Annotated in this window: 414 protein-coding genes, 4 tRNA genes, 8 rRNA genes, 1 other RNA gene, 5 pseudogenes, 2 riboswitches and 1 other annotated feature (2 of these 435 running past the window's edge); of the genes and pseudogenes, 169 read left to right on the top strand and 263 right to left on the bottom strand. The window is 37.2% G+C overall.

Going from position 1 to position 461,373, the window contains the following annotated elements; all coding sequences use genetic code 11:
* The 5 genes from glnE to A6B43_RS07380 all read right to left on the bottom strand — a co-directional run.
* Positions 1–1,682 carry the 5' portion of a bifunctional [glutamate--ammonia ligase]-adenylyl-L-tyrosine phosphorylase/[glutamate--ammonia-ligase] adenylyltransferase gene (gene glnE, locus A6B43_RS07400; RefSeq protein WP_124210342.1) on the bottom strand. It extends 1,219 nt beyond the left edge of the window, so only the first 1,682 of its 2,901 coding nucleotides appear in the window; it begins with the start codon at positions 1,680–1,682; its stop codon lies off the left edge, out of view.
* Positions 1,683–1,782: 100 nt separating this feature from the next.
* Positions 1,783–2,079, bottom strand: a complete 297-nt coding sequence (locus A6B43_RS07395; protein ID WP_124210341.1) for a YciI family protein — start codon at positions 2,077–2,079, stop codon at positions 1,783–1,785.
* An 18-nt stretch (positions 2,080–2,097) separates the two neighbouring features.
* A complete protein-coding gene (yciA, locus tag A6B43_RS07390; RefSeq protein ID WP_124210340.1) occupies positions 2,098–2,544 on the bottom strand; it encodes an acyl-CoA thioester hydrolase YciA in 447 nt (148 codons plus the stop codon).
* A complete protein-coding gene (locus A6B43_RS07385) occupies positions 2,534–3,082 on the bottom strand; it encodes a septation protein A (RefSeq protein ID WP_124210339.1) in 549 nt (182 codons plus the stop codon). Before A6B43_RS07385 ends, yciA begins: the two co-directional genes overlap by 11 nt.
* A gap of 8 nt (positions 3,083–3,090) precedes the next feature.
* A complete protein-coding gene (locus A6B43_RS07380) occupies positions 3,091–3,828 on the bottom strand; it encodes a hypothetical protein (protein ID WP_124210338.1) in 738 nt (245 codons plus the stop codon).
* A gap of 124 nt (positions 3,829–3,952) precedes the next feature.
* Here A6B43_RS07380 and yfbV point away from each other — a divergent pair, with 124 nt between their 5' ends.
* Complete coding sequence (yfbV, locus tag A6B43_RS07375) at positions 3,953–4,387, top strand: terminus macrodomain insulation protein YfbV (RefSeq protein ID WP_124210337.1); 435 nt, start codon at positions 3,953–3,955, stop codon at positions 4,385–4,387.
* 72 nt (positions 4,388–4,459) lie between these two features.
* Here the strand turns inward: yfbV and lptD are convergent, their stop codons facing one another.
* From lptD to A6B43_RS07345, 6 genes are all read right to left on the bottom strand, one after another.
* On the bottom strand, positions 4,460–6,790 hold the full coding sequence (lptD, locus tag A6B43_RS07370) for an LPS assembly protein LptD (RefSeq protein WP_124210336.1): 2,331 nt from the start codon (positions 6,788–6,790) through the stop codon (positions 4,460–4,462).
* Between the two features lie 186 nt (positions 6,791–6,976).
* Positions 6,977–8,344 carry an oxygen-independent coproporphyrinogen III oxidase gene (gene hemN, locus A6B43_RS07365; RefSeq protein WP_124210335.1) on the bottom strand — a complete coding sequence of 456 codons (1,368 nt, stop codon included), beginning with the start codon at positions 8,342–8,344 and terminating at the stop codon, positions 6,977–6,979.
* A 7-nt stretch (positions 8,345–8,351) separates the two neighbouring features.
* Positions 8,352–8,801, bottom strand: coding sequence for a DUF2489 domain-containing protein (locus tag A6B43_RS07360; RefSeq protein WP_124210334.1), 450 nt, complete (start codon positions 8,799–8,801; stop codon positions 8,352–8,354).
* A gap of 57 nt (positions 8,802–8,858) precedes the next feature.
* The gene (yihI, locus tag A6B43_RS07355) at positions 8,859–9,437 is read right to left on the bottom strand and encodes a Der GTPase-activating protein YihI (RefSeq protein ID WP_124210333.1); all 579 of its coding nucleotides are present in this window, start codon (positions 9,435–9,437) and stop codon (positions 8,859–8,861) included.
* Positions 9,438–9,648: 211 nt separating this feature from the next.
* Positions 9,649–10,389, bottom strand: a complete 741-nt coding sequence (pgeF, locus tag A6B43_RS07350; RefSeq protein ID WP_124210332.1) for a peptidoglycan editing factor PgeF — start codon at positions 10,387–10,389, stop codon at positions 9,649–9,651.
* A gap of 27 nt (positions 10,390–10,416) precedes the next feature.
* Complete coding sequence (locus tag A6B43_RS07345) at positions 10,417–10,809, bottom strand: RidA family protein (RefSeq protein WP_124211000.1); 393 nt, start codon at positions 10,807–10,809, stop codon at positions 10,417–10,419.
* Positions 10,810–10,924: 115 nt separating this feature from the next.
* Here A6B43_RS07345 and yejK point away from each other — a divergent pair, with 115 nt between their 5' ends.
* A complete protein-coding gene (gene yejK / locus A6B43_RS07340) occupies positions 10,925–11,926 on the top strand; it encodes a nucleoid-associated protein YejK (RefSeq protein ID WP_124210331.1) in 1,002 nt (333 codons plus the stop codon).
* Positions 11,927–11,996: 70 nt separating this feature from the next.
* Positions 11,997–12,338, top strand: coding sequence for an outer membrane protein assembly factor BamE (gene bamE / locus A6B43_RS07335; protein ID WP_124210330.1), 342 nt, complete (start codon positions 11,997–11,999; stop codon positions 12,336–12,338).
* Between the two features lie 80 nt (positions 12,339–12,418).
* Here the strand turns inward: bamE and tyrA are convergent, their stop codons facing one another.
* From tyrA to A6B43_RS07310, 5 genes are read right to left on the bottom strand one after another with little or no spacing between them, the layout of a single operon-like run.
* Entirely contained in the window at positions 12,419–13,549 is a 1,131-nt protein-coding gene (gene tyrA / locus A6B43_RS07330; protein ID WP_124210329.1) for a bifunctional chorismate mutase/prephenate dehydrogenase, read from the bottom strand.
* A gap of 10 nt (positions 13,550–13,559) precedes the next feature.
* Entirely contained in the window at positions 13,560–14,636 is a 1,077-nt protein-coding gene (locus tag A6B43_RS07325; RefSeq protein WP_124210328.1) for a 3-deoxy-7-phosphoheptulonate synthase, read from the bottom strand.
* A gap of 42 nt (positions 14,637–14,678) precedes the next feature.
* Entirely contained in the window at positions 14,679–15,713 is a 1,035-nt protein-coding gene (locus tag A6B43_RS07320) for a glycosyltransferase family 9 protein (protein WP_124210327.1), read from the bottom strand.
* Between the two features lie 33 nt (positions 15,714–15,746).
* Entirely contained in the window at positions 15,747–16,106 is a 360-nt protein-coding gene (locus tag A6B43_RS07315) for a TusE/DsrC/DsvC family sulfur relay protein (protein WP_124210326.1), read from the bottom strand.
* Positions 16,107–16,134: 28 nt separating this feature from the next.
* On the bottom strand, positions 16,135–16,797 hold the full coding sequence (locus A6B43_RS07310) for a Bax inhibitor-1 family protein (RefSeq protein WP_124210325.1): 663 nt from the start codon (positions 16,795–16,797) through the stop codon (positions 16,135–16,137).
* Between the two features lie 180 nt (positions 16,798–16,977).
* Here A6B43_RS07310 and A6B43_RS07305 point away from each other — a divergent pair, with 180 nt between their 5' ends.
* Complete coding sequence (locus A6B43_RS07305; RefSeq protein WP_124210324.1) at positions 16,978–18,201, top strand: aromatic amino acid transporter; 1,224 nt, start codon at positions 16,978–16,980, stop codon at positions 18,199–18,201.
* A 135-nt stretch (positions 18,202–18,336) separates the two neighbouring features.
* On the opposite strand, the gene araD is transcribed toward A6B43_RS07305, so the two are convergent.
* The 4 genes from araD to ulaG all read right to left on the bottom strand — a co-directional run bounded on the left by araD (position 18,337) and on the right by ulaG (position 21,851).
* Positions 18,337–19,029: an L-ribulose-5-phosphate 4-epimerase gene (araD, locus tag A6B43_RS07300; protein WP_124210323.1), complete on the bottom strand. Its 693-nt coding sequence runs from the start codon at positions 19,027–19,029 to the stop codon at positions 18,337–18,339.
* Positions 19,023–19,883, bottom strand: a complete 861-nt coding sequence (locus A6B43_RS07295) for an L-ribulose-5-phosphate 3-epimerase (protein ID WP_124210322.1) — start codon at positions 19,881–19,883, stop codon at positions 19,023–19,025. Before A6B43_RS07295 ends, araD begins: the two co-directional genes overlap by 7 nt.
* A gap of 20 nt (positions 19,884–19,903) precedes the next feature.
* Complete coding sequence (gene ulaR, locus A6B43_RS07290; RefSeq protein WP_124210321.1) at positions 19,904–20,653, bottom strand: HTH-type transcriptional regulator UlaR; 750 nt, start codon at positions 20,651–20,653, stop codon at positions 19,904–19,906.
* Between the two features lie 106 nt (positions 20,654–20,759).
* Positions 20,760–21,851: an L-ascorbate 6-phosphate lactonase gene (gene ulaG, locus A6B43_RS07285; protein ID WP_124210320.1), complete on the bottom strand. Its 1,092-nt coding sequence runs from the start codon at positions 21,849–21,851 to the stop codon at positions 20,760–20,762.
* Positions 21,852–22,267: 416 nt separating this feature from the next.
* Between ulaG and A6B43_RS07280 the strand changes: the two genes are divergently transcribed.
* The 3 genes from A6B43_RS07280 (at position 22,268) to A6B43_RS07270 (ending at position 25,398) form a co-directional block, all read left to right on the top strand.
* Positions 22,268–24,076, top strand: coding sequence for a PTS ascorbate-specific subunit IIBC (locus A6B43_RS07280; protein WP_124210319.1), 1,809 nt, complete (start codon positions 22,268–22,270; stop codon positions 24,074–24,076).
* Between the two features lie 68 nt (positions 24,077–24,144).
* Positions 24,145–24,612, top strand: a complete 468-nt coding sequence (locus tag A6B43_RS07275; RefSeq protein WP_124210318.1) for a PTS sugar transporter subunit IIA — start codon at positions 24,145–24,147, stop codon at positions 24,610–24,612.
* Between the two features lie 108 nt (positions 24,613–24,720).
* The gene (locus tag A6B43_RS07270; protein ID WP_124210317.1) at positions 24,721–25,398 is read left to right on the top strand and encodes a 3-keto-L-gulonate-6-phosphate decarboxylase UlaD; all 678 of its coding nucleotides are present in this window, start codon (positions 24,721–24,723) and stop codon (positions 25,396–25,398) included.
* An 83-nt stretch (positions 25,399–25,481) separates the two neighbouring features.
* On the opposite strand, the gene clpB is transcribed toward A6B43_RS07270, so the two are convergent.
* The 3 genes from clpB to A6B43_RS07255 form a co-directional block, all read right to left on the bottom strand.
* Positions 25,482–28,055: an ATP-dependent chaperone ClpB gene (clpB, locus tag A6B43_RS07265; protein WP_124210316.1), complete on the bottom strand. Its 2,574-nt coding sequence runs from the start codon at positions 28,053–28,055 to the stop codon at positions 25,482–25,484.
* Positions 28,056–28,277: 222 nt separating this feature from the next.
* Positions 28,278–29,432: a methionine adenosyltransferase gene (metK, locus tag A6B43_RS07260; protein WP_124210315.1), complete on the bottom strand. Its 1,155-nt coding sequence runs from the start codon at positions 29,430–29,432 to the stop codon at positions 28,278–28,280.
* Between the two features lie 161 nt (positions 29,433–29,593).
* A complete protein-coding gene (locus A6B43_RS07255) occupies positions 29,594–30,445 on the bottom strand; it encodes a glycosyltransferase family 2 protein (RefSeq protein WP_124210314.1) in 852 nt (283 codons plus the stop codon).
* 141 nt (positions 30,446–30,586) lie between these two features.
* On the opposite strand from A6B43_RS07255, the gene A6B43_RS07250 reads away from it, so the two are divergent.
* The 3 genes from A6B43_RS07250 (at position 30,587) to A6B43_RS07240 (ending at position 33,707) form a co-directional block, all read left to right on the top strand.
* Positions 30,587–31,354: a DUF998 domain-containing protein gene (locus tag A6B43_RS07250; RefSeq protein WP_124210313.1), complete on the top strand. Its 768-nt coding sequence runs from the start codon at positions 30,587–30,589 to the stop codon at positions 31,352–31,354.
* A complete protein-coding gene (gene argE / locus A6B43_RS07245) occupies positions 31,347–32,498 on the top strand; it encodes an acetylornithine deacetylase (RefSeq protein ID WP_124210312.1) in 1,152 nt (383 codons plus the stop codon). The genes A6B43_RS07250 and argE overlap by 8 nt, the downstream gene beginning before the upstream one ends.
* Before the next feature lie 228 nt (positions 32,499–32,726).
* Complete coding sequence (locus A6B43_RS07240) at positions 32,727–33,707, top strand: AEC family transporter (RefSeq protein WP_124210311.1); 981 nt, start codon at positions 32,727–32,729, stop codon at positions 33,705–33,707.
* Positions 33,708–33,865: 158 nt separating this feature from the next.
* Here the strand turns inward: A6B43_RS07240 and A6B43_RS07235 are convergent.
* The 6 genes from A6B43_RS07235 to radA all read right to left on the bottom strand — a co-directional run bounded on the left by A6B43_RS07235 (position 33,866) and on the right by radA (position 40,314).
* Positions 33,866–33,941: transfer RNA gene (locus A6B43_RS07235), tRNA-Asn, on the bottom strand.
* Between the two features lie 86 nt (positions 33,942–34,027).
* Positions 34,028–34,771 carry a molybdopterin-synthase adenylyltransferase MoeB gene (gene moeB / locus A6B43_RS07230; protein WP_124210310.1) on the bottom strand — a complete coding sequence of 248 codons (744 nt, stop codon included), beginning with the start codon at positions 34,769–34,771 and terminating at the stop codon, positions 34,028–34,030.
* Complete coding sequence (hemW, locus tag A6B43_RS07225) at positions 34,771–35,928, bottom strand: radical SAM family heme chaperone HemW (protein ID WP_124210309.1); 1,158 nt, start codon at positions 35,926–35,928, stop codon at positions 34,771–34,773. Before hemW ends, moeB begins: the two co-directional genes overlap by 1 nt.
* A 92-nt stretch (positions 35,929–36,020) precedes the next feature.
* Positions 36,021–37,400: an L-serine ammonia-lyase gene (locus A6B43_RS07220; protein ID WP_124210308.1), complete on the bottom strand. Its 1,380-nt coding sequence runs from the start codon at positions 37,398–37,400 to the stop codon at positions 36,021–36,023.
* A 39-nt stretch (positions 37,401–37,439) separates the two neighbouring features.
* The gene (locus tag A6B43_RS07215; RefSeq protein WP_124210307.1) at positions 37,440–38,669 is read right to left on the bottom strand and encodes a serine/threonine transporter; all 1,230 of its coding nucleotides are present in this window, start codon (positions 38,667–38,669) and stop codon (positions 37,440–37,442) included.
* Between the two features lie 265 nt (positions 38,670–38,934).
* Positions 38,935–40,314: a DNA repair protein RadA gene (radA, locus tag A6B43_RS07210; protein WP_124210306.1), complete on the bottom strand. Its 1,380-nt coding sequence runs from the start codon at positions 40,312–40,314 to the stop codon at positions 38,935–38,937.
* A gap of 201 nt (positions 40,315–40,515) precedes the next feature.
* Between radA and ppdD the strand changes: the two genes are divergently transcribed.
* The 4 genes from ppdD to A6B43_RS07190 are packed head-to-tail and all read left to right on the top strand — an operon-like array spanning position 40,516 to position 44,224.
* On the top strand, positions 40,516–40,968 hold the full coding sequence (gene ppdD, locus A6B43_RS07205) for a prepilin peptidase-dependent pilin (RefSeq protein ID WP_124210305.1): 453 nt from the start codon (positions 40,516–40,518) through the stop codon (positions 40,966–40,968).
* A 19-nt stretch (positions 40,969–40,987) separates the two neighbouring features.
* Entirely contained in the window at positions 40,988–42,379 is a 1,392-nt protein-coding gene (locus A6B43_RS07200) for a GspE/PulE family protein (RefSeq protein WP_124210304.1), read from the top strand.
* A complete protein-coding gene (locus A6B43_RS07195; protein ID WP_124210303.1) occupies positions 42,363–43,559 on the top strand; it encodes a type II secretion system F family protein in 1,197 nt (398 codons plus the stop codon). The genes A6B43_RS07200 and A6B43_RS07195 overlap by 17 nt, the downstream gene beginning before the upstream one ends.
* Complete coding sequence (locus tag A6B43_RS07190; protein WP_124210302.1) at positions 43,556–44,224, top strand: prepilin peptidase; 669 nt, start codon at positions 43,556–43,558, stop codon at positions 44,222–44,224. The genes A6B43_RS07195 and A6B43_RS07190 overlap by 4 nt, the downstream gene beginning before the upstream one ends.
* A 4-nt stretch (positions 44,225–44,228) precedes the next feature.
* Here the strand turns inward: A6B43_RS07190 and A6B43_RS07185 are convergent, their stop codons facing one another.
* From A6B43_RS07185 to A6B43_RS07150, 8 genes are all read right to left on the bottom strand, one after another.
* Positions 44,229–44,732, bottom strand: a complete 504-nt coding sequence (locus A6B43_RS07185; protein WP_124210301.1) for a CvpA family protein — start codon at positions 44,730–44,732, stop codon at positions 44,229–44,231.
* Between the two features lie 145 nt (positions 44,733–44,877).
* Entirely contained in the window at positions 44,878–46,473 is a 1,596-nt protein-coding gene (locus A6B43_RS07180) for an FAD-binding protein (protein WP_124210300.1), read from the bottom strand.
* Positions 46,474–46,516: 43 nt separating this feature from the next.
* Complete coding sequence (locus tag A6B43_RS07175) at positions 46,517–47,317, bottom strand: ABC transporter ATP-binding protein (RefSeq protein WP_124210299.1); 801 nt, start codon at positions 47,315–47,317, stop codon at positions 46,517–46,519.
* Between the two features lie 2 nt (positions 47,318–47,319).
* Complete coding sequence (locus A6B43_RS07170) at positions 47,320–49,284, bottom strand: dipeptide/oligopeptide/nickel ABC transporter permease/ATP-binding protein (RefSeq protein ID WP_124210298.1); 1,965 nt, start codon at positions 49,282–49,284, stop codon at positions 47,320–47,322.
* A complete protein-coding gene (locus A6B43_RS07165; RefSeq protein ID WP_124210297.1) occupies positions 49,284–50,237 on the bottom strand; it encodes an ABC transporter permease in 954 nt (317 codons plus the stop codon). Before A6B43_RS07165 ends, A6B43_RS07170 begins: the two co-directional genes overlap by 1 nt.
* 137 nt (positions 50,238–50,374) lie before the next feature.
* Entirely contained in the window at positions 50,375–51,964 is a 1,590-nt protein-coding gene (locus A6B43_RS07160; RefSeq protein WP_124210296.1) for an ABC transporter substrate-binding protein, read from the bottom strand.
* A 199-nt stretch (positions 51,965–52,163) separates the two neighbouring features.
* Complete coding sequence (rnhA, locus tag A6B43_RS07155; RefSeq protein WP_124210295.1) at positions 52,164–52,625, bottom strand: ribonuclease HI; 462 nt, start codon at positions 52,623–52,625, stop codon at positions 52,164–52,166.
* Positions 52,626–52,817: 192 nt separating this feature from the next.
* Positions 52,818–53,225, bottom strand: a complete 408-nt coding sequence (locus A6B43_RS07150; protein WP_124210294.1) for an H-NS family histone-like protein — start codon at positions 53,223–53,225, stop codon at positions 52,818–52,820.
* 224 nt (positions 53,226–53,449) lie between these two features.
* Positions 53,450–53,619: riboswitch (Lysine riboswitch) on the top strand.
* A 116-nt stretch (positions 53,620–53,735) separates the two neighbouring features.
* Between A6B43_RS07150 and A6B43_RS07145 the strand changes: the two genes are divergently transcribed.
* Positions 53,736–55,262: a Na+/H+ antiporter NhaC family protein gene (locus A6B43_RS07145; RefSeq protein ID WP_124210293.1), complete on the top strand. Its 1,527-nt coding sequence runs from the start codon at positions 53,736–53,738 to the stop codon at positions 55,260–55,262.
* Positions 55,263–55,490: 228 nt separating this feature from the next.
* Here the strand turns inward: A6B43_RS07145 and truA are convergent, their stop codons facing one another.
* The 4 genes from truA to A6B43_RS07125 form a co-directional block, all read right to left on the bottom strand.
* Positions 55,491–56,279 (bottom strand): tRNA pseudouridine(38-40) synthase TruA, encoded by a 789-nt coding sequence (gene truA, locus A6B43_RS07140; RefSeq protein WP_124210292.1) that lies wholly within the window; start codon positions 56,277–56,279, stop codon positions 55,491–55,493.
* Between the two features lie 31 nt (positions 56,280–56,310).
* Positions 56,311–56,967 carry a GTP cyclohydrolase I FolE gene (folE, locus tag A6B43_RS07135; protein WP_124210291.1) on the bottom strand — a complete coding sequence of 219 codons (657 nt, stop codon included), beginning with the start codon at positions 56,965–56,967 and terminating at the stop codon, positions 56,311–56,313.
* Positions 56,968–57,141: 174 nt separating this feature from the next.
* A complete protein-coding gene (alr, locus tag A6B43_RS07130; RefSeq protein ID WP_124210290.1) occupies positions 57,142–58,266 on the bottom strand; it encodes an alanine racemase in 1,125 nt (374 codons plus the stop codon).
* Positions 58,267–58,508: 242 nt separating this feature from the next.
* The gene (locus A6B43_RS07125) at positions 58,509–58,670 is read right to left on the bottom strand and encodes a glycosyltransferase family 9 protein (protein ID WP_124210289.1); all 162 of its coding nucleotides are present in this window, start codon (positions 58,668–58,670) and stop codon (positions 58,509–58,511) included.
* A 316-nt stretch (positions 58,671–58,986) separates the two neighbouring features.
* Here A6B43_RS07125 and A6B43_RS07120 point away from each other — a divergent pair, with 316 nt between their 5' ends.
* From A6B43_RS07120 to upp, 3 genes are read left to right on the top strand one after another with little or no spacing between them, the layout of a single operon-like run.
* Positions 58,987–60,018, top strand: a complete 1,032-nt coding sequence (locus A6B43_RS07120; RefSeq protein ID WP_124210288.1) for a glycosyltransferase family 9 protein — start codon at positions 58,987–58,989, stop codon at positions 60,016–60,018.
* Between the two features lie 5 nt (positions 60,019–60,023).
* Positions 60,024–60,911, top strand: a complete 888-nt coding sequence (gene ilvY, locus A6B43_RS07115) for an HTH-type transcriptional activator IlvY (RefSeq protein ID WP_124210287.1) — start codon at positions 60,024–60,026, stop codon at positions 60,909–60,911.
* A gap of 56 nt (positions 60,912–60,967) precedes the next feature.
* Entirely contained in the window at positions 60,968–61,594 is a 627-nt protein-coding gene (upp, locus tag A6B43_RS07110) for a uracil phosphoribosyltransferase (protein ID WP_124210286.1), read from the top strand.
* Positions 61,595–61,664: 70 nt separating this feature from the next.
* Here the strand turns inward: upp and A6B43_RS07105 are convergent, their stop codons facing one another.
* The 17 genes from A6B43_RS07105 to A6B43_RS07025 all read right to left on the bottom strand — a co-directional run bounded on the left by A6B43_RS07105 (position 61,665) and on the right by A6B43_RS07025 (position 75,252).
* The gene (locus A6B43_RS07105; RefSeq protein ID WP_124210285.1) at positions 61,665–62,429 is read right to left on the bottom strand and encodes a TPM domain-containing protein; all 765 of its coding nucleotides are present in this window, start codon (positions 62,427–62,429) and stop codon (positions 61,665–61,667) included.
* Positions 62,426–62,872, bottom strand: coding sequence for a TPM domain-containing protein (locus A6B43_RS07100; RefSeq protein ID WP_124210284.1), 447 nt, complete (start codon positions 62,870–62,872; stop codon positions 62,426–62,428). The genes A6B43_RS07105 and A6B43_RS07100 overlap by 4 nt, the downstream gene beginning before the upstream one ends.
* A 67-nt stretch (positions 62,873–62,939) precedes the next feature.
* Positions 62,940–63,530, bottom strand: coding sequence for a LemA family protein (locus A6B43_RS07095; RefSeq protein ID WP_124210283.1), 591 nt, complete (start codon positions 63,528–63,530; stop codon positions 62,940–62,942).
* A 92-nt stretch (positions 63,531–63,622) separates the two neighbouring features.
* Positions 63,623–64,663 carry a TIGR01620 family protein gene (locus A6B43_RS07090; protein ID WP_124210282.1) on the bottom strand — a complete coding sequence of 347 codons (1,041 nt, stop codon included), beginning with the start codon at positions 64,661–64,663 and terminating at the stop codon, positions 63,623–63,625.
* Positions 64,663–65,610, bottom strand: coding sequence for a tRNA dihydrouridine(16) synthase DusC (dusC, locus tag A6B43_RS07085; protein WP_124210281.1), 948 nt, complete (start codon positions 65,608–65,610; stop codon positions 64,663–64,665). The genes A6B43_RS07090 and dusC overlap by 1 nt, the downstream gene beginning before the upstream one ends.
* A 24-nt stretch (positions 65,611–65,634) precedes the next feature.
* Entirely contained in the window at positions 65,635–66,255 is a 621-nt protein-coding gene (locus tag A6B43_RS07080) for a DUF2238 domain-containing protein (protein ID WP_124210280.1), read from the bottom strand.
* Entirely contained in the window at positions 66,255–67,127 is an 873-nt protein-coding gene (gene djlA, locus A6B43_RS07075; protein WP_124210279.1) for a co-chaperone DjlA, read from the bottom strand. The genes A6B43_RS07080 and djlA overlap by 1 nt, the downstream gene beginning before the upstream one ends.
* A 151-nt stretch (positions 67,128–67,278) precedes the next feature.
* A complete protein-coding gene (locus A6B43_RS07070; protein WP_124210278.1) occupies positions 67,279–67,767 on the bottom strand; it encodes an OmpA family protein in 489 nt (162 codons plus the stop codon).
* Between the two features lie 21 nt (positions 67,768–67,788).
* Positions 67,789–69,063: a Tol-Pal system beta propeller repeat protein TolB gene (gene tolB / locus A6B43_RS07065; protein WP_124210277.1), complete on the bottom strand. Its 1,275-nt coding sequence runs from the start codon at positions 69,061–69,063 to the stop codon at positions 67,789–67,791.
* Positions 69,064–69,078: 15 nt separating this feature from the next.
* The gene (gene tolA, locus A6B43_RS07060; protein WP_124210276.1) at positions 69,079–70,380 is read right to left on the bottom strand and encodes a cell envelope integrity protein TolA; all 1,302 of its coding nucleotides are present in this window, start codon (positions 70,378–70,380) and stop codon (positions 69,079–69,081) included.
* A gap of 17 nt (positions 70,381–70,397) precedes the next feature.
* Positions 70,398–70,838, bottom strand: coding sequence for a colicin uptake protein TolR (tolR, locus tag A6B43_RS07055; protein ID WP_124210275.1), 441 nt, complete (start codon positions 70,836–70,838; stop codon positions 70,398–70,400).
* Between the two features lie 71 nt (positions 70,839–70,909).
* Positions 70,910–71,590 (bottom strand): protein TolQ, encoded by a 681-nt coding sequence (gene tolQ, locus A6B43_RS07050; protein ID WP_124210274.1) that lies wholly within the window; start codon positions 71,588–71,590, stop codon positions 70,910–70,912.
* A gap of 33 nt (positions 71,591–71,623) precedes the next feature.
* On the bottom strand, positions 71,624–72,013 hold the full coding sequence (gene ybgC, locus A6B43_RS07045; protein ID WP_124210273.1) for a tol-pal system-associated acyl-CoA thioesterase: 390 nt from the start codon (positions 72,011–72,013) through the stop codon (positions 71,624–71,626).
* Positions 72,014–72,150: 137 nt separating this feature from the next.
* A complete protein-coding gene (ybgE, locus tag A6B43_RS07040) occupies positions 72,151–72,441 on the bottom strand; it encodes a cyd operon protein YbgE (RefSeq protein WP_124210272.1) in 291 nt (96 codons plus the stop codon).
* 2 nt (positions 72,442–72,443) lie between these two features.
* Positions 72,444–72,542, bottom strand: a complete 99-nt coding sequence (locus A6B43_RS07035) for a CydX/CbdX family cytochrome bd oxidase small subunit (protein ID WP_124210271.1) — start codon at positions 72,540–72,542, stop codon at positions 72,444–72,446.
* Positions 72,543–72,551: 9 nt separating this feature from the next.
* Positions 72,552–73,688, bottom strand: coding sequence for a cytochrome d ubiquinol oxidase subunit II (cydB, locus tag A6B43_RS07030; protein WP_124210270.1), 1,137 nt, complete (start codon positions 73,686–73,688; stop codon positions 72,552–72,554).
* A 13-nt stretch (positions 73,689–73,701) separates the two neighbouring features.
* A complete protein-coding gene (locus A6B43_RS07025) occupies positions 73,702–75,252 on the bottom strand; it encodes a cytochrome ubiquinol oxidase subunit I (RefSeq protein ID WP_124210269.1) in 1,551 nt (516 codons plus the stop codon).
* A gap of 369 nt (positions 75,253–75,621) precedes the next feature.
* Between A6B43_RS07025 and A6B43_RS07020 the strand changes: the two genes are divergently transcribed.
* Positions 75,622–75,960: a DUF5339 domain-containing protein gene (locus A6B43_RS07020; protein ID WP_170152414.1), complete on the top strand. Its 339-nt coding sequence runs from the start codon at positions 75,622–75,624 to the stop codon at positions 75,958–75,960.
* A 148-nt stretch (positions 75,961–76,108) separates the two neighbouring features.
* Here A6B43_RS07020 and A6B43_RS07015 read toward each other — a convergent pair whose 3' ends face one another.
* The 5 genes from A6B43_RS07015 to rng all read right to left on the bottom strand — a co-directional run bounded on the left by A6B43_RS07015 (position 76,109) and on the right by rng (position 82,083).
* On the bottom strand, positions 76,109–77,362 hold the full coding sequence (locus tag A6B43_RS07015; RefSeq protein ID WP_124210268.1) for a heme biosynthesis HemY N-terminal domain-containing protein: 1,254 nt from the start codon (positions 77,360–77,362) through the stop codon (positions 76,109–76,111).
* A gap of 3 nt (positions 77,363–77,365) precedes the next feature.
* Positions 77,366–78,769, bottom strand: a complete 1,404-nt coding sequence (locus tag A6B43_RS07010; RefSeq protein WP_124210267.1) for a uroporphyrinogen-III C-methyltransferase — start codon at positions 78,767–78,769, stop codon at positions 77,366–77,368.
* Positions 78,762–79,541, bottom strand: coding sequence for a uroporphyrinogen-III synthase (locus A6B43_RS07005; protein ID WP_124210266.1), 780 nt, complete (start codon positions 79,539–79,541; stop codon positions 78,762–78,764). Before A6B43_RS07005 ends, A6B43_RS07010 begins: the two co-directional genes overlap by 8 nt.
* Positions 79,542–79,547: 6 nt before the next feature.
* Positions 79,548–80,477 (bottom strand): hydroxymethylbilane synthase, encoded by a 930-nt coding sequence (gene hemC / locus A6B43_RS07000; protein WP_124210265.1) that lies wholly within the window; start codon positions 80,475–80,477, stop codon positions 79,548–79,550.
* A 130-nt stretch (positions 80,478–80,607) separates the two neighbouring features.
* Positions 80,608–82,083, bottom strand: coding sequence for a ribonuclease G (gene rng / locus A6B43_RS06995; RefSeq protein ID WP_124210264.1), 1,476 nt, complete (start codon positions 82,081–82,083; stop codon positions 80,608–80,610).
* 170 nt (positions 82,084–82,253) lie between these two features.
* Between rng and ycaO the strand changes: the two genes are divergently transcribed.
* Positions 82,254–84,020, top strand: coding sequence for a 30S ribosomal protein S12 methylthiotransferase accessory factor YcaO (ycaO, locus tag A6B43_RS06990; protein ID WP_124210263.1), 1,767 nt, complete (start codon positions 82,254–82,256; stop codon positions 84,018–84,020).
* A 65-nt stretch (positions 84,021–84,085) separates the two neighbouring features.
* On the opposite strand, the gene A6B43_RS06985 is transcribed toward ycaO, so the two are convergent.
* Together A6B43_RS06985 and A6B43_RS06980 are read right to left on the bottom strand one after the other, a co-directional pair.
* Positions 84,086–84,646 carry an integrase gene (locus tag A6B43_RS06985; RefSeq protein WP_124210262.1) on the bottom strand — a complete coding sequence of 187 codons (561 nt, stop codon included), beginning with the start codon at positions 84,644–84,646 and terminating at the stop codon, positions 84,086–84,088.
* A gap of 58 nt (positions 84,647–84,704) precedes the next feature.
* Complete coding sequence (locus A6B43_RS06980; protein ID WP_124210261.1) at positions 84,705–85,322, bottom strand: transferrin-binding protein-like solute binding protein; 618 nt, start codon at positions 85,320–85,322, stop codon at positions 84,705–84,707.
* A 156-nt stretch (positions 85,323–85,478) separates the two neighbouring features.
* Between A6B43_RS06980 and A6B43_RS06975 the strand changes: the two genes are divergently transcribed.
* The 6 genes from A6B43_RS06975 (at position 85,479) to rsmA (ending at position 91,629) form a co-directional block, all read left to right on the top strand.
* Positions 85,479–85,853: a helix-turn-helix domain-containing protein gene (locus A6B43_RS06975; RefSeq protein ID WP_124210260.1), complete on the top strand. Its 375-nt coding sequence runs from the start codon at positions 85,479–85,481 to the stop codon at positions 85,851–85,853.
* Between the two features lie 181 nt (positions 85,854–86,034).
* Complete coding sequence (gene der / locus A6B43_RS06970; RefSeq protein WP_124210259.1) at positions 86,035–87,570, top strand: ribosome biogenesis GTPase Der; 1,536 nt, start codon at positions 86,035–86,037, stop codon at positions 87,568–87,570.
* A gap of 66 nt (positions 87,571–87,636) precedes the next feature.
* Positions 87,637–89,064, top strand: a complete 1,428-nt coding sequence (gene hldE, locus A6B43_RS06965) for a bifunctional D-glycero-beta-D-manno-heptose-7-phosphate kinase/D-glycero-beta-D-manno-heptose 1-phosphate adenylyltransferase HldE (protein WP_124210258.1) — start codon at positions 87,637–87,639, stop codon at positions 89,062–89,064.
* A 1-nt stretch (position 89,065) separates the two neighbouring features.
* The gene (gene pyrR, locus A6B43_RS06960) at positions 89,066–89,593 is read left to right on the top strand and encodes a bifunctional pyr operon transcriptional regulator/uracil phosphoribosyltransferase PyrR (RefSeq protein ID WP_124210257.1); all 528 of its coding nucleotides are present in this window, start codon (positions 89,066–89,068) and stop codon (positions 89,591–89,593) included.
* 85 nt (positions 89,594–89,678) lie between these two features.
* On the top strand, positions 89,679–90,620 hold the full coding sequence (locus tag A6B43_RS06955) for a peptidylprolyl isomerase (protein WP_124210256.1): 942 nt from the start codon (positions 89,679–89,681) through the stop codon (positions 90,618–90,620).
* Positions 90,621–90,759: 139 nt separating this feature from the next.
* Positions 90,760–91,629, top strand: coding sequence for a 16S rRNA (adenine(1518)-N(6)/adenine(1519)-N(6))-dimethyltransferase RsmA (gene rsmA, locus A6B43_RS06950; RefSeq protein WP_124210255.1), 870 nt, complete (start codon positions 90,760–90,762; stop codon positions 91,627–91,629).
* A 108-nt stretch (positions 91,630–91,737) separates the two neighbouring features.
* Here rsmA and tkt read toward each other — a convergent pair whose 3' ends face one another.
* A complete protein-coding gene (gene tkt, locus A6B43_RS06945) occupies positions 91,738–93,735 on the bottom strand; it encodes a transketolase (protein WP_124210254.1) in 1,998 nt (665 codons plus the stop codon).
* 302 nt (positions 93,736–94,037) lie between these two features.
* On the opposite strand from tkt, the gene rpmE reads away from it, so the two are divergent.
* Positions 94,038–94,250 (top strand): 50S ribosomal protein L31, encoded by a 213-nt coding sequence (gene rpmE, locus A6B43_RS06940; protein ID WP_124210253.1) that lies wholly within the window; start codon positions 94,038–94,040, stop codon positions 94,248–94,250.
* Between the two features lie 145 nt (positions 94,251–94,395).
* On the opposite strand, the gene aspA is transcribed toward rpmE, so the two are convergent.
* Entirely contained in the window at positions 94,396–95,820 is a 1,425-nt protein-coding gene (aspA, locus tag A6B43_RS06935) for an aspartate ammonia-lyase (RefSeq protein WP_124210252.1), read from the bottom strand.
* A gap of 414 nt (positions 95,821–96,234) precedes the next feature.
* Here aspA and dksA point away from each other — a divergent pair, with 414 nt between their 5' ends.
* The 6 genes from dksA to A6B43_RS06905 all read left to right on the top strand — a co-directional run bounded on the left by dksA (position 96,235) and on the right by A6B43_RS06905 (position 102,396).
* Positions 96,235–96,684, top strand: a complete 450-nt coding sequence (gene dksA / locus A6B43_RS06930; RefSeq protein ID WP_124210251.1) for an RNA polymerase-binding protein DksA — start codon at positions 96,235–96,237, stop codon at positions 96,682–96,684.
* A 165-nt stretch (positions 96,685–96,849) separates the two neighbouring features.
* Positions 96,850–98,406 (top strand): polynucleotide adenylyltransferase PcnB, encoded by a 1,557-nt coding sequence (gene pcnB, locus A6B43_RS06925; RefSeq protein WP_124210250.1) that lies wholly within the window; start codon positions 96,850–96,852, stop codon positions 98,404–98,406.
* The gene (gene folK, locus A6B43_RS06920; protein WP_124210249.1) at positions 98,406–98,879 is read left to right on the top strand and encodes a 2-amino-4-hydroxy-6-hydroxymethyldihydropteridine diphosphokinase; all 474 of its coding nucleotides are present in this window, start codon (positions 98,406–98,408) and stop codon (positions 98,877–98,879) included. Before pcnB ends, folK begins: the two co-directional genes overlap by 1 nt.
* A gap of 128 nt (positions 98,880–99,007) precedes the next feature.
* Complete coding sequence (locus A6B43_RS06915; protein WP_124210248.1) at positions 99,008–100,858, top strand: MotA/TolQ/ExbB proton channel family protein; 1,851 nt, start codon at positions 99,008–99,010, stop codon at positions 100,856–100,858.
* 2 nt (positions 100,859–100,860) lie between these two features.
* Entirely contained in the window at positions 100,861–101,550 is a 690-nt protein-coding gene (locus A6B43_RS06910) for an OmpA family protein (RefSeq protein ID WP_211329677.1), read from the top strand.
* Positions 101,551–102,396: an HNH endonuclease signature motif containing protein gene (locus tag A6B43_RS06905; protein WP_124210247.1), complete on the top strand. Its 846-nt coding sequence runs from the start codon at positions 101,551–101,553 to the stop codon at positions 102,394–102,396. It begins immediately after the preceding gene.
* A gap of 3 nt (positions 102,397–102,399) precedes the next feature.
* Here the strand turns inward: A6B43_RS06905 and A6B43_RS06900 are convergent, their stop codons facing one another.
* Positions 102,400–103,485, bottom strand: coding sequence for a metallophosphoesterase (locus A6B43_RS06900; RefSeq protein ID WP_124210997.1), 1,086 nt, complete (start codon positions 103,483–103,485; stop codon positions 102,400–102,402).
* A gap of 150 nt (positions 103,486–103,635) precedes the next feature.
* Positions 103,636–105,105: a catalase gene (locus tag A6B43_RS06895; RefSeq protein ID WP_124210246.1), complete on the bottom strand. Its 1,470-nt coding sequence runs from the start codon at positions 105,103–105,105 to the stop codon at positions 103,636–103,638.
* A 296-nt stretch (positions 105,106–105,401) separates the two neighbouring features.
* Here A6B43_RS06895 and htpG point away from each other — a divergent pair, with 296 nt between their 5' ends.
* On the top strand, positions 105,402–107,285 hold the full coding sequence (htpG, locus tag A6B43_RS06890) for a molecular chaperone HtpG (protein ID WP_124210245.1): 1,884 nt from the start codon (positions 105,402–105,404) through the stop codon (positions 107,283–107,285).
* A gap of 48 nt (positions 107,286–107,333) precedes the next feature.
* Here htpG and A6B43_RS06885 read toward each other — a convergent pair whose 3' ends face one another.
* Complete coding sequence (locus A6B43_RS06885) at positions 107,334–107,780, bottom strand: DUF805 domain-containing protein (protein ID WP_124210244.1); 447 nt, start codon at positions 107,778–107,780, stop codon at positions 107,334–107,336.
* 133 nt (positions 107,781–107,913) lie between these two features.
* On the opposite strand from A6B43_RS06885, the gene A6B43_RS06880 reads away from it, so the two are divergent.
* On the top strand, positions 107,914–108,345 hold the full coding sequence (locus A6B43_RS06880; protein ID WP_124210243.1) for a helix-turn-helix domain-containing protein: 432 nt from the start codon (positions 107,914–107,916) through the stop codon (positions 108,343–108,345).
* Positions 108,346–108,398: 53 nt separating this feature from the next.
* Here the strand turns inward: A6B43_RS06880 and mutT are convergent, their stop codons facing one another.
* A complete protein-coding gene (gene mutT, locus A6B43_RS06875) occupies positions 108,399–108,797 on the bottom strand; it encodes an 8-oxo-dGTP diphosphatase MutT (RefSeq protein WP_124210242.1) in 399 nt (132 codons plus the stop codon).
* Between the two features lie 167 nt (positions 108,798–108,964).
* Here mutT and A6B43_RS06870 point away from each other — a divergent pair, with 167 nt between their 5' ends.
* Positions 108,965–109,681: a BUD32 family EKC/KEOPS complex subunit gene (locus tag A6B43_RS06870; RefSeq protein WP_124210241.1), complete on the top strand. Its 717-nt coding sequence runs from the start codon at positions 108,965–108,967 to the stop codon at positions 109,679–109,681.
* 88 nt (positions 109,682–109,769) lie between these two features.
* On the opposite strand, the gene secA is transcribed toward A6B43_RS06870, so the two are convergent.
* Together secA and secM are read right to left on the bottom strand one after the other, a co-directional pair.
* A complete protein-coding gene (gene secA / locus A6B43_RS06865; protein WP_124210240.1) occupies positions 109,770–112,466 on the bottom strand; it encodes a preprotein translocase subunit SecA in 2,697 nt (898 codons plus the stop codon).
* 53 nt (positions 112,467–112,519) lie between these two features.
* Positions 112,520–112,840 (bottom strand): secA translation cis-regulator SecM, encoded by a 321-nt coding sequence (gene secM / locus A6B43_RS06860; protein WP_170152413.1) that lies wholly within the window; start codon positions 112,838–112,840, stop codon positions 112,520–112,522.
* Positions 112,841–112,948: 108 nt separating this feature from the next.
* Here secM and A6B43_RS06855 point away from each other — a divergent pair, with 108 nt between their 5' ends.
* On the top strand, positions 112,949–113,257 hold the full coding sequence (locus tag A6B43_RS06855) for a DciA family protein (RefSeq protein WP_124210238.1): 309 nt from the start codon (positions 112,949–112,951) through the stop codon (positions 113,255–113,257).
* A gap of 23 nt (positions 113,258–113,280) precedes the next feature.
* Entirely contained in the window at positions 113,281–113,655 is a 375-nt protein-coding gene (locus A6B43_RS06850) for a copper resistance protein NlpE (protein WP_124210237.1), read from the top strand.
* A gap of 258 nt (positions 113,656–113,913) precedes the next feature.
* Here A6B43_RS06850 and A6B43_RS06845 read toward each other — a convergent pair.
* Together A6B43_RS06845 and A6B43_RS06840 are read right to left on the bottom strand one after the other, a co-directional pair.
* A tRNA-Ser gene (locus A6B43_RS06845) sits at positions 113,914–114,003 on the bottom strand.
* 98 nt (positions 114,004–114,101) lie between these two features.
* Entirely contained in the window at positions 114,102–114,410 is a 309-nt protein-coding gene (locus A6B43_RS06840; protein ID WP_124210236.1) for a BolA family protein, read from the bottom strand.
* Between the two features lie 95 nt (positions 114,411–114,505).
* Between A6B43_RS06840 and A6B43_RS06835 the strand changes: the two genes are divergently transcribed.
* A complete protein-coding gene (locus A6B43_RS06835; RefSeq protein WP_124210235.1) occupies positions 114,506–115,093 on the top strand; it encodes a YajG family lipoprotein in 588 nt (195 codons plus the stop codon).
* A gap of 121 nt (positions 115,094–115,214) precedes the next feature.
* The gene (locus A6B43_RS06830; protein ID WP_124210234.1) at positions 115,215–117,524 is read left to right on the top strand and encodes a Tex family protein; all 2,310 of its coding nucleotides are present in this window, start codon (positions 115,215–115,217) and stop codon (positions 117,522–117,524) included.
* Positions 117,525–117,575: 51 nt separating this feature from the next.
* On the opposite strand, the gene A6B43_RS06825 is transcribed toward A6B43_RS06830, so the two are convergent.
* From A6B43_RS06825 to A6B43_RS06815, 3 genes are read right to left on the bottom strand one after another with little or no spacing between them, the layout of a single operon-like run.
* The gene (locus A6B43_RS06825) at positions 117,576–117,773 is read right to left on the bottom strand and encodes a YnbE family lipoprotein (protein ID WP_124210233.1); all 198 of its coding nucleotides are present in this window, start codon (positions 117,771–117,773) and stop codon (positions 117,576–117,578) included.
* Complete coding sequence (locus A6B43_RS06820) at positions 117,770–120,490, bottom strand: YdbH family protein (protein WP_237306871.1); 2,721 nt, start codon at positions 120,488–120,490, stop codon at positions 117,770–117,772. The genes A6B43_RS06825 and A6B43_RS06820 overlap by 4 nt, the downstream gene beginning before the upstream one ends.
* A gap of 32 nt (positions 120,491–120,522) precedes the next feature.
* Positions 120,523–121,341 carry a hypothetical protein gene (locus A6B43_RS06815; RefSeq protein WP_124210232.1) on the bottom strand — a complete coding sequence of 273 codons (819 nt, stop codon included), beginning with the start codon at positions 121,339–121,341 and terminating at the stop codon, positions 120,523–120,525.
* 83 nt (positions 121,342–121,424) lie between these two features.
* Here A6B43_RS06815 and gloA point away from each other — a divergent pair, with 83 nt between their 5' ends.
* The 12 genes from gloA to A6B43_RS06755 all read left to right on the top strand — a co-directional run bounded on the left by gloA (position 121,425) and on the right by A6B43_RS06755 (position 134,262).
* On the top strand, positions 121,425–121,829 hold the full coding sequence (gloA, locus tag A6B43_RS06810; RefSeq protein ID WP_124210231.1) for a lactoylglutathione lyase: 405 nt from the start codon (positions 121,425–121,427) through the stop codon (positions 121,827–121,829).
* Between the two features lie 132 nt (positions 121,830–121,961).
* Positions 121,962–123,248 carry an NAD(P)/FAD-dependent oxidoreductase gene (locus A6B43_RS06805; RefSeq protein ID WP_124210230.1) on the top strand — a complete coding sequence of 429 codons (1,287 nt, stop codon included), beginning with the start codon at positions 121,962–121,964 and terminating at the stop codon, positions 123,246–123,248.
* A gap of 133 nt (positions 123,249–123,381) precedes the next feature.
* Positions 123,382–124,038, top strand: a complete 657-nt coding sequence (rnt, locus tag A6B43_RS06800; RefSeq protein WP_124210229.1) for a ribonuclease T — start codon at positions 123,382–123,384, stop codon at positions 124,036–124,038.
* Positions 124,039–124,250: 212 nt separating this feature from the next.
* Complete coding sequence (potA, locus tag A6B43_RS06795; RefSeq protein ID WP_124210228.1) at positions 124,251–125,363, top strand: spermidine/putrescine ABC transporter ATP-binding protein PotA; 1,113 nt, start codon at positions 124,251–124,253, stop codon at positions 125,361–125,363.
* Positions 125,350–126,210, top strand: a complete 861-nt coding sequence (potB, locus tag A6B43_RS06790) for a spermidine/putrescine ABC transporter permease PotB (RefSeq protein ID WP_124210227.1) — start codon at positions 125,350–125,352, stop codon at positions 126,208–126,210. Before potA ends, potB begins: the two co-directional genes overlap by 14 nt.
* Positions 126,210–126,977 (top strand): spermidine/putrescine ABC transporter permease PotC, encoded by a 768-nt coding sequence (gene potC / locus A6B43_RS06785; RefSeq protein ID WP_124210226.1) that lies wholly within the window; start codon positions 126,210–126,212, stop codon positions 126,975–126,977. Before potB ends, potC begins: the two co-directional genes overlap by 1 nt.
* A gap of 206 nt (positions 126,978–127,183) precedes the next feature.
* Entirely contained in the window at positions 127,184–127,789 is a 606-nt protein-coding gene (gene ruvA / locus A6B43_RS06780) for a Holliday junction branch migration protein RuvA (protein WP_124210225.1), read from the top strand.
* Positions 127,786–128,790, top strand: a complete 1,005-nt coding sequence (ruvB, locus tag A6B43_RS06775) for a Holliday junction branch migration DNA helicase RuvB (RefSeq protein WP_124210224.1) — start codon at positions 127,786–127,788, stop codon at positions 128,788–128,790. The genes ruvA and ruvB overlap by 4 nt, the downstream gene beginning before the upstream one ends.
* A gap of 283 nt (positions 128,791–129,073) precedes the next feature.
* Complete coding sequence (locus A6B43_RS06770; protein ID WP_124210223.1) at positions 129,074–130,708, top strand: ABC transporter substrate-binding protein; 1,635 nt, start codon at positions 129,074–129,076, stop codon at positions 130,706–130,708.
* A gap of 91 nt (positions 130,709–130,799) precedes the next feature.
* Positions 130,800–131,723: an oligopeptide ABC transporter permease OppB gene (oppB, locus tag A6B43_RS06765; RefSeq protein WP_124210222.1), complete on the top strand. Its 924-nt coding sequence runs from the start codon at positions 130,800–130,802 to the stop codon at positions 131,721–131,723.
* A gap of 55 nt (positions 131,724–131,778) precedes the next feature.
* Positions 131,779–132,654 carry an oligopeptide ABC transporter permease OppC gene (gene oppC / locus A6B43_RS06760; protein ID WP_124210995.1) on the top strand — a complete coding sequence of 292 codons (876 nt, stop codon included), beginning with the start codon at positions 131,779–131,781 and terminating at the stop codon, positions 132,652–132,654.
* 12 nt (positions 132,655–132,666) lie between these two features.
* A complete protein-coding gene (locus A6B43_RS06755) occupies positions 132,667–134,262 on the top strand; it encodes an ABC transporter ATP-binding protein (RefSeq protein WP_124210221.1) in 1,596 nt (531 codons plus the stop codon).
* A gap of 143 nt (positions 134,263–134,405) precedes the next feature.
* Here the strand turns inward: A6B43_RS06755 and A6B43_RS06750 are convergent, their stop codons facing one another.
* Entirely contained in the window at positions 134,406–135,455 is a 1,050-nt protein-coding gene (locus A6B43_RS06750) for a TrmH family RNA methyltransferase (RefSeq protein WP_124210220.1), read from the bottom strand.
* Between the two features lie 152 nt (positions 135,456–135,607).
* Here A6B43_RS06750 and suhB point away from each other — a divergent pair, with 152 nt between their 5' ends.
* Complete coding sequence (gene suhB / locus A6B43_RS06745; RefSeq protein WP_124210219.1) at positions 135,608–136,420, top strand: inositol-1-monophosphatase; 813 nt, start codon at positions 135,608–135,610, stop codon at positions 136,418–136,420.
* A gap of 116 nt (positions 136,421–136,536) precedes the next feature.
* On the top strand, positions 136,537–138,390 hold the full coding sequence (gene dxs / locus A6B43_RS06740; protein WP_124210218.1) for a 1-deoxy-D-xylulose-5-phosphate synthase: 1,854 nt from the start codon (positions 136,537–136,539) through the stop codon (positions 138,388–138,390).
* A gap of 41 nt (positions 138,391–138,431) precedes the next feature.
* Here dxs and hemA read toward each other — a convergent pair whose 3' ends face one another.
* Positions 138,432–139,745 (bottom strand): glutamyl-tRNA reductase, encoded by a 1,314-nt coding sequence (gene hemA, locus A6B43_RS06735; protein WP_124210217.1) that lies wholly within the window; start codon positions 139,743–139,745, stop codon positions 138,432–138,434.
* 276 nt (positions 139,746–140,021) lie between these two features.
* Between hemA and relA the strand changes: the two genes are divergently transcribed.
* The 3 genes from relA to A6B43_RS06720 all read left to right on the top strand — a co-directional run bounded on the left by relA (position 140,022) and on the right by A6B43_RS06720 (position 143,815).
* Positions 140,022–142,226: a GTP diphosphokinase gene (gene relA, locus A6B43_RS06730; protein WP_124210216.1), complete on the top strand. Its 2,205-nt coding sequence runs from the start codon at positions 140,022–140,024 to the stop codon at positions 142,224–142,226.
* Positions 142,227–142,292: 66 nt separating this feature from the next.
* The gene (ispC, locus tag A6B43_RS06725) at positions 142,293–143,483 is read left to right on the top strand and encodes a 1-deoxy-D-xylulose-5-phosphate reductoisomerase (RefSeq protein WP_124210215.1); all 1,191 of its coding nucleotides are present in this window, start codon (positions 142,293–142,295) and stop codon (positions 143,481–143,483) included.
* 71 nt (positions 143,484–143,554) lie between these two features.
* Positions 143,555–143,815 (top strand): DsrH/TusB family sulfur relay protein, encoded by a 261-nt coding sequence (locus A6B43_RS06720; RefSeq protein ID WP_176672543.1) that lies wholly within the window; start codon positions 143,555–143,557, stop codon positions 143,813–143,815.
* 264 nt (positions 143,816–144,079) lie between these two features.
* Here the strand turns inward: A6B43_RS06720 and rrf (A6B43_RS06715) are convergent.
* The 4 genes from rrf (A6B43_RS06715) to A6B43_RS06700 form a co-directional block, all read right to left on the bottom strand.
* Positions 144,080–144,195: ribosomal RNA gene (gene rrf, locus A6B43_RS06715) — 5S ribosomal RNA — on the bottom strand.
* 185 nt (positions 144,196–144,380) lie between these two features.
* Positions 144,381–147,278: ribosomal RNA gene (locus A6B43_RS06710) — 23S ribosomal RNA — on the bottom strand.
* Between the two features lie 235 nt (positions 147,279–147,513).
* Positions 147,514–147,589, bottom strand: a tRNA-Glu gene (locus tag A6B43_RS06705).
* A gap of 74 nt (positions 147,590–147,663) precedes the next feature.
* Positions 147,664–149,204 (bottom strand): 16S ribosomal RNA (locus A6B43_RS06700).
* Together the 16S, 23S and 5S rRNA genes with 1 tRNA gene alongside form the textbook arrangement of a ribosomal RNA operon.
* 638 nt (positions 149,205–149,842) lie before the next feature.
* Positions 149,843–149,887, top strand: a riboswitch (PreQ1 riboswitch).
* Between the two features lie 3 nt (positions 149,888–149,890).
* Here A6B43_RS06700 and queC point away from each other — a divergent pair.
* The 3 genes from queC to A6B43_RS06685 are packed head-to-tail and all read left to right on the top strand — an operon-like array spanning position 149,891 to position 151,605.
* Positions 149,891–150,550 (top strand): 7-cyano-7-deazaguanine synthase QueC, encoded by a 660-nt coding sequence (gene queC / locus A6B43_RS06695; RefSeq protein WP_124211044.1) that lies wholly within the window; start codon positions 149,891–149,893, stop codon positions 150,548–150,550.
* On the top strand, positions 150,543–150,977 hold the full coding sequence (gene queD / locus A6B43_RS06690; RefSeq protein ID WP_124211045.1) for a 6-carboxytetrahydropterin synthase QueD: 435 nt from the start codon (positions 150,543–150,545) through the stop codon (positions 150,975–150,977). The genes queC and queD overlap by 8 nt, the downstream gene beginning before the upstream one ends.
* Positions 150,964–151,605, top strand: a complete 642-nt coding sequence (locus A6B43_RS06685) for a 7-carboxy-7-deazaguanine synthase QueE (RefSeq protein WP_124211270.1) — start codon at positions 150,964–150,966, stop codon at positions 151,603–151,605. Before queD ends, A6B43_RS06685 begins: the two co-directional genes overlap by 14 nt.
* 45 nt (positions 151,606–151,650) lie before the next feature.
* Here A6B43_RS06685 and gorA read toward each other — a convergent pair whose 3' ends face one another.
* From gorA to hutU, 5 genes are all read right to left on the bottom strand, one after another.
* Positions 151,651–153,006 carry a glutathione-disulfide reductase gene (gene gorA, locus A6B43_RS06680; protein ID WP_124211046.1) on the bottom strand — a complete coding sequence of 452 codons (1,356 nt, stop codon included), beginning with the start codon at positions 153,004–153,006 and terminating at the stop codon, positions 151,651–151,653.
* Between the two features lie 111 nt (positions 153,007–153,117).
* Positions 153,118–154,362 (bottom strand): imidazolonepropionase, encoded by a 1,245-nt coding sequence (gene hutI, locus A6B43_RS06675; protein ID WP_211329684.1) that lies wholly within the window; start codon positions 154,360–154,362, stop codon positions 153,118–153,120.
* 14 nt (positions 154,363–154,376) lie between these two features.
* On the bottom strand, positions 154,377–155,387 hold the full coding sequence (gene hutG / locus A6B43_RS06670) for a formimidoylglutamase (protein ID WP_124211048.1): 1,011 nt from the start codon (positions 155,385–155,387) through the stop codon (positions 154,377–154,379).
* A gap of 10 nt (positions 155,388–155,397) precedes the next feature.
* Positions 155,398–156,735 carry a YjiH family protein gene (locus A6B43_RS06665; protein ID WP_124211049.1) on the bottom strand — a complete coding sequence of 446 codons (1,338 nt, stop codon included), beginning with the start codon at positions 156,733–156,735 and terminating at the stop codon, positions 155,398–155,400.
* A gap of 92 nt (positions 156,736–156,827) precedes the next feature.
* Positions 156,828–158,519 (bottom strand): urocanate hydratase, encoded by a 1,692-nt coding sequence (hutU, locus tag A6B43_RS06660; protein WP_124211050.1) that lies wholly within the window; start codon positions 158,517–158,519, stop codon positions 156,828–156,830.
* 319 nt (positions 158,520–158,838) lie between these two features.
* Between hutU and A6B43_RS06655 the strand changes: the two are divergent.
* A pseudogene (locus A6B43_RS06655) lies at positions 158,839–159,473 on the top strand (transposase).
* 19 nt (positions 159,474–159,492) lie between these two features.
* Here A6B43_RS06655 and A6B43_RS06650 read toward each other — a convergent pair.
* The 16 genes from A6B43_RS06650 to sppA form a co-directional block, all read right to left on the bottom strand.
* Positions 159,493–160,125 (bottom strand): nitroreductase family protein, encoded by a 633-nt coding sequence (locus A6B43_RS06650; protein WP_124211051.1) that lies wholly within the window; start codon positions 160,123–160,125, stop codon positions 159,493–159,495.
* A 166-nt stretch (positions 160,126–160,291) separates the two neighbouring features.
* Positions 160,292–161,089, bottom strand: a complete 798-nt coding sequence (locus A6B43_RS06645; protein WP_124211052.1) for a peptide ABC transporter ATP-binding protein — start codon at positions 161,087–161,089, stop codon at positions 160,292–160,294.
* A gap of 68 nt (positions 161,090–161,157) precedes the next feature.
* A complete protein-coding gene (gene fbaA, locus A6B43_RS06640) occupies positions 161,158–162,237 on the bottom strand; it encodes a class II fructose-bisphosphate aldolase (protein ID WP_124211053.1) in 1,080 nt (359 codons plus the stop codon).
* Positions 162,238–162,276: 39 nt separating this feature from the next.
* On the bottom strand, positions 162,277–163,449 hold the full coding sequence (locus A6B43_RS06635; RefSeq protein WP_124211054.1) for a phosphoglycerate kinase: 1,173 nt from the start codon (positions 163,447–163,449) through the stop codon (positions 162,277–162,279).
* A 185-nt stretch (positions 163,450–163,634) separates the two neighbouring features.
* A complete protein-coding gene (locus A6B43_RS06630; protein ID WP_124211055.1) occupies positions 163,635–165,017 on the bottom strand; it encodes a DASS family sodium-coupled anion symporter in 1,383 nt (460 codons plus the stop codon).
* A gap of 150 nt (positions 165,018–165,167) precedes the next feature.
* Positions 165,168–165,350 (bottom strand): heme exporter protein CcmD, encoded by a 183-nt coding sequence (gene ccmD, locus A6B43_RS06625; RefSeq protein WP_124211056.1) that lies wholly within the window; start codon positions 165,348–165,350, stop codon positions 165,168–165,170.
* 16 nt (positions 165,351–165,366) lie between these two features.
* Positions 165,367–166,107, bottom strand: a complete 741-nt coding sequence (locus A6B43_RS06620) for a heme ABC transporter permease (RefSeq protein WP_124211057.1) — start codon at positions 166,105–166,107, stop codon at positions 165,367–165,369.
* 56 nt (positions 166,108–166,163) lie between these two features.
* Positions 166,164–166,826, bottom strand: coding sequence for a heme exporter protein CcmB (ccmB, locus tag A6B43_RS06615; protein WP_124211058.1), 663 nt, complete (start codon positions 166,824–166,826; stop codon positions 166,164–166,166).
* Position 166,827: 1 nt separating this feature from the next.
* Positions 166,828–167,463 carry a cytochrome c biogenesis heme-transporting ATPase CcmA gene (gene ccmA / locus A6B43_RS06610; RefSeq protein WP_124211059.1) on the bottom strand — a complete coding sequence of 212 codons (636 nt, stop codon included), beginning with the start codon at positions 167,461–167,463 and terminating at the stop codon, positions 166,828–166,830.
* Complete coding sequence (gene hda / locus A6B43_RS06605; RefSeq protein WP_124211060.1) at positions 167,464–168,174, bottom strand: DnaA regulatory inactivator Hda; 711 nt, start codon at positions 168,172–168,174, stop codon at positions 167,464–167,466.
* 161 nt (positions 168,175–168,335) lie between these two features.
* The gene (pnuC, locus tag A6B43_RS06600; protein WP_124211061.1) at positions 168,336–169,025 is read right to left on the bottom strand and encodes a nicotinamide riboside transporter PnuC; all 690 of its coding nucleotides are present in this window, start codon (positions 169,023–169,025) and stop codon (positions 168,336–168,338) included.
* A 124-nt stretch (positions 169,026–169,149) separates the two neighbouring features.
* Positions 169,150–169,767: a YfgM family protein gene (locus A6B43_RS06595; RefSeq protein ID WP_124211062.1), complete on the bottom strand. Its 618-nt coding sequence runs from the start codon at positions 169,765–169,767 to the stop codon at positions 169,150–169,152.
* A 2-nt stretch (positions 169,768–169,769) separates the two neighbouring features.
* Positions 169,770–171,065, bottom strand: coding sequence for a histidine--tRNA ligase (hisS, locus tag A6B43_RS06590; protein WP_124211063.1), 1,296 nt, complete (start codon positions 171,063–171,065; stop codon positions 169,770–169,772).
* Positions 171,066–171,130: 65 nt separating this feature from the next.
* Positions 171,131–172,240, bottom strand: a complete 1,110-nt coding sequence (gene ispG, locus A6B43_RS06585; RefSeq protein WP_124211064.1) for a flavodoxin-dependent (E)-4-hydroxy-3-methylbut-2-enyl-diphosphate synthase — start codon at positions 172,238–172,240, stop codon at positions 171,131–171,133.
* A 2-nt stretch (positions 172,241–172,242) separates the two neighbouring features.
* Entirely contained in the window at positions 172,243–173,265 is a 1,023-nt protein-coding gene (locus A6B43_RS06580; protein ID WP_124211065.1) for a RodZ domain-containing protein, read from the bottom strand.
* A gap of 162 nt (positions 173,266–173,427) precedes the next feature.
* Positions 173,428–175,299, bottom strand: coding sequence for a signal peptide peptidase SppA (gene sppA / locus A6B43_RS06575; protein WP_124211066.1), 1,872 nt, complete (start codon positions 175,297–175,299; stop codon positions 173,428–173,430).
* Between the two features lie 108 nt (positions 175,300–175,407).
* On the opposite strand from sppA, the gene A6B43_RS06570 reads away from it, so the two are divergent.
* The 4 genes and pseudogenes from A6B43_RS06570 to A6B43_RS06555 all read left to right on the top strand — a co-directional run bounded on the left by A6B43_RS06570 (position 175,408) and on the right by A6B43_RS06555 (position 177,817).
* Positions 175,408–175,971 carry an NAD(P)H nitroreductase gene (locus tag A6B43_RS06570; RefSeq protein ID WP_124211067.1) on the top strand — a complete coding sequence of 188 codons (564 nt, stop codon included), beginning with the start codon at positions 175,408–175,410 and terminating at the stop codon, positions 175,969–175,971.
* An 11-nt stretch (positions 175,972–175,982) separates the two neighbouring features.
* Positions 175,983–176,549, top strand: coding sequence for an elongation factor P hydroxylase (locus A6B43_RS06565; protein WP_124211068.1), 567 nt, complete (start codon positions 175,983–175,985; stop codon positions 176,547–176,549).
* A gap of 9 nt (positions 176,550–176,558) precedes the next feature.
* Positions 176,559–177,319 (top strand): annotated as a pseudogene (kdsB, locus tag A6B43_RS06560) (3-deoxy-manno-octulosonate cytidylyltransferase).
* Between the two features lie 69 nt (positions 177,320–177,388).
* Positions 177,389–177,817 carry a YidB family protein gene (locus A6B43_RS06555; protein WP_472922031.1) on the top strand — a complete coding sequence of 143 codons (429 nt, stop codon included), beginning with the start codon at positions 177,389–177,391 and terminating at the stop codon, positions 177,815–177,817.
* 75 nt (positions 177,818–177,892) lie between these two features.
* Here the strand turns inward: A6B43_RS06555 and A6B43_RS06550 are convergent, their stop codons facing one another.
* From A6B43_RS06550 to mdh, 10 genes are all read right to left on the bottom strand, one after another.
* On the bottom strand, positions 177,893–178,642 hold the full coding sequence (locus A6B43_RS06550; protein WP_124211071.1) for an MlaA family lipoprotein: 750 nt from the start codon (positions 178,640–178,642) through the stop codon (positions 177,893–177,895).
* 10 nt (positions 178,643–178,652) lie between these two features.
* Positions 178,653–179,282 carry an MBL fold metallo-hydrolase gene (locus A6B43_RS06545; protein ID WP_124211271.1) on the bottom strand — a complete coding sequence of 210 codons (630 nt, stop codon included), beginning with the start codon at positions 179,280–179,282 and terminating at the stop codon, positions 178,653–178,655.
* 13 nt (positions 179,283–179,295) lie between these two features.
* The gene (gene mepK / locus A6B43_RS06540; RefSeq protein WP_124211072.1) at positions 179,296–179,850 is read right to left on the bottom strand and encodes a peptidoglycan L,D-endopeptidase MepK; all 555 of its coding nucleotides are present in this window, start codon (positions 179,848–179,850) and stop codon (positions 179,296–179,298) included.
* Between the two features lie 124 nt (positions 179,851–179,974).
* Positions 179,975–181,561, bottom strand: a complete 1,587-nt coding sequence (locus tag A6B43_RS06535; RefSeq protein ID WP_124211073.1) for a L,D-transpeptidase family protein — start codon at positions 181,559–181,561, stop codon at positions 179,975–179,977.
* Between the two features lie 101 nt (positions 181,562–181,662).
* Positions 181,663–183,669, bottom strand: coding sequence for a carboxy terminal-processing peptidase (gene prc / locus A6B43_RS06530; RefSeq protein ID WP_124211074.1), 2,007 nt, complete (start codon positions 183,667–183,669; stop codon positions 181,663–181,665).
* Between the two features lie 25 nt (positions 183,670–183,694).
* Positions 183,695–184,216, bottom strand: coding sequence for an RNA chaperone ProQ (gene proQ, locus A6B43_RS06525; protein WP_124211075.1), 522 nt, complete (start codon positions 184,214–184,216; stop codon positions 183,695–183,697).
* A gap of 171 nt (positions 184,217–184,387) precedes the next feature.
* Positions 184,388–185,338, bottom strand: coding sequence for a thioredoxin-disulfide reductase (trxB, locus tag A6B43_RS06520; RefSeq protein WP_124211272.1), 951 nt, complete (start codon positions 185,336–185,338; stop codon positions 184,388–184,390).
* Between the two features lie 102 nt (positions 185,339–185,440).
* Positions 185,441–186,289, bottom strand: coding sequence for a co-chaperone YbbN (locus A6B43_RS06515; RefSeq protein ID WP_124211076.1), 849 nt, complete (start codon positions 186,287–186,289; stop codon positions 185,441–185,443).
* Positions 186,290–186,338: 49 nt separating this feature from the next.
* Positions 186,339–186,605: a hypothetical protein gene (locus A6B43_RS06510; protein WP_124211077.1), complete on the bottom strand. Its 267-nt coding sequence runs from the start codon at positions 186,603–186,605 to the stop codon at positions 186,339–186,341.
* A 128-nt stretch (positions 186,606–186,733) separates the two neighbouring features.
* Positions 186,734–187,678: a malate dehydrogenase gene (mdh, locus tag A6B43_RS06505; protein WP_124211078.1), complete on the bottom strand. Its 945-nt coding sequence runs from the start codon at positions 187,676–187,678 to the stop codon at positions 186,734–186,736.
* A 209-nt stretch (positions 187,679–187,887) separates the two neighbouring features.
* On the opposite strand from mdh, the gene argR reads away from it, so the two are divergent.
* Positions 187,888–188,349, top strand: a complete 462-nt coding sequence (gene argR / locus A6B43_RS06500) for a transcriptional regulator ArgR (protein ID WP_124211079.1) — start codon at positions 187,888–187,890, stop codon at positions 188,347–188,349.
* On the top strand, positions 188,349–189,215 hold the full coding sequence (locus A6B43_RS06495; RefSeq protein ID WP_124211080.1) for a TIGR01777 family oxidoreductase: 867 nt from the start codon (positions 188,349–188,351) through the stop codon (positions 189,213–189,215). The genes argR and A6B43_RS06495 overlap by 1 nt, the downstream gene beginning before the upstream one ends.
* Before the next feature lie 32 nt (positions 189,216–189,247).
* Here A6B43_RS06495 and ychF read toward each other — a convergent pair whose 3' ends face one another.
* From ychF to A6B43_RS06480, 3 genes are all read right to left on the bottom strand, one after another.
* A complete protein-coding gene (gene ychF / locus A6B43_RS06490) occupies positions 189,248–190,339 on the bottom strand; it encodes a redox-regulated ATPase YchF (RefSeq protein ID WP_124211081.1) in 1,092 nt (363 codons plus the stop codon).
* Between the two features lie 91 nt (positions 190,340–190,430).
* Entirely contained in the window at positions 190,431–191,015 is a 585-nt protein-coding gene (gene pth, locus A6B43_RS06485; protein ID WP_124211082.1) for an aminoacyl-tRNA hydrolase, read from the bottom strand.
* A 105-nt stretch (positions 191,016–191,120) separates the two neighbouring features.
* On the bottom strand, positions 191,121–191,393 hold the full coding sequence (locus tag A6B43_RS06480) for a hypothetical protein (protein ID WP_124211083.1): 273 nt from the start codon (positions 191,391–191,393) through the stop codon (positions 191,121–191,123).
* A 110-nt stretch (positions 191,394–191,503) separates the two neighbouring features.
* On the opposite strand from A6B43_RS06480, the gene A6B43_RS06475 reads away from it, so the two are divergent.
* Positions 191,504–191,761, top strand: a complete 258-nt coding sequence (locus A6B43_RS06475; RefSeq protein ID WP_124211084.1) for a helix-turn-helix domain-containing protein — start codon at positions 191,504–191,506, stop codon at positions 191,759–191,761.
* Between the two features lie 52 nt (positions 191,762–191,813).
* On the opposite strand, the gene rsmC is transcribed toward A6B43_RS06475, so the two are convergent.
* Positions 191,814–192,803 (bottom strand): 16S rRNA (guanine(1207)-N(2))-methyltransferase RsmC, encoded by a 990-nt coding sequence (gene rsmC, locus A6B43_RS06470; protein WP_124211085.1) that lies wholly within the window; start codon positions 192,801–192,803, stop codon positions 191,814–191,816.
* An 80-nt stretch (positions 192,804–192,883) separates the two neighbouring features.
* Here rsmC and A6B43_RS06465 point away from each other — a divergent pair, with 80 nt between their 5' ends.
* From A6B43_RS06465 to A6B43_RS06450, 4 genes are all read left to right on the top strand, one after another.
* Positions 192,884–193,303 carry a DNA polymerase III subunit psi gene (locus tag A6B43_RS06465; RefSeq protein ID WP_124211086.1) on the top strand — a complete coding sequence of 140 codons (420 nt, stop codon included), beginning with the start codon at positions 192,884–192,886 and terminating at the stop codon, positions 193,301–193,303.
* A complete protein-coding gene (rimI, locus tag A6B43_RS06460; RefSeq protein ID WP_124211087.1) occupies positions 193,300–193,737 on the top strand; it encodes a ribosomal protein S18-alanine N-acetyltransferase in 438 nt (145 codons plus the stop codon). Before A6B43_RS06465 ends, rimI begins: the two co-directional genes overlap by 4 nt.
* Positions 193,738–193,877: 140 nt before the next feature.
* Positions 193,878–195,191, top strand: coding sequence for an ATP-dependent RNA helicase SrmB (gene srmB, locus A6B43_RS06455; protein WP_124211088.1), 1,314 nt, complete (start codon positions 193,878–193,880; stop codon positions 195,189–195,191).
* 130 nt (positions 195,192–195,321) lie between these two features.
* Positions 195,322–195,753 carry a DUF5320 domain-containing protein gene (locus A6B43_RS06450; RefSeq protein ID WP_124211089.1) on the top strand — a complete coding sequence of 144 codons (432 nt, stop codon included), beginning with the start codon at positions 195,322–195,324 and terminating at the stop codon, positions 195,751–195,753.
* On the opposite strand, the gene A6B43_RS06445 is transcribed toward A6B43_RS06450, so the two are convergent.
* Together A6B43_RS06445 and A6B43_RS06440 are read right to left on the bottom strand one after the other, a co-directional pair.
* A complete protein-coding gene (locus A6B43_RS06445; protein ID WP_124211090.1) occupies positions 195,739–196,179 on the bottom strand; it encodes a DNA repair protein in 441 nt (146 codons plus the stop codon). The genes A6B43_RS06450 and A6B43_RS06445 overlap by 15 nt on opposite strands.
* Positions 196,179–197,222: pseudogene (locus A6B43_RS06440) on the bottom strand (IS1595 family transposase). The gene A6B43_RS06445 and the pseudogene A6B43_RS06440 overlap by 1 nt, the downstream one beginning before the upstream one ends.
* A 76-nt stretch (positions 197,223–197,298) precedes the next feature.
* Here A6B43_RS06440 and A6B43_RS06435 point away from each other — a divergent pair.
* Both A6B43_RS06435 and A6B43_RS06430 read left to right on the top strand, forming a co-directional pair.
* On the top strand, positions 197,299–197,631 hold the full coding sequence (locus A6B43_RS06435; RefSeq protein ID WP_124211091.1) for an XRE family transcriptional regulator: 333 nt from the start codon (positions 197,299–197,301) through the stop codon (positions 197,629–197,631).
* Between the two features lie 26 nt (positions 197,632–197,657).
* On the top strand, positions 197,658–198,299 hold the full coding sequence (locus A6B43_RS06430; RefSeq protein WP_124211092.1) for a DNA-methyltransferase: 642 nt from the start codon (positions 197,658–197,660) through the stop codon (positions 198,297–198,299).
* A gap of 124 nt (positions 198,300–198,423) precedes the next feature.
* Here the strand turns inward: A6B43_RS06430 and A6B43_RS06425 are convergent, their stop codons facing one another.
* Both A6B43_RS06425 and A6B43_RS06420 read right to left on the bottom strand, forming a co-directional pair.
* Complete coding sequence (locus A6B43_RS06425; RefSeq protein ID WP_124211093.1) at positions 198,424–199,089, bottom strand: hypothetical protein; 666 nt, start codon at positions 199,087–199,089, stop codon at positions 198,424–198,426.
* The gene (locus A6B43_RS06420; RefSeq protein ID WP_124211094.1) at positions 199,086–199,316 is read right to left on the bottom strand and encodes a helix-turn-helix domain-containing protein; all 231 of its coding nucleotides are present in this window, start codon (positions 199,314–199,316) and stop codon (positions 199,086–199,088) included. Before A6B43_RS06420 ends, A6B43_RS06425 begins: the two co-directional genes overlap by 4 nt.
* 268 nt (positions 199,317–199,584) lie before the next feature.
* On the opposite strand from A6B43_RS06420, the gene A6B43_RS06415 reads away from it, so the two are divergent.
* Positions 199,585–200,082: a hypothetical protein gene (locus tag A6B43_RS06415; protein ID WP_124211095.1), complete on the top strand. Its 498-nt coding sequence runs from the start codon at positions 199,585–199,587 to the stop codon at positions 200,080–200,082.
* Positions 200,083–200,200: 118 nt separating this feature from the next.
* A complete protein-coding gene (locus A6B43_RS06410) occupies positions 200,201–201,337 on the top strand; it encodes an IS1595 family transposase (protein ID WP_124211273.1) in 1,137 nt (378 codons plus the stop codon).
* A 289-nt stretch (positions 201,338–201,626) separates the two neighbouring features.
* Here A6B43_RS06410 and grxD read toward each other — a convergent pair whose 3' ends face one another.
* Positions 201,627–201,953: a Grx4 family monothiol glutaredoxin gene (gene grxD, locus A6B43_RS06405; protein WP_124211096.1), complete on the bottom strand. Its 327-nt coding sequence runs from the start codon at positions 201,951–201,953 to the stop codon at positions 201,627–201,629.
* 56 nt (positions 201,954–202,009) lie between these two features.
* On the opposite strand from grxD, the gene A6B43_RS06400 reads away from it, so the two are divergent.
* On the top strand, positions 202,010–202,390 hold the full coding sequence (locus A6B43_RS06400) for a potassium channel family protein (protein WP_257792864.1): 381 nt from the start codon (positions 202,010–202,012) through the stop codon (positions 202,388–202,390).
* Positions 202,391–202,428: 38 nt separating this feature from the next.
* Here A6B43_RS06400 and ettA read toward each other — a convergent pair whose 3' ends face one another.
* The 5 genes from ettA to artP form a co-directional block, all read right to left on the bottom strand.
* Positions 202,429–204,099: an energy-dependent translational throttle protein EttA gene (ettA, locus tag A6B43_RS06395; protein ID WP_124211098.1), complete on the bottom strand. Its 1,671-nt coding sequence runs from the start codon at positions 204,097–204,099 to the stop codon at positions 202,429–202,431.
* Between the two features lie 186 nt (positions 204,100–204,285).
* Positions 204,286–204,963 (bottom strand): arginine ABC transporter permease ArtM, encoded by a 678-nt coding sequence (gene artM, locus A6B43_RS06390; protein WP_124211099.1) that lies wholly within the window; start codon positions 204,961–204,963, stop codon positions 204,286–204,288.
* The gene (gene artQ / locus A6B43_RS06385) at positions 204,963–205,634 is read right to left on the bottom strand and encodes an arginine ABC transporter permease ArtQ (protein WP_124211100.1); all 672 of its coding nucleotides are present in this window, start codon (positions 205,632–205,634) and stop codon (positions 204,963–204,965) included. The genes artM and artQ overlap by 1 nt, the downstream gene beginning before the upstream one ends.
* Positions 205,635–205,639: 5 nt before the next feature.
* Positions 205,640–206,365 (bottom strand): transporter substrate-binding domain-containing protein, encoded by a 726-nt coding sequence (locus tag A6B43_RS06380; protein ID WP_124211101.1) that lies wholly within the window; start codon positions 206,363–206,365, stop codon positions 205,640–205,642.
* A 22-nt stretch (positions 206,366–206,387) separates the two neighbouring features.
* A complete protein-coding gene (artP, locus tag A6B43_RS06375) occupies positions 206,388–207,122 on the bottom strand; it encodes an arginine ABC transporter ATP-binding protein ArtP (protein ID WP_124211102.1) in 735 nt (244 codons plus the stop codon).
* A gap of 151 nt (positions 207,123–207,273) precedes the next feature.
* On the opposite strand from artP, the gene A6B43_RS06370 reads away from it, so the two are divergent.
* Entirely contained in the window at positions 207,274–208,983 is a 1,710-nt protein-coding gene (locus tag A6B43_RS06370) for a protein-disulfide reductase DsbD (protein WP_124211103.1), read from the top strand.
* Between the two features lie 60 nt (positions 208,984–209,043).
* On the opposite strand, the gene A6B43_RS06365 is transcribed toward A6B43_RS06370, so the two are convergent.
* The 12 genes from A6B43_RS06365 to A6B43_RS06310 all read right to left on the bottom strand — a co-directional run bounded on the left by A6B43_RS06365 (position 209,044) and on the right by A6B43_RS06310 (position 222,384).
* Complete coding sequence (locus tag A6B43_RS06365) at positions 209,044–210,024, bottom strand: peptide ABC transporter ATP-binding protein (protein ID WP_124211104.1); 981 nt, start codon at positions 210,022–210,024, stop codon at positions 209,044–209,046.
* 28 nt (positions 210,025–210,052) lie between these two features.
* Complete coding sequence (gene dppD, locus A6B43_RS06360; RefSeq protein ID WP_124211105.1) at positions 210,053–211,045, bottom strand: dipeptide ABC transporter ATP-binding protein; 993 nt, start codon at positions 211,043–211,045, stop codon at positions 210,053–210,055.
* Between the two features lie 9 nt (positions 211,046–211,054).
* Complete coding sequence (locus tag A6B43_RS06355; protein WP_124211106.1) at positions 211,055–211,945, bottom strand: ABC transporter permease subunit; 891 nt, start codon at positions 211,943–211,945, stop codon at positions 211,055–211,057.
* A 58-nt stretch (positions 211,946–212,003) separates the two neighbouring features.
* On the bottom strand, positions 212,004–213,008 hold the full coding sequence (locus tag A6B43_RS06350; RefSeq protein WP_124211107.1) for an ABC transporter permease subunit: 1,005 nt from the start codon (positions 213,006–213,008) through the stop codon (positions 212,004–212,006).
* A 131-nt stretch (positions 213,009–213,139) separates the two neighbouring features.
* Positions 213,140–214,735 (bottom strand): ABC transporter substrate-binding protein, encoded by a 1,596-nt coding sequence (locus A6B43_RS06345; RefSeq protein WP_124211108.1) that lies wholly within the window; start codon positions 214,733–214,735, stop codon positions 213,140–213,142.
* 146 nt (positions 214,736–214,881) lie between these two features.
* Positions 214,882–216,201 carry a Na+/H+ antiporter family protein gene (locus tag A6B43_RS06340; protein ID WP_237306964.1) on the bottom strand — a complete coding sequence of 440 codons (1,320 nt, stop codon included), beginning with the start codon at positions 216,199–216,201 and terminating at the stop codon, positions 214,882–214,884.
* A gap of 85 nt (positions 216,202–216,286) precedes the next feature.
* Positions 216,287–216,414: a sequence feature (His leader region), on the bottom strand.
* A gap of 167 nt (positions 216,415–216,581) precedes the next feature.
* Positions 216,582–217,226 carry an adenylate kinase gene (adk, locus tag A6B43_RS06335; RefSeq protein ID WP_124211110.1) on the bottom strand — a complete coding sequence of 215 codons (645 nt, stop codon included), beginning with the start codon at positions 217,224–217,226 and terminating at the stop codon, positions 216,582–216,584.
* Positions 217,227–217,316: 90 nt separating this feature from the next.
* On the bottom strand, positions 217,317–218,603 hold the full coding sequence (locus A6B43_RS06330) for an AmpG family muropeptide MFS transporter (protein WP_124211111.1): 1,287 nt from the start codon (positions 218,601–218,603) through the stop codon (positions 217,317–217,319).
* Positions 218,604–219,623: a UDP-glucose 4-epimerase GalE gene (gene galE / locus A6B43_RS06325; protein ID WP_124211112.1), complete on the bottom strand. Its 1,020-nt coding sequence runs from the start codon at positions 219,621–219,623 to the stop codon at positions 218,604–218,606. It lies immediately after the preceding gene.
* Between the two features lie 86 nt (positions 219,624–219,709).
* Entirely contained in the window at positions 219,710–220,381 is a 672-nt protein-coding gene (locus A6B43_RS06320) for a pseudouridine synthase (protein ID WP_124211113.1), read from the bottom strand.
* A gap of 44 nt (positions 220,382–220,425) precedes the next feature.
* Positions 220,426–221,580 (bottom strand): chorismate mutase, encoded by a 1,155-nt coding sequence (locus tag A6B43_RS06315; RefSeq protein WP_124211114.1) that lies wholly within the window; start codon positions 221,578–221,580, stop codon positions 220,426–220,428.
* Between the two features lie 51 nt (positions 221,581–221,631).
* A complete protein-coding gene (locus A6B43_RS06310) occupies positions 221,632–222,384 on the bottom strand; it encodes an SIMPL domain-containing protein (RefSeq protein ID WP_124211115.1) in 753 nt (250 codons plus the stop codon).
* 190 nt (positions 222,385–222,574) lie between these two features.
* Here A6B43_RS06310 and A6B43_RS06305 point away from each other — a divergent pair, with 190 nt between their 5' ends.
* The 3 genes from A6B43_RS06305 to A6B43_RS06295 are packed head-to-tail and all read left to right on the top strand — an operon-like array spanning position 222,575 to position 225,207.
* The gene (locus A6B43_RS06305; protein ID WP_124211116.1) at positions 222,575–223,414 is read left to right on the top strand and encodes a heme/hemin ABC transporter substrate-binding protein; all 840 of its coding nucleotides are present in this window, start codon (positions 222,575–222,577) and stop codon (positions 223,412–223,414) included.
* A complete protein-coding gene (locus A6B43_RS06300) occupies positions 223,414–224,400 on the top strand; it encodes a FecCD family ABC transporter permease (RefSeq protein WP_124211117.1) in 987 nt (328 codons plus the stop codon). The genes A6B43_RS06305 and A6B43_RS06300 overlap by 1 nt, the downstream gene beginning before the upstream one ends.
* A 6-nt stretch (positions 224,401–224,406) precedes the next feature.
* Positions 224,407–225,207 (top strand): heme ABC transporter ATP-binding protein, encoded by an 801-nt coding sequence (locus A6B43_RS06295; protein ID WP_418902966.1) that lies wholly within the window; start codon positions 224,407–224,409, stop codon positions 225,205–225,207.
* Between the two features lie 127 nt (positions 225,208–225,334).
* Here A6B43_RS06295 and A6B43_RS06290 read toward each other — a convergent pair whose 3' ends face one another.
* The 6 genes from A6B43_RS06290 to ssrA form a co-directional block, all read right to left on the bottom strand.
* Entirely contained in the window at positions 225,335–226,159 is an 825-nt protein-coding gene (locus tag A6B43_RS06290) for a metal ABC transporter permease (RefSeq protein WP_176672540.1), read from the bottom strand.
* Entirely contained in the window at positions 226,155–227,042 is an 888-nt protein-coding gene (locus A6B43_RS06285; RefSeq protein WP_124211120.1) for a metal ABC transporter permease, read from the bottom strand. Before A6B43_RS06285 ends, A6B43_RS06290 begins: the two co-directional genes overlap by 5 nt.
* Positions 227,035–227,811, bottom strand: a complete 777-nt coding sequence (locus A6B43_RS06280; RefSeq protein WP_124211121.1) for a metal ABC transporter ATP-binding protein — start codon at positions 227,809–227,811, stop codon at positions 227,035–227,037. The genes A6B43_RS06285 and A6B43_RS06280 overlap by 8 nt, the downstream gene beginning before the upstream one ends.
* A 10-nt stretch (positions 227,812–227,821) precedes the next feature.
* On the bottom strand, positions 227,822–228,646 hold the full coding sequence (locus A6B43_RS06275) for a metal ABC transporter substrate-binding protein (RefSeq protein WP_237306962.1): 825 nt from the start codon (positions 228,644–228,646) through the stop codon (positions 227,822–227,824).
* Positions 228,647–228,793: 147 nt separating this feature from the next.
* Entirely contained in the window at positions 228,794–229,831 is a 1,038-nt protein-coding gene (rsgA, locus tag A6B43_RS06270) for a small ribosomal subunit biogenesis GTPase RsgA (RefSeq protein ID WP_124211123.1), read from the bottom strand.
* Positions 229,832–229,942: 111 nt separating this feature from the next.
* Positions 229,943–230,308, bottom strand: a transfer-messenger RNA (tmRNA) gene (gene ssrA / locus A6B43_RS06265).
* A 73-nt stretch (positions 230,309–230,381) separates the two neighbouring features.
* On the opposite strand from ssrA, the gene rpoH reads away from it, so the two are divergent.
* Together rpoH and A6B43_RS06255 are read left to right on the top strand one after the other, a co-directional pair.
* Positions 230,382–231,335, top strand: a complete 954-nt coding sequence (gene rpoH / locus A6B43_RS06260; protein WP_124211124.1) for an RNA polymerase sigma factor RpoH — start codon at positions 230,382–230,384, stop codon at positions 231,333–231,335.
* Positions 231,336–231,441: 106 nt separating this feature from the next.
* Positions 231,442–232,062, top strand: coding sequence for an HI_0552 family protein (locus tag A6B43_RS06255; protein ID WP_124211125.1), 621 nt, complete (start codon positions 231,442–231,444; stop codon positions 232,060–232,062).
* A 48-nt stretch (positions 232,063–232,110) separates the two neighbouring features.
* Here the strand turns inward: A6B43_RS06255 and A6B43_RS06250 are convergent, their stop codons facing one another.
* A complete protein-coding gene (locus A6B43_RS06250; protein WP_124211126.1) occupies positions 232,111–232,521 on the bottom strand; it encodes a DoxX family protein in 411 nt (136 codons plus the stop codon).
* Positions 232,522–232,660: 139 nt separating this feature from the next.
* Between A6B43_RS06250 and A6B43_RS06245 the strand changes: the two genes are divergently transcribed.
* Positions 232,661–233,584 (top strand): LysR family transcriptional regulator, encoded by a 924-nt coding sequence (locus A6B43_RS06245; protein WP_124211127.1) that lies wholly within the window; start codon positions 232,661–232,663, stop codon positions 233,582–233,584.
* Here A6B43_RS06245 and A6B43_RS06240 read toward each other — a convergent pair.
* Positions 233,573–235,729: a copper-translocating P-type ATPase gene (locus A6B43_RS06240; RefSeq protein WP_124211128.1), complete on the bottom strand. Its 2,157-nt coding sequence runs from the start codon at positions 235,727–235,729 to the stop codon at positions 233,573–233,575. The two genes, A6B43_RS06245 and A6B43_RS06240, sit on opposite strands and share 12 nt — an antisense overlap.
* A gap of 24 nt (positions 235,730–235,753) precedes the next feature.
* A complete protein-coding gene (locus A6B43_RS06235; protein WP_124211129.1) occupies positions 235,754–235,954 on the bottom strand; it encodes a heavy-metal-associated domain-containing protein in 201 nt (66 codons plus the stop codon).
* A gap of 67 nt (positions 235,955–236,021) precedes the next feature.
* On the opposite strand from A6B43_RS06235, the gene cueR reads away from it, so the two are divergent.
* On the top strand, positions 236,022–236,429 hold the full coding sequence (cueR, locus tag A6B43_RS06230) for a Cu(I)-responsive transcriptional regulator (protein ID WP_124211130.1): 408 nt from the start codon (positions 236,022–236,024) through the stop codon (positions 236,427–236,429).
* A 140-nt stretch (positions 236,430–236,569) separates the two neighbouring features.
* On the top strand, positions 236,570–238,489 hold the full coding sequence (parE, locus tag A6B43_RS06225) for a DNA topoisomerase IV subunit B (protein ID WP_124211131.1): 1,920 nt from the start codon (positions 236,570–236,572) through the stop codon (positions 238,487–238,489).
* 62 nt (positions 238,490–238,551) lie between these two features.
* On the opposite strand, the gene A6B43_RS06220 is transcribed toward parE, so the two are convergent.
* From A6B43_RS06220 to rsmI, 3 genes are all read right to left on the bottom strand, one after another.
* Positions 238,552–239,037, bottom strand: coding sequence for a Dps family protein (locus A6B43_RS06220; RefSeq protein WP_124211132.1), 486 nt, complete (start codon positions 239,035–239,037; stop codon positions 238,552–238,554).
* A 216-nt stretch (positions 239,038–239,253) separates the two neighbouring features.
* Positions 239,254–241,056 (bottom strand): monovalent cation:proton antiporter-2 (CPA2) family protein, encoded by a 1,803-nt coding sequence (locus A6B43_RS06215; RefSeq protein WP_124211133.1) that lies wholly within the window; start codon positions 241,054–241,056, stop codon positions 239,254–239,256.
* A gap of 26 nt (positions 241,057–241,082) precedes the next feature.
* Positions 241,083–241,940: a 16S rRNA (cytidine(1402)-2'-O)-methyltransferase gene (gene rsmI / locus A6B43_RS06210; RefSeq protein WP_124211134.1), complete on the bottom strand. Its 858-nt coding sequence runs from the start codon at positions 241,938–241,940 to the stop codon at positions 241,083–241,085.
* 92 nt (positions 241,941–242,032) lie between these two features.
* Here rsmI and A6B43_RS06205 point away from each other — a divergent pair, with 92 nt between their 5' ends.
* The 13 genes from A6B43_RS06205 (at position 242,033) to rluB (ending at position 252,176) form a co-directional block, all read left to right on the top strand.
* Complete coding sequence (locus A6B43_RS06205) at positions 242,033–243,784, top strand: penicillin-binding protein activator (RefSeq protein WP_124211135.1); 1,752 nt, start codon at positions 242,033–242,035, stop codon at positions 243,782–243,784.
* Complete coding sequence (locus A6B43_RS06200; RefSeq protein ID WP_124211136.1) at positions 243,759–244,130, top strand: YraN family protein; 372 nt, start codon at positions 243,759–243,761, stop codon at positions 244,128–244,130. Before A6B43_RS06205 ends, A6B43_RS06200 begins: the two co-directional genes overlap by 26 nt.
* A 1-nt stretch (position 244,131) precedes the next feature.
* Entirely contained in the window at positions 244,132–244,722 is a 591-nt protein-coding gene (locus A6B43_RS06195) for a D-sedoheptulose-7-phosphate isomerase (RefSeq protein ID WP_124211137.1), read from the top strand.
* 30 nt (positions 244,723–244,752) lie between these two features.
* Positions 244,753–245,343: a division/outer membrane stress-associated lipid-binding lipoprotein gene (dolP, locus tag A6B43_RS06190; RefSeq protein WP_124211138.1), complete on the top strand. Its 591-nt coding sequence runs from the start codon at positions 244,753–244,755 to the stop codon at positions 245,341–245,343.
* Between the two features lie 196 nt (positions 245,344–245,539).
* Entirely contained in the window at positions 245,540–246,340 is an 801-nt protein-coding gene (gene mlaF / locus A6B43_RS06185; RefSeq protein ID WP_124211139.1) for a phospholipid ABC transporter ATP-binding protein MlaF, read from the top strand.
* On the top strand, positions 246,337–247,113 hold the full coding sequence (gene mlaE / locus A6B43_RS06180) for a lipid asymmetry maintenance ABC transporter permease subunit MlaE (protein WP_124211140.1): 777 nt from the start codon (positions 246,337–246,339) through the stop codon (positions 247,111–247,113). Before mlaF ends, mlaE begins: the two co-directional genes overlap by 4 nt.
* Before the next feature lie 73 nt (positions 247,114–247,186).
* Positions 247,187–247,696 carry an outer membrane lipid asymmetry maintenance protein MlaD gene (gene mlaD / locus A6B43_RS06175; protein WP_124211141.1) on the top strand — a complete coding sequence of 170 codons (510 nt, stop codon included), beginning with the start codon at positions 247,187–247,189 and terminating at the stop codon, positions 247,694–247,696.
* A 40-nt stretch (positions 247,697–247,736) separates the two neighbouring features.
* Positions 247,737–248,375, top strand: coding sequence for a phospholipid-binding protein MlaC (gene mlaC / locus A6B43_RS06170; RefSeq protein WP_124211142.1), 639 nt, complete (start codon positions 247,737–247,739; stop codon positions 248,373–248,375).
* A gap of 2 nt (positions 248,376–248,377) precedes the next feature.
* Entirely contained in the window at positions 248,378–248,728 is a 351-nt protein-coding gene (locus tag A6B43_RS06165) for an STAS domain-containing protein (RefSeq protein WP_124211143.1), read from the top strand.
* Entirely contained in the window at positions 248,718–248,975 is a 258-nt protein-coding gene (locus tag A6B43_RS06160) for a BolA family protein (RefSeq protein ID WP_124211144.1), read from the top strand. Before A6B43_RS06165 ends, A6B43_RS06160 begins: the two co-directional genes overlap by 11 nt.
* A 64-nt stretch (positions 248,976–249,039) precedes the next feature.
* Positions 249,040–250,314 carry a UDP-N-acetylglucosamine 1-carboxyvinyltransferase gene (gene murA, locus A6B43_RS06155; protein ID WP_124211145.1) on the top strand — a complete coding sequence of 425 codons (1,275 nt, stop codon included), beginning with the start codon at positions 249,040–249,042 and terminating at the stop codon, positions 250,312–250,314.
* Positions 250,315–250,481: 167 nt separating this feature from the next.
* Positions 250,482–251,099 (top strand): L-threonylcarbamoyladenylate synthase, encoded by a 618-nt coding sequence (locus A6B43_RS06150; RefSeq protein WP_124211146.1) that lies wholly within the window; start codon positions 250,482–250,484, stop codon positions 251,097–251,099.
* Positions 251,100–251,156: 57 nt separating this feature from the next.
* On the top strand, positions 251,157–252,176 hold the full coding sequence (rluB, locus tag A6B43_RS06145) for a 23S rRNA pseudouridine(2605) synthase RluB (protein WP_124211147.1): 1,020 nt from the start codon (positions 251,157–251,159) through the stop codon (positions 252,174–252,176).
* A 68-nt stretch (positions 252,177–252,244) separates the two neighbouring features.
* On the opposite strand, the pseudogene ung reads toward rluB, so the two are convergent.
* The 8 genes and pseudogenes from ung to A6B43_RS06105 form a co-directional block, all read right to left on the bottom strand.
* A pseudogene (gene ung, locus A6B43_RS06140) lies at positions 252,245–252,915 on the bottom strand (uracil-DNA glycosylase).
* 140 nt (positions 252,916–253,055) lie between these two features.
* Positions 253,056–254,339 carry a Slam-dependent surface lipoprotein gene (locus A6B43_RS06135; protein ID WP_124211149.1) on the bottom strand — a complete coding sequence of 428 codons (1,284 nt, stop codon included), beginning with the start codon at positions 254,337–254,339 and terminating at the stop codon, positions 253,056–253,058.
* Positions 254,340–254,554: 215 nt separating this feature from the next.
* The gene (locus tag A6B43_RS06130; protein ID WP_170152429.1) at positions 254,555–255,394 is read right to left on the bottom strand and encodes a Slam-dependent surface lipoprotein; all 840 of its coding nucleotides are present in this window, start codon (positions 255,392–255,394) and stop codon (positions 254,555–254,557) included.
* Positions 255,395–255,531: 137 nt separating this feature from the next.
* The gene (locus A6B43_RS06125; RefSeq protein ID WP_124211151.1) at positions 255,532–256,890 is read right to left on the bottom strand and encodes a sodium-dependent transporter; all 1,359 of its coding nucleotides are present in this window, start codon (positions 256,888–256,890) and stop codon (positions 255,532–255,534) included.
* A gap of 24 nt (positions 256,891–256,914) precedes the next feature.
* On the bottom strand, positions 256,915–257,739 hold the full coding sequence (locus tag A6B43_RS06120) for a Dam family site-specific DNA-(adenine-N6)-methyltransferase (RefSeq protein ID WP_124211152.1): 825 nt from the start codon (positions 257,737–257,739) through the stop codon (positions 256,915–256,917).
* The gene (gene aroB, locus A6B43_RS06115) at positions 257,736–258,833 is read right to left on the bottom strand and encodes a 3-dehydroquinate synthase (RefSeq protein ID WP_124211153.1); all 1,098 of its coding nucleotides are present in this window, start codon (positions 258,831–258,833) and stop codon (positions 257,736–257,738) included. Before aroB ends, A6B43_RS06120 begins: the two co-directional genes overlap by 4 nt.
* Before the next feature lie 14 nt (positions 258,834–258,847).
* A complete protein-coding gene (gene aroK / locus A6B43_RS06110) occupies positions 258,848–259,369 on the bottom strand; it encodes a shikimate kinase AroK (RefSeq protein ID WP_124211154.1) in 522 nt (173 codons plus the stop codon).
* Positions 259,370–259,598: 229 nt separating this feature from the next.
* The gene (locus tag A6B43_RS06105) at positions 259,599–262,214 is read right to left on the bottom strand and encodes a penicillin-binding protein 1A (RefSeq protein ID WP_124211155.1); all 2,616 of its coding nucleotides are present in this window, start codon (positions 262,212–262,214) and stop codon (positions 259,599–259,601) included.
* A gap of 123 nt (positions 262,215–262,337) precedes the next feature.
* Here A6B43_RS06105 and A6B43_RS06100 point away from each other — a divergent pair, with 123 nt between their 5' ends.
* From A6B43_RS06100 to A6B43_RS06065, 8 genes are all read left to right on the top strand, one after another.
* Complete coding sequence (locus tag A6B43_RS06100) at positions 262,338–263,000, top strand: hypothetical protein (RefSeq protein WP_124211156.1); 663 nt, start codon at positions 262,338–262,340, stop codon at positions 262,998–263,000.
* Entirely contained in the window at positions 262,991–263,515 is a 525-nt protein-coding gene (locus A6B43_RS06095; RefSeq protein WP_124211157.1) for a hypothetical protein, read from the top strand. The genes A6B43_RS06100 and A6B43_RS06095 overlap by 10 nt, the downstream gene beginning before the upstream one ends.
* The gene (locus A6B43_RS06090) at positions 263,515–264,033 is read left to right on the top strand and encodes a hypothetical protein (protein WP_124211158.1); all 519 of its coding nucleotides are present in this window, start codon (positions 263,515–263,517) and stop codon (positions 264,031–264,033) included. Before A6B43_RS06095 ends, A6B43_RS06090 begins: the two co-directional genes overlap by 1 nt.
* A gap of 9 nt (positions 264,034–264,042) precedes the next feature.
* Complete coding sequence (locus tag A6B43_RS06085; protein WP_124211159.1) at positions 264,043–264,426, top strand: pilus assembly protein PilP; 384 nt, start codon at positions 264,043–264,045, stop codon at positions 264,424–264,426.
* Positions 264,427–264,434: 8 nt separating this feature from the next.
* Positions 264,435–265,748: a type IV pilus secretin PilQ gene (pilQ, locus tag A6B43_RS06080; RefSeq protein WP_124211160.1), complete on the top strand. Its 1,314-nt coding sequence runs from the start codon at positions 264,435–264,437 to the stop codon at positions 265,746–265,748.
* 92 nt (positions 265,749–265,840) lie between these two features.
* A complete protein-coding gene (nusB, locus tag A6B43_RS06075) occupies positions 265,841–266,284 on the top strand; it encodes a transcription antitermination factor NusB (protein WP_124211161.1) in 444 nt (147 codons plus the stop codon).
* A gap of 252 nt (positions 266,285–266,536) precedes the next feature.
* A complete protein-coding gene (locus A6B43_RS06070; protein WP_124211162.1) occupies positions 266,537–267,007 on the top strand; it encodes a phosphatidylglycerophosphatase A family protein in 471 nt (156 codons plus the stop codon).
* Position 267,008: 1 nt separating this feature from the next.
* Positions 267,009–267,641 (top strand): LysE family translocator, encoded by a 633-nt coding sequence (locus A6B43_RS06065; RefSeq protein ID WP_124211163.1) that lies wholly within the window; start codon positions 267,009–267,011, stop codon positions 267,639–267,641.
* Positions 267,642–267,679: 38 nt separating this feature from the next.
* Here the strand turns inward: A6B43_RS06065 and A6B43_RS06060 are convergent, their stop codons facing one another.
* A complete protein-coding gene (locus tag A6B43_RS06060) occupies positions 267,680–268,474 on the bottom strand; it encodes a pyruvate formate lyase-activating protein (protein ID WP_124211164.1) in 795 nt (264 codons plus the stop codon).
* 164 nt (positions 268,475–268,638) lie between these two features.
* On the opposite strand from A6B43_RS06060, the gene A6B43_RS06055 reads away from it, so the two are divergent.
* Positions 268,639–268,863 (top strand): YdcH family protein, encoded by a 225-nt coding sequence (locus A6B43_RS06055; protein ID WP_124211165.1) that lies wholly within the window; start codon positions 268,639–268,641, stop codon positions 268,861–268,863.
* A 65-nt stretch (positions 268,864–268,928) separates the two neighbouring features.
* Here the strand turns inward: A6B43_RS06055 and rplI are convergent, their stop codons facing one another.
* From rplI to A6B43_RS06030, 5 genes are all read right to left on the bottom strand, one after another.
* Positions 268,929–269,378, bottom strand: coding sequence for a 50S ribosomal protein L9 (gene rplI / locus A6B43_RS06050; RefSeq protein WP_124211166.1), 450 nt, complete (start codon positions 269,376–269,378; stop codon positions 268,929–268,931).
* Positions 269,379–269,396: 18 nt separating this feature from the next.
* The gene (gene rpsR / locus A6B43_RS06045; protein WP_005598105.1) at positions 269,397–269,624 is read right to left on the bottom strand and encodes a 30S ribosomal protein S18; all 228 of its coding nucleotides are present in this window, start codon (positions 269,622–269,624) and stop codon (positions 269,397–269,399) included.
* A gap of 10 nt (positions 269,625–269,634) precedes the next feature.
* A complete protein-coding gene (priB, locus tag A6B43_RS06040) occupies positions 269,635–269,961 on the bottom strand; it encodes a primosomal replication protein N (RefSeq protein ID WP_124211167.1) in 327 nt (108 codons plus the stop codon).
* Entirely contained in the window at positions 269,948–270,322 is a 375-nt protein-coding gene (gene rpsF, locus A6B43_RS06035) for a 30S ribosomal protein S6 (RefSeq protein WP_124211168.1), read from the bottom strand. The genes priB and rpsF overlap by 14 nt, the downstream gene beginning before the upstream one ends.
* Before the next feature lie 194 nt (positions 270,323–270,516).
* On the bottom strand, positions 270,517–271,776 hold the full coding sequence (locus A6B43_RS06030) for an NRAMP family divalent metal transporter (protein WP_124211169.1): 1,260 nt from the start codon (positions 271,774–271,776) through the stop codon (positions 270,517–270,519).
* A gap of 152 nt (positions 271,777–271,928) precedes the next feature.
* On the opposite strand from A6B43_RS06030, the gene A6B43_RS06025 reads away from it, so the two are divergent.
* From A6B43_RS06025 to pfkA, 3 genes are all read left to right on the top strand, one after another.
* A complete protein-coding gene (locus tag A6B43_RS06025; RefSeq protein WP_418902983.1) occupies positions 271,929–272,606 on the top strand; it encodes a thermonuclease family protein in 678 nt (225 codons plus the stop codon).
* A complete protein-coding gene (locus tag A6B43_RS06020) occupies positions 272,603–273,802 on the top strand; it encodes an aminotransferase class V-fold PLP-dependent enzyme (protein WP_124211171.1) in 1,200 nt (399 codons plus the stop codon). The genes A6B43_RS06025 and A6B43_RS06020 overlap by 4 nt, the downstream gene beginning before the upstream one ends.
* A gap of 140 nt (positions 273,803–273,942) precedes the next feature.
* Complete coding sequence (gene pfkA / locus A6B43_RS06015; RefSeq protein ID WP_124211172.1) at positions 273,943–274,908, top strand: 6-phosphofructokinase; 966 nt, start codon at positions 273,943–273,945, stop codon at positions 274,906–274,908.
* Positions 274,909–275,025: 117 nt separating this feature from the next.
* Here pfkA and lolE read toward each other — a convergent pair whose 3' ends face one another.
* Together lolE and lolD are read right to left on the bottom strand one after the other, a co-directional pair.
* Positions 275,026–276,276 (bottom strand): lipoprotein-releasing ABC transporter permease subunit LolE, encoded by a 1,251-nt coding sequence (lolE, locus tag A6B43_RS06010; protein WP_124211173.1) that lies wholly within the window; start codon positions 276,274–276,276, stop codon positions 275,026–275,028.
* Positions 276,273–276,974 carry a lipoprotein-releasing ABC transporter ATP-binding protein LolD gene (gene lolD / locus A6B43_RS06005; protein WP_124211174.1) on the bottom strand — a complete coding sequence of 234 codons (702 nt, stop codon included), beginning with the start codon at positions 276,972–276,974 and terminating at the stop codon, positions 276,273–276,275. The genes lolE and lolD overlap by 4 nt, the downstream gene beginning before the upstream one ends.
* A gap of 252 nt (positions 276,975–277,226) precedes the next feature.
* On the opposite strand from lolD, the gene eno reads away from it, so the two are divergent.
* Positions 277,227–278,528, top strand: a complete 1,302-nt coding sequence (gene eno, locus A6B43_RS06000) for a phosphopyruvate hydratase (protein WP_124211175.1) — start codon at positions 277,227–277,229, stop codon at positions 278,526–278,528.
* Positions 278,529–278,600: 72 nt separating this feature from the next.
* Entirely contained in the window at positions 278,601–279,644 is a 1,044-nt protein-coding gene (locus A6B43_RS05995; RefSeq protein WP_124211176.1) for an acyltransferase family protein, read from the top strand.
* Positions 279,645–279,686: 42 nt separating this feature from the next.
* Here A6B43_RS05995 and recQ read toward each other — a convergent pair whose 3' ends face one another.
* Positions 279,687–281,486: an ATP-dependent DNA helicase RecQ gene (gene recQ / locus A6B43_RS05990; protein ID WP_237306867.1), complete on the bottom strand. Its 1,800-nt coding sequence runs from the start codon at positions 281,484–281,486 to the stop codon at positions 279,687–279,689.
* A 14-nt stretch (positions 281,487–281,500) separates the two neighbouring features.
* A complete protein-coding gene (gene cyaY / locus A6B43_RS05985) occupies positions 281,501–281,809 on the bottom strand; it encodes an iron donor protein CyaY (RefSeq protein ID WP_124211178.1) in 309 nt (102 codons plus the stop codon).
* A gap of 254 nt (positions 281,810–282,063) precedes the next feature.
* On the opposite strand from cyaY, the gene ligA reads away from it, so the two are divergent.
* Positions 282,064–284,073 carry an NAD-dependent DNA ligase LigA gene (gene ligA / locus A6B43_RS05980; protein WP_124211179.1) on the top strand — a complete coding sequence of 670 codons (2,010 nt, stop codon included), beginning with the start codon at positions 282,064–282,066 and terminating at the stop codon, positions 284,071–284,073.
* Positions 284,074–284,138: 65 nt separating this feature from the next.
* Here ligA and priA read toward each other — a convergent pair whose 3' ends face one another.
* The 3 genes from priA to A6B43_RS05965 all read right to left on the bottom strand — a co-directional run bounded on the left by priA (position 284,139) and on the right by A6B43_RS05965 (position 288,591).
* The gene (gene priA, locus A6B43_RS05975; protein ID WP_124211180.1) at positions 284,139–286,349 is read right to left on the bottom strand and encodes a primosomal protein N'; all 2,211 of its coding nucleotides are present in this window, start codon (positions 286,347–286,349) and stop codon (positions 284,139–284,141) included.
* Complete coding sequence (rarD, locus tag A6B43_RS05970; RefSeq protein ID WP_124211181.1) at positions 286,349–287,221, bottom strand: EamA family transporter RarD; 873 nt, start codon at positions 287,219–287,221, stop codon at positions 286,349–286,351. The genes priA and rarD overlap by 1 nt, the downstream gene beginning before the upstream one ends.
* 152 nt (positions 287,222–287,373) lie before the next feature.
* Complete coding sequence (locus tag A6B43_RS05965; protein WP_124211182.1) at positions 287,374–288,591, bottom strand: pyridoxal phosphate-dependent aminotransferase; 1,218 nt, start codon at positions 288,589–288,591, stop codon at positions 287,374–287,376.
* A gap of 135 nt (positions 288,592–288,726) precedes the next feature.
* Between A6B43_RS05965 and A6B43_RS05960 the strand changes: the two genes are divergently transcribed.
* Positions 288,727–290,001 carry an isochorismate synthase gene (locus tag A6B43_RS05960; RefSeq protein WP_124211183.1) on the top strand — a complete coding sequence of 425 codons (1,275 nt, stop codon included), beginning with the start codon at positions 288,727–288,729 and terminating at the stop codon, positions 289,999–290,001.
* 219 nt (positions 290,002–290,220) lie between these two features.
* Here A6B43_RS05960 and A6B43_RS05955 read toward each other — a convergent pair whose 3' ends face one another.
* From A6B43_RS05955 to dusA, 10 genes are all read right to left on the bottom strand, one after another.
* Positions 290,221–300,480, bottom strand: a complete 10,260-nt coding sequence (locus A6B43_RS05955; protein ID WP_176672531.1) for a YadA-like family protein — start codon at positions 300,478–300,480, stop codon at positions 290,221–290,223.
* A 450-nt stretch (positions 300,481–300,930) separates the two neighbouring features.
* On the bottom strand, positions 300,931–301,884 hold the full coding sequence (lpxM, locus tag A6B43_RS05950; RefSeq protein ID WP_124211185.1) for a lauroyl-Kdo(2)-lipid IV(A) myristoyltransferase: 954 nt from the start codon (positions 301,882–301,884) through the stop codon (positions 300,931–300,933).
* A complete protein-coding gene (locus A6B43_RS05945; RefSeq protein WP_124211186.1) occupies positions 301,874–302,605 on the bottom strand; it encodes an electron transport complex subunit E in 732 nt (243 codons plus the stop codon). The genes lpxM and A6B43_RS05945 overlap by 11 nt, the downstream gene beginning before the upstream one ends.
* 56 nt (positions 302,606–302,661) lie before the next feature.
* The gene (gene rsxG / locus A6B43_RS05940) at positions 302,662–303,294 is read right to left on the bottom strand and encodes an electron transport complex subunit RsxG (protein ID WP_124211187.1); all 633 of its coding nucleotides are present in this window, start codon (positions 303,292–303,294) and stop codon (positions 302,662–302,664) included.
* The gene (rsxD, locus tag A6B43_RS05935; protein WP_418902982.1) at positions 303,295–304,299 is read right to left on the bottom strand and encodes an electron transport complex subunit RsxD; all 1,005 of its coding nucleotides are present in this window, start codon (positions 304,297–304,299) and stop codon (positions 303,295–303,297) included.
* 96 nt (positions 304,300–304,395) lie between these two features.
* Entirely contained in the window at positions 304,396–305,040 is a 645-nt protein-coding gene (locus tag A6B43_RS05930; RefSeq protein ID WP_124211189.1) for a trimeric intracellular cation channel family protein, read from the bottom strand.
* A gap of 15 nt (positions 305,041–305,055) precedes the next feature.
* Positions 305,056–307,530 carry an electron transport complex subunit RsxC gene (gene rsxC / locus A6B43_RS05925; protein WP_124211190.1) on the bottom strand — a complete coding sequence of 825 codons (2,475 nt, stop codon included), beginning with the start codon at positions 307,528–307,530 and terminating at the stop codon, positions 305,056–305,058.
* Positions 307,520–308,143 carry an electron transport complex subunit RsxB gene (gene rsxB / locus A6B43_RS05920; RefSeq protein WP_124211191.1) on the bottom strand — a complete coding sequence of 208 codons (624 nt, stop codon included), beginning with the start codon at positions 308,141–308,143 and terminating at the stop codon, positions 307,520–307,522. Before rsxB ends, rsxC begins: the two co-directional genes overlap by 11 nt.
* The gene (gene rsxA, locus A6B43_RS05915) at positions 308,143–308,724 is read right to left on the bottom strand and encodes an electron transport complex subunit RsxA (protein ID WP_124211192.1); all 582 of its coding nucleotides are present in this window, start codon (positions 308,722–308,724) and stop codon (positions 308,143–308,145) included. The genes rsxB and rsxA overlap by 1 nt, the downstream gene beginning before the upstream one ends.
* 76 nt (positions 308,725–308,800) lie before the next feature.
* Positions 308,801–309,769: a tRNA dihydrouridine(20/20a) synthase DusA gene (dusA, locus tag A6B43_RS05910; RefSeq protein WP_124211193.1), complete on the bottom strand. Its 969-nt coding sequence runs from the start codon at positions 309,767–309,769 to the stop codon at positions 308,801–308,803.
* Between the two features lie 164 nt (positions 309,770–309,933).
* Between dusA and A6B43_RS05905 the strand changes: the two genes are divergently transcribed.
* The gene (locus A6B43_RS05905; RefSeq protein WP_124211194.1) at positions 309,934–311,910 is read left to right on the top strand and encodes a site-specific recombinase; all 1,977 of its coding nucleotides are present in this window, start codon (positions 309,934–309,936) and stop codon (positions 311,908–311,910) included.
* Between the two features lie 113 nt (positions 311,911–312,023).
* On the opposite strand, the gene A6B43_RS05900 is transcribed toward A6B43_RS05905, so the two are convergent.
* From A6B43_RS05900 to ttrB, 3 genes are read right to left on the bottom strand one after another with little or no spacing between them, the layout of a single operon-like run.
* The gene (locus A6B43_RS05900) at positions 312,024–315,116 is read right to left on the bottom strand and encodes a tetrathionate reductase subunit A (RefSeq protein WP_124211195.1); all 3,093 of its coding nucleotides are present in this window, start codon (positions 315,114–315,116) and stop codon (positions 312,024–312,026) included.
* Positions 315,109–316,140, bottom strand: a complete 1,032-nt coding sequence (gene nrfD, locus A6B43_RS05895; protein WP_124211196.1) for an NrfD/PsrC family molybdoenzyme membrane anchor subunit — start codon at positions 316,138–316,140, stop codon at positions 315,109–315,111. The genes A6B43_RS05900 and nrfD overlap by 8 nt, the downstream gene beginning before the upstream one ends.
* A 2-nt stretch (positions 316,141–316,142) precedes the next feature.
* Positions 316,143–316,871, bottom strand: coding sequence for a tetrathionate reductase subunit TtrB (gene ttrB, locus A6B43_RS05890; RefSeq protein WP_124211197.1), 729 nt, complete (start codon positions 316,869–316,871; stop codon positions 316,143–316,145).
* A 149-nt stretch (positions 316,872–317,020) separates the two neighbouring features.
* On the opposite strand from ttrB, the gene A6B43_RS05885 reads away from it, so the two are divergent.
* Entirely contained in the window at positions 317,021–318,754 is a 1,734-nt protein-coding gene (locus tag A6B43_RS05885; RefSeq protein WP_124211198.1) for a sensor histidine kinase, read from the top strand.
* The gene (locus A6B43_RS05880; protein WP_124211199.1) at positions 318,732–319,310 is read left to right on the top strand and encodes a response regulator; all 579 of its coding nucleotides are present in this window, start codon (positions 318,732–318,734) and stop codon (positions 319,308–319,310) included. Before A6B43_RS05885 ends, A6B43_RS05880 begins: the two co-directional genes overlap by 23 nt.
* Here the strand turns inward: A6B43_RS05880 and A6B43_RS05875 are convergent.
* Positions 319,305–320,210, bottom strand: a complete 906-nt coding sequence (locus A6B43_RS05875; RefSeq protein ID WP_124211200.1) for a LysO family transporter — start codon at positions 320,208–320,210, stop codon at positions 319,305–319,307. The two genes, A6B43_RS05880 and A6B43_RS05875, sit on opposite strands and share 6 nt — an antisense overlap.
* A gap of 117 nt (positions 320,211–320,327) precedes the next feature.
* Here A6B43_RS05875 and dinB point away from each other — a divergent pair, with 117 nt between their 5' ends.
* Positions 320,328–321,398 carry a DNA polymerase IV gene (gene dinB, locus A6B43_RS05870; RefSeq protein ID WP_124211201.1) on the top strand — a complete coding sequence of 357 codons (1,071 nt, stop codon included), beginning with the start codon at positions 320,328–320,330 and terminating at the stop codon, positions 321,396–321,398.
* Positions 321,399–321,484: 86 nt separating this feature from the next.
* Positions 321,485–322,339: a protease HtpX gene (gene htpX / locus A6B43_RS05865; RefSeq protein ID WP_170152433.1), complete on the top strand. Its 855-nt coding sequence runs from the start codon at positions 321,485–321,487 to the stop codon at positions 322,337–322,339.
* A gap of 74 nt (positions 322,340–322,413) precedes the next feature.
* Here htpX and A6B43_RS05860 read toward each other — a convergent pair whose 3' ends face one another.
* The 7 genes from A6B43_RS05860 to A6B43_RS05830 all read right to left on the bottom strand — a co-directional run bounded on the left by A6B43_RS05860 (position 322,414) and on the right by A6B43_RS05830 (position 330,092).
* A complete protein-coding gene (locus tag A6B43_RS05860) occupies positions 322,414–323,463 on the bottom strand; it encodes an AI-2E family transporter (RefSeq protein ID WP_124211203.1) in 1,050 nt (349 codons plus the stop codon).
* 86 nt (positions 323,464–323,549) lie between these two features.
* Positions 323,550–323,924: a cytochrome b562 gene (locus A6B43_RS05855; protein WP_124211204.1), complete on the bottom strand. Its 375-nt coding sequence runs from the start codon at positions 323,922–323,924 to the stop codon at positions 323,550–323,552.
* 60 nt (positions 323,925–323,984) lie between these two features.
* On the bottom strand, positions 323,985–325,202 hold the full coding sequence (gene fabB, locus A6B43_RS05850) for a beta-ketoacyl-ACP synthase I (protein WP_124211205.1): 1,218 nt from the start codon (positions 325,200–325,202) through the stop codon (positions 323,985–323,987).
* A 162-nt stretch (positions 325,203–325,364) separates the two neighbouring features.
* The gene (locus A6B43_RS05845; protein ID WP_124211206.1) at positions 325,365–326,663 is read right to left on the bottom strand and encodes an adenylosuccinate synthase; all 1,299 of its coding nucleotides are present in this window, start codon (positions 326,661–326,663) and stop codon (positions 325,365–325,367) included.
* Between the two features lie 153 nt (positions 326,664–326,816).
* A complete protein-coding gene (gene hflC / locus A6B43_RS05840) occupies positions 326,817–327,704 on the bottom strand; it encodes a protease modulator HflC (protein WP_124211274.1) in 888 nt (295 codons plus the stop codon).
* A gap of 2 nt (positions 327,705–327,706) precedes the next feature.
* Positions 327,707–328,915 carry an FtsH protease activity modulator HflK gene (gene hflK / locus A6B43_RS05835; RefSeq protein WP_124211207.1) on the bottom strand — a complete coding sequence of 403 codons (1,209 nt, stop codon included), beginning with the start codon at positions 328,913–328,915 and terminating at the stop codon, positions 327,707–327,709.
* 97 nt (positions 328,916–329,012) lie between these two features.
* A complete protein-coding gene (locus tag A6B43_RS05830) occupies positions 329,013–330,092 on the bottom strand; it encodes an MBL fold metallo-hydrolase (RefSeq protein ID WP_124211208.1) in 1,080 nt (359 codons plus the stop codon).
* Positions 330,093–330,395: 303 nt separating this feature from the next.
* On the opposite strand from A6B43_RS05830, the gene trxA reads away from it, so the two are divergent.
* Complete coding sequence (gene trxA / locus A6B43_RS05825; protein WP_124211209.1) at positions 330,396–330,710, top strand: thioredoxin; 315 nt, start codon at positions 330,396–330,398, stop codon at positions 330,708–330,710.
* A gap of 86 nt (positions 330,711–330,796) precedes the next feature.
* Here trxA and A6B43_RS05820 read toward each other — a convergent pair whose 3' ends face one another.
* The 4 genes from A6B43_RS05820 to A6B43_RS05805 all read right to left on the bottom strand — a co-directional run bounded on the left by A6B43_RS05820 (position 330,797) and on the right by A6B43_RS05805 (position 335,681).
* The gene (locus A6B43_RS05820; protein ID WP_170152431.1) at positions 330,797–330,970 is read right to left on the bottom strand and encodes a DUF5363 family protein; all 174 of its coding nucleotides are present in this window, start codon (positions 330,968–330,970) and stop codon (positions 330,797–330,799) included.
* A gap of 73 nt (positions 330,971–331,043) precedes the next feature.
* Positions 331,044–332,996: a heme lyase CcmF/NrfE family subunit gene (locus A6B43_RS05815; RefSeq protein WP_124211210.1), complete on the bottom strand. Its 1,953-nt coding sequence runs from the start codon at positions 332,994–332,996 to the stop codon at positions 331,044–331,046.
* On the bottom strand, positions 332,993–333,514 hold the full coding sequence (gene ccmE, locus A6B43_RS05810; protein ID WP_124211211.1) for a cytochrome c maturation protein CcmE: 522 nt from the start codon (positions 333,512–333,514) through the stop codon (positions 332,993–332,995). Before ccmE ends, A6B43_RS05815 begins: the two co-directional genes overlap by 4 nt.
* A gap of 289 nt (positions 333,515–333,803) precedes the next feature.
* Positions 333,804–335,681 carry a SurA N-terminal domain-containing protein gene (locus tag A6B43_RS05805; protein WP_124211212.1) on the bottom strand — a complete coding sequence of 626 codons (1,878 nt, stop codon included), beginning with the start codon at positions 335,679–335,681 and terminating at the stop codon, positions 333,804–333,806.
* Positions 335,682–335,841: 160 nt separating this feature from the next.
* Here A6B43_RS05805 and A6B43_RS05800 point away from each other — a divergent pair, with 160 nt between their 5' ends.
* Together A6B43_RS05800 and rpsO are read left to right on the top strand one after the other, a co-directional pair.
* A complete protein-coding gene (locus A6B43_RS05800; RefSeq protein ID WP_124211213.1) occupies positions 335,842–337,161 on the top strand; it encodes a cation:proton antiporter in 1,320 nt (439 codons plus the stop codon).
* A 129-nt stretch (positions 337,162–337,290) separates the two neighbouring features.
* Positions 337,291–337,560, top strand: a complete 270-nt coding sequence (gene rpsO / locus A6B43_RS05795) for a 30S ribosomal protein S15 (protein ID WP_124211214.1) — start codon at positions 337,291–337,293, stop codon at positions 337,558–337,560.
* Positions 337,561–337,611: 51 nt separating this feature from the next.
* Here the strand turns inward: rpsO and trhP are convergent, their stop codons facing one another.
* Positions 337,612–338,994 carry a prephenate-dependent tRNA uridine(34) hydroxylase TrhP gene (gene trhP, locus A6B43_RS05790; RefSeq protein ID WP_124211215.1) on the bottom strand — a complete coding sequence of 461 codons (1,383 nt, stop codon included), beginning with the start codon at positions 338,992–338,994 and terminating at the stop codon, positions 337,612–337,614.
* A gap of 254 nt (positions 338,995–339,248) precedes the next feature.
* Between trhP and map the strand changes: the two genes are divergently transcribed.
* Positions 339,249–340,055, top strand: coding sequence for a type I methionyl aminopeptidase (gene map / locus A6B43_RS05785; protein WP_124211216.1), 807 nt, complete (start codon positions 339,249–339,251; stop codon positions 340,053–340,055).
* Between the two features lie 112 nt (positions 340,056–340,167).
* Here the strand turns inward: map and mutM are convergent, their stop codons facing one another.
* The 17 genes from mutM to yceD form a co-directional block, all read right to left on the bottom strand.
* Complete coding sequence (gene mutM, locus A6B43_RS05780; protein WP_124211217.1) at positions 340,168–340,992, bottom strand: bifunctional DNA-formamidopyrimidine glycosylase/DNA-(apurinic or apyrimidinic site) lyase; 825 nt, start codon at positions 340,990–340,992, stop codon at positions 340,168–340,170.
* An 85-nt stretch (positions 340,993–341,077) separates the two neighbouring features.
* The gene (gene brnQ, locus A6B43_RS05775) at positions 341,078–342,373 is read right to left on the bottom strand and encodes a branched-chain amino acid transport system II carrier protein (RefSeq protein WP_124211218.1); all 1,296 of its coding nucleotides are present in this window, start codon (positions 342,371–342,373) and stop codon (positions 341,078–341,080) included.
* 145 nt (positions 342,374–342,518) lie between these two features.
* On the bottom strand, positions 342,519–343,247 hold the full coding sequence (fabG, locus tag A6B43_RS05770; protein WP_124211219.1) for a 3-oxoacyl-ACP reductase FabG: 729 nt from the start codon (positions 343,245–343,247) through the stop codon (positions 342,519–342,521).
* A gap of 42 nt (positions 343,248–343,289) precedes the next feature.
* Positions 343,290–344,225 (bottom strand): ACP S-malonyltransferase, encoded by a 936-nt coding sequence (gene fabD, locus A6B43_RS05765; RefSeq protein WP_124211220.1) that lies wholly within the window; start codon positions 344,223–344,225, stop codon positions 343,290–343,292.
* Between the two features lie 63 nt (positions 344,226–344,288).
* A complete protein-coding gene (locus tag A6B43_RS05760) occupies positions 344,289–344,708 on the bottom strand; it encodes a GNAT family N-acetyltransferase (protein WP_124211221.1) in 420 nt (139 codons plus the stop codon).
* Positions 344,680–345,378, bottom strand: coding sequence for an epoxyqueuosine reductase QueH (locus tag A6B43_RS05755; RefSeq protein WP_124211222.1), 699 nt, complete (start codon positions 345,376–345,378; stop codon positions 344,680–344,682). The genes A6B43_RS05760 and A6B43_RS05755 overlap by 29 nt, the downstream gene beginning before the upstream one ends.
* A 70-nt stretch (positions 345,379–345,448) precedes the next feature.
* Complete coding sequence (ispB, locus tag A6B43_RS05750; protein WP_124211223.1) at positions 345,449–346,432, bottom strand: octaprenyl diphosphate synthase; 984 nt, start codon at positions 346,430–346,432, stop codon at positions 345,449–345,451.
* A 156-nt stretch (positions 346,433–346,588) separates the two neighbouring features.
* On the bottom strand, positions 346,589–347,854 hold the full coding sequence (locus A6B43_RS05745) for an HlyC/CorC family transporter (protein ID WP_124211224.1): 1,266 nt from the start codon (positions 347,852–347,854) through the stop codon (positions 346,589–346,591).
* A gap of 90 nt (positions 347,855–347,944) precedes the next feature.
* Positions 347,945–348,724, bottom strand: coding sequence for a cytochrome C assembly family protein (locus A6B43_RS05740; protein WP_124211225.1), 780 nt, complete (start codon positions 348,722–348,724; stop codon positions 347,945–347,947).
* Between the two features lie 123 nt (positions 348,725–348,847).
* Complete coding sequence (gene yggU / locus A6B43_RS05735; RefSeq protein ID WP_124211226.1) at positions 348,848–349,159, bottom strand: DUF167 family protein YggU; 312 nt, start codon at positions 349,157–349,159, stop codon at positions 348,848–348,850.
* Entirely contained in the window at positions 349,159–349,692 is a 534-nt protein-coding gene (locus A6B43_RS05730) for a YggT family protein (protein WP_124211227.1), read from the bottom strand. Before A6B43_RS05730 ends, yggU begins: the two co-directional genes overlap by 1 nt.
* A gap of 103 nt (positions 349,693–349,795) precedes the next feature.
* The gene (locus A6B43_RS05725; RefSeq protein ID WP_124211228.1) at positions 349,796–350,143 is read right to left on the bottom strand and encodes a YggL family protein; all 348 of its coding nucleotides are present in this window, start codon (positions 350,141–350,143) and stop codon (positions 349,796–349,798) included.
* A gap of 32 nt (positions 350,144–350,175) precedes the next feature.
* Positions 350,176–350,625, bottom strand: coding sequence for a DUF302 domain-containing protein (locus tag A6B43_RS05720; protein ID WP_124211229.1), 450 nt, complete (start codon positions 350,623–350,625; stop codon positions 350,176–350,178).
* Positions 350,626–350,639: 14 nt separating this feature from the next.
* On the bottom strand, positions 350,640–351,386 hold the full coding sequence (gene trmB / locus A6B43_RS05715) for a tRNA (guanosine(46)-N7)-methyltransferase TrmB (protein WP_124211230.1): 747 nt from the start codon (positions 351,384–351,386) through the stop codon (positions 350,640–350,642).
* A 1-nt stretch (position 351,387) separates the two neighbouring features.
* Positions 351,388–352,338, bottom strand: coding sequence for a beta-ketoacyl-ACP synthase III (locus tag A6B43_RS05710; protein ID WP_124211231.1), 951 nt, complete (start codon positions 352,336–352,338; stop codon positions 351,388–351,390).
* Between the two features lie 337 nt (positions 352,339–352,675).
* Positions 352,676–352,846 (bottom strand): 50S ribosomal protein L32, encoded by a 171-nt coding sequence (gene rpmF, locus A6B43_RS05705; protein ID WP_121124072.1) that lies wholly within the window; start codon positions 352,844–352,846, stop codon positions 352,676–352,678.
* 17 nt (positions 352,847–352,863) lie between these two features.
* Positions 352,864–353,388 carry a 23S rRNA accumulation protein YceD gene (yceD, locus tag A6B43_RS05700; RefSeq protein WP_124211232.1) on the bottom strand — a complete coding sequence of 175 codons (525 nt, stop codon included), beginning with the start codon at positions 353,386–353,388 and terminating at the stop codon, positions 352,864–352,866.
* A gap of 212 nt (positions 353,389–353,600) precedes the next feature.
* On the opposite strand from yceD, the gene dapD reads away from it, so the two are divergent.
* Entirely contained in the window at positions 353,601–354,425 is an 825-nt protein-coding gene (gene dapD / locus A6B43_RS05695; protein WP_124211233.1) for a 2,3,4,5-tetrahydropyridine-2,6-dicarboxylate N-succinyltransferase, read from the top strand.
* Positions 354,426–354,479: 54 nt separating this feature from the next.
* On the opposite strand, the gene accC is transcribed toward dapD, so the two are convergent.
* From accC to paeA, 5 genes are all read right to left on the bottom strand, one after another.
* Positions 354,480–355,823, bottom strand: coding sequence for an acetyl-CoA carboxylase biotin carboxylase subunit (accC, locus tag A6B43_RS05690; RefSeq protein WP_124211234.1), 1,344 nt, complete (start codon positions 355,821–355,823; stop codon positions 354,480–354,482).
* 87 nt (positions 355,824–355,910) lie between these two features.
* Positions 355,911–356,384: an acetyl-CoA carboxylase biotin carboxyl carrier protein gene (gene accB / locus A6B43_RS05685; RefSeq protein WP_124211235.1), complete on the bottom strand. Its 474-nt coding sequence runs from the start codon at positions 356,382–356,384 to the stop codon at positions 355,911–355,913.
* 159 nt (positions 356,385–356,543) lie between these two features.
* The gene (gene aroQ / locus A6B43_RS05680; RefSeq protein WP_124211236.1) at positions 356,544–356,999 is read right to left on the bottom strand and encodes a type II 3-dehydroquinate dehydratase; all 456 of its coding nucleotides are present in this window, start codon (positions 356,997–356,999) and stop codon (positions 356,544–356,546) included.
* A gap of 46 nt (positions 357,000–357,045) precedes the next feature.
* Positions 357,046–357,390 (bottom strand): arsenate reductase (glutaredoxin), encoded by a 345-nt coding sequence (arsC, locus tag A6B43_RS05675; protein ID WP_124211237.1) that lies wholly within the window; start codon positions 357,388–357,390, stop codon positions 357,046–357,048.
* On the bottom strand, positions 357,391–358,692 hold the full coding sequence (gene paeA, locus A6B43_RS05670) for a polyamine export protein PaeA (protein WP_124211238.1): 1,302 nt from the start codon (positions 358,690–358,692) through the stop codon (positions 357,391–357,393).
* Between the two features lie 136 nt (positions 358,693–358,828).
* On the opposite strand from paeA, the gene A6B43_RS05665 reads away from it, so the two are divergent.
* A complete protein-coding gene (locus tag A6B43_RS05665) occupies positions 358,829–360,259 on the top strand; it encodes an SPFH domain-containing protein (protein ID WP_124211239.1) in 1,431 nt (476 codons plus the stop codon).
* An 89-nt stretch (positions 360,260–360,348) separates the two neighbouring features.
* Here the strand turns inward: A6B43_RS05665 and A6B43_RS05660 are convergent, their stop codons facing one another.
* The 5 genes from A6B43_RS05660 to A6B43_RS05640 form a co-directional block, all read right to left on the bottom strand.
* A complete protein-coding gene (locus A6B43_RS05660; protein ID WP_124211240.1) occupies positions 360,349–363,213 on the bottom strand; it encodes a valine--tRNA ligase in 2,865 nt (954 codons plus the stop codon).
* A gap of 45 nt (positions 363,214–363,258) precedes the next feature.
* Positions 363,259–363,825: an HNH endonuclease gene (locus A6B43_RS05655; RefSeq protein WP_124211241.1), complete on the bottom strand. Its 567-nt coding sequence runs from the start codon at positions 363,823–363,825 to the stop codon at positions 363,259–363,261.
* A gap of 430 nt (positions 363,826–364,255) precedes the next feature.
* Positions 364,256–365,605 carry an anaerobic C4-dicarboxylate transporter DcuC gene (dcuC, locus tag A6B43_RS05650; protein ID WP_124211242.1) on the bottom strand — a complete coding sequence of 450 codons (1,350 nt, stop codon included), beginning with the start codon at positions 365,603–365,605 and terminating at the stop codon, positions 364,256–364,258.
* A 196-nt stretch (positions 365,606–365,801) separates the two neighbouring features.
* The gene (locus A6B43_RS05645) at positions 365,802–366,497 is read right to left on the bottom strand and encodes a DsbA family oxidoreductase (protein ID WP_124211243.1); all 696 of its coding nucleotides are present in this window, start codon (positions 366,495–366,497) and stop codon (positions 365,802–365,804) included.
* Positions 366,498–366,528: 31 nt separating this feature from the next.
* Positions 366,529–366,972 carry a DNA polymerase III subunit chi gene (locus A6B43_RS05640; RefSeq protein ID WP_124211244.1) on the bottom strand — a complete coding sequence of 148 codons (444 nt, stop codon included), beginning with the start codon at positions 366,970–366,972 and terminating at the stop codon, positions 366,529–366,531.
* Between the two features lie 247 nt (positions 366,973–367,219).
* On the opposite strand from A6B43_RS05640, the gene lysM reads away from it, so the two are divergent.
* The 6 genes from lysM to cysE all read left to right on the top strand — a co-directional run bounded on the left by lysM (position 367,220) and on the right by cysE (position 372,154).
* Complete coding sequence (gene lysM / locus A6B43_RS05635; RefSeq protein WP_124211245.1) at positions 367,220–367,663, top strand: peptidoglycan-binding protein LysM; 444 nt, start codon at positions 367,220–367,222, stop codon at positions 367,661–367,663.
* Positions 367,664–367,838: 175 nt separating this feature from the next.
* Positions 367,839–369,137 carry a trigger factor gene (gene tig / locus A6B43_RS05630; protein ID WP_124211246.1) on the top strand — a complete coding sequence of 433 codons (1,299 nt, stop codon included), beginning with the start codon at positions 367,839–367,841 and terminating at the stop codon, positions 369,135–369,137.
* A gap of 94 nt (positions 369,138–369,231) precedes the next feature.
* Entirely contained in the window at positions 369,232–369,681 is a 450-nt protein-coding gene (locus tag A6B43_RS05625) for a rhodanese-like domain-containing protein (protein ID WP_124211247.1), read from the top strand.
* Positions 369,682–369,693: 12 nt separating this feature from the next.
* Entirely contained in the window at positions 369,694–370,200 is a 507-nt protein-coding gene (gene secB, locus A6B43_RS05620) for a protein-export chaperone SecB (protein WP_124211248.1), read from the top strand.
* Positions 370,201–370,262: 62 nt separating this feature from the next.
* Positions 370,263–371,273 carry an NAD(P)H-dependent glycerol-3-phosphate dehydrogenase gene (gene gpsA, locus A6B43_RS05615; RefSeq protein ID WP_124211275.1) on the top strand — a complete coding sequence of 337 codons (1,011 nt, stop codon included), beginning with the start codon at positions 370,263–370,265 and terminating at the stop codon, positions 371,271–371,273.
* Between the two features lie 80 nt (positions 371,274–371,353).
* Positions 371,354–372,154 carry a serine O-acetyltransferase gene (gene cysE, locus A6B43_RS05610; RefSeq protein WP_124211249.1) on the top strand — a complete coding sequence of 267 codons (801 nt, stop codon included), beginning with the start codon at positions 371,354–371,356 and terminating at the stop codon, positions 372,152–372,154.
* A gap of 95 nt (positions 372,155–372,249) precedes the next feature.
* On the opposite strand, the gene rpe is transcribed toward cysE, so the two are convergent.
* Together rpe and A6B43_RS05600 are read right to left on the bottom strand one after the other, a co-directional pair.
* Complete coding sequence (rpe, locus tag A6B43_RS05605; protein WP_124211250.1) at positions 372,250–372,924, bottom strand: ribulose-phosphate 3-epimerase; 675 nt, start codon at positions 372,922–372,924, stop codon at positions 372,250–372,252.
* A gap of 110 nt (positions 372,925–373,034) precedes the next feature.
* The gene (locus A6B43_RS05600) at positions 373,035–373,931 is read right to left on the bottom strand and encodes an MBL fold metallo-hydrolase (protein WP_237306863.1); all 897 of its coding nucleotides are present in this window, start codon (positions 373,929–373,931) and stop codon (positions 373,035–373,037) included.
* A 78-nt stretch (positions 373,932–374,009) separates the two neighbouring features.
* Here A6B43_RS05600 and A6B43_RS05595 point away from each other — a divergent pair, with 78 nt between their 5' ends.
* The 14 genes from A6B43_RS05595 to A6B43_RS05530 all read left to right on the top strand — a co-directional run bounded on the left by A6B43_RS05595 (position 374,010) and on the right by A6B43_RS05530 (position 387,176).
* Positions 374,010–374,900, top strand: a complete 891-nt coding sequence (locus A6B43_RS05595) for a LysR family transcriptional regulator (RefSeq protein WP_124211251.1) — start codon at positions 374,010–374,012, stop codon at positions 374,898–374,900.
* A gap of 147 nt (positions 374,901–375,047) precedes the next feature.
* Complete coding sequence (locus A6B43_RS05590) at positions 375,048–375,314, top strand: type B 50S ribosomal protein L31 (protein ID WP_124211252.1); 267 nt, start codon at positions 375,048–375,050, stop codon at positions 375,312–375,314.
* A gap of 9 nt (positions 375,315–375,323) precedes the next feature.
* Positions 375,324–375,449, top strand: a complete 126-nt coding sequence (ykgO, locus tag A6B43_RS05585) for a type B 50S ribosomal protein L36 (RefSeq protein WP_124211253.1) — start codon at positions 375,324–375,326, stop codon at positions 375,447–375,449.
* A 192-nt stretch (positions 375,450–375,641) separates the two neighbouring features.
* Entirely contained in the window at positions 375,642–376,172 is a 531-nt protein-coding gene (gene napF / locus A6B43_RS05580; protein WP_124211254.1) for a ferredoxin-type protein NapF, read from the top strand.
* Complete coding sequence (locus A6B43_RS05575) at positions 376,169–376,456, top strand: chaperone NapD (protein ID WP_124211255.1); 288 nt, start codon at positions 376,169–376,171, stop codon at positions 376,454–376,456. The genes napF and A6B43_RS05575 overlap by 4 nt, the downstream gene beginning before the upstream one ends.
* Before the next feature lie 41 nt (positions 376,457–376,497).
* On the top strand, positions 376,498–378,981 hold the full coding sequence (napA, locus tag A6B43_RS05570) for a nitrate reductase catalytic subunit NapA (RefSeq protein WP_124211256.1): 2,484 nt from the start codon (positions 376,498–376,500) through the stop codon (positions 378,979–378,981).
* 127 nt (positions 378,982–379,108) lie between these two features.
* Positions 379,109–379,867 carry a ferredoxin-type protein NapG gene (gene napG / locus A6B43_RS05565; RefSeq protein ID WP_124211257.1) on the top strand — a complete coding sequence of 253 codons (759 nt, stop codon included), beginning with the start codon at positions 379,109–379,111 and terminating at the stop codon, positions 379,865–379,867.
* The gene (napH, locus tag A6B43_RS05560; RefSeq protein ID WP_124211258.1) at positions 379,867–380,751 is read left to right on the top strand and encodes a quinol dehydrogenase ferredoxin subunit NapH; all 885 of its coding nucleotides are present in this window, start codon (positions 379,867–379,869) and stop codon (positions 380,749–380,751) included. The genes napG and napH overlap by 1 nt, the downstream gene beginning before the upstream one ends.
* Before the next feature lie 53 nt (positions 380,752–380,804).
* Positions 380,805–381,239 carry a nitrate reductase cytochrome c-type subunit gene (locus A6B43_RS05555; RefSeq protein ID WP_124211259.1) on the top strand — a complete coding sequence of 145 codons (435 nt, stop codon included), beginning with the start codon at positions 380,805–380,807 and terminating at the stop codon, positions 381,237–381,239.
* Complete coding sequence (locus tag A6B43_RS05550) at positions 381,239–381,856, top strand: NapC/NirT family cytochrome c (RefSeq protein ID WP_124211260.1); 618 nt, start codon at positions 381,239–381,241, stop codon at positions 381,854–381,856. The genes A6B43_RS05555 and A6B43_RS05550 overlap by 1 nt, the downstream gene beginning before the upstream one ends.
* Positions 381,857–382,071: 215 nt before the next feature.
* Positions 382,072–383,430 (top strand): tRNA uridine-5-carboxymethylaminomethyl(34) synthesis GTPase MnmE, encoded by a 1,359-nt coding sequence (gene mnmE, locus A6B43_RS05545; RefSeq protein WP_124211261.1) that lies wholly within the window; start codon positions 382,072–382,074, stop codon positions 383,428–383,430.
* A gap of 408 nt (positions 383,431–383,838) precedes the next feature.
* Positions 383,839–384,927 carry a PfkB family carbohydrate kinase gene (locus A6B43_RS05540; RefSeq protein ID WP_124211262.1) on the top strand — a complete coding sequence of 363 codons (1,089 nt, stop codon included), beginning with the start codon at positions 383,839–383,841 and terminating at the stop codon, positions 384,925–384,927.
* Positions 384,924–385,838 (top strand): pseudouridine-5'-phosphate glycosidase, encoded by a 915-nt coding sequence (locus A6B43_RS05535; RefSeq protein ID WP_124211263.1) that lies wholly within the window; start codon positions 384,924–384,926, stop codon positions 385,836–385,838. Before A6B43_RS05540 ends, A6B43_RS05535 begins: the two co-directional genes overlap by 4 nt.
* An 81-nt stretch (positions 385,839–385,919) precedes the next feature.
* Positions 385,920–387,176 carry a NupC/NupG family nucleoside CNT transporter gene (locus tag A6B43_RS05530; RefSeq protein ID WP_124211264.1) on the top strand — a complete coding sequence of 419 codons (1,257 nt, stop codon included), beginning with the start codon at positions 385,920–385,922 and terminating at the stop codon, positions 387,174–387,176.
* A gap of 70 nt (positions 387,177–387,246) precedes the next feature.
* Here A6B43_RS05530 and thrC read toward each other — a convergent pair whose 3' ends face one another.
* Complete coding sequence (gene thrC, locus A6B43_RS05525; protein WP_124211265.1) at positions 387,247–388,524, bottom strand: threonine synthase; 1,278 nt, start codon at positions 388,522–388,524, stop codon at positions 387,247–387,249.
* Positions 388,525–388,745: 221 nt separating this feature from the next.
* On the opposite strand from thrC, the gene ygfZ reads away from it, so the two are divergent.
* The 3 genes from ygfZ to A6B43_RS05510 are packed head-to-tail and all read left to right on the top strand — an operon-like array spanning position 388,746 to position 391,461.
* Complete coding sequence (ygfZ, locus tag A6B43_RS05520) at positions 388,746–389,612, top strand: CAF17-like 4Fe-4S cluster assembly/insertion protein YgfZ (RefSeq protein WP_124211266.1); 867 nt, start codon at positions 388,746–388,748, stop codon at positions 389,610–389,612.
* Positions 389,612–390,205 (top strand): ribonuclease HII, encoded by a 594-nt coding sequence (gene rnhB, locus A6B43_RS05515; RefSeq protein WP_124211267.1) that lies wholly within the window; start codon positions 389,612–389,614, stop codon positions 390,203–390,205. The genes ygfZ and rnhB overlap by 1 nt, the downstream gene beginning before the upstream one ends.
* A 2-nt stretch (positions 390,206–390,207) precedes the next feature.
* Positions 390,208–391,461 carry a paraquat-inducible protein A gene (locus A6B43_RS05510; RefSeq protein WP_124211268.1) on the top strand — a complete coding sequence of 418 codons (1,254 nt, stop codon included), beginning with the start codon at positions 390,208–390,210 and terminating at the stop codon, positions 391,459–391,461.
* A 143-nt stretch (positions 391,462–391,604) separates the two neighbouring features.
* Here the strand turns inward: A6B43_RS05510 and tuf are convergent, their stop codons facing one another.
* The 4 genes from tuf to rpsL form a co-directional block, all read right to left on the bottom strand.
* Complete coding sequence (gene tuf / locus A6B43_RS05505) at positions 391,605–392,789, bottom strand: elongation factor Tu (RefSeq protein WP_176672521.1); 1,185 nt, start codon at positions 392,787–392,789, stop codon at positions 391,605–391,607.
* A 57-nt stretch (positions 392,790–392,846) separates the two neighbouring features.
* Positions 392,847–394,949, bottom strand: coding sequence for an elongation factor G (gene fusA / locus A6B43_RS05500; RefSeq protein WP_124211774.1), 2,103 nt, complete (start codon positions 394,947–394,949; stop codon positions 392,847–392,849).
* Positions 394,950–395,030: 81 nt separating this feature from the next.
* Positions 395,031–395,501 (bottom strand): 30S ribosomal protein S7, encoded by a 471-nt coding sequence (gene rpsG / locus A6B43_RS05495; RefSeq protein ID WP_124211775.1) that lies wholly within the window; start codon positions 395,499–395,501, stop codon positions 395,031–395,033.
* Positions 395,502–395,658: 157 nt separating this feature from the next.
* Entirely contained in the window at positions 395,659–396,033 is a 375-nt protein-coding gene (gene rpsL, locus A6B43_RS05490; protein WP_005708967.1) for a 30S ribosomal protein S12, read from the bottom strand.
* Between the two features lie 246 nt (positions 396,034–396,279).
* On the opposite strand from rpsL, the gene hemH reads away from it, so the two are divergent.
* Positions 396,280–397,239 carry a ferrochelatase gene (gene hemH / locus A6B43_RS05485; RefSeq protein ID WP_124211776.1) on the top strand — a complete coding sequence of 320 codons (960 nt, stop codon included), beginning with the start codon at positions 396,280–396,282 and terminating at the stop codon, positions 397,237–397,239.
* 80 nt (positions 397,240–397,319) lie between these two features.
* Here the strand turns inward: hemH and panF are convergent, their stop codons facing one another.
* From panF to metJ, 3 genes and pseudogenes are all read right to left on the bottom strand, one after another.
* On the bottom strand, positions 397,320–398,762 hold the full coding sequence (gene panF / locus A6B43_RS05480; protein WP_124211777.1) for a sodium/pantothenate symporter: 1,443 nt from the start codon (positions 398,760–398,762) through the stop codon (positions 397,320–397,322).
* Positions 398,763–398,766: 4 nt separating this feature from the next.
* Positions 398,767–398,994, bottom strand: a complete 228-nt coding sequence (locus tag A6B43_RS05475) for a YhdT family protein (RefSeq protein ID WP_124211778.1) — start codon at positions 398,992–398,994, stop codon at positions 398,767–398,769.
* 64 nt (positions 398,995–399,058) lie between these two features.
* Positions 399,059–399,310: pseudogene (gene metJ, locus A6B43_RS05470) on the bottom strand (met regulon transcriptional regulator MetJ); the annotation flags it as partial.
* A 298-nt stretch (positions 399,311–399,608) separates the two neighbouring features.
* Here metJ and rnr point away from each other — a divergent pair.
* The 3 genes from rnr to A6B43_RS05455 all read left to right on the top strand — a co-directional run bounded on the left by rnr (position 399,609) and on the right by A6B43_RS05455 (position 403,680).
* Positions 399,609–401,951 carry a ribonuclease R gene (rnr, locus tag A6B43_RS05465; protein ID WP_124211780.1) on the top strand — a complete coding sequence of 781 codons (2,343 nt, stop codon included), beginning with the start codon at positions 399,609–399,611 and terminating at the stop codon, positions 401,949–401,951.
* A gap of 78 nt (positions 401,952–402,029) precedes the next feature.
* Positions 402,030–402,608 (top strand): porin family protein, encoded by a 579-nt coding sequence (locus tag A6B43_RS05460; protein WP_124211800.1) that lies wholly within the window; start codon positions 402,030–402,032, stop codon positions 402,606–402,608.
* Positions 402,609–402,672: 64 nt separating this feature from the next.
* A complete protein-coding gene (locus tag A6B43_RS05455; protein ID WP_124211781.1) occupies positions 402,673–403,680 on the top strand; it encodes a YeiH family putative sulfate export transporter in 1,008 nt (335 codons plus the stop codon).
* A gap of 99 nt (positions 403,681–403,779) precedes the next feature.
* Here A6B43_RS05455 and cysK read toward each other — a convergent pair whose 3' ends face one another.
* Complete coding sequence (cysK, locus tag A6B43_RS05450; protein ID WP_124211782.1) at positions 403,780–404,730, bottom strand: cysteine synthase A; 951 nt, start codon at positions 404,728–404,730, stop codon at positions 403,780–403,782.
* Positions 404,731–404,886: 156 nt separating this feature from the next.
* Here cysK and A6B43_RS05445 point away from each other — a divergent pair, with 156 nt between their 5' ends.
* Positions 404,887–405,621 carry a ribonuclease T2 family protein gene (locus A6B43_RS05445; RefSeq protein WP_124211783.1) on the top strand — a complete coding sequence of 245 codons (735 nt, stop codon included), beginning with the start codon at positions 404,887–404,889 and terminating at the stop codon, positions 405,619–405,621.
* On the top strand, positions 405,618–406,115 hold the full coding sequence (locus A6B43_RS05440) for a SprT family zinc-dependent metalloprotease (RefSeq protein WP_124211801.1): 498 nt from the start codon (positions 405,618–405,620) through the stop codon (positions 406,113–406,115). The genes A6B43_RS05445 and A6B43_RS05440 overlap by 4 nt, the downstream gene beginning before the upstream one ends.
* 4 nt (positions 406,116–406,119) lie before the next feature.
* Here the strand turns inward: A6B43_RS05440 and mobA are convergent, their stop codons facing one another.
* Positions 406,120–407,223 (bottom strand): molybdenum cofactor guanylyltransferase MobA, encoded by a 1,104-nt coding sequence (gene mobA, locus A6B43_RS05435; protein WP_124211784.1) that lies wholly within the window; start codon positions 407,221–407,223, stop codon positions 406,120–406,122.
* A 187-nt stretch (positions 407,224–407,410) separates the two neighbouring features.
* Between mobA and dsbA the strand changes: the two genes are divergently transcribed.
* Positions 407,411–408,052: a thiol:disulfide interchange protein DsbA gene (gene dsbA, locus A6B43_RS05430; RefSeq protein ID WP_124211785.1), complete on the top strand. Its 642-nt coding sequence runs from the start codon at positions 407,411–407,413 to the stop codon at positions 408,050–408,052.
* Positions 408,053–408,132: 80 nt separating this feature from the next.
* On the opposite strand, the gene fabR is transcribed toward dsbA, so the two are convergent.
* Together fabR and oxyR are read right to left on the bottom strand one after the other, a co-directional pair.
* Positions 408,133–408,753, bottom strand: a complete 621-nt coding sequence (fabR, locus tag A6B43_RS05425) for an HTH-type transcriptional repressor FabR (RefSeq protein WP_124211786.1) — start codon at positions 408,751–408,753, stop codon at positions 408,133–408,135.
* On the bottom strand, positions 408,750–409,646 hold the full coding sequence (oxyR, locus tag A6B43_RS05420; protein ID WP_124211787.1) for a DNA-binding transcriptional regulator OxyR: 897 nt from the start codon (positions 409,644–409,646) through the stop codon (positions 408,750–408,752). Before oxyR ends, fabR begins: the two co-directional genes overlap by 4 nt.
* Positions 409,647–409,805: 159 nt before the next feature.
* On the opposite strand from oxyR, the gene murB reads away from it, so the two are divergent.
* Together murB and A6B43_RS05410 are read left to right on the top strand one after the other, a co-directional pair.
* A complete protein-coding gene (murB, locus tag A6B43_RS05415) occupies positions 409,806–410,834 on the top strand; it encodes a UDP-N-acetylmuramate dehydrogenase (RefSeq protein ID WP_124211788.1) in 1,029 nt (342 codons plus the stop codon).
* Positions 410,831–411,595, top strand: coding sequence for a biotin--[acetyl-CoA-carboxylase] ligase (locus A6B43_RS05410; RefSeq protein WP_124211789.1), 765 nt, complete (start codon positions 410,831–410,833; stop codon positions 411,593–411,595). Before murB ends, A6B43_RS05410 begins: the two co-directional genes overlap by 4 nt.
* Positions 411,596–411,643: 48 nt before the next feature.
* Here the strand turns inward: A6B43_RS05410 and A6B43_RS05405 are convergent, their stop codons facing one another.
* Positions 411,644–412,507, bottom strand: coding sequence for a YicC/YloC family endoribonuclease (locus A6B43_RS05405; protein WP_124211790.1), 864 nt, complete (start codon positions 412,505–412,507; stop codon positions 411,644–411,646).
* 144 nt (positions 412,508–412,651) lie between these two features.
* Between A6B43_RS05405 and rph the strand changes: the two genes are divergently transcribed.
* Entirely contained in the window at positions 412,652–413,377 is a 726-nt protein-coding gene (rph, locus tag A6B43_RS05400) for a ribonuclease PH (protein ID WP_124211791.1), read from the top strand.
* Positions 413,378–413,442: 65 nt separating this feature from the next.
* Here the strand turns inward: rph and A6B43_RS05395 are convergent, their stop codons facing one another.
* Complete coding sequence (locus A6B43_RS05395; RefSeq protein ID WP_124211792.1) at positions 413,443–413,703, bottom strand: YfhL family 4Fe-4S dicluster ferredoxin; 261 nt, start codon at positions 413,701–413,703, stop codon at positions 413,443–413,445.
* A gap of 172 nt (positions 413,704–413,875) precedes the next feature.
* On the opposite strand from A6B43_RS05395, the gene nadR reads away from it, so the two are divergent.
* From nadR to rlmB, 4 genes are all read left to right on the top strand, one after another.
* The gene (gene nadR, locus A6B43_RS05390) at positions 413,876–415,135 is read left to right on the top strand and encodes a multifunctional transcriptional regulator/nicotinamide-nucleotide adenylyltransferase/ribosylnicotinamide kinase NadR (RefSeq protein WP_124211793.1); all 1,260 of its coding nucleotides are present in this window, start codon (positions 413,876–413,878) and stop codon (positions 415,133–415,135) included.
* A 2-nt stretch (positions 415,136–415,137) separates the two neighbouring features.
* Entirely contained in the window at positions 415,138–415,830 is a 693-nt protein-coding gene (locus A6B43_RS05385; RefSeq protein ID WP_124211794.1) for a metallophosphoesterase family protein, read from the top strand.
* Between the two features lie 498 nt (positions 415,831–416,328).
* On the top strand, positions 416,329–417,918 hold the full coding sequence (gene prfC / locus A6B43_RS05380) for a peptide chain release factor 3 (protein ID WP_124211795.1): 1,590 nt from the start codon (positions 416,329–416,331) through the stop codon (positions 417,916–417,918).
* Between the two features lie 60 nt (positions 417,919–417,978).
* Positions 417,979–418,722: a 23S rRNA (guanosine(2251)-2'-O)-methyltransferase RlmB gene (gene rlmB / locus A6B43_RS05375; RefSeq protein WP_124211796.1), complete on the top strand. Its 744-nt coding sequence runs from the start codon at positions 417,979–417,981 to the stop codon at positions 418,720–418,722.
* A gap of 94 nt (positions 418,723–418,816) precedes the next feature.
* Here the strand turns inward: rlmB and A6B43_RS05370 are convergent, their stop codons facing one another.
* The 8 genes from A6B43_RS05370 to A6B43_RS05335 all read right to left on the bottom strand — a co-directional run bounded on the left by A6B43_RS05370 (position 418,817) and on the right by A6B43_RS05335 (position 432,525).
* Positions 418,817–420,526, bottom strand: coding sequence for a ribonucleoside-diphosphate reductase subunit alpha (locus A6B43_RS05370; RefSeq protein ID WP_237306859.1), 1,710 nt, complete (start codon positions 420,524–420,526; stop codon positions 418,817–418,819).
* Positions 420,513–421,490: a ribonucleotide-diphosphate reductase subunit beta gene (locus A6B43_RS05365; protein ID WP_124211797.1), complete on the bottom strand. Its 978-nt coding sequence runs from the start codon at positions 421,488–421,490 to the stop codon at positions 420,513–420,515. The genes A6B43_RS05370 and A6B43_RS05365 overlap by 14 nt, the downstream gene beginning before the upstream one ends.
* Positions 421,491–421,774: 284 nt before the next feature.
* On the bottom strand, positions 421,775–425,380 hold the full coding sequence (gene putA / locus A6B43_RS05360; RefSeq protein WP_124211798.1) for a bifunctional proline dehydrogenase/L-glutamate gamma-semialdehyde dehydrogenase PutA: 3,606 nt from the start codon (positions 425,378–425,380) through the stop codon (positions 421,775–421,777).
* Positions 425,381–425,505: 125 nt separating this feature from the next.
* A complete protein-coding gene (putP, locus tag A6B43_RS05355) occupies positions 425,506–427,014 on the bottom strand; it encodes a sodium/proline symporter PutP (protein ID WP_124211799.1) in 1,509 nt (502 codons plus the stop codon).
* 386 nt (positions 427,015–427,400) lie between these two features.
* Positions 427,401–427,516, bottom strand: a 5S ribosomal RNA gene (gene rrf, locus A6B43_RS05350).
* A gap of 185 nt (positions 427,517–427,701) precedes the next feature.
* Positions 427,702–430,599: ribosomal RNA gene (locus A6B43_RS05345) — 23S ribosomal RNA — on the bottom strand.
* A 235-nt stretch (positions 430,600–430,834) separates the two neighbouring features.
* Positions 430,835–430,910: transfer RNA gene (locus A6B43_RS05340), tRNA-Glu, on the bottom strand.
* 74 nt (positions 430,911–430,984) lie between these two features.
* Positions 430,985–432,525: ribosomal RNA gene (locus A6B43_RS05335) — 16S ribosomal RNA — on the bottom strand.
* A 374-nt stretch (positions 432,526–432,899) separates the two neighbouring features.
* Here A6B43_RS05335 and A6B43_RS05330 point away from each other — a divergent pair.
* The 3 genes from A6B43_RS05330 to A6B43_RS05320 all read left to right on the top strand — a co-directional run bounded on the left by A6B43_RS05330 (position 432,900) and on the right by A6B43_RS05320 (position 435,083).
* Positions 432,900–433,733, top strand: coding sequence for a DUF5718 family protein (locus tag A6B43_RS05330; RefSeq protein WP_124211817.1), 834 nt, complete (start codon positions 432,900–432,902; stop codon positions 433,731–433,733).
* Positions 433,734–433,837: 104 nt separating this feature from the next.
* Positions 433,838–434,653: a DNA ligase gene (locus tag A6B43_RS05325; RefSeq protein WP_124211816.1), complete on the top strand. Its 816-nt coding sequence runs from the start codon at positions 433,838–433,840 to the stop codon at positions 434,651–434,653.
* A gap of 109 nt (positions 434,654–434,762) precedes the next feature.
* A complete protein-coding gene (locus tag A6B43_RS05320) occupies positions 434,763–435,083 on the top strand; it encodes a zinc ribbon domain-containing protein YjdM (RefSeq protein WP_124211815.1) in 321 nt (106 codons plus the stop codon).
* A 40-nt stretch (positions 435,084–435,123) separates the two neighbouring features.
* On the opposite strand, the gene A6B43_RS05315 is transcribed toward A6B43_RS05320, so the two are convergent.
* Both A6B43_RS05315 and A6B43_RS05310 read right to left on the bottom strand, forming a co-directional pair.
* Positions 435,124–436,425, bottom strand: a complete 1,302-nt coding sequence (locus A6B43_RS05315; protein ID WP_124211814.1) for an L-cysteine desulfidase family protein — start codon at positions 436,423–436,425, stop codon at positions 435,124–435,126.
* A 176-nt stretch (positions 436,426–436,601) separates the two neighbouring features.
* Positions 436,602–446,516 carry a YadA-like family protein gene (locus A6B43_RS05310; protein WP_176672530.1) on the bottom strand — a complete coding sequence of 3,305 codons (9,915 nt, stop codon included), beginning with the start codon at positions 446,514–446,516 and terminating at the stop codon, positions 436,602–436,604.
* A gap of 407 nt (positions 446,517–446,923) precedes the next feature.
* Between A6B43_RS05310 and A6B43_RS08860 the strand changes: the two genes are divergently transcribed.
* Positions 446,924–448,150 carry a YadA C-terminal domain-containing protein gene (locus tag A6B43_RS08860; protein WP_124211813.1) on the top strand — a complete coding sequence of 409 codons (1,227 nt, stop codon included), beginning with the start codon at positions 446,924–446,926 and terminating at the stop codon, positions 448,148–448,150.
* A gap of 92 nt (positions 448,151–448,242) precedes the next feature.
* On the opposite strand, the gene A6B43_RS05300 is transcribed toward A6B43_RS08860, so the two are convergent.
* The 3 genes from A6B43_RS05300 to recR form a co-directional block, all read right to left on the bottom strand.
* Positions 448,243–448,506: a GrxA family glutaredoxin gene (locus tag A6B43_RS05300; protein ID WP_124211812.1), complete on the bottom strand. Its 264-nt coding sequence runs from the start codon at positions 448,504–448,506 to the stop codon at positions 448,243–448,245.
* 123 nt (positions 448,507–448,629) lie between these two features.
* On the bottom strand, positions 448,630–450,477 hold the full coding sequence (typA, locus tag A6B43_RS05295; RefSeq protein WP_124211811.1) for a translational GTPase TypA: 1,848 nt from the start codon (positions 450,475–450,477) through the stop codon (positions 448,630–448,632).
* A 195-nt stretch (positions 450,478–450,672) separates the two neighbouring features.
* On the bottom strand, positions 450,673–451,278 hold the full coding sequence (recR, locus tag A6B43_RS05290) for a recombination mediator RecR (protein ID WP_124211810.1): 606 nt from the start codon (positions 451,276–451,278) through the stop codon (positions 450,673–450,675).
* Positions 451,279–451,486: 208 nt separating this feature from the next.
* On the opposite strand from recR, the gene ald reads away from it, so the two are divergent.
* Entirely contained in the window at positions 451,487–452,596 is a 1,110-nt protein-coding gene (gene ald / locus A6B43_RS05285) for an alanine dehydrogenase (protein WP_124211809.1), read from the top strand.
* Between the two features lie 306 nt (positions 452,597–452,902).
* Entirely contained in the window at positions 452,903–454,150 is a 1,248-nt protein-coding gene (locus tag A6B43_RS05280) for a uracil-xanthine permease family protein (protein ID WP_124211808.1), read from the top strand.
* A 57-nt stretch (positions 454,151–454,207) separates the two neighbouring features.
* Here A6B43_RS05280 and A6B43_RS05275 read toward each other — a convergent pair whose 3' ends face one another.
* The 7 genes from A6B43_RS05275 to A6B43_RS05245 all read right to left on the bottom strand — a co-directional run.
* Positions 454,208–454,987 (bottom strand): TPR domain-containing protein, encoded by a 780-nt coding sequence (locus A6B43_RS05275; protein ID WP_124211807.1) that lies wholly within the window; start codon positions 454,985–454,987, stop codon positions 454,208–454,210.
* Positions 454,962–455,366, bottom strand: coding sequence for a heme lyase NrfEFG subunit NrfF (gene nrfF / locus A6B43_RS05270; protein ID WP_124211806.1), 405 nt, complete (start codon positions 455,364–455,366; stop codon positions 454,962–454,964). The genes A6B43_RS05275 and nrfF overlap by 26 nt, the downstream gene beginning before the upstream one ends.
* On the bottom strand, positions 455,366–455,899 hold the full coding sequence (locus A6B43_RS05265; protein WP_124211805.1) for a redoxin family protein: 534 nt from the start codon (positions 455,897–455,899) through the stop codon (positions 455,366–455,368). Before A6B43_RS05265 ends, nrfF begins: the two co-directional genes overlap by 1 nt.
* A gap of 22 nt (positions 455,900–455,921) precedes the next feature.
* Positions 455,922–457,817 (bottom strand): heme lyase CcmF/NrfE family subunit, encoded by a 1,896-nt coding sequence (locus A6B43_RS05260; protein WP_124211804.1) that lies wholly within the window; start codon positions 457,815–457,817, stop codon positions 455,922–455,924.
* Positions 457,818–457,906: 89 nt separating this feature from the next.
* A complete protein-coding gene (locus A6B43_RS05255) occupies positions 457,907–460,366 on the bottom strand; it encodes a class I adenylate cyclase (RefSeq protein WP_124211803.1) in 2,460 nt (819 codons plus the stop codon).
* A 254-nt stretch (positions 460,367–460,620) separates the two neighbouring features.
* A 5S ribosomal RNA gene (gene rrf / locus A6B43_RS05250) occupies positions 460,621–460,736 on the bottom strand.
* Positions 460,737–460,921: 185 nt separating this feature from the next.
* Positions 460,922–461,373: ribosomal RNA gene (locus A6B43_RS05245) — 23S ribosomal RNA — on the bottom strand; it runs 2,446 nt beyond the window's last position.

Genomic DNA, 461,373 nt, shown 5'->3' with positions numbered 1-461,373 from the left:
AACAGCAATTCTAAATAAGTCGTACGCGTGATAATTTTATCCATAATGTTTAAAATACGGGGTAAAAGCAGTAGATAATCTTGATGCTTAAAGAGTCTATCCACAATTATTGGCAGCAATTTCTGCAATACTGCTCGACCACGCACGCCAATTGGACGTTGTAACCACCCTTGAAATGTTGCTGAAAAATGGTTAAAAATGGTAGGAATATCCTGATTATCTATTGAATAATCAGCTAAGCACTTATTAAGCTCCACCAGAGATATTTGATGGTGTAAAATATCCGACCACATTGCTAATTGGATAGGCTGTTCATTCTCTTTATATTCAGTTTCATCGCCACCAATCAGTGCATTGAAAATACGGCTCACATTTTGACGATGTTTTTCAAAAAGGCTGGTAAATTGGCTCCATCGCTGACAGCCAAATGCAATACAAATACGCAAGCGGTCATTTTCATTCTCAATATTCGGTAACGTTTGGGTCTGCTGATCATCAATCGCTTGTAAAATATTTTCCGTATGGCGTAAAAATAGATAGGCATTACGTAATTGGCTAACGTCCGTTTGTGTCAATAAATTAAGTGAAACTAGCTGAGGTAGCACAGCTAATAGACTTCGTTGTTGTAGAATTTTATCTCGCCCACCTCGCATTAGCTGAAAGGCTTGTACAATAAATTCAATTTCTCGAATGCCTCCAGCCCCCAATTTAATATTATCTTCTAACCTTTGACGGCGAACTTCTCGGCTAATTTTTTGCTTCATTTCTCGCAAGGATTGAATAGCACTAAAATCTAAATATCGCCGATAAATGAAAGGACGTAATAATGATTTCAAATAGCGATGATTTGGATTTTGTTCATCTTCCCCTAGAATTTTCGCTTTGATCATCGCATAGCGTTCCCAATCTCTCCCCTGCTCTTGGTAATAATCTTCCATAGCAGAAAAACTTAAGACTAACGCACCGCTTTCACCAAAGGGACGTAACCTCATATCAATGCGATAAACCTGTCCATCAAGGGTAATTTCATCTAATACTCGGATCAAACGCTGTCCTAAACGAGTGAAAAACTTACTGTTTTCAATCGTTTTTCTTCCCCCTTGGGTTTCGCCTGCATCTGGATAGGTAAAAATCAGATCAATATCAGACGAAAAGTTAAGCTCCCGCCCCCCTAATTTTCCCATACCTAAAATAAGTAATTCTTGCACCTCACCTGACGAATTTACGGGCGTACCATATTCCCGACATAATTGGTGAAAAAGCCAATCTCGAGCCGTTAAAACAAGGGCTTCGGCTAAATCAGACAATCGTTCAAAAATCTGCTTAGGGGTCGCTAATCTATTTGATTGTAAAAAGCTCAATATCACCATTTCTGTATGGCGAAATTGCCGTAGCGTTTGCTGTAGTTGAACCTCTGTTTCAATCGGTAAATTTTTGTGATAAATCACCGCTTGTAACCGCTCTAAATAGAACTGACAATCCTCAATGTTAGGTAACTGAATAAGCCATTTTTGCAACAATTCAGGCTGTTTATATAACTGCTTTGCAACAAAATCCGACAAGGCTATTGCATTAACAAGTGGTGAAATACAACTATTTTTTGCAAACTCGGTGGGAATAGAATGAAAAGCAATCAGCTCATTCAATGTTTGTTTGGCGTGAGAAAGAAGAGATTGGCACATAATCAGGCCCTGAAAAATCACCACTACGGTCAACAACAATTAGCATAGACCGTAGTGACTTACATAAACTATGTTGCAAAATATTAAGTAATCTAACCGCTTAAAAGACTTTTTTAAACGGTTTAACAATCACCTCACCATAAACACCTGCTTCTACATAAGGATCTTCCGATGCCCACTGTTTTGCTTCTTCCAAAGAATTAAACTGAGCAATAACCGTTGAACCAGAAAAACCTGCTTGCCCCGGGTTTTCATCATCTACGGCAGGATTAGGCCCTGCGGTTAATAAACGTCCTTCGTTTTGTAATTGCGTCAAACGAGCTAAATGTTTTTCCCGCACGGAAAGACGCGTTTCAAGTGTATTGGCTATATCTTGCGCAAAAATTACATAATACATCAGTTACTCCTTTTTGAGTTAATCAATATTTTCAAGTTCTGATAGCACTTCAGCTAATTCAGGATTATTTTCACGAGGAATAGCCCGTGGTCTCCCATTTTTATCTATTGCCACAAAAGTGAATAGGGCTTCGGTGACACAATGACGCTCTTTTCCACCCTCAGCAACTTTTTTAATCCACACTTCAACTTTAACTTGTAATGATGTTCGCCCAACTTTAACAACTTTTCCATAACAGCATACAACATCACCCACAGAAACAGGCTGTAAAAAACTCATACTATCTACTGACACTGTAACGACTCGTCCGTGAGCGAGTTCTTTGGCTAAAATTGCACCACCCATATCCATTTGCGACATAATCCAACCACCAAAAATATCGCCATTTGCATTCGTATCTGAAGGCATTGCTAGGGTGCGTAAAATCAATGAACCTTTCGGATTACGGATTTGTTTATTTATCATTTGTACCCGCTTGCTGTTTCAAATGTGGATAGAGATAAATACCTGTTGCTACAACAGCAACTAAGCTCATTCCCGTTAATCCAAAAACTTTAAATGTTGTCCAAATATCGTCGGAGAAAAACTGGCTAATAACAATGTTAATTGCCATACATAATAAGAAAAAGACTGACCAACCAAGGTTTAATCTCTGCCAGATTATTTCGGGTAGCTGTAACTCTTTTCCCAGTAATATTTTAATCAATGGCTTATGAAAAATATACTGGCTAACTAATAACGCTCCTGCAAATAACGCATTGATTAGAGTAACCTTCCATTTTAGGAAATCTAAGTCATTAAAATACGCCGTTAATAAACCAAAGAAAACGACTGAACTACCGACAATCCATTGCGATTTTTCGATTTTTTTATATATTACTCGTAATAAAATCAACTGAACAAGGGTAGCTACAACTAAAACTAACGCACCTTGTTGCACACCATACATTTTATAAACAACAAAAAATAAAATGAGTGGAATAAATTCAAGTAATTGTTTCATTTAATCTCCTAAACTTGGGATAGGCTTCGTAAAGCCTGATAAAAACGAAAGCCAAATATAATTAAATATAAATTTATTGCACTCGTTAATAATGGCAAAATAATTGCAGTTAGCATTTCTGGCAAAATTTTTGATAATAAAATATTGATACCACCAGGAAATAGATAACTTAGCAGACAAAATAACATTAACCATCTCATTTTTCCACGCCCTAATTGCCATATAAATCGAAGGCTTTCACTTATATTCTTTTGCGGTTGTTCAATGATATAAACGAAAACAACTAAACAAAGACGGATAAAGATAAACATTGATCCAACAAATAATGGAAGAATAAGAAAGCTACCTGTACCAGATAATGCCCCTGCGACCCCTATTGACACTGGTAATATCATAATAATATTCAGCCAAAGCGCAGGAAAAAAATATTTAACCGTTTGCCCTAAATTAGTAAAAAAATGCGAATAATGCCCCGCAATAATCGTATTTATATTTAAAATCAATAAAACATTTATAAATATGGTAGCGATCGCCGCAATAATTGTTGGTAAAAACTGAGCAATAACAACTTGTTCCACAACGTCTTGGCTTACTAAATCTTGCGAAGGCTCGGGTACTTGATAAGCAAAAAACGTCATACTCCCCTGTAATAACAATAAGAGTAAAAAACCAAATAGGCTAAATTGCGTATGGTTACGCATAAAATTCCAACTATCTTGTAATAATTGTGGAAATCGAATTGGCATTAATAATCCTTTCAATCAAGAAAATAAAACAGCACAAAGTATAGCAAGTGTTATACTATTTCGCTATTGTAGATTTCTATCGCTTCGTTAGAATATTCACTCTCTTTATTTCAAAAAAATTATTATGTTTACAACATTTAAAGCAGGACAAATTTATCTTAATACGCTACCTAATCAGAAAAAATTAAACTTATTTTTGCCCGACTATCGTATCATTCAGCTTATTAAGCTAGCATCAAAAATAATGCCTGCTTTTGCTTGTTTTGCTCTTCTTTGGCAATATTCTTTTGCAGACTCAGAACAGGTAATTACTGCCAATGCAACATTAACCGCACTATTTGCATTAAGTATTCCTTTTCAAGGTTTATACTGGCTAGGGCGTCGGGCAAGCTCGCCGTTACCTCTTTCATTATTAGAATGGCATGAACATTTACGCCAACAATTACGTAATAAACAATATAAAATGGCAGAACAAGCGGCGCCTTCCTATCAAGATTTTGCAACGCTGTTAAAACTTGCGGAGAAAACACTAGGGCAACGTTATTTTGATGAATTATAACGCTAAAATATTCTTAATAAAAAAGCCTTCAATATATTATTAAAGGCCTTTTTAATTATTTACTGCGATCAATTAATTGATATTGAACGTTTCTGTATAAGGAATTATGCCTTTTTTCAACATTCTTGATACACCGCTATTATAGCTATTACCAAAGCGAAGCTCAAAATTAACCCCAAAACGGTTATCGTAATAAAAATCTTTTATGCTATCAGGCTTACCTGTTGGCGTGGCTACTAAACGGCGTGCTGTATAAAACGAAGCACTCCAACAACAGGTGTTATAAGTTAAACCTAATTGGGATTCTACGCCTTTTTTCAACGCAAGATCACGATAATGAGATGTCATAACAGATACATTATCTGTAACTTCCCAACCTAACACTGCGCCTACTTGTTTAATATCCTGTCCATAACGATTGGAGCTTAAATTTTGGTCAATGTAATTTCGACTTGCATAACGGTAATTAAGCTGTACAACTTTATTCTCACTAGGTTTGAACTGTAAAGATGTATTTGCCAATGCAGTTTTATTCAAACGAGTGTCATATTGATAAGCACCGTGCCAGTTCCATTTAGGGTGAAATTTCCAATTCGACTCTAAAGACCACGAGGATGAACGCCCTGCTTTACTATTTTGTGATTCATCAATTTTAGATGGGTTGAAATAATAAATTTGTCCTGCACTAAAATTGAATACTTCTTCTCCAGTGCTATCTTTAAAGAAGCGAGTTGTTCCGCCAAACGTCATTTGGTTTGCTGATGCAATTCGGTCTAAACCGCTATAACGTCGATCACTAAATAAAGAAAAATAGTCTTGTTGTAGTAATGCAGAATCGTAGCCAAGCCCTAAACTATTTTGGCGTTTTGAGCCAATGTCTCCTTGGTTTTTATAAGGTCGATATACATATTGCACTCGTGGTTCTAGCACCTGAGAAAAACCATTAAACAAATTATTAGTTGCTTGTAGCGTTGTTTTTAAATCAATTTTAACTTGTGGCAATACTCGGTTTACACTACGAGCAACCTGTTCTGAACCTTCTGCTTTTCCCGATTTCTGCCAATAATGGGTTGCATAGAGCTTCGTTTCAAATGCTAAACTACCATACCGATTTGCCAGAGGGAAATTAATGGCTGGCTCGGCATGTAAACGCCACGCTGTTGGCATTTCCTTACTATCATTTTCAAAATGGGAAAGCTGGGTGAATAATGAAAAATCGCCCTTTTCCACAATATCATTTTTATAGTAATGAAAATCAATTTGTGGGAACACACGGTAAGGCTTACTACCTGATTCATCAAAAGTTTGAAAACGTTTTGCAGAAACCGATAAATTATAGTGTGGCTGATAATATCCTAATTTAAAATTCTGAGTTGCATAACCATCGGTACTATTACCAAACGCTGAATCAAAATCACTGAAATAACGGCGATCACTTACTTTGGTATAATCTGCTGAAAATCGCCAATTATTTGCAAAATTGATTTTATGCTGCCAAAAAAATAAATGACGGCGTTTATTTTTTTCTGCCCACTGCGCTAGACGATCCTTTTGCATATATTCTGCAGCTACTCTTCCTTCTCCAAGCATCGTTAAATAACGAAATTCTGGCGAAAGCTGCCAGCCACGGCGAGTATAATAAGTCGGCGTAATTGTTGCATCTAAATTAGGGGCAATATTCCAATAAATAGGTTGCGAATAGAAATAACCATCACGGCTAGAGTGTCCTGCATTTGGAATAAGTAACCCACTACGACGACGATCACCAATAGGAAATTGTAAATAAGGAGAATAAAAAATCGGCACACCTAGCACCTTAAAGCGGGCATGCCATAACTCAGCATACTCTTCTTTAACGTGTTGAACCATTTCTTTCGCTTCAATCAACCAAGATTTATCTCCTGATAAACAGGAAGTAAAACTGGCATTTTTCAATACACGTTGATCACTACGAACCGACACATTTTCTGCCACTCCTCGCCCTTGCCGTCCTACAAATTGATAATCAGCATTTCCTAAATCTGCATCTTTATTTAATAAATTAAACGACGCATCTCGTCCAGTCGCATTGATAAGATTGTCCCGATAATCAAAAGCGCCACGTAAATAAGCATTACGAGCTTTATCCCCATCTTGCTCAATACGAACTTCATCTGCAACTACCGAACGGTTACCCTGCCGAACGCTTACATTCCCCGTATACGTTGCATCTTTCGGTTGGTTAATTAATACACTGTCTGATTCAATATAAACGGGCAGTTGAGTTTGGTCACCCTGAACAAGTTCGTCTTGAAATTGTGGAACGCCGAGCAGACATTGAGATTTTAAGTCTGCCATTGCATTGTTACTATAACAAGCAACAAAAATGGCAAAGGAAAGTAAGCTATACTGAGGTTGTTTCATACGCTGTCCTATTTCTACCTTGGGGATGCAAGCGGTAGGATTTTAAGATAAGTTTGCTATTTATATTGTGTTTATCATACCAAAAAGTACCACTAGCTGAAAGCATTCCATACATTAAACAAAAGGTCTAATACATTAGATGTATCAGACCTCTGCAAAAATAATGAATATCTCACCGCTTGTTACTTAAATAATACGAGAGAATTGCTGACGTTTAGCCTGCTGTCTTGAATATACGTCAAAACACATACAAATATTACGGATTAATAACCGCCCACGAGGCGATACTGTAATTCGACCTTCTTCAATTTCGGCTAAACCGTCTTGAACTAATGGAGCAAGTAATGCTAAATCTTCCGCAAAATAAGTTTTAAAGTCGATCTGATATTGCTGTTCCAAAGAAGAAAAATCGACTTTAAAATTACAGATCAATGCTTTAATCACATCACGGCGTAAGCAGTCATCTTTCGTCATCATTAAGCCTTTCTGTAAAGCAATGCCACGCATTTCAACTTCTGTATAATACTGTTTCAACTCTTTATGATTTTGAGCGTAACTATCACCTAATAAACTAATCGCAGAAACGCCCATTCCCAATAAATCCGCATCTTCTTGGGTTGTATAGCCCTGAAAATTACGGTGTAAAATACCCTGTTCTTGAGCAACTGCTAATTCATCATCAGGTTTTGCAAAATGATCCATGCCAATAAATTGGTAGCCTGCTTTACCTAATGTTTCAATCGTTTTTTGCAAGATTTCTAATTTTACTTCAGGTGCTGGCAGCATCTCATCTTTAATTTTGATTTGTGCCGCAAAACGGCTTGGTAAATGTGCGTAGTTAAATACGCTCATTCGATCTGGATTTAGCTCAATCACTTTCTCTAAAGTATAGATAAAACTTTCTACCGACTGCTTAGGTAAACCATAAATCAAATCAATATTGATAGATTTAAAACCAAGTACTTTTGCCCGTTTAACTAAAGCAAAAATGAATTCTTCATTTTGTTCACGATTAACTAATTTTTGTACCTCTTTATTAAAATCTTGTATTCCCATACTTAAACGGTTAAAACCGATTTTATATAGGTGATCTAACATTGATAACTCAATTTCACGGGGGTCCATTTCAATGCTAATTTCTGCTTTTTCACTTACATTAAAATGAGTATGAAGCATTTTCATTAAACGAGCAGATTGCTCTTCATCTAAATACGTCGGTGTACCGCCGCCCCAGTGGATTTGGGTAACTGTACGATTTTTAAATAATGATGAACGATAGATAATTTCTTTTTCTAAGTAATCTAAATAAATATCAACCTTATGTTGATGCCGTGTAATAATCTTATTACAAGCACAGAAATAACATAATTTATGACAAAACGGAATATGAATATAGAGAGATAAAGGCTTATCTGGATAACGTTTAGCTGCAATTTGAAAATCGTCATCATTGTATGCTTCATTAAATTCCAATGCTGTTGGGTAAGACGTGTAGCGTGGCCCTGATTGGTTATATTTTTGGATCAAATCAAGATCCCAAATAATTTCTGACATGAATAACCTACTTCAACTCTTGTTTAAATTGTTTAATTTCTACTAATAATTGGCTTAATTCACCTTTAATCTCAGTGCCTAATTCTGCCTCTTTTGCTTCACGATCTAAATCTAATCTCATTCGCTCATTGCGTTTCAACATCTTACGATCCTCTAAAATAGGCATATCTTGTACCACTTGATATAGTATCCACATTGCAGAGAAGTTAGCTAATTTTTTTCCTAACACATCAAGCAGTGGTTTTAATCGTAAAACACCTTCAGACAAATTACATTGCTCAACCAACATTGCGTTGGCAATAATTTCAATACTTTCAATTACTCGTAAAAAACGTTTGTTCTTTGTCTGTACTATCTGCTTTTTCTGTTCCTGTAATTTCCAAAAAAGAGAGAATGCATAGCCTGCCAAAGACAATAAAATTAATAATGCTAAAATAATCCAAAAAAATCGCCACATTCTCTTATCCTTCTATCCTATATTTTCAACTACTCTTATTTTTGGTATTTAACGTATTTAGCGAAATTTATTGATATCTACGGTTTCAAATTGACGAAGTAGTGTATCATCATTGTTCTCTTCATCTTCAATACCCAATTCAGTCATCAATTCCTGCACTCGATCTAGGCATTCATCAACAAAACGTTGATCTTCTGCTGAAATTTTTCTACCTGCTTCTAATTCATCTAATAACTGGTTTAAACACTCATTATTTTCTAACTGTTCTAACTCAGCTTCGGGTGCTAAACGCGGTTTAACATCTTCTACAGGCACAACAGGTTTAATCAATTTACCTTTTTCAGGTTGATTTACAAACTCAACCATTAATGGCACTTTTTTACGGCTACCAATGCGAGTATCTTTAACCTCTTTTACTGTCGTTTTCTTCTGTTCAACACCATCATTTGCACGAGAACCTGAAGGCAAGCCTCGATGTTTACGCTTTTTCTTCTCTTCACGAGCTTGCAGATCTAATTCATAACGTGTTGGTTTACGGTTTTTTGAAGGACGTGCTTTAGGCTGTTCAAAAGGTTTATCTACCTTTCTCATCGGCATTATATCGGTAACTCTGCGTGTTTTTTTGCTACGACTCATAGTCTTCTTATTAAATAAATTAAGTAAATATAAATTGGTTTGGAATTGTATCACTAATGATCAGTAATGAAAAATGAAGAATACGAATTGCTCCAAGCAATCAATTCTTGCTAAAAAATGCAAAAATGATGTTAGTTAATGGATTAAAAAGATAAGAAAATACGCTTTTGTTACATTATTAGCAATATTTGTACAATTTATATATTCATCATTATGAACTACGCCAAATAAGCGTTGCCATTCTTCCTGTTTGGTGCTCTTTACGGTAAGAGAAAAACGCCGTTACATTACTATAAGTACAATAATCGCCACCAAAAATAGCTTGAACACCTAATTTATTTAAACGTTGGCGAGCAATTTGGTAAAGATTACCGAGAAACTTACCGCTTGTCGTAGAATCAAGAACAAATGCCTCTCTAGCTTGTTCATCAACTCGTGCAAAAGCATCTACTACATCTTGTCCAACTTGAAATGCCGTTGGTCCAATAGCAGGCCCTAACCAAACGCTAATTTCATCAGGTTGGCAAGTAAATTCAGCAATAGTTGTCTCTAATACGCCATTACATAATCCCCGCCAACCAGCGTGGGCAGCTGCAATTTCCATTCCATCACGGCTACAAAAAATCACAGGTAAACAATCTGCTGTCATCACTAAACAGACTTGATTAGGTTGATTTGTGTAAATTGCATCAGCATTTAAATCTTCAGTATCTTTCAAGGGTAATCGCAACACTCTCGTGGTATGTGTTTGGTTCAAAAATATAGGGAATTGAGGCAAGCGGTAAGTTTCCACTAATAATTGGCGATTTTTCTCTACCGCTTGTGGATCATCACCAACGTGATCGCCTAAATTAAACGAAGCAAAAGGTGCTAAACTCACTCCACCTAAGCGGGTTGTGGTCAAAGCGTGTATATGGTTCGGCACTACCCACGTTGGTTGGATAATTTTCATTCTATCTATTCCCTATATTTTGTTATTTTAGCCTTTTCTTACAGCAATCGCTTCTATTTCAACCCCAACATCTTTTGGAAGACGAGCAACTTCAACACAAGATCGAGCAGGAAAAGATGGGTGAGCATTTTCACGGAAAAAAAGCTCATATTCTGCATTTACTCGTGCAAAATCTGCTAAATCTTTTACAAATACCGTTGTTTTAACAATATCTGCTACAGTTAAACCTGCTTGCTCAACAATCGCTTTAATATTTTCAAGGGATTGGCGTGTTTGTGCCACAATATCTGCTGATATTTCACCTGTTTGCGGATTAACTGGAATTTGCCCAGATGTTAGCACTAAATTACCTAGATCAACCGCTTGTACATAAGGCCCAATAGCCTGCGGTGCTTTTTCAGTATGAATTACCATTGTCATCATTTTTTCCTTCTATGAATAAGATTGTCTTTCCAGTGTGAAAGGTTTTTCTACATTTGTAAATAGCTTATAATAGCAAAAATTTGATGAAATCTGACCGCTTGCAAGGAATTTTATGAGTATTACTGTAACCGAAATTGTGCTACACCTTTTACAACAAACCAACGATGAGCCACCTAAGCTCAATACTATTTTGCGTGAACAACTGCTAAATATTACCCCTGAAGTAGAACAAATGATGTTACAGCTTCACCAAGCCTATCAAAATAAAACGAAAGCCTACGGCGTGTTTAAATCAGAATCTATATTTGCCCAACAGCTTAACCGCTTACTAGAACAAGAAACTGATTTTCTCCCCTTCAGTCATAGTTCTGCGAAAATGCTAGCCGCAGAGCTTGCTAAATATAGCTTTGCAAGTGGTGGCACATTTATTCTCTGCCGTTATACTTTTTTAGCCACTGAATATTTATTTATTGCTTTAATTGATAGCCGTAGCTCAATGTTAGTTGATAAAGAACTCGAAGTAAGGCGTACTGAATATCTCGATATTAGTCAATATGATATTGCTTGTCGGATCAATTTAACAGAATTGAAGTTAAATGCACAATCTAACCGCTACCTTACTTTTATCAAAGGTAGAATCGGCAGAAGAGTTGCCGATTTCTTTATGGACTTTCTCTCGGCTGAAGAAGGACTTAACCCACAATTACAAAATCAAACACTACTTCAAGCGGTCAGTGATTACTGCGAGCAAGGAGAACTAAATGCTAATCAAACTCAAGCCGTGAAAAAACAAGTATTTGACTACTGTAAAGAACAGATTAACAACGGAGAAGAAATTGCTTTAAACGAGCTTTCTGCGACACTCCCAACATTAAATGAACAAGATTTTATTCATTTTGCCGAAAACCAAGATTATGGATTAGCAGACAATATTCCACCTGTTCGCAATACATTGAAAACATTGACAAAATATTCAGGTTCAGGAAAAGGGGTTACTCTCAGTTTTGATGCAGAATTATTAGGCGAAAGAATTATTTGGGACGAACTTTCTGACAGTTTAACTATCAAAGGATTGCCTGCAAATTTACGGGATCAATTACAACGTAATAAATAATAGTATTTTGAAGGTAGTTTAGGTATGATTTGCCTTAATTTTTGATAAGTTTGATAAAAAGGTTATGACTATGAAAATGAAATCGCTTCTTGCCGTATTACTACTTACTCTAGGGGTAACGGCTTGCTCAACCGTGAAAAAAGTGGTGTATCGGATTGATGTTCCACAAGGTAATTACCTTGAACAAGACAAGATCAATCAACTTCAAGTAGGAATGAACAAAGAACAAGTGCAATATTTACTTGGTACACCTGTATTACAAAATACGTTTTCACCAAACCGTTGGAATTATGTATTTATCAAAAGAGAAGGTCATAGCGACCCTATTCAGCGTACATTGTTAGTGTATTTTAATCAAAAAGGGCTGGTATCAGAAATTAAGTTAGATCAACCACTTGATAATGTTCAATAATATTCTCCCATAAAAATAAAGGGGATAATTTCCCCTCTATTTTTTCTTATTAACAAACATTTTCTCAATCTAACCGCTTGCTAATTCCAAAGATCGTTCGCTTGTTTCAGTAAATTTTGGCTTTCATCTAAAAATTGTTCTGAATAATCTCCAAACCAGCGGTGTACTTGCTCAAAAATAGCAATAAAGCCTTGTTTATCTTGCTGTTTAAATAATTCTATTCCTTGAGAAAAGGTATGGTATAACGATTCAATAACCGCTAAATTTTCAGGTTTATCTGCAATTATATCCGCATATAGTGATCCATTCTGTGCAAAGAGACGACCAATCATCGCTAATTCTAAGCGATAAATAGGTGAAGAAAGAGCAAGTAATTGTGATAATTCAACCGATTGTTGTGATAAATGCAGTCCAGCGACAAAAGTAGAAAAATGCCGTACGGCTTGGATATAAGTCATTAAATGATCGTGCGAATCTGCCTCAATAGGATAAATTTTCCCTCCCCATAGCTGAATTTGATCAAGCAACCATTGGTACTGCTCAGCTTCCCTTCCATGACAACAAGCGGTAACCTGCTTAGCAAAACTTGTAATATCAGGTCCAAACATTGGATGTAATCCAACAACAGGTCCTTGATGAACGGCAAGCATTGTAGTAAGCGGTTGCACTTTAACAGAGGTCAGATCCGCCAAAATCATCTCTTTGGTGAGGTAAGGTTGTAATTGCCTTAGAACTGACACAGTATGAGCTATTGGAACAGATACTAACACTAAATTTGCCCCAGAAAGAATTACATCAGCACGATCCCAATCATTTTGGTCTAATATATCTACCGAATAGCCTGAAAGCCTAAAATAATGAGCAAAAAGCCCACCTAATTTGCCATTACCACCAACAACCACTATTTTCTCAACGGTAGGGTTAGTTGCAGTAAAGCCATATTTATTTTCATTAACGTACGACTCCCGCATTATTCGGCGTAAAATACTTTCGATTAAATCAGCAGAAATACCCTGTTTTTCAGCTTCTTTCCGCCTAGCTGCAATCATTGTCGCTTCTCGTTTTTGATCATAAATTGGCAACCCTTGCTCGTGTTTAATTTTTCCTATTTCAGTAACAAGAATAAAGCGTTCTGCAAGAAGCTGAATTAACTTTTGATCAACAAGATCAATTTGATCTCTTACTGATGATAATGTCTTTTTATCTTCCATATCTCTATCACTAAATATGCTCAAAGCTCATTCTTAACGAGGTTGCCCAATGGGTTAATAATGTTTCTGTTGCTTGCCAATCTATGCAAGCATCGGTAATAGAAACCCCATAAAGCATTTCAGAAAAAGGCTGATTAGAAGATTGATTTCCTGCGAATAAATGGCTTTCAATCATCACCCCAATAATTGATTGATTACCCGATAATATTTGCTGTAAAACATTCTCTGCCACAACAGCTTGACGCTTATAATCTTTATTAGAGTTGCCATGACTACAATCAATCATAATTGCTTTAGGTAAGTTAGCATCGTGTAGTGCCTGCTCACATTCTTTGACATATATTGCTTCAAAATTAGGCACTTTTCCACCTCGCAAAATAACATGTCCATCACAATTTCCTTTCGTTGTAAGCACAGTAACTTGACCTTGCTGATTAATCCCCATAAAACTATGCCCCTGTGCAGCAGACTCCATCGCATTAATAGCCACAGCCAAATTACCATCTGTACCATTTTTAAATCCTACTGCCATTGATAAGCCCGATGCCATTTCTCTATGTGTTTGAGATTCCGTTGTCCTCGCACCAATAGCTGACCAACTAAATAAATCAGCTAAATATTGTGGGCTAATCGGGTCAAGGGCTTCTGTTGCCAGTGGCAAACCTAACTCTGCTAATTCTAATAATAATTTACGTGCAATTCTTAATCCCTTTTCTACTTCAAATGTTCCATTAATATTTGGGTCATTGATTAACCCTTTCCAACCCACCGTCGTACGAGGTTTTTCAAAATACACTCTCATCACAATATACAGCTTATCTGATACTTTATCTGCAAGTGCTTTTAATTTTTTAGCGTATTCAACCGCTGAAACTGGATCATGAATTGAACATGGACCTATTACAATAAGTTTACGAGGATCTCGTTTATGAATAATATCTGAAATAACTGATCTTGACTGTTCAATTTGGTTTCGCAAACTTTCTGGCAACGGTAATTCACATTTTAAAGCCCGTGGAGTTAATAACACATATTCATTACTAATATTTACATTATGTAAGCTATCCTGATTAATTACTCTGTTCATTTTTATTTCCTTTTATGTAAAAAAAATATTACACTTTTCAATTTACAGAGTAATAGCTAAAATTTCAAGAATTTTTTGTTCTACTTGTTCAACCGTAATTTTATTCATTAAGTTTTCCCCCTTTGCCCTTGTTGCCCAAGGTAAATCTTGCCAAGATTTGCCATATTGTTCCCATATAACTTCATCATAAACTGAAATAATATTACCTAAATCGTTGTAAGGGCCTGTTCGGCGATGGTTATGAATTGCATATAACCCAATGACTGGCGTATTTTGTGTGGTTGCAATATGAGCAGGACCAGAATCCGATGAAATTACTAAATCGACTTGTTTAATCAATCCTGCTAGCTGTGTTAATGTTGTTTTCCCTGCAACATTACTGCAATTCGATGCAAGATTTTGAATTTTATTCGCTGTTTCTATCTCATAGCCTGAAGGTGAGCCACAAATAATCACATTCAAATCATACGATGTAGCAAATCGAATAATTTCCGCATAATTTTCAGGAGGCCAATCTTTTGATTGTTTACTTGAACAAGGTGCAATTAACAGATTTTTTCTTGTCTTATCAATAAATTGGGCAGAATAAGCTAGATCATCTTCACTTATTGGCAAATTCCATTGGGGAATAAGATCTTGTACGCCAATTGCTTTAGCAAACATCATTTGCCCATCTAAAACGTGGGGAGAAGTCGCTTGTTCCACTTTTTCATTAGTAAAAAGCCATTGGCCTTCTCTAGCTCGCTCTCGGTTAAAACCTATTTTTCGTTTTGCTTTAATACCAAGAGAAATAAATGAAGCTCTAAATGCTGTTTGTAAATTAAGTAATACATCAAACTGCTTAGTCTGTAATTTTCCCCAAAGTGTAACGATACCTTTCCAGCCTGATTTCTTATCATATGGAATTAGCTTCACATCTGGAATATTTGCCAATAAATTGGCTTCTAATTTACCAATAATCCAGGTGATTTCTGCTTTAGGGTATTGACGCTGAATTGCTTGTACCACGGCAAGAGTATGACAAACATCTCCCACAGCGGATAATCGTAATACACAAATAGAATGGAGTTCTGCCATTAAAATTATCCTTTTTACTTAGAGAAAAAGATACTATAAACATTTTGCAGGTTTAGGCAAACCAGCAATTTTAGTTGCTTGTTTTGCTGGCCCATCAGGAAATAGCCGTTGTAAATAACGACTATTTCCTTTTTCTTCACCAAACTTTTGAGCTAATGATTTAACTAACATTCGGATTGCTGGGGAAGTTTTATACTCTTGGTAAAATGTTCTCACAAAATGAATAATTTCCCAATGCTCTTGGCTTAATTCAATACCATCATTTTCAGCAATCGCTATCGCCAACGGTTCAGACCAATCACTGATATTCTTTAAATATCCCTCTTTATCAGTCGGGATTTGCTGTTTATTAAATTGAATAAAATTAGTTGTCATAAATAAAAAATGCCACATTACTGTGGCATTCTCTCGCTAATTAAAATTAATCATCACTACCTAATACGCCAAAAATATTCAGGAAACTCACAAATAAATTATACAATGAGACATAGAGATCAACTGTTGCACGAATATAATTTGTTTCGCCACCATGAATAATATTGCTTGTTGCAAGTAGAATTGCACCACTTGAAAAAACAATAAACAAGGCACTAATTGCTAAATTCAGAGCAGGGATAGTAAAAAATAAATTTGCAATTATCCCTACTAACAATACGACAAACAATGCCATCATCATTCCTGAAAGGAATGACATATCTCTTTTTGTTGTTAATACATACATTGAACAAGCAAGAAAAACGGCTGCAGTTGATCCTAATGAAAGAGCGACAACATCACCAAGCCCGTGGCTAATGTAAGCATTTAAAATTGGTCCTAAGCTGTAACCAAGAAAACCAGTCAAAGCAAAAACACTAGCAATCCCTGCTGCACTATTTGCAGTTGCATTAGTTAAAAAAAGTAAGCCATAGAATCCAACTAACATTCCCCACCACGGCAAACGAGGTAAATTTAAGCTCATTGACATGATCGCAATAACCGCTGAAAAAGCTAAGGTTAAAGATAATAAAAAATAAGTATTACGTAGAACTTTATGAGTGCTGAGTAATGATTCACGACCAGCTGACGCAACTAAACGTTCTTGCATAAAAACTCCTATTAAATATTGATATTAGACAAAGATATGGGATCAAATTATCAGAAATCAAGGGAAAGTCAATCAACTCCCAAGTAAATAGTCTATTTCAATCACTTAAACTGATAAACTATTGCAATAGTACAAATATTTAGGTAATAATAAGTTAAAAATTACATAGGAGAATATAAAATGAAAAAATCACCGTCAATATTTGGGGGGGCTTGCATCATAGCAAGCGTCTGTGTTGGTGCTGGAATGCTTGGTTTACCTAGCTCTGGTGCAGGAGCTTGGACAATTTGGTCAGTTTTAATACTAAGTATAACAATGATCGTAATGACACTTTCAGGATGGTTATTACTTGAGGCTTATAAACACTATGATCTACGGGCATCTTTTAGTAGTGTTACTGAAAATTTATTAGGTAAAAAACTATCCATACTCAATAATCTTGCTGTCTATTTTGTTGGTGGTATTCTACTTTATGCCTATACAACAGCTTCAGGAACTATTTTAGGCGATTTATTCCGTCCATTGGTTGATTTGAATATACAAACCTGGTCGATCATTTTTGTATTTATATTTTCTTTTTTTGTATGGCATTCAACCCGATTTGTTGATCGTATTTCGATTTTACTTATTTTCTTTATGGCAATTACTTTTGTGCTTAGCATTTTTGGGCTGACACTTAATATCGATCTTACCGTTTTATTTGATACCCAAACAAGTCATTCTCATTATGCTATTTACACAATGGGGTTACTACCCATTGCTTTAACCTCTTTTGGGTATCATCATTCGGTTTCTACAATGCGTGCTTACTATGGCAATGCACATAAAGCGAAATGGGCAATTTTAGGTGGAACAGGTATTGCTCTTTTACTTTATCTATTATGGATTATTGCGATTTTTGGTAATTTACCTCGAGATCAATTTTCTCCAATTATTGCTCAAGACGGCAATCTTGACGTACTATTAAATGCGTTAGGTAATGCAGTTGAATCAAATACCATTAAACAGACGATCAATGCGTTCTCAATTGCTGCTATTTTATCCTCATTTATTGGCGTTGGATTAGGTGTTTTTGACTTCTTAGCTGATTTTTTCAAATTTGATAATAGCAAAAACGGACGAACAAAATCGTGGGCAGTCACATTTTTACCTCCACTTATTCTTTCGGTAAGTTTTCCTCTTGGTTTTTTAAATGCCATTGGCTACGCAGGGGCAGTTGCAACGATTTGGACTTGTATCATACCTGCTATGCTAGCTTATAAATCTCGTAAACTGCCAAATGGTAATAAGGGCTTTATCGTAAAAGGAGGAAATTTTACACTAGGGATATTAATCGTATTTGGTATTGCGACCGCAGCTTTCCATCTTTTATCAATGGCAAATTTATTGCCCGTTTTTAAGTGATAGCTTTAACATTTATAATGACAAGCGGTGAGATTTAAGAAATTTTTTGCAAAATAAATGATAAACTCACCGCTTGTATACCTATAATAAAAAAGGCTTATTCTCAAATAAGCCTTTTATTTTTAACCTTTTAAATTATTGCCCGTAATAAGCATTTTTACCATGTTTACGCAAATAATGTTTATCCAATAATTCTTGCTGCATTGATTGAACATTTGGGCGGATCAATTTACTACAAAAATTCATATAAGCGACCTCTTCAAGCACAACGGAGTTATGTACTGCATTATGTCCATCTTTACCCCAAGTAAATGGGCCGTGAGAATGAACTAACACACCTGGTACCATTTCAGGGTTAATATTTCGCTCACGGAATGTCTCTACAATCACTTTACCTGTTTCTAGCTCATATTCACCTGCGATTTCTTCAGGGCTCATTTTCCGAGTACAAGGCACTGTGCCGTAGAAATAGTCGCCGTGTGTTGTACCTAAAGCAAGAATATCTTCCCCAGCTTGAGCCCAACCCACTGCATGGCGGGAATGCGTATGTACGACCCCACCAATTTCTGGGAACTGGCGGTAAAGTTCTAAATGTGTTGGTGTATCAGAAGACGGTTTTTTATCGCCCCAAACACGGTTACCATCAAGATCAACAATCACAATATCATCAACGGTCATCACATCATATTCTACCCCAGATGGTTTAATTGCCACCAATCCTGTTGCTCGATCAATCTCACTCACATTTCCCCAAGTAAAAGTAACCAAACCGTATTTAGGTAATTCTAAATTTGCCTTGAGTACACGTTCTCTTAATTCAACTAACATTGAAAGCCCCCTTCTTGCATTTTTTGCTCAATCCAACGGCGTGCGTTAATAATCTCACGAATCGGTTCTTCTGACTTTTCAGTCCACATTTCAATTAAAAACGCACCACGGTAATTTAATTCTGCTAATGTTTTAAAACAGGCAACAAAATCAACACAACCATCACCAAATGGGACATCTCGAAATTGTCCTTTACAAGTTTCTGTAACTTTATAAGTATCTTTTAAATGAATGGCTGAAATTTTATCAATGCCGAGTTTCAACTCTTCAGCAACATTATCATTCCATGCAGATAAATTACCTAAATCAGGATAAACTGTAAACCACGGCGATCTAATGATTTCGTCCCATTTCTTCCAGCGAGAAATTGAGCTCATAAATTTAGTATCCATAATCTCAACGGCAATCGTAACTTGATTGCTAGCAGCCAACTCGACAGCCCATTCTAAACCTTGTTGAAAACGAGCAATTGTCTCTTCATCTTGCTCCTCATAATAGACATCATAGCCTGCAAGCTGAATTGTACGAATACCGAGATCAACCGCTAGTTGGATTGCTTTTTCCATAATTTCGTAGGCTTTTTGACGAGTTGCTTCATCACGGCTTCCAAAAGGAAAACGGCGGTGTCCTGATAAGCACATTGATGGGATAGTAATACCGGTGTTTACAATCGCTTTTACCAATTTTAGTCGCTCTTTTTTACTCCAATCCAAACGAGCCAAACGTTCATCTGTTTCATCAATAGACATTTCTACAAAATCAAACCCGCATACTTTGGCGATAGAGAGGCGATCTTGCCAGCTAATATTTTTTGGTAACGCTTTTTCGTAAATACCTAATTTATGTTTTCTCACGATAAAACACTCCTCTGTGTTTAAGCTAAAATAATGTTTAATCCTTCAGATCTTAATTGCTCAATGATATTTGGTTCGGCTTCTTTACCTGTAATGAGCAAATCAATATTATGTAACGATTCAAACAACATTCCTGCTTGTTGCCCAAGCTTAGAACTATCGAGCAAAACAACTAATTTACTTACTTTAGATCGCATTCTCTGCTCTGAATTCGCAATCAGCATATCCGTTTTATATAAACCTGCTGTTGTCAGCCCTTTCCCACTCGTAAACATAATATTTGCGGCATACATTGAGTCATTATGGCTACTCATTGACAGCGTTATTGCTTGGTTTTTACTGTATTGCCCACCAATAATAACTACATCATTATGATCCTGCTCGATCAGATAGTTAGCAAGCGGTAGGAAATGCGTAATAATTTGCACATCTCGCCCACATAAACTACTCCCCAGCATTTTCATCGTTGATCCGCACGTCAAAATTACACTTTCTCCGTCCTTACATAATTTGGCCGCAGTATCAGCAATCCGTTGCTTTTCATCTATATTATTAATCTTCATCAATGGTAGGATTGCAACTCTATGAAGAGAGATAGCCTCAGCACCATTACGCACTTTATGTAATTTGCCTTGTTCGCTCAATTTAGTAATATCACGTCTTGCAGTAGCAGGTGAAATGTCCAACAAGCCGATTATTTCTTGAATAGAAAGCCGTTTTTTTTCTTCAAGTGCCGTTAATAATTGTAGGTGGCGATAATTTTCGTTCATTATTTATAAATTAAATGGTTGTGTAATTAATATGGGGAAATGATGTTATGAAATATAATGAACAAATAGAAGCTACACAAATGTGTAGCTTCACTTCAACCTTTAGTTATAGCATTGATTTAAACTGAATATTCGGTTCTTGTTCAAAACAGTCATCAAAGCCACGAGGGTGATGATATTCAATCAAATCTTTATCTCGTGGGTACACGTATTTCCCGCCAACTTCCCAAATAAATGGATGGAATTTATATTGTAAACGGTCTTTACGCATACGCCAAAGCTGAATAATTTCATCCGTACTTGCCATAAAGTTGGTCCAAATATCATGATGAACAGGGATAATTACTTTACAGCGTAAACACTCTGCCATACGAAGTAAATCAATAGATGTCATTTTATCTGCAATGCCGACTGGATTTTCGCCATAGTTATTCAATGCTACATCAATATCAAATTGCTTACCGTGTTTTGCGAATTGAATTGAATAATGAGAATCTGCACCGTGATAAATATTACCGCCTGGTGTTTTAAATACATAATTTACCGCTTTACGTCCCATTTCCTCATCAGATGGACAAAGCCCTGCTAATTCACCATCTTGATTTTCTGCACCTTCCACAGGCAAAGTTACTAAACAAGTACGGTCAAAAGAATCTAAAGCGTGAATTTCTACATCTTTAAGTTTTACTACATCACCTGGTTTAACAACAATGATACGCTCTTCTGGCACACCCCATTTTTTCCAAAGCTCTGCACAATGCCAAGGTCCAACAAATTTAACGTGATCTAATTTAGGATTATTCATTACTGCAGCTGCCACATTCACATCAATATGATCACTGTGATAGTGAGACGCTAAAATGAAATCCACTTCGTTAATCGCAAATGGATCTAACACCATTGGTTGGGCTCTCAAATTAGGCTGTAATTTACGCACGCCTGCCATATTTGCCATTTGATGCCCACGCACCATATCTTTTACTTTCTTAGTCGATTTACCTCGACCACACCATAAATCCATACAAATATTGGCACCAGCTGGGGTTTTAATCCATACACCCACACAGCCTAACCACCACATAGCAAAGTTGCCTTCTGGCACCACTTCACTTTCAATTTCTTCGTTTAGCCAAGTTCCCCACTCTGGGAAGGTAGAAAGAATCCAACTTTCACGGGTAATTTCACTGATTTTGCTCATTACTGACTCCTAAAGATTAAAGTAGAACTATATAATCAAAAGTAATCATATATAATCAAAAGTAATAACACAATAATTAACTAACAAAAATGTGATGTAGTTCGCATTCTGTTAAATAATATCTAATTAAAATCATTACCATACGCAAATAATTTAATATTCTTACTTAGTTTATGATAATTCGCCTATTGTGTAATTTATAGGATTATAGGGAATCCACTTCTCTTATCATAAAAATAAAAAAGAAATTTACTAACTTTTAAAAAATTTTGTGAAGTTGCTCACAAACAATCAAATTCAATCTTTTATAATCTTTTATTGCTGATATGATAGCCATCATAGGTTCATTTTGATGAAACTATGACTAATTTCTTCTTTTGGAATTTCTTTTTATCACATAATTTAGAGGTACTCCTATGGAAACGCTCTACAACCTATTTTTAGGTTTTAATGATCAGGTACTTTCAAAAGCACCTTTCTTACTTGGTATAGTCGCTTGTCTCGGCTATATTCTATTAAAAAAAGATACTACGACGGTAATTAAAGGCACCATTAAGACTATTGTGGGCTTTATGATTGTGCAGGCAGGTGCTGGATTTTTAGTATCAAACTTCAAACCTGTGATTGCAGGTCTGTCGAAATATCATGATTTGACAGGTGCAGTTATAGACCCTTATACAAGTATGCAGGCAACTATTCAAACAATGGCAGATAACTATGCTTGGGTAGGTTATGCGGTTATTCTTGCTCTCTTTTTAAATATTTTATTAGTTATCTTTAGACGCATTACAGGTATTCGTACCATTATGCTTACTGGGCATATTATGTTCCAACAAGCAGGCTTAGTTGCAGTGTTCTATATGATCATCGGTGCTTCAATGTGGGAAACGGTTATCTATACAGCAGTATTAATGGCACTCTATTGGGGTATATCATCTAATATTATGTATAAACCTACTCAAGCAGTCACGGGGGGTGCAGGGTTCTCAATTGGGCACCAACAACAAATTGCCTCTTGGGTCGCCGTTAAACTTGCACCTAAACTTGGGGACAAAAATGATAGTGTAGATAATATGAAATTACCAAAATGGTTACAGATTTTCCACGATAGTATATCTGCAACCGCATTAGTCATGACGATTTTCTTTGGTATTATTCTGCTTTCATTTGGTTTAGACAACTTGCAAGCAATGGCAGGAAAAACTCACTGGTTTATGTATATCCTTGAAATGGGGTTAAAATTTGCCGTTGCAATTCAAATTATCGTCACGGGCGTTCGTATGTTCGTTGCTGAACTTTCAGAGGCATTTAAAGGTATCTCTGAACGTGTTATTCCTAATTCTGTATTAGCAATTGACTGTGCGGCAATTTACGCCTTCTCTCCAAATGCAATGGTATTTGGTTTTATGTGGGGTGCGATTGGCCAATTCGTTGCAGTTGGTCTTCTACTCGGCTTTAGTTCACCAGTACTTATCATTCCAGGTTTTATTCCAATGTTCTTCTCTAACGCAACTATTGGTGTTTTTGCAAACCAATTTGGTGGTTGGAAAGCAGTTATGAAGATCTGTTTTGTGATGGGTATTATTGAAGTCTTAGGTTCAGCTTGGGTTATTCAATTACTCGCAAGCCAAGGTACCATATTTAATGGTTGGATGGGTATGGCTGACTGGGCATTATTCTTCCCTCCAGTATTGCAAGGTATTGTTAGTATTCCTGGATTTTTCTTCATTATCCTCGCATTATGTCTAGTTTATATGGGCTTTGCAGCTAAAAAACTCCGTGCTGAAGAAGCTGCAGCTAAAGCGGCTGGCAAGACATTAGAACAAATGGACGGATATGGTAATGATGTTGTTGAACAAGTTGCCGAAAAAGTAGAAATGGAAAAATCTTCTATTGAAAATACCACAACAGATAGTACATCAGATGTAAAACCAATCCGTATCTTAGCAGTATGTGGTTCAGGCCAAGGATCATCAATGATGATGAAAATGAAGATCAAAGGCTACTTAGACAAACGTGGTATTCCAAATGTAATGGACTCTTGTGCTGTTACTGACTACAAAGGCAAATTAAATGAAGTTGATATTATCGTGTCATCTCGCCATCTTGCTGATGAAATCACAGTAGGTGAAGGAAAATCAGTACTTGGTGTACAAAATATGCTTAACCCAAATTCATTTGGTGATGAATTAATTGAACTTATCAAGAAGCATCAACAAAAATAGTCTATTCTCTCCCCTAGCCCTGCTAGGGGATTTATCTTTTATATTTAACTATTTTATAAGGACGTTATATGAACCTTAAACAATCTCTCATTGAAAATGACTCTATTCGTTTAAACCAATCTGCTAGTAACTGGGAAGAAGCAATCAAAATCGGAACAGACTTACTGTTAAAAGCAGGCACAATTGAGCCTCGCTATTACGATAATATTATCAATAAAATCAAAGAGATGGGGCCTTACATCATTCTTGCTCCTGGGCTTGCAATGCCTCACGCCCGTCCAGAAGAAGGTGTAATTAAAACCTCCTTTGCTCTAGTTACTTTAAAAGATCCTATCTATTTTGATGGCGATGATGAACCTGTACACGTTTTACTCACACTAGCAGGAAGCGATTCTGATCAACATATGCAAGGCTTAATGGAAATTACTCAAGTACTTGATGATCCAGATAGCGATACAGGCGTTGATTTAGATAAAATCCGCCGTTGTAATACACCTGAAGAAGTCTATGCTGTTATTGATGCTGTATTAGGTTAATTTAGTCTGAATAAAAAACAGCAAGCGGTTAGATCAAATCTAAATTTTGCATTTTTACTAAAGAAACTAACCGCTATTTATTCATCTTTACGTTTATAAGGAATTTATATGTCTAAACCATTACTTCAAATTGCTCTTGATTCTCTCAGCCTTGAAAAAGCAGTTGCTGACGCTAAACAAGCAGAAAATGTTGTGGATATTATTGAAATTGGGACAATCCTAGCCTGTGCAGAAGGAATGAAAGCAGTAAGCACATTACGTGCATTACACCCTAATCATATTCTAGTCTGCGATTTAAAAACTACCGATGGCGGTGCAATTTTAGCCAAAATGGCATTTGAAGCTGGGGCGGATTGGCTTACGGTCTCTGCGGCGGCGCACCCTGCAACAAAAGCAGCCTGTAAAAAAGTGGCTGATGAATTTAACCAAGCCCACCCTGAATTGAAAGTCAAAAAAGAAATTCAAATCGAAATCTACGGCAACTGGACATTTGAAGATGCACAAGAATGGGTAGATTTAGGCGTTAAACAAGCAATTTATCACCGCTCTCGTGATGCTGAATTAGCAGGTAAAGGCTGGACAAATGAAGATATTGCCAAAATGAAAAAACTTGAAGAACTTGGCTTAGAACTTTCTATTACAGGTGGTATTGTACCTGAAGAAATTCATCTATTTAAAGATATTAAAAATGCAAAAGTATTCATTGCAGGCCGTGCCTTAGTCGGTGAAAAAGGCAAAGAAACTGCCAACGCAATTCGAGCTGAAATTGATAAATACTGGCCATAGCGCTTACTTGTTATAAAAAAAGACCGCTACTACAAGCGGTCTTTTTCTTAATACTTCTGTAATTCTATTAAGCAAATCTAAACTTATTGAACAGCAACAATTTGCCCTTCTTGATAATCCACTACAACCTCTTTATTTGGTAACAATTTACCTGATAAAATTTGTTGTGCTAATGGATTTTCAACTTCTTGTTGAATCGCACGTTTAAGAGGTCTTGCTCCAAATAATGGATCAAATCCTGCTTCACCAATATGATCTACCGCTGTATCTGTTACTCTCACATCATAACCATGTTCCGCCATACGTTTAATTAAACGTTGTAACTGAATACGAGCAATCGCACGAATATTTGCTTTATCTAACGGGTGGAATACAACTGTTTCATCAATACGGTTAATAAACTCTGGACGGAAATGTTGTCCAACCACATTCATTACCATTGATTTCATTTCATCGTAACTCATATTTTCCGCATTCTCTTGGATTAAATGTGAACCCAAGTTTGAAGTCATAATCACAACAGTGTTACGGAAATCAACTGTACGCCCTTGACCGTCTGTTAAACGTCCATCATCAAGCACTTGTAGTAAAATATTAAAGACATCTGGGTGTGCCTTCTCCACTTCGTCAAGTAAAATCACTGAATATGGACGACGGCGAACAGCTTCGGTTAAATAACCACCCTCTTCATAGCCAACATAACCCGGAGGTGCACCAACTAAACGAGATACACTATGTTTTTCCATAAATTCAGACATATCAATCCGAATCATTGCATCTTCACTATCAAATAAGAAATTTGCTAAGGTTTTGCACAATTCCGTTTTACCGACTCCTGTTGGTCCAAGGAATAGGAATGAGCCAATTGGGCGATTAGGATCAGATAATCCAGCACGGCTACGGCGAATTGCATTGGCAACCGCATCAACAGCTTCTGCCTGTCCAATCACACGTTTGTGTAGCACTTCTTCCATGTTAAGTAGCTTTTCTTTTTCTCCTTCCATCATTTTAGAAACAGGAATACCTGTGGCACGAGAAAGTACTTCCGCGATTTCTTCGTCTGTTACTCGAGTACGCAATAGTTGTCCACTATGCTCATCAAATTCACTTTTCTCTGCGTCTGCAAGTTGTTTTTCTAAATTTGGAATAATGCCATATTGCAACTCTGCCATTTTCTCAAAGTCATTTTCTCTGCGTGCTTGTTCCATTTTTAAACGGGCTGTTTCTAACTCTTCTTTAATATGCTGTGCACCAAGTAACGCAGATTTTTCTGCTTTCCACACTTCTTCAAGCTCCGCATATTCACGCTCACGAGCAGTTAGATCCTCAACTAATTTTGCAAGTCGCTGTTTACTCGCTTCATCATCTTCTTTTTGTAACGCTTGTTGCTCCAATTTAAGCTGAATAATACGACGTTCTAACCGATCAAGTGGCTCAGGCTTAGAATCAATTTCCATACGTAAACTTGATGCTGCCTCATCAATTAAATCAATTGCTTTATCAGGTAATTGACGATCACTAATATAACGATGCGATAATGTTGCTGCAGCAACAATCGCAGGATCGGTGATCTGAACGTGATGATGAATTTCATAACGCTCTTTCAAACCACGCAAAATAGCAATGGTATCTTCCACTGTTGGTTCATCAACTAACACTTTTTGGAAACGGCGTTCAAGGGCTGCATCTTTTTCAATATACTGACGATACTCATCAAGAGTTGTTGCTCCAACACAGTGTAATTCGCCACGAGCCAAAGACGGTTTGAGTAAGTTTCCTGCGTCCATTGCACCGTCAGTTTTCCCTGCACCGACCATAGTATGAATTTCATCAATAAATAAAATAACTTGCCCTTCTTCTTTAGCCAGTTCTTTTAATACGGCTTTTAAACGTTCTTCGAATTCACCACGGTATTTAGCACCAGCAATCAATGCCCCCATATCAAGGGATAATACTCGTTTATTTTTTAACCCTTCTGGCACTTCACCATTAACAATACGTTGTGCTAATCCTTCTACAATCGCTGTTTTACCAACACCCGGCTCACCAATAAGAACGGGATTATTTTTAGTACGACGTTGTAATACTTGAATAGTACGGCGGATTTCTTCATCACGCCCAATAACAGGATCAAGTTTGCCACTTCTCGCACGTTCGGTTAAATCTACCGTATATTTTTGTAATGCTTGGCGGGTTTCTTCCGCATTTTGACTATTCACGTTCTCTCCTCCACGAATTTTTTGAATTACAGCTGTTACTTTCTCTTTTGTCAGCCCTAAATTCTTTAATAATTTGCCTAATTCTCCACTATCTTCTAATGCCGCTAATATAAATAGTTCAGATGAAATAAAGCTATCGCCAAACTGTTGAGCTAATTTATCGCACTGATTCAGTAAACGAACTAATTGCTGAGAAAGTTGAATATTAGAACCTTGCACTTGTGGCAAACGGTTAATATTCTGTTCTAACTCACTCACTAATTGTGTAACAGGAACATTTAACGCTGTTACAAGCGGTGTGATCGCACTATCATTTTGCTGAAGTAACGCTAACATCAAATGCACTGGCTCAATGTAAGCATTATCTTTCCCAACTGCTAACGACTGAGCATCTGCAATCGCAGCTTGAAATTTACTGGTAAATTTATCTATATTCATATATTTTCCTAATATTCCTATTTATTCTGTTTTAAAATCTGATAAGCATTTCTGAATGCTCTTGCTACAAAACATAAATTGGGATTGTCAAGTATATTTCAAGTAAAAATGTGAAGTATTTCACAAAAAAATTCTTAATGCTTTATAAAAAAACAAAAAAGCTGACTATGCAAATACACAGTCAGCCTTAATATTTAAAATTTTTTACTTTTATAAACTTATTTATTTTAATCCTGCAGCTTCACGCAATTCGGCTGCTTTATCGGTTTTTTCCCAAGGGAAATATTCACGCCCAAAATGCCCATAGGCTGCCGTTTCACGGTAAATTGGGCGAATTAAGTCAAGCATTTGAATTAAGCCATAAGGACGTAAATCAAAAAATTCACGCACTAATTTTACTAATATTTCATTGCTTACCTTTCCAGTTCCAAAAGTTTCCACCATAATAGAAGTTGGTTCAGCAATACCGATTGCATAAGAAAGCTGAATTTCACAACGATCCGCTAAACCTGCTGCGACAATATTTTTTGCCACATAACGAGCTGCATAAGCCGCTGAACGGTCTACTTTAGATGGATCTTTACCTGAGAAAGCGCCGCCACCGTGACGTGCTGCACCGCCGTAAGTATCAACAATAATTTTACGCCCCGTTAAACCACAATCGCCCATTGGACCACCAATCACAAAACGCCCTGTTGGGTTAATGAAATATTTGGTATTTTGGCTTAACCATTCACTTGGTAAAATTGGCTTGATGATTTCTTCCATTACTCCTTCAAACACTTCTTTTTGTGAAACGTGTTCTGCGTGTTGAGTAGAAAGCACGACGGCATCAATACCTTTGATTTTGTTATCTTCATAAATAAATGTTAGTTGGCTTTTTGCATCTGGACGCAACCAATCTAACGTACCATTTTTACGCACTTTCGCTTGCTGCTCCATTAAACGGTGTGCATAAGTAATAGGTGCTGGCATCAACACTTCTGTTTCATTTGTTGCATAGCCAAACATAATGCCCTGATCGCCTGCTCCTTGTTCTAGTGGGTTAGCACGATCAACCCCCTGATTAATATCTGGTGATTGCTTCCCGATAGCATTTAGCACCGCACAAGAATGTGCATCAAATCCCATATCTGAATGCGTATAGCCAATATCGCAGATGACTTTTCGAGTTAAATTCTCAATATCTACCCATGCTGAAGTGGTAATTTCGCCACCGACTAATGCCATACCTGTTTTTACATAGGTTTCACAAGCCACTCGTGCTTTAGGGTCTTGCTTAATAATTTCATCTAGTACTGCATCAGAAATTTGGTCTGCAATTTTGTCTGGATGCCCTTCTGAAACCGATTCAGATGTAAATAAATTGATCGCCATCTTGCTATCCTTTTGATTTATATAAATTTTTCTCAATAAACAAGCGGTAAATTATGCAAAAAATTTGCAAAATCTAACCGCTTGTAGAAATTCACTCAACTGGAAGTTCTTCCATCTAGACGTCTATAATACACAAACTATGCTATTTGAACAAGCGATCTTTAATCAAAATCCCAAGGATACTTTCCATTATTCTCCGCTATATGCCTTTCATTAATTAATTTAAGAAACTTGTATCCAAGTTCGGCCGACTGTTCTGAAGTTAGAGTCAGTTTTTCTTTCACATTTTCGATAAATGCAGGCATATATCTTGTTACATCAAGAATATAGTTCACGGAAATATGCTTTGTACATTTGCCAATATATTTAAGCTGATTAAGTGCCGCTAACACATTGGTATCATTTGATGCTCCACTATGCCAATTTACTGCAACCATTTTTGCTGTTTGACGCTTCATTACATAGCAGTTTGTATCTATGTGAAAATTTTTAGAAAACCGCCATTTCATAGAAAATCCACCATTGCTAGACTCCACGTTATAATTTAATTTATCTGCAATTTTATTTTCATAGTACCCAATAGATTCCATAGTATCTATACACACATAATTTCCATTAATATCATACATTTTCCGCAACGAGTAAGCATAATCTGCTCCTGTATCCAACAAAGTTTTCACCCCTGTTTCTACATGGTTTGGCTCATACCAATTATCATCATCTAAGTAGCAAATTATCTCTTCTTTTACTAGAAATGGAGCTATTGCATTGATACTACTGTTTGTCCAACCATCTTTCCCTGTATTCATTGGTAAATAGGTTACAATGACATTAGGAAATTTATCTAAAATCGCTTTAGCTTGCTTAGCGTAGTCCTCACCGTCCACAAATACATAGTGTTTACACGGGTAAGTTTGAGATTCTACGGATAAAATAGCTCGCTCTAGTTCAGGGCGTCCAATGGTTGAAGTAATAACAGCAACGGTAGGTTGATGGATTAATATATCTGACATTTTTATAATAAGCTAAAAAAATAAGAGCTGTTACTTTAACCAATTTTTAATCAAGTACCAAATTATTTTTGAATAGCTCTGCATAAGAAAAACTTTTATGATAAATTTAACAAAATTTGTCTAAGCTATACTAAATTGCCAATGAAAACGATAAAAGAAAAAAGCCAAAAACTATTACAACACCTTAATTATCATTATCAACAGTTTGAAAATTACTTTACAAGCGGTTCATTTGGGGTCAAATTTTACCCTTTTTTAATGTATCCCTGCATACGCCATAGCCAATTATTAGTTATACGGCTATTCGCTATACTCAGTGTATTTATCGGTATCTATTTCTTTTTCGCCGAATTTATTACTATTTTATTCAGCCCTTCTCTCTTAACCTATACACAGCATACTCTCTTTGAGCTAGCTCAACCGATCGGTACAATTATTGATGATCGTGTATTACAACTCTCTCCTCTTTCTTTTGCCGTTCGGGCTTCTTTTCTACTACAAGGCTATCTATTTGCTTTGATTTATCTTTTTGCAGTAACTCGCACAACCCAAGGATTTCGGGTTATGAGTAGTATTTTATCTATCTGTTTTGCAAGCGGAATGGCATTAATTTATTCTGCACAAGGGGGGAAATTTACAGAAGGCGGATTACAAAACTTAGGAATGGGCATTACTTTTTGTCTAGGCAATATCATCTTAATTATCACAGGGCTAACTATAAACTCACCGAAACTTATCTTTTTCAAACGATTCAGTTTAATTGCGGGTATTATTGGTTTAACTGCTATTATTTTTTCGCTATTTGAACCAACCTCTTACCTACCAATATTAGAACGGCTAAGCCTTTATACTATTTTAAGTTGGGAAATTGTAGCGGGATTCGCCATTTTAAAACAGGTTAATAAATAATGAAAAAAAACTCCCGTTTTTACAACGCTATCGCCAACTTATTCAGATTCCAACGATTAGCAGTTTACAGCCTGAATATGATCTCACAAATAAACCGTTAATCGATTTACTTGCTAATTGGTTAGCTGAATTGGGATTTAAAACTGAAGTAATAAAGATAGAAAATAGCCGAGAAAAATACAATTTACTGGCAACTTATGGAGAAGGGGAAGGCGGGTTACTCCTTGCTGGACATACGGATACCGTTCCCTTTGATCAACATCGCTGGCAATTTGATCCCTTTGATTTAACAGAGCATAACGGTAAATTGTACGGGCTTGGTACTGCTGATATGAAAGGATTTTTTGCGTTTATCATTGATGTAGTAAGCCAACTTGATCTCTCAACTCTGCAAAAACCACTACGAATTCTTGCTACCGCTGATGAAGAAACCACAATGCTTGGAGCGAGAACTTTTGCCCAACACGCCCATATTCGCCCAGATTGTGCCATTATTGGTGAACCAACCTCGCTTAAACCTATTCGAGCTCATAAAGGGCATATGGCTGAATCCATAACTGTTATAGGTAAATCTGGGCATTCTAGCGATCCTGCAAACGGTATCAATGCTATTGAAATAATGCACCAAGCAACAACACAATTACTTCAACTAAAACAGACATTACAGAATAATTACCACAACGAACTGTTTAAAATTCCTTACCCGACAATGAATTTTGGTAATATTCACGGGGGTGATGCCCTTAATCGAATTTGTGCTTGCTGTGAATTACAACTAGAAATTAGGCCCCTGCCTGAACTAGCTGTACAAGATCTTCAAGCACTACTTAATCAAAGCCTAATGCCACTGATTGAGCAATATGGGGATCAAATTGAAATTCGCCATATTCATAGTGGCATTCCAGGCTATGAATGTCAGCATACAGCACAAATTGTCCAAGTAGTAGAAAAACTATTGGGCGAAAAATGCGGGACGGTAAATTATTGTACAGAAGCTCCCTTTATTCAGCAGATTTGCCCAACACTTGTACTTGGTCCTGGCTCAATCAAACAAGCTCATCAACCTGATGAATTTCTAGATAGCCATTTTATTAGCCCAACTCAAGAACTTTTAAAAAAGCTAATCCTACATTTCTGCCAATAAACATTTTCAACATCTTAAGTTATCACTTTCATCAAAGCGTAAATAACTAAATTTGCGCTTTGCAAAATTTATCTATACAAGATAAAAAAACACAAAATTAACATTTATTTTACAATCATAAGATATTATGATAAAAGTACCCACTTCCCTTATTTTCTAGATAATAAAAAATTTAGCCCTATTACACAAAATAATCTCAAACTAACCGCTTGTTTATAAGATAACACTATGTTTTTAGACTCTTTTTTATTTAGTATTAACGTAACATTACCCACAATACTTATGCTATTGCTTGGTATTTTCTTACGGCATATAAAAATGATTGACGATCATTTTTGCCAAATAGCCTCTAAATTAATTTTTAATATTGCTTTGCCAGCTTTACTATTTACGAATATTGTAAAAAATCCAGCAGATTACAGTAGCCAAATATGGCTACTTAGCGCAGGTTTTTTAAGCACATTGATACTTTATACAGGTTCAGAATGGTTAGCCTCTCGCTATATTGTTGATCGTTCCTATCGTGGAATTTTCGTACAAGCTATTTTTCGGGGTAATAGCGGTATTTTAGGACTTGCCTTATGTATCAACGCATATGGCGTTTATGCCATTGCACCTGCTTCAGTCTATACGGCTTGTATTACTTTATTATTTAATGTCTTAGCGGTTATTACTTTAACAAAATCATTAAGTAACAAGCCCCTTAACCTTTTTCAACTAATTATTTCCATTATAAAAAACCCATTATGTATTGGGATTGCTCTTGGCTTATTTGTCAGTAAATTAGAAATAACAATTCCTGAACCACTAATGAAAACAGGTGATTATCTCGCTCATATATCTCTACCTGTTGCACTTATATGTGCAGGAGCAAGTCTAAATTTCAAACAATTAAAACAACTCCAACAGCAAGATAATCATTCATTACAAACCCATAAAATAATTTGGTGGGCAAGTTTTGGACGATTAATTGTCTCCCCATTACTCGCTATTATAATTGGTAAATATATATTCAATCTTGAACCAATGTTATTAGGTATTTTATTTTTGATGTCTTCAACACCAATTGCTGCCGCAAGCTATGCAATGGTACGAAATTTCGGAGGTGATGCGGTTACTTCAGCAAATTTAATTGCTGTAACTGTAATTGGCTCAATGATTTCTTCAAGCATTGGGCTTTTTATTCTTCGACAGTGGCAATGGATTTAATTTAACACATAAAAAAGCCCCCTAATAAAGGGGGCAAAACTTTTGATAGATTCTGGAGGTATTGAATCACGTTTTATAAAGGAGACAAATAAAACTGAATCAAAAGTAAAAACCTAAAGGAAAAAGTCTTACAAAATGAATAGATTTTCAAATTTCGTTGGCTCCTCTTGCTGGACTTGAACCAGCGACATACGGATTAACAGTCCGCCGTTCTACCGACTGAACTAAAGAGGAACATAACGTTGATAATAATATGCTAAAGCATCTTAGAAATCAAATATTCTCGCATTGCTTTGCAAATCTTTAAATGTCGCTAAACTTTATTTACAAATCGGACAATTCTGCTGTTTAGATAATGCCATTTCTCGTACAGAAAAGTTAAATCCATCAATCATCAATAGTTTGCCCGATAAAGTTTGTCCTACATTCATAATAATTTTCATTGCTTCTAATGCTTGTAAACTACCTACAACGCCAACAATAGGAGCTATTACTCCCGCTTCTACACAGCTTAATGTATTTTTTCCAAATAGCTGGCTTAGACAGCAATAACAAGGTTCATTTTGTTGATAACGGAAAACAGCAAGTTGCCCTTCAAAACGAATTGCAGACCCAGATACAAGCGGTCGTTTATGACGAAAACATTGCAAATTAAGCATATTACGAATTTCAACATTATCAGTGCAATCTAATACCAAATCATAATTGGCGATTAATTCTCCCCACTCAGTTTCGTTCAATTTAGCATCACATACCTCAATCTCAATATGAGGGTTCAATGCCTGTAATTTATTTCTCGCCGATTCTACTTTAGGTTTGCCAATATCCTGATCTAGGTGCAATACTTGACGCTGTAAATTTGAAAGTGATACCGTATCGAAATCAACTAACATTAAATGACCAACGCCACCACTCGCTAAATATTGAGCAGCAGCACAGCCAAGCCCTCCCAGCCCAACAATTAACACTCTACTTGCTTTCAGCTTTTCTTGCCCATCAAAATCAACAGACTTTAATACAATCTGGCGATTGTAGCGAAGCATTTCTTGGTTACTTAATTCCATTATGTTAAAAAGCCTTCTAATAATTCATTTAAAAATAGTTTACCTTTTTGCGTAATTTGCCAATCGAAAGCCGTTTCACAAATATAGCCTTTTTCCAAAGCGTTCTCCATCATTGGCTCAACGGTTTGACAAGTTAGCCCTGTATAAGCTTCAAACTCGCTTTTAGGCGTAGCTTCCAGTAATCGAAAACGATTCATAAAAAACTCAAATGGACGATCAGGCAACGCTATATTCTCTTGTTGATATAAATAATCACTACGCATATACCCTTTTGGGTGCTTCGTTTTGCTAAATCTATAAATTTTTCCCGTTGGATAGCTTATTTTACCATGAGCACCACAGCCAATCGCTAAATAATCACCAAATCGCCAATAATTCAAATTATGTTGGCATTGATAGCCTTTTTTAGCATAGGCAGAAGTTTCATATTGCTCATAACCCGCATCTATTAAAAGTTGATGCCCTTGTTCAAAAATATCCCATAATTCATCATCATCGGGTAATGTTGGCTGGCGATAATAAAACATTGTATTCGGCTCTATCGTTAGCTGATACCAAGACAGATGAGGAGGAGAAAGAGAGATCCCTTTGCGAAGATCATCCAACGCTTGGCTAACCGATTGATTGGGTAAGCCGTGCATTAAATCAATATTAAAACTGCGTAACCCCGCATTTACAGAATTTTGGGCAAATCTAACCGCTTGTTCAGCCTCTTTATTATCGTGTATTCGTCCTAATTTCAGTAATTTTTCAGGTTCAAAACTTTGAATTCCCATTGAGATACGGTTTACACCACCTTGAGCATAGCCAATAAACCTCTCAGCTTCTGCCGTACCAGGGTTAGCCTCTAGCGTAACCTCTAAATTTGGCTCAAAAGCAATACGTTTTTCTATCTCCGCTAATAAATAACCAATACTCTCTGCTGAAAATAGACTAGGCGTACCTCCACCAATAAAAATTGAATGTATTTTACGTTCACCAATCGCTATTTTATACCGTTGCAAATCTTGGGTTAAGTCTGCTAATAGATGCTGAATATAATCTGATTCTGGAATAATACCCTTTTGAGCGTGAGAGTTAAAATCACAGTATGGGCATTTCTGCACACACCAAGGAATATGAATATAAAGGCTTAATGGTGGTAGTGTTAATTTCACAAAGACTCTGTTTATTTAGGTTAATGAAAAGAAAAATAGCGACATTATTTTTTGTCGCTATTTGCTTGTCTACGTTGTTACCATAGCAGTAATTAATCGCAAGGCACAATTTTTATTGCTAATCCCCCCGTTGAAGTTTCACGGTATTTCGCATTCATATCACGTCCTGTCTCGTACATTGTTTCGATAACTTTATCTAAGGTTACTCGTGGCTGAGAAGTCAAACGTAATGCCATTCGGCAAGCGTTAATTGCTTTAACAGAAGCAATGGCATTACGCTCAATACAAGGCACTTGCACTTGTCCTCCCACAGGGTCACAAGTTAATCCTAAATTATGTTCCATCGCAATTTCTGCAGCGATACAAACCTGATCAGGCGAGCCTCCCATAATTTCAGCAAGGCCTGCAGCTGCCATTGAACACGCCACACCGACTTCACCTTGACAGCCAACCTCAGCTCCCGAAATAGACGCATTCATTTTATACAATGAACCAATAGCACTGGTAGTTAAAAAATAACGCTCAATAATATCAGGTGTTAGCTCGCCGACAAACTGACGATAATAGGCTAATACTGCAGGAACAATACCACAAGCTCCATTTGTTGGAGCAGTAACCACTCGGCCACCTGCAGCATTTTCTTCATTAACCGCTAGAGCATATAAATTGATCCAATCAATAATCTGCATTGGATCATTATTTAATTTATCATTCGCCAACAGATTACGGCGTAATGCAGCTGCTCGACGTACAACTTTTAATGGCCCCGGTAATAATCCTTCTGTATGTAAACCATGTTCAATACATTCGTCCATTGTTCGCCAAATTTTAGCTAAATAATCACTAATTTCTTGCTTAGAATGTAAGGCTAATTCATTTTTCCACATTAAGCTCGCCAGAGGTAGCCCTTGCTCCTTACAATGCTTAAGTAGATCTGCCGCATTTTTATATGGAAATGGAACTTCAACACTACTCTGTTTATCATTATCAAAATTTTCATCTGAAACAATAAACCCACCACCAATAGAATAATAAGTTTTCTCAAATAACAATTTATCTTGATTAAATGCCTTAAAAATTACACCGTTTTCATGACGGGGCAAATAATCAAAATGGAATGGCATATTTTCCAAAAAGTCAAACTCAATGACCTTGTGATATTCAGGTAATGCTTCCGCAACTGCTAATTTTTTATCCGTTTTAAGTTGTGCGACAACAGTATCAATACGTTCAATATCTACATTATCGGGTAAATAGCCCATTAATCCCATAATAATAGCAGTATCCGTATTATGTCCTCGTCCTGTAAGTGCTAGCGAGCCGTAAACATCAACTAACAAGCGGTCTGTTTCTGCTAATAAATTATATCGGATAAGTTCATCAACAAACTCTTTTGCCGCTTTCATTGGTCCAACAGTATGGGAGCTAGACGGCCCAACTCCCACCTTAAACATATCAAAAACACTAATCATAGAAATCCCACAACTTAAAAATTGCGTATTGTAACCTGTTTAAAACAAACGGTACACTATCGCAGAAATAGCAATTAGCCCCATTACCGTTACAAATACATTACTCATTTTACCTTTAAATTTTTGTAAAGACGGTATCTTATGAATAGCATACATCGGCATAATAAAGAGGATCATTGCAATAATCGGTCCACCAAGCCCTTCAATAAAATTCAAAATACTCGGGTTAATTGTGGCAACAACCCATAAAATAATAAAGAACAATACAGCAATAATTTTATGGAACTTTTTGGACTCAATAGGCTCATCTCTCATTTGATTTATTAAACCTTCCAAACCTTCTCTTGCACCTAAATAATGCCCAAAGAATGAACTACCAATCGCTAAAAATGCAACTAATGGTCCTAAATATGATAAAACTGGGTTATCAAATTTATTTGCTAAATAAGATAAAATCGTAATATTTTGTGCTTTTGCTTCAGCTAATTCCGCTGGTGTTAAAGTTAAAACACAGCTAAATACAAATAACATAACAAATGCAACTAAAATTACTGCTGTTGAGCGTAACACTTTACTCATTTCTTGATCTGTTTGCTCTGGATCTTTATAAAACTTCTTCTGAGAAAGAGCAAACGAAGAAATCGCTGGTGAATGATTAAATGAGAAAACTAACACGGGAATAGTTAACCACAATGTTAAGCTAAAATCGCCTAGACTTGGCATACCAGAGAAAAAAGCACCATTCCAATGCGGAATTAAATAAAGTGATAACCCTACTAAAATAGCTACTAACGGGTAAACAAGAAAAGTCGTAACTTTTAACATCACACTTTCGCTTAATAACATAACGCTAATCATTGCTAAAATTAACACGAAAGAAAGAATAAAACGAGGAGGTGCTGTAACATGTAACTGATTTACTAAAAATGACTCCACAGTATTAGTAATTCCCACACCATAAATCAATAGAATAGGAAAAATCGCAAAGAAATAGAGCAATGTAATTAATTTACCCGCACCTTCACCAAAATGCTCACGCACAACATTAGTAATATCACTGTTAGGATATTTAGATGACAATACAAAACGAGCTAGCCCACGGTGAGCCAAATAAGTCATCGGTCCAACTAATAACGTCATTACAATTAAAGGTAAGAAACCACCCATTCCAGCATTAATTGGTAGAAAAAGTACTCCAGCTCCCACTGCTGTTCCAAATAGATTTAATATCCACATTAATGAAAAACGCTTTGAAGATATATTCTTCATATAAACCTCTTAAAATAAATCAATACTAGAAATATATTCTGTCCCTAAAACTATTGAAATAGAAAATACTTCCTTATTTTCAAATTTGAAATGGGATCATACCGACCTTTAACAAAATCTCAACAATAAGTATTCAAAAGTATGATCCACTTAAAATTCTTATAGTTCAAATGTTTATTTATCAACCAATATTCTCTATTACTGTACAACATTCAACAATACTTAGCTGCTTACAAGCGATCAGATATATCAAATTTTTGTAAATTTAAAGATTGCCCACAATATCTAACGCATCACTTAATTTTTTGACACTGAATACTTCCATACCTTTAATGACCTTTTTCGGTGCATTCCCTGCAGGAATAATGGCTCTTTTAAAACCATGTTTTGCTGCTTCTGCAATACGTTCCTGCCCACTTGGCACAGGGCGAATTTCCCCACCAAGCCCAACTTCACCAAAAACCACGAGATCGTGTGGTAATGGACGATTACGAAAACTCGAAATTAATGCTAATAACAAGGCAAGATCTGCACTGGTTTCCGTGACTTTTACTCCTCCAACTACATTTACAAACACATCTTGATCTGACATCTGTAACCCTCCGTGGCGATGTAACACAGCAAGCAACAACGATAATCGATTTTGTTCCAGTCCAACTGCTATACGTCGAGGGTTTGCCAACATGGAGTGATCGACTAACGCTTGAATTTCAACTAATAATGGACGAGTTCCTTCCCATAAAACCATTACTGAACTTCCTGAAGTCAATTCATCACTACGGCTTAAAAATATCGCTGAAGGATTTTTTACCTCTTTTAAGCCCTGCTCTGTCATTGCAAATACGCCCAATTCATTGACAGCACCAAAACGGTTTTTGTGGCTTCGCAACGTGCGGTAACGAGAATCAGCTTCCCCTTCCAATAATAATGATGCATCAATCGCATGCTCTAATACCTTGGGCCCAGCTAATGCACCGTCTTTCGTAACATGCCCAACCATAATGATAGCAACTTGGCGAGTCTTCGCATAACGTGTTAAAAATGATGCACATTCGCGAACCTGTGCAACACTTCCGGGTGAAGACTGAATATCTGCCAAATGCATTACTTGAATAGAATCAATCACAATTAATTTCGGCTTTTCTTGATCCGCTAAATTACAAATCTGTTCTACGGATGTTTCCGATAACATTTTTAATTTATCTGTAGGTAAATTTAACCGATTTGCCCGCATAGCAACTTGTTGTAATGATTCCTCTCCTGTTACATAAAGCGTTGGAATTTCTTGTGAAAGGTTACACATCACTTGTAATAATAACGTACTTTTTCCAGCCCCAGGATGTCCCCCGATCAAAATAGCGCTACCTGGTACAATTCCTCCCCCTAATACTCGGTCTAACTCATTGAAACTACTAGAAAAACGAGGAACTTCTTGTAAATCAATTTCTGATAATCGCTGAATTTTACCCGATGCTTCTCCTGCATATCCGCTGAAGCGATCCCCTTTGCTCTCCTGCTTAGCTGAAATCAAACGAACTTCGCTAATAGTATTCCATGCCATGCAGGCCCGACATTGCCCTAACCAACGGGCATATTCTGCGCCACAATCACTACATACATAAGCTGTTTTCGGTGCTTTTGCCATTATATACCTACTATTATTCCCTACTAAAATTTAGGCATATAGTAACAAAAAACACTGTGTAAAAAAACAGGAATATTTTCTATTTTTGCGATACTGATCGAGAAAAATATCTTTAGTTATCGCTTTTTTCTCCTAATCTTGCAAACTTCGTAATCGGTAAATTACCACCTATTTATTATCCAATAACAGTAAGGATCTATTATGACTACCTATATCTACTCTCTAAAAAAAGCCTTTACCTTAATTGAATTGATGATTGTAATTGCCATCATAGCCATTCTAGCTACTATTGCTATTCCTTCTTATACTAGTTATACCCAAAAAGCCGCTATGTCTGAACTACTACAAGCCTCTTCCCCCTATAAATCTGATGTTGAAATTTGTATCTATAATACTGGTAATACCGCAGGTTGTTCGGCGGGTAGTAATGGTATTCAAGCAGCCAAAGCTGACAGTGCAAATACAAAATATTTAAAATCTATTGCAGTTACAAATGGCGTGATTACTGTGGCAGGTAAAAACTCTCTAGACAACATTGGCTATACTCTTACACCAACATTCTCAAGAGAAAATAATAACATTACTTGGACAAGTAACTGCACAGGTGATAGCGGTCTGTTCCCATCAGGATTTTGCGGAACTAGTTCAAATTAATAGCTAAAAAGGTGCGAAGATGAACACTCAATATTCAGCTTGTGAATTAGCGACCCAACGTATTTTTGAAATCCCAAATGAATTGTGGCAAAGAAATTGTCAAGAAAAACAGATCTTGCAACGCTATCTTGCTGTGCCAATTTTAGAACATCCCCAAACTTTATGGCTTGCCATAGATGATGAGAAAAATCTCAACGCCTGTGAAATCTTCGCATTCTTACTGAACAAAAAAATTGAACCTGTGATTATTGCAAGTGAAGAGCTAAAATACCTACTCAACGCACTTTCACCAGACACACAATTATTACATGAAAATAGTGATATAAACTATCTACCCACAGAGATAGAGCAGCTAGACTATAACGATCCAATTATTCAAATTTTAGATACCCTGTTTAAGTTCTGCTTAACCAAAAATGTTTCCGATATTCATCTTGAACCAAGCAGAGATAAACTACTCATTCGATTAAGAATTGATGGCGTACTGTATATTTATAAAACGCTTTCACATAATTTTACTCAGAGAATTTTATCTCGAATAAAATTACTAGCTAAACTCGATATTAGTGAGTCTCGTTTACCTCAAGACGGACAATTTCATTTTACAACTGCATTATCTGAAAACCTTGATTTCCGAGTTTCTACATTACCAACAAACTATGGTGAGAAAATAGTACTACGATTACAAAAGAATAAACCAACTACTTTTGACTTTATAGAATTAGGCTTTTCTGCCGCTAAGAAAAGCGCCTTATTAAATGCCCTAAATCAGCCTCAAGGGTTAATTTTAGTTACAGGCCCTACGGGAAGTGGTAAAAGTATTACTCTCTACACTGCATTAAGCTATTTAAATCACAGTGAAAAACATATTTTAACCGCAGAAGATCCTATTGAAATTGAAATAGAAGGGCTAATTCAAACTCAAGTCAATCGAGGGCTTAACCTAGATTTTAGCCAGTTACTTCGCACCTTTTTACGTCAAGATCCCGATATTATAATGCTTGGCGAAATTCGTGATGAAGAAAGTGCTAAAATTGCATTACGAGCCGCCCAAACAGGACATCTTGTTTTTTCAACCTTACACACTAACGATGCCCCTTCAGCCGTTGAAAGGCTATACCAACTTGGTATTAAAGAATACGAAATTAAAAATGCTTTGCTTTTAGTTATCGCACAACGTTTAGTACGAAAACTTTGCTTAAAATGCTTAGGAAAAGGCTGTGGACAATGTCATCAAGGCTACAATGGGCGTATTGGTATTTATCAATTATTAAGCCGTTCTGCAAAAGTATTCGAGCAAAAGACCGCCTGCTTAGATTACTCGAGTTTATTCGAAAGCGCGAAACAAAAAGTCAATGAAAATTTAACTGATATAAACGAAATTGTTAGGGTGCTTGGTAATGATTTATGAATATTATTGGAAAGCTGTCAATCGCTTTGGAAAAAAACAGAAAGGAAAATGTTTAGCAGAAAGCCGAGAACAACTTGAACAATCTTTACAACAAAAGGGTTATGCTCAACTGACGATTAAGCGTAATTTTATTTTTCCTAAAACGCCTACAAATGAAGAAATTACGCAGATATTAAATCAAATTACATTATTACTCAATACAACAATTCCACTCAATACAGCTTTAGCAATGATATTACAAAATTGTAATCAAATTAGAGTTTATCAATGGTTAAAACTAATTATTCAATATTTAGAAACAGGTTTTACTTTATCACAATCTATTGAGAAAATAGATAAATATCTCACTACTCAAGAAATTCAACTCATAAGAATGGGAGAAGCAAGCGGTCAATTAGCTATTATTTTAAGTAAATTAGTAAAATCTCGCAATAAAACAGAAAAGCTACAAAAGAAAATTAAAAAAATTCTTTTTTACCCTGTAATTGTTTTAATTATATCACTTTCTTTATCTCTGCTATTATTAATTTTCATCGTTCCTCAATTTGCTGAACTATATGGCGAAAAACAAAAATCATTACCACTTATTACAGATATCCTCTTTACGACTTCTTCATTTCTTACAGAAAACACCTACACTATATTAGCCATATCAATAATAATGAGCACACTTATCTTTATACTTTCAAAGAAAACTCATTATATTATTTTAATAAAACAATTTATATTTAGTCATTTACCCATTTTTAAACATATTATAAATTATAATAGAATAATTTTCTTTTGCCAAAACTGTGCTTTAATGTTGCAATCACAACTTCGTTTAGATGTTATTTTAAAATCATTTCTTTATTCAAAAAAGAGCGATCCTATTTTATATAATGAAGTGCAATCAATACTTCAACTACTACAACAAGGTTACCGATTTTGCGATGGATTAGATCCTACTATTTTTGGTAATAATACGATTCAAATGATTACTATTGGTGAAAAAAGTGGTAAGTTGGCTGAAATGTTAGAGCATATCAGTGAGATATATCAACAACAGCTCGATTATCAAATTGATTTACTGTCTCAATTACTTGAACCTATATTAATGCTAATTATGGGAATAATTGTTGGCACAATTATTATAGGATTATATTTACCTATTTTTGATATGGGAACATTAGTTGAATGATGCTATTTCTTGTTTCAATTTTCTGTGCATTTTGGTTTCTATATGAACTAAAAAATTTTCCGCTAAAGATAAATACCTTAATTTATCAAAATATGTCTGATCTAGTCTCTTTAGATCTTACACTTGAGCAATTAATCTCTCATTCTAAATTACAAGAGAAAAATAGCCGATTAAAAAATTTTATTCTTTTTCTTTCTTTACCTATTTTATCACTCTTTCTCAATCACTACCCACCAACAATCATTACTATAATTTTTATTCTTATTTATCTTTCTATATTAGATACTCTCTATTATTTAACCGACAGTAAATATGTAACTATTATTTTTATAATAACCCTCCTACATCTCGTGTTATTTAATGAATATAATATCTACCCTTATATTATTTCATTATTATTTACACTTATATTTTTCTTCTTATTGATTCAAATCACTCAATTCTTATTAAAAAAAGAAGTTTTTGGAATGGGCGATGTTATTATACTTGTTGCAATTTCTCCATTATTTAGGCTTGAAGAAATATTGCTATTACTACTTATAGCTAGTCTTAGTGGGTTAATTTTTGCAAGCGGTTACTTTTTAGTAAAAAAAGAAAAACTGACAAAGCTACCATTTATTCCCTTTATCAGTTTTTCAACATTACTATTGTTAATAATAAATTAATTGTTTAGTTCGCAGTTTTTAGAAAACTAGAATTAGCCTGTAACTGCTCAAAAAACCATTTAACAATAAAATCGAAATGAGGTATTAATTGGGATTCCTTCCACAATGTACTTTGGCTAAATTGTGTGAATGTATCCAAGAAAAATAAAATTGCTGCGACAATAAAAATGCCACGTAAAATTCCAAAACCTGCCCCTAAAACACGATCTGTTCCAGATAGCCCTGTTTTATCAACTAATTTTGCCAACAGTGCATTTATAATTCCACTAACAATTAATACGGCAATAAATAAAATTGTAGCAGCAATACCATTACGAAGATATTCTGAATTTTGTAAATAAGAGGAATTAATTTGCAGTAATACCAAACTCATAGGTTGATAAAATTTACTAGCAATAAAAAAAGCGATAACCCAACCTGCTAATGAAAGCACTTCGCTGACAAACCCTCGCCATAAGCTAACTAATAACGAGAAAACAACAATTCCGATAATAATAAAATCAACCATACAATCCCAATATTACTAAATAATGTTTACTATTTCATAGCAGAAGAAACAATGGCTTAAAGCCTCTCTGTTATGAGAACGACAAGCGGTAGTTTCTCAAAAATATTAACAATGCTCAAACTAAATTTATCAAAATTATTTGTATTTACTTTTTATCACAATCTAACCTATCAATAAAATGGGATCCTAAACTATGTTGGCGAGCAATCATCGCTGACACAACGCATTGTGCTGTCTTCAATCCAAAATAAATTTCAATGCCGTTAAATGCTTGATATTTTAGTGGTTGAAAACGATTTTCTAACGAATGAAGTTCCTTCCTGAGTATAACTAAATTTTCTGGGGTTCGATACACATTAGCAAAGCGAGTCATTTGTTGCCGAATATTGTTTAATACCTGACTCGGTGTTAAATTTTCATCTCCTGATGGATTATGTAACAAGCTTAATAATTTATTGAGTGAAATATCTTTCGTTACACTAACAACTTTTTCTGATAAGTTTTGTGCAATTTTCCGAACAGCTCTTTTAGAAAAAACTAAACTTCCCCCAACAGAATTTCCCCCTAGCCGATTTGCACCTTCAATACAAGATGAAATTTCCCCGACTGCAAATAGCCCTTTAACATCAGTTTGTGCATTTTCATCAATCACCACACCTCCATTACAGCTATGGGCAAAGGGCGCAATCGCAATAGGTTCTTTCAATAGATCAATCCCGACATCATTTTTAAGCCAATCTAAATAAACAGTATAAAACTCGCTTTTATCTTGATATATGGCATTACTATAATGTAAATAAATCCCTTTCTCCTGTGGGTTTTTCATCAGGTGCTTCATCATAACTAAATCAAATTCCACACAGGGAAAATCTACACTAAATGGGGCATAATCACTCCTTTCTACCATCATTTTATGAAAATCTTGCGGTGTTAAATGAGGAAAAAGATTATTGCCTGCATTATCCGTTACCTTTTCCACATACTTTAATGTATGCTCACCAAATAATACTTTATATTTTGGCTCAACGAATGAAGGAATAAACTGGAGAAACTCCAAATTTTTTAATTTAGCCCCCGCTTGTTGAGCAACATAGTGACTTGAACCAATAATATCAGCAGGATAAAGATTATCTTTATATAAACCAGCAATTCCACCTGTAGCGAGTATAATCTGTGATGTACGGCAAAAAATATATTCCAAATTGCCATTATTTATACAACTAAAAATAGCACCTTGGACTTGATTATTATCCACTTCAATATGAATGAGCGTAGCATTTTCATAAAATGAAATATTTTTATCTGCAATAATTTTTTTTGCTCTTTCCGCAGAATCTCGCCAATTATTTATCAAAAAAACAGGCCTTGCATAACGAGCAAAACACGCTGGGCGATTGTCTTTTCGTTGCCACGGTTCAAAACCTATGCGATTAAGCAATTCAATGCTTTCAGCAGATTCTTCAATATAGGCTTTAACAATTTTAGGGTTATTAACACCTTGCGCAACTCGTTCAATATCCTCTTGGAATAGCAGATAATCCTGCTTTCCACCCGTAACTTGAATACCCAATGTTGCCTTTAATGGAAAATAACTTGCGCCACTCCCAATCGGTGTTTTACTTATCAGCACAACTTGAATGCCTTTTGAACGGGCTTCTACACAGCTTGCAAGCCCTGCAATCCCACTACCGATTACTAACAATTCCGTTTCAATAGTACGAGAAATTGATATGCCATTCATTATATAAACCTGTATGTAAAACTTTTTATAATCTTACCGCTTGCTAAAGTAGTGAGGGAGCGGCATCTAATAAACTCCGTGTATAAGACTGCTGTGGTCGTTCAAAGATATCTATTGCTGTGCCCTGTTCTATGATAACGCCCTCATTCATAACAACAATACGATCCGACACTTGGCGAACAGTCTGTAAATCGTGGGAAATAAATACCATCGCAAGATTTAATTCAACTTTTAAATCAGCGAGTAGATTTAAAATTTGGGCCCGTACGGATACATCAAGGGCTGAAGTAGGTTCATCTGCAACAATTAATTTTGGATTTAATGTTAAAGCACGAGCAATCGCAACACGCTGTTTCTGTCCGCCAGATAAACGAGTTGGCTCAACTAATGCAACTGAATGGGGTAACCCCACTCGCTCAAGTAATTCATAAACTTTCTTTTCTCGTTCTTGAGGTAAAAGTACATTATGGATATCCATAGGATCTTTTAGAATATCCAGCACCCTCATTCTTGGGTTCAGTGCCGTTGCAGGATCTTGAAAAATTACTGCAACTTGTTTACCAAATTGTTTACGATCCTTCGTACTACCGTAACGCATTCGTAAACCATTAAATTTAACTGTACCTGTGCTCGGTTTTTGTAAACCAATCATCACATTTGCTAATGTTGATTTACCACAGCCTGATTGCCCAACGATCCCAACTGTTTCTCCAGCGCTGATAGATAAACTCACGCCTCCTACTGCCGTTACTTTTTTAGGTCGAAAAAATGAGCCATCACGAGAAGGGAATTCAACTCTAATATTATCTAGTTCAATAATCGGAGATATCTCTGCTGCTGTCATACTTATTTTTCCGCTGTTAAATGTGATGCCCAAATATGCTCAGGGTGGTTACCCACTGGCACCAGTGTTAATTTCTGAGAGGGATCTGCATTCGCTCGTAAAGAACGACTAGCAAATCTATCACCATTCACAAAATCAAACGGTGATGGGACGCTTCCCGGAATTTGATATAAACGTGTTGCACAACATTCCGTAGATAACACCGATCCCAGTAAGCCCCTTGTATATTCGTGGGTTGGATTCGTTAATAATAGTGTTGTAGGTGCCATTTCAACAATTTGCCCTGCATACATTACCGTAATATGGTGTGCCATTTGAGCAACCAAGGCTAAATCGTGGCTTACAAAAATCATTGCAAAGCCTAATTTTTCACGCAATTCATTTAGTAAATTAATAACTTCAGCTTGAACGGTTACATCTAATGCCGTTGTTGGCTCATCTGCAATCAATAATTTTGGTTCTCGAGCTAATGCCATCGCAATTAGCACACGCTGTCTTTGCCCACCTGATAATTCGTGCGGATAACGGTTTAATGTTTTCGAAGGATCTAATTTCACCCAGTTTAATAAGGTTTCCGCAGAATTTTTTCCACCTCGTTTAATTAATTGTCCCAGTTGATCTCTAATTCGCATTGACGGATTCAAAGCACTTAACGCATCTTGATAGATCATTGCGATTTCATTACCGCGTAATTGAACTAATTCCTGCGTATCTAACAAATTATGTAGATTACCCGCACGGTCAGTAAATAAAATTTCACCGGTTATTTTAGCTGATTTAGGTAAAAGCCCCATAATAGAGAAAGCAGAAATAGACTTACCACAACCTGACTCTCCAACTAGCCCCATTGTTTCGCCTTCGTGAACAGTAAAACTAATATTATCTACCAAGGCAATATCACCATAACGATTTGGAAAACGGATTGATAAGTTTTTTACCTGTAAAATAGGTTTTCCTTGTGAGCCTAATAACATTCTATCGTTACGGGAATTCTCTTTCTCCTGTAATTGCATTAAATAACGTTTTAATGCCTGACTTTCTGCCAACGCTTCTTCTACATCTTTTGATAATGGTTTATCCTCTGTCTTATCTATCGTTTTTTTAGCGCTCTCTTTTAATTTTGGATTAACCAAGGCATCAGTTAAACCTTCAGATAGAATATTTAGTGAAAGTACAGTAAATAATATAGCTAACCCAGCAAATGTTGTTGCCCACCAAAAACCGCTTAAAACTAGATTACGCCCCTCAGACAATACATTTCCCCAAGAAGGATGAGGGGATTGAACACCTGCTCCTAAAAATGAGAGAGAGGCTTCCAATACAATCGCATCAGCCACCATTACCGTTGAAAAAACTAAGACTGGTGCGGCAACATTCCGTATGATGTGCTTCACTAAAATATAGGTTCTACTTCCACCGATAACTCGTTCAGCACGGACATAATCTTCCTCCCACTGGGAAACAATATTAGCTCGAACAACTCTCGCTAACTGCGGTGTATAAACAATAGCAATAGTAATAATAATAACTGGAATACTATTTCCAAATGTAGCTAATAACACTGCGGCCAAAGCAATTCCCGGAAATGCCATTAATATATCCATTAATCGCATAATGACTTCATTTCCCCATTTACTCGCCGTTGCTGCCATTGCACCTAAAATTCCACCAAATACAATTGCCATTGCAACTGCCCCTAAACCAATGAACATTGATGTTTGAGCACCGAATAAAAGCCGTGAAAAAATATCTCTCCCCAAGCGGTCTGTTCCGAACCAATATACGCTACTCGGTGCTTGAACAGGCCGCAATGTTTTTAAAGGATCATAAGGAGCAATCCAAGGAGCTAATAATGCAATAATTATCATCAATACTAAAAAAAGTAGTGCAATTTTAGATACTTTCGATAATCCATTAAACCTTGCTCCTCCAGAAGCAAGCTTATCTGCTAATCGTTGGCGAAACATTACAAACTCCTAATTTTAGGATTAATCATCAGATACAGAAGATCCACAATGATATTAACTAATACAAAGGTAAACGCAATCGTTAAAACGACGCCTTGTACTAAATGTAAATCGTGATTTACGATGCCATTAAAAATAAGTTTTCCCATACCTGGTAAATCAAAAATTTGTTCTATCACCACGGCACCGCCAAGTAAATACCCAACTCGTAGTCCTAACACCGTTACAGGAGTAATTAACGCATTTCTTAAAACGTTATAACGAATAACTGTACTATAAGGAATGCCATTGCCGATTGCTGTACGAACATAATCTTTATCCATTTCTTCTACCATAGTCGTACGCACAACTCGAATTAATGAAGCACAAACAGGAATCGCTAAGGCAACTGATGGCAAAATCATTGAATGAACATAGCCAAACAGGCTTTCACTGAAAGGGATAAATCCTCCAGAAGGAAGCCAACCTAATTTCAGTGAAAACCATTGAATTAATAAAATGCCTAACCAAAATGACGGAGTAGCAACCGCCGCTACCGACAATAAACGAATAATTTGGTCAACCCAACTATCTCGGTACAAAGCAGAGATGATACCTAATGAGAATGAAATGACCGCAGCTAAAATCACTCCAATCAATGTCAGCTGTAAAGTAATAGGAAATGCTTTTGCTATCAACGAAGTGATTGGCTGCTCTGGTGGGGTTGTCATTCCAAAATCAAAATGAAGAGCATTCATAATAAAGCGAAAATATTGAACAATAATCGGATCATTTAAGCCATGTTCCTGCCGATACAACTCTTTTGCGGCTTCACTCGCTCCCTCTCCTAATGCTGTGATTGCAGGATCACCCGGAGTTAATTGCAGGATAAGAAATACCAATGCACTCACTCCTAACATCATTATGGGTAGTGCCAGTAAACGCCGTAACAATAAACGAATGACTATTTCCACATTATTCTCCAATGATTAGAAATAAGTTTCACTAAATAAATAGATAAAATTATTAAACAACAAGCGGTATGATCATTTTCTAAAATTGCAAAAATAGTAGAAAACATACCGCTTGTTTTATATGTTGTAGTTATAAATTATTTACGTCCCACACCAATAAAAGATAGACCTGTAGTTGGAAGTGGCTGGAATCCATCTAACGATTTATCATTCCAAGCTGTTGGTAATTTACGATGAATAATTGGATAAAGTGGAACTTGTTCAGCAATAAGATCAATCGCTTCCTTCCACGCAGCTTTTGCTTTATCACTCTCTTTTGTTTTTATGGCGAGATCTAATAAATCTTGTAATTTCGCATATTCCGAGGTATCTGCCCAGCCAAAACGTTTTTTCGGCCAAACATCACCACGATACCACCAACTCAATAAGAGATCTAAATCATTACCAAATACTGATGGATCACCTGGGGCAATCACAACCTCATAAGCACCTTTATCAACATGGTTACCATATAATGCCCCTGATTGCAGATGCTGCAACGAAACTTTTACACCAGGAATATTATTCCACGACTCTAAAATCAATGGAGCGCATTCTTTTACCCAAGAATGATCTGTTGCTAATAGCTGAAACTCTAATTTATCAATACCCGCATCTTTTAATAATTGAGAAGCACGAGTAACATCATAATCATATTGTGTAGCAGCTTTAACATATTCAGGGTGAGTCTCTTGTACATAAGAGGTAGCCGCTTTCGCATTACCTAAGAAAACAATATCAATTAATTTTTGCGTATCTAAACCGTAATGTAGTGCTTGACGGACTTTGATATTATCAAACGGAGCTTTCTTACAATTAAACATTAAAAAGAGTAATCCGAAAGATTGAACAGATTCTACCGCACCTTTCTTCTTTAAGCGATCCGCATCTAAATAAGGCACACTTTCAATAGCCTGAACTCGTCCAGACTCTTGAGCAGTAACCCGAGCAGCATCATCAGAAAGCAAGAACCACACCATTTTCTCCACTTTTGCTGGATATAATCCGTTATAGGTTGGGTAAATCTCAAATACAATACGGTCATCTTTTACTGCAGAAACAAATTTATAAGGACCTGATCCAATAGGATTTGCATCAAATGCTACTTGCCCAATCGCTTCAACGATATGTTTTGGCACAATTTTTACAATACCTAATCGCAATTTAAAAATAGCAAATGGGTATTTCAATTTAAATTCAACGGTCTTATCATCAATGGCTTTGACCGTCTCAATAAAAGGGACAAATTGTGCGAATAATGATTTTTTCTCTGGATTTAACACTCTCTCATAAGAATAGACCACATCATCTGCTGTTACAGGTTTACCATCATGAAACGTTGCCCCCTCACGTAATACAACACGCCACGTAACCTCATCAATTTGTTCCGGCTCTTTACCCGCTAAGGCTAAATAAGGCTGACGAGTTGCAGGGTGGAGATCAACTAAGCCTTCAAAAATATGTAAATTAGCAGCTAGAGCTGCTGCACTACTTGCTGTTGCAGGGTCAAATCCCGTTGATAATGGATAAGCAATACCTGCTTCAATTGTCGAACCAGCAGAAGCTACAGCATACGCATTAGAAGAAAACGCATTTAATGTCCCTCCAAATGCCATTCCTGCCCCAACTCCTGTAAGCAATTTCACAAAATTGCGACGAGAATTATTATACTCAATATGCTTAGTCATTATTGACTCCTTATCCTATTTTCATACGGTTAATTAAATATTGGTATCCAATATTTATAAAATTTCCACGTTCATTTCCATTTCAAACCTACATTTAAAAATGGAGGAAATTTATCATAAATAGATGATGATTTTGTGTCAATGAAATCACTCTTTAACATTTCAAAATTGCCATCTGGTTCACAAAACTTTAATTACTCTAATTTGGCTGATACCCCTCGTCAATGAATGTTGGATTAGTTGCACCTTGGCGTGCAAGCTCATCACAAATTTCATTTTCTCGATGTCCTGAATGACCTTTAACCCATTGCCATTCTAGTTGATGTGGTATAATTGCTCTATCTAACCTGATCCACAGATCTTGATTTTTAACAGGAGATTTATTACTTGTCTTCCAATTATTTTTTTTCCAATTATAAAGCCATTTTTGAATACCATTTTTCATATACTGACTGTCACTTGATAAGATTACCTGGCAAGGCTCTTTTAACATTGTTAGGGCTTCAATAACAGCTAAAAGTTCCATACGATTGTTTGTCGTTAGTTTAAACCCCCGGCTTACCGTTTTCTCTTTTCCTTTATACCGTAGCAATACCCCAATACCTCCTGGACCAGGATTACCTAAGCAAGAGCCATCTGTAAAAATTTCAACACGTTTCATAAAATCCTATCGTTACTTTCTTATTTTTAATATGCAAGCGGTTAAATTAACCTAATATTTTACAACAATAGCAGAATAAATTTATTTTCTAAAAAATCTAGCATTTTAAATAAAATATCAATTTCAACATAGGCAAACCCAGAAATAAAAAAGAGAACCACTCGGTTCTCTTTTAAAGTTTTAACATTCAGATTAAATTTCAAAATCTTTTAGTGACTTTCCTGCATCTAATGCTTTTTGGATTGCAAATGGCGTCCTGCCCTGCCCTGTCCAAGTCTTTTCTACACCCTGTTCATTAATATATTTATATTTAGCAGGACGAGCTTGACGTCGCTCACGTTTTTTAATTTCACCAGAAGCGCCAAGTAACAAGACTAATTCTTCTGCAGAAATACCATCCTTCTCAAGTAATTCTTTATATTTATTTAAACCTTCTAAGCGCTTTGCTTTCTCAAGCTCTTCGGCTTTAATCAACTCACGCTTTTCATCAATTACCATTACTAATTTTTCAGCAATTGCTTCCAATTGTTCTAATGAAGATTCCCGTGCTAACACTCGTAAACTGCGAATGTTATTTAATGTTTTTAATACTTCAGACATAATATCCTCTAAATATATTTAGGTTAATTTTAAATTCTACACATTTATTTTAGCTATATTAGACTAAACTATTTTATTGGTAAATATCTATATTAAATTAATCCCTAAAATAGCTTTATTCTTATAAAATATAGACAATAAAAAATAAAATCTGGCTAATTTATACTATTTTTTCATTTCTTTGCTTGCAAAATTTAATTGATAAGGTAATCTACCTAAGTCCTACAAATTGTAGAGGTGCAAATACCATAAGTACTTTTTCCGAGTGGAGAACGAAGACGAAACTGAAAAGGGGTATTTGCCGAAGTTAATTAAGCGTCATCTTAATTAGCTGGTGTTGTTATCGAAAGGGACAACACTGTCATAGTGAACACTATGGAGCGCTACTGTTAGGCTTGGGCTATATTATCCCTTCCTTATTATAACTTATAAATAGTATAAGTTTATTCAGTAGATCTCTTTCCTTTGTTTGCCATTAATTCATTTTATATAAACAATACGAGAGGTTTTATGAATCCCATTGATTATTCCGCATCGGCGTGGTCTGTTATTCCCGCCTTATTAGCATTACTATTAGCTATTTTAACTCGCAAAGTTATTCTTTCATTAAGTATCGGCATTATTACTGGGGCATTGATGCTATACGCAGGTAATCCAATAAATGCACTTATTCACTTAAAAAATAGTGTCTTTTCACTCGCTTATAATAATGATGGATTAAATAGCAATAACTTAAATATCATTCTATTTTTAATTTTACTCGGTATTTTAACGGCACTATTAAGCCTCTCAGGTAGCAATCAAGCCTTTGCTATTTGGGCTCAACAACATATAAAAGGCAAACGTGGTGCAAAATTAATGGCAGCAGGATTAGTTTTCTTTACTTTCATCGATGACTATTTTCACAGTTTAGCCGTAGGTGCAATTGCACGCCCTGTTACAGACAAATTCAAAGTCTCACGAGCTAAACTCGCCTATATTTTAGATTCCACGGCAGCACCAATGTGCGTACTAATGCCTATTTCAAGTTGGGGCGCTTATATTATTACCTTAATTGCTGGGTTACTTACAACTTACGGCATTACGAGCTATTCGCCACTCGGCGCATTTATGACAATCAGCGCTATGAATTTCTATGCTATATTCTCAATGATTATGGTATTTGCTGTCGCTTATTTTACCATTGATATTGGTTCAATGAAACGCTTTGAACTAGAAGCTCAACAAGCAAATACAGAAGAGCAAAGCCTTACTGATTCAAATGGCAAAGTACTCAATTTAATTCTGCCTATTATTACGCTAATTTTAGCCACCATTGCAACAATGATGTACACAGGTAATCAAGCACTTGCTGCAGACGGAAAAGCCTTTAGTGTGCTGGGTGCATTTGAAAATACTACTGTTGGAATTTCTCTCGTTGTAGGGGGAATTAGTGCACTTATCGTTGCGACTTTTTGTATCTCAATTGCTCAACAATTAACAATAAAAGATTATTTCAAATCTTATGCAATCGGTGCAAAATCAATGTCTGGTGCAATTTTAATTCTCTGCTTTGCTTGGACAATCAACGGTATCGTTAGCGATATGCAAACAGGTAAATATCTATCAACTCTTGTAGCAGACTCACTTAATCCTGCTTTGCTCCCTTTCATTTTATTCATATTAGGTAGTGGAATGGCTTTCTCAACAGGCACAAGTTGGGGAACATTCGGCATTATGTTACCAATCGCTGCATCAATGGCGGTTCACGCAGATCCTAACTTACTTCTTCCGTGCTTATCCGCAGTAATGGCTGGAGCAGTTTGCGGGGATCACTGCTCTCCAATTTCTGATACAACTATTTTATCCTCTACGGGAGCACAATGTAATCATATGGATCACGTTACTTCACAACTTCCTTATGCAATGATTGTAGCTGGTGCAAGTGCTATTGGCTACCTCGTACTTGGATTTAGTCAATCAATGTGGCTCAGCCTCGCTGTTACCGCCCTTGTTTTAGCAAGTGTTACTTTTATTATCATCAAGAAAAATAACTAACTGCATTCTAAGCCGTAGGCCTAATAACAAACGGTGAGTTATCACTATTAATAAAACCTTGTAATATTAACTATTACAAGGTTTTATAATAAGTAAATGACCCTAATTTATTATAGGTTGAATAATAAATCGATGAATACATATCTCATTGAATATTAAGAATCAAGCAAGCATTGCAAGCGGTCAAATTCCTAAAAATTTTGCAAAACTTAAAAAGATAATTCTGCCTTAATCATCTGCTAAAAAAAGCGGGCCAAGCTGAGTTCTAGGCAAATTAAATCGTTCAGGGTATAACACATCAACAAGATATAACCCCTCTGCTCTCGCCGTTGGTGCAGCAAGAGTACGATCTTTCTGTTCTAATAACCATTTTATCCACTCAATCGGTTTACGCTCCTGGCCAACCTCAATTAAGCTCCCTACAATATTTCTCACCATATGATGCACAAACGCATTCGCTTGAATATCAATAATAATATAGTCATTTTGACGAGTTACTTTAAGATGGTGGACATTTCTCCAAGGGGTATGTGATTGACATTGAGATGAACGAAAAGAAGTAAAATCATTCTCACCGAGTAGAAATTGCCCCGCTTTGTTCATCTTCTCAGCATCAAGCTCTGCATAATAATGAGACAGCCCCGCAGGTAAAATTGCTGAACGTAGTTTATTATTATAAATAATGTAACGATAACGACGGGCTGTTGCGCTAAAACGAGCGTGAAAATCATCAGGTACTTCCCTTGCCCATTTTACTGCAATATCTGGAGGAAGGAAGGTATTCGTCCCAAAACACCAACTCTGTAACGAACGATAAACTTCCGTTTCAAAATGCACTACTTGCCCTGTGCCATGCACGCCAGCATCCGTTCTACCTGCACAGAAAACTGTACAAGTCGTATCCGCAATAACGGATAACGCATCTTCCAATCGTTGCTGAACAGAAGCAACATTTAATTGACGTTGCCAGCCAAAATAACGACTACCATCATATTCAATTCCTAGTGCAATTTTCATTAATTTCTCCCGTCTAAACTAGACTCTAGGACTATCGGCTAAGCAAAGAGAGAAATTCTTTACGAGTTTCACGGTCTTGCAAAAATACCCCCCCGAATGCTGAAGTTAAAGTTTGGCTATTCGTATCTTTCACTCCACGACATTTTACACAAAAATGCGTTGCTTTCACATAAACCGCAACATCTTCTGTTTCTAAAATAGTTTGAAAGGCAGTCAAAATTTGCTCTGTAAAACGCTCTTGTACTTGAGGACGCTGTGCAAAAAATTGAACCACACGGTTAATTTTAGACAAACCGATAACCCAATCTTTTGGATAATATGCCACGGCAACTTTACCATCAATCGTAACGAAATGGTGCTCACAAGTACTCGTCAGCGTAATATCGTCCACCAAAACCATTTCACTTACTTTCATTCGATTTTGAATTTTCGTTATCTTAGGAAACGTTTCATAATCCAACCCACTAAAAATTTCATCAACATACATTTTGGCTAACCGTTTAGGTGTTTCTTCCAAACTGTCATCACGCAAATCTAGCCCTAGTAGTTCTAACACAGAACGCATATGTTGTTGAATTTCTTCACGGCGAAGAGCTTTATCTTTATTCTGCTCGACCGTTGGTGTTTCAATGCCCTTAGCTAGCAAGGCCGCACGTACACCTTGTGCTTCTGGAGAGATTTTATTCATCAAATATCCTCTAAATTTTTAAGCAACTGATTCTATCAAATTACGTTAAAAACACAATGAAAGCTCATTCAAACAATACTGTAAAGGCTATACTAGATATAGTGAATAATGAAAAAATTTAATAGATATAAAAATAATTCTGGACAAGAAAATTAAATTTATTTCTTAGTAAAATTAGGTAGTATATTCTGTAATAACTCTTGGTGTTAATTTAGTAATTAATTCATAATTTATAACACCAATCGCTTTAGCAACATCCTCAATCAATAAGTCTCGTCCCCATAAAATAACTTCATCACCCACTTTATCTTGGCTATCGAGACCTAAATCTACTGTCATCATATCCATGGATACTCGTCCAACAATTGGTACTCTACGCCCATTAACTAATACTGGGGTACCTTCAGGTGCATTACGAGGATAACCATCACCATATCCAATCGCTACAACACCAATTTTAGTATCCCTTGGGCTAACCCATCCAGCACCATAACCAACAGGTTCGCCTGCTTTATGATTTCGTACTGCAATTAATGAAGAAGATAATGTGATTGCTGGTTGAAATCCTAGATCGGAAATCGGTTGTTGATGAGGGGAAATACCGTGCATAATAATCCCAGGACGGACCCAATCATAATGGGCTTGTGGCCAATATAAAATACCATTTGATGCCGACAGGCTTCGTTCTTCTGAATAAGGTTGAACTGCTTGCTCAAACATTTTGATTTGCTTTTCCGTATAATCCGACTCTATTTCATCAGCTCGGCTAAAATGGCTGATAAATTTTATCTCTTTAACTAATACACAATGCTTCAAACGCTGGTAAAATAGTTCAACTTGCTCTGGGTCAATTCCCAAGCGGTGCATTCCCGTATCAATTTTAAGCCATACGGTAATCGGGAAATAAATTTTAGTTTTTCGCTGCCAAAAACCTTTCTCTTTTTCATTCAGCCACTCTTGCGCTACCTGCTCTAATAATTCTAACTGCTCAATACAATGAACAACCGTATCAAAACGGCGAGATAACGTTTTTAACAGCTCTTCACGATCAAAAAAACCTTCTAGCAAAATAATTTTTCCAGCAAAACCACTCTCTTGAATTTCAAGCGCTTCTTTTATTCGAGCAACACCAAAGGCATCAACCATATCCTCTAAAGTTTTCGTTACAAACCCAATAGATTGTCCATACGCATTCGCTTTGACCACTGCACAAACCTTACTATCTGGTGCAAAAGATTTAATTAACTGAAAATTGTGGCGTAACGCACTACCACTAATCGTTGCTGTCGCTGGTTTCATAACAAAATTATCCAAATAAATAATAATGATAAAATTATACGCTGAAAATACCGCTTGCGTGTAGGTAAATTCTTTAACTATTTACTTAAATTTCATACAATACTTCTCTGCTGAATCTGCTCTGTCAACCCGGAATTCAACCAACGTATTGCTTCTTCTAATGGAACGTCAAAGGTTTTATTATTATCATTCGTAATTTGATTACCAATGATAACATAAGTATTAGCTCGATTAATTGGTCTCTAACGATCAATATTTACTTGATAATTTGCATAAAATGCCAATAATGGTGTTTCATAAACACAAGCCATATGCACACCGCCACCATCAACTGCAATAACTAAATCAACCGTATTGATCAAATCAAAATAATCATCAATCGATATTTTCTTTACTAATTTTATATTTAATGAACTATTTAATTATTTTAAGTAATCTTCTTAATCAATTGTATTTGTTAATAAAAAAGTAATTTTTCTCTTATTTCTGGTGCAACACCTAATAATAAACTTAATTCATTCAGAGAAATTTCTCGCATACTTTCTTATTGATTAAGTAGTACTTTAACAGTTAATAAATCAATATAACTTTTTGCTTACCTTTACTAAAAAAATTAACAATTATGATTTCATAATCTACCAAATTATATTATTTTCACTTGAAAAATCTAAGCATTTTATGTAAATTAATTTAAATAGGTTAAAAATACTCTTATACACTATGAAAAAATTTCTACAAAAAATTCGGCTAAAATTAGGTAAAGTTATCCTTGATCATAAAAAACATCATTCACTTACTGAAATTAGCCTAATAAGAAAAATTATTTTCCTTCGGCAGGATGGCAAAATTGGAGACTATATTATTAGCTCTTTTATATTCCGTGAGTTAAAAAAACAAAACCCTAATATCTATATTGCTGTTGTCTGCTCAACTAAAATACAATATTTATTTAGGCAAAACTCTTTTGTAGATAAAATTTATACAGTCAAAACTAAAGACATTATAAACTATATCCAAGTTTCTAATAAAATTCGTGCGGATAAGTATGATATACTTATTGACCCTACTGTTTTTATACGTAATCGAGATTTATTACTTATAAAATTAATTGGAGCAAAAGTAAATATCGGTTATCAAAAACAAGATTACAAAATTTTTGATGAAAGTATTAACGATATAAATATTCACTTCTCACAAGTTTATGAGAAAATACTTAACAGAATGGAATTTAAAAATATTAATACTGATTATGACATTCCTTCTAACTTAGTTAGCCAGCGTAATATTGAAGAATTCTTAGAAGAAAATAATATTCATAAATTTATTGCTATTAATTTTTTTGGTGCAAGTTCATCTCGTAGTTTTAATGATGAAAGTATTAAAATACTCTTAAATCATATAACCAGTAAAATTTCCACACCTATTATTTTACTGATATATCCTACTATAACTGAAAAAGTAAAAAAATTTATTTTATCTTATTCAAACATCTATCTATATGAAAAAACACAAACAATTTTTGATAATATTGAAATAATAAAAAAATCTTATTTAGTCATATCTCCTGATACTTCTATTATTCATATTGCAGTAGGATTAAATAAACCTATTATTGCTTTTTATAGTAATGATAATGAAAATTTTATTCACTGGCACCCAAAAAGTAATAATACTATACAGATTTTAAGATACAATAAAAATATAAATGAAATTAAGCCTGAACAATTAAAATTAGAATGGTTATCTTGGTAAAATAAATGAATTTCAACTCATTAAAATTATTTATTGATATTGCTGACACGGGCAGCTTTATTCGCACGGCTAAAAAAAACTATATCAGTGCATCAACGCTTTCTCGTCATATTCAACGAATTGAGGATGAAATTGGACAACCTCTTTTTTTACGAGATAATCGCCAAGTTGTACTCACAGAAGCAGGTAAAAAATTCCGCTCTTTTGCTGAGCAAAATTGGCTAAATTGGAAGCAAATACAATATGAATTATCACCCCAACAAACGGAACTTGAAGGAGAACTTCATCTATTTTGTTCTGTAACTGCAGCATATAGCCACTTACCCAAAATGCTTGAACATTTTCGTAAACTTTACCCTAAAGTTGAGATCCAACTTAGCACAGGCGATCCCGCTAAAGCATTACAAATGGTACAATCAATGCAAGCAGATCTTTCACTTACTGGCAAGCCCGAACATCTTCCCAATAACATTAACTTTCATTATATTGATGATATTACTCTTTCGTTGATTATTCCTCGTATTGCTTGCCCCGTTACCCTTCTACTCCAGAAAACACCTATTGATTGGCACAATATTCCATTTATTTTGCCTGTTGAAGGACCTGCTCGTAAGCGGATAGATCACTGGTTTAAATTGCAAAAAATTAGATCTCCAAAAATCTACGCTACCGTTGAAGGACACGAGGCTATTTTACCTATGGTTGCAGTTGGGTGTGGCATTGCATTACTACCCGATGTTGTTATCAAACACAGCCCTATTGCAAATCGAATTTCTTATTTTAATTTGTCTGTCCCCATTCAACCTTTTGAACTCGGAATTTGTGTACAACAACGCCGGCTACAAGAACCAATCATTCAAGCCTTTTGGAATTTTTTATCTAACCCAAGTTAAATATCTCTAATTTCTGCTAAAATAGCTAAAAATTTATTAACGCCAGGAGAGAGAAAATGAAAATTGTTGAAGTAAAGCATCCGCTCATTAAACATAAAATTGGTTTAATGCGTGCTGCTGATGTAAATACAAAAGATTTCCGCCAACTTGCGACAGAGGTGGGAAGCCTACTCACCTATGAAGCCACAACTGATTTAGAAACAGAAAAAGTCACAATTGAAGGTTGGAATGGTCCTGTTGAAATTGATCGAATTAAAGGAAAGAAAGTTACTGTTGTGCCTATTTTGCGAGCAGGGTTAGGTATGATGGATGGCGTTTTAGAACATATCCCTAGTGCAAGAATTAGTGTGGTTGGTATTTATCGTAATGAAGAAACTCTTGAACCCGTCCCTTATTTTACCAAATTAGCCAACGATGTCAGTGAACGTTTAGCGATTATTGTTGATCCAATGTTAGCAACGGGTGGCTCAATGATTGCTACTATTGATTTACTGAAAAAAGCAGGCTGCAAACAGATCAAAGTTTTAGTCCTTGTTGCTGCCCCAGAAGGATTAGAAGCCCTAAAAAGAACTCACCCAGATATTGAGCTTTATACCGCTGCAATTGATGATCACTTAAATGAACAAGGCTATATCATTCCAGGCTTAGGCGATGCTGGCGATAAAATCTTTGGTACAAAATAATATTTAAATACAAGCGGTCAGGTTTTAAAATTTCTTGCAAAATAATCTAAAAAACTAGCCGCTTGTTATTCTACCAACTTCCGCCAGCACCGCCTCCGCCCGTGTTACCACCGCCAAAGCCACCACTTGAGCCGCCACCAAAACCACCACCAGAGTTTCCTCCAAATCCACCGCCAAAACTGCCTCGTCTTGCACTATAAATAATACGTTCGGCTTGGCTTGGACTAATATATTGTCCACCTCGTTGTGAACGCCCAAAAATGAGTAAAATGATAAAAGCAAAGAATAAAAAAGTAAGAAAATCACTCATTTGAAATGCACTTTCATCATTTTCTATTGCTTCATATTCTCCTTGAGTGGCTGCAATAATTGCAGAAAGTCCTTTTGCAATACCTTGCGCATACAAATTCTGTTTAAAATAAGGCGTTATCTCGTTACGAATAATTGATGAGGCAATTGCGTCTGGTAATGCACCTTCTAACCCACGCCCAGTTGCAATAAATAATTTATGATCGTCTTTTGCAATTAACAATAGTACGCCATTATTCTGTTTTGAACGCCCAATTCCCCATTTATTAAATAAATTATGGGTATAACTAGAAACATCTTCTCCCTGTGTTGTTGGTACAATCACTACCGCAATTTGTGAGCTAGTTTTACGCCCATAATCACTCAACGCATTTTCAAGAATTTGCCACTCATTTTGACTTAGTGTTTTCGTATAATCGGATACATACCGAAAAGGAGTCGGCACATTAGGATAGTTTGCCCAGCTAGTTAAACTAAACAGCAACATTAAAAACAATAGATTAAAACGGAAGAGTAATCTGATCATTTAATTACAACCTCATTCGCTAGTTCATTTTTATCATCAGGTTGAATAGGGAAATACATTGCTAGTTGTTGTTCAACCTGTGTAATTCCATTTAAAATGGCCAAGGTAAATTCTTTTTGTTGGCAATATTTTTTCATTACGCCATAAACCGTCTGCCAAAAATCATCGCCCACTTTTTGATGAATACCTTCATCACCTACTACAGCAATTAATCTAGGTTTTAAAGAAAGATAAATTAAAACGGCATTTCGTTGTGCCGTTTCTCGCATACTTAATTCATCAAACAATTGATTTGCTCGTTCAATCGCAGGCAAATTTTTAGTTTTACGTTCTACAACAACTCGTAGCTCTGCCGATGTTTGTTGTTCTAAATGTAAAATTGCCTGTTCGATTTGCTGAATATCAATAGGCAATTTCGGTGTTAAAAATGAGAAAATACCCATAATTTCTCCATAACAAGCGGTCAGTGTTGCTAAAAATGAAAATTGGGGTAATTACCCCAATTTTTAACTAATTAAAATTTACAATCGGTGCTTTTTCTGAGCCTACTTCTGCTTTAAATTGCGGTTTTGCTTTAAAACCAAAAATCATTGCAGCTAATTTCGTTGGCATTTGACGTACTTGTTTATTGTACTCTTTAACTGCCATATTAAAATTATTTCGTTCTACATTGATACGATTTTCCGTTCCTTCAATTTGCGCCTGTAAATTTAAAAAACCTTCGTGAGCTTTCAATTCAGGATATTTCTCCACACTCACTAACAAGCGAGAAAGCGCTGAATTAAGCCCATTTTGTGCTTGTTGAAATTGTGCCATTTGCTCTTCAGTCGCATTACTTGGATCAATTTTAGTTTGAGTTGCTTTCGCTCGAGCTTCAATCACCTGTGTTAAAGTATCTTTTTCAAAATTTGCTTGCCCTTTAACCGTATTTACCAAATTAGGAATTAAATCCGCTCGGCGTTGATAAGCCGATTCAACATTTCCCCAAACAGAGTTAATATCTTCTTCTGCTTTGACTAAGTTATTATAGCTACCGCTTAACGTCATACCACTAACAACCGCAATAATTGCGATAATGATCAATACGATCCACTTTTTCATTTTAAAATCCTCTTAATACAAAATACCCCAATAATTGGGGACACAAAATATAGCATAAAATTAGCTATTTGCTTATTATGACCGCTATTTACTTAGCCTAATTCACGTTCTTTCTCAGGTAATTTATTGAAAACACGTTCTTTCAATGTGCTAAGTAACTCCTGTCTGACCACAGAAAGTTTTGGTCGTTCATTCTTACTAAAAACCACTGGGCGGCAAAATTCCATTGCTTTAATACCAAGCCGTGCCGTTAGTAGTCCTGCACCAATACCCTGAGCTGCCCGCATTGATAACTTCGCCGTAAGATTTTGTGAGAAAAATTCCATTCCAATATCTGTCGCTATTTCTGTCGCCCCTGCAAATACCATATTCGTTAAAACCATTTTAAACAACTTCAAACGGCTGAAATAGCCTAACTCCATTCCATACATTTTGGTAATTTTATTCACTAAGGCAATATTACGCCACGCCATCATAAGTACATCAACAATCGCCAAAGGGCTAATGGCTACAATAATGGCATTTTCAACTGAACTTTGGCTAATCAATTTTTTTACTTGTTTATCAATAGGTTGAAGTATATTTTGGCTAAAAAGAAATAATACTTCTTGAGCATTATAGGCTTCATCTAATTCGGCTAACCAACGTTTTTTCCCTTGCATAATGACCGAAGATTGATCAAGATTAGACAACACTGATTTGCAAAAAGTAATCGCTAAATCACCGCTTGCTGGCTGGTTCTCAGCTAACAGTTGCAGGCTTTCTTGTTGAGCGTGATAATGCTTACGTAACCATACTAATTTTCGCCATTCTGCAATCATTGCACCAATCCCCACAAGGCTAACGATAAAAAATGAGACTGCAAAAGCAAAATAGATCCAATTCTTCATTTGCCAAGTATCTATAAGCCATTGAACAGATTGAGCCAGCACCGCAAAACTAAACAGCACTAACACGCCCAGTAAAACCCTTACCCAAAAACGAGACGGTTTAGCCATTTCATCAATGATCAATTCAACTTCACTTTCTTCAATCTCTTTTTCAATTTTTATATTGGCATGATCAAACTCTCGCTTAGGTTGATGAATATCTTGTTGAATTGGTATTTCTTGTTCAAAAATTCGTTTTTCCATTAGTTTTCTATCGCTTGAATAATGTGTTGTTTTAACTCTTCGTAGCCATGTTCTGTTTTTAGTATTTCAAATAAAGTTACCGCTTGTGGGTATTCTTTATCTAAATAACGCAGCCATTGCTTAATTCGTGCAACATGATAAAAGCCAGAATCTTGCTCATTTTCCATATTTACATACTGATATAACAGCTGTAAGACATTAGCCCATAACATTTTAGGTTCATTGAATTTAATGACACGGCTTAAATTAGGCACATTTAATGCTCCTCGTCCAATCATTAAATCTCGACAACCTGTCACCGCTAAACATTGTTGAGCCGATGAAAAATCCCAAATTTCACCATTGGCAATAACGGGGATATGCAATTTTTTCCGAATTTCACCGATTGCCTGCCAATTAATACGTTCGGCACGATAACCATCTAATTTAGTTCGCCCATGTATAGTGATTTCATTTGCTCCCGCTTGTTGCACCGCATCGGCAATTTCAAAGCTGTACTCGTAGGAATCCCAGCCTAATCGAACTTTAACAGAGACAGTCTGATCAGCAGGTACGGCTTCTCGCATTGCCTTAGTTGCTCGATAAATTAAATCAGGTTGCTTTAATAATGACGCGCCACCATTACTGCCATTAACCGTTTTAGAGGGGCAACCACAATTCAAATCAACCCCAAACGATCCTAATTCCACAGCAAGCTGTGCATTTTCAGCAAGCCACTCTGGGTGTTGTCCTAAAATTTGCACCCTAACAGGCGTGCCTGAGAGTGTTCGCCCGCCTTGAAGTAATTCTGGACAAAGGCGATAAAACGCTTTTTTTGGTAACTTTTGATCAACCACTCGTACAAATTCTGATATACAGAGATCATACTCATTTACTGAGGTTAAAAGCTGACGAACAAAAGGATCTAACACGCCTTGCATAGGGGCTAGAATAACCCGTTGTTGCATAATTTTCACTAATCTAACCGCTTGTTAATAGGAAAATAAACGTCTATCTGGGCGAGCGATCAAATAAATAATCAATGCAGTCAAAGCCCCTAAGGTATCCGCTAACATATCTTTTTGAGCGTCCCAAATATCACCTTGCGAGCCTAAAAATTCTATACCTGCTGTACCACCTTCTTTCACTGCATATTGCCATTCAATAATTTCATAAGCAGCAGCAACAGACATAATAAAAAATAATGAGAAGAAAAAGGCAACACCTAAGCCGCATTTACGTTTACGTAATAGCCATTCCGCCATTGGGAAGCTGTAAAAACCAATAATATAATGGGCGACACGATCAAAATGGTTGCGATCTTCACCTAAAAATGGAGCTAAATACTGATTTGCCCAATCAAAAGGTACATTAGCAAAAGTATATTTCGCTCCAATTAAATGTAAAATTAACCATAAAGACATTAAAAAATAGGCAAGACCGCTAAATTGAAAGTGTCTGTAAGTTAGACAAAGTAAGCCAAATACAACAAAGATTGGCAACGTTTCTGCATACCAAACCGCTCGATCTATCGGATTTAGCCCTGACCATAAGGATAATATAATTACCACAATAGCAAGAAATAGTGGCACGATATGGGAACGAGGCTGCATTATCTCCAACCTCTCGCTTTATTAATCAAATCATATGCAGCCTGAATTTGCTGTGCTTTTTCTTTAGCCACTTCCATCATTTCTGGTGGAAGCCCTTTTGCAACTAATTTATCTGGGTGATGTTCATTCATCAACTTACGATAAGCTCGTTTAACTGTTGTTTGATCATCATTAGCATTAACTCCTAAAACACTATAAGCATCGTCTAATGTTGGGCCACTACGATTTTGTTGGCTGTAACGATGATAAGATTGTTCTTGTGAACGCTGATAGCTACTTTGCTGATAGTTTTCTTGCTGCTGGTAATAGCCTGAGCGAAAACGTTGCGCGGCTGCGACCATTGCTAACATTTGATCAAACTGAGAACGAGACATTCCCAACGTTTCTGCAATAGTAAATAAAATCTGTTGTTCCGATTGCTCCAATACACCATCTTGCACTGCGGCTTGCATCTGAACCTCAACAAAAAATCGCAATAAATCATTACGCTGACCACAAGCTTCACGAAATTCTCTAATGGCTTGGCGTAATGGAAAATCAATCTCTTTACCTAACTGAAAGGCTTTTTGAGCAAGCTGTCTATGTGCTTCATCAAGATTCATTCTTGCCATTAAACTACGAGCAAGCTGAATATCATCTTCCGTTACACGTCCTTTCGCTTTAGAAATATGCCCAAGTACAGCAAATGTGGTTTGCATAAAGAGAGACTGGCGAGTTAAAGCCTTTCCAAAAACAGAAGAAGAAACCGAACCTAATTCATATAATTTCTTATCCGCCCAATGTCCTATTGCTAACCCGAGTAAGCCACCAAAAAAACCACCTAAAAATTTATAGCCTAGAAAAAATCCAAGCAGTTTACCAACAAATTGCATTATAAATCCTATTTCACAGGAAATTCTACCTTAGCCTATTTTAACGGATTTATCCGAGAAATCGGAAAAAATAATATAGAAAATAGCATAAAAAAATAAAGCCCCAAATAATTGGAGCTTTATATAAAGTAATAAGTTTTAAATCAAAATCTTATTTATATTCTAATACTGCACGACGATTTTTCGCGTAATCTGATTCTGTATGACCTAACACTGCTGGTTTTTCTTCACCATAAGAAGTTGTTTCAACACCCGTTGCACCTTTAGATGCTAAGTAGTTTTGTACTGCATTTGCACGACGTTGGCCTAATGCAATATTGTACTCTGGTGTACCACGCTCATCAGTATGGCCTGCAACAATTACACCTGCTTTAGATGCATTTAAATATGCAGCATGAGCATCTAATAAATTACGGTATTCACCTTCAACAGAATAACTATCAAAACCAAAATACACAGTATTATAACGAGTTTGTAAATCTTGAGCAGATAAACCACCAAAATTCTGACCAGCCATATCTGCTGCTGTATTTGCCATATTTGCGTTTGCATTAGCATTTGCTTTATCGCTAGAACTGCTACATGCAGCTAAAATAAAAGCGGGTGCTGCGATCATTAACACTTTAGCTAGTTTTTTCATTATTGTTTTCTCCAAAAAGAATTATTGTTTAGTCAAATACGGTGACCAAGCAGGGAATTTATATTGTCCACCTGCTCCTGGCAAGTTAGCTTTAAATCGCCCATCTGCTGACACCAATTGTAGCACTTTGCTCACACCTTTGGTAGAGCTGTAAATAACCATTGTTCCATTTGGCGAAATACTAGGACTTTCATCTAAAAACGTTGAACTTAAAACCTCTGTGCTACCAGAAGCCAAATCACGTTTTACAATTTTATCACCAGAAACCATGATTAAATTTTTGCCATCTGCGGATACTTTTCCACTACCATTACCGCCGATTAAACCTACGCCGCCACCAGAAGCTCCCATACGGAACACCTGAGGAGAACCATTACGATCAGAAGTAAATAAAATTGAACTGCCATCTGGCGACCAACTCGGCTCAGTATTGTTTCCCGCACCACGAGTTAATTGACGAGGCGTTCCACCATTTACCCCTGTAACATAAATATTTAATAAACCATCTTGATTTGATGCAAAAGCAATTAAAGATCCATCAGGAGAAAATGCAGGTGCACCATTATGCCCTTTTAATGCTCCAACAACTTTACGAGCACCTGAACGCAAATCCTGAACAACTACTTGCGCTTTTTTATTTTCAAAAGTTACGTACGCTAATTTTGAACCATCTGGCGACCAGTCTGGAGACATTAGCGGTTCTTTACTGCTGACGACATTAAATGCATTAAAACCATCATAATCAGCAACTTTTAACTCATAAGATGACACACCACGCTGTACAACATAAGCAATTTTAGTTCTAAATGCCCCTCGAATTTGAGTTAATTTTTCAAATACTTGATCACTTACTGTATGTGCACCAAAACGCATTTGTGTTGCTGGAACATTAAATGAGCCTTGAGCTAATACAGCCGCTGGTGTACTTAATGTATCTACCAACTGATAAGCAATATTATACCCATTACCTACGGCAGAGACTTGTCCAACCACTACTGTATCAACACCAAGATCTGTCCAATTTTGAGAATTAATTTCAGCAGCGGATCCTGGTTGTTCTTTCATTGAAGTAACGGGAACGGGACTAAATTTTCCACTATTACGCAAATCACTACTAATAATTTGTGCAACTTCTGGTGCAACACCAATTCCTTTAAAAGGAACAACTGCAATAGGTTGTGCTGAATTTATTCCTTCATCAATTGCAATCACTACATCAGACTCCGCTCTAGTAAAACTAGAAAACAGTAACACCGATGCGGTTAATATTACTTGGCTATACTTTTTTAGATCCATTAATAAATCCTTATGTTATTGAATTTTCAAACTAAATCGTAATTCAGGCGATTTATATCTTTCGTAAACTTGATCATTTGGTGCTGGTGGTACTGTTTTAGTTGCTACAATTGCATTAACTGCTGCTCGACAAATATCTTCCGGACCAGCAAGAACTTGATAATTACTAATTTGGCCATTCCTTGCAATAAACAAACGAACTCGACATTCTCTTCCTCTAAAATTGTCTTCCACTCTATAAACTCGTGCAATTTTTTTCTTAATTAAATTTTCATAAGCCTTATCTACAGCACTACCATTACCCACGCTTTTAGCATTACCCGATCCTTGTGCGCCTGCTGAATTTTTATTTCCACCACTTGCACCGATTTCACCACTATTTAAAAAGTCATCTAATGCCTTATTTTGTTTAGCTTTGGCCGCTTTTTCTTTCGCTTCTTTTTCTGCTTTAAGTTTGGCTTCTTTCTCGGTTTTTTCTTTTGCCTCTTTTTCTGCTTTAAGTTTAGCTTCCTTCTCGGCTTTTTCTTTTGCCTCTTTTTCTGCTTTAAGTTTAGCTTCCTTCTCGGCTTTTTCTTTTGCCTCTTTTTCTGCTTTAAGTTTAGCCTCTTTCTCGGCTTTTTCTTTTGCCTCTTTTTCTGCTTTAAGTTTAGCCTCTTTTTCTGCCTTAAGTTTGGCTTCTTTCTCGGCTTTTTCTTTTGCCTCTTTTTCTGCTTTAAGTTTAGCTTCTTTCTCGGCTTTTACTTGCTCTTGAATAGCCTGCTTTTGTGCCCCCGCTTTTGCTTTTTGATCTTTTTCAGCCTGTTTAGCTATGGCTTCTAATCGTTTTGCTTCGGCATCTGCTTTCAAGCGGGCTAATTCTGCCTCTTTTTTACGAGTTTCTTCTTTTTTCCGTAATTCTTCTTGCAAGGCTTGCTGACGTTGTTGTTCTTTTAAACGCTTTTCTTCTTGCTGACGTTTTTGCTCTTCCAACTTTTGTTCTTGTAATTTTTTCTGTTGAACTAAAGCAATTGATTTTTCTTGTTTTTGAGCAACCGTTTCTTCTGGAATAACGTCTAATTGTTCTTCTTTTATTTCTTCTTTTGACTTAGATTGATTTGCTTTTTTATTCTGTTTTACCAAATTATAAGCGTCTGCAACTTGTGCGGTATCAACCATTACCGCTTCAAATTCTTCTGTTTCCCCTCCATTTCCACCAGCTGAAGGTTGTAGAATTGGACGAGTGAATAAAGCACCTAGCACAATCAAGCCAATTAAGACTAAATGCAATAAAATTGACACAATAATTGCCAATTCTAATCTATTATTATTCCCTTTCACCCAGCTATCCTTGTGCTTTATTTTCCTTGAGTCATCAAACCAACTGATTTGATTCCTGCATCTTTTAACAATGAAATCCCCTTCATTACTTCCTCATAGGGAACATCTTTTCCACCAGCAACTAAGAAAAGCGTATTATTATCTTTTTGAAAAGCTTCAGCAGAATAGTTAACAACATCTTGTTCCGTTAAATAGCCTTGTTCATTCACTTGAATATAATTGCCATCTATTTTCAACTTGAATAATCCTATTCCTGCTATTTCCAAAATAACAGGAATTTTATCTTCATTTGACACTGACTGACTATGACTTTCTTCAGGTAAATCAACTTCTACACTCTGACTAATAATTGGAGCTGTAGCCATAAAAATTAGCAGTAATACAAGCAATACATCAAGAAATGGGACAATGTTGATTTCAGATTTGATGTCATTACGTTTACGGCGACGATAAGACATAGTTCCCTCTTATAATTTATCTATGAGATCTACCTATACAAGCGGTTAGATCAATTAAAACTTTGCGATTTCTATTTTTTAGTAAATGCTTGACGATGCAAAATTGAAGTAAACTCATCAATAAAATTCACATAATTTTGCTCTAATTTTGCGACTTGTAAATTTAGCCTGTTATAAGCCATTACAGCTGGAATTGCTGCAAATAAGCCAATTGCAGTGGCAATAAGTGCTTCTGCAATACCTGGTGCAACAGATTGCAATGTTGCTTGTTTTACTGCAGTAAGCCCCATAAATGAGTGCATAATTCCCCATACTGTTCCAAATAAGCCAATATATGGGCTAATTGAACCTACTGTAGCTAAAAACGGAATATAATTTTCGACCTGTTCCACTTCTCGGTTTAATGCTAAATTCATTGCACGGGTCGAGCCTTGAATAACAGCATCAGGAGAGCCCGTATTAAGCTGCTGCAAACGGTTATACTCTTTAAATCCAACATAAAAAATTTGTTCTGAGCCTGCTAGCACTTCACGGCGTTTTTCCAACCCATCACTTAAACGGTGTAAATCTTCTCCAGACCAAAAACGGTCTTCAAACGCTAAAGACTCTTTTTTAGCTCGGGCTAGTACTTTACTGCGTTGAATAATAATCGCCCAAGAAATAATTGAGAATGCAATTAAAATAAAAATTACCACTTTCACCACAATACTGGCTTCTAAAAAGAGCGATAATAAATTAAATTCAGTTGGCATTTAAAACTCCAAAATTAGTAAATTTTTGTTAAATTAGACCGCTTGTAATGCCTGATAAATAGAAAATGGCATTTTTATTGGTTTCATTTTTTGCAAATCAACCGTTGCAACAAGCACTTTTGCCAAGCTTAAACAACGGTCTGCTTTCCATAGAAATTGTTCAAAAACAATACTTGCTTTTCTTATTTCTGTTATTTTTGTTTCAACAATCAATTGATCATCTAGACGTGCAGCTTCTTTATAGTCAATCTCTAGGTGTTTGACAACAAAAGCAACATGTTGTGCCAATAATTTCTGTTGTGAAAATCCTAAAGAGCGTAAATATTCAGTCCTAGCTCGCTCAAAAAAATTAAGATATTGAGCGTGATAAACTACCCCACCTGCATCTGTATTTTCATAATACACTCTAATTGGAAAATTCATTATCAATACCTAGATTTACTAACAAAAATGTCTAAAAACTAGACGATAGTTATTCGATATTGTAGAGAGAGAAAAGTTATTGTGCAAGCTCTTTCAACTTTATATTGTGAAAAAGTCTCAGAACTTGCAGAAAAATCTTATTTAGCTAAAACAAGATAAAAGATTGAAGGGATAATGATTAAATAACCTACTATTGGCATAAAAATCATTCTAAACAATGCTGTACGAATTTCAAATCCAATTCCATGAATCCACAATATTGCCATTCCATAAAAAACAAGTATAGCCAAATAAGGAATAGTACCGCCAAAATGATGAGCAAAAGTTGCTGAATTCAATATAATTAATACGAACATTGCTGTTGCTAAGATAAAAGAAAGGGCTTTTAGCCAGCCCTTTCTTGTCATTTTATACAGAAAATTGATCATTCTTACTCGTCAAATTTACCTGTTTTTTCAACGCTAATGGTAATTACTGTTGCAAACAATACAGCAAGTAAAACACCCAATACCCAAGTTACATAAAACATAACAGCTCCTTAATATAAAGTTGCGTTATTGCTTTCGATAAATTTAGCATCAAGACGACCATACATCTTAATGTAGCTCCAAATCGTATAAGAAAGCACCATTGGTACGAATATACATGCAACAATGAACATTACATGTAATGTATTATGGCTTGCTGTTGCATCCCACATTGTTAAGCTCATTTCTGGGTGAGAAATTGATGGCATTACAAATGGGAACATTGATACGCCTGCAGTTAAAATAACGCCTGCTAACATCAATGATGAACTAAAGAAAGCAAAACCATTTTTATTCGCTTTAGAAGCAATGATAGTTAATAAACCACCTACAACCGCTAATGCAGGAACAACCCAAAGGATTGGCATTTCTGCATAATTTTTAAACCAAGCACCCGCTTCTACAGCAACGGTCTTCGTTGTAAAGATAGATAGTCCATTATGATCCATTGTGCTTGTTACAATAAAGCCATCTTTAAAATATAGCCACGCACCTGCAACAATGAAGGTAACTAGTGTAAGCAACGCTGTTAATTGTGCCATGGCTCTTACACGATTACGCAATTCACCCGTTGTTTTCATTTGTAGCCAAGTTGCACCTTGTGTTACCAACATCATCAAACTAACTACACCACAAAGTAGAGCAAATGGATTAAGCAATCCAAAGAAACTACCCGTATATTTCATTTGATATAAGTTATTATACTCAAAAGGAACACCTTGCAATAAGTTACCGAAAGCGACGCCAAAGACAACAGTTGGAACAAAACCACCAATGAATAGTCCCCAATCCCACGCACTACGCCATCTTTGATCATCAATTTTAGCACGATACTCAAATCCAACCGGACGGAAGAATAAAGCCGCTAAGACCAAGATCATTGCAATAAAAAATCCAGAAAAAGACGTTGCATAAACTGTTGGCCATGCCGCAAAAATTGCACCGCCCGCAGTTAATAACCAAACTTGGTTACCATCCCAATGTGGTGCAATTGAATTAATCATAATACGGCGTTCTACATTGCTTTTACCAATAACAGGTAATAGGATTAATACTCCCATATCAAAGCCATCAGTAATTGCAAAGCCAATTAACAATACGCCAATTAAAATCCACCAAATAAAGCGTAGAACTTCATAATCTAACATTGTTTACTCCTACTTATTTTGCAGATTGTTCAAAATAATAACGACCTGTTTTTAATGCACTTGGACCTAAACGACCATATTTAAACATTAAATACATTTCTGCTACTAAGAACAATGTGTACAATCCACATAATAGCCCAATTGAAATATAGAGATCCGTTGTTGTTAATAACGAATTACTTACCCCTGTTGGCAATACATTGTACACAGCCCACGGCTGACGGCCATATTCTGCCAAGAACCAACCGCTCTCAATTGCAATCCAAGGTAATGGGATACCCCATAATAATGCTTTTAATACGATAGGTTTTGTTCCCACTGTACCACGTAGATTTTGAATAAATGCTAATCCGATTAATAATAACATTAATCCACCAGCAGCCATCATACTACGGAATGCCCAGAAAGTTGGACCTACTTTAGGAATTGTGCTATCTGCTGCTTTTTGAATCTGCTCTTCTGTCGCATCAACAACTTTATCGGTATAAGCTTTTAACAATAACCCAAAACCAAGATCTTTTTGTGCAACTTTAAATGCTTCTTTTTCTTCAGCAGTATAATTTCCTGAACGTAGTTTTTCCAATAGCGAATAAGCCACTATACCATTACGTACACGCTGTTCATTTTCAACACGAAGCTCTCTTAAACCTCTAATTTGTTTATCAAACGAACGAGTTACGATAATACCTGCTGCATAAGGTAGCTCAATAGCAAAATCATTTTTTAGCTCTGCAGTGTTTGGAATCGTAATTATATTCCAAGGTGCTGGTGCTGGAAGTGTTTCAAACTCCGCTTCCATTGCTGCTAATTTTACAGGTTGGGCTTTACCAATCTCATAACCAGATTCATCACCCATCATTAAAACAGACAAGATAGCAACTAAACCAAAACTTGCTCCAACAGAAAATGAACGACGAGCAAAGCCTAAATCTCTACCTTTTAAAATATAGTAAGCACTAATACCTAATACGAAAATAGCCCCACAAGTATAGCCTGCTGTAACGGTGTGTAAGAATTTAGTTTGCGTTACTGGATTTAATACAAGTTCAGAAAAACTTGCCATCTCCATACGCATAGTTTCAACATTGAATTCTGACCCCACCGGATTTTGCATCCAACCATTCGCAACTAAGATCCATAATGCAGAGAAATTAGAACCAAATGCTACCGCAAATGTTGCCATTAAATGTTTTGCTTTAGATAAACGATTCCAACCAAAGAAGAAAAGCCCAACAAATGTTGATTCTAAAAAGAATGCCATTAAGCCTTCAATAGCTAATGGAGCTCCAAAAATATCACCCACATAGTGAGAATAATAAGACCAGTTCGTACCAAATTGGAATTCCATTGTAATCCCAGTTGTTACCCCTAAAGCAAAGTTAATACCAAATAACTTACCCCAGAACTTGGTCATATCTTTATACACTTCTTTACCTGTCGTTACATAAAGTGTTTCCATTACAACAAGAACGAATGAAAGCCCTAATGTTAAAGGTACAAATAAGAAGTGGTAAAGTGCAGTTAATGCAAACTGCAACCGTGAGAGTTCAACAACGTCTAACATCTCAAACCTCTATGTATATACTAGTTCAAATTATCGATTACAAAACAATAGTAATCACCCAAAAATAAAAATTGATCTGGCTATCCACAAGCTACCGAGATCGCAATCTATATTCTACTCTCAAATGTAAAATTAAAAAATAGCAAACCTCTCATATCTATAATATATTAGACCTATTATTCAAATATCTAAGTAGGCCACCCCGTTTATTTGATATAAATCAAGATGTTATTGTTAGTGAAACACATAAAATTAACTATTTTAAGCTAATAAATTGCCCATTATTGATTTTATGATAAAAGTATAATGACTTGTTTACATTTATTTAGTAAAATCTAAAAAATTTTAGCTCAGCTTAAGAGAACAATTATGAAAAACAGATATTTTCCAGCCATATTGCTAATGAGTGGCTTATTGCCTCTAGCAATGAACAGTACTGCTTCTGAGCTGAGGACTTCATCACTCGCTGCAGTAAAAACACAAAGTACTGCTCATAATATTGCACAGCAATGCCAGCTACTCTTTAAAGAAGGGGATAAGCTTATTTTAGAAGCTGCAAAACAACCCGGCACACATATTCAAGTGAAAAGAATGAAAGATAAGCTAACCTCATCTAAACAACAAATCTTAAAAATGGATATGGTAATGCAACAAAAAAGTTGCAATAAAGGCTTGACAGCTTTAAATACTTTAAAACAAAAATACTAATTACTGCTATAGAATCGATAAATCCAAATAACTACACAAACTCTTTTATAGCAGCTTTTATAGCAAGCGGTGGCTTCCAAATTATTTTTACATTCAGAAAATAAAAAATCCTACATTTATTGTAGGATTTTTTATTTTAACATTGTAATTATTTTTCAGAAGTAACCGCTTCAGGTAATGAGTAGATTGGTGTTTCTTTTACTTCTACTTGTACTTCCTTTAAATTCTCTTCACGAATTTTAGCCACTAATTCTGCGTCATGTAAATTTTCTGCCACATACAACGCCATTGTACGGTCATTGGCATTACATTCTTGATGAGCAAGTAACTGTTCAAAATAAGGTTTAGCTTTCTCAAATAATCCCTCTCTTGCATATAGATAACCTAAAGCTCGAGCATAATCATCTACATAATTCTCTTTTGCTTTATTTGAACGTTTTGCTAAAATTTTCAACAATTTACTATTTTCAGTCACTTGTAAATGAGTTAATTCAATAAATAGACCCTGCAGCTGTTCATCATCAAATTTCTTAACCGTTTCTAAAGCGATCTCTTCCGCTGATTGCTGATCATCACTTGCTAATAAACGTTTAATCAATGCAATACGTACATAAACAGAACGGCGGCGACTACTTGGCTGACTTTCCCACCATTTCAGCAATCCCTCTTGCCCTTCTTCATTCATTATTTCATCTAATAACCCATCGGTTGCTTGCTGTTTAAGCGCTTCAAATTCCTCCGCTAATAAGAAACTCCGTTGTCCAATTTCATCTAAGATGTTATCTAATGCTTTATAAGCTTTTGATTTTTGGTAAATTTCAATTGCTAATCGTAACCCATCTATATTATTCGGAGCCAACTCTAATAAGCTATCTACTGCACTACGAGCTGCAGGTAATTTTCCTTGTTGTAATAATAAACGAGTACGAGCTAATTCAACAACTATACTATTTGGGCCTGCAATTTTCACTGCTTCTATAAGATATTTATTGGCAGACAATTCATCGCCTTGCTGTTGTGCAGATTCGGCTGCTTTAATGAAATTTAACACAGGCTCATCAGAATATTTTGCATTTTTACTAATCAATTTTTCTGCTTTAGAATAATTACCCGCAGTCATCTGCATTAATCCTTCTAAAGTCTGCTTTTGTGCTTTTTTATGCTTACGATTACCAAACCATTGGTATGAATTACGACTTAAACGTAATAAACGAGTAACCACCCACTCAACAACATAAACAACTACCATTAACACTGCAAACAAAACAACTAGCATTACAATGCTCATTTCATAAACAGAATGTTCTGTTTCAATCCGAACATAACCTTGATTGCCCGATATATAAGGACCTAAGATCAATCCTGCCAGCACTAATAACATTAAAAAAAGAATACGAAACATAATCTACTCTCCCTTTTTCTCAGTGTCAGGCTCTCTTTCAGCCGGTGTAGTTTCAGGAACAGCCTCATTCGGTATTTCGATTTTCAACTGCTCAACATTTTTTCCTACTTTTAAGTCAAGTTTTTCAACAGATACTGAACGACGATTTAATTTCTGTTTTAATAAATCTAAGCTCTGTAATTTTGTTGGGGCATCAATATAAATAGATTGTTCAATCAAATCATCAATTTCTTTTAAGAAATTTTTTACTGATTCTGCCTGAACATCAAAATAGCTTCTTACCCAAGTACTTACAGCTTCAAGGGATTGTTTATACAATTCATTTTGCTGACGAGGTACAGAAAGAATTGCAATTTGCAAACGTAAACGGATATTCTCACGTAAGTAAATCTCTTGATTTGGGGCAATGAAAGCTTTATCTTGCACCTGTTTTTTATCGGTTACTCGAATAAAATGGCTCAAAAAAGAGTCTGCACTTTTCTCAATGTTTTTTTGCCAATCACCAATAGAATCACTGATATCTTCACTTTCTTTAGCGGCTAATTGCTCATTATCTAGCATTGGCATATCATCAACTAAGTTTGCTAATTGAGCTAAACGTTGCATTACATTGTCTTGATCAACTTGGTTCAAGCTCATTAAATTATTGAGATCATCTTTTAGTGCTGTGCGGATTGCTATCACTTGCGGATCAGATATTTGGTTAAGCGTATTATCTGCCTCAATCAATAAACTTTTCGCTGTTTCAATATCATAGTCAATTACAATTTTGCGCAATGCATTTGTCAGTAGGAAATCGGCATCAGACAGTAACCACTGTGTTGGTTCTGCTTTCAAAGTAGGATCTAATTTCTCTAATTGTGTTTGCAAACTATTTATTTGTTGCTCATAGTTGGCTTGTTGTTGTTTAAGCTGAGTAAATTGTTCAAGTGATTTTTGCTGCTCACTTTCTAATTTGGCAATTTGTGCTTTTTCTACATCAAATGTAGGTATTTCTGCCCCCCCTTGAACACCTGTTCCACGCCCTTCTAATGCACTAAGTTGTTGTTTCACTGTAACAAGTTGTTGCTCTGTTTCGCTAAATTTTTGCTGACCAAAAAAATAACCTGCACCGCCCACGCCTAAAGCAACCAACAATGCTAATAAAGAAATTGCAGTACCGCCGGATGATTTTTTTACCACTTCAGTTTGTGGGGTATTTACTGCTTGTTCTTGCGATTCTTCTGTTGAGATAGTTTCTTCTACCACGTTTGCTTCCTCATTTTGATTGCTTAACGTTATCGGTTCTGATGGTGATGTAAAATTCTGTGCTGATTCAACCGCTTGTTCTACTAATACTTCACTCTCACCTGTTGATGTAGACTGCCTTGTATCAATTAAATCTTTGCCTTTACTGCGCTTAGCCATAATTTCCTACCTTATCTAAAGTTAAGATCCCTAATATTGTCTTAAGCAGACTACTGTTATCTGCCTTTTCTGAAATATGAATGCAGTTTGGTTGCCAACCCAACTGTATTGCTGATTGAGCAATACGTTTGCTAACAACAATTAAATTGCAACCAAGTAACCATGGATGATCCGATTCTAGCGTATTTTTTCGTAAACTTGTTAAAATTTCATTACTTGTTGCAACAATTGTATCAATTCCCGCTCGTTTCGCTAAACTAATTTTTTCACCTAAATTCTCTTTCAATGGAAGACGGCGATAACATTCAATAGTTCTAATTTCCGCCCCTCTTAATTGAGCTTGTTGTGCAAACAACTCTCGCCCAGTATCTGCCCGTAAAACCAACACGCTTTTATTGGTCAGATCTTGTAACTCAGATAAATTTAGTAATCCCTCACTTGATGCAGAATGTAGTGGGTAACGTACCGCTTGTTCTGATTTACTTGCCAAATAGTTTGCTGTACTTTCCCCTACGGCTAAATAACGCAGATCGCTTCGCCAACGAAATCCTGTTTCTATTAATGTTTGATGAGCAAAATCTACTGCACTTTTTGATACTGGAAAAAGATAATCTCCTGCATTTAGAGCAGATAATTGCGCAGGGAAATTTGGTAATTCATCACCAGCCTCTATACGAAAAAGTGGTTGATGAATAGCAAAAATATGATGTACCCTCAACATCTCAACAAGCTGCTGTCCCCGATAATCGGGACGAGTAACTAATACATTCATTTACATTTATTCAGATTGATAAACTGCTTGTAAAATATCGCCAGCTCCTTGAGCTAACAGTTTTTCTGCAATCTCAATGCCTAACTCTTCTGCCTTATCAATATGTGCAGAACCTTCTGCTCGAATGACTGCTGAACCATCTAATGCTCCAACTAACGCTCGTAAATAAAGCTGTTCATCTTCTAATTCAGCAAATCCTGCGATCGGAACTTGGCAGCCACCTTGTAAACGCTTATTCATTGCTCGTTCAGCAATAACACAATAAGCTGTTGGTTGATGATTTAATGCTCGAACATACTGTAAAACACGCTCATCATTTATACGAGTTTCTATTCCCACAGCTCCTTGTCCAACAGCAGGTAAAGACACTGTCGTTTCAATCAAATTACGAATGCGATTAGAAAGGCCTAAACGAATCAGACCCGCTGCGGCTAAAATAATAGCATCATATTCACCACTATCTAATTTTGCTAAACGTGTACCAACATTGCCTCGTAACGATTTCACTTGCAAATGAGGATACTGTGCAATTAGCTGACATTGACGGCGTAAACTTGATGTCCCTACCACTGCGCCTGCTGGCAAATCTGCTAGGCTATTGTGATGATTAGAAACAAACGCGTCTCGTGGATCTTCCCGCTCACAAATAACCGCTAATCCTAATCCATCAGGAAAACTCATTGGCACATCCTTCATTGAATGAACAGCCAAATCTGCCCGCCCCTCCAACAAAGCAAGCTCTAATTCTTTAACAAATAAGCCTTTTCCTCCAATTTTGGCTAAGGGAGTATCAAGAATAATATCGCCTTTCGTTACCATGGTAACTAATTCAACGGAGAGTTGAGGGAAACGTTGCTCTAAGGCATTTTTTACAAAATTGGCCTGCCATAATGCTAAGGGGCTTTGACGAGTTGCAATTCGGAGAATATCTTTCATTAGGCTAATTGGTTCTGAGATAAAAATGTTACTATGCTATCATTTTTTAGCTTAACTACCAAAATTAAAATTGTATAAATATGATAGTTAAAAAGCCCACTAAACAAGCGGGCATTTAACTCTAATTTTGCTACATAACCACAACATCAAACTGATCTTGATTATAGTAAGATTCTACTTTGATCTCGACTTTCTTACCGATAAATACTTCGAGCTCTGCTAACAATGCGTGAGATTCTTCATTGATCAAATACTCCGCTACCAATCTTGAAGCATACACAACATAACGTTGTGCGGAATAAAGATGATCAACCCGTACAATTTCACGCAGAATTTCATAGCAAAGGGTTTCTACTGTCTTAATTGTTCCTCGACCATTACAGGATAAACAATCACTACATAATATACGCTCTAAACTTTCACGAGTACGTTTACGAGTCATTTCGACTAAACCAAGCTGAGTAAAACCATTTACATTGGTTTTGACCCGATCACCCTTCAATGCCAATTCTAATGACTCTAAAACCCACTGACGATGCTCTTCTTCAAGCATATCAATAAAATCAATTACAATAATTCCCCCCAAATTACGCAAGCGTAGTTGGTGAGCAATCGCTTGTGTTGCCTCAATATTGGTATTAAAAATCGTATGAGCTAAATTTCGATGCCCAACAAATGCCCCTGTATTGACATCAATTGTCGTCATCGCTTCCGTTTGTTCAATAATCAGATACCCGCCTGATTTTAGATCTACTCGTTTATCTAATGCTTTTTGAATGCCATTTTCTACTTGGTAAGTATCAAAAATAGGCAAATCGCCTTCATATAAACTGACATTTTCGGTCAGCTCGGGCATAAACTCGGTTAAAAATTCTTTGACCTGTTCATAAGTAATTGTTGAGTCAATCTGAATAGCTTTAAGATGTGTGCCAACAAAGTCTCTTAAAACCCGTTGAGCCAACGCTAATTCACCATATAACATTGATTTTGTTGGTAATTTTACTTTACGATCTAACACTTTCCGCCATAATCGCTTCAAAAATGCCATATCTTGTTGCAAACTCTCTTCGCAGACATCTTCTGCGGCTGTTCGCACAATAAACCCACCTAATTCATCGCAATAAGGCTCAACAATCGCTTTTAGCCTCTCACGTTCAACTTCACTTTCAATCCGTTGCGAAACCCCAACGTGACTATTTTCAGGCATAAAAACTAAATAGCGAGAAGGCAAAGTGATATCCGTAGTAAGCCTTGCTCCTTTTGTGCCTAATGGATCTTTTACAACTTGCACTACAATATCTTGCCCTTCCCGTACTAATTCACTAATATTTTTGACGATAAATTGCTTTTTTTCATTTTCATCAACGCATTCAGTATGGGAAACAATATCGGAAGCGTGCAAAAAAGCTGCTTTTTCTAAGCCAATATCTACAAAAGCGGACTGCATTCCAGGCAAAACACGGGTTACTTTTCCTTTATAGATGTTTCCAACAAGCCCTCGCTTTGCCTCTCGTTCTATATGTACTTCTTTTAATAGTCCATTTTCCACCAAAGCAACTCGAGTTTCACTCGGGGTAACATTTACTAGCAATTCTGATTGAACCATTTTCTTTTCCATTTATATATCAACTATTCTTATTAGAAACAGCAAAATTCTATCACTACAAGCGGTCAATTTTAGAATATTTTTACGAAATATGTCGGCTCTTTCACTTTTAACTAGAATTTGCTACTCTTTCTCGAAATTTTGCTCCATTCTTTTAACGAGATAACCCAATGACAACAGATCAAACATTTATTACAGGTAAAGATGCTTCCCTTGAAAATAGCATTGAGAATTTCCAAACTAAACTTACCGCTTTAGGCTTTAATATTGAACAGGCCTCGTGGCTCAACCCTGTTCCAAATGTATGGTCGGTACATATTCGTGATAAAGACTGCCCTCAATGTTTCACAAATGGTAAAGGAGCAACTCAAAAAGCTGCACTCGCCTCTGCTTTAGGAGAGTTTTTTGAACGTCTTTCTACTAACTATTTTTGGGCAGATTTTTATTTAGGTAATCAGATAGCAAATAGCGATTTCGTACACTACCCCACCGAAAAATGGTTTGAAATTGAAGATGAAACAACACTACCAAGCGGTATTTTAGATCCTTTTTTATGTCATTTTTTTGATCCCAACAATGAGCTTACACCCGATCTCTTAGTCGATCTGCAATCGGGTAATGAGGCTCGAGGTATTGTTGCTTTACCTTATATCCGCCAGGCTGACCAACAAACCGTTTATATCCCACAAAGCATTATTGCTAATCTATTTGTTTCCAACGGAATGTCCGCAGGTAACAGCAAAAATGAAGCCCGTGTACAAGCACTATCTGAAATTTTTGAACGCTACGTTAAAAACCGTATTATCACAGATGCGATTAGCTTGCCTGAAATTCCAAGTGCAGTTATTGACAACTACCCAACCATTAAAGCCTCTATTCAGAAATTAGAAGATGAGGGCTTTCCTATTCTCTGCTACGATGCCTCTCTTGGTGGGGAATTCCCTGTAATTTGTGTCGTGCTACTCAACCCAAATAATGGCACAAGTTTTGCTTCTTTTGGTGCACACCCTAACTTCCAAGTTGCATTTGAGCGTACCGTAACTGAATTATTACAAGGCCGTAGCTTAAAAGATTTAGATGTATTCGCCTCCCCCTCTTTCCACAATGAAGATGTTGCCGAGCACGCTAATTTAGAAACCCATTTTATTGACTCAAGCGGTCTGATTTCATGGGATTTATTCAAATCAGAGGCTGATTATCCTTTCGTTCATTGGAATTTTTCTGGCACGACCGAACAAGAATTTGATAATTTAATGGCTATTTTTAATAAACACGACCAACCTATTTATATCATGGATTATGAACATTTAGGCGTTTATGCTTGCCGAATTCTTGCCCCAGGAATGTCAAATATCTATCCTGCTGATGATCTTATTTATGCCAATAATAATATGGGAATGCAATGGCGTGAAATTCTGCTTGATCTCCCTCATTTCCACCACGATCGTGAAACTTACCAAGAATTACTTGATGAGTTAGACGAACAAAGTATTGATGATATGACGCGTGTACGAGAATTTTTAGGGATTGTGGCAGACAAAGATTCCGCTTGGCAGCATTTACGCATTGGCGAATTAAAATCAATGCTACATCTTGCCATTGGAAATTTAGAAGACGCATTAGACTGGGCAAATTGGACGCTCAATATGAACGCCAGTGTTTTTAATGCTGAACAAAGTAACTACTACCGTTGCTTAATCAATTCCCTCGAACTTTTCCTTGATGAAAACCGAAATCCAGAGCAATACCGTATGGTATTTGAGAAAATGTATGGTAAAGAGGGCGTAGCACAAGTATGGTCAGCTATTCAAGGAGACAATCCATTCCACAGCTTACAAGCTACCGATGAATGTTTAAACGGTTTCACTGCTCACCAAAAATTATTAACTGCTTATCAAAAACTACAACGGGCAAAAGTAAATCCTCTCACCCGTTAATCAAACAAGCGGTCAAATTTCACTAATTATTTGTAAAATAATCACCAAAAATGACCGCTTGATAGTTATTTTTGCTCAAAGGCTTTCCGAGCATCATAATCATTGATAAATTTATCAAAACCTAATGAAAGGATTTTATTTATGAAGGCACTAACTTCACTTAATGACGCAATAAATTTTGATGTTCTCATCGTTGCTGTATAGTCTTTATCTAACAGAACAGAATTATCTTTTGACTTAAGAATTTTATAATTAATTTGATAAAGCCAATCAACATTAATTCCTATATCATCAACCTTGAATTTTTTCACCTTCCCTTCTAAAGTAATTTTTCCATTTCCCAAATCCACACCACTATGGTGAAGCTCCAATGCAGTTGTCTTTTTGGCTAATTCAGCAATCGGTGTATCAATAATAAATGATCCTATTGCAGTATTTTCAATCTGATTAGATTTTGCAATCCCTAAAGTTTCTGGAACATAGGAAAACTTACCTATATTCACTGAAGTATCTACTCTTACATAATTTTGTGGAACATAAGACGATGTCGTAATTACTTGACCTGAACAAGCTGTTAATAAAAGACCAATAGAACCAATAAAAATAAAAGCTAATAATTTTTTCATAATTGTTCCTAAATGCAAAAAAAGCAATTCATATTTAAAATGAACTGCTTAAAATAAATTATTGTTTTTTACCGCCAAAGCTTATATCAAGGTTGCTATTATTATCAAATTTAACTATGCCGGCTGCTTCTTTTGCTCCTTCCCCAGATAATATTCCTTTATACTGACCGCCATTATTCCCAAAAACACTGGCTTTACCTGAAAAATCTGCACCTGATAAATTTCCTTTATGTAAAGTAATATCACGTCTTAATTCATCACCATTGAAAACTGAAAATTTGATAGAGCCATCAACAGTTTTTGCACCAAAATCTACATTTAATGTAGTTATTCCTCCTTTTTGAATACCATTATCCTGTCCACTTAACCAAACGGCATCACCTTTGTACGTTGCAAAACCCGATTTTGGAATATCAGTTGCTTTTTCACCTTGATAACGTAGCTCTCTAAATGTCTCAGCATCATTGACCCAAAGACCATAAAAAGAACTATCATTATTTTGACCAAAAATCTTCCCTTCTTTCGTTTTTCCACCAACTGTGCCTTTATCGCTAATAGATAAATTAATTTTTTCTCCATCAGGCGTTTTTGCAGTTCCTGCACCCGATCCGCCGCCACCACAAGCTGAAAGAGCAATCATTGAAGTAATCAGTGAAGCTAATTTTAAGAGTTTCATTTTTTTCTCCTTAGATAGATGAAATAAGTATTTTTTACGAAGTTTACTCAATGATAGAGTAATGAGCAAAATATACACTTCGTAAGAGATAAATACAAGAGTAGAAATAACGAAAAATATCAATCATTGAGTAATATTAAATAAGTGATATAAGTAATGACAAAATTCTTGGCGAGTGATGTGGATTTAGCCATCGGTAGAAGGATTGTTCAAAGACGGCGTGAAATGGGGCTAAGTGGCGAAGCTCTTGCGGAACAGATTGGCGTTTCCCAACAACAATTCTCTCGCTATGAGCGGGGAGCAACAAAAATCAATGTAGCACATTTAGTTAATATTGCGGTTATTTTGAATACGCCCATTAGCTGGTTTTTCGCTGATAGCAAAGCCGAAAATTTAACATTTTCAAATCAAGAACATTACGTTCCTATTCGTAATGACATATTAAAACAACGACTAGATTTTCATTGGGCAAAATTAAATAATGAGCAAAAACGTAATTTAGTTAATTTTTTAGATTCCATCAATAAATAACATAATTATGAGAAGAGCAAGCGGTGAGTTCGCTTAAAATTTTATAGTTCATTTGCAAATTTTATAGAAACCCTACCGCTTTTACGCTTTTTTATAAACTCTCCCCGTTACCTTTGAATTTAGGCTATAATGATTGCATTTTGCAAATCATTGCAAACCGAATAGTTATTTTGAGGTTTTTATGACTCCTGTTGTTGCCCTTGTAGGCAGACCTAATGTGGGAAAATCCACATTATTTAATCGCTTAACTCGTACTCGTGATGCGTTAGTAGCGGATTTTCCTGGACTTACCCGTGATCGAAAATATGGTCAAGCCCATATTGCTGGACACGATTTCATTGTGATCGATACAGGCGGTATCGATGGTACAGAAGAAGGTGTGGAAGAAAAAATGGCAGAACAGTCGCTATTAGCGATTGAAGAAGCTGATGTGGTACTTTTCTTAGTAGATGCACGGGCAGGGCTTGTACCGGCGGATATTGGTATTGCCCAATATCTACGCCAACGTGATAAGCCAACAGTTGTTGTTGCTAATAAAACTGATGGTATTGATGCAGATTCTCATATTGGTGAATTTTATCAGCTCGGTTTAGGTGAAATTGAACCTATTGCCGCTTCACAAGGGCGAGGAGTTACTCAACTCATTGAACAAGTGCTAGCCCCTTTTGCGGAAATATTATTAGAAGAGCAAGCGATTAGTTCTGAAGAAAATTCTGCAAATGAAGATGACAATAAATCGCCTGTCCAAGACGAATGGGATCACGATTTTGATTTTGAAAATGAGGAAGACACTGCATTACTTGATGAAGCACTTGAGGCTGAAAGCGATGAAATTGAAGATAAAAATATCAAAATCGCCATTGTTGGACGTCCAAATGTTGGAAAATCAACCCTAACCAATCGCATTTTAGGCGAAGATCGGGTCGTTGTATACGATTTACCCGGTACAACAAGGGACTCTATTTATATTCCTATGGAACGTGACGGTCAGCACTATACGATTATTGATACTGCGGGGGTTCGTAAACGGGGTAAAGTCCATTTAACTGTCGAAAAATTTTCAGTAATTAAAACGTTACAAGCGATTCAAGATGCAAATGTTGTATTACTCACCATTGATGCTCGAGATGGCGTATCTGATCAAGATCTTTCCTTACTAGGCTTTATTCTAAATGCAGGAAAATCATTAGTCATTGTAGTAAATAAATGGGACGGCTTATCACAAGATGTAAAAGATAATGTAAAATCCGAGCTTGATCGCCGTTTAGATTTTATTGATTTTGCTCGTGTACATTTCATTTCTGCCTTACACGGCAGTGGTGTGGGTAACTTATTTGAATCTATTCAAGAAGCTTATCAATGTGCAACAAAGAAAATGACTACATCAATGCTAACACGCATTTTACAAATGGCAACTGATGAACATCAACCACCACTAGTAAACGGACGACGAGTAAAACTTAAATATGCTCACCCAGGTGGCTACAATCCGCCGATTATTGTAATTCACGGTAATCAAATTGAGCGTTTACCTGATTCTTACAAACGGTATTTATCAAACTATTTCCGTAAAAGCTTACGCATTATTGGCTCGCCAATTCGGGTATTATTCCAAGAAGGGAATAACCCTTTTGCAGGTAAACGGAATAAATTAACCCCAGGCCAATTACGCAAACGTAAACGTTTAATGAAATTTATTAAGAAAAATCGTAAATAATGCAATCCGCTCACTATTTTAAAATTAAATTGTGAGCGTTCTATTTACTTTTAAGAGAATATAGTAATGATGATGCAATACTCTTCCCAATTTAACAATGCTAAAGTATTAGTGCTTGGCGATGTAATGTTAGATCGCTACTGGTTTGGCGCAACCAACCGAATTTCCCCAGAAGCACCTGTTCCCGTAGTGAAAGTTCAAGAAAATGAAGAACGTGCTGGTGGTGCAGCTAATGTCGCAATGAATATTGCTAGTTTAAATGTAGCTGTGACCTTGCACGGTTTAATTGGGCAAGATGATGCTGGCAATGCGTTAGATAAACTATTACAAACACATAAAATTCAAAACCAGTGTGTAGCGGTCAATTCTCACCCTACTATTACGAAATTACGAATTTTATCTCGTCACCAACAACTGCTTCGTTTAGATTTTGAAGAAGGCTTTCACAATATTGATAGCCAACCATTACTTGCAAAATTAACTGATGAAATTACCGCTTACGGCGCATTAATTCTATCTGATTACGGTAAAGGCACATTAGATTCCGCCCAAGAAATGATCAAAATCGCCCGAAAAGCTCAAGTACCTGTTCTAATTGATCCAAAAGGCACTGATTTTGAACGCTATCGTGGTGCAACCCTGCTCACCCCTAATATGTCGGAATTTGAGGCTGTTGCAGGTATTTGCAATAACAATGATGATATTGTAGCAAAAGGGCTAAAAATGATTGCTGACTACGATTTTTCAGCTCTACTTGTTACTCGTTCAGAGAAAGGAATGACCTTAATTCGCCCAAATCAGCCTGCTTTCCACCTTCCAACCCAAGCAAAAGAAGTCTATGATGTTACAGGTGCTGGCGATACAGTAATTAGCGTGCTAGCAACAGCCATTGCTGATGGTCGTTCCTTAGAAGAAGCTTGCTATTTAGCCAATGCGGCGGCAGGAGTTGTAGTTGGTAAATTAGGCACATCAACTATAACACCTGTTGAACTAGATCAAGCCATTCATCAACGTACGGAAACTGGATTCGGCGTAACTGATGAGCAAACAATGAAAGCGATTATCACCCAAGCAAAACGTCGTGGCGAAAAAATTGTGATGACTAACGGCTGTTTTGACATTCTCCACCCAGGACACGTTTCCTATTTAGAAAATGCTCGGAAACTAGGCGATCGTCTAATTGTTGCGGTGAATACAGATGCCTCAGTAAAACGTTTAAAAGGTGAGTCTCGCCCAATCAATGATCTTCAAGCAAGAATGGCTGTACTAGCAGGGTTAGCCTCTGTGGATTGGGTTGTACCATTTTGTGAAGATACACCACAACGCTTAATTGCGGAACTCTTACCGGATTTACTCGTTAAAGGTGGAGATTACCAGCCTGAAGAAATTGCAGGTAGTAAAGAAGTGTGGGCAAATGGCGGGGAAGTGCGAGTCCTTAATTTCGAAAATGGCTGTTCAACCAGTAATGTGATCAAAAAAATCCAAGGGCTTTAATGTGGAAAAAATTATCATTGATACTGAACAATTTCAACGGACAATTTCTCGTATTTCTCATCAAATTATAGAAAAACATCATAACCTAGCTGATATTGTGCTTGTTGGGATTAAACGGCGTGGAGTTGAAATTGCACAGATGTTGCAATATCGTATTGCTGAACTTGCTAAAATTGAATTGCCGTTAATGGCATTAGATATTACATTTTATCGTGATGATCTAGCGCATCATAATACTGATCCTATTTACACTGGCAGTGAGAATTCAATATCATTGCAAGGTAAAAAAGTGATCTTAATTGATGATGTGCTATTCACTGGAAGAACTATTCGGGCAGCGCTTGATGCACTTCTTGAATTTGGCAGAGCAAATAAAATTGAATTAGTTATTTTTATTGATCGTGGCCATCGAGAACTTCCAATTCGAGCCGACTATGTTGGAAAAAATATTCCCACCTCAAAAAGTGAGAAAATTCAAGTAAGAACACAACATTATGATGGAATTAACCAAGTCGCTCTCTTAACATGATATTATTAGTCAAAGAATGAACCTTTTTATAAAAAAGTATTCTAATCTGAAAATTAAAGATTCATTATTTAAATAGGAAATAAATATGAAATTAACCTCTGTAAAATCGCTCTTTCTCACTTTTTGTGCACTCTTTGCTATAAGTACTGTACAAGCTGAAGAACGTGTAATTGCAACAGTTGATGGCTATCCCATTATGCAAAGCCAATTAATGAAAGTACTAGGCAAACGTGCTAATACAGAAGCAAACCGCACCTCTGCACTCAATGATTTAATTAATGATTTTTTAGTACAACGAGCAATTCAAGAATCAGGTTTAAAAATCAATTATGCTCAGGTAGATAGAATGATTGAAACTATCGCTGCACAAAATCATTTAACCTATGGGCAATTTTTAGATGCTCTTGATTATCAAGGAATTACCCTAAACCAATATCGTCAGCAGCTTGCTCACCAAATGATGATGGAACAAGTTCGCCAACATACAATTGGACAAACTATTCAAGTTGATCACCAACAGGTAGAATCACTTGCTAAAAAATTAATGGAAAAAGATAAAGCAGCAGGTAAATTAAAATCGACAACAGGAACTGAATACCGTATCAGCCATATTTTGCTTAAAACTACCCCAATTCTAAATGATGCACAAGCAAAAGCGAAATTAATGGCTTTAAGTAATGATATTAAAGCAGGTAAAACAACCTTTGAAGCCGCTGCTAGTACTAACTCTATAGACTATGCTTCAGGTGCTGAAGGTGGTGATTTAGGTTGGAACTTCTTAGAAATTTATGATCCTACTTTTGCAAAAGTTGCAAATAAAAGTAAAACAGGTGTAATTTCTGCCCCATTTAAATCACAATTTGGCTGGCATATTTTAAAAGTAACTGATACCCGTCAAGGCGATCGTACTGAAGATGCTTATTTACAGCAAGCCTACCAACAACTTATAAATAAACAAGCACAAGATGCATCAAAAGATTGGGTAAAAGCCTTAAAAGAACGTGCTACAATTAAATATACCCCTTAATAAATAAGACCATAAAATGGAACCTCGCACTTGCGGGGTTCTTTTGTATAATAAAAAATCTAATAATTTTCCTTTGTTTCCTAATTAAAAAGCAGTAATGCAAAAAATAGCTGGAAACAAACCGCTTATAGGATAATCAATGAGTTTAACTTCAAAAAAACACCTCGGACATACCGCTCGTAAACGTTTTGGGCAAAACTTTTTACACGATCAGAATGTTATTCACAATATTGTTTCGGCAATCAATCCACAAAAAGATCAATTCTTACTTGAAATAGGACCAGGCTTAGGCGCATTAACCGAGCCTGTTGCCGATAAAGTTGATAAGTTAACGGTGGTAGAACTAGACCGAGATTTAGCAGAACGTTTACGTCATCACCCTTTTCTAAATCAGAAATTAACTATTATTGAGCAAGATGCTTTACAATTTAATTTCCGTGAATATTTCTCTAGCCTTGAACTAAATGGTCAAAAAGTACGGGTATTTGGAAACCTACCCTATAATATCTCAACCCCGTTAATGTTCCATTTATTTAAGTTTCACGATGTCATTCAAGATATGCACTTTATGTTACAAAAAGAAGTGGTAAAACGGCTCTGTGCAGCGCCAAATAGTAAAACATACGGACGTTTAACGATTATGGCACAATATTATTGTCAGGTAATACCTGTATTAGATGTGCCACCCACTGCATTTAAGCCTGCACCAAAAGTAGAGTCTGCAGTCGTTCGTTTAATGCCTTACCAAACTTTACCGCACCCAGTAAAGGATATTTATTGGCTTAATCGAGTAACTACTCACGCATTTAATCAACGCCGTAAAACACTGCGTAATGCGCTTTCTACGCTATTTACATCAGAACAACTTACTATATTAGGTATTGATGCAAATGCACGAGCAGAAAACCTTTCTCTTGCTGATTACGCTCGGCTTGCTAATTATTTATACGATAACCCGCCAGAAACAGCTCAAATCGACCATAATGAACTCTTACTTGATGGAGAATAGGAATAAATTACCCATTAGTAAAAATTAAACTAAAATCACCGCTTGTGAATAGTAGTAGAAATAGAAAAGGCAGGAAAATTCCCGCCTTTTTATTATACTGAGATAAAATTATAAAATTTCTTTTGCTTTCTCAACAACATTCTCAACAGTAAAACCAAATAGTTTGAAAAGCTCGCCTGCTGGTGCTGATTCACCAAAACTATTCATTCCAACAATGCGACCATTAAATCCAACATATTTATACCAGAAATCTGCAATTCCTGCTTCAATCGCAACACGTTTTGTTACATTGCTTGGTAAGACAGATTCACGATAAGCCTTATCTTGAGCATCAAATACATTTGTACTTGGCATTGAAACTACACGCACATTATGTCCTTCTACCGCTAATACTTCTGCTGCTTTAACGGCTAATTCAACTTCTGAACCCGTTGCAATAAGAATGAGGTCAGGCGTACCATTACACTCTTTTAAAATATAACCACCACGAGCAATATTTGCGACTTGCTCTGGACTACGCTCCATTTGAGCTAAATTTTGGCGAGTAAAGATTAACGCACTTGGTCCAGTTTGTTTTTCAATCGCTGATTTCCAAGCAACTGCAGACTCCACCTGATCACAAGGACGCCAAGTATCTAAGTTTGGAATTAAACGTAATGCTGCTGTTTGTTCTACTGGTTGGTGTGTTGGGCCATCTTCCCCTAATCCAATTGAATCGTGAGTATAAACAAAAAGTACACGCTGTTTCATTAAGGCTGCCATACGCACTGCATTATGGGCATATTCCATAAACATTAAGAAAGTTGCACCATAAGGAATGAAACCACCATGTAGGGCAATACCATTCATAATTGCAGACATACCAAATTCACGAACACCGTAGTTTAAGTAATTGCCATCAATATTATATTCCGCACGAATTGGTTTTGAGCCTGACCATAAAGTTAAGTTTGAACTCGCTAAATCTGCTGATCCACCCAATAATTCTGGTAATAAATGAGCATAGGCTTCAATCGCATTTTGTGAAGCTTTACGGCTTGCAATATTCGCTGGATTTGCTTGTAGTTTTTCAATAAAGACTTGAGATTCCTCTGCCCAATTTTGCGGTAAATTACCTTCAACACGGCGAGTAAACTCTGCGGCTAGCTCTGGATAAGCGGTCTGATACGCAGCAAATTTTGCATTCCATTCTTTCTCTGCTATTTCACCTTTTGCTTTTGCGTCCCATTTTGCATAAATATCTGCTGGAATTTCAAATGGTGCATAATCCCAGTTTAAATTCGCACGGGTTAATGCAATTTCTTCATTCCCTAATGGTGCACCGTGACTATCATGAGAATTTGCTTTATTTGGTGAACCAAAACCGATTGTTGTTTTACAAATAATGAGCGTCGGACGATCTTTTTCAGCACGAGCATTCTCAATCGCAAATTTAACTTGCTCACTATCGTGTCCATCAACATTACGGATAACTTGCCAGCCATAAGATTCAAAACGCATTGCAGTATCATCTGAGAACCAGCCATCAACGTGCCCATCAATTGAAATATTATTATCATCATAAAAAGCAATCAATTTCCCTAAGCCAAGCGTACCTGCTAATGAACAGGCTTCGTGAGAAATTCCTTCCATTAAACAGCCATCACCTAGAAAAGCATAGGTATAATGATCAACAATAGTATGTCCTTCACGGTTAAATTGTGCTGCTAAGGTTTTTTCTGCAATAGCCATACCAACGGCATTAGTAATACCTTGACCTAAAGGTCCTGTGGTTGTTTCTACACCCGGTGCATAGCCATATTCTGGGTGGCCTGGGGTTTTAGAATGTAACTGACGAAACTGTTTTAAATCATCAATAGAAAGCTCATACCCTGTTAAATGTAACAAGCTATAAATTAACATTGAGCCGTGTCCGTTTGATAACACAAAGCGATCTCGATTTGCCCAAGCAGGATTTATTGGATTATGGGAAAGAAAATCACGCCATAATACTTCAGCAATATCTGCCATTCCCATTGGAGCACCAGGATGTCCTGAATTTGCTTTTTGTACAGCATCGATACTTAAAAAACGGATAGCATTTGCAAGTTGTCTGCGTTCTGTCATTTTTGACTCCTAAAATATAAATTATGAAACAATAATTGTTATGAATTCTACACTATTTGAACAAAAAAGAAGATAAAAACGATGCCCTAAATCATAATTTTATTCTAATCTTACATCACAAAGAGAATTAGCTTTCACTATACACATAAAATATGCTTATAGCGCCTCTTGAATTTCATTTTTATTATAACTATAATGCGATTTCGTGTTGAGATATTCTCAACTATTTTTAATACATATGGTATCAGACAGCCAAGTAGTATGCTCTGATGGCGATATGGCTTCTTTAGAGGTTTTCTATTATGAAAAAAGGTATTCACCCTAATTACGTAGAAATTACGGCAACTTGTTCTTGCGGTAATGTGATCAAAACACGTTCAACCGTTGATAAAAATTTAAACCTTGATGTATGTGGCAACTGCCACCCATTCTATACAGGTAAACAACGTGTTGTTGATACTGGCGGTCGTGTTGAGCGTTTCAATAAACGTTTTAGCATTCCAGGTGCAAAATAATAATCAGTTTAAACTAGTGAAAGCCTCGCAAAATGTGAGGCTTTTTTATTCCAGTATTTTCGTTTTTTAATAAAAAAATCGCACTTATTCATTTAGTGCGATTTTCTTATAATCGATAATTATTTACTACCTTCTATAGCAAATATTACTCATCTTCAAACCGCTTTGCCTTATATTTCGGGTTCATTAAATTATCAACAGAGAGAATATCATCAAGCTGTTCTGCAGTTAATAAACCACGCTCTAATACAACATCACGTACACTACGCCCTGTTGTTGCACAGATTTTACCCACAATATCACCTTCGTGATGTCCAATAAATGGATTCAGATAAGTAACAATTCCAATTGAATTAAAGACATAGTTTTCACAAATTTCTTTATTCACAGTAATACCGTCAATACATTTATCTCTTAAATTAACACACGCATTAGTGAGTAATTCAATCGATTCAAACATCGCTTGTGCAATAACAGGCTCCATAACATTTAACTGTAATTGTCCTGCTTCGGCAGCAAACGTAATCGTTGTATCATTACCGATCACTTTAAAGCATACCTGATTAACGACTTCTGGAATTACTGGATTTACTTTTGCTGGCATAATAGATGAGCCAGCCTGTAATTCTGGTAAGTTAATCTCATTTAAACCCGCACGAGGGCCTGATGAGAGTAAACGTAAATCATTACATACTTTAGATAATTTTACCGCTGTACGCTTTAATGCACCGTGAACCATCACATACGCACCACAATCAGACGTTGCCTCGATCAAATTTTCAGACAACACACAAGGAAGAGCGGTTACTTCTGATAAATATTTTACGACTAACTCCGCATAACCTTCAGGTGTATTCAGCCCTGTTCCTATGGCTGTTGCACCAAGATTAACTTCTAATAATAATTCAGCAGTTCGTTTTAAATTTTTAACCTCTTCATCAAGTAGAACGGAAAACGCTTTAAACTCTTGCCCAACTGTCATTGGTACCGCATCTTGTAACTGCGTTCTTCCCATTTTTAATACTTGAGAAAATTCATTTGCCTTATTCTCAAAACTTTGCTGTAAATAGAGAATTTTGCTGATTAGATGCATAATGCTGTTATAGACAGCAATACGAAAACCCGTTGGATAAGCATCATTGGTAGATTGGCTTGCATTAACGTGATCCATCGGATTCACATATTGATACTCTCCTTTTTTATGCCCTAATAATTCTAAAGCAAGATTTGCAACTACTTCATTAGTATTCATGTTTACAGATGTACCCGCTCCACCTTGATAAATATCTGATGGGAACTGATCCATACAACGTCCATTTTTCAAAATTTCATCACAAGCTTGTACAATAATTTTCGCAATCTTCTTCGGAATAGCACCTAACTCACCATTTGCTAATGCTGTAGCTTTTTTCACCATTACCATTCCCCGAACAAACTCAGGGACATCAGAAATCACAGCATTTGAAATATTAAAATTTTCTACTGCTCGTAATGTATGAATCCCCCAATAAGCCTCATTTGGTACATCACGTTCACCCAGTAAATCAATTTCAATACGTGTATCACTCATTTTAGTATCCTTTTGTTATCAAAATGTTGTGTGAATGATAGCGATTTTGAGTAGAAAAAAACGTGAAGCAGATCAAATTTCAGAAATCTGATAAGCGATATAAATTAAGATTTAAGATTAGTTTTTTTTATGATATAAAATTTCACCTTCATAAACATAAATGGTTAATTGACAAATAACCTTATGCAACTTACCGCTTGTAATTATCATAAATCAATGAGTTAAATTAAATTCTCACTCATTAAACCAAAAGTTTGCATCAAATTTCGAAAAATTTTTGTTACAACACGCAGATTTTCATTAATTTCATAAAATCTATTTGCCAAAACAAAGAAGTTTTGATATTTATACGCCCTTTCGACTAGCCCCTAAAAGTTGTGCTTAGGGAAAACCATACATTAACAGGAGTGATCTATGACTCAAGTGGCAAAAACCACTTCGCTCAGTTTATTAGCCTTAGCCGGCGTAACCCCTTACCAGCTGGGCAAAAATGAAGAATATATGGACGATGCGCAAATTGAGCATTTTCGTAAAATTCTCAAAGCGTGGCACGCTCAAATAATGGAAGAAGCAGAACGGACTAAAAACCAAATGCAAGATGATGTAACCAATTTTGCCGATCCTGCCGACAGAGCAACCCAAGAAGAAGAATTTAGTTTAGAACTTCGTAATCGTGATCGTGAACGCAAATTACTCAAAAAAATTGAGCAAACTCTAACTAAATTAGATTCTGGCGACTATGGATACTGTGATGCCTGTGGCATTGAAATTGGACTAAAACGGCTAGAAGCCAGACCAACTGCAGATTTATGTATCGACTGTAAAACCCTAGCCGAAATTCGTGAAAAACAGATGGGTGGATAATTATATCTATTTAATATGACACAAAGGATAGCATTTGCTATCCTATTTTATTAAACCACCTAACAAAATAGCAATAAGCTATTATTCACAGTATAATTACTAAATTATTTTTAATTGCAATGAATAGTTAAATTGAGGTGAACTATTTTAAATTACATAAAATCTTTGTTTTCCAAGCAAAAAAAACAAACAAAACAACCGCTTGAAGCAACATCAAAAAATGTAAAAAACAGAAATTTCAGTGCGATCAAAACAGAACGGTCTTCCCCTGAGAATGTTGAGCGTACCCCTCACTCTCAAAAAAAATTAGCAAAACCTTCCCCTAAAAAAACAATGGGAAATAACTTACCCTCTCATATTTTGCATAAAAAATTTACATTCAATGCTAACCATTACAATATTAGCCCCAAAAATTTTCCGAATAACGCTATTGCTATTGTAAATAAACTAAATAAAGCAGGTTATGAAGCCTATTTAGTTGGGGGCTGCATTCGAGATTTATTGTTGCAATCCCCCTCTAAAGATATTGATATTGCAACGAATGCTCGCCCAGAAGAAATTCAGAAAATTTTTGGTCGCCAATGTCGTATTATTGGCCGCAGATTCCGACTCGCTCATATCGTTTACGGCCGAGAAATTTATGAGGTTGCTACATTCCGTGCCGAACATCAAAATAATAACAACGAAAAAATCTCCAAAACTAGTACGGAAGGAATGATCCTACGAGATAACGTATACGGCACATTAAGAGAAGATGCCGAACGCCGAGATTTCAGTGTAAATGCCCTTTATTATGATCCAACCCATAATCTAATTTTTGATTTCTTTGAAGGTGTCACTGATCTCAAAGCTGGGCGTTTACGCCTTATCGGTGATCCTGTTGTTCGCTATCAAGAAGATCCTGTCAGAATGCTACGAGCTATACGTTTTATGGCAAAACTCGATATGTTCCTTGATAAAGCCAGCGACACACCTATTGCTCAAATGGCACCGTTACTTGGCAACATTCCCCCCGCTCGCTTATTTGAAGAATCACTAAAATTACTTCAATCTGGCAAAGGGCTAAAAACCTATGAATTATTACGCCAATATGGGCTGTTTGAGCAGCTTTTCCCAACATTACGTCCATTTTTTACCGAACATAACGATTCTAATGCAGAAAGAATGCTCATAAAATCCTTACAATCGACAGATGATCGTATCCGTGATGATTTACGGGTTAATCCTGCCTTTCTTTTTTCAGCATTATTATGGTATCCCCTACGAGAAAAAATTGATGAACTAAAAAATGAAGGAGGCTTAAATACGTTTGATGCAATGGCATTAGCAACAAATGAGATTTTAGCCGAAGCTAACCGTGCAGTGGCTTTACACCGCCGACATACAACCGTTATTCGAGATATTTGGGCATTACAATTCCAATTTCCAAAGCGTACAGGCAAGCGCCCACATCAAACACTTGAACATATTAAATTTCGGGCAGGTTTTGATCTATTAGTAATGCGTGCAGAAATTGAGGGCGGTGATCTAGTTGAATTAAGTGCTTGGTGGCATGAATTTCAGTTTAGTAACGATGCACAACGCCAAGAAATGTTACAACACATAAAATATCCACCTAATTTTCTAGATGAAGCACCAAAGAAAAAGCGCAAACCACGTAAACGATTTTATCGTAAGAAAAAATCAGCTACAGCTGAAAACATACCGACAGGAGAAAACTAATGGAAACCGTTTATATTGCTCTTGGCTCAAATTTAGCATCGCCTCTAGAGCAGCTAAAACAAGCGGTAACTTCGCTCCGAAAATTTGCGTATAATCTTGAGATTAGCCCTTTTTACGGTAGTAAACCATTAGGCCCACAAGATCAGCCTGATTATATCAATGCCGTTGCAAAATTTGACACGGATCTCACCGCTCTTGCTTTGTTAGACAGACTCCAACAGATTGAAAATAAACAAGGGCGAGTTCGCTTACGCCATTGGGGAGAACGTACCCTTGATTTAGATATTCTGTTATATGGCAGCCAACAAATCAAAAGTGAACGCTTAATAATTCCTCATTATGATATGCAAAATCGAGAATTTGTAGTTGTCCCCCTATACGATCTTTCCCCCAATCTTCAGCTCCCCAATGGCGAAAAATTAGCAGATCTCTACCGCCAATTTGCTAATCATAAAATGATGAAGTACGCTTAATATATGGGGTATGAGAATACACCTCATACTCTGTCAATATTTATTAAACTCCACTGCTATTTTTAATAGCTTTTTTATTATCATATAGTAAAATTTGTCAATCTATTGTTACATTGGTTTATCTTACTATGTTCCCTATTGTTCCTAAACTTGAAGAATTATTAAAAACAGCAAATGCAGACAAACTTACAGATGATTTTGGCCTTGTTCTTGTATTTATTTTTATTATTAGCCTCCTTTTCTTTATATTCCAAAGTATAAAACCACAAAAAAAATTCTTTTCTAATCTTATTGAATACTCTCCCGTTTTATTAACTTCCGTTGGGATTCTTGGAACATTTACAGGGATAGTTGCTGGCTTATTAAATTTTGATATTAACAATATTGATACCAGTATCAGCTCTCTTCTCGGCGGTATGAAAACGGCATTTCTAAGTAGTGTAATTGGCGTTGCTTTATCTATTCTCTTAAAAATTATTTATAGTTTTCCACTCTCTAAGCAAGCTAATAATCAGAAATTAGATGTTCAATCACTGGTAGGAAAATTTTACGAACAAGCAGAACATACAAAGAAACAGAGCGACCATATTGAATCACTAACAAAAGCAGTAGATCAATTAACCGTTGCTATTGGAAGTAATACTGATAGTAGCTTATTAAGCCAACTAAAATTATTAAGAAGCGATTTGTCTGATAATAATAAAATAACAAAAGAAATATTAGAAAATGGATTTAACCATATTGAAGATATAAGAAAAATAACAAATCAATCTCAAATGCAGTTTATGGTTTTTGAAGACCATCTCTGGAAAAAACTTAACGATTTTGCCGAAATGATGTCTAAATCAGCAACACAACAAGTTATTGAAGCATTAAAACAAGTTATTTCAGATTTTAATAATAATCTTATCGAACAGTTTGGAGATAATTTTAAACAGCTCAACTTAGCCGTTCTCTCATTAATTGAATGGCAAGAAAATTATAAAAACCAATTAAATGAAATGATTAAACTCTATAACTCTGGTGTAAAAACATTATCAGATACCGAAAAATCTATTACCCATATTGAGCAATCAACTCAAGAAATTCCAAAAACAATGAATAATCTAAGCCAAATAATAACAGCAAATCAGCATCAAATTCAGGAGCTAGATAACCATTTAACTGCTTTTGCTGAATTAAAAGATAAAGCTGTTAATGCCGTACCTCAAATCCAATCACAAATTGAACTAATGCTTTCTGGCGTTTCCGAAGGGAATAAAAAACTGATTGAAGGTATTGCTGAAAGTGGTGAAAAACTCAATCAAAACTTAAATAAAGGTGGTGAAGAACTTTATAAAAATGTGAATGAAGTCTCTGAAGGAATTAAAAATTCATCAAATGTATTATTGAATAAAAATCAAGAAATACAACAAACCTTTACTACAATGCAAGATGCTGTGTATTCTACATTTGAGAAATTACTTCAACAACATATTTTCCAAGCTGAGAAAACATTAGCTAATATTGAAAATAATACTAAGAAAACACTTGAAGGTATTGCTGAAAGTGGTGAAAAACTCAATCAAAACTTAAATAAAGGTGGTGAAGAACTTTATAAAAATGTGAATGAAGTCTCTGAAGGAATTAAAAATTCATCAAATGCACTATTAAATAAAAATAAAGAAATACAACGTGAGTTTGAACAACTTCAAATAACATTACACAAAACCTTCGAAGAATTGATGCGAACACATATTTCTGAAAACAGTAAATTAATGCGTAGATTAGAAGAAGAAGGAAAAAATGCTTTAAACATAACAGCTGAAAGCGTAACTAAACAACTTAAATTAATTGATGAATCAATGCAAAGTGAAGTCAATAGAGTAATGAATGAAATGGGTAGAGCATTAGCAACTATTAGTAGACAGTTTACTGATGACTATAAAAAACTTGTAAATGAAATGCATAATATTACCTCTTATAGAAATCGAGGATGATAATGAATACAGATCTATCAAAACTTATTAAAAAATCTGATTCCGAAGATTCTCAGTGGCTTCCTATTTCAGATCTAATGTCAGGCTTGATGATTCTTTTTCTCTTTATTGCAATTAGCCTAATACTTAATACCAAAAAAGTGGCTGATTCTTACCAAAATAATCAAGAAAAAATTTATCAAGCTTTAAAAGCTGAATTTAAACCTAACCTAGCTGAATGGAAAGCAAAAATAGATAAAGAGACACTTACATTTATTTTTACTGACCCCGAAGTATTATTTAAAACAGGAGAATCCGCCTTACAAGATAGATTTAAACATACACTTTCAGAATTTTTTCCTCGTTACCTTAAAGTAATTAATCAATATAAAGATTCGATTAGTGAGGTAAGAATCGAAGGACATACCAGTAGTGAATGGACACATTTAAGCACACCAGATCAAGCCTATTTTGAGAATATGCGGTTATCTCAAGATAGAACTAGATCAGTACTTGCCTTTACTTATCAACTAGAAGAAGTAGCACCTTATAAAGAGTGGATTAAATCAAATATTTCAGCAGTCGGTTTATCATCTTCAAAAATAATTAAAGACAGTAAGGGGAACGAAGATAGAGATGCTTCAAAAAGAGTTACATTCAGAATTATTACTAATGCTGAAGAACAATTACAACGTATTTCGGAGTTGAAATAGATGAAATTAACTGTCGATTTTAGTCAATTATTTATGAATGTAAGAAAAATGGGGGCTACATCAATAGTTGAAATTGACTTACGGAAAGGAGAGAAATTAACTACAGAATTTAATACTGATATAACGACAAGTAAAGGTAAAGAAATAACTCTCGAAGAATTAGAAATTACTGAAGGAATATTTAGCTACCAAGATAAACAAGTTCTACTTTTTATTCCCGATCATAGCTTTAAATATGAATTAGCTATAACAGACATCACACAAAGGAATAAATTTCACCTTACAGACTGTTCAACACTTGAAAATATGAGGAATAAAGGGCGATTTGCACGTTATCATATAACAACAAATAATAGTGGATATTTTGAAATCCATAATAATTCAGGTATAACAGAAGAAGTAGAACTTCAAGTATGCAAAAATTGCCTAATTAAACTAAATTATAAAAACTATTCTAATAATAAGACTAAAGTCTTTAATGAATTTAACTTAGAAGAATGCTTTGCATATTTTCGTCCTTATTTTCGGGAACTCCCTATATATAAAAACCAAGATAAACCTGGATATACTTCTAATTGGAAACAAATTTCTGAAAATTACCGCTATTCTAAAAATTATTGCTGTGAATCTTGTAACGTAAATCTATCTGCATATAAACACTTATTACATACTCATCATAAAGATGGTAATAAACAAAATAATGAAAGAGGAAACTTAAAAGCCGTATGTATTGAATGCCATAGTAAAGAGCCAGATCATCAGCATTTAATTATAAAATTATCTGACTTAACAATACTTTCAAGGCTTAGAAAAGAACAAGGTGTATCAATTGAAACTGATTTTTAATAATTAGTTCCCTTTTATATCAATAATCACTACTTCTGATTGTGAACCTAATCGCATTGGTACGCCCCAAAAACCGTAGCCCGATGTAACAAAATAATGCCCTACACCAATTTTTTCATAACCATAGCTTAATCGGTAGATCAGCGATGTAATCAAATTTGCAGGAAAAATCTGTCCATTGTGGGTATGCCCTGAGACTTGAATGTCAATCGGTAATTGGCTATGTATCATAATATCTGTTGGGCGATGATCCATTAATAAGACGGGAAGTTTAGTATCTACATTTTTTAACAGAATTTCAGCCGTTGGACGTGTTTTATTAAGATCATCATTACGCCCAATAATCGTCAATTTTCCTTCTAAAGTAACCGCTTGATCCCATAAAACTTGAATACCCGCTCGGCGAATTTCCTCTGCGATTGTTTTTTCTTCGCCTAAAAAATCGTGATTACCTAAGGTTGCATAAACACCTAATGGGGCTTGTAATTTGGCTAAATATGGACGCATATTTTCTGCTAAATAAGCATCGACATTATCATCCATAATATCACCCGGTAATAAAATAAGATCAACATTCTCCTTCTTAAAAATAGAAGCGAGCTGCTCCAGCTCTCTCCCGCCAAAAAGTTGTCCTAAATGAAGATCACTTGCTACACCAAGACGTAACGGGGCTAGAGGCTTATCTAATTGAATTGAATAATGAACAATTTTAGATGTGTAAGCATTATATACAGCTAATCCAATCAGCCCAAAAAATGCAATGGGATAACTAATTCGTAGCCCATTTTGCAAAATTTTGATAGGAATAAACCGCTTGCAAGTATTAAAAATGAGCCAAGTGATAAAGCTGATAAAAAAACTAAACAACAGTAAGGTAAGCACAAATGCCACAGGACGAAACATTGGTACAATCAAGCTAACGTGCAAGATCATTGCACTATTTGCGATAAGATAAAGCCAAAGAGTTAATCGCTTACGTTTTTTCACCGATAGATTAAAAAGCCAACCAATGGTACGAGAAAAACTAAATAATAAAAATTGTAAGGCAAATAGCGAAACAACTAGAGTAACATAGTGGCGAGTTTCCATTATCATATAAGATTCGAAAGAATTATTTTACTTATATATTACAACAAATGATGCATATTTCTATTTTTAGAAAAAGAAAAACCCTGCCAATGGCAGGGCTTCCCTTTTATAGCAAACACAACACTGTGTTAAGGAGAAAATATGTCTAAACTATTTTGCAGTGTTTTTAATTTCTGCAAGGTTTTGACTAATTGCGCTTGCTAATTCTGCACTTACTTTCTCAAAATGAGCCATTTGACGCTCAACAATAGAAAGATCAGTAACACCCGCTAAACCTTCTGCAAAGTTACGTGCTACACGAGCTTTTTCTTCAGCATTGAAGATATTATAAAGTGCCGCAGGCTGTGAGTAATAGTCATTGTCATATTCACGGAAGTCAAAATGCGCTGCTTCACGCTCAATTTGTAATGGCACTTGATCATGTGTTGGAATATAAGTGTCAAAACGATTTGGTGCGTAGTTAGGATGTGTACCACCGTTATTATCAACACGCATTGCACCATCACGATGAGTTGTGTGGTATGGGCATTTTGGTGCATTCACTGGGATTTGATGATGGTTTACACCTAAACGGTAACGCTGTGCATCTTGGTAAGAGAACAGACGACCTTGTAACATACGATCTGGAGAAAAACCAATCCCTGGGACGATGTTACTTGGTGCAAACGCAGCTTGTTCTACTTCTGCAAAATAGTTAATTGGGTTACGATTTAACTCTAATACACCCACTTCAATAACAGGGTAATCTGCATGTGGCCATACTTTTGTTAAGTCAAATGCATAATTATGCTTGTGCGCATCAGCTTCTGGCATAATTTGAACTTGTACTGTCCAACGAGGGAAATCACCACCTTCAATTGACTCATATAAATCTTGTTGGTTTGATTCACGATTCTCACCAACTACTTTTGCAGCTTCTTCATTTGTTAAATATTTATGACCTTGCTGAGTTTTAAAGTGGAATTTTACCCAGAAACGTTCGTTATTTGCATTCACAAAACTATAAGTATGGCTACCATAGCCATTCATATGGCGTAAGCTCGCTGGAATACCACGATCTGAGAATAATGTCATAATTTGGTGCATTGACTCAGGGTGGCGAGACCAGAAATCCCATGCCGCATTTGCATCACGTAAGTTAGTTTGTGGATTACGTTTTTGTGTATGAATAAAATCTGGGAATTTTAATGGATCACGAATAAAGAACACTGGGGTGTTGTTACCAACTAAATCCCAGTTTCCTTCTTCTGTATAGAATTTTAAAGAGAAACCACGAACATCACGTTCTGCATCTGCTGCACCACGCTCACCCGCTACTGTTGAGAAACGTAATAATACTTCAGTTTCTGCTCCTGGCTTAAATACCGCAGCTTTAGTGTATTGAGTAATATCAGCAGTTACCTTAAATGTACCATACGCAGCCGAACCTTTTGCGTGAACAACACGCTCAGGAATACGCTCACGAGCAAAGTGTGCTAATTTCTCTTGGAACCAAACATCCTGTAAAAGTAATGGACCACGAGGGCCTGCTGACATTGTATTGTCATTATCAACAACAGGTGCGCCTGCTGCGTTTGTCAAGGTTTTTGAACCGTGATCAAATGGGCATTTTTGTGACATATAGTAATTCTCCTCAATAGAGTTAATAAGTAATCATTTCATTATTGATTATAGAGTGATTACTTTACCTGCTCAAACTATTAAATCAATAAAAATTAACTATTAAATAATATTTATTGATAGTCATTATTAATAAATGAGAGTAATGTCATAACTTCCACCATCAAATCCACGTTCCCCCCTTGAAATTATATTTTTTTACCCTATGTAATATAACGTTTTTTGTAAAGATAAGCGGTTATTTCACCGTTATTTTTGCTAAATTTTAAACTAAATTTCAAATTAAGAGGATAATTATGAGCCAAAATCAACAAACTCACAGTTTTCAGTCTGAAGTTAAACAACTATTACAACTGATGATCCATTCCCTATATTCAAATAAAGAAATTTTCTTACGTGAGCTAATCTCAAATGCATCAGATGCCTCTGATAAATTACGTTTCAAAGCTTTATCTCAACCCGAACTCTATGAAGGAAACGGAGAACTTCGTGTTCGTATTAGTGTTGATGAAGCACTCGGCACACTTACAATTAGTGATAACGGCATTGGTATGAGCCGTGAACAAGTGATTGATCATCTCGGAACTATCGCCAAATCTGGCACAAAAGAATTCTTAAACGCTCTTGGTTCAGAACAAGCAAAAGATAGCCAACTAATCGGACAATTCGGCGTAGGTTTCTATTCAGCCTTTATTGTTGCTGATAAAGTAACCGTTAAAACCCGTGCTGCAGGGCTACCTGCCGATCAAGGGGTAATTTGGGAATCAGCGGGCGAAGGCGAATATTCTGTTGCAGATATTGAGAAAAAAGAGAGAGGCACAGATGTTATTTTACACCTGCGTGATGATGAAAAATCATTCTTAAATGAATGGACATTGCGTGAAATTATCAGCAAATATTCTGATCATATCGGCTTACCTGTTGAAATTCAGACCAAAGAATATGATGATGAAGGCAAAGAAATTGGTACAAAATGGGAAAAAATTAACAAAGCACAAGCCTTATGGACTCGTTCAAAAAATGAAGTTTCTGATGAAGAATATAAAGAATTTTATAAACATATCAGCCACGATTTTGCTGATCCACTCGCTTGGTCGCACAATAAAGTGGAAGGAAAACAGGAATACACCAGCCTACTTTACATTCCAAGTAAAGCACCGTGGGATATGTTCAACCGTGACCAAAAACACGGCTTAAAACTCTATGTACAACGAGTATTTATTATGGACGATGCCGAAGTCTTTATGCCAAATTACCTCCGTTTTATGCGTGGTTTACTTGACTCAAACGATTTACCACTCAACGTTTCTCGTGAAATTTTACAAGATAATAAAACAACTACGGCATTACGTTCAGCACTGACTAAACGTGCTTTACAAATGTTAGAAAAATTAGCAAAAGACAGCCCTGAGCAATACCAACAATTCTGGAAAGAATTCGGCTTGGTACTAAAAGAAGGAGTTGGCGAAGATTTTGCAAACAAAGAGCAAATTGCAGGATTACTCTGCTTCGCTTCTACTCATACTGACAGCAGTGAGCAAACCGTGAGCTTAAACGATTATATTGCTCGAATGAAAGAAGGACAAAAAGCGATCTATTTTGTGACAGCTGATAGCTATCTTGCAGCAAAAAATAGCCCACATTTAGAACTATTTAACAAAAAAGGGATTGAAGTCTTACTATTATCCGATCGCATTGATGAATGGCTCATTAGCCACCTAACTGAATTTAATGACAAACCATTACAAAGCATTACTAAATCTGATTTAGATTTAGGCGATCTAGCAGACAAAGCAGAAGAAGAAACACAAAAAGCACAAGAAAGTGAATTTGGCTCATTCCTAGAACGTTCGAAAACCTACTTCGGCGAACGTGTCAAAAAAGTGGTCTTAACACACCGCTTGACGGATACACCAGCTGTTGTTTCAACCGACAGCGATGAAATGACAACCCAAATGGCAAAACTTTTTGCCGCAATGGGTCAGCAAGCTCCAGAAGTGAAATACACGTTTGAGCTCAATCCTGATCACCCAATGGTAAAACGGATTGCCGATATTAGCGATGAAGAGCAATTTAATAATTGGATCGAACTACTATTTGAACAAGCATTACTTGCTGAGCGTGGTACATTAGAAAACCCAACAGCCTTTATCAAACGAATGAATAGTTTATTAGGCTAAAACAAAAAAGCACCGCAAATGCGGTGCTTTTTATTTTAACTAAATAGGTTATTTATTATCTATGCCTTTAGGATTTGGACCATATTTATTTTCGCCAGATTGGCTATCTTTACACATTAAAACGATAAATGAAATCAACATTATTAAGCCCAATATTGAAACAGGTAATACCAAATCTGCTGTAATACCATTTATCGCCAGATAAATAGATAAATAGATCATTATTAGAGGAAATAGTATCAACAATACCCACCAGCCACTTCTTCCTGTATCGTGTAATCGTCTTACCCCAACAGCTAAAGCAGGTAATAAAACAGCTAATGAATAAATATTACTTATCACTAAACCTCTCCCTAAACTACCACTTTGATAATCTACATAAAGCAATCCCAAAGAGATAATATTGCTTAAAAGAATAAACATCCAATACTCTCTCCGTCTTGCTCGCCCTGAAAATACGGCATATTTTTTCAATACTTCTAAATACCAATTCATAAAATTTTCATTCCCTACATAAGATTAAAAAACAGACTAAATTATAAATTTTCTTAAGATTATGCTACAATCCACAAAACTTATCTTTTACAACCCGAGAAAGTTCCTACTTTCCCGAAATTGTGGTGCAACGATGAAAGTGAATGAAAAATTACGTTTATTACGAGAAAACCATCATCTCTCCCAAGAAGATATGGCAACTAAACTGAGTATGTCCACAAAAGGTTATGCCAAAATTGAACGAGGCGAAACTCGTTCAAATTTGCCACGTTTAGAACAGATTTCTGAAATTTTTAATATGGATATATGTGAATTACTCACTTATGGGGAAGAAGAAAAAATTGTTAATTTAGCGCAATCTGTTTTTAATAATTCCGAAAACTCTCTTAATCATGCTATTATCTCTCTCGGAAATAATGACCTTCAAAAAGAGATAGAAAAATTCCAACTGATTATTCAACATAAAGACGAACTCCTTACGCATAAAGATGAAATCATTGAAAATCAGAAAAAAGAGATTGAATTACTACGGGAAATGAATGCTATTTTAAAATCGAAGAAATAAATATTTTAAAATAGCAAAAATCCCAAACAAACTCACCGCTTATTAGGCTTTTATTAAATTTCTGCTTTCAACCTACGAATTAGATCAGCATTAGCCGGAGGAAATTGCCCTTCTTCTAGCTCAGCTTGATCAAGCCAAAAACCTTCTTGCCCTTCTCGTCCAAAAGGCTCACCTACCCATTCTTCGACTAAATAGAAGAAAAATTCAATAGTTTTAGTTGGATAGTCAAAACAAAAATGCTCATAGGGAAATGCATTTAAAATTTGAATACCGATTTCTTCTTCTAACTCTCTAGCAAGAGCTTGTTCTGGTTTTTCATTTGCTTCTACTTTTCCACCTGGAAATTCAAGAGATTGAGCAAAATCTTGTCCTTCAAGACGCTGGGTAAGATAAATTTGTTTAAATTCATTACGGATAATCCCTGCTGCAACTTTCACCACTGATTTAGACATTATGTTTTACATTCCTAAATATTTAATCACTTATTCATACAATTATGATACAAGCGGTAGGATCTTTAAAATTTTTAATATTAATTTTTTATTTTATCACGATAACGCAGTAAACTAGCTGCTATGTTTATGGATAACCAATGCGTACTATAATAAAGAAGAAAACTATGACAGACAACGAATTTTGTATATTTACAAGCCAATTACAACAACAATTTCCTCATCAGCGAGTCTTACCTTTTGAATTTAAAGGGCAACGTTATTGGCTGAAACAGGTTGAACAGTTACAAGGGCGCGATAAATGGAGTAAAGGTAATCCCCTAAAAGCTTTTGAAAGAGAACGAGATAAATTACATTTTCTCAATAAAATGCAAGCTCCCGTGCCTCAATTAATATTGGAAACACCGACTTACTTTGTATTACAAGATGTTGGTACTCGTTTAGATCATATATTGAAAGAAGTTAATCCTACTCAATATAGTGAGATTTTACAATTAGCAGGTAAAACATTAGCAGATCTCCACCAGAAAGATCTTATTCATGGACGACCTGCACTACGAGATATGACCTATCTAAATGGTAAAATCTCATTTATTGATTTTGAAGCTCCCCTATTTTCACGTCATCTTGAATGGCAAAAAATCCGAGATCTATTACTGTTATTACATAATATGTTCAAAAAACAGGTTGATAAAAAAGAGATAGAAGGAGCTTTACAAGCTTATCGTCAAGAAAATGGAGAAAGGGTTTATCAAATGCTGAGCCGATTTATCTATAAAACACGAGGATTATTTTATCTAATGAAGTGCTTTAAACCTATTGCTGGTGGAGATTTATTGGCGGTACTTCGCCTTTATCAATTTATATTAGAAAAAAGCAATTAAACTCATCTTTGTAATTTATTATTCGTAAAAATAATATAGGGCTAATTATTAGCCCTATATTGTTATTTCATCCGTTATTTAACGCAATTTAAACATATTTGGCTTTGCTTCCGTGACAATGTTTATATTTTTTGCCCGAGCCACAAGGACAAGGCTCATTACGCCCAATCTTTAAGTTAGCAAGATCTTGTTCACTTAATTCATCGCTCCCTTCTTCGTGGTAATGAGAAGATTCTTGTTCCGCTGCTGCTTGACGTTCACGTTCAGCTTGCTCTACCTCTTCTTGACTACGCACTTGAATGCGGCTTAACACACTGATAACATTTACTTTCAAATGATCAAGCATATTGGTAAACATTTCAAAAGACTCTTTTTTATACTCTTGTTTTGGATCTTTTTGAGCATAACCACGCAGATGAATCCCTTTACGTAAGTAATCCATAGCAGAAAGATGCTCTTTCCAAAGCTCATCAAGATTTTGTAACATTACACCTTTCTCAAAGTTATGCATAATTTCTGCACCAACCATTGCTTCTTTTTGAGCATACTGCTCTTTAGCAATATTAATGATACGTTCACGTAATGTATCTTCATCAAGATCTTTTTCTTCATCAAGCCATTTTACTAGCGGTAATTCCATTCCAAACTCTTGATGTAAGCGAATTTCAAGCCCTGGTACATTCCACATTTCTTCAATAGATTGAGGTGGAATATATTGATCAATCACATTATTAAATACATCAGTACGGATCACATCAATCATTGCGGAAATATTCTCAGCATCTAATAAATGATTACGCTGTTCGTAAATTGCCTTACGCTGCTCATTAGCAACATCATCATATTGTAAAAGTTGTTTACGTCCATCAAAGTTGTGAGCTTCAACCTTAGCTTGTGCTGATGCAATCACACGAGTTAAGAGTTTTGATTCCATCGCTTCATCTTCTTCAGTAAACGCTTTACGCATCATATTGAGCTTGCCCTCGTTAAGATAAATTCGCATTAAAGCATCATCTAACGATAAGTAAAAACGAGATGAACCAGGATCGCCCTGACGGCCTGAACGTCCACGTAACTGGTTATCAATACGGCGAGATTCATGGCGTTCTGTACCGATAATATGTAAACCACCTGCTTTCATTACGATTTCGTGCTGTTTTTCCCATTCAGCTTTGATTTCAGCAACTTTTTCTGAAGTTGGGTTATCTAACTGAGCTACTTTCGCTTTCCAGTTACCGCCTAACATAATATCTGTACCTCGCCCAGCCATATTAGTCGCAATAGTTACTGCTCCTGGATACCCAGCATCAGCAATAATTTCTGCTTCTTGAGCATGGAATTTTGCATTCAGTACCTTGTGAGGTATACCCGCTTTTGTCAAGGCTTCTGATAATGCTTCTGACTTTTCAATTGAAATAGTCCCCACTAAAACAGGCTGTTGGCGAGCAATACACTCTTGAATATCTCGGATCACTGCTTTAAATTTAGCTGGTTCACTTTTGAACATCAAATCTGTTTTATCATCACGAATCATTGGTCGATTAGTTGGAATAACTACCGTATCTAATCCATAAATTTGTTGGAATTCAAAAGCTTCAGTATCCGCTGTCCCCGTCATACCTGCTAATTTTTCATATAAACGGAAATAATTTTGGTAGGTAATTGAAGCAACAGTCTGATTTTCCCCTTGAATATTTACCCCTTCTTTAGCTTCAATAGCTTGATGCAAACCATCAGACCAACGGCGACCTGCCATTGTTCTACCTGTATGTTCATCAATAATGACAATTTCACCGTCTTTTACAATGTAATCGACATTTACTTCAAACAATTTATGAGCTCTTAATGCAGCATAAACATGATGCAATAAACTAATACGTGCAGGGTGATAGAGGCTTTCCCCTTCGTGCATCAAACCCATTTGAGTCAGAAGTTCTTCTACTTTAACTTGACCACGTTCAGTTAAGTGAGCCTGCTTACTTTTCAGATCAAGGGTAAAATCTCCCTCACCAATATACTCATCACTATCTTCTTTATCTTGTAAAATCAAATGCGGAATAACTTTATCAATCGCTTGATAAATATGAGTTGCATCTTCAGCTGGTCCTGAAATAATTAAAGGTGTACGAGCTTCATCAATTAAAATCGAGTCCACTTCATCAACTAACGCATAATATAATGGGCGTTGGAAACGATCTTCTTTATTATGTGCTAAATTATCCCGCAAATAGTCAAAACCTAACTCACTATTCGTTGCATAAGTAATATCCGCTTTATACGCTATACGTTTTTCATCATGAGAAATTCCTGGAATATTTACCGCAACGCTCATACCTAAAAATTCAAATAATGGGCGATTCGTTTCCGCATCACGGCGAGCCAAATAATCATTTACAGTAACAACATGTACTCCTTTTCCCATTAATGCATTTAAATAGCAGGGTAATGTTGCGGTTAAAGTCTTACCTTCCCCCGTACGCATTTCAGCAATATTGCGATTAGTTAATACCATTCCGCCTATCATCTGAACATCAAAATGGCGCATACCTAATACACGTTTACTTGCTTCTCGCACTGTAGCAAAGGCCTCATGTAAAAGCCCATCTAAACTTTCACCACTAGCAATCCGCTGTTTAAATTCAGCCGTTTTTGCTTTTAGTTGTTCATCAGTTAGTTTCTCAAATTCAGGTTCTAATTTATTGATTTGCACTACACGTTTATTTAAACGGCGTAAAGTACGTTCATTGCTACTTCCAAAAATAGCAGTCATTAATTTAGTAAACATAAAAATCCTTTCGTTATTTAATTAAAACATTAATACTTATTCATAAAACATCATTAAATAACTGGCCCAGCTCGAATAGGCGGATTAACTAGCGTATCAAAATGATAATAGGAGGTAAAAAGTTGGCAAAATGTTACCGCTTGTTTGATAACAACTTGAAGAGAAAATAGATCTTGTAAGAAAAAATAAATCTGAGTTTCATCAGATTGTGATTGAGCCTTTGCGACTAGCTCACTTAGGGTAAGCGTCTGCTGAATAGGGCTATTTTCAGTTTCATTTGATAACTGAGGGATAGGCAACGCTAAAATCGCAACAATACCAAGAAGAAGTTGCGACCAAAATGCTGATTTATGCAGTTGCTTAAAGAATCTCATTATCATTCATTACTTGAAAAATTATGATTATTATACGCTAATTTTGTAAAATTAGTCAGAATATTAGAGTAAGATTAAGGGAAAACAAACCAAAAGTGATTAAAACAGATGAAAATTCAGCCACTTAAAAATATTAGTGACATTTTACAGAACTCTAGCCTAGCAAAAATTGTCGAACGCAGTAATCAAATCAATTTAATCAACCAAAACATTAAGCAGAGACTGCCAACGCAATATCAAAATCTTTACCGTATAGTAAATTTGTATGATAATTCGTTGGTTATTGAAGTACCAAGTGCTAGTGTTAGACAAGGATTTCTACTACAACAATCCTTATTACTTAAATTGATCCAAACGGACTTTCCGAATATTACTGAATTGGAATTCAAATTGAATCCTGAATTCAAAACTATTTAAATTAACTGAAAGAGGATACTCGAATGAAAAAAATCGTATTAATTGCACTAACTACCCTATTAGGGGCTTGTTCTACATTACCAGAAAAAACAATATCTGGCACATTCAAAGGCACATTACCTTGCGCTGACTGTCAAAAAATTGATGCTGAGCTTATTTTAAATAAAGATAAAACTTACGAATATAATACTGTTTACTTCAAAAATAAAAAACAGCACCCATTTTCAGAAAAAGGCGCTTATATCTGGGATAAAAACAAGGCCGATGTTATTCATTTACAACCAGGTAGCACTTCTGAAATTTTACTAAAAGTTTCAGATAACTACGTTGAAATATGCGACGAAAATGGTGAAGCTCCTCAAAACAATCAGTATAAATTATTAAAAACTGCACCTTAATAAATGGTTCTACTAGCTTTAAATTAAATAAAGCGCCCTCTATAACCATTCTTTTTTATTAAGAACTTATAAAACCCTAGCTTTATAGTTAGGGTTTTATCTTTAAAACGGTTTAAAAACAGTATTAAAGTCCTAGTTATCATATGAAATGATGATGTCTATTGGCTTTTTATAGCATAGCAATCTTAAGTGAGAATAGATAAAATGTTTGTATAGTTATAGAAATTTTGTACAATTCTAGGTGTTATGATAATAGAATGGCGGTGAGAGGGGGATTCGAACCCCCGATACGGTTTCCCATATACACGCTTTCCAGGCGTGCTCCTTCAACCACTCGGACATCTCACCAATCAATAAAAAATGTGCAAGGAATGCACATTTGAATTTCGTTAAACTATACCTGATTTTAATGGTCTAAGCAAGATGTTATAAACTTACGAGAACAATTATTGCCCATGCCCCATACAATTAGGCGATTTAGGTGCAACCTGCCCTGTTTCTACCCATTCTGTTGGAGTATAAATATGCAATGCTAATGCGTGTACACCTGTTTCTAATTCGTGAGCTAAACAAGCATAAATTGCACGATGACGAGCAACCATTCGCATTTCATCAAAAAAAGAGGAAACGAGTGTAACTTTAAAATGAGATTCAGCCCGTCCAGCACTGTGCTTGTGGCTTTCATTTTCGATTTGTAATAAAGTTGGGGAAAATTCTGCCATTAGCTTGGCATTAATCGTTTGTTCTACGGACATTTTTCTACTCCATTTGGAAATTTATGGCAAAATAATACTATACTTTGTCTTAACCTGATTTACAAAATCATCATCACTGACAGAAAGGAAATTTTATGAAATTATCAACCAAAGTCATTACCTTTACAACTTTACTCACAACATTAGTTCTTACAGGTTGTCAAACACCATCGAATACGCTCACCTTCACGACTCCCTCACCAAGCTCAATGTTTGATACCAATAATCAAACTGCATTAGTGAATGTTGCCACCCGTGATTTACGCCCATCTGCTGAAGTGGCAAGTTATACCTCTTCAGGACAAATTACTCGTCTGAATGCTGTACCAGATGTTGCCCAAATGTTTCAACAAGCAATGCAACAAAACCTTAATAGCAAAGGCTTTGCTGTTGTGCAAGGAGCAGGCAACGCCAATGTTACTCTAAACATCAAAAAATTCTTTGCTGATGTAGAACAAGGTAATTTACGCTATAAAATCAATGCCAATATTAATGTTGACGTTGCAGTAAGCGGAACAAGAGGTAATTTCAATAAAAATTTTGCAACCTCTCGCTCTTATGAGGGTGCTTTTGGTGCAAACAACACCGAAATACAGAAAGTATTGAATAACGCTTATTCAGATATGATCCAAACAATCTATAACGATAATGAAATTGGCAATGCTATTCATCAATTTAAATAGTTATTCACAATAGCTTCAACAAGCGGTCAGAATCTAGCATTTTTTGCATTGTGATCGCTTGCCATATTTCCATTCAAATATTTATTACCAGTCTCTTTTAATGCTGTTATAAGGACAATCAATGACTGATACACTTAATCACCAAATCAGCCAAATTATCTCGGCAGAGCTTGCCGTACGCTCAGAACAAATTCTTGCGGCTATACATTTACTTGATGAAGGCAATACGATTCCTTTTATTGCACGGTATCGTAAAGAAGTTACGGGCGGATTAGACGATACCCAACTACGCCATTTTGAAAGCCGTTTAACCTATTTACGAGATCTCAATGATCGCCGCCAAACTATTCTTAAATCCATTGATGAACAAGGTAAACTTACAGATGATCTTCGAACAAAAATAGAGCAGACCGAAAGTAAAACAGAGCTAGAAGATCTCTATTTACCCTACAAACCTAAGCGCCGTACTCGTGGGCAAATTGCCATTGAAGCAGGGCTTGAGCCTTTAGCTGAAAGTCTTTGGAATAATCCAGCTCAACTGCCTGAACAAGTTGCTGAGAAGTATATCAATGCAGAAAAAGGGGTATCTGATATAAAATCCGCCCTTGATGGCGCTCGCTATATTTTAATGGAACGTTTCGCAGAAGATGCTGAATTACTTGCAAAACTTCGCCATTATCTCACCGCTTACGCAACTATTGAAGCTAAAGTAATTGACGGTAAAGAGCAAGAAGGTGAAAAATTCCGTGATTACTTTACACATAGTGAACCTTACAAAACAGTACCCTCTCATCGTGCATTAGCAATGTTTCGTGGGCGTAATGAAAGTATATTATCGCTCTCACTCAATGCAGATCCTAATGCTGAAGAAGGCAGTCGCACAAGTCATTGTGAAGAAATTATTCGTGAACATTTAGGAATAATTTTCAATAACCAACCTGCAGATAGTTGGCGTAACCAAGTCATTAGTTGGACGTGGAAAATTAAAGCCTTACTTCACCTCGAAACTGAGCTAATGGGAACATTACGGGAAAAAGCAGAAGACGAAGCGATTGATGTATTTGCTCGCAACCTTTCAGCACTCTTAATGGCAGCACCTGCTGGAGCAAGAAATACAATGGGGCTCGATCCTGGTCTTCGCACTGGAGTAAAAGTTGCAGTTGTAGATACCACAGGGAAATTACTAGATACCGCCACAATCTATCCCCATACGACTGATCCTAAGAAAGCAGGGCAAATCTTATATTCACTCGGTAAAAAACACCACGTCGATCTCGTGGCAATCGGTAATGGCACAGCCTCTCGAGAAACTGAACGATTTACCAAAGAAGTAATCCAGCAATACGGCGATTGGACACCACAAACTGTTGTCGTTAGTGAAGCAGGTGCGTCTGTCTATTCTGCCTCTGAACTAGCCGCAGCAGAATTTCCAACCCTTGATGTATCGCTACGAGGTGCAGTTTCTATCGCTCGCCGTTTGCAAGATCCATTGGCAGAACTGGTAAAAATTGAACCTAAAGCGATTGGTGTTGGACAATATCAGCACGATGTTAATCAATCCCAGCTCGCTCGCAAACTGGATGCCGTTGTTGAAGATTGTGTAAATGCCGTTGGCGTAGATTTGAATACCGCCTCTGCTTCTCTACTCGCTCGTGTTGCAGGTATGAGTAAAACACTTGCTCAAAATATTGTGGCATACCGTGATGAAAATGGACGCTTTACTAGCCGATCGGACTTAAAAAAAGTACCTCGTCTTGGGCCTAAAGCCTTCGAGCAATGTGCTGGATTTATGCGAATTTTAAACGGGAAAAACCCGCTTGATGCTTCAAGTGTTCACCCTGAAGCCTACCCTGTTGTTGAAAAAATTCTGCAAGCTACCGCTTCTACGCTGAATGAGTTGATGGGAAATTCAACTAAAATTCATAGCCTGCACGCTAACCAATTCGTTGATGAAAAATTTGGTTTACCCACTGTTAATGATATTTTTAAAGAGCTTGAAAAACCGGGGCGAGATCCTCGTGGTGAATTTAAAACTGCAACATTTATGGACGGTGTGGAAACCATTAACGATCTCAAAGCGGGAATGATCTTAGAAGGTACAATTACCAATGTAACTAACTTTGGAGCCTTTGTGGATATTGGCGTTCATCAAGACGGCTTAGTACATATTTCAATGCTTGCTAACAGCTTTGTGGACGATCCACACAAAGTTGTTAAAACGGGTGATATTGTAAAAGTGAAAGTACTTGAAGTTGATGTCCCTCGCAAGCGAATTGCACTCACAATGCGTTTAGACGATAAGCCAACTGAAAAAACTGAAACAAATAGTCCATCTCGCAAGAAATTTGACCGAAATGATCGCTTGCTACGTCAAGAAAAAAGCGTGGGCAATAATGTATTTGCAGACGCACTCAAAGGCTGGAAAAAATAATTTATTTTGCCAAATAATCCCTTGCTAATGCAGGGGATTTATTTTATTAGGTTACTTTTTACTCTTATCAATATTTTTAATAATCGCCCGAGATTGTTTATCCATTGATACTTCAATTTTATGATCTACCACCACATTCATATTGATCGTAATCCCTTCTTTAGGCGTTTCAAGCTGAATTTTAGGGGTACAAGCGGTGAGATTGAAGCACAACATTACGCTCCACAATAATATTATTTTCTGTATCATCGATTATCCAATTTTTGATAAATAGAATGCTCAATATTTTGTTCAAATTGTGAACCATAATTGATCAACTGCCACAAATCAAACAAATTTTCTTGGTGATTATAGTTCAAATTAATCTTTGCATTTTGATGTTCAGATAAGGCTAATTTCAAAGCGGATTTTAACCGCATCTGCCCTAAAGAATTTAACTGAATTTGTCCGTTTAGTTCCTCAATTTGACTATCATTGACCAAATAAGTCAGTAACTGTTCGGTATAACCACTTTTCTTCATCGCATTTAATAAGTCAGGGGTAAATTTTAGGGAGGAACTACCCGCTTGTGTAAAACTTCCGCCACAAATATAACACGGCTGACCACTCAGCCAAAACGGTAAATTAGCCTGCATTTTACCTGTAAGAGAAAGATGATGATACTGCGCTAAAGCTAATAATTGTTCAAATTGAATATCACGCAATTTAAGATAAGCAACTTGCCGTTGAGGCAAGGCAAAACGTTCAATATTCAATGAACCACCCAATAAATTAAAAGAGAGCTGTCGTAACAATAATGGGCGATTTTTAGTATAAGGATAATGTCCCTGCAATTTCAATTTTGCATTTGTTATCGGCAGTCCCACATTAATTTCTGCTATTTGTACATCAAGGGCTTGTTTAACTCCAATATCTATTTCATTATTTTGAAGCCGATAAGGCAGAGAAAACTCAATCCCCTTTAACTCCCCGCTTGGAAAAGAAATAGCTCCCTGCTGAATTGAAAAATGTCCGCCTGCCACAAACCCTGTTTTACTATTAGCACTAAATGCTGTTTCTCCCCTAATTTTGCCGTGAGTAATCACCCAATTTGAGCGAAATGGAAGCAATGATTGGAAAACATTAGCAGGTTGCTCACTCCAATAAAGTCGTCCTACAATACTACTATCTCTTTCCGATAATTGTCTGCGAGCAAACAACCGAATAGGTCCTAATGTACCCGCTGTAACTTCGCCTTTAAAATTGAGATTTTCCAACTCTCCATTAACATTAAGTCGTGCCGTAGGTTGCTCTAGCGTCCCACCATAACTAAATTCTGTTTTCGGAGCTGAGAGTTTTACTCCCCCTGTTAATCGCCATTTTTCGTAGGCAAACGTAATCGGCTCAAGCAAACTTAGTTCAAGTTTTGGAATTTTAATGCTCTCCCGCTGAATGTTATCTAATTTGCCATAAAGTTCTGAAAGCTGAACGACTTTTCCGTGCCAATTCCCTCGTCCAGTAAGTGAAAGCAGGCTTTTAGCAATTGCTAAACGGCTATTTCCCCAGAATTTCCATTGCCAACGATCGTTTATGCCCGTTTCTTGTTGAGCATCTGAAAAAAAAGTTAATGCCCCTGCTTTAAAATTTTTAGCATACCCATCTAAATGTAATTCTATTTGTTTAAAATCGGGACTTTCACCTCTAAAAATTGCCTGCAATCTGCCGTTAATTCCTTGCTTATTTACTCGGATACCCGCCAATGGAAAACGTAGATCTTGGATATCTAAAAAACGTTCTTTGCCCGTTACTCGTAAAAGAGCAGATGAAAGAAACCGTAGGGTTGGATCGTGATAACTACCACTAATACTCAATGGCACGGCGCTATATAAAATAAAATTACCTTGCTTGATATTACCGTGAATATTTACGGGTAAGCTAAAATTAGCTGCCTGCCATTCCCCTTCTGGACTGTTAATTACTACATTACCTTTGCCTTTTTTATTCTCAGAAAGCAAACTCAAACGAATTGCAGTTTTAATTGGAAATAAGTTTTGCCAATCAAACTGCTGAGGGGTTATTTTGCTCGTGATAAAACCTCGCAATGCGAGATTTTCACTTAATGCCCAATCAAACTTTCCTTGCTCAATTACAATACTGTTTTTATCAATAGTAAATGGGAAGGTTAATTGATGATCGGGTAAGACCTGTGATTGTAGCTGCCACTGACCCACTCTCTGATCATTCAATCTTTGCCACGTTAAGATTGAATGCCCCTGTTGTAATGCAAGATCAGGAGAAAGTTCTGTTGGCAAATGCCATTGATATTCTGCGATTAAATTTTCGGGTAACTGTAATAAATTTTCAGGTAATTGTGTATTCAATGTGAATTTATGAGTTTCCTGCTTACTTGGACGATATGCTATTTCGCCAGCCAGTTGTCGCCCCGTTAAAGTCAATTCAATTTTTACCTGATTTTGTGCAAGATAAGCGGTCAGATTTTCACTATTTTTTGCAATATGGATTTCACTTGGACTAGCTAATAACTGAGAAATTCTTGCGGGAAGATTCTCTGGTAAATTTACCCAAGCTAATTGTTTAATATCGATATATCCATTAGGTAGTAATGCTATTATCGATTTAATTTGTTCAGGCCCAAAGGTTGAAGACTGTTCATTTTTTGGAAATTTATCGAAACAAGTGTAATCTAACGTGGCTTGTTGTAATGAAAGGTTCGGTATCTCTGCCCATTGGATTTTAAAGCCATCAGCACGAAGTAACGGACAGCCTTGATAAGTAAGTGAAAAATGCGGTAACTGTGCCTTTTCCCAGCTACTGACTAGGGGGTGAGGAATATCTATTCGCCACGCATTCGGTAAAACCCAATTTATCGTAGTTGCAAGCTGTCCACTACTGAATAAAGCTACGGTGCTTGCTATTAGCATTGCAAACACCGCAGTTAAAATGAATATTATTCGGCGAACCATCATTACTTTCTCGCTATATCGGTATAGCTTGTAATTTACAACACGATATTAGTTAGAGGGTATAACATCGCTAAACCTGTTGCGAGTGTCCAAGCTGTTGGGTTCTTAATATTTTTGCCTAATAATAACCAAGCTAACGCCATAAAAATCATAAATTGTACAGCAAAGAAGATAAAAAATGGATAAAGAGGAGTTTCTGGCATTAAATGTAAATATTGATACATCATAAATGCCACCCAAAGGTAATTCAGTATCAAAGTTCCCAATGCTAGCAATACTAATAATTTTAAAAAGCCTTCTAACCGACTTTTAGCTAATACGAGATACCATCCAGCTAACAAAATCCCCAATAATAATTGAGCAAAATTATTCGCACGAAGACCATTAAATAACGAAGGCAATTCATACCAATAGATCAATAAATATTGGAAAACCGCAATGCCCGCCATTGCTAATCCACAGTAAATAAAAATATTTTTAAATTGTTCATCTTCTGGTAATTTCCATAATAAAAATGGCAATACCACTGATACCGTCATAATCAGTAATGCGGGAGTATGCTTTGGTGTAAAGCCTAGACTATAAGCTGTATTACCTAATGAAAATAGCACTAACCAAGGTAAAATTGTAACTAATCTCCCTCGTTGCCCTGGGCAAATATCCCCTTTCCATAGCACAATTAAACTAAGAATAATGGTAACTAAAAAGGCTAACAAATAAGGTGAGATAAAAATCGAATTTTTAGGTGCTGCATTGTAATTAAGCCACATTTGAATAAACAGCATTAAACACAATGGTAAAATAGTGAAAGTGATAATTTCCAATTTAGAATTAGATTGTTGATGATCTGACATAAACTAAACTTACTAAAAGTGACTTTATAACGTGATTATGCCATACTATTAGCTCATTTTTCTAATAATTAAGAGGATTCATTATGAGAATTTTACATACTATGTTACGTGTTGGAAATTTAGAACGTTCAATTAAATTCTATACTGATATTTTAGGTATGCAGTTATTACGAATGACAGAAAATGAACAGTACAAATATACTTTAGCTTTTTTAGGTTATGGTGATGAAAGTGAGGGTGCAGTACTAGAGCTTACTTATAACTGGGGTGTTGAACAATACGAACTAGGTACAGGTTACGGGCATATTGCTATTGGAGTTGACGATATTTATGCAACAGTTGAAGCTGTTCGCAATGCGGGCGGAAAAGTTACCCGTGAAGCTGGAGCCGTATTAGGTGGCAAAACGGTTATTGCTTTTGTAGAAGATCCTGATGGCTATAAAATTGAATTTATCGAAAATAAAGATGCACAAAAAGCCCTAGGCTAACAAATTAAATAGCAAGCGGTCAGTTTTAGCTATTTTTTACATTGCCTATTTGATCAATATCTAAAATGCAAATAGGCTTTGAGTAAGAAATTTCTAAAATTATACGCATCATTATTGTTATGAGGAATTAAAATGGACAATATCGTAATTGTCGGTGGTGGTGCAGGTGGTTTAGAGCTTGCTACATTTTTAGGCAATAAATTAGGTCGTAGAGGGAAAGCCAAAATCATTTTAGTTGATCGCAACCCATCTCATTTATGGAAGCCTCTCTTACACGAAGTTGCGACTGGCTCTCTTGATGATGGCACAGACGCATTAAGCTATCGTGCTCACGCTGCATTACATAATTTTGAATTTCAGCAAGGTTCAATTACGGGGCTAAATCGATCTCAAAAAACTATTACACTTGCCCCAATTTATAATGACAATAACGAATTATTAGTTGCCGAACGGCATATTAGCTACGATAAATTAGTAGTAGCAATCGGAAGTAAATCTAATGATTTCGGTATCTCAGGCGTAGCTTCACACTGCATTTTCTTAGACAGCGCTGAACAAGCCAAACATTTTCATCAACGTATGATGGAACTCTTTTTAAAATTTTCCAATAATAACGAAAAAGAGGTACACATTGCCATTGTAGGTGGAGGGGCAACAGGGGTAGAGCTGTCTGCAGAATTATACAATGCCGTTAAACATCTCAATGAATATGGTTTTGGTAAATTAAATAATACTAGCTTGAAAGTAACCTTAATTGAAGCAGGTAATCGTATTTTACCAGCTTTATCCGAACGAGTTTCAACAGCTGCCATTCAAGAATTACGCTCGCTAGGTGTTGATGTCCGAACCAATACCACTATTGTTGAAGCCAAAGAAGGAACTTTAATTACAAAAGAAGGTGAAACGATTTCAGCAAATTTATTAGTTTGGGCAGCAGGTATTCGTGTATCCGATATTACCGAACAATTTGATGGCTTAGAAACTAACCGACTACACCAACTTGTTATTAAAGATACTCTACAAACCACGCAAGACGATAATATATTCGTAATCGGCGATTGTGCGGCTTTGTTACAAAAAAACGGCAAATTTGTACCACCAAGAGCACAAGCTGCTCACCAAATGGCAAGCTGTTGTGGCTATAATCTAATCGCATTACATAACAATAAACCTCTTAAACATTTTGTGTTTAATGATAAAGGATCATTAGTATCTTTCTCACGCTTTGGTACAGTAGGAAGTTTAATGGGTAATCTCACTAAAGGCTCAATGTTTATTGAAGGACGTATTGCACGCCTTGCCTATCTTTCTCTTTATCGAATGCACCAAGCGGCATTACACGGTTGTTTTAAAACGACATTGATTGTATTGGTTGGCAAAATTAATCGTTTCTTACGTCCGTCTTTAAAACTGCACTAATTACAAGATTGCAGAGATATTCGTTTTTAACCCATATTTATGCCATAATATCAGCCCTTAATTTATTTCTAAGGGCTGATTTTTTTGCAAATTTTATCACTAACCAACCGCTTGTATAATTTTAATATTCCAAATGACAACTGAAACCGAAAATACACAACCCAATTATAATTTACTAAAAAATAGATTTCGTGGCTATTTACCCGTCGTAATTGATGTAGAAACGGCAGGACTAAATGCCCAAACCGATGCCCTACTCGAAATTGCTGCAATTACCTTAAAAATGGACGAAAACGGCGATCTTCAACAAGATCAGCAATTTCATAGCCATATCAAACCTTTTGATGGTGCAAATATCAATCCTGAATCGCTTAAGTTTAATGGCATTGATATTGATAATCCGCTACGAGGAGCAGTACCAGAAGAAATTGCCATCATTGAAATGTTTAAAATGGTGCGCAAAGCTATTAAAGATAACGATTGCCAACGAGCTGTTATCGTAGCTCATAACGCTACGTTTGATCAGGCATTTCTACAAGCTGCGGTAAAACGTATCAATGCCAAAAGAGATCCATTTCACCCTTTTGCAATGTTTGATACCGCAACACTTGCAGGCTTTATGTACGGGCAAACTGTGCTAATCAAAGCCTGTCAAATAGCGCATATTCCCTTTGACGGTAAACAGGCCCATTCTGCTTTGTACGATACTGAGCGTACCGCAGAGCTTTTTTGCACAATGGTAAACCGCTTAAAAAATCTAGGTGGATTTCCACCTCATAACACACAATAAAGCCTTATTCTTACAAGCGGTAACTTTCCACAGAAATTCACCGCTTTTTCTATAAACAATTTACGTAAATCGTAAATTTTCCCTTTCATTCCCTGTCTATTCGCTATATTATGCAACACTTATAAAAGCGTATTCATTACGCATGTCGAGCTGAATTTTATTCAGATTTTTTGCCTTTTCTCAACAATACCCTAGGGGGAAAACAAAAATAAATGGAAAAGTTAGATCAAAAACCAATTATTGAACTTCGTTCTATAACAAAAAGTTATGGTGATAAAACAATTATTGATAACTTAGATCTTACAATCAATGATGGTGAATTTTTAACAATTTTAGGTCCATCTGGTTGTGGTAAAACAACGGTTTTACGTTTAATTGCAGGTTTTGAAGAATTAACTGCAGGTACGATTATGCTAGATGGGCAAGATGTAACGACAACATCTGCTGAATACCGTCCCGTCAATACTGTGTTCCAAAGTTATGCACTTTTCCCCCATATGACTATTTTTGAAAACGTCGCCTTTGGTCTGCGTATGCAAAAAGTGCCTGAAGCTGAAATCAAACCTCGTGTTATGGACGCTTTGCGTATGGTTCGCTTAGAAGAAATGGCAAGCCGAAAACCCTCTCAGCTATCAGGCGGTCAGCAACAACGTATTGCTATTGCCCGTGCAGTGGTAAATAAACCTAAAGTATTATTACTTGATGAATCTCTTTCTGCCCTTGATTACAAATTGCGTAAAGAAATGCAAAATGAGCTGAAAGCATTGCAACGTCAATTAGGCATTACTTTTATTTTTGTAACTCACGATCAAGAAGAAGCATTAACAATGTCTGATCGTATTATTGTTATGAATAAAGGTAAAATTGAGCAAGACGGAACACCTCGTGAAATTTATGAAGATCCGAAAAATCTATTTGTCGCTCATTTTATTGGCGAGATCAATGTATTTGACGCAACTATTATTGAACGTGTAAGCGAAAAAACCGTTAAAGCAAATGTAGAAGGTAGAATTTGTGAAATTTACACTGATATTCCTGTTCATCCAAATGACAAACTCAAAGTATTGTTACGCCCTGAAGATATTGTAATTGAAGAACTTGATGAAAACGAAGGTTCAAAAGCAATTATCGGACACGTTATCGATCGTAACTATAAAGGAATGACACTAGAATCCAGCATTGTACTCGATCATAACGGGATGAAAGTATTAGTCAGTGAGTTCTTTAATGAAGATGATCCAAATATTGATCACTCTATCGGTCAAAAAGTCGCTTTAACATGGCACGAAGGCTGGGAGGTTGTAATTAACGATGAAGGTAACTAATAATAAATTCCAAACAGTTACTGTTGGTATTATTTTCGGTTGGCTGATTTTCTTCGTACTCATTCCGAATTTATTAGTGCTGTTTACCAGTTTTATGACAAAAGACAGCAGTAACTTACTTGAACTCAGTTTTTCACTTGATGGCTATGCACGATTAATTGATCCACTTTACTCACAAGTATTATGGAACTCTCTCTATATGGCAGGTATCGCTACGATTATCTGCTTAATTATCGGCTATCCATTTGCATTTATGATCGCAAAATTACCTGAGAAATATCGTTCACTCTTGCTATTTTTAGTTGTTTTACCATTTTGGACAAACTCTCTCATCCGTATTTATGGAATGAAAATTTTTCTCGGTGTGAAAGGTGTACTCAATGAAGCACTAATGTCTATTGGCTTAATAGACAGTCCTATTCGGATTTTAAATACCGAAGTTGCTGTTATTATTGGTTTGGTCTATATTTTACTGCCATTTATGATTTTACCTTTATACTCTTCCATTGAAAAACTTGATGGGCGTTTACTTGAAGCCGCAAGAGATCTCGGTGCAAATACGTTTCAACGTTTTATTAAAGTAATTATTCCACTCACAATGCCAGGAATTGTAGCGGGTTGCCTACTTGTTCTATTGCCTGCAATGGGTATGTTTTATGTAGCAGATCTACTTGGTGGGGCAAAAGTACTGCTAGTTGGTAATATTATAAAAAGCGAATTCTTAGTTACTCGTAACTGGCCATTTGGTGCGGCGATTAGTATTGCACTGACTATTTTAATGGCACTAATGATCTATGTTTACTACCGTGCGAATAAGCTAATGAATAAGAAAGTGGAGTTAGAATAATGAGACGCGTATTTAACAGTTTATTTATGTTTTTAGTGTACGCCTATCTGTACATTCCCATTATTATTTTAGTAGTAAACTCATTTAATGCCGACCGTTACGGTTTATCGTGGAAAGGATTCAGTTTTAACTGGTATGAGCGTCTATTAAATAATGACACCCTAATACAAGCAGCAATGAACTCTGTAAGCATTGCGTTTTTTGCGGCAACACTTTCTACAATCATTGGGACATTAACCTCTATTGCTCTGTATCGCTACCAATTTCGTGGAAAACAAATGGTAGGTGGAATGCTATTTGTGGTAATGATGTCGCCTGATATTGTAATGGCAGTATCACTGTTAGCCCTTTTTATGTTAGTGGGAATGTCATTAGGCTTTTGGTCTCTACTTTTTGCTCATATTACGTTCTGCTTACCTTATGTGGTGATTACCGTTTCATCTCGCTTAAAAGATTTTGACGGAAAAATGCTTGAAGCAGCTAAAGATCTTGGAGCCAGTGAATTTACAATTTTACGTAAAATCCTCTTACCACTATTATTGCCTGCTATAATCTCAGGTTGGTTGCTTAGCTTCACCATTTCACTTGATGACGTGGTTGTATCTTCATTTGTTACCAGTGCAAGCTATGAAGTATTACCGCTGAAAATTTTCTCATTAGTGAAAACAGGTGTAACACCAGAAGTTAATGCCTTAGCAACGTTAATGATTATTTTCTCACTCACTCTCGTGATATTAAGCCAAATTATCACTCGCAAGAAACATTAATCATTCCCAAACAGCCCGCCATAAATAGCGGGTTGTTTTTTAATACAACACGCCGTAAATTTCCACTTTTAGTTGCTTTCTACTTATTTTCTTAATAATTCAATATAATTCAATTAACAAAATTTCTATAAAATCTAACCGCTTGATCTGTTATTTTATCCAGTTTTCCGTTATGCTAACTACTTTTCATCAGCATAGAAATTACAATGATCGGACGACTTCACGGAACTATTCTCGAAAAATCACCACCTGAAATGGTGCTTGATGTACAAGGCGTTGGTTACGAAATACTATTACCAATGACCAGTTTTTACGACCTCCCCGCCGTAAACGAACAAACAACAATTTTTACACATCTTGTTGTGCGAGAAGATGCCCATCTACTTTTTGGATTTTCTCAAAAACAAGATAGAACCCTTTTTCGTGAACTCATTAAAACTAATGGTGTTGGGCCAAAACTTGCTCTGGCTATTTTGTCAGCAATGTCTGTTGCACAATTTGCAACGGCAGTGGAACAAGAAGATCTCTCAAAACTTATTAAAATTCCAGGCGTCGGGCGTAAAACTGCCGAACGTTTATTAGTTGAGCTAAAAGGGAAATTCAAAGGCATTGCACAAAGTGATTTCTTTCAGGAACAGCCTATCAACCAAATTATTGCAACCGATACGATTGAACCTGCCGATGAAGCCCGTGAGGTACTCATTGCCTTAGGTTATAAACCTGCAGATGCTGAAAAAATGATTAAGAAAGTAAATAAAACAGGTGTAACAAGCGAACAGTTAATTCGTGAAGCCTTGAAAAATGCATTATGATAGAAGCCGATAGAATTATTAGCACAGTTCCAAAACGGGAAGATGAAGTTATTGACCGAGCAATCCGCCCCAAAATGCTGGCAGATTATGTCGGACAACCATCTGTTTGTGAGCAGATGGAAATATTCATTAAAGCATCAAAATTACGCAACGACGCACTTGATCACTTGCTAATTTTTGGACCACCGGGGTTGGGGAAAACCACGCTAGCAAACATTGTCGCAAATGAGATGGGTGTAAATATTCGTACGACATCAGGACCTGTTCTTGAAAAAGCAGGAGATTTAGCCGCAATGCTGACTAACTTAGAACCTTATGATGTGCTATTTATTGATGAAATCCACCGCTTGTCCCCTGCGATTGAAGAAGTTTTATACCCAGCAATGGAAGATTACCAATTAGATATTATGATCGGTGAAGGTCCTGCTGCTCGCTCAATTAAATTAGATTTACCCCCCTTCACATTAGTTGGTGCAACGACACGAGCAGGCTCACTCACTTCTCCATTACGAGATCGTTTTGGCATTGTCCAACGCTTGGAATTTTATTCCGTTGATGACCTCACCTCTATCGTTAAACGCAGTGCCGACTGCTTAAATTTAAACCTAGCTTTTGACGGTGCTTATGAAATTGCTCGCCGTTCTCGTGGTACACCTCGTATTGCCAACCGCTTATTACGTCGTGTAAGGGACTTTGCTGATGTTCGCAATAATGGCATTATTTCATCAGAGATTGCCAAACAAGCATTGACAATGCTAGATGTTGACCCTGAAGGTTTTGATTTTATGGATAGAAAATTACTCTCAGCAGTAATCGAACGCTTTGATGGTGGACCTGTCGGCTTAGATAACCTTGCAGCGGCTATTGGCGAAGAACGAGATACCATTGAAGATGTATTAGAACCTTATTTAATTCAGCAAGGCTTTTTACAACGTACTCCCCGTGGTCGGATTGCTACTTCTCGAACTTATACCCATTTTGGCTTAGTAAAAACCACATAATAAGCGGTCAGTTTTCATATTTTTTTGCATCGTAGGCATTATTTTTTTGATAATGCCTTCTTTTCTAATACATCTTTATTTTTTCCATACGATTAAATCACAGTAATAAACATTGCTATCTTCCTCCTATTAAGGGCAAATTCCATTCAAATTAACAAAAATTAGTGAACTTTCTCACAGAATATAAAATTACTTTGCTTTAATTTATATAAAAAACTTTACAGAATCATACTTTTCCGCTAATAATCGTAAAAATAACTAAAATTCTAACTAGGAGAAGTTTATGCAAACGAAATTCATTCACTCACTACTGGCTTCAGCAATTACACTGGGATTATCCATCTCCACTTTTGCGGCAAAAATCCCCGAAGGCACTCAGCTTGCAGAAAAACAAGAAATTGTTATCAATAACGGAACTGAGCCACAAAGCCTTGACCCACAAAAAAGTGAAGGCGTACCTGAAGCCCAAATTTCATACCAACTATTTGAAGGGCTGGTTACCCAAGATGAAGACGGAAAGATTATTCCTGGCGTTGCCCTTTCTTGGGAAAGCACACCTGATTTTAAACAATGGACATTTAAACTACGTCCAGAAGCCAAATGGTCTAATGGTGAACCTGTTACGGCTGAAGATTTTGTCTTTGCCTACCAACGGTTAGTTGATCCAAAAACCGCCGCGCCATATTCAAGCTATATGACTTATATGAAAGTTGAAAATGCTCAAGACATTATTAATGGTAAGAAAAAACCTGAAGAGCTTGGGGTAAAAGCACTTGATGCGCATACTTTACAGCTTACTTTAACCGATCCTGTTCCTTATTTAATTGGAATGACTTCACACCATTCCACCCTACCGATACCAAAATCAGTAGTTGAAAAATTTGGTGATGCGTGGGTAAAAGAAGAAAATCTTGTCGGTAACGGTGCTTATCGTTTAACTAAACACGTTATCAATGAAAAAATTGAGTTTGAGCGTAGCCCAACCTATTGGAACAACAAAGAAACAGCGATCAATAAAGCCACATTCTTAGCCATTCCACTTGCTACCACCGATGTACAACGTTACCGTGCAGGTGAAATTGATATTACTAACTATGGTTTACCAACCGATAGTTTCCAAACCTTGAAAAAAGAAATCCCAAATGAAGTGTTTGTCGTCAGAACATTAGGGACTTACACCTACGAAATCAATAACAAAAAAGCACCTTTTGATAATATCAACATTCGTAAGGCATTAAACTTAGCCTTAGATCGCACTATTATTACAGATAAAGTATTAGCTCAAGGGCAAACCCCAACCTACATTTTTACCCCAACTTATATTGGGGAAGGTGCAGATATAAAACAACCTGCTTACTCCGAACAATCAATGGAAGAGCGTAATGCTCAAGCTATTAAATTACTAGAAGAAGCGGGATATAGCAAAGCAAATCCACTTAAATTTACGTTACTCTACAACACGAATGAGAACCATAAAAAAGCCGCTATTGCCGCAGCCTCAATTTGGAAGAAAAATACTAAAGGTTTAGTCGATGTTAAACTCGAAAATCAAGAGTGGAAAAGCTATCTCGATACTCGCCACCAAGGCAATTATGATATAGCTCGTGCAGGATGGAGTGCAGATTACAACCAAGCGACTACATTCTTAAATTATTTCTTATCAAATTCGAGCAATAATACCGCATTTTATAAGAACAAAGCCTATGACGATGCTCTAGCTACTTCATACCAAGCCACTGATGAAAAAGGCCGTATGGATGCCTATGCAAAAGCAGAGCAAGTGCTATCTGAAGACTATGCGATTGTGCCTGTTTATAACTATGTAAATACCCGTCTAGTTAAACCTTATGTGAAAGGTTATTCAGGTAAAGATCCGCAAGATAATATCTATCTAAGAAATCTTTATATTACAAAATAACTATTTTCAAGCGGTAGATTAGCTAAATTTTTTACAAGTTATATCAGCAATCTGACCGCTTGTTTCCACTTAGGGTATTAGAGAATTTACTATGTTAAAATTTATTATAAAAAGACTACTGGAAGCCATTCCAACCCTGTTTATTTTAATTACGTTTTCTTTCTTTTTAATGCGACTTGCACCTGGCAATCCCTTTACTTCTGAGAGAGCATATCCACCAGAAGTAATGGCGAATATTGAGGCCAAATACCATTTAAATGAACCGCTATATAAACAATATTTCATCTATTTAAAAGATCTTGCTCAAGGTGATTTTGGGCCTTCTTTTAAATATAAAGACCAAAGCGTAAATGATTTAATCGGCTCATCTTTTCCTGTTTCTTTCAAACTAGGTTCGATTGCATTTATTTTTGCCGTTATCATTGGCGTATTTGCTGGTACATTTGCTGCTTTAAAACAAAATAGCAAGTGGGATTACATCGTAATGTCCTTTGCTATGACTGGAGTTATCATACCAAGTTTTGTCTTTGCGCCGTTGCTCGTCCTCTTTTTTGCCATTTATCTAAAATGGCTACCCGCAGGGGGCTGGAATGGCGGACAGCTTTACTATATGGTTTTACCTGTTCTTTCTCTTACCATCGGTTATGTTGCAGGTATCGCTCGTATCACTCGTGGATCAATGATCGAAGTCCTACACTCTAATTTTATTCGTACCGCCAAAGCAAAGGGGCTACCAATGCGTAAAATTATTTTAAAACACGCATTACGCCCAGCTCTTTCTCCCGTTATTACTTATCTAGGACCAGCCTTCGTTGGCATTATTACAGGCTCTATTGTGATTGAAAGTGTATTTGGCTTACCAGGTATTGGGCAACTTTTTGTCAATGGTGCATTAAACCGTGATTATTCATTGGTGTTAAGTTTAACCATTTTAGTTGGATCATTAACCATTTTATTCAACGCTATCGTTGATATTTTGTATGCCGTGATCGATCCCAAAATTCGTTATTCATAAGGAGTGTGAAATGTTAGTTAATAATGAACAAAAGCAACAAACCGCACAAGATATTATGGAAAATGCCACTGAAATGAGCTTACAAGGGCGTAGCTTATGGCAAGATGCTCGTCGCCGTTTTTTCCGCAATAAAGCTGCTGTGGCAAGTTTAATCGTTTTATTTTTAGTCATTCTATTTATTACCTTTGCACCAATGATCGTGCCTTTTTCTTATGAAGATACAGACTGGAATATGATGAGTATTGCTCCTGATTTTGAATCTATGCACTATTTCGGTACTGATGCTTCTGGACGAGATTTACTTGTGCGTGTTGCCGTTGGTGGGAGAATCTCCTTAATGGTGGGAATTGCTGGAGCTTTAATTGCTGTCATTATTGGTACGATTTACGGTGCAATCTCTGGCTATCTTGGCGGAATTACGGATATGGTAATGATGCGTTTAATTGAAATATTAAGCTCTTTCCCATTTATGTTCTTCGTTATTTTACTGGTTACCTTTTTTGGTTCAAATATCCTATTGATTTTTATTGCTATTGGTATGATTGCTTGGCTGAATTTAGCCCGTATTGTGCGTGGTCAAACACTTAGTTTAAAAAATAAAGAATTTGTTGAAGCCGCTATTGTTTGTGGCGTACCACGTCGTCAGATTATCTGGAAACATATCATACCAAACGTCTTAGGGCTTGTGGTCGTTTATGCTTCCCTTGAAGTTCCATCTTTAATTCTATTTGAATCATTTTTAAGCTTTTTAGGGCTAGGCACGCAAGAACCAATGAGCAGTTGGGGTGCACTGTTAAGTGATGGTGCAGCACAAATGGAAAGCTCGCCGTGGCTACTTATTTTCCCTGCATTTTTCTTATGTTTAACTCTTTTCTGCTTTAACTTTATCGGTGATGGCTTGCGTGATGCGTTCGATCCCAAAGACAAATAGGAAACCGAAAATATGAAATTATTAGATGTCAATAATTTAAATGTTTACCTAAAAACTGATGAGCAAATCGTTCACGCTGTTCAAAATATCTCTTTTAATATTGAGAAAGGGCAAACCCTTGCGATTGTAGGTGAATCAGGATCAGGTAAATCTGTTACTTCAATGGCAATTATGCAATTACTGCCAAGTAACATCACAACTTACGGTGAAAATTCATCTATTTTATTCGAAAATAAAGAAATTCTATCCCTGAATGAAACACAATTAAGAGCATTACGGGGCGATCGCATTGCAATGATCTTCCAAGAGCCAATGACCTCTCTTAACCCATTTATGTCTATTGGAGAACAAGTTGCAGAAGCTGTCAGTACTCATAATCCGCAAATAGGCCAAAATGAAATTGAAAAATTAACATTAGAAATGTTAAAAAAGGTAAAAGTCCCTGATGCAGAAAAGAAAATGAAATGTTACCCACACGAATTTTCTGGCGGGCAATTACAACGAATTATGATTGCAATGGCAATTATCAACAAACCCGATCTTCTGATTGCCGATGAACCAACGACGGCTCTTGATGTTACTACCCAAGCAGAAATCTTAGATTTAATGCTTGAATTACAAAAAGAGATGGGAATGGCGATTATTTTAATTTCGCACGATTTACGCTTAGTTCATAAATACAGCGATTATGTCTGCGTAATGCAATATGGAAAAATTATTGAACGTGGTAACACCGATATTGTATTCAATAATCCGCAGCACCCTTACACTATTGAGCTATTAACGCCAATTCCAACCAATAACAAAACAGCCCCTACAGATGAAATCAGTAATATCATTGAAGCAGACAATATTTGTGTTGATTATATTTTAAAGCGTAATCTATTTGGCAAACCGAAAAAAATATTTAATGCCGTAAAAGAAATTTCATTACATCTGAAAGTAGGTGAAACATTAGGTATTGTGGGAGAATCAGGCTCTGGTAAATCGACTTTAGGTCGAGCCATTATGCAAATTTTATCCTATCAAGGAAGTTTAAAATTTCACCAAAAAGAGCTCAATAGACTCAGTAAAAATGAGCAAAAAGCACTTAAAAAAGATATGCAAATGGTTTTTCAAGATCCTTTTAATTCCCTTTCACCACGTTTAACCGTAGGAGAAATTATTGGTGAAGGACTTGCCGTGCATTATCCACAAATGAGTAAACAAGAGCGCCGCCAAAAAGTAATGAAAATGTTGGAGGAAGTAAATTTATCACCTGCAATGATCAACCGTTATCCTCACGAATTTTCTGGCGGGCAACGTCAGCGAATTGCAATTGCACGAGCAATCATTCTCGAGCCCAAATTTGTTTTGCTTGATGAACCAACTTCAGCTTTAGACCGATCAACCCAAATTACCGTTGTTGAGTTGCTGAATAATCTTCAAAAGAAATATGGACTAAGCTATATTTTTATCAGCCATGATCTTTCAGTAGTCAGAGCATTAAGTGATCGAGTAATGGTGATGAATAAAGGGCGTGTCGTAGAAAGCGGTAGTGTAAAACAGATTTTTGATAATCCACAAGATACTTATACAAAAAGGCTTATTCAAGCATCAAACGTCTAATTTCACTGAACTAATAAAAATAGCACGATTTTACATTCGTGCTATTTTTCCTTAAAACCGTTCACGCAGTTATTTCAACAAAATATTTGCAAAAAATTGGGCAATCTAACCGCTTACTTAGCTATAACTTATCTGAATTACACTTAAACAAGATGAGCCTGATACCACTGCGCTAATAAAATCCCTGCATTTACCGCAACGTTTAATCCACTATTTAATGGGTTCACAAAAGAGAGTTGAACTGTTGTGTCGTTCGGATATTCTACTTCATTTGCAATCACATCACTTAGCACAAATACAATTTTCGCAGTTAATGTTGTTTTAGCCAATGCTTTTGCTTGCTTTTGACGGGTTAAATGTACAATTTGATACCCTGCTTGGCGTAATTGAGTCAATGCAATTTGTTTATGTTTTGTTTCAAGTGGGTGAATAAATTCTAACCCGCCTTCAGCAACTCGTGCTGCACTGCTGGAATTAAGCAGATCACTATTTTCAACAATAATACCGTTCACACCATAAAATGCACAAGTACGCATAATTCCACCAATATTTTGAGCATTATTGACACCATCAAGCAATACCAGACAATCTCGCTGACGTTCAATTTGCAAATACCCCTCTAATGAGAATGGCGGTAATTTTTTTACTAACAAACAAATACCACCGTGATGTTCCGTGCCTGTAACCCGTTCCATCTCTTCACTATCTACAACGTGATACGCCTTTTTCTGCTCTGCCAAATAACTTAGCAACGTTCCTACTTTCTTTGCTCCTTCAACAGTTGCCCATAAACGAACAATCCCCTCAGGGCGTTTTTCGAATAAAGTATAACAGGCATTTTCACCATAGATTTTCATTTCTGTTGCTCGATTATGGCGAATTTTTTCAGGCGCTCGTGGTGAAAGTGGGCCAGTTTTTTTATCCAAAGAACGTCCGTTTTTTATGCTGATTTTTACTGTACCTTCTCTATTTACTTTTCTAGCTTCCGTTGGATAAACCTCGTTGCTTGGCTTAGTAACACGGCTATTACGTTCATTTCTATCCCTAGTATGCCCACCTTTTTCATCATAAGAACGGGCTGACAAGCGGTCTGATTTCGGATAATTTTTGCGTTCAACTTCTCGTTGAGATTTCTGATTTTTTTCTTCTACCGTCTTAAAACGAGGAGAGTTCATAGTAAATTTTTTGTTCATTATTATCTTGCTAAATTAATGATAAGAATAGCCTAAAGTATAACAGAGAGCCTATGGACGAGATAGGCTTTTTTCTATTAGCTATTCCCTTATCTGCCAACATTCTCTATAATCTATTTCTTTAAATATGTTCTTTAAAATCTGGTGGAATTATGAATCCAATGTTAAACATCGCTATTCGTGCAGCACGGAAAGCAGGCAGTATTATTGCAAAAGGCTACGAGCAAGCCTCTAAAGATACAGAAATCACTCAAAAAGGTATAAATGATTATGTTACCTCTGTTGATAAAGCCGCAGAGGCTGCGATTATTGACGTTATTCGCAAATCATACCCAGAACACGCTATTATTGGCGAAGAATCAGGCTTACTTGAAGGCGAAAATAACGATGTACAGTGGGTCATTGATCCACTTGATGGCACAGCTAATTTTATCAACCGTTTTCCACATTTTGCTGTTTCTATCGGTATTCGTGTAAATGGGCGTACTGAAGTTGGTGTCGTTTACGATCCAATTCGTAATGAACTATTCACCGCTGTTAGAGGTGAAGGTACAAAATTAAACGAGTTTCGCTTACGCATTGATAACGAACGCCGTGATTTAAATGGTGCAATTTTAGCTACTGGTTTCCCATTTAAAATGCCAAAACATCGCAACGCTCACTTAAATATGATTGAATCACTAATGAATAATGGGGTTGCAGATTTTCGTCGTACAGGTTCAGCAGCATTAGATTTATGCTATGTTGCTTCTAATCGTGTTAATGGCTTTTTTGAAATAGGCTTAAAACCTTGGGACTGTATTGCAGGCGATTTAATCGTGCGTGAAGCGGGTGGTTTAGTTACCAATTTTATGGGCGGAACAGATTATCTCCGTTCAGGTAATATCGTAGTGGGAAATGGACGATTAGTAAAAGAAATTTTAACTTGCATTCAACCTACATTAACGGAAGATTTAAAAATCTAACCTATAATAAAATACGTTTAAAACTCATAGAGGGGTTGAAAATCAATCCCTTTCATTTCCCTAATAGCTAAATTAGGGAAGATTTAAATTGCAATATGATCGATTAAGATAACGCTATGCAAAATACCTACCCTTTACTCACACAAATTAATTCACCCGAAGATTTACGTCTTTTACCCAAAGAGAAATTACAACCTTTGTGCGAGGAACTTCGTGCTTATTTATTAGAATCCGTGAGCCAAACAAGCGGTCATTTAGCATCAGGTCTTGGCGTAGTAGAGCTTACGATCGCCTTGCATTATGTTTATCATACCCCTTTTGACCAACTCATTTGGGACGTTGGTCATCAAGCTTACCCCCATAAAATTCTTACTGGTCGGCGTGATCAAATGCACACGATCCGCCAAAAAGATGGATTACACCCTTTTCCTTGGCGTGAAGAAAGTATTTACGATGTATTGAGCGTTGGACATTCCTCAACATCAATTAGTGCTGCACTGGGCATAGCTATTGCCGCAGAAAAAGAAAATGCGGGGCGAAAAACAGTCTGCGTTATCGGCGATGGTGCAATTACAGCAGGAATGGCATTTGAGGCCTTAAATCACGCAGGTTCACTACATAGTGATATGTTAGTTATATTAAATGATAACGAAATGTCTATTTCTGAAAATGTTGGAGCATTAAATAACCATCTAGCACGTGTACTCTCTGGCTCTTTATATAGTAGCTTACGGGAAGGTGGTAAGAAGTTACTCTCTGGGCTACCACCAATTAAAGAATTTGTACGTAAAACGGAAGAACACGTTAAAGGTTTCGTTTCACCAATGGGAACAATGTTTGAAACCCTTGGTTTTAACTATATTGGCCCTATTGATGGACACGATATTGAAGAACTTGTCGCCACCCTAAAAAATATGCGTCAATTATCAGGCCCACAATTTCTTCATATCAAAACTACAAAAGGTAAAGGATATTCCCCAGCAGAAAAAGATCCTATTGGTTTTCACGGTGTGCCGAAATTCGATTACACAAGCGGTAAGTTGCCAAAAGTAAAATCCCCACCAACCTATTCCAATATTTTTGGTGATTGGCTATGTGAAATCGCAGAACAAGACCCTAAAATTATCGGTATTACACCAGCAATGCGAGAAGGCTCTGGAATGGTGGAGTTTTCTAAACGTTTCCCAAACCAATATTTTGATGTTGCCATTGCAGAACAACACGCAGTAACCTTTGCTGCAGGACTTGCTATTAGTGGATATAAACCTGTTGTCGCAATTTACTCGAGTTTCCTACAACGTGCTTATGATCAACTTATTCACGATGTAGCAATTCAAAATCTCCCTGTTATTTTTGCGATTGATCGTGCTGGCATTGTTGGTGCAGACGGGCAAACACACCAAGGCGCATTTGATCTGAGTTTTATGCGTTGTATTCCAAATATAACAATTATGACGCCAAGTAATGAGAATGAAATGCGTCAAATGCTTTATACTGCCTATACAATGAATTCTCCTGTTGCCGTACGTTATCCTCGAGGTAATGCACAAGGTGTTGAATTAGAGCCTATGCGCCCACTGGAAATTGGTAAAGGCAAAATCATTCAACAAGGAGAAAAAGTTGCTATTCTCAATTTTGGAGCATTATTTAATGAAGCTAAACAGGTCGCCGATAAACACGGCTATACCCTTGTCGATATGCGTTTTGTTAAACCGATTGATAAAAACCTAATCAAACAGCTTGCTAATAATCACGATCTACTTGTTACACTAGAAGAAAATGCACTCCAAGGCGGAGCGGGCAGTGCGGTAAATGAATACCTACAAAAAATAGGACTCAACCAACCGCTTGTTATGTTAGGCATTCCTGATCTATTTGTTCCTCAATCAACCCAATCAGAGGCCTATTCTGATCTTGGACTAGATGCAAGAGGGATCGAACAAAGAATTCAGCAGTTTCTCTCTCAATAATACAAAAGGGGAATACAATTATTCCCCTAATTTATATCCTTTTACAGCATCTCATCAAATTTTAACGCCTGTGAAAAACTTTGTAATCCTTTTACATTTCCATTTTTTGCCATGGATTGTATAGCTTGAGTGGGGGCGTGAAGTAGCTGATTGGTTAATTTATAGCTCAATTCATTCAATACTTTTTCGCTTGCTTGCCCATTTTGCAATGCGAGCAATGCTTTTTCCAGTAGATCTAATCGAATTGTTTCGGCATTACTCCGATAATGGCGAATTAAATTACTAGATTGTTGCTGTTTCAGCCATAAAAAGAAATCTTTAGTTTCTTGGTGAATAATTTCTTTAGCTTGTTCTGCGGCTTGTTGGCGTTGGACTAAATTCTGTTCAATAATATGTTGTAGATCATCGACACTATAAGCGTAAACACTGTCTAAGTTACCCGCTTGCTCATCAATATCACGAGGAACTGCAATATCGATCAATAACATCGGAGAATAGCGCCGCTCTTTCTGTGCAAACTCTACCATTTCTTTACTAATCAGTATATCGGGGCTGCCTGTTGAACTAATCACAACATCAGCCTGATTTAATCCCAGTTGTAACGCACTTAAAGAAAGAATTTGCATTGGCTGACCTAAACGATCTGCTAGCATTTCAGCTCGAACATGAGTGCGGTTTGCAATCATAATATTTTTAGCGCCATGCTGTACCAAATAACGAGCAACTAATTCAATGGTTTCTCCAGCACCCACTAATAAAAAACGTAGCTTGCTAAAATTATCAAAGATTTGGCGAGCCAGCCCACAAGCAGCATAAGCAACAGATACCGCAGAGCTACCAATTTCTGTTTCAGATCTTACTCGTTTTGCCGTTGAAAAGGTTTTTTGGAAAAGGCGAGAAAGATTTGTTGAAATTTGTGAACCTTGGGATAGATAAAAAGTCTGACTATCCTGATAGGCTTGTTTTACTTGTCCAAGAATTTGCGGCTCACCTAAAATCAAAGAATCTAAGCCACAAGCAACTGACATTAAATGCTGAGCGGCCTCAAAATTCTGTTTAAAATAAAGGCTTTGACGTAACTCATTGAGATCTAATTGGTGAATTTCGGCTAACCACGCAATACAGCGTTCACGCCATTGAATATTGTCAGGATGATCTTCTTGAGGGGGGACTTGAGCATTGTGAAAATAAAGCTCAGTTCGGTTACAGGTGGAAAGAATAACAACACTTTCGGCAATCTCACGCTGTTGAATTTGCGTTAAGGCAAGTTGGCGTTTGTTTTCAACGAAAGCGACTTTTTCTCGCAAACTTACAGATGCTGTTTTATGATTAATGCCTAAAGCTAAAATTGTCATTATTACCCACAAATAAATCGAGCAACGCTCGCAAATAGCCTATTCTAATCAATCGTCGTTTAAGGTGCAAATTATTGTCTTAATAGGTAGTTGGTTTAATAATGAATAAATGACAAACGGTAAGTTTCATCTCTTTTTTGATATCTAGTTTTCGACTTTGACAAAATGATGAAATAACCCCAACTTAAGTGAGTTTTCCGTTATAATATTTACTTATTTTGACTGAATCATCTCAGCTCGAAATCCCCTTTTGATTACCTATTCTTCGGAGGAATTATGGTTGCTATTCGTCATTCACATTTACTTGATCCTAACAATTTTGAGTTAGCAAGTTGGAGTGCAGGTTTACAGCTTCCCCAGATGACTTTTGAAGAATTATTAATCGCTTGGCGGTATGCTCAAGAAAAACTAGATACTGATCAATTTCACTTGATTTGGTCAGGTATTGAGCTTGTCGAAATCCTATATAATTTAAATATGGATGATGAAAGCCTAGTTGCTGCCCTACTTTTTCCACTTGTTAAGCATCACGTTCTTGACCTTGTCGAAATCAAAGAAAAATTTGGAAATGCCGTCAAAAATTTAGTCAAAGGCGTATTAGAAATGGATAATGTTCGCCAGCTCAATGCACATAAAGCCTCTGATTTACAAATTGATAACGTCCGCCGAATGCTACTAGCAATGGTTGATGATTTCCGTTGCGTTGTTATTAAACTAGCTGAACGGATTATTTATTTACGTGATAATGAACACTATAGTGAAGAAGACCTTGTACTTGCTGCAAAAGAATGTTCTCAAATTTATGCCCCCCTTGCTAATCGACTTGGAATTGGACAATTAAAATGGGAATTAGAAGATTATTGTTTTCGAGCATTGCACCCGCAGGAATATCGTCAAATTGCAAAATATTCTCTCAATGAACGGCGATTAGATCGTGAACGCTATATTGCAAACTTTGTGTTTGAACTCACCGCTTACCTCAAAGATGAACTCAATGAAGTACAAGTATATGGCCGCCCCAAACATATTTATAGTATATGGAAAAAAATGCAGAAAAAGCATTTGACCTTTGAACAACTTTTTGACGTAAGGGCTGTACGAGTTATTGTACCAACGCTAGAAGATTGTTATACCGCTTTAGGAATTATTCATACTCAATATCAACATTTGTCTGAACATTTTGATGATTATATTTCTAATCCAAAGCCCAATGGCTATCAATCTATTCATACGGTAGTGCTAGGTAAAGCAAATAAAACTATCGAAATCCAAATTCGGACACAACAAATGCATAATGATGCTGAACTTGGCGTTGCCGCACACTGGAAATACAAAGAAGGAGCGGGGTCCGTTCGTTCAGGCTATGAAGAAAAAATTGTTTGGCTACGCAAACTACTTGATTGGCAAAAAGATATTGCTGACTCTAGTGATATGATGGAAGAAATGCGTTCTCAAATATTTGATGATCGTGTTTATGTTTTTACCCCTAAAGGAGAAGTTATTGATCTTGCCAAAGGTGCTACGCCGCTCGATTTCGCCTATGCTATTCATAGTGAAATAGGACATCGCTGCATTGGAGCAAAAGTTGCTGGCCGTATTGTACCATTTAATTACCAGCTACAAATGGGCGATCAAGTTGATATTATTACCCAGAAAAATCCAAACCCTAGCCGTGATTGGCTCAATCCAAATCAGGGCTTTATTCAAACAGCAAAAGCTCGTTCAAAAATTATCGCTTGGTTTAAAAAACTTGATCGAGAAAAGAATATTCCAATTGGTAAAGAAGCCCTTGAAGCAGAAATGATAAAATTCAATTTTTCACAAAAGCAGATTGAAGAATATGCCTTACCTCGCTATAACTTAAAGCAAATCGATGATCTCTATGCTGGGATTGGAAGTGGCGATATCCGTCTTAACGCCTTAATGCACTATTTACAAAATAAATTAGTTAAACCTTCCGCAGAGCAGGTAGATCAAGCTATTCTAAAATTTGTAGCGAATAAAGCACAAAATACGCCAAAACAGAAAAATAGCATTGTAGTTGTTGAAGGTGTAGGAAATTTAATGCACCATATTGCTCGTTGTTGCCAGCCAATTCCTGGTGATGAAATCCTTGGCTATATCACTCAAGGGCGGGGGATTTCAATTCATCAAGCTGATTGTGATCAGCTTTATGAACTCTCAAGCCATAGCCCTGAACGTGTTGTTGAAGCAGAATGGGGAGAAAATTACGCAGCAGGCTTTAGCCTTGTTATCCGTATCATTGCAAACGATCGTAATGGTTTATTAAGAGATATCAGTAGCATTATGGCAAATGAAAAAATCAATGTATTAAGTATTGCAAGCCGTACCGATACTAAACGTAGTATTGCAACAATGGATATTGAAATTGAATTAAGCAATATTGAACTACTTCAAAAACTCTTAAGTCGTATTATGCAGTTAGATGCGGTTATTGAAGCAAAACGTCTATCACATTAATAACACAAGCGGTGCTTTACTGTAAAACTTTTGCAAAACTTACCGCTTACTCATTGGAAATATAAGATGAAAAAAATTGTAATTTTAGGCTCAACAGGCTCTATTGGAACTAGCACGCTTTCAGTGATTGAACAAAATCCTGAAAAATATCAAGTTTTTGCATTAGTTGGTAACAAAAACATTGCCCTGATAACCGAACAATGCCAACGCTTTCATCCCCAATTTGTTGCCCTTGCCGATCAAAAATCAGCTGATATATTAAAACAAAATTTAACCGCATTACATTTAAAAACAGAAGTATTAAGTGGGCAACAAGCTATTTGTGAGCTTTCTGCACACTCTGATGTTGATATAGTAATGGCAGCCATTGTTGGAGCGGCTGGCTTATTACCAACGCTTTCAGCCATTAAAGCAGGAAAAAAAGTTCTGCTTGCTAATAAAGAATCACTTGTAACTTGTGGGCAGCTATTTATTGATGAAGCACGAAAATCTGGTGCAAAATTACTTCCAGTTGATAGCGAACATAATGCTATTTTTCAATCACTTCCCCTTGAAGCACAAGAAAAAATAGGATCCTGCCCACTTTCTAGATTAGGTGTAAATAAAATTATTTTAACAGGTTCAGGAGGACCATTTAGAGAGAAACCATTATCTGAATTTTCAACTATTACGCCTTCGCAAGCCATTTCTCATCCAAACTGGTCAATGGGAAGAAAAATTTCTGTTGATTCTGCAACTATGATGAATAAAGGCTTAGAGTATATTGAAGCTCGCTGGCTTTTTAATGCCACTGCCGATGAAATGGAAATTATTATTCACCCTCAATCTATTATACACTCAATGGTACGCTACATAGATGGCAGTGTTATTGCTCAAATGGGAAATCCAGATATGCGAACACCTATTGCACACACAATGGCATACCCAGAACGAATAACTTCAGGCGTTGCCCCCCTTGATTTCTTTCAACTAAAAGAACTAACCTTTATTGAACCTGATTTTAAACGCTACCCTAATCTTAAGCTTGCTATTGATGCTTTTGCTGAAGGACAATATGCAACAACAGCGATGAATGCAGCAAATGAAATTTCAGTAGAAGCCTTCCTAAATAATCATATTACGTTTACCGATATTATTGAAGTAAATCGCAGTGTAATTGAAAATATTGCCCCCATTCAAATTACCGAAATACAAGATGTAATTCATATTGATAAACTTGCTCGAACTCTTGCAGAACAAGTAATATTACAAAAATAAAATATTATCCCACTCCATAAATATAGGCTAAAGTATGCTATTTATAATACTTTAGCCTAATATATTGAAATATATACCTTTCACAAGCCAATTATACCCCTAATGAGCTCACTCAATTACTTCATCAAATTACCGATAATGATGCGTTAGTCCTATGGCAAAACGGTGTGCTACAAGCGGTTAAATTCCCCAATCTTTTTGCCAATATTTCTAATGTTTTTGTACTTGAAAACGATATAAAAGCAAGAGGATTAAATGTTCCGTTTAAAACAATCACGTTATCTGAGTTTATCTCAATCAGTGAAAAATTCTTTCCCCAAGTTGCCCTATAATCTAGATAAATTAGTGTTAGTCGTAACATAAATGCGATAGGATTTAAGAATTTTATCCCTTCAATTCAGCGGGCAATTCATAATTATTACTTTATTTGTGAAGAGGTTATTTATTAAAGCAAGTTGATTTGTTTTGTAAAAGTCTGTTCTTTTTCTTCAGACTTTTTGTTTTGATATTGCTTATAAAACACGCCTATTATTACTTTAATTATTTCCCCATAGCAAAAACCCCAAGGTCTCTCAACCTTGGGGTTATCTATAAAACCCTGATGGTGCCCTACTCTCACATGGGGAATCCCCACACTACCATCGGCATTACTGCGTTTCACTTCTGAGTTCGGTATGGAGTCAGGTGGGACCACAGCACTCTGGCCATCAGGAAAATTCTTTCCATCTATCTATTCTTTTTTCTATCACGTTACTTATTCTACTATTACTCGATGTAACGCATAGTCTCTTCTTTATTTCTCTAAAAACAAGCTGTCTGAACCTTTCTTCATTCATCTTTCGTTATCTTCTATAACCAATCTTTACCCTACATCAACTCCAAAACACTTGAGGTTGTATGGTTAAGCCTCTCGGGCAATTAGTATGGGTTAGCTCAATGTATCACTACACTTACACACCCCACCTATCTACGTCGTAGTCTCCAACAACCCTTACAGTCTTATAGACTGGGAGAACTCATCTCTTGGCAAGTTTCGTGCTTATATGCTTTCAGCACTTATCTCTTCCGCATTTAGCTACCCAGCAATGCCTCTGGCGAGACAACTGGAACACCAGTGATGCGTCCACTCCGGTCCTCTCGTACTAGGAGCAGCCCCAATCAATTCTCCAACGCCCACGGCAGATAGGGACCGAACTGTCTCACGACGTTCTAAACCCAGCTCGCGTACCACTTTAAATGGCGAACAGCCATACCCTTGGGACCTACTTCAGCCCCAGGATGTGATGAGCCGACATCGAGGTGCCAAACACCGCCGTCGATATGAACTCTTGGGCGGTATCAGCCTGTTATCCCCGGAGTACCTTTTATCCGTTGAGCGATGGCCCTTCCATTCAGAACCACCGGATCACTATGACCTGCTTTCGCACCTGCTCGACTTGTCTGTCTCGCAGTTAAGCTTGCTTCTACCATTGCACTAACCTGACGATGTCCGACCGTCATTAGCAAACCTTCGTGCTCCTCCGTTACTCTTTGGGAGGAGACCGCCCCAGTCAAACTACCCACCAGACACTGTCCGAGACCACGTTTCGTAATCTTCGTTAGAACATCAAACGTTAAAGGGTGGTATTTCAAGGACGCCTCCACAATGACTAGCGTCACTGCTTCAAAGGCTCCCACCTATCCTACACATCAAAATTCAATGTTCAGTGTCAAGCTATAGTAAAGGTTCACGGGGTCTTTCCGTCTAGCCGCGGGTACACCGCATCTTCACGGCGATTTCAATTTCACTGAGTCTCGGGTGGAGACAGCCTGGCCATCATTATGCCATTCGTGCAGGTCGGAACTTACCCGACAAGGAATTTCGCTACCTTAGGACCGTTATAGTTACGGCCGCCGTTTACTGGGGCTTCGATCAGGAGCTTCTCTTTCGATAACACCATCAATTAACCTTCCAGCACCGGGCAGGCATCACACCCTATACGTCCACTTTCGTGTTTGCAGAGTGCTGTGTTTTTAATAAACAGTTGCAGCCAGCTGGTATCTTCGACTTACTTCACCTTCGTCCGCAAGGGACTACAATTACCATAAGCGCACCTTCTCCCGAAGTTACGGTGCTATTTTGCCTAGTTCCTTCACCCGAGTTCTCTCAAGCGCCTGAGTATTCTCTACCTGACCACCTGTGTCGGTTTTCAGTACGGTTTAGATAAACCTGAAGCTTAGTGGCTTTTCCTGGAAGCGTGGTATCAGTTACTTCGTGTCCGTAGACACTCGTCATCAGTTCTCAGTGTTAAGAGAGACCGGATTTGCCTAATCTCTCCACCTACCGCCTTAAACAGACATCCAACAGTCTGCTAACCTAACCTTCTCCGTCCCCACATCGCAGTTTATCCAAGTACGGGAATATTAACCCGTTTCCCATCGACTACGCTTTTCAGCCTCGCCTTAGGGGCCGACTCACCCTGCCCCGATTAACGTTGGACAGGAACCCTTGGTCTTCCGGCGAACGAGTTTTTCACTCGTTTTATCGTTACTTATGTCAGCATTCGCACTTGTGATACGTCCAGCAAACCTCTCGATTCACCTTCATCCGCTTACACAACGCTCCCCTACCCAACAGACTTTCGTCTGATGCCGCAGCTTCGGTGACTAGTTTTAGCCCCGTTACATCTTCCGCGCAGGCCGACTCGACTAGTGAGCTATTACGCTTTCTTTAAATGGTGGCTGCTTCTAAGCCAACATCCTAGCTGTCTAAGCCTTCCCACTTCGTTTCCCACTTAACTAGTACTTTGGGACCTTAGCTGGCGGTCTGGGTTGTTTCCCTCTTCACGACGAACGTTAGCACCCGCCGTGTGTCTCCTATGCATTACTCTTCGGTATTCGCAGTTTGCATCGGGTTGGTAAGCCGGGATGGCCCCCTAGCCGAAACAGTGCTCTACCCCCGAAGGTATTCACATAAGGCTCTACCTAAATAGATTTCGGGGAGAACCAGCTATCTCCCGGTTTGATTGGCCTTTCACCCCCAGCCACAAGTCATCCGCTAATTTTTCAACATTAGTCGGTTCGGTCCTCCAGTTAGTGTTACCCAACCTTCAACCTGCCCATGGCTAGATCACCGGGTTTCGGGTCTATACCTTGCAACTACATCGCCCAGTTAAGACTCGGTTTCCCTACGGCTCCCCTATTCGGTTAACCTTGCTACAAAATATAAGTCGCTGACCCATTATACAAAAGGTACGCAGTCACAGATTGCTCCGCTCCCACTGCTTGTACGTACACGGTTTCAGGTTCTATTTCACTCCCCTCACTGGGGTTCTTTTCGCCTTTCCCTCACGGTACTGGTTCACTATCGGTCAATCAGGAGTATTTAGCCTTGGAGGATGGTCCCCCCATCTTCAAACAGGATATCACGTGTCCCGCCCTACTTATTGTAAGCTTAGTTCCACAAAAAACTATTTAAGTACGGGGCTATCACCCGCTATGGCTCGACTTCCCAGACGATTCCTCTTAATTTATTGCTAAAACTTACTGGCTCTTCCGCGTTCGCTCGCCGCTACTGACAGAATCTCGGTTGATTTCTTTTCCTCGGGGTACTTAGATGTTTCAGTTCTCCCGGTTTGCTTCCTTAGCCTATGTATTCAGCTAAGGATAGTAGATTCTTCATCTACTGGGTTTCCCCATTCGGATATCTTGGATTAAACGCCTCTTATCGACTCATCCAAGCTTTTCGCAGATTAGCACGTCCTTCTTCGCCTCTGATTGCCTAGGCATCCACCGTGTACGCTTAGTCACTTAACCATACAACCTCAAATATTTTGGATTTGTGTTGATATCGGTAAACAACTGGTTATTTGCTTGTGTGCTTTTGTTCACACAAGGCTTTTCTTTACTCAGACTTTTTGGCGTGATGAGAAAACTCTTAATAATATATTAAGTAGATTACTCAACACCGCTTGAAAAAATCTCAATTTTCAGCTTGTTTCTAAATTTTTAAAGAACAAAATATATTCTCTCTCGAGAAAACATCTTTAAATGGCGTCCCCACGGGGATTCGAACCCCGGTTACCGCCGTGAAAGGGCGATGTCCTAGGCCTCTAGACGATGGGGACAACATTTAAAGATGCTTTCCATAACATTCATCAGACAATTTGTGTGAGCGCTTATTAACGCAATTCGTCGTTGGTAAGGAGGTGATCCAACCGCAGGTTCCCCTACGGTTACCTTGTTACGACTTCACCCCAGTCATGAATCATACCGTGGTAAACGCCCTCCCGAAGGTTAAGCTATCTACTTCTGGTACAACCCACTCCCATGGTGTGACGGGCGGTGTGTACAAGGCCCGGGAACGTATTCACCGCAACATTCTGATTTGCGATTACTAGCGATTCCGACTTCATGGAGTCGAGTTGCAGACTCCAATCCGAACTTAGACGTACTTTGTGAGATTCGCTCCATGTCGCCATCTTGCTTCCCTCTGTATACGCCATTGTAGCACGTGTGTAGCCCTACTCGTAAGGGCCATGATGACTTGACGTCATCCCCACCTTCCTCCAGTTTATCACTGGCAGTCTCCTTTGAGTTCCCGGCATAACCCGCTGGCAACAAAGGATAAGGGTTGCGCTCGTTGCGGGACTTAACCCAACATTTCACAACACGAGCTGACGACAGCCATGCAGCACCTGTCTCAGAGCTCCCGAAGGCACTCCCGTATCTCTACAGGATTCTCTGGATGTCAAGAGTAGGTAAGGTTCTTCGCGTTGCATCGAATTAAACCACATGCTCCACCGCTTGTGCGGGCCCCCGTCAATTCATTTGAGTTTTAGCCTTGCGGCCGTACTCCCCAGGCGGTCGATTTATCGCGTTAGCTTCGGGGACCAAACTCAAAGCCCAATCCCCAAATCGACATCGTTTACAGCGTGGACTACCAGGGTATCTAATCCTGTTTGCTCCCCACGCTTTCGCACATGAGCGTCAGTATATTCCCAAGGGGCTGCCTTCGCCTTCGGTATTCCTCCACATCTCTACGCATTTCACCGCTACACGTGGAATTCTACCCCTCCCTAAAATACTCTAGCGACCCAGTATGAAATGCTATTCCTAGGTTAAGCCCAGGGCTTTCACATCTCACTTAAGTCACCGCCTGCGTGCCCTTTACGCCCAGTCATTCCGATTAACGCTCGCACCCTCCGTATTACCGCGGCTGCTGGCACGGAGTTAGCCGGTGCTTCTTCTGTAACTAACGTCATACCCAAGTGCTATTAACACCCAAGCTTTCCTCATCACCGAAAGAACTTTACAACCCGAAGGCCTTCTTCATTCACGCGGCATGGCTGCATCAGGGTTCCCCCCATTGTGCAATATTCCCCACTGCTGCCTCCCGTAGGAGTCTGGACCGTGTCTCAGTTCCAGTGTGGCTGGTCATCCTCTCAGACCAGCTAGAGATCGTCGGCTAGGTGAGCCCTTACCTCACCTACTACCTAATCCCACTTGGGCTCATCTCATGGCAGGTGGCCCGAAGGTCCCACCCTTTCATCTCTCGATTATACGCGGTATTAGCTACAGTTTCCCGTAGTTATCCCCCTCCATAAGCCAGATTCCCAAGCATTACTCACCCGTCCGCCACTCGTCAGCATAAGTACAAGTACTTACCCGTTACCGTTCGACTTGCATGTGTTAAGCCTGCCGCCAGCGTTCAATCTGAGCCATGATCAAACTCTTCAATTTAATCTTTTCGCTCAATCAATACTGACTCTATTACTTCTTTATGAATTTTCAAGTTAGCACTCATTAAGTCTTGTCTTTATATACTTATAACTACAAATTAACATCAACAAGTGCCCACACAAATTGTCTGATATATTATTAAAGAACAAAACAACGACGCACTATCAAATCAATCTTATTAATTCACAACAGCGCGTCGTTGTGTGGTGCGTATTATAGGTATTTCTAAAACGCACGCAAGTACTTTTTGCAAAAATATTTGAAAATTACATCAAAAGACCAAAATATATACAAAATATACTATTTCTAAGATATTTTTAATTTAATAATTTGCTTAAACATATCACTTTCTCATCTTATTAAGATCATGATTTATGCTAACAAATGAACAGCAATTTACTACCTTGAACACCTTTCTTGTTCAATCTCTCAGCTGAATGCCCTAGCTCATAAAAATCCGATTTCCCTATAATCAAAACGATAAAGCTGTTTCATTCTAGAAATAAAAGGAATAACTATTTATTACGTCTCTCTGAAAATGAAAAATTTTCTCTAAAGATTGGAAAACCATTATAATACTAACTCAAGCGGTAAGATTCGCATAAATTTTGTCAATCTCACTGCTTGCTTATTTCATATTAACTGTGGTTCGAAAACCTCCCACTCAAAAAAACTAAGGATCTAAAATGACAAATCAACCGAAAGCCGCTGTAATTTTTTCTGGCGGACAAGACTCTACTACCTGCTTATTTTTAGCTATTCAAGAATTTGGTGTAGAAAATGTGGAAGTTGTAACCTTTCAATATGGACAACGCCATGCGATTGAATTAGAAAAAGCTGCATGGATCGCCAAAGATTTAGGTGTTAAACAGACAATCATTGATACTTCTGTAATTAAAGCAATTACAGCCAATGCTTTAATGGATAATAATGCAGAAATTAAACAAAACGGCGAAACCCCAAATACTTTTGTTGATGGTCGTAATGCCCTATTTTTACTTTACACCGCTATCTATGCAAAAAGCCAAGGCATTAAAACCATTTTTACTGGCGTATGTGAAACAGATTTTAGCGGGTATCCTGACTGCCGTGATATATTCATTAAATCAATGAATGTTACGCTAAATTTAGCAATGGATTACAACTTCAATATTCGTACGCCATTAATGTATCTAACTAAAAAAGAAACGTGGCAACTTGCCGATCAACTGGGGGCTTTTGATTATATTCGTGAATATACACACACTTGCTATTTAGGCATAGAAGGGGGCTGTCATACTTGCCCAAGTTGTATTTTACGAGAAAAAGGCTTAAATGAATACCTTGCGGAGCGTAACCATGTTTAAAATTGCTAAAGAGTTTAGTTTTGATATGGCACATATGTTAGATGGACACGATGGTAAATGTAAAAATTTACACGGTCATACCTATACATTACAAGTCGAAATTACAGGCAAGCTCCATCAAAACGGAGCAAAAAGTGGTATGGTAATGGATTATAGCGATCTAAAAACTACTGTAAAAACGCATATTATTGAGAAATTTGATCACGCTTTTATTTACGATATAACCAGCGAAAGAGAATGCCAAGTGGCGAACTTGCTTAATAGCCTAAATTCTAAAACTTTTGGACTATCCACTCGCACTACAGCTGAACAGATGGCAAAATATATTTTTGATGCTCTAAAGGAACAGGGACTTCCTGTCAGCCTAGTCCGTTTATGGGAAACGCCAACCTCTTATTGTGAGTATAGCAACAATGCAAGCGGTTAATTTAATCAATAATTTTGCTAATACGGAATATCGGATCGTTGAAATCTTTGAAACTCTCCAAGGAGAAGGCTTTAATACAGGAATGCCAAGTATTTTTATCCGCTTTGGAAAATGTAATTTAGCCTGTCCTTGGTGTGATACAAATTATAATCAATTTGAAATAAAAACCCTTGCTGAGATTATGCAAGCCGTCCACTCGTTTTCGGCTAAAAATGTCATTATTACAGGGGGAGAACCGACTATTCAACCACAGATAGAAAAATTACTTGATGTTTTAAAAGCTGAAGGCTACTTCATTGCGGTAGAAACCAATGGCCTAAAACCTGTCCCTAAACAAATTGATTATATTGCAACTAGCCCCAAACGGATTTATCAAAAAAATTATCTAAAACATCATCTGCCTTTTGCTCACGAAGTGAGGATTGTTGTTGATGGTGACGTGCTTGATTTTTGCGAACAGATTGAAAATGCCATAAAAGCGGATCGCTACTATCTCTCCCCCTGTGAAATATCAGGAGAAATGAATATGTTAGACACGATTACTCAATTAGGCATACTCAATCAGCGACAAAGCAAACCTCGTTGGCAATTAAGTATTCAAACCCATAAAATCGCGGGCATTGAATAACAAAAATCCAAGCGGATCTCACCGCTTGGATTTTATTTAACAGCTTTATCGCATTGTTACAAACTCTTCAGAACCTGTAGGGTGAATTGCAACCGTATTATCAAAATCCGCTTTCGTTGCCCCCATTTTAATGGCTACGGCAAAGCCTTGAATCATCTCATCAACACCAAAACCAATACCGTGTAGCCCAACAACTTTTTCTTCTTCGCCGACACAAATTAATTTCATTCGGCAAGGCTGACGATGTTGAGTAACAGCACTATACATTGATGTAAATGATGACTGATATGTGCGTACATTATCAGCCCCAAATTTTTCGATTGCTGCAGGCTCACTTAATCCAATTGTTCCAATAGGTGGATGACTGAATACAACCGTAGGAACAAGGTTGTAATCTAGATGTTCATTCAGCTTATTATTGAATAAGCGCTCAGATAAACGGCGTCCTGCCGCAACAGCAACAGGTGTTAACTCTATGCCTCCTTCAATAATATCACCCACGGCATAAATGCCTTCAACACTGGTATTTTGATATTTATCGACTTTAATAAACCCATTATGATTAATTTCTACACCTACTGTTTCTAAACCAATATGCTGAGTTGCTGGAGAGCGACCGATTGCCCAAACTAATTCATCTACACAATGTTGTTCACCGCTCTCTAATACAAGCGTTAAAGAATTATCAAAATTTTTAATGAGTTCTTGAGGTACTGCATAAGAGTGCAGATGAATACCATCTTGTTGCATAATCTCTGATAACGTTTCAACAACTAAAGGATCAAAGTTACGGAGAGGGGCGTGCTGGCGAACAAATAAGTGCGTTTCAACGCCTAAAGCATTCATTACTCCCGCCAGCTCGACTGCAATATAACCAGCACCAACGATGGCAATACGCTTAGGAAGCTCTGTTAGCTCAAAAACTCCATCTGAATCTATACCATATTCCTGTCCCTTAATACTTGAACGACGAGGGTATGCTCCTGTTGCAATTAAAATATGGTCTGCGGTAATCTGCTCACCATTGACTTCAATCGTATTTTTATTAACAAATTTTGCAAAACCATGAATTACGTCGACATTATTTTTTGCTAATACTTTATCGTATGATTGATGGATTCGAGAAATATATGCTTGACGATTTGCGAATAAGGTTGAAAAATCAAATTTTTCAACCGATAATTTAAAGCCATAATCTGCCGCATAATGGTGAATCGTTTCAGCAACTTGTGCACCATACCACATTACCTTTTTAGGTACACACCCAACATTTACACACGTACCACCCAAAGATTTTGCTTCAATAATGGCACATTTTTTTCCATAACTTGCAGCTCTATTAACCGAAGCTATTCCACCACTTCCGCCTCCAATCGCAATATAATCATAATGTTTTGTCATTTTGTTTCCTTAAAAATAAATGGTAGGGTTGTAGAAAACTACTGTGCATTTCATAGCTACAATGCTCAAATTATTATTGAGTGTCTACATCTATAAGAGGGCATTAAACTGTTAATTAAACAATACTTTCCTTCCTCCAATATAAAAATATTCAAGAGGATTTTGTCCAATTAAATAGCTTAAATCTGCTGGACGATCAATATTCCATATACATAAATTAGCATCATAACCTACTGCTAATTTACCTTGAGAATATTCTAATCCCAAAGCATAAGCCGCATTATAAGTTGTTCCAGCTAGAGCCTCTTCAGGTGTCAATCTAAATAACGTGCATGCCATATTCATTGCTAATAAAATTGAAGTCGAAGGAGACGTACCTGGATTACAATCAGTAGATACCGCCATTTTAATTCCTGCTTGACGCATTGATTCAATTGGTGGCTCTTGTCTTTCACGTAAAACATAGAAAGCTGTTGGTAGCAAAACTCCAACGGTATTTGACTTTGCCATTTTTTTGATACTTTCTTGGCTTAAATATTCAATATGGTCAGCAGATAATCCATGAAATTCTGCAACTAAGCTACCGCCATTCAAATCAGATAACTGTTCAGCATGCAATTTTACAGGTAATCCTAATCCTTTAGCCCTCATGAACAATTTTCTAACTTGTTGTGTATTAAATGCAATTTTTTCACAAAATGCATCAACTGCATCGACCAAACCCTCTTGATGTAAGATATTAAGCCATTCACATACATTTTCAATATATTCATCATTATGTTCTTTATACTCTTCAGGTGTTGAATGTGCAGCTAAATACGTTGTTTTTACAGTAATATTATATTCTTTACCTAATTTTCTAGCTACTTGTAACATTTTCCGTTCAGTTTCTAAATTTAAGCCATAGCCTGATTTGATTTCAACCGTTGCTACACCTTGTGTGATTAAATTTTTCAAACGCTTTTCACTAAGCTTATATAATTCATCAAACGTTGATTGTCTTGTAGCATTAACAGTAGAAAGAATGCCTCCCCCTTTCTGGGCAATATCTTCATAACTAATCCCCATTAAACGGGATTCAAATTCATTACTACGATTTCCTGCATATACTAAATGAGTATGGCAATCAATCAAAGCAGGTGTTATCCATTTATTTTGAGCATCAACTATATCATTAGCCTTGATATGAGTACTCTCTTGCATTGTACCAAGCCAAACAATTTTCCCATTTTTAATAGCTAATGCACCATTTATAACTTGACCGTAAGGATTTGATTTATTGCAATAAAGGCGAAAACCAAAATCTTCATTCATTGTTGCAAGATTAGCATTGATAATTAGACTATCTACGTACATTAAATTATTCTCCATTACATAAATTGTTGTAATTGCTGTTCTATTATTCCTGCAAGCATTCTTGCAACAACTTTCTCACCTTTCCCATCAATATCATAATGTGGATTATATTCTGCAATGTCAATTAATCGAACTTTCCCTGTTTTAATAATAGTTAAAATGCAACGTTCCACAAAATCTAAAGATAACCCTTTAGCTGCCACTGCGCTTACTGCTGGCATTATTCCTGATTGCAAACAGTCCAGATCTATAGTTAAATAAAGGCTATCAAGCGGTTCGATAAAAGATAAAATTTGCGTTTCTATCTTACTCCATTCTAAACGACAACAATCATCATCACTAATTATATTTACTCCTAATTTTCCTGCTCGTTCAAATAAAGCAGCTGTGTTAGAAAATTGACTAATTCCAATACAAAAATAGTTAAAAGATTGTAATCTTGCCCCCAAGTACTCTGCAATTTGCCTAAAAGGAGTACCAGAAGTAGCATCAGGGCTTTGGCGTAAATCTAAATGGGCATCAATATTAATAATCCCTATTCGCTGTTCATGCTTTTTAAAAACAGTTAACCCCTGATATAACCCTAAAAAACTCCCCCAAGCAATTTCATGCCCTCCACCTAAACCGATTACAAACTTTTCTTGCTTAATAAGACTTGCCACTTTTTCAGAATACCTATGTTGTGCATCTTCTAACAAACCTGACACAATATGGTCATTATCTAAACAAATAATTTCACCAGCATCTCCAATCAATGTGTCTAATTTGCCTGAATATAATTTTTGTAATCTCAAACTAATTGGTAATTTAGCCAATGCGGATTTAATAATTTGAGGTGCGTATTTTGCACCAATACGCCCTTGATTACGATTAACACCTTGATCGGAAGCAAAACCTAACAAAGCAATTTTTTGGTTACTAAAATTAGGAAAATATTGGTACCAATAGCAAGCTAATTCATTTTCATAAAGTTCCTTTCTCCCTGTATAAATACCCTGTTTATGATCAATATGAATACTAGACATAATATTATCCTTATTTAAGCCAATCTAAAAACAATGCCAGTTGTCCAATTAAACCGGCAAATACAATACTTAATGATGTACGTTGAAACCAAATAATTAACATTTTAGGAATAGATAAGGGGATTTGAGTCGCTAGTAAACAAGGAATCATTGCAGAGAAGAAGATAATACTGCTCACTGATACAATTGCAACAACAAAACGAGTTAGAATATCCATGTCTGCAAGGATTAGCGATGGGAGAAACATTTCGGCTAATCCTGATGAAATCCCTTTCGCAGCGACCAATGGTTCAGCTAGTCCTACTAACCAAGTAAATGGATACAAAATAAGCCCTAATAAATCAAAAACAGGCGTATACTTCGCAAGTACTAATCCAAATAGCCCAATTGCTAAAATAGAAGGCACAATCGCTGCGGCCATTTCAATACCGTCTCGTAAATTCAGCCATAAAATTCTCCAAAGACTACCAGAAGATTGAGCCGTGCTAATACCTGTTTCAAAAGCTATTTTAAAACGCTCTCTTAATGCTAAATCTGGCTCAAACAAACTATTATTATTATCTATCCGACTAATTGGAGGCAGCCTTGCTGTAATCGCAGTAACTAAGAAAGTTACGATCATTGCCGACCAAAAATAAAGCATCCAAAAAGGCATTATATTGAGTGTTTTAGCAATAATAACCATAAAAGCTGTAGAAACAGTAGAAAAGCCTGTCGCGATAATAACAGCTTCTCTTGCTGAATACTGTCCCTGCAAATAGACTCTATTAGTAATTAATAATGCAACTGAATAACTACCAACAAAAGATGCAACTGCATCAATGGCTGAAGTACCAGGTGTACGCCAAATTGGACGCATAATAGGTTGCATTAAAACTCCCACCATTTCTAACAAACCAAATCCAATAAGAAAAGCTAAGATCAAAGCACCAATTGGAACAATCATTCCTACAGGAAGAGCTAATTTTTCAAAGAGAAAAGGCAACATATCCTTGCTACTTAATACTGTAGGAACCATATCAGTTAGATATAAAATAGCAATAATAAGTCCTATTATCTTAAAAAAGCTTAATATCTTATTCGTTATATTTTTTTTCCAGTTTCCTGTAATAAAAGGTTTAAGCGTTCCATAAAACAGAAGTAACGTAAGCAAAATAAGTGAAATTAAGCGCTGCTCACGAACTAAATAGCTAGCAATATGATCGAATAAAATGGTGCTTTTCCCAAATAATTGAAATGGAATAAAGAACATCACAATTCCAATCGCACTAAAAAAGATCATTTGAATTAAAGCGACTAAACGGGATTTTTGAGCTGGCAATGCTGAATTTGAATAATTTATATTCATAATTCACTCCTTATCTTGAATGGTTAACTTGAAATTTTGACAGAAGGAGGGAATGGCATAAAAATATTCGTTTATGCCATAGTAAAATAGATTTATTTAATCATTGGAAGATCTAATCCATACTGTTTTGCCGTTTCGATGGCTAATTCATAACCAGCATCAGCATGACGCATAACTCCACTACCGCAGTCATTAACTAAGACTCGAGCTAAACGTTTCGCTGCTGCATCAGTACCATCTGCAACAATAACCATTCCTGAATGCTGTGAATATCCCATACCAACACCACCACCGTGATGTAAAGATACCCAAGTTGCGCCGCCTGCAACATTAAGCATACCATTTAATAATGCCCAGTCCGATACTGCATCCGTTCCATCCTTCATACTTTCCGTTTCACGATTTGGGCTAGCTACAGAGCCAGTATCCAAATGATCTCGTCCTATAACAATAGGTGCTTTCAATTCACCATTTTTAACCATTTCATTAAATGCTAAGCCAGCTTTGTCTCGTTCACCCAATCCAAGCCAGCAAATACGGGCAGGTAATCCTTGAAAATGGATACGCTCTCTAGCCATATCTAGCCAATTATGTACGTGTGTGTTCTCTGGAAAAAGCTCTTTTATTTTTTTATCTGTTTTATAAATATCTTCAGGATCACCTGATAACGCTACCCAACGAAATGGGCCTTTCCCTTGACAGAACAATGGACGAATATAGGCAGGTACAAAACCAGGAAAATTAAAGGCATTCTTTATCCCTTCATCAAATGCAACTTGACGAATATTATTGCCATAATCTGTAGCAGGTACACCCATTGCTTGTAAATCTAATATTGCTTGAACATGGATAGCACAAGAACGTGCCGCATCTGCTTGTAATTGTGCGTGCCTATCTGGATCATTTTGTGCAACTTTCCATTGTTCAACTGTCCAACCAATCGGTAAATAACCATAGACAAGATCGTGTGCAGATGTTTGATCTGTAACAAAATCAGGTTTAATTTCACCAAGCTTTGCACGCTTAACTATTTCTGGCAAGATTTCTGCGGCATTGCCTAAAAGAGCTATAGAAACGGCTTCCCCTTTTGCAGTATGTTCCTTAATCAACTGATAAGCATGTTCAAGGTCATTTGCCTGTTTATCAACATATCCTGTACGCAAACGGAAATCAATACTAGACTGCTGACATTCAATATTCAGTGATACTGCACCTGCAAAAGTTGCAGCTAGAGGTTGAGCTCCTCCCATTCCCCCTAAGCCAGCAGTTAAAATCCAGCGCCCTTTCCAGCTACCTTGATAATGCTGCCTTCCAGCTTCTGCAAAAGTTTCATAAGTACCTTGCACAATTCCTTGCGTACCAATATAAATCCAACTACCAGCTGTCATTTGACCATACATGAAAAGATCTTTCTGATCTAACTTATTAAAATGTTCCCAAGTAGCCCAACGTGGAACAAGATTAGAATTTGCAATCAATACTCTCGGGGCATCTTCATGTGTTTGAAAAACACCTACAGGCTTACCTGATTGTATAATAAGAGTTTGATTATCTTCTAACTGCTTAAGGCTCTCTAAAATTTTATCATAGCATTCCCAATTTCTTGCAGCTCTCCCAATACCGCCATAAACGACAAGGCTTTTTGGGTTCTCTGCAACATCAGGGTGAAGATTATTCTGGATCATTCTAAAGGGGGCTTCAGTGAGCCAACTTTTACAATGTAATTCTGTGCCTGTAGGTGCAGCAATTTCACGAGAATTATCAGTTCGAGTAAATTTTTTCATATTGTCCTCATTGGATTACCATCTAAATTTGTAAAACAAATTAACAACATACGTATTAAAAAACAACAAATTTGAAAATAAAATGTTAAAAATAAGTGATATTTGTGAACGTCTTCACATTTTAATCTGAAAAGTACACTTAATTACTAAAATACCAAGCTATATCCATATAATTTAATAAATTGAATATATTAAAAAGAATCTGGACAAATCAATAATACCTTAATATACAAAGCAACTATTTACATTACATCTGTGTGAAATAATAGAGAAATTAAATTAATTGTAAGACTGTCCTTGATAACGACTAAAAACCTCATTGAGGCTAAGAGACCTAGCTGAGAAAAAGTCGCACAAACTCATTGAGCTATTCGTGACAAGTATCATTACTCAAACAACTGCTGAGTTGGCTCACATAAATAAAATGACCGACACATATTATTTCCATTATTTGCGATTTCTTATTTATTAAAATAGCCGAAATTTAAAAATACTTGAAGGAAGTAGATAGAACTATTGCAGAACTACTTGTAAAGGTACATGTTGTCATGGTACAAGAGAGTAAAGCTGTCGTATTCAAGCTTTTAAAACGTAATGACTAAATGTATGTCGTTACAGAACTAAATTCTCAGATATTCTTACCGATAATGCGGTAACAATTTAAACCTGACAGCACTGTTTACACTGATTTTTACCAAAACTATGATGTGCTTGATATAAGTAAATTTAACCATTTTTGTACCAATCACAGTATTCATTTTACAGAAAAGTAAAACTACATTAAGAATACTAGGAATTTTAGAATCAAACCAAACGCCATTTACAAAAGTTTGACAGCATCCTCAAAGCTCGCTTTGAGCTGTATTTGAAGGAATGTGAATGGCGTTTAAATATTAACTAAAAATCTCAAATTTTCATTTTAAAAAACAATTAGTTAAGGGGGGCTTAAACTAGTTATCTAGAACTGCCCTAATTATTTATTAGGACCACTATTCCAAGAAACAGTATACTCTAAAGGAAGCCGTACGCTAGGAATAAATGACGTCGCTGCTTTCCCTATTGCAATTAACATTACAGGCACATAACGTTCACTGTCTACCGCTAATTTTTCTAGGACTTCTTCTCGGTCAAAAATTCCAATTGCATGCGTATCATACCCTTTCTCTTTTGCTACTAACATTAGCTGCATTGCCGAAAGACTTGTATCAATCAATACTTGATCACGAAGCTGACTTTGACTTAATCCATTGTAGAAATTAAGTAGAAATTCATGCTGTTTATCCCTAAATTGTGATGCCAAACAGCCTTGAGCAATCGACTGATCTAATATAGATCCGAGTAATTTATCATAACGTAAATCTGCTAGTACTAAAATAAGTGCCGAAGCACTTTCACAAGGCTGGATATTAAATGCTACATCCCCCAATAATGTTTGTTTTTTCTCTTCATCATCAATGACAACAAATCGCCATGGCTGAACATTTGCTTTAGAAGGGGAAAGTTGTGCTAACGTTAATATTTCTGATAATTCATCTCGAGAAATTTTCACATTTTTATCAAATAATTTTATCGTTTTCCGTTGTTTAATCACATCAATGAGTTGCATAGTAACCTCTTTATACTATAAAAAATTAGTATAAGTAGTGTAATGTATTCTGAATATCCTATCAGGACTATTTTTAAAAGAAATTTGAAATAACTCAAAATTTTTTGAATTAGCTATTCTCCATAAAGCCGTAATATATTAAAAAGGCTTGTCTTTAAAATCTTGTTTATTTATTTTCCCAAGCGCTTTCTGTTAATTTATGCCCAAAATAGCTTTCGATAAGTCGAGTTGTGATCGGGCTTTGCGGACTAAGTAATACTTCTTTAGTATTTCCATATTCAACAATTTCCCCCTTATCTATTACCATCAATTTATCTGCAAGATGTTTAATCAACCCTAAGTTTTGCCCAACGTAAATATAGGCTAAACCAAGACGTTGCTGTAATGTAAGCAATAAATTAGTCAGCTGGCTTTGTAATGAGAAATCTAAAGTGCTTAAATTATCATCAAAAATAATGATGTCTGGATTTAAAATCAATGCCCTTGCTAAGGCTACTCGTTGTTTTTGGCTACTTGAAGCATCTTGAATTGGAATTAATGCATTTTCAGGATACATTCCTACTAATTTTAATGTTTTAAAAATTCTCTCATTACGATTTTCCTCTGAAAATATTGTTGCTAATTTTAAGGGCGAATCAAGTATTTGACCGATATTATAATTCGGATCAAATGCATCATTCGGATCTTGGAAAACCATTCTAATTTTTTTAGCACGAAAACTGTAATCACCGTATTGCAATCTCTTTTCCTTAAAAAATATGTTGCCTGATGTTGGCTCAGTAATTCCTACAAGCATTTTTGCTAAAGTTGATTTCCCTGCACCATTTGCCCCAATAATAGCTAACGTTTGCTGATGATTGAGCTGAAAGGAAACATCTTTGACTGCATAGAAATCTTGCTTATTAAATAAGCTAGTACGGTCAATAAAACGTTTGCAAAGCTGTTGAACGTCAAGTAATACCATTATTTTTTTACCTAAAGAAAAACCGCTTGCATTGTAACAAGCGGTTTGATCTAAAGAAAGTTTTGCAATTAAAGCACGTTCACACAGTTCAAATCTTCAAAAGATTGCGCTAAACGGCTAGACATTGATTCTTCCATTTTACGTAACCAAACACGTGGGTCATAATATTTTTTATTAGGTGCATCAGGTCCTGTTGGGTTACCTAATTGTCCTTGTAAATATTCGTGATTTTCTTTGTAGAATTTCAAAATTCCATCCCAAGAAGCCCATTGTGTATCGGTATCAATATTCATTTTGATTGCACCATAACTAATTGCTTCACGAATTTCTTCACGACTTGACCCCGATCCGCCGTGGAATACAAAATCTAACGCATTATTTGATAAATTACGCTCTTTAGATACAAATACCTGTGAATCACCTAAAATTGATGGCTTCAATTTAACATTACCCGGTTTATACACACCGTGAACATTACCAAACGCTGCCGCAATAGTAAAACGTGGGCTAATCGGGCTTAACTGATCGTAAACATAAAGTACGTCTTCTGGTTGAGTATATAAACGTGATTCATCGACATCACTGTTATCTACACCATCTTCTTCACCACCCGTAATGCCAATTTCAATCTCAAGCGTCATACCTATTTTACTCATTCGCTCAAGATATTTTTTACAAATATCCATATTCTCTTCGATTGGCTCTTCTGAAAGGTCAATCATATGTGAAGAAAAAAGCGGTTTACCTGTTTCTGCGAAATGTTTTTCACCTGCATCTAATAAGCCATCAATCCAAGGAAGTAATTTTTTCGCCGCATGGTCTGTATGAAGAATAACAGGAATACCGTACTCTTTTGCTAATTCATGAACGTGTTTTGCACCAGCAATTGCTCCTAATACATCGGTACGAGCGCCACTTGTTGGCTTTAACCCTTTACCTGCATAAAATTGTGCACCGCCATTTGAAAACTGTACAATAACTGGAGCTTGCATACGAGCAGCCGTTTCTAACACTGCGTTCACAGAATCAGATCCAACACAGTTTACAGCAGGAATTGCAAAATTATGCTCTTTTGCATAAGCAAATACTTTTTGTACATCATCACCTGTAACCACGCCGGGTTTAACAACATCTAATAATTTGGCCATTTCACGTTTCCTTTTATTTGTTTAAGAATATGTCTCTAGTTAGCTATTTGCTCGTTTTTCAAGAATTTCAACTGCAGGTAACACTTTACCCTCTACAAATTCTAAAAATGCACCGCCACCAGTCGAAATATATGAAATTTTATCTGCAATTCCAAATAAATCAATTGCTGCAAGAGTATCACCGCCGCCTGCAATAGAAAATGCACCATTAGCTGTCGCATCTGCGATTGCATTAGCAACAATTTCTGTTCCTTTACGGAAATTTGGAAATTCAAATACGCCAACAGGCCCATTCCAAAGAATAGTTTTTGCGTTGCGAATAATTTCAGCAAGTTGTTCTGCAGATTTATCACCGATATCGAAAATAGATTCACCATCAACTACTGCATTGACTGCTTTTTCAGTTGCTACAGCAGTTTCAGAAAATTCAGTGCCAACACGCACATCAACAGGAACAGGAATATTAGTTTCTTTTGATAAACGTTGAGCTTCAGGAATCAAATCGGCTTCGTAAAGGGAATTACCTACATTATTTCCTTCAGCAGCAATGAAAGTATTTGCAATTCCACCACCAACAATAAGTTGATCTGCAATTTTTGAAAGAGAATCTAAAACAGTTAATTTAGTCGATACTTTTGAACCACCAACAATTGCCAACATTGGGCGTTGTGGTTCTTTTAATGCTTTACCTAATGCCTCTAATTCTGCGGCTAATAATGGTCCTGCACACGCAATAGGAGCATATTCAGCAACACCATAAGTGGAACCTTCTGCACGATGAGCTGTTCCAAATGCGTCCATCACAAAAATATCACATAATGCAGCATATTTTTTTGCTAGTTCAGGATCATTTTTCTTTTCGCCTTTATTAATACGGACATTTTCAAGAACAACAATTTCATTATCATTCACCTCAACGCCATCTAAATAATCACGAACTAAACGTACTGGAACATCTAAGGCTTCATTTAAATAATCCACCACGGGTTGTAATGAATTTGTCTCCTCAAATACGCCTTCTGTTGGACGACCTAAATGGGAAGTTACCATTACTTTTGCCCCTTTTTGTAACGCCAATTTCAAGGTAGGAATAGTAGCTCGAATACGAGCATCAGATGTAACTTTCCCATCTTTTACTGGTACATTCAAATCTGCACGAATAAAAAGACGTTTACCTGCAAGGTCAAGATCTGCCATTTTTTTTACGGACATAATAAAAATTCCTCTTTGACATAAAAATAAAACGGCGTGATTATATCAGCTTCCTATTCATTTGGGCGAACGTAAATTAAATTATTAACTATCTCATTGATCCCAGTTATAAAATTGGCTAGATAAATAAAAAATCAGACCGCCTACAAGCGGTCTGATTATTCCTAAATATTACAGCATTAAAATTATAACCAGAAAAGGTAGCCATAAGTAGCAATTACAAAAATACAAAGTAAGTTTAGCCAAATTCCTGCTCTAACCATTTCACGCTGTTTAACTTCACCTGTACCAAACACAATCGCATTTGGAGGTGTTGCTACTGGCAACATAAATGCACAGGAAGCGCCTAAACCAATAATTAAAGCTAAACCGACTGGTGGCATATTAAGTGCCTGAGCAATCGAGATAAAAATAGGTACTAATAATGCGGCACTTGCTGTATTTGAGGTAAATTCTGTTAAGAAAATAATGAAAGTTGCAACAATTAATGCAATTAGGTAAAAATGACCGCCTTGAATTAAAAAGACAATACCATCTGCCATTACTTTGCTTGCTCCCGTTTTTCCTAACACGGTGCTTAGCGTTAAACCACCGCCAAATAGCATTAACACGCCCCATTCAGTATTTTTTTGGATTTCTTCCCAACTAACGACACGAGCAATACATAATAATGCGGCTGCAACTAAAGCAATTACACTATCAAAACTCGTAATTTTTTTAATCCCTAACAAGTTTGAAATCAATGGGTTAAGCTGTTTACTGAAAATCCAACTCAAGGCAATCGCCACAAAAATAACAAGCGTAATAACACGGCTACGGCTCATCTCAATTTTATCGAAATCAAATTTAAACGTGCGATTTAAATTTGGCTTAAATACAACGTATAGTACGCCAATCATAAGTGGCATTAAAATTATCATTACTGGCAAGCCATAACCTAACCAATCAGCAAAGGTTAAATTCAAATTAGATGCCACAATATTATTCGGTGGGCTACCAACAACTGTCCCCATACCGCCAATACTCGCACTATATGCAATACCTAATAGTACAAAAACATAAGTATTATGCTCTTTTTCTCTATCTAATTTACTCAAAATTCCCATTGCAAGCGGTAACATCATTGCTGCTGTTGCTGTATTACTAATCCACATAGAAAGAAAAGCTGTTACACATAATAAATAAACAACAGCAAGAGACAGCTTACCTCTGGCTAAACGCATAATATTATTAGCAATCATTTGATCCAGTTTCTGAATATGCAGTGCTGCAGCCAAAGCAAAGCCACCAAAAAATAGAAAGATCGTTGGATCAGCAAAATTCACTAATGCTTCTTTAGAAGTTACGATGCCTAAAGCGATTGCTAGAATAGGAACTAATAATGCAGTAATAGTTACATGGAGTGCCTCTGTAAGCCAAAGCACCGCAACAAATGCTAATAGTGCCAAGCCTTTATTAGCTTGTGCATCAAACGGCAGAAATGCCAATAATCCAAAAAATAAAATGATATCAGCAATGAAGATTGTACTGTTTATCACTGTTCTGCGATTTGTATGATAATGATCCATACTCCCTCCCAATATTAAAATTTCACCCAATATAACAAAATTAATTTTTATTAGTATGAGTAAAAATGAAAACTGTGAGGCATCTCACACATTCACATAAAAAAACGGTAAGATTTTAACCTATCTTACCGCTTGTACCTATAATTTTTACTATTTTAAAGCTTCACGCTTTAGCTCTTTTTTTACTAATCTCAACGTTTGTTTAATTTCTCGTTTACTTTGCCATACAAGAAAAATACACACTAAAAATGTAATGCCATAGGAAAACCAAACATAAAAACTATATCCTCCCATCGCAAAAAAATCAGCCATTGAATCAAATTGAAAAGTCATTTTTGCTCCTAATATTTTATCGACTCTGTTGAGCAAGTACTTTTACCCACGGGCGTTTACGCTCGTCATAAACCAAAGCACTGCGATAACGTAACACACTAAGCCAAAGCATAAATAGCATTGTGCCTAAAATTGCAAGCAATAGTGGAATTAACATTTCAACTGCCATTGATGGCTTTGCAAATTTAGTAATAGTTGAACCTTGATGTAAGGTATTCCACCATTCTACTGAAAAATGAATAATGGGTAGATTAATTACCCCAACAATGGATAAAACGCCCGCTGCTTTTGCCCCCACTGTGCGATCTTGAAAAGCAGAATAGAGCGCAATTACCCCAATATATAGGAAAAATAGTACTAATGCTGAGGTTAAACGAGCGTCCCACACCCACCAAGTACCCCACATTGGTTTTCCCCAAACTGCACCTGTTATCAATGAAATCAATGCAAAAACCATTCCAATAGGAGCCATTGATATCATCGCTAAATGAGCTTGGCGAATTTGCCATACCAACGCAACGAGTGCAGCAACTGCCATTGAAGCATAGACTCCCATTGACCAAATGGCTGCAGGAACATGAATAAAAATAATACGGTAACTATCACCCTGTTGATAATCTTTTGGCGCAAAAGCCAGCCCCAAAGTTATTGCAATAGTAAGTAATACTAAACTCATTATGCCTAGCCACGGCTGCGCTTTACCTAACAAATGGTATTGAACCTCAGACTTTGCATATGGGTGTAACCATTTCCACATAAATATTCTCCAACAAATTGGCAAAAAAATAGATAACCTAACCGCTTGCCTTAACACTACTGCAAGCTAATTCTCAATGCCCCAGCAATTGCATAGGGGGAAAAAGTTAACGCTAATACTAGCATTGCGCCTAAAATAGCTAATTGCCCTGTATAGCTTAAATTCAATGTTGCTGCCTCTAGCACAGATGCAGCAAAAATCAATACGGGAAGAAATAACGGCAAAATCAACAAACTCAATAAAATTCCGCCTTTACGCAACCCTACGGTAAGGGCAACACCAATCGCTCCTAAACAACTTAAAATGGGTGTGCCTAATAATAAAGTAAGCACTAATGCCCACCATACCTCAATGTCAAGGGAAAGTAACACTGCTGTAATTGGAGACAGTAAAATAAGCGGTAAGCCCGTTAATAACCAATGGGCTATAACTTTTGCTAATGCAACTTGGGATAGCCCTGTGGGTAATATTAAGAGTTGTTCTAACGTTCCATCTAAATAATCATCTCTAAAAAGTCGTTCGAAAGAGAGCAAAGCCGATAAAACAGCTGCAACCCAAGCTACACCAGTTGCAATTTTACCTAATAAGGTTGGGTTTGGTCCGATTAAAAGTGGAAACATTGTGATAATAATCAAAAAAAACCAAAGAGGGTTTAAAATTTCAGCAGGCTTACGAAAAGCTATTTTAAGTTCTCGCTGAATAATCGTTAGTAAAATCATTTTATACCTTAAATTGATCAAGAGAAATATAATGTAACCCTTCACTTTTCACTGTTTGATGGCTAGTTAAAATAACCATTCCACCCTGCTGACAATGCTGCTCAATATGAGTAATCAATTCTGCTACTCCTTTTTTATCAATCGCATTAAAAGGCTCGTCTAGTACCCATAAATGAGCCTGTGTAAGCCAAAGTTTAGCTAATGCCACACGGCGTTGCTGACCCGCTGAAAGATGAAAACAAGGTAAATCTTCTCTCCCAATAAGCGATACTTTAGATAACGCATTCCAAATAACATCATCATTGGCAGGTAAATTATATAATTTTTGATAAAAACATAAATTTTCCCACGCTGAAAGTTCAGGTTTAACGCCTGCATTATGACCAAGGTAAAATAGGTTTGAATAATAGCTTTCTCTCTGTTTTTGAATTGACGTGTCATTCCATAAAATTTTACCTTTTACTGGCACAGAAAGCCCAACAATCATTCTCAAAAGGCTTGTTTTACCTATGCCATTATGCCCTTCAACTTGCCAGCACTGCCCATTTTCCACCTGTAAATTACAGCCTTCAAACAAACGTGTTTCACCACGCTCACACGCAATATCCAATAAAGTTAATTGATTTTTATTATACATTTATAATGCTAAAACCTCTTTGACAAAGGGAATGGTTAATTTACGTTTTGCCTGTAAAGATGCACGATCAAGGAGATCAATTTTACTAATCAATGTCTGTAATTCACGATCAAGTCGCTTAAAAAGGAAATTAGCCACATCATCACTCAATTCAAATCCTTTATTACGAGCATATTGAATTAGAATGCTGATCTTCTGATCATCACTAAGATCATCTAAACGATATACTTCCCCCCAAGTTAAGCGAGAACGTAAATCGGGCAATTCAATTTTAAGTTGATGAGGAGGACAATTCGCACTAATTATCAATAAGGTTTTGTGCCCTTGGTTAAATAACCCTTGCTGTTCACGGATCTGATTAAATAAATTAAAAATTGCCAATTCCCACTCAGGATCGCCCATAATAGCTTGTAGATCATCAAGACATACCACATCTAGCTGTTCAACATTATCAAGCACACTGGCAGAAAAATAGTGCGATTTTTCCAAAGGAATATAGCTGGCTGTACGTTGCTCAATTAAAAAATGGTTAATAATTGCTTTAAGTAAATGACTTTTACCACTACTTTTCCCTCCCCAAATATAGAAAAATGGCTGGTTTACTTCAGAAAAATTTTGGTATAGAGAATCTAACAACAATAAATTGTTGCCTGAATAGAAATTTTCAAACGTTTCATCATCAACTTGATGAATAGGTAATGATAGTTGCAAGGTTTAAAAATACTTGGGGAAATTTAGATACAGAATAACGGAAAAAATGGCTATTGAGAAGATCTAGCATTGATTTAGAACAACTTTTCACTGATACAAGCGGTAAGATTATCACCAAAATTTGCAATTTATCTGCATAATCTTACCGCTTGATCACTTTCTTAATTTTTTGCTTTTTGTAATTTTATCCAGTTGTAATAGCCATACACTGAATTTAGCAAATAAGCAGAGTACATAAGGTACATTGACGTATTATCTGCCCAAAGAATAATAGATAGCACATTCAATAAAATCCATAGCAACCACTGCTCACGATAACGCAATAACATTAAGGCTTGCGCTGCCACAACTATAATCGTTGTTAAACCGTCTAATCCAGTAGAGCTTCCGCCTGCCGCATTCAATATTTGAACAAAGATTAATGTTCCAACTGTCATTAATGCAACAACAAGAATTGCGCCTTTTATACTCAAAGACTTAACGATAACAGTATCTGCTCCAGACTCTTTCTGCATATTTTGTTTCCAAAGGAAATAGCCGATAAATTGAGCAGGAATATAAACATATAACGTTGTATTCATTTCCCCGAGATAGTTCGCTCCCCAAGAAACATAGAAGTAACTATATGCAAAAATTAGCCCAAATAAATAGTTACTGATTTTTCCTTTAGTAATAAATACATTACAGACAAGCCCAGAGATACCCGCAATCATTCCTAACACAGAATCAGGGTTATAAATATAGACACCAATTTGTAAGGCAATAAATAAGAAAAGCCAAATAACTTCGAATGGCTTCCAGCCATCTAAAAATTCGTGTTTAAGTTGTTGCACGATCTGCGTTGAATTCATAGAAACTCCAAAATATTTATATTTAACCGCAATATTATCGCCTGTTCATTAAAAACTTTCACAAGTACATTTTATTTCTGTGATCTTATTCACAAAAAAGCGACCTTTAGGTCGCTTTTTTACATCATAAATTATTCAATCGAATATCAATCAATACTTTTTCCTGCTCTGTAGCATTTATTTTAGCTTGTTCATATACTGCTTTTGCAGCCTCTTTATCAGCTTTAGCAACGAATAAATCCCCAGTTAAAATTTGCTTACGCAACTGCCACGCTTTATCTTGTACTTTTTCCAAGACAGACAAAGCGCTATCAAAATTACCCAGTTGATACTCTACCAAAGCCAAACGAAAACGAATAATGTTTTGCAATGTTGTATCTTCTGTGGCTAACAATGCTTGTTCTAATTGCGTTTTAGCTCCTGAAAAATCAGCTTTTTCTACTTGCTGTTTTGCTAATTCCAGTTGAGCTAAAACGGCATAAGCACTTTTATTTTCGCTGATAAATTTATCTACAAGCGGTGCGTTTTTCGTAGGATTTTGTAAATAATTTTCAATCACTTGCTGATAATTTTCTGAGGTCTGTACAGCAACATCAATTTGGTGCTTTTTCCAATACTGCCAACCAAAACTTGCTCCAGAAATTACACAAATAGCTAATAAAATCGGCATTCCATTCTTTTTAAACCAATTTTTAGCTTCGTTAAATTGTTGCTCTTCCGTACTATTGTAATAATCACTCATTATTATTTCTCCTCAAAATAGGGCGCTAAAACTGTTGTTAAGTCAGCCTGTGCAACAGTAATTTGGTCTAAATTGCCTGATAGATCTTTGATAACAACGGTTTTATCTAACACTTCACTTTCGCCAAGCACCAACGCAATTTTTGCTCCTAATTTATCTGCTCGTTTAAATTGTTTTTTGAAATTACCGCCACTCGTATGTAGCATTATACGTCTATTTGGAAATGCGGTTCTAAGATTTTCCGCAAGCTCAAAAGCGGCTGCAGTTGTCCCCTCTCCCGAATAAATCACATAAACCTCTACGCTTCGTGGTAACACAATATTTGGATTAACTTCTTGCACTAATAACACTAAACGCTCTAGCCCCATAGCAAAGCCAACACCTGATGTAGCGTGTCCGCCAAGTTGCTCGACTAAGCCATCATAACGCCCACCACCACAAACTGTACCTTGTGCCCCTAACGCTGTTGTTACCCATTCAAATACTGTTTTATTATAGTAATCTAAACCACGCACTAACTTTTGATTGACTTCATAAGCAATACCCATTTGATCTAAAATTTCACATAATTTTGCGAAATGTGCTTTAGATTCTTCGTCAAGAAAATCATGTAGTTTCGGTGCGTTATTTAGCACTTCTTGTAAGGCTTGGTTTTTAGTATCTAAAATACGCAATGGATTAGTTGTTAAACGGCGTTCACTATCTGGATCTTGCTTTAATACATCTAGGTGTTGTTGTAAAAAAGCCACTAACGCCTCACGGTATTTTGTTCGTACTTCTAAACCGCCAATTGAGTTTATTTGCAGTGTAACCTGTTGGTGAATGCCTAATTTTTTCCATAAACATGCGGTTAAAATAATTAGTTCCGCATCCGCCTCTGCATTAGGAATGCCAAAAATTTCTACCCCAGCTTGGTGAAATTGACGATAGCGCCCTTTTTGTGGACGTTCATAACGAAACATTGGACCGATATACCATAAACGCTGTTCTTGATTATAAATCCAACCGTGTTCAATCGCTGCTCGTACACAACCTGCCGTTCCTTCAGGACGTAACGTAAAACTTTCACTCGCTTCTTCATCACGAGAAAACGTGAACATCTCTTTTTCTACAATATCTGTTGCTTCGCCCACGCCACGCTTAAATAGATTTGTTGATTCCATTATTGGGCTACGAATTTCATTGTAACCATAACTTGCAAAGGTATTACGAATCTGCTCTTCTACCCATTGCCATAACGGCGTATCTGTTGGGGAAGCATCATTCATACCACGCAATGCTTTAATTATTTTTGACATTATTTATATTCCTAAATCGTCTTAAAATTATTTACTTTCTACTTATAAACTTATACAAGAAATGGCTAAACTTGAGCAACATCAATACGATTATGTTCATTTGCAATTCTGGCACGGATTTTAGCTTCAAGCTGGTCGATCAATTTATCATTATCAAACCGCTCTTTCTGACGCACTCCATCAAGGTAAAAACCACTCATTTTATTACTACCTGTTACACCAAGATCAGACACTAATGCTTCGCCTGGGCCATTCACCACACAACCAATAATTGAGACGTCCATTGGGGTAATAATATCTTCCAATCGCTGTTCTAAAGCATTAACAGTTCCAATCACATCAAATTCTTGACGTGAGCAAGTTGGACAAGCAATAAAGTTGATCCCTCGAGAGCGTACTCGTAACGATTTCAGAATATCAAAGCCTACTTTAATTTCCTCAACTGGATCTGCTGCTAGCGAAACTCTAAGCGTATCGCCAATACCTTCCGAAATCAACAATCCTAAACCAATTGCTGATTTTACCGCTCCTGCTCTTGCACCACCAGCTTCTGTAATACCTAAATGGATAGGTTGTTTAATTGCCTTAGCTAGCAAGCGGTAAGATTCTACCGCTAAAAAAACATCGGAGGCTTTAACACTAACCTTAAACTGCTCAAAATTAAGACGATCTAAAATCTCAACATGACGTAAAGCAGATTCCAATAAAGCTTCTGGTGTAGGTTCACCAAATTTTTCTTGAATATCTTTTTCTAATGAGCCAGCGTTTACCCCAATTCGAATAGGAATATTTTTATCACGAGCGCAATCTACCACTGCACGAATACGCTCTTCTTTACCAATGTTACCTGGGTTTATTCGTAAACAATCAACACCATATTCTGCTACTTTTAATGCAATGCGGTAATCAAAATGAATATCCGCAACAAGCGGTACATTTACTTGTTGCTTAATCAATTTAAAGGCTTCTGCCGCATCCATTGTTGGCACAGAAACTCGCACAATATCAGCCCCAACACGTTCTAGAGCTTTAATTTGCGCTACAGTTGCTTCGACATCTGTGGTACGAGTATTTGTCATTGACTGTACCGCAATAGGCGCATCACCGCCGACAGGAACATTGCCCACAAAAATTTGTGTTGATTTACGGCGTTTAATTGGTGGTTCTTTCAACATTTTTAATTCGCTAAAGGAAGTTTAAAACGTGCAACACGACCATCGATTTTTAATGGTACTTGTTGCCCTTTATAATAAATTTTGACATTCGCAGGTGCTCCTACAGTTAAACGATACTGTTCATTGCCATTAAACGTCAATACTTCACCTGCATTATATAATTTTTCTGCTAATTTTTTATTTTTTACGCCACGCACAGTAATCCAACTTGCTGCATTTGTAATTTCAATACGTAGCTCATCATTACCAACTGCTTGTGCTGTAGTATCAGTATTAGCATCATCTGGTTTAGCTTGCGTATTTTCCTCAATCGTTGGTTGTTGCAATACATTAACAGGCTCAGAACTTACCGCTTGAACAGATTGCTCATTCGTTGTTTTTACTTCAACAGGAATATCTACTGCTTGCCCAACATTTGGCTGAATAGCGACACTCGACATCTCATTATTATTCGCTAAAGAATTTGCATCATTATTTTGCGTATTCTCTGGCGTTGATGAAGCTTGAGAAACCTCTTGTGAATTTAGTGCAACAGGTAACTCAACACTATTTTCTACTGCATTCTCTGCAGGTATGACTTCCACAACATTACTAACTAATTCTGCGCTACTTGCCTGCTCCTTTTTATGTTCCTGCCACCACCACGCTAGTGTCATACCAATTGCAGCCAATAAAATGATCCACGTTAGCCATTTTACCCAGCGAGTTTGTGATTTTTGATTATTTTTAACAGGAATAGAGGTAGTAACTGTACGTTTTACTTCTTTAGGAATAGTTACTTCTCCATAATTAACTGTACTTACTAGTTCTTCAGGCAAACGTAGAAAACGTAAATAGTTGCGAACATAGCCTCGCATAAACGTAGGAGGAACGTTAGGCAGGATAAAAATATCCTCTTCAATCGCCTCAAGATGTGCTTTCTTTAAGTTTGTTTTTTGTGCAACATCTGTAATAGAAAGATTCAGTGCTTCACGTGCATTTTTAAGCTGTTGCCCAATAGAGAGCATTTCCGTAGTATCCGTCATGGTTATTAATATCTAAGTGAAAAAATTGCTAGGAAGTTTAAAGGGCTATGAACTATTTTGCAATCTCGAATGTATGATCTTTAAAAATTTACATCTAAGCAAGCGGTTAGATTAGCAAAATTTTTGCATAATCCGACCGCTTGTTAAGTTTTAATTCACAGATTATTTAACGGTTCCGCAATTCAAACAATATAAATACGTCTGTTTTGGATCATTAAATTTAGTGAGTAAATCTGTGCTTTTTTGCAGAGATTTTGAATCTGATAAGCCTAAATATTGGGTTAGTTTTATATTTGCACTAATATGCATATTAAAATCTCGCATTATTTGGCTTATTAAGTCATTATCCTGTTCAACAAACCACTGGGTAACAAACTGTGATATTGGCTCTTTACCATTTTTTTGACATTGCTGATTAACCAATGTTGTAACGGCTTGATACGCCGTATCAAAATCACCAAGCTCATCAACTAAACCTTTTTTTAAGGCCGTTTCACCCAACCAGACTTGGCCTTGAGCAACTTTATCCACCTCTGACTTACTCATTTTTCGCCCACTACTTACAAGGGTTAAGAAACGATCATAGCCATTTTCAATACTAATTTGAATAATCTCACCTTGCTCTTTAGAAAGCGTTTTGAACCCAACTGCTTGAGCTAATGGCGAAGTGCTAATACCATCTTGCGATATTCCAAGATTTTTAGCCGCTTTCTCATAGCTAACAGCCAAACCAAAAATACCAATTGAACCCGTTAATGTATTTGGACTAGCAATAATTTTATCACTTGTTGCCGCAATCCAATATCCACCAGATGCTGCCATTCCGCCCATTGATGCAACTACAGGCTTTCCTGATCCTTGAATAGCTGCAACTTCTTGACGAATTAACTCCGATGCTGTCGCACTTCCCCCTGGGCTGTTAATACGCAAAATAACCCCTTTAACGTCATTATCTTCACGAGCTTTTCGTAATAATTCAACAATAGTTTGGCTACCAGCATTCCCATTATCACTCTTCCCCCAAGTAATTTCACCTTCTACATTGATGACCGCAATTTTATCTTTCCCTTTCACCTTGAAACGATCAGGTAGGCTTTCTACATAATCTAAAAAATCAATATGATTAAATTCACCGTCTGTATCTTTGCCAAATTTATTAAGTAACATTTGATGGATCTTCTGATCAGTCATCAGCTCCGTAACTAGATTACGGTTTAAAACATATTGGGCATCATCGCCCTTTGCTAGCTTATATTGCTCAATATATTGAGAAATATCAGGCAATACTTGTCCAACTGGAATATGCCGGTTTTCTGCAACTTTTGTTTTAAAATTTTTCCATAATGTACTTAGCCATAAATTCGCATTTTCTTTTGCTTCTGGCGACATATCATTACGTAAAAAAGGCTCAACAGCAGATTTATAAGTCCCAACTCGGAAAATATGTGGTACAACATCAATTTTTTCTAACAATGATTTAAAATACAGTGTGGAATAATTTAAACCGTGTAAATCTACAAAACCTGCCTTATTTAGATAAATTTTATCCGCAAAACTCGCTAAAAAATATTGTGATTGGCTGTAACTTTCTCCTACTGCAATAACTTCTTTATTCTTGCTTTTAAAATTTTCAATCGCTTTACCAATAAATTCTAAAGAAGCAAAATCACCTCCGTCAAAATTGCGGAGATCTAACACAAGTCCTGTTATTTTTTCATCGTTTTGTGCTTTATCTATTGCTCTTACAACATCAAACGTAGAAATTTTGCTTGGTGTTCTCTCACCACCCAATTTAGATCGGACCAAACGATTAAACTGACCAAACTCATCGTGATTATCAGCTAAGTAGCCGTCTAAATCCAAACGTAATGCCCCTTTTTGAAATTCGGTTACTTTTGTTGCCTCTGAATCTCCACTCTGTAATAAAGAAACAAAAACAAAACAGACCATAACAAATAATACAAAAAATAGGCTTAGAACAAACTCTCGAATACACCTAAATACCCGATAAATTAACTTAAAAATAGCTAACATAACACCCTCATTAGAAAGGAAAATTCTATACTAAACTACCATAAAACAGCCCTAAATTTAACAAAATATGCTATTCTCTCGCACAATTTTTTTAAGAAGGTACGCCCAATGGATTCGTTATATTTATTACAGCACCGTCGCTCTAGTAAAAAATTCGGCACTATTGCCCCAAATCGTGAACAGCTTGAGAATATTTTAAAAGCAGGATTACGTGCACCAGACCACGGCAAGCTAAAACCCTACCATTTTGTTGTAATTGAAAAAAGCGGAATGCCTATATTTCACAAAATGCTCTCAAACGTGATTGAAGAATTCGATCTAGATGAAGAATTATATAAAAAAGCAAAAAAACTTAGTGAACGAGCGCCAATGGTCATCGGTGTAGTTGCTAAAATTACAAAAGATATTGCTAAAGTACCCGCTTGGGAACAAATGATCACCGCAGGCTGCGCCACTTATGCAATGCAATTAGCGGCTAATGCTCAAGGGTTTGAAACCTGTTGGATTAGTAATAAATGGATCAATGGTTCAACCATACGTCAAGCCTTTAATTGCAATGAATGTGATAAAATCATCGCTCTTTTGATGATTGGCTCTCCTCAAGAAGAAAAAGAAATTACCCTAGCAAGCCAAACCGAAGCAATCGGTGATTTTGTCAGTTATATTAGATAAAAGAGCAGAAAATGAATCAAGATAGCCATAATTACCACGATCTGATCGCAATTTTTAATCAATGTTTTGAAAAAAGTTATAATACTCGTCTCGAAGCAGGAGGAGACTATCCTATCTATCTTCCTGCTTTTTTAGATGAAAATAATACCCCTAGTGAACGGCCTTATAATGTCATTTTATTTGCTCACGGCTTTTATAGCAGTGCCTTACACGAGATCTCTCATTGGCTTGTTGCAGGTAAAGAACGGCGTAAGCTGGAAGACTTTGGCTATTGGTACGAACCTGATGGACGCTCAGCAGAACGCCAAAGAGAATTTGAACAAGTTGAAGTAAAACCTCAAGCTCTCGAGTGGATTCTAGCTACGGCAGCAAATTTCCGCTACTTCGCCAGTGCTGACAATCTTACTGGCGATGCTGGAGATAGTTCTGCCTTTAAAAATGCGGTTTACAATCAGGTAAAATACTATGCAGAAAATGGATTACCACTACGAGCTGAAATACTACGTCAAGCTTTAGCAGAATTTTACCAAACACCAAATCATATCGTTTTAGAGCAATTTGACCTCACTAAAATTTAGGAGTGTAATATGAGTTTTACCGTTATTATTCCAGCTCGTTATGCCTCAACCCGCTTACCTCGCAAACCATTGCTAGATATTGCAGGGAAACCAATGATTCAACATGTTTGGGAACAAGCTCAAAAAACAAAAGCTAAACGGGTTATTGTCGCAACCGATCATACAGAAATTGCTCAGGTGGTAGAAAAATTCGGAGGCGAGATCTGCTTAACCTCAGATCAGCATACATCTGGTACAGAACGGCTAGCAGAAGTCATTGATAAAATGGGAATTCCAGATAATGAAATCATTGTAAATATTCAGGGTGATGAGCCACTAATCCCCCTATAATTGTGCAACAAGTTGCTGATAATTTAGAACAGTACCAAGTTAATATGGCAACCCTTGCCGTAAAAATTTTAACAAAAGAAGAACTTTTAAACCCTAATGTCGTAAAAACGGTTAGCGATAAAAATGGTATGGCACTCTATTTTTCTCGTGCCACAATACCTTTCCCTCGAGATCACATTCAGCAATGTAGTGATTTATTTGTCACTGAACAGCATTATTTACGCCATCTCGGTATTTATGCCTACCGAGCAGGATTTATAAAACAGTATGTCGCTTGGCAACCTACTATTCTTGAGCAACTTGAATCATTAGAACAATTAAGAGCATTATGGCACGGTGAAAAAATTCACATTGAGCTCGCATTAGAAGCTCCTGAAGTTGGAGTTGATACCTTAGAAGATCTAGAGAGGGTTCGTCAAATTTTAGTAAATCATCAGTAACAAGCGGTGAAATTGATATAATTTTTGCAAATGCAAAATTTTTTATAATCTAACCGCTTACAATCAACCATTGGAGAAATTATGTTAAACAATCTATTAGGCTCTCTTGCTTCATCAGTTCTTGGCGGTAGTGAAGGACAAAATAAAGCTATTCAACTTATTCAAGCACTCTTACAATCACAAGGTGGGATACAAGGACTCATTGAAAAATTCCAACAAGATGGCCTTGAACAAATTATTAAATCTTGGATTGGAAAAGATGAAAATTTACCCATTTCTCATTCACAAATTTTAGATATTTTCGGCAAACAGCATTTAGATAATGCCGCTGAAGAAGTTGGTATTCCAAAAGATGATGCACCAAACTTATTATCAGAATTCTTACCGAAAATTGTTGATACGCTAAGCCCAAACGGGCATCTTGATCTCAAGAATCTTGATACTAACGCACTACTACAACAAGGTGCAAAAGCTGTTTTTGGGAAACTATTTAGCTAAATTACCGTTTGTTTTATAAAAAAATAGCTAGCCTAATTTATTATGAGCTAGCTATTTTTCATCAACCTGAAGGCATTAATCAATGCCTTTTAATTCATCTTGAGAAAGTATCTCTTTCGTATCCGATGAGCTTTTACCATCTTTCACTTTAAATTCAAGGTGCTGGAAATAAGCCTCACGGAAAGTACTATACGGATCTTGCGATTGCTTTAATAAGGCATCTTTCCCTAGCAACGAAGAACGTTTATCAATACCCTGAACCCCCCATTTTACAATCGACCACGGTGTTGCTAGCATTGAAAGTACAGGATAAGTAGTATCAACAATATCACCCAAATCTTGACGAGGCGTAGCAGGCCCATAAGCTGGCAACATAATATAGGGGCCAGTTGGCACACCATAGGTTCCTAATGTATCACCAAAATCACGATTTCCATTCTCTAATTTAAGATCTGGTGTCTTACTCGCAAAATCAATCAATCCACCTAAACCAAAAATAGTATTAAACCAAAAGCGAGTAAAATGAATCATCGCTTTTTTTCCTTCCCCTTCAAGCAAGCGGTTTACAAAGCTAGCTGGTTCATCGAGGTTATTTGCAACATTCACTAACCCTGTTTTAACTGGACTTGGTACATAATCTCGCCAACCTTTAGCAACAGGCTCTAATACATAAGGATCAATATATTCGTAATTCACTTTCCACATTGCTCGGTTAAAACCTTCAAGGGAATCTTTACGTTCTCCCGTTTCAGGATTAATTGATGAACTACACGCAGAAAGTAACAATACTGAACTGGTTAATAGTACTTTTAATTTTACTGACATATTTATCTCATTATTTTAGAAAAGGATTACTTTTCTTCTCTTGCCCAATTGTTGTATGGCTGCCGTGTCCTGGAATTATTACAAAATCATCGTCAAGATCGAATAATTTAGTACGAATGGAGTGAATGAGCTGATCAAAATTTCCTTGATGTAAATCTGTTCGTCCTATGCTATTTTGAAATAATACATCACCACTAAATACAATTTTATTCTTAAAATCAAAAAAGCCAATATGCCCTGGAGAATGCCCTGGTAAATGACGAATCGTAAAAGTAATATCACCTACTTTCACTTCATCATTTTCTTCAAGCCAATGATCAGGTAAAAAAGCAGGAACTTCGGGAAAGCTATAATTTCGGCAGATTTCAGGTAACTGTTCAAATAACATTTTATCCGCATAATGAGAACCATAAGCTGGCACACCGAAATAATGTTTTAATGTTTCTACTGCCATAATATGATCTAAATGCCCGTGAGTAATCAGTATTTTTTGAACATTTAATTCCTGTAATTGCACAAATTCAATCATTTTTTGTGAATCGCCACCGGGATCAATAATTGCTGCATTTTTATTACTATCCCAAATAATCGAACAATTTTGTTGAAAAGCGGTAACAGGAATAATTTGAAGATTAAACATCATATCTTACCGCTTATCCACGCCACGTACGTACAGGACCTGTATCCACATGTACAAAATGATTTCGTGGGTAATAACCTACTCCACCACTACTTAAGCTCTCAGCAGCAGCTTTAATTTTTGCTAATGGCACCCCATCAATATAAAAATCAACCGCTTTACCTACAATATGATAACTATGGCTCGCAACACCACGGCTACGTAGACGCATTCGGGCATTAGTTTGTGCTGAACGATAACCACACAACACTAAAATTTCTGCATTACGCAACCCCAATTTTGCTTGAATCCGAGTAAGTTTAAAAAATAAATTAGGATCAATCGACTTAACTTGGTTAATATGACGATCTCGCATTAAATAATTCATCTTACTTAAATCCGATGAAGCAAAACGGTTACCTTGATAAGATGCTGACACAACATCGCCCGTATTTACATTACGTAAACGTAATGACATAGGTTTCGGTGTTGAAATAATCGCATTTGCTAAACCCGGTAAACAAGCTGCACCTAATGCAATCCCCCCAAGGGAAAGCCATCTGCGACGCTGTAAATTTGTATTCTCCATTTGTGTTCCTCATTATTTTTCAATAATGCCTCATCATCATATTGATGATAAACCATTTGGATTTTAAAAATATCTAAATAATACTATTCCGAGAGACTTAATCTCTCGGAATACTGAAAACTTATTAAATGATATTTTTCACTTTTGCCCAATCAACTTGCATTTTAGGCATATTCGTATCATAACGATAAATATCAGGCAAACTATGTACTTTTCCACCTTCAACCCAAGTTGTTACATAATATAAATAAACTGGGTTATCTGAACGAATCTGCGCTGAAGTCGTCTGCTTGCTCGCCAAGACATTCTGTTTACGCTGAACAGACCAACCAGCTTCTTTTAGTAATAAAGTCGCTAATTCATCTGCTTTAGCGACACGTACACAACCAGAACTTAACGCACGTTCTGTACGACTAAACAAACCTCTATTTGGCGTATCATGTAAATAAATTGCATCACTACTTGGCATATTAAATTTAAAACGCCCTAATGCACTATCATCACCCGCCTTTTGACGAATATGATATGGGAAATTTTTCGATGGATCAGAATAAACTGACCAATTAATTGTTGCAGGATTTACTTTATTACCTCGTCCATCAATAATCTCATAACCATGACGTTCTACATAACTAATATCACGGCGAATTTTAGGCACAAGATCCTTGTTTTTAATGGTTGAAGGAACATTCCAAGGTGGATTCACCACAACATTACTTAATTTACTAAACATAACTGGCGTACGACGCTCATCACGACCAACAATAACTCGAGATGTTAATAACAGTTTTCCATCACGCATATAATAAAGCTGATAGCTTGGAATATTGACAAAAACTCCGTTATTAAAGCTCGGAATAAAACGTAAACGTTGAGCATTTAAAGCCAATTTATTAAATGAGGCAGAAACACCTTTCGTTGCGCCCTGATCGGTATTTTTTCCTTTCGATTTTTTACTCTTTTTAGAAGCCGAAACTACACTATTCGAAGACATTTCAAATAACTTTTGTACTGTTTCTCGATAAATGTGATTAGTCGGCACTAAATTAGCAATAAACTGACCTATTGAACCATTTTTTACCGCCCTGACCCACACATTTATATCATTTTCTGAAGGTGCTTTTGTATTGTAAGAACCTAAATTATACAACCACTGATTTGCATTTTTAGCTACATTCTTATTGTAATAAAGATAATCTAAAAAACTGTCAGTTAAAAGAATATCTCGACCAAGACCATCTGAAGTATTTAAGATCTGTTGTAAAGCCTTAGCTGATTTTGCAGAAACACCACTCACAGCAAATGCGGCATATTCTTTTAAGAAAATACGCTCTGCTGCTTTATCCGTCCATAAAGGTTCAAAACCATTATCCGCATAGACTTTTGCTGTCGTTATCGATAAAAGCAGTTGATTATTACCAATTTCCTGCTTTAAACGTCCCTGAACTTGTACAAATTTTTCTGCTGCTATACGTTTTTCTTCTTCTAATTTAAGAGCTACTTCTGCCTGTTTCGCTAATTCTGCAGCCCTAGCTTGCTGAGCCTCGAAACTTAATTGGGGTAATACAATCTCTGTGGTTTGCCCAACAGCAGTAGTTATTTCAGCCGCATTATTTGTAGACTGAGCAGGTTGTAGGCTCTCACTTGTTTGTGTTTCTGCTAACGCAAAGCCAGATAACATCATCAAGGAAATATAGTTAAGTTTTTTCATTTAGTTACAAACCCGAATAATAAAATTTTTACGGAATAGACCGCTTACCTTATGATAATAATAGCTAAGTGGTCTAAAAACCAACATTATAACTGATTTTTCTATTTTTTATCTATTTCCAACCAATCAACCATCATTTTCTCTGCTTCTTTTAAGAAGAAATCTGGAGCTTCATAGTCTTTTGGTAATTGTTCAAGATTTTTTAATGGTTTTTTACCTTCACGTTGGAAACGTGCATTGAGATCTTTCAAACGCTTTCCTTCGCTTTCATGATACTCTTTCATTCGTTCCATTAAATTAAGTGAGGTAAACTTACGTGCATCTTTCTCCTTACGAATTGCAATATCTTCATTTAAAGTAATAAATTCGGGATCTTTCGCAATACGGGATTGATGTTTAGCATTTAAATCTTCTACTACCTTACGAGCATTATCTGCTTCAGAAAAAGATGCACTCGGAATTTTATCCCAAGGAAGTGCATTATCTTCAAAGCTCTCACCGTTCTTCTCTGCATTAATAATTTCAGGGAAAGGAATATCGGCATCAACGCCTTTAAGCTGAGTACTTCCACCATTCACACGGTAAAATTTTTGGATAGTATATTGGATTAATCCAAGCGGTCGAGAACTAAGATCATATATCGCATTTAATGAACGGCTTTGTTGAACCGTACCCTTACCGAACGTCTTTTGACCAACAATAATTGCTCGGTTATAATCCTGCATTGCTGCCGCAAAAATTTCAGAAGCCGAGGCACTATTACGGTTAATCATTACCATAATATTCCCCGTATATTCAATTGCACTATCGGGATCTTCGTGAATAGTAATTCGATTGAATGCATCACGTACTTGAACAATCGGTCCTTCCTTAATAAAAAGCCCCGCCAATTCAATCACTTCAGGTAATGAACCACCGCCATTATCACGTAAATCAATGATCAAACCATCCGCTTTCTTAGCTTTCATCTCTTTCAATAATTTACGAACATCTTTAGTTAAGCCTAAATAAAACGTTGAAATTTTAATGACCGCAATATTTTTGCCGTCCATTTTTTTTACAGTTAATTTAGCCGCACTATCTTCAAGACGGATTTTATCTCTTACTAACGTGATAATTTTATTTTTACCACCCTTTGCTGGCTCAATATCAAGATAAACTTTTGTTCCTTTTTTACCTTTAATCTTATCGACTACATCATCTAAACGCCAGCCAACCACATCTTCAATTTTATTTGCTGATTGTCCTACACCTACAATTTTATCGCCCGCACTAATTTTTTTACTTCGTGCAGCAGGAGCTCCTGGAACAAGAGATTGAATTTTAGTAATATCGTCCTCCATTTCCAGCGTTGCCCCAATACCTTCTAGAGAAAGCTTCATACTCTCTTCAAAACGCTGAGCAGAACGTGGTGATAAATAGCTAGTATGTGGATCAATCTCACGAGCAAAGGCATTCAAATAACTTTGTAAAATATCATCAGGTTTATTTTGAATTAAACGGTTTATCGCAAGGTTATAACGTTTAACCAATGTTTTCTTAATCTCAGGCCACTTTTTCTCTTTAAGATAAAGATTGATAACATCATTTTTTACCCGTTGATTCCATAGTTCATCAGCTTCTGCCACCGTTGTTGGGAACGGAGCTTTTTCACGATCATTTTCGATTTTATCATCACCTTTTAAATCAGGTTCTTTATCTAATAATGACAACGCATATTTATAACGCTCATAACGACGTTTCACCATTCGTTCGTATATTGAAAAGGGGGCTTCTAATTGTCCCTCATACAACTCATCATCCAATTTTTTCGCATACATTTGCCGCATTTCATCAATATCTGTTTGCAAAAACGTATTATGAGAAGGATCTAACCAATCAATATAGCGATTAAAGATAAGTTCTGAGAAGATATCATCAAACTTAATTTTTTTGTAATGAGATTGTGTTAAACGAGCGGTAACTCTCTTTGTCGATAAAATATGTTGCGCTTCTGGCTTTGGTATAGTTAACTCACTCTCTTTTAATTGAGGCTGAACAGCAAAACTACCTGCCATTAATGTACTAAAATATAACCCAACAAGATATTTTAATTTGTTGTGTTTCATAAAATCCTACTATTTTCTTATTTTATTAATGTCTGCCAAATTTACTTTCTAACGCAGCCAAACTTTCTAATGAGGCTTTTGCTGGCTCTTGTCGTTTCTTTTCTTTAACGCTTTTTTTCACATTAGCGTCCTTTGCTTGTTGCTTAAAGAATGCTTTACGTTTCTCTTTTGCTTGTTGAGCTCGTTTCTCTAAATAAGCTGCTTTAGCTTGTGCCAATGTTTCCGCAGCATGTTGAGCTTGAGTTGCATCAACCACTCCCGCTTCTTCACCTTGTAAACCTATACGTATCGCACCTTCTTTACAACCATGTAGATAACGCCAATTTGAAGTGTAAGCACGCAATGCTTGACGTAACACTGTTTTACTCACTTTTTCATCATCGGCAAGCGCTAATGCAAGCTCTTGAAAAAGCCCAATTTTTAACGGCTTAGCTTCACCCTCAAGGGAAAAACAAAGAGGAAATTTTTCAACCAAATACGCAATGGTTTCTTTAATAGGAAGAGATTTTTTTTGGGTTTGTTGTAACTCAACAACTTGTTCAGACATAGCTTTTTCCATTCATTAAAAATTCATAAAATACTCAGATACTATATTTTATTTCTGTTATTCCGTCCATTCTTTCACAAAGAAGTTCCATAAGATTTGCAAAATTATGGAGAAAATGACCGCTTTCTTTCAAACCATTGTATAGGTGTATAGGTAGCGATCGTTTCTTAATTATTGATTATCTAAAAATCGTTCAGCATCTAGTGCCGCCATACAGCCTGTTCCAGCAGAAGTGATCGCTTGACGATAAGTATGATCCATTACGTCACCCGCAGCAAATACACCTTCGACACTAGTTGCGGTTGCATTACCTTCTAAGCCCGATTTCACCACAATATAGCCATTATTAAGTTCTAATTGTCCTGCAAACATATCGGTATTCGGCATATGGCCAATCGCCACGAAAACACCATCTAGGGTTAATGATGTTACATTATTTTCTTTTATACTTTTAATCCGAATGCCCGTTACGCCTGCATCATTACCTAATACTTCATCAAGTTCGCAATTTAAATGTAGAATAATTTTGCCTTCTTCTACTTTTTTCATTAAGCGTTCGATTAAAATTTTCTCACTACGAAACGTATCACGACGGTGAATTAAATGTACTTGCGAAGCAATATTAGAAAGATATAGGGCTTCTTCTACTGCCGTATTTCCTCCCCCAATAACTGCCACAGGTTTATTACGGTAGAAAAAGCCATCGCAGGTTGCACAAGCAGACACACCACGGCCCTTATACGACTCTTCTGATGGCAAACCAAGATATTTTGCTGATGCTCCTGTTGCAATAATTAAGGCATCACAGGTAAAAGTATTAAAATCACCTTGTAATGTAAAAGGACGTTGTGAAAGATCAACACTGTGAATATGATCAAAAATAATCTCTGTATTGAATTTTTCTGCATGTTTTTGCATTTTATTCATCAATTCAGACCCAGTAATTTCGCCAAATTCGCCAGGCCAATTCTCAATTTCACTGGTTGTTGTTAGCTGCCCGCCTTGCTGTATCCCCGTAACTAAAACAGGATTTAGGTTTGCCCGAGCCGCATAAACTGCTGCTGTATACCCAGCAGGCCCCGAACCTAAAATTAATAATTGTGCGTGTTTTGTTGCCATTATAATCTGCTCCAAACAAGCGGTCTTTTTATAACTAAATTATGTAAACCGCTTAAGTGTCTATAAATTTATCTTTGGTAAATTATACAATATAGATAATCATCATTAATAAAGAAGTGAATAAAACTGTCTGCGGAATTTCGCTACCATTGGATCGGCATTACCCATTGCCGACAAAATTGCTAAAAATTGTTTTTTCACTTCACCATTACCTGCCGTTAAATCTTTACGCAACCAATCCATTAAAAGCTCTAACGCTTGTTCATTGCGTTTTACCTGATGTAATTGATTAGCAAGTTTTACTGCTGTCTCTGGGGTAGGATTTTTTCCATATTCTGCTTGTAAATGCTGAATTTCTGGAGAATCTGCCGCTTGTTCTAATAATTTAATTTGATCTTGCAAGCCTTGCCAACGGCTATCTCTATCTTGTATCGGAATTTCAGCCAAAATTGCTTTGGCGATTTCAATATCTTTCAAAGCAATATGAGTTTCGGCGTAGAGTAAGCCAAAATCACTATTCTTTTTATTAGTTAATTCCCACGCATTTTTTAACAGTGGTAACGCTAAATCATACTGCTCTGCTTCCAAAAACTCCAATGCTTGCGCAAATTGTAGCTCTTCTTCTTTAGGCAAAATATGACTCAAACGGATACGCAATTCCTGCTCTGGAATTTCCCCTTGAATTGCATCAACGGGCTGCCCATTTACAAAAAAATAGCTACTTGGTACCGCTTGTACTCGAAATTGAGCAGCAATCATTGGCTGTTCATCACAATTTATAAGGGCTAATAAAAATTGTTTTGGATATTCTTCCGATAAACGGCGAAAGCGAGCTTCCATTTCAATGGATTGAAGACTAACTTGCGATACAAAATGAAACACCACAGGAATTTCTGCTGTGGCATTAATTATTTCGCTGAAATTTTGTTCATTAACATTAATAATATAATCCATAATAACCTTGAAAATAAGTGGTAATTTCACTTCCCCTTTTTATACTTAACTAATCAGCGTGATGATGGCTAATAATTGTTTGCACGCCACCATTACCTGCACACATTGCATTTGTTGCAGTAGAGTAAGAACCATCACGACAAATTGCAGTAACACTACTAGGTAAATTCATTGGGACTTCCGCCTGCTTTTCAATTTTTTGAGGATAAGCAACAGAGCGATCAACCTCTTTAGCAACTGTTACTCCTTGATTTGAACAACAAGCAGTAATAACAGATATCATAGAAACCATACCAAAAACATATAATTTTTTCACAATAATTCCTTTTTATCGAACAATCTTACTAGGATTACTCACCTAAAATTTATCTTAATAAATAAAAAGCCGAAAACAATCTGCTCTCGGCTTACATAATGACGATTATTTAACAAAAATTCAAGGCTTTAACCATTAATGAACTTTTCACCTAATTCGATCTCTGCTTTTAAAGTTGGAAGCAATGACTCAATAGCAGCCTGTTCATAAGCACTTACTTCACCAATCGGTAAAATTTCTTCTACCCCATTACGACCAAAACGAACAGGTTGAGCAAAGAAACGAGCATATTTTCCATCGCCTTCGACAAACGCATATTCAACAACCGCCTCTCCTGCTAAGCCTTTTAACGCCGCACGAGCAAAACGCGCCGCAGCTTGAGCCATTGAAAGCGTTGCAGAGCCACCACCCGCTTTTGCCTCAACAACTTCTGTACCTGCATTTTGAATACGCTTAGTTAATGCCTCAACTTCATCTTGCGTAAATTGGATTTTATCTACTTCAGATGCTTGAGAAAGTAAAGGTAAAATAGTCACGCCAGAATGCCCAGCAATAACAGGTACTTTAACATTATTTACATCTTTACCTTTTAATTCTGCTACAAATGTCTCTGAACGTAATACATCTAATAAAGTAACCCCAAATAGTTTACGTTTATCATATACCCCCGCTTTTTTTAGTACCTCAGCTGCAATTGGAACTGTTGTATTGACAGGATTGGTAATAATCCCAATACACGCATTTGGACAAGTTTGAGCAACTTTTTCAATCAAATTACGCACAATACCCGCATTGATATTAAATAAATCAGAACGATCCATTCCAGGTTTACGAGCCATACCCGCCGAAATTAAAACTAAATCTGCACCTTCAAGAGCTTGGCTTGGATCTTCACCAGCAAATCCAGACACTTTAACCGGTGTCGGTATATGGCTAATATCTGCAGCAACACCTGGCGTAACTGGTGAAATATCATACAATGATAAACTTGTACCTGCTGGTAGTTGTAATTTTAATAATAATGCTAACGCTTGACCGATACCGCCGGCTGCGCCTAATAATGTAACTTTCATAACATTCTCCTATTGAACTAAATGAATTAGGCTATTTAAACTTTTTCAGTCTATGCAAAAAAATTTCAAGATTCAAACAACAAAATTCAATTTTGCGAAGTACCGCAAATTTTTCCTTTAAAAGTCGGCTTACATTTGCCTTTTATGCATAAATAAGCAAAAATACCGCATAAATTTTACGGAAATCCCCATATTAAAAAGGAAAAATTGTGGAAAAATTTAATTCCCTCACAGATGCATTCAAAGCATTACTTAAAGAAGAAAAATTTAGCTCACAGAGTGAAATTGTAACCGCTTTACAAGAAATGGGTTTTCCTCATGTTAATCAATCTAAAATTTCACGAATGCTCACTAAATTTGGAGCTATACGAACACGCAATACAAAAATGGAAATGGTTTATCAGCTACCTGCTGAATTGGCTCTTCCAACCACCTCTAGCCCATTAAAGAATTTAGTGACTGATATCGATCATAATAACCAAATCATTGTTGTTAAAACCCTTCCAGGCGGAGCACAACTCATTGCCCGCCTCCTTGATTCACTTGGTAAAGCCGAAGGTATTCTAGGCACAATTGCTGGAGACGATACTATTTTCATTACTACAACTTCCGATACCCCTATTCAACAAGTCATTGAAACAATTTCTGATCTTTTTGAAGGTTCTCTCTAATGCATATTTTTATCACAGGTGGAACAGGGTTTATCGGGCAAGCTCTTTGCCAAACGTTGATATCGAAAGGACACACTCTAACTGTGCTAACCCGCCAAACCAAAACGTCTACACAAGCGGTTAATTTCGTAAGCAATTTTACACATTTAGATAATTTCGATGCCGTAATAAATTTAGCGGGTGAACCTATTTTTGCCCATCGCTGGACAACAAAACAGAAACAAAAATTAGTTGATAGTCGCCTGAATTTAACAAAAAAAATAGTAAATATTATTCAGCAAAGTAACAATCCCCCCGCTGTATTCCTTTCTGCATCTGCCACGGGTATTTATGGCAATCTTTCTAAATTTGCAGAAATTTGTGAAGCTCTTACCGCTTGCGACCCTAGTTTTCCTGCTCAACTTTGCCAAAAATGGGAAAAAGAAGCATTAAAAGCTCAAAATAAGCACACTCGAGTTTGCTTGCTACGCACAGGGATTGTTCTAGATAAATCAGGCAGTGCATTAAAACAAATGTTACCTTTGTATCGATTAGGACTTGGTGGAAAATTAGGATCAGGCAAGCAACACTGGGCGTGGATTGCATTGGAAGATGAAATTCGGGCTATCTGTTTTTTATTAGAAAACTCAAATAGCAAAGGGGCATACAATCTTGTTGCTCCTCATTCAGTCAGTAATGCTGAATTTAATCACAGACTTGCCAAACAGCTTCACCGCCCTGCTTTTTTTGCTGTTCCCCAATGGTTATTAAAATTGGTGCTCGGCGAACGCTCGCAATTATTGTTAGACAACCAACCGCTTGTACCTCAGAAGTTATTAAATGAAGGCTTTACTTTTAATTATCCCAATTTATCTGACTTATTATAAAAAAATCCCCTCATTGAGGGGATTTAAATTTGTTAGACATTAAAACGGAAGTGCATTACATCGCCATCTTGCACAACATAATCTTTTCCTTCTAAACGCCATTTTCCAGCTTCTTTTGCACCATTTTCGCCTTTATATTGAATAAAATCTTCATAAGCAATCACTTCGGCACGAATAAAGCCTTTTTCAAAGTCTGTATGGATAACCGCCGCAGCTTTCGGAGCGGTTGCACCGACAGCTACTGTCCAAGCTCTAACTTCTTTTACCCCTGCGGTAAAATAAGTTTGTAAATTTAATAACGCATAACCTGCACGAATAACACGATTTAACCCTGGTTCTTTAATACCAAGATCTTGCAAGAATTCTGTTTTTTCTTCATCTTCAAGCTCTGCAATTTCTGCTTCAATCGCCGCACACACAGGAACAACAACAGAGCCTTCTTTTTCAGCAAATTCACGCACTTTATCTAAATACGGATTATTTTCAAAGCCATCTTCATTCACATTTGCAATATACATTGTTGGCTTTAAGGTTAAAAAATTGTAGCCTTTGATTGCGTGAAGTTCCTCTTTATCTAATTCAACTGAACGAATCATTCCTGCATTTTCAAGTACTGGCAAAATTTTCTCCATAATAGATAGTTCAAATTTTGCTTCTTTATCGCCACCTTTTGCACGTTTTTGCAAACGTTGAATAGCACGTTCACAGCTATCTAGATCTGCCAAAGCTAATTCCGTATTGATCGTTTCAATATCATCAAGCGGGTCAATTTTACCTGCAACGTGGACAATATCATCATTTTCAAAACAGCGAACAACGTGTCCAATTGCATCTGTTTCACGGATATTTGCTAAAAATTTATTTCCTAACCCTTCGCCTTTACTTGCACCAGCAACTAGCCCTGCAATATCAACAAATTCCATTGTCGTTGGTAATACACGCTCAGGTTTAACAATCTCTGCCAACGCATCTAAACGAGGATCAGGCATTGGCACAACGCCTGTATTTGGTTCAATCGTACAAAATGGATAGTTCGCTGCTTCAATACCTGCTTTAGTCAGTGCATTAAAAAGGGTTGATTTACCTACATTCGGTAAGCCAACAATGCCACATTTAAATCCCATAATTTTTCCTATATAAACTTGTTTTCTCAACATAACAAGCGGTCAGATTGCACCAATATTTGCTATATCTTACCGCTTGCTTTCGTAATCATTAGGCTTTAAAGCCATTTAGACGGGTAGTTGCCTTAGCAAGACCTTCTTTAAATAGAATATCAATACAACGCACCGACTCATCAATAGCAGAACTAATTAATGGCTGATCCGTTGGTGAAGGCTTACCTAACACATAACCTGCCACAAGATCTTTATGCCCTGGGTGTCCAATTCCAATTCGCACTCGATAAAAATTATTGTTATTCCCCAACGCAGAAATAATGTCTTTTAAGCCATTATGCCCACCGTGTCCCCCACCTTGCTTAATTTTTGCAACACCCGGTGGAAGATCTAACTCATCGTGAGCCACTAAAATTTCGTCTGCTTTAATACGATAAAAATTCGCTAATGCCCCAACAGCTTTTCCACTTAAATTCATAAATGTCGTGGGGACTAATAAACGCACTTCGCCTTGTGCTGTATTGATTTTAGCTACTTTTCCAAAATATTTGGGTTCGTCTTTAAGGGTTACATTATATTGACGTGCGAGCTCATTGATAAGCCACTCACCAGCATTATGACGAGTGTCTTCATATTTTGCACCTGGGTTGGCAAGCCCCACAATAAGTTTTATCTGCGACACAATTCTGCCCTATAAATAAAAGGCTGTATTGTAGGGAAAAAGGGATAATTTAACAAGGAAGAAAATGCCCAATCATTGATTGGGCAATATGATAAAATAGTAAATTTAATGTGTAAGACCAGCTGCGCCAAAACCTAAAAGACCAAGCAAAATAGGTGAAGTGAACAGCCCTATGATAGATAAAATCCACGCTAACACATTTATTCCAATCCCTTTTATATTCTTATTTTTTACCGCAATAATTGTACCAATTAACGTAGTAATTACAGCTAATGGCACAAAAATAGTCCCTAAAAATAAAATACCCAACACAGCTAAAACACAAGCAATAATACCTGCAACCATACCTGTACTAGTAGATTTTTGTTTATCTGACATAATTTCCTCTCTAAATTAAAAACAATTTATGAACCTTTTCATTTAATTCGTATTTAGTATATACCGAACCCAAATCAGGTTCAAATATTTTTGCACCTAAAATCGGTTCAATGACGAATTTAAGATTATCAATTCATTCCACTGAACATCTTTGGTTACGAGATTTTTTTATCCATAGACGAAAACAGATCGGGCTATCGCAACGTGCATTATGTAAAAAAATGGGCGTGGTTTCATCATTTGTTGGAAAAGTAGAAACCGGTGATCGGCGGTTAGATATTTTTGAGTTTATCGCTTATTGCAAAGGGTTAGAGCTTGATCCTATTGTGCTACTACAACAAATAGAACAGAAATTTGGTAAGAAATAATAACCGTTATTTACTTACCAACAAATAACGGTTAGTCGAGAAATGAACGCCTTTAATTTTTAACGGAATAGACTTTAAATTTGGTTGATTTAGCTAGAATTTGGTGTGAACCAAAAGCTCGATCAAGTAATTCTGCATAAGGTAAGAAAGAATTCGCCACTAAACGCAGCTCTCCGCCTTTATTCAAATGCTGTTTAGCTTGAGAGATCAACGTTTCTACTGCCTGATAAGTAGTCTCTATACCATCGTGAAAAGGTGGATTAGATACAATTAAATCAAATTTCTCATTGATATGAGAAAAAACATCGCTTGCTAATACTTTGCCCTCTAGCTGATTTTCCGCCAACGTCCGCTCACTTGATGCTAATGCCATTGCGTGAATATCTGACATTGTCAGTTGAATTTTAGGAAAATGGTGCTTTAAATATGCCCCGATTACCCCTGCGCCACAACCAAGATCCAACACTTTGCCCATTAAATCTTGCTGATGATCAAAGGTTGAAAGCAATAATTTTGAGCCATTATCTAATTCAGCAGAACTAAACACCGCAGGTAATGCAAACATAGTTAATGATTGCAAGCGGTAAGATTTCCAGAATTTTTTACAATCAAAACCTGGCACAGTAACTAACCGAAAATGATACAGCCCACAACGACGAGCTGAATCAATTTTAGCAATCTCGCCAAAAGGCTCGAGTATTTTTTCAACGGAACGAACGCCCGCACGGTTTTCACCAATAATCAATAATTCCTGTCCAATTGGAGAAATTGAGAGCCATTGCAACAGTTGAAATTGACACTCTTGCTTATTTTTTGTCCAGAAAAATACCGCTAAGTCGGCTGATTTCCCGCATTCTAAGCCAAATTCTGCTTGAGCATTTTGATGAGCATAATCAAAATAGCTACTAAAAACAGAGACAGATTTTGCATTCTGCTCAAGCGTTTCCGCAAACCGATCTCGCACATTCCCAAACAATAGCACTGATTTATTTTCAAAAAGTGTCAAATGACGTTTAAGCACTTCACTTTCAAGAGATAACATAAATTTTCCATTTTTTATTAAAATAATTTCCGCATTGTAACGACTTTTGCTACCATTCCCCACACTTTTGTGAGGAAAAAATGAATCGGCGAGATCTACTGTTACAGCAAATGAATATTGATCAATGGGTACTGACTAAACCACAAGTACTCAAAGGTGATGCACAAATTCGCCTAGCAGGCGATATCAAATTTGTCGTAGTTTGCGAAGAAGATCAGCAAAAATCTCAACTATTTCAAGATATTTTGCATACGTTACAACTCACATCAAAAGAGTACCAATGGCTAAATGAAGAGCAGGCTCATCGCCTGATATTTCAGCATCAACCAATATTTTTACTGATTTTGTCCGATGAACAAGCGGTAAGATTACGCAAAAAATTGACAAATCAAATCGCTTGGCACTATCCCTCGTGGCAAAGTTTACAACAACCAGAAACCAAACGGCATTTTTGGCAACAAATTGAGCCAATCTGCACCCATTTTGAGGAAAATTTGTGATTACCCCCGTTACTTGTGAAGATTTTGATCGCCTATTTGAAATTGAACAATCTGCTCATCTCGTACCTTGGAGCAAAGGAACATTGCTTAATAATCAAGGCGAACGCTATCTCAATTTAAAATTGCAAGTAAATAGCAATATTATCGCCTTTGCTATTTGCCAAACGGTGCTAGATGAGGCCACGCTATTTAATATTGCGGTTGATCCAAAATATCAGGGAAAAGGCTATGGTAAACAATTATTACAGACTCTGATAACACAACTTCAAACGCTGGGGATTTTAACCCTTTGGCTTGAAGTTCGAGCTTCAAATATTTCTGCTCAACACCTTTATTACACACTCGGTTTTAACGAAGTTACTCAACGCAAAAATTATTATCCAACGCTAAACGGTGAGAGGGAAAATGCCATCGTAATGGCGTGTTATTTATGAATTGATTTACAACTTATCAAACCATTATGCCTATCTATATAGGCCTATTTATCCTATAATCAGCCCCATTTTAATGCCACATTACAATAAACAAATAAACGGTAAGATCACCGACTAAATTTACCCATAAGAGAATATTTATGAATACCCCAACCTTTGAGCAATTTGACTTAAGCCCTTTACTACTAAAAGCGCTCGTTAAAAAAGGCTATAAAACGCCCACAGCAATTCAACAAGAAGTCCTTCCAATAACCCTCGAAGGGCGAGACTTACTTGGCTCTGCACCAACGGGAACAGGCAAAACAGCCGCATTTTTACTGCCTGCTTTGCAACATTTACTCGATTACCCACGCCGAGATCCTGGTCCACCACGCATTTTAATCTTAACCCCAACTCGTGAGCTTGCAATGCAAGTTGCTGGCCAAGCGGAAGAACTCGCTCAATTTACCCACCTAAAAGTGGCAACAATTACAGGGGGCGTGGCCTACCAAAATCACGGTGAAGTATTTAATACTAATCAAGATCTTGTGGTTGCAACACCAGGAAGGCTATTACAATATATTAAAGAAGAAAATTTTGATTGTCGTTCCGTTGAAATCCTCATTTTCGATGAAGCCGACAGAATGTTACAAATGGGATTCGGACAAGACGCAGAACATATCGCTGCAGAAACACGCTGGCGTAAATACACTTGGCTTTTTTCTGCAACTTTAGAAGGAGAATTATTAGTCGATTTTGCACAGCGGATTTTAAATAACCCAATCCAAATTGACGCTGAACCTAGCCGCCGTGAACGCAAAAAAATTCAACAATGGTATTACCATGCGGATAATCTTGAACATAAAACTAAATTACTGGCACGAATAATCACACAATTTGAAATTCAACGTGGTATTGTTTTTGTTCGCCGTCGTGAATCTGTTCGAGAAATCAGTGAAACATTACGAAAACGAGGCATTCGCTCCACTTATCTTGAAGGAGAAATGGCACAAACTCAACGTAATCAAGCAATTGATCGTATAAAAAATGGAGTAGTAAATGTTCTAATTGCAACAGACGTTGCAGCACGAGGTATCGATATTGATGATATTGATTTCGTTCTCAATTTCGATATGCCATACAGTGCCGATACCTATTTACACCGCATTGGACGTACTGCTCGAGCAGGGAAAAAAGGTTCGGCAATTTCTCTTGTAGAAGCTCACGATTATAAACTACTCGGAAAAATTCAACGCTATACTGAAGAACAGCTTAAATCTCGCTTAATTGAAGGCTTAGAGCCACGAACTAAAGCACCAAAAGATGGTGAAAGCAAAAGCGTAAGTAAAAAAGAAAAGGCTCGTATCAAGCAGAAAAAAGCCGATAAAAAGGAAGGCACGAAGAAAAAGGTGAAAATTCGCCACCGAGACACAAAAAATATCGGTAAACGCCGTAAACCGACAGCCGAAAACTAAACTAAGAACTAATAAAAAGCGGTTAGTTTTGCAAAAATTTCGGTATTATGTAGCAGTTGCACAAAGATTTTTTTGATTGTTTCTGCTACTTTTTCCTTATTCTATCAACTTATTTTAGGAATAAGGAAAAATGAAAACCCCACCACTTTACACAAAACTCTCAACCTTGTTATTTAAAGAGATTGAAACCCTTTCTGAGCAGAAGAAAATACTGGAAAAGCAACTTTCTGTTATTGATAAGCAACTAAAATCTTATCAAGATACCTTTGCTTATGCGAATCAAAAACCGCAGAAGCAGAAAATAAAGCAATATGATACCTCAACGAGGAAATATTTAGTAGAAGTATTAAAAACGAATGCGAATGAATGGCTGACGACAGCGGATATTGCTCATAAGGTGGCAGTGTTAGGAGGAAGGACTGCCGAAGGTAGTTTACAACCCTACGGCTCTCGTATTGCCTCAATGCTTTCAGCATTTTCTAAACAGAAAATGGTCGAGCAAAAATCTAACAACCGTGTTATTTTTTGGCGATTAGCATCTTTTATCTCAACGGAGATTTAATTTCCATTTTACATCAGTGACACTCCGAGAATATCGTTCAACAATACCTTTATCAAGCCAATGCTTTAATGCCCCTCTTACGGAAACAGTATGCCCATCAGTGATTAAAGTGTCAGGTTGGTTGTCATATTTAAGGGCAAGTTGGGTTAATTCATTGACGGTAAAATAACGATTAGGGTCGGCTTTCATCAGTTGTATGATAATTTTACGCAGATTACCTTTAAAACGGCGAGAACGGGTCGCATAGACAAACAGCTCTGTATTATAGTCATCGACACGGGCTTGTTCTTGCATAATCTCAAGGCTTTTAGTGAGTGTGGAGAGCTTGTCATTTACAAGGGCTAAATGTTTAAGCACTTGATTGCGTTCACGCTCCAGTGCATTTATTTTCCGTTGTATTTGATTGAGATAGACTTTCTTTGCCATTAATGTAGTACCACTTCTTGAGAAATATGTTTTCGTTGCCAGTAACCGCACCATTCGTTCTTTTCGTTTGAAGTTGAGAGGCACTTTTCTAACACATCACGGAATTGAACACCGTTGGATTGTCTGCGGTTATCTTCACGGTAAGCGGCTTCATTAGCGTAATTAAGTAAGTAACGGTTACTCATTTTATGAACTTGCCCGTAATACATACGTTTAAACCGAGAGAAATAGCTTTCCGCTTGGTTATTGGTTACGTCTAACTCACTGCGATATTCGTCTTTATGATTGACGGTACATAACTCATAAAAAGGCATAAGTATCTCATACGCATTACTTTCATCGGTATTAATGCGAGAGCCACGAGTAATGAGGTTATCAGCAATCTTTTTTACCACGGATTGCGTTTCAGCATAGGTGACAAAAACGTGCGTACTTTTTGCACCACGATGACGATTATTTTCTCTTTTTTCCGTTTCGGTATAATGCTCACGAACAACTATCACACAACGTTTATCAGGACTTTGATTTTCTTTCAGACGATAATCAATGCGGTCAGTTTTTTTATTCGCTTTACGAGGTGCAGGGTGAATGTAAGTGCCGTCCATATCAATTTCGCCCGAAAGCGATTTTAGTTCCCGTTGTACAAGCAAAGCTTTTCGCATTTTTTGAGCCAGTACATAAGCGGTTTTATATTGCACGCCTAAATCACGAGAAAGCTGTAAAGCTGGAATCCCTTTTACCGCATTTACAAACATCACAATAGCAAGTAGGTAAGTTTGAATCGGCAATTTGCGGTTAGCAAAAATTGTGCCAGAGGTTACGGAAAAAGTATGGCGACAACCTTTTATTTTACACCGCCACTGCTTACGGGAAGCAATAAAATAGGCTTGATGACGACAACCACATTGAGGGCAGACTACGTCAGTCTCACTTCCTCAACGTAATTCACACAACAAGGAAAACGCCTGCTTATCCGTCAAGGACATTACCTTGCGGATGGAAAGCATTTTTGCTTGGGAGGAAAGAAGGTAGTGTTGAGCCATAAAACCTTGAGATTTGATTAATTCACATTTATAATATACACAAATGTATAAATAAATGCAAAGGGATTTTATACAAATGTGTATTTCAAAGAGATTACAAAAGGCTTGCTATATTAAAGGTTTGAAATTAAAAGATTTTATTGAAGTCACAGGACTACCTTATCGAACAGGTCAGAGCTATTTAAGCGGTGCAAGAGAGCCAAATGCCGAAGGAATGCAAACAATTTGCACGCAAATGGGTATAAACATAAATTGGCTACTGACTGGCTCTGGAGTAATGTTTGTTGATGAACTTACCATAAATTCCAATAGTGAAGAAGAAACTGCCTTACTAGAAAATTTCAGGAAGAGCAATGAGGTAGGTAAAAAAGCAATCTATCAGGTTGCTAAAGTTTTAGCTGATAATTAAACTTATATAAGTTTTTGGATAAAATAATGAATATTTATAATGATGATTGTATTTCTTTTATGAAAAATATGCCTGACAACAGTGTTGATTTTACTATTACAGACATTCCTTATGATGCAGTAAATCGTAAAAGTAATGGATTAAGAAATCTTGATAAAAGACATGCAGATATATTAACTTTTGATTTGCCTATTTTTTTAAATAGAGTGTACTCCATAACAAAAAATAATATAGTTATTTTTTGTGGCAAAGAGCAATTTAGTGAAATATTTTCTTTTTTTGCCAATAAACAAGGAACTGTTAGACCTTTAGTGTGGGAGAAATCAAACCCAAGCCCTATGAATGGTCAATATGTTTATTTAAGTGGAGTAGAGATGGCTGTTTGGTTTAAGAAAAAGGGATCGAAAGCTTTTAACGCTTATTGTAAAAATACAGTTTTTAAACACCCTAACGGTAGAGGTAAGTTTCATCCAACTGAAAAAAATCATACTTTATTAAAAGAGTTGATCCTAGATAATACTAATGTAGGTGATATTGTTTTCGATCCTTGCTTTGGAAGTGGTAGTCATTTGTTGGTTGCAAAACAATTAAACAGAAAATTCATCGGATGCGAAATAAATAAATCTTATTTTGATGTAGCAAAGAATAGATTAAACTTTCAACTTTAATGGTATATAATATAAATTTTATTACCCAAAATTAGCTTCTATTTTTGAAATGTAAACAAAAAAGAGTTGATAATATTTAAGAGACATAAATATTGGTAACCTTTTATCTAAACAAATTTGTCTGTTACACCTTTTTCGGTTTGAACAGGTATTCCTTTATCTTTTCACCGTTCAACAAAAAGTTCTCCTTATTAGCAAACTTAATAAAAATACAACTTGTTGCTTTTGCTAAATATTCAGCATTCACAGGAATAAATGCTGATCCGTGAACATCAGACAATCCATTTCTCTTTTTGTCATTTAGCTTTACTCTATTAAAGAGTTCTGCTTTTCTATTTTCTAAAAAATTAATAATATCATCTTTTCTTATAATCATTATTTTATCTAAATTGCTATTATCTTTATTTATATCTTGCCCCTTATAAAAGAAAATAATTAAAGCATCTAGGTAATCTCGTTGAAATAACTTTCCGTATTTAATTACTTTTACTTTATGTTTCTTTTCAAAATTATCTATAAATTTTAAATTCTTATCATAGATATAAGATTGTTGAGTATCATCATTTTTATTGACTTCTTTTTGATAAGCTGAAATTATATCTAGTCTGCAATCTCCATAAACATCAAAATTTTTTGAGAATTGAACATCAATCTTGAAACATTCCTGTGCTATTATATCAACATTAGTTATACACTCTAAATTATTTAATTTGCATTTTATCCCAGCTTTATTTAGTAATTCACAAGCAAACTCTTCAGTTATTTTTGTTTCACTATTATAATAATTCATAATTCAACCTTTATAAACAAAGTGGATAAATCAACATTTAGTGCTTTAGCTAAAGAGATAATAGCGTTCAGAGATATATTCCTCTTGCCATTTTCTACACCAGAAATGTAACTTCTATCTAAACCAGCTCTATACGCTAGTTCTTCCTGATTCATTTCCTGTTCAATCCTCAGCTCTTTAATTCTGTTTCCAAAAGAGATAAGGGCACTCTTTTTATTACTATTCATATTCAAATTTTAATAAAAGAAAAACAAAAATCTATTGACTATAAGTAACAATTCTTAATAAATTAAGTGTTTTTTTGGAAATCGTAAAACTACTTGACACACCAAATTAAAATCGACTAATATAAAATTTTTATATAAAAATCCTTTCATTTTGATGTTTGAATATTAAGCCTTACTTAAAAGGTTTAAGTTTATAAATCACAATGAGGGGATTTTTTATGTGTAATTGACGGAGTATAGTATACGAAAAATTATTAAAGCTCCTCCAATGAATGTGGATTTAAAACAGATGAACTACGATGAATTTAAGCGGTTTATGCAGGATTTAGCTGCACTTTATTCAGGCGTGAGTGATGATGGTTGGATGGCATTGCACGATACCTTGAAAAGTCTGGCAGTGATAGTACGTTCACCTATATCAAAAATAATGAAAAATGGCAATGAAGTATTGCAATATAATCCATTTGGGTTCTATGGTGCGTATGAAATTGCTGACAATCAGGTCGTGATGGCATTATTTTATGCCGAATTTAGCGAAGATAAAGTCGATAATCGGGGCTTTATGTATTGCGAACTCGCAACAAAGGTCTGCTTTGCCGAAGATGATAGATTACTACGTTGCCCGCATAACGTGCGTGAGCGTTTAACCCAAATTGATTATGTGAATGCCGTCGAAATGGTTTATCCAGTCGAGCAATCGAAATCTGACATACAGCAACTAAGAAACGAACTTAATAACAGGCTCAAGCCTACGATAAAACATTAGTTTTGATATTTTAATTTACCCTTTTCTACTTTTTGTTCAAATCTAAAGGTAAAACAAAGTGCAGCCTAGTGCGAAATAGGCTGTGATTATTAATTTAACATTTGGAAAGAGCCAAAAGATAATACAACATTACCTACTTTCCCAAACATCTCGCAGCCTATCCTTAAAGCAGATTTTTCGTTTATCCGAAGATGAAGCCTTTAAACTGATGAAAGCGGCTCGTTGGGGCAATCCTGATAATCTTCACGATGTTTGCTGTCCTCATTGTAACACACGCCACAATGCTTATTTTCTTGCTTCTCGCAAGCGTTGGATGTGCAAACATTGCAAACGTTATTTCTACATTACCACCAACACCGCTTTTGCCTTTCACAAACTTCCTTTAGTCGATTTACTGGCAGCGATTACCCTATTTGTGAATAGCGTGAAAGGCATTTCTGCCATTACCCTAAGCCGACACTTAAACATTCAATACAAAACTGCCTTTGTACTGTGCCACAAGTTGCGTGAAGCCCTATTCAAAACCCGTGATTTAAGCCCATTACAAGGGGAAATTCACGAAGATGGAGTGTGGATTAACTTCAAGCAACGTCCAACCAACTATCGTAAAAACCACTATAAACAGCAACAAAAAGCCGATAAGCAAGGGCGAAGATTTCCCAAATTTAGACCGACTAAACGCTGCATTCTTAGCTTAGTGCAACGTGCCGCCAATGATGATACCTTACAAGGCTCAAATCGAACCCTTGTGGCAATGGATTACAGCGAAAGTGCCAATACCGTATTGGCAATGAACCACCAATTTGTAAAGCAAGGTAGCGATATTTTCTGCGATGAAAACCCGGCCTATTCAAGCCTAGATTTTCACTACACCAGATGGGCAGTCAATCATCAAGAAACATACAGTGCCAAAGGCGTAAATAACAATCTGGCAGAATCCTTTAACGCAAGATTCCGTGATTTACATCGTGGCGTACATCATAAATGCGACAATAAATATGCTTTGCATTACGCCAATCAAGCAGCGTATATGTCGGACAACCGAAGAAAATCTAATGGAGAACTATTCCAAGACGTGCTAAAACGTTGCCTATGGGTATTGCCGCTAAGAGAATGGGTCGGCTACTGGCAAGGTAATCATCGTTATGGTGAGATTATCGGAATGAATGCTTTTGCACCCGAAGAAATTTCCCAAACCTATTTCAACGCTTTGAATGAGCGAATGCAGTACGAGCAAGAGCTATTAGCTGCGTAGATTTAGCCCTGAATCTAGTCGAATGCAAGTAAAGCAGCTTACCTTTCACAAGGTTGAGCGGCATCGCTACGTTTATTGTCGGGAAACTGGAGCGTGAAAGCGAATAAAATTAGCAAGCTGGCGGGAAAATCGGCTAAAATACCCCAAAGAAATGCCCTTAACCTTATTTATGGGGGTTAAGGGCATCAATATTTTAACTGCGGTTAAGTATGTGTTTCGGGCTTTGTGCAACTGCTACATAATACCGAAAAATTTTGCTTAACTAACCGCTTATTTCAATTATATGTAATTACGCTGGATGTCTTTCAGCAACTTCTTTAAGTAATGTTTGAAGTTCACCTTTTTGGAACATTTCCAATATGATATCACAGCCACCTATCAATTCACCTTCAACCCATAATTGTGGGAATGTTGGCCAATTAGCATATTTTGGTAATTCTGCACGAATATCTGGATTTGTTAAAATATCAACATAACCAAAAGGCACTTGGCAATTAATCACCGCTTCAACTGCACGAGCAGAAAAACCACAAGATGGGAATTTTGGCGAACCTTTCATATATAACAAAATTGGGTTTTCACTAATTTGTTTTTGAATTCTTTCAATTGTTTCCATTGTTTTTCTCCTAAAAATATTACTCAACTTAACTATTTTACCGTGTTTTAGGTAGAATAACACGCTATTTTCATACGCTTACTTTTTTAAGGATCATAATGCAATTAGAACAACAAAAAAAACGACTAAAACATTTTTCTAAGGCGGTCTTAACCGATATCATTCTTTATGGCTTACTTCTCTTCACGCTTGCCGTAATTTCTGGCGCAGCCACATTTTATCATCATATTGAAGGTTGGAATTGGGTAGATTCTTTCTATTTTTCAATTATTACTATTTCAACAGTCGGCTATGGTGATTTTTCACCCCATACTGTTGCAGGTAAAATTTTCACAATTTTCTATATCTTAGTAGGATTGGGTTTATTCGTGAGCGTAACTGCAAATCTTGGTAGCCATTTATACAATTCACTCACACTTCATAAAGAGCAAAAATAATTGAAAAAAATCCAACCGCAAGCGGTTGGATTTTAAGTTTATTTTGCAATTCGTTTATATTTAATACGATGTGGTTGAACTGCCTCAGCGCCGAATGTTTTCTTCTTCCACTCTTCGTAGTCTGTAAAGTTCCCCTCATAGAACGTTACTTTACCTTCATCACCATAATCTAAAATATGAGTAGCAATACGGTCTAAGAACCAACGGTCGTGGGAAATAACTAAGGCACAACCAGGGAATTCTAAAATCGCATTTTCCAACGCTCGAAGTGTTTCAACATCAAGATCATTGGTTGGCTCATCGAGTAATAAGACATTTCCGCCTACTTGAAGCAATTTCGCTAAATGTAAACGTCCACGTTCGCCCCCCGATAGTTCACCTACCCGTTTTTGTTGATCAACGCCTTTAAAATTAAACCGCCCAACATAAGCACGGCTTGGGATTTCAAAGTTGCCAATACGCATAATATCTAAGCCACCAGACACTTCTTCCCAAACTGTTTTCTTATCGTCCATTGCATCACGGAACTGATCAACTGATGCCATTACGACCGTTTCGCCTAAAGTAATTGAGCCAGAGTCTGGTTTTTCTTGCCCTGATAACATTCGGAATAAGGTTGATTTACCTGCACCATTTGCTCCGATAATACCAACAATCGCTCCTTTTGGAAGACTAAAAGAGAGATCATCAATCAACGTACGATCACCGTAAGATTTTGTAAGATGCTCAACTTCAATCACTTTATCCCCAAGACGTGGACCTGGCGGAATAAAGAGTTCATTCGTTTCATTACGTTTTTGATATTCACCACTGTTCAGCTCTTCAAAACGGGCCATACGGGCTTTGCTTTTCGCTTGACGGCCTTTTGGATTTTGGCGAACCCACTCTAGCTCTTTTTCAATGGATTTTTGACGAGCAGATTCTGTCGCTTGCTCTTGAGCTAACCGTTTCTCTTTTTGTTCTAACCAAGAGGAATAATTTCCTTCCCAAGGAATACCTTCACCACGGTCAAGCTCTAAAATCCAGCCGGCTACATTATCTAAGAAGTAACGGTCATGGGTAATCGCAACAACAGTACCTTCATAATCGTGCAAGAAGCGTTCTAACCACGCTACCGATTCTGCATCTAAATGGTTTGTCGGCTCATCAAGTAATAGCATATCTGGTTTTTCAAGCAATAAACGGCAAAGAGCAACACGGCGACGTTCCCCACCTGAAAGATGCTCAATTTTAGCGTCCCAATCAGGTAAGCGTAACGCATCTGCTGCACGTTCTAGTTGGTTATCTAAATTGTGTCCATCATGTGCTTGAATAATCGCCTCTAAATTAGCTTGTTCTGCTGCTAATTTATCAAAATCTGCATCAGGATCAGCATATAAAGCATACACTTCATCTAAACGAGTAAGCGCTGTTTTAACCTCACTTACTGCTTCTTCAATCGCTTCACGTACAGTTTGTTGTGGGTCGAGTTTTGGTTCTTGCGGAAGATAACCAATCTTAATGCCTGGTTGAGGGCGAGCTTCCCCCTCTATATCTTTATCAATACCTGCCATAATACGTAGTAAAGTTGATTTACCCGCACCATTTAAACCAAGCACACCGATTTTTGCACCAGGGAAAAAACTCAATGAAATATCTTTCAAAATATGTCGTTTTGGCGGGACTACCTTACCAACACGATGCATTGTATAAACAAATTGTGTAGACATTATTCCATTCCTTCTTAAGAAAAATCATTAATATTTTACTTGAAAACCTTGTGTAAATATAGCGTAATCATCTTTGCAAAAATAGCTATCATCTGACCGCTTATAAAACCAAACATGATTTTACTCCCAGTTTCATATCAAACATACAAACATAAAAAAGCGTGATTTAACACGCTTTTTTATGCTTTAACTATTATTCACTCGTTCAAAGACTAAAGCTTTTCGCTCAATTTGGCGCAAAATAAGCGTCATAATACCAGTAATCACTAAATAAATAATGCCCGCAATTCCATAAATAGTTAATGCGTCATATTCTGTTCCGTACAATTGACGAGCATATCCCATTATATCCATAATCGTAATAATAGAAGCTAAAGACGTACCTTTAAACACAAGAATAACCTCATTACTATAAGAAGGTAATGCTCGTTTTAACGCATAGGGAATTAAAATTTTTAATGTTTGCAATCGATTTAATCCAAGCGCTTCACAAGTTTCCCATTGTCCTTTTGGAATCGCCTTGACCGCACCGTGAAAAAGTAATGTTGTATACGCTGCACTATTTAATGCTAGTGCAAGCATTGCACAGAACCAAGCATTTGAAAATAATGACCATAAAGGGCTATTTACAATCCAATCAAATTGACCAGGTCCTGCATAAATAAGGAAAAACTGTACTAATAATGGTGTCCCCGTGAAAAGCGTTAAAAATCCCTGAATGATCCCTTTAATCCATTTATTTTCCATTGAAAGAAAGAAGGTCAGCAAAATGGCAAGGAAAAAGGCAATCAATAATGCAACAAACGTCAGTAATAAGCTCGTTGGAATTCCTTGTGCAATCTTAAAAAAGTATTCAACAAACATTAGATAGCACTCCTTTCAAATCGGGTAAAACGCCATTCTAAACGACGAATAAACACTTGGCTTACCAAGGTAATAACCAAATAAATCAACGCAGTGACACCATACCAAGTAAAAGGTTGGTGAGTATTGGCATTAACTAATTCTGTTTGTCTCATCAAATCCTGCACCCCAATTAGTGAAACTAATGCAGTATCTTTAAGTAATACAAGCCATTGGTTACTCAATCCTGGCAGTGCGTGCCGCCATACCTGAGGCATAATAATATAAATAAAAGTATAAACACGACTTAATCCTAACGCAGCTCCCGACTCCCATTGCCCTGCAGGAATTGCTTGAATAGCCCCTCGTAATGTTTGCGAAGCATAAGCAGCAAAAATTAACGAAAGAGCAACAACGCCACAGCCAAAAGCTCCTAGCTCAACATAATCGCCAACTATAAGTTCTAAAATTTCAGGTGTTCCAAAATAAATTAGAAAAACAACTAAAATTTCAGGCAGCCCACGTAATAAAGCAATTAAAACTGATGCAGGTTTACTGATCATCAACAATCGGTTCGTTTCTAAAGAAACAAATAAAATCGCCAAAATCAGTCCTAACGCTAAGGCACAAAGTGCCAGCCCTAACGTTGTTAGGGCGGCATTTAAAATTAAAGGGATATATTCAACAAACATAGAATCTATTTGCTCATCCATTTATCATAAATTTTTTGATACTCGCCATTTTGTTTAATTAACTGAATACCTTTATTGAGACTTTCAACCAATTCTGTATTCGATTTTTTGACCGCGATACCTAAGCCATTATTAAAATAACGTTTGTCTGTTATACGTTCACCGATTGAAACAAGTTCCGTATTTTTTGCAAGCATATCTCTTAGCACATCGGTATCACCGAAAATAATATCAATACGTCCATTTTTTAAATCTAATACCGCATCTTGCAAACTTGCATAAGAATTTGCTACGAATTGTTTTGCTTCCGCATTAATATATTGCTGATAAGTTGTACCATTTTGTACACCAACTTTTTTAGCTTGTGTTAAATCTGCAATTTTATCTTTCACTGTAATAAAACTTGCTGAACTCTCATAATAAGAGTCAGAGAAAGCAACTTGCTTTGCCCGAGCTTCCGTAATATCAATTGCAGAAATAGCCGCATTAAATCCGCCACGTCCTTTAATTAAGCTTGGAATCAACGCATCAAACGCCTGGTTTTTAAAATGACAAGTGGCGTTAATTTCTTTACATACTGCATTTGCAATATCAACATCAAAACCAATGATTTCCCCTTTTTCATTCGTAAATTCAAAAGGCGGATAGCTCGGTTCCATCGCAAATGTAATCTCTTGTGCATTAGCAAAAGCTGATCCGGCTAATAAAGCAGTTAAAATTAATTTTTTCATTGTGTTTACCTCTTTTTTAGTTTTAGTGTGAATGGGATAAATAGTTTGCAAATTGGGCTGTTTTAGGATGTTCAAAACAAGTTGCATTGCCTTGCTCAATAACCTTTCCTTTCTCCATATAAACCACTTTTGTTGCGACTTTTCTTGCAACCGATACTTCGTGTGTAACAATAACTTGAGTTATTCCTGTTTGTTTTAGTTCCTGAATAATATCAACAACTTGAGCAGTAATTTCAGGATCTAACGCAGCTGTTGGTTCATCAAATAATAAGACTTCAGGTTGCATCATTAATGCCCTAGCAATAGCAACACGTTGCTGTTGCCCGCCAGATAAATGTAACGGAAAGCGCTCAGAAAAATCAGACAATTTCAACCGAACTAATAATCCTTTTGCTCGCTCAATAGCTTTTTCTTTACTAAGCCCTAACACTTTTATAGGAGCTTCGATCAAATTTTGCATTACAGTAAAATGTGGCCACAAGTGGTATTGCTGAAATACCATTCCCACATTACGCCGTAGTAAAGCAATTTGCTTGCTATCCGCTTTAGTTGTTAAATCAAAATGGTGATTTGCAATATCTAGTTCACCAGACTGTGGTACTTCTAATAAATTCAACGTCCGAATCAACGTACTTTTTCCTGCCCCACTTGGCCCAAGAAGTACTACCGTATCTCCTTTTTCAATATGTAAATTGATATCGAATAAGGCTTGATTTTTGCCATAAAAAAAATTGACATTGCTAATACGAATCGCCATTTTAACTTCAAATCCTATCTAAACGCGCTAATTTGAATAGATATTATTTTTTATTGAATAATTATGCAAGTGATTTTTTCTAAATATGACTATTTTATTGGTAAAAAATAGACAACGTATTACAATCACTCTCTACCAATAAGGATTTACTATGTTTATACGTTTTTTTACCTTTTTTAGCTTACTATTTTTACCACTTTCAAGTACGGCAAATTTATTTGACGCACAGCCTAAATATCTTACTAGTGATCAAGCGTTTGATTTTTCATACCAATATGCTAGTAAACAGTTACAGCTCAATTGGCAAATTGCTGACGGCTATTACTTATATAAAAAAGAAATTACTGCACAAAGTAATACGGGCGATCCGATTCCCCTTAATTTTCCTGATGCTGAAACACATAATGATGATTTTTTTGGTCTTGTTGAGATTTTTCGTAATCAACTAACCTTACAGCTTCCTATTGAAAACTTGCCCCAAACAAGCGAGATTGAAATTCACTATCAGGGCTGTACAAAAGGCTTTTGTTATCCACCTGAAACAGTAAAAATACCTATACAAGCGGTCAGTTTCGATCAAAAAATGACTTCTTCTGCTGAAAATTCACCTTCTTCACCAACAGAGCAAAATAAATTAGCTACTGCACTTTCAGATAGCCATCTTTCTATCTTTTGGTTCTTTATCCTAGGGCTTGGGCTGGCATTTACACCTTGTGTATTACCAATGTTGCCTCTACTTTCTGCAATTGTTATTGGTAGCCGACAACGTCCTAATAATATACGCGCCTTTACACTGAGTTTTACTTATGTGCAAGGTATGGCATTGACTTATACCTTACTGGGTTTGCTCGTTGCTTCCATCGGATTACCTTTTCAGGTTGCTCTACAAAGCCCACCAGTACTTATCGGGCTTTCAATTATTTTTACTCTTTTGGCTCTATCAATGTTTGGATTATTTACGCTTGAATTACCTTATCGTTGGCAACAAGCGCTGAATAATTTTAGCCAAAAGCAACAAGGCGGATCTTACCCTAGCGTCTTTGTAATGGGTATGATTGCAGGCCTTGTCGCTTCACCTTGTACCTCTGCCCCACTTTCTGGAGCATTACTCTATGTAGCACAAAGTGGCGACTTATTTACAGGAGGGTTAGCCCTATATTTACTCGCATTAGGAATGGGATTACCTCTTCTTTTAATCACAATTTTCGGCAATAACATTCTGCCAAAATCAGGGGACTGGTTACTCAAAGTTAAAATCTTATTCGGCTTTGTAATGTTGGCCTTACCGATTTTCTTACTCACTCGTCTACTTCCTGCTCAATACGAAGCCCTACTATGGTCTGCTTTAGGCATCGCTGTATTAGCTTGGTTATATGAGCAATTCCAATCAAATAGGTTGTGGAAAAAAGGGCTTAAAATATTGCTCTTAATACTACTCGCATTAACTACAAAGCCTTGGACAGACTTTATCTGGCAAACAGATAAAAACCAAATCCAAACACAAACATTCCAACGAATAACAACACTAACCGAATTAGAACAACAGCTTTCAGCGCATAAAGGACAGAAAGTGATGCTAGATCTCTATGCTGATTGGTGTGTCGCTTGTAAAGAATTTGAACATCAAACATTCAGTGATCAAAACGTGAAAGATAAATTGAATAACCTACTTGTATTGCAAGTCGATATGACAAAAAACTCAACAGAGAATAAAGCGATAATGGAACATTTCCATATTCTTGGGTTACCGACAATTCTGTTCTTTGATGAAAATGGCAATGAGCTGAGTCAATCAAGAATAACAGGGTTTATGCCTGCAAAACCATTCTTAGCTCATTTAGATACTCTTAATAAAGAGTAGAAAATAAAAAGCGGTAAGATTTTTGAAATCTTACCGCTTTTTTAATACAGTTGTTTGATACTACTCAACCATAAAACAAGCAATTTTTGTACCATCTGAATAAGTTCTTAACTCTGGACGCTCGTGTTTACAACGCTCATTCGCTAAACGGCAACGAGCGTGGAATGCACAGCCTTTTGGTGGATTTAATGGACTCGGTAATTCCCCTGTTAATTTAATCCGCTCACGATGATTGCCTACATTTAAGCGTGGTGTTGCAGAAAGTAACGCCTCAGTATAAGGATGTCGAGGATTGCTAAAGATTGCTTTTGTTTCACCTTGCTCAACACAACGCCCTAAATACATAACCATTACTTCATCAGCAATATGTTCAACCACAGATAAATCGTGAGAAATGAAGACATAAGAAAGCCCCATCTCCTCTTGTAATTCCATCATTAAATTAAGCACTTGTGCTCTAACTGATACATCAAGAGCAGAAACGGGTTCATCTGCCACCACAATATCTGGCTCAAGCATTAGCCCTCGAGCAATAGCGATTCGCTGACGTTGTCCACCTGAAAACATATGTGGATAACGATCATAAAACTCTGTTTTCAGCCCAACTTTTGCCATCATTTCGAGTACTTTTTCTTTCCGCTCTTTTGCTGAAAGCGTAGTATTGATAAGCAATGGTTCTTCTAAAATCGTTCCCACTTTTTTACGAGGATTAAGTGAAGCATAAGGGTTTTGAAAAACAATCTGAATTTTTTGGCGACGTAGTCGTTCTGTTTCTCGATCATTAACAAGGAAATTCTGCCCATTGTAAAAAAGCTCACCCTCTGTTGGGCGTTCAATTAACGTAAGCATTCGCCCCAACGTTGATTTTCCACAACCAGACTCACCAACAATGGCTAATGTTTTACCTTTATCTAAACGAAAAGAAACACCATCAACCGCTTTAACTAATTTAGGTTTAGTAAATAATCCTTTTTTGACGGGATAATATTTTTTAAGATCAACCGCATCAAGAAGCGGTCGGTTTTCAATATTTTTTTGCATATTTATATTCTTTATTTAGCGACGGCTCTCATACCCAATTCAACTTACTTGGTATACCCTCTTTATTTAATGGCGTATGACATTTCACTTGACGTCCTTCAATTACGCTTAATTCAGGCTCTTTAGTGCGACAAAGCTCTGTAGCATAAGGGCAACGTGGATTAAGTAAACAGCCATTCGGGCGATCATATTTACCTGGTACAACGCCAGGTAATGATTGCAGACGAGATTTTCCTTCTGAAAACTCAGGTAAAGCACGTAATAACGCTTGAGTATAAGGGTGAAGCGGATATTTAAAAATTTTATCTGCACTACCTTCTTCTACCACTTGCCCTGCATACATCACAATAATCCGATGAGCAGATTCTGCCACTAACGCAAGATCGTGAGTAATTAGGATCAACGCCATATTTTCTTTACGTTGTAATTCAAGCAGTAAATCAATAATTTGCGCTTGAATGGTAACGTCCAATGCTGTCGTTGGTTCATCTGCAATTAATAATTTCGGATTACAAGCAATTGCCATCGCAATCATCACTCGCTGGCTCATTCCACCAGAAAGCTGATGAGGGTAAACGTCAAGACGAGATTGTGGATCAGGAATACCCACCATAGTAAGTAATTCAATTGCCCGTTCTTTTCGCCATTTTTTATTGCCGCTTTGATGAACTTTTAATGCCTCCATAATTTGAAAACCAACGGTATAACTTGGATTTAGGCTTGTCATCGCATCTTGGAAAATCATTGACACATCAGCACCAACAATTTTCTGTTTTTCTTTAGGGCTAAGTTCTAATAAATTATTGCCATCAAATTCTAGTGCCTTTGCATAGACTTTACCTGGATAATCAATCAGCCCCATAATTGCTAAAGAACTCACTGATTTACCCGACCCAGACTCACCGACAATGCCTAATACTTCGCCTTTATTCACTTTATAACTAATTCGATCTACCGCTTTAAATGGGGAGTTTTGATCTCCAAAATGTACGGAAAGTTCATTTACTTCTAATAATGCCATTTTCCGCTCCTATTGTTTTAATTTTGGATCAAGGGCATCACGTAACCCATCGCCCATTAAATTAAATGCAAGTACTAATGATAGAATAGCTAGACCAGGGATCGTAACCAACCAGTTAGCTGATTGCATAAAACCACGAGATTCTGCTAACATTGTGCCAAGTTCGGGGGTTGGCGGTTGAGCGCCAATGCCTAAAAAACCAAGCGCAGCTAATTCTAAAATTGCGTTAGAAATCCCCATTGTCATCTGCACAATAAGCGGTGCTAAACAATTAGGTAAAATTACAATAAACATCAAACGCCAAACATTTGCGCCTGCCACTCGAGAAGCGGTAACATAATCACGATTTTTTTCACTCATCACAGAAGCACGCGTTAAACGAACATAGCCAGGAATAGACACTACCGCAATTGCAATCGCTGCGTTTATTAAGGAAGGACCAAGAATAGTAACAACACCAATGGTTAATAATAGACTTGGAATTGCCAACATTATATCAACAAAACGCATAATCAAGATATCAACAGTCCCACCATAATAGCCTGCAAGTAAACCTAAAATTACCCCAAAAACACAAGAAAGAAGAACAATAACAAAACCAATAAAAACAGAAAGTCGAGCCCCGTAGATAATACGAGAAAGAATATCTCGCCCAATATCGTCTGTTCCTAACAAATAGGTAGAGTTTCCGCCATCAAACCAAGCAGGGGGAAGCAATAATGCTGTGCGATTTTGTTCAATTGGATCAAAAGGTGAAATGATTCCAGCAAAAACACTACTAAAGAAGACTAATACAATAAAAGCCAGACCAATAACTGCACCTCGATTTTGACTAAAATAATGCCAAAATTCTTGTAATGGTGTTTTCGGTACAGGGGAAGTTATTTCTATACTAGACATTGACAACTCCAACAAAAATATCGTTCTTGCCTAGTTAAACAGGAACGATTAAATAACTTTAGGTATGGCGAATCCGAGGATTGATAACTCCATACACTAAATCAACAGCCAAATTGACTAAAATAATTAACGTAGAAATAATTAAAACAGAACCTTGTAATACAGGATAATCTCGAGAATTGATCGCATCAATTACCCATTTCCCAATACCAGGCCAAGAAAAAATATTTTCAGTTAAGACTGCGCCCGATAATAATTGCCCAATAATTAATCCAACTACGGTTACCACAGGAATTAAGGCATTACGCAAAGCATGGACAATAACTACTCTTGTTGTGCTTAATCCTTTTGCTTTTGCTGTACGGATATAATCTTCACCTAAAACTTCAAGCATTGATGAACGAGTCATACGAGTAATAATTGCTAGAGGAATTGTTCCTAAAACAATTGCGGGTAAAATCAATGACTTAATCGCCGCCCAAAATGCTCCTGGCTCATCAGAATTCCAAGTATCAATCAGCATAAACCCTGTATTACTTTCAATCCAAAACTCAGATGGCAGCCTACCTGAAGCAGGTAGCCCAAGAGGAGTTGAAACATACAGAATTAGAATTAATCCCCACCAAAAAATAGGCATTGAATATCCTGTTAAAGACATTGACGTAACTAAATGAGAAATCCAAGAATTTTTCTTTACCGCTGCAATAACGCCTAGAAAAACGCCAAAAATTAATGACCATCCTAAGGCAAAAAAGGCAAGTTCAACCGTTGCAGGAAAAAGAGTAAAAAACTCCTTTAATACTGGTTCATTATTACGGAACGAATTACCTAAATCACCATGTAATACGCCTTTTATATAACTAAAATACTGCTCTGGTAATGGGCGATCTAAGCCTAACTGTTGCATCATTTGTGCGTGTATTTCAGGTGTAAGCCCACGTTCTCCCATTCGGATCTCAATTGGATCACCAGGAATTAAATGCACTAAAGCAAAAGTAATTAAAGTAATTGCCAGAAATGTTGGAATTACCATTAAAATACGTTTAAAAATAAATTGAAACATTCAAAATCTCTTTTTTGGGAAGGATTGTTTCTAAAATTATAGAAGGCGTATTTCTACGCCTTCTCAATAACAAGCGGGACTATTCTACTCGAAATTTGCAAAAATTTTAGTAAATTTTACCGCTTACCTCGTTATTTTTCTAAATCAACCGAATAGAAATCGTGAAGACCAAATGGGCTAACTACATAACCTTTTACCTCTTTCCGTACAGGAAAATAAGTGGTTGAGTGTGCAATCGTAATCCACGGCGCTTGTTCTTTAAAAATAACTTGAGCTTGTTTATAAAGATCAGTACGTTTAGCAATATCCGTTTCTTGTACTGCTTGTTTAACTAAATCATCAAACGGCTTATAACAAAATTTAGCATAGTTTGAACCTGCTTCAAGCGATGAACAACTTAACAAGGTATTTAAGAAATTATCTGGATCGCCATTATCGCCAGTCCAACCCATCATTCCTGCACTGTCTTCACCTGCCCGCATACGTTTGAGATATTCTCCCCACTCATAGCTAACAATTTTAGTTTTAACACCCACTTTTTCCCAATCTGCTTGAATTAACTCTGCCATACGGCGTGCATTTGGGTTATAGGGGCGAGAAACTGGCATTGCCCACAAATCTGTCTCAAAGCCATTTTCAAAACCTGCTTCTTTAAGCAATGCTTTTGCTTTTTCAGGATCATAATCGTAGTCTTTTATATCATCATTATAAGACCACATTGTAGGCGGAATAGGATTTTTTGCTTTCTGCCCCGCACCTTGATAAACCGCATCAATAATAGCATCTTTATTTACAGCATAACTCAATGCTTGACGAACCTTCACATTATCAAAAGGTGCTTTTTGTACATTAAAATTCAAATAACCAATATTTAACCCTGGACGAGTGAGTAGTGTAATATCTGAGTCATTTTTTAATTTCTCAATATCTGCAGGGTTTGGATACGGCATTGCGTGACATTCGCCTTTTTTCAATTTTGCATATCGTACAGACGCATCTGGTGTAATAGAAAAAACTAAACGATCAATTTTCGATTTACCACGCCAATAATCAGCAAAGGCTTTAAACCGAACAGCAGAATCTTTCTGATATGAAACAAACTCAAAAGGCCCTGTGCCAATTGGTAAATTATCAACTTTTTCTGGCGTTCCTGCTTTTAACATTTTATCCGCATATTCTGCTGAAAGAATTGAAGCAAAATCCATTGCTAAATTTGCTAAAAATGGAGCATTCGGCACATTTAAATTTATTTTCACCGTGTAATCATCAACTTTTTCAACATTCGCAATGATATTCTGCATATCCATTCCAATGAAATATTCGTAATTACCACCTGATACTTTATGATATGGGTGGTTTTGATCACGCTGGCGTTCAAAAGAAAATACAACATCATCTGCATTGAAATCACGGGTTGGTTTAAATTCTTTATTTGATTGGAATTTCACTCCTTTACGCAGATAAAATGTATAGGTTTTACCATCTTCTGAAATATCCCATTTTTCTGCTAATGCAGGAATCACTTCGGTAGTACCAGGGGCAAATGTCGTTAATTTATCGAAAATGGTTCTGCTTGCTGCATCTAGTGTTGCACCATCAGTTCCCAGTTGTGGGCTAAGAAATGAGGGCGAAGACTCAAGACAGTAAATAAATGTTTTTGGGCTAGCCATTGCTGAACTAGATACTATAGCTGCTGCAAGTAGGGTAAGTTGCGTTAATTTTTTCATTTTCACTCCAAAATATATTGTTATAAGTATGTTTTGATTTTGTTAAAACCGAATATACAAGTTTTTTTATGAACTGCAATACTTTTTTTTATGAAATTGACAAATTATTTAACTAATCTTACCGCTTACTTACAATTAAAAACCATTTATAAGACCATTGCTGCCAACCAACCAAACGCCAATAAAGGAACATTATAGTGCAAGAATGTTGGTACAACGGAATCCCAAATATGATCATGTTTTCCATCTGCATTTAGCCCTGATGTTGGTCCTAAAGTTGAGTCTGATGCGGGTGATCCCGCATCGCCTAGTGCTGCTGCTACCCCCACAATAGAAATAGTCGCAAGTGGTGAAAAACCAAAAGAAATACATAGTGGCACATAAATTGTAGCGATGATCGGTACTGTAGAAAATGAAGAACCAATGCCCATCGTAATCAATAACCCCACTAATAGCATCAAAAATGCTGCCATCTCCTTACTACCAATAGTCCCCTTCAAACTTTCCACTAATTCCGCTACACCGCCCGTTGAATTCACAACATTAGCATAACCAGAGGCAGCAATCATCACAAAACCGATCATCGCCATAAGCCTCAAACCATCTTGGAAAATATCATTACTCTGTTTTAATTTAAATACTCCACCTAAAGCAAAAATAATCAGCCCAACTACCCCTCCTAAAATTGTAGAATTAGTCGAAAGTTGTACCGCACAAGTTGCAATAATTGCAGTAATACTAATAGCTATATTAATAGGTTTTACTTGGGTAACTCTACGTTCAATATCATCATCAACGGCAACGGTATTCTGCTCTACATAAATACGAGGCTTACGGTAACTAATAAAAATTGCAATAAATAAACCTAAAATCATTCCTATCACTGGAATTGCCATTGCTTTTGTGACTTCTGTAACATCCGCAACTAAACCGAAAGGCTGGCCTGCATTATTAATATTTTTCACTAAAATACTTTCAATAAAAATTTGTCCAAAACCAGCTGGAATCAGCATATACGTTGCGGTTAAACCAAATGTAATTGCACAAGCAATGGCTCTACGGTCAATTTGTAATTTATTTAAAACCCCTAATAGCGGTGGCACAACGATTGGAATAAAAGCAATATGTACCGGAATGACATTTTGTGACGCCATTGAAAAAATAACCAACGTAAATAAAATTAGATATTTAAACCAAAGCACAGAACGATCTGATGGGCGTTTTCCAAATCCTCGAATAACTTTATAAGCTAATAGATCCGTTACCCCTGATTTTGATAATGCAACAGCAAATGCGCCAAGTACCGCATAATTCATTGCCGTTTCCGCACCGCCACCTAATCCACTGGTAAAGCTAGATATTGTTTTCCCCAGCGCATCAGTTAATGCCATTCCATCAGCATAATGCCCTAAAATGCCACAAATAATCGCTGCAATAATCAATGCAATCACTACATTAATTCGCATTAGGCTTAATGCAAGCAAAACAATGATTGAAATGACGACTTCATTGGTGAATAACACTTTATCCTCCTAAAATTTATAAATATAAAAAGAAAACCCCTCGAAGTTTTTTCCGAGGGGTTAGCAATTGTGTTGGAATATATCACATCTCAGCTCGGAATTTCTTCCGAACACATCAAATGCCCGAAAGATTATTCAGGTAAATGACAATGATGATGTTTAATAATAATGATATTTTTCATAACTTATTCCAACAAAATAGGTATTTTGAATATAGCTTAGCGAAATCCAAAATGCAAATAAAATTTTACAATTTCTCTATCGCTGTAAATTTTATGTAAACCTCACCGCTATAAGCGGTCAGATTTCTGCTATTTTTGCAATTAGCTTAAAATTTTATCTAACTCTGCACTCACTTGCTCAACTGGTTGTGTTCCATCTAAACGGAAATATTGTGTATTTCCAGCCTCTGCTTCTGCCGTATAGTAAGCAATTAGTGGTTTAGTTTGCTTATGATAAATTGCTAAACGCTCCAACACCGTTTCAGGTTTATCATCTTGACGAATAATCAACTCTTCACCAGTTAGGTCATCTTTTCCTTCCACTTTTGGTGGATTATACACAACGTGATAAGTTCTGCCTGAAGATTGGTGAACACGACGACCACTCATACGTTCAACAATCACCTCATCAGCCACATCAAATTCTAAGACAAAGTCAATTTTAACCCCAGCCTCTTTTAAAGCATCTGCTTGTGGAATCGTACGAGGAAAACCGTCTAATAAAAATCCATTCGCACAATCAGGCTGTGCAATACGGTCTTTAACTAAAGCAACTGTCAGTTCGTCTGGCACAAGTTTACCTTCATCCATTAACGCTTTCGCTTGCTTGCCAAGCTCTGTTCCTTCTTTAATCGCCGCTCGGAACATATCGCCTGTTGAAATTTGCGGAATACCAAATTTTTTCATCATAAATTGGGCTTGTGTTCCTTTGCCTGCACCCGGTGCACCTAATAAAATAATTTTCATTAAAAACTCCTTTTAACACTTAATTAAAATCAATCGCCATCATCTACTGATCAACGCTGTAAATGGCATAATTATTGAAAAACTAACCACTTATTCTACTTTATCTTTTACTTGCCAAGGCGCAACTTTAAACAACATCAACATTCCTGGAATACCAATAAAAAAGCAGATCCAGAAAAAAGTAAAATAACCGTAATTTGCCACTAATACCCCTGAAAATGCACCAAAAATTTTACTCGGTATGGCTGATAAACTGGTAAAAATAGCTAATTGTGTTGCGGTATAAAGGGGATTTGTTTCCCGTGCCATAAATGCTACAAAAGCGGCTGTACCTAAACCAACCCCTACATATTCTCCCACAATTACAACAGTAAGCATAAAACGTTCATATCCGCCAATTATGCTAAATTTGTCATAACTTGCCATCCATGCAAAACCTAAAATAGTAATCAGTTGAACAATACCAAAAAGCCAAAGTGAGCGGTTGATCCCTAATCGGATCATCAAAATACCACCAATCATACTGGAAATAATCGATGCCCAAAGAGAATTTAATTTAACCACAGTACCAATATCTGTTCGGCTAAATCCCATATCTAAAATAAATTTTGTTTGTAGTGAGGTTGCAAGGGAATCACCGAATTTATATAAAAAGATAAATAAAATCAGCCCTAAACCTGCATAAAGTCCTTTACGATTAAAAAATTCTTTAAACGGTAATGTAAAAGCAGTATAAAACGGTAAACTACGATCAACATATTCAACTTTAGGCTCTTTACTCAGAAATAGCGATAAGATCAGCCCTGGAAGCATAAACAATGCAGTAAAAATAAACACGGTATTCCAAGGAAGATAATCTGACAAAATTAACGATAATCCTCCAGGAATTAAACTCGCAATCCGATACGCATTCACGTGAATAGAGTTACCTAATCCTAACTCAGAATCAGTTAAAATTTCTCGGCGATAGGCATCAATAACAATATCTTGTACTGCCGAGAAAAACGCAACCAATGTCGAAATTATCGCTACGGTCTTAATACTTTCAACGGGATTAAATTGCCCAAGTAAAATAAGTAGCCCGAGCAAACTTATCTGGGTAATAAACATCCAGCTCCGTCGCCGCCCTAAAAAATGAGGATAATAACGGTCAAGCAATGGAGAAATCAAAAATTTCCAGGTATATGGAAAGCCAATAATGGTAAAAAAACCAATCGTTTTTACATCAACTGCCGAAGAAGAAAGCCAAGCAGGGACAAGCTGAAATAGCACATACAACGGTAAGCCAGAGCTAAACCCAGTGAAAATACAAAGCAACATATTTTTGGTAAAAATCTGCTGCCAAATAGTAGGTGTTCCTATTTCAGCTTTTTGCATTTAGTTCCCCTTATACCCATTCGGGTTATTTTTTTGCCAATTCCACGTATCACTCATCATTTTGTTCAAATCACGTTCCGTTTTCCACCCTAGTTTTTCTAACGCTTTTTGAGGATTAGAATAACATACAGCGATATCACCACCACGGCGAGGACTAAATGTATAAGGTACTTCAATTTTATTCACTTCTTGGAAAGCATTCACCATATCTAATACAGAGTACCCAACTCCAGTCCCTAAATTATAGATATGAAGTCCTGCATCATTATAATGTTTATCTAACGCTTTCAAATGCCCAATGGCTAAATCAACAACGTGGATATAATCACGCACACCTGTACCATCAGGTGTATCATAATCGTTACCAAAAATTGATAATTGCTTCAACTTCCCAACAGCAACTTGGCTAATATAAGGGAGTAAATTATTCGGAATACCGTTTGGATCTTCCCCTAATAGACCACTTTCATGAGCACCAACAGGATTAAAATAACGAAGTATGATCGCAGAAAAATGAGGATATGCTTTTACGGTATCTTCTAAAATTCTCTCCACCATATATTTTGAAGTACCATAAGGGTTCGTTGTTCCCCCTACCTCACTCTCTTCAGTAATTGGCGTAATTTTAGGATCGCCATAAACTGTTGCAGATGAGCTAAACACAATCGTATTAACATTTGCTTTTAGCATTTCTTCAACCAATACGATAGAACCTGTTACGTTGTTTTGATAATAGTGAAGTGGCTTCTGTACACTTTCACCAACAGCTTTTAACCCCGCAAAATGGATAACTGATTCAATGTTATGCTCAGCAAAAATTTGGCGTAAGATTGAACGATCTAAAATATCGCCTTGATAAAAAGCAACACTCTTACCTGTCATTTTTTGTACACGTTCAAGAGATGTTATTGAAGAATTAGAAAGGTTATCTAATACGACAATCTGATCATTTTTATTTAATAGTTCTAATACCGTATGAGAACCAATATAACCAGCCCCACCAGTTACTAAAATTGCCATAATAAAATCTCCATCATCAAAATTATATTCATTTTACCTTTTTTCACTTATAAAAGCCTGACGAATTTGCAAAAATTCTCAAAATCTTACCGCTTGTTATCTCTCTGAATGTTAAAAAACGATGTTTTTTCCATATCTGATAAGACTCGGTATTCACCCGGTGCTAAATTTTCCAATTTAACATCACCAATACCAACACGGATAAGCCGTAGTGTTGGAAAACCAATATGGGCGGTCATTCTACGCACCTGACGATTTTTCCCCTCGCTAATTTTCAACTCTATCCAAGAAGTCGGTATGGTTTTTCTTTCTCGGATTTTCGGGGCAGTTGCCCATAAAAAATTAGGTGTAGCGATTTTTTTCACTTTAGCAGGCTTAGTTAGCCCATCTTTAAGCTCAACACCTTTAGCTAATTTTTCCAGATCTTCTGGCTGTGGATCGCCCTCAACTTGCACCCAATAGGTTTTCTCTTTTTCAAATTTAGGGGTTGCTAAACGATGTTGAATTTCACCATTATTTGTGAGTAATAGCAGACCTTCACTATCTCGATCTAATCGCCCAACAGGATAAATATTTGGTATCGGTATGAACATTTTTAACGTTTGGCGATTATGTTCATCAGTAAATTGAGTCAAAACATTGTAGGGCTTATTAAATAGTACAATAATTGTTTCTGCCAACGTTAATTTCTGTTTAGGTTTTGATACTCTTTGTGTTCTAGGCTTCGCAGTCTCACGAGAAAAAGGTTTAAATTTCATTTAAAATACTCAAGCGGTTTGATCTCTCAATTTATTGCAAATCTCTACAATTTTACAGGTTCAATAATCTCACTTGGATAACAGCCCAACACTTTGAGATAACTGGCTACTTGTTCTAAATTGACTAAAGCTTTTTGAGTACTTTCCTGATGAATATTTGCCTCTAATTCAACATAGAACATCTCTTCCCAGGGTTTACCATAAATGGGGCGAGATTCTAATTTTATCATTCTGATACCAAACTGTTTAAACACAATTAACGCATCAACCAATGCCCCAGCCTGCTGACTTGTCGTCATTAACAATAATGTTTTCGTTTGAACTTGAGGTGAAACTTGCACAGATTCTTTGGCCACAACAATAAAACGAGTAAGATTGTGTTGCTGATTAGCAATATCACTTTGCAAAACATTTAGCCCATATAATTTTCCGCCCTCTTCGTTTCCTAAAGCCACTATATTCGGTTCATTTAAACGAGAAACCATTTCCATTGCGTGGGAACTACTCTCACAATACTTAATATGCACTTTATCCAATGAATTCAGAAATTGGTTACACTGTTGGGCGGGTTGAGAATGTGTATAAATAGTATCAATCTCATCAAGTTTGATACTCTGTGTGCCAAGTAGGCAATGCTTAATGGGATAAGCTAATTCTCCAACTAACGTAAGATCCGTATGTTGCAATAAATCATACACCTCATTGATTGATCCTGATGTCGTATTTTCTAATGGCAATACGCCATAATCCGCCTCACCATTCTGTACTTTTTCAAAGACCTCATTAAATGAACAGCAACTCAACTCACGAAAACCGTTCGCTTGTTTTTTTGTAAATTGCCGAGAGGCTAAATGTGAATAAGACCCTCTCATTCCTAAAAAAGCTACTGAAATTTGTGGCTTCACTGTATTTAACTTATTTTGTAAATAAGCCTGCTGTGTTAATACAGAATCTTCAATAATACGTTGGAAAATTTGGGTAATATATTGGGGGTCAAGCTGATAATTTTCAGCTTCTGCAAAATTGACTAACTCTAATAATAATGCCTTTTCACGATCAATATCACGCAAAGGTTTCTGGTTAATTTCTTTGCTACGTACTACATCAAATGCGAGATTATGTCGTTGCGACAACAGTTTCAATAAATGGCGATCAATTTGTGTAATTTGTTGGCGAATTTCTGAAAGATCTAAAGACATTACCGCTTCCTTATTTTCATTTATACTGCCTTATCTTAGGCAAAATCCCGTTTAATTTATCGTATATTGAATTGTAACCACTAAACGTACTTTTTTATCAATCGTCGATGTATCATAGCTACCACCATAATCACTATTATCTTCGCTGCTTGGCGTACTTGATTGAATATCGAACGAACCTTGTGACGCCGATTTTAATACCCCAACCTTTACGTTGCTTGTTTTAGCAAACTCTTCTGCACGAATATAAGCATCTTGAGTTGCTTTAGCGATCAATTCACGTTTAATTTTTTCTAAATTTTCCAAATAATAATTTGGGCGATCAAAATCAATATTTTGATTTTCTGCTCGCAATAGCTGAATAGCCACTAACGCATTTTGAAGTTTGGTTAAATTTTTACTGGATATATTGATAGAACGAGTAGCGCTAAAACCATTTTGACGAGAGCGGTCTTTACCATGTTCATCAACATAATACTCACGATATTCATCTACAGATAAATTAGCAATTTGATAATCTTCCGTTGCAAAACCTTGTTTATTCAAGAAATCCATGGCGATATTGAGATTTTGCTGATTATTCTGCATTGCCTCATTATAAGTTTGCCCTCTAGCACTAATCGTTACCTGCCAAGTACCCAATGTAGCTTTATACTCAGCTTCTGCTAACCCTTTTACAGTAATTACGCCAGTTTGCTGAAAGTTTTTAAATTGATAGCCAAGAATAAAAGCGGATAAAATTAAACCAATCGCCAACCAAACGCCTAAAAAGCTAAAATGGCGATATTTGTTCTGTTTCGACATTCAAATTTCCTAATTTCTTTCATGAGAAGACCTTTCAATTCTAGCGATTTCCGCTGAAATAGCAATTCATGAGACAAAATAATCTTATTCTTCCTCCCTTTAAAATAATGCGTATAAGTTATTGATAATTATTATCATATATGTAGAATAATCGCTAATTTTAAGTTCAGGTAATAAAAAGGAAAACCGAATGAAATTAACCCATATGTTTAAATATCTTTCCACTTGCCTACTATTTACAAGTGGATCGTTAATGGCACAAGAACGTATTTTAAGTATCGGTGGTGATGTTACCGAAATTATTTATGCACTTAACGCTGAAAAAGATCTCATTGGTCGGGACAGTACGAGCATTATTCCTGAACAAGCTAAAAAATTACCCGATGTTGGCTATATGCGTAATCTCAACACGGAAGGAATTTTAGCCCTTAAACCTACTCGTATTATTGCAACACAAGCAGCTCAACCAACCGTAGTGTTAGAACAAGTAAAAGCCGCTGGTGTTAACGTTGATCACGTTCCATTACAATACACCGTTGAAAGCGTGGTAGAGAAAATTAAAACTGTCGGTAAATTAGTTGGAAAAGAACAACAAGCGGTCACTTTAGCGGATAAATTTGTCAACGAAATCAATGCTATTGATAATTCGCCTAAAGATGTAAAAGTTCTCTTTATTTTAAGTCGTTCAGGCACAAGCCAAATGGTGGCAGGTAGTAATACAGCACCTGATACAGCGATTAAATTAGTTGGCGCAAAAAATGCAATGAGTAGCTCAGTTCGCTATGTCCCTATCTCACAAGAAGGCATAATCGCTGCCAACCCAGATTTAATTGTCATTAGCTCTCTAAGTATTAAAGATTTAGGCTCTATTGATAAATTATGGGAACTCCCCGGCATTGCGTATACAAATGCTGGGAAGAAAAAACAAGCTGTCGTCGTTGATGATATTGCATTTTTAGCTTTCGGATTAACAATCCCTGCTGAATTACAAAAAATGCGTCAAGCCGTTGAAAAAGCGAGCCAACTATAATGAAATCACGCTGGCTCATCGGGCTTTTACTGCTGTTAATCATTACGATGTTAATTGCCTCAAATATTGGGGCGTTATCTTTAACTTGGCAAGATCTATGGCAAACATCTATTGATAATAATCAATGGCAAATTTGGCTCAATATACGCTTACCACGAATTTTACTCGCTGTTATCGTTGGCTTAGCATTAGCGATGTCTGGCACATTATTCCAGGGTCTATTTCACAATCCAATGGCTGATCCCGCATTAATTGGGGTCAATAGTGGTGCTGCACTCGCTGTTGGTATTTCAATAATATTGCCAAATATTCTTCCTGTGGAATTTGCACTTTACAGTACAATGATTGCGGCTTTTATTGGTAGCGTTATCGTTTCTAGCTTAATTTATTTTTTAAGCTACCGCTCCCAAGCTTCGGTCAATAAACTATTACTTGCAGGAATTGCGGTGAATGCAATCTGCTTTTCTGCAGTAGGTATTCTCACCTATATTAGTAGCGATCAACAGCTCCGCCAATTTAGTCTTTGGTCTATGGGGAGCTTAGGGCAAGCACAATGGCAAGCTGTATTGATTGCCAGTGTCGTTATTCTCTTCACTGCAGGCTATTCATTGACTTTAGTGAACAAACTTAATCTACTGCAACTTGGTGATGAAGAAGCACATTATCTCGGTGTCAATGTCATTCGATTAAAAAAACAACTTATTCTACTCGGTGCATTATTGGTAGGTTCAGCAGTAGCAGTCAGTGGTGCTATCGGATTTATTGGGCTCGTCATTCCCCATTTAGTTCGCTTTAAATTTGGAGCAGATCATCGCTGGGTTTTACCTGCTTCAGCACTTTGTGGTGCAATTTTGCTTTTAGTCGCAGATACTATTGCGAGAACAGCAGTATCTCCAGCTGAACTCCCTGTTGGTATGATTACTAGTTTTATTGGTGCACCTTACTTTTTATGGCTTGTCATTCGCTATCGTGATGGTGAGAAATAACTACAAATGGATAACATAATGGAACAAACAATTCCTCTATTACACTCACATCAATTACATTTTCAACGGCAAGGTAAAACGTTGCTTAATGATATCAGCCTAACGTTACCTCAAGGTAAAATTACTATGCTGATTGGCCCAAATGGAGCGGGAAAATCCACATTATTACGCATTCTATCGGGCTATTTAAAACAAACAGGCGGAGAATGCCATTTTCATGGTAAACCTATTACACACTATGAAGCCAAAGAGCTTGCTAAACAACGGGCTGTAATGCGACAACATAGCCAGCTCAATTTCCCTTTTTCAGTAGAAGAAGTCATTAGAATGGGGGGATATCATCGCCGTTCTCAAGAAATTGAGAAATACTTACCTGAAGTAATCGCTCTCACTGACTGTGAACCATTAAAAGATAAAACTTATCGCCAGCTCTCGGGCGGCGAACAACAAAGAGTTCAGCTAGCTCGTTCTCTGCTCCAACTATGGGGGGAAGATATGAATGGTAAATTACTCTTTTTAGATGAACCAACTTCTGCCTTTGACTTACGCCACCAACAACAGTGTCTACGCTTAATTCATCAACTTTGCGAACAACGTGGACTTACTGTTTGCTGTGTTCTACACGATCTTAATTTAGCCTCGCTTTATGGCGATCACATTGTGCTGTTAGCAGATCAGCAACTGCAAGCTCAAGGACGTGCAAAAGACATTTTAACTAAAGAAATAATTTGTCGTTGGTATAACGCTGATATTGAAATTCAATCGCACGCCCTAACACAAACACCACAAATTATTTTTAAACGGTAATCTCCACGCATTTAGTGTATAAACTTACAATTTTTATCCCCTTTATATGAAATATTTCTTCTAAAATGGAGCAAAAGATAAACCGTTAATAATTCATAAAGGGAAAATTTAAAATATAGTGCTATCTTTATCGTGTTTTAAATTTACTTATTGCAAAACTCGTAAGAAAAAAGACCGCTTGTAAAAGCACAATACAAGGTCCTGTTGCCACATTAAAGTGAAAACTAAATAATACCCCCAAAATAGCACTACTCACCGAAGTTATAATGGCAATAAGCAACATTCTGTCAAAACGTTTTGCTAACATATAGCCTGTAATACCAGGACTAATCAACATTGCTACAACTAAAATTACACCAACAACCTGCATCGCACTAATAATGACTAATGCCAAAATGACCAACAAACCATAATGTAATAATTTTATATTTAACCCAACGGTACGTGTATGGATTGGATCAAAACAATAGAGTAAAAAATCTTTTCGCTTTAATAAAATTAGCCCAAAAGCAAATAATGAGATCCACAATGTTTGATAAAATTCTTGCTGTGTAATACCTAAAATATCACCAAAAAGAATATGCATTAAATGCTGATCCGTTTCAACTTTAGTAAAAAGGACCAAACCGAACGCAAACATTCCTGAAAAAACGATCCCCATTACTGTATCTTCTTTAATCCGACTATTGTCTTTCAAATACCCAACCGCAATGGTACAGAAAATACCTGAAACAAAAGCACCAATAGCAAGAGGTATAGCTAACAGATGAGCAATGACAATACCAGGTAATACGGCGTGGGAAATTGCATCCCCCATTAAGGACCAACCTTTCAATACTAAATAACAGGATAATGTCGCACAAACAATGGCAACAATCGGAGCAATAATCAATGCTTGTTGCATAAAAGGGTAAATAAATGGTTCAGTAAACCACGCTAATACAGAATCAATCATTCTCTGGCTCCTGCTTACAAGCGGTTTGACTTACAGATAATTTTGCTACTGCCAATTTGCGTGGTATAACACCATATTTTGGTGCAAAGAAAAATGCGAGCAGAAAAATAACTGTTTGCAATGACACGATAAAACCACCCGTAGCTCCATCAGCAAAATAGCTTAGGTATGCCCCTACTGCTCCAGTAATACTGCCTAACGCAATAGAAATTACCAGTAGAACTCCGAAACGATCGGTTAATAAATAAGCGGTTGCTCCAGGTGTTATTACCATGGCTATTACCAAAATTGCACCGACACTCTGTAATGCAGTTACAACACAAGCACTTAATAAAGTAAAAAAGAGAATTTTAAATTTAAGAGGGGAAATACCTACAGATTTTGCCTGAATTTCATCGAAAAAAACTAATAAGAGATCTTTCCAATAAATAAGTAGTAAAAGTAATGAAATACCTAAAATAATGGCGACTTGCACCATATCTTCATCAGCAATACCTAAAATATTACCTAAAATAATGGATTGCACATCAACCGATGTTGGGTTGATGGAAATAATTAGTAACCCCAATGCAAAAAAAGTTGTAAAAATAAAGCCAATTACGGCATCTTCTTTTAATTTCGAGAGTGATTTCACAGCTAAAATTGCAATAGTCGCAAATAACCCTGAAAAAAAAGCCCCTAATGCATAAGGTAACGAAAAGGCATAGGCTAACGCTACACCTGGTACAACAGCATGAGAAAGTGCATCACCGATCAATGACCACCCTTTCAACATTAAATACGCAGAAAGAAAAGCACAAACGGCACCAATCGCACCGCTTGCAACAATGGCTTTAACCATATAATCATATGAGAAGGGTTCAAGCAAAATTTCAAGCATTATGCCCTTGCTCCTTTTTATCAAGTTGATATTGGTGACGTAAAACACCGCCAAAAACACGCTCTAAATTTTCTTGAGTAAAGGTAGTTTCTATTGAGCCAAAAGCCAGTACTGTACGATTGATCATCACAGCTTGATCACAGAAAGTTGGTACAGTCCCTAAATTATGAGTCGAAACTAAAATTAAATGACCTTCATCTCGTAGCTGTTTTAACAAAGCTATAATCGTATTTTCTGTACTAACATCAACCCCAGTAAAAGGTTCATCAAGCAAAATAATTTGGCTTTCTTGTGCTAAAGCACGGGCAAGAAAAACACGTTTTTTCTGCCCGCCAGAAAGTTCACCAATTTGTCGCCCGCTTAAATGAGCAACACCCACACGTTCCATCGCATCTCGTACTTTTTGCTTATCTACGGCAGTTGGAATACGCAAAAAATTCATATAACCATAACGCCCCATCATCACAACATCATAAACAGATACAGGAAACTGCCAGTCTACTTCTTCGCTTTGAGGAACATAAGCAATCAAATTACATTTTAATGCCTTATTTACAGGCATTCCTGCAATTTGAATAGTTCCTTGAGGCTTAATCAGCCCCATAATACTTTTAAATAAAGTCGATTTGCCACTACCATTCACCCCTAATAAGGCACATATAGTGCCTCCTTTCAATGAAAAATTAACATCGTTAAGTGCAATATGCCCATTATTATATCGCACAGACACATTTTTAACTGAGAGGGAACTTGTGTGAGTCTTTATCATTAGTTAAACCTTATTGTTTAAATCCTTTTACAATAGTAGATACAGTCGTATTCAATAAATCAATATAAGTAGGAACAGGGCCATCTTTAGTTGAAAGAGAATCAACATAAAGCACGCCACCATATTGTGCTTTCGTTTCTTTAGCTACTTGTTTTGCAGGCTTATCAGAAATAGTACTTTCGCTAAATACCACTGGGATATTATGTTTACGCACTTGGTTGATTACATTACGAATCTGTTTTGGCGTACCTTGTGAATCTGCATTGATTGGCCATAAATAAAGTTCTTTGAAACCATAATCATTTGCTAAGTAACTAAAAGCACCTTCACTAGTCACTAACCAACGTTGTGCTTCTGGCACATTAGCCAGACGAGCACGAAGTGGTTCATCTAACGCCATAATTTTATCAGCGTATGCCTTTGCATTTGCATTATAACTTTCCGCATTTTCAGGATCATACTGTACCAATGCTTTACGGATATTTTCAATATAAATTAAACCATTTTTAGGCGACATCCACGCATGAGGATTTGGACTACCTTTATAAGGTCCTTCATAAATAGAAATTGGGGTAATGCCTTCGGTTACAACAACGGCTGGTTTATCTTTCACTTGAGTAAAGAAACGCTCAAACCAACGCTCTAAATTCATTCCATTCCACAATACCAAATCTGCCGATTGTGCCTTAACAATATCTTTTGGCGTAGGTTGGTAATCGTGAATTTCTGCGCCAGGCTTAGTAATAGACTCTACAACGGCTTTATCGCCAGCCACATTTTGAGCAATATCTTGAATAACAGTAAACGTAGTAACGACTTTAAATGGCTTTGCCATTACTGGAAAACTTACAGCAACAAGTGTTGTTAATAGCGCGACAACTTTTTTCATATTTAATCTCCTTAAAATTTTTACGGTCTTTCGCACTGGTGATTCTACACAAATCGCCACACTTGTCAAATAATAATAATTCTCAATACCATGTTATTTTTCTTCTTGGCGAAAATGCCGTTGGCTCTTCATCTCTTCACGGCTTTCAACTAAACGGTGATAATTCTCAAAACGAATTGCACTAATTTTTCCACATTCGACCGCTTGTCTTATCGCACAACCAGGATCGTCTTTATGTTTACAATCTCTAAATTTACAAGTTCCTAGCACTTGCTGAAATTCCCGATAACCTTGAGTAATGTCAGAAGGTGCTAAATGCCATAAACCAAATTCACGAATACCTGGGGAGTCAATTAAATTCCCTCCCTGCTTTAAATGATATAAATGAGAGGCTGTTGTTGTATGTTGCCCTAACCCTGAAGTTTCACTCACCGAACCAACTTGTGCGCCCACATCAGGCAATAAGCGATTGATCAAACTTGATTTCCCAACCCCTGATTGCCCAACAAAAATAGACGTTCCACTTGATAAATAACGGTCTAATTCTGCCATATTTTCCCCTGTATCTGCCGATAAACAGAGTGTTTTATAGCCAATTTTTTCATATAACTGTAACTGTTGATCAATCTCTTGTCGTTGAGATTTATCAAGCAAATCAATTTTATTTAGCACAATCAATGCAGGAATATTTGCCATTTCACAAATAACTAAATAACGATCAATAATATTTAACGATAGCTGAGGTAATACCGCCGAAACAATAATAATTTGATCAATATTTGCCGCCATTACCTTAATACCATCATAATAATCAGGACGGCTTAATTCATTTTTACGAGGATATATTGCTTCAATAACTCCACTAATACCTTGTAACTGCTCGCTACCTAACCGCCAAGAAACGTGATCACCGACCACAACATTTTTCAATGTACGGCGTAAATTACAACGAAAAATTTTTCCTTGCTCTGTTTCCACATCGGCATGTTTTGCATGACGAGTGACTACAATGCCTTGCTGAACCTCCCCTAGCATTTCATTTTGCCACTCAAATTCTTTCTTACTAATTTTTTTATGATGATTAGAATGAATTCTACGTTGTTGGTTCTGTGTTAATCGACGTTTACTCAAAAATCAAATTCTCTTACAGTTCAATAATAAATATATTAAATAGTTCTGGTACAAAAAAAGCCCTGAACTGTTGTAATTCAAGGCTTCTTTAATCTCTTTTAGCTTTTAATTTGGTGGAGCTGGGGGGATTTGAACCCCCGTCCGAAATTACTCTACCTTTAGCACTACACGTTTAGTCAGTCTTTAAATTCGTAAATTGACTGCGGACAGACACGCCATCAATAAACTAGCTTTATTCAATTTAGTGTTTCGATCCTAAAGCTGCGGCTTCCACACGATCTCGTTTGGGTTTGACTCCGCTTGATCCCCGTCTTACGAGCGAAAGCTAGGGAGCGAAGGCTATGAGCAGGTTATTAAGCTGCTAAAGCGTATTGTTCGTCGTTTGCGACTATTTTTTTGCGGTTTGTTTACGAGGCCTACCGCACCTCGACGTGCACCTTGGGCTTCGCTAATCCCGTCGAATCCAAAATCAGCCCCAAAAAGTTTGGCTATTCTATCAGAAAGCGGTAAGATTGCTATAATTTTTTGTAAATCTAAGGACATTTATTGAATGAAAGATTCCAAAGAGCTTGAATTATTAGATAATGATGAACTTATTGAATCTGAAATAGAACTGCTTGATGATTCAAGTACCAATGATGAAATTGTTCATAAAGCGTTATCCAATACCATGCTTGTTCCACAAGGTAATCTTGATAGCTATATTCGTATGGCAAACCAATATCCAATACTCACCGCAGCTCAAGAAAAAGAACTTGCTGAGCAGTATTACTATGATGAAGATTTAGAAGCTGCTAAAAAACTAATTTTATCTCATCTACGTTTTGTGGTGCATATTGCTCGAGGTTATATGGGATATGGTTTACCCCTTGCTGATTTAATTCAAGAAGGCAATATTGGCTTGATGAAAGCGGTAAAACGCTTTAATCCCGAGGTAGGCGTACGTCTTGTCTCTTTTGCGGTACATTGGGTTAAAGCAGAAATTCATGAATATGTTTTACGTAACTGGCGTATTGTAAAAGTTGCAACCACAAAAGCACAACGCAAACTCTTTTTTAACCTTCGTAAAAATAAAAAACGGTTAGAATGGTTTAATGAAGCAGAAATTCAACGAGTTGCAGATGAACTTGGCGTTTCAACCACTGATGTGAAGGAGATGGAATCTCGCATGACTGGGCAGGATATGGGATTTGACCTTCCTGTTGGTGATGATAGCGATGAGGCCTATGTCCCATCAATGTACATTGAAGATGAGCAATCTAACTTTGCAGACGATCTGGAAGATGAACAACATAACGGACAGGCCACCGTACAGCTTGCCTATGCTTTAGCAAAATTAGATGAACGTAGCCAAGATATTATCAAAACACGTTGGTTAGACGATAATAAGGCAACGCTTCACGAACTTGCAGCTAAATATAATATCTCTGCAGAACGTGTTCGACAACTTGAAGCACAAGCATTGAAAAAAATTAAAGAAACGATCACGAGTGAAAGCTCATAAATCACAACTTATTTTGCAAGCGGTTAGTTTTGCAATTTTTTTGTAAATTGAACTGAATTGATCGCTTATCATCTAAAATAATTTATTCAATATGACAAGATCCAAAATGCAATTAACGGCACAAAGTTGCGAGCTTTTCGACATTCCTTTTTTTCAATTTAGTCAGCTTAAAAAATACTGCCCAGAAGATATCCCGCTTATTAAAGCCCGTTATAAAGCAGAATGGGAAAATTGGAAAAAAATTCACTTAGCGGTTCATTCACAATTAGGTGCACTATTTGCCAAACCTCATATTGAAAAATGGTGTAACGGCTGGCAAGTCAGAGCTCATTTCTTTGCTTACTACAAGCTCGAACTTAATCAATACTCCGCTGTTATCTTATCAGTTATATTAAATCGCCGCCGATTATCTGTCAGACTTGATTGGCATAGTTACCGAGCCAATCGCTCGCTAGTCTCGTTACATCAATATAATCAGTGGTTGGATAAACTCAATCGACAAAAATATGCTAATTTTGATATTTGGCGGAATGATGAAAGTGAATACGCTAATTTCCGCACATTAAAAGAATTATCACCGACTGATCTTATACTTAACAATCAACAAGATTTTTATTGTATTGGTAAAAACATTGAAAAAAAAGACCTCTCACAAATTGATCCTGTTGAGTTTATCTATCAAACCATTTTTGAGTTATTACCGCTTTATAATCAATGTCATAAATAAAAACGATAACCTATTTACCGTTTTTATCTATCAACATTTCTATTCAAATTAGTGTTTATTCATTATTTTATAATCTAATGAGAATTTACCCGCTCCAGTAAATACAAACATTAAAAATAAGACTGAATATAATACTGCCAATTCACCTTGATTTAACATTGGGAATAAAAATGTTTCTGCTGTTGCATGAATAAAGAAATAAGCATAAGCCATTTGTCCTGATAATACTAACGCACTCAAACGTGTTGCAAGACCTAATATCAGCAATATGCCCCCTGAGATTTCAATAATTGCCGCAAGACCAAATAGAGAAAATAGTGGCACACTACCATTTCCCTCTGTCATTGAAAGTGGAAATTCAAAAAATTTAGCGGTTCCATGAAGTAAAAACAGATAACCAGCAATTACACGAACAAGTAATAAAGCAATTGGATTTAATTTTTCTAACATTTGAGTCATATTCTTTCCTTAAACTAAACGTACCTATTGAATCTCTAGGTAACTTGTAAAAGGTGATTATAAATAAATTAAACAGATTGATAATTACCTCTTTACTTAATACACTGTTTAATCATTTTTAAGAATGAGAATTCATACAATGTTTCACGATTACAAATCAATTAGCACCTTTGCAACGGTTGTTGAACAAGGATCAATGCAAGCAGCGGCAGAAAAACTCAATATTACACCTTCTGCGATCACACAAGCTATTCAAAAGTTGGAGCTACAGCTCGGGATGAAACTACTCAACCGTACTACTCGACGGTTATCTTTAACAGAAGCGGGAGAACTGTTTTATCAGCATGCTTCACAAATGCAATATCACGCAGAAAATGCAATCCATAGTGTAGAGCAACTCCATTCTTCACCTATTGGTGAACTCACTATCGCTTGCGTAACAGGGCTAACCGATAGCTTATTTGTAAATATGTTTAAATCGGTCTTAAACCAACATGCTGAATTTCGCTTAAAACTGTTATTTGATGATCAGTTACTTGATCTTCAAGAAAACCGAGTCGATCTTGCATTAAGAGCGGGAAAAGGCACACTCTCTGATAATATGATAGCTCGACATATTTATGATTTCACTTGGTCAATCGTGGCACATAGTACTTATATTGAAGAGAAAATTAAAGATTATGGTGAGCCACAAGCGATTGAAAATTTAGTTGAATGGGATTGGATCGGATTTTCTAATGCTAATTTTACAAAACTCACCTTACAAAATCAGCAGCAATCTCATCAAGAACAAATAGAAATAATGCCCAATTATCGCATTCAATGCAATTCACTCTACGCAAGTCGCAGCTTAACGTTGAGTGGCTTGGGCATTTCAATTCAACCAACTAATGACGTACAACCAATGCTAGCAAGCGGTGAGTTAATTCAACTTTTTCCAGAATGGCAATTACCTACAGTTCCCCTATATTTAGTTAAACTTCAACGCATACAATCTGAAAAAGTTCGCCTAGCTAGTGAGCTTATTATTCAATATTTTGAACAACTTGCATTAACGCAATAACCTTTGGCTATTTAACACCACAGTAATAGAAGACAATGCCATTGCGGCGGCTGAAACCATTGGGTTTAATAACCAACCAGTGTAAGGATATAATATACCTGCCGCAATTGGGATACTCACCACATTATAAATAAATGCTCCCATTAAACTTTGCTTCATATTGCGTTGAACTTGCTTAGAAAACTGTAAAATCGCAGCTAACGGCATTAATCCTTTATGCATTAAAGATAAATCTGCCGTCTCTACAGCAATATCACTGCCATTAAACATAGCAACCCCAACTTCAGCCTGTGCCAATGCAGGTGAATCATTAATACCATCACCAACCATTGCCACTTTATGACCTGAATCTTGTAATTTTACAATTTGTATCGCTTTTTCTTCAGGTAAAACATTAGCAATAACACTATCTAGCCCCAGCTGACGCGCATAATAATCTGCAGTTTCCTGACGATCCCCCGTTAGCATTACGCATTTATAACCTTGCTGTTGAAACTGCTTAATTAATGGGAGAGTTTCTTCACGTAATTGATCCTGTAAGGTGATCATTCCCACGGTCTGATCATCTACAGAGACAAAGACTCGTGTTCCCATATCATCTGCTAGATCTATTTGCACACCTCCTAGATCAGCAAATTGTGCATTACCAACTCGCACCTCTTTGCCTTGCCACTCGCCCGCTATGCCAAGTCCTCTCATCACTTGAATATGTGAAAACTCACAAGCGGTCAGATCTGCACAATAATTTACAATTGCTTGTGAAATCGGATGAGAAGCTTGTAATTCAAGCCCTTTGACTAAACGTAGCATCACATTTTGTTCAAATTCTCCAAAAGTTTTCACGTCAGTAACTTGCATAATACCCGTTGTTAACGTACCAGTCTTATCAAACACTAATGTGTCAATTTCACTGCTCGCCTGCAGTGCATCAATATTACGCACTAATACGCCAAATTCTGCTGACCGTGCGACACCAGCAATTGTAGAAAGAGGAATCGCCAATCCTAATGCGCAAGGGCAAGAAATGATCACAACCGAAGTAAAAACAGAAAGTGCAAAATCAAGATCTTTACCCAAAGCAAGCCATATCAAGCTACTGACTAAAGCAATACTCACCACAACAGGTACAAAAATAGAAGAAATTTTATCGACTGTTTTTGCCAAAGGAGGCTTACTTGATTGCGCGTGACGTACTGCATTAACAATACGAGCTAATGCCGTTTGTGAGCCAACTTGTTCAGCTCGATAAATTCCCGAGCCATCTTGAATGAACGTTCCTGCTTTAACTTGATCTCCTGCTTGTTTTTGTACCGGTAACGCTTCCCCTGTCAGCATTGATTCATCAACCCAAAGTATACCGCTTTCAAGCACACCATCTACGACTAAACGATCTCCTGTTAATGCCTGTATACGCATATGTTGTTTAATTGCTTTAACAGGAATCGTTTTTGTCACATCACCTTCAAAAATTACCGCTTGCTGCGGTGCAATAGCAAGTAATTTTTCTAATGCTGACGACGAACGTTGTTTTGCCTTTAACTCTAAGTATTTACCTAAATTGATAAAGCCAATAATCATCACACTGGCTTCATAATATAACTCTGCACCTAGCTGATTACTAATCGTGAGGTAAAAAGAGTAAAGCCAAGCCACACCGGTACTTAGTGCAACAAGACTATCCATGTTAGTAGAATAATTTTTTAAACTTGTCCACGCACCTTGGAAAAAGTGTCGTCCACTAAACCACATTGTTGAAAGCGTGATCCCTGCCCAAGCCAACCACTGCCACTGATTCGTTTCTGAGAGCCTCATTCCCCAAAAGAATCCATACAACATCAATGACAAGCCTACAACAAGTGCTGAAATAAACGCCCATTTTTTATACTTTAATGCTTTTTGCATTTGATATTGCTGTTTTTCTCGGCGAGTTTGCTCACTTTCGAGCAACTCCGCTCCGAAACCTAATTTCGAGATAGTTTGAATCACCTCATCTGGCACAATATTACCCTGAACAAAAGCTGTTTGATCGGCAAGATTAACTGAAATAAGTTCGACATTCGGTAATTTTCCGACCATTTTTTCAACACGATGTACACAAGCGGCACAATGTAAGCCGCTTAATAAAAACTGATATTCTTGAGACATTTTACCCTCTACACATTTCAAGGATTACTTAATCGCCGCATCAAAACCCAAGCCTTCAATCGTTTCAATTAATGTATTCGGTAGTTCAGTCCCCTCAACTACGGCAATTTGAGTAGCTAAATCAAGCTGAACACTTGAAACATTTGGTAAATTATTTAAAGCATTTTCAACGCTTTTTACACAATGTCCACAATGTAGGCCCGCAAGTTGTAATGTAATTTTCATAGTAACTCCTATATCAAAAATGAAATCTATGCTATGTTAAACCTTTACCCTAGGTTAAGGTCAAGCAATGAATATTAGCCAAATTGCCAAACTCAGCGGACTTTCTGCTAAACAGATCCGTGATTATGAAAAAATGGGGCTACTCACCCCACCAATACGAAATGCTGCGGGCTATCGTCAATATGCTCTACAGGATCTTGAACGTTTACATTTTATTAGTAATGCACGCAAAGTAAATTTCTCACTCAAACAAATTGCTGAATTACTCAAACTCAATGATAACGCACAACGATCTAGCCGAGAAGTCAAGCAGATAACCGAACAACATCTACAAACACTCAAACAAAAAATTGCTGATTTAGAAAAAATGGTGCAATTATTACAGCAATGGAACCGTGATTGTTGTGGCGATGACAACCCTAACTGCCCAATCCTAAATGGGTTAGTTCAAAAAGGACAAGCGGTGCTTTCCTGATAATTTTTTGCATAGAATAATATATCAATTTGATTAGGCTTAAATATTTTCTAGCAGAATTTAGGTTGAGCTGTTTAGGTAAATTGAGTAAAATCTTTCCCTGTATTTATTTCCACCTCATCTAAATAACGAGCAAAACAATGTCAGATAAACGCTACGGAGCAGACGAAATTACCGTTCTAAAAGACTTAGAACCCGTACAATTACGTCCAGGAATGTACACCGATACCACTCGTCCAAACCATCTAGGACAAGAAGTCATTGATAATAGTGTCGATGAAGCATTATCAGGCTTCGCCAGTCAAATTGATATTATTTTACACTCAGATAACTCACTAGAAGTGATTGATAATGGACGTGGAATGCCCGTTGATATTCACTCCACTGAGAATATTTCAGGTGTCGAACTGATCTTAACTAAACTGCACGCAGGGGGGAAATTTTCAAATAAAAATTATACTTTTTCGGGCGGATTACATGGGGTGGGAATTTCTGTTGTAAATGCGCTCTCGAAACGGGTTAATATCAAAATTAAACGAGGCGGCGAAATTTATACTATCGCCTTTGAAAACGGAGCTAAAGTCGAAGAATTAAAGGTAATTGGTAGCTGCCCTAAACGTCAAACAGGCACAAGCGTACATTTTTTTCCTAATGAACAATATTTTGACTCTCCTAAATTTTCTGTTAGTCGTTTACGTCATTTATTGCGTGCTAAAGCGGTACTTTGTCCAAAATTAACGATAAATTTCACCGATCATATCAATCACCAACAAGAAACTTGGTATTATGAAGATGGACTGGCAGATTATTTAGCCGAGGCTCTACAAGGTAGAGAAACACTACCAGATCCTGCTTTTATCGGTGAAGTAACTAATGAAACTGAAGCAGTAGCTTGGGCATTAACTTGGCTACCTGACGGAGAATTATTAACAGAGAGTTATGTTAATTTAATTCCAACTGCACTAGGGGGAACGCATGTTAATGGTCTGCGCCAAGGCTTATTTAAAGCAATGGATCAATTCTGCGAACAGCATAAATTATTACCAAGGGGTATAAAACTTACTGCCGATGATGTATGGCACAGATGTGCCTACGTACTCTCCCTAAAAATGCAAGAGCCACAATTTGCCGGGCAAACTAAAGAACGTTTATCTTCTCGTCAAGCCTCAAGCTATATTGAAAATACAATCAAAGACCACTTTAATTTATGGCTTAATGAAAATATTCAAGTAGGTAAACAATTAGCTGAAATGGCAATAAACTCTGCTCAAAAGCGGTTACAAATAGAAAAAAAAGTTATTCGTAAAAAATTAGTTAGCGGTCCTGCATTACCAGGAAAATTAGCAGATTGTATTTCGCAAAATCTAAAACATACAGAGCTATTTCTCGTAGAAGGTGACTCAGCAGGAGGATCTGCTAAGCAAGCTAGAGATAAAGAGTTTCAGGCAATACTTCCTTTAAGAGGAAAAATTCTGAATACTTGGGAAGTTTCATCAAACCAAGTTTTAGCCTCAACGGAAGTTCACGATATAGCCGTTGCAATGGGAATTGATCCAAATAATGATGATCTAAGCCAACTGCGTTATGGAAAAATTTGTATTCTTGCCGATGCAGACTCTGATGGACTTCATATTGCAACTTTACTATGTGCATTATTTTTACGCCACTTTCCAAGTTTAGTACGTAATGGGCATGTTTATGTTGCAATGCCACCTCTTTTTCGGATTGATATTGGTAAAAATGAAGTCTATTACGCCTTAGATGAAGCAGAAAAAGAAGCAATTTTAGCTCGTTTTACTCATAAAAAAGGGACACCAAATGTACAACGCTTTAAAGGTTTAGGAGAGATGAATCCAAATCAGCTAAGAGAAACGACAATGGATCCTAATACTCGCCGTTTAGTTCAACTGACCTATGATGATGAAACAACATTATATGAGCAAATTGAGAATAGTATTAACACATTTGAATTAATGGATATGCTACTCGCTAAAAAGCGATCAGAAGATAGGAAAAAATGGTTGCAAGACCACGGAGATGAGGCAGATATAACTGTATAGCTTATTAAAAAAGGACGTAAACTAATTTACGTCCTTTTTATATTGATAGTTAGATAATTAAATTATTGTTGGCACACACCACAAGTTGCTGCTGCAGTGAACATCCATACTAATTTTTCTTGCTCTTTAATATAATCACTCATTTGTGATGCAGTACCTTCATCTTCTGCACTACCAGCTAAAGCTAAAATTTCACGTTGTTGTTTTAATAATACTTTAAAACCATCAACCGTTCCATTTAAACAGCTTTGTGCTGAGCTAACACCAATATCTTCTTTAATTAAAGAATCTTCTAAATATTGGCTAAAACCATTTGCAGGAACATGTCCTAAAGTTAGAATACGCTCTGCAATTTCATCTACTTTTACAATTAAATCGTCATAAGTTTCTTCAAATTTAGCATGCAATTCAAAAAAGCTTACACCACGAATATTCCAATGATAACCACGCACGTTAGTATAAAAAACTTGGTAGCTTGCTAATAATTTATTAAGTTCTTTTGCTAATTGCTCTGATGATACTGAATTTAAACCAATTGAGTTAGTCATCTTAATTTTCTCCTATATAAAGATTAACTTAATTTTTTCTCAGTATAGGGAAAAATCTACCATCTGTAAAATGGATAAAATTTATTCTTTTGATAGGTGCAGACTATTAAATAAATAATATTGATTTGCATTAACTATCAAATGAGAGTTATTCTCTTTTGTATAATAAAAAAGAAAGGACACACCTCCTCTCTTTTTATCTTATTATTGAATAACTTAATCATCTTTATGGATAATTTTTTGAATCTCTAGCATTGTTTCTTGATCGTTTTCTAACGCTAATTTCAACATTTCATTATTATTAAATCGACCAATAGCAGGGTCATAAACTTCCGCCATCAATTTAACACTATGGCGATCCCGATAAAAATAGACCTCACCAATCTCATCAACTGTTTCTTTATCCATTCCCATTTCAAGTAATACTTTTTTGCCTGTACGCAATGCCGAATCAAAAGTTTCACGTACCTGAATATCCGCCCCAGCTTTGAATAAATCAAATACATGTAAACGGTCATAAGCCCGAGAAATAATTTTAATAGTTGGGTTCATTTTTCTAGCTGTTTCTACAATATGTGTTGCTTGTGCTTTATCATCGATCGCTACAACTAATAATTCTGCTGTTTCAATACCTGCCGCGTGCAATAATTCTGGGCGACTCGCATCACCATAATAACTCTTAATGCCTCGTTTTTTCATTCCTGCAATTAATGTCGCATCTTTATCAATTACGGTTGGGTGATAGCCCGTCATCATTAAAAGATGATTTACAATTTGCCCATAGCGTCCAAGTCCAATAATAATTGTTGGATGCTGTGTATCAATATGATCAGCTTCTGGCTCCATTTCAGCAGGATCTAAACGTGGTACAATTACACGTTTATATAAAATAATTAGCAATGGGGTTAAAACCATAGAAAGCACTACAATGGCTGTCATATTCGCTTGAATCTGCTTATCAATAACATTTTGAGCCGCTGCTGCTGCATATAATACGAAAGCAAACTCTCCACCTTGTGCCATTAAAATTGCACGATCTAGCGCTTTCGCATTGCTTTTTTTAGTTATACGGGCAATAAGATAGATACATAGCCCCTTAACAAACATAAAGGCAATTACGCCCGAAACAATCAGCCCTAAATTTTCAAAAACCACAGAAAGGTTTAGCGACATTCCCACGCCAACAAAGAATAATCCAAGTAATAACCCACGGAATGGTTCAATATCTGCTTCTAATTGATGACGGAAACTTGATTCGGATAATAATACACCCGCAACAAATGCCCCCATTGCCATCGATAGTCCACCCATTTCCATAAGTAATGCCGAGCCTAATACCACTAACAAAGCAGCAGCAGTCATAACTTCTCGAGTTTTAGTTTTTGCTAAAATTTTAAATAATGGGTTTAATAACCAAATCCCTGCAACAACCAATGCTGCAATAGAAACACCTGCAATACCAATACTTTTCCACAATGAACCATCGCCAGAGTAATTAGGAGAAAGAAACGTAACAAAGGCTAATAATGGTACGATTAAAAGATCTTCAAACAACAAAATAGAAACTATTTTCTGACCACTTGGAGATGCAATATCACCACGTTCACTAAGTTCTCTCATTACAATAGCTGTTGAAGTTAATACAAATCCAGCAGCTGATACGAAAGAAATCTCTAAAGAAAACCCATAAAGAAGTGCTACTGCCGTTAAACCAATAATTGCCGTAAATATTTGTAATGAACCTAAGCCAAAAATATAATTTCGTAATCCCCAAATATGCGAGGGCTTCATTTCCAAACCAATAATAAATAAGAACATCACCACACCGAGTTCAGCAAGGTGTATGATACTTTCAGCATCATCAAAAAAACCAAACCCAAATGGACCAATCGCTAATCCTGCTGCAAGATAGCCCAAAATTGAGCCTAAACCTAACTTCTTAAATAATGGCACAGCAATCACTGCCGCCCCAAGCAGGGTTACGACACTCACTAGCTGATGTGCACCTTCGGCTGCCATACATACTCTCCTAAAATATAAAATAATTAAAAATGGTCTAAACCATATTGATACAAGGCATTCTTCTTATACCCAAACATTTCAGCAACAATTCCAGCTGCTTTCTTTAACGGAAGATCATTGACTAATAATTGCAATAATTTAACCGCTTGTGCGGAGATCTCATTTTCTAGCTGAATAGGCTTTCCTTCAATAATCAGTACAATTTCACCTTTAATTCGATGGCTATCTTGCTTCACCCACTCTAACAATTCTGCAATATTCGCTCCAACAATCGTTTCCCACGTTTTCGTTAATTCACGAGCCATTACAACATAACGATCTGCTCCAAATACGGACTGAATATCTGCTAATGTATCCAAAATACGGTGCGTAGATTCATAAAAGATTAAAGTTCGGGGTTCATCAACCAGCTCGGCTAATTTATCGCACCGACCTTTACTTTTTGCTGGCAAAAAACCTTCAAAACAAAAACGATTCGAAGCAATACCTGAACTACATAACGCGGTAATTGCTGCGCAAGCCCCAGGTATAGGAACTATTTGAATACCTGCTTGACGGCAATCACGCACTAGATGAAACCCCGGATCACTTATCAATGGCGTTCCTGCATCAGAGATCAAGGCAATATGCTGCCCATGCAATAACTTCTCAACTAAAATATTCGCTTTTTGCTGTTCATTATGATCATGTAATGCAAAAAATGGTTTTTTAATGCCATAATGGCTTAACAAAATTCCACTATGGCGCGTATCTTCCGCAGCAATTAAATCAACCATTTCAAAGGTATTCAAGGCACGTTGTGTAATATCTTGTAAATTACCAATGGGAGTCGCTACAATATATAAAATACCTGTTTGATTGCCTTGAGATCCGTTTTTCATTTGATTTTCGCTTATTTGATAAGTAAGATTTACAATTATTTGGTGGCTTATTCAAAGCCTCATATCAAATTACTCACTGTTGGAGCAATAAAATGTCGTCTATTCTAGTACAAACCCAAACCTTTCGCAAAAAAATGCAAAAAGCCTTTATACCAAGTACCTTAGCCCTATTTTTATCTGCTTGTACAGGCTCAAATTTTTTTAAAAATGATGTTACCGAATCCCTAAAAAATGAGGCATATTCAAGCTCTGAATTCTATATTAACAAAGCAGAGCAAACGAACAAAGAAACACAACAAAGCTACCGCTTGTTAGCCATTCGCAAACTAATTGATGAAAATAAAATTGTTGAGGCTGAAAATACAATAGCTCAGCTCAATTTAACAGAACTTAATGATCCACAAAAAATTGAGTATCAACTCCTTTCTGCACAACTGTTTGCAATGCAAAATAATAACTCACAAGCGGTCAGTTTATTACGACAATTAACTAATCAGCCATTAAGTCATTCACAACTATTACGAGTTTATCGTACCCAAGTGCAACTCGCAGAAAATCAGAAAGATACAATAGCCATTGTGCGTGCTCGTTCTCAAATGGATAGCTATTTAAGTGATAACCGTAGCCGTCAGGAGAATAACGATAAAATTTGGGAAATTTTACGTAATGCTAACCGTGGAATGTTAGAAAAAGCTAACGCTAATGCAGGTGAAATTGGCTTAGATGGCTGGCTAGCTTTAGCTGTGACTTATAACCAAAATATAAATAATCCAACAGAATTACCTAGAGCAATTGAAAACTGGAAACAGCGGTATCCTAACCACAGTGCAGCACAAATTATGCCAACAGAATTGCATAATCTTACCAATTTCCAACAAACTCAACTTAACACCGTTGCCTTGCTACTGCCTCTAAGTGGTGAAGCGAAAATTCTTGGCGATATTATCAAAAAGGGATTTGATGATGCTAAAGGTGATGATACAACAGCCGTGCAAGTATATGACACTGACAGTACAGGTATTGCTGAACTAGTCGGTCAAGCAAAACAGCAAGGGGCTCAAACCATTATCGGCCCATTGCTCAAAACTCGTGTGGCAGAGATGATAAAAAATCCTGGTATTCGAGATCTCAATGTCCTTACACTAAATGCTACACCAAACGCAAAAGCAATAAGTAAGGTTTGCTACTATGGCTTATCACCTGAAGCAGAGGCTCGTTCAGCTGCCGAAAAACTTCACCGAGACGGTATTACTTCTGCGGTAGTCATTGCTCCGCAAGATGATTTTGGTCAGCGTTCATCTGATGCTTTCGCACAACGTTGGCGTCAGCTTACTAACCTTGATACCGATATTCGCTACTATCATCAACCTGCTGATAGTATTGAATCTCTTAAAAATACAGGAATTCCTGCAAATAGTGGAATTTATCTATTAGGCACGGCAGAACAACTTTCTGAAATGAAACAAAATTTAGATAACTCACCGCTTGCAGGTAAATTTCCACTTTACACATCTTCACGCAGTAATTCGCCAAATAATGGTCCTGATTTCCGCTTAACGATGGAAGGTGTCAAATTTAGTGAAATTCCACTGCTTTCTGATCCAAATTCAGACCTTTATAAAAAAGCAGAAAATTTAGCTGAAAGTGATTTTTCAATGATGCGTTTATATGCAATGGGATCTGACTCTTGGTCCATTGCCAATAAATTTAATGAAATCCGCCAAATTCCAGGCTATAAAGTATCGGGTTTAACGGGAATTCTTAAAGCAGGAACACATTGCAACATTGAACGTGATATGACTTGGTTACAATATCAAAATGGTTCTATCGTTCCTGCAAACTAACCAACGAGCCAAAGGGGCGATATTTGAGCACAAAGCACGATATTTTTTGGAAAAACAAGGGCTCAAATTCTTAGCACAAAATCAAGCCTTTAAATGTGGCGAACTCGATTTAATTATGCAAGAGTGTAAAACACTTGTATTTATTGAAGTTCGTCACCGTAAAAATGCACAATACGGCACAGCCCTTGAGAGCATCAATCGAGTTAAACAACAAAAATGGCTCAATGCGGCGAATGCGTGGCTCACTCGCCAAAATCAAAGTCTTGATACCGCTGACTGTCGTTTTGATGTTGTTGTGTTTGAAGGTAATTCACCTCCTTTATGGATTAAAAATTTTTTAGGTTAATATGTTACAAAAAATTCAAGATCGTTTTTCAGAAAGTATTCAGATCCAAATTGCAGCTGCTGATCTTCTACCTTCTATATTACAAAATATTGCCAATAAAATGGTGGAATGCTTACTCAATGGCAATAAAATTATCGTATGTGGACACGGGCGTTCTTACGGGAATGCGCAGTTACTCGTTAGTAATTTACTACACCGATACGATCTTGCTCGCCCAAGTTTAGCTGCTCATCTGTTACATTTTGAAGGTATGTTTGCAAGCTATTTAGAGCAAGAAATGAACCTAAGTGAGCTGTACCGCAAACAACTCCAAATCATTGCAAATCCCCAAGATATTCTTATTGCCTTTTTACCTACAGGGAATGAAACTGCAGTGTTAAATGCGGTTCACGCTGCTAATACTCAAGATTTAACTATTATTGCTTTAGCCAGTAATCTAAACGATCATATTCACGGTTTACTGAGCGATCGGGATTACGAAATTTCTATTCCATCAAATAACGAAATGCGAATTATTGAAGGACACCAATTCTGTGTTAATCTACTCTGCGAATTGATCGATAATCTGCTGTTTAATCCAACAACCTTATGAACTATTGGTATAAACCATACAGGAGCTGCTATGCAAAATCTGATTAAAAAATTTACACTACTAAGCCTTTTTTCATTCATATTATTTAGTTTACAAGGTTGTATCACAACGGCAGTTGTTGGCACGGCCGCTGTTGCAACTAAAGTGGCAACAGATCCTCGCACCGCTGGTCGTCAATTAGATGATGAAACCCTAGAAGAAAAAGTTGCCTACCATCTAAATAAAGATGCCCAATTACAAGAAGAAGCACGTATCAATGTGATCGCTTATAGCGGCCAAGTTTTATTAGTAGGACAAGTTCCAAATGAAGCTGCCAAAGGAACTGCTCAAAGTATTGCGGCTGGCGTTGAGGGAGTAAAAAATATTTATAACGAAATCCGTATTGGCGAGAAAATTGGTGTCGCCCAAGTTGGTAAAGATAGTTGGATTACTACCAAAATTAAATCTCAACTCCTTATCAATGCCGAAGTTAAAACGACTGATGTCAAAGTTATTACTGAAAATGGGGAGGCTTTCTTAATGGGAAATTTATCTGATAGCCAAGCCAACGCTGCTGCCAACGTAGCTAGTAAAGTAAATGGCGTAAATAAAGTTATTAAAGTTATTCATTACATTCAATAATTATAACTAAACTCACCGCTTGTTGTTTATATAAAGCTCAATAAGCGGTCATTTCTTCTTTATTTTTGCAAATATCTGATTGAATTTGTCATACGTATTCTGCCAATTTTAGAACTTTGTCAAATTGATTAAAGTCGATTGACTTTAATTCTTCCTTCATAGATCATTTGCCTCCCCTTTTATTGAGAAAAACCAAATGCGTCATATAAAAAACTTGGTTGAAGTAAAAAATCTTACCTTTAAACGAGGTGAACGCGTTATTTATGATAATCTAAATTTGCAAGTGCAAGAAGGGAAAATTACAGCGATTATGGGTCCATCAGGGATTGGTAAAACAACCCTATTACGCCTAATCGGTGGACAAATTCTCCCAAATTCAGGCGAAATTTTATTTGATAATCAAAACGTTTGCACTGCATCAAATAAAACGCTATACCAAATTCGACAACGAATGGGAATGCTATTTCAGTCAGGTGCATTGTTTACCGACATATCCACTTTCGATAACGTTGCTTTTCCTATTAGAGAGCATACTCGTTTACCTGAAGAGCTTATTCGTAAATTAGTGTTAATGAAGCTTGAAGCCGTTGGATTACGGGGAGCAGCTCATTTGATGCCATCAGAACTTTCTGGTGGTATGGCTCGCCGTGCCGCTCTTGCTCGAGCAATCGCACTCGATCCTGATCTCATTATGTATGATGAGCCCTTTACAGGACAAGACCCAATCAGTATGGGCGTTATTGTTTCTCTAATTAAAAAACTTAATGAAGCGCTCAATCTAACTTCTATTGTTGTTTCACACGATGTAAATGAAGTACTAAGTATTGCTGATTATGCCTATATTGTGGCAGATAAACGCATTATCGCTAAAGGTACGCCAACAGAATTGCTTGCCAGTCAAGATCCTCAAGTTATTCAATTTTTATCTGGTAAGGCTGATGGCCCAGTGCGTTTTCACTATCCTGCACAAGATTATACTAAGGAGCTATTTCAGTGATGAATTTTATCTCATCTATCGGGGCTTCAACGATCCAATTTATTCAAACATTTGGACGAGCAACATTTATGTTATGGGGGGCTTTAGTCGATAAACCCGAATTTCGTAAACACACGCCTCTTTTAATTAAACAGCTTTATGTGCTAGGTGTACAATCCCTACTTATTATTATGCTATCTGGGCTATTTATCGGAATGGTATTAGGCTTACAAGGCTATGTAGTATTAGTCGATTTTTCCGCAGAAACCAGTTTAGGACAACTTGTATCCCTATCATTATTGCGGGAACTAGGTCCTGTGGTCACAGCCCTTCTTTTTGCTGGACGAGCAGGATCAGCACTAACTGCTGAAATCGGATTAATGAAAGCAACCGAACAGCTATCAAGTCTTGAAATGATGGCAATCGATCCATTAAGAAGAGTTATTGCTCCCCGTTTTTGGGCTGGTGTTATTGCCATGCCTATTTTAGCGGTTATTTTCACTGCCATTGGTATTTGGGGAGGCTCACTAGTCGGTGTAGATTGGAAAGGTGTAGATTCAGGGAGCTTTTGGTCTGTCATGCAAAATACCGTAACAATTAGCGATTTAGCCAATGGCTTTATTAAAAGTTTAGTCTTTGCCTTAGCAGTTGTTTGGATATCCCTATTTAATGGCTATGATGCAATACCAACTTCTGAAGGAATTAGCCAAGCTACAACGCGCACTGTTGTACATGCCTCACTAGTTGTACTTGGTCTAGATTTTATTTTAACCGCTATAATGTTTGGTGGCTAACTACCCATTCGGTTAGCAAAAAATTAACGCAATCTAACCGCTTGTAAGCATTTTAATTTTGTAAGGAAAAATTATGCGTCAATCACTTAAATTTGAATTTTGGGTCGGATTATTTGTATTATTAGGCTTAGGTGCATTAGCATTCCTTAGCTTGCGAGTCGCCAATGTACAAGGGTTTTCATCTGAAAAAACTTACACTCTTTACGCAACTTTCGATAATATCGGCGGACTAAAAACTCGTGCTCCAATTAAAGTGGGCGGAGTTGTCATTGGACGAGTTTCAAACATTGAGCTTGATCCAAAAACTTATAGCCCTAAAGTCAGCTTAGCGGTTAATGAACAGTTTAACCAAATTCCAGATAGTAGTTCTCTTTCTATCAAAACAGCAGGCTTACTTGGAGAACAATATATTGCATTAAATATCGGCTTTACCCTTGAAGGCGAAACTGCAATGTTAAAAGATGGTGATACGATTGCAGATACCAATTCCGCAATGGTACTTGAAGATTTAATCGGTCAGTTTTTATATGGTGATAAGAAAAAAACTGATGAAACAGAAACCGCTGAACCAAAAGCGGAATAAATACAACAAATATTAGTACTTTCTACTTGGAGATTTAAAAATGGTTAAAACCCTTAAACATATAATGATTGTAGCAACCATTGCTCTTTCTACTTTAATTTCACAGAATGTATTTGCAGCAACTAGCCCTTACATTTTAATGCAACAAACCTCCGATAAACTGTTTGGCGATATTAAATCTAATCAAAGTAAAATTAAAGCTGATCCGAATTATTTACGCACTATTGTGCGTAATGATTTAATGCCACATATCCACGTAAAATATGCAGGACAACTGGTTCTTGGCAAAAATCTGACATCTGCTACTGATGCACAAAAAGAAGCGTTTTTTAACGCATTTGGGCAGTTTGTTGAACAAGCTTATGCTCAAGTATTAACACAATATACGAATCAAAAAGTAGATATTGAAAATGAAAAGCCTTTAGGTGACAAAACTATTGTGAGTATTCGTGTAAACGTATTACCTTCTGATAATGCACAACCTATTAAACTTGATTTCAAATGGCGTAAAAATAGCCGTACAGGTGAATGGCAAGCCTATGATATGGCTGCAGAAGGTATTAGTATGATTGCAACTAAACAAAATGAATGGAGTGGTATTTTACGCCAAAAAGGTATCGATGCACTGACTGCACAAGTTGCGCAATCTGCAAAACAACCCGTTACACTAGGCAAATAACAATGCAAACGCCAATCCCGTTACAATGGCATATTCAACAAAACGGTGAAAGTGTGATAATTCATCTAAATGGTGATTTAACTCGTAATACGTTGCTTCCTCTTTGGAAGCAACGTACTTTGTTATTATCTCCAAAACCCAATCAGCAAATCTATTGGGATTTACATGCTCTCCATCGAATTGATTCAGCAGGATTTGCCCTTCTCATAGAAATATTAAATCATTATCAAAAACAGAATACAAACTGTATAATCCACATCCCAGATACTATTAAAAACTTAGCTGAGCTTTTCGATTTAAAAGAATGGCTCACTCCTTTTTATATTGCGAGAACTTTAAATAATGGAACCTAAAAAAATTGAAGAGCTACTTAAAAATAGCTTAGATCTTGATGAAGTTTATGTACAAGGTGAAAACTCTCATTATGGTGTTATTGCTGTTAGCGATAGCTTTGCTACACTTTCTAAAGTAAAACAGCAACAGATGATCTATGCACCGCTAACTGAATTCTTTGCAACCAATGCAATTCACGCCTTAACGATTAAAACGTTCACCACTGAACAATGGAAAAAAGAACGTCTATTGAATATGCCAGCCTAACGTTTATTGCAAATAATAGTACATAAGCTACCGCTTACTACCGAATAATTATAAAGGAATTAAAATGGAAAAATTTCGTGTACACGGTCCTTTTACCTTAAGTGGTACCGTTAATATCTCTGGCGCAAAAAATGCAGCGTTACCGATCCTATTTGCATCAATTCTTGCAGAAAAGCCTGTTGTTTTAACTAATGTTCCACAACTAAAAGACGTTGATACAACCTTTAAAATTCTACGCCAACTAGGTGTTGTTATTGAACGTGATGAACAAGGTGCTGTACATATTGATTCAAGTAAAATCAATCATTATAGCGCCCCATATGACTTGGTTAAAACAATGCGTGCTTCAATTTGGGCATTAGCACCTCTTTTAACTCGCTTTCATCAAGGACAAGTTTCTCTTCCAGGTGGCTGTACCATTGGTGCTCGCCCAGTTGATATGCATATTGCAGGCTTAGAAAAAATGGGGGCAACTATTACCCTTGATGAAGGCTATGTTAAAGCGGAAATAAATGGTCGCTTAAATGGTGCTCGTGTTTTAATGGACAAGGTGAGTGTTGGTGCAACGTTATCTGTTATGATGGCAGCAACTTTAGCCAAAGGCACAACGATTATTGAAAATGCAGCTCGTGAGCCTGAAGTCGTTGATACTGCCCTATTTCTCAACAAAATGGGGGCAAAAATCACAGGGGCTGGCTCTGATATGATTACCATTGAAGGCGTAGAAAATTTGGGCGGCTGTGAACATCATATTGTCCCAGACCGTATTGAAACAGGTACATTCCTCGTTGCAGCAGCGATTTCTGGTGGACATATCACCTGCAATGGAACTAAAGCAGATACACTAGATGCAGTCATTGAAAAATTGCGTGAAGCTGGTATGCAAGTTGATGTTACTGAAAACAGTATTACCTTAGATTCACTTGGTATCCGCCCAAAAGCAGTAAATATTCGCACAATGCCACACCCCGGTTTTCCAACTGATATGCAAGCACAATTTACATTGCTCAATGCGGTTGCAAATGGTACCAGTAAAATTACTGAAACTATCTTTGAAAATCGTTTTATGCACATTCCAGAGCTTATCCGAATGGGGGCAAAAGCAGAAATTGAAGGTAATACCGCTATCTGCCATGGCGTTGAAACTTTATCAGGTGCAGAAGTAATGGCAACTGATTTACGAGCATCAATCAGCTTAGTGCTAGCCGGATGTATTGCCAATGGTGAAACTATTGTTGATCGTATTTACCATATTGATCGTGGTTATGAAAACATTGAAGAGAAATTACAAAAACTAGGCGCAAGAATTGAACGTTTTAGTGTTCCATTTAGCGAATAATTCTAAATAATAGGGCGGAATCCCGCCCTATTTTGTCAATATAATCAACATTCATCTATTCTTATATAACGCCGAATACTTGTTTTACAAAATAATTGGATAATCCTACCGCTTGTAAATCAAACAGCGTATAATTACCTACTAATTTTCAGATCAATAAGACATTTATGAGCCAGTTTTTCTATATTCACCCCGATAATCCTCAGCCCCGTCTAATCAACCAAGTTGTTGAAATCCTAAAACAGGGCGGAGTCATCGTCTATCCAACAGATTCTGGCTATGCACTTGGTTGCCAATTAAGCGATAAACAAGCAATGGATAAAATTCTTGCTATCCGCCGTTTACCTGAAAATCATAATTTTACCTTAATATGTAGTGATTTATCTGAACTTTCAAATTATGCTCTTGTAAATAATCAAGCCTATCGTTTAATTAAAAATAACGTACCTAATCCCTATACTTTTATTCTTTCGGCAACAAAAGAAGTACCACGTCGTTTACTGACTAAACGTAAAACCATTGGTATTCGTGTTCCCGATAATGCCATTGCTTTGGCATTGATACAAACACTTGGTGAACCAATTCTCTCTTGTTCATTAATCTTGCCAAATGAAGAAAATACACAATCCGATCCCGATGTTATTCGAGATACTTTAGAACATCGAGTAGATTTAATTATTCACGGTGGATATTTAGGGCAATCACCAACAACCGTTGTCGATCTGAGTGAAGATGTACCCCACATTATTCGAGTTGGCTCAGCCGATCCGACACCTTTTAGTTAAAATTATTTACTTACTAACCACACAGACGCTTGTGAAAGCGACAAACAAGGAACTTTAATGAATACATTTCATAAACCGACCGACCGCAAGCGGTCTGCTAATGGGAAAAATAACATATCACGCCCACAAGCCAAAAAAACTATTCGTCCAGCATTAACAAAAAAAAGCAAGAAACCGACCGCTCGTCCACTATCTACTGACACAATAGATAATAAAAAGCCTGAAAAAATAATTGGCGAGAAATTACAGAAAATTCTTGCCCGTGCAGGAAAAGGCTCTCGCCGAGAAATAGAAGCTGTTATTTCTCAAGGAAGAGTCAGTGTTGATGGAAAAATTGCCACCTTAGGTGATCGTGTATTAGTTAGTTCTAGCACTAAAATTCGAATTGATGGACATTTAGTCAATCTCACAACCACACAAAAAGAAATTTGCCGTGTCTTAATGTATTATAAACCTGAAGGTGAACTTTGTACCAGATCCGATCCTGAAGGGCGAGCAACCGTATTTGACCGCTTACCGAGATTAACGGGGGCTCGTTGGATTGCTGTTGGGCGTTTAGATATCAATACTTCAGGATTACTTCTTTTTACTACTGACGGAGAGCTCGCCAACCGCTTAATGCACCCGAGCCGTAAAGTTGAACGTGAATATTCCGTTCGTGTCTTTGGTGAAGTTGATGAAGCGATGCTTCAACGTTTACGAAAGAATGTCCAATTAGAAGATGGCCCTGCTCATTTTAAACAGATAAAAGTTGTGGGTGGAACAGGGCTGAACCAGTGGTTTGACGTAACTCTAACGGAAGGACGAAACCGTGAAGTCCGTCGTTTATGGGAATCACAAGGCATTCAAGTAAGCCGTCTTATTCGTATTCGCTACGGAAATATTAAGTTAGAAAAAAGCCTACCTCGTGGAGGTTGGGAAGAAATGGGATTAGAACAAGTCAATTATTTAAGAGAACTTGTTGGTTTACCTGCTGAAACTGAAACAAAAATTGATGTAACTAAAAATCGTCGCCGAACGAATGCTCATCAAATCCGTAAAGCCGTTAAACAACACACAAAATATCGTAAAAATTAATATTACTATTATCAAAAATAATGAATAAATGACCGCTTATAAGCGGTCATTTCGTAGTTGCTAGTCTATTATTCATAACTCATCGGCAGTTGCCACTTAATTTCAGATAAATGATGCTCAACTAAATAACTATTCGTCTGGGAAAAATGCTTACAACCAAAAAAGCCTCGATGAGCAGATAATGGAGAGGGATGTGGCGCAGTTAATACACAATGCCGAGATCTATCAATAAATTGCCCTTTTTTTTGTGCATGGCTGCCCCAAAGTAAGAAAACCACATTATTTCGATGTTGATTAATCTGTTCAATGACTTTATCGGTGAAGACTTCCCAACCAATTTGAGCATGAGAATGTGCTTTTCCTTGCTCAACGGTTAAAACAGTATTTAGCATCAGCACCCCCTGCTTTGCCCACTCAATCAAATAACCATGTGATGGAATTTGAAAACCAACATCTTGCGCTAGCTCTTTATACATATTCATCAATGATGGGGGGGGGCAATATGAGGTTTAACTGAAAAAGATAGCCCGTGAGCTTGATTAGGACCATGATAGGGATCTTGTCCCAAAATAACGACTTTTACCTGAGCAAATTCAGTTAAACTAAAAGCACTAAATACTTCATTCTGTGGAGGATAAATTGCCTTACCCGCCACTCTCTCACTCTGTACTTTTTGTAAAATTTGCTGAAAATACGCTTTTGATTTCTCTTCACCAATCGCCTCTTTCCACGTCTTCATTATACGTCCTTCTTTTTACTATACTTATTAACTATATTATAAGCATAAAAATAAAACGATGAAAAATATTAAGTATTCTACTTGAAACTGAGCAGAATATAAAAAAGCACTCAATTTAGAGTGCTTTATAATTCTAATGCTTACTTATTAGGTTCTAATGTTTCTTTTTTAGCACCAACTACGCCAATAAATGTTTTATCATCAGTAAAAATTCCACCTATCTCTTCAGCATTTTTCCCGTAGAATTGCCCTTCAATTCTACCATTTTCTTTAAATAATTCTGAGCTAACGTCCCCCATAAAACGGTTACCTTCTAATTTTGCATTAACATTAATTGAAGGAATAACCTCTCCCCCTATAGATTTTAGTTCACCCAATAATTGCTTATTCGTAAAGTCTACATTAAACTCTGAACTTCCCATAGTTTCACGGCTATCGGGATTTAGTTGAAATTCAAATGGACCTCTTGCAAAGAATTCCCCCTTATAAACAGCATTACCAGAAACTGGCATCTCTTTGGTTGGATGGCCATTATAAGCATAGATATGATTTCCTTCCTCATCTTTAACTAACGTAGAGCTTACTCGTGAATCATTAGACTGAGGGCCATAGCTAATAAAATTACCTAGCCGATTAGAATTCTCCTCGCTTACCAATAGTGTTTTACCATCAATAATAATTGCATGAATATTATCCGCATTATTTAACTCTTTTTTGATGTAATTAACGCCATTCGAAATATATGCTCCCCCAGTAACTGATGTATCCTCTATTTTGAGAGATTCAGATTCTTCTACTTTTGGTGCTTCCACTTTCGGTGCTTCCACTTTCGGTGTTTCTACTTTCGGTGCTTCCACTTTCGGTGCTTCCACTTTCGGAGCTTCTACTTTCGGAGCTTCTACTTTCGGTGCTTCCACTTTCGGTGCTTCCACTTTCGGTGCTTCCACTTTCGGTGCTTCCACTTTCGGTGTTTCTACTTTCGGGGCTTCTACTTTCGGTGTTTCTACTTTTGGCATTTCAGCTTTCGGTGCTTCCACTTTCGGGGCTTCCACTTTCGGGGCTTCCACTTTCGGGGATTCCACTTTCGGGGCTTCCACTTTCGGGGCTTCCACTTTCGGGGCTTCCACCTTCGGGGCTTCCACTTTCGAGGCTTCCACTTTCGGGGCTTCCACTTTCGGGGCTTCCACTTTCGGTGCTTCCACTTTCGGTGCTTCCACTTTCGGTGTTTCTACTTTCGGTGTTTCTACTTTCGGGGCTTCCACTTTCGGTATTTCTACTTTCGGTGTTTCTACTTTCGGTGTTTCTACTTTCAGTGTTTCTATTCTTGCTTTAGCAGATTTACCATCATCTGAACCACCGCTATTACAAGCAGTAATCACGAATCCAGCTAAAATAGTCAAACAAAATTTGGTAGGCTTCATCATATTTTCTCCTATGAGATTAAAATAAAATAGGGACATAGTGTAAGTGATAATTTACATAAAATCTATCATAAGCCATATTATAAATACAATATGAACTAATCCTATCTATTTAAGAAAATAATAATGAAATAAAAGAATAGTTAGAGATGAAAAGTAAGAAAGCGGCTATTTCCTAAAAATAATTACAAAATAACCGCTTGAGAGAAATTTAGAGCTTATTTAGATGCGCCAAATGCACCGCCCCAATTTTTACCATCGTCAAAAATACCGCCAAGCTCTTTCGCATTTTCACCGAAGAATTTACCTTCTACATTAGCTTTAGTACTAAAATCCGCAGAACTTGCACTACCAGAGAAAGCATTACCATCAATTTTTGCTTCAACAGCGATTGGCTTCAAAGATGCTTCTTCTAACGAACCTTTTAACTGTTTATTAGTAAAGTCTGCTTTAAATTTAGCATCTCCAAATAAGTAATCTTCATCATCAAACTGCTTAGCGTTACCTGTAATAACAAATTGTCCAGTGTAAGAAGCCGTACCAGATGTTGGTACATTTTTTGAAACTTTACCATTATAGAAAATATAATCTTTTTCTTCTGGTCCATTACTTGGAATTACACCAAAACGTACACTATTAAATACCCCACAACAGCTTGCCGAACCATTTACTCTTGCCCAATAACCTGCACGAATACCTATATCTTCATATGAAACACGAATAGGTTTCCCATCAACTACAATTAAGTTAAGATTGTCCGCATTATTAAGAACTTTATGAGTAACTTTGGAATTATTATCCATATCAGAAATAATATAAACGGCACCAGTTCCTTCTTTATTTATAGAAAGTTTATTATCTGTATTTGTTGGTTTTACCGCTGGTTTAGCTGATTCTGGTTTTACCGCTGGTTTAGCTGATTCTGGTTTTACCGCTGGTTTAGTATTTTGTTTAGCATCATTATTTGAATGATTATCGCCACTACCACCACCGCTACTACAAGCAGCTAAAACTAAACTAGATAAAATAGCAAGACTAAATTTAGTTACTTTTTTCATTTTAAGCTCCATATATTCATAACAATGTTGAAATTATATACTGTAAACATTGATAAATCTATGCAAAATATCAATTTTTACATCTATTTAGAATATTATAAAAATCAAAGAAAGTCCTATCCTATTCACTATATTCTTTAAAGCGAGTTATAAAACACAATCAAAATAATGACAGGAATTACATATTTTACATAGTTAAACCATAAATTTGTTAACCCTTTACTCGCTCCTAATTCTGCTTTTGCATCATCTTTTAATACAAATCCAACAAAAATAGTACAGCCTAGTGCGGTTAAAATAAATAGAATGTTACCGCTTATATAATCAAAGGCATCAAAAATGCTTTTACCCATAATTGTTACATCCTTCCATACACTATCGCCAAGCACTGATGGTATATTGCCCAATACAAAAATAGCAATCAACGTTAATAAAATCGCTTTTTTACGCCCCATTTTTGTTTTTTCTTGTAATGCCGTAATAATTACTTCACAGATCGTGAGGGAAGTTGTTAATGCAGCCACGATTAATAAACTAAAGAAAATAATCGCAAAAGCCGTGCCTGCCCACATATTTGAAAATACAATCGGTAAACTTTGGAAAACTAATGTTGGGCCAGAGTTTGGGGCAATACCAAAGCTAAAAAGTGATGGGAATATCATAAACCCTGCCAATAATGCAATTACCGTATTTAATACCCCAGTAATAACCGCTGTTTTTACTAAATTCTCATTTTTATCTAAATAGCTAGAAAGGGTAATTAATACGCCAAAACCGAGGCTAAGTGCAAAAAAGACTTGCCCTAAAACAAAAACAAATAATGAAGGCGTAATCTTAGAAAAATCTGGCATTAAATAAAATTTAATCCCGTCTAGTGCCCCTGGTAAAGTTACATTTCTGACAACCATAATGATTAAGAAAATAAACAGCAATGGCATTAAATATTTGACTGAACGTTCAATACCATCAACGATACCTTTTACTAAGATAACGTAATTGACTACGACAAATAATGCGGTATAACCTAAAATTGCGATAGGATTATTGAAAATACTTTGTTGGAAATAAGCGGCCGTTGTTTCAACGGTAACAGGCGATGAAATATCTAATTCTCCGGTAATAAAGCTACCGATATAATTTAATACCCAGCCACCAAGCACCATATAATAAGCTAGAATACCAAAAGAGCCTAATAACCCCATATAACCTAGAATTTTCCAGCCTGAATGAATTTTTTTACCATTCGCATTTCCCGAAAAAGCATCAATAGCATTAACTCTCATTCTTCTCCCAATAACATTTTCAACTAAGATCATTGGAATACCAATAACAATCATCGCTAAACAAAATAATGCGACATAAGCTCCACCACCATGCTCTCCAACTAAATAGGGAAAACGCCAAGTTGCACCAAAGCCAACTGTTGCACCTGCAACTGTCATAATATACGTCAATCGGCTTGACCACGATTGGCGTTTCTCCATTTGATTTGTCATTACAAGCTCCTATTTAGATAAATATTAAGAAAAAAGAGCAAAGAGTTCATCTACTTTGACTCGAGAATCTGCACGTTGCCCAATATTACGCTGAACTTTGAACGTTTTAATTTTTGCACCATTATAAATCTCACGGGTAAAGGGCGTATCGTGATTAGAAATTAATACCGGAATCTGACCGCTTGCCGCTTTCTTTGCTTGTTTTGCAAGAGCTCTTTGTTGCTCTAAGCTAAATCCTCCCCCAGCATATTGAGTAAAATTACTCTCTTGTACAAGTGGCGCATAAGGTGGATCACAATAAACCACATAATCATCGGACGTTGAAAAAAGCATTTTAAATACGTGTTCAAAATCCATGCAAATAAAAGTGGCTCGTTGTGCCTTTTCTGCAAAAAAACGTAGCTCCTTTTCTGGAAAATAATGAGTCCGATATTCACCGAATGGTACATTATATTCCCGTTTTTGATTATAACGACATAATCCATTGAATCCAAAACGGTTTAAATAGAGAAAAAGCACCGAGCGTTGAAAAAGATCCTGACTATGATTGAACTTCAGGCGTTGTTCATAGTAGAAGAAATCGGTATTTGCCTGTGGGTGGAGAAAAATTTTACGAACGGCCTCAATATAAGATTCAACATCGTGTTTTACTACGTTAAATAAATTGATCAGATCAGGATTGATATCCGCCAAAATATATCGCTCAAAATCTGTATTTAGAAAAACTGATCCGGCCCCAACAAAAGGCTCAACTAAACACGTCTTTTTAGGCAGGTAACGAGAAATATCATCAATTAAGCGGTACTTTCCACCCGCCCATTTCAAAAACGGACGTTGCTTACTTTTCATTGTAATGATCGCTGAGTAAAACGCTCAATCGCATCAAGCACTTGTTGTTCTGTTGCTGATACACTGATGTACGCTTGCCCTAGTGCTTTTAACAAAATAAGACGTAACTGACCGCTTACAATTTTTTTATCTCGCCACATATAAGGTAGATATTCTGAAGGCTCCATTCCATCAGGGGAAATGGTTGGTAAATTTGCTCGAGCGATCAATCTCTCTAATCGAGCCATATCTTGTATTGATATATTTCCAAATATTTTTGAAAGTTCTGCGGCTTCTAGCATTCCAACAGCAACCGCTTCGCCATGTAGCCAACTTCCATAGCCCAAATGAGCCTCAATAGCGTGCCCAAAAGTATGCCCAAAATTCAACAACGCTCGTTCGCCTTGCTCTGTTTCATCATTTACCACTATATTGGCTTTAAGCTCACAACAACGCTGAATACAATAATTTAATGTTTCTGCTTCGCCTTTTATTAATTTATCAATGTGTTGCTCAAGCCATTCAAAGAAAGCAATATCTAAAATTGCACCATATTTAATTACTTCCGCTAAACCTGCGCTAATTTCACGTTTAGGTAATGTTTTTAAAGTATCAGTATCAATGATCACTGAGACAGGTTGATAAAACGCTCCAATCATATTTTTCCCTAAAGGATGATTGACAGCTGTTTTGCCGCCAACGGAAGAATCTACTTGAGCTAATAAAGTAGTTGGAACTTGAATAAAACGAATACCACGCTGATAAGATGCTGCCGCATAACCAACAAGATCGCCAATAACACCACCGCCTAAAGCAATGAGTGTACTGTTACGATTATGATTATTTTCCAATAATGCAGTAAAGATCATATTCAACGAATCTAACGTTTTATACTGCTCTCCATCAGGAATTAATACTGAATCAACTTGGCAACCTAGCATTTTTAACGCCGCTTCAACTATCGCTAAATAGTGCTGAGCAACAGTAGGATTAGATACAATCATTACCTTATCACCCATTTTTAAGGGTAAATAGCTCGCGGGATCTTGTAATAATCCTGAACCAATAGAAATAGGATAACGGCGTTCTTTTAATTCCACATTGACTTGCACCATTTGCAACTCCTTGATTATTGTAAATTATCCATCATATCAATGATTTGAGTTGCTACTACTTTAGCTGTTTGCTCATTAGTTTGAATCGTAATATCTGCAATTTCTTCATATAACGGATTACGAACTTTCGCTAATTCAACTAATACTTGATAAGGATCTTCAGTTTGTAATAATGGACGTTTCTTATCACGCTGAGTACGCTCAAACTGTTTATCAATTGCTGTTTCTAAATAAACAACAATCCCTCGAGCAGATAAAGCATTACGGTTATCTTTTGATACCACAGAACCACCACCTGTCGAAAGCACAAGCCCCTGCGATTGAGTTAATTCATTGATAACACGCTCCTCACGTTTACGGAAACCTGCTTCACCTTCAAGATCAAAAATCCAATCAATATCAGCACCAGCACGTTCCTCAATAACTGCATCGGAATCTAAAAAATCCATATTTAGCATTTGTGCTAATTGGCGACCAATTGTACTTTTGCCAGCCCCCATTGGGCCGATTAAAAAAATATTACGTTTTTCTGCCATTGTTTATTTTTCTATAAATGAAATGTAATAATTTGATTTGTGGTAAAAGTTTGGAAAAAACAGACCGCTTGCGAATACAAGCGGTCTGTTATGCGAGAAAATTTACAAAAAAGTGAGAATAAAAACACACTTATAAAATGAACCACAAATCGCCCTAAAATAAAGATAGGTACTATTATCTCAATAAACTACCTATCTTTTCAACCTAAACTATATAATTTACACGATTTTAGAATAATTCTTTACCTTGTATTTGAATTACACCCGGTGGAGGTAATCCCATACGTTGCTGCAAGGCTTCGTGCGGCTTATTTAATGTCTCGGAATAAGCTCTTTCAACAATAAATTTCTTAGTTGGCTCTGTACCTTTTATGAAATATTCATTAAAACTATTGCCTAAAAAACCGCTTGTTGCATCAATTTTAACTTCAATAATATTAGGTGGACGATGGCTTTTACGCTCTTCTACGCCTTTTAATGCATTTTTCATATAGTTGGTCCAAGCAGGCAGTGCAGTTTGTGCCCCGGCTTCCCCTCTACCAAGATCTCGCTTATTATCATCAAATCCGACATAAACGGTAGTAACAATATTTGCGCCAAATCCTGCATACCACGTTATTTTAGCATTATTCGTTGTGCCTGTTTTCCCACCAATATCTGAGCGTTTTATCTCATTCGCAATTCTAGCACTTGTTCCTCGCCAAACTTGGTTTGGTTCGCCATAAATAGCACTATTTAATGCGCTACGCATTAAGAAAGCTAATTCACCACTAATTACTCTTGGGGCATAACGTACTTCTCGTGTTTGCTCCGTAGAGGTTGCCATTAAACTTGGTGCCTCTGTTTTTTTACTACCAATTTCCAATTCAGGAATAACTTCGTTGTCGTCTTCCTCTTTATCAGCTGTTTCAACCGCCGGCGCAGGTGCTTTTTTCAAAAAATCAGTAGGATCGATCTTCACAAAATCAAAATATTTCGGCTCTGGGTAAATAACGGGAATATCATCACATTTCAAACAAGCCTGAGTAGGATTTGCTTTAAATAATTCATTGCCATTACTGTCTAAAATACGATCAATCAGATAAGGTTCAATCAAATAGCCACCATTATCAAATACGGCATAGCCCCGAGCCATTTCCAATGGTGTAAAAGATGCTGCCCCAAGAGCCAAGGCTTCTGTAGCTTGATATTGAGCTCGGTTAAATCCGAAACGTTGCAAATATTCAGCAACATAATCAATACCAGCCATTTGGACAGCTCGAACCATCATTACATTTTTAGATTTACCTAATCCCACACGCAAACGCAATGGACCTTCATAAATATTAGGTGAGTTCTTTGGTGTCCACGGCTTTTGCCCTCGTTTCGTAATCGTCAATTTTTCATCACTAATAATAGTTGCAAGACTTAGACCTTTATTCAACGCTGCCGTATAAATAAATGGTTTAATTGATGAACCTACTTGAACTAGCGATTGTGTTGCTCGGTTAAAACGACTTTGTTCAAAACTAAAACCACCAACCATTGCTTCAATAGCACCATTATCACTATTTAACGAGACTAAGGCTGAATTTACATCAGGAATTTGCCCTAATTCCCAATTACCTTTTTTATCTTGGCGAACCCATATCTGTTCACCCACATTCAATACATCTTTAACAGAACTAGGTAATTTTCCTTGAGCAGAATCATTAATAAATTTTCTCGCCCATTTCATTCCTGCTAATTTCAGTTCAGCTGTGTTTCCATCAGCAAGTAAAATAGTCGCTTTATCCTTTGACACCCGCATTACAGCAGCTCCAATAAAGGGTTCAGAATTAGGTAATTTGCTCAAATGCTCAATAATTTTTTCTTCGTCCCACGGATCACTACCAGATTTCCAAAGCAGATCTGCACCACGCCACCCATGACGACGATCATACTGAATTAAATTATTACGTAGGGCTTCTTGTGCTTGTTTTTGATCATTAGAAACGACCGTTGCATAGACTTGGAAACCTTTTGTATAAGCAGCCTCTTCACCGTAACGTTTAACCATTTCTTGACGAATCATCTCCGTTACATAGTCGGCCCTAAATTCAATAGAAGTCCCATGAAATTTTGAGATAACTGGCTCTGTTTTAGCTTGCTCGTACTGATCTTTAGTAATTTTACCAACATCTAACATTCGACCAAGCACGACGTTACGTCGCTTTTCTGCCCGTTTTACAGAAAAAATCGGGTTCATTGTCGAAGGTGCTTTTGGTAAACCTGCAATAATAGCAATTTCAGATAAATTTAATTCATCTAATTTCTTACCAAAATATGTTTTTGCAGCTGCAGCAATCCCATAAGAACGATAGCCAAGGTAAATTTTATTAAGATAAAGCTCTAAAATTTCATCTTTATTCAACTTCTTCTCAATTTCTAAAGCCAAAATAGCCTCTTTTAATTTACGTTCTAATTTTCGCTCTGGAGATAAGAAAAAGTTTCGCGCTAATTGTTGAGTAATCGTACTAGCACCTTGCGTTGAGCCTTGTGCAGAACGCCATGCTGCACGAACGATCCCTTTTAAATCTACCCCATTATGTTCATAGAAACGAGCATCTTCAGTAGCCAGAATTGCATCAATCAATAGTGGCGGGACATCAGCTAATTTCACAGGAATACGGCGTTCTTCACCCACCTCACCGATCAATTTGCCATCAGAGGTAAAAATCTGCATTGGCTTTTGTAAATCTACATCTTTCAATGTAGCAACATCTGGTAAATCTTGCTTTAAATAAAAGTACCCACCACCTAATGCAACAGCAGCCACAATAATAAGGCTGAGTAAAGTACTTAATATAATTTTTACGATCTTCATCGAAAAATTCTCTTTTAGGAAATGACGGAAGATAAATTTATCGCCAATATGGCGGAAATTCACGAATTAATGTTGTGGATTATAAGCTAAAAATTCACAAAAAACCTTTTTTATTGGATCAATATGCATATTTTCAACCGATTTTTATCATCTCATAAAGCTCGTGCTCTCCAAATTGGAATGAGTGAAGATGAGCAATACCGCTGTTTAATTTGGCAAGAAAACCAACAAATTAACGTACATTGGCAAGATAAAAAAGAGCCATTAGATCTATTACAAGCGGTAGGATATCAAACAAAATTTGTCATTATTCGTCCTATTCCTGATAACTATATTTGGAAAAGAACATTACGTTTGCCACTCGAAACAAACCAAGAAGCACGCTACAAACAAATTATTCAAATATTAAAAAATGAGCTACCTATTGAGCTAGAAAATATTTATTTTGATTACATCACTGAAACAGACCTAGTGAATAAATCTCAATTAATTCGGATTTATAGTTTAAGGAAAAATTATGCAAAACAACACGTTACTCTCTACCCAACCATTTTAGATAGTGAATTATTTTGCTACTTAAGAGGAATAAAATATTTAAATCCTGAATATATTTATAAAATAGAAAGCATTGATAATTTAATAGTAAATAACAATACAGAAAACATTCAAATTATAGATAAAAACACACAAGAAAATCTAATAAATTTAGATAATTTTTTATTCCCTGAAAACACAATAAATAAATATCTCTACTTATTAGCATTAGGTTCAACTTTATGGAAATAAAAGGAATAGATCTCTCCTCAATTAGAGAACAGCGATGGCTAAGGAAAAACTATATAAATTTAATTGAATGGATTGCTAGTATAGTTATTTCATCTGCATTATCCATCGGTATAATTATTGAAACCATTCCATTAAGGAATCTATCTTTAGAAAATAAAAAAACACTAAATATTATTAAAGAAAGAATAAGAAAAGAAGAACTAGCTATTTCTCAACTCAAAAATAACCAACAGAATATCAATATAAACTATTTACAGAAAGAAGACTTAAAAAAATTTATTGATTATTTAACAGATTTCCCTGTAAATGGAATAATAGAAACTAGCCAACTTTACGAGGAAAATGGTGTAAAAATAAAAATAAATGGAAAACTTACAAATGATAGTTCTTTTGAAAAAATTACTAAACAAATAAAAAATAATAATTATTCCTATAAACTAGAAAACTTCCAAACAAATGAAGACAACAAAATTGAATTTAGCTTAAATATTAAACTAATAGACGGGACACAATAATGAATAATTTGATTCGATATAGCTATATTAAACCTTATAGTAATATATACCAATTTTTAACACATTTAAATAGATATCTAATTATCTATATTATTATAACTATAATCGTTATTTTATCTTATCCCGTATTAAATTATTTATTTTATAAATCAAAACTAACACAGCAACATCAAGAAAAAGAAAACTTACAGATAAAACTAAGCACATCAATTAAATTAAAAGAAAGTTTAAACAAACACACTAAATTAGAAAACCTACAAGATAAATATATTTCAATTATTAACCAAAAGATAAAAAACATTCTTAACAAACAGCAGGCAAAAATAGAAAACTTACAATGGAGTTTAGATAATGAACATAAGTTATATCTTACATTCAATCAGCAAAGTAACCATATCTTTCATATATTATCAGAATTAAATACATTAGAAAAATTATATCCTAAAGAGATCTTAATCTCTAAATTAGATCAAGATAGGATGGTTCAGATCAATGCAATATTTGTCTTAAAAAATTAAGGAGATAACATGAAAAAGTATTTAATGCTACTATTTCTTAGTTTACATTGTAAAGCTGATCCTTTTTATGAAGAAACTATACAGCAAAATAATAGTAAAAATGCAGAAAATCAAACTAAACTCTCCGCTTGTAAACCTAATAAAGAACTAAACACAATTAATCTTCCTATCGGCTTTAGCCAATTAAAATTAGTTGGGTTGGTTGAAGTTAATAATCAATATAAAGCACTATTTGTCAATAAAGAAAATCAGCTAATCGTACTTCAAAAAGATGACTATCTGAGTTTATCAGAAGTACAAATTGAAAATATTGATTTAAAATCATTTAATTATATTGATTGGCATCATACAGAAATTTGTGAAGCACCCAATATTATTCAGATCAAACTTTAGGAGAGATTATGCGAACGCTTTATTTAGGATTAATTTTTATAAGTTTCTCTGTATTTTCTAATACTATTTCTATAGTACTAAAAGATGCGCCAACCAAAGATATTATCTCTTATCTAGCACAAGAAACAGATAAAGATATTGTATTAACTGAAAATATTGATACTGTTTCTACACTACAAATAAAAAAAAGTAATTTTGATAAAATCATACAAAGTCTTTCCCACATTCATAATTTTCATATTGAAAAAGATAACAATATTTATTATGTTACAAAATCAAAAAATAAAGAGGAAAAAAGTACATCACAAAATACTGCTATTTTAGAATCATCAACTATTATTAGCCCGAAAGTCATTACTAAAACAATACAACTTAATTATGCTAAAGCATCAGAAATTATCGAATCTATTACGAAAGGAAACGGCAATTTACTCTCTGAAAATGGTTATTTACATTTTGATGATAGAAGTAACCGCATTATTATCAAAGATACGCCTAGTTCTATTAAAAATCTTACTCAAATAATTAAACAGCTAGATACACCAATAGAACAAATTGCTATTGAGGCTCGGATCGTTACGATCAGCAGTGAAAATCTCAAAGAATTAGGGGTTCGGTGGGGAATGTTTAGCCGTAATAAAAATTCTTATCGTTTTAGTGGCAATTTAGAAGGCAATGATTTAATAACTAATAACCTAAATATTAATTTTCCTGTAGTAAATAATGCAGCATCAATGGTCTTACAAGTTGCAAGTATTAACAGCCGAGTACTGGATTTAGAATTAAGCGCCTTAGAACAAGAAAATAGCGTTGAAATTATTGCTAGTCCTCGCTTACTCACCACCAATAAAAAAAGTGCAAGTATTAAGCAAGGAACAGAAATTCCTTATGCCATTTATGATAAAAAATCTCAAACTTCCGAGCTTGAATTCAAAGATGCAGTACTTGGGTTAGAAGTTACCCCCCATATTTCAGAAAACAACCAAATTTTACTAGATCTTATTGTGACACAAAATTCTCCTGCTAACTCAAAAGGCGCCAGTGATTTAGCAACCATAGATAAACAAGAATTAAAAACCCAAGTATTTGCAAAACACGGAGAAACAATCGTACTTGGCGGCATTTTTCAACATCTTACTGCCAAAGGTGAAGATAAAGTACCTGTACTAGGTAGCATCCCTATGCTTAAATACTTATTCAGCCAACGGCGGGACAAAATTTCAAAACGAGAGCTGATTATTTTCGTTACGCCCTATATTATTCGCTCAGAATCAAATTTAGCAAAACCAATTAAACCAACGCAGAAATCTCAGCATAAATAAGCGAAATATGGTAAAATTCAATAGTATTTTTTGCTCGCAGTTTTAAAATTAGTCTATGTGAGCGTTAAACTTTTCCAATATTTTGAGGTATTATGAAACTTTCTCCCCGTCGCAGAGCCCGTGAATGTGCAGTACAGGCAATCTATTCTTGGCAAATTTCGCAAAACCCTGTTGAGCAAATTGAACTAGCTTTTGTTACCGAGCTCGCTTTTGTTACCGATGAAAATACAGTCATAGAAAATGACAAAGTTGATATGCCCTATTTCCGCAAACTATTTCGGGGGACAGTAGAAAACATTGACATGGTTGATACCCTATTACGCCCTTATTTAGATCGTCCAGAAAATGATGTAGATCCTATTGAGCGTGCATTATTACGTCTTGCCGCTTATGAATTAAAATATGAAACAGATGTCCCTTATAAAGTAGTCATCAATGAAGCTATTGAAGTTGCCAAAGTACTAGGTTCAGATGATAGCCATAAATATATTAATGGTATTTTAGACAAGCTTGCACCAGCTCTAGGTCGTAAATAATATTCTTGTTAATGAATGAATTTGGGTGTAATTAAGTACCATTCTAACAATAAATCACTTCGCACTGATATTTTACGATCTATTAGCGTGATTGTACGGTTACCACGATTAATTCACTAACCCATAAGCTCATTATTACGGCTAATACCTTATTTTGCAAAATGACTCCTTATTTCCTGTAATATAAAACAAATAAATCTATCCCATTTTCCTATAAATGGGATTTAATCATCTTAATATTTAAAAATTTTTATGAAAATTAACATAAAAAATCCAATCCACTTTCTAGCGGTAGGCTTTGGTTCAGGCTTAATCACCCCAGCCCCAGGCACTTGGGGATCATTAATAGGACTGATTAGTGCAATAATTTTATGGCAACTAACCGCTTCCAGCACATTTTTTGTGGTATTGACTGTTTTATCATTCATATTTGGTTGCCATATTTGTGAGAAAACAAGTAAAGATCTTGGCGTACACGATGATGGACGAATTGTATGGGACGAAATTGTAGCTCTATTTTTTATTTTTTGTCTTTTACCTGAATATAACTGGCTTTACTACCTACTCACATTCGGTTTATTCCGCTTATTTGATATTTGGAAACCTTATCCTATTAAAACAATCGATCTTCAGTTACAAAATGGATTTGGCATTATGTTTGATGATATTTTAGCGGCTATTTATACGCTTATTTCTCTTTATATTATCCATTGGTGGATTTAATATGTGGACAATTTTTATTGTCCAACTCGTTGGATTAATTAGCCCAGGCCCTGACTTTTTCTACGTTTCTCGCAAAGCAATGGGAGATTCACGGCGTAATGCTATTTTAGCGTCTATTGGTATTTCACTAGGTATCGGTTTTTGGTCATTGCTTGTCCTTTTTGGATTATCATTTTTAAATAAAGCCGTACCTTCTTTCCAAAATTTTTTAATGGTAATCGGCGGTGTATATTTAACTTATAGTGGCATAAAAATGGTAAAAATAACTCAAAATGCTAAATTAGAAGAAATAACAACACCTCGAGAAAATAGCTCGACTTTTAAAGAAATTATAAATGGATTCATAATCAACTTATCTAATCCCAAAGTCGTTGTATTTTTCAGCAGTGTATTAGCTGGATATTTGCAAAATTTATCTCAGCTAATTGATAGCCTTTTCGTATTATCAATACTAATGGGCAGTTCCTTATGCTATTTTATTAGCCTATCAATTCTTTTATCGCATAAAAAGGTAAGAATGTTTTACGCTAAATATAATCATTATTTAGATAATTTCGCAGGAGTCATTTTTATCCTATTTGGTACTCGCCTTATTTATGAAGGAATAGCAGGCTTAATTAATTTTCCTTATTAGCAATAAATAAGAAAAGAATGAGCAAATTTCCCACTATTTTAACTTACTGGCTGTTCTTTTAATAACACGGGATCATTAGGTGGAAAAACTTCCAAAGAATCTTCTTCACTATTTTCTTCTTTATCATCTTTCCCAATGGCTTTTTTCTCATCTTTATTGCCTGTTTCCCGATTCATTTCAGGCTTTATATCATTGTTCTGATTGCTATCACTTACTGTGCTTTTATCAAAATTATTTTTAGTTTCATCTGATATTTTTTCAATTGACTGTTCTATTTGATCCGTTTTTAATAAAATATTATCTGCATTTCGATCCGAATCAGGAACAGCAATACTTGGCTTCAACATTTCTATTTTTTGTTGCTTCGCTAATAAAGCTTTTCCAATTTCGACTCTTGGGTCTAACCACACGGCAACAACAGCATTATTGAAATCTCTATTAAACTCTTCATCAATCACTGTATCATTTAAAATAAAATAGCCTTTATCTTCCAATGCAATATAGCTTAATAAATCACCTTTTTTAATATTCGGCATAATTTTGCGTAATCTATCTACCACTTCATCTTGATTTGGTAAAGTAATACCTAGTTTTGACCAAGAACGAGCTAAAGAAATTGCAAAATCACGCCCATCAACAGGCTTCATATATTTTAATGTAAGCATCACAGGGCGGGTTTCTTTTTGATATTCACCCGTTTCAGAAAATAGTGATAAATTATAAATAGTGAAAGGGCCCCAAACATAGTCAATATCATTAATCTTCTTCCAATTAGCTGATACCGCCAGAGGAAATAAAACGATCGATATAAAAAATAGATTGAAATAACGCATTTTCATCTCATCTTCTGAAAAATAGTAAATTTATTATAACGCTAAATGCTCGTTACTGAAGGTAATTATACTCTTGCTTAGTAAAATCTGAAATTCAATTGACGATAAAAATCAAAAAGTGATACTATCATCAAGTAAATTATTTTTATTATAAGGAGTTTTATATGTTCCCAGAATTTCGTGAGTTAATCACTAAACTAAAAACCGAAGATGCACATTTTTCTCGTTTATTCGATAAGCACAATGAATTAGACCAACGAATTAAAAATATGGAAGCTCGTATTGAACTTGCAACTGATAATGAAATTGAAGTATTGAAAAAAGAAAAATTACACTTAAAAGATGAGCTTTATAGCATTTTAACGAAAAAATCAGCTGAAGCTAAATAAAACCAAATATTTAGATAAATAAAAAAACCCGATAATTATCGGGTTTTTTATTACATCAGAGCTGATTATTCTGCTTCAACAATAACAGCTACAAGAGCAGTTACTTCTGGGTGAAGAAGTAATTTAACTTCATATTCACCTAATGCGCGAAGTGAACTTTCAGGAAGACGAACTTCACTTTTAGCTACTGGATGACCTGCTGCAGTAATTGCTTCTGCAACATCACGCATACCAACAGAACCGAATAAACGACCATCATCGCCCGCTTTCGCTTTAATAATGATTGTACCTGCTGATTGAATACGTTCTGCACGATCCATTGCTGCAACTAACGCCTTAGCTGCTTTCTCTTCTAATTCTGCACGGCGTGCTTCAAAGTGAGCAATGTTCGCTGGCGTTGCCATTACTGCTTTACCTTGTGGGATTAAGAAGTTACGAGCAAAACCTGCTTTAACACTTACTTGGTCACCCACATTACCTAAGTGAACAACTTTATCTAATAAAATAACTTGCATTGTACTCTTCCTCTCTTATTACTGATGATTGTCAGTGTATGGAAGTAACGCAAGGTAGCGAGCGCGTTTGATCGCACGAGCTAATTGACGTTGATACTTCGCACGAGTACCAGTGATACGGCTTGGAACAATCTTGCCGCTTTCAGAAATGTAGTTCTTTAATGTAGCGATATCTTTGTAATCGATTTCAACAACATTTTCCGCTGTAAAACGGCAGAACTTACGACGACGGAAATAACGTGCCATTTTGGCTCTCCTAATCTATAAATTCAATCTGTTCGGCGTGTAGTACTATTTGGTCTAAGCCACTATAGTTTCTATGAGTGTGAAGAAACCCTTTCACTCTTATCTTTACACCGACCATAATTTGTTGGGCTATTAAACTAAATTGATTGCCTGCTAAACTCACTTGGAGCTTACACCATACTTGACGTTGAAATCCTGCTTCTATTCTAGTTGAACGATGTTCTAAATAAAAACGATAATGTACAATGCCAGCTGGGCTTTGGCTTTGCTTAACAACACTAACAACATTGCCAGTGAATGTTAAACTATTATCAATAGGCGAATTATTCGCCTGCATCCTCTGTTACTTCAACAACAGCTTCTGAAGCTTTACGCTCATCTTTCGCTTTTGCCATTGGTGACGCTTCAGTTACCGCATTTTTCGTATGTACAACTAAGTTACGAAGAATTGCATCGTTATAACGGAAGTTAGTTTCTAGCTCGTCGATTACGCTTTGAGGCGCTTCTACATTCATTAACACATAGTGTGCTTTATGAAGCTTGTTGATTGGGTAAGCTAATTGACGACGACCCCAATCTTCTAAACGATGAACTTGACCGCCTGCTTCTTTAACTGAAGCGGTATAACGTTCAATCATACCAGGTACTTGTTCGCTTTGGTCTGGATGAACCATAAAAACGATTTCGTAGTGACGCATTACTGATCCTTACGGGTTAACAGCCTCCAAGATTGCCAGTTACCAGCGTTGGAAGCAAGGATTAAAAAATAAATGTAACTGAACTCGCAAATTATACGGACAAAACATTTGTTTGCAAGCACAAAATAGCAACAAGCGGTTATTTTCCTAAAAATTTTGCCAAACTTGCTGCTATACCCTAAAAATAACGGGATTTAACCTAGCCAGCCCAATTGATAGACAATAAATAGCAATGCAAAACCCGCTAAATAAATTAAGCCTACAATAGATAGCCACAATAACCCACCTGTTACACGATATTCACCTTTCAATACAAGAGATAAATTCAACCAAGCAAACACTGGGGTAGAAACAAACGAACAGATCATCGCAAACTGTAACATTACCGCTACATCACTCATAAACATTGTAATGATAATAATCCCTACTGCAGCGGAAATCGTCATCCAAATATTAAGGCTTGTTTGAGCTCTTACTGCGTTCTTAGACAATAAACGAAACGCTTCTGCATTTGCACGAGAATAACCGTCAATTACCGTAATTGTTGTGCCAAACATACACATAAACGCAATGAAAGCAATTAATAATCTTGACCAATCGCCAATCGCATAAGCGTACATTTTAATGAGCTGGGCAATATATTTTACACCCGCTTGCTCAACTTGCTCCCCTGTTCCATATTGAACAAAAGCCCCTAACGCTAAAAAGATAATCGCTAAAATAGCAGTACCGATATAACCTACATTAAAATCAAACAATCCATCTTGATAAGAAATTTTTGCGAACCGTTTTTTAGCAACAACCCACATTGAATTAATTGCCGAAATCTCAATAGGTGCAGGCATCCACCCCATTAATGCCACAATGAAAGCAAGAGACGCCAAATTCCAAGGTGATGCTTCAACAAAATCAGGAGCAACCACCTTCGTTTTAAATGCAGCGATCACCACTGCAGTTACTGTTGATATGGTAAGTGCAATCATAATCCACTTCGAAACTTTATCTAACAAGCGATACTGACCAAACAATAAAAACGCCCAAGTTGAAATAATCACAATAATACTTAATTGAGGAATACTTAATCCTAATGATGAAGGCAACAAAAAGCTCAAAATTGCGGCTGTAACAATACCTACTCCTGCAGTATTCACCATTGTGGCAAATACATTTAATACAAAAAACACCCAAAGATAGATCTTTCCTTTCTCTTTATAACCTTCAATTAACGTCTTATTATTTGCTAATGTATATTGCACACCGAACCGAAAAAATGGATATTTAAAAAAATTAGCTAACAAAATAATAATCGCTAATTGCCAGCCATAAATAGCCCCTGCCTGCGTCGATGCAATAATGTGCGAACCGCCCACCGCAGCTGAAGCCATTAAAATACCTGGCCCCATTGCAGCAAACTTTGTTTGCCAAGTAGATACTGAATCAGATTGTTGTGTCATAATAACGTCCAAAATTATTTTTATTAAAATAGGCTTTGATTTTAAGCATAAAATTTAACTTAATACAACAATATTTTTACACTAATTTGAAATAAAATACTAATTTATTTTATTTTTTAGAAAAAAACTCTGAAATGAAACACAAAAACCCCATAAAAATTACATTTTTCAGTATATTATACTTATTCACTTCATTTTCTACGGCAAATACTCGGCAAATTCAATGCAAAGTAGTAGGAATTACTGATGGCGATACCCTAACCTGTTTAAAACAAAGCACCCAATATAAAGTAAGACTGCTCTATATTGATGCTCCAGAATCCGCCCAACCCTTCGGGAACAAAGCAAAACAAGCATTAGCTCAACTTGCATTTAAGAAAACCGTAACCTTGCAAATTACGGGGAATGATTTGTATCATCGCTATCTTGGTGTCCTATTTGATGAACACAATCAAAATATCAATTTAAAAATGGTTCAACTTGGAATGGCGTGGGCATACAAAAAAACTCAGCCCATTTACCAACAAGCCCAGCAAGCAGCGAAACTCGCTAAAATAGGGTTATGGCAAGATCAACACCCAATCGAGCCAGCCGAATGGCGAGCAAACAAGCGGTTACATTCCAATAATTCTTTGCAAAAAAATGCCCCAATGCGACCGCTTGCAACAGATCTGAATTGCGCTATCAAACTAAGCTGTAAACAGATGGAAAAATTAAAACTCCCCTACTCCCAAGTAGAACGCTACTTCCACCAATGTGGCTGGCAAGAACTTGATGGCAATCGAGATGGCATTCCTTGTAATCGAATTTATCGTAAGGCAAAAAAATGATCACAAACCAATTCCGAGCTAATTTCCCTTTTTTTACTCAATCTGAATGGACTTATTTAGACTCAGCAGCAACGACACTTAAACCACAAATTTTAATTGATGAAACGGCTGATTTTTACCGCTCTGCAGGATCTGTTCACCGTAGCCAATACGATCATAGCCAAAGTGAACACTACGAACAGGCGAGAAATCTTATTGCACAACGTTTTAACCTAGAAAACCGTCAAGCCGTTATTTGGACAAGTGGCACAACTCATTCAATCAATATTATTGCTAATGGATTAGCTTACCAGCTCCAAGCAGGTGATGAAATTATCATTTCAGTTGCTGAACACCACGCCAATTTTATTCCTTGGCAACAACTTGCCCAACGAACAGGGGCAAAATTAATTGTACTGCCTGTAAATAACAAGTATCAAATCGATACGAATACACTACATCACGCATTATCATCTCGCACTAAACTTGTAGCGTTTAATTTAGTTTCTAACGTTACTGGCGTTCGACAGCCGATGGAACAACTTGTCCCAATTATCCGCCAATACAGCAACGCTAAAATTTTATTAGATATAGCTCAAGCGGTCTGCACGGAAAAAGTAGATACTCAAACGTTAGATGCTGATTTCTACGCATTTTCTGCCCATAAAATGTATGGTCCAACAGGTGTGGGAGTATTAATGGGAAAATTGCAAAGTTTATCGCAAATCCAACCGCTTACCTTTGGTGGAAAAATGCTAAAAGACATTAACGCTGAACAGTTAACTTTAGCAGAGCTACCCTATCGCCTTGAAGCGGGAACACCAAACATTGCAGGCATTATCGGCTTTGGGCGTGTATTAGAATGGCTCAATCAATGGGATTTCTCAGCCTTAAACCAATCGCTATATACACTGGCAGAAGCCACCCGCAAGCGGTTAGTTAATTACCCTAATTTGAAAATAATTGGCTCAACACATAATAGCCCAACAATAAGTTTCATCTTTAATCAACTTCACCACGCCGATATTTCAGCAATATTAACTGAACAAAAAATTGCTTTACGAGTTGGAGAACATTGCGCTAAACCTTACCTCCGCTATTTACAGCAAAGTGGCACAATTCGCCTTTCCCTTGCTCATTATAATAACGAGCAAGACATTGATCGCTTTTTCAATAGATTAGATATAGCTCTTAGTTTTTTTGAAGATGAAATATAAACAATAGGAAAATATTTTAAGATGCTTTTTCCCTTATTGAAAAAAGAGTAAACTACTGAGCATTTCTCTATAAAAAACAGAACACAGCTTGCTCATCTTTACACATTCAATTTATTTAAACATTATAGATAGGTATTTTTATGATCAAAAAAATTGCGGTTTTAACCAGCGGGGGAGATGCTCCCGGTATGAATGCAGCGATTCGTGGCGTAGTACGAGCTGCGCTAAGTGAAGGCTTAGAAGTTTACGGTATTCAAGACGGCTATTGTGGCTTATATCACGATCACATTATCAAATTAGAACGCCGTTCAGTTTCTGAAGTAATCAACCGTGGTGGTACATTTTTAGGTTCTGCTCGTTTTCCTCAATTTAGAGATCCTGAAGTTCGCCGTAAAAGTGTTGAAACCTTAAAAAAATATGATATTGACGCTTTAGTTGTTATCGGCGGAGATGGATCTTATATGGGAGCAAAGCTCTTAACTGAAGAATTCGGCATTGCTTGTATTGGTATCCCTGGCACCATCGACAACGACATTCCTGGCACAGACTACACAATCGGTTTTCAAACTGCCCTTGAAACTGCTCTTGAAGCAATCGATCGCTTGCGTGATACATCAACCTCGCATAAACGAATCTCAATTGTTGAAATTATGGGACGGCACTGTGGCGATCTGACAATCAATGCTGCAATTGCAGGAGGTTGTGAATATATCATTGTGCCAGAAAAAGGATTAGATAAAGCTTCACTTATGCAAAATATTGAAGAAGGATTCAAAAAGGGCAAACGCCACGCTATTATTGCAATCACCGAAATGATGACTAATGTACATGAATTAGCCAAAGAAATTGAGGCATGTTTTGGACTTGAAACACGAGCAACAGTACTTGGGCATATTCAACGTGGTGGTGCACCGTGTGCATTTGACCGAATTTTAGCTTCTCGTATGGGGGTTTACGCCGTTGAGCTACTTATACAAGGACTTGGTGGACGCTGTATCGGAATTAAAAATGAAAAATTAGTTAATCACGATATTATTGATGCTATTAACAATATGCGTCGTCCATTCCCACACGAGCTCTTTGAAACTTCAAGAAAATTATTCTAACGTACAAAAAGCTAGCTAAAATATCCACAATAAAAAAACGCAGAATTTCTGCGTTTTTTATTATACACTGGCTTGATTTACTATAATCAGTAAATTTTACATCTATTTTATCGATTGTTAATGCCCGCTTAACACTTTTGCTGGCTCTAATTTTGTGGCACGAATAGCAGGGTATAAACTCGCTATCAGACTTAACACAATAGTAGCTAACAACACCCATACAATATCTAGCCAATGAATTTCACTTGGTAGGAAATCAATAAAATAAACTCCGTCAGATAATAACTTAACGCCAAATATCCCTTCAATACCTTTGATTATTGATGTTAAATTTAACGATAACAATGTGCCTAATATAATGCCAAATAATGCTCCTTTTAACCCTGAAATTAGCCCATACCAGAGAAAAATTTGGCGAATAAATCGATTATTTGCCCCAAGTGTTCGCTGAATGGCAATATCTCCTTGTTTGTCTTTTACTGCCATTACAAGCGTTGAAATAATGTTAAAACAAGCGACACCAATTACTAGCACCATTGCAATATACATTACAGTTCGGATTAGCTGAATATCATTATACATATAACCAAATTTATCGATCCACGTTTGTAAATAGAGAGGCTGTGGATATTGTACCAATTCGTCAAATTTTAGTTCTCGTACTTTAAATGGCTTAGTAACTGCCATTTCTAGCCCTGAAAACTGATCGTTTTCTAGTTCTAATAGCCCTTGAGCTTTAGCAAGTGGCATTAACGCATAACTGTGATCAAGCTGACCGTCTAGGCGTAAAATTCCAACAATTTCAATACTTGCTCTCAATGGTTGAGCAAATTTTCCATCGTCTGTGGCTTGAGGTAGTAAAATCGTTACTTCATCGCCTACGCTAACATCAAGTTCTTTAGCAATACCTGCACCAAGCACTAACCCGCCTTGTTGCTTAAAATTATGCCATTGTTCAACAGGCACAAACTGCCCTAACGCACTCACTTTTTCCTGTTGTTTTGGATCAATCCCTTTTACTTGAACAATCTTCAATTTTGTTCCATTTTCAATCAATCCTGTAAAACTCACAAAAGGAGATACAGCAGTAACATTCGGGTTATTTTTTACTAACGATTCAAGCTGTCGCCCTTGTTGAAGAATACCACTCCCGCTCTCATCATAAGCATATAATTCCGCTTGTGGGACAACAGAAAGTACTCGTTGATTAAGTTCTCGTTCAAACCCATTCATTGCACTTAGCCCGATAATTAGCACCGCAACCCCAAGTGCAATACCAATACTTGAAAACAACGAAATCAATGACACAAGCCGATTTTTCTGTTTACCTTTTTGATAACGCCAACTGATAAAAAATGGGGTATTCATCGGCTTTCCCCTAATACACCATCTTTCATTATCAAACGGCGATCCAGTTTATCGGCTAAACTTAAATCGTGAGTAACTAATAAAAATGCAATACCTTGTTCTTGATTTAACTGTTTAATTAAATCAAAGATGCTTTCTGTTGTTTTATGATCTAAATTCCCCGTTGGTTCATCAGCCAGCACTAATGCAGGGTTATTTACCAATGCTCGTGCTATAGCCACTCGCTGACGCTCGCCACCGGATAATGCTGAAGGTCGGTGAGCAATACGGTGTGATAATCCAACCGCTTGTAACATTTTTTCAGCTCGATCTCGTGCCTCGCTTTTATTCTGTTGCCCAATTAACATTGGCATCATCACATTTTCTAGGGCAGAAAAATCTGCCATTAAATGATGAAATTGATACACAAATCCTAAATGTTGATTGCGTAATTTAGCTAACGCATTACTACTCAATGCCTGCAAAGATTGCCCTTTAATGAATACATTTCCTTCGCTTGGCTGATCTAATCCGCCAAGAGTATGTAGTAATGTACTTTTTCCCGAGCCTGAACTCCCTACAATGGCAACAAGCTCACGTTCATTCATCGAAAAAGTTACATCTTTCAGCACTTGTGTAACACTCTCGCCCTCTTGATAAAATTTACTGAGATGATTACAGCATAACAATGTTGCTTCTGGTGAGTCTATAACGCTCATAATGTCCCTAAAATAGTTTGAAATAAAATGCAAAATTTGGCTTAATTTGACCGCTTGCTAAAGTACTACTTAGCCTTATACAAAGTAATTCTGCCTTGCTAGATATAGATTAACGCTATTTTCCGTTAAATAGGTAACGAGATCAAATTCCTCTATTATTTTGTGAAGTATGGCACTTTTTTACAAGACAAAATAGCAAAATCCGATTACTATACGCACGTTTTTACATTAATCTCATTGAGGATATTAACAATGGCGAAAATCGTTAAAGTAATTGGTCGTGAAATCATCGACTCTCGTGGTAATCCTACCGTTGAAGCAGAAGTTCACCTTGAAGGTGGTTTTGTTGGGCTTGCTGCCGCTCCATCAGGTGCATCAACTGGATCCCGTGAAGCGCTAGAATTACGTGATGGTGACAAGGCACGTTTCTTAGGTAAAGGTGTATTGAAAGCCGTGTCCGCAGTAAACAATGAAATTGCACAAGCACTCATTGGTAAAGATGCTTCTAATCAAGCCGAAATCGACCAAATTATGATCGACTTAGACGGAACAGAAAATAAATCAAAATTTGGCGCTAACGCAATCTTAGCGGTTTCTTTAGCAAATGCAAAAGCAGCGGCAGCTTCAAAAGGCTTACCACTTTATGCGCATATTGCAGAATTAAACGGCACACCAGGTGTTTATTCTATGCCATTACCAATGATGAATATCATTAACGGTGGTGAACACGCAGACAACAACGTTGATATTCAAGAATTTATGATTCAACCAGTAGGCGCTAAAACTTTAAAAGAAGCATTACGCATTGGTGCGGAAGTATTCCATAATCTTGCTAAAGTATTAAAAGCAAAAGGATTGAATACAGCGGTAGGTGATGAAGGTGGCTTTGCACCAAACTTAGCCTCAAACGCAGATGCACTTGCGTGTATCAAAGAAGCTGTTGAAAAAGCAGGCTATGTATTAGGTAAAGATGTTACCCTTGCGATGGACTGTGCTTCTTCTGAATTCTACAACAAAGAAACAGGTAACTACGAACTTAAAGGCGAAGGTAAAACCTTCACTTCACAAGAATTCACTCACTACTTAGAAGAATTAACAAAAGAATACCCGATTGTTTCAATCGAGGATGGCCAAGATGAATCAGATTGGGACGGTTTTGCTTATCAAACTAAAGTGCTAGGCGATAAAATTCAATTAGTGGGTGATGATTTATTCGTAACTAATACAAAAATTTTAAAACGTGGTATCGACAACGGTATTGCAAACTCTATTTTAATTAAATTTAACCAAATCGGTACTTTAACAGAAACCCTAGCAGCAATTAAAATGGCAAAAGATGCTGGCTATACTGCCGTTATTTCTCACCGCTCAGGTGAAACTGAAGATGCAACTATTGCTGATTTAGCTGTAGGTACCGCTGCTGGCCAAATCAAAACAGGATCGATGAGCCGTTCAGACCGTGTTGCTAAATACAATCAACTTATCCGTATTGAAGAAGCACTGGGTGAAAAAGCTCCTTTTAATGGCTTAAAAGAAGTGAAAGGCCAAGCATAAGCTTTTAATCAAATCTAGCTCAAAGCCATTGTTCTATAACAATGGCTTTCTTTTATATGAAGAAGAAATACTATGAAAAGAATTAATTCATTAGATTATCTAAGAGGATTATCTGCTTTTGGAATAATGATTTACCACTTTATTTTATTTAGCCCTATTTTCCATAGATTTGATGTTTCCGGTTTTATTGAACGTGTTGCTATATATGGTGTATCTATATTTTACATTCTAAGTGGATTAACTTTATATTTAGTCTATAAACATTATCAATTTTCAACCTATTCTGATTATGTACTTTTTTTCAAGAAAAGAATTATAAGAATACTTCCACTTTTTGGGATAATTACTCTATATGTTTTTATAGAAAAAAATAATTTTAACTCAGAGTCTATAAAAACATTTATTTTAAATATTTCTGGATTATTTTCTATTTTTTCTTGGGATAAATATATTATTACAGGAGGATGGTCGATTGGAAATGAATTATTTTTCTATCTTCTATTCCCATTTATAATAATTTTAACACAAAGGTATAAATTTATATTTTGGTTATTCTTATCCCTTACGCTATTGATTTACTGTTATTTCAGTTATTTTATTCTCAAAGCTGAATACTCTCTATCTAATAATTGGACAAAATATATTAACCCATTAAATCAGCTATTTCTATTTTGTTCAGGTATTACTATTGGATATATTTCACATTCTTCTAAAAAAAATATATTTTACATAGTATCATTAGTTATACTGTTTATATTATTTTTATTTTACCCAGCAAATGGGAATTTTTCAGTAATAATGACTGGAAATAATAGAATTATATTTACAGCTATTATTATTTCTATCGTATATTGTACATTTAAAATTAATGTTATAAAAATTAAATGGCTTGATTTAATATTAAAAACACTTGGTGAAATTAGCTATGGAGTATATTTACTTCACCCTATTGTATATAACAAAGTTAAAGATATATTTTTAGGTGAAATAGAACTACCATGGTTAATTTTATTATCTATATCCCTAACTCTAATTATAAGTTATTTATCCTATAACTATTTTGAAATAAAAATAATAAATATATTAAAAAGAGAAAATAAATTACGTAAATTATAATATTCCGTTGCAATAAAAAAACCGAGATAATTCTCGGTTTTTTTATTTTCGACTACAACAATGCTCTTGAATAAGAGTTAAAAATGCAGGACCAAAACGTTCCAATTTACGTTCACCAACACCATTGATAGATAACATTTCACTGTTACTTTCAGGTAAAAACTCTGCCATTTCTTGTAATGTCGCATCATTAAAAACAACATAAGGTGGAATATTCTCTTTATCTGCAATTTGTTTACGCAGAAAACGCAAACGAGCAAACAGATCTTTATCATAACGGCGTGTTGGTTGCTGTTTTTGAATATAAGCAGTCGCAGAAAAACTCAAACGTGGTAAAGCAAGTTCTAACGGAATTTCTGCTCGTAAAATCGGGCGAGCCTGCTCTGTAAGCTGTAAAGCGGAATGATTAACGATGTTTTGTCGAACTAACCCCAAATGAATTAATTGACGAGTAACACTGATCCAATATTCTTGAGAACCTTCTTTACCAATACCAAAAACAGATAGATGATCGTGCTGGTTTTCTCTAATTTTCTGATGATTTAATCCTCGTAACACTGCTACAATATGGTGCAATCCGAACCGTTGTCCTGTTCTATAAATAACCGACATAACTTTCTGTGCATCGATTAAACCATCATATTTTTTAGGCGGATCAAGACAAATATCACAATTTTTACAAGATTGCTGATGAGACTCACCAAAATAGTTGAGTAAAACTAACCGCCGACAGGTTTGCGACTCTGCAAATGCTCCTATCGCCTGTAATTTATGTTGCTCAATTTGGCGTTGTTCTGTTTCAGGCTTTTCTAATAAAACTTTATTTAGCCAAGCATAATCAGCAGGATCATAAAATAATACCGCCTCTGCAGGCAAATCATCACGCCCTGCTCGTCCAGTTTCTTGGTAATAAGATTCAATACTACGAGGCAAATCAAAATGCACCACAAAGCGAACATTAGATTTATTGATCCCCATTCCAAACGCCACAGTGGCAACTACCACTTGAATATTATCTCGCTGAAAAGCATTTTGCACCATTTCACGCTGTTTAACCGTCATTCCTGCGTGATAGCCCATTACCGTAATCTGTTGTGCCGAAAGTTTTTCGGTAATATCTTCTACTTTCTTACGACTATTACAATAAACAATGCCACTTTTCCCTTTTTGCCCTCGGATAAATTTAAGTAATTGCTCCATCGGCTTAAATTTCTCTTGCACCGTATAACGAATATTTGGGCGATCAAAACTGCCTAAATAAGTATAAGGATCATCAAGATGCAAATGCTGAATAATATCTGCTCGTGTCGTTGGATCTGCCGTTGCCGTTAAAGCAACAAGCGGTACGTTTGGAAATGTTTTTCGCAATCCGCCAAGTAATGTATATTCTGGGCGAAAATCATGTCCCCATTGTGAAACACAGTGGGCTTCATCAACAGCGATTAAGCTGATTTGACAATGTGAAATAAAATGAAAAAAGCCTGATGTCATCACTTTTTCGGGAGAGAGATAAAGCAATTTAAGCCGTCCTGATAGGGCTTTTTGCTCAACCTGCCGCTGTTCTTCCATTGTTTGGCTAGAGTTTAGATAAGCTGCCTCAACCCCATTCGCTAAAAGCTGGTCGACTTGATCTTTCATCAATGAAATAAGCGGGGAGATAACAAGCGTTATCCCAGACAAGCACAATGCTGGCACTTGGTAACAAAGGGATTTACCACTACCCGTTGTCATAATGACTAAACAATCTTTGCCCGTCAAAATAGTATCAATTACCTCATATTGACCGTGGCGAAAAGATTGATAGCCGAAGATACTATGCAGAACATCTTCAGCTTGAGACATTAGCGTATTTGACATTAGCTAAAAGAAACGACTTCTCCGTGTCTAGCCATTGCCTCTTCTAAATGTGTCCAAAATGAACGTCCTTCTGAACTAAGCCACTCACCATCACGGTAGGAAAAATGAAAGCCACCTAGTTTACTTGCTAACCAAAGCTCAAGCATCGCCTCTTGCTTATTGATCACAATTTGAGAATCATCATCAAAGGTCAGCGTCATTACCGCACCTTGTATTTCACAATCAACATCACTGCCTTGCTCATCTAATTGCTCTTCAATACAATCCCATACTTTTTCAATTTCTTGATGAAATTCCGCTACATTCATAATTAACTCTAATTATATAAAAATTAAATAAAGGGCTATTTTGGGGCTTTCTGCCTTATTTTTCAATCTACAATTACAAAAATTAGCAGGATTTCACCGCTTGTATATAAGAATAGTGTTTTTGAATGAACATATCGTCATCATTTATCTCTTACCTTTTAAATCTATTCATAATTATCATTAGCCATTACTCAAAAGAGCTACTACAATAAATACTAAATTTAAATCTATTACTGATAAATTTCCTAATAAAAATGACGATCCAAACTCAACTTGATAACTTAAAAGCAAAACTGCGTGAATATGAATACCATTATCACGTTTTAGATAATCCTCTTGTTCCCGATGCAGAATACGATCGGGTACTCAATGAATTAAAAAATTTAGAATGGCAACACCCAGAGCTCATTACGGCAGATTCACCAACCCAAAGGGTCGGGGCAAAGCCGTTGGAAGGCTTTGCACAAGTTACTCACGAACGCCCAATGTTATCCCTAGATAACGCCTTTTCTAATGAAGATCTTGATAATTTTCTACGCCGCATTGAAGATCGTATCCACCTTAACCGTGATGAATTAGAATTTTGTTGTGAAGTTAAACTTGATGGGTTAGCCGTAAGTATTATTTATGTTGATGGCGTACTAACCCAAGCCGCAACTCGTGGTGATGGAACTACGGGGGAAGATATTACTACAAATATTCGTACCATTCGCAACGTTCCATTACGTCTTCAAATGGCAAACCCACCCGCTCGTTTAGAAGTGAGGGGCGAAGTATTTATGCCATTAAAAGGCTTTGAAGCACTTAATCAAACTGCTCTGGAAAAGAGTGAAAAAACTTTTGTAAACCCTCGTAATGCAGCTGCAGGCTCTCTCCGCCAGTTAGATCCTAAAATTACTCGGCAACGTCTGCTAATGCTTAATGCTTACGGTATTGGGATCTATGAAAGTAATGAGCCGTTGCCCGATACCCATTTTGCTCGCTTACAATGGCTAAAAACAATCGGTATTCCGGTTAATAGCGAAACCGTTCTTGCTAAAGGACAAGAACAACTACTTGATTTTTATAAAAAAATTCAACAAAAACGTAGCGTGCTTGGTTATGATATTGACGGTACTGTATTAAAAATCAACGAGATAGCATTACAAGAACAATTAGGTTTTATCTCAAAAGCTCCACGATGGGCCATTGCATACAAATTTCCTGCTCAAGAAGAGATGACCATTCTCAACAGCGTTGAATTTCAAGTAGGCAGAACAGGGGCAATTACCCCAGTTGCAAAACTTGAGCCTGTTTTTGTCGCTGGTGTTACCGTAAGCAATGCAACCTTGCACAATGGTGATGAAATTGAGCGATTAGGCATTGCAATTGGTGATACAGTGATTATCCGCCGAGCAGGCGATGTAATCCCACAAATTATTGGGGTTGTGGCAGAACGACGACCTGAAAATGCAGAAAAAATCGTATTTCCGACCGCTTGTCCTATTTGCCATTCAGCGATTGTCCGTGTTGAAGGTGAAGCCGTTGCTCGCTGTACAGGTGGACTATTCTGTGCAGCTCAACGTAAAGAAGCATTAAAACATTTTGTTTCTCGCAAGGCGATGGATATTGATGGTGTAGGCGAAAAGCTCATTGAACAGCTAATGGAGCGTGAGCTTATCCATACACCAGCAGATCTGTTTAAACTTGATCACACAACCTTAATGCGACTAGACAGAATGGGCGAAAAATCTGCCAATAATGCTCTACAAAGTATTGAGAAAGCAAAAAAAACGACCCTTGCTCGCTTTTTATTTGCTCTTGGCATTCGTGATGTTGGAGAAACCACCGCACAAAATCTTGCTAATCATTTCGGCTCATTAGACGCTATCCGTTCAGCCTCGTTCGAACAACTACAAGAAGTCCCCGATGTCGGCGAAGTTGTAGCAAATCGTATCGTACAATTTTGGCAAGAACCTCATAATGTTGAAGTAGTTGAAGATCTTATTCAGCAAGGGATTAACTGGCAGCCGATTATCATTCAAGAAGTTGCAGACAATCCGCTAAAAGATAAAACCGTTGTGCTAACAGGCACACTCACCCAGCTTACTCGAGATCAAGCCAAAGCCTTGCTACAACAACTTGGCTGTAAAGTATCGGGCAGTGTTTCCAGTAAAACGGATTACTTAATCGCAGGTGAAAAAGCGGGTTCAAAACTCACTAAAGCCCAAGAGCTTGGTGTAAAAATTCTAACCGAACAAGAATTGCTTGCTTTACGCCCTTAACTCTGGCAAAAATTTATTTAAAAAGACCGCTTGTAAGCGGTCTTTTTCTCTCTAGTTTATCTGATTTAGCTTAGATCTTGTGGATCAACATCTAGCGTTAAGCGAATATCATTTCTAAGAAATTGATCTTTTATCGCATCAAAGCAATCTAATAACTGCTTTAATGCACCTCGACTTGAATGCTGTATCAACAGTTGCCAACGAAAATGTCCTGCTTTTTTTGCCATTGGTGCATTGATTGGCCCAAGCAACTGAAAGCCTTGCCACTGATATTGCTCAATAAAATTGTTTAAACAAGCGGTTAGTTGTTGCAAGAAATTTTCTACTTTTTCATTTTCCCGTCCCGTTGCTCGAAAAAGAACTTGTGCGGTATAGGGCGGTAGCCCCATTAACTGTCGCATTTTTAATGCTTGTTCAGCAAAGCTTGCATAGCCTTCCGTCAATAAACTTTTAAGCAATAGATGATCGGGATAATGAGTTTGTAATACTACTTCACTACGTTGCCCACCCCGCCCTGCTCGCCCTGATACTTGCACATAAAGCTGGGCTAAATGCTCTTCAGCTCGAAAATCCGTTGAAAATAGGCTTGCATCAACATTTATAATTGCCACTAAAGTAACATTAGGGAAATGATGCCCTTTCGCTAACATTTGTGTTCCAATCAAAATTTGGCTTTTTCCTGATTGAATTTCATTAAGATGCTGTTCTAGAGATCCTTTTTTTGCCGTACTATCGCTATCAATTCTACTTACTTTATATTGTGGGAAACGTTCTATTAACACCTGTTCTAGCTGTTCTGTCCCTATTCCTGTCGTGATTAAATTAGTTGAGCCACAATGCCCACATTGGCGTGGCACAAGATGTTGTGAAGCACAATGATTACAACGTAATACTTGTTTTTTTTGATAGTAAGTGAATGGCTTTTCACAAGAGTCGCATTGGCAAATCCAACCACATTCGTGACATAGCAATACAGGTGCAAAGCCACGACGATTGAGAAATAGCATCACCTGATTGCCTTTTTCCAGATGAGCTTTCATCATTGCCAGTAATTTTTCCGAAAGCCCTGCATACACACGCTGAGTTTTTAGATCGATAATCTGTTGCTCAGCAAAATGCGCATTTCCTGCTCTCGTGGTTAATTCAAGAGCAGTAAATTTTCCTTTTTGTGCATTATGTAAACTTTCTAAACTGGGCGTAGCTGATCCTAAAATAATTGGAATATCGCGATTTTTCGCCCGCAATACTGCTAAATCACGGGCGTGATAACGCCAACCATCTTGTTGTTTAAAGGAATTATCGTGTTCTTCATCAATAATGATCAGCCCTAGTTGGTGAAATTGTGTAAATAGTGCCGAGCGTGTACCAATTACGATCGCACTTTCTCCATTTTTTGCACGAAGCCATACATTGAGCCGTTCACTATCGTTTAAATTAGAATGTAGCACATCAATCTCAACATTAAAACGAGCATTGAAACGCTGAATAGTTTGTGGGGTTAGCCCAATTTCTGGGACGAGAACTAGCACCTGCTGATTACGCTCTAAAACCTGCTCTATTACTTGCAAATAAACTTCTGTTTTCCCCGATCCTGTTACACCATTCAGCAAAAAAGCTTCAAAATGGGACTCGCAATTTAGCCGGCTGACTACTAAACTTTGTTGCTTATTCAATACTAGACGGTTTTGTGTATTACAAATCGGCTTATCTACCAATTTTTCCTGCCACGGCTGTACAACAAAGTTCTGCTCTATCCCTACAATATAACCTTTATCTATAAGCCCTTTCCAAACTGTAGGACTACAAGCGGTTACTTTGTCAAAAAAAGTGTCCAATTGGCTGAGATCTGATAATAACGCTTGCTGTTTTTTTGCTCCCTTTAACTGACCGCTTGCTAACGCATTTTTCCCCTGTTCAGTGATTTGGAAACGTAAAGGAACAGAACGCTCACAACTTGCTCCTTGACGTAATTTGACAGGCAAAGCACTATGTAATACTTCACCAAAAGGTGCGTGATAATAATGGCTTGCCCATTCAAGCAGCTGCCACATTTCATCATCAAAAATAGAACGATCATCTAATACCGCTTTTACTTCTTTCAATTTTTCAGCTGGAATATCGCTGGTAGAGGTAAGATCAATCACAATCCCAATTTTATGTTGTTTACCAAAAGGAACGCTAACTCGAACGCCTTTTTCTGCTTGAACACCTTCTGGCAGAATGTAATCAAAATAACGTGCCAATGGTACTGGTAATGCCACTCTAACAAAATTCATCAAGATTTTATTTCACCTTTATTCAAACTATCCCAAATCAATAAAACAATCGATAAGCTAAGACAAATCATTAACAGATATGATTTAGCATCTAATATTTCACCAATTAAAAATGAGATGATTAGCATTACTAAGGGTTCAAAATAGCCTAATAGCCCTAGCACATTGACAGGAAGTAAGTTACTGGATCGGATATAACTAATAAATGCAATACAATTGACTAATCCAAATAGGATTAAGTAACCATAAAAGTAGGGGTTCTGTTGTTGTACAAAGGTAAGATCTGACTGTGCAACATAATAAACAGCAACAGGCAAACATAAACATAGCTCAACCACTAATGTTGCAAGGCTATTTATATCAAAATAACGGCGTAAAACAATATAAATAGGGTAACCAAATGCTGCAATAAAAGTCGCCCACGAAATGCTATTTGTTAAGATTAAATTAACAGCTACGCCAATGGCTGCAAACAGTAATGCTCCCCACTTTAATGGCGTGAAATGCTCTTTAAAAACAAGTTTGCCTAAAGCGGACGCAACAATTGGCAACAGTAAATAACCAATTGAAACAGGCAAAGCCTGCCCATTATTTGGGGCATATATGAAAAGCCATAATTGTACGCCGACATTCATTGCAAGTAATAAAATAATCAAAACAAGCGGTGGCTTCTTGACAATTTTTTGCCAAAGGTCATTAAAATCTTTTTGCTGAGAAAAAATAAATATAACCAATAAAATCAATGGAATTAAAACAATTACTCGTAAACCGAACATTCCCATATCATCAAGAGGCAGTAGCAATACCGCAAAATAGTAACCTGTGCCAAATAATATATTTGACAATATAGCAAATACAACGCCTCTAATCATTGGACCACCTATTTTTTGCTCTCTCATTCACCCATCACTTTACACATATCGTATCTAAAATACCTACATAAATTTATAATAAAAAAGAAGCTTAGTGGTAAGCTAAGCCCCTTATATATTCTTTCTTACTCTCGCTCACCACTTTGCTACGGCTATTTCTGCGAATAGGTTTGTAAGAATTTCGCTAATCGACTCATCGCTTCTTCTAGCTGATCAACGTGAGGCAATGTTACCACACGGAAATGATCAGGTTTTGGCCAATTAAACCCTGAACCTTGCACTAATAGCACTCGTTCCTGTTGTAACAAATCTAAAATGAACTGCTGATCATTTGTAATACCATACATTTCTGTATCAATTTTCGGGAACATATACATTGCGCCCATTGGTTTAACACAACTAATGCCTGGAATTTGCGTAATCAATTCATAGGCTTTGTTACGTTGCTCTAATAACCGCCCACCAGGTAAAATAAATTCATTGATACTTTGATAGCCACCCAATGCTGTCTGTATAGCGTGTTGCATTGGCGTATTCGCACATAATCGCATAGAAGAAAGTGTGTCTAAACCATCAATAAATCCTTTTGCTTGATGCTTTGGTCCATTTAACACCATCCAACCCTGACGAAATCCTGCCACCCGATAGGCTTTCGATAATCCATTATAAGTTACCGTTAATAAATCTGGGGCTAATGCTGCAAGGTGATGATGAACAGCGCCGTCATACACAATTTTTTCGTATATTTCATCAGATAACAACATCAAATTATGTTCACGGGCAATCTGAGCAATATCTAACAGTAATTGTCGGCTATATACTGCCCCTGTTGGATTATTTGGGTTAATCACTAAAATCGCTTTTGTTTTAGGAGTAATTTTAGACCGTATATCATCTAAATCAGGAAACCAGCCATTATCTTCATCACAAAGATAATGTACAGCTTTACCCCCTGCCAGGGTTGAAGCGGCTGTCCAAAGTGGGTAATCAGGAGCTGGAATTAAAATTTCATCTCCCTCATTGAGCAAAGCCTGCATTGACATTGTAATCAGCTCAGAAACCCCATTACCAATATAAACGTCATTTACATCAATATCTAGCAACCCTTTAAGCTGATAATACTGCACAATCGCTTTACGGGCAGAATACAATCCTTTGGAATCACAATAGCCTTGTGCTGTTGGCAAATTACGAATAACATCAACCAAAATTTCTGCAGGTGCATCGAATCCAAAAGGCGCTGGGTTACCAATGTTTAATTTTAAAATTTTATGCCCCTCTTCCTCAAGACGAATTGCCTCTTTATGAATTGGACCTCGAATATCATAACGTACATTCGCTAACTTATCAGTTTTTGTAAATCGCTCCATTTCATCTTCCTAATTGTAATTATTTTATGCAAAAAACTTTACTCTACTCTGATTTACTAGGAAAAAAAAGGGGAAATAGGCTAAAATAACTCTATTTTTTAATACAAGCGGTTAAATTCGGCAGGAATTTTGCAAATGTCCCTTTTTACTGAATTAAAACAAAAACTTAGCCAACAATTAGATCGGCTTCCCAATGAACAAGCTGGACTAATTGAACTCAAGGCTAAAGTAACCTTAGAAAACCGTAATTTAGAAATCAATCTACTGAGCTGGTTAAAAGGACAAAGCACTTTTCCGCAATATTTTTGGCAAAGCCGAGATCAACAACTTACCTTTGCGACTATCGGCACAGTCATCCAATTTGATGAAATTAGCCACGCTCAACATTTCAGCCAACAAACTGGTTTTCGCCTTTTTGGTGGTATTAAATTTGAAGGGCAATGCCATTTCATTCTGCCTCGTTTAGTTTTGACAAAAAAAAGCGATCAACTAACCGCTTGCCTATACGTTAATCCACAAGAAAAAAGTAAGTACATTGAGCTAATAGATCAATTAGAATACTGTAGCAATGTACATTCAATTTTCCCAACACATATCTTATCAAGTAACAAAGTCAGCGATTTTCCTCGTTGGGAAGATTTGCTCCAAAATGCAATTCAAGCGATCAAACAGCAACAATTCTGTAAAGTTGTACTCGCTAACGCCACAACACTGACTGTTGAAGAACCTATCTCTGCCTATGATCTACTTACGGCTAGCCAACAAAAAAATACTGGGTGTTACCATTTTTTATGGGCTGAAAACGCCAATTCCACATTTATTGGCTCAAGCCCAGAGTGTCTTTACCAACGTAATGGCAGACAGCTACAAACAGAAGCATTAGCTGGAACAGTCGCTGTTACCCAAGATCTCAATCAAACTGAACATAACCGTCTATGGCTACTGAACGATAAGAAAAATATTCACGAAAACCAGCTTGTGGTAGATGATATACAGCAACATTTACAAGATTGTTGTGATGACATCTCTATCAATGAGATTGAGATTAAGAAACTTCATAATGTGCAACATTTACGCCGTAAAATTCAAGCCACATTACACCCAACCATAAATGATGCCGATTGCTTAACTCGTATTCACCCAACAGCTGCTGTTGCTGGCTTACCTCGTTCAAAGGCTTTAGCCTTTATTTCTTATAACGAAGGTTTTACTCGTGGTTGGTATGCCGCTGCGTTTGGATCTTTTTCCCAACATTCCTCAGAATTTTGTGTAGCGCTACGCTCAGGACTAGTTTCAAATAATCAGATTACATTCTATGCAGGTGCAGGTATTGTTGAGGATTCCCAAGCTCAATCCGAATGGCAAGAAATCGAACGTAAAGCATTGGCTCTAGCCAGCCTATTACAATAACTAATCAACGTAAAATAAAGCGGTTATCTTACCGCTTGTTATCCCCTTTTAACTTCAAATTTACTACTTCATCACGGTAAAAATAGATTTCATACTCTCTATTCTCCTTTTATATTCATTATATTTTCTTACTACGAAAATAATAAATAAAAAAACGCCCTTCCGAAGAAGGGCGTTTTATCAACAATCGTCTATAAGACTAGTATTAGCTTATCGCTATTACCATTGGTAACCTACACCAATTGATCCACCAATGTCACCTTGGGTATTCGCATTACCTTGAAGTTTCAAGATAAGCTTACCGTTATCGCTTGCACGTGAGTAGCCCACTGCAACCGCACTTTGACCTTTGAATGAACCTGCTGCTGCTGCCACCATTGATTTACCTGGAATGTAAACTTGTGGTAAGCCAGCTGCCGCATTTGCACCTGCAATCCCTGCACGGTTATTTTTGTTATTACGGTTGATACGGTTGCTTAAGTTATTCGCAACACCTTTCAACTGGCTAACATTAACCGCATCGGTATCTTTATGGCCTGGAGCAACATTTGTAATACGAGCAGGCGTTTTACCATCTGCTTGACTTACTTTAATATCTGTTCCATCCGTTGTGCTAAGTTTAGGTCCTGTTACAACACCATTTGCATCAGCTTTACCTAATTGAACGCTTTCGAAAATTGGATTTGCTGAAGTTGCAACAGTAACATCAGAACCAGAGCGTTTAATTTCAATGTTATTGCCCGCAACAACATTAACGTGGTTGCCTGCTGTAATACGTTTTGGTGCATTATCATTAGCAACAACTTTACCTGTTGATCCTGCTTCTGCTTTCACATCCAAGTTAAATCCTGAATTATTGATCGCTTTCGCAATATCACCTGCTTTCACAAATGCATTTGGATCTGTTGGAGCGGCAACTTTACCATCAGCTTCTACGCCATTTGGCTCTGTACCAAATGTAGTAGTGTTCACATTGTAAGTAATGTTCCCTGCCTCATTTGTTGATACAGTTGTACCATCACCATTTACAAAGTTAACTTTACCATCTGGTTTTGTTGCAGCAACACCATTCACATTAACATAGTTAAATAACTGATTACCATTTACAGCATTATGGCTACCAGATGAGATATCACCATCAGCAACATTACCTAATTTCGTTGGCGCACCCATTTCATTTGGTTTAGCCGCTGGGTTAATCATATTCGCAACTAAGTTTGCTGGAGCAACTTCCATTTCGGTTGGATTGCCATCTTCACCAACTTTGTAGAACTTATCGCCTACTTTCGCGACCGGTGTACCATCCGCTGCTGTGTATTGAACCGGTAAACCAACTACGTTATATGTTACATTAGTAACATCTTGACCTGTTTGTTCATCACGTTTCGTTACCGCTTTCGCAACAGTATTTCCACCATTTACAAAGTTCACAACATCATTTGGCGTTACTTTTTCTGTTTTCGCATCTTCCGTTGCACCTTTGTTAGCGTCTAGCGTTGATGTACCGTTTTGTTTCACAAAGAAACCTGATTTATTCACAGTTTGATCTAATTGATCTTTATTCACTGCTTGATCTGGTTTAGTTGCCCACGCTACGTTATCTAACGTTACTCCGCCTGTTCCTGCTGTAATTGTATCTTTCGCTTCAGGATTTGCTTTAATCGCTTCACCTTTCGCTTTTGAAACTGCTTCAGCTAATTCTGCCGGCGTTGCATTTGGATTTGCCGCTAAAGTATCTTTAACTGCTTTTTCCGCTGCTTTTTCAACTGCATCTTGAACATCGTAAGCCGCATTTGGTTTGCCGTTTTCATTCATACCGTTTGTTAACTGCGCACCTTTATTTAGCTTGCTCACATCTTCATTAGATAATGCCGTTGGCGCTGGCTGGCCTTCTGCTGCTGGCACTAAAGTACCGTCTGGATTAACTGCATCTTTCTCATAGAATTTGCCGTCATTCGCTTTTACGTACTCTTTACCTGTTGCATCGGTATATTTAAAGTCGATTGGTAAATCTACATCCACTTTAACCGTTGTCTCTGTAACTACCTTACCTGACGCATCTACTGCCGCTTTCGTTGCCAATTTCACATCGGTATTTTTACCATTCGCAAAACGTAAATTATCGTCTGGGTTTACACGCTCATCTTCATTTTTGAAGTCGTCCGCTGCAAGTAATTTATTTTGCTTACCAACTACAAAACCTGAACGTTGAATCGCATCAGCCACTTGGTTACCTGTAACTAAACCTGCTCCCGCATTTTTATTTTCAGTTACTCCAGCAACTTCTTGCGGATTCTCTTTCAATGTACCATCAGCCTTAAATTGGTCTGGTGCATAGAATTTATCACCCTGTTTGATTGCTACCGGTGCTGCATCTGCTTTTGGTTTACCTGTCTCTGTATCAATGTCTGCTGGGTTATAGTATTTATCCCCTACATTAACAAGCTTATTACCATCTTTTGATACTTCGCTTGTAATAACATCGCCTACATTTACTGACACAGTAATTTCACGAACACCCGTCGTCGCATTAGTTTTACCCGTAACTTTCGCTAAACCTTCGCCAATAAAATCAACTTTATTTGCATTACGAACTTGATCGGTATATCCACCTTCTGTCTGTGGTGCTCCAACTACCCAACCCATATCTTTCAGATCGGCTACGGTAACTGCATTGGTATTGGTTGAATTTGCTAAGTCTAACAAACCACCTGTACCTGATTTAGTTCCATCTACAACCTGTTTCTCTACATTTGGATTCGCTTTACCATCAGTAACATCACCTGCTTTATACCAGTTACCATCATTAGCTTTCACAAGAGCATCGCCATTGCTATTTTTCGCTGTATTATCACCGCTATTAATAACTTTAGCCCCTTGCTCAACATTACCTAATGTCGTTGGCGCACCCATTTCATTTGGTTTAGCCGCTGGGTTAATCATATTCGCAACTAAGTTTGCTGGAGCAACTTCCGTTGTGGTTGGATTACCATTTTCATCAACTTTGTAGAACTTATCGCCTACTTTCGCGACCGGTGTACCATCCTCTGCTGTGTATTGAACCGGTAAACCAACTACGTTATATGTTACATTAGTAACATCTTGACCTGTTTTTTCATCACGTTCCGTTACCGCTTTCGCAACAGTATTTCCACCATTTACAAAGTTCACAACATCATTTGGCGTTACTTTTTCTGTTTTCGCATCTTCCGTTGCATTTTCGTTAGCGTCTAGCGTTGATTTACCGTTTTGTTTCACAAAGAAACCTGATTTATTCACAGTTTGATCTAATTGATCTTTATTCACTGCTTGATCTGGTTTAGTTGCCCACGCTACGTTATCTAACGTTACTCCGCCTGTTCCTGCTGTAATTGTATCTTTCGCTTCAGGATTTGCTTTAATCGCTTCACCTTTCGCTTTTGAAACTGCTTCAGCTAATTCTGCCGGCGTTGCATTTGGATTTGCCGCTAAAGTATCTTTAACTGCTTTTTCCGCTGCTTTTTCAACTGCATCTTGAACATCGTAAGCCGCATTTGGTTTGCCGTTTTCATTCATACCGTTTGTTAACTGCGCACCTTTATTTAGCTTGCTCACCTCTTCATTAGATAATGCGGTTGGCGCTGGCTGACCTTCTGCTGCTGGCACTAAAGTACCGTCTGGATTAACTGCACCTTTCTCATAGAATTTGCCGTCATTCGCTTTTACGTACTCTTTACCTGTTGCATCGGTATATTTGAAGTCGATTGGTAAATCTACATCCACTTTAACCGTTGTCTCTGTAACTACCTTACCTGACGCATCTACTGCCGCTTTCGTTGCCAATTTCACATCGGTATTTTTACCATTCGCAAAACGTAAATTATCGTCTGGGTTTACACGCTCATCTTCATTTTTGAAGTCGTCCGCTGCAAGTAATTTATTTTGCTTACCAACTACAAAACCTGAACGTTGAATCGCATCAGCCACTTGGTTACCTGTAACTAAACCTGCTCCCGCATTTTTATTTTCAGTTACTCCAGCAACTTCTTGCGGATTCTCTTTCAATGTACCATCAGCCTTAAATTGGTCTGGTGCATAGAATTTATCACCCTGTTTGATTGCTACCGGTGCTTTTCCTTCTTTCGGTTTACCTGTCTCTGTATCAATGTCTGCTGGGTTATAGTATTTATCCCCTACATTAACAAGCTTATTACCATCTTTTGATACTTCGCTTGTAATAACATCGCCTACATTTACTGACACAGTAATTTCACGAACACCCGTCGTCGCATTAGTTTTACCCGTAACTTTCGCTAAACCTTCGCCAATAAAATCAACTTTATTTGCATTACGAACTTGATCGGTATATCCACCTTCTGTCTGCGGTGCTCCAACTACCCAACCCATATCTTTCAGATCGGCTACGGTAACTGCATTGGTATTGGTTGAATTTGCTAAGTCTAACAAACCACCTGTACCTGATTTAGTTCCATCTACAACCTGTTTCTCTACATTTGGATTCGCTTTACCATCAGTAACATCACCTGCTTTATACCAGTTACCATCATTAGCTTTCACAAGAGCATCGCCATTGCTATTTTTCGCTGTATTATCACCGCTATTAATAACTTTAGCCCCTTGCTCAACATTACCTAATGTCGTTGGCGCACCCATTTCATTTGGTTTAGCCGCTGGGTTAATCATATTCGCAACTAAGTTTGCTGGAGCAACTTCCGTTGTGGTTGGATTACCATTTTCATCAACTTTGTAGAACTTATCGCCTACTTTCGCGACCGGTGTACCATCCTCTGCTGTGTATTGAACCGGTAAACCAACTACGTTAACAGACACATTACTCGTTTTACCATCTTCACTTGTTGTGACTACAGACTTTGTATTACCGCCGTCAACAAAATTCACCGTATCATATGGCTTAACAAAGTCTTTTGCATCGCCATTATTTTGTAGATTCCAACCCGCATTTAATACATCACCTACTGTTGCTGCATGTTTGTAATCTGCTTGCTCTAAGTTTGGTACATCTTGAGATTTAGTAGCAGGATTAGGGTTTTCATCACTAGGAATGCCATTGAATGTATCTGGTAAAGTACTAGTTACATTAGTAATTGGTTTATTACCTGCATCAATACCATCTTTATTGATCGTTACTGGCCCAACCGTTAAGCTACCATTTGGCGTTAAATTAATGTCTTTTGATAATTGAACAAATAATTTACCGTCTTTTGCATTTACGCCGATATTGTTCTCAGTAAGAGTAGCATTATCCGCTCCACCAACAATATCAAGTTGTGAATTTAATGTCTTATTGATAACAGTTTCATTATCACCTTTAAATTTCAAACCATCATTCAGTGTTGCAATAACTTCTGTAGCACCAGTTTCTGTTATATATTCAAAGCGAGTCTTCTCTTTTTCACCATCTTTTGGCTCAACGCCACTCGGTCCTTTATTGATAGTTAAAGCTGCAGCCGTCTCTGGCATATCATCTTTTATCTCTCCTTTACCTAAGACAATAGTCGCATTATCACCAAAAATGCCTACCATCTCACCTTTTTCGCCATGAACTTTAACTTCACCATTACCTGCATTATCTTCCAGAATAACTGATGGCGCGCCTAAAGTACCATCGGTAGTTGCATTACCACGGCTACCTCCAACACTAATTGAAGTTACATTCAAGTCTGTTTTCGTCGCTACTTCATAACCATTTTCAACTTGGGTAATCTTAATATTAGTTCCCGCATCTAAAGTGAAGTTTTCACCTGGGTTAATCTGTTTTCCTTCTGCTGAAGCAGTACTATTACCTAATAAACCACCATTTTCCTTAGCTACTAAGTTAAAGCCTGATTTATTAATCGCTTCTGCAACTTTACTTGCATTCATTAGGCTTGCACCTTGATCTTTTGGCACATCAACTCTACCTGCCGATCCAGCCGTCGTGTTTGGCGTTAAGGTTGTGGTCTTTACACTTACTGTATAAGTTGTACCATTATTAGTATCTACATGTGGAGTTACAGTTACTGGACCTGTCGCATCAACAAACGTTTTGCTTGCATTTAACTGGCTTAAGTTCACTGCATCATTTGGATCTGTACCATTTGCTACATTACCAATTTTTGCTGGATCGCCATTTGCTTTGCTTACATTTAAACCATCTGCTGTTGGCGTTAAGTTTACTGTACCCGCCTCATTCGTTAGATTCACTGATTTGAACTCTGGGTTCTCTGAGAATACGATCTCTAAGTTACCCGCTGAAGTAACGTTGGTCCCCACATTTTTGTTTGAACCACCTTCAGCTAAACCACCTTTGATATTTAGGGTTGAGCCTAATTTTTGCGTCGTATTCGCACCATTATTTTGGTTACCTGCAAAGGTAAGCGGTAAGTTTACTGAGGCATTTAACGCATTGATTGCATCACCAACAGTATTATGACCTTCTACGTTTGAACCATTTGGCATTGCTACATTAAAGGTCGGTTTATCAATCGCACCCGTTGTGGTATTAAATTTAGCGCCACCACCTAATACGTTTGCGGTTGTATCACCTAATGTATATAACTGGCTACCGTTTACCGCATCTTTGCTGTCTGAAGATAACTCCGCTGGAGCAACATTAGTAATTTTAACTGGTGCACCCGTTGCATTACCAACTTGTAAGTTACCATCATCATTAGCAGTTAAATTAACTGGTTTTGTATCATTACCTAACGTAATACCATTAGTTGAATTTACATGCGTAAAGCTCACGTTTTCCGCTGTTGAATAAGTGAAGTTTTGACCTTCTTGTTTCACAACAAGGTTTTTGCCTGCTTTAAAGGTTACTACCTCACCAGCCTTCACTAATTCTTTCGTTGCATTACCGTCTAAATTACCACCTGCTGTTGCAACCCAACCAGAATTATTAATTGCATTTGTTAAGTTTTCCGCAGTAACTAATTTAGTTTTATCAGCCTCTGCTGGTTTCACAACTTTACCTAAATTGGCTGAATCAGCTGCCTCATCTACAGTTAAATCAGTTGTTTCAATTGGCTTAACTTTCGCTTTAATTGTTACTGTTGATTTATTATTATCAGTTGTGACAACAACATCTGTGGTTTCTTTGTCACCTGATACAAATTCAACCGTATCATAAGGTTTAACGAAATCAACATCTTCTGCATCACCACCTGCAGTTTTCGCACCACGTAAATTCCAACCTGCATTTAACACATCGCCCACTGTTGCTGCGTTAGTTAATTGCGCATCAGATAATTGTGGAGCGTCTTGTTTTAATGTTGGCTCACTAGTATTTTTGGTAACTGGTAATGTACCATTTAAATTAGTGATCGTAGCTGGCTTACCTGCATCTCCAACAGTCAGAACTGGCTTATCTGCAGTACCTGTTGAGGTTAAATTCAATGGTTTTGTTGAATCACCTAATGTAATTCCGTTTGTTGAATTAACGTGCGTAAAATCAACCGTATCTTTCGTTGCATAGGTAACATTGTTACCCTCTTTTTTGATTTTTAAGTTTTTACCTGCTTTGAAGATCGCTTCATCGCCTGGGCTTACTTTAGACTTATTATTACCAGCTAGATCCGCAAAATCTACATCATCACGGGCAATATTTAAGTTCCAACCTGACTTTTTGATCGCCTCTGCAACAGTTGTGCCATTAACAAGCTTATCGCCATTAGTAACATCACCAACTGCACCCGTTGTATTATCAACAGGAATGTCTGTGGTTTCGAATTTAGCGTTAATTGTAATTTTTTTGCCGTCTTGAGCTAAATCAATATTGTCGCCTGCCTCAAGCTGCATTAAATTACCTGATTGAATAAGTGCTGGATCAGTTGGCTCTCCATCATCCGCAGAGTTTACTGTTCCTGTTCCTTTTACTGCTTGTAAACGGAAACCTGAGTTATTCACCGCATCAACTAACGTTTTACCTGTAACAACGAGGTCATCAGTAGTAGCCTTATCTAATGCCCCCGTTGGTTTAGACCTATTATTCTTATTACCTGCTGTACCTTTAGCGGTTGGAATCTGTTTAACGGTCTTTAACGAAACAACAATATTTGGGTTTTCATTATTAGCCTCCAACGCAGTTTCAACTAATCCTGTTGCACCATCACCATCTGCATCACCCAAAATGCTCAGCGTTTTGCCATTACCAACATCACTCTCATTACCATCACCTGCCGCTGCGGTAAATTTATACGGTTTTTGTGGCGGAGTTTTTGTTTTAATGGTGATATTTTTATCATTTTGGCTGATTTCAATACCATCGCCTGCGGTGAAGGTTACTGTGTTACCTGGATTTACTAATTTTGAACCTGTATCAGTTCCCTTAGTTCCAGTGCCTGTTGTGCCAATAGCAACATTCCAACCAGAGTTGTTAATAGCATCCCTCACGCTTTCTGCTTTAACAAAGCCAGCTTCATCTCCATCAACTTTTAGCGAACCATTAGGATTAGCAGAAACGTTTTGTGAAGCAACATCAAAGGTAATTGATGCAGGACCTTTGCCTGTCATATTCAGCTTAGTATTAAGACCATCGACAAAATTAACTTGATCTCCAGGTCTAATATGATCCCATTCTGCACCATTCTTGTTTAACTGCCATCCTTTGCCAAGCTCATCCATAGCGACATAAAGCTGTGAACCATTGATTGCATCTGTAGAATCACTGCTAATTTTACCTGCACCAACGTTTTTAATTTGGCGCTCTTTCCCTCCACTCCCCACGCTAACATACAGACCATCGTGAGCAAAATTGTTACCAGCAAAACGACTACTCTCATAAGTCATTTTTTTACCATCGGCATAGTTAATAACAGCATCAGGTGCTTTCTTAGCCGCTGATGCTGCTGAATTAGCACCTAGAACGACAGATTCTTTAGTTCCAACAGTAACATCTGAGCCTAATACAACCGTTTTTTCCCCAGTAATCACATTATTATGGCCAAGTGCCACTGCTTTTTCTGCTTTTGATTGTGAAAAATGACCTATTGATACCGCATCTTTCGCTGTTGCAAAAGCTGCCGTACCAATAGCAATAGTATCGTCGGCGTGAGCATGGCTGTATGAACCAATTGCATAAGCATTAAATTCCGTTGCATTTGCATGGTCACCTAATGCTAATGATGATTTGGCAGTCGCCTGAGAATTAGGACCAATTGAAACTGCTAAATCTTTAACTGCCTTACTATTTGTTCCTGCAGCAATAGAATTTTCACCTGATGCATACGATCTATTACCCATTGCCATTGCCGAATTATTCTTAGCTTTAGCTCTGTTTCCTAATGCAATTGTTGATTCGCCTGATGAAGCTCCCGCTGCCAACGTTTCTGCCAAGTCACGGTTAATATGCTCTAATGTTTTCTTTGCACGCTCGTTAAGTGCATTTGCTCGACCATAGATAAATTTATTATAGGCATTTGGATCAGCATCAAATTTAGCTTTTGCTGCTGCTACATCTGCTGTAGTGTCTGCAACGGCTTTTTCAGCGATAGTCTTCTGTCCTTGCAATATTCCCATTTGTGCTCCGGTATACCCACCAGCAATAGCATTGTCACCAATTGCAATTGATGAAGTCCGGTAAGCAGCAGCCCGGTGACCAATTGCAGTAGCAAATTGCGAATTAACACCACCATATTCCATACCAGTCATTGCATCATAACCAATTGCTTCAGATTTCTGGCTTCTTGCTGAAGAACCGTAACCAACTGACGTTGCCCCAAAATTTCCTGACTCGCCAAAAATAATAGGTGCCGCAGATTTATTTGTGCTTAACCAAGTTCTATCCATAGTACCTGATAACGTACCGATACTTGTCGTTAAATAACCACCTGCAGCCGTTGCAGAACCAAGCGCAACGCCACCATTTTTATTGCCGCCAATATAAGAATACGCACCAACAGCAACGCCACCATGATATGGTTCAAGCCAAGCACGAGAACTCATATTGTCTGCTTCAGCCCCTGCCCCTAATGCGATAGATGGTCCTGCGACAACCGTACCATACCCCACTGCAGTACTAAAAGAGTCACTACCACCGCCGCCTAGGTAAACTTTATTACCTACAACGACATCTCCACCATTACCTGTCGATTGGTTATCAATCTGATAGCCAATTAAAATTTGGCTATCTCGTATATTATTATTAGCTCCGCTATTACTGTCATTTTCACCAACACGGATCGTATATCGCCCACCTGTCTCACTTTTATCGCCGTATGCATTAGGCGTGGAATAATGAGTCATTGATGCGCCGCTCGGTAAAATCTCAATATTCTTTTTATTACTATCTGCTTTAGCAAAAAGAGTGCCTTCTGTAGTAGCAGCTAAAGCACTACCAGCACCAATCACTGTTGCCACCGCTAGACTCGCTTTCGCTAACGATGATGATTTTGTTTTGCCTTTTGCTCGGCTAACTTCAGAAACCGCCACCCAGCTTTGCGTTGCGTGATTCCAAATTACTCTAAAAATTTTATTCATAAAATGACCTTTTATTACTAGAAACTGTAAATAATGAAATTAATTCTCATTTATTTACTATTATTCTTTCCCGCCTCAATCCCTCAAGGACAGATGTATTTATTAGCACTCAGCATACTAATAACAGACACAATTTACACAAATGGAAAGAGTGCAAATTACTCTTATCGTAGAAAAAATTACCTATCCTGTCAATTTTATTTGTTCAATCACTCCCGATTATCTAGCCTATAAATTAAACTGAATAAACTTTACAAAAATGGCTTAAATATGATGCAAAAATGGTTAAGTTTAATACAATTTTTTTAGACAAAATGACATAAGTAACCATAGTAAAAATATGGCTAAAAATAATCGCATAGGAAGGGCATCAAATAGTATTGCATTACTATATGATTTTTATAACTGAAGAAAGAAAAAAACCAAGAACATTTTGTTCTTGGCTTTTTATTAAGTTTGGTAAATATCTTCCCCTGTTCGCCGTGTTTTCAACAAGCGTAAAATCCACACATACTGTTCTGGGTGTTTAGCCACAAAATACTCAATGACTTTATTCATTTCTCGAGCCGCTTGTTCTAATGATCCGCTAAATACCATCGGTGGTAATATTTCGATTTGATATATGCCTTTTTCAGCATTATAAATCGGAAACATAGGGATAACTTCAGCATTGGCTACCTTTGCCATTCGGTTTAACCCCGGTAATGTTGCTTTTTCAGTTGCGAAGAAATCAACATACACACTATGTTCTTCACCGTAATCTTCATCAGGCAGAAAATAACCTAGCTCCCCTTTACGCACATCAGCTAAAAAAGGTTTTAATCCATTTTGACGAGCGTGCATTTTGCCACCAAAACGCTCCCGTGTACGATTCCAAAGCCAATCTATTAACGGATTACGATGTGGATGATACATTCCCGTCATCGGCATTCCAAGCGTATGCATTACAACACCTGCAGCATCAACAGACCATGTATGTGGCACAAGTAATATTACATTTTTACCTGCCGCTCGTGCTTTTTTCACATATTCTAACCCGCTAAATTCACTTCTTTTTTGTAAATGTGCAACAGGACGCACCGTTGTTTCACCAATCGCTAACATTGTTTGTGAAACAGTGATAAACATTTTTTCAATAACATCTGCCCGCTTGCTCTCTGACCAATCTGGAAAACAGTAACGTAAATTAACATTTGCACGGTGATACTGTTTTTTATTCCGTTTTTTCAAATAAGCAGTAACTCTTTTTCCAATAAAGATAGCGAGCTTATCTCTCAAACGGTATGGTACATAAGCTAAGATCGTTAAAAATAAAATCCCTATCCAAATGCCCCAATATTTAGGGGCTAAAAAAGCGAGTGAAAATTTGTGTTGATAGCCTACTTGATAGGTTTCACGTTCCATTTTTTGCCCTATATAAGTTATGTGATTTCTGCTTCTTACGTTGATCAATTAAATTCTTCAACCCTAAAAGAATTCCCAGCCCGATAAATGCACCCGGTGGCAAAATAGCCAATAGCAATCCTGAATCAATATGCAGAAGATCCATTTTTGCCCCTTTTGCCCAGCTGCCTAATAGTAAATCTAAACCATCAAATAACGTGCCATTTCCAATAATTTCTCGCAAAGCTCCTAGTAAAATAAGGCTTAACAATACACCTAGCCCCATTGAAAAACCATCAAATGCAGAATGTAAAATACTATTTTTAGAAGCAAACGCTTCTGCACGCCCAATAACAATACAGTTTGTAACAATCAAGGGAATAAAAATTCCTAATGACTGGTAAACAGGATAGGCAAACGCATTCATCAATAGTTGAATTGTGGTTACCGCTGTGGCAATAATCATTACATAAATCGGAATACGAATATCGTGCGGTATCCACTTCCGAAAAACAGAAACCGCCGTATTGGTAATCACTAATACTAATAATGTCGCTACCCCCAATCCAAGTGCATTAGTTATATTATTCGATACAGCTAACAAAGGACAAAGCCCTAATAATTGAACTAATGCTCCATTATTTGACCACACCCCTTGTGTAAAAAGGGTTTTCCACATAGAAGGTTCTACAGAATGTTTTTCTTCTACAATCTGTTTAATGGGGATTTGATTCTCTAACATTTTCTGCCCTAATTATTTTTCGCTACCTAAATAAATATAACGTCAATTCAATAAATTTAGTTACATTGCTCAAAAGTGTCAGTGACGTTAGGCTGGCTATTCAATGTTTCTATTGCCCAATTACCACTTTTTCTCACCATATTAACAACCGCTCTTGGTGTAATTGTTGCCCCCGTAAATTGGTCAAACTGGCCACCATCTTTCTTCACTGCCCATTGTTCCTGATTATCTGGATTAAATGGTTGATTAGAAAAATCGTAAATCCAGTCTGACACTCGGGTTTCAATTTTATCTCCAAGCCCTGGTGTTTCTTTATGTTCAAGTGTTCGCACACCAAGAATTGTACCTTTTGGGTCAATTCCAATCAGCAGAACAATATTGCCTGAATAGCCATCTGGTGCGGTGGCTTGAATAGCATAAGCGGTTGGTTCTTGCTGTTTTTTTGCAATAAATATTTTATTTAGAAATGGGAACTCAGGTAAATTTATCTTTTTACAGGTTGCCAATAAATCATTATCAAAATAGTTTTGTGGGACAACTTCCAATAATAACTGCCGTTGCTGTTGAGCAGTTACTTGCTCAATTTTAGATTGAGTGAGTAAATAAATTGCCGTTGAAATTGCAGTACAGATCAACGCAACAAGACCAAGAATCAGCCCATAACGCAATGTAATTTTTGATGTTTTCATCTATTTTCTCTTACTCTTTGTACCATATAAACGGGGTTGGGTATAATGATCAATCAATGGCACACAAATATTCGCTAGTAATACAGCAAATGCAATGCCATCAGGATAATTTCCATAATAGCGGATAAGATAAATCAATAGCCCAACTAATCCGCCAAAAATAAGTTTACCTTTTGGCGTAATAGAAGCAGAAACGGGATCAGTTGCAATAAAAAATGCACCAAACATCATCGCACCACTTAAAAGATGATGGGGCATTGACCACGCACAGTAAGTTAGCAAATCTGTCATTCCACTTAATATTGCAAACACAACTAATATTGAAAACGGAATTTGCCAATGAATAATACGTTTGTAAATTAAGACTAAGCCTCCAGCTAAAAAGGCAAGATTGATCTGTCCCCAACCACCAAATAGCACTTGATCACTTAATTGAGCTGATAACGTTTCAAGTTTATTAAGATCTGTGATTTTAGATAAGGTTGTTTTAGCACCATCTAACACGGTTGCTTGCGTAATACCATCAGCACTATTAATTAATTGATGAATGGAAAACCCATCAGACGTTATGCCACTAAAAATGAGTGAAAAACTATCCCCCAAAGTAGGGGGTTCACTTAATAAATCTAATGGAGGTAGCCAAGATGTCATTTGTAATGGAAAAGAGACTAACAAGAAGGCATAACCAATCATTGCAGGATTAAATAAATTTTGTCCCAAACCACCATAAACGTGCTTAGCTAACAATAACGACACAGCAATTCCAATTAAAATTAGCCAATAAGGAGCATAGGGTGGAATTGCCATTGCTAAAATCAATGCGGTTAAAATGCCTGATAAATCTTCAACATAAAAAAGAATATGTTTATTGCGTAATTTTGCGACCAAAAGTTCAATAACAATCGCCAAGCTCACTGCCAAAGCAATTTGAATTAGCACTCCATAACCAAAAAAATAGCACATCATTCCCAAAGCAGGCAACATTGCAGCAATAACCCACAACATAAAATTTGCCGTAAGATTGCTCGAATGGGTATGTGGTGAGCTAATCATTTTAAACATGAATCTTTTCCTTTTACTTTTAATACTAAGGTAGAACTTTTAAATTTTTGGTAAATGCAAATTAAAACGAGCAGTAAACACTCGAATTGCAATTACAGTAACCACAGTTGCAACATCAACCCAATTACTTTCAAAGCCTGCATCACGGAAGAGAATAAAAATAATACCACCAATTAAACTTGCCGTTACATAAACTTCTCGTTGCAAAATCGTTGGCACTTCATTGCGTAAAATATCCCGAATTAAACCACCAAAACAGCCCGTTACTCCGCCTAAAGCAATACAAATTAACGGATGTAAGCCAAAATTTAACCCTTTTTGTACTCCAATTACTGTAAATACACCTAAGCCAATCGCATCAAAAATAAATAATCCTAGCTGCCAGCGGTGAGATCCCAAGCGTTTTTTACAAATTGCTGTGATAATTACTGCAAGGCTAATCATCAATACATAAATAGGTTGTTTCATCCAAAACACGGGGGTACTACCGATCATCACATCTCGTAGCGTACCACCACCCACTCCAGTAACAAATGCTAACACAAACATACCGAAAATATCCATTTTATGCTGTCGGGCAGCAATCGCACCTGAAATTGCAAATACAATTGTTCCAATTAAGTCTTGAACAAATAGAAAAGACCACGGGAAAGACGGAAAAATATCAGTAATTGCCATCATCATTTGAACCTCACTGTATTATTGTTTAAGTTGAGCCTCTTTTTTTGCTTTGGCTCGAGCAATAGCTGCGGCTACAGCGGCTTTGCGTGGGTCTATATCTTGTTCTGCCACTTCGTCTTTAACTACCTTAGTTGCCAAAGAGTGTTCCGAACTCATCGCTTGCACATCTTCCCTTTGGTTCTCTTGAGATGAATGCTGCTGTTGAGCTTTTCTTGCTTTGGCTCGAGCAATAGCTGCGGCTACGGCTGCTTTGCGTGGATCTGCATCTTGTTCTGCCACTTCGTCTTGAACCGTTTTATTTGCAAAAGAATGTTCCGAACTCACCGCTTGCACATCTTCCCTTTGATTTTCTTGAGATGAATGCTGCTGTTGAGCTTTTCTTGCTTTGGCTCGAGCAATAGCTGCGGCTACAGCGGCTTTGCGTGGATCTGCATCTTGTTCTGCCACTTCGTCTTGAACCGTTTTATTTGCAAAAGAATGTTCCGAACTCACCGCTTGCACATCTTCTCTCTGGTTCTCTTGAGATGAATGTTGCTGTTGCGCCTTTCTCGCTTTAGCTCGGGCAAGCGCTGCTGCTACGGCTGCTTTGCGTAGATCTGCATCTTGTTCTGCCACTTCGTCTTGAACCGTTTTATTTGCAAAAGAATGTTCCGAACTCACCGCTTGCACATCTTCCCTTTGGCTTTCTTGAGATGAATGTTGCTGTTGAGCTTTTCTTGCTTTGGCTCGGGCAAGCGCTGCTGCTACGGCTGCTTTGCGTGGGTCTGTATCTTGTTCTGCCACTTCGCCTTTAACTGCCTTAGTTGCCAAAGAATGTTCTGAACTGACCGCTTGTTCTGCTTGTTTTGCTAAACGTCTAGCTCTACGTTGTGCCATTAAATCACTATTATCTGGCTCGCCATTAGCTTTTACCACAATATTTGGCGATGGGTTAGCTTGGGTTGCCTGAGATTCTTCATTTTTCTTCGCTTTTAAACGAGCTAATGCGGCTTTTACTGGATCTTCTCCAGCACTATTTGCTACTTCTTCTCGGCGTTTTTCTGCTGCTTGTTGAATACGAGCCGTACGAGCTTCTTTTTCTTTGTTTAAACGTGCTTCACGAGCTTCAAATCGTTGTTTTGCTTCTTCAGCTTTGCGAGCTTTCTCTTCAACTTCGGCAATTTTTGCTTTTTCCTGACGGAAATATTGAATTAATGGAATATAACTCGGGCAGACATAAGCACATACCCCACATTCAATACAGGCGTCAAGATGATATTCCGTTGATTTTTCGTGATTTTCTGAACGAGCAAACCAATAAAGCTGTTGCGGTAACAGCCCAACAGGGCAAGCGTCTGAACAACTTGAACAGCGGATACAGCTTCGCTCTGGTTGCGGTGGAGCATATTCAAAATGATCGGGGGCAATAATACAGTTTGCTGTTTTCGTAATCGGTGAATGTAACGAGGGTAAAATAAAGCCCATCAATGGCCCACCAAGAAAAACGGGAAAACGCTCATCTTGTTGATAATCAACCTGTTCAAGTAAATGTAAAATGGGTGTACCAAGCCTTGCCCAAACATTCCCTTTATTACGCACTTTATCACCTGTTAGGGTAACAACTCGCTCAATAAGCGGTTCATCATCAATGATCGCTCGTTTAACGGCAAATGCTGTTCCCACATTATGCATTACAATGCCTAACTCGATGGTTCGTTTACCTTGCGGAATTTCTAAGCCTGTTAAAATTTGGACTAATTGATCGCTTGCACCAGACGGATATTTAGTTGGAATAACACGTAAACTAATATCATTAGCTCCTTTAAGAGCATTTTTAACCGCTTCAATTGCTTTTGGCTTGTTATCTTCAATCGCTAGTATTACCTCTTCTGGGCGTAACACATACCGCAAAATACGAATGCCTTCTAAAAGCTCAAAGGGATAGTCTTGCATTAAGCGATCATCACAGGTAATGTAAGGTTCACATTCTGCACCATTGATAATCAATACCTTACAACGTTTTTCTGCAAAACTAAGTTTACTAGACGTTGGAAATACTGCGCCGCCTAAACCTGCAATGCCTGCTTGGTAAATTTTTTGGATAATCTCACCGCTTGTTAGTTGTAAAAAATTCTCAACTGGCTTACGTTCTATCCATTGATCTTTGCCGTCTGTTTCGATCACAATCGTTAATTCAGCAATACCCGAAGGGTGAGAAGATACATACGGCTCAATACCAACAATTTTCCCCGATGTCGGGCTATGAACAGGTAATTGACGGAAATTATCTCCTTGGGTTAATGGTTGCCCTTTTAGGACACTCTCACCAAGTTTAACGATCACCTCGCCTGCGCTCCCAGAATGTTGTACTACTGGCACATAGAAATATTTAGGCAAATGTAATGTACGAATCGGTTTTTGATTCGATTGTTTTTTCATTTCAGGCGGGTGAATTCCACCTGGGAACTCCCATAATTTACCTTGGCGAATACGGCTTAATACATTATTTTGCATTATTATTCTCCGTAGTGCCTACCACCCATTTTTTCTTAAGTTCTGTTGTATTTAACACGGGGATAATTAAATTTTGATCAAATTGCCAATTCCATTTTTGGGCGGTTGGTTTAACGCTAATCATCTCGATACAATCCGTAGGACAAGGTGCAACACACAATTCGCAACCAGTACATAAATCAGCAATGACGGTGTGCATTGCTTTGTTTGTGCCAATAATTGCATCAACAGGACAAGCTGCAATACATTTTGTACAGCCAATGCATCTATCTTCGTGAATGAGAGCAACTTTCGTTTCTGGTGCTTGGGCATCTGTTTCTGGTACCTCAACGCCCATTAGTTCCGCAATCTGCACAATAACAGGCTGCCCACCTGGAATACATTTGGTAATTTCATCGCCATTGGCAACCGCTTCCGCATAGGGCTTACAGCCCGGATAGCCACATTGACCACATTGGCTTTGGGGCAAAATCGCATCAATTTGTTCAACAATCGGATCGGCTTCTACTTTTAATTTAATTGAAGAATAGCCTAAAATTGCACCAAAAATTAGTGCAATAAATGCAATAATGCCAATGATGATAAAAATATAAAATACGGTTTGCTCAGACATTACATTTTAACCAAGCCAGTAAAGCCCATAAATGAGAGCGACATTAGCCCTGCGGTAATTAAAGCGATCGAAGCACCTTGAAAAATAGTAGGTATATCTGCCGCCACTAAACGTTCACGCAGCGCAGAAAAAAGCACTAAGACAAGGGAAAAACCAGCTGAAGCACTAAAGCCATACAAGACAGATTCCACTAAATTGTTAGATAGATTGACATTTAATAATGCAACCCCCAACACCGCACAATTTGTTGTGATAAGAGGGAGGTAAATGCCTAGTAAACGATAAAGCGTAGGGCTTGTTTTATGCACAATCATTTCAGTTAATTGCACAATTACTGCAATCACTAAAATAAAGACTAAAGTTCTAAGAAATTGAATATTTAACGGCACTAAAATATAACTTTCCACTAAATAAGCTGATAACGAAGCAACCGTTAGAACAAATGTTGTTGCCATTCCCATTCCAATAGCTGTTTCAATTTTCTTTGATACGCCCATAAAAGGGCAGATCCCTAAAAACTTTACTAAGACGAAATTATTGATTAGGGCTGTGCTAATCACTAACAAAATATATTCAATCATATCCCACAAACCTATCGCAAAAATGTGAACTATTATCCTTTTTTTCCTCAGATTGAACAAGGGAAAAGAAAAGTAATTAACTAACAAATGCCAATGCTTGCTCAACAACCTCAATACCAGCCCCCGCTAGATGAGCGTTTTCACTTAGGTGGCGTCGCCACTGTCTTGCCCCTTTACAATGCTGAAATGCTCCTAACATTGGACGAATAAGATGATTAAGATATACCCCTTGGCTTAATTGCTGTTCAATATAAGGGAACATCTGTTCTACCGCTTGTCTAGCGGTTACTTCAGGAAGATTTTTGTCAAATAATTCACGATCAACTTGCCCCAACAAAGACGGATTTTGATAGGCTTCACGCCCAATCATTACCCCATCAACAAAACGTAAATGCTGTTTAGCTTCCTCAAGTGTTTTAATTCCACCATTGATACTGATCTTTAAATGGGGGAAATCTTTCTTAAGCTGATACACTCGTTCATAATCCAAAGGTGGAATTTCCCGATTTTCCCTAGGGCTTAACCCCGATAGCCACGCTTTACGTGCGTGTACAATAAAATCATTGCAATATGGTTGAATTTTTTCAATAAAATCGCATAAAAATTCATAGCTATCTAGATCATCAATGCCTATACGATGTTTAACCGTAACAGGAATATTTACTACTTCTCTCATTGCTTCAACACAACGAGCAACCAATTCAGCATTCCCCATTAAACACGCACCAAACATTCCATTTTGCACTCGGTCTGAGGGACACCCTACATTCAAGTTGATTTCAGCATAATGACGTTCTTCAACTAATTTAGCACATTCAGCTAACTGACGAGGATCACTTCCCCCCAACTGCAATGCAACGGGATTTTCGGCAAGATCAAAGCCCAGTAGATCGTATTTTGCATTTAAAATTGCAGGAGCCGTTATCATTTCACTATATAACAAAGCCTGTTGGGTAAATTGCCGATGAAAATAACGGCAATGACGTGTTGTCCAATCTAGCATTGGGGCAACAGAAAATCGCCCACGGTAAAAAGTTTGTTCCATTTTACTTATCCAATTACTTATCCAAAAAATGTAAGCGGTAAGATTTACAAAATCTTACCGCTTGTCGTTTATCTTTATTAAGGATCATACTATAAAATAGCCTCAAGTTGAATTTCTTCCCTTTTTGGTGGTCTGAATTCATTCATAAAATTTGGAGAGATAATTTGAAAAAAATACAATTAAAAACTAAAAATGACTTAACCCCATTTATTGAATATAAATTAGCAGAAAATGATATATTCGGTTTACTTGATGGATTATTTGATTGGCTTCGCCACGCAAATGATGATACTCGTCAACGTCTCTATGCGGTCATTACGCTACTAAAAAAGAATGAAACTCTCGGGCAACAATTAGCAGGACAACTCTGCCGTTGGCTATGTGGAATGCGGATTTATCCTCTACTGATTAGTCGTGGCATTCTTGCCCGTGAAAATTTTGGGCGTGAAATGAAAAATCGCCTTTATGAGAAAATCAATCCCTCTTTTAAAGATGTGAATGACCTACGTGATGTCTTTTTTCTACTGTTTAACCGTAAAGAAGATGCAAAATGGTTAAACCATTTACCCCTATTTTATTGGAATTCACTTTTAAACCTCTTAAGCCAATACGCCACACCTCACGAAAGGGAAACCGTACGTAACCATTTACGTTATGAAGGGCTATTTGCTATCGAAATGCTCTCAATTTGGATCGCCGCAGAAGAGATGGATCCTGAATTAATGCGACTAGAACCAACGCTACTTGAAGCGGATAGTTCATTTGTTAGCTTACAACGAGAAGTTGCCCATTGGGTAGAAGCACAACGTAAAAATGAGCATTATGATATTGCTCATTTAGAAGTAATGTTTGAACAAAGCCAAGATTTAATTGAACGTTTACAGAAAAAAGGTGGAACAGCTGGTTCTTCACTTGAAGTTGCGCACTTATTAGAAAGATTATCACAAACCTTAGTACGCCTTGCAGAATTGATGAACGTATTTTCTTCCAACCGCAGTTTATCACGCCGAATGTTACATTTAACGGGTGAACTTGCTGTCGCCTCAGCGGATCAACATAGTGTGTCAAATTTATGGAAACAAAGTGTAAAAATGCTTTCCCGTAGTATTACGCAAAATACCAGCGATCACGGCGAGCACTATATTACTCGCAATAAAAAAGAATATTTAGGTATGTTTTATTCTGCAGCTGCTGGTGGCGTATTAATTGCAATTATGGCGTTAATTAAAATTTATATTGGTAATGTCGTTGAAGGTAAAACACTAAAAAGCCTACTTGAAGCCCTAAATTATGGAATAGGTTTTGTGATTATCTTTATGCTTCATTTCACGGTTGCGACTAAACAGCCAGCAATGACTGCCGCGCGTTTTGCCGAAGCTGTTGAACGAAATCCACAAGGCAGAGCCGTAGATATGAAATTAGCACAATTATTAGTTGATGTATTACGTTCCCAAAGTATTGCTGTTGTAGGAAATGTGTTGATAGCGGTGAGTTTATCGGCAATTATTGCAATGCTATTCGCTCACTGGTTTAATGCCCCACTATTAAATAATGAACAAGTAAACTATCAACTTCATTCTCTTGATATTTCCGGAGGAACATTATGGTTTGCGGCAATCGCTGGAGTGTGGCTATTCTGTTCTGGCATTATTTCAGGCTTTTTTGATAATCGCACTAACTATCTAAATTTGCGTATGCGTCTGCAACAGCATCCGTTGCTAAAACGTCTAATGCCAATAACTATGCGTGAACGCTTTGCTAATTATATGCACGATAATTATGGCTCAATAATGGGAAATCTCTGTTTTGGTTTTTTACTCGGTTTAACAGGGCTTATTGGTTACTGGGCAGGGCTACCATTAGATATACGCCACGTTGCATTTTCATCAGCTAATTTGGGCTATGCCACAATCAGCGGTGAACTCTCTTGGGCTATATTCTTACATAATTTATGGTTTGTATTACTTATTGGGCTAGTAAATTTGATTGTCAGCTTTTCTCTAACCTTATGGGTGGCATTACGCTCTCTTAATGCTGAAATTGATAGCTGGAAGAACATTGCAAAATGTGTTGGACAAATTATTAAAGAACGTCCATTAAGTTTAATTCTTCCCCTTCAATTAGAATCAAATGAGAAGTAGCATATTAAAATGATACTTTGACATTATTTAAATTGGCTTGCTATAACGAAATAAAGGGACGAATCATATTCGTCCCTTTATTATTTCTCAGTTAATTATAATTCATTCAATTTCTACACTGATAACCTAACAAGTTTAGCTGGTAGCCCTTGTCTTACTGCTGAACCACACACCCAATCAACCCAAGGCGAAACAATTTCTTTGGTTGAATCTAGTAAGCCAAGATCATTGATATTGATCCCACGCTTAATTTGATCATTACCTTGAATTACTTTTCCATCTATCACATAGCTAGTTGCTCCGTGCTGTTTATGTCCATAGCCGTGTTCAATCGCTATTGTGCCTTGAATTACCCCTGCCATTACAATAATTTGCGTTTTAGCCTTTCCTCCAGGAGTAACCAATTCAACCATATCACCGTGTTGAAAACCGTAGGTTGCTGCATCTTGCGGATTCATTCCAACGATGCCTTCTGGCTTAATGCTATGTAAACGTAATAATGGCGCAGTAATACTACTCATTAGATTAGATTTAAAAGACATTAATTTAAACGGCCACTCTTTTATTGGATAGTGACTTTCGAGTGTGCTATTGTCTGCAAATTGCGGAACAAAATAAGCTGGCGTACCAGAATAATGCTTTCCTGATTGTGAGTGCTTTTCCTTCGCAACCGTTTCATTCCAAATTTGAAGGCATTTTTTCCAATGCGTTTTCATATTTTCACCTTGCCACGCACTATCATAAGAAGCAAAACGTCCACCTTTGCAATAGATATTCGCAACTTTAAGCACTTCCTCTTCTTTTAACACAGAGGATAATTTAGGTAATAATCGTGCAACTCCCGTCAATAACATATCTTCTTCTGTCGCATCTTCAACAGGTTGTTGGCCATCATAAGCAATATTAGCGGCTGCTTTTAAGAAGAAATCTTCACTGCGGTTTAATGCATAGCTCTTTTGTTGCTTATCTAAAATCGCATTTTCGCCAAATCCTGGTAACTCCATTGCTTTTGCAGCAGCAATAATAAAACTTTCCATACAGATAGGATCGCCTTCAGCAGTACGTGCATTTTCAGATTCTACAACCGGCCAACGAGCCGTACTAGCTTTTACTGGCACACCAGCCCAAGGGCTACTGAATCCCCAACTCTCAAAGTTATGTGTATCTGGAATAACATAATCAGCAAGTGCGGTTGTTTCATTCATAAAAGCATCAATAGAAATAAAAAGTGGCAAGATTGATGGATCACGCAATTTTTCTTCTGCAATATGATGAATACCCGTTAATCCATAAATAGGATTTCCCATATGATTTATCCAAGCTTTCAACGTATAAGGATAGCCTTGTAAAGCAGACGTGATCATTTCGGACATTTGTCCCCCTACGAAAGGATACCACGCTGCTTTTGCAGGATAAGGGGCTACTCCCTGTGCTACTTTTTGCTTAAATTCGCTGGATTTTTCATACGATTTTCGGCTACGGGCTAAATTTGTACCTTTAGGCTTCACCATATTAGGAAATGTTGCTAAATCATAACGAGGACCGCTTCCGAAATCTTTAAATTTACCGCCAGAAATACTCATACCGCCCTTTTTATTCATATTGCCGACCATTGCGTTCAATAGCAAAATGGCCCACGATGTATAAAATCCATTACTATGCATCGTTCCACCATGACTAATCACGGCCGCACGATGACCATGAGAAGTAAATTCTTTTGCAAGCTGAATAATCGTGTTGAGGGATACGCCACATTGCTTCGAATAAGTTTCAAGACTATGCTCAAAACACGATTCTTTAAATAATTGCATTGCGGATTTTACTAACACTTCACTACCATCATTTAACACCATCGTTGCACTGACAAAAATTTCTGCTTGTAAACAATCTTTAGCCGCACGCCACTCTCCTGTTTGCTTATCTTTTACAATAATATCGCCATCAGTAAGTGTTTCAGGTTCTTCAACTGCAAAAATATGGTGTGAACGCACCGCTTGCCCGTAATTCTTATGTTTCGGATCGGCAATAAAAAGATGAGTTGCATTACAGAAACTTACGCCATTTGCATTCTTCATGGCATTTTCACTCGGGATCGATAAATAATCCACATTGTAACGCTCATTTTCAATAATCCAACGTAGCATCGCTAACGCAAGCGATAAATCTGTGCCTGGAATAATCGGCACCCAGCGATTATCTTTCACCGCATTTGTTGATGTTAGTTCTAGACGAGGTGAAACAACGACGTATTCAAAATTATCCTTAGTTCGTTGTTTTGCTAATTGACGAGCTTGCCGTTTAAAAGGATTTCCTGATTGTGCTGGCGATGTTCCCATAAAAAGCAGAAACTCAACATTATCCCAATCAGGTTTCGCATGAGCATTACCCACAAGATCATTCATAAATGCCCCCGATCCTGCTCGATAAGATAATCCGCAGAATGACCCGTGGGAGGCAAAATTGATTGTCCCAAAGCTATTCTGTGCAAAGCGTTTAAGCAAAGGCTGTCGCCCTTCAGGACCAGCAAAAGTGACCATAAGCTGATTTACTTTTGCACCTAAATCAGGGTGCTGGCTATTAACTGGGGTCTCTAAATCACGAATCGCTTTTAAGCCATCAATATGTCCTTCACCAAATAAATTTCCGCCATTTACAACTTCGCTAATTAACTGCTCAAAACTGATCGTTTGCCACTTACCCTCACCTCGTTTACCTACACGTTTGAGAGGTTGTGTAATACGATAAGGGCTACGAATTCCATCTAAAAAAGCCGCTCCCCTCGCACAAGCCGTCGAACGATTTGCTAATCCATTTTCACCCGCAACGCTTATTTCAGCTTGGCGGATTGGTGTATCAAAACCTAGATGTTGATCAGAGGATAGTGGGTGATATGGATTACCGTTAATACGCAATACTTGATTTTTTTCTAAATCGACCCGCACTCGTAAACCACATAATGTCCAACAGCCCATACATTGGGTATTACAGACTATTTGCTGGCTATTTGTTAGCAGTTGCTTATTTTTGACCTGATATTCTGGAACTAATGAATTTCCGTTAATCGGATCTCTTGTTGGCTCTCCCGATGTGCCATCAATTACTCCCGTTGCAATCTCTTTAATTTTAGGTGCATAGCCTGCAGCAAATGCTGTTGCCGTTCCTACGGCTAAACTGCCTTTGAGTAAATTGCGTCTTTGCTTATTCATTATATCCCCCTAATCTACCGCCAAAAAACTGCCAACATAGTATTCCAATAAAAACACACAAACTAAACATAGATAACATTCCAATCGCTTCATCAAGTTTCCACGTCAGCGTATGGAAATGTACTAAAGCATTATATTTTGGTAACCCTTGCACCATAATAAGTAATATCCAACGGAATAACCAAGTAAATACTAATGCCACCAATACGCTTACAATGTTAATTAAGAAGCGGTTTGGTAAGAAAAATAAAACAATTAATGCTATCCAACATCCCAGTAATCCTTTAGGTAATATGCTTAACTGCCACAGCTGGGTTAATTGTGCTCCTGCCTGATCATTCGAAAAATAAAGCCATAAAATGGTAGCCACAAATCCAAATAGATTACATAATCCAATAAGCGTTAATGATTTCAACTTAAAAGAACGATCCACTAATTGAATAGCACATTGACAAATTAATAATGCCGTTGGTAACGCACTGCATAGAATTAACAGAATTAATCCATAGTGATGCCACAAAGGGCGAGCCGCTACCATAAAGACTTCCATAGCAGTGTAAAGCAAAATTAATACTGAAAATAAGAAAGAGAGAAATCTAAATACCGTTGTCCATCTTGCTAAATTAAAATCTCCCCAATATAGTACCTTTAACCAAGGTGCAATATGTTGAACAGGAATTGTTTGACGTAATAAGCTGAGGAAATATCCTACAACAGAAACCGTAAATAACGGTAAAAACACAGCTCCCCACGCCATCCAAGACCACGGTGTAGGATGCAGATAAAAATTTGCAATGCGGCTAGGCTGATGTAAATCAGCCATTAGTGCGACTGGCGCAACAATTGCACAAACTAATGCGATCATTATCGCAATAAATTCATGTTGATTATTTTTACTGTTATAACGAATCCATAACCCGGCAAATACAGCTGAAAAAGCTAAGCCAATAAAGAAAAAATAGCTGACTGCCCAAGGTAGCCACGCAATTGATTGTTGTTCTACTAAAATTTCACGAATCACCATTTTTATTCCTCACCTTGCCATAACATAGGTTGTCCTTGCACCTGATCAACAAAAGCATCCTCTAACCCCAAGTAGAACACATGTGGAATGGTTCCTTCATTTGGCTTAAGTACTTTTAAATCACTTTTAAATTCTGCAACCATTTTGCTGATCGTACTATTCTCATCTCGTAGATCACCAATAATTCTTGCCCCTCCCACACAGCTCTCAACGCAAGCAGGCAATAAGCCTGCTTCTAATCGATGGGTGCAAAATGTACATTTATCTGCGGTTTTTGTCTCTTCATTGATAAAACGAGCATCATAAGGACAAGCCTGAACACAATAAGCACAGCCAATACAACGCTGATTATCAATGACCACAATGCCATCTTTACGCTGATACGTTGCTTGTACTGGGCAAACAGGCACACAAGGAGGGTTATCACAATGATTACAAAGTCTTGGTAAAAGTACATTATTAACAACTTTCTCTTCATTCGTAATTTCATATTGACGCACTGTCGTACGAAATTCACCAATTGGCGTATTATTTTCAACAGAGCAACTTACCGTACAAGCTTGACACCCAATACATTTCCGCAAGTCAATTAACATTCCATAGCGGTGTGAATCATCGCCATTTCGTCTTTCTGGCTGAAAATCACTTTTTGCTTCGCTAAAGGGAATAACTGCTTGCCCAACCGCTAAAGCAGATAAGTTCTTTAAAAAACCACGCTTGCTCATCTCCATATTTTAGACTCCTTAAACAAATCATCTTTATCTCGTTGAGTTATCACTCTTTTTAACGTATTGTTAAATAAGTACTGATATTCAGCTATTGTGGTTTTCCACATAAAATACGAAGGGATTTGATATTTATCAAGAAAGGAAATCAAAAGGTGAAGAAATACAAGCGGTTCATTACAACGTTTATTTTACTTCTAGGGCTAATGCCTAGCTTAGGGCTTGCGCAACAATGGAAAATTGGAATTCTGGCTCAACGAGGAAGCATTCATACTCATCTTCGCTGGCAACCTTGGATAAATTGGCTTAACCAACATTTTTCGCCCAATCACCAATTTGTACTCGTTACCTTAGGGCTTGATGATTTAGAAAAAAGCCAAGCACAAGGGATCGATTTTATACTAGCTAACCAAGCACAATTTCTCTATCTCAATAAAACTGATGTACGTTGGCTTGCCAGCCTAAAATCATTAAGTTTATATACAAACGCATCTTTAAATCAGATTGGTAGCGCAATATTTGTCCGCCAAGACAGTCCATATTACCAGCTCACCGATTTAAAATATCAAACCGTCAGCGCAGTTAGCCCAAAAGCCTTAGGGGGATTTCTCTTAGGCTATAATGAATTTTATAAACAGGATATTTCAGAGTCCGAAATTAAATTATCATTCACAGGTTTTCCTGTTGAAGCACCACTTTTATTGTTACACGAAAACAAAACCAATGCTGCAATCGTCCCTAGCTGTATTCTAGAAGAATTAGTGCAAGAGAAAATTCTTAATATAAAAGATTTTCGCTTACTTTCACCAAAGCCAAATAATGCAGGTTGCCAAACTAGCACTCAATTAGTACCCAACTGGTCATTAGCCGCATTGCCACAAGTGCCTGCTGATATTGCTTCCCAACTCATTACCTTGCTTCTCAGCAATACACCTGACCACTTACCCCAATGGACTGCACCTTATTCCACAAGCCAAACGGATGCACTTTTATATCAACTTCACAAACATCCAATGCAAGATTTTTGGCAAAACATTAAATTTTGGTTTCAACAATACCAACACTGGATCATCGGTATTACACTTTTATTAAGTGGAAATTTTTTATGGATCAATTTACAAATACACCGTAAAAGCAAGGCGTTACATCAAGCACATCAAGCAATACGGAAATATGAACAACAACTCATACAAGCTGATAGATTAAGCCTACTCGGTGAAATGAATATGGGCATTGCGCACGAAATGAACCAACCGCTTACTGCCATTCAAATGTATGCTGAAGGGATCAAATACCAACTACAGCAAACTGATACTGATGCTGTTACAAAAAACCTTAATAAAATTTTAGGGCAAGTGGAAAGATGCGCCAATATCATTCATAATTTAATGGCTTGGGGAAAGAATAAAAGTAATGAAAAACTTGAAGAAGTTCAGCTTAAAGCACTATTAGAACGCAGTATTCAATTTATTTCGTTATCTCATTCGCCTTTGCATCGTATCGTGTTAATTTGCCCCGAGAATATCACCTTACATATTCCACCAACATTATTAGAGCAGGTAATTTGTAATTGCTTATTAAATGCTATACAAGCAGAGTCATCAGAAATATACATTGAAGTAATACAGAATACCGCACACTTGAACATCACGATAAACGATAATGGAATAGGCTTTAGCGAAAACGACCTAACTTTTCCATTTGTCCCGTTTCGTACAAGTAAGCCTGACGGATTAGGGTTAGGGCTCGTTTTATGCCAACGTCTTATCCGCTCTCTTAATGGCGAAATTCGTTTAACTAATCGTGAAAATCAGCAAGGCGCACGAATTATTTTAACCTTACCTTATTCTCGAGAAAAATATAAAAATGAATATACACCTTGTCGATGATGATTTAACCGTATTAGATGCCTGTTCTTTTATGCTAGAACAGTGGGGATATACTGTTACAAGTTGGTCAAATAGCCAAACATTTATTGAAAACGCCCCCCTTTACGAAGAAGGTATCGTCTTATTAGATATGAAAATGCCTATTCTTGACGGCAAACAGATCCACCAATTTCTTCGCCAACAAAATAGTACATTGGCAGTTATCATATTAACAGGGCACGCTGACGTACCAATGGCAGTACAAGAATTAAAACAAGGTGCTGTTGATTTCTTACAAAAGCCCGTTCAATTTGCTCATCTACAAGCGGCTCTTTCTTTAGCACAATCTACCACTCAAGATAACTACAAGCGCTATCAAATTCATTGTTGTTACACACAGTTGAGTAACAAAGAATTAGATATTCTAGACTTATTGCTACAAGGATATATTAATCGTCAAATTGCAGAAAGATTAAATATTTCAATACGAACCGTTGAAGTACATCGTGCCCACATTATGGAAAAAATGAATGCCCAAACAATAGCTGAACTCATTTATAAGGCATATCAGCTATAAACTAATAAAAATGCTCAATAAAAACGGGACAGCGAGGTTTACAATAAATCCAAAGCTAATCGCAAAAGGAACAATTTCAGTGCCACCTGATTTTTGAATGATCGGCAATGTACAATCAAGGGACGTTGCACCGCCTAGGCTCACTGCGGTAGCAGGGAACTTTCGCATAAAAAAAGGAATAGAGAACAAACAAAAAATTTCTCGGATAAGATCATTAAAAAACGCAATACTGCCATACATTGCTCCCCAAGCGTCATTAAGTAATACGCTTGAAAGAGAGTACCAGCCAAAACCACAAGCTAAGGCCAAAGCTCTGTTCAGGGGTAAATCAAGCAGGTAAGAGGCAATAACACCACCTACTAATCCACTTAGAATAAAAAGCAATGCAACACTAATCCCCCGTTTATTAAGAAAAACAGCTTTTATTGGAATGCCACTGTGTCGCAGTTGAATACCTACACAGAAAATCATAATTACTAAAATATAAGTACTTGTATGTAAAGGGAAAAGTAATATATTTTTTAAATAATAGCCTAGAATTCCACCAACTAAGACGGCTAGACAAAGGCTAGATACATCTAACAATAGTCGCCAACGAGACGACAAATTACCCTCGACTTGCTTTATCTCTTTTCTTGGATAATATTTATCAACAAAAAGGATAAAAATGATATTACATAGGTGCAGAATTAAGCTCATTCCCAGTGCAATAGCCCAAATCTCAGCTAATTTTTCAGTTAAATTATCTAACTGCCCTAAAGAAATTCCCATTGTTAAAAGAATAAGATACAAACAATAAGTAATAATCCTATTATTCCAATTCAATATATTCTGATTTCTAATACGCATAAGATACCCTAGGAATAAAGGGACAAATGCAATCATCAATCCATAAACCATAATTTTTCCTAATCTAACCGCTTACCTTCATAATACAATAAACACTGCAAACAACTGTTTTTATAAACAGTTTATTGATATAATAACAAGCGGTTAGATTACGGTAATATAATGTAAATGGCAACTCAACAAAAAATTATTCATATTGATATGGATTGTTTCTATGCAGCGGTAGAAATTCGTAATAACCCAGCCTTAGCTGGTAAACCCGTTGCTGTCGGAGGAAAAGCCAATCAACGTGGCGTATTAACTACCTGCAACTATGAAGCCCGTAAATTTGGTTTACACAGTGCTATGCCAACTGCACAGGCATTGAAATATTGCCCTCATTTGATTTTACTCCCCGTTAATATGCCCTTGTATAAGCAAGTGTCAGAACAAATTCATCAAATTTTTCGCCAATATACTCAAATTATTGAACCATTGTCTTTAGATGAAGCCTATTTAGATGTAAGCGATTGCCAGCAATTTGCTGGCTCTGCTACTTGGATTGCTCAAGAAATACGAAAACAAATTTGGGAGGAATTACACCTTACCGCTTCAGCAGGCGTTGCTCCACTCAAATTTTTAGCCAAAATTGCCTCTGATCAAAATAAACCCAATGAGCAATTTGTTATTTCTCCTGAGGAAGTACCCGCTTTCATTAAAAACCTACCCCTTAAAAAAATTCCTGGTGTTGGGGCGGTAACTAATGAAAAACTCAAACAGCTTGGATTTCAAACGTGCTTAGATATTCAACAATCTGAACCCCATTTCATCTTTCAACAATTCGGTAAACTAGGACAAAATTTATGGGATTTCGCTCACGGTATTGATAAAAGGACGGTAAATGTTGATCGCCCTCGCAAATCTTTAGCTGTTGAAAATACACTACTTACTGATATTGATACACTTTTAGAAGCTCAACCAATTATTGAAGAACTTTTTCAAAAACTCATATTCCGTATCCAACGAAATTGGGCTGATAGTTCATTAGAAGAATTTAAAAAATTGGGAATTAAACTAAAATTTGATGATTTTAGCCAAACCACCTTAGAAAGAACAACAAATGGATTGAATATAAATAGCTTTTTTACTTTGCTGGAACAAATCTGGCAGAGAAAAAATGGGCGTAAAGTCCGACTTATTGGGCTAAATGTGCAATTTCCTGAAAAAAAAGTAACAAAGCAGTTAAATTTATGGAAATAGTTAAGGTCTAATCATTGAATTTCGCTAAATCATCGCCATTTTTAGCTAAATTAATACTTTATTACAACTACTTTGGAGAATAACTGATTATGATGCGAATTGCCCTCTTCCTTGCCACAAACTTTGCGGTAATGATTGTACTCGGCATTATTTTAAATGTAACAGGCATTGCAGGTCATAGCACAGGAGGCATTTTAATTATGTCCCTGTTATTTGGTTTTGCAGGCTCGCTTATTTCACTCTTTTTATCAAAAACAATGGCACTACGTTCTGTCGGAGCTGAAGTCATTACTACCCCTCGCAATAATGCAGAACGTTGGTTAGTTGAAACTGTACAACGCCAAGCACAGCAAGCGGGTATTCCAATGCCTGAAGTCGCAATTTATCATTCTGCTGATATCAATGCGTTTGCCACAGGAGCAACAAAAAATAGTTCACTCGTTGCAGTTAGTTCTGGGCTATTAAATGCAATGACACAAGATGAGGCAGAAGCTGTTATTGCTCACGAAATTTCCCATATTGCTAATGGCGATATGGTAACAATGACATTATTACAAGGCGTATTGAATACTTTTGTGATTTTTCTCTCTCGTATTATTGCCTCTGCCGTATCCAATACTCGTGGCAATAATAATGAAGAACATCAAAGTTCAGGGCTATACTTTCTTGTATCAATGGTGCTTGAAATGATATTTGGTGTTCTTGCTAGCATTATTGCTATGTGGTTTTCTCGCCAACGAGAATTCCGCGCTGATGCAGGATCTGCAAATCTTGTCGGTAAAGAAAAAATGATTGCCGCATTAAAACGCTTACAACACGTTCACGCCCCAGAAGAAATGCAAGGTTCGCTCAATGCGTTTATGATCAACGGCCCTCGCAAAGAGCTATTTATGAGCCACCCGCCACTTGAAAAACGTATTGAGGCATTACGTAATTTATAATATAAAAATTATAAGTTACCATCAAAATAGAAAAGGAATCCTAATGGATTCCTTTTTATTTATTACTACTTAATTTATGTAGGTAATTTATCTTCTGCGACATCACCTAATAGCAGAGCATAACGAACTGTGCTTGGGCTGGATTCTAACGCAATTTTTAACGCCATAGTAAGAGGAACTGATAATAGCATACCAACTGTTCCTAATATCCAGCCCCAGAAAAGCAAAGATAAAAATACAACTAACGTTGAAAGCCCTAAACGTCTCCCCATCATTTTCGGTTCAACCACATTACCAATCAACATATTAAGAATAATCACGCCTACCGCTACAATAAATCCAACTGAAAAACCATTTAATAAAAATGCTTGCACTATAATTGGAACACTCGCTAGAATTGAGCCTATATTAGGCACGTAATTGAGTAAAAAACTTAAAGTTGCCCATAGCACAGCATATTGGATACCTAAACATTCTAACAATACCCAAATACCTACGCCGGTTAATAAGCTTGTAATTGTTTTCACCCCTAGGTAACTAATTACCCCTTGTAATGCCCGCTCTATCTGTGTTTCCGTTGTATTGATCTCACTTTTATCTGAGCTCAATACAATTGCCAATCGATGCTTCGCTGTTGGCGCTTCCAATAACATAAAAACAACTACTAATAAAAGCACAAACACATTGGTCACAATGCCCGAAAAACTTAGCAATAATCGGCTAACGAAGTTCATAATTACACTGGGATCAAGTTCATTAGTTAATAACTCTTTAGAGATTGGCAAATTCCATTTATCTGCATAATAAACAAGTAAACTCATTCGCTCGGATAATAAGACTTTATAGCTTGGAATAGAGGCCGTAAATTCCTTCACTGTACTATTGATTAACCCAGCAAGGAAAAAAGAAACAACTAGGAAAAGCACAAAAAGCAAGGCAATCGCAATACCTAACGGAATTTTACGAGCAGTCATCCATTTAATCAACGGGGAACAAATTATCGCAATGAATAACGATAATAGAAAAGGAATAACAATTTCAGCTGCTAATTTTATACCCGCTAAAATAATGATAATAGCGGCAAACGTAACCAAAATACGAGCAATAGAATGTGTTTGTTGCATAATAACTCTTATAAAATATGGTAAGAAACCTACCGCTTGTTCATTCCACAAATAATCTATTTCTAACAAGCGGTGTTTTTACCAAATTATTTGTACTCCGAATGATACATTTTCTTCAAGATTAGTATTTTTTCCACTGACTTTTTCGCTTCATCTAATTTTCCTGCTTTAGCCAGTTCTGTTGCTTTTTCTACTTCATCAATCACTTCTTGCATACCTTTTTGGTAGCCTTTAAATTTTTCTTGATCGTCTTCATCGATACTTGATGGCATCATTTTTTGTGCTTTTTTCGCTGCGACTAAAAATTTTTCCGCCCCTTGTTGAAATGATTCTGACGAGTCCGCCTTTAATAAACTGCTCACCTCACGTCCCATTTGGAACATCTCCATCATAACGTTTGCCGTTGTAAAAGTTGATATTGCCATCAACGCTGTTGCAATTAATAATTTAACTTTCATCATATTCTCCGTAAATAATAATAACAAAAAACGTGGAATCCCACGTTTTTTACCTAATAAAAATTAACCTTTATATTTTTGGAAGATCAAACTTGCATTCGTTCCCCCAAAGCCAAAACTATTTGACATTACCGTTGTTAATTCTCTGTCTTGACGTTCAGTAACAATATTTAACCCAACGGCATTTTCATCTAACGTATCAATATTGATACTTGGTGCAATAAAATTATTATCTAACATCAATAATGAATAGATCGCTTCATGAGCACCCGCCGCTCCCAGTGAATGGCCTGTCATTGATTTAGTTGATGAAATTGCAGGGCCATTCTCACCAAAAACTTCTCGAATTGCTCCTAGCTCCTTCACATCACCCACAGGTGTTGATGTGCCGTGTGTATTGATATATTCAATATCACCTGTAACCGTAGCCAACGCTTGTTGCATACAACGAACAGCCCCTTCACCACTTGGTGCCACCATATCATAGCCATCAGATGTAGCACCGTAGCCCACAATTTCAGCATAAATTTTCGCACCACGTTTTAAAGCATGTTCAAGCTCTTCAACCACAACGACAGCACCACCGCCTGCAATAACAAAGCCATCACGATGTTGATCATAAGCTCGAGATGCTTTTGTTGGTGTATCATTATATTTTGTTGAAACCGCTCCCATTGCATCAAATTCAGTCGCACATTCCCAAGAAAGCTCTTCTGCTCCCCCTGCAAACACAATATCTTGTTTGCCTAATTGGATTAATTCCATTGCATGCCCGATACAGTGTGCTGAAGTTGCACAGGCAGAACTAATAGAATAGTTTACGCCACGAATTTTATAAGGAGTAGCTAAACAAGCTGAAACACTTGATGCCATTGTTTTTGTTACCGCATAAGGCCCAATCGCTTTTACGCCACGAGGCCCCCGAGCTGCATCACAAGCAACTAGCTGGCTATGGCCAGACCCAGTTCCTGCACCGATAACTAGCCCTGTACGATCGTTAGAAACTTGGTCAGCAGCTAAGCCCGAATCATCAATTGCTTCTTTCATTGCTAAATAAGCATAAGCAGCCGCATCACCCATAAAACGATAAATTTTACGATCAATCAACTCTGCAGGATTTAATTTTATCGTTCCCGCAATTTGGCTACGCATACCAATTTCTTTAAACTCTGGAACAAATTCAATACCCGATTTACCTTCACGCAATGAAGCTAATACTTCATCTTTATTGTTACCAATACTTGAAACAAGTCCTAGACCTGTAATTACTACTCTTTTCATTCTTTTCCTCTGAATCTAAGATTAAAAGTTTTCACTATTCTACACAATTTCACTCTTAGGCAGAAATGTTTATCATAGCAAGCGGTCTGATCCGAGCTGTTTTTTGCACTTTCATTCAGACAATAAAACAAAACGCACCTTTCGATGCGTTTAATAGCTAAATTATTCTGCGAATGGATCTCGCAAGATCATTGTTTCTATGCGGTCAGGACCAGTAGAAAGAATATCCACTGGAATTCCTAACACTTCTTCAATCCGCTTAATATAGTTAATAGCATTACGAGGTAGATCCTCTAATTTAGTTACACGGAAAGTATTTTCACTCCATCCCGGTAAGGTTTCATAAATCGGCTCAACGCCTTCCCAATCATCAGCTGCCAATGGCGCATATTCCACAATTTCGCCATTAGGCATTTTATAGGCAACACAAATTTTAAGCTCTTCAAAGCCATCTAATACATCAAGCTTTGTCATACAAAGACCTGAAATTGAGTTAATTTGTACTACACGACGTACAGCTACCGCATCAAACCAACCACAACGGCGAGGACGACCTGTTACAGCGCCAAACTCATTACCTTTACGAGCAATTTCTGCACCAACTTCATCAAATAATTCTGTGGTAAAAGGTCCAGATCCCACTCGAGTACAATAAGCTTTAATAATCCCGAGAACATAATCTAAATAACGAGGACCAAAACCAGAACCCGTTGCAATACCGCCAGCAGTTGTATTTGAGCTAGTTACAAATGGATAAGTGCCGTGATCAATATCCAACATTGCACCTTGCGCTCCTTCAAACAAAATATTATCGCCATTTTCACGAGCTTTATGTAGCAATGTTGTTACATCGGCCACCATTCCTAGAATAGTATCCGCCACTACAAAAACATCATCCAACGTTTTTTGATAATCAACTGGCTCAACGTTGTAATAATTTACCAGTTGGAAATTATAATAATCTAAAATAGCTTTTAACTTATCTGCAAATTTTTCTCGGTTAAATAAATCACTAACACGCAAACCTCGACGAGCCACTTTATCTTCATAAGCAGGGCCAATTCCACGTCCTGTTGTGCCAATTTTATTTTTCCCTAATGCCGATTCACGAGCGTGATCCATTGCAATGTGATAAGGCAAAATAAGCGGGCAAGCCTCAGAAATCTTTAAACGCTCTCGTACATTGATACCTCGAGACTCCAATTCTCCCATTTCCTGTAGCAAAGCCTCTGGAGAAAGTACAACGCCATTACCAATTAAACAAGTTACATTATCTCGTAAAATACCTGATGGAATAAGACGAAGAACGGTTTTTTCACCATTGATAATGAGAGTATGCCCTGCGTTATGCCCCCCTTGATAACGCACGACATATTTCACTCGATCTGTTAATAAATCGACTATTTTACCTTTTCCTTCATCGCCCCATTGAGCCCCAAGAATTGCTACACTTTTACCCATAATAAAATGCCTCTTATGATTAAATAACTATGTATAAATACGTTGAAAAATATTTGCAAAAAACCAACTAATATTACCGCTTGTATTACCTTTTATATTTTTATAAAACAAATTTAAGATAAAAAAGACCCGATAAATCGGGTCTGTATCTCATTATTTTGTCGGTGCTTGCATAAATCGGAAAAATTGGCTATCTGGTTTAAGCAACATCATATTATTTTTACCTTCCTCAAAACTTTGCTCATAAGCTTTCAGGCTTCGCACAAAACTATAAAACTGTGGCTCTTGGCTAAATGCATCTGCATAAATTTTTGCTGCTTGTGCATCGCCCACCCCTTTTAACTGTTCTGCTGTTTTCGTTGCATTTGCTAAAATGAGGATTACTTTTCTATCCACTTCTGCACGAATAAATTCTGCTTTTTCCTCTCCTTGAGAACGATGTTCACGAGCAACGGCAGAGCGTTCAGCTTGCATACGCTGATAAATAGAGGAAGATACTTCATTTGGTAAGTTAATCTGTTTTACTCGAACATCAATAACTTCAATCCCTAATTTTTCAGCACCATCATCACCTGCATTTAACGCTTTCTGAGCTTCCGCCATCAATTCTCCACGAGAACCAGAAACAATATCTTTGATCGTACGATTACCAATTTCAGAGCGTAGGCGGTCATTCACTTTACGGCGTAATAGATCGGCAGCTTTCTGATAATCACCCCCTGTTGCCGTATAAAACTGCCCAAAATCGCTGATTTTCCATTTCACGTAAGAATCTACTAGAAGATCCTTCTTCTCTCTGGTTACAAAACGATCTTCTTGACCATCAAGAGTCTGAATTCTTGCACTTAACCGCTTCATACTATCCAGTATTGGCATTTTAAAATGCAATCCTGGCTCATAAACTACAACTTTATTATCTGAATCACGTTGAACTTTAGTGAAACGTAACATAATGCCACGCTCACCTTCTTTAACAACAATCAGAGACTGAAATAGAACAAAAGCTATCACTGCCAAAACAGGTAATAATAATTTACGCATCATTAAAATCTCCCCTTACGTCCAGACTCTACTACTGCTGGCTGTTGAGCTGGCACTGGAACTGTTGGCTGTACCACTTGTTGTGTAGATTGTGCTGGTATTTCAGTATTTGTATTTAATGATGATTTATTGGTCGTCATTAATTTATCAATAGGCAATACAGTTAGATTATTATTTGCACTGTCCATCATTATTTTCGGTGTATTTTTCATCACTTTTTCCATTGTTTGGATATAAAGACGCTCTTTCATAATATCAGGCGCTAATTTATATTCTGGCAACAGTTTAGTAAATCGTTCAACTTCCCCTTGCGCATTTAACACAACTTGCTCTTTGTAAGCATTTGCTTGCTCAAGAATACGTTGAGCTTGACCTCGTGCAATCGGCTCTTGCCCACGGGCGTAAGCATCTGCTTCACGAATTAAACGTTGTTCGTCTTCTTGAGCTTTAATTGCATCATCAAATGCTGCTTTAACTTCTTCAGGCGGGCGAGCATATTGGAAGTTTACATCAGTAACCACTAATCCCATATTGTAGCGTTTAATAATATCACGCAACGCATTCCATGTATTTTCACGCACAACAGCACGTCCTGTGGTTAAAATATCATCCATTGTCATATGTCCAATCACATAGCGTAATGCACTATCCGTTGCTTGCTTTAAGCTATCGTCAGGATCTTTAACATTAAATAAATAATTTGCAGGATCTTCTACTCGATACTGTACTGTCATCTCAACCTGTACCATATTTTCATCTTGAGTTAGCATTGAGCCATTGGTTTTTTTCTCTAATACTCGTTCAATATTCACAGGGATAACTTCATCAATAAATGTTGGTTTCCAGTTTAAACCCGGCTGTACAATTTCGTACAATTTACCAAAACGGGTCACAACACCACGTTCAGCTTCTTTTATCGTATAAAAACCAGACGCCCCCCAAATAATTCCACCAAGAATAACAGCCAGTGGGAGAAATTTAGATACTGAAAAAGAAGGTAATTGATTTGAACTACCGCCATTGCCACCTTTTTTACCACCTATTTTTTTCAATAAATTGCTAAATACCTCTTCTAAATCAGGCGGTTGTTGGCTATTTTGTGTATTTTTTGATTCTTGTTCTGAATTTGGCGAACCTTGCTCTTGTTCAGGCTTTTTCTGTCCGGGTTTACCCCAAGGATCTTGTTGATTGCCGGATTCATTCCACGACATAATTTTCTCCACGAAAGTGTATTTAAACGTATTTTAAAAAAACGTAAGCACTGGATTGTACCTATTTCAACCCTATTTGGCTAGAAATTTGGCTTAATTATTTGATATCTTGCCACCATAATAACGTTTGGGTCTGGCGATTAAACACTTCGCCTAATAATGGTGTTAAAGTTTCAATTCCATATTCTTTTACTAACGGCACGCTCCGTTCAACAGGCTCTTTCCAGCCGTGAATAGATAATGCATAAGCCCCCCAGTGAATTGGCATAAAACGTGTTGGTTGAATAATCTTTGCAACCTTTGCCGTTTGCTCTGGCATCATATGATTATCAATCCACGTTTGGTTATATTGCCCATTTTCAATAAAAGCAATATCAAAATTACCAAATCGTTGAGCGATCTGCTGGAAATGAATACCATCACCAAAAGAAGAATCGCCCGAATAGTAAAACTGTTCTGATGATGTTTTAAATACATATCCTGTCCATAGCGTTTTATTACTATCAAATAATCCTCTTCCAGTATTATGCCTTGCAGGTACTGCCGAAATTTCTAATACGCCTAGATTTGTTGATTGCCACCAATCTAGCTCTCTAATACGCTCAGGCCCAATGCCCCATTTTTGTAATAACACTCCAACACCAAGCGGTACGATAAAGCTTGTTTTTTGCAATTTATAATACTCAATAACATCTCGATCTAAATGATCATAATGATTATGACTAATAACGATCCAATCAATCGGTGGTAATTCTACTAAATTTGCAGGCGGGGATTGAAAACGTTGCATCATAATAGGAAGCGGTGAAACAGACTGAGCAAAGACAGGATCAATAAAAATTGTCTTTCCGCCCATTCTTGCTAACAGAGAACTATGCCCAAACCAAATAAAATTTGCCTGCTCCGTATCATCTAAAAAAACTGAAAAATTTGGCTTTTGTGTAGGTAACTGCTCTGATGGCATAAATTTATGTTTATGAAAAATCATCTTCCACAAAGCACTTAGCACTTCCCCTTTATCCACTTTTTTTCCTGGTATCAAATTGAAAAAACTCTGTTTTTCAGGATTATAGTGATCACTTCTTACATACTTAGGATACTGAGCGGGGTAAAAATAATAGATAAGGCCAATTACAGAAAGCCCTAAAAAAGCGAGATATTTTGTTAATTTTTTCATTATTTTCCAAGAATATTAAGATAAAAATCAATTAGAACTGGAATAAACTTGCGCCCCGATTACTAAGATTTCAATACGTTATGTTTAATATTGCATAAATTTACATTACGTATACAAGCTCTCTCATTTTTACTAAAACAAAATATTCACGATTATTTAATAATATGTAGCCTTATTACAATTAATAATTACAGTAATCAATCTTTAGCTATTGAAAAGTAAAGCAGAAACCCCTATCTTACTTATCCATAAGTATTTATTGCTACAATATCAGCAACTCTTTTTATCAAATAAGGAAAAACTATGGCTAATATCATTCATACAACTGATGCAACATTTGAACAAGACGTTTTACAATCTGATGTCCCTGTACTACTAGATTTTTGGGCTCCGTGGTGTGGTCCGTGCCGAGCAATTGGCCCAGTATTAGATGATCTTGCTACTGAATTAGGTGATAAAGCACGCATTGTGAAAATGAATGTTGATGAACATCAACAAATTCCTGCCAAATATGGTGTGCGTAGCATTCCTTTCTTACTCATTTTCAAAAATGGGGAAGTCGTGGCTCAACAAGTAGGTGCACAAAATTTACCTGCATTTCTAGAAAATTTAGCATAAATAATTAAGAAAAAGCGAGCCAATGGCTCGCTTTATTTTTATCTATCTTAGTACATAAGATTACTTAGCAAGATAATCGTATATACTCACTTTAGTTCTTTCTCGGCGACATTAGATTTGCCTTCTTTCTTTGGATCAAATTTAACAATTGGAACACAACTACGGCAAGCTCCATTCTCTACGCCTAAATCCTTACAAAGTTCATTGTATTTTTCAATAAGTCCTTTTAGCCAACTTTTTTTGCTGTTTTTCTCTAACATTTGCTTTACCTTTCTCATAAATACAACTCAAATTATTTTGATTTAGCCGTAAATTTTTAAGCTAAAAATTCGGCTATCCTACCGCTTTTGTCGTAGATCTTAAACGATAACGTTTATCCAATATACACAACAAACCGCCTAATACCATAAATAGCCCACCAAACCAAATCCAACGAATGAACGGTTTATAATAAAGACGAATGCCCCAAGAACCGTCTTCTAATTGCTCACCTAATGCAGCATAAAGATCGCGGGTAAATCCCCAATCAATTGCTGCTTCAGTCATTCCCATTTTACTCACATTATAAAAACGTTTTTCAGCATGTAAAGTCGCTTCATATTTTCCGTGCTGAGTAATTTCAATTTCTGCTGTTCCACCTACATAATTAGCGCCATCGCTATCTTTAAGCCCCTTGAAGGTAAAATTGTAATCTAAAATTTGTACGCTATCACCAATATTCATTCTCACATTTTTTTCTATACTAAAATTATGGCTAAAAGCAATACCAAAAACTGTCATCGCCACCCCAAGATGAGCGGAAATCATTCCCCAGTGAGAGCGAGATAATTTTGTTATCCCAGTAAAAAATGAAGAACGATGGCTCGCACGTTGATGAAGTTCATATAGGCTTAAAAGTACAATAATCATTGACATCATCGTACCGAGTACCGCACTTAGCGTAATTAAATTACCAAATAAATAAGGCAACCCAACGCCACACAACAACATCAAAATAAGACTAATAAACACAGGAGTACGAATAGCCGAAAATTGATCTCGTCGCCATTTTACAAGCGGTCCAATTCCCAATAAAAATGCAAATGGGATCATTAACAACATAAACATTCGATCAAAGAACGGCGCACCAATAGAAATTGATCCCAATCCGATTTCTTTATGAACAAGCGGTAAAATTGTCCCCAGTAATACAACAGATAAAAATGCCATTAACATAACATTATTTAGCAATAATACTGACTCTCGTGAATACGTTTGGTAATTATCTAAACTTTTAATTTTATTCCCTTGATAAGCATAAAGTAATAGTGAGCCTCCAATAATGACCGCTAAATACGCAAGAATATATAAACCACGAGTTGGATCAGAAGCAAAAGCGTGTACAGAAACTAATACGCCAGAGCGAACAAGGAACGTCCCCAATAAACAGAGTGAAAAAGCTAAAATAGCGAGTAGTACCGTCCAAGCCTTAAAAGTCGCACGTTTTTCTGTTACCGCTAAAGAATGGATCAATGCCGTGCCTGCAATCCAAGGCATTAAAGATGCATTCTCAACAGGATCCCAAAACCACCAGCCACCCCAGCCGAGTTCATAATATGCCCACCAAGATCCTAATACAATGCCTAGCGTTAAAAACATCCAAGCGGCCATCGTCCATGGGCGAGACCAGCGAGCCCAAGCTGTATCAAGCCGTCCTGTCATCAACGATGCAATCGCAAATGCAAATGCCACAGAAAAACCAACGTATCCCATATAGAGTAAAGGGGGATGAAAAATCAGTCCAATATCTTGCAACATCGGATTAAGTTCTCGCCCATCTGCTGGAAAATCTGGAAAGGTTCTCTCAAACGGATTAGATGTAAAAATAATAAAAATAATAAAACCAATACTGACAATACCCATTACACCCAATACTCGGGCGACCGCTTCTTCTGGCATTTTTCTGCTAAAAATAGCTACCGCAACACTCCATAAAGAGAGTAGCCAGATCCATAGTAATAATGAGCCTTCGTGGGAACCCCAAACTGCTGCTAAACGGTATTCTAAAGGCAATAACGTGTTTGAATTATTCACAACATATTGCACACTAAAATCATTCACAACAAATAAATAAAAGAGTGAACTAAATGCAATACTTAACGCCAAAAATAATGCCCACGTTATTGGGCGAGCAAGCGAAATCAATGTAGCATTGCCTTTTTCTGCACCAACAAGCGGTAAGATCCCCAATAAAATTGACAATGCTAAACTTAATGCAAGGGCATAATTCCCTAATTCAGCAATCATTTCTGCTCTCCCTGATAGAGACGATCACGCTCTGATTCTTCTTTCAAATCAGTTGCTGATACGCCCATTGGCTGGTGTTTTTTCTTCATCTGTTCACTTAAATCTGGAGGCATATAATTTTCATCGTGCTTTGCCAGCACTTCCGTTGCCTGTAATTTAGTTGGTTCAATCAAAACGCCTTGTGCCACAATACCCTGCCCTTCACGAAATAGATCAGGCAAAATACCTTCATATTCCACTTGAATTGCAGGCCCAATATCGTGTAAATCAAATTCGACTTTTAAACTTTTTTGATCCCGTTTTACCGAGCCTTCAACCACCATTCCTCCAACACGAATACGCTGCCCAACTTCAGGCTTAGTATTAGGATTATCCTGCTTGCCATAAATAATTTCTGATGGCGTATAGAATAGGTCAATATTTTGACTTAATGCATACAGCGTAAGCCCTGCTGCAACAGCTACTCCTGATAAAATAGCTAATACAGTTTTAAGTCTTGATTTACGTCTTGGGTTCATACTTTCCCCTCAAATCCACTTCAAAAAATAATAAAAAATCGTTTCAACAATTGCAGTAAAGTACAAGTAGTTTATCAAAAAATAGCAACATTCCATTGCAATCTGTCTTCTACTTAACAACAATCCGACAAAAGTTTGATAATATTCAAACTTTTTACACTAACAAGCGGTCAGTTTATAAAGAAAAAACACAGCAACCGAGATTTTTATAGCTATTGCTCTTGATTTTAGCAATAAAAAACGCTTGGGCCTTTCAGAACAAGCGTTTTCAATTTATTTGATGACGATATTATTTTTCTGAATTGTTCATCTGCCCGATAAACTCTTCATTAAATTCAATTTTAGCTCGTCCTCTCAAATCTTGTAATAAATCGCTGCGTAATGTTGCTCGTTCCGTTTGAATAAATGGTTTTTCAAGCTGTTGGAAATCAGCTAAATTGCCATCTTCTACTTTATCCAATGCAACCACTACAATATCTCCTGCATTATTTTTCATTGCTTGATATTGCGATACCTGCGTTGGTTTTGGCATTGCAAAAATTAATTTTGACAAAAGTGGCTGAGTAACTTGAGCTTGAGCAAATACCAATGTTTGTGCAGGTTCAAAGTTCACAGAGTGTGCTTTATCAGATGCTAATGCCTTAACATCTTCTTGCGCTTTAGCCATCAATATTTTTTCTGCTTTTTCACGTTTTACAGCAACTTCAAGTGCGTTTTTTGCCTCATCAAAGGTTTGATTACTCTGTGCCTTATAATTACTTACTCGTACAAAGATTGTCTCTGAATGGTTACCTTCGCTTAGATCAATCGCATCTGAATTCTGCCCCGTTTGGCTTAAATCACCGCTAAATAATACCTTTAATATTTTTTCATTATTTAACTCTTGTGGAACATTTTCACGAGTAAACTCTGTGGTTTGTTGCACTTTAGTATTTGCTAATTCTGCTACAGCTTCAAGAGAACTACTATTCTCAAAAGCTTTATTTGCCATCTCTCTTGCCATATTTGAGTAATCTACTGTGGCTAACTCATTACGAATAATATCCGTAATTTGCTCTTTAACCTGCTCAACAGGAACAACTTTACTCTCTTTACGTTCCAATACCTTGATAATTGAGTAACCATCATCTACTTTTATTGGCTCACTTACCTGCCCCACTGCCAACGTATTCATCGCATCTTCAAAGGCTTTTGGATAAGTGCCTGATTTTGCCCAACCTAATTCACCACCGTTTGAACCTGATAATTTATCTAACGATTTTTCTTTTGCTAAAGTTGCAAAATCTGTACCTGATTTTAATTGCTGTTCAACAGTTCTTGCACTTTCTTCATTAGCAAGTTGAATATGAGCAACCTTAACTTCACTTGGAGAAATATAATTTGCCTTATTCGTTTGATAATAATTTTCGATCTGTTCTTGTGTTACCTGAATTTTATCTGCAAAGTCTTTCGGCGTAATTGATACATATTCAACAGTAAATTTTTCTGGATTGATAAAAGAAGTTTTGTGTGTATCAAAATAGGCTTGTAATTCCTCATTAGAAGCGGTCTGATTTGCCATCTCTTTTGCAACAGAATAAGTTGCTAATCGCACCGTGCGTTTTTGGAATAACAGCTTAGCTAATAACTCTTTCTGAATAGGTAAGATAAAATCACTGTTAATAATCCCTTCTTGTAGCTGAGAAAATAACATACCCTCACTAACGATTGAAGCATATTGATCCGCACTTAAATTATTATTGACTAACAGTTGTTGATAGAGAGCGTTATCAAATTTTCCATCTCGTTGAAAACTAGGCGTATTAACAATTTCTTGTTTTATTTGATTTACGCTAATACCCATTTTAAGGCTACTTGCATATTGGCGTAGTAGTTCATTATCAATCAATTCATTTAAAATAGAATCATTAAACTGTTTGACATATTCCGGGTTATCTAATGCATCCCAAAAACGCTCCCCTAACTGTTGATTTAACAAATTTTGTTGACGATTTTTAGCCGCATTAAATGCTTGTTGAGAGATCTCTTCACCATTGACTTTCACGGCAGATGTATCTTGACCAAGCAACGTTCCACCAATTCCCCCCAACACAAATGAAAGAGAAACAAGGCTGAAAATAACTTTAAATGCGAAACTATTCGTTTTCTCGTGCATTTTTTCAATCATTGCAATTTTCCTAAATAAAAAGATAAAATTTTTGCGATTATACTTAAAAAGCGGTGAGTTAGCCAATTTGATTTAATGCTCAGTTATTTTTGATTTTTTAAGCAAAATTTGGTTTAATTTACATTCTTTAACGTACTGCAATACTTTCTAAGGATACTGTATGGGTATTTATGCTTATATTTGCTTTCTGTCTGCACTTTCTATTTTATTAGGTTTTTTTACCAGCAAAATTAGTGCTAAAGTACAATCTACAATTGCAATTACTGCATCAGCAATGGTAGGTTCATTAGCGTTACTCTTCTTTGGTTGGCTCGGGTGGTTTAATATCGACACGGTTGCCAAAGAAGTAATGGAACAAGTTGATTTCAATAGTTTTTTACTAAATGGAATCTTAGGCTTCCTGCTTTTTGCAGGTTCATTGGGGATAAAACTCCCTGTAATGAAAGATCAAAAATGGGAAATTACAATTTTTGCTCTATTCTCTACCACGGCTTCCACATTCTTCATCGGTGGTGTCCTTTACGTAGCAAGTCATTTAATTGGCTTACCAATTGATTTCATTTACTGTGTACTCTTTGGGGCGTTAATCTCACCAACAGACCCTATCGCTGTACTCGCCATTATCAAAAATTTACGGGCTCCCAAAAGGCTGTCAATGCAAGTCGAAGGTGAATCCCTATTTAATGATGGTGTTGGATTAGTTGTTTTCACTACGGTTTTTGCAGTAGCATTTGGTGGACAAGAAGCCACTTTTAGCGGGATTTTAGGTTTATTTATGCACGAAGCTATTGGGGGAATTTTACTCGGCTTTGTACTTGGATTTATCGCTCATCTTCTCATTTCTTCAACCGATGATGGTAGTATGGAAATTCTACTTACTCTTACCATTCCAACAGCTGGCTTTATGTTAGCCAATAATGTACTTCACGTTTCAGGTGCATTAGCAATGGTTGTTGCGGGTATAATGATCGGTAACTGGACTCGCCATTCAGGCTTCTCAGAACAAAGCCAACGTTATCTTGACCACTTTTGGGAAATGATCGATCACTTCTTAAACTTCCTACTATTCTTCCTCATCGGCTTTGCATTATTACTAGTTGATTTCAATATCTATGGCATTATTTTAATGGTCATCGCTATTCCAATCTGCCTTTTATGCCGTTATGCAAGCTTATGGGTACCATTTAAAATTTTACAACGCTTTCGCACTTATAATCCATTTACCTTAAAAATTATGACGTGGGGAGGATTGCGAGGTGGTTTAGCCCTTGCAATGGCGCTAGCAATCCCAGCAAAAACAGCATTTGTTAGTGGAATCGATGTCAAAGACTTAATTCTAGTGATGACCTATTCTGTGGTAATGTTCTCTATCTTAGTACAAGGTACAACGATCGAACCGATTATTCGGAAATCAAAAACGGTTGACCCAAATAAGGAAGAGTACTTACAACCAACTAATCAAACGAATCAACACGAATAATTTTTTTAAAAGTTAATAAAGGCATTGATCTAAATAGGCTTTGCCTTTAAAATTCGAAGCTTCGTGTCATAGCTGAATTAGAGATCGGCTATTGATGAATATAAACTAACTACTTTTTAGGAGTAAAAAATGTCTCTAAGTGTAGAAACAAAAGCAAAAATTGTTGCTGAATTTGGTCGTGATGCAAAAGACACTGGTTCTTCAGAAGTGCAAATCGCACTTTTAACTGCTCAAATCAACCACTTACAAACACACTTTGCACAGCATAAGAAAGACCACCACAGCCGTCGTGGTTTATTAGGTATGGTTTCACGTCGTCGTAAATTATTAGACTACTTAAAACGTACCGATCTTGCTAAATATTCAGAAACTATCGCACGTTTAGGTTTACGTCGCTAATTTCAAACATAAAAAAACCGAGCAAATGCTCGGTTTTTTTATCTCTAAAATCTAAGATTTATGCGGATTACGAGTATTACTTCCCACCAAATTACGCATCAACAATGCATAATCTAATTCAACATCTGCTGGTACATCAAGATAAACAAAATGCCCATCACCTAAACCTGCTTCAACCGATTCATTTTTTCGATTCAACATTCTCTCAAGTTTAAAAACAATATTGCCTTTTGGTGTCATCATTTCAACTTCGTCCCCTAATAAGAACTTATTTTTAACAGCAACTTCTGCCATTCCTTGTTCATTACGTTTCCCCGTAAATTCTCCAACGAATTGCTGTTTTTCCGAAATTGAATAACCATAATCATAATTTTGATATTCATCGTGGCTATGGCGCTGTAAAAAACCTTCCGTATAGCCACGATGAGCAAGACTTTCAAGCGTATCCATCAAACTCTCATCAAATGGTTTTCCTGCCACTGCATCATCAATCGCCTTACGATAAACTTGTGCCGTTCTTGCACAATAGTAGAACGATTTAGTCCGCCCTTCAATTTTCAATGAATGTACACCAATTTGGGCTAATTTTTCTACGTATTGTACGGCTCGCAAATCTTTTGAATTCATAATATAAGTACCGTGCTCATCTTCATAAGCGGTCATTTGCTCATCAGGTTTTTGCGTTTCCGCCAGCAAGAAAACTTTGCTGGTACTCTCTCCTTCCCCTAAGGTTGGTGCGACATTTTTGATTTCAATTTGTTGGGCAGGGTCAAACTTTGCAGGAACGATATTCCCTACCTCATCAATTTTTCCTTCTTCCACTTGATATTCCCAACGGCAGGCATTAGTACAAGTACCTTGATTTGGATCTCGTTTATTGATATATCCCGATAGTAAACAACGCCCTGAATATGCCATACACAACGCCCCGTGTACAAAAATTTCAATTTCCATATCTGGCACTTGCTGACGAATTTCTGCAATTTCATCAATAGATAATTCTCGAGATAAAATCACACGGGTAAGCCCCATTTGTCGCCAAAATTTAACTGTTGCCCAATTCACTGCATTTGCTTGCACAGAAAGGTGTACATCAATCTCTGGAAAATGTTCACGCACTAACATAATTAGTCCAGGGTCAGACATAATCAACGCATCTGGCTTCATTGCTACTACTGGCTCAAGATCCCGAATAAAGGTTTTTAATTTTGAATTATGCGGAGAAATATTCACCACAACATAGAATTTTTTACCCAATGCGTGGGCTTCATCGATCCCTATTTTTAAATTAGCGTGATTAAATTCATTATTACGCACACGCAAACTATAACGTGGTTGCCCTGCATAAACAGCATCCGCTCCATAGGCAAAAGCATAACGCATATTTTTTAACGAACCCGCAGGCGAAAGTAACTCTGGTTTATTTTGTAACATTTCAAATCTCTTTCTGATAACAAGTCAGGACTTTCCAGCTAAATAACACTCCTTTATTTAACCCTTTACGGAAAGCATAAAAGGCGTTATTTTGTCGGAATAACGCCTTTTGTGCAAATTTTTTCGAGAAATGCCCGCTTGTTTATCAAAATTACTGGTAATAAGCTACTCACACTCCCTAGTTATCACTTACTGAATTATCTCTCCAAACAAGGTATAATTCACCTACATTTATTTTCTATGAGAAATTATTGATGAAAAATATCCCAATCCATTCTCAAGCAGATATTGAGAAAATTCGCACAGCTTGCAAATTAGCCTCTGATGTATTGGTAATGATTGCACCTCACGTAAAAGAAGGTATTACCACGGGTGAGCTTGATCGTATTTGCCAAGACTATATTGAAAATGTGCAAGGTGGAATTCCAGCCTGTTTAGGCTATCATGGCTTTCCTAAAGCGACTTGTATTTCACTCAATGAAGTAGTCTGCCACGGTATTCCCAGTAATGAAAAGAAACTCAAAAAAGGTGATATTGTAAATATAGATGTTACCGTTATTAAAGATGGTTTCTACGGTGATAATTCAAAAATGTACGTGGTTGGTGAGCCGAGCGTACGTGATCAACGCTTAATGGAAGTTACCCAAGAATCTCTTTATAAAGCATTACGAGTGGTTAAACCTGGTATTCGCCTAAATTTGATTGGCAAAACTATTCAAGACTATGTTGAAAAAGAAGGCTTTTCTGTCGTACGTGAATACTGCGGACACGGTGTTGGTGCAGAATTCCATTGTGATCCACAAGTATTACACTATTTTGCTGACGATAGCGGTGTAATTTTACAAGAAGGTATGGTTTTTACCATTGAACCAATGATTAATGCAGGCAAAAAAGAGATCCGTACAATGAGCGATGGCTGGACAGTAAAAACCAAAGATCGTAGCCACTCTGCACAATATGAACACCAGATCTTAGTAACCAAAGACGGCTGTGAAATAATGACCATTCGTGATGAAGAAATTGAATCAGGCAGAATTTCTCGCCTAATGAACAATCTCTAATCTCATTTAACTGTTATAATTTATCAATAAAAAAAACCGCTTGTAATACAAGCGGTTGTTTTATATAAAGATTACCAACAATCTTACCGTCTGCCATTATTAGAAGATAAAACTACCTCGGTAATTTTTGACATTTAGGGCAAAAAAAACTATTACGCTGTCCAAGTACTTTAGCCTGAATAAGCGTGCCACAATCGTTGCAGGCTTCACCTTTTCTCCCGTAAACTTGTAGCACTTGTGCAAAATAGCCTGGCTTTCCATCTGGCTGAATAAAATCCTTTAGTGTTGTTCCACCTTGTAAAATAGCTTTTGTTAGTACGTCTTTTATCACAGTAGCTAGCCTTTTACACTGTTTTAAAGTCAAATTTTGGGTCGCAAACTCTGGGTGAATGCCCGCCATAAAAAGTGATTCGCAAGCGTAAATATTACCTACACCAACCACGACCGCATTATTCATAATAAAATTTTTTACGGCAACCGTTTTATTTCGACTTTTTTGGTAAAGATAATCGCCTGTAAAATTATCAGAAAGTGGTTCTGGGCCTAATCTTGTAATGAGTGGCGAAGACTCTGCATCTTTTGCCCAAAGCCAAGCCCCAAACTTACGAGGATCGTTATAACGTAAAATTGTTCCATCTGTCATTATCAAATCAACGTGGTCGTGCTTGCCCGCAGGCTTTTTCTGATCTTTAGTTAAAATACCTAAAGAACCCGACATTCCCAAATGGACTAAAATATCACCCCGTTCTGTATGAAAAATAAGGTATTTCGCTCGGCGATAGATAGATAAAATAATCGCTCCGCCCATTTGCTCTAATTCATCGCTAACTCGCCAACGCAACTGTCTTTGACGTACCCAAACGGCTTCAATCGTTTTCCCAACAAGGTAAGGTAAAATTCCTCGCACACTCGTTTCAACTTCTGGTAATTCAGGCATTTCTGATTATCTCCATAAAACAAGCGGTCAGTTATTCTCAACATATTGCAAAAAGTATGAGAAAACTGACCGCTTGTTTAACTAATTATTCTGCGTGTTTCGCGGCTTTCGCAATAATATAACCTACTACACAGCCAACAATCGCAAACGGTAACCACTCCATTGAATATTCTTTAAATGGTAGATTTGCAACAGCCTCAATACCAATCACAGATAAAATTGAGACGATGGTAACCAATGCAATAGCTAAACGTTGTGCTAAAAGTGGTAGCTTAAACACCAAATTGATGAGCAATAATAAAATTACTGTCATTGAAATTGGATAAAGTACTAATAATACCGGAACAGATTTGCTAATTACCGCACTTAAGCCTTGGTTTGCAATCGCAAAACTGATGACGATAAAGAGTACTACATAAGTTTTATATGAAATTTTTGGGAAAATTTCGTGGAAATATTCACTTACGGCAACAGCCAATCCCACGGTTGTTGTTAAACAAGCAAGAGATACAATCACACCTAACATAATACGCCCTGCATCACCAAAGGTTTCGGTTGCTGCTGTATTAAGAATATAAGTTCCAATATTTTGCCCTTTTGCCGTTAAATCTGCTAAAGTTTCCGCATTCATTGGTAAATTGTTGCCAATCCAGCCTAAAGAGATATAAATAAGCGCCAATGCAACTGCCGCAACAAGACCAGATAATATAGTTTGTTTCACTAAAGCTGAGTGGTTAGTTACTTTTGCTTTAATTGCATTAAGTACAATTACTGAAAATGCTAAAGAAGCTAGAGCATCCATTGTAAAATAGCCTTCTAAAATACCTTTAGAAAAAGCGCTTTCCATTACAGGTTTATTGGTTAATACCACAGTATCACCCGTTAGCAAGAAATAGGCTTTAACGACTAAGACAATAATTGCAATTAGTAGAATTGGAGTTAATACGGCTCCAATGCGATCAACCATTTTTGATGGGTTTAAGCTTAACCATAAAGCAATTGCAAAATAGATAAGACTAAAAATGAAGAGTGATAATGCACTTGGCTCACTTAAAAAAGGTAAAATAGCAATTTCATAAGCAGTAGCCCCTGTACGAGGACCTGCAAAGAAAGGTCCAATGGCAAGATAGATTGCCATTAAAAATGCAATAGAAAACCACGGGTGAATACGATTTAATATTTGCTTATAACCGCCTTCATAGAAAGCCGCTACAATAATACCAAGTAGTGGTAATCCTACGCCAGTAATAACAAAACCTGAAATAGCAGACCAAAACTCTGTTCCACTATCTAAACCCAATTTGGGTGGAAAAATAAGATTGCCTGCACCAAAGAAAATGGCAAAGAGCATAAATCCAACAACTAAAACACTTTTACTCATTAGTAATACCTCAAATAAATTATATATTTTTATCTCTACACGCTATCAACAACACCTTGCAGAAATATTTAAAAACGCTAAATCACAAGGCTAAACGATAAAACTGACTTTACAAAAATCTGCTTAAATCAGACCGCTTGCATTGTTAGCTCATATACAAACCACCATTAACGTGGAGAGTTTCACCTGTAATATAACCTGAATCTTCAGAAGCTAGAAAAGCAACTGCTTTAGCAATGTCTTTAGCCTGCCCTAATTGACCCGCAGGAATTTGGTTTAAAATTACATTTTTTTGCTCATCAGTAAGCTCATCGGTCATATCTGTTGCAATAAACCCTGGAGCAACTACGTTTACTGTAATTCCCCGAGAAGCAACCTCTTTTGCTAACGCTTTTGAAAAACCAACAACACCCGCTTTTGCCGCACAGTAATTTGTTTGCCCTGGATTCCCCGTTGAACCAACCACTGAGCCAATGGTAATAATACGCCCAAAGCGTTTTTTCATCATTGTACGCAATACTGCTTTTGATAAACGATAAACAGAGGTTAAATTTGTTTGAATAATATCGAACCATTCATCGTCTTTCATTCGCATCAATAAATTATCACGAGTAATTCCTGCGTTATTGACTAAAATATCAATATCACCAAATTCCTCTTTAATTCTCGCTAATACTAACTCAACAGATTCAACATCTGCTACGTTTAATACTAAACCTTTACCTTGTTCGCCTAAATAAGCCGAAATACTTTCTGCCCCTTTTTCAGACGTAGCTGTACCAATAACAAATACACCTTTGGCGGATAATTCTTCGGCAATAGCACGCCCGATACCACGGGTTGCTCCCGTTACTAATGCGATTTTATTTTGCATATATTCTTTCCCTCCTGATAAAAAACTATTTAAATATAATAATTAAAATGTGATAGCCTCTAACGATACTACATCATTTACCGCTTTAGCGATAATTTCTTTCGAAATACGGCTTGCTAGCCCAGTTAAAACTTTATTAGGGCCAACCTCATATAAATTTGTTACCCCTTCTTCAACCATTTTTTCAATAATTTCTGTCCAACGAACAGGGCTATAAAGCTGACGCACCAATGCTAAACGAATTGCGGCTGGATTCGTTTCCACTTGAACATCAACATTATTAATCACTGGCACATTAGGTGCATTAAAGGTTACGTTCACTAAAGCCTCTGCAAGCTGATCTGCCGCTGGTTTCATTAACGCACAATGAGAAGGCACACTTACGGCTAAAGGTAATGCACGTTTTGCCCCTGCCTCTTTACATAGCTCACCCGCTCGCTCTGCGGCTTTTTTCGTCCCTGCAATTACAACTTGCCCTGGAGAGTTGAAATTTACTGCAGACACCACTTCGCCAGTTTCCTGTTGGGCTTGTTCACAGGCCTGAATAATTAACTCATTCGCTAACCCAATAATCGCAAACATTGCACCTGTTCCTTCCGGCACTGCCGATTGCATTGCATTACCACGCAGTTCCACTAATTTAACAGCCTCTTGAAAATCTAATACCCCTGCACACACTAAGGCAGAATATTCCCCCAAGCTATGCCCTGCCATTACTGACGGTTTCTGTTCTGGGAATTTTTGTTGCCAAATACGATAAAGGGTAACCGATGCCGTTAATAATGCAGGCTGGGTACGTTGTGTTTGTCCAAGCTCTTCGGCTGTACCATTTTGAACTAGATCCCATAAATCATAGCCCAATACCTCGCTGGCTTGCTGGAAAGTTTGTTCAACCACGGGGTAAAGCGGTGCAAGATCCGCTAACATTCCAACCGCTTGCGATCCTTGTCCTGGAAAAACCATTGCAAATTTAGTCATTATTTATCCTATTTTAAAATTTGAATTTATCTTCCTTAATTTTAGGAAAACACTCAATGTATATTATTTTCTTACGTAATCTTTTCTGACTAGCCGGCAATAATGTCCAATAGTTTGCCAACCTAATACTTGATAGAGATATTGTCCTTGTTCACTTGCACACAATAATCCTTTAGATATGCCACGCTCTTTTGCATCTTGTGTTAATAAATTTATTACCATAGAAACATAGCCTTGACGGCGAGCATTTTCTGCCGTGTGACTACAATCATAAACGACAAAATCACCGTAGTAACCTACCTGTCCTTGACTGAGCATTTCACCTTGTTCATTGCGTATAATAATGGCTAGACGAGCATCTGATTTCTGGTTTTCAATAGCCATATTATCGGGTAAAGTAACAGCTTTTACTCGCAAATTTTCGTTATACATCATAAAAGCAGATAACCGCTTGTTAGTCTGCTGAATAGTATAACTTTCCAATTTCAATTTTCTGGCGACCTTGTGCTTCACGCCATTTATTAGTATCACGCAACGAGTAAACACAACCGCAATACTCTTGTTGGTAAAAACGCTCACGTTTACTAATTTCAATCATACGCTGAGATCCACCTGCTTTTCGCCAGTTATAATCCCAATAAACAACGTCATCATATTTTTCCGCCGCACGGTGTCCACAGCCGTTGATTTGGTTCATATCTTTCCAGCGAGAAATCCCCAAACAGCTCGTAAACACAGGGAAGCCATTTTCGTGAGCATATTCGGCAGCTTTTTCAAACCGCATATCAAAACACATTGTGCAACGAATACCGCGTTCTGGCTCATCTTCCATTCCTTTAGCACGATCAAACCAATTTTGGCGATCATAATCAGCATCAATAAACGGAATACCCCATTTTTCTGCAAAACGAATATTTTCATCTTTACGGATCAAATACTCTTTCAATGGGTGAATATTTGGATTATAGAAATAAATGGTAAATTCAATTCCCGAAGCGTGAATAGCTTCCATTACCTCCCCCGAACAAGGGGCACAGCAGGAATGCAATAGTAATTTATTATGCCCATTTGGCAATTCTAACTTTTCACGCACAAAAGGGGCATTAGGATCTTTTCCCTTACGGGTTTTCTTTTTAATTGGTTGGTCTATCATTGAAATATTTTTTGTTATGTAATTGTTTATTATGTATCCGAAAAAAGAGGGAATGTCTAGTGTTAAAAGATCAATATGAACGTTCAACAGACAAATACGCTAACGAAACCAATGCCTGTTTATATTCACTTTCTGGTAAAATAGCGATTGCATCAACGGCTTTTTGAGCCTCTTGTTTGGCTCGTTGCATTGTATAATCCAACGATTTTTGTTCTGCCATAATAGTAAGAATTTCATCAAGCGCTTCACGTTTTCCGCCTTGTTCAATCGCTTCACGGATCAATGCAGATTGCTGTTCATTCCCGTTACGCATTGCGTGTAATAATGGGAGCGTTGGCTTGCCTTCTGCAAGGTCATCACCCACATTTTTACCTAATTTTTCTGCATTAGCACTGTAATCTAAAATATCATCAACTAATTGAAATGCCGTGCCTAAATAGCGTCCATACATCTGTAATGCTTTCACTTGTTCGGCATCTGCACCTGCAACTAATGCCGCACATTGCGTGGCTGCTTCAAACAAACGCGCTGTTTTGCTATAAATCACCTGCATATAATTTTCTTCGCTGATATTAGGATCATTCATATTCATTAACTGCTGAACTTCCCCTTCAGCAATAACATTCGTTGCATCAGACATCACCTTCAGTACAGGGAGAGAATTTAAACTGGTCATCATCTGAAATGCCCGAGTATAGATAAAATCTCCCACCAATACACTTGCCGCATTACCAAAACAGGCATTAGCTGTTTCTTTTCCACGACGCATATCCGATTCATCGACGACATCATCGTGAAGTAACGTTGCCGTATGAATAAATTCGGCAAACGCTGCACAGGTAATATGTTCTTGTCCTTGATAGCCTAACGCTTTGGCTGACAACACTGCAATTAAGGGGCGAATACGCTTACCGCCACCGCTGATAATATAAAAACCCAGTTGATTGATCAGGGAAACATCTGAATTAAGTTGAGCTAAAATAGCCTGATCAACAGCATCCATATCTGTTTTAGCAAGGGCAGAAATCTGTTCAAGGGTAAGTTGCATTGTCATTAGAATTTTTATATTTGAAATAAGGGGGGATTTTACCTTAATGTTCGGGTAGGTTCAAAATAAGAATGTAAACAAGCGGTCTGTTCCGATGAGAAATTTGTAAATTTCTCGCCAAACTGACCGCTTGCGATCATCAAATAATAAAATAGTTCGTCTCTAATTCTTACTGATTGGTTCAACCCGTGCTAATTTCACCATATTTTCCGCAACATCTAGCACCGTAATCTGTAAATTAAAGAGGGTGAATTGCGTGTCTTCATCAGGAATTTTTTCTAAATGTTCCACAATTAACCCGTTGAATGTTCGCACTTCATCAGAAGGTAAATTCCAGTTAAATAATTTATTCAAATCACGCAGATTAGCAGAGCCTTCAATCAATACTGATCCGTCCGATTGCAATTTTACTTCTTCTGCTAAGGTTGGAGCCGCTGATGTTGTAAATTCACCAACAATTTCTTCTAGAATATCTTCAAGAGTAACTAACCCTTTAATATCGCCATATTCATCAACTACTAATCCTACACGCTCTTTATTTGTTTTAAAATTCATTAATTGAGTTGTTAAAGGTGTACCTTCGGGGATAAAATAAGCTTCATCTACCGCTCGCACCAACATTTCTTTGGTAAATTCATTACGTTCGAGCATTAAGCGAAAAGCCTCTCGTACTCGCAACATTCCTAGCACGCTTTTATCCATATTGCCTTTATAGATAACAACTCGTGCGTGAGCAGCCCCTGTGAGTTGTCGCATAATGGCTTTCCAATCATCATCAATATCAATGCCACCAATATCATTACGAGGCACCATAATATCGTCCACCGTAACTTTTTCCATATCTAGAATAGAAATCAACATTTCTTGGTGGGAGCTTGGAATATATCGCCCAGCTTCCAGCACAACCGCTCGAAGTTCCTCCGTACTTAGCCCTGATTTTTCAGACTTTTTAATCCGTAGTAATTTCATTAAAGCATTGATGATCAAATTCATCAAAAACACAATCGGCATTAAAAGCTGTTTTAATGGTGTGAGTAAATAGCTCGCAAAAAAACCGACTTTCTCAGGGTAAATTGCTGCCACTGTTTTTGGTAGAATTTCTGAGAAAACCAACATAACAAAGGTCAATAACCCTGTAGCAATAGCAACGCCTGCTTCGCCAGAAAGTTGCATACCAATCATTGTTGCAATGGCTGAGGCTGCAATATTAACTAAATTGTTACAGATTAAGATAAGGCTTAACAGCACATCGGTTTTAACAAGCAATTTCTCAGCTTGTTTTGCACCACGATGCCCTTGTTCTGCCAGATGTCGCATACGGTAGCGATTAAGGGACATTAGCCCTGTTTCAGAGCCAGAAAAAAAAGCGGATAAGACTAAAAGAATAACTAAAGCAATAAATAAGCTACTCAGGGGAATACTTTCCAAAATCAGATTCCTATATTAATTAAACAAACAAGCGGTAAGATTTATACATTTTTTGGCAAAATGTTTCTTACCGCTCACATTAGGCTAGTTTTACCCTAGCCGACTGCCGAAATAAGCGACAGTAAGTAACATAATACCTGAAATTGAGTAAATTAGCACCCGATTTCCACGCCAATGGAACTGCCACAAACCTAGTAATAAAAAACCATAGACGATCCACGCCATAAACGAAAAAATAGCTTTATGAATTTGTTCAGGTGCAAAAAAATTATGCAGATAAACACTTCCCGTAATGAGTGTAATGGTTAAAAATAATTGAGCGACTAACGTTAAAGTTAAGAAATGTCGTTCAACTGTCATCAACGGCGGAAGAATCGGTGAAAAGGGAACTCGCTTGGATTTCAAACGGCCATTTAGCCAGCGGAGTTGAATGGCATACAATAACGCAATAAAAAACAATCCATAGGAAAAAATTGCTGTCGCTAAATGCCACATTAACCCTGTATTTTCAGACAGTTGTTTGATTAAACTACCTTCCAAGAAGGTAGATAATACCACCGTAATAATTCCCAATAAATAAATAATAGACAGAGGGAACCAAATACTCCGCCAGCGAATAAGAGCAATCGTTGCCACAGCACTTATGCACACACTAAGCAGTGAGCCAATATTTACAATGGTTAAATTTTGCCCTTCATTGACAAAGAAATAGTGAGAAACATTGATTAAATGGCAGATAACTGCAAAAACCCCACAGCATAATACCGCTTTAACATTGGGCTTTTGATTGAAATCTAAATAGGCAATGGTCGGCACAATCCATAGTAATGCCACACAATAGGCTAAAATAGTAAGAATAGCGGATAACATTTTTATTACTCAATAGGAATGATTTTTAAATAGCTTAACGTTATCAGTTTTCTCAAAAATTCGCTAGCTATTCTCCGATCTTTATTATCTTTCTAACTTGATCAATTACTCTACCAACAAAAATTATTTGACCTCAAAGGAGTTAAGTAACTGTTGAATTTCTACTGGCACTTGCTTAGGACTTGGTACAAATATCTGTTTATGCCGTTGTAATTCGCCTTTTTCCAATACAATACTACTCTTAGGCACTTTAAATAGTTTACTTAAATATTTTAGTAAATGTGCATTTGCCTGCCCCTCAATAGGCGGAGCTGTTACCGCAATTTTTAATTCATTATCGTGTAAACCAACGATCTGATCTCGGCTCGCTTTGGGCTGTAAAAAAATCCGCAAACGAATACCGTGCGGATTTTCACATAATTCGACCGCTTGCACTATGCAACCGCCCAAAGTTGTCCAAAAATACGATACATCATACTATTTAAGAATAATAAAGCAAAGCCAAGTACCATTACAGAAAAATCAAGCATTCCTGTACGAGGCAATACTTTACGAATAATACCCAAAACAGGCTCAGTAATTTGTGCTACAACATAATCTAAAGGGTGATTTCCTTGCGTCACCCAGCTCATCAATGCACGAATAAGCGTGCTAAAAAAGAGAATTTGTCCAAATGTTTTTAATAGGCTAAGTAGCCCTATCAATACTGCACTAGGTACATTAACGCCAAAAAGAATAAATTGTACGCCAACAATTAACGCTGCAATCAATAACGCAGAAAAATTTATGCCTTTTATAGTTGGAATAAATTTACTCACGGGGTTTACAATCGGATTTGTCAAACGCATTAGTGTTTGAGAAACAGGAATATAAGGATCAACCTTACAAAATTGTAACCACGCTCTCATTACCAACACAAAATTAAAAAAACCAACAACGATTGAAATAATTGGTGCTAAGATTTCCATAAATCTCTCTCAATGAAACGCTATTAAATCAAACAAGCGGTGAAATATTTTACAAATTTACACCTAAACTCACCGCTTATTTATTATATCTACTTACCTAAAATTATTCAGCGTAAATAGGTAGATCCCACCAAATATCAAATAATTTGCTTACATCAATTTCAGTTAATCCATTATCTTCTAACCATTTTTGCACTAATTGACGATGAGATTCATCACATTTACCTAATTTTTCTAAGCAAACTAACCCTTCCCAATGTAAATAACCACTTCCTTCATAAGCTAAACCGTTAGGACGAATAACTTCTTCAATAAAACGATCAACAATAGTATCAATTTGATCAATACCTGTACCATCAGCAAATTGGAATTTAACTAAAAAACCAAGCTCTTGGAACTCGGCTAAGTGCATTTTTTTGCGTTGTCTGCGATTACGATTTGGCTGTGCCATTTTATACTCCTATCGTATGAATGAATTAAAGACTATTTTGAAATAGTTGCTTTAATTAATTTTTCTGCTTTACCTAAATTATTTTCTACCTCTGAATAAGCTGTTTTTGAATGGCTAACAACTTGTTCTGCCGTATTCAATAACACATCTACACGATTTTTATCCGTTTGTGTTATCAATACTTTAAGAGGCAATTGTAATGCTAGGGTAGGATCTTTTACCATTAATGGCGTGCCAGCTTTTGGAGAACCATAAATAATCACTGTTGCTGGTTGCATCTCTAAGCCATCTTCTTTCGCTGCTTTTTGATGATCAATTTGTGCAAAAATTGTCATACCTTTACTTTTAAACGTATCCGTTAATACAGAAACGGTCTGTTGAAAGTCATATTTACTCTCAATCATTTCAGGCTGTAAGTTATTACTTGCAACGGCTGAACCTGCCATAAATGCTAATGCTGAAAATAACATTTTAATTTTCATGTTTACCTCATTTTTTACTGTTTAATAAAATAAAGATCCCAAACACCATGACCAAGTTTTTGTCCCCGTGCCTCAAATTTTGTCATTGGACGAAAATCTGGGCGAGGAATAAAATCATTAGTAGGTGATTGATTCGTTAATTGAGGAAATTGTCTCAATACATCGAGCATATGCTCTGAATAATTTTCCCAATCGGTTGCCATATGAATAAAGCTACCTTGAGTAAGTTTTACTAATACTTGCTCAATAAAAGTTGGCTGTACAATACGACGTTTATGGTGTTTTGCTTTTTGCCACGGATCAGGAAAATAAAGCTGTAATCCGCCAAGAGAATTATCGGCAATACTGTCTCTCAAAATTTCTGTCGCATCATGACAAATCACACGTAAATTTTTTACCCCTTTTTCTACCGCATAGGCAATACAAGCCCCCACACCTGGCGTATGTACCTCAATCCCAATATAATTTAAGCTAGGATTTTGCTCTGCCATTTCTACTAATGATTTTCCCATACCAAAGCCAATTTCTAACACGACAGGGTTATCATTACCAAAAATAGCAGCGAAATCAAAAGGCGTATTTTGATAATCCAGCCCAAAGCTCGCCCAATTATCGTTCATCATATCCCGTTGATAATCGCTTAAACGCCCAGTGCGTAACACAAAGCTACGCACTTTACGTAAATAACGGCCATCTTCAGTAAATTCCGCTCGTTCAACGGTTTTTCGTTTTTTATCTGCAAAAGTTATTTGTTGCGACATACTAGAACCTTACCAATGCAGATCCCCAAGTCCAGCCACCGCCAAAGGCTTCAAGTAAAAGTAGCTGACCACGTTGAATACGCCCATCACGCACGGCTTCATCAAGTGCGACAGGAATTGTTGCTGCACTGTTATTGCCGTAGCGATCTAACGTAATAACCACTTGGGATAAATCCATCTCTAATTTTTCTGCTGTTGCTGTAATAATACGTAAATTGGCTTGATGTGGTACAAGCCAATCAATTTTACTTTTATCTAAATGATTTTCAGCGAGTGTTTCTTCAACTACACTCGCTAACTCTCTTACAGCCAATTTAAACGTTGAATTGCCTTGCATTTGAATATACCCTGAAGTTTCTACTCCACGCAATTCATTACTTAATGATAGCCCATTAGTTTTATCCGCAGAAGAATGTAAATGCGTAGAAATAATTCCACTTTCATTACTTGCTTCTAAAATCACAGCACCAGCACCATCGCCAAATAACACAACGGTACTACGATCTGTCTCATCTAATTTACGGGAATTGAGATCTGAACCAATCACTAATGCTTTTTTTGCTTTTCCTGTTTTTATAAATTGATCTGCCACACTCAATGCGTAAACAAATCCTGTACAGGCGGCTGCAACATCAAATGCAATCGCATCGTTAATCCCTAATAAACCTTGAATTTGACAAGCTGCACTTGGGTAAGCGTGTGAATGAGTCGTTGTTCCCACGACAATTAAATCAATTTCTTGAGGGTCAAGCGCAACTTGTGATAAACACTGCTTTGCCGCCTCAAAGCCCATTGTGGCAACGGTTTCATTTTCTTGTGCAATGCGACGTTCCTTAATACCAGAACGAGTTACGATCCATTCATCAGAAGTCTCAACCATTTTTTCTAAATCAGCATTCGTGCGAACTTGTGTAGGAAGATAACTGCCTGTCGCTAAAATTTTGCTATACATATTTTATTCTTATTCTCAAAAATTTTAATCGGCTCGTATTATAACGCAAAAGCCTACTCATTGCGAAAACTGCCTCTATTTAATGACTTTATAAATTACACTAGATATTCTAGATATCCTAGTTTTTCAGCCAGTAAGCAACCAAAGTAAACTATTATTCTCTAAAATGCAGATTAAAAATATGCTGAAATACAGTGGGTAACTACAATGAGGATAAGCGATAAGATTGTTACTATTATTTGCATAATAGAAAATAATACGGGGACTAATGTCCCCGCTTACTATACCCCACCCAAAGGTAAGATTAGTCAAATTATATCTCGAGAGATAATTTGAATTATTTATTGATCACTTTACGACCACGGTAGTAACCGTCTGCAGTAACGTGGTGACGTAAATGAGTTTCACCTGTTACTTTATCCACAGATACTGCCGCAGTAGTTAATGCATCGTGTGAACGACGCATATCACGACGTGAACGAGATTTCTTATTTTGTTGAACAGCCATTGGCTATACTCCTAGATCTAGTTTTTCTTTAAATTAGCTAATACGGCAAACGGGTTAGGCTTTGTTGCCAATTCTTCTGGCAATTCACCAAATACCTGTTCTGCCACGGACACTTCACAGTGTTCAGAGTCATGCATTGGAACTAATGGCAGAGAAAGAATAAATTCATCTTCAACCATCTCACCCAAATTTATTTCACCAAACTCATTGAGTTCAATTGGTTCATAACTTTCAGGGAGAAAGTCTGCTTGCTCCAAATTTTTTACTGGACTGAAAATAAATTCACAGTTCAGCATTTGCGAATATGGGTTACTACAACGCTGGCATTCTAGTTCTACTTCAACTTGTGCAGTGCCTTTAATCACCGTAAGTTTTTGCGGATCTACAAGCAACGATAAAGTAACTTGTGCATCGCTTAGCACTTTGCCTACTAACTCACCCAAACGGTTCATTAAGTTACTTGGAATGTAACCTGTATAATCCATTCGACGCTGGGCGTCTTTATAAGGGTCAATTGTAAGCGGTAGTTTTACTTTTTGCATAGGGTGTGAATATTACAGATTGCTAGCAAAATAGTCAAAGGGAAAATCGGGCTTTGCAAAAAATTACGAGAAACTAACCGCTTGTTCTCTTTCTGATTATTATCATAGGTAGAAACTTATCCTTTTCAATCATTAGGCACTACGCATTTCATCTCAATTTGTTACAATGCAAAAAATTTTACTTTCTTATTGATGATACAGGAGAAATCTTAATGACATTACAAGCAATTATTGAATCTGCTTTTGAGCGCCGTGCTGAAATTACCCCAAATAATGTGGACTCTGCGACAAAATCTGCCGTAGAAGATGTGCTAGCAGGGCTAGATAGTGGTAAATACCGTGTTGCTGAACAAATTAACGGTGAATGGGTAACCCATCAATGGTTAAAAAAAGCGGTATTACTTTCATTCCGTATCAATGACAATCAAATAATTGATGGGGCAGAAACCAAATATTTCGATAAAGTTCCCCTTAAATTTGCAGATTATGACGAAGCTCGCTTTCAACAAGAAGGCTTCCGTGTTGTACCTTCTGCGACTGTGCGTAAAGGCGCATACATTGGCAAAAATGTAGTATTAATGCCATCTTATGTGAATATCGGTGCTTACGTTGGTGAAGGCACAATGGTGGACACTTGGGCAACCGTTGGCTCTTGTGCTCAAATCGGTAAAAACGTACATCTTTCTGGTGGAGTTGGTATTGGTGGTGTATTAGAGCCACTACAAGCAAATCCGACAATTATTGGTGATAACTGTTTTATTGGGGCTCGTTCTGAAATTGTAGAAGGCGTAATTGTAGAAGAAGGCTGTGTAATTTCAATGGGTGTATTTATCGGTCAATCAACCAAAATTTACGACCGTGAAACAGGCGAAATTCATTATGGACGAGTGCCTGCAGGCTCTGTTGTAGTATCAGGTAGCCTACCATCAAAAGATGGTAAATATAATCTTTACTGTGCAGTTATCGTGAAAAAAGTTGATGAGAAAACTCGTGGTAAAGTTGGTATCAACGAATTATTACGCTCAATCGAAGAATAATTATAAAAAAACCGCATATCATCATGATAATGCGGTTTTTTATTTCTCCTAAAATTACTTCAGCCCTAATTTCTGCTCTAAGTAATGGATATTTGTGCCACCATCTCTGAAATGTTCATCTTCTAAAATTTGCTGATGAAGAGGGATATTTGTCTTAATGCCCTCAATAATCATCTCTCTTAACGCATTTTCCATACGACAAATAGCAATTTCACGAGTTTCCCCATAGGTAATCAGTTTTGCAATCATTGAATCATAATGAGGCGGGACTGCATAGCCTGAGTAGATATGTGAATCCCAACGCACACCTAAACCACCAGGAACGTGCAAACGTGTAATTTTTCCTGGTGAAGGTAAGAATGTTTTTGAATCTTCTGCATTGATACGACATTCAATAGCGTGTCCACGAACTTTAATCTCATCTTGCTTAATAGACAATGGTAAGCCTGCGGCAATGCGTAGCTGCTCTTTGACTAAATCAACCCCAGTTACCATTTCAGTTACAGGGTGTTCTACTTGAATACGGGTATTCATCTCAATGAAATAAAATTCACCATTTTCGTATAAGAACTCAAAAGTACCTGCACCACGATAGCCAATTTCGATACACGCATTCGCACAACGCTCACCAATTGATTTACGCACTGCCTCTGTAATACCTGGTGCAGGCGCTTCTTCAACCACTTTTTGGTGACGACGTTGCATTGAGCAATCACGTTCTGCTAAATAAATTGCATTGCCGTGAGTGTCCGCAAGCACTTGAATTTCAATATGGCGTGGATTTTCAAGGTATTTTTCCATATAAACCATATCATTATTAAATGCTGCTTTAGCTTCCGCTTTGGTCATCGCAATAGATTCTTCCAAGTCTTTTTCGTGATGGACAACTCGCATACCACGCCCACCGCCTCCGCCAGAGGCTTTAATAATCACTGGATAACCAATTTTTTTTGCAATTGTTTTATTTTTTTCTACATCATTGCCAACAGGTCCGTCTGAACCTGGTACACAAGGCACGCCTGCTTTTTTCATTGCATTGATTGCTGATACTTTATCGCCCATTAAACGAATAACATCAGCAGTTGGGCCGATAAAAGTAAAACCAGATTTTTCTACCTGTTCAGCAAAATCTGCATTTTCAGATAAAAAACCATAGCCTGGGTGAATAGCATCTGCCCCCGTTACTTCCGCTGCTGCAATAATTGCTGGAATATTTAAATAGCTTTTCGTTGAAGCAGCAGGACCAATACAGATAGTTTCATCGGAAAGAAGAACGTGTTTTAATTCACGATCGGCAGTAGAGTGAACTGCTACGGTTTTAATTCCAAGCTCTTTACAAGCTCGTAAAATGCGAAGTGCAATTTCGCCACGATTGGCAATGACAACTTTTTCTAACATTAGTGTCTATCCTTAATTATGCAAGCGGTAAGATCTACAATTTTTTTTGCAAAAAATGGAGAAATCTAACCGCTTGTAACGCTAAATTTATTCAATAATGAAAAGCTTTTGATCAAATTCAACGGCTTCACCGTCATTGACTAAAATTGCTTTGATTACACCTGCTTTATCTGCTTCAATGCGATTCATCATTTTCATTGCTTCTACGATACAAAGCGTATCACCAACTTTCACACTTTTACCTACTTCAACGAAAGGCTGAGCTTCTGGGCTTGGGCTACGGTAGAATGTACCGACCATTGGAGAAAGCACTGGATAGCCTGTCGCTTCTTCTACTGCCGTAGGTGTCGGCGCTGATACTGGTGGGTTTGCAACAGGCGTTGTATTCATTGTAGGAGCAGTTGTCGCTACTTGTTGTGGTGCAACGACATATTGTGCAGGAGTAGCAACGGGAGCAGCACGGCTAATTCGTACTGTTCCCTCTTCTTCCGATACTTCTAATTCAGTAATACCAGACTCTTCTACAAGTTCAATCAGTTTTTTAATTTTGCGAATATCCATAATTCGATCCGTTTCTGTGTCTAAAGTTAAAAATAAATTGTCCCATAAAGAAAATATGGGCATAAAATTGGGCGTAGATTACCTGAATTTTCGCTAATTTGCGATGAAAATCTTACAAAATTGGCGAAAATAAAGGTTTTTTTACACTGATCGTATCAGTTAGAAATTATCTATTACTTGGTATTTAAAAAAATTTAGAGCGTAATCTAAGCCATATTCATAGCTTTTTACTCCTAAACCACAAATCACCCCTTGAGCAATATCACTCAAATAAGAGTGATGACGAAACGGTTCCCTGCTATGCACATTTGATAAATGAACTTCTACAAAAGGAATTGCAACAGCCAATAATGCATCTCGCAATGCAACGCTCGTGTGGGTAAATGCCGCTGGGTTGATAATAATAAAATCAACGACTTGAAACGCCTGATGAATTCTTTCAATCAGTAAATGTTCACTATTCGTTTGAAAACACTCTAATTCAACTCCACGCTCACTAGCAAGACGCTGTAAATGCTGTTCAATATTCTCAAGAGTTGCCTTCCCGTAAATATGCGGCTCACGCTTACCTAACATATTTAGATTAGGCCCATTTAACAGTAACATTTTCTTCATTAAATTGCCTTAGCTTGCAATACAAGCGGTAAGATACGACTATTTTTTACAAAATTTCTTTCACTAATTCGGGTGGACGGCAAAAACGAGTGCCTTGTGAGCTACTTGCAAAAGGTCGATTTAACAAACTTGGATTTTCTGCCATTAACTGAATTAATTCTTCATCACTAAGTGTTTTACCTGCTACCTGCTGAGTATAGACTTCAACATCAGTGCGTAATGCTTGTTGCACTGAAATACCACTTTCACAAATCAACACTGCAATCTGCTCTGCTGATAATGGGGTTTTAAGATATTCAACAATAATCGGCTCAATGCCTAATGCTTGAATAATTTCTAATGTTTCCCGTGATTTACTGCATTTTGGGTTATGGTAAAGAGTAACTATCATTTAACCTTCCGTCTTTATATCGTTACGCAATGAAACCATTAGCTGATCAATTTTGAAATTTTCTGTGTCAATAATCTCAAACTTATAATCACCGTATAGCACAAAATCCGTTTTTTTCGGAATTTTTCGCAACATATACATCATAAAACCACCAATGGTTTCGTAATTTTCTTGATTTGGAAATTCAGTAATATCTAACGCTCGCATTACATCTTCTAGGGGCGTTGAACCATCAATTAACCACGAATCTTGATCTCGGCGAATAATCTGTTCTTCCTCATTAGAAACAAGCTCTCCCATAACGATACTCATTACATCATTTAAGGTAACAATACCAACTACCAATGCATATTCATTGATAATCACCGCAAAATCTTCTCCCGAAGATTTAAACAGTTCCAAAACTTCATACAATGAAAGAGTATCTGGGATATATAACGCCTTACGTAAAATACGTTTATCAGTTAAAGAGACTTTTTCTTCCTGTAAAAACAGGGTAAGTAAAGTATGAGATTCTACATAACCAATCGTTTTATCAATACTGCCATTTGAGATCAACAATTTTGAATGAGAATTTTGTTTTAAGGTTTCTAATACTTGCTGGCGTGTGAATGATTTATCTAAATAAACAATATTTTCACGAGTTGTCATTGTTGAAGTTACTGTTCGCTGTTGCATATCGAGGATATTTTCAATCAAATAATGCTCTTGCGTTTTCAACACACCCGCTTCTGCACCAGCATCAACCATTGCGATAATATCTTCAGACGTCATATTATCTTGACGTATAGTAGAAACACGTAACATTCGAAATAACAAATTGGCGAAGCTATCAAACAACACAACAAGCGGTTTAAACAGCAAAATAATAACGGTCATAATACCGACCATTTTTAATGCCACGTTTTCAGGATTTGCCATCGCCATTCGCTTTGGCATTAAATCTGCCAGTAAAACAAATGAAGTAGTTACTAAGGCAAAAGAGAGCCACGATGCTGCACTTGGCAACCATTCTGCTTGGCTATATTGAGCTAAAAACCGATAAACATAAGGGGTAATTGAACCTTCACCGATCATACCACCTAAAATTGCCACCATATTAAGCCCGATTTGTACCACCGTAATAAACTGCCCGGGTTGTTCCTGTAATTGCAATACCTTCTTAGCTTTAAGATTACCCTCGTTTACTAAATTTTGTAACTTGAGCTTTCTTGCCCCAGCTAAGGAAATTTCAGCTGATGAAATCACTGCACTGGCAATAATCAGCACTAAAATAATTAAAATCGATTCAAATAAGCCCATAATTTTTTAATCTGCCCTATAAATTTAAACGATTATAACAAAGCCGAAATTATAAGCAAAAAATCACTGGAATTTTACCGCTTGTTTCGGGTAAAGTAGGGATATTCATACCCACAATAAACAAAAGGAGAACCAAATGGATCTTTACTATGCTATTGGTATTGCTCTACTTATCGTGATATTTATCGCTGCTCTCGTTATTGCTCTACTTTTTCGCCGAGTCGTAAAAACGAACGAGGTTCACATCGTACAATCAGGTGGTAAAACGACTTCTTATGGAAAAGACACTGGCAATGGCAATGTTTATTATGCTTTTCCTGCTTGGCTCCCTATCATTGGGGTAAATACCATTGTTTTACCTGTTTCTGTGTTCTCAATCAAAATTGATAACTATGAAGCCTATGACTTAGAACGCTTACCTTTTGTTGTTGATATTACTGCTTTCTTTAGGGTTTCTGATTCCAATCTAGCCGCTCAACGGGTTTCTGATTTTCACGATATGAATATACAGCTCGTTGATATTATTCAAGGCTCAGTAAGATCCATTCTTTCTAGCCGAAATTTAAACGATATTTTACAAGTCCGTTCAGAACTCGGCGATGATTTTACCCTTGCAGTTAAAGAACAATTGAAAAGCTGGGGAATTGAACCTGTTAAAAATATCGAACTAATGGATATTCGAGATAGCGGTAGCTCAAAAGTTATTTTCAATATTATGGAAATCAAAAAATCTTTTATTGAAAAAGAGAGCCGTGTGGAAGTCGCCCGTAACCAAAAAGAAGCACAAATTGCTGAAATTGAAGCGAAAAAAGAAGCTGACGTAAAAAAACAAGAAGCAGAAAAAGAAGTCGGTTTAAAAACCGTTGAAAATCAACGTGAAGTAGCAATTTCCAACGAACAAGCCCAACAACAAGTCAAAGAGCAAGAAAAGCTGACAAAAGAACGTGAAATGGACGTTAAACGGGTGGCAGAAGTCAAACAAGCTGAAATTGCCAAAGAAGTAGAAATTGTTAAAGCTGATCAAAATAAACGGACACAAGAAATTAAAGCTGAGGCTAATCGCAATACCTTAATTATTGATTCAGAAGCAGAAAGACAGCACCAAATTTTGGTTGCTGAAGGGGAAAAACAGAAAGCCTTTTTAGAAGCTGAGGCCTTACTTGAAACTAAAGATAAAGAAGCACAAGGGATTGCTAAAATCGGTTCTGCCGAAGCAGAGGCAAAACAGAAACTTGAAATTTCATTGGTTTCTGGGCAAATTGAACTTGCTAAAGAGATCGGCAGTAATGTTGGCTATCAACAATATCTTGTGAGTATCCGCCAAATTGAGGCAAATCAAGCCGTTGGAATGGAACAAGCCAAAGCCTTAGCAAACTCAGAGATGAAATTTATCATCAATGAAGCTAAAGTCGATAAGGGGATTGAACGAGTCGGTGAATTATTTAGCTCAACAGGCGGAACAAAATTAGCGGCTACCCTTGAAGGGCTAAACCAATCCGATTTAGGCAAAGCCTTAATTGGTAAATTCTTAGGCAATAACGATCCTAAAAATACCACTACGTCATAGCCTGATCGTAAAATAAATATTTATAAAACAACAAGCGGTAAGTTATTGATTTAACTTACCGCTTGTTTAATTAAGCTTCAAGCTAGTAATTATAACGCTTCAACTGCTTTGTACTGCTGTTGGATTTTAACCAATCCATCTTGATACTCTGCCATTTTTTCACGCTCTTTCTCAATAACTGCTGGTGGTGCTTTTGCCACAAAAGCTTCGTTAGATAGCTTGTTTTCAATTCGCTGAATTTCGCCTTGATATTTTTCCATTTCCTTGGTTAAACGAGCCAATTCAGCCTCTTTATTGATAAAACCTGCCATTGGCACAAGTACTTCTGCACCATTCACTAATTTTGCAACTGAAAGCGGTGCATTTTCGCCATCTGCCAATACTTTAATGCTGTCTAGCTTCGCAATCGCTTTCAACAAGCGGTCATTTTCAACGAAAATTTTGCGATCTTTATCGCTCACATTACGCAATAATAGATCTAGTGATTTACTTGGTGGAATATTATTTTCCGCACGAATATTACGCACAGTAACAATAATCTCTTTTAACCAACCCATTTCTGTTTCTGCTTGGCTATCTTGCAAATTATTATCCACTTGTGGGAAAGGTTGCAACATAATGGTATCGCCTTCTACGCCTGCAAAGCCTTTCACTTTCTGCCAGATTTCTTCCGTAATAAACGGCATAACTGGGTGGCATAAACGTAACAGTTTCTCCAATACATTAATTAGAGTACGGCTTGCGCCTCGTTTTTGCACATCTGTACCGCTTGCAAAAATTGGCTTAGTAAGCTCTAAATACCAGTCGCAGAATTGGTTCCAAGTAAACTCATATAAAGCAGTCGCACAAAGATCAAAACGATATTGAGCCAACGCAATACGGAATGCCTCTACGGTACGGTTAAATTCAGACTGGATCCACCGATCGGCTAACGTATATTCAACGTCCCCGTCTGAAAGATCTAATTTATCATTAGTCAGAACAAAACGGCTTGCATTCCATAATTTATTACAGAAATTACGATAGCCTTCAAGGCGTTTCATATCCCAGTTAATATCACGTCCATTGGTTGCCAACGCTGAAAGCGTAAAACGTAACGCATCAGTACCGTGTGCTGAAATACCTTCTGGGAATGCTTTTACCGTTGCTTTCGCAATTTTTTCCGCTAACTGCGGTTGCATCATATTGCCCGTACGTTTTTCAAGTAGATCTTCAAGGCTAATACCATCAATCATATCTAATGGGTCAATCACATTCCCCTTAGATTTAGACATTTTCTGCCCATTTTCATCACGAATTAAGCCCGTTACATACACTGTTTTAAACGGTACTTGTGGCTTGCCATTTTCATCTTTGATAAAGTGCATCGTAAACATAATCATACGAGCAACCCAGAAGAAAATAATATCAAAGCCTGTAATCAAAACGTCCGTTGGGTGGAACATTTTGAGATCTGGCGTTTGCTCTGGCCAGCCAAGCGTTGAAAATGTCCATAACCCCGATGAGAACCACGTATCAAGTACGTCTTCATCTTGTTTTAATACTAAATCCGCAGGTAAATTATGTTTTTGACGTGCTTCTTCTTCACTGCGAGCGACATAAATATTACCCGCCTCGTCATACCACGCAGGAATACGGTGTCCCCACCATAATTGGCGAGAAATACACCAATCTTGAATATCTCGCATCCACGAAAAATAGAGATTTTCATATTGCTTTGGCACAAATTGAATTTCACCGTCTTCCACCGCTTTAATCGCAACATCTGCAAGCGGTTTCACACTCACATACCATTGGTCCGTAAGCATTGGTTCAATCGGCACACCACCACGATCGCCATAAGGCACTTTTAAATCGTGGGGTTTGATTTCATCTAATAATCCTAAGGTATCAAAATCAGCCACAATCTGCTTGCGTGCAGCAAAACGTTCCATACCTTGATATTTCTCAGGAATTACAGCGGTATAATTCTCACAAATTTTGCCATCAGTGCCGATAATTTCTGCTTCATCACGAATATCTGCATTTAGGGTTAATACATTCACCATCGGTAACTGATGGCGTTTACCTACTTCATAGTCATTGAAATCGTGAGCTGGAGTAATTTTTACAACTCCTGTTCCAAATTCACGATCGACATAATCATCAGCAATAATTGGAATTTCACGATCTGCAAGCGGTAGAATCACGCTTTTTCCGATCAAGCCTTGATAACGCTCATCTTCAGGGTGAACCGCTACTGCCGTATCACCTAACATCGTTTCAGGACGGGTTGTTGCGACCACTAAATAATCTTTACCGTCTGCGGTTTTTGCACCATTGGCTAGCGGATAACGGAAATGCCATAACGAGCCTTTGCTCTCTTTATTTTCGACTTCAAGATCTGAAATTGCAGTGTGTAATTTTGGATCCCAGTTTACTAAACGCTTTCCACGATAGATTAAACCTTGCTCGTGTAAACGCACAAATACTTCTTTCACCGCATTTGAAAGCCCTTCGTCCATCGTAAAACGTTCACGATCCCAATCAACCGAGTCCCCTAAACGACGCATTTGCTGGCTAATTGTACCGCCTGAATGGGCTTTCCACTCCCAGATTTTGTCGATAAAAGTTTCACGTCCATAGTCGTGGCGAGTTTTGCCCTCTTCCGCAGCAATTTTACGCTCTACCACCATTTGGGTTGCAATCCCAGCGTGGTCAGTACCAGACTGCCACAAGGTATTGTTGCCTTCCATACGATTAAAACGGATTAAGGTATCCATTAACGTCTGTTGGAATGCGTGCCCCATATGCAAACTACCCGTTACATTCGGTGGTGGAATCGCAATACAGTAGCTCGGTTTTGACGTATCTTCAGACGGTTTAAAATAACCGCTCTCTTCCCAGTGTTGATACAGGACTTGTTCTACCGCAGACGCATTAAAACGATCTGCCATTTCAAAGGTTTTGGTCATTATTATATTTCTCTCTAAGAATAATTTGTTAGTCACAATAATGTTCTAATCATAAAATGTAATCAGTTTATCAAACGTAATCGTAATATTAGATTCTTCTAAAGCGTTTTTTCTTTCTTTATATAATTTCTCTAAGATTTCAAGCTTATCCTCATATCTTCCATAATGAAGTAAATTGTGACAATGGCTACATAACGAAATAATGTTAGCTACAATATCCAGACTAGATTTAACATCTTTGTATTTATATAATGGAATTAAATGATGAGCTTCTGTATAATTAATACCTTTATCACCTTTTCTTAAAAATAACTTGTGAGAGTCATCTACTTCACATTTATAATCTGCCTTACATAACGCTTCTTTAGCAACTGATAAGTTCCTTTTAACAAATGAGATCGACTTTTGAGATAATTCTGTAGACTTAACATTATCCTCCTCTTTCCCTTGTATTATAGTATTAAGCTCATTTTTTTCTTCAGAACTATATTCATTCATCTGTACTTTCAGATAGCACTCATCAATAACTTCCATTAAATATTTATGTACATTACTAAAATAATCTCTAAGGGTTGCATCTTTATTAGAAGGTAATCTATAACCATCATTCACTAGCTCAGATGAAAAAACATTTCCAGTTAATGTAGAATATCTATCAAAATAATCACGTATAGATAACTCTTTTAATTTATTCTAAACATCCAAATTTTTGAAATTGTTTATTAGTCTTTCCTTATATGAAGCAGCTACATTAAGATTATTTACATGAGTTACATAAGAAATTTCTAAATCCTTAATTTTTCCATTTCACTTTCCTTCATTAAAAAATTGAATTATTTAATAAAAACTATGAATTCGACAACTTATACTCCCCATCTTCTCACTACATAATTTGTGCCGCAGTGGTTTCCATTTTATCTAATATAGATTGTAGTGACTTAGTTATAAATCGTTCACTCTCAAAAATAAGCACTGTCTCACAACCTGCCACATTCTTTTAACATCTACAAAAAATTGTCCAAATCTGACAGCTTGTTATTCATTAAGCTGCAACAAAAATTTGCGTTGCGGCGATCACAACAATTAAACCAACAATCATCGGGACAGAAATACGTTTAACAACTTCAAATGGTGAAATTTTTGCCATACCCGATACCGCAACGACAACACCAGAAACAGGTGATAAACTACGTCCAATATTTGATGCTTGTAACATAGGTATAGTTAGGTAAGCTGGGTTAATCCCCATTTGTGACGCTAATTTTGGAATTAGTTCCACAAACGCATAAAATGGTGCATTACCCGATCCTGTTGTGATAGCCGCTAATGCTGTAATAATCGCTAAAGCAATCATCATCACAAAACCACCGCTACTAAAAGATTGTATCGAATCAATTAATGAATGAATAAAGCCTACAGTACTGAGTCCTTGCGCAAAAACTCCTGCAGCAACCAACAACATCACCACACTCGAAAAAGCATCTGCCATGCCCTGATAAGCTACATTTAAGTTTTCATACACTTTTTTTGCACTCAATGTTCTGACAAAATCAATCGACGCTACCAGTAATAAACAGATCACAATGATTGTCACAATATGTAGTTCTGGTGCAAACTTACCATCAAAAACTAATACACCAATAATCGGCGTAAAAGGTAAAATCGCATAGAAACGGGGTACCGATGTTTTTATTTCTTCGACATGTAAAGTTTCTGCTTTATAGCCTTCTTTTCGGTCTAAATAACGTTGCCAGAAAAAGTGTGCCACACCAATCGAAAGAATAGCCCCAATGGAAATCGGCAACGTGAGGTTAAACGCAAATTCTAATAATGGCATTTTTGACACTTCTGCTGCCAAGACAACATCACCTGATGTGGGTGAAAGTATAATGGCCGCTGGTGAAGCACAAATAGCCGCAGCAGCTCCTCTTGAAATACCCACATTAACCATGATTGGGAATAATGTTGCCATCAATAAGACACCCAACCCTGTTGCTGATGACACCGCTAATGACATTAAACAAGCTAAGAAATACGCCACTACCATCAAGATATAAGGTGATTTAATATAATTTAATGGTTTTGATACTAATTTCACCACCATATCATTAGCACCTAAATGCGTCATATACGCAGCAAAACCACACAATACCATAATCAACATACCGAGGTTTCCACCTCGATTCATCAACAAATATTTAACGTATTCAAAAATATCTAGGTATAAACTGCCTGTTGATTTAACAGAATTGGGTAAAACTGTTTTATCTAATAGCACACTCGCTAAAAGTAATAATAGACCCACTGTCATTAATACGCCTGTTGCGGAATATCCTTTAATAATGTAATAGCCGACAAGAATTACAGCAAATAAGCCAATAATTAAGTCCATCTTCATCTCCCTTTAATGAATTTTAAATGTGTAAGAACCTCAATTTCTTAAAATAATTAAGTTATCAAATAGTTATAAAAATATAGTAATTATATAGGTTGAACTCCGTCCTAAGTTTCCAACCCAACTGTTTATAACGTTATCTTGCTTGAGCTTTTTTCTCTGTATTATTTATATCCTACTAAATAAAAAACGGTTAATCAGATAACTTACACTCACCACCTTCACACTGCATACCTTTAGCTGTAGCTGTCGTTTTTACTTGTGTTTTTTGAGCTTGTTCCGTTAATACTCGCACAAATTCTGAGATTTCTTGTGCACCTGCGATTGAGATTTCATCATTGATTAAGAAATAAGGTACGCCACGAATGCCAATAATTGATGCCTCTTTTTCATCAGCTCTCACTGCATCAGCAAATTGATTGGTAGATAACACAGCATCAACTAAGGCCTCTGCCAAGCCTACTTCAATCGCTAGCTTACGCAACACTTCGGCATTACCAATTTCTTGCCCTTCAGTAAAATACGCCTTTAAAAAACGTTCTTTTACTTGGTCGCCAATACCTAAACTTTTACCTAAATGTATTAAACGATGAGCATTAAAGGTATTTCCCGGTTTAGCTATTTTCCATTGAAAATCCAGCCCAACGCTTTCTGCCGTTTGTTGTTCATACTCTAAAACAGACAATGCCCGTTCTGGGCTGAAACCATACATTTTATTGAGCATTTCAGGTAATGGCACACCATAGGATTGTGGCGCATCGGGGTTTAATTCAAAACTATGCCACTCAATATCTGCATCTATCCCCGTTTGTGCTAATGCCATTTCTAGTTTGCGTTTACCAATATAACAAAAAGGGCAAATAATATCGGACCAAATTTCAATTTTCATTTTATATCCTTTACTTTATAAGTAATTAAATTTAAACGTTAACCGTCGAAAGTTGCCAACCTAGCTGACGATATTGCTTATAACGTTCTCGAGCTTGTACTTTTTGTTTTTCATCAACAGGTACAAAATCAATAATTTGATTAAAACTGTTAATGTAATCAGGTATGGTCGTTTGTAGAGAAATCAAGAGATCACGCCGTTGAGTGTTACGCTTCCCTTTCCAGCTAATCTCAATCGGCGTTGCATACGTTGTGGCTTCGCCCGATAGATTATGAGGCACAAAATCATCTGCATTTCTCGCCCATAACGCATCATCAATATTAAGGGCTTGCTGTTCTGTTTCACAAGCAATGATCACTCGCTTTCCTGCCCGCCACGCTTGTGCCGCAAGATCACAAGCCTGCTGTTCCATAGAGGATAGCTCGCTATCTTGCTCATCATTTTGGCTAAGAAGGTAAAATTGAACCTGTTTCACACTCGACCTTAAATTCAATAAATTAAACGCTTAATTGCTGTGATTTTAACGGAATAATGTATAAATGGAAAATAAAAATACAAGCGGTAAGATTTACAAATTTTTTGCAAATTCAACCGCTTGCCTATTTTTTATAAAATAAATTGTAATTTTCTCTTTGGAACTTATCAGAATTACCGTAATCTAATAACTGATTGAACATTTCAATCGTATATTTAGCGTACTATTTTATAGAGAGGACTTTACAATGGGTTTATTTGATTTTGTTTCAAACATTGGCAAAAAATTATTCCATAAAGCAGAAGATGCATCAAAAGCGGTTGCAGACCATTTAACTGAAGATAATCCAGGCATTGAAAATTTGCAAGTTACTGTTGAAAACGGTGTTGCAACCATTACTGGTACAGCAAAAGATGCTGCTGCATTAGAAAAAGCAGTCTTAATGGCAGGTAATATTGAAGGAATTACCAGCGTTAATATTGATGGCATTCAAGTGGCAAACGGTGAACAAATTGCAAGCGACGAAGAATTTTATATCATCGAAAAAGGCGATACTCTTTGGAAAATCGCAGAAAAAGCCTACGGTAACGGTGCTAAATACACTGCTATTGTTGAAGCAAATAAAGAAGTTATTAAAGATGCGGACAAAATCTTCCCAGGTCAAAAAATTCGTATTCCAAAAAGTTTATAATTGATAAATTTTACTTGATCAGACCACTTAAATTAGTGGTCTGATTTTTATTAGCAATAAATTATTCATTTTACATTTAGATATGTTATTTCTCGACATTTCTTTACAAGCAAGTTAAAATTTGCGTCTATTTTTTTATCTGTATTTATATACCCTACTTAATTGAGGTTTAAGAATGTCATTCTCTATTGAAACAACTCAAGGCTTAGAACGCCGTGCAACTATTACTGTCGCTGCTGATGTGGTTGAAGCAGCATACCGTGAACAACTAAAAGGCTACGCAAAAAACGCTCGTGTTGATGGCTTCCGTAAAGGCAAAGTGCCACACTCAATCATTGAACAACGCTACGGTTTAGCAGCACGCCAAGATGCGTTATCTGATGAAATGCAACGTGCATTCTTTGATGTTGTTATCAAGGAAAAATTAAACTTAGCGGGTCGACCAAGTTTTACCCCTAATAATTATGAATTAGGTAAAGATTTCTCTTTCACTGCAACCTTTGATGTTTTCCCTGAAGTAGAATTAAAAGGTTTAGAAAATATTACTGTTGAAAAACCAGTTGTTGAAATCAAAGATGCTGATTTAGATAAGATGGTTGATGTATTACGCAAACAACAAGCAACTTGGACTGAATCTCAAAACGCAACAACAGCTGAAGACCGTGTGACTATTGACTTCGTTGGTTCTGTTGATGGCGAAGAATTTGAAGGTGGTAAAGCGTCAGACTTCGTTTTATTTATGGGACAAGGTCGTATGATTCCAGGTTTTGAAGAAGGAATTGTGGGACACAAAGCAGGTGAACAGTTTGACATCGACGTTACTTTCCCAGAAGAATACCACGCAGAAAATTTAAAAGGCAAAGCAGCAAAATTCGCAATCACTTTGAAAAAAGTTGAAAATATGGAATTACCTGAATTAACCGAAGAATTTGTGAAAAAATTTGGTGCAGGTAAATCTGTTGATGATCTTCGTACAGAAATTAAGAAAAATATGCAACGTGAGCTGAAAAATGCCATTACTGCCCGTGTAAAAACTCAAGTAATTAACGGCTTATTAGCAGAAAATAACATTGATGTGCCAGCCTCTGCAGTAAATGAAGAAATCGAAGTATTACGCCAACAAGCAGTACAGCGTTTTGGCGGTAAACCTGAAATGGCAGCACAGCTTCCAGCAGAATTATTCACTGAAGATGCAAAACGCCGTGTACAAGTAGGTTTATTACTTTCAGCAGTCATCACTGCAAATGAATTAAAAGTTGATGAAGATCGTGTAAAAACAATGATCGCTGAATTAGCTTCTGCTTACGAACAACCAGCAGAAGTGATTGAATACTACGCAAAAAATCGTCAATTAACAGATAACATTCGTAATGTAGTATTAGAAGAACAAGCAGTAGATGCCGTTCTTGCTAAAGCAAAAGTAACTGAAAAAGCAGCCTCTTTTGATGAAATTATGGCAGCGCAACAGGCATAATATCTTTAAGATTTAAGGTGGGGTTTCCCCACCTTTTCCACAAAAAGGTGAAGCCTTAAGCTTACTTACATTGCCTAGTCCTTAGAAGAATATTATGGAACAACTTACTCTTACCCAACAACTCCAACAATTTGCGGCAAATCATACTATTATGGTTGTTGCGTGGATAGCGCTTTTTATTGCTGTTCTCTTTAACTTCTATAAGAGTGCAACCAACAAAATCAAGATTGTTACCAATACAGAAGCAACTCTACTTATTAATAAGCAAGATGCTATCGTTATTGATGTGCGAACAGATGATGAATTCAAAGCTGGGCACATCATCGACAGTCAACATTTGTTACCTAGTGATATTAAAAGTAACAAACTTAATGCTATTGAAAAATATAAAACTCGCCCAGTAATTATTATTGATAGTAATGGATTATCTGCACAAGCACTAGCAAATACCCTTGCAAAACAAGGTTTTGATGCTCACGCTTTAAAAGAAGGGATTGCTGGCTGGCGTGCAGCAAATCTCCCACTAGTTAAAAAACACAAATAATAAGGATTCATTATGACTGAAGAAAATCAAGTAGCAACGACAGAAGAGGCTCAAATACCTTTTGAAATGCAAATTCAGCGTATCTACATCAAAGATGTTTCATTTGAAGCACCAAACCTGCCAACTATTTTCCACCAAGAATGGAAACCACAGCTTGGCTTTGAATTAGATACCGAAACAGTTCAAGTCAGTGAAGATACATATGAAGTTACCCTGCATATTAATGTTCAAACAACATTAGAAGATAGCAATGACGTTGCTTTTATCTGTGAAGTAAAACAAGCTGGGGTATTTACTATTACAGGCATTGATGGAATTCAATTAGCACATTGTCTCGCATCAAAATGTCCAGAAGTGCTTTACCCATACGCGCGTGAGTTAATTGCAAGTTTAGTCAATCGTGGCACATTCCCTGCATTAAATCTTTCTCCTGTCAATTTTGATGCGCTCTTCGTTGATTATTTAGAACGCCAACAAGAAACTGAAGCGGCTCAAGAAACAGAAACACGTCCAAACTAATTGGATTATATTTAAAAATAGGTATGATGTTCATACCTATTTTTCATCTTTATAATCGCATTATGCAAACAACTTACACCGCCCCAATAGCTGTTCTTGGCGCTGGCTCTTACGGCACTGCTCTTGCTATTGCCCTTGCTCGCAAAGGTGATAAAACCTATCTTTGGGGGCATAATCCAGAGAAAATGGCAAAACTTGCCGAACAGCGTCAAAATAATGAATTTCTACCTGACATTCTGTTTCCTAACGCCCTTGAAATTGAAAATGATTTAACCCAGACACTTGCAAATGTAAACGATATTTTAATTGTCGTACCAAGCCACGTTTTTAGTGACATTTTATGGGAAATCAAACCGCTATTACGCCCAGATCACCGTATTATGTGGGCAACAAAAGGGCTTGAACGTAATACAGGGCAACTATTACAAGATGTTGCACGACAAATTTTAGGTGATAACTACCCGCTTGCTGTACTTTCAGGGCCTACTTTTGCCAAAGAATTAGCGATTGGCTTACCAACGGCTATTACTTTAGCTTCCACAGATCTACATTTTGCAGATCAAATGCAACAACGAATTCATTGTACTAAAAGTTTTCGAGTCTATCTAAACCAAGATATGATCGGCGTTCAATTAGGCGGAGCAATTAAAAATGTAATCGCAATTGGTGCAGGTATTTCAGATGGAATGGGCTTTGGAGCAAACGCTCGCACTGCGCTTATTACTCGAGGGCTTGCTGAAATTAGCCGTTTGGGCATATCTCTTGGAGCAAATCCAACAACCTTTATGGGAATGGCTGGGCTTGGCGATCTTGTTCTCACCTGCACCGACAACCAATCTCGCAACCGCCGTTTTGGCCTAATGCTTGGGCAAGGCAAATCTCCTGAAGATGCGCTAGCGGAAATCGGACAAGTAGTCGAAGGTTTTCATAACACCAAAGAAGCATTTTTACTTGCTCATAAACAGCAAGTTGAAATGCCTATTGTAGAACAAATCTACCAAATACTTTTTTGTGGGAAAAAAGTCAAAGATGTTGTGGCAACTTTGCTAGGTAGAGAACGAAAAAGTGAATAACAAGCGGTAAGATCTACAGAAAGTTTGCAGCGCCTAAAATAACCACAATAACGTATAAACAAGGTAATATAATAGTATCAATGACACAGAAAACTGATCAAATATGGCAAAAAATTCGGCTCGAAACGGCACAACTCGCTCAGAGTGAGCCTATACTTGCCAGTTTTTTTCACGCCACCATTCTTAAACACGCTCATTTGGGTGATGCACTAAGTTATATTTTAGCCAATAAACTCGCAAATGAAATTATGCCTGCTATTGCCCTAAAAGAAATTATTGAAGAGGCTCACCAAGCTGATCCCCTAATGATTCACAGTGCAGCTTGTGATATAGATGCCGTGATAACAAGAGATCCAGCTATTGATAAATGGAGTACACCACTCCTTTATCTCAAAGGCTTTCATGCCTTACAAAGCTACCGTGTTACCCATCATTTATGGCAACAAGGTCGCCAAGCTCTTGCTATTTACTTACAAAATGAAATTTCAGTCGCCTTTGATGTCGATATTCACCCCGCAGCCCAAATTGGTTGCAGTATTATGTTAGATCACGCCACAGGTATTGTTGTTGGTGAAACATCAGTAATTGAAGATGAAGTCTCAATATTACAAGGAGTAACTTTAGGTGGAACAGGCAAAGAACACGGCGATCGCCACCCGAAAATTCGTCAAGGTGTAATGATTGGGGCTGGTGCAAAAATATTAGGGAACATAGAAATCGGGCGTTACTCAAAAATTGGGGCAAATTCAGTCGTTTTACAAGCTGTACCTGAATATACCACAGCTGCTGGCGTACCCGCTCGTATTATTGGGCATTCCCACACTCAGAAACCTGCTGTTGAAATGAACCAATACTTTGCTTCTTCAATCGAAGAAAAATAAAATTCTCCCAATAATAAAACACAAAGCACTATTTTAAATTCAACATATTGCTTTGTGTTTTTGAAAAATTTTCAGTTAATCTAACCGCTTACGACTTAAACTTCCGCCAGTGCTGAACGCATTTGTGCGATCACCGCTTGATAATCAGGCTGATCAAAAATCGCAGAGCCTGCTACAAACATATCTGCTCCAGCTCTCGCTATTTCTGCAATATTATTAACTTTAACGCCACCATCAACTTCTAAACGAATATCACGCCCACTTTCATCAATACGGCGGCGAACTTCACGCAATTTATCTAATGTACTCGGGATAAAGGCTTGTCCGCCAAAACCTGGATTCACAGACATCAACAAAATCACATCAATTTTATCCATTACATAGTCCAAATAGCTCAATGGTGTTGCTGGGTTGAATACTAATCCTGATTGACAACCATTATCTCGAATCAGCTGTAAAGAACGATCAATATGCTCACTTGCTTCAGGGTGAAAAGTAATAATATTTGCCCCAGCCTGTGCAAAATCAGGAATTAAACGATCCACTGGTTTCACCATTAAATGCACATCAATCGGGCAATCAATTCCATAATCACGCAACGCTTTACACACTGCTGGCCCAAAGGTCAAATTAGGTACATAATGATTATCCATTACATCAAAATGAATTAGATCTGCTCCTGCATTTAATACATCACGCACATCATCACCTAAACGGGCTAAATCTGCAGATAAAATTGAAGGTGCAATTAAAAATTGTTGTTTAGACATAATATATCCCAAAGAATAAAAAGACTATTAGCTAGCCTATCATATTTAGACCCAAGGATAAATTGATAGACACAATACAAGCGGTCAGATCTCAAAATATTATTTTTAATTTACCATTTCATCTCACCTTTATTGACTTTCGCCCCTAAGTCTAAACTACTTTTATCAGGCAAATTCGGATAATATTTTTCCATATATTGAATAACCTGCTGGCTATTTTTTCCTTTTGCCAACGCTTTCTCAAACATTTGTAAATAATGCTTTGTGAAAGTGATAGCTTCTACAGTCAAAAGAGTATTCTTTGCCATATGTCCAGGTATAACTCGCTTAGGCTTGAGTGCTTTCATCTCATCTAATTGCGCAATCCACGCATCACGCTCTATTTTAGATTGTGAATCTGCCGTCCATACATGCATATTGCCGTACACACTTACATTACCAGTAATCGTTTTTAGCGATGGTATCCATAAATATGGACGGTTTGCTAATATTCCTTTAGTCCCTCTAATCTCAATTATTTCACCTTCAATACTAAGTTGATCTGATGCTAATATTTCAGGAATAATCGAATTTTTTGGGGCATTATTGCCCATTTTTTCGCTCCAAAAGGCTAATTTAGCTGCCAATTTATGTTTAATTTCTGCAACTACTGCCGGTGTTGAAACCAATTTAGCATCAGGAAAAATCTGTTTTAACATTTCAGCGCCAAAATAATAATCGGGATCAGCTTGGCTTATAAAAATAACTTTTAGTGTTTTTCCACTATCTAAAACGTTGCTAGCAATCCGTAAAGCATCTGCACGTGTAAATCCCGAATCAATAACAATCGCCTCTTTTTCACCTGTAATTAAGGTAGAATTAACTGAAAAACTATTAGTATCTGCATTATAAATTTGAAGGTTTAATTTAGCCTGTGTACTCATTGCAAATAATGTACTAAATAATAATGTTTTAAATTTCATAAATGCTCCCGTTTCAAATCCTAAGTAATAATTAGTAATAGTCATTATAATGAAATAACCTTTCTGATAAACTGCGGTTTCTGAACATCATTATTTCTTAAATTGAAACAATAAAAGCCTCATATGGATAGATTAACCGCAATCAACGTTTTTTTAACTGTTGCTGAAATAGGTAGCTTCAGTGCTGCTGCAGAAAAATTAGAACTTTCACGCCCAATGGTTACTCGCCATATTGCCTTGATTGAAAACTGGCTAAATACTCAATTATTTCACCGCACAACTCGCCACATCACTCTGACAGAATCAGGTAAACAAGCGGTCATTTTTTGTCAAAAAATTGTCAATTTAACTCAATCAATGGAGAATGAGCTAACTATTCAAACGGGAGAACTACGAGGCACATTACAGATTGCCTCAAGTGTCTCTTTTGGATCAACTCATCTTACCAATGTAATAAACCAATTTTTAGCCATTCATCCTAAACTAAACATTCATTTGAATTTGAGCGATAAAGCTATCAATTTAGTTGAAGATCAAATTGATCTCGCTATTCGTATTTGTAAAGAACCCGATGAACTAAAAATTGCACGCAAACTTTCCTCATGTCGATCATCTTTAGTTGCTAGCCCAAATTACTTAAGACAATATGGCATACCTAAAACCCCCAAAGAATTAATATCTCATACCTGTCTCGCTCATACTCGTATCAACCAAAATAAATGGACTTTCTATATTAATGGTGAACAACAACACTACAAATTGACTAACCGCTTTAGCTGTGATGATGCCATCGCATTATTAAATGCAACCATTTCTGGTTCTGGTATTGCAATGTTACCCCGTTATTTAACTAATAATTATGTTGCAGATGGTCAATTACAAGCAGTTTTAACTGATTGGCAGCTACCAGAATTGAGCATTTACGCAATGTATAGTTCTCGCCACAACCAACCAGTTGCCATACACAAACTATTAGATTTTCTTCTCAAACAATTTAATAAGCAGGATTGGTAAAGGGCATAAATTCTTATCAACCAACTTTGTTCATTTAAACCTGATAAAACCATAAAAAAATTATAGCTATTTTCTATTTTTTAGGTAAAATAATCCCCATATATTATTTATGGTTTTATCTTATCGAATTCTAATGAAGGAGACTCTATGAAAAAAGGGATTCACCCTGAAAACTACCGTGAAGTATTATTTTATGATAGCGGTGCTCAACAAGGATGGGTAATTCGTTCTTGTGCTAACACTACAAAAACAATGGTTTGGACAGACGGTAAAGAATACCCACTCTATTCACTTGATACTTCATCTGCATCACATCCGGTTTATACAGGTAAACGTCGTGAAGCAAATAGCGAAGGACGTGCAAGTAAATTTAATGAACGCTTTAAAGGCATTTCAATTGCCTCAAAAAAATAGGATCAAAATATGCAAATTTTAAACTCACTTAAAACAGCTAAATCACGCCATCCTGATTGCCAAATTGTTCGCCGTAAAGGCAAACTCTATGTGATTTGTAAAACTAATCCTCGTTTTAAAGCACGTCAGCGCTAAAAAACCTTGGAACACAAACTATTCACAACAATTTCTTAACAAATCTTACTACATAGCGATAAAATACTCACTTTATCGCTATTTTTTTGACAATCATCAACATTCCATCAAATTGTGTTTCACAACAATTTCACTTGCAAATAAAAATGATAGAATAAGTCGTAGAATATTCTACTCTTTTACTATACTATTTTGAGCCGTTTAACTGATACAGCCCTATCTCGTCGACATTTCTTGCGAGGTAGTTTTTTAAACACATTAAAAAATGAACAAATAAAGCGGCAAGGATATCAACCCATTTATCCACCTTGGGCTGATATTACTAACTTTTTACAAAAATGTACTCAATGTAATCAATGTATAACAGCATGCGAAACACAGATATTAATTAAAGGAGCAAATGGCTACCCTGAAATAGATTTTACACAAGGGAAGCAGGAATGCACTTTTTGCCAAGCTTGCGTTCAAAGTTGCCCCGAACCAATTTTTCGCTCTACTGATGAAAACGCATGGCAACATAAAATTGAGATAAAGCCAAATTGTCTTGCTAAAAACGGTATAGAATGTCGCTCTTGCCAAGATAACTGCGAAGCAAGAGCAATTAAATTTAAACGGGAAATTGGGAAAGTATCAAGCCCTATTTTAGCGTTAGAACTCTGCAATGGTTGCGGAGCGTGTTTAAGCACATGCCCAAGCCAAAGCATTACAATTTTACACTTATGAGAAACGTATCCGATAAACTGAATCACCAGCACCAGGACGGCAACTGGTATGTATGTAGTTTGATTGTTCAAGCTCGACCAGAAAAGCTAGAAACCGTAAAAACAGTACTGCAAGCGATGCCTTATACGGAAATTCACGGTGAAAAGACTGAAGAAGGGAAATTAATCGTAATAATCGAATCTGATTTCCAGCCTACGTTAGTAGAGCAAATGAATAACATTAAAGAGATTGAAGGTGTTATTGTTGTCTCTTTAATTTATAGCCAACAAAGCGAATCTTTTTAATTTTTTATTTTTAAATTACCTATTTTACTTTGGGGAAAATTATGAAACTCAATCGTCGAGATTTTATGAAAGCCAATGCGGCAGCTGCCGCGGCGGTCGCAGCAGGAATAAGTATTCCTGTGAAAAATGTCTATGCCGATGATAACACGATCAAGTGGGACAAAGCGCCTTGCCGTTTCTGCGGTACTGGTTGTAGCGTACTTGTGGGAACACAAGACGGACGTGTTGTTGCATCACAAGGCGATCCAGATGCAGAAGTGAACCGTGGTTTAAACTGCATTAAAGGATACTTCTTACCGAAAATTATGTACGGAAAAGACCGTCTGACATCACCTATGTTAAGAATGAAGGACGGAAAATTCAACAAAAATGGGGAATTTACACCTATTTCGTGGGATCAAGCTTTCACGATTATGGCTGAGAAATTCAAAAAAGCTATCAAAGAGCAAGGCCCAAATGGTATCGGTATGTTTACCTCTGGCCAATCAACTATCTTTGAAGGTGTAGCAAAATCTAAACTATTTAAAGCTGGATTACGCTCAAATAATATCGACCCGAATGCCCGCCACTGTATGGCATCGGCTGCAGTTGCCTTTTTAAGAACATTCGGTATTGATGAACCAATGGGCTGTTACGATGACATCGAAAATGCCGATGCTTTCGTACTTTGGGGTTCTAATATGGCGGAAATGCACCCTATCTTGTGGTCTCGTATTTCTGATCGTCGCCTTTCTAAAAAAGACTCAAAAGTTGCAGTTCTTTCAACCTATGAGCATCGTTCATTTGAATTAGCTGATTTGGGCATTGTTTTCACGCCACAATCTGATCTAGCAATCTTAAATTATATCGCTAATTACCTCATTCAAAATGATGCAATCAACCATGACTTTATTCAAAAACACACTAAATTTAAACGTGGTGAAACAGATATTGGTTACGGTTTACGCGGAACGCATCCTCTAGAACAAGCAGCGCAAAATGCAAAATCTGCAGGTAAAATGTATGACAGTGATTTTGAAGAATTCAAGAAATTAGTTTCACCTTATACTCTTGAAAAAGCTCACGAAATTTCGGGCGTACCAAAAGATCAACTTGAATCTCTTGCTAAAATGTATGCTGATCCAAACCTGAAGATCGTATCATTCTGGACAATGGGCTTTAACCAACATACCCGTGGTGTATGGGCAAATCACTTAATTTACAATATCCATTTATTAACCGGTAAAATTTCACAGCCAGGTTGCGGACCATTCTCTTTAACTGGTCAGCCATCTGCATGTGGTACAGCTCGTGAAGTTGGAACTTTTGCAAACCGCTTACCAGCTGATCTGGTTGTTACTAACCCAGAGCACGTTAAAAAAGCAGAAAAACTATGGAAAGTGCCTGAAGGCGTTGTTCAAACTAAAGTTGGCTTACACGCCGTAGCACAAGACCGAGCATTAAAAGACGGTACACTAAATGCTTACTGGGTAATGTGTAATAACAATATGCAAGCAGGCCCAAATATCAATGAAGAACGTATGCCAGGCTGGCGTGATGAACGCAATTTCATTGTTGTCTCTGATCCATACCCAACAGTTTCTGCACTTTCTGCTGACCTAATTCTTCCAACCGCAATGTGGGTCGAAAAAGAGGGAGCATATGGTAATGCAGAACGCCGTACGCAATTCTGGTATCAACAAGTTAAAGCACCAGGTGAAGCAAAATCAGACCTTTGGCAGCTTATTGAGTTTTCTAAATATTTCACTACAGACGAAATGTGGCCAGCTGAAGTGTTAGCTGCACACCCAGAATACAAAGGCAAAACATTGTATGAAGCGCTTTACCGTAACGGTCAAGTAGATAAATTCGATGTACCAAAAGATAAAGCAGGCTACATTAACGATGAAGCAGAACATTTTGGTTTCTATGTACAAAAAGGCTTATTTGAAGAATATGCAAGTTTTGGACGTGGACATGGACACGATTTAGCAAACTTTGAAGCCTATCATCACGCACGTGGCTTACGTTGGCCTGTTGTTGATGGTAAAGAAACACAATGGCGTTATCGTGAAGGATATGACCCATATGTTAAAGCAGGCGAAGAAGTCGCTTTCTACGGCTACCCAGATAAACGTGCGGTTATTTTAGCTGTTCCTTATGAACCACCAGCAGAATCACCTGATGAAGAATATGATTTATGGTTATCAACAGGGCGTGTATTAGAACATTGGCATACAGGAACAATGACTCGAAGAGTTCCAGAACTCCATCGAGCGTTCCCAAATAACCTTGTCTGGATGCACCCGACAGATGCGAAAAAACGTGGCCTACGCCATGGTGATAAAGTGAAAGTGATTTCCCGCCGTGGTGAAATGATCTCTCATTTAGATACGAGAGGCCGAAATAAAGTTCCTGAGGGCTTAATTTTTACCGCATTCTTTGATGCAGGGCAGTTAACAAATAAACTCACACTTGATGCAACGGATCCAATCTCGAAAGAGACCGATTACAAAAAATGTGCAGTAAAAGTTGTTAAAGCATAATCATACACTGGCTCATCAATAAATTACTTTATGATCGGGTAAATGATATAAGCGGTTAGATTTACAAAATTTTTGCAAATTAATGTAAAAACTAGCCGCTTACTACGTAGGCTTTAATCAGACAGAAATGAAACTGAATACAAACCGTCGCCAATTTTTAAAAAACGCAACACGCACCGCAGGGGGCGTATGTGGTGTCGGCATCATACTCGCATTACAGCAGAATCAAAGCCTCGCTCGCCAAGGCGTTGCGCTACGGCCACCTGGCGCACTAGCTAATGATAAAGATTTTGCTTCTGCGTGTGTACGATGTGGACAATGTGTACAAGCATGCCCATACGACATGTTACATCTAGCTTCATTGCTCTCACCGGTAGAAGCGGGTACGCCCTATTTTATCGCTCGAGACAAACCTTGTGAGATGTGTACCGATATCCCGTGTGTGAAGGCGTGTCCAAGCGGTGCGTTAGATCCCAATTTAACCAATATTGATGATGCACGAATGGGGCTATCTGTCTTATTAGATCATGAAACTTGCTTAAATTGGCAAGGATTGCGATGTGATGTCTGCTATCGAGTCTGCCCACTTATTGATAAGGCGATTACTCTGGAATTGCAACGTAATGAACAATCAGGCAAACATGCTAAGTTCATTCCAACGGTTCATTCCGATGCTTGCACAGGTTGTGGAAAATGTGAAGAGGCTTGCGTATTAGAGGAAGCGGCTATTAAAGTGCTACCAATGGATTTAGCAAAAGGAATGCTTGGAAAACATTACCGCTTAGGTTGGGATGAAAAACAGAAAGCGGGCCATTCCCTACTTGATGAAAATTATCCTGAAGGTATCCAATCATTCCCAGCTCGTTTACCAGAGGGAAGACAATAATGGCAATAGCACCTAAAAGCAATAACCCTAAGCAAGCAGGTTTAGAGGCTCGAGAAAAATTAGGTTGGTGGCGTGCTTATCGTTTTCTGATTTTACGCAGACTCAGCCAACTCAGTGTCGTTCTGATGTTTTTAAGCGGCCCACTTTGGAATGTTTGGATCCTAAAAGGAAATTATAGCGCTAGCTTGCTATTTGATCTTATTCCTTTAACTGATCCTCTCGTCACAGCAGAAAGCCTTTCAACAGGCTATCTGCCACAATGGCAAACATTACTTGGTGCTGGCATTATTGTCACGATCTATGCCTTACTGGCTAGCAAAGTGTTTTGTGGTTGGATATGTCCGGTAAATATCGTGACGGATTGTGCAGCTTGGCTACGTCGAAAATTAGGTATTCGTCAATCAGCTAAACTGCCTCGTAATTTACGCTATAGTATTTTAGCAATGATTCTAGTCGGTAGTGCTATTTCTGGAACGATGTTGTGGGAATGGATTAACCCAGTTTCTGCTGTTGGACGGATTTTTGTTTACGGTACGGGAGCCACTCTTTGGCTCGTTTTAGTCATATTTTTATTCGATTTACTTATCGTAGAACATGGTTGGTGCGGACACCTCTGCCCAATTGGTGCAATCTATGGATTAATTAGTAGTAAAAGTATGATCCGTGTAAGCGTAACCGATCGTGCTAAATGTGACCGTTGTATGGATTGCTATTATGTTTGTCCTGAGCCACAGGTATTACGCTTACCATTACACGGCAAACCCGAAGATAGCCAAATTGTGTTATCCAAGGACTGTATTAGTTGCGGACGTTGTATTGATGTCTGCGCAGAAAACGTATTTACTTTTTCTACTCGTTTTGAAAAAGAAAATCGGATTATTTAATGTTGATGCTTCCGTTTATTAACGGAATAAATTTAGTCACTTTGGAGTGAAAAATGAAAAAATATCTTGCCCTATTATTTGTTGCAATTTCAAGTGCTGTATTAGCAAATAATAACATCGAAAAAGTCCCTTCTAATGCTGCTCAAGGTGTTGAAGCTATTGCGCCTGAGTTTCATAATATGCCAAAAGACAATGGCAGGATTGCACTAAATTATGTCAATCAGCCACCTATGGTGCCACATAGTATTAAAAACTATCAAGTTACTAAAAATACGAACCAGTGCTTAAATTGTCATGGTGTTGAAAATTATCGAGTAACAGGTGCGCCTCGCATCAGCCCAACGCATTTTACCGATCGCAATGGTAATGTTACTGCCGACACTGCACCACGTCGTTATTTCTGCTTACAATGCCACGTGCCACAAGCAGATGTAAAACCAATTGTAGAAAATGAATTCCATCCAACTAAATCATTTGGAGGTCAATAATGTTCGGTAAAATTTTTGGCCTAATTAAAAAATTCTGGAAATGGTTTCGTACCCCAAGCCGTATTGGTATTGGTTTTCTCATCCTAATCTCCGCGATTGGTGGTATCTTATTCTGGGGTGGATTTAATGTCGCTCTAGAGCACACAAATACAGAAGAGTTCTGTTCAAGTTGCCACATGAATGATGTTGTACCAGAATATCGTGCGTCTCCACACTATCTCAACCGTAGTGGTGTAAAAGCAATCTGCGCAGATTGTCACTTACCACACGAGTTTTTACCAAAATGGAAACGCAAGCTCCAAGCGTCGCAAGAAGTACTCGCTCATATTACAGGTAAAGTTGATACGAAAGCGAAATTTGAAGCTCATCGTTTAGAAATGGCTGAACGTGAATGGGAACGAATGAAGGCCAATAACTCAAAAGAGTGTCGCAACTGCCATAATTTTGCTGATATGGACTTTACTCAACAAAAAGGCGTTGCAGCAAAAATGCACGCAATGGCAGAAGCAGAAGGCAAAACTTGTATTGACTGCCATAAAGGAATTGCTCACAGCCTCCCACATATGAAAAATGTTGAGTCTGGGTTCAAATCTAAAGAAAAATTAGAAAACCAATAATAATCAATTTATTACAAGCGGTGAGTTTAGCTTAAGTTTTAACTCAAACAATAAAACTCATCGCTTGCTTTATATTCTCTTAGAACTAAAAATATTACATTTATCCCCTTTCTTTAATCTGTAAACCATCTCCTCTATACTCATTTTCTACAAAATTTTTCAGAAATCTAACCGCTTGCGGTACAATAATCACAAAATTTTCAAATAGGATTAGTATGAAAGAAACAATTGTTGCCCAAGCAACACCTATTGGACGAGGTGGTATCGGTATTTTGCGGGTTTCAGGCCCATTAGCAAAAGAGGTAGCACAAGCGGTCCTTGGTAAATGCCCTAAGCCACGAATGGCTGATTACCTGCCATTTAAAGATGAAGATGGCACAACACTCGATCAGGGAATTGCTCTATTTTTTAAAGCACCAAATTCTTTTACTGGGGAAGATGTGCTTGAATTACAAGGACACGGGGGGCAAGTAATTTTAGATATTCTACTCAACCGTATTTTAAAAGTTGAAGGCGTTCGGATTGCTAGAGCTGGGGAGTTTTCTGAACAAGCCTTTTTAAATGATAAACTCGATCTTGCACAAGCAGAAGCTATTGCTGATTTAATTGATGCAACGTCTGAGCAAGCGGCTCGTTCTGCTTTAAAATCACTGCAAGGTGAATTTTCTAACAAAATCAATCAATTAGTTGATAACGTTATCTACTTACGCACTTATGTAGAAGCCTCTATTGATTTTCCTGATGAAGAAATCGATTTTCTAGCCGATGGTAAAATTAAAGCTAAATTAATTGAAATCATTGAACAATTACAATCCGTCCGCCGAGAAGCCAAACAAGGTTCAATCTTGCGCGAAGGAATGAAAGTAGTGATTGCCGGTAAACCAAATGCAGGAAAATCAAGCCTACTTAATGCATTAGCAGGAAGAGAAGCCGCCATTGTTACCGATATTGCTGGTACAACTCGTGATGTTCTGCGTGAACATATTCATATTGACGGTATGCCTTTACATATTATTGATACTGCTGGCTTACGTGAAGCCAGTGATGAAGTCGAAAAAATTGGGATTCAACGTGCTTGGGACGAGATCGCTCAAGCTGATCACGTTCTATTAATGGTAGATAGCACACTTTCCCAAGCGAATGATTTTCAACAGGAGTGGGGAGAATTTTTAGCTAAATTGCCTAACAATATTCCCGTTACCGTTATTCGGAATAAAGTCGATCTCAGCAAAGAAACTGAAAGTTTAACACAGGAAGCTGATTTCACCCTTATTCGCTTATCTGCCCAAACCAAAGTTGGCGTTGATTTACTGCGAGAACATCTAAAAAAATCAATGGGCTATCAAAGCTCTACTGAAGGTGGTTTTTTAGCTCGTCGCCGTCATCTCGTTGCTCTTGAAAAGGCAGCTGAACATTTAGATCGTGGTTATATCCAACTTACTGAATTTCTAGCGGGTGAATTACTCGCAGAAGAACTTCGCCTAGCCCAGAAATCTTTGAATGAAATTACTGGTGAATTTACTTCAGATGATTTATTAGGCAATATTTTCAGCTCATTTTGTATTGGTAAATAGCTCTATATCATATATTGCCCTAAGTCTATTTAGGGCAATATTCTAGACTTTATCTATTTTAACAATCATTACTGATGGATTACACTAATACTCAAAAAAATTAAACTTCAAAATTTTGATAAGATTAAAGCCTCGATTAGCTCTCTTACATAAAGCTTTTCTTGTTTAGAAATCTCTGCTTTAATAAGCCCACTTATGATCCTTAACACTGGAATATTTAGGATAGCCAATAATATATTCCTACGTTGCGTAGAAATTCAAACAACTAAAATTCTTATTTAAATTTGTGATCTGCATCACAAATAATAAGTTTGCTATTTGATCTATTAATGGATAAATATTATTCTTCCCATGCATAAACAAATGTTTAAAAATAAACTTATGTTTGTAATCAGGGAGGTAAGGTAAATGAGTAAAGAACAACAAATTTTAGATCTAATTAGAAAAGATCCTTTTCTACCACAGCAAACTATTGCTAATACACTTGGGTTGAGTCGCTCCCGTGTGGCAGGATATATTATGAATCTGACTCGTAAGGGATACATAAAAGGGAAAGGTTATATTTTTTCTGAGCAAAATCAAATCGTTACTATAGGTTCTGCAAATGTAGATATTTCGGGAAAAGCTCTTGGTAAATTAAACCCCCAAGATTCTAACCCTGGAATAATTGAATCTTGTGCTGGTGGGGTGGGAAGAAATATTGCTCAAAATATAGCAATGCTTGGAAAAGAATCTCATTTTATTTCTATTGTAGGAGATGATATTTACGGAAACTTTTTACTAGATAAAACCAAAGAATTTGGTGTAAATGTTGATAAATGTTACAGAGTGCCAAACGATAAAACATCTACTTATCTATCCTTACTTGATGAAAAAGGAGAAATGATAGTAGCTATCAACGATATGGCTATTCTTGACAAACTTACCCCCTCTTTACTGGCAAGAAGAATTGAACTAATTCAACATGCTAGATTATTAATGTTAGATTGTAATTTAACCGAAAAAACCCTCGCTTGGATTTTCAATAATGTGAAAGATATTCCAATCTTTATTGATACCGTTTCAACCTTTAAAGCAATAAAAGTTAAACCTTGGTTATCACGTATTCATACCTTAAAACCTAATCGATTAGAAGCTGAATGTATCAGTGGTATTACTATCAATAATAAGAAAGATATTGAAAACGTTGCAACTTGGTTTCATAAACAAGGAACCCAAAGGATTGTTCTTAGCCTTGGGAAAGAAGGAGTTTATTATAGTGATGATGGCGTTGAATCCGGCTGGTTATCGCCTTTTACAATTAATATCATTAATGTTACTGGGGCTGGAGATGCCATGATGGCAGGCTTAGCTTGCTGTTATGTCGATAATATGAAATTAAGTGAAAGTGTAAGATATGCTCAAGCTTGCTCAGCATTAACTCTATCTTCCGAATTTACTAATAATCCAAATTTATCCAATGAAAGTGTTCACAAACTACTAGGAGTTCAATTATGAAAAATTATTTAGATATTTCACCTGAAGTTCAAAATGCATTAGATAAAAATTTACCTATTGTTGCATTAGAATCCACAATTATCTCGCATGGTATGCCTTATCCAGCTAATGTTGAAATGGCAAAAGAAGTAGAAAATCAAGTAAGAGAGCAAGGCGCTGTACCTGCTACTATTGCAATTATAAACGGAAGAATGAAAGCAGGCTTATTGTTAGAAGAAATTGAATTACTTGCTCAAGCAGGACATTCAATTACTAAAGTAAGTAGAAGAGATATCCCATTTGTACTTGCAAATAAGGGGCATGGAGCAACTACTGTTGCAGCGACAATGATTATTGCAGAATTAGCAGGCATTAAAATATTTGCAACAGGTGGAATTGGGGGAGTTCATCGTGGGGCAGAAAAAACATTTGATATTTCAGCAGATTTACAAGAATTAGCCAATACAAATGTTGCTGTTATTTGTGCGGGTGCAAAATCAATTTTAGATTTAGGCTTAACTATTGAATACTTAGAAACATTTGGTGTGCCACTCATCGGTTATCAAACTAATAAATTACCAGCATTTTTCACACGTAGCAGTAATTTCCCTGTTTCTATTCGTCTTGATACTCCAGAACAAATTGCTATGGCAATGGATACAAAATGGAAAATTGGCTTAAAAGGAGGGGTAATTATTGCTAACCCAATTCCAGAACAATATGCAATGCCAGAAGAAGCTATTAATAATGCAATTAACCAAGCTATAAAAGAATCTGAAGAACAGAATATTCTTGGTAAAGAAAGTACTCCATTCTTATTATCTCGCGTTGTTGAATTAACAGGGGGAGATAGTTTGAAATCAAATATTCAATTAGTCCTAAATAATGCCAAACTTGCATCACAAATTGCTATTGAATACCAAAAACTATAACTAAACATTAGTTTAGTTCATATAGATATTTAATAATATAGATGCGGCGATTTCATCGTCGCTTCTTTTAGGAGAAAACAAATGGAGACTTTTCGTAGTTTATTAGGTATTTTACTTTTACTCTTGATTGGCTTTTTATTGTCTAACAATAAAAAGAAAATCAATATTAGAACTATTGGCGTTGCATTACTGCTACAAATATGCTTAGGCGCATTGATGTTATACGTCCCAATTGGCCGCCACTTTATTGAAATTACTGCTATCAGCATTAATAAAGTGATTGCATATAGTTCAGCTGGAAGTTCATTTATTTTTGGTGCATTAGTTAGCCCTAAAATGAATGAATTATTCGGAGAAAGCAGTTTTGTTTTTGCTTTACAAGTTATTCCTTCCATCATTTTTATTACCGCTTTATTATCAATTCTCTACTACCTTGGTATTATGCGCTGGGTTATCAATACGCTAGGCTACTTATTTCAAAAAGCACTAAAAATAAGCAAAGTAGAATCTTTTACTGCTGTTACTACTGTCTTTTTAGGTCAAAACGAAATTCCTGCAATTACTAAACCATTTATCTATAAAATGAACCATAATGAACTCTTTACTGTAATGTGCAGTGGAATGTCATCAATTGCTGGTTCAATGTTAGTTGCTTACGCAGGATTAGGTGTATCAATAGAATATTTACTTGCTGCATCATTAATGGCAATTCCAAGTGGAATTTTATTTGCTCGTTTACTTAGCCCTGAAACAGAAGAGTCCAAAATTGAATTTAACGAAATGACTTTTGGAGATAAAAAACCTGCAAGTATAATTGAGGCCACCGCAACAGGTGCAATGGTTGGTTTAAAAATTGGTGTAGGTGTTGCAACCGTCGTAATGGTTTTTGTTGCATTAATCGCATTAATTAATGGATTTTTAAGTGGAATTGGAGAATTTGTTGGTTATCCCGATATTAGTTTAGAATTCATTTTTGGATATATATTTTCGCCACTTGCTTATGTAATGGGAGTTGATTGGGATAATGCAAATTTAGCAGGTAGTTTAATAGGTCAAAAATTAGCCATAAATGAATTTGTGGCTTACTTAAACTTCTCACCTTATTTATCTGGTAATGAAGGAAATCTTGCTCCTAAAACTATTGCAATTATTTCTTTTGCATTATGTGGATTTGCTAATTTTGGTTCTATTGGTGTAATTGTTGGAGCATTTGGTGCAGTTGCACCAGAAAGAACCTCTGAAATTGCGAAATTAGGCTTTAGAGCACTATGTGCAGCAACGCTTTCTAACTTAATGAGTGCTACTATAGCAGGGTTCTTCGTTGGATTACATATGTAGTAATCCAGCTATTACGTAATGAGAGATATTCTATCTAATTCAAAACTCTAAAATATCTCTCATTTTGATCCTATTTCATTAACAAATATGCCTTAAGTTTCGCAAAATCATTCTCCATTGCATCAGACAATAATGGTAATTTATTATGTTTATCAAGAGCCTCAGGTAAAGGCAATTCAAGATTAAGAATTCGCTCTACAGATTCCTTAAATTTAGCTGGGTGAGCAGTACAAAGGAAAATACCCGTTTCATTGGGTTGTAATTGTGTATTTAATACCTGATAAGCAATCGCCCCGTGTGGCTCACATAAATAACCTTCAGCATATTGTGCTTTTAAGGCATTTTCTGTTGCTACATCATCTAATGCACCCGAACTAAGATCAGCTAGATTCCAATCATTACGTTTAAAAAGCTCCTCAACTCGAGGCCAATTATTCGGGCGACTAACGTCCATTGCATTTGATAAAGTTGCTACGGTGGAATTTGGTTGCCAATTTCCTGAATCTAAATAACGAGGCACAGTATCATTTGCATTAGTTGCTGCAATAAAACGTTTAATCGGTAAACCTAATGTTTTCGCAATAAGCCCTGCGGTCAAATTACCGAAATTACCACTGGGTACAGATACAACTACATTATCACGTTTTGTTTTCGGTAGCTGTGCTACTGCCTCAAAATAGTAACAAACTTGTGCCAACAAACGGCTAATATTGATTGAATTTGCTGAATTTAGCCCAATCGACTCTCGTAGTTCTACATCATCAAAAGCTTGTTTTACTAACGCCTGGCACGCATCAAAATCGGCTTCAATCGCAATCGTACGAATATTCCCACCTAAAGTACAAAATAGCTTTTCTTGTAACGGACTAATTTTCCCTTTTGGGTATAAAATGACAACATCAATGTTTTCTAAGCCATAAAATGCGTGAGCAACTGCAGCGCCAGTATCTCCTGATGTTGCCGTCAAAATGGTAATTTTTCCATCTCCACGTACTGTTGCTAATGCCTGTGCCATAAAACGCCCGCCAAAATCTTTAAACGCTAATGTGGGTCCGTGAAATAACTCCAACGCATAAATATTTTCAGCCACTTGCACGAGCGGTGCAGGAAACGTAAAGGAGTTTTTTACCATTGCATTTAAGCTATCTGTTGGGATTTCTTCACCAATCAACGCTTGCAAGATTTTCTGGCTGCGTTCAACTAATGGCATATCGAGTAATTTATCAATATTATCTAATGTTGGAATAATCTCAGGAAAAAATAATCCCTGATCTTTCCCCAATCCTTGACGTACTGCTTGTGCAAAATTAACTTGTTCTTCTGGATGTTTGATGTTGTATAAATTCATTTTTTATCCTTATTTTTGTAAAATAATATCCAAACTGACCGCTTATCGCATAATTTGATTCTAGCTATTACATTTGAGTTAGTAAATGCTAATCTACTGAATAATAATTTTATTTTGTACAATAAAACGATTATTCCAATGATATATGATAGGGCATTTATAAATTCCCCAATTCATTGTATTATCCTTACATATTTTTTAGATGAAAAATAAGGATCTAAATGAGTGAATATCAATCAGAAATATGCACTAAACTTGAACAATATCATTTAATTGAAGTAACTGGTGCTGATACAGAAAAATACCTACAAGGGCAATTAACTTGTGATGTCGCTAAATTGGATATTGGACATCAAACTCTTACCTGCCACTGTGATCCAAAAGGTAAAATCAGTGCGTTGTTCCGCTTATATCGCCATCAAACAGAGCATTTTTTCATTATTATTCGCCAAGAATTATTACCTGAAGCATTAATGCAACTACGCAAATATGCTGTGTTCTCCAAAATTACATTTACTGAATTAGATATGCCTATTTTTGGCACAACAAGCGGTGAGCTCATTGCAAAATTTAGCGATAAACTTACCGCTTGTCAGATAGGCGGCTCACCAACTCGTTATCTAATTTGGGGTAATACATCTCTTAAAGCCAATCATAATGGTAAAGAATGGGATTTGATTGACATACAAAATGGTATTCCAATTCTACACGCTATCAATCAATTTGAGCTTATTCCACAAGCGGTTAATTTACAAAAAATTGAGCAAGCTATTTCATTTACTAAAGGGTGTTATATTGGGCAAGAAACAATAGCACGAGCGAAATATCGTGGTGCAAATAAACGTGCAATGTTTACTTTCCAAGGAGAATTGGGTATCGATGATATTCCAGAAATTTCTCGTCCGATAGAAGTAAAATTTGGCGATAATTGGAAATCAACTGGGCTAATCTTAAGCCGTGTAGTAGAAAATAATCAACTTTGGTTACAAGTAGTAATGAATAAAGAAATTGAGGTAGAGAATGAATTTCGAGTAGGGAATATTGCAATCAAAAAAGTAGCCCTTCCATATAACTTGGATGAAGAATAATGCAATTTATTTATCCAAACGTACAATATATCGCAGGAGTTGATGAAGTTGGCCGTGGACCATTAGTGGGAGCAGTGGTAACGGCAGCCGTTATTCTTGATCCTAGAAACCCGATTGAAGGGCTAGCTGATTCCAAGAAATTATCGGAAAAACGCAGGATTATATTAGCCGAAGAAATTAAGGAAAAAGCACTAAGTTGGTCTTTAGGACGAGCTGAACCTGAAGAAATTGATGAATTAAATATTCTTCACGCCACAATGTTAGCAATGCAACGTGCAGTAGCAAGCCTTTCAATTCAACCTGATTTTGTCTTGGTAGATGGCAACCGTACCCCAACATTACCAATGCCTGCTCAAGCAGTAATTAAAGGAGACAGTTTAGTTGCTGAAATTAGTGCCGCCTCTATTTTAGCAAAAGTAGCCCGAGATCTTGAAATGATTGAGCTAGATAAACTTTATCCCGAATATCATTTTGCTAAACACAAAGGCTATCCGACTAAACTACATTTTGAAAAATTAATGCAATTCGGAGTAACGCCCTATCACCGAAAAAGTTTTGCTCCCGTATCCAAATTATTAGGAATAGCTAAATAGAAATGGAAAGAGAAGAAAATTACTTACAACGCTGTTTTGAGTGCGATACGGTTGTTGAAATTGCAAAAAACCTACCAAATCAAACCGCTTGTTGTCCTAATTGCCACGAAGTACTACAATCAGGAAATCGCTGGGGACTACATCGCTGTTCAATTATCGCATTTTCGATTTTATTACTCTTACCTTTTGCATTATTCTTACCATTGATGAATATTGATTTACTAGGCGTACCTATTTATGCCTCTGTATGGGGAGGGGTATGGAAAATGGCAACTGCTGGCTTTGCCTATACGGCATTTATGATTCTATTTTGTTCCGTCATTATGCCCTTTGTATTTGCTTTACTAGTGATTATGTTACAAATTCAAAAATGGATAAACTACCGGCCACGATATACCCTACTTTTACTAGCAAAAGCCAAACAATGGGTAATGCTCGATGTCTATCTTGTTGCATTAGCTGTTGCTGCTTTTAAAGTCAGAGAATATGCCCCTTTATCATTTGATATTTATCTATTGCCTTTTATTCTCACGACCATTTTAACCATTTTATTATTTACAAAAATCAATATAAAACAATTATGGAACAATTTTTATCCTGAATATCATTCTCTATCACCAAATAATGCGATTTCTGCCACGCTATGTCCTACCTGTGATTATACCTTTAATGAAAAAATTATAGATGAAAAAGGACAACAACGTTGCCCTCGTTGTGAAACTAATTTAGATATTCCCGATAAAATCAAATTACAACGAGTATGGGCTACATTAGTTGCTGGGGTTATTATGATGATTCCTGCCAATACATTGCCTATTTCAACTACAGAATTTGCTGGCTCAACATCAGCTGATTCCCTTATTGGTGGTGTATTTTTATTTATTTCAATGGGAAGCTACGCAATCGCAGCTATTGTTTTTATCGCAAGCATTGCTGTGCCTTTTAGCAAAGTTGCAGTGATCTTATACTTATTACTGGCTATCCATTTCCGCTGGAATCACTCAATTCATTGGCAAATGAAATTACTTCATTATGTACATTTTGTTGGACGCTGGTCAATGCTCGATCTATTTGTACTAGCCCTAATGATGTCTCTTGTTGAAAGAGGACAAATTATTAGCTTTTCAGTTGGAGAAGCTGCCTTTTATTTTGGATCAGCCGTTTTCTTTACAATGATCTCATCATCAAATTTAGATTCAAGAATGCTATGGCGAATTCATAGAAAGCATCAAAAACATAAACAAGCGGTTAAATAGCAAATAAATTTGCAAAATGCCTATATTATTGAAGTAGTTATGAAAGTATAGGTTTATTTTTTATTTATAAAAAAGAAAAACAAAAGGCGTATCTTTCGATACGCCTTTTTAATTATTAGTAAATTATCAATAATCTAATTTAATTATTTGATGATTTTCGCTACTACGCCTGCACCTACTGTACGGCCACCTTCACGAATCGCAAAACGTAAACCTTCGTCCATTGCGATTGGGTGAATTAAGCTTACTACCATTTTGATGTTATCGCCTGGCATTACCATCTCAACACCTTCTGGCAATTCAATCGTACCTGTCACGTCTGTTGTACGGAAGTAGAACTGTGGACGGTAACCTTTGAAGAATGGAGTATGACGACCACCTTCTTCTTTTGATAATACATACACTTCTGATTCAAAATCAGTATGTGGTGTGATTGAACCTGGTTTCGCTAATACTTGGCCACGTTCGATTTCTTCACGTTTTGTACCACGTAATAATGCACCTACGTTCTCACCTGCACGACCTTCGTCAAGTAATTTACGGAACATTTCAACGCCTGTTACCGTTGTTTTCGTTGTATCTTTGATACCAACGATTTCAACTTCTTCACCTGTACGGATAATACCACGCTCAACACGACCTGTTACTACTGTACCACGACCTGAAATTGAGAATACATCTTCAATTGGTAATAGGAATGGTTTGTCGATTGCACGCTCTGGCTCTGGAATATATGAATCTAAGTGGCTTGCTAATTCTAAGATTTTTTCTTCCCATTCAGCTACGCCATTTAATGCTTGTAATGCTGAACCACGTACGATTGGTGTATCATCACCTGGGAAGTCATATTGTGAAAGAAGTTCACGAACTTCCATTTCAACTAATTCTAATAACTCTTCATCATCTACCATATCGCATTTGTTTAAGAATACGATGATGTAAGGAACACCTACTTGGCGACCTAATAAGATGTGTTCACGAGTTTGTGGCATTGGACCATCAGTTGCTGCAACTACTAAGATTGCACCATCCATTTGTGCCGCACCTGTAATCATATTTTTTACATAGTCCGCGTGTCCTGGGCAGTCAACGTGTGCATAGTGACGGGTTGGTGTATCATATTCAACGTGTGAAGTATTGATAGTAATACCACGTGCTTTTTCTTCTGGCGCATTATCGATTTGGTCAAATGCACGTGCTGCACCACCATAGTGTTTTGCTAATACGCTAGTAATTGCTGCGGTTAAAGTTGTTTTACCGTGGTCAACGTGGCCAATTGTACCCACGTTTACGTGCGGTTTTGTACGTTCAAATTTTTCTTTAGACATTGCTAATGTTTCCTATATTAAGATCCGTAGCGCAAAACACACTACGGAGTTTGATAACTATTTTTTACGAGCTTCAATAACTGCTGCTGCAACACTTGCTGGTGCTTCAGCATATTTTAACGGTTCCATTGAGTATGATGCACGACCTTGAGTCTGCGAACGTAAGTCTGTTGCATAACCAAACATTTCTGAGAGTGGAACTTCCGCATTGATTTTAACAACAAATTCGTTTGCTTCCTGACCGCTTACCATTGCACGACGGCGGCTTAAATCACCAATTACATCTCCAACATAATCTGGCGGAGTTTCAACTTCTACTTTCATAATAGGTTCAAGTAAAACAGGGTTTGCTTTGCTAAACGCTGATTTAAATGCCAATGATGCAGCAAGTTTAAACGCTAATTCTGATGAGTCAACATCATGGTATGAACCAAAATGCAAACGTACACCTAAATCTACTACTGGATAACCTGCAAGAGGGCCTGATTTAAGCTGTTCTTGAATACCTTTATCAACAGCTGGGATATATTCGCCAGGAATTACACCACCTTTGATTTCATTCACAAATTCATAACCAGGACCTTCAGGATCTAATGGATATAAGTCAATCACAACATGACCATACTGACCACGACCACCTGATTGTTTTGCGTGTTTACCTTCTACATCTTTAACCGCTGTACGAATCGTTTCACGGTAAGATACTTGTGGTTTACCGATATTCGCTTCCACTTTGAACTCACGTTTCATACGGTCAACGATAATATCTAAGTGCAACTCACCCATACCTGAAATGATAGTTTCACCTGATTCTTCATCAGTATGTACACGGAATGAAGGGTCTTCTTGTGCTAAACGTCCTAGTGCAAGACCCATTTTTTCTTGGTCTGCTTTTGTTTTAGGTTCAACAGCAACAGAAATTACTGGCTCAGGGAATTCCATACGCTCAAGAATAATTGGTGCATCTAAAGCACACAATGTATCACCTGTTGCAACATCTTTTAAACCGATTGCCGCTGCAATATCGCCTGCACGAACTTCTTTAATCTCTTCACGTTTATTTGCGTGCATCTGTACGATACGACCAAAACGCTCACGCTTTTGTTTCACTGAGTTCATTACAGTATCACCTGAATTGATAACACCAGAATAAACACGGAAGAACGTTAAATTACCAACGAATGGGTCTGTCGCAATTTTAAACGCTAATGATGAGAATGGTTCATCATCACTAGGATGACGCTCACCTACAGTATCATCTAAATTAATGCCTTCAATTGCCGGAACATCAGTTGGTGCTGGTAAGAAATCAATTACTGCATCAAGCATTGCTTGAACACCTTTGTTCTTAAAGGCAGAACCACAACATACAGGAATAACTTCACCCGCTAATACACGCTGACGCAATGCTGTTTTAATTTCTTCTTCAGTTAGTTCTTCGCCAGCAAAGAATTTTTCCATTAATTCTTCTGATGCTTCAGCTGCAGCTTCAACTAAGTTATTACGCCATTCTTCACATTCTTCAAGCATTTCCGCTGGAACATCTTCGTAAGTGAATGTCATACCTTGATCAGCTTCATTCCAGTTGATCGCTTTCATTTTGATAAGATCAATAACACCTTTGAAGTTTTCTTCAGAACCAATCGGAAGTTGAAGAGGAACTGCGTTACCGCCTAAGCGAGTTTTAATTTGTTCAACTACACGTAAAAAGTTTGCACCTGTACGGTCCATTTTATTTACAAATGCAATACGTGGTACTTCATATTTATTTGCTTGACGCCATACAGTTTCAGATTGTGGTTGTACACCACCAACAGCACAGTAAACCATTACTGCACCATCAAGAACACGCATTGAACGCTCTACTTCGATTGTAAAGTCAACGTGTCCTGGAGTATCGATTACGTTGATACGGTGCTGTGGATACTGCTGAGACATACCAGACCAGAATGCAGTGGTTGCTGCTGACGTGATAGTAATACCACGCTCTTGTTCTTGTTCCATCCAGTCCATTGTTGCTGCACCATCATGCACTTCACCAATTTTGTGGCTTACACCTGTATAGAATAGAATACGCTCTGAGGTAGTTGTTTTACCTGCGTCAATATGAGCACTAATACCAATATTACGATAGCGCTCAATAGGAGTTACACGAGCCATTATTATTACCTTATTTGGAAATTTATATACATAATAGGCTTCATCACAGAAGAGATGAAGCCTATCAAAGTCAAAAGCTTATTACCAACGGAAGTGAGCAAATGCTTTGTTAGCTTCAGCCATACGGTGAACGTCTTCACGTTTCTTCACTGCTGAGCCTTTGTTGTCAGACGCATCTGATAATTCATTTGCTAAACGCAATGCCATTGATTTATCACCACGTTTGCGTGCTGCTTCAATAATCCAACGCATTGCAAGAGCATTACGACGAGTTGGACGAACTTCAACTGGTACTTGGTAAGTTGAACCACCAACACGGCGAGATTTAACTTCAACAGTTGGACGTACATTTTCAAGAGCGGCATCAAAAGCATCTAATGCTTCTTTACCTGTACGTTGTGAAAGTGTTTCTAAAGCACTATACACGATTGATTCTGCGACAGATTTTTTACCATCTACCATTAAAACATTAATAAATTTTGCAAGTAATTCTGAACCGAACTTCGGATCTGGAAGAATCTTGCGTTGTTCAACACTACGACGACGTGGCATTGGGAGTTCTCCGTATTATAAAATCTTCAGGATATCCAAAACTCATCTTAACAAAGTTTCATATTATTGAAACTATATGTGCAATGCACTGATTAGACTGGAGTTTATGGTTTAAATATTAAAATTTAGACGTTTGGCCTTACTTAACGGAGTTCCATTAAGATTTAGGACGTTTAACGCCGTATTTCGAACGACCTTGTTTACGATCTTTAACGCCTGCACAGTCTAATGCACCGCGTACAGTGTGATAACGTACACCTGGTAAGTCTTTAACACGACCACCACGAATTAATACAACACTGTGTTCTTGAAGGTTATGACCTTCACCACCGATATAAGAAGTAACCTCAAAACCATTCGTTAAACGAATACGACATACTTTACGTAATGCTGAGTTTGGTTTTTTAGGAGTTGTAGTATATACACGAGTACATACACCACGTTTCTGCGGGCAAGCCTCTAATGCAGGAACGTTGCTTTTTACAACCTTTTTCACACGCGGTTTGCGTACTAGCTGGTTGATAGTTGCCATTAATTAAGCTCCAGTTTAAATTAATAATTGATAAAATTCCTTTTATCTAAGGTATATCATTGATATGATTAGACGAAAGGACGGGGAATTCTATAATATTATTTATAACGCTGTCAAGCTCTCATAAAAGAGGGGCTATTTCTGCAATTCTGCAATTTTCCTTTATCTCAATCCAATACAAATAGCCCATCTAATAGAAATTATCTATAATACTCTCATCTAAATTTCATAAATTAGGAAATACCTATGAACCAATTAAAAATAGGGGTACTACTTGCTAATCTCGGCACACCCGATGAACCTACCACTCCCGCAGTAAAACGTTATCTTCGTCAGTTTCTCAGTGATCCTCGAGTTATTGATCTCCCTCGTTTAAAATGGCTTCCTATCCTAAATTTTATGGTACTACCTAAACGCTCACCAAAAGTTGCCGAAGCGTATAAATCAATTTGGACAAATGAAGGGTCTCCGCTACTTGCAATTTCACGCCAACAACAAAAAGCAGTACAAACTTATTTCTCAGCAAAAGGGAAAAATATTATTGTTGAGCTAGGAATGAGCTACGGTAATCCTAGCATTGAAGATGGGGTTGCTCGCTTAATTAAACAAGGGGTAGAAAAAATTATTGTACTGCCTCTTTATCCCCAATATAGCTCAACGACAACAGCTTCAGTATTTGATGCCTTTGCTCGTGGATTAACGAATCAGAAGAAAATTGTACCTTTTGAATTTATTCATAATTATCATGATCATCCTCTTTATATACAAGCGGTCGCTAGCAGTATAAGCCTTGCAGAAGGAGAACATCTCCTATTTTCATTTCACGGTATTCCAAAACGTTATGAACAAGAAGGCGATTTCTACGCCAATCATTGTCGTGCGACAGCTGAACTTATCGCTCAAAAACTAGGCTTAACAGAAGCACAGTGGACACTGGCATTCCAATCTCGTTTTGGCGATGAAGAATGGTTACAACCTTACACAGATGAAACCTTAAAAGGTTTTCCTGAAAAAAATGTGAAAAATGTTGCCGTTGTATGCCCCGGCTTCTCTGCTGACTGCTTAGAAACGATTGAAGAAATTGCAGAAGAAAATCGGGAATATTTTGAACATTCAGGCGGAGAAAGTTACCGCTATATTCCTGCATTAAATGCCACAGCAAATCACATCAAATTATTGGTGAAACTGATTGAAGAGAAAATGTAAATTAACATAAATCTAATAACAAGCGGTCGGTTTTTAATCTTTTGTACATTGAGAACCACCGTGTTTATTATCTTTTTAAATTAAACATTCGCACTTAATAATCTGCGTTTTCCCAACAAATTTCCAATCCCAAATGCAATTAACCCAAAGAATAAGCTCGGTACAATGCTATGAAAATTAAAAAGTTTTATTTGTAATCCAGCCATTAGCATATAACTTCCCAGCCCTATCATCATTGAAAATATCGCCCCCGTTGCATTCGCTTTTTGCCAATATAAACCAAGAACGATTACCCATAGAAAAGTTGCTTCCAAACCACCTAATGATAATAAATTTAACCAGATCAACATATCAGGAGGATTAAACGCCAAGAGAAAAACAATTATTGTAAGTCCAAGGGTCGTTAATGTTGAGAAAATTTTTAGCCTAGGCTCATTTTCAATGGCTGTAGGACGAAATGCCAAATAAAGATCTTTAATAATTGTCGAAGATGCTTGAATTAACATTGAATCAATTGATGACATAATTGCCGCCATAGGAGCGGCCAAAAAGATCCCGACAACGACTGGCGGAAGCACCTTTAACATTAGAGTTGGAATAACCTGATCAACTACCGTTAAATCAGGCAATAATGCTCGCCCTAACGCTCCTGCTAAGTGCATTCCCAGCATCAAAATAGAAACTACCACGGTGCCAATAATCATTGCTTGATGCAATGCTTTGCTATTTTTATACGCCATACTTCGCATTGCTAATTGTGGTAGCCCCATCAAACCAAAGCATACTAATACCCAAAACGACAGCATAAACGTAAAATCTAACGGGCGTTCATCAATGCCATAAGGCGTAATTAATTGCGGGTTAATCATTTCTAACTTATTGATAATCGGTTCAATGCCCCCAGCAAAATAGATCACGCCACCTAATAATAAGAGCGTTCCAATCATCATCACCAACCCTTGAATGGCATCAGTTAATACCACAGCACGAAATCCGCCAAAAAAAGTATATGCCCCCACCGTTAAGGCAAAAATGAACAAGGACATTTCATAAGAAATCCCCAATGTTGTTTCAAGCAAACGCCCTGCACCAATAAATTGCACCAGCATCATCGCTAAAAATGAGAGTAAAATTGCAAAACTAGATAACCAAACAATCACAGGGCTTTTATAGCGGGCAAGTAACATATCATTAATTGTCAGGCTATTATTTTGGCGAGCAAGAATAGCGAATTTTTTCCCTAACACACCTAGAGATAGAATCACTGCTGGCACTTGAATCATCGCTAATAATACCCAGCCCAAACCGTATTTATAAGCAGCACCTGGCCCACCGATAAAGCTACTTGCTCCAACGTAAGTTGCCGCCATTGTCATTGCTAGTACAAAGCCTGACATCGAACGACCACCAACGTAATAATCCGTAAGAAAATGACCGCTTGTTCTCTGACGATAGGCATAAAATGCTACGCCAAATACGAAAAAAAGATACATAATCAGAGGTAGTAATATCAGCATATTCATTGTATTACTCCTCTAACTTAATCTCTTTATAAACTAATTTAAGCACGATGATTACCAAAAAAATAAAAAGAATAGGCAGATAAATACAGGCACATTCAAACCAAATTGGAAAACCTAAAATCCCTCTTCCCGTTGGAGAAAAATAAGCAAAACCTCCCCACCCTACTAAATAACATAGGGTAAGCCATAACGCCCAGCGGACTTCCCGCAGTAACTGCTTAGATTGATCCATATATCTCCCAAAGGTTGCTTTTCCACACTTTATGGCTCACCTTTTATTCTGTTTCTGTGCGATGATCTTCGTAACGATCTTTTGCTAATTCTTCATCTGTTGGCAAAGGCTGCCCTGTAAAAGCATGTAAAAAAGCTTCACATAATAATTCACTGTTTGTAGCGTGGCGTAAATTACGAATTTGACGGCGAGTACGCTCATTAGTTAGTATTTCCAATACTTTAATTGGAATTGACACCGTAATTTTTTTCACTTGCTCACTTTTTTTCCCGTGCTCTGCATAAGGGTTAATATATTCCCCGTTCCACTCTGCCATTTTTAGCCCCTTAAAAAATAAAAAATTGTTACTATTCTAAACAAAGGAAAACAAAATCACAATCTAGACGTCTAGATTTCTAGTGATAATATCTGATAATTTTTTTACGCATTTTACAAAAATGTGGTAATATCTAACCGCTTGTGCTTACTATTTAAGCCAATCACCTATAAAATAGATTTTAATTAGTCAGTTTAGTTCACGCATTCCAATCCGTAAAAATCCATTCTAAATTTACTTTTATTCATTATAAACAATAACTTATACTTAATCTCAAAGAGAAATTCAAATAAAAAATATGATACAAGATCCAAATTATCAACAAGAACAAGAAAAATATCAAAATCCTGTCCCAAGCCGAGAATTTATTTTACAAACTATTCGTGATTACGATGCACCAATGAGTAAAGCCGAGCTACTTGCTACATTCCAAATTGAAGATGAAGAACGCCAAGAAGCTATTCGTCGCCGTTTACGGGCAATGGAAAATGACGGTCAGCTTGTATTCACTAAACGCCAACGCTATGCACTGCCTGAAAAAATGGACTTGCTAAAAGGAATAGTTATAGGGCATCGTGATGGCTACGGCTTTTTACAAGTCGAAGGTGATGATGACTGGTTTATTCCTAACGGGCAAATGTTACGAGTTATGCACGGTGATTATGTACTAGCACAACCTAACGGCACAGATCGCCGTGGACGTAAAGAAATCCGCATCGTACGTGTGCTAGAAGCAAACAAAAAACAAATTGTTGGTCGTTTCTTCACAAACTCTGGAATTAACTACGTTGTACCAGATGATAGCCGTATCAACCAAGATATTTTAATCCCCGAAGCTCAACGATTAGGAGCAAGAATGGGGCAAGTTGTAGTAGTTGAACTCCAACCTCGCAAAGCTGATTTCAAACAACCAGTTGGATTTATTACCGAAATTCTTGGTGAAAATCTTGCCCCCGGTATGGAAATTGAGATCGCCTTGCGTAATCACGAAATCCCATATTTATGGAGTGAGGGTGTCGAGAAGCAAGCTCGCCAATTTAGCGAAGAAGTCCCTGAAGATGCCAAACTTGGGCGAATTGACTTACGCAACTTACCGCTTGTAACCATTGATGGAGAAAGTGCTCGTGATTTTGACGATGCAGTTTTCTGCCAACGTGAAGAAAATGGCTGGCGGTTATGGGTAGCGATTGCTGATGTAAGCTATTATGTTCGCCCTAAAACGGCGATTGATATTGAAGCACAATTACGAGGTAATTCAGTCTACTTCCCTAATCGTGTTATTCCAATGTTACCTGAAGTGCTTTCAAATGGGTTATGTTCACTCAATCCACAAGTTGACCGCCTCTGTTTAGTCGCTGAAATGCGCATTTCAGATTCTGGCTTACTTACTGATTACAAATTCTACGAAGCAGTGATGAATTCTCACGCCCGTTTAACCTATACAAATGTCTGGAAAATACTATCTGGAGATGAAACCTTGCGTGAACGCTATGCCCCGCTCGTTCCCCACTTAGAACAACTATATCAAATGTTCCACGTATTAGTGAAGGCCCGTAAACAGCGAGGAGCCATTGAATTTGAAACCGTTGAAAATCAATTTATTTTCAATCCTCAAGGACGTATTGAACGCATTGAGCCTATTATTCGTAATGACGCACATAAACTTATTGAAGAGTGTATGATTTTAGCTAATATTGCGGCGGCTCGCTTTATTGAAAAATCAAGCGAACCAAGCTTATACCGCATTCACGCTCTGCCAAGTGAAGAAAAACTCACTAATTTCCGTACATTCCTCAAAGAATGTGGGCTATTTTTAGACGGTGGATTAAAGCCTACACCAAAAGATTACGCTAAGTTACTCAAAACTGTGCAAGATCGTCCTGATCGTGAATTAATTCAAACAATGCTACTACGTTCATTAAAACAGGCTGTTTACACTCCTGACAATGAAGGACATTTTGGTCTGGCTCTTACGGAATATGCCCATTTTACTTCACCTATTCGCCGTTACCCCGACTTACTACTACACCGTTCAATTAAATACTTAATTGAACAACAAAAAGGCAATACTCGCCACTATACCGCAGGTGGTGGTTATCACTATAAATTAGATGATATGGATCAATTTGGCGAAAAATGTTCAATGACAGAACGCCGAGCCGATGATGCTACCCGTGAAGTCGCGGATTGGCTGAAATGTGAATATATGCAAGATCATATTGGTGAAGAATTTGATGGGGTAATTTCAAGCGTTACAGGTTTCGGGCTCTTTGTAAAACTAAATGAATTATTGATTGATGGCTTAGTTCATATTTCTACCTTAGAAAATGGCTATTATCACTACGATAATGCTCGCCAACGTTTAGTTGGGGAAAACAATGGCATTATTTATCGTTTAGGCGACCCTGTTAAAGTACGAGTCATCGGCGTAAATTTAGATGATAAGAAAATTGATTTTACACTTATTACTAACCTACGAAAACCAAGAACAGCGGGGAAAACCGCTAGAACTAAACAAAAAAGCCGAAAAAATCAGCCGATATTTAAAGAAGTTGCTGCCACTCCAGCCAAGAAAACTAAACGTAAAAAATCAACGAACAAGACTGCTTCTGCTCGTCAAAAAAATACAAGCAAGCGGTAAGATCTCCTAATTTTTTACCTTGTCTAAACGGGCTTCAACGAGTAAACTGAAGCCCTTTTTTATTACTAGGAATTTATGATGAAAAAATTAGCAATTATTACTTTACTTGGATTATCTTCAACAGCAGTTTTAGCTGCACCCGTTGGTGAAACCTTTACAGGATTTGGTACAGGTGTTGAACTTACCACGACTAAATATAAAGACTCAAAACGTGCAACTGGTGTAGGTTTAATTGTTGATTATGGTATGGACTATGGCAACAATCTCGTTGGTTTAGTTGAAGGTAAAGTAAAACTTAATAGTTCAAAACTTGAGGATAAATCAAGCGAAGAAGTTAAATCTCACGCGTCTGAAAAATTCCGTGGCAGTATCAGTTATTTACAAGGTTACCGTGTGTTGCCTGATTTACTTCCTTATGTAAAAGTAGGCTATACCTTTACTAAATTCAAATCAGATAAACAAATTTCACGTGAGAATTTCTCAAGCAAATCCTCTATTTCAGAAACAAATAGCGGTTTTGGTTTTGGTGCAGGGGTAAAATATGCGGTTTCATCTAATGTTGAGTTAGGAGCTGAATATTTAAGAACCCGAACAAAACAAGATAATACTAATATCAATGGTAATACCTTTGGTGCAAGTGCGGCTTACCGTTTCTAATTTTTGAATCACTCATATTTACAGTGAAGGCATACTCTTGTTATGCCTATTTTTAAGGGATTATATGAACAAGAATAAACTCTCAGGTATTATTATTGTTGCTATCTTAGCCGCAATTTCTTGGGTAATTGCAGAAACTGATATCGCTAAAAATCTTAATCTAAGTGCTTTAACGATTTCAATTTTATTTGGTATGCTACTTGGAAATACCGTTTATCCTAAAATTGAAAAACAAACCATTGAAGGTATTAATTTTTCAAAAGCATTCTTATTAAGAGCGGGTATTGTGCTATACGGCTTTCGTATCACATTACAAGATATCAGTTCTGTTGGTGTAAATGCTGTTGCAAGCGATGCCATTATGCTCATCACCACCTTCTTCATCACAATGTGGCTTGGTGTGCGTCTATTAAAAATTGATAGACAGATCGTCCAATTAACCGCATCAGGTTGTAGTATCTGTGGTGCAGCTGCTATTATGGCAACCTCACCTGTGATGAAAGCAGAATCGCATAAAGTGTCAGTTGCTGTCGCTCTAATTGTTATTTTCGGAACGATTTGTATGTTCCTCTACCCTGCGATTTACCCATTTTTAAGTAACTATATGAGTGAACATCAGTTCGGTATTTATATCGGCTCAACCGTTCACGAAGTTGCACAAGTTTATGCTGCAGGGAGTAATATTAACCCTGTTGTTGCAGATACTGCTGTGATTAGTAAAATGATTCGTGTAATGATGCTTGCTCCATTCTTAGTTGTACTTTCTTACTCATTACAAAAAGAGAGTGGCGAGCAAGGCGGGAAAATTAATATTCCTTGGTTTGCCGTACTGTTCGTTGGTGTTGCGATTTTCAACTCTTTCAACTTAATTCCACAAGAAATCGTCCATTGGTTAGTGCATATTGATACTATGCTATTGATTATGGCAATGACAGGGCTTGGTTTAACTACTCGTGTTAGTGCAATTAAACAAGCAGGTGTTAAGCCACTTTTACTTGGCGCTTTAGTTTGTGTATGGTTAGTAGTAGGTGGATTTTTCGTGAATTTTGCAATGGAAGGTCTGATTGGCTAACTGAGCAAACACTCCTTAGCTATTATTACAAGTAAATAAAGCGGTCAGTTATTGCGGAAATTTGCAAATTTCTTTGATAACTGACCGCTTGTTTTACAATTAAGCCTCAATACCATCAAACAATGCGGTACTCAAGTAACGCTCTGATGCGGACGGCAAAATAACGACAATAAGTTTGTCTGCAAATTCAGGTAATTTTGCAAGACGATCCGCCACTGCCACAGCAGCTCCCGATGAAATACCTGCAAGAATCCCCTCTTCTGCCATTAAACGGCGTGTAGTTTTAATCGCTGTTTCACTATCAACCAATTCTACTCGATCAATTAAATTAAGATCTAAATTTTGTGGAATAAACCCTGCTCCAATTCCTTGAATTTTATGAGGTGATAGTTTAATTTCTTCACCTTTTAATGTCTGCGTAATCACTGGCGACTCTGCTGGCTCTACCGCAACACTAATAATCTGCTTACCTTTCTGCTGTTTAATAAAACGGCTAACTCCCGTAATTGTTCCGCCAGTTCCCACACCAGCAACTAAAACATCAATTTCACCCTTAGTTGCTTGCCAAATTTCAGGACCTGTGGTTTGCTCGTGAATAGCAGGATTGGCTGGATTTTCAAACTGTTTGAGCATTACATAACGATTTGGATCACTTGCAAAAATTTCTTCAGCTTTTGCCATCGCCCCTTTCATTCCTTTCACGCCTTCCGTTAGCACAAGAGTTACGCCCAGTCCACGCAATAAACGGCGACGTTCAATACTCATTGTTTCTGGCATTGTGAGCGTTAATTTATACCCTCGAGCTGCTGCAACATAAGCTAAAGCAATCCCTGTATTCCCACTCGTTGCGTCAAGAATTTCTTTGCTCTTATTTAAAATACCATCTTTCTCTGCCTGCCAAACCATATTTGCACCAATACGGCACTTCACACTAAAACTTGGATTACGTGATTCAATTTTAGCCAGTACATTGCCATTTTGCCCAAAATGCTTTAACCGCACGAGCGGTGTATTACCGATAGTTTCTGAATTATCACTATAAATCGTCATTAAAAAATCCTCATAAATAAAAAAATATAAAAGTATAGACCTAAAACTAACCATAACACTTTGCCGTGTATTTGCAAAGTTTTGTCATTTCTAACCACTTGCAAGCCAAATAAATTTCGGTATAGTAACCATTTTTGGCAACTCGACTTTCCTATAATGAAAAATACTAAAAAGCCTGCTTATCGCAGATTAAATCAATTAGTTAGCCTCGCTTTAATTTGTATTGCCGCTGCCATTACTTGGTTAAAAAATGATGAAAAAGAACATAAAACACCCCAAGTTTCACAACAAACTCAGCAAATGCCTTCTGTACAGCTTCCTGATCATTTAGGTAATTACGATACGAGTTTATCAAATGATAAATTTGGGCAAAATAGTACTGCGCCTATTGATTACTATATGCTTTCGCTTTCTTGGTCACCAAGTTTTTGTGAATCACAAAAACAGCGAAATAACGGAAAAATTCCGCAAAATCTACAATTTCAGTGTAACCAAGCAGCTAAATTTGGTTGGGTCATTCACGGCTTATGGCCACAAAATGCCAAAGCAAATAGAGTTGAAGATCACCCTCGTTTTTGCCAAGGCGATCTTCCTCCTGTGTCTGAAATAACAATCAAAAAATATATGGCGAACTCCCCGGGAGCTGGTTTATTACAAGGGGAATGGGAAAAACACGGTGCGTGTGCATTCGACACTGCTGAAGATTATTTTGCTAAACAAAAAGAATTATTTGATAGCTTAAACTTACCAGGTAGTGAACTTAGCCGTAAAGAGCTTTTCCAATGGATGAAAAAATTTAACCCACAATTAAGAAATGTTCATTTGAATGCAAGCCATAACGAACTTTACATCTGTTATGACAAAAAATGGCAACCAATGGACTGCCAATGAGCCAACTGCGTCAATTAAAAATGCAGGTACATCGCCAGTTGAAGAGGGATCTTGAAAAAGCAAACCACTATTTTGGTAAAGATTTTCCCTTACCTGAGGTCAGTTATGCAATAAAGGGGCTAAAAGCTGGAGTTGCTTACCTGCAACAAAATGAAATTCGTCTAAATCCCGTATTATTGGAAGAAAACGGGCAATCATTCATTCAGCAAGTTATTCCTCACGAATTAGCCCATTTACTGGTTTATCAGCAATATGGACGAGTACAACCTCACGGCAAAGAATGGAAAATGGTGATGGAACAAGTACTGAATGTCCCAGCTGAAACTTATCACTGTTTTGATACCCGCAATGTACAAGGGAAGCAATTTAGCTACACCTGCGATTGCCAGACACATCTGCTATCAATTCGCCGCCATAATGCGATTTTGCGTCATAACAGACAGTATCTATGCAAAAAATGTCACCAACCATTACGCTTTTTAGACGATAAATAATAATCTAGTTACAAGCGGTCTGTTTTACTAAAAATTTGCAAATAAACTCAGAAATCTGTTCTATATCATTGATATTCAGATGATTTTCACGTTCAAGTGAATAATCTGTTGCCGTTGCAATCGTAAATGAATCTAATTCAGGTAACGGCTTACCTTGATTTGCTAACGCCTGGCGATGCAACTGAATTTTGGGTAACGTTTCCTGCTTAAAACCTTCAACTAATACTAAATCGACTTCGTTATTATCAAATTTTGCCACAAGTTCCGCAAATTCTGCGGGAGTTTGCGTTTCATTCATCAATGCCCAACGTTGATCACACACAATCATTGTTGGATTAGCTCCCGATAAACGCAAACGATGGCTATCTTTACCCTCTTTATCTACTTCCACATTATGATGGGAATGCTTAATGACTCCAACTCGCACCCCTTTTTGTAATAATTGGGGAATTATTTTTTCCAATAAAGTTGTTTTACCTGTGCCACTATGCCCCGTTATTGCAAGTAACGGCACAGAACAAAAAGACGAGCGAAATTGACCGCTTGCTAACGCTTCTTCTGTATTAAAATTCTGAAATGCCTGTGATTGTTCCGAGAAATCCACCGCAACACTTCGCTGTGTTTGGAAAAAATGTAACAAACGGCGTTCGCCTTGAGCAAGGTAAGCCATTAAATCTGCTTCGACCGTTCGATGTAACAACGCAAAAGTCGGGTGAGCTTGCTCACCATCGTGAGCATAGGCGATATTGACTTGATTGATCCGTAATGATGTGCTTAACTTTTGTAATAGATTTTTCGGAGGAAAAGGGCAATCGCAAGGAACAAACAGCAGATATTCACTTTCAATACGCTGAAACCCAGACAACATTCCACTTAACGCTCCCTGAAACCCTTCAAGATTATCAGAATATTTCGGTATTTCAGGGTATAATTGCTGATACAATGCCTCTGAGCGGTTAATATTTAGATAAATGTCACTTACTTGCAATGTAAGGCGATCCAAAATATGGCTAATAATTGGCTTACCATTTAATTGTTGTAATCCTTTTTCCTTACCGCCAAAACGGCGTGCTAAACCACCCGATAAAATCACTGCAGAAACACTCATCTATTTTCCTTATATTGCAAAAGTTTGTTGAAAGTATATGATTTCAGCTAGTTTTTTCCAAATGCTTTCTTGTAGAATAACGCCCTAAATATAGGCTTGCTCTGCTAACTATACTCACATGGAATTTTCAACGTTTTATGTTGTCCAATCTTTATCTCGTTTTATCTTAATTAAGGAAAATTATCTAATGAAAAAATTCGCAATTAAAACCACTTTTATTATGCTATCTGCACTTTTTATGTTTAATCAGCAAGTTACTGCACAAGAATTCAAAGCAGGTAAAGAGTATGAACAAGTAAGACCTGAACCAACCGCACAAAAAGAAGTCATCGAACTCTTTTCATTCTACTGCCCACACTGTTATGAATTTAATACTACCTATAAAATTCCACAAAAAATTCAGCAAGGTTTACCGAAAGATGCCGTACTTAAAGAGTATCACGTTGATTTTTTAGGTGGTCAATCAGAAGAATTAACTCGTGCTTGGGCATTAGCAATGGTATTAGGTAAAGAAGAAAATGTGAGAATGCCTCTGTTCCAAAATGCACAAAATAATGCTATAAAATCAATGGACGATATTCGCACTATATTCCTTGAAAACGGTATTACTGCAGAACAATTTGATGGCGGAATAAATAGCTTTGTTGTCAATGGCTTAGTAAATAAACAAAAACAAGTCGCCGAAGAATTTAAAGTACGGGGCGTACCTGCATTCTTCATCAATGGGCAATATAAAATTAACCCAGAAGGGTTTTCCGATGTGAGCTCTACCGATGAATTTATCAAACGCTATGTTGATACAATTCTTTTCTTAATAAAAAACAAGTAGTAAATTATCATTCCCTAAAAGCAAAACAAGCGGTTAAATAGACCGCTTGTTTTGTTATTTATCATTACACTTCTATATCTTCACGAACGTTTACTCTGAGCGTAAAACATTGCTCCTTTCATTAGCATTTTCAGTTGCATAATCACTCGTTGCTTAAGTTCTTGACGCTGTTGCTTATTCATATCAAGTGCGTGCGATCCTGCCGTAAACACAAGAATAACCAATCCTTCTGACTGAACATACGCTAATTCAGATGTTATTTGGGTATTATTGCGTTGAATATACTCCGCTAATTCTGCAACAAAATGCTGAATTTCTCGAGAAGCTGCTGTACGAAATGCCAATGATGTTCCCGAGCTTTCACGCAATAATAATCGGAATATATTTGGGCGTTTATCAATAAATTCAAAAAATGTTTCGACAGACGTTACGACTTCACTTCCACCATCTTCTAAACGTTTACGCGCTTGACGCATCAATTGGCGGAGAATAAGCCCTGATTCATCAACCATCGCTAGACCTAATTCGTCCATATCTTTAAAATGGCGATAAAATGATGTTGGTGCAATATTCGCTTCTCGGGCCACTTCTCGTAAACTTAAATTCGAAAAACTTTTCTCTGCGGTAAGCTGATTAAAAGCCGCATCAATTAATGCTCGGCGCGTTTTCTCTTTTTGCGCTGCTCGTACGCCTATACTCATTGAGCGATGTCCATAATATGTTTAATTTCTTTTGCGAGACGCTCATAGCGTTGTCGCAGTGGCGATCCAGGGCGATAGATAAACCCAATCATTCGGTATGGTTCAGGTTCATTAAAAGAGCGGTAAGTTACGCCATCAGATAAGCTATTTACCTTAGTCGCTAATTCTGGAATTAATGCCATTCCTACTTCAGCAGAGACCATATTGCGTAACGTTTCTAAGCTACTCGCTTTAACCCGTTTATTCTCTCTTGCTCCAACGGATACGCAATACTCCATTGATTGCATATGTAAGCAGTGTCCATTATCTAACATTAACAGCTCTTTATCTCGTAGCATACTTAAATCTAAATTTTTCGTTTCTTTCGCCCAACAATGCGAATTAGGCACGGCTAAACGCATTTTTTCATTGAACAATGGCACTTGAATAAAAGGTTCACTTTCACGGGTTAGTGCAACAAGTCCACAATCTAACTGTCCTGATTCTAACTGCTCAATAAGCACTGAGGTTTGTAGTTCATAAATATAGAGATCCAATTCAGGAAACTGTTTTCTTAATTCAGGTAAAATAATCGGAGAAATATAGGGGCCTAGCGTTGGAATAATACCGATTAAAATAGGGCCAGACATCTCTTTTCCTTGATTACTCGCCATCTCTTTTAAAATCCGTACCTCTCTCAATACTGATTTAGCCTGCTCAACTAATGTCAATCCAGCTTGGGTAAAAAGTACTTTACGACTTGTCCGCTCTAATAAAATCGTCCCAAGCTCATCTTCTAATTTGCGTATTTGGCCGCTTAACGTAGGTTGGCTAACATTACAAGCATCGGCCGCTTTACGGAAATGTTTAAAATCAGCTAAGGCAATCAAGTACTCTAAGTCTCGAATATTCATCAATTTCTCCTATCAATGTATAACTAAATTATGGCATATTTTGTTCAATTTGTTACAAAATAATTCGAGCTTTGCACAATAGCGATCTTTTCAACAAAAAAAATGCTAAAATTTCTAAATTATTAATGCAATTTCACCTCTTTTTAGTTGGACTACACAATGAACCAAAGTTTAACGCCCTTTCATACATTCCATTTACCCGTCAGCGCCACTCATATTGTAGCGGTAAAAACTGCTGATGAATTGCTGTATAAATGGCAACAAGCTAATAATGCCCATCAGCCAATATTGCTTGTCGGACAAGGTAGTAATCTACTTTTTTTAGATAATTTCTGTGGCACAGTGATTCTTAATCAACTCAAAGGGATTAAACATTCAGAAGATGAACATTTCCACTATTTGCATATTGCTGGTGGCGAAAATTGGCACGAACTCGTGCAATGGACACTCTCTCAGGGAATTTACGGGCTAGAAAATTTAGCCTTAATCCCAGGCTGCGTAGGCAGTGCACCTATCCAAAATATCGGAGCTTATGGCGTTGAATTTGAAAACGTATGTGATTTTGTCGATGTGCTTAATCTACGTTCAGGCGAATATTTTAGATTAGAGAAAAACCAGTGTGAATTTGGCTATCGAGAAAGTATTTTTAAACATCAATATAAAGATGGCTATGCCATTATTGCCGTTGGGCTGAAGTTATCTAAAGCGTGGCAACCTGTATTAAGTTACGGCTCGCTCGCCAATTTAGATCCAACCGATGTTACTGCACGACAAATCTTTGATGAAGTTTGTGCTGTACGTTCTGCTAAACTGCCTAATCCTGATGAAGTCGGTAATGCAGGTAGTTTTTTCAAAAATCCAATTATCTCATTAGCAAAATTTAATGAACTTCAGACCGCTTATCCAACCATACCACACTATTTCCAAGCAGACGGCACCGTTAAATTGCCAGCTGGCTGGCTCATTGACCAATGCCAGCTTAAAGGCTTTCAGATCGGTGGAGCAAGCGTACACACTCAACAAGCCTTAGTGCTTATCAATAAACATAATGCAACAGGTACCGATGTGCTAGCTCTTTCTCGTGCTGTCCGCCATAAAGTGCGTGAAAAATTTGGTGTAGAAATTCACCCTGAAGTACGTTTTATTGGGAAAAATGGCGAAGTTGATAGTGAGGAAATAACCCGATGAGCAAGCTCAACGGCACGTTAATTCAGCCGTCTTTACTTTGCGGTGATATTTTTGTCTTTGAGCAAATCGATTCAACCAACGAATATTTGCTCAACCATTATCAACATTTAGCTTGTGGAACAGCTTGTTTAGCCGAGAGCCAAACGGCAGGACGAGGACGGCGTGGACGGCAATGGTATTCCCCCCTTAGCCAAAATTTATACTGTTCTTTACTTTGGCGTTACGATCTTCCACTTTCTCAGCCTATTTCGTCTTTGAGCTTAATTGTTGCTCTTACCCTTGCAGAGACGTTTGAACAGCTCGGGGTAAACAATATTCAAATTAAGTGGCCAAACGATATTTATTACCAAGGTAAAAAAATGGGGGGGATTTTGATTGAAAATCGGTTTGATAGCCAGCAAATCCACTTAGTCATTGGAGTTGGGTTAAACCTCGCAATGCCAACGACTGAACCTGATATTAAACTTCAACCCTGGTCTGATCTTGCTGACTACCGCTTCGATCGCAACCATATCACAGCAACCATTCTTTCTCAATTACAAAGAATGTTAATTGAATACCAACATACGTCATTTAAAGAATACCTTTCCCGTTGGAAAAAATTTGATCTTTTTTACCAACAGCCTGTGAAACTATTAACCGAACAAGGTGATATTTACGGCATCTCACAAGGTATAAACGAACAAGGTGAGCTTTTATTAGCACAGCCTGAAGGCATAAAAGCCTTTGCGATTGGTGAAATTTCACTACGTCTTGCTTAAAATGGATCGCAAGCGGTGCGATCCGTCCATTTTTTGCTAAAACTTTTGTTACTCTAAATTTTGGATCTGCTCACGCATCTGTTCAATCAAGACTTTCAATTCAACCGCAGAATTGGTTACCTCTGCATTGATTGATTTTGAAGCTAACGTATTTGCCTCTCGATTAAGTTCTTGCATCATAAAATCTAGTTTACGCCCAACTGCACCGCCTTTGTTCAAAATAGATTGCGTTTCTTTAACGTGAAGCTGTAAACGATCTAGCTCTTCTGCTACATCTACTCGCTGTGCTAAAAGTACCATTTCCTGCTCAAGACGTTGCGGATCAAGCTGTAAATTCAACTCTTCAAAACGTTGCGATAAACGATCTTTTTGCCATTGTAAAATGCTCGGCATCTGAGTTTGAACCTTACTTGCTTCTTGGGCAATCAAGGTCAATCGCTGTTGGATAAGTGTATTTAAACTCTCCCCCTCACGCCCTCTCATCGCAATAAACTCCCTTAAAATTTGCTCAAACCCTACCAACAGATCTTGACTAATTTGATCAAGATCTTGTGATTGATTATCGACAACGCCAGGAAAACGCAAAATATCAACTAAATTTATCTCGCCTGCCTGCGCAGTTTCTTTAAGCCATTGTAAAGAGCCAATAACTTGCTTCGCATAATCTTGATTTAATGATAATTCATTGTTTTTATGGCTATTTAATTCAATACGTAAGCTACACTCCACTTTCCCACGAGATAACTCTGCACGCAGACGCTCACGCAGTGACATTTCTAAGTGGCGAAATTGTTCGGGCAAACGGAAAAATGTTTCCAAAAAACGCTGATTAACTGAACGAAGTTCCCATACTGCATTCCCCCACGTTTTTTTGATTTCTAAATGTGCAAAAGCTGTCATACTATAAATCATTTTACTCTCTCTTATAGCTAAATTGTTTAGTTCAAAAATTAAGGCTATTGTACCCTTTATTCTGTTAAAATAGGGAAAATTTTGCATTGAGATCCTATTATCACAAGGGTTTCACATTTCATTATAGTAAAAGGAATAGAAATAATGCGTCCAAATGATCGACCTGCTCATCAAACTCGTCCAATCAAGATCACTCGCCAATATACCCGTTATGCCGAAGGCTCTGTTTTGATCGAATTTGGCGAAACGAAAGTGCTATGTAATGCTACGATTGAAGAAAATGTCCCTCGCTTTTTAAAAGGGCAACAACAAGGATGGATTACCGCTGAATACGGAATGTTACCTCGAGCAACCCATAGCCGTAGCCAACGGGAAGCAGCCAAGGGCAAACAAAGTGGACGTACAATGGAAATTCAGCGATTAATTGCTCGTTCACTGCGTGCAGTCGTTGATCTCAAACTCCTTGGTGAACGAACCATAACCCTCGACTGTGATGTAATCCAAGCTGATGGCGGCACACGCACTGCCGCTATTACAGGAGCTTGCGTTGCGTTGCACGATGCGATTCAAACTCTTCTCACAAATGGAACGCTTAAACAAAACCCGATGAAAAGTTTAGTCGCTGCAATTTCAGTGGGAATCGTAGATAATCAAGCAGTATGTGATTTAGAATATGTGGAAGATTCTAATGCAGAAACAGATATGAACGTGGTGATGGTCGAAGATGGGAGATTAGTTGAAATTCAAGGAACAGCGGAAGGCGAACCATTCAGCCATTCTGAATTACTCACTTTGTTAGAACTAGCAAAAGGCGGAATTTCACAGCTCATTGATGCACAACGCCAAGCGTTAAATCTCACTACAAACTAGAATACAAAAAATAGCGTGATCTGCCCCCTTGCAAGCGGTTAGATCACGATTATTTTTGCCCATTACTACAATTCATCTGCGTGATGAATTAACACAAAGCGCTCCCACAACTGCTCGGTTGTTTCAATATGGTCGGGATCTTTAATAATACAATTATTTATTGGGCAGACTTTCTGGCAAGTTGGTGTTTCATAATGACCGACACATTCTGTACAAAGGGCAGGATCAATCACATAAATTTCATCGCCCATTGAAATAGCCTGATTTGGGCATTCTGGCTCGCACATATCGCAATTAGTACATTTATGATTAATCAATAATGCCATAAATTTCTTCCCATCAAAATTAGCTGATTATACTCTGCCAGCAGAAAGTAGAAAGCATTTATACATTTTTTTGCAAAAACTTCATCTGATCTCACCGCTTGTAAATACATAAAAACAATGACAAAAACAGCGATTTCGCCTATCATTTACAACTTATCTTGAGGACAAACTTATGCCTGATTTTGCTTACCTTCAACAAAAACGTAAACAGCTCAAACTCAAAATAAATGAGGTTTGTGAGCAAGCTAATATCACCACCGATTATTTTAATCAATTAGTGATTGGGGAAATATCAAACCCAAGCGAAGAAACTCTCGCTGCCCTACATAAAGCGCTACAAATCGGCGAACAACGCCCCCGTGTAGGCGTTATTTTTGGTAAATTTTATCCTGTCCATACTGGGCATATAAATATGATTTACGAAGCCTTCAGCAAAGTTGATCAACTTCACATCATTGTTTGTACCGATACAGAACGAGATTTAAAACTCTTCCACAATAGTAAAATGAAAAGAATGCCAACCAACGAAGATCGCCTACGTTGGATGCAACAAATTTTTAAATATCAGCAAAAGCAGATTTTTATCCACCACTTAGTCGAAGATGGGCTTCCTCATTATCCAGATGGTTGGGAAGCCTGGGCTGAACGAGTAACTGTATTGTTTAATGAGAAAAATATTAAACCGACTATTGTTTTTAGTAGTGAAATTCAAGACAAAATTCCGTACGAAAAATACCTTAATTTAACCGTACATTTAGTTGATCCAGAACGTAATTCATTCAATATTTCTGCGACAAAAATTCGTAATAATCCATTCCAACATTGGCGTTTTATTCCAAAAGAAGTACGTCCGTTTTTTGTTAAAACAATTGCAATTTTAGGTGGCGAAAGTAGTGGAAAAAGTGTTCTCGTGAGCAAGTTAGCAAACGTATTTAATACCACCTCTGCTTGGGAATATGGACGTGAATATGTTTTTGAAACCCTTGGTGGGAATGAACAAGCATTACAATACTCCGACTATCCACAAATTGCACTAGGACATCAACGCTATATTGACTACGCAACTAAACACGCCCATAAAGTAGCAATTATTGATACTGATTACATTACAACCCAAGCCTTTTGTATTCAATATGAAGGCAAAGCACACCCATTTTTGGATTCAATGATTCGAGAGTATCCATTTGATATAACCATTTTACTCTCAAACAACACAAAATGGGTTAATGACGGTTTACGCAGTTTAGGTTCAACTAAACAGCGACAACGTTTTCAACAGCTACTCAAAAAATTACTAGATAAATACCACGTGCCTTATATTGAAATTGAATCTCCAAGTTACTTAGATCGCTATAATCAGACAAAAGATGTCGTTGAAGCTATTCTTAATGAAGAGCCAATTCCAAGCAATTTTAAACATAACGAGAAATAGAAATGATCCTGTTTGCGGGCGATCCTCACGGAAGTTATGCTCATCTTTATCCCATTGTACAAGCACACAATGACGTTGCTTTAATTATTTTAGGGGATTTACAATTAACCACACCCACTGAATTAGATAAGCTCGCTCAATACTGTGATATCTGGTTTATTCACGGCAATCACGATAGCAAAACAGTAACTGCCTTCGATTCTATCTGGGGCTCCCACTGGAAAGAACGTAATTTACACGGACGTGTCGTTGATATTCAAGGATACCGTATTGCAGGGCTGGGAGGGGTATTTCGTGGACATATTTGGATGCCTCCTCATCGGCCAATGTTTTTTGACCCAATCCATTACTGTCAATATTCGCCCCAAGAACGTATTTGGCGAGGCGGTGTACCATTACGTCACCGTAGTTCAATTTTTCCTTCGGATATTGAACAGCTAGAAACACAAAAAGCAGATATTTTAATTACCCACGAAGCCCCACGCCCTCACCCTCAAGGCTTTGCAAGGCTTAATCAGCTGGCACGAAAAATGGGAGTAAACAAAATTTTCCACGGGCATCATCACGATAATTTTGATTATCGCCCAATCAACCGCAATAAATATTGTGAAATTTTTAATATTGGTTTTCGTAGCCTAGCGGATATTGACGGCAATTATTTACTGGTTGGCGTTGATGATCGAGATATCAAATAAAAATGCCCAGTAATTACTGGGCATTTCATAAATAACAAATTAAAACGTGATCTTACCGCTTGTTTAAACTGTTAAATCTTTATTTTCTTGTTCAATCGCTTGAATTTGCTATTTAGAGCTATCACCATATTTATTGGGGTATTTTTGACCCTCTTTAAAATATAAAAAGGCTCAAAATAAACTGGAAAACTAACGACAGATTTAACGCACTTATTGCAGTATTCAAAATATCTAACGCCTAGGAGATAAGGATATATACCAAAGTAAACTAGCAAAACCCCCGCCATCTTACTAGACCTTTAAAATCAAAGGTATTTCATCTCTAACAAAAACCAATTCATCTTTTCTCCTGACAAGCGGTATATTTAGCCTAAATATGTGCAATTATTATCATAATTTCATCGTTATAGTTGTTATAACCTAAAAGATAGGGGACAATAATAAAAATTGATAAAACTATCTTAAACAACTCATTTAAAACAATTATAAGAGAAAATAATGTCCTTAAACGATTATCCACAACAAGTTAATAAACGCCGAACTTTTGCAATTATTTCCCACCCCGATGCGGGTAAAACGACCATTACTGAAAAAGTGTTGCTTTACGGTAATGCAATCCAAAAAGCGGGTTCAGTAAAAGGAAAAGGCTCTGCCCAACACGCTAAATCGGACTGGATGGAAATGGAAAAACAGCGTGGTATTTCTATTACGACTTCTGTAATGCAATTTCCTTATAATGATTGCCTCGTTAATTTATTAGATACTCCTGGGCACGAAGACTTCTCGGAAGACACTTACCGTACCCTCACTGCGGTTGATAGTTGCTTAATGGTAATTGATTCAGCAAAAGGGGTTGAAGAACGTACGATTAAACTGATGGAAGTTACTCGCCTGCGTGATACGCCGATTTTAACCTTTATGAATAAACTTGACCGAGATATTCGTGATCCAATGGAATTACTTGATGAAGTTGAGAGTATCTTAAAAATCCGCTGTGCACCAATAACGTGGCCCATTGGTTGTGGAAAACTATTCAAAGGGGTTTATCATATTGCTAATGATGAAACCTATCTCTACCAAACAGGACAAGGGCATACAATCCAAGAAAGACGTATTATAAAAGGGCTAAACAATCCTGAATTAGATTTAGCTGTGGGTGATGATCTTGCTCAACAACTGCGTGATGAGCTAGAACTCGTTCAAGGTGCAAGTAATGAATTTGAACTTGAGGCTTTCCTCAACGGTGAACTTACTCCTGTATTCTTTGGAACAGCATTAGGTAATTTTGGGGTTGATCACTTCCTTGACGGTTTAACTACTTGGGCTCCCAAACCGCAACCACGTCAAACCGATGAACGTATCGTTTCTGCTGATGAAGAAAAATTCAGCGGTTTTGTCTTTAAAATTCAGGCAAATATGGATCCAAAACACCGAGATCGTGTCGCTTTTTTACGGGTTGTCTCTGGTAAATATGAGAAAGGAATGAAACTCAAACACGTTCGTTTAGGCAAAGATGTGGTTATTTCCGATGCTCTAACATTTATGGCTGGCGACCGAACCCACGCTGAAGAAGCCTATGCAGGCGATATTATTGGTTTACACAATCACGGTACAATCCAAATTGGAGATACCTTTACACAAGGGGAAAATTTGAAATTTACGGGTATTCCAAACTTTGCTCCTGAGCTTTTCCGCCGTATTCGTTTAAGAGATCCACTCAAGCAAAAACAGCTACTCAAAGGCTTAGTACAACTGTCTGAAGAAGGAGCTGTTCAAGTATTCCGCCCATTGATGAATAACGACTTAATCGTTGGAGCTGTGGGTGTACTTCAATTTGATGTAGTTGTTGCTCGTTTAAAATCCGAATATAACGTAGAAGCGATTTATGAGACAGTCAATGTTGCAACTGCTCGTTGGGTAGAATGTAGCGATGTGAAAAAATTTGAAGAATTTAAACGAAAAAACGAGCAGAATTTAGCTCTTGATGGCGGTGATAATTTAACCTATATTGCTCCAACAATGGTTAATTTAAACCTTGCTCAAGAACGCTACCCCGATGTAACCTTCTTTAAAACAAGAGAACATTAATTCGATTGCCTCATTAAAAATGAGGCAATTTATCATCAAGACTATTATAATGAGAAAAATATGAGTGAACAAATTTACGGCATTCATGCCGTTAAAGCTTTTCTAGATAACGCCCCAGAACGTTTAATTGAAGTTTATGTCTTAAAAGGGCGAGAAGATAAACGTTTAGCCCCTCTTTTAGCCCAATTACAGCGTTTAGGTATTAGTATTCAACAACTTAACCGCCAAAGTTTAGATAACAAAGCACAGGGTGAAGTCCATCAAGGTGTGATTGCACGTATTGTGCCAGCGAAAGAATTAAATGAGAACGATCTCGATCACATTCTCGCCACAAAACAAAACCCATTTTTACTCATTTTAGATGGTGTAACGGACCCTCATAACTTAGGGGCGTGTTTACGCACTGCTGATGCCGCGGGGGTTGATGCCGTAATTGTTCCTAAAGATAAATCAGCACAGCTGACCTCAATCGCCCGTAAAGTGGCGAGTGGCGCAGCAGAAACCGTGCCATTAATTCGGGTAACGAACCTTGCTCGTACAATGCGAGAATTGCAGGAAAATAATGTTTGGATTGTTGGCACAGCGGGTGAAGCCACTGAAAATCTCTATCAAGTTAAATTAACAGGTTCAATCGCTTTAGTGATGGGCGCAGAAGGGGACGGAATGCGTCGTTTAACTCGTGAACATTGCGATCAGCTCATTAGTATTCCAATGGCGGGATCAGTCTCCTCTCTCAACGTATCAGTGGCTACAGGCGTTTGCTTATTTGAAATTGTCCGCCAAAAATTAGCATCACTTAGCTAATCTCTTTTTATAAAAACAAACAAGCGGTGAGATGTTGCAAAAATATTGCTAATCTCACCGCTTGCTTTTCTAAAGCGAAATAACGCTCTCGTTATTACCCTTCACAACTACTGCAGCTTAATAAATTGCGGTTAAATACTTGAGCTGCACTCATTGAGTATTGGTAGTAAATGGACTTTAAGCCCAACTCTTCTGCCGTAAGATACAGTTTATTTAAATCACGGGCAGGCGTTGCTGGGTGTACCATAATGTTAATGCTTTGCCCTTGGTCAATATATTTTTGACGCTGTGCTGCCTGCTGAATAACACTTAACTGGCTAATTTCTGAGAATGTTTTAAATACTTCTTTTTCATGATCAGTTAATTCAGCTAAATGCTGAATAGAACCATCATTTAATAAAATACTTTCCCAAACTTCTTCTGTATCCAATCCTTTATCTTGCAATAATTTCTCTAAGAATGGATTTTTATAGACCGTTTTAATTTTTGCTAAGTCTTTTACATAATAATTTGATTTAAACGGCTCAACTGAAGGCGACACACTCCCTAAAATAAAGCTACTTGATTTAGTTGGTGCAACACTCATTAACGTTGTATTACGACGGCCATAACCTTTTAAAAGCTCTGGTTCACCAAAAAGTTCTGCTAACTCTTTCGAAGCTTTTAGTGTTTTTTCCTGCAATGTTTTGAAAATTAAGTTATTTTTCTGCATTGCATCAAAGCTATCAAAAGCAATATTATTCGCCTGCAAATAACTATGCCAGCCCAATACACCTAAGCCTAACGCACGGTGACGAGTGGCAAAACGGTTCGCTTTATGTAAAAACGGAATTGTCGCACTTTTCTCAATAAATTCAGACATCACCACATCTAAGAAGTAAGTTAAAACTTCGGGAGCATCCGTTTCTTTCCACTCATCAAAATAGAGCAAATTCATTGAAGATAAACAGCAAACAAAGCTCTCTTCTTCATTCGCTGGCAGCATAATTTCTGTACACAAATTAGAGGCGTGTACCGTCATATTTTTATCTTTATAGACATCAGGACGCCCTGCATTGGCGTTATCTTTAAAGAATAAATACGGGATACCTGTTTCTGTTTTACGTTGCAAAATTTTTGCCCAAAGTTGGCGCTTGTAAGGATCACCCGCTTTCATTGATTCTAGCCAATCGTGTCCGACACAAACCCCGTAGTACATTAACTGAATAGGGTTGCCTTCTGTGTGAATATCTAACCATTCATCAATGTCGCCGTGTTCAATATCAATATAACCTGCAAACTGACCTTTACGAGATGTGCCTTGTGAAATCACATCAATCACGGTATCAAACAATTTACTGAAATTGAATGATCCATCTGATTTACCATTATTTTTAATTGCGGAGCCGCGAGGGCGAATATCACCAAAATAGGCTGACGTACCACCCCCAGTTTTACTCATCATGCCAACTTCTGCCGTTGTTTCCATAATTTCATGAATTGAGTCGCCAATATAGCTACCAAAACAAGAAATCGGTAAACCACGGTCTAATCCAAAATTTGACCAAATAGGCGAAGAAAGCGAGAAATACCCTCGAGCCATATAGTGATAGAATTTATCCGCATAGCCTTCAATACCAAGTTTACTCTCTGCGTGCTCAGCAATGAATCGGATACGTTCAAGGGCTGTTGTACCTTCAAGTAAATAGCCACGCTGTAAAAATAAACGGCTATCATCATTTAGCCAGTGGAAATCTGGGCGATTTACATCGGTATAGCCCAATTCAAATAATTTTGGTTGGTAATAAGAGTTAGAATAAGTCATCTGCGGTAATCTGTTTCATTTTTTTGCTGTAATCAGTACTACGTTTGTTAAAGAAATCAGTCTCTTTTGTTGAGATAATTTCAATATCAAACCACTCAGTTTCTTTAAACATATCAGGATCAATATCATACGGTGGTTCTAAACCTAATGCTATTAAAGAGTTGTTATAACGACTCATAATATAATTTTCGACCGTTTTGCGACTAATAAAGCTTAAATCGCCTTCTTCAAAAATCCAGTCTAGAATACCTCGCTCAGCTTCAAGCGCTTGGTTTGCTAACACTTTTAACTCTTCAAAAAATTCAGGTGTAAATAATTCCGAATGTTCATTACGCAAAATTTCATACAACGCAATACCAAAACGTCCGTGAATTTCTTCTTCTTTGGAAGTCGCCTCTACGGCATTGGAAATACCTTTAAAAATATTCCGTTGCTTATTAAACGACATCATAATCAAGAATTGACCAAACAATGAAATATGTTCTACAAATAGCGAAAAAAGCACAAGGGATAAAACAAACTGTTTATTTCCTTCATCTTTTTCACGCATAAATTCTTCCATATATTCAATCCGTTTCATTAACGGCTTGATATCGGTAATTTGCGAGAACATTTCATTTAAACCCAGTTTTTCCAGTAAAAATGAGTACGCATCTTTATGGCGAACTTCACTTTCAGCGAATGTTCCGCCAACATCATCAATTTCAGGCTTTGGGAAATAGCGATATAGATCGCCCCAGAAACGTTTTACATTCACTTCTACCTGTGAAATCGCTAACATTGTGCGTGTTAAAACGTGACGTTCGTGATCATTGATATTGGTTCGATAATCTTGAATATCACCCGTAAAATTAAATTCCGTATGTAACCAGTAAGAATGACGAATTGCATCTTTAAATTCAAGTAATTCAGGGTATTCATACGGCTTAATTTGAATGCGTTTTTTAAAAATATTGCGAGGCATAGGAAAGACACCTAAATACGAAAAGTTAAAATTTGTAGGGGTATTCTATCGACTTTTTTTTCTATCTCAAGACCTTGACAAACGGTGGTGTCTTATCGGTTCGTAGGAGTGATTGATTTTAAAGGGAAAATATTTTTCTATCTTACTAGCTACTACATCTTGTGGTAAGTTTCTATCAAATCCACAAGATGTAGTGGTTACAAGCGTTCAGATTTGCTATATTTTTGCAAAAAATATTCAAAACCTAACCGCTTGTTTATCCTTTCAACAGGAAATGATGAAAGCTAATCCATTTCGCTCATTAAACTTGCATTACCGCCTGCTGCTGCCGTGTTAATACTAATCGCTTTTTCGTGTATCAGTGGTAAAAGCGATAAAGCAAGATCAAGGCTTTCAATGTAAGTTAAAATTGCCCCCTCACGTTGTGCAAAATGGGCTTTTTGCTCTTGGGATAACGGATCTAATACAATAAGAGTACTTAATTGTGCTATATCATTGAAATCATTAACCACTTGAACTAACTCACCGAAATGGTGTGCGACATTAGCCAATTCACTTTCTTTCTCAACAACCGCTTTACTACCACAAACAACAATCGCAATTAACGCTTGAACTTGTTGATAGAGCGAGCCATTACCAATAGCAATTACTGGACGAGGTTCAAAACGCATAAAGTTATTTTCACCAGTAATACCCTGCATTTTAAATACTTTACCCAACGGAGATTGGCGGCTTAGACTTGTCAGTAAATCCAACGTATTTTGAGCCTCTGAACCAGATAGAACAGAGTTAATCCCTGCTAATAATGGCTCATAACTCACCGCTTGCACATCTCCTTCTAAACCATTTAACGACCATTCTGTACGATTTACTAAACGTTGTAGATAAAGTGGCCCACCCGCTTTTGGTCCTGTACCTGATAATCCCATACCACCAAAAGGTTGCACCCCAACAACTGCGCCTACTGTATTACGATTAACATATAAATTCCCTGCATGGATCGTATTCAGCCATAAATCAACCGTTTCATCAATTCGGCTATGTAGGCCACTGGTTAAACCAAAGCCCGTTGAATTAATATCATTTATAACTTGAGATAAGTTTCTCGCATCAAACCGAATGACATGCAATACAGGACCAAAGACTTCGTGTTTCAGTTGCTGAATATTATCAATTTCTAATAACGTAGGCGGAACAAAAATCCCGTTTTTTGCAATTTCAGCATCTATTGGTACTTGATAGTAAGATTTTGCAACTGCTTTCATTGCATCAATATGACTTAATAGGCGACGTTGTGCTGTTTCATCGATCACTGGTCCAACATCTGTATCCAAATGTTGTGGTAACCCTACTTTCAACTCTGCCATTGCACCTTTTAGCATCGCAATAATATGATCAGCAACATCACGCTGTAGATATAATACTCGTAACGCAGAACAACGCTGTCCCGCAGAATCAAATGCTGAATTTAAAACATCTGCAACGACCTGTTCACCCAGTGCTGAACTATCTACAATCATTGCATTTTGCCCGCCCGTTTCAGCAACAAGCGGTACGATATGCTCCAATTTTTGCAAATTCACATTGATACTTTTCGCAGTATCTGTTGAACCAGTGAAAATCACACCATTTACACGATAATCGGTAACTAATCTCTCTCCAATAACTTTCCCACTACCAGGTAAACATTGCAACGCATTTTTCGGAATACCTGCTTGATGAAATAAGCTCACTGCATAATGTGCCATTAATGAAGTTTGTTCAGCAGGTTTAGCTAATACCACATTACCAGCAACTAATGCAGATGACACTTCACCAACAAAAATAGCAAGAGGGAAATTCCACGGGCTAATCGCTACAATAATTCCTCTTGGATTACGATAGCCCTCTGGGTTTAAACGGACTTCCCTTGCATAATAACGGCAGAAATCAACCGCCTCACGTACTTCAGCAATCGCATTATTGAGCGTTTTTCCAGCCTCTCGCACAGCTAGATCAAATAATTGAGGCATATTTTCTTCCATTAAATCTGCCATTTTTTCTAGCATTTCTGCACGTGCTACGGGAGACGTTTGTTGCCATTGTGCTTTAAATTTCTCTGCTGCGGCAAATGCAGCTGTAACATCACCAACAGTTGCATCAAAGACTTCGCCTACAATTTCTTCCCGATTTGCGGGATTATAAACTTCACGTTTTTCAGCATTATCAGATTGATGATCAGCCAATTGTGCTGCCGCAATATATTTTTTACTACTCAAGGTATTTAACTGTTGTTCTAAAGCCTGTAAATGAATAGCATCAGATAGATCATAGCCTTTTGAATTTTTACGTTGTTCTGCAAATAGAGAGACAGGTAGAGGAATTTTAGGGTGCATAGTCCCCCCAGTTTTGTGGGTAACCACAATAGGATCTTGAGTTAAATCATCAATCGTTAAATTCTCATCAACAATTTGATTTACGAACGAGCTATTTGCCCCGTTTTCTAACAATCTACGAACTAAATAAGCGAGTAGTGTCTGATAAGATCCAACTGGAGCATAAATACGACATTGTACATCAAGGTTATTTTTCCCAACTACTTGATCATAGAGGGTTTCACCCATACCGTGTAAACACTGGAATTCAAACTTTTTCCCTTTAGCAAGGTAGTAAATCGTAGCTAATGTTTGCGCATTATGAGTTGCAAATTGTGGATAAATAACATCTTGAGCTGCTAATAATTTTTTAGCACATACAATATAATTTAAATCCGTATGAACCTTACGAGAAAAAACAGGGTAGCCTTCTGCTCCGTCCATTTGTGCCCGTTTAATTTCACTGTCCCAATACGCACCTTTAACTAAACGGATCATTAGCTGCCGATTATTTTCACGAGCTTTCGTAATTAAATAATCAACCACTGCTGTACACCGCTTTTGATATGTTTGAACAACGAAGCCAATACCTTGAAATCCAGCTAAATCAGGATCACTTAATAGCTTATCTATTAAGTCTAATGATAATTCAAGCCGATCCGCTTCTTCTGCATCGATATTTAAACTAATATCATATTTTTTAGCTAACAAGAACAAATCTTTTAACTGTGGATAAAGTTCATCTAATACTCGTTGATGCTGAGCTAAATTATAACGAGGATGAATTGCGGATAATTTTACTGAAATACCCGAAGAATTATAAACGCCCAGACCACGTGAAACAGCTCCCACTGCGTGAATAGCTGCAATATAATCATTATAATAACGTTTTGCATCTTCACGAGTGAAAGCTGCTTCACCTAACATATCGTAGCTATATCGATAGCCCATCGCAAAACGCTTTTCGCCCTGTTTAATCGCTTCCTGAATTGTTTCGCCTGTAACAAATTGTTTTCCTAGTAAACGCATCGCAACATCAACACCACGACGAATTAAAGGCTCTCCACCTTTTGAAATTAGACGAGATAAAGAAGAAGCTAAACCACTTTCACTATGTGTCGAAACCAATTTTCCTGTAATAACTAACCCCCAAGCTGCAGCATTTACAAATAATGATGGACTATTACCTGTATGCGAACGCCAATCTCCTTTAGCAATTTTATCTCGGATTAATTTATCTGCTGTTGCTGTATCTGGAATACGCAATAATGCCTCAGCCAAACACATCAACGCTACCCCCTCTTGACTCGAAAGGGAAAACTCATGCATTAACGCATCAACACCACTTGCTTTTTTACGATCAGCTCGAACCTTTTCTACAAGTTTAGTCGTTAATGCTTTGATCTGTTCGGAATATTCTTCTGTTTCTGCTTGCTCAACGAGTTGTGCAACCAATGTTTGCTCGTCAATACGATAATGCTGACTTAAAGTAGGGCGAAGAGTAGTGGATTTCGGTAAAATTTGGTATGAAGACATTATTTTCTCCTAAAGATACAACAAAATAGATAACAGTAAATAGCAGTAAAAAATTAGTTAATCTCACCGCTTGTTTAACTTGAAAAAAAAGACGAGAGGTTCATCACCTAACGTCTTCTTACATTTTATTTATTCATTTCTGAATAGTATGCTTTTTCTGCTTTTTCAAAGGTTTCTACAATTTCTAATTTCGGTGCTGGAGTGATTAAAGACACAACAACAATCGCAAGAGTTGCTAAAATAAAACCTGGAATCATTTCATAAATTCCACTATTTGGCACAAAATCATTCCAAAAAACAACAACTAATGCACCCGTTATCATTCCAGCCATTGTTCCCGAAATATTCATACGTTTCCAAAATAATGACAAAATCACAACTGGGCCAAATGCGCATCCAAAGCCTGCCCACGCATAAGATACAAGCCCTAATACTTTACTATTTGGATCTTGTGCTAAAGCAATTGCTAACAATGCAATAGCAAGTACCATCGCACGACCAAGCCAAACTAACTCTTTTTGGCTCGCATTTGGGCGTAAGATTCCTTTATAAAAATCTTCAGTAATCGCACTCGCACAAATTAATAATTGACCACTCAACGTACTCATTACTGCGGCTAAAATTGCAGAAAGTAACACACCTGCAATCCACGGATTAAATAAGATTTTTGCTAATTCAATAAAAATTTGTTCATGATTTTGATTAACAACAGCTCCCTGTTCTGGGTGAACAAAGAAATATGCTTGCCCAAAGAAACCAATACCAACGGCACCTAATAAGCAAATAATCATCCAAATCATACTAATACGGCGAGCATTTGGGATTGCTCTCGCACTTTCCGCCGACATAAAACGGGCAAGAATATGTGGCTGTCCAAAATAACCCAATCCCCATGCTGATAAACTTAACAAACCAATAAAAGAGGTACCAGTAAATATATCAGTAAAATCTTTATTTACTGCCGCACCTGCCTGTGCAATCACTACCTCAGTCTGTTCAATACCACCTAAATTGATAAGCACAAAAATTGGGGTTAAGAAAAGTGCAAATAGCATTAATGTAGCTTGAATAGTATCTGTCCAGCTAACTGCAAGGAAACCACCAATAAAAGTGTAAATAATCGTTGCTAATGCACCATACCAAAGTGCCGTAGAATAAGGGACATTAAATAAATTCTCAAATAAACGAGCGCCAGCAACGACACCTGAAGCACAATAAATTGCAAAGAAAAAGAGAATAATTGTTGCAGAAACAATTTTTAATATTTTTGTTTTATCACTAAAACGATGATGAAAATATTCAGGAAGGGTTAAAGAATTAGCATTAAATTCAGTATAAGTACGTAAACGCCCTGCCACAAATAGCCAATTACAATAAGCGCCAATTGTTAAACCAATTGCAATCCATCCTTCAACTAACCCTGCGGCATAAATTGCGCCAGGTAGCCCCATTAGAAGCCAACCAGACATATCTGATGCTCCCGCTGATAAACCTGTTACAAAGCTACCTAAACGACGACCACCAAGAATATAATCCGATAAATTATGGGTAAAACGATAAGCAATAAATCCAATTGAAATCATTCCGATAATATAAATCAAAAATGTTGTTGTTGTTGGATCAAAACCAAACATAGTATGTTCTCCTATTTTAAATTCTGTTAAATATAACAGAAATACTCGAAAAATAGAGCCTAATATAGCTTAAAAGACTACTATTTATTCTTTCTTTAATATCTAAAACAGTATAAAGGAAAAGACATACTCAACTTACTATTTATTAACAAATTTGTGATACATATAACATTTTATTTTCAGTTAAGCGATGAGATGATGAGATTTTTCCCATAACATAATAACTTTTCAATTCAGAAAGAAAAGCTTGCAATCTACGTTGTTTAGACTAAGAAGTTTGTGCTGTTTAGTTTATCTTCTATCTCGCCTTACTGTTTTAATTACTTTCCCTATTTTCCCCATAGCAAAAACCCCAAGGTCTCTCAACCTTGGGGTTATCTATAAAACCCTGATGGTGCCCTACTCTCACATGGGGAATCCCCACACTACCATCGGCATTACTGCGTTTCACTTCTGAGTTCGGTATGGAGTCAGGTGGGACCACAGCACTCTGGCCATCAGGAAAATTCTTTCCATCTATCTATTCTTTTTTCTATCACGTTACTTATTCTACTATTACTCGATGTAACGCATAGTCTCTTCTTTATTTCTCTAAAAACAAGCTGTCTGAACCTTTCTTCATTCATCTTTCGTTATCTTCTATAACCAATCTTTACCCTACATCAACTCCAAAACACTTGAGGTTGTATGGTTAAGCCTCTCGGGCAATTAGTATGGGTTAGCTCAATGTATCACTACACTTACACACCCCACCTATCTACGTCGTAGTCTCCAACAACCCTTACAGTCTTATAGACTGGGAGAACTCATCTCTTGGCAAGTTTCGTGCTTATATGCTTTCAGCACTTATCTCTTCCGCATTTAGCTACCCAGCAATGCCTCTGGCGAGACAACTGGAACACCAGTGATGCGTCCACTCCGGTCCTCTCGTACTAGGAGCAGCCCCAATCAATTCTCCAACGCCCACGGCAGATAGGGACCGAACTGTCTCACGACGTTCTAAACCCAGCTCGCGTACCACTTTAAATGGCGAACAGCCATACCCTTGGGACCTACTTCAGCCCCAGGATGTGATGAGCCGACATCGAGGTGCCAAACACCGCCGTCGATATGAACTCTTGGGCGGTATCAGCCTGTTATCCCCGGAGTACCTTTTATCCGTTGAGCGATGGCCCTTCCATTCAGAACCACCGGATCACTATGACCTGCTTTCGCACCTGCTCGACTTGTCTGTCTCGCAGTTAAGCTTGCTTCTACCATTGCACTAACCTGACGATGTCCGACCGTCATTAGCAAACCTTCGTGCTCCTCCGTTACTCTTTGGGAGGAGACCGCCCCAGTCAAACTACCCACCAGACACTGTCCGAGACCACGTTTCGTAATCTTCGTTAGAACATCAAACGTTAAAGGGTGGTATTTCAAGGACGCCTCCACAATGACTAGCGTCACTGCTTCAAAGGCTCCCACCTATCCTACACATCAAAATTCAATGTTCAGTGTCAAGCTATAGTAAAGGTTCACGGGGTCTTTCCGTCTAGCCGCGGGTACACCGCATCTTCACGGCGATTTCAATTTCACTGAGTCTCGGGTGGAGACAGCCTGGCCATCATTATGCCATTCGTGCAGGTCGGAACTTACCCGACAAGGAATTTCGCTACCTTAGGACCGTTATAGTTACGGCCGCCGTTTACTGGGGCTTCGATCAGGAGCTTCTCTTTCGATAACACCATCAATTAACCTTCCAGCACCGGGCAGGCATCACACCCTATACGTCCACTTTCGTGTTTGCAGAGTGCTGTGTTTTTAATAAACAGTTGCAGCCAGCTGGTATCTTCGACTTACTTCACCTTCGTCCGCAAGGGACTACAATTACCATAAGCGCACCTTCTCCCGAAGTTACGGTGCTATTTTGCCTAGTTCCTTCACCCGAGTTCTCTCAAGCGCCTGAGTATTCTCTACCTGACCACCTGTGTCGGTTTTCAGTACGGTTTAGATAAACCTGAAGCTTAGTGGCTTTTCCTGGAAGCGTGGTATCAGTTACTTCGTGTCCGTAGACACTCGTCATCAGTTCTCAGTGTTAAGAGAGACCGGATTTGCCTAATCTCTCCACCTACCGCCTTAAACAGACATCCAACAGTCTGCTAACCTAACCTTCTCCGTCCCCACATCGCAGTTTATCCAAGTACGGGAATATTAACCCGTTTCCCATCGACTACGCTTTTCAGCCTCGCCTTAGGGGCCGACTCACCCTGCCCCGATTAACGTTGGACAGGAACCCTTGGTCTTCCGGCGAACGAGTTTTTCACTCGTTTTATCGTTACTTATGTCAGCATTCGCACTTGTGATACGTCCAGCAAACCTCTCGATTCACCTTCATCCGCTTACACAACGCTCCCCTACCCAACAGACTTTCGTCTGATGCCGCAGCTTCGGTGACTAGTTTTAGCCCCGTTACATCTTCCGCGCAGGCCGACTCGACTAGTGAGCTATTACGCTTTCTTTAAATGGTGGCTGCTTCTAAGCCAACATCCTAGCTGTCTAAGCCTTCCCACTTCGTTTCCCACTTAACTAGTACTTTGGGACCTTAGCTGGCGGTCTGGGTTGTTTCCCTCTTCACGACGAACGTTAGCACCCGCCGTGTGTCTCCTATGCATTACTCTTCGGTATTCGCAGTTTGCATCGGGTTGGTAAGCCGGGATGGCCCCCTAGCCGAAACAGTGCTCTACCCCCGAAGGTATTCACATAAGGCTCTACCTAAATAGATTTCGGGGAGAACCAGCTATCTCCCGGTTTGATTGGCCTTTCACCCCCAGCCACAAGTCATCCGCTAATTTTTCAACATTAGTCGGTTCGGTCCTCCAGTTAGTGTTACCCAACCTTCAACCTGCCCATGGCTAGATCACCGGGTTTCGGGTCTATACCTTGCAACTACATCGCCCAGTTAAGACTCGGTTTCCCTACGGCTCCCCTATTCGGTTAACCTTGCTACAAAATATAAGTCGCTGACCCATTATACAAAAGGTACGCAGTCACAGATTGCTCCGCTCCCACTGCTTGTACGTACACGGTTTCAGGTTCTATTTCACTCCCCTCACTGGGGTTCTTTTCGCCTTTCCCTCACGGTACTGGTTCACTATCGGTCAATCAGGAGTATTTAGCCTTGGAGGATGGTCCCCCCATCTTCAAACAGGATATCACGTGTCCCGCCCTACTTATTGTAAGCTTAGTTCCACAAAAAACTATTTAAGTACGGGGCTATCACCCGCTATGGCTCGACTTCCCAGACGATTCCTCTTAATTTATTGCTAAAACTTACTGGCTCTTCCGCGTTCGCTCGCCGCTACTGACAGAATCTCGGTTGATTTCTTTTCCTCGGGGTACTTAGATGTTTCAGTTCTCCCGGTTTGCTTCCTTAGCCTATGTATTCAGCTAAGGATAGTAGATTCTTCATCTACTGGGTTTCCCCATTCGGATATCTTGGATTAAACGCCTCTTATCGACTCATCCAAGCTTTTCGCAGATTAGCACGTCCTTCTTCGCCTCTGATTGCCTAGGCATCCACCGTGTACGCTTAGTCACTTAACCATACAACCTCAAATATTTTGGATTTGTGTTGATATCGGTAAACAACTGGTTATTTGCTTGTGTGCTTTTGTTCACACAAGGCTTTTCTTTACTCAGACTTTTTGGCGTGATGAGAAAACTCTTAATAATATATTAAGTAGATTACTCAACACCGCTTGAAAAAATCTCAATTTTCAGCTTGTTTCTAAATTTTTAAAGAACAAAATATATTCTCTCTCGAGAAAACATCTTTAAATGGCGTCCCCACGGGGATTCGAACCCCGGTTACCGCCGTGAAAGGGCGATGTCCTAGGCCTCTAGACGATGGGGACAACATTTAAAGATGCTTTCCATAACATTCATCAGACAATTTGTGTGAGCGCTTATTAACGCAATTCGTCGTTGGTAAGGAGGTGATCCAACCGCAGGTTCCCCTACGGTTACCTTGTTACGACTTCACCCCAGTCATGAATCATACCGTGGTAAACGCCCTCCCGAAGGTTAAGCTATCTACTTCTGGTACAACCCACTCCCATGGTGTGACGGGCGGTGTGTACAAGGCCCGGGAACGTATTCACCGCAACATTCTGATTTGCGATTACTAGCGATTCCGACTTCATGGAGTCGAGTTGCAGACTCCAATCCGAACTTAGACGTACTTTGTGAGATTCGCTCCATGTCGCCATCTTGCTTCCCTCTGTATACGCCATTGTAGCACGTGTGTAGCCCTACTCGTAAGGGCCATGATGACTTGACGTCATCCCCACCTTCCTCCAGTTTATCACTGGCAGTCTCCTTTGAGTTCCCGGCATAACCCGCTGGCAACAAAGGATAAGGGTTGCGCTCGTTGCGGGACTTAACCCAACATTTCACAACACGAGCTGACGACAGCCATGCAGCACCTGTCTCAGAGCTCCCGAAGGCACTCCCGTATCTCTACAGGATTCTCTGGATGTCAAGAGTAGGTAAGGTTCTTCGCGTTGCATCGAATTAAACCACATGCTCCACCGCTTGTGCGGGCCCCCGTCAATTCATTTGAGTTTTAGCCTTGCGGCCGTACTCCCCAGGCGGTCGATTTATCGCGTTAGCTTCGGGGACCAAACTCAAAGCCCAATCCCCAAATCGACATCGTTTACAGCGTGGACTACCAGGGTATCTAATCCTGTTTGCTCCCCACGCTTTCGCACATGAGCGTCAGTATATTCCCAAGGGGCTGCCTTCGCCTTCGGTATTCCTCCACATCTCTACGCATTTCACCGCTACACGTGGAATTCTACCCCTCCCTAAAATACTCTAGCGACCCAGTATGAAATGCTATTCCTAGGTTAAGCCCAGGGCTTTCACATCTCACTTAAGTCACCGCCTGCGTGCCCTTTACGCCCAGTCATTCCGATTAACGCTCGCACCCTCCGTATTACCGCGGCTGCTGGCACGGAGTTAGCCGGTGCTTCTTCTGTAACTAACGTCATACCCAAGTGCTATTAACACCCAAGCTTTCCTCATCACCGAAAGAACTTTACAACCCGAAGGCCTTCTTCATTCACGCGGCATGGCTGCATCAGGGTTCCCCCCATTGTGCAATATTCCCCACTGCTGCCTCCCGTAGGAGTCTGGACCGTGTCTCAGTTCCAGTGTGGCTGGTCATCCTCTCAGACCAGCTAGAGATCGTCGGCTAGGTGAGCCCTTACCTCACCTACTACCTAATCCCACTTGGGCTCATCTCATGGCAGGTGGCCCGAAGGTCCCACCCTTTCATCTCTCGATTATACGCGGTATTAGCTACAGTTTCCCGTAGTTATCCCCCTCCATAAGCCAGATTCCCAAGCATTACTCACCCGTCCGCCACTCGTCAGCATAAGTACAAGTACTTACCCGTTACCGTTCGACTTGCATGTGTTAAGCCTGCCGCCAGCGTTCAATCTGAGCCATGATCAAACTCTTCAATTTAATCTTTTCGCTCAATCAATACTGACTCTATTACTTCTTTATGAATTTTCAAGTTAGCACTCATTAAGTCTTGTCTTTATATACTTATAACTACAAATTAACATCAACAAGTGCCCACACAAATTGTCTGATACATTATTAAAGAACAAAACAACGACGCACTATCAAATCAATCTTATTAATTCACAACAGCGCGTCGTTGTGTGGTGCGTATTATAGGTATTTCTAAAACGCACGCAAGTACTTTTTGCAAAAATATTTGAAAATTACATCAAAAGATGAAAAATAAATCAACAAGATGAAAATCACTTCATATTTTGTTTCTATTTTAGCTTATACTCATCATTTAATTTTTAGTTTATAAGGAGACTATTATGAATCTAGAGAAATTTATTGGCTTAGGGGTTGCGGGTAATTTTGCGGGACATTTGGAGCAAGCAGGTGAAGCCGCTGACTTTTTAAAAGTAAAAACGGAAGAAGCCATTCAACCAAAAGCAATTTTCCCTTTCTATGTACCAAGCAAAACTTTAAATGAATCTAACCGCTTTCTCTCTACTTTTCCATTATCGAATGATTTAATTGCTTTCCCGAACGATGCTGATAACTTGCAAATTGAACCAGAAGTCGCTTTACTTTGTGAAATTCAATATAAAGAAGATAACGTTATTGGCTTAAAAGCAACACATTTTGCTGCTTACAATGATTGTTCCATTCGCCGTCCAAATGCTCGAAAAATTTGTGAGAAAAAAAATTGGGGTGAAAATTCAAAAGGGATTTCTGCCACTTGGATTACTTTGGATAGTTTTGAACAAGGTGGAAATTTAGATAAATATCATATCGCTTGTTTTCACAAACGTGATGGGCAATTAAATGAATATGGTATTGATAGCCCAACAATCGGTTACAGCTATTTTCACCAAAAATTATTAGATTGGATCATTGATCGAATGAACAACCAACCAGATCAAGATCCAATGAATAATATTGCTGAACTCCTCGCCCAATCAAATTATCCGACACAAGCGATCATCAGTATCGGTGCAACTCGTTATACTAATTTTGGGGAACGTAATTTCTTACAAATTGGCGATACTAGCATTGTTGTTCTGTATAATGCTGAGAAATACAATCACGCAGATATTGTTAAAATGGCTGAGCAAGAGACATTTGCCGATGATATTTCAGCTTTGGTACAAGCGGTCAAATAATTAAAGTTTTTGCGACACAGATCGAAAATTTCATTTTTCGATCTGATTTTTAATATGTATTTTCCTATGATCATCGCTACTTTATTTCACTTGGAAATTGCATAATGTTGCGATATTTATTTTTTCTAATCATACTTTTACATAGCACTACGCTCTTCGCACAAACCTTTCCGCTAATGTTATTAGGGCAATATAAAAATCAAGACGTAACTGGTTGGGTAATGAGTGAAAAATTAGATGGAATTAGAGGATTTTGGACTGGTAGCACATTACTTAGCCGTCAAGGCTACCCGCTCAATCCACCCGATTATTTCATTAAAGATTTTCCACCTTTTGCAATTGATGGAGAATTATTTAGCCAGCAAGATGAATTTGAGTCGATTTCTGCAACAATTCGTTCAAGTTCACATAAAGAATGGTATAAATTAAAACTACACGTTTTTGATGTGCCTAATGCAGATGGAGATCTATTTACTCGTTTAAATTCTCTTAGACAATATTTAAACGAACACCCCACACCTTATATTGAAATTATTGAGCAAATTCCAATTAAAAATCCCGAGCATATTCAAAAATTTTTTACTGAAATTCAAAAACTAAATGGCGAAGGTATTGTTATCCGTAACCCAAATGCCCCCTATATTCACGGACGTTCAGCTCAAATTCTAAAACTAAAAGCAATAATGGACGAAGAATGTACTGTAGTTGCCCATCATCGAGGAAAAGGTAAATTTAAGAATATGCTTGGTGCAATTACTTGTGAAAATGAGCGGGGTCGCTTTCGTATCGGTTCAGGTTTTAAAATGAAAGATAGAACTGCTCCACCCGCAATAGATAGCCAAATCACTTATAAATATCGCGGGCTAACGCAATCAGGAAAACCAAGATTTGCAACATTTTGGCGAGTGCGAAATAAATAGGCTAATTCTTACTCACCAAACATAACATCGTTTTGACTATGAAATAACAAAAAAGAATACGAATCTAACCGCTTGTATTATAATAAGACTTTTTAATGAAAGGATACCTATGGATTTCCCAATTTGCCCACAATGTAAAAGTGAAAATACTTACCACGACTCTATCCAATTTGTTTGCCCTGATTGTAGCTATGAATGGACCGGTGAAGAAATTTCTGAGGAAGAAGATAAATTGATTGTTAAAGATAGTAACGGCAATTTACTTAATGATGGTGATGATGTTATTTTAATTAAAGATCTCAAATTAAAAGGCTCATCCGAAGTGCTAAAAAAAGGGACAAAATATAAAAGCATTCGTTTAGTCTCAGGCGATCATAATGTAGATTGTGGTAAACTTCTGCTTAAATCTGAATTTTTAAAAAAAGCTTAAACAAATAAAAACGGACACAACATTGTGTCCGTCTCATTTTCTATGCTTTGTAACTCTTAGCACTCATTATCTCAATGATCTGACGATCCATATACGCCATACTTTTTGTTGCAATCGCACATAAATTATTGATTGATTGATCTACACTATGATCTACAATTCCTTCATTACCCGTAACTCGACTATCATCTAATGCCATAAGTACCGCTTTATAAGCAGAAGATACCCCTGTCGAAACTTTCATTGCACAACTATTTGCTGCACCATCGCATAACACACCGCTTATATCGCCAATCATACTGCAAATTGCCATACTAATTACATTAAAGTTTCCCCCGAGCAAATACGCCATACCTGATGCACTACCCATCGCAGCCGTGGTTACCGCACAAAGTGCGGACAATTTAGGCAACTTACTATGGATATAAATTGCAATGGTATGGGATAAAAACAGTGCTCGGATAAGCTGTTCATCTGTTGCATTCACAAAACGAGCAACAATAACTGATGGCATTGTTGCTGCAATACCTTGATTACCTGATCCTGAATTACTCATTGCCGGTAATAAAGCACCGCCCATTCTAGCATCTGATGCAGAGGTCGTTTCAATCACAATTCTATTTAGCAGATCATCAGATAATAAACCAAGCTCAATCTGTTTTTTCAATGTACGCCCAATATGTAAGCCATATTCTCTTTCCAACCCCTCTTTAGATAACGCACTATTAAGCTTTGCAGCCTCTGCAATAAAAGATAATTGCTCAATAGGCGCTTGCATTGCAAAATCATAAATTTGTTGTGCTGAAAGTTGGTTAAAAAAATGCGAATCGTCTTCAGCTTTAGCAATTATTGTAGGCTGTTCAAAAATAACTTCATCATTTTTTTCAATTCGTACTACATTTGTATGTGAATCTTGAATACATACCCTTACCCATTCCTGTTTTCCCACTACTAAAGCTTCCGAATAAAGCGGAAAATCAACATCAGCAATTTCTACTTTTACACGATTTTCTACTAGTATATTTTTAGCATTCTCTACATCATCAGACCGAATATTTTTCAATACCTCTAAACCTGCTGTTGCATCTCCTGCAATAGCACCGATGGCAGCAGCAATTGGCAATCCAACCATCCCTGTTCCTGGCACAGATACACCCATACCATTTTTCATTAAATTCGGAGAAACTTTTGCTTGAATTTTCTGTATCTCAGAATCTAAATAAGAAGTCGCTATTGCTGATGCTAATGCTAAAGAAATTGGTTCAGTACAACCTAATGCTGGAGCAACATCACGCTTTACAATAGCAATAAGCTGCTCACTAAATTCAAAATCCCTATTCATTTCTTGTTAAACCTGTTGCAAATATTTTAACTATTCTAACCGCTTGTAGCGGAAAGAAGAACAAAAATACAATCATTTCACATAATTTTATTTCTATAATAAAAAAGCTAGACCCCGAAGGATCTAGCTTTGTATTTTAATTATTTACGATTATCTAATTTAATCGTGTATTGATATTACCATTGGTAACCAACACTTGCTGCTGCACCCATATTACCACGGCTATTGGTATTCGCACTGAATTTAATACCAATCTTACCATTATCTGATAAACGTGAGTAACCTACTGCAACTGCACTTTGGCCACGGTATGTACCAACACCTGCCGATACCATTGATTTACCTGGTAAAGTTGCGTGGTAAAGTTCCGCCGATGCTAATGCGCCAGCAATACCGCCTCTCAAATCTTTATCAACTTTGTTGATATGATTATGTAAGTTGCCTGCAACACCTTTCAACTGGCTAACATTAACCGCATCATTCGGATTTTTACCCGGTGCAACATTGCTAATCACTTTGTTGTTTGCGTTAATGCCTTCTTTGCTGATTGATGGGCCATCTTTAACGCCAATCTTATCAGTTGCAGTAACGGTATTGAACTCTGGTGTCATTGAGGTTGCAATCTCAATTTCTTTACCTTTTTGAGTAATTTCAATATTGTTACCCGCATTGACTTTAACAGTATCACCCATCTTCACTTTTTCTAATGAAGATCCTTTAACTTTACCGCTTGAGCCTTTCACTGCTTCAGATTTAACATTCCAGCCTTTCGCAACTTCATTAGCCACATTGTTCACATCAGAAGCAACTTGATATAACTGACCACCATTTACAGCATCTTTGCTATTTGCTGAGATTTCACCATCCGCAACATTTGTGATTTTCTTATCACCTGCATTAATACCATCTTTAGTAACACTTGGACCATCTTTAATCGTTAATCCGTGGTTATTAATTACTGTATCGCCAGTTTTAACGCTACCATCTTTGGTTAAGTCGATATCTTTCGCTAACTGAACAAGTAACTTGCCATCTTTTTCATTGACGCCAATGTTCTTCCCAGAAAGTTTATTCTTATCTGCTCCACCAACAATGTCTAAACGACTATTTAATGGTTTATCAATCACCTTGCCATCGTCGCCTGCAAATTTCAGACCGTCATTTAAAGTTGCGATCGTTTCTTTCTCACCATTTGGTTTGATGTACTCAATTCGGGTTTTACTTTCGCCGTCTTTACCATCATTACCATTTAAGCCCTTCGCTCCATCTACTACATGGATCTCTGCACTTGGTGATTTACCATCTTTGCCTGCTGGACCTGTTAAACCAATTGACCCGTCTTTACCATTGATAGTAACGCCTGATACACCATCTTTACCATTTACAGCCACTTTACCATCAACACCATCTTTTCCATCTTTGCCCGCTTTTCCGAACACGATGTCATCTTTTGTTGAGATTGCATAGCCATTATCAATTTGTTTTACAACAATATTGTTGCCTGCATCTAAGGTAAAGGTATCATTGGTTGCAATACGTTTATCGTTAGCCTCTGAATCATCTGATTTACCATTTGTACCTTCAACTGCTTTTGTTGTTAAGTTAAAGCCTGCTTTAGCTAATGCTGCTGTTTCTGTACCTTGAGCTACTTGCTTTAAGTCGCCCACGTTTACAGCATTATTCAACGTATCGCCTGCCGCTTTCGCTAACTCATTCAAGAAGTCTTCATTGCTCAATGGTTTATCTTTCTTACCTAAGCCACTTTCTACATTGCCTAATGATACTGGTGCATCACCTTTGCCCACTAAGTTAACTTTGTTGCTTGGTGTTGATTTATCATCAGCATTCTCATTCACATAAGCTAATGGAGAATCTACGCTAATTGTATTAACACCGCCTTTATTCTCAACTTTAACTGTAGTGCCTTGACCATTTACAAAATTCACTTTGTCATTTGGCTTCACTTTCGATACATCTTTACCATTACCTTGTAAATCCCAACCTGAGTTTTTAATCTCATTATGGATATCATCTTTGACTTGGTATAGCTGGCTACCATTCACAGCATCTTTACTGTCTGGCGAAATATCACCATCCTTAACATTCGTGATTTTCTTATCACCTGCATTGATACCATCTTTAGTAACACTTGGACCATCTTTAATCGTTAAGCCATTATCATTAAGTGTAGTATCACCAATCGTAACGCTACCATCTTTGGTTAAGTTAATGTCTTTCGCTAACTGAACAAGTAACTTGCCATCTTTTTCATTGACGCCAATGTTCTTCTCAGAAAGTTTATTCTTATCTGCTCCACCTACAATGTCTAAACGACTATTTAATGGTTTATCAATCACCTTGTCATCATCGCCTGCAAATTTCAGACCGTCATTTAAGGTTGCGATCGTTTCTTTCTCACCATTTGGTTTGATGTACTCAATTCGGGTTTTACTTTCGCCGTCTTTACCATCATTACCATTTAAGCCCTTCGCTCCATCTACTACATGGATCTCTGCACTTGGTGATTTACCATCTTTGCCTGCTGGACCTGTTAAACCAATTGACCCGTCTTTACCATTGATAGTAACGCCTGATACACCATCTTTACCATTTACAGCCACTTTACCATCAACACCATCTTTTCCATCTTTGCCCGCTTTTCCGAACACGATGTCATCTTTTGTTGAGATTGCATAGCCATTATCAATTTGTTTTACAACAATATTGTTGCCTGCATCTAAGGTAAAGGTATCATTGGTTGCAATACGTTTATCGTTAGCCTCTGAATCGTCTGACTCGCCAGTAGATCCTGCTACTTTCTTAGTCGTTAAGTTAAAGCCTGCTTTCGCTAACGCTGCTGCTTCTGTACCCTGAGCTACTTGTTTTAAGTCACCCACGTTTACTGCATTATTCAACGCATCGCCTGTTACATTCGCTAACTTATCAAGGAAAGCTTGGTTATCCGTTGGCTTATCTTTACCTAAACCACTTTCTACATGAGTAATTTGCTGATCACCTGCATTAATACCATCTTTATTAATAGTGACATTACCAACATGTAGGCTACCATTTGGCGTTAAGTTGATATCTTTTGATAATTTAACCGTTAAGTTACCTTTACCATCTGAATCTACGCCAATATTATTGTCTGTTAACCCTTCTTTAGCTCCACCAATAATATTTAAAGTTTCGCCTAATTTACGTGCCGATACATTGCCTGTATCTCCCATAAATTTAAGACCATCGTCCATCGTCGCTACTTCACGTGGTTTACCGTTCTCATCTTTATAAACAATACGTGTAATGTTTGCATTATTGTCTGCTGGATCAACAGTCGTTTTGCCTGGGGCAACAGTAATATTTGCTGACTTGCCGTCTTTGCCATTTAAGCCGATTGCACCGTCTTTACCATTAATAGTAACACCGTCTTTGCCATCTGCACCTTTAACGCCAATCGTGCCGTCTTTACCATTGATTGCAATCGCATCTTTACCGTCTTCGCCTTTAATGCCGATTGTGCCGTTTACACCATCAATCGCAATCGCATTAGCTCCGTCTTTACCATCTTTGCCAACGATTATTTTTGTTGCATTTAACTCATCTGTTGTCGCAACTTCATAACCATCTTTCACTTGCGTGATTTTGATGTTTTTGCCTGCATCTAACGTAAAGGTTTCATTGTTATTGATACGCTTATCGCCATCATTTTTAGCCTTATCTTCAATCTGACCACCTTTATTCGCTGATGTTAAGTTAAAGCCTGACTTCGCAATGCCATCTTTTAACTGATCAACATTTACTGCATCCGTACCGTTAGTACCTGCTGTTACATTCGTAATCGGCTTATCACCTGCATTGATACCGTCTTTAGTAATGCTTGGACCGTCTTTAATCGTTAAGCCATCATTATTAATCGTAGTGTTGCCTAACGTTACGCTACCATTTGGCGTTAAGTTGATATCTTTCGCTAATTTAACCACTAAACTATTGTTTGCAACATCACCGTAAACTCCGATATTGTTATCAACTAATTTAGCTTGGTCTGCTCCACCAGTAATATTTAGCTGTGAACCTAAAGTACGATTAATCACTGCGTCATTATCGCCTTTAAATTTAAGACCATCATCCATCGTCGCTACTTCACGTGGATTTCCGTTCTCATCTTTATAAACAATACGTGTAATGTTTGCACCGTTATCTTTTGGATCAACCGTCGTTTTGCCTGAAGCAACAGTAATATTTGCTGACTTGCCGTCTTTGCCATTTAAGCCGATTGCACCGTCTTTACCATTAATAGTAACACCGTCTTTGCCATCTGCACCTTTAACGCCAATCGTGCCGTCTTTACCATTGATTGCAATCGCATCTTTACCGTCTTCGCCTTTAATGCCGATTGTGCCGTTTACACCATCAATCGCAATCGCATTAGCTCCGTCTTTACCATCTTTGCCAACGATTATTTTTGTTGCATTTAACTCATCTGTTGTCGCAACTTCATAACCATCTTTCACTTGCGTGATTTTGATGTTTTTGCCTGCATCTAACGTAAAGGTTTCATTGTTATTGATACGCTTATCGCCATCATTTTTAGCCTTATCTTCAATCTGACCACCTTTATTCGCTGATGTTAAGTTAAAGCCTGACTTCGCAATGCCATCTTTTAACTGATCAACATTTACTGCATCCGTACCGTTAGTACCTGCTGTTACATTCGTAATCGGCTTATCACCTGCATTGATACCGTCTTTAGTAATGCTTGGACCGTCTTTAATCGTTAAGCCATCATTATTAATCGTAGTGTTGCCTAACGTTACGCTACCATTTGGCGTTAAGTTGATATCTTTCGCTAATTTAACCACTAAACTATTGTTTGCAACATCACCGTAAACTCCGATATTGTTATCAACTAATTTAGCTTGGTCTGCTCCACCAGTAATATTTAGCTGTGAACCTAAAGTACGATTAATCACTGCGTCATTATCGCCTTTAAATTTAAGACCATCATCCATCGTCGCTACTTCACGTGGATTTCCGTTCTCATCTTTATAAACAATACGTGTAATGTTTGCACCGTTATCTTTTGGATCAACCGTCGTTTTGCCTGAAGCAACAGTAATATTTGCTGACTTGCCGTCTTTGCCATTTAAGCCGATTGCACCGTCTTTACCATTAATAGTAACACCGTCTTTGCCATCTGCACCTTTAACGCCAATCGTGCCGTCTTTACCATTGATTGCAATCGCATCTTTACCGTCTTCGCCTTTAATGCCGATTGTGCCGTTTACACCATCAATCGCAATCGCATTAGCTCCGTCTTTACCATCTTTGCCAACGATTATTTTTGTTGCATTTAACTCATCTGTTGTCGCAACTTCATAACCATCTTTCACTTGCGTGATTTTGATGTTTTTGCCTGCATCTAACGTAAAGGTTTCATTGTTATTGATACGCTTATCGCCATCATTTTTAGCCTTATCTTCAATCTGACCACCTTTATTCGCTGATGTTAAGTTAAAGCCTGACTTCGCAATGCCATCTTTTAACTGATCAACATTTACTGCATCCGTACCGTTAGTACCTGCTGTTACATTCGTAATCGGCTTATCACCTGCATTGATACCGTCTTTAGTAATGCTTGGACCGTCTTTAATCGTTAAGCCATCATTATTAATCGTAGTGTTGCCTAACGTTACGCTACCATTTGGCGTTAAGTTGATATCTTTCGCTAATTTAACCACTAAACTATTGTTTGCAACATCACCGTAAACTCCGATATTGTTATCAACTAATTTAGCTTGGTCTGCTCCACCAGTAATATTTAGCTGTGAACCTAAAGTACGATTAATCACTGCGTCATTATCGCCTTTAAATTTAAGACCATCATCCATCGTCGCTACTTCACGTGGATTTCCGTTCTCATCTTTATAAACAATACGTGTAATGTTTGCACCGTTATCTTTTGGATCAACCGTCGTTTTGCCTGAAGCAACAGTAATATTTGCTGACTTGCCGTCTTTGCCATTTAAGCCGATTGCACCGTCTTTACCATTAATAGTAACACCGTCTTTGCCATCTGCACCTTTAACGCCAATCGTGCCGTCTTTACCATTGATTGCAATCGCATCTTTACCGTCTTCGCCTTTAATGCCGATTGTGCCGTTTACACCATCAATCGCAATCGCATTAGCTCCGTCTTTACCATCTTTGCCAACGATTATTTTTGTTGCATTTAACTCATCTGTTGTCGCAACTTCATAACCATCTTTCACTTGCGTGATTTTGATGTTTTTGCCTGCATCTAACGTAAAGGTTTCATTGTTATTGATACGCTTATCGCCATCATTTTTAGCCTTATCTTCAGTCTGACCACCTTTATTCGCTGATGTTAAGTTAAAGCCTGAGTTAGCAACCGTGCTATTTAACTGGCTGAAATTCACCGCATCATTTGGCTCTGTACCATTTGCAACGTTCGTAATTTTAACTGGTGCGTTATCTTTACCCGCAACATTTAAATTACCATCTTTCGCAGTAAGATTGACTGGTTTCTCTGGATCATTACCTAAAGTAACACCATCAGTTGCATTAACATGAGTGAAACTTACATTATCCGCTGTTTTATATATAAAGGTTGAGCCATTTTGCTCTAACTTCATATTTTTACCAGCTTCAAATACAACTTGATCGCCCGGGTGAACTGGTTGCTCACTGCTGCCCGTTGCATTATCACCATTTGCTTTCACAATCCAACCAGAAGCATTAATCGCTTTCGCTACATTTTCAGCGGTAATTAGCGAATCTTTATCTGTTGGTTCGGTAATTGCACCCGGTTTGCTTGCATTAGGCGATAAATTAGTGGTATTCGCTGCAACCGTGTACGTTTTGCTACCATCTGCATTATCACTTGCCGTAACATTAATTGGGCCTGTACCCGTTACATTAGATTTTGACGCATTTAACTGATTTAAATTAACCGCATCTGTGCCATTTGTACCATTAGCAACATGAGTAATTGGCTTATCACCTGCATTGATACCATCTTTATTGATCGTCACTGGACCAACATTTAAGCTACCTTCATTCGTTAAATTAACGTCTTTCTTCAGCTTGATTTGTACGCCATCACCATTAGCAACAGTTTCAATATTACTATCGCCTGTTACATTAACAGTATCACCTAGCTTTTTAATACCCGTTGTACCTGAATCACCATTAAAAGTTAAGCCTTTGGTACTTACGGTCGTATTTGCATCAACACCTTTTTGAATATCATCTTTTGCAGATTGTGATAAATCAACCGTATATTTAGTTGTATTATTTGCTTCTTGTGAAGATGTTACAGCAATTTTATCTGAGCCATTTGCAACAGTCGTGCCATTTGCATTAATTGTATAGGTTGTGCCGTTTGCATCAGTGTTTTTTGCAACATCGTGAATATTTGTACCTGCAACAACATTGGCTTTACTTGCATTTAATTGGCTTAAATTAACCGCATCTGTACCATTCGTGCCATTAGCAACATTCGTAATTGGTTTGCCTGCTGCATCAATACCTGTTGGAGATAATGATGGACCATTATCAATACCAATTTTATTAGTTGCTGTTACATTGTTAAATGAAACATCATCCGCAGTTTTATATACAAAAGTTGAGCCATTTTGCTCTAACTTCATATTTTTACCAGCTTCAAATACAACTTGATCGCCCGGATGAACAGTTTGATTACTGCTACCCGTTGCATTATCACCATTTGCTTTCACAATCCAACCAGAGGCATTAATCGCTTTTGCTACATTTTCAGCGGTAATTAGCGAATCTTTATCTGTTGGTTCGGTAATTGCACCCGGTTTGCTTGCATTAGGCGATAAATTAGTGGTATTCGCTGCAACCGTGTACGTTTTGCTACCATCTGCATTATCACTTGCCGTAACATTAATTGGGCCTGTACCCGTTACATTAGATTTTGACGCATTTAACTGATTTAAATTAACCGCATCTGTGCCATTTGTACCATTAGCAACATGAGTAATTGGCTTATCACCTGCATTGATACCATCTTTATTGATCGTCACTGGACCAACATTTAAGCTACCTTCATTCGTTAAATTAACGTCTTTCTTCAGCTTGATTTGTACGCCATCACCATTAGCAACAGTTTCAATATTACTATCGCCTGTTACATTAACAGTATCACCTAGCTTTTTAATACCCGTTGTACCTGAATCACCATTAAAAGTTAAACCTTTGGTACTTACGGTCGTATTTGCATCAACACCTTTTTGAATATCATCTTTTGCAGATTGTGATAAATCAACCGTATATTTAGTTGTATTATTTGCTTCTTGTGAAGATGTTACAGCAATTTTATCTGAGCCATTTGCAACAGTCGTGCCATTTGCATTAATTGTATAGGTTGTGCCGTTTGCATCAGTGTTTTTTGCAACATCGTGAATATTTGTACCTGCAACAACATTGGCTTTACTTGCATTTAATTGGCTTAAATTAACCGCATCTGTACCATTCGTGCCATTAGCAACATTCGTAATTGGTTTGCCTGCCGCATCAATACCTGTTGGAGATAATGATGGACCATTATCAATACCAATTTTATTAGTTGCTGTTACATTGTTAAATGAAACATCATCCGCAGTTTTATATACAAAAGTTGAGCCATTTTGCTCTAACTTCATATTTTTGCCAGCTTCAAATACAACTTGATCGCCCGGATGAACAGTTTGATTACTGCTACCCGTTGCATTATCACCATTTGCTTTCACAATCCAACCAGAGGCATTAATCGCTTTTGCTACATTTTCAGCGGTAATTAGCGAATCTTTATCTGTTGGTATAATAATGTTGCCCGCAGGGTTTGCTGTAACAGGTGCAGTCTCAACTGAGACTTCATAGTTTTTACCGCCACTATTATTTACCCCTGTTTCAATTTTAATAGGCCCTGTACCATTTACTGTTGTATGTTTTGCCGCTTCATTAGCAACTAGGTAAAGCTGTGATCCATTGATCGCATCGGTACTCTTAGAACTAATTTGCCCTGCAGCAACGTTGACTAATTGGCGCTCATTGCCTTCCGAACCAATAGATACGACAGATGTAGGGTTATTTCCTTTAAATCCCTCATAAACAATTCCATTTACTGTAGCTGAAGACGTTGGAACAGCTGCTCTATCTACTGAGTTTGAACCAATTGCAACACCATTTGGGTTATTAACAATAGCTCCTCTACCAAGACTCAAGGCATTCTCTTGTTTAGCTTCTGCACCTTTTCCGATTGCAATAGCCTCGACTGCCGTAGCAGCTGAGTCTGTTCCAAAAGCCATCGAATCCTTAGCCGATGCTTGAGATCTAAGACCAAGAGCAACGGATGCATACCCTGAAGAATTGGAATTACTACCAAATGCGATAGATGCTGTTTCAAGTGCATTAGCGAAGCCACCAAAAGCAATAGATTGTATTCCTGTTGAATTTGCTTTAACACCAAATGCAATACTTTGTTTTCCTGTAGTATGGGCCTGCGAACCTAGCGCAACTGAATTATCCCCATTCGCATTGGTACCAATACCAATCGCAACTGCTTGCTTTTCAGTTGCATTAGATTTATTACCAATAACAAGTGAATTTTTTGCATTAGCGATAGCTTCATTACCAAATGCTAATGCATCTTGAGCAAGAGTAACGGATTTATATCCAATTACCATTGCGCCTTTTCCTGAGGCGTGAGCATGTTTCCCTAAAGCAAGCGTTCCTTCTCCATCCGCAGTAGCTTGATTACCTAGTGCCATAGCATTAGCATCTTTAGCTAGTGAACCATCACCAAATGCCAGAAGTGGTGCATTGCCCTCTAAAGAGGCTGTTTCTGTTTTTATTTGCGTGCCTAAAGTAGAGACTTCCGCCATTACACTGGAAGATACACCTACAACAGATAAAAGGCTTGTTGCCAATAAAGCTTTATTTAAATTGATTGATTTCTGCTTATCTTTTGAATTTGAAGACGATTTAGCTCGCCCCTTAGCTAATTCAGAAACAGCTACCCAAGTTTGTGTAGCTTGATTCCAAACTACTCTAAATATTTTATTCACAAATATTATCCTTAATGATAAAGGGTCGAAAAGTGACCATTATATAGAAAACACAAAAAAAGATACACTTTTTTAACAAAAGTAGTTAGAAATCTCATCTATGTTTATATTAGTTTTACTATTCAATCACATAATTAAATAAATATAAATATAAAGCTAAATGAATGAGTTCCTTTTATTCCTCTAATTCACTTCAATATTTACAAAACTAAACATAACTCGACATGCTAATCTCTAAACAACGTAAATTATTTCTCAATCTAACGATAAAACTTAAAAATGATATGGATTATGTAAGCCTTTTTCACGTTTAACTTGTATAAGTAAATATATTGCCCTAGAATGTAAAATCGTTATGTATTTAAGAATATATAGCACATACATTCACCAATTATTTGGAGTTCATCATGAAATTACAAAAAAAACACTCAATGGCAACTACGGCATTATTTTTACTTTCTGCTTTAACATCTGGTAGCATATTTGCTGATAATAATGGGCAAGAAGGGCAGGAAGCTACTATAGAAGACGTTTTAAATGATATTAATGAAGTATTAGATGATAGTATTAATCATATTGAAGCCGCTGAAGCTCAGATTATTACTCATGAAAATGCACTTCTTGAACATGAAAAAGAACTTAGAATTCACGAAGCAGAAATTATTGATAACAAAGAAGTACTTCAAAACCACGCTGACCACATCCAAACATTGCAAGCAAACGTTGAAGACGTTAATGCATTTATTGCTGATACTAATACAATAAACGAAAAAACACTTAACTCTATTACAAAGCACAATGAACAGATTACAGCTCATTATAATGCGATAACTCAACAACATGATCTACTTATGAATCATAATGATGTATTAAAGCAAAACACCGATACGCTTACTCAACATGATCAACAACTAGATGAACATAGTGAAGTTTTGCATAACCATGCGAATAGCATTGAAGATTTAATTGAACGTAAAGCTGAAAAAATAGATTTAGAAAATAAAGCAGATATTGCCCAACTCAATCAAGTTAATCATCAAGTGACCAAAAATACAAGCAATATCACAGCTAACAAAGCAAATATTGATAATTTAATTGAGCGTAAAGCTGAAAAAAGCGATTTAGTAAATAAAGCAGATATTGCCCAACTCAATCAAGTTAATCATCAAGTGACCAAAAATACAAGTAATATCACGGCTAACAAAGCAAATATTGATAATTTAATTGAGCGTAAAGCTGAAAAAAGCGATTTAGTAAATAAAGCAGATGTTGCTCACATCAATCGTGTAGAAAACTTAGTCCGGAATAATGCCACCCATATAGAAACCGTAAAAAAACAAACACGCAATAATACCGCACATATTCAAAACTTAGATAATCGAGTGAATAAACTCGATAAAAAAATGCGCAAAGGTTTAGCAACACAAGCTGCATTAACTGGTTTATTTCAACCATATAGCGTCGGAAAAGCAAATATCACTGCAGCAGTCGGCGGGTATCAATCAAATACCGCACTTGCATTAGGTACTGGCTACCGTTTCAATGAAAATGTTGCAACAAAAGCAGGCATTGCTGTAAGTACGAATAAACACAGTGCCGTCTCTTACAATGTAGGCGTGAACTACGAGTGGTAATTTCTGATATAAATTCACTTAACTAACGCATAACAAAAGGCAGGACTATAATCCTGCCTTTTTACATCACGCTATTAATCGTTCAAAATACATTACAAAGTAATGCCAAATTTTGCTTGAACTACAGGAGCAAAATCTGAATACCCGCCAATATGTTCGTTATCTAAAAATACCTGAGGAACTGTCGCAACTGGCTTACCTACACGAGGCTCTAGATCCGCTTTTGATATTCCTTTTACTTCCATATCAATAAACTCGAAATCAAAATCCGGCAACTCCGCTTTCATTTTTTCTGCTAACTGTTTTGCTTTTACGCAATATGGGCAAGTCATACGCCCGAAAATTTCTACATACATACGTTCTTCCTTTTTATTAATTAAAAATCATTTACAAGCGGTTAAATTCTAACAAAAATTTACGATAAGTGGATACAATCTTACTACTTACAAAAAAGCCTGCTTTATGCAGGCTTTTTAACATTATCGTGTGCTAGTACTACTTGTCGTACGGCTTGCACGTTTACGTTCTACTTCGGTCAATAATTTCTTACGGACACGTACTGAAGCAGGCGTTACTTCTACTAACTCATCATCATCAATAAACTCTAGCGCTTGTTCTAAAGTAAATTTAACTGGTGTTGTCAGAGTTAAAGCATCATCTTTTCCTGAAGCACGCATATTGGTTAATTTCTTCCCTTCTAACGCATTTACTGTTAAATCGTTTGAACGGCTATGAATACCGATTACTTGGCCTTCATAAATTTCAACACCGTGATCAATCATTAATTTACCACGATCTTGAAGAGCATAAAGTGAGTAAGCAAGAGCTTTACCTGTGCCATTTGAAATTAACACGCCATTAACACGCTGACCTATTTCACCTGCTTTTACATCATCATAATGACTAAAACTAGAGTAAAGTAATCCCGTTCCTGAAGTCATTGTCATAAATTCATTACGGAAACCAATTAAACCACGGCTTGGAATAATATATTCTAAACGAGTACGTCCTTTACCATCTGGCATCATATCACGCACTTCACCTTTACGAATACCTAATGCTTCCATTACTGCACCTTGATGCTGCTCTTCAATATCAATCGTAACCTGTTCAAATGGCTCTTGTTTACGACCATCAATCTCTTTGAAAATTACTTTCGGACGAGATACTGCAAGCTCATATCCTTCACGACGCATATTTTCAATCAATACCGACAAATGCAATTCACCACGGCCTGAGACACTAAATACATCAGAGTCATCAGTTTCTTCTACACGCAATGCAACGTTATGTACAAGCTCTTTTTTCAAACGCTCTAGAATTTGACGAGAAGTTACAAATTTCCCTTCTTGCCCACAGAACGGCGAAGTATTTACACAGAAAAACATGGTTACAGTTGGTTCATCAACAGATAATGGTGGCAACGCTTCTACATTATTAATATCACATAGCGTATCTGAAATATTTAACTCACCTAAACCAGTAATCGCAATAATATCACCGGCATAAGCTTCTGTGGCTTCATAACGTTGTAAACCAAGATGCCCTAATACTTGTCCAATACGACCATTACGAGCGTTCCCTTCACTATCAATCACTGTAACCGGTTGATTTGGTTTAACCGTACCACGTTTAATACGCCCAATACCGATTACACCTAAATATTTGCTGTAATCAAGCTGTGAAATCTGCATTTGGAACGATGCATCTTGTTCTACATCTGGGGGAGAAACATATTTTACAATCGCCTCAAAAAGTGGATCCATATTTGGTGCAAGCTCTTCGTGCTCAAGACCTGCCACACCATTTAATGCTGAAGCATAAATAATTGGGAAATCAAGCTGTTCATCAGTTGCCCCTAAATTTACGAATAAATCAAATACCTGATCCACTACCCAGTCAGGTCTTGCTCCTGGGCGATCAACTTTATTGATAACCACAATCGGTTTTAATCCGTGTGCAAATGCTTTTTGAGTTACAAAACGTGTTTGTGGCATTGGGCCATCAAACGCATCAACGACTAATAATACAGAATCGACCATCGATAATACACGTTCTACTTCACCACCGAAGTCTGCGTGTCCTGGCGTATCTACAATATTGATACGATAGCCGTTCCAGTTAATTGCAGTATTCTTCGCTAAAATGGTAATGCCACGCTCTTTTTCAAGATCGTTAGAATCCATTACACGCTCATCTGCATCACCACGACTGGTATCTAATGTGCCTGAAAGTTTAAGTAATTTATCAACAAGTGTCGTTTTACCATGGTCAACGTGTGCAATGATTGCGATGTTACGCAATTTATTTGTATCTATTTTTTGCATTGAAAGTTCTTATTTATAAAGTTTAGAGAACAGGTATAACCTATTCAAAGAGATAAAAGCAAGCCACACGGCTCACTCTACGAAATCTTGGAAATGTGATTAAGATCACAATTTACAAAAGGAGGCAATTATACCGATTTTTCTCTTTATCGGCTAGGAAATAAGCGGTGAGATCTGTGTAAAAATTTGCAAAACCTATAATTGAATATCTCTACGTCCCACAAATGAGTGAGAAAGCGTTGTGCCATCAACCATTTCTAGTTCTCCGCCAACAGGAATACCGTGAGCAATACGAGTTACCTTAATATTATGTACCAAACACATTTCTGCAATGTAATTCGCTGTTGCATCACCTTCAATTGTTGGATTAGTGGCAAGAATAACTTCGTGAAAAGATTCCTGTTCCAACCGCTGTTGTAGAAGATCTAACCCAATTTCACGAGGGCCTATACCATCTAGAGGAGACAGATGTCCCATCAGCACAAAATAGCGTCCTGAAAACTGTCCTGTTTGCTCAATCGCTTGAATATCTGCGGGCATCTCAACCACACACAACTGACCACTCAATTGTCGGCGGTAATTTTTGCAAATAGAGCATTCTTCTTCTTCAGTAAACGTTCGGCAAGATTTGCAATGCCCGATGTGTGTCATTGCTTCATTTAAGGCTTTAGACAATGCAATCCCACCTTTACGATTACGCTGTAAAAGATGATATGCCATTCGCTGTGCCGATTTCGGGCCAACACCTGGCAGAGCTCGTAAAGATTCAATTAAATTTTCAAGTAATGGGCTTGTTTGCATTGCAGATAGCTAATAGTGAAAAGCTCACATTCTATGCTTTAACTTCCCTTAGCTCAAGGGATTTTCATTTAGTATAACTCTCAATCTATCAATTACAGTAAGGTTTTCTAATGTGTGAATAAGATCACAGAATTAGATTAGGCTTTCCCGATAAAATACAACTGTTTTTTATACCATTATTCAGTGACTATTATTTAAGGAGCATAAAATGATTATTGGCTGTCCTAAAGAGATTAAAATTCAAGAATATCGTGTAGGTTTAACACCCGATAATGTTCAATCTTATGTTGCCGATGGGCATACCGTATTTATTGAGCAAGGTGCAGGTGCTGAAATAGGATTCTCTGATCAAGATTATCAACACGCTGGAGCAATTATTACCGATAAAGAAAATTTATTTAAGCAAGCAGAGATGATCATTAAAGTAAAAGAGCCGATTGAAAGCGAATATCACTACTTTAGAGAAAACCAAATACTTTATACCTATCTTCATCTTGCAGCCGATAAACCACTCACCGAAATGCTTCTTCAGAAAAAAATTCAAGCGATTGCTTATGAAACCATCAAAACAGCAACGGGCTTACCTTGTCTTGCACCAATGAGTGCTATCGCTGGGCGTTTATCAATTTTTGAAAGTGCTAAATTTATTCAAAAAACTTTTGGTGGAGAAGGAGTTTTACTAAGTGGAACAGCTGGCACACCTAAAGCAAAAGTCGTTATTTTAGGCGGTGGTGTTGTCGGAATTAATGCTGCTCAAATTGCTATGGGCATTGGTGCAGACGTTACCTTACTTGATATTAACGCAGAACGTTTAGCTTACATCGATCAAATGTTTGAGATGAAAATCAAAACATTAGTCAGTTCAAGAGGGACAATTCTTAGTCTGTTGCCTGAAGCAGATGTAGTTATTGGTGCAGTACTGATTCCTGGAGCAAAAGCACCTCATTTAGTTCACCGTGATGATCTAAAATTAATGAAAAAAGGCTCGCTATTAGTTGATGTTGCAATCGATCAAGGTGGTTGTTTTGAAACCTCTAAACCAACAAGCCACGAAGAGCCAACTTATGAGATTGAGGGCGTTATTCATTATTGTGTTGCTAATATGCCGGGTTGCGTTGCTCGCACTTCTACACTTGGGCTAACTAATTCAACACTAGAATACGGACTAAAAATTGCCAAACTTGGTGTAAAAAATGCTTGTTTATCTTCTTCTGCTCTACTACAAGGGCTAAATACTTACAACGGTAAATGTACTTTCAAAGGTGTTAGTGATGCCTTTGGAATCGAATACACTGAACCCCAAATTGCATTAATATAATAAAAACAGATATCGCCTAATTCTTTTTAGGCGATATTTCATTATAAAAAAACGGAAAATAGCTTGTACCCTACCCTTTTACATTACAACGATCCTAAAATAAGCTTAAAATATTACATAAATCTAAAGGTCTATTCTTTTTTATTACTTTTCGTATTCTTTCAATCCTTATTTCTTGCTAATCAATCCCGAATACATAAATAATTAGGAAAATATATATTTTCGGCTATAATCCATTAGATTTTCCGAGAGAAAATCTACAATAAATCATCATTTTAAGTTAATTCAAACCGAGAGTTGAAACTAATGAAAACAGAAAACCTTAGCACCACTAAACAGGTGTTCATTGGCTTACAAATGCTATTTGTCGCCTTTGGAGCCTTAGTCCTAATGCCATTGATTACTGGCTTAGATCCAAATACCGCTTTTCTTACCGCAGGTATCGGCACACTTCTCTTCCAGCTTTGTACAAAAGGTAAAGTCCCCATTTTTCTTGCTTCTTCCTTTGCTTTTATTGCCCCCATTCAATATGGCGTTCAGCAGTGGGGCATTGCCGTTACAATGGGGGGATTAGTTTTCACGGGTCTTATCTATTTTGTCTTATCACTTTTAGTTAAATTCAAAGGCGTGATGGTATTGGAAAAGCTCTTTCCACCTGTTGTTGTTGGGCCGGTTATTATCATTATTGGGCTAGGACTTGCCCCTGTTGCTGTTGAAATGGCAACAGGAAAAACTACGGATATACCCTATGAACTTGCCATTACGGTATCAATGATTACACTTCTTACTACACTAGTTGTAGCCGTATTTGCCAAAGGGCTAGTTAAACTTGTCCCCATTATGTTTGCAATTGTAGTTGGCTACATTCTTTCTCTTTGTTTAGGGCTAATCAATTTCCAACCAATCTTAGATGCCCCGTGGTTTAGCCTACCCCATTTAACTGCTCCAGAGTTTAAACTTGAAGCTATTTTATACCTTCTTCCCATCGCTTTAGCCCCTGCAGTAGAACACGTTGGTGGGATTATAGCAATCAGCGCCGTAACTGGAAAAAATTTCATCAGTAAGCCAGGCTTACACCGCACACTATTAGGTGATGGTATCGCCACCTCTGCAGCAGCAATGCTAGGTGGGCCGCCAAATACGACTTATGCAGAAGTAACAGGTGCCGTAATGCTCACCAAAAACTTTAACCCCCGTGTAATGACATACGCTGCAATCTGGGCAATTTTAATCTCATTTTGTGGCAAAATAGGGGCTTTCCTACAAAGTATCCCAGGTGTTGTAATGGGCGGTATTATGATGCTGGTGTTCGGCTCAATTGCGTCTATCGGTATCAATACACTTATTCGAGCTAAAGTTGATCTTAATGAAGCACGGAATTTATGTATCGTTTCCGTGGTAATGACCTTTGGGATTGGGCATATGCTGATTAATATTGGCAATTTTTCACTACAAGGCATTAGCCTTTGTGCTATTGTCGCAATTTTATTAAATCTCTGTTTACCTAAACCTGGAACTTCAACCACTACTGATAAAAACACAGATAATACGTAATTCACCACATAAATTAAAAGCACAAGAAAATCTTGTGCTTTTAATTATTGCAAGCGGTTATTTCTGCATTTTTCTTTGCAACTGCTGCCCATACAACATCTGTTGTGCCATTTGAATACTTTGAATTATCTCTCGCCTATCAATCGAACGGTTATCGCTATTTAACACGTTTTCCCAATAGAAAATTGCCTGCTCAAATTCATTATGTAAAAAAGCTTCAGAGGCAAGCAATAATAAACTCGAGCTCTCTTGAGGATCACCTTTTAAAGCTTCATCAACCCATTTTTTAGCTTGCGCCGAAAGTATCTGTTTATTTCGATAATACTCCGCCGTTGCCATCGCCCCTATAATAGCAGGTTTACGCCCTAACACATTGATTGCATTATTAAAACAGACCATCGCACTTTCAAAATCATTATTCAACGAATAAGCCTGTCCTAATTCAAACCACACATCACCATTATTGGCATTCTTACGTAATTGGTTTTGTAAATTAACGATATAGTGATCATTCCTCTGGCTGTTATCTTCTTCTGATTTTTTTGCTAAGAATGTATGCAATGCTTGCTCACCTTGTTGAACTTCCGCATAACGTCCTGTTTGGGCATAAAAAATAGTTGCTCCCGCCAAAACAACTAACATACTTAAACTCGCAAAGACAAGCGGTCTTTTTAATTTAGTATTTCGCAAATGATGTTGAACTAGCTGTGCTTGCTCAAAGGCTTGACGCTCTGCTGTTTCTCGCAAAAATTCAGATCGCTCTTGCGGTGCAAATTTTTCTGCTAATCTTACCGCTTGCTGATAATAAGTGCTATTTAACACGTCTCTTTTCATCATTTTTTCTCGCTACTCGCCAGCCTACTGCACTAAGAAATATCAATAATAACCCAAAGGGTAGTCCCCAAAGTAACCACGTCTGTTTATTCACAGGCGGATTGTAAGAAACAAATTGCCCAAAACGGTCTGTCATTATTTGAATAATTTCTTGATCCGTTTTCCCTTTGCTGATCATTTCATATACTTCTAACCGTAATTTATAGGCTTGTGTCGAATTAGATTCGACTAAATTTTGATTTTGGCATTGTGGACAGCGTAAAGATTTAGCTAATGCCACCGCTCTCACACGCTCACTATCCGAATGAAATTGATAAGTATCAACCATTTCTGCATGAGCAACCAAAGCACTCAAGCCTAATATAAATAACAATAATTTCATTACGGCTCCTTACGCAAGGCATCTAAGCGAGGCAAGAAATCTTGGATAAAATGAGGATTATAACCCTTTTGTTGATAACGAATAATACCGTGCTTATCCACTAAATAAGATGTTGGTGCTGAATTGACTTTCAACGTTTGCACTAAAAAATCTTGCTGTGAATCATCAATCACAACAGAAAATGGATTTCCCCATTTTACGAGCGCATAGCGGGCATTATCTGGTTTATCACTATAAGTTAGCCCAACGACTTTCACGCCCTTATCTTTTAATTCTAATAGCATAGGAAATTCTTTAATACACCAAGAACACCAACTTGCCCATACATTTAAGATAAAGGGTTCTTGAGGAAGATTCTGTTGGGTTACTATATTCTGGTGATCAAGCAGATCTGGTAAAGTAAATTCAGGTAAAGGCTTATCACGCCAATCTTCGCTTGGAGAAATTGCATCAGGATTTTTTAATTGTAATACCAAAAACATAACCAACACTAATACGATTACAAGCGGTAGGAAAAGGAATATTTTTTTCATTGAGAACCTATTCAATCAGAAATTATTTACGTTTATAGCCCAATAGTGCCAAAAATGAGGCAATTACCATCATCACACCGCCAAGCCATAATGCTTGAATATAAGGTTTATAATGCAGCCGAAACGCATATTCTTTATTACCCAATTTATCCCCCATGACAATATAAATATCATCAAGCCCTTTATGGGCTAATCCCACTTCTGACATTGTCATTGTACGAACATCATAATAACGCTGTTCGGGGTAAACTGTGCCTAAGAATTTTTCACCATCGTATAGATTAAATATTGCTTGCTCACTCGTATAATTCTGCCCAATTTGATGCTGAAAACCTGAGTATTCAAACCAAATACCAGCAAGCTCGCTACGATCACCAATCTTCATTCTTACCCCCATTTCATTACCATAATAACTATTCATCATTGCACCAATTACTGCAATAGCAAAACCAATATGAGCTAAACGCATTGCAAGTGGCTTGATTTGCCACATAAATAACCGATAAGGTAAGTGGGTTAAAATAATCCATATCGCTAAACTAATAAAAACTAAAGGTAACCACTCAATTTGATAAACACTATCGTGCGATAATGTTGCAAAAATCAATCCACAACTCAGTAGCACAGCAATAGGTAACAGTAACAACTGCCACACAATTAAGTTCATTGGAATAGACTTCCAGCGTAATACCACAGCAAATCCCATTATGCTGAGTAGAATCAATGCAAGCGGTGTAAATACGATATTAAAATACGGTGCACCTACCGATATTGATCCCCATTTCATCGCAGTAAAAATCATCGGATAAAATGTGCCAAGCACTACAACACAACAAGCAACAACGAACAAACCGTTAATTAACAAAAAAGCCGTTTCTTTAGAAAAAAGACGGAAACGCACATCACCAGACCATAAATTCGCCCGTAAAGCAAAAAGAGATAGAGCAACAAAACTCAGGCTAAAAAAAAGAATCAATAAAGCGATACCACGATCAGCATCTACAGCAAAAGCGTGTACTGAGGTGAGAACTCCAGAGCGTACAATAAATGTTCCTAATAAACTTAATGCGAAAGCAAAAATGGCTAACAGAATTGTCCAATAATTAAAAGCCCCTCGCTGTTCACTCACAATCAGGCTATGCACTAATGCAGTACCTAATAACCAAGGCATCAATGAGGCATTTTCGACAGGATCCCAAAACCACCAGCCTCCCCAGCCTAACTCGTAATAAGCCCACCACGCACCTAGTACAATTCCTGCGGTTAAAATACCCCAGGCAATAGCCGTCCAAGGTCTAATCCAGCGAGCAATCGCATAGTCAAATACTCCGCCTAGTAACATTGCTACCATCATTGCAAAGCTCACAGCAAAACCAACATACCCCAAGTAAAGCAAAGGGGGATGAAAAATAAGTCCAATATCTTGTAGCATTGGATTAAGATCTCGACCTTCTGGCGGCGGTGGAAAACCTCGTTCAAAAGGGTTAGATACAGATACAATAAATAAAGAAAAGCCAAAGGCAATTAATGCTAAAACGGCAAGAGTTCGATTGGCAAACAAGCGGTCAGTTCGTCGAGAAAAAAAACAGAAAACGCCCGTCCATAAGGATAACATTGTCAGCCAAAATAACATTGATCCTTCGTGCCCACCCCAAGTTGCCGCAAATTTGAAAAATATTGGAAGCTGGCTGTTAGAATGAGCAGCGACATAACGCACAGTAAAATCGTCAGTAATAAAGGCGTAACTTAATGTTCCAAAAGCAATAAACGCCAGTACCATTTGGCAAACACTAAAAAATGGATTAAGCGACAACCATTTCGGTTGATGCATCACTTCCCCCCAAGCAGAAAATAATACTTGGACAGCAGATAATATAACTAATAAAACCAAACAGAAGTAGCCTAATTCAGGCAACATAATTTTTCCATTAAGATGACAAAAGATTAAGCTATTCTAACCGCTTATCTAGCCAAAAAAAGTGTTATCCACTGCTATTTTGATCTAAGCTAAATCTCTAAGTGTTGGATATAATCCCGATACTGCTTGCTTTTAAATGGGACAATTAAAACGTCTTTATCATTCTGTATAAGTTGATAAAACTGAGGATAATTAAATGTTTCAAATTGATCACCAGTCTGATTTGTATCACTTTGGGCGTGTAAACTTCCGATTTGTTTAATTTTATCTTCCTTTTGCCCTAAATTATTCAAGTAAATTTCCATATTATTTTGCTTATCTAATACATAAACGTTGAAACTACTATCAAGATTATCTTCAAAGAAAAATTGTAAAAAACCTTCACTCGCAAAATGATGAATAACAGGTGGAATTTGTGACACTTCAGGTCGAATATTTCCCCAAGTCTTCTCCGATTTAATTTCTTGTAGCTCAACTTTTTGATTAAATACAAATTGCCATTTTCGCCCAGCTAATTTGAATGTTTGTGGCTGTTTATCTACAATTACGCCTGTTTGTACCGTAATACAACGATTAACTAATCCCATTACAAATTTCTGTAATTCAGTACGCAATTGTGAGCTATAACAAAAAACATTCACCGATTCAGGTGGTGCTGAGCTACGGTAGATTTTATTTGAAATAAGTTTTAAGGCTTTTAAAATAGAATCATTTCCATCAAAATGCTTTGTAACAATTTCATTCCACATATTGCGATAGATCAGACTAATACTGCCAATAATACCCTGCTTTGATGAACTCAGATTAAACAGATCAATTTGTGAAAGAGTTTGCTTTACAGCTAATTTTTTTGTTGGATCTTGCGTTAAATTGATCGCAATAATTAAATGTCGAATTTCATTCGGATGATACAAATCTTCAGCGAGCATTTTGGGTGCTTTTAGCGGGAAAGACAAACGAAGATCAGTAATAAATTGACGTAAACGGTTTAGACTAACCGTTTGGCTAACAATATGTAAATAAGTATTCACCGTAACAATACCGTTAAAATATGCCCAAGCAACCAATTTATTCAATGATTTATGATATTTTACATAACGCCTATTAGAATCATAAGTCGATAACGGAGCGTGATTAACCAAATACCACCCTGCTTTTGTCGAAGATTTTTCCGAAACTTCAATAAAGGTAACTTCTTCTTCGCTTAAATCTTTGGCAATTTTTTCATTAATCAATTCGACTTTACCTGAAAAGACTTCAAAAACAGAATAGAGATGACGCATTAAGATATCAGTATCTTGAGGCATTATGCTCGGGTTAATATGAAATTTACGGGCAAAATTAATTAAATTACGATAACTTCTCAACAAATGATCGACCAGCATTTTCTGTTGCTGCATCGCCTGCTTTGCTTTCCAATACTTCTTATTATCTAATAATTCAAAATCATGAGCCTTCCATCCCCAAGACAAAGCAAGTTGGCGTAACTCATTACATTTCCATTCATCAATCTGCTGATCCATTGCTTTAACATAAAAACAGTAACGTAAGCATTCTAAACGTTTGAATTCTTTACGCTTTTCTAAATAAAGTGTTACCTTTTCTAGCATCGCAAGATAAGGATCAAAATGATAATTTACCGTCTCATTAGATAATAAAATTTGTTTAAATTGACGAGAAATAAGATCTGTTTCAGGGTACGTTTCTGCGTAACTTTCTAATAATAAAATTTTAATGGCAGATTTATAGGGATTACGAATACCTTTATATAGTTGCCACAAACTTGCCCCAAAATACTCGCCAAGATGTAATTTAGAAAAATCACCAAAATCAATCCATTCATCTAGATTTAACTGATTTTCGGCAACTGCTTTTTCAATAATACGATTATAGGCACTCTCTTTTTCCAAAATATGTAGCCAAAGCACCCTCTTACCCGCTAGCCTAATTGCTGAACGATAAAATTCATCTAATAAAAAATAATACTGAGCTGAACCACTATTTTCTAAAGAAACTTCATTATGATATTTACCTAAACGAAATTCATCTGGATTCATTAAATAAAAATGAACATCAACGCCACAGGATCTTGCCCAAGCTTGTATTTTTTCTAATTTTTCAGTTAATCTCTGACGTTGTTCTACACTAAATTTTTTAGAATAACATAACCATAAATCAATATCTGATAAAGCATTTTGAGTAACTGAACCAAGACTACCCATTACATACAAAGCATCAAACTGATATTGCTCGGTAGTGCATAGGTCAATATCGACTAATTTATCAAGGTAATTTTTTTGTATATCATTGAGTTGGAAATCGTATACACCACAGGGAGCATTCTCTACAAATGCAATTAAAGATGGGGAATTATAATGAATTAAGACAGGAATTAACGAGAAGACATATTTAAAATCTTCACTACTATTATTTAATAAACGTTTAATTCGATAAGATTCTAATTGATCAACTCGAGCTTTTGCGATATTTAATCTACTACGAAAATCTGAATTAATTATACCTGTTGAACCTAAAACAAGCTGTCGCATTAATCAATCTCACCACTCAGAAAATTACTTTAATTTAACATTTTATGCTAGAAAGTACAAACCCTATAAATTGTTATATTAAGATCTCAGTAATACTAAAAATGCTCTTTATTACTAAATCATCTCACATCAAATACTTTTAGTATTGGACTAGCGATGAGATGATGAGATTTTTCCCATAACATAATGACTTTTCAATATTTTTCTCATAGCAAAATCCCCAAGGTCTCTCAACCTTGGGGTTATCTATAAAACCCTGATGGTGCCCTACTCTCACATGGGGAATCCCCACACTACCATCGGCATTACTGCGTTTCACTTCTGAGTTCGGTATGGAGTCAGGTGGGACCACAGCACTCTGGCCATCAGGAAAATTCTTTCCATCTATCTATTCTTTTTTCTATCACGTTACTTATTCTACTATTACTCGATGTAACGCATAGTCTCTTCTTTATTTCTCTAAAAACAAGCTGTCTGAACCTTTCTTCATTCATCTTTCGTTATCTTCTATAACCAATCTTTACCCTACATCAACTCCAAAACACTTGAGGTTGTATGGTTAAGCCTCTCGGGCAATTAGTATGGGTTAGCTCAATGTATCACTACACTTACACACCCCACCTATCTACGTCGTAGTCTCCAACAACCCTTACAGTCTTATAGACTGGGAGAACTCATCTCTTGGCAAGTTTCGTGCTTATATGCTTTCAGCACTTATCTCTTCCGCATTTAGCTACCCAGCAATGCCTCTGGCGAGACAACTGGAACACCAGTGATGCGTCCACTCCGGTCCTCTCGTACTAGGAGCAGCCCCAATCAATTCTCCAACGCCCACGGCAGATAGGGACCGAACTGTCTCACGACGTTCTAAACCCAGCTCGCGTACCACTTTAAATGGCGAACAGCCATACCCTTGGGACCTACTTCAGCCCCAGGATGTGATGAGCCGACATCGAGGTGCCAAACACCGCCGTCGATATGAACTCTTGGGCGGTATCAGCCTGTTA

It is taken from the genome of Vespertiliibacter pulmonis (assembly GCF_013377275.1).
GTDB classification, from domain to species: domain Bacteria; phylum Pseudomonadota; class Gammaproteobacteria; order Enterobacterales; family Pasteurellaceae; genus Vespertiliibacter; species Vespertiliibacter pulmonis.
Note: the sequence above shows the minus strand (reverse complement) of the source record. Positions and strands in the feature narration are given on the sequence as shown.

Coding starts and splice junctions, on each gene's coding strand:
- A6B43_RS07395 (WP_124210341.1), bottom strand. CDS start 2,079: ATGTATTATGTAATTTTTGCGCAAGATATAGCCAATACACTTGAAACG.
- yciA (WP_124210340.1), bottom strand. CDS start 2,544: ATGATAAATAAACAAATCCGTAATCCGAAAGGTTCATTGATTTTACGC.
- A6B43_RS07385 (WP_124210339.1), bottom strand. CDS start 3,082: ATGAAACAATTACTTGAATTTATTCCACTCATTTTATTTTTTGTTGTT.
- A6B43_RS07380 (WP_124210338.1), bottom strand. CDS start 3,828: ATGCCAATTCGATTTCCACAATTATTACAAGATAGTTGGAATTTTATG.
- yfbV (WP_124210337.1), top strand. CDS start 3,953: ATGTTTACAACATTTAAAGCAGGACAAATTTATCTTAATACGCTACCT.
- lptD (WP_124210336.1), bottom strand. CDS start 6,790: ATGAAACAACCTCAGTATAGCTTACTTTCCTTTGCCATTTTTGTTGCT.
- hemN (WP_124210335.1), bottom strand. CDS start 8,344: ATGTCAGAAATTATTTGGGATCTTGATTTGATCCAAAAATATAACCAA.
- A6B43_RS07360 (WP_124210334.1), bottom strand. CDS start 8,801: ATGTGGCGATTTTTTTGGATTATTTTAGCATTATTAATTTTATTGTCT.
- yihI (WP_124210333.1), bottom strand. CDS start 9,437: ATGAGTCGTAGCAAAAAAACACGCAGAGTTACCGATATAATGCCGATG.
- pgeF (WP_124210332.1), bottom strand. CDS start 10,389: ATGAAAATTATCCAACCAACGTGGGTAGTGCCGAACCATATACACGCT.
- A6B43_RS07345 (WP_124211000.1), bottom strand. CDS start 10,809: ATGACAATGGTAATTCATACTGAAAAAGCACCGCAGGCTATTGGGCCT.
- yejK (WP_124210331.1), top strand. CDS start 10,925: ATGAGTATTACTGTAACCGAAATTGTGCTACACCTTTTACAACAAACC.
- bamE (WP_124210330.1), top strand. CDS start 11,997: ATGAAAATGAAATCGCTTCTTGCCGTATTACTACTTACTCTAGGGGTA.
- tyrA (WP_124210329.1), bottom strand. CDS start 13,549: ATGGAAGATAAAAAGACATTATCATCAGTAAGAGATCAAATTGATCTT.
- A6B43_RS07325 (WP_124210328.1), bottom strand. CDS start 14,636: ATGAACAGAGTAATTAATCAGGATAGCTTACATAATGTAAATATTAGT.
- A6B43_RS07320 (WP_124210327.1), bottom strand. CDS start 15,713: ATGGCAGAACTCCATTCTATTTGTGTATTACGATTATCCGCTGTGGGA.
- A6B43_RS07315 (WP_124210326.1), bottom strand. CDS start 16,106: ATGTGGCATTTTTTATTTATGACAACTAATTTTATTCAATTTAATAAA.
- A6B43_RS07310 (WP_124210325.1), bottom strand. CDS start 16,797: ATGCAAGAACGTTTAGTTGCGTCAGCTGGTCGTGAATCATTACTCAGC.
- A6B43_RS07305 (WP_124210324.1), top strand. CDS start 16,978: ATGAAAAAATCACCGTCAATATTTGGGGGGGCTTGCATCATAGCAAGC.
- araD (WP_124210323.1), bottom strand. CDS start 19,029: ATGTTAGTTGAATTAAGAGAACGTGTACTCAAGGCAAATTTAGAATTA.
- ulaR (WP_124210321.1), bottom strand. CDS start 20,653: ATGAACGAAAATTATCGCCACCTACAATTATTAACGGCACTTGAAGAA.
- ulaG (WP_124210320.1), bottom strand. CDS start 21,851: ATGAGCAAAATCAGTGAAATTACCCGTGAAAGTTGGATTCTTTCTACC.
- A6B43_RS07280 (WP_124210319.1), top strand. CDS start 22,268: ATGGAAACGCTCTACAACCTATTTTTAGGTTTTAATGATCAGGTACTT.
- A6B43_RS07275 (WP_124210318.1), top strand. CDS start 24,145: ATGAACCTTAAACAATCTCTCATTGAAAATGACTCTATTCGTTTAAAC.
- A6B43_RS07270 (WP_124210317.1), top strand. CDS start 24,721: ATGTCTAAACCATTACTTCAAATTGCTCTTGATTCTCTCAGCCTTGAA.
- clpB (WP_124210316.1), bottom strand. CDS start 28,055: ATGAATATAGATAAATTTACCAGTAAATTTCAAGCTGCGATTGCAGAT.
- metK (WP_124210315.1), bottom strand. CDS start 29,432: ATGGCGATCAATTTATTTACATCTGAATCGGTTTCAGAAGGGCATCCA.
- A6B43_RS07255 (WP_124210314.1), bottom strand. CDS start 30,445: ATGTCAGATATATTAATCCATCAACCTACCGTTGCTGTTATTACTTCA.
- A6B43_RS07250 (WP_124210313.1), top strand. CDS start 30,587: ATGAAAACGATAAAAGAAAAAAGCCAAAAACTATTACAACACCTTAAT.
- A6B43_RS07240 (WP_124210311.1), top strand. CDS start 32,727: ATGTTTTTAGACTCTTTTTTATTTAGTATTAACGTAACATTACCCACA.
- moeB (WP_124210310.1), bottom strand. CDS start 34,771: ATGGAATTAAGTAACCAAGAAATGCTTCGCTACAATCGCCAGATTGTA.
- A6B43_RS07220 (WP_124210308.1), bottom strand. CDS start 37,400: ATGATTAGTGTTTTTGATATGTTTAAGGTGGGAGTTGGGCCGTCTAGC.
- A6B43_RS07215 (WP_124210307.1), bottom strand. CDS start 38,669: ATGAAGAATATATCTTCAAAGCGTTTTTCATTAATGTGGATATTAAAT.
- radA (WP_124210306.1), bottom strand. CDS start 40,314: ATGGCAAAAGCACCGAAAACAGCTTATGTATGTAGTGATTGTGGCGCA.
- ppdD (WP_124210305.1), top strand. CDS start 40,516: ATGACTACCTATATCTACTCTCTAAAAAAAGCCTTTACCTTAATTGAA.
- A6B43_RS07200 (WP_124210304.1), top strand. CDS start 40,988: ATGAACACTCAATATTCAGCTTGTGAATTAGCGACCCAACGTATTTTT.
- A6B43_RS07190 (WP_124210302.1), top strand. CDS start 43,556: ATGATGCTATTTCTTGTTTCAATTTTCTGTGCATTTTGGTTTCTATAT.
- A6B43_RS07185 (WP_124210301.1), bottom strand. CDS start 44,732: ATGGTTGATTTTATTATTATCGGAATTGTTGTTTTCTCGTTATTAGTT.
- A6B43_RS07180 (WP_124210300.1), bottom strand. CDS start 46,473: ATGAATGGCATATCAATTTCTCGTACTATTGAAACGGAATTGTTAGTA.
- A6B43_RS07175 (WP_124210299.1), bottom strand. CDS start 47,317: ATGACAGCAGCAGAGATATCTCCGATTATTGAACTAGATAATATTAGA.
- A6B43_RS07170 (WP_124210298.1), bottom strand. CDS start 49,284: ATGTTTCGCCAACGATTAGCAGATAAGCTTGCTTCTGGAGGAGCAAGG.
- A6B43_RS07160 (WP_124210296.1), bottom strand. CDS start 51,964: ATGACTAAGCATATTGAGTATAATAATTCTCGTCGCAATTTTGTGAAA.
- rnhA (WP_124210295.1), bottom strand. CDS start 52,625: ATGAAACGTGTTGAAATTTTTACAGATGGCTCTTGCTTAGGTAATCCT.
- A6B43_RS07150 (WP_124210294.1), bottom strand. CDS start 53,225: ATGTCTGAAGTATTAAAAACATTAAATAACATTCGCAGTTTACGAGTG.
- A6B43_RS07145 (WP_124210293.1), top strand. CDS start 53,736: ATGAATCCCATTGATTATTCCGCATCGGCGTGGTCTGTTATTCCCGCC.
- truA (WP_124210292.1), bottom strand. CDS start 56,279: ATGAAAATTGCACTAGGAATTGAATATGATGGTAGTCGTTATTTTGGC.
- folE (WP_124210291.1), bottom strand. CDS start 56,967: ATGAATAAAATCTCTCCAGAAGCACAAGGTGTACGTGCGGCCTTGCTA.
- alr (WP_124210290.1), bottom strand. CDS start 58,266: ATGAAACCAGCGACAGCAACGATTAGTGGTAGTGCGTTACGCCACAAT.
- A6B43_RS07120 (WP_124210288.1), top strand. CDS start 58,987: ATGAAAAAATTTCTACAAAAAATTCGGCTAAAATTAGGTAAAGTTATC.
- ilvY (WP_124210287.1), top strand. CDS start 60,024: ATGAATTTCAACTCATTAAAATTATTTATTGATATTGCTGACACGGGC.
- upp (WP_124210286.1), top strand. CDS start 60,968: ATGAAAATTGTTGAAGTAAAGCATCCGCTCATTAAACATAAAATTGGT.
- A6B43_RS07105 (WP_124210285.1), bottom strand. CDS start 62,429: ATGATCAGATTACTCTTCCGTTTTAATCTATTGTTTTTAATGTTGCTG.
- A6B43_RS07100 (WP_124210284.1), bottom strand. CDS start 62,872: ATGGGTATTTTCTCATTTTTAACACCGAAATTGCCTATTGATATTCAG.
- A6B43_RS07095 (WP_124210283.1), bottom strand. CDS start 63,530: ATGAAAAAGTGGATCGTATTGATCATTATCGCAATTATTGCGGTTGTT.
- A6B43_RS07090 (WP_124210282.1), bottom strand. CDS start 64,663: ATGGAAAAACGAATTTTTGAACAAGAAATACCAATTCAACAAGATATT.
- dusC (WP_124210281.1), bottom strand. CDS start 65,610: ATGCAACAACGGGTTATTCTAGCCCCTATGCAAGGCGTGTTAGATCCT.
- A6B43_RS07080 (WP_124210280.1), bottom strand. CDS start 66,255: ATGCAGCCTCGTTCCCATATCGTGCCACTATTTCTTGCTATTGTGGTA.
- djlA (WP_124210279.1), bottom strand. CDS start 67,127: ATGCAATTTGTTGGTAAACTGCTTGGATTTTTTCTAGGCTATAAATTT.
- A6B43_RS07070 (WP_124210278.1), bottom strand. CDS start 67,767: ATGAAAAAACTAGCTAAAGTGTTAATGATCGCAGCACCCGCTTTTATT.
- tolB (WP_124210277.1), bottom strand. CDS start 69,063: ATGGATCTAAAAAAGTATAGCCAAGTAATATTAACCGCATCGGTGTTA.
- tolR (WP_124210275.1), bottom strand. CDS start 70,838: ATGTCTTATCGTCGCCGTAAACGTAATGACATCAAATCTGAAATCAAC.
- tolQ (WP_124210274.1), bottom strand. CDS start 71,590: ATGCCAACTGAATTTAATTTATTATCGCTCTTTTTAGAAGCCAGTATT.
- ybgC (WP_124210273.1), bottom strand. CDS start 72,013: ATGAATTTTCCAATTAGAGTGTATTATGAAAATACAGATGCAGGTGGG.
- ybgE (WP_124210272.1), bottom strand. CDS start 72,441: ATGATCAATTTTCTGTATAAAATGACAAGAAAGGGCTGGCTAAAAGCC.
- A6B43_RS07035 (WP_124210271.1), bottom strand. CDS start 72,542: ATGTTTTATGTAACTTGGGTATTGGGTGTTTTACTTGCTGTATTGTTT.
- cydB (WP_124210270.1), bottom strand. CDS start 73,688: ATGTTAGATTATGAAGTTCTACGCTTTATTTGGTGGATTTTAATTGGC.
- A6B43_RS07025 (WP_124210269.1), bottom strand. CDS start 75,252: ATGTTAGACGTTGTTGAACTCTCACGGTTGCAGTTTGCATTAACTGCA.
- A6B43_RS07020 (WP_170152414.1), top strand. CDS start 75,622: ATGAAAAACAGATATTTTCCAGCCATATTGCTAATGAGTGGCTTATTG.
- A6B43_RS07015 (WP_124210268.1), bottom strand. CDS start 77,362: ATGTTTCGTATTCTTTTTTTAATGTTATTAGTGCTGGCAGGATTGATC.
- A6B43_RS07010 (WP_124210267.1), bottom strand. CDS start 78,769: ATGGCTAAGCGCAGTAAAGGCAAAGATTTAATTGATACAAGGCAGTCT.
- A6B43_RS07005 (WP_124210266.1), bottom strand. CDS start 79,541: ATGAATGTATTAGTTACTCGTCCCGATTATCGGGGACAGCAGCTTGTT.
- hemC (WP_124210265.1), bottom strand. CDS start 80,477: ATGAAAGATATTCTCCGAATTGCAACTCGTCAAAGCCCCTTAGCATTA.
- rng (WP_124210264.1), bottom strand. CDS start 82,083: ATGGTTCAATCAGAATTGCTAGTAAATGTTACCCCGAGTGAAACTCGA.
- ycaO (WP_124210263.1), top strand. CDS start 82,254: ATGACAACAGATCAAACATTTATTACAGGTAAAGATGCTTCCCTTGAA.
- A6B43_RS06985 (WP_124210262.1), bottom strand. CDS start 84,646: ATGAAAAAATTATTAGCTTTTATTTTTATTGGTTCTATTGGTCTTTTA.
- A6B43_RS06980 (WP_124210261.1), bottom strand. CDS start 85,322: ATGAAACTCTTAAAATTAGCTTCACTGATTACTTCAATGATTGCTCTT.
- A6B43_RS06975 (WP_124210260.1), top strand. CDS start 85,479: ATGACAAAATTCTTGGCGAGTGATGTGGATTTAGCCATCGGTAGAAGG.
- der (WP_124210259.1), top strand. CDS start 86,035: ATGACTCCTGTTGTTGCCCTTGTAGGCAGACCTAATGTGGGAAAATCC.
- hldE (WP_124210258.1), top strand. CDS start 87,637: ATGATGATGCAATACTCTTCCCAATTTAACAATGCTAAAGTATTAGTG.
- A6B43_RS06955 (WP_124210256.1), top strand. CDS start 89,679: ATGAAATTAACCTCTGTAAAATCGCTCTTTCTCACTTTTTGTGCACTC.
- rsmA (WP_124210255.1), top strand. CDS start 90,760: ATGAGTTTAACTTCAAAAAAACACCTCGGACATACCGCTCGTAAACGT.
- tkt (WP_124210254.1), bottom strand. CDS start 93,735: ATGACAGAACGCAGACAACTTGCAAATGCTATCCGTTTTTTAAGTATC.
- rpmE (WP_124210253.1), top strand. CDS start 94,038: ATGAAAAAAGGTATTCACCCTAATTACGTAGAAATTACGGCAACTTGT.
- aspA (WP_124210252.1), bottom strand. CDS start 95,820: ATGAGTGATACACGTATTGAAATTGATTTACTGGGTGAACGTGATGTA.
- dksA (WP_124210251.1), top strand. CDS start 96,235: ATGACTCAAGTGGCAAAAACCACTTCGCTCAGTTTATTAGCCTTAGCC.
- folK (WP_124210249.1), top strand. CDS start 98,406: ATGGAAACCGTTTATATTGCTCTTGGCTCAAATTTAGCATCGCCTCTA.
- A6B43_RS06915 (WP_124210248.1), top strand. CDS start 99,008: ATGTTCCCTATTGTTCCTAAACTTGAAGAATTATTAAAAACAGCAAAT.
- A6B43_RS06910 (WP_211329677.1), top strand. CDS start 100,861: ATGAATACAGATCTATCAAAACTTATTAAAAAATCTGATTCCGAAGAT.
- A6B43_RS06905 (WP_124210247.1), top strand. CDS start 101,551: ATGAAATTAACTGTCGATTTTAGTCAATTATTTATGAATGTAAGAAAA.
- A6B43_RS06900 (WP_124210997.1), bottom strand. CDS start 103,485: ATGGAAACTCGCCACTATGTTACTCTAGTTGTTTCGCTATTTGCCTTA.
- A6B43_RS06895 (WP_124210246.1), bottom strand. CDS start 105,105: ATGTCACAAAAATGCCCATTTGATCACGGTTCAAAAACCTTGACAAAC.
- htpG (WP_124210245.1), top strand. CDS start 105,402: ATGAGCCAAAATCAACAAACTCACAGTTTTCAGTCTGAAGTTAAACAA.
- A6B43_RS06885 (WP_124210244.1), bottom strand. CDS start 107,780: ATGAATTGGTATTTAGAAGTATTGAAAAAATATGCCGTATTTTCAGGG.
- A6B43_RS06880 (WP_124210243.1), top strand. CDS start 107,914: ATGAAAGTGAATGAAAAATTACGTTTATTACGAGAAAACCATCATCTC.
- mutT (WP_124210242.1), bottom strand. CDS start 108,797: ATGTCTAAATCAGTGGTGAAAGTTGCAGCAGGGATTATCCGTAATGAA.
- A6B43_RS06870 (WP_124210241.1), top strand. CDS start 108,965: ATGACAGACAACGAATTTTGTATATTTACAAGCCAATTACAACAACAA.
- secA (WP_124210240.1), bottom strand. CDS start 112,466: ATGTTTACTAAATTAATGACTGCTATTTTTGGAAGTAGCAATGAACGT.
- secM (WP_170152413.1), bottom strand. CDS start 112,840: ATGAGATTCTTTAAGCAACTGCATAAATCAGCATTTTGGTCGCAACTT.
- A6B43_RS06855 (WP_124210238.1), top strand. CDS start 112,949: ATGAAAATTCAGCCACTTAAAAATATTAGTGACATTTTACAGAACTCT.
- A6B43_RS06850 (WP_124210237.1), top strand. CDS start 113,281: ATGAAAAAAATCGTATTAATTGCACTAACTACCCTATTAGGGGCTTGT.
- A6B43_RS06840 (WP_124210236.1), bottom strand. CDS start 114,410: ATGTCCGTAGAACAAACGATTAATGCCAAGCTAATGGCAGAATTTTCC.
- A6B43_RS06835 (WP_124210235.1), top strand. CDS start 114,506: ATGAAATTATCAACCAAAGTCATTACCTTTACAACTTTACTCACAACA.
- A6B43_RS06830 (WP_124210234.1), top strand. CDS start 115,215: ATGACTGATACACTTAATCACCAAATCAGCCAAATTATCTCGGCAGAG.
- A6B43_RS06825 (WP_124210233.1), bottom strand. CDS start 117,773: ATGATACAGAAAATAATATTATTGTGGAGCGTAATGTTGTGCTTCAAT.
- A6B43_RS06820 (WP_237306871.1), bottom strand. CDS start 120,490: ATGATGGTTCGCCGAATAATATTCATTTTAACTGCGGTGTTTGCAATG.
- A6B43_RS06815 (WP_124210232.1), bottom strand. CDS start 121,341: ATGTCAGATCATCAACAATCTAATTCTAAATTGGAAATTATCACTTTC.
- gloA (WP_124210231.1), top strand. CDS start 121,425: ATGAGAATTTTACATACTATGTTACGTGTTGGAAATTTAGAACGTTCA.
- A6B43_RS06805 (WP_124210230.1), top strand. CDS start 121,962: ATGGACAATATCGTAATTGTCGGTGGTGGTGCAGGTGGTTTAGAGCTT.
- rnt (WP_124210229.1), top strand. CDS start 123,382: ATGACAACTGAAACCGAAAATACACAACCCAATTATAATTTACTAAAA.
- potA (WP_124210228.1), top strand. CDS start 124,251: ATGGAAAAGTTAGATCAAAAACCAATTATTGAACTTCGTTCTATAACA.
- potB (WP_124210227.1), top strand. CDS start 125,350: ATGAAGGTAACTAATAATAAATTCCAAACAGTTACTGTTGGTATTATT.
- potC (WP_124210226.1), top strand. CDS start 126,210: ATGAGACGCGTATTTAACAGTTTATTTATGTTTTTAGTGTACGCCTAT.
- ruvA (WP_124210225.1), top strand. CDS start 127,184: ATGATCGGACGACTTCACGGAACTATTCTCGAAAAATCACCACCTGAA.
- ruvB (WP_124210224.1), top strand. CDS start 127,786: ATGATAGAAGCCGATAGAATTATTAGCACAGTTCCAAAACGGGAAGAT.
- A6B43_RS06770 (WP_124210223.1), top strand. CDS start 129,074: ATGCAAACGAAATTCATTCACTCACTACTGGCTTCAGCAATTACACTG.
- oppB (WP_124210222.1), top strand. CDS start 130,800: ATGTTAAAATTTATTATAAAAAGACTACTGGAAGCCATTCCAACCCTG.
- oppC (WP_124210995.1), top strand. CDS start 131,779: ATGGAAAATGCCACTGAAATGAGCTTACAAGGGCGTAGCTTATGGCAA.
- A6B43_RS06755 (WP_124210221.1), top strand. CDS start 132,667: ATGAAATTATTAGATGTCAATAATTTAAATGTTTACCTAAAAACTGAT.
- A6B43_RS06750 (WP_124210220.1), bottom strand. CDS start 135,455: ATGAACAAAAAATTTACTATGAACTCTCCTCGTTTTAAGACGGTAGAA.
- suhB (WP_124210219.1), top strand. CDS start 135,608: ATGAATCCAATGTTAAACATCGCTATTCGTGCAGCACGGAAAGCAGGC.
- dxs (WP_124210218.1), top strand. CDS start 136,537: ATGCAAAATACCTACCCTTTACTCACACAAATTAATTCACCCGAAGAT.
- hemA (WP_124210217.1), bottom strand. CDS start 139,745: ATGACAATTTTAGCTTTAGGCATTAATCATAAAACAGCATCTGTAAGT.
- relA (WP_124210216.1), top strand. CDS start 140,022: ATGGTTGCTATTCGTCATTCACATTTACTTGATCCTAACAATTTTGAG.
- ispC (WP_124210215.1), top strand. CDS start 142,293: ATGAAAAAAATTGTAATTTTAGGCTCAACAGGCTCTATTGGAACTAGC.
- queC (WP_124211044.1), top strand. CDS start 149,891: ATGACAAATCAACCGAAAGCCGCTGTAATTTTTTCTGGCGGACAAGAC.
- queD (WP_124211045.1), top strand. CDS start 150,543: ATGTTTAAAATTGCTAAAGAGTTTAGTTTTGATATGGCACATATGTTA.
- A6B43_RS06685 (WP_124211270.1), top strand. CDS start 150,964: ATGCAAGCGGTTAATTTAATCAATAATTTTGCTAATACGGAATATCGG.
- gorA (WP_124211046.1), bottom strand. CDS start 153,006: ATGACAAAACATTATGATTATATTGCGATTGGAGGCGGAAGTGGTGGA.
- hutI (WP_211329684.1), bottom strand. CDS start 154,362: ATGTACGTAGATAGTCTAATTATCAATGCTAATCTTGCAACAATGAAT.
- hutG (WP_124211048.1), bottom strand. CDS start 155,387: ATGTCTAGTATTCATATTGATCATAAACAGGGTATTTATACAGGGAGA.
- A6B43_RS06665 (WP_124211049.1), bottom strand. CDS start 156,735: ATGAATATAAATTATTCAAATTCAGCATTGCCAGCTCAAAAATCCCGT.
- hutU (WP_124211050.1), bottom strand. CDS start 158,519: ATGAAAAAATTTACTCGAACTGATAATTCTCGTGAAATTGCTGCACCT.
- A6B43_RS06650 (WP_124211051.1), bottom strand. CDS start 160,125: ATGCAACTCATTGATGTGATTAAACAACGGAAAACGATAAAATTATTT.
- A6B43_RS06645 (WP_124211052.1), bottom strand. CDS start 161,089: ATGGTATTACTTGACGTTCAACAGCTTTGCAAACGTTTTATTGACCGT.
- fbaA (WP_124211053.1), bottom strand. CDS start 162,237: ATGGCCAAATTATTAGATGTTGTTAAACCCGGCGTGGTTACAGGTGAT.
- A6B43_RS06635 (WP_124211054.1), bottom strand. CDS start 163,449: ATGTCCGTAAAAAAAATGGCAGATCTTGACCTTGCAGGTAAACGTCTT.
- A6B43_RS06630 (WP_124211055.1), bottom strand. CDS start 165,017: ATGGATCATTATCATACAAATCGCAGAACAGTGATAAACAGTACAATC.
- ccmD (WP_124211056.1), bottom strand. CDS start 165,350: ATGACTTTTCAATTTGATTCAATGGCTGATTTTTTTGCGATGGGAGGA.
- A6B43_RS06620 (WP_124211057.1), bottom strand. CDS start 166,107: ATGTGGAAATGGTTACACCCATATGCAAAGTCTGAGGTTCAATACCAT.
- ccmB (WP_124211058.1), bottom strand. CDS start 166,826: ATGATTTTACTAACGATTATTCAGCGAGAACTTAAAATAGCTTTTCGT.
- ccmA (WP_124211059.1), bottom strand. CDS start 167,463: ATGTATAATAAAAATCAATTAACTTTATTGGATATTGCGTGTGAGCGT.
- pnuC (WP_124211061.1), bottom strand. CDS start 169,025: ATGAATTCAACGCAGATCGTGCAACAACTTAAACACGAATTTTTAGAT.
- A6B43_RS06595 (WP_124211062.1), bottom strand. CDS start 169,767: ATGAGTGATTATTACAATAGTACGGAAGAGCAACAATTTAACGAAGCT.
- hisS (WP_124211063.1), bottom strand. CDS start 171,065: ATGTCAAAAATAATTAAAGCATTGCGTGGTATGAATGATGCTTCCCCA.
- ispG (WP_124211064.1), bottom strand. CDS start 172,240: ATGTTGAAAGAACCACCAATTAAACGCCGTAAATCAACACAAATTTTT.
- A6B43_RS06580 (WP_124211065.1), bottom strand. CDS start 173,265: ATGACGGATACTACGGAAATGCTCTCTATTGGGCAACAGCTTAAAAAT.
- sppA (WP_124211066.1), bottom strand. CDS start 175,299: ATGTTAGCTATTTTTAAGTTAATTTATCGGGTATTTAGGTGTATTCGA.
- A6B43_RS06570 (WP_124211067.1), top strand. CDS start 175,408: ATGGATTCGTTATATTTATTACAGCACCGTCGCTCTAGTAAAAAATTC.
- A6B43_RS06565 (WP_124211068.1), top strand. CDS start 175,983: ATGAATCAAGATAGCCATAATTACCACGATCTGATCGCAATTTTTAAT.
- A6B43_RS06550 (WP_124211071.1), bottom strand. CDS start 178,642: ATGTCAGTAAAATTAAAAGTACTATTAACCAGTTCAGTATTGTTACTT.
- A6B43_RS06545 (WP_124211271.1), bottom strand. CDS start 179,282: ATGTTTAATCTTCAAATTATTCCTGTTACCGCTTTTCAACAAAATTGT.
- mepK (WP_124211072.1), bottom strand. CDS start 179,850: ATGGAGAATACAAATTTACAGCGTCGCAGATGGCTTTCCCTTGGGGGG.
- A6B43_RS06535 (WP_124211073.1), bottom strand. CDS start 181,561: ATGAAAAAACTTAACTATATTTCCTTGATGATGTTATCTGGCTTTGCG.
- prc (WP_124211074.1), bottom strand. CDS start 183,669: ATGAAACACAACAAATTAAAATATCTTGTTGGGTTATATTTTAGTACA.
- proQ (WP_124211075.1), bottom strand. CDS start 184,216: ATGTCTGAACAAGTTGTTGAGTTACAACAAACCCAAAAAAAATCTCTT.
- A6B43_RS06515 (WP_124211076.1), bottom strand. CDS start 186,289: ATGGATTATATTATTAATGTTAATGAACAAAATTTCAGCGAAATAATT.
- mdh (WP_124211078.1), bottom strand. CDS start 187,678: ATGAAAGTTACATTATTAGGCGCAGCCGGCGGTATCGGTCAAGCGTTA.
- A6B43_RS06495 (WP_124211080.1), top strand. CDS start 188,349: ATGCATATTTTTATCACAGGTGGAACAGGGTTTATCGGGCAAGCTCTT.
- ychF (WP_124211081.1), bottom strand. CDS start 190,339: ATGGGATTTAAATGTGGCATTGTTGGCTTACCGAATGTAGGTAAATCA.
- A6B43_RS06480 (WP_124211083.1), bottom strand. CDS start 191,393: ATGTCAGATAAACAAAAATCTACTAGTACAGGTATGGTTGCAGGTATT.
- A6B43_RS06475 (WP_124211084.1), top strand. CDS start 191,504: ATGACGAATTTAAGATTATCAATTCATTCCACTGAACATCTTTGGTTA.
- rsmC (WP_124211085.1), bottom strand. CDS start 192,803: ATGTTATCTCTTGAAAGTGAAGTGCTTAAACGTCATTTGACACTTTTT.
- A6B43_RS06465 (WP_124211086.1), top strand. CDS start 192,884: ATGAATCGGCGAGATCTACTGTTACAGCAAATGAATATTGATCAATGG.
- srmB (WP_124211088.1), top strand. CDS start 193,878: ATGAATACCCCAACCTTTGAGCAATTTGACTTAAGCCCTTTACTACTA.
- A6B43_RS06450 (WP_124211089.1), top strand. CDS start 195,322: ATGAAAACCCCACCACTTTACACAAAACTCTCAACCTTGTTATTTAAA.
- A6B43_RS06445 (WP_124211090.1), bottom strand. CDS start 196,179: ATGGCAAAGAAAGTCTATCTCAATCAAATACAACGGAAAATAAATGCA.
- A6B43_RS06435 (WP_124211091.1), top strand. CDS start 197,299: ATGTGTATTTCAAAGAGATTACAAAAGGCTTGCTATATTAAAGGTTTG.
- A6B43_RS06430 (WP_124211092.1), top strand. CDS start 197,658: ATGAATATTTATAATGATGATTGTATTTCTTTTATGAAAAATATGCCT.
- A6B43_RS06425 (WP_124211093.1), bottom strand. CDS start 199,089: ATGAATTATTATAATAGTGAAACAAAAATAACTGAAGAGTTTGCTTGT.
- A6B43_RS06420 (WP_124211094.1), bottom strand. CDS start 199,316: ATGAATAGTAATAAAAAGAGTGCCCTTATCTCTTTTGGAAACAGAATT.
- A6B43_RS06415 (WP_124211095.1), top strand. CDS start 199,585: ATGAATGTGGATTTAAAACAGATGAACTACGATGAATTTAAGCGGTTT.
- grxD (WP_124211096.1), bottom strand. CDS start 201,953: ATGGAAACAATTGAAAGAATTCAAAAACAAATTAGTGAAAACCCAATT.
- ettA (WP_124211098.1), bottom strand. CDS start 204,099: ATGTCTACACAATTTGTTTATACAATGCATCGTGTTGGTAAGGTAGTC.
- artM (WP_124211099.1), bottom strand. CDS start 204,963: ATGTTTGTTGAATACTTTTTTAAGATTGCACAAGGAATTCCAACGAGC.
- artQ (WP_124211100.1), bottom strand. CDS start 205,634: ATGTTTGTTGAATATATCCCTTTAATTTTAAATGCCGCCCTAACAACG.
- A6B43_RS06380 (WP_124211101.1), bottom strand. CDS start 206,365: ATGAAAAAATTAATTTTAACTGCTTTATTAGCCGGATCAGCTTTTGCT.
- artP (WP_124211102.1), bottom strand. CDS start 207,122: ATGGCGATTCGTATTAGCAATGTCAATTTTTTTTATGGCAAAAATCAA.
- A6B43_RS06370 (WP_124211103.1), top strand. CDS start 207,274: ATGTTTATACGTTTTTTTACCTTTTTTAGCTTACTATTTTTACCACTT.
- A6B43_RS06365 (WP_124211104.1), bottom strand. CDS start 210,024: ATGCAAAAAAATATTGAAAACCGACCGCTTCTTGATGCGGTTGATCTT.
- dppD (WP_124211105.1), bottom strand. CDS start 211,045: ATGGCATTATTAGAAGTAAATGAACTTTCCGTACATTTTGGAGATCAA.
- A6B43_RS06355 (WP_124211106.1), bottom strand. CDS start 211,945: ATGTCTAGTATAGAAATAACTTCCCCTGTACCGAAAACACCATTACAA.
- A6B43_RS06350 (WP_124211107.1), bottom strand. CDS start 213,008: ATGTTTCAATTTATTTTTAAACGTATTTTAATGGTAATTCCAACATTT.
- A6B43_RS06345 (WP_124211108.1), bottom strand. CDS start 214,735: ATGAAAAAATTAACGCAACTTACCCTACTTGCAGCAGCTATAGTATCT.
- A6B43_RS06340 (WP_237306964.1), bottom strand. CDS start 216,201: ATGCGAATTAATGTAGTGATTGCATTGATTATTGCAGCGATTATTTGT.
- adk (WP_124211110.1), bottom strand. CDS start 217,226: ATGAAAATTATTTTATTAGGTGCACCGGGTGCAGGCAAAGGAACACAA.
- A6B43_RS06330 (WP_124211111.1), bottom strand. CDS start 218,603: ATGCAAAAAGCTGAAATAGGAACACCTACTATTTGGCAGCAGATTTTT.
- galE (WP_124211112.1), bottom strand. CDS start 219,623: ATGGCAATTTTAGTAACTGGTGGGGCTGGTTATATTGGTTCTCATACG.
- A6B43_RS06320 (WP_124211113.1), bottom strand. CDS start 220,381: ATGAAATTTAAACCTTTTTCTCGTGAGACTGCGAAGCCTAGAACACAA.
- A6B43_RS06315 (WP_124211114.1), bottom strand. CDS start 221,580: ATGTCTTTAGATCTTTCAGAAATTCGCCAACAAATTACACAAATTGAT.
- A6B43_RS06310 (WP_124211115.1), bottom strand. CDS start 222,384: ATGTCGAAACAGAACAAATATCGCCATTTTAGCTTTTTAGGCGTTTGG.
- A6B43_RS06305 (WP_124211116.1), top strand. CDS start 222,575: ATGAAATTAACCCATATGTTTAAATATCTTTCCACTTGCCTACTATTT.
- A6B43_RS06300 (WP_124211117.1), top strand. CDS start 223,414: ATGAAATCACGCTGGCTCATCGGGCTTTTACTGCTGTTAATCATTACG.
- A6B43_RS06295 (WP_418902966.1), top strand. CDS start 224,407: ATGGATAACATAATGGAACAAACAATTCCTCTATTACACTCACATCAA.
- A6B43_RS06285 (WP_124211120.1), bottom strand. CDS start 227,042: ATGCTTGAAATTTTGCTTGAACCCTTCTCATATGATTATATGGTTAAA.
- A6B43_RS06280 (WP_124211121.1), bottom strand. CDS start 227,811: ATGATAAAGACTCACACAAGTTCCCTCTCAGTTAAAAATGTGTCTGTG.
- A6B43_RS06275 (WP_237306962.1), bottom strand. CDS start 228,646: ATGGCAAAGCCATTTAAAGTCGTTACTACGTTTACTGTTATTCAAGAT.
- rpoH (WP_124211124.1), top strand. CDS start 230,382: ATGAAAGATTCCAAAGAGCTTGAATTATTAGATAATGATGAACTTATT.
- A6B43_RS06255 (WP_124211125.1), top strand. CDS start 231,442: ATGCAATTAACGGCACAAAGTTGCGAGCTTTTCGACATTCCTTTTTTT.
- A6B43_RS06250 (WP_124211126.1), bottom strand. CDS start 232,521: ATGACTCAAATGTTAGAAAAATTAAATCCAATTGCTTTATTACTTGTT.
- A6B43_RS06245 (WP_124211127.1), top strand. CDS start 232,661: ATGTTTCACGATTACAAATCAATTAGCACCTTTGCAACGGTTGTTGAA.
- A6B43_RS06240 (WP_124211128.1), bottom strand. CDS start 235,729: ATGTCTCAAGAATATCAGTTTTTATTAAGCGGCTTACATTGTGCCGCT.
- A6B43_RS06235 (WP_124211129.1), bottom strand. CDS start 235,954: ATGAAAATTACATTACAACTTGCGGGCCTACATTGTGGACATTGTGTA.
- cueR (WP_124211130.1), top strand. CDS start 236,022: ATGAATATTAGCCAAATTGCCAAACTCAGCGGACTTTCTGCTAAACAG.
- parE (WP_124211131.1), top strand. CDS start 236,570: ATGTCAGATAAACGCTACGGAGCAGACGAAATTACCGTTCTAAAAGAC.
- A6B43_RS06220 (WP_124211132.1), bottom strand. CDS start 239,037: ATGACTAACTCAATTGGTTTAAATTCAGTATCATCAGAGCAATTAGCA.
- A6B43_RS06215 (WP_124211133.1), bottom strand. CDS start 241,056: ATGGCAGCCGAAGGTGCACATCAGCTAGTGAGTGTCGTAACCCTGCTT.
- rsmI (WP_124211134.1), bottom strand. CDS start 241,940: ATGAAAAACGGATCTCAAGGCAATCAAACAGGTATTTTATATATTGTA.
- A6B43_RS06205 (WP_124211135.1), top strand. CDS start 242,033: ATGTCGTCTATTCTAGTACAAACCCAAACCTTTCGCAAAAAAATGCAA.
- A6B43_RS06200 (WP_124211136.1), top strand. CDS start 243,759: ATGGTTCTATCGTTCCTGCAAACTAACCAACGAGCCAAAGGGGCGATA.
- A6B43_RS06195 (WP_124211137.1), top strand. CDS start 244,132: ATGTTACAAAAAATTCAAGATCGTTTTTCAGAAAGTATTCAGATCCAA.
- dolP (WP_124211138.1), top strand. CDS start 244,753: ATGCAAAATCTGATTAAAAAATTTACACTACTAAGCCTTTTTTCATTC.
- mlaF (WP_124211139.1), top strand. CDS start 245,540: ATGCGTCATATAAAAAACTTGGTTGAAGTAAAAAATCTTACCTTTAAA.
- mlaD (WP_124211141.1), top strand. CDS start 247,187: ATGCGTCAATCACTTAAATTTGAATTTTGGGTCGGATTATTTGTATTA.
- mlaC (WP_124211142.1), top strand. CDS start 247,737: ATGGTTAAAACCCTTAAACATATAATGATTGTAGCAACCATTGCTCTT.
- A6B43_RS06165 (WP_124211143.1), top strand. CDS start 248,378: ATGCAAACGCCAATCCCGTTACAATGGCATATTCAACAAAACGGTGAA.
- A6B43_RS06160 (WP_124211144.1), top strand. CDS start 248,718: ATGGAACCTAAAAAAATTGAAGAGCTACTTAAAAATAGCTTAGATCTT.
- murA (WP_124211145.1), top strand. CDS start 249,040: ATGGAAAAATTTCGTGTACACGGTCCTTTTACCTTAAGTGGTACCGTT.
- A6B43_RS06150 (WP_124211146.1), top strand. CDS start 250,482: ATGAGCCAGTTTTTCTATATTCACCCCGATAATCCTCAGCCCCGTCTA.
- rluB (WP_124211147.1), top strand. CDS start 251,157: ATGAATACATTTCATAAACCGACCGACCGCAAGCGGTCTGCTAATGGG.
- A6B43_RS06135 (WP_124211149.1), bottom strand. CDS start 254,339: ATGATGAAGCCTACCAAATTTTGTTTGACTATTTTAGCTGGATTCGTG.
- A6B43_RS06130 (WP_170152429.1), bottom strand. CDS start 255,394: ATGAAAAAAGTAACTAAATTTAGTCTTGCTATTTTATCTAGTTTAGTT.
- A6B43_RS06125 (WP_124211151.1), bottom strand. CDS start 256,890: ATGACAAATCAAATGGAGAAACGCCAATCGTGGTCAAGCCGATTGACG.
- A6B43_RS06120 (WP_124211152.1), bottom strand. CDS start 257,739: ATGAAAAGTAAGCAACGTCCGTTTTTGAAATGGGCGGGTGGAAAGTAC.
- aroB (WP_124211153.1), bottom strand. CDS start 258,833: ATGGTGCAAGTCAATGTGGAATTAAAAGAACGCCGTTATCCTATTTCT.
- aroK (WP_124211154.1), bottom strand. CDS start 259,369: ATGGCAGAAAAACGTAATATTTTTTTAATCGGCCCAATGGGGGCTGGC.
- A6B43_RS06105 (WP_124211155.1), bottom strand. CDS start 262,214: ATGAAGATCGTAAAAATTATATTAAGTACTTTACTCAGCCTTATTATT.
- A6B43_RS06100 (WP_124211156.1), top strand. CDS start 262,338: ATGCATATTTTCAACCGATTTTTATCATCTCATAAAGCTCGTGCTCTC.
- A6B43_RS06095 (WP_124211157.1), top strand. CDS start 262,991: ATGGAAATAAAAGGAATAGATCTCTCCTCAATTAGAGAACAGCGATGG.
- A6B43_RS06090 (WP_124211158.1), top strand. CDS start 263,515: ATGAATAATTTGATTCGATATAGCTATATTAAACCTTATAGTAATATA.
- A6B43_RS06085 (WP_124211159.1), top strand. CDS start 264,043: ATGAAAAAGTATTTAATGCTACTATTTCTTAGTTTACATTGTAAAGCT.
- pilQ (WP_124211160.1), top strand. CDS start 264,435: ATGCGAACGCTTTATTTAGGATTAATTTTTATAAGTTTCTCTGTATTT.
- nusB (WP_124211161.1), top strand. CDS start 265,841: ATGAAACTTTCTCCCCGTCGCAGAGCCCGTGAATGTGCAGTACAGGCA.
- A6B43_RS06070 (WP_124211162.1), top strand. CDS start 266,537: ATGAAAATTAACATAAAAAATCCAATCCACTTTCTAGCGGTAGGCTTT.
- A6B43_RS06065 (WP_124211163.1), top strand. CDS start 267,009: ATGTGGACAATTTTTATTGTCCAACTCGTTGGATTAATTAGCCCAGGC.
- A6B43_RS06060 (WP_124211164.1), bottom strand. CDS start 268,474: ATGCGTTATTTCAATCTATTTTTTATATCGATCGTTTTATTTCCTCTG.
- A6B43_RS06055 (WP_124211165.1), top strand. CDS start 268,639: ATGTTCCCAGAATTTCGTGAGTTAATCACTAAACTAAAAACCGAAGAT.
- rplI (WP_124211166.1), bottom strand. CDS start 269,378: ATGCAAGTTATTTTATTAGATAAAGTTGTTCACTTAGGTAATGTGGGT.
- rpsR (WP_005598105.1), bottom strand. CDS start 269,624: ATGGCACGTTATTTCCGTCGTCGTAAGTTCTGCCGTTTTACAGCGGAA.
- priB (WP_124211167.1), bottom strand. CDS start 269,961: ATGCAGGCGAATAATTCGCCTATTGATAATAGTTTAACATTCACTGGC.
- rpsF (WP_124211168.1), bottom strand. CDS start 270,322: ATGCGTCACTACGAAATCGTTTTTATGGTTCATCCAGACCAAAGCGAA.
- A6B43_RS06030 (WP_124211169.1), bottom strand. CDS start 271,776: ATGACACAACAATCTGATTCAGTATCTACTTGGCAAACAAAGTTTGCT.
- A6B43_RS06020 (WP_124211171.1), top strand. CDS start 272,603: ATGATCACAAACCAATTCCGAGCTAATTTCCCTTTTTTTACTCAATCT.
- pfkA (WP_124211172.1), top strand. CDS start 273,943: ATGATCAAAAAAATTGCGGTTTTAACCAGCGGGGGAGATGCTCCCGGT.
- lolE (WP_124211173.1), bottom strand. CDS start 276,276: ATGAATACCCCATTTTTTATCAGTTGGCGTTATCAAAAAGGTAAACAG.
- lolD (WP_124211174.1), bottom strand. CDS start 276,974: ATGAGCGTTATAGACTCACCAGAAGCAACATTGTTATGCTGTAATCAT.
- eno (WP_124211175.1), top strand. CDS start 277,227: ATGGCGAAAATCGTTAAAGTAATTGGTCGTGAAATCATCGACTCTCGT.
- A6B43_RS05995 (WP_124211176.1), top strand. CDS start 278,601: ATGAAAAGAATTAATTCATTAGATTATCTAAGAGGATTATCTGCTTTT.
- recQ (WP_237306867.1), bottom strand. CDS start 281,486: ATGTCTCAAGCTGAAGATGTTCTGCATAGTATCTTCGGCTATCAATCT.
- cyaY (WP_124211178.1), bottom strand. CDS start 281,809: ATGAATGTAGCGGAATTTCATCAAGAAATTGAAAAAGTATGGGATTGT.
- ligA (WP_124211179.1), top strand. CDS start 282,064: ATGACGATCCAAACTCAACTTGATAACTTAAAAGCAAAACTGCGTGAA.
- priA (WP_124211180.1), bottom strand. CDS start 286,349: ATGAATTTTGTTAGAGTGGCATTACCAGTACCATTGGCACGTTATTTT.
- rarD (WP_124211181.1), bottom strand. CDS start 287,221: ATGATTAGAGGCGTTGTATTTGCTATATTGTCAAATATATTATTTGGC.
- A6B43_RS05965 (WP_124211182.1), bottom strand. CDS start 288,591: ATGGAGCGATTTACAAAAACTGATAAGTTAGCGAATGTACGTTATGAT.
- A6B43_RS05960 (WP_124211183.1), top strand. CDS start 288,727: ATGTCCCTTTTTACTGAATTAAAACAAAAACTTAGCCAACAATTAGAT.
- A6B43_RS05955 (WP_176672531.1), bottom strand. CDS start 300,480: ATGAATAAAATTTTTAGAGTAATTTGGAATCACGCAACGCAAAGCTGG.
- lpxM (WP_124211185.1), bottom strand. CDS start 301,884: ATGGAACGTGAAACCTATCAAGTAGGCTATCAACACAAATTTTCACTC.
- A6B43_RS05945 (WP_124211186.1), bottom strand. CDS start 302,605: ATGTTAGAGAATCAAATCCCCATTAAACAGATTGTAGAAGAAAAACAT.
- rsxG (WP_124211187.1), bottom strand. CDS start 303,294: ATGAAAACATCAAAAATTACATTGCGTTATGGGCTGATTCTTGGTCTT.
- rsxD (WP_418902982.1), bottom strand. CDS start 304,299: ATGTTGTGGGTTATTGCTGCAATGTTGCCTGCTTTGGGAATGATGTGC.
- A6B43_RS05930 (WP_124211189.1), bottom strand. CDS start 305,040: ATGATGATGGCAATTACTGATATTTTTCCGTCTTTCCCGTGGTCTTTT.
- rsxC (WP_124211190.1), bottom strand. CDS start 307,530: ATGCAAAATAATGTATTAAGCCGTATTCGCCAAGGTAAATTATGGGAG.
- rsxB (WP_124211191.1), bottom strand. CDS start 308,143: ATGTCTGAGCAAACCGTATTTTATATTTTTATCATCATTGGCATTATT.
- rsxA (WP_124211192.1), bottom strand. CDS start 308,724: ATGATTGAATATATTTTGTTAGTGATTAGCACAGCCCTAATCAATAAT.
- dusA (WP_124211193.1), bottom strand. CDS start 309,769: ATGGAACAAACTTTTTACCGTGGGCGATTTTCTGTTGCCCCAATGCTA.
- A6B43_RS05900 (WP_124211195.1), bottom strand. CDS start 315,116: ATGAATAAGCAAAGACGCAATTTACTCAAAGGCAGTTTAGCCGTAGGA.
- nrfD (WP_124211196.1), bottom strand. CDS start 316,140: ATGGTGATTCGTGAAATTTTAGTAGAACAACAATCAATTGCGTGGCTA.
- ttrB (WP_124211197.1), bottom strand. CDS start 316,871: ATGGAGATGAGCAAGCGTGGTTTTTTAAAGAACTTATCTGCTTTAGCG.
- A6B43_RS05880 (WP_124211199.1), top strand. CDS start 318,732: ATGAATATACACCTTGTCGATGATGATTTAACCGTATTAGATGCCTGT.
- A6B43_RS05875 (WP_124211200.1), bottom strand. CDS start 320,210: ATGGTTTATGGATTGATGATTGCATTTGTCCCTTTATTCCTAGGGTAT.
- dinB (WP_124211201.1), top strand. CDS start 320,328: ATGGCAACTCAACAAAAAATTATTCATATTGATATGGATTGTTTCTAT.
- A6B43_RS05860 (WP_124211203.1), bottom strand. CDS start 323,463: ATGCAACAAACACATTCTATTGCTCGTATTTTGGTTACGTTTGCCGCT.
- A6B43_RS05855 (WP_124211204.1), bottom strand. CDS start 323,924: ATGATGAAAGTTAAATTATTAATTGCAACAGCGTTGATGGCAATATCA.
- fabB (WP_124211205.1), bottom strand. CDS start 325,202: ATGAAAAGAGTAGTAATTACAGGTCTAGGACTTGTTTCAAGTATTGGT.
- A6B43_RS05845 (WP_124211206.1), bottom strand. CDS start 326,663: ATGGGTAAAAGTGTAGCAATTCTTGGGGCTCAATGGGGCGATGAAGGA.
- hflC (WP_124211274.1), bottom strand. CDS start 327,704: ATGCGTAAATTATTATTACCTGTTTTGGCAGTGATAGCTTTTGTTCTA.
- hflK (WP_124211207.1), bottom strand. CDS start 328,915: ATGTCGTGGAATGAATCCGGCAATCAACAAGATCCTTGGGGTAAACCC.
- A6B43_RS05830 (WP_124211208.1), bottom strand. CDS start 330,092: ATGAAAAAATTAACAAAATATCTCGCTTTTTTAGGGCTTTCTGTAATT.
- trxA (WP_124211209.1), top strand. CDS start 330,396: ATGGCTAATATCATTCATACAACTGATGCAACATTTGAACAAGACGTT.
- A6B43_RS05820 (WP_170152431.1), bottom strand. CDS start 330,970: ATGTTAGAGAAAAACAGCAAAAAAAGTTGGCTAAAAGGACTTATTGAA.
- A6B43_RS05815 (WP_124211210.1), bottom strand. CDS start 332,996: ATGATTGCTGAATTAGGGAATTATGCCCTTGCATTAAGTTTAGCATTG.
- ccmE (WP_124211211.1), bottom strand. CDS start 333,514: ATGAACCCAAGACGTAAATCAAGACTTAAAACTGTATTAGCTATTTTA.
- A6B43_RS05805 (WP_124211212.1), bottom strand. CDS start 335,681: ATGATTGAAAAAATGCACGAGAAAACGAATAGTTTCGCATTTAAAGTT.
- A6B43_RS05800 (WP_124211213.1), top strand. CDS start 335,842: ATGGGTATTTATGCTTATATTTGCTTTCTGTCTGCACTTTCTATTTTA.
- rpsO (WP_124211214.1), top strand. CDS start 337,291: ATGTCTCTAAGTGTAGAAACAAAAGCAAAAATTGTTGCTGAATTTGGT.
- trhP (WP_124211215.1), bottom strand. CDS start 338,994: ATGTTACAAAATAAACCAGAGTTACTTTCGCCTGCGGGTTCGTTAAAA.
- map (WP_124211216.1), top strand. CDS start 339,249: ATGAAAAATATCCCAATCCATTCTCAAGCAGATATTGAGAAAATTCGC.
- mutM (WP_124211217.1), bottom strand. CDS start 340,992: ATGCCTGAATTACCAGAAGTTGAAACGAGTGTGCGAGGAATTTTACCT.
- brnQ (WP_124211218.1), bottom strand. CDS start 342,373: ATGAGTAAAAGTGTTTTAGTTGTTGGATTTATGCTCTTTGCCATTTTC.
- fabG (WP_124211219.1), bottom strand. CDS start 343,247: ATGCAAAATAAAATCGCATTAGTAACGGGAGCAACCCGTGGTATCGGG.
- fabD (WP_124211220.1), bottom strand. CDS start 344,225: ATGACTAAATTTGCAATGGTTTTTCCAGGACAAGGATCGCAAGCGGTT.
- A6B43_RS05755 (WP_124211222.1), bottom strand. CDS start 345,378: ATGATAGACCAACCAATTAAAAAGAAAACCCGTAAGGGAAAAGATCCT.
- ispB (WP_124211223.1), bottom strand. CDS start 346,432: ATGACAATGCAACTTACCCTTGAACAGATTTCTGCCCTTGCTAAAACA.
- A6B43_RS05740 (WP_124211225.1), bottom strand. CDS start 348,724: ATGTTATCCGCTATTCTTACTATTTTAGCCTATTGTGTGGCATTACTA.
- A6B43_RS05730 (WP_124211227.1), bottom strand. CDS start 349,692: ATGGAAATCTTAGCACCAATTATTTCAATCGTTGTTGGTTTTTTTAAT.
- A6B43_RS05725 (WP_124211228.1), bottom strand. CDS start 350,143: ATGGCACAGCCAAATCGTAATCGCAGACAACGCAAAAAAATGCACTTA.
- A6B43_RS05720 (WP_124211229.1), bottom strand. CDS start 350,625: ATGAAAATTAAAATGTTATTTTCAGCATTAGCATTTATGGCAGGTTCA.
- trmB (WP_124211230.1), bottom strand. CDS start 351,386: ATGTCGCAACAAATAACTTTTGCAGATAAAAAACGAAAAACCGTTGAA.
- A6B43_RS05710 (WP_124211231.1), bottom strand. CDS start 352,338: ATGTATAGCAAAATTTTAGCGACAGGCAGTTATCTTCCTACACAAGTT.
- rpmF (WP_121124072.1), bottom strand. CDS start 352,846: ATGGCTGTTCAACAAAATAAGAAATCTCGTTCACGTCGTGATATGCGT.
- yceD (WP_124211232.1), bottom strand. CDS start 353,388: ATGCAAAAAGTAAAACTACCGCTTACAATTGACCCTTATAAAGACGCC.
- dapD (WP_124211233.1), top strand. CDS start 353,601: ATGACATTACAAGCAATTATTGAATCTGCTTTTGAGCGCCGTGCTGAA.
- accC (WP_124211234.1), bottom strand. CDS start 355,823: ATGTTAGAAAAAGTTGTCATTGCCAATCGTGGCGAAATTGCACTTCGC.
- accB (WP_124211235.1), bottom strand. CDS start 356,384: ATGGATATTCGCAAAATTAAAAAACTGATTGAACTTGTAGAAGAGTCT.
- aroQ (WP_124211236.1), bottom strand. CDS start 356,999: ATGAAGAAAATGTTACTGTTAAATGGGCCTAATCTAAATATGTTAGGT.
- arsC (WP_124211237.1), bottom strand. CDS start 357,390: ATGATAGTTACTCTTTACCATAACCCAAAATGCAGTAAATCACGGGAA.
- paeA (WP_124211238.1), bottom strand. CDS start 358,692: ATGGGCTTATTTGAATCGATTTTAATTATTTTAGTGCTGATTATTGCC.
- A6B43_RS05665 (WP_124211239.1), top strand. CDS start 358,829: ATGGATCTTTACTATGCTATTGGTATTGCTCTACTTATCGTGATATTT.
- A6B43_RS05660 (WP_124211240.1), bottom strand. CDS start 363,213: ATGACCAAAACCTTTGAAATGGCAGATCGTTTTAATGCGTCTGCGGTA.
- dcuC (WP_124211242.1), bottom strand. CDS start 365,605: ATGGACTTAATTATTGGCTTATTTGCTGTAATTCTTGTCGGCTATTAC.
- A6B43_RS05645 (WP_124211243.1), bottom strand. CDS start 366,497: ATGAAAATTGAAATTTGGTCCGATATTATTTGCCCTTTTTGTTATATT.
- lysM (WP_124211245.1), top strand. CDS start 367,220: ATGGGTTTATTTGATTTTGTTTCAAACATTGGCAAAAAATTATTCCAT.
- tig (WP_124211246.1), top strand. CDS start 367,839: ATGTCATTCTCTATTGAAACAACTCAAGGCTTAGAACGCCGTGCAACT.
- A6B43_RS05625 (WP_124211247.1), top strand. CDS start 369,232: ATGGAACAACTTACTCTTACCCAACAACTCCAACAATTTGCGGCAAAT.
- secB (WP_124211248.1), top strand. CDS start 369,694: ATGACTGAAGAAAATCAAGTAGCAACGACAGAAGAGGCTCAAATACCT.
- gpsA (WP_124211275.1), top strand. CDS start 370,263: ATGCAAACAACTTACACCGCCCCAATAGCTGTTCTTGGCGCTGGCTCT.
- cysE (WP_124211249.1), top strand. CDS start 371,354: ATGACACAGAAAACTGATCAAATATGGCAAAAAATTCGGCTCGAAACG.
- rpe (WP_124211250.1), bottom strand. CDS start 372,924: ATGTCTAAACAACAATTTTTAATTGCACCTTCAATTTTATCTGCAGAT.
- A6B43_RS05600 (WP_237306863.1), bottom strand. CDS start 373,931: ATGACTATTACTAATTATTACTTAGGATTTGAAACGGGAGCATTTATG.
- A6B43_RS05595 (WP_124211251.1), top strand. CDS start 374,010: ATGGATAGATTAACCGCAATCAACGTTTTTTTAACTGTTGCTGAAATA.
- A6B43_RS05590 (WP_124211252.1), top strand. CDS start 375,048: ATGAAAAAAGGGATTCACCCTGAAAACTACCGTGAAGTATTATTTTAT.
- ykgO (WP_124211253.1), top strand. CDS start 375,324: ATGCAAATTTTAAACTCACTTAAAACAGCTAAATCACGCCATCCTGAT.
- A6B43_RS05575 (WP_124211255.1), top strand. CDS start 376,169: ATGAGAAACGTATCCGATAAACTGAATCACCAGCACCAGGACGGCAAC.
- napA (WP_124211256.1), top strand. CDS start 376,498: ATGAAACTCAATCGTCGAGATTTTATGAAAGCCAATGCGGCAGCTGCC.
- napG (WP_124211257.1), top strand. CDS start 379,109: ATGAAACTGAATACAAACCGTCGCCAATTTTTAAAAAACGCAACACGC.
- napH (WP_124211258.1), top strand. CDS start 379,867: ATGGCAATAGCACCTAAAAGCAATAACCCTAAGCAAGCAGGTTTAGAG.
- A6B43_RS05555 (WP_124211259.1), top strand. CDS start 380,805: ATGAAAAAATATCTTGCCCTATTATTTGTTGCAATTTCAAGTGCTGTA.
- A6B43_RS05550 (WP_124211260.1), top strand. CDS start 381,239: ATGTTCGGTAAAATTTTTGGCCTAATTAAAAAATTCTGGAAATGGTTT.
- mnmE (WP_124211261.1), top strand. CDS start 382,072: ATGAAAGAAACAATTGTTGCCCAAGCAACACCTATTGGACGAGGTGGT.
- A6B43_RS05540 (WP_124211262.1), top strand. CDS start 383,839: ATGAGTAAAGAACAACAAATTTTAGATCTAATTAGAAAAGATCCTTTT.
- A6B43_RS05535 (WP_124211263.1), top strand. CDS start 384,924: ATGAAAAATTATTTAGATATTTCACCTGAAGTTCAAAATGCATTAGAT.
- A6B43_RS05530 (WP_124211264.1), top strand. CDS start 385,920: ATGGAGACTTTTCGTAGTTTATTAGGTATTTTACTTTTACTCTTGATT.
- thrC (WP_124211265.1), bottom strand. CDS start 388,524: ATGAATTTATACAACATCAAACATCCAGAAGAACAAGTTAATTTTGCA.
- ygfZ (WP_124211266.1), top strand. CDS start 388,746: ATGAGTGAATATCAATCAGAAATATGCACTAAACTTGAACAATATCAT.
- rnhB (WP_124211267.1), top strand. CDS start 389,612: ATGCAATTTATTTATCCAAACGTACAATATATCGCAGGAGTTGATGAA.
- A6B43_RS05510 (WP_124211268.1), top strand. CDS start 390,208: ATGGAAAGAGAAGAAAATTACTTACAACGCTGTTTTGAGTGCGATACG.
- tuf (WP_176672521.1), bottom strand. CDS start 392,789: ATGTCTAAAGAAAAATTTGAACGTACAAAACCGCACGTAAACGTGGGT.
- fusA (WP_124211774.1), bottom strand. CDS start 394,949: ATGGCTCGTGTAACTCCTATTGAGCGCTATCGTAATATTGGTATTAGT.
- rpsG (WP_124211775.1), bottom strand. CDS start 395,501: ATGCCACGTCGTCGTAGTGTTGAACAACGCAAGATTCTTCCAGATCCG.
- rpsL (WP_005708967.1), bottom strand. CDS start 396,033: ATGGCAACTATCAACCAGCTAGTACGCAAACCGCGTGTGAAAAAGGTT.
- hemH (WP_124211776.1), top strand. CDS start 396,280: ATGAACCAATTAAAAATAGGGGTACTACTTGCTAATCTCGGCACACCC.
- panF (WP_124211777.1), bottom strand. CDS start 398,762: ATGAATATGCTGATATTACTACCTCTGATTATGTATCTTTTTTTCGTA.
- A6B43_RS05475 (WP_124211778.1), bottom strand. CDS start 398,994: ATGGATCAATCTAAGCAGTTACTGCGGGAAGTCCGCTGGGCGTTATGG.
- rnr (WP_124211780.1), top strand. CDS start 399,609: ATGATACAAGATCCAAATTATCAACAAGAACAAGAAAAATATCAAAAT.
- A6B43_RS05460 (WP_124211800.1), top strand. CDS start 402,030: ATGAAAAAATTAGCAATTATTACTTTACTTGGATTATCTTCAACAGCA.
- A6B43_RS05455 (WP_124211781.1), top strand. CDS start 402,673: ATGAACAAGAATAAACTCTCAGGTATTATTATTGTTGCTATCTTAGCC.
- cysK (WP_124211782.1), bottom strand. CDS start 404,730: ATGACGATTTATAGTGATAATTCAGAAACTATCGGTAATACACCGCTC.
- A6B43_RS05445 (WP_124211783.1), top strand. CDS start 404,887: ATGAAAAATACTAAAAAGCCTGCTTATCGCAGATTAAATCAATTAGTT.
- A6B43_RS05440 (WP_124211801.1), top strand. CDS start 405,618: ATGAGCCAACTGCGTCAATTAAAAATGCAGGTACATCGCCAGTTGAAG.
- mobA (WP_124211784.1), bottom strand. CDS start 407,223: ATGAGTGTTTCTGCAGTGATTTTATCGGGTGGTTTAGCACGCCGTTTT.
- dsbA (WP_124211785.1), top strand. CDS start 407,411: ATGAAAAAATTCGCAATTAAAACCACTTTTATTATGCTATCTGCACTT.
- fabR (WP_124211786.1), bottom strand. CDS start 408,753: ATGAGTATAGGCGTACGAGCAGCGCAAAAAGAGAAAACGCGCCGAGCA.
- oxyR (WP_124211787.1), bottom strand. CDS start 409,646: ATGAATATTCGAGACTTAGAGTACTTGATTGCCTTAGCTGATTTTAAA.
- murB (WP_124211788.1), top strand. CDS start 409,806: ATGAACCAAAGTTTAACGCCCTTTCATACATTCCATTTACCCGTCAGC.
- A6B43_RS05410 (WP_124211789.1), top strand. CDS start 410,831: ATGAGCAAGCTCAACGGCACGTTAATTCAGCCGTCTTTACTTTGCGGT.
- A6B43_RS05405 (WP_124211790.1), bottom strand. CDS start 412,507: ATGATTTATAGTATGACAGCTTTTGCACATTTAGAAATCAAAAAAACG.
- rph (WP_124211791.1), top strand. CDS start 412,652: ATGCGTCCAAATGATCGACCTGCTCATCAAACTCGTCCAATCAAGATC.
- A6B43_RS05395 (WP_124211792.1), bottom strand. CDS start 413,703: ATGGCATTATTGATTAATCATAAATGTACTAATTGCGATATGTGCGAG.
- nadR (WP_124211793.1), top strand. CDS start 413,876: ATGCCTGATTTTGCTTACCTTCAACAAAAACGTAAACAGCTCAAACTC.
- A6B43_RS05385 (WP_124211794.1), top strand. CDS start 415,138: ATGATCCTGTTTGCGGGCGATCCTCACGGAAGTTATGCTCATCTTTAT.
- prfC (WP_124211795.1), top strand. CDS start 416,329: ATGTCCTTAAACGATTATCCACAACAAGTTAATAAACGCCGAACTTTT.
- rlmB (WP_124211796.1), top strand. CDS start 417,979: ATGAGTGAACAAATTTACGGCATTCATGCCGTTAAAGCTTTTCTAGAT.
- A6B43_RS05370 (WP_237306859.1), bottom strand. CDS start 420,526: ATGACTTATTCTAACTCTTATTACCAACCAAAATTATTTGAATTGGGC.
- A6B43_RS05365 (WP_124211797.1), bottom strand. CDS start 421,490: ATGCCTCGCAATATTTTTAAAAAACGCATTCAAATTAAGCCGTATGAA.
- putA (WP_124211798.1), bottom strand. CDS start 425,380: ATGTCTTCATACCAAATTTTACCGAAATCCACTACTCTTCGCCCTACT.
- putP (WP_124211799.1), bottom strand. CDS start 427,014: ATGTTTGGTTTTGATCCAACAACAACAACATTTTTGATTTATATTATC.
- A6B43_RS05330 (WP_124211817.1), top strand. CDS start 432,900: ATGAATCTAGAGAAATTTATTGGCTTAGGGGTTGCGGGTAATTTTGCG.
- A6B43_RS05325 (WP_124211816.1), top strand. CDS start 433,838: ATGTTGCGATATTTATTTTTTCTAATCATACTTTTACATAGCACTACG.
- A6B43_RS05320 (WP_124211815.1), top strand. CDS start 434,763: ATGGATTTCCCAATTTGCCCACAATGTAAAAGTGAAAATACTTACCAC.
- A6B43_RS05315 (WP_124211814.1), bottom strand. CDS start 436,425: ATGAATAGGGATTTTGAATTTAGTGAGCAGCTTATTGCTATTGTAAAG.
- A6B43_RS08860 (WP_124211813.1), top strand. CDS start 446,924: ATGAAATTACAAAAAAAACACTCAATGGCAACTACGGCATTATTTTTA.
- A6B43_RS05300 (WP_124211812.1), bottom strand. CDS start 448,506: ATGTATGTAGAAATTTTCGGGCGTATGACTTGCCCATATTGCGTAAAA.
- typA (WP_124211811.1), bottom strand. CDS start 450,477: ATGCAAAAAATAGATACAAATAAATTGCGTAACATCGCAATCATTGCA.
- recR (WP_124211810.1), bottom strand. CDS start 451,278: ATGCAAACAAGCCCATTACTTGAAAATTTAATTGAATCTTTACGAGCT.
- ald (WP_124211809.1), top strand. CDS start 451,487: ATGATTATTGGCTGTCCTAAAGAGATTAAAATTCAAGAATATCGTGTA.
- A6B43_RS05280 (WP_124211808.1), top strand. CDS start 452,903: ATGAAAACAGAAAACCTTAGCACCACTAAACAGGTGTTCATTGGCTTA.
- A6B43_RS05275 (WP_124211807.1), bottom strand. CDS start 454,987: ATGATGAAAAGAGACGTGTTAAATAGCACTTATTATCAGCAAGCGGTA.
- nrfF (WP_124211806.1), bottom strand. CDS start 455,366: ATGAAATTATTGTTATTTATATTAGGCTTGAGTGCTTTGGTTGCTCAT.
- A6B43_RS05265 (WP_124211805.1), bottom strand. CDS start 455,899: ATGAAAAAAATATTCCTTTTCCTACCGCTTGTAATCGTATTAGTGTTG.
- A6B43_RS05260 (WP_124211804.1), bottom strand. CDS start 457,817: ATGTTGCCTGAATTAGGCTACTTCTGTTTGGTTTTATTAGTTATATTA.
- A6B43_RS05255 (WP_124211803.1), bottom strand. CDS start 460,366: ATGCGACAGCTTGTTTTAGGTTCAACAGGTATAATTAATTCAGATTTT.